Origin of the sequence: Glycomyces tenuis DSM 44171, assembly GCF_000427885.1 — a bacterium.
Classification (GTDB): domain Bacteria; phylum Actinomycetota; class Actinomycetes; order Mycobacteriales; family Micromonosporaceae; genus Glycomyces; species Glycomyces tenuis.
The window spans coordinates 1-451,510 of the sequence record NZ_ATYW01000003.1 but is presented as its reverse complement, the minus strand read 5'-3'; the positions used below and the strand labels follow the sequence as shown (position 1 = coordinate 451,510).

432 protein-coding genes, 2 tRNA genes, 6 pseudogenes and 1 riboswitch are annotated in these 451,510 nt (G+C 70.5%); of the genes and pseudogenes, 182 read left to right on the top strand and 258 right to left on the bottom strand.

The genetic code is table 11. The features are described 5' to 3' along the window. The 3 genes from YWW_RS0107095 to YWW_RS0107090 all read left to right on the top strand — a co-directional run. The coding region (locus YWW_RS0107095) for an integrase core domain-containing protein (protein ID WP_155829988.1) at positions 1–261 on the top strand (261 nt) is incomplete at its 5' end. Positions 262–521: 260 nt separating this feature from the next. Beyond that, positions 522–695 carry a hypothetical protein gene (locus tag YWW_RS35780; RefSeq protein WP_155829986.1) on the top strand — a complete coding sequence of 58 codons (174 nt, stop codon included), beginning with the start codon at positions 522–524 and terminating at the stop codon, positions 693–695. Positions 696–743: 48 nt separating this feature from the next. Further along, positions 744–1,487 (top strand): sulfite exporter TauE/SafE family protein, encoded by a 744-nt coding sequence (locus YWW_RS0107090; protein WP_026929574.1) that lies wholly within the window; start codon positions 744–746, stop codon positions 1,485–1,487. A gap of 158 nt (positions 1,488–1,645) precedes the next feature. Here YWW_RS0107090 and dapF read toward each other — a convergent pair whose 3' ends face one another. Beyond that, on the bottom strand, positions 1,646–2,428 hold the full coding sequence (dapF, locus tag YWW_RS0107085; protein ID WP_026929573.1) for a diaminopimelate epimerase: 783 nt from the start codon (positions 2,426–2,428) through the stop codon (positions 1,646–1,648). Between the two features lie 50 nt (positions 2,429–2,478). On the opposite strand from dapF, the gene YWW_RS33840 reads away from it, so the two are divergent. Then, positions 2,479–3,540: a nicotinate-nucleotide--dimethylbenzimidazole phosphoribosyltransferase gene (locus YWW_RS33840; RefSeq protein WP_081687250.1), complete on the top strand. Its 1,062-nt coding sequence runs from the start codon at positions 2,479–2,481 to the stop codon at positions 3,538–3,540. Between the two features lie 78 nt (positions 3,541–3,618). Here YWW_RS33840 and YWW_RS0107075 read toward each other — a convergent pair whose 3' ends face one another. Then, on the bottom strand, positions 3,619–6,051 hold the full coding sequence (locus YWW_RS0107075; protein ID WP_026929571.1) for a glycoside hydrolase family 2 protein: 2,433 nt from the start codon (positions 6,049–6,051) through the stop codon (positions 3,619–3,621). A gap of 615 nt (positions 6,052–6,666) precedes the next feature. Between YWW_RS0107075 and YWW_RS0107070 the strand changes: the two genes are divergently transcribed. The 8 genes from YWW_RS0107070 to YWW_RS0107035 all read left to right on the top strand — a co-directional run bounded on the left by YWW_RS0107070 (position 6,667) and on the right by YWW_RS0107035 (position 16,999). After that, positions 6,667–8,394, top strand: coding sequence for an ABC transporter substrate-binding protein (locus YWW_RS0107070; protein ID WP_026929570.1), 1,728 nt, complete (start codon positions 6,667–6,669; stop codon positions 8,392–8,394). Between the two features lie 70 nt (positions 8,395–8,464). After that, complete coding sequence (locus YWW_RS0107065; protein ID WP_026929569.1) at positions 8,465–9,460, top strand: ABC transporter permease; 996 nt, start codon at positions 8,465–8,467, stop codon at positions 9,458–9,460. Next, positions 9,457–10,338: an ABC transporter permease gene (locus YWW_RS0107060; RefSeq protein ID WP_026929568.1), complete on the top strand. Its 882-nt coding sequence runs from the start codon at positions 9,457–9,459 to the stop codon at positions 10,336–10,338. The genes YWW_RS0107065 and YWW_RS0107060 overlap by 4 nt, the downstream gene beginning before the upstream one ends. Before the next feature lie 91 nt (positions 10,339–10,429). After that, positions 10,430–11,383, top strand: a complete 954-nt coding sequence (locus tag YWW_RS0107055) for an ABC transporter ATP-binding protein (RefSeq protein WP_026929567.1) — start codon at positions 10,430–10,432, stop codon at positions 11,381–11,383. Position 11,384: 1 nt separating this feature from the next. Beyond that, positions 11,385–12,266: an ABC transporter ATP-binding protein gene (locus YWW_RS0107050; RefSeq protein ID WP_026929566.1), complete on the top strand. Its 882-nt coding sequence runs from the start codon at positions 11,385–11,387 to the stop codon at positions 12,264–12,266. Positions 12,267–12,350: 84 nt separating this feature from the next. Further along, on the top strand, positions 12,351–13,391 hold the full coding sequence (locus YWW_RS0107045) for a LacI family DNA-binding transcriptional regulator (RefSeq protein WP_026929565.1): 1,041 nt from the start codon (positions 12,351–12,353) through the stop codon (positions 13,389–13,391). Between the two features lie 618 nt (positions 13,392–14,009). Next, entirely contained in the window at positions 14,010–15,410 is a 1,401-nt protein-coding gene (locus YWW_RS0107040; RefSeq protein WP_211228456.1) for a cellulase family glycosylhydrolase, read from the top strand. 188 nt (positions 15,411–15,598) lie between these two features. Then, positions 15,599–16,999 carry a cellulase family glycosylhydrolase gene (locus YWW_RS0107035; RefSeq protein WP_081687249.1) on the top strand — a complete coding sequence of 467 codons (1,401 nt, stop codon included), beginning with the start codon at positions 15,599–15,601 and terminating at the stop codon, positions 16,997–16,999. Positions 17,000–17,060: 61 nt separating this feature from the next. Here the strand turns inward: YWW_RS0107035 and YWW_RS0107030 are convergent, their stop codons facing one another. After that, on the bottom strand, positions 17,061–17,261 hold the full coding sequence (locus YWW_RS0107030; protein WP_026929562.1) for a hypothetical protein: 201 nt from the start codon (positions 17,259–17,261) through the stop codon (positions 17,061–17,063). Positions 17,262–17,568: 307 nt separating this feature from the next. Here YWW_RS0107030 and YWW_RS0107025 point away from each other — a divergent pair, with 307 nt between their 5' ends. Then, positions 17,569–18,777: a transglutaminase-like domain-containing protein gene (locus YWW_RS0107025; RefSeq protein ID WP_026929561.1), complete on the top strand. Its 1,209-nt coding sequence runs from the start codon at positions 17,569–17,571 to the stop codon at positions 18,775–18,777. Positions 18,778–19,137: 360 nt separating this feature from the next. Here YWW_RS0107025 and YWW_RS0107020 read toward each other — a convergent pair whose 3' ends face one another. The 4 genes from YWW_RS0107020 to YWW_RS0107005 form a co-directional block, all read right to left on the bottom strand. Continuing rightward, positions 19,138–19,926 carry a phosphotransferase gene (locus tag YWW_RS0107020; protein WP_026929560.1) on the bottom strand — a complete coding sequence of 263 codons (789 nt, stop codon included), beginning with the start codon at positions 19,924–19,926 and terminating at the stop codon, positions 19,138–19,140. A 30-nt stretch (positions 19,927–19,956) separates the two neighbouring features. Then, entirely contained in the window at positions 19,957–21,093 is a 1,137-nt protein-coding gene (gene ftsY, locus YWW_RS0107015; RefSeq protein WP_026929559.1) for a signal recognition particle-docking protein FtsY, read from the bottom strand. A 292-nt stretch (positions 21,094–21,385) separates the two neighbouring features. Then, the gene (gene smc, locus YWW_RS0107010) at positions 21,386–24,943 is read right to left on the bottom strand and encodes a chromosome segregation protein SMC (RefSeq protein WP_026929558.1); all 3,558 of its coding nucleotides are present in this window, start codon (positions 24,941–24,943) and stop codon (positions 21,386–21,388) included. Positions 24,944–25,410: 467 nt separating this feature from the next. Further along, entirely contained in the window at positions 25,411–25,599 is a 189-nt protein-coding gene (locus YWW_RS0107005; RefSeq protein ID WP_026929557.1) for a hypothetical protein, read from the bottom strand. 315 nt (positions 25,600–25,914) lie between these two features. Between YWW_RS0107005 and YWW_RS33835 the strand changes: the two genes are divergently transcribed. From YWW_RS33835 to mutM, 3 genes are all read left to right on the top strand, one after another. Then, positions 25,915–26,634: a CAP domain-containing protein gene (locus YWW_RS33835; RefSeq protein WP_051325472.1), complete on the top strand. Its 720-nt coding sequence runs from the start codon at positions 25,915–25,917 to the stop codon at positions 26,632–26,634. 461 nt (positions 26,635–27,095) lie between these two features. Further along, positions 27,096–27,671 carry a helix-turn-helix transcriptional regulator gene (locus YWW_RS33830; RefSeq protein WP_162145921.1) on the top strand — a complete coding sequence of 192 codons (576 nt, stop codon included), beginning with the start codon at positions 27,096–27,098 and terminating at the stop codon, positions 27,669–27,671. A gap of 23 nt (positions 27,672–27,694) precedes the next feature. Then, on the top strand, positions 27,695–28,558 hold the full coding sequence (mutM, locus tag YWW_RS0106990) for a bifunctional DNA-formamidopyrimidine glycosylase/DNA-(apurinic or apyrimidinic site) lyase (protein WP_026929555.1): 864 nt from the start codon (positions 27,695–27,697) through the stop codon (positions 28,556–28,558). 3 nt (positions 28,559–28,561) lie between these two features. Here the strand turns inward: mutM and rnc are convergent, their stop codons facing one another. The 9 genes from rnc to YWW_RS0106945 form a co-directional block, all read right to left on the bottom strand. Beyond that, positions 28,562–29,278 carry a ribonuclease III gene (gene rnc, locus YWW_RS0106985; protein ID WP_155829983.1) on the bottom strand — a complete coding sequence of 239 codons (717 nt, stop codon included), beginning with the start codon at positions 29,276–29,278 and terminating at the stop codon, positions 28,562–28,564. A gap of 218 nt (positions 29,279–29,496) precedes the next feature. Further along, on the bottom strand, positions 29,497–29,670 hold the full coding sequence (rpmF, locus tag YWW_RS0106980) for a 50S ribosomal protein L32 (protein WP_026929553.1): 174 nt from the start codon (positions 29,668–29,670) through the stop codon (positions 29,497–29,499). A gap of 27 nt (positions 29,671–29,697) precedes the next feature. Next, the gene (locus YWW_RS0106975; protein WP_026929552.1) at positions 29,698–30,273 is read right to left on the bottom strand and encodes a YceD family protein; all 576 of its coding nucleotides are present in this window, start codon (positions 30,271–30,273) and stop codon (positions 29,698–29,700) included. A 218-nt stretch (positions 30,274–30,491) separates the two neighbouring features. Next, positions 30,492–31,004, bottom strand: a complete 513-nt coding sequence (locus YWW_RS0106970; protein ID WP_035697987.1) for a hypothetical protein — start codon at positions 31,002–31,004, stop codon at positions 30,492–30,494. Between the two features lie 63 nt (positions 31,005–31,067). After that, the gene (gene coaD / locus YWW_RS0106965) at positions 31,068–31,559 is read right to left on the bottom strand and encodes a pantetheine-phosphate adenylyltransferase (protein ID WP_026929550.1); all 492 of its coding nucleotides are present in this window, start codon (positions 31,557–31,559) and stop codon (positions 31,068–31,070) included. After that, positions 31,556–32,113, bottom strand: a complete 558-nt coding sequence (gene rsmD / locus YWW_RS0106960; RefSeq protein ID WP_026929549.1) for a 16S rRNA (guanine(966)-N(2))-methyltransferase RsmD — start codon at positions 32,111–32,113, stop codon at positions 31,556–31,558. Before rsmD ends, coaD begins: the two co-directional genes overlap by 4 nt. A 22-nt stretch (positions 32,114–32,135) precedes the next feature. Next, positions 32,136–34,349 (bottom strand): ATP-dependent DNA helicase RecG, encoded by a 2,214-nt coding sequence (gene recG, locus YWW_RS0106955; RefSeq protein WP_026929548.1) that lies wholly within the window; start codon positions 34,347–34,349, stop codon positions 32,136–32,138. Between the two features lie 71 nt (positions 34,350–34,420). Beyond that, positions 34,421–36,004 carry a DAK2 domain-containing protein gene (locus YWW_RS0106950; protein WP_051325470.1) on the bottom strand — a complete coding sequence of 528 codons (1,584 nt, stop codon included), beginning with the start codon at positions 36,002–36,004 and terminating at the stop codon, positions 34,421–34,423. 63 nt (positions 36,005–36,067) lie between these two features. Further along, positions 36,068–37,168 (bottom strand): hypothetical protein, encoded by a 1,101-nt coding sequence (locus YWW_RS0106945; protein WP_155829981.1) that lies wholly within the window; start codon positions 37,166–37,168, stop codon positions 36,068–36,070. A 302-nt stretch (positions 37,169–37,470) separates the two neighbouring features. On the opposite strand from YWW_RS0106945, the gene rpmB reads away from it, so the two are divergent. Beyond that, complete coding sequence (rpmB, locus tag YWW_RS0106940; protein ID WP_026929545.1) at positions 37,471–37,662, top strand: 50S ribosomal protein L28; 192 nt, start codon at positions 37,471–37,473, stop codon at positions 37,660–37,662. A gap of 89 nt (positions 37,663–37,751) precedes the next feature. On the opposite strand, the gene YWW_RS0106935 is transcribed toward rpmB, so the two are convergent. Further along, positions 37,752–38,705 carry a thiamine-phosphate kinase gene (locus YWW_RS0106935; protein ID WP_026929544.1) on the bottom strand — a complete coding sequence of 318 codons (954 nt, stop codon included), beginning with the start codon at positions 38,703–38,705 and terminating at the stop codon, positions 37,752–37,754. A gap of 143 nt (positions 38,706–38,848) precedes the next feature. Between YWW_RS0106935 and YWW_RS0106930 the strand changes: the two genes are divergently transcribed. The 3 genes from YWW_RS0106930 to YWW_RS0106920 are packed head-to-tail and all read left to right on the top strand — an operon-like array spanning position 38,849 to position 40,223. Further along, positions 38,849–39,082 carry an Lrp/AsnC family transcriptional regulator gene (locus YWW_RS0106930; protein WP_026929543.1) on the top strand — a complete coding sequence of 78 codons (234 nt, stop codon included), beginning with the start codon at positions 38,849–38,851 and terminating at the stop codon, positions 39,080–39,082. A gap of 8 nt (positions 39,083–39,090) precedes the next feature. Further along, on the top strand, positions 39,091–39,633 hold the full coding sequence (locus tag YWW_RS0106925; protein WP_026929542.1) for a DUF3515 family protein: 543 nt from the start codon (positions 39,091–39,093) through the stop codon (positions 39,631–39,633). Beyond that, the gene (locus YWW_RS0106920; protein WP_051325469.1) at positions 39,630–40,223 is read left to right on the top strand and encodes a DNA-3-methyladenine glycosylase; all 594 of its coding nucleotides are present in this window, start codon (positions 39,630–39,632) and stop codon (positions 40,221–40,223) included. The genes YWW_RS0106925 and YWW_RS0106920 overlap by 4 nt, the downstream gene beginning before the upstream one ends. Before the next feature lie 15 nt (positions 40,224–40,238). Here the strand turns inward: YWW_RS0106920 and YWW_RS33825 are convergent, their stop codons facing one another. After that, a complete protein-coding gene (locus YWW_RS33825; RefSeq protein WP_155829979.1) occupies positions 40,239–41,987 on the bottom strand; it encodes a hypothetical protein in 1,749 nt (582 codons plus the stop codon). 216 nt (positions 41,988–42,203) lie between these two features. Here YWW_RS33825 and YWW_RS28810 point away from each other — a divergent pair, with 216 nt between their 5' ends. The 6 genes from YWW_RS28810 (at position 42,204) to YWW_RS0106885 (ending at position 49,736) form a co-directional block, all read left to right on the top strand. Further along, the gene (locus YWW_RS28810; protein ID WP_051325467.1) at positions 42,204–43,886 is read left to right on the top strand and encodes a Wzz/FepE/Etk N-terminal domain-containing protein; all 1,683 of its coding nucleotides are present in this window, start codon (positions 42,204–42,206) and stop codon (positions 43,884–43,886) included. Then, on the top strand, positions 43,883–45,262 hold the full coding sequence (locus tag YWW_RS28805) for a hypothetical protein (protein WP_051325466.1): 1,380 nt from the start codon (positions 43,883–43,885) through the stop codon (positions 45,260–45,262). Before YWW_RS28810 ends, YWW_RS28805 begins: the two co-directional genes overlap by 4 nt. After that, complete coding sequence (locus tag YWW_RS0106900; RefSeq protein ID WP_026929540.1) at positions 45,259–46,518, top strand: hypothetical protein; 1,260 nt, start codon at positions 45,259–45,261, stop codon at positions 46,516–46,518. Before YWW_RS28805 ends, YWW_RS0106900 begins: the two co-directional genes overlap by 4 nt. A 135-nt stretch (positions 46,519–46,653) precedes the next feature. Then, positions 46,654–47,538, top strand: a complete 885-nt coding sequence (locus tag YWW_RS0106895) for a sulfotransferase family protein (RefSeq protein ID WP_211228454.1) — start codon at positions 46,654–46,656, stop codon at positions 47,536–47,538. Then, positions 47,526–48,983 carry a lipopolysaccharide biosynthesis protein gene (locus YWW_RS28800; protein WP_051325465.1) on the top strand — a complete coding sequence of 486 codons (1,458 nt, stop codon included), beginning with the start codon at positions 47,526–47,528 and terminating at the stop codon, positions 48,981–48,983. The genes YWW_RS0106895 and YWW_RS28800 overlap by 13 nt, the downstream gene beginning before the upstream one ends. 21 nt (positions 48,984–49,004) lie before the next feature. Beyond that, the gene (locus tag YWW_RS0106885; protein WP_026929538.1) at positions 49,005–49,736 is read left to right on the top strand and encodes a class I SAM-dependent methyltransferase; all 732 of its coding nucleotides are present in this window, start codon (positions 49,005–49,007) and stop codon (positions 49,734–49,736) included. Between the two features lie 107 nt (positions 49,737–49,843). On the opposite strand, the gene YWW_RS28795 is transcribed toward YWW_RS0106885, so the two are convergent. Both YWW_RS28795 and YWW_RS0106875 read right to left on the bottom strand, forming a co-directional pair. Then, positions 49,844–50,101: a hypothetical protein gene (locus YWW_RS28795; protein ID WP_035697984.1), complete on the bottom strand. Its 258-nt coding sequence runs from the start codon at positions 50,099–50,101 to the stop codon at positions 49,844–49,846. 34 nt (positions 50,102–50,135) lie between these two features. Then, positions 50,136–50,951: a WecB/TagA/CpsF family glycosyltransferase gene (locus tag YWW_RS0106875; RefSeq protein WP_051325464.1), complete on the bottom strand. Its 816-nt coding sequence runs from the start codon at positions 50,949–50,951 to the stop codon at positions 50,136–50,138. 123 nt (positions 50,952–51,074) lie between these two features. On the opposite strand from YWW_RS0106875, the gene YWW_RS28790 reads away from it, so the two are divergent. From YWW_RS28790 to YWW_RS28785, 4 genes are all read left to right on the top strand, one after another. After that, positions 51,075–52,091 carry a sulfotransferase gene (locus YWW_RS28790; protein ID WP_245595367.1) on the top strand — a complete coding sequence of 339 codons (1,017 nt, stop codon included), beginning with the start codon at positions 51,075–51,077 and terminating at the stop codon, positions 52,089–52,091. Continuing rightward, positions 52,084–52,992 (top strand): glycosyltransferase family 2 protein, encoded by a 909-nt coding sequence (locus YWW_RS0106865; RefSeq protein WP_026929536.1) that lies wholly within the window; start codon positions 52,084–52,086, stop codon positions 52,990–52,992. The genes YWW_RS28790 and YWW_RS0106865 overlap by 8 nt, the downstream gene beginning before the upstream one ends. Positions 52,993–53,134: 142 nt before the next feature. Beyond that, positions 53,135–53,734, top strand: coding sequence for a DUF4956 domain-containing protein (locus YWW_RS0106860; protein ID WP_026929535.1), 600 nt, complete (start codon positions 53,135–53,137; stop codon positions 53,732–53,734). Next, positions 53,734–54,510: a VTC domain-containing protein gene (locus YWW_RS28785; RefSeq protein WP_051325463.1), complete on the top strand. Its 777-nt coding sequence runs from the start codon at positions 53,734–53,736 to the stop codon at positions 54,508–54,510. The genes YWW_RS0106860 and YWW_RS28785 overlap by 1 nt, the downstream gene beginning before the upstream one ends. A 218-nt stretch (positions 54,511–54,728) precedes the next feature. On the opposite strand, the gene YWW_RS0106850 is transcribed toward YWW_RS28785, so the two are convergent. Both YWW_RS0106850 and YWW_RS0106845 read right to left on the bottom strand, forming a co-directional pair. Beyond that, positions 54,729–56,003, bottom strand: a complete 1,275-nt coding sequence (locus YWW_RS0106850) for a HAMP domain-containing sensor histidine kinase (protein WP_026929534.1) — start codon at positions 56,001–56,003, stop codon at positions 54,729–54,731. After that, the gene (locus YWW_RS0106845) at positions 56,000–56,698 is read right to left on the bottom strand and encodes a response regulator transcription factor (RefSeq protein WP_026929533.1); all 699 of its coding nucleotides are present in this window, start codon (positions 56,696–56,698) and stop codon (positions 56,000–56,002) included. Before YWW_RS0106845 ends, YWW_RS0106850 begins: the two co-directional genes overlap by 4 nt. A gap of 112 nt (positions 56,699–56,810) precedes the next feature. Between YWW_RS0106845 and YWW_RS0106840 the strand changes: the two genes are divergently transcribed. After that, a complete protein-coding gene (locus YWW_RS0106840) occupies positions 56,811–57,362 on the top strand; it encodes a hypothetical protein (RefSeq protein WP_155829977.1) in 552 nt (183 codons plus the stop codon). Between the two features lie 4 nt (positions 57,363–57,366). On the opposite strand, the gene YWW_RS0106835 is transcribed toward YWW_RS0106840, so the two are convergent. From YWW_RS0106835 to argS, 22 genes are all read right to left on the bottom strand, one after another. Beyond that, positions 57,367–57,735, bottom strand: a complete 369-nt coding sequence (locus YWW_RS0106835; RefSeq protein ID WP_026929531.1) for a DoxX family protein — start codon at positions 57,733–57,735, stop codon at positions 57,367–57,369. A gap of 38 nt (positions 57,736–57,773) precedes the next feature. Then, the gene (locus YWW_RS33820; protein ID WP_051325462.1) at positions 57,774–58,190 is read right to left on the bottom strand and encodes a MarR family winged helix-turn-helix transcriptional regulator; all 417 of its coding nucleotides are present in this window, start codon (positions 58,188–58,190) and stop codon (positions 57,774–57,776) included. A 236-nt stretch (positions 58,191–58,426) separates the two neighbouring features. Continuing rightward, the gene (gene atpD, locus YWW_RS0106825; protein ID WP_026929530.1) at positions 58,427–59,854 is read right to left on the bottom strand and encodes a F0F1 ATP synthase subunit beta; all 1,428 of its coding nucleotides are present in this window, start codon (positions 59,852–59,854) and stop codon (positions 58,427–58,429) included. A gap of 2 nt (positions 59,855–59,856) precedes the next feature. Next, positions 59,857–60,795, bottom strand: coding sequence for a F0F1 ATP synthase subunit gamma (locus YWW_RS0106820; RefSeq protein ID WP_026929529.1), 939 nt, complete (start codon positions 60,793–60,795; stop codon positions 59,857–59,859). 2 nt (positions 60,796–60,797) lie between these two features. Then, positions 60,798–62,432, bottom strand: a complete 1,635-nt coding sequence (gene atpA / locus YWW_RS0106815; protein ID WP_026929528.1) for a F0F1 ATP synthase subunit alpha — start codon at positions 62,430–62,432, stop codon at positions 60,798–60,800. 35 nt (positions 62,433–62,467) lie between these two features. Continuing rightward, on the bottom strand, positions 62,468–63,289 hold the full coding sequence (locus YWW_RS0106810; protein ID WP_051325461.1) for a F0F1 ATP synthase subunit delta: 822 nt from the start codon (positions 63,287–63,289) through the stop codon (positions 62,468–62,470). Beyond that, positions 63,289–63,837 (bottom strand): F0F1 ATP synthase subunit B, encoded by a 549-nt coding sequence (locus tag YWW_RS0106805; RefSeq protein WP_425402683.1) that lies wholly within the window; start codon positions 63,835–63,837, stop codon positions 63,289–63,291. Before YWW_RS0106805 ends, YWW_RS0106810 begins: the two co-directional genes overlap by 1 nt. Positions 63,838–63,855: 18 nt before the next feature. Then, complete coding sequence (locus YWW_RS0106800) at positions 63,856–64,065, bottom strand: ATP synthase subunit c family protein (protein ID WP_026929525.1); 210 nt, start codon at positions 64,063–64,065, stop codon at positions 63,856–63,858. Positions 64,066–64,155: 90 nt separating this feature from the next. Continuing rightward, positions 64,156–64,965, bottom strand: coding sequence for a F0F1 ATP synthase subunit A (gene atpB, locus YWW_RS0106795; protein ID WP_026929524.1), 810 nt, complete (start codon positions 64,963–64,965; stop codon positions 64,156–64,158). A gap of 27 nt (positions 64,966–64,992) precedes the next feature. Further along, entirely contained in the window at positions 64,993–65,214 is a 222-nt protein-coding gene (locus YWW_RS35775; RefSeq protein WP_026929523.1) for an AtpZ/AtpI family protein, read from the bottom strand. A gap of 111 nt (positions 65,215–65,325) precedes the next feature. Beyond that, the gene (locus tag YWW_RS28775) at positions 65,326–65,727 is read right to left on the bottom strand and encodes a hypothetical protein (RefSeq protein ID WP_051325460.1); all 402 of its coding nucleotides are present in this window, start codon (positions 65,725–65,727) and stop codon (positions 65,326–65,328) included. After that, a complete protein-coding gene (locus YWW_RS0106780) occupies positions 65,724–66,290 on the bottom strand; it encodes an arsenate reductase/protein-tyrosine-phosphatase family protein (protein WP_026929522.1) in 567 nt (188 codons plus the stop codon). Before YWW_RS0106780 ends, YWW_RS28775 begins: the two co-directional genes overlap by 4 nt. Continuing rightward, positions 66,287–67,000 carry an L-threonylcarbamoyladenylate synthase gene (locus YWW_RS28770; protein ID WP_051325459.1) on the bottom strand — a complete coding sequence of 238 codons (714 nt, stop codon included), beginning with the start codon at positions 66,998–67,000 and terminating at the stop codon, positions 66,287–66,289. The genes YWW_RS0106780 and YWW_RS28770 overlap by 4 nt, the downstream gene beginning before the upstream one ends. Next, positions 66,997–67,860: a peptide chain release factor N(5)-glutamine methyltransferase gene (prmC, locus tag YWW_RS0106770; protein WP_026929521.1), complete on the bottom strand. Its 864-nt coding sequence runs from the start codon at positions 67,858–67,860 to the stop codon at positions 66,997–66,999. The genes YWW_RS28770 and prmC overlap by 4 nt, the downstream gene beginning before the upstream one ends. Beyond that, positions 67,850–68,938 carry a peptide chain release factor 1 gene (gene prfA / locus YWW_RS0106765; protein ID WP_026929520.1) on the bottom strand — a complete coding sequence of 363 codons (1,089 nt, stop codon included), beginning with the start codon at positions 68,936–68,938 and terminating at the stop codon, positions 67,850–67,852. The genes prmC and prfA overlap by 11 nt, the downstream gene beginning before the upstream one ends. 124 nt (positions 68,939–69,062) lie before the next feature. Further along, complete coding sequence (gene rpmE / locus YWW_RS0106760; RefSeq protein WP_026929519.1) at positions 69,063–69,287, bottom strand: 50S ribosomal protein L31; 225 nt, start codon at positions 69,285–69,287, stop codon at positions 69,063–69,065. Positions 69,288–69,475: 188 nt separating this feature from the next. Next, complete coding sequence (gene rho, locus YWW_RS0106755) at positions 69,476–71,425, bottom strand: transcription termination factor Rho (RefSeq protein ID WP_081687245.1); 1,950 nt, start codon at positions 71,423–71,425, stop codon at positions 69,476–69,478. Between the two features lie 679 nt (positions 71,426–72,104). Continuing rightward, positions 72,105–73,016: a homoserine kinase gene (thrB, locus tag YWW_RS28765; protein ID WP_051325458.1), complete on the bottom strand. Its 912-nt coding sequence runs from the start codon at positions 73,014–73,016 to the stop codon at positions 72,105–72,107. Continuing rightward, complete coding sequence (gene thrC / locus YWW_RS0106745) at positions 73,016–74,119, bottom strand: threonine synthase (RefSeq protein ID WP_051325457.1); 1,104 nt, start codon at positions 74,117–74,119, stop codon at positions 73,016–73,018. Before thrC ends, thrB begins: the two co-directional genes overlap by 1 nt. A gap of 22 nt (positions 74,120–74,141) precedes the next feature. After that, positions 74,142–75,419 carry a homoserine dehydrogenase gene (locus YWW_RS0106740; RefSeq protein ID WP_026929516.1) on the bottom strand — a complete coding sequence of 426 codons (1,278 nt, stop codon included), beginning with the start codon at positions 75,417–75,419 and terminating at the stop codon, positions 74,142–74,144. Positions 75,420–75,443: 24 nt separating this feature from the next. Continuing rightward, on the bottom strand, positions 75,444–76,841 hold the full coding sequence (lysA, locus tag YWW_RS0106735; RefSeq protein WP_026929515.1) for a diaminopimelate decarboxylase: 1,398 nt from the start codon (positions 76,839–76,841) through the stop codon (positions 75,444–75,446). Next, complete coding sequence (argS, locus tag YWW_RS0106730) at positions 76,841–78,490, bottom strand: arginine--tRNA ligase (protein WP_026929514.1); 1,650 nt, start codon at positions 78,488–78,490, stop codon at positions 76,841–76,843. Before argS ends, lysA begins: the two co-directional genes overlap by 1 nt. 129 nt (positions 78,491–78,619) lie before the next feature. Here argS and YWW_RS28760 point away from each other — a divergent pair, with 129 nt between their 5' ends. The 5 genes from YWW_RS28760 (at position 78,620) to YWW_RS0106705 (ending at position 81,952) form a co-directional block, all read left to right on the top strand. Then, entirely contained in the window at positions 78,620–79,321 is a 702-nt protein-coding gene (locus YWW_RS28760) for a thioredoxin-like domain-containing protein (protein WP_051325456.1), read from the top strand. Between the two features lie 167 nt (positions 79,322–79,488). Further along, positions 79,489–80,385 (top strand): thioredoxin-like domain-containing protein, encoded by an 897-nt coding sequence (locus YWW_RS33815; RefSeq protein ID WP_051325455.1) that lies wholly within the window; start codon positions 79,489–79,491, stop codon positions 80,383–80,385. Positions 80,386–80,391: 6 nt separating this feature from the next. Then, the gene (locus YWW_RS28750) at positions 80,392–81,021 is read left to right on the top strand and encodes a DUF305 domain-containing protein (RefSeq protein WP_051325454.1); all 630 of its coding nucleotides are present in this window, start codon (positions 80,392–80,394) and stop codon (positions 81,019–81,021) included. A gap of 8 nt (positions 81,022–81,029) precedes the next feature. Next, the gene (locus tag YWW_RS0106710) at positions 81,030–81,533 is read left to right on the top strand and encodes a hypothetical protein (protein WP_026929513.1); all 504 of its coding nucleotides are present in this window, start codon (positions 81,030–81,032) and stop codon (positions 81,531–81,533) included. Positions 81,534–81,604: 71 nt separating this feature from the next. Then, positions 81,605–81,952 carry an MmcQ/YjbR family DNA-binding protein gene (locus YWW_RS0106705; protein ID WP_026929512.1) on the top strand — a complete coding sequence of 116 codons (348 nt, stop codon included), beginning with the start codon at positions 81,605–81,607 and terminating at the stop codon, positions 81,950–81,952. Between the two features lie 46 nt (positions 81,953–81,998). On the opposite strand, the gene YWW_RS33810 is transcribed toward YWW_RS0106705, so the two are convergent. The 9 genes from YWW_RS33810 to glmU all read right to left on the bottom strand — a co-directional run bounded on the left by YWW_RS33810 (position 81,999) and on the right by glmU (position 93,417). Beyond that, the gene (locus YWW_RS33810; protein WP_051325453.1) at positions 81,999–84,503 is read right to left on the bottom strand and encodes an Hsp70 family protein; all 2,505 of its coding nucleotides are present in this window, start codon (positions 84,501–84,503) and stop codon (positions 81,999–82,001) included. 95 nt (positions 84,504–84,598) lie between these two features. Further along, entirely contained in the window at positions 84,599–85,888 is a 1,290-nt protein-coding gene (locus YWW_RS0106695; RefSeq protein ID WP_051325452.1) for a sulfate adenylyltransferase subunit 1, read from the bottom strand. Next, the gene (gene cysD, locus YWW_RS0106690; protein WP_026929510.1) at positions 85,888–86,790 is read right to left on the bottom strand and encodes a sulfate adenylyltransferase subunit CysD; all 903 of its coding nucleotides are present in this window, start codon (positions 86,788–86,790) and stop codon (positions 85,888–85,890) included. Before cysD ends, YWW_RS0106695 begins: the two co-directional genes overlap by 1 nt. A 90-nt stretch (positions 86,791–86,880) precedes the next feature. Beyond that, positions 86,881–87,702, bottom strand: coding sequence for a 3'(2'),5'-bisphosphate nucleotidase CysQ (locus YWW_RS0106685; RefSeq protein ID WP_026929509.1), 822 nt, complete (start codon positions 87,700–87,702; stop codon positions 86,881–86,883). Between the two features lie 89 nt (positions 87,703–87,791). Continuing rightward, a complete protein-coding gene (locus YWW_RS0106680; RefSeq protein WP_245595364.1) occupies positions 87,792–89,288 on the bottom strand; it encodes a sugar transferase in 1,497 nt (498 codons plus the stop codon). A 177-nt stretch (positions 89,289–89,465) separates the two neighbouring features. After that, positions 89,466–90,053, bottom strand: a complete 588-nt coding sequence (pth, locus tag YWW_RS0106675; RefSeq protein WP_026929507.1) for an aminoacyl-tRNA hydrolase — start codon at positions 90,051–90,053, stop codon at positions 89,466–89,468. Positions 90,054–90,077: 24 nt separating this feature from the next. Next, complete coding sequence (locus tag YWW_RS28740) at positions 90,078–90,686, bottom strand: 50S ribosomal protein L25/general stress protein Ctc (RefSeq protein WP_035697976.1); 609 nt, start codon at positions 90,684–90,686, stop codon at positions 90,078–90,080. Positions 90,687–90,895: 209 nt separating this feature from the next. Continuing rightward, the gene (locus YWW_RS0106665; RefSeq protein ID WP_026929506.1) at positions 90,896–91,879 is read right to left on the bottom strand and encodes a ribose-phosphate diphosphokinase; all 984 of its coding nucleotides are present in this window, start codon (positions 91,877–91,879) and stop codon (positions 90,896–90,898) included. 98 nt (positions 91,880–91,977) lie between these two features. After that, positions 91,978–93,417 carry a bifunctional UDP-N-acetylglucosamine diphosphorylase/glucosamine-1-phosphate N-acetyltransferase GlmU gene (gene glmU, locus YWW_RS0106660; RefSeq protein ID WP_026929505.1) on the bottom strand — a complete coding sequence of 480 codons (1,440 nt, stop codon included), beginning with the start codon at positions 93,415–93,417 and terminating at the stop codon, positions 91,978–91,980. 167 nt (positions 93,418–93,584) lie between these two features. Between glmU and YWW_RS0106655 the strand changes: the two genes are divergently transcribed. Genes YWW_RS0106655 through YWW_RS0106640 form a run of 4 tightly spaced genes read left to right on the top strand, consistent with a single transcriptional unit; the run spans position 93,585 to position 97,818 of the window. Then, entirely contained in the window at positions 93,585–94,673 is a 1,089-nt protein-coding gene (locus tag YWW_RS0106655) for a sugar ABC transporter substrate-binding protein (RefSeq protein ID WP_026929504.1), read from the top strand. A gap of 14 nt (positions 94,674–94,687) precedes the next feature. After that, the gene (locus YWW_RS0106650) at positions 94,688–95,452 is read left to right on the top strand and encodes an ATP-binding cassette domain-containing protein (RefSeq protein ID WP_026929503.1); all 765 of its coding nucleotides are present in this window, start codon (positions 94,688–94,690) and stop codon (positions 95,450–95,452) included. After that, positions 95,449–96,711: a sugar ABC transporter permease gene (locus YWW_RS0106645; protein WP_026929502.1), complete on the top strand. Its 1,263-nt coding sequence runs from the start codon at positions 95,449–95,451 to the stop codon at positions 96,709–96,711. The genes YWW_RS0106650 and YWW_RS0106645 overlap by 4 nt, the downstream gene beginning before the upstream one ends. 3 nt (positions 96,712–96,714) lie before the next feature. Beyond that, positions 96,715–97,818, top strand: coding sequence for an ROK family transcriptional regulator (locus YWW_RS0106640; RefSeq protein WP_026929501.1), 1,104 nt, complete (start codon positions 96,715–96,717; stop codon positions 97,816–97,818). A gap of 170 nt (positions 97,819–97,988) precedes the next feature. Here the strand turns inward: YWW_RS0106640 and YWW_RS0106635 are convergent. Next, positions 97,989–98,060: transfer RNA gene (locus tag YWW_RS0106635), tRNA-Gln, on the bottom strand. A 114-nt stretch (positions 98,061–98,174) separates the two neighbouring features. Here YWW_RS0106635 and YWW_RS35770 point away from each other — a divergent pair. Further along, positions 98,175–99,104, top strand: a complete 930-nt coding sequence (locus YWW_RS35770; protein ID WP_155829975.1) for a DUF3137 domain-containing protein — start codon at positions 98,175–98,177, stop codon at positions 99,102–99,104. Positions 99,105–99,697: 593 nt separating this feature from the next. On the opposite strand, the gene YWW_RS28730 is transcribed toward YWW_RS35770, so the two are convergent. The 13 genes from YWW_RS28730 to YWW_RS0106560 form a co-directional block, all read right to left on the bottom strand. Beyond that, positions 99,698–100,384, bottom strand: coding sequence for a hypothetical protein (locus YWW_RS28730; protein ID WP_051325450.1), 687 nt, complete (start codon positions 100,382–100,384; stop codon positions 99,698–99,700). 51 nt (positions 100,385–100,435) lie between these two features. Continuing rightward, a complete protein-coding gene (locus tag YWW_RS33800; RefSeq protein ID WP_051325449.1) occupies positions 100,436–101,323 on the bottom strand; it encodes a LemA family protein in 888 nt (295 codons plus the stop codon). A gap of 70 nt (positions 101,324–101,393) precedes the next feature. Continuing rightward, the gene (gene glmM, locus YWW_RS0106610; protein ID WP_026929499.1) at positions 101,394–102,725 is read right to left on the bottom strand and encodes a phosphoglucosamine mutase; all 1,332 of its coding nucleotides are present in this window, start codon (positions 102,723–102,725) and stop codon (positions 101,394–101,396) included. Between the two features lie 143 nt (positions 102,726–102,868). Further along, entirely contained in the window at positions 102,869–103,414 is a 546-nt protein-coding gene (gene rpsI, locus YWW_RS0106605; RefSeq protein WP_026929498.1) for a 30S ribosomal protein S9, read from the bottom strand. A gap of 23 nt (positions 103,415–103,437) precedes the next feature. Continuing rightward, on the bottom strand, positions 103,438–103,881 hold the full coding sequence (gene rplM / locus YWW_RS0106600) for a 50S ribosomal protein L13 (protein WP_026929497.1): 444 nt from the start codon (positions 103,879–103,881) through the stop codon (positions 103,438–103,440). A gap of 340 nt (positions 103,882–104,221) precedes the next feature. Continuing rightward, positions 104,222–105,784 carry a phosphomethylpyrimidine synthase ThiC gene (gene thiC / locus YWW_RS0106595; protein WP_026929496.1) on the bottom strand — a complete coding sequence of 521 codons (1,563 nt, stop codon included), beginning with the start codon at positions 105,782–105,784 and terminating at the stop codon, positions 104,222–104,224. An 18-nt stretch (positions 105,785–105,802) separates the two neighbouring features. Further along, positions 105,803–106,624, bottom strand: coding sequence for a bifunctional hydroxymethylpyrimidine kinase/phosphomethylpyrimidine kinase (gene thiD / locus YWW_RS0106590; RefSeq protein WP_026929495.1), 822 nt, complete (start codon positions 106,622–106,624; stop codon positions 105,803–105,805). Next, entirely contained in the window at positions 106,621–107,388 is a 768-nt protein-coding gene (locus YWW_RS0106585) for a thiazole synthase (RefSeq protein WP_035697971.1), read from the bottom strand. Before YWW_RS0106585 ends, thiD begins: the two co-directional genes overlap by 4 nt. 2 nt (positions 107,389–107,390) lie before the next feature. Then, entirely contained in the window at positions 107,391–107,582 is a 192-nt protein-coding gene (thiS, locus tag YWW_RS0106580; RefSeq protein WP_026929493.1) for a sulfur carrier protein ThiS, read from the bottom strand. Beyond that, entirely contained in the window at positions 107,579–108,637 is a 1,059-nt protein-coding gene (thiO, locus tag YWW_RS0106575) for a glycine oxidase ThiO (protein ID WP_035704115.1), read from the bottom strand. The genes thiS and thiO overlap by 4 nt, the downstream gene beginning before the upstream one ends. Further along, positions 108,637–109,314, bottom strand: coding sequence for a thiamine phosphate synthase (gene thiE, locus YWW_RS28720; protein WP_051325448.1), 678 nt, complete (start codon positions 109,312–109,314; stop codon positions 108,637–108,639). The genes thiO and thiE overlap by 1 nt, the downstream gene beginning before the upstream one ends. Then, positions 109,305–109,415: riboswitch (TPP riboswitch) on the bottom strand. It overlaps the preceding gene by 10 nt. A gap of 78 nt (positions 109,416–109,493) precedes the next feature. Further along, positions 109,494–110,135, bottom strand: a complete 642-nt coding sequence (locus tag YWW_RS0106565) for a hypothetical protein (RefSeq protein ID WP_026929491.1) — start codon at positions 110,133–110,135, stop codon at positions 109,494–109,496. Between the two features lie 160 nt (positions 110,136–110,295). Beyond that, positions 110,296–110,898 carry a class I SAM-dependent methyltransferase gene (locus YWW_RS0106560; RefSeq protein WP_026929490.1) on the bottom strand — a complete coding sequence of 201 codons (603 nt, stop codon included), beginning with the start codon at positions 110,896–110,898 and terminating at the stop codon, positions 110,296–110,298. 162 nt (positions 110,899–111,060) lie between these two features. On the opposite strand from YWW_RS0106560, the gene YWW_RS0106555 reads away from it, so the two are divergent. From YWW_RS0106555 to YWW_RS0106530, 6 genes are all read left to right on the top strand, one after another. Then, complete coding sequence (locus YWW_RS0106555; RefSeq protein WP_026929489.1) at positions 111,061–112,035, top strand: hypothetical protein; 975 nt, start codon at positions 111,061–111,063, stop codon at positions 112,033–112,035. A gap of 43 nt (positions 112,036–112,078) precedes the next feature. Then, positions 112,079–112,489 (top strand): cupin domain-containing protein, encoded by a 411-nt coding sequence (locus YWW_RS0106550; RefSeq protein WP_211228453.1) that lies wholly within the window; start codon positions 112,079–112,081, stop codon positions 112,487–112,489. 197 nt (positions 112,490–112,686) lie between these two features. Then, entirely contained in the window at positions 112,687–113,343 is a 657-nt protein-coding gene (locus YWW_RS0106545) for an HNH endonuclease family protein (RefSeq protein ID WP_035697969.1), read from the top strand. A 159-nt stretch (positions 113,344–113,502) separates the two neighbouring features. Beyond that, complete coding sequence (locus tag YWW_RS0106540) at positions 113,503–114,264, top strand: SDR family NAD(P)-dependent oxidoreductase (RefSeq protein WP_026929486.1); 762 nt, start codon at positions 113,503–113,505, stop codon at positions 114,262–114,264. 74 nt (positions 114,265–114,338) lie between these two features. Further along, positions 114,339–114,875 (top strand): MarR family winged helix-turn-helix transcriptional regulator, encoded by a 537-nt coding sequence (locus YWW_RS28715; RefSeq protein WP_051325446.1) that lies wholly within the window; start codon positions 114,339–114,341, stop codon positions 114,873–114,875. After that, entirely contained in the window at positions 114,872–116,122 is a 1,251-nt protein-coding gene (locus tag YWW_RS0106530) for an MFS transporter (protein WP_026929485.1), read from the top strand. The genes YWW_RS28715 and YWW_RS0106530 overlap by 4 nt, the downstream gene beginning before the upstream one ends. Before the next feature lie 132 nt (positions 116,123–116,254). Here YWW_RS0106530 and YWW_RS0106525 read toward each other — a convergent pair whose 3' ends face one another. The 13 genes and pseudogenes from YWW_RS0106525 to YWW_RS0106465 all read right to left on the bottom strand — a co-directional run bounded on the left by YWW_RS0106525 (position 116,255) and on the right by YWW_RS0106465 (position 126,314). Beyond that, positions 116,255–116,638, bottom strand: a complete 384-nt coding sequence (locus tag YWW_RS0106525) for a group I truncated hemoglobin (RefSeq protein ID WP_026929484.1) — start codon at positions 116,636–116,638, stop codon at positions 116,255–116,257. Positions 116,639–116,785: 147 nt separating this feature from the next. Further along, entirely contained in the window at positions 116,786–118,240 is a 1,455-nt protein-coding gene (locus YWW_RS0106520) for a vWA domain-containing protein (RefSeq protein WP_026929483.1), read from the bottom strand. A gap of 153 nt (positions 118,241–118,393) precedes the next feature. Further along, positions 118,394–119,209 carry a tRNA pseudouridine(38-40) synthase TruA gene (gene truA / locus YWW_RS0106515; RefSeq protein WP_026929482.1) on the bottom strand — a complete coding sequence of 272 codons (816 nt, stop codon included), beginning with the start codon at positions 119,207–119,209 and terminating at the stop codon, positions 118,394–118,396. A gap of 116 nt (positions 119,210–119,325) precedes the next feature. After that, a pseudogene (gene rplQ / locus YWW_RS28710) lies at positions 119,326–119,673 on the bottom strand (50S ribosomal protein L17); the annotation flags it as partial. A gap of 54 nt (positions 119,674–119,727) precedes the next feature. Continuing rightward, positions 119,728–120,774: a DNA-directed RNA polymerase subunit alpha gene (locus tag YWW_RS0106505; protein WP_026929481.1), complete on the bottom strand. Its 1,047-nt coding sequence runs from the start codon at positions 120,772–120,774 to the stop codon at positions 119,728–119,730. Positions 120,775–120,928: 154 nt separating this feature from the next. Next, positions 120,929–121,327 carry a 30S ribosomal protein S11 gene (rpsK, locus tag YWW_RS0106500; RefSeq protein WP_026922444.1) on the bottom strand — a complete coding sequence of 133 codons (399 nt, stop codon included), beginning with the start codon at positions 121,325–121,327 and terminating at the stop codon, positions 120,929–120,931. An 18-nt stretch (positions 121,328–121,345) separates the two neighbouring features. Then, on the bottom strand, positions 121,346–121,720 hold the full coding sequence (rpsM, locus tag YWW_RS0106495; RefSeq protein WP_026929480.1) for a 30S ribosomal protein S13: 375 nt from the start codon (positions 121,718–121,720) through the stop codon (positions 121,346–121,348). A 180-nt stretch (positions 121,721–121,900) separates the two neighbouring features. Beyond that, entirely contained in the window at positions 121,901–122,017 is a 117-nt protein-coding gene (gene rpmJ, locus YWW_RS34865; RefSeq protein ID WP_081687242.1) for a 50S ribosomal protein L36, read from the bottom strand. A 27-nt stretch (positions 122,018–122,044) separates the two neighbouring features. After that, a complete protein-coding gene (gene infA, locus YWW_RS0106485) occupies positions 122,045–122,266 on the bottom strand; it encodes a translation initiation factor IF-1 (RefSeq protein ID WP_026929479.1) in 222 nt (73 codons plus the stop codon). Between the two features lie 438 nt (positions 122,267–122,704). Then, positions 122,705–123,310: a 30S ribosomal protein S4 gene (gene rpsD, locus YWW_RS0106480; protein ID WP_081687241.1), complete on the bottom strand. Its 606-nt coding sequence runs from the start codon at positions 123,308–123,310 to the stop codon at positions 122,705–122,707. A gap of 160 nt (positions 123,311–123,470) precedes the next feature. Next, complete coding sequence (locus YWW_RS0106475) at positions 123,471–124,520, bottom strand: D-alanine--D-alanine ligase family protein (protein ID WP_026929477.1); 1,050 nt, start codon at positions 124,518–124,520, stop codon at positions 123,471–123,473. Further along, the gene (locus YWW_RS0106470) at positions 124,513–125,517 is read right to left on the bottom strand and encodes an NAD(P)H-dependent glycerol-3-phosphate dehydrogenase (RefSeq protein ID WP_026929476.1); all 1,005 of its coding nucleotides are present in this window, start codon (positions 125,515–125,517) and stop codon (positions 124,513–124,515) included. Before YWW_RS0106470 ends, YWW_RS0106475 begins: the two co-directional genes overlap by 8 nt. 11 nt (positions 125,518–125,528) lie before the next feature. Next, positions 125,529–126,314 (bottom strand): lysophospholipid acyltransferase family protein, encoded by a 786-nt coding sequence (locus YWW_RS0106465; protein ID WP_211228452.1) that lies wholly within the window; start codon positions 126,312–126,314, stop codon positions 125,529–125,531. A gap of 489 nt (positions 126,315–126,803) precedes the next feature. Here YWW_RS0106465 and YWW_RS0106460 point away from each other — a divergent pair, with 489 nt between their 5' ends. The 4 genes from YWW_RS0106460 (at position 126,804) to YWW_RS28705 (ending at position 129,612) form a co-directional block, all read left to right on the top strand. Then, entirely contained in the window at positions 126,804–127,019 is a 216-nt protein-coding gene (locus tag YWW_RS0106460; protein WP_026929474.1) for a hypothetical protein, read from the top strand. Positions 127,020–127,025: 6 nt separating this feature from the next. Then, entirely contained in the window at positions 127,026–127,223 is a 198-nt protein-coding gene (locus tag YWW_RS0106455) for a hypothetical protein (RefSeq protein ID WP_026929473.1), read from the top strand. Between the two features lie 49 nt (positions 127,224–127,272). Next, positions 127,273–128,163, top strand: a complete 891-nt coding sequence (locus YWW_RS0106450; protein WP_026929472.1) for an NUDIX hydrolase — start codon at positions 127,273–127,275, stop codon at positions 128,161–128,163. 138 nt (positions 128,164–128,301) lie between these two features. After that, the gene (locus YWW_RS28705) at positions 128,302–129,612 is read left to right on the top strand and encodes a D-arabinono-1,4-lactone oxidase (RefSeq protein ID WP_425402682.1); all 1,311 of its coding nucleotides are present in this window, start codon (positions 128,302–128,304) and stop codon (positions 129,610–129,612) included. A gap of 312 nt (positions 129,613–129,924) precedes the next feature. On the opposite strand, the gene YWW_RS0106440 is transcribed toward YWW_RS28705, so the two are convergent. The 3 genes from YWW_RS0106440 to leuC form a co-directional block, all read right to left on the bottom strand. Further along, positions 129,925–130,494 (bottom strand): HU family DNA-binding protein, encoded by a 570-nt coding sequence (locus YWW_RS0106440; protein ID WP_026929471.1) that lies wholly within the window; start codon positions 130,492–130,494, stop codon positions 129,925–129,927. A gap of 237 nt (positions 130,495–130,731) precedes the next feature. Then, a complete protein-coding gene (gene leuD, locus YWW_RS0106435) occupies positions 130,732–131,331 on the bottom strand; it encodes a 3-isopropylmalate dehydratase small subunit (protein ID WP_026929470.1) in 600 nt (199 codons plus the stop codon). 14 nt (positions 131,332–131,345) lie between these two features. Further along, positions 131,346–132,698, bottom strand: coding sequence for a 3-isopropylmalate dehydratase large subunit (gene leuC / locus YWW_RS28700; RefSeq protein WP_051325444.1), 1,353 nt, complete (start codon positions 132,696–132,698; stop codon positions 131,346–131,348). 178 nt (positions 132,699–132,876) lie between these two features. On the opposite strand from leuC, the gene YWW_RS0106425 reads away from it, so the two are divergent. Next, positions 132,877–133,563: an IclR family transcriptional regulator domain-containing protein gene (locus YWW_RS0106425; RefSeq protein WP_026922456.1), complete on the top strand. Its 687-nt coding sequence runs from the start codon at positions 132,877–132,879 to the stop codon at positions 133,561–133,563. Positions 133,564–133,726: 163 nt separating this feature from the next. On the opposite strand, the gene YWW_RS0106420 is transcribed toward YWW_RS0106425, so the two are convergent. The 8 genes from YWW_RS0106420 to hppD form a co-directional block, all read right to left on the bottom strand. Then, entirely contained in the window at positions 133,727–134,239 is a 513-nt protein-coding gene (locus YWW_RS0106420; protein WP_026929469.1) for a DUF6036 family nucleotidyltransferase, read from the bottom strand. Then, positions 134,236–134,850, bottom strand: coding sequence for a helix-turn-helix domain-containing protein (locus tag YWW_RS34860; RefSeq protein WP_081687238.1), 615 nt, complete (start codon positions 134,848–134,850; stop codon positions 134,236–134,238). The genes YWW_RS0106420 and YWW_RS34860 overlap by 4 nt, the downstream gene beginning before the upstream one ends. A gap of 26 nt (positions 134,851–134,876) precedes the next feature. Then, the gene (gene hutH / locus YWW_RS0106410) at positions 134,877–136,415 is read right to left on the bottom strand and encodes a histidine ammonia-lyase (protein ID WP_026929468.1); all 1,539 of its coding nucleotides are present in this window, start codon (positions 136,413–136,415) and stop codon (positions 134,877–134,879) included. Between the two features lies 1 nt (position 136,416). After that, positions 136,417–137,571 (bottom strand): imidazolonepropionase, encoded by a 1,155-nt coding sequence (gene hutI / locus YWW_RS0106405; RefSeq protein ID WP_026929467.1) that lies wholly within the window; start codon positions 137,569–137,571, stop codon positions 136,417–136,419. Then, positions 137,568–138,866, bottom strand: a complete 1,299-nt coding sequence (locus YWW_RS0106400) for a formimidoylglutamate deiminase (RefSeq protein ID WP_026929466.1) — start codon at positions 138,864–138,866, stop codon at positions 137,568–137,570. Before YWW_RS0106400 ends, hutI begins: the two co-directional genes overlap by 4 nt. After that, a complete protein-coding gene (locus YWW_RS0106395) occupies positions 138,860–140,065 on the bottom strand; it encodes an allantoate amidohydrolase (RefSeq protein WP_026929465.1) in 1,206 nt (401 codons plus the stop codon). Before YWW_RS0106395 ends, YWW_RS0106400 begins: the two co-directional genes overlap by 7 nt. A 29-nt stretch (positions 140,066–140,094) precedes the next feature. Then, on the bottom strand, positions 140,095–141,732 hold the full coding sequence (gene hutU, locus YWW_RS0106390) for a urocanate hydratase (RefSeq protein WP_026929464.1): 1,638 nt from the start codon (positions 141,730–141,732) through the stop codon (positions 140,095–140,097). 136 nt (positions 141,733–141,868) lie between these two features. Continuing rightward, entirely contained in the window at positions 141,869–143,086 is a 1,218-nt protein-coding gene (gene hppD, locus YWW_RS0106385; protein WP_081687237.1) for a 4-hydroxyphenylpyruvate dioxygenase, read from the bottom strand. A gap of 133 nt (positions 143,087–143,219) precedes the next feature. Here hppD and YWW_RS0106380 point away from each other — a divergent pair, with 133 nt between their 5' ends. Further along, positions 143,220–143,711 carry an Lrp/AsnC family transcriptional regulator gene (locus YWW_RS0106380; RefSeq protein WP_026929462.1) on the top strand — a complete coding sequence of 164 codons (492 nt, stop codon included), beginning with the start codon at positions 143,220–143,222 and terminating at the stop codon, positions 143,709–143,711. On the opposite strand, the gene fahA is transcribed toward YWW_RS0106380, so the two are convergent. Together fahA and YWW_RS0106370 are read right to left on the bottom strand one after the other, a co-directional pair. Then, on the bottom strand, positions 143,698–144,903 hold the full coding sequence (fahA, locus tag YWW_RS0106375) for a fumarylacetoacetase (RefSeq protein ID WP_026929461.1): 1,206 nt from the start codon (positions 144,901–144,903) through the stop codon (positions 143,698–143,700). The genes YWW_RS0106380 and fahA overlap by 14 nt on opposite strands. After that, positions 144,900–145,697 carry a hypothetical protein gene (locus YWW_RS0106370; protein ID WP_026929460.1) on the bottom strand — a complete coding sequence of 266 codons (798 nt, stop codon included), beginning with the start codon at positions 145,695–145,697 and terminating at the stop codon, positions 144,900–144,902. Before YWW_RS0106370 ends, fahA begins: the two co-directional genes overlap by 4 nt. 158 nt (positions 145,698–145,855) lie before the next feature. Between YWW_RS0106370 and YWW_RS0106365 the strand changes: the two genes are divergently transcribed. The 3 genes from YWW_RS0106365 (at position 145,856) to YWW_RS0106355 (ending at position 149,220) form a co-directional block, all read left to right on the top strand. Further along, positions 145,856–147,040, top strand: a complete 1,185-nt coding sequence (locus tag YWW_RS0106365) for a homogentisate 1,2-dioxygenase (RefSeq protein WP_026929459.1) — start codon at positions 145,856–145,858, stop codon at positions 147,038–147,040. A 103-nt stretch (positions 147,041–147,143) separates the two neighbouring features. Then, a complete protein-coding gene (locus YWW_RS0106360; protein ID WP_026929458.1) occupies positions 147,144–148,412 on the top strand; it encodes a hypothetical protein in 1,269 nt (422 codons plus the stop codon). A 37-nt stretch (positions 148,413–148,449) separates the two neighbouring features. Further along, entirely contained in the window at positions 148,450–149,220 is a 771-nt protein-coding gene (locus YWW_RS0106355; protein WP_026929457.1) for a hypothetical protein, read from the top strand. A 34-nt stretch (positions 149,221–149,254) separates the two neighbouring features. Here the strand turns inward: YWW_RS0106355 and YWW_RS0106350 are convergent, their stop codons facing one another. Next, positions 149,255–149,974, bottom strand: coding sequence for a DUF981 family protein (locus tag YWW_RS0106350; RefSeq protein WP_026929456.1), 720 nt, complete (start codon positions 149,972–149,974; stop codon positions 149,255–149,257). Between the two features lie 103 nt (positions 149,975–150,077). On the opposite strand from YWW_RS0106350, the gene YWW_RS0106345 reads away from it, so the two are divergent. The 3 genes from YWW_RS0106345 (at position 150,078) to YWW_RS0106335 (ending at position 152,026) form a co-directional block, all read left to right on the top strand. Next, positions 150,078–150,743, top strand: coding sequence for a type 1 glutamine amidotransferase domain-containing protein (locus YWW_RS0106345; RefSeq protein ID WP_026929455.1), 666 nt, complete (start codon positions 150,078–150,080; stop codon positions 150,741–150,743). An 84-nt stretch (positions 150,744–150,827) separates the two neighbouring features. Continuing rightward, positions 150,828–151,151: an ArsR/SmtB family transcription factor gene (locus tag YWW_RS0106340; protein ID WP_026929454.1), complete on the top strand. Its 324-nt coding sequence runs from the start codon at positions 150,828–150,830 to the stop codon at positions 151,149–151,151. Beyond that, positions 151,148–152,026, top strand: a complete 879-nt coding sequence (locus tag YWW_RS0106335; RefSeq protein WP_026929453.1) for an SRPBCC family protein — start codon at positions 151,148–151,150, stop codon at positions 152,024–152,026. Before YWW_RS0106340 ends, YWW_RS0106335 begins: the two co-directional genes overlap by 4 nt. Before the next feature lie 222 nt (positions 152,027–152,248). Here the strand turns inward: YWW_RS0106335 and YWW_RS0106330 are convergent, their stop codons facing one another. From YWW_RS0106330 to YWW_RS0106315, 4 genes are all read right to left on the bottom strand, one after another. Further along, positions 152,249–152,722: a hypothetical protein gene (locus YWW_RS0106330; protein ID WP_026929452.1), complete on the bottom strand. Its 474-nt coding sequence runs from the start codon at positions 152,720–152,722 to the stop codon at positions 152,249–152,251. Continuing rightward, on the bottom strand, positions 152,722–152,946 hold the full coding sequence (locus YWW_RS0106325; RefSeq protein WP_026929451.1) for a hypothetical protein: 225 nt from the start codon (positions 152,944–152,946) through the stop codon (positions 152,722–152,724). The genes YWW_RS0106330 and YWW_RS0106325 overlap by 1 nt, the downstream gene beginning before the upstream one ends. Before the next feature lie 320 nt (positions 152,947–153,266). Continuing rightward, positions 153,267–154,193 carry a hypothetical protein gene (locus tag YWW_RS0106320; RefSeq protein ID WP_026929450.1) on the bottom strand — a complete coding sequence of 309 codons (927 nt, stop codon included), beginning with the start codon at positions 154,191–154,193 and terminating at the stop codon, positions 153,267–153,269. Between the two features lie 3 nt (positions 154,194–154,196). Next, positions 154,197–154,565 carry a hypothetical protein gene (locus YWW_RS0106315; RefSeq protein WP_026929449.1) on the bottom strand — a complete coding sequence of 123 codons (369 nt, stop codon included), beginning with the start codon at positions 154,563–154,565 and terminating at the stop codon, positions 154,197–154,199. Between the two features lie 51 nt (positions 154,566–154,616). On the opposite strand from YWW_RS0106315, the gene YWW_RS0106310 reads away from it, so the two are divergent. Beyond that, entirely contained in the window at positions 154,617–159,329 is a 4,713-nt protein-coding gene (locus YWW_RS0106310) for a CHAT domain-containing protein (RefSeq protein WP_026929448.1), read from the top strand. A gap of 114 nt (positions 159,330–159,443) precedes the next feature. Here YWW_RS0106310 and YWW_RS0106305 read toward each other — a convergent pair whose 3' ends face one another. Continuing rightward, a complete protein-coding gene (locus YWW_RS0106305; RefSeq protein WP_026929447.1) occupies positions 159,444–160,124 on the bottom strand; it encodes an NUDIX hydrolase in 681 nt (226 codons plus the stop codon). Between the two features lie 68 nt (positions 160,125–160,192). Between YWW_RS0106305 and YWW_RS0106300 the strand changes: the two genes are divergently transcribed. The 9 genes from YWW_RS0106300 (at position 160,193) to YWW_RS0106260 (ending at position 166,936) form a co-directional block, all read left to right on the top strand. Beyond that, positions 160,193–161,194 carry an SPFH domain-containing protein gene (locus YWW_RS0106300; RefSeq protein ID WP_026929446.1) on the top strand — a complete coding sequence of 334 codons (1,002 nt, stop codon included), beginning with the start codon at positions 160,193–160,195 and terminating at the stop codon, positions 161,192–161,194. Further along, positions 161,191–162,093 carry an inorganic polyphosphate kinase gene (locus YWW_RS0106295; RefSeq protein WP_026929445.1) on the top strand — a complete coding sequence of 301 codons (903 nt, stop codon included), beginning with the start codon at positions 161,191–161,193 and terminating at the stop codon, positions 162,091–162,093. The genes YWW_RS0106300 and YWW_RS0106295 overlap by 4 nt, the downstream gene beginning before the upstream one ends. A gap of 281 nt (positions 162,094–162,374) precedes the next feature. Next, positions 162,375–162,785: a nuclear transport factor 2 family protein gene (locus tag YWW_RS0106290; protein WP_026929444.1), complete on the top strand. Its 411-nt coding sequence runs from the start codon at positions 162,375–162,377 to the stop codon at positions 162,783–162,785. A 213-nt stretch (positions 162,786–162,998) separates the two neighbouring features. Further along, positions 162,999–163,499 (top strand): hypothetical protein, encoded by a 501-nt coding sequence (locus tag YWW_RS28690; protein WP_035697929.1) that lies wholly within the window; start codon positions 162,999–163,001, stop codon positions 163,497–163,499. 348 nt (positions 163,500–163,847) lie between these two features. Further along, complete coding sequence (locus YWW_RS0106280; protein ID WP_026929443.1) at positions 163,848–165,104, top strand: hypothetical protein; 1,257 nt, start codon at positions 163,848–163,850, stop codon at positions 165,102–165,104. 308 nt (positions 165,105–165,412) lie between these two features. Beyond that, a complete protein-coding gene (locus YWW_RS35765; RefSeq protein ID WP_155829973.1) occupies positions 165,413–165,751 on the top strand; it encodes a hypothetical protein in 339 nt (112 codons plus the stop codon). Between the two features lie 366 nt (positions 165,752–166,117). Next, positions 166,118–166,318 (top strand): hypothetical protein, encoded by a 201-nt coding sequence (locus YWW_RS0106270; RefSeq protein ID WP_026929441.1) that lies wholly within the window; start codon positions 166,118–166,120, stop codon positions 166,316–166,318. A gap of 99 nt (positions 166,319–166,417) precedes the next feature. Then, positions 166,418–166,675, top strand: a complete 258-nt coding sequence (locus YWW_RS0106265) for a type II toxin-antitoxin system Phd/YefM family antitoxin (RefSeq protein WP_026929440.1) — start codon at positions 166,418–166,420, stop codon at positions 166,673–166,675. Continuing rightward, positions 166,676–166,936, top strand: coding sequence for a Txe/YoeB family addiction module toxin (locus YWW_RS0106260; RefSeq protein WP_026929439.1), 261 nt, complete (start codon positions 166,676–166,678; stop codon positions 166,934–166,936). It abuts the gene before it with no gap. 136 nt (positions 166,937–167,072) lie between these two features. On the opposite strand, the gene YWW_RS0106255 is transcribed toward YWW_RS0106260, so the two are convergent. Both YWW_RS0106255 and YWW_RS28685 read right to left on the bottom strand, forming a co-directional pair. After that, positions 167,073–167,147: transfer RNA gene (locus tag YWW_RS0106255), tRNA-Gln, on the bottom strand. Between the two features lie 121 nt (positions 167,148–167,268). After that, positions 167,269–167,883, bottom strand: a complete 615-nt coding sequence (locus YWW_RS28685) for a hypothetical protein (protein ID WP_051325443.1) — start codon at positions 167,881–167,883, stop codon at positions 167,269–167,271. 70 nt (positions 167,884–167,953) lie between these two features. Here YWW_RS28685 and YWW_RS0106245 point away from each other — a divergent pair, with 70 nt between their 5' ends. The 5 genes from YWW_RS0106245 (at position 167,954) to YWW_RS0106225 (ending at position 171,908) form a co-directional block, all read left to right on the top strand. Further along, positions 167,954–168,271, top strand: a complete 318-nt coding sequence (locus YWW_RS0106245; protein WP_026929438.1) for a PadR family transcriptional regulator — start codon at positions 167,954–167,956, stop codon at positions 168,269–168,271. Continuing rightward, a complete protein-coding gene (locus YWW_RS37270) occupies positions 168,268–168,879 on the top strand; it encodes a permease prefix domain 1-containing protein (protein ID WP_026929437.1) in 612 nt (203 codons plus the stop codon). Before YWW_RS0106245 ends, YWW_RS37270 begins: the two co-directional genes overlap by 4 nt. A gap of 51 nt (positions 168,880–168,930) precedes the next feature. Continuing rightward, on the top strand, positions 168,931–169,776 hold the full coding sequence (locus YWW_RS37265) for a hypothetical protein (protein ID WP_035697928.1): 846 nt from the start codon (positions 168,931–168,933) through the stop codon (positions 169,774–169,776). Positions 169,777–169,889: 113 nt separating this feature from the next. Next, positions 169,890–170,402 (top strand): SigE family RNA polymerase sigma factor, encoded by a 513-nt coding sequence (locus tag YWW_RS37260; RefSeq protein WP_026929436.1) that lies wholly within the window; start codon positions 169,890–169,892, stop codon positions 170,400–170,402. Between the two features lie 18 nt (positions 170,403–170,420). Beyond that, positions 170,421–171,908 carry a hypothetical protein gene (locus tag YWW_RS0106225; RefSeq protein WP_026929435.1) on the top strand — a complete coding sequence of 496 codons (1,488 nt, stop codon included), beginning with the start codon at positions 170,421–170,423 and terminating at the stop codon, positions 171,906–171,908. A 64-nt stretch (positions 171,909–171,972) separates the two neighbouring features. On the opposite strand, the gene thpD is transcribed toward YWW_RS0106225, so the two are convergent. The 5 genes from thpD to YWW_RS0106200 form a co-directional block, all read right to left on the bottom strand. Then, positions 171,973–172,860 (bottom strand): ectoine hydroxylase, encoded by an 888-nt coding sequence (thpD, locus tag YWW_RS0106220; protein WP_026929434.1) that lies wholly within the window; start codon positions 172,858–172,860, stop codon positions 171,973–171,975. 26 nt (positions 172,861–172,886) lie between these two features. Continuing rightward, positions 172,887–173,297 (bottom strand): ectoine synthase, encoded by a 411-nt coding sequence (locus tag YWW_RS0106215; protein WP_026929433.1) that lies wholly within the window; start codon positions 173,295–173,297, stop codon positions 172,887–172,889. Continuing rightward, the gene (gene ectB, locus YWW_RS0106210) at positions 173,294–174,559 is read right to left on the bottom strand and encodes a diaminobutyrate--2-oxoglutarate transaminase (protein WP_026929432.1); all 1,266 of its coding nucleotides are present in this window, start codon (positions 174,557–174,559) and stop codon (positions 173,294–173,296) included. Before ectB ends, YWW_RS0106215 begins: the two co-directional genes overlap by 4 nt. Before the next feature lie 217 nt (positions 174,560–174,776). After that, positions 174,777–175,337: a diaminobutyrate acetyltransferase gene (gene ectA, locus YWW_RS0106205; protein WP_081687236.1), complete on the bottom strand. Its 561-nt coding sequence runs from the start codon at positions 175,335–175,337 to the stop codon at positions 174,777–174,779. Positions 175,338–175,411: 74 nt separating this feature from the next. Continuing rightward, positions 175,412–176,335, bottom strand: coding sequence for a MazG nucleotide pyrophosphohydrolase domain-containing protein (locus tag YWW_RS0106200; protein ID WP_026929430.1), 924 nt, complete (start codon positions 176,333–176,335; stop codon positions 175,412–175,414). Positions 176,336–176,488: 153 nt separating this feature from the next. Between YWW_RS0106200 and YWW_RS0106195 the strand changes: the two genes are divergently transcribed. The 4 genes from YWW_RS0106195 to YWW_RS0106180 all read left to right on the top strand — a co-directional run bounded on the left by YWW_RS0106195 (position 176,489) and on the right by YWW_RS0106180 (position 181,464). Further along, positions 176,489–177,163: a Crp/Fnr family transcriptional regulator gene (locus YWW_RS0106195; RefSeq protein WP_081687234.1), complete on the top strand. Its 675-nt coding sequence runs from the start codon at positions 176,489–176,491 to the stop codon at positions 177,161–177,163. A gap of 118 nt (positions 177,164–177,281) precedes the next feature. Further along, positions 177,282–178,337: a hypothetical protein gene (locus YWW_RS0106190; protein WP_026929428.1), complete on the top strand. Its 1,056-nt coding sequence runs from the start codon at positions 177,282–177,284 to the stop codon at positions 178,335–178,337. Beyond that, entirely contained in the window at positions 178,334–180,433 is a 2,100-nt protein-coding gene (locus YWW_RS0106185) for a hypothetical protein (protein WP_026929427.1), read from the top strand. Before YWW_RS0106190 ends, YWW_RS0106185 begins: the two co-directional genes overlap by 4 nt. Then, positions 180,430–181,464, top strand: a complete 1,035-nt coding sequence (locus YWW_RS0106180; protein WP_155829971.1) for a hypothetical protein — start codon at positions 180,430–180,432, stop codon at positions 181,462–181,464. Before YWW_RS0106185 ends, YWW_RS0106180 begins: the two co-directional genes overlap by 4 nt. Positions 181,465–181,519: 55 nt before the next feature. On the opposite strand, the gene YWW_RS0106175 is transcribed toward YWW_RS0106180, so the two are convergent. Together YWW_RS0106175 and YWW_RS0106170 are read right to left on the bottom strand one after the other, a co-directional pair. Beyond that, positions 181,520–182,104 (bottom strand): hypothetical protein, encoded by a 585-nt coding sequence (locus tag YWW_RS0106175; RefSeq protein ID WP_155829969.1) that lies wholly within the window; start codon positions 182,102–182,104, stop codon positions 181,520–181,522. Between the two features lie 96 nt (positions 182,105–182,200). After that, the gene (locus YWW_RS0106170; protein ID WP_026929424.1) at positions 182,201–182,578 is read right to left on the bottom strand and encodes a hypothetical protein; all 378 of its coding nucleotides are present in this window, start codon (positions 182,576–182,578) and stop codon (positions 182,201–182,203) included. Between the two features lie 260 nt (positions 182,579–182,838). Here YWW_RS0106170 and YWW_RS0106165 point away from each other — a divergent pair, with 260 nt between their 5' ends. Continuing rightward, entirely contained in the window at positions 182,839–183,201 is a 363-nt protein-coding gene (locus YWW_RS0106165) for a hypothetical protein (protein WP_026929423.1), read from the top strand. Positions 183,202–183,230: 29 nt separating this feature from the next. Here YWW_RS0106165 and YWW_RS0106160 read toward each other — a convergent pair whose 3' ends face one another. From YWW_RS0106160 to YWW_RS28660, 5 genes are all read right to left on the bottom strand, one after another. Beyond that, positions 183,231–184,334: a hypothetical protein gene (locus tag YWW_RS0106160; RefSeq protein WP_155829967.1), complete on the bottom strand. Its 1,104-nt coding sequence runs from the start codon at positions 184,332–184,334 to the stop codon at positions 183,231–183,233. A gap of 83 nt (positions 184,335–184,417) precedes the next feature. After that, complete coding sequence (locus tag YWW_RS0106155; protein WP_026929421.1) at positions 184,418–184,828, bottom strand: carboxypeptidase-like regulatory domain-containing protein; 411 nt, start codon at positions 184,826–184,828, stop codon at positions 184,418–184,420. Between the two features lie 89 nt (positions 184,829–184,917). Further along, positions 184,918–185,982: a trypsin-like serine peptidase gene (locus YWW_RS28670; protein ID WP_162145920.1), complete on the bottom strand. Its 1,065-nt coding sequence runs from the start codon at positions 185,980–185,982 to the stop codon at positions 184,918–184,920. Between the two features lie 251 nt (positions 185,983–186,233). Next, complete coding sequence (gene mfd / locus YWW_RS28665) at positions 186,234–189,806, bottom strand: transcription-repair coupling factor (protein ID WP_155829965.1); 3,573 nt, start codon at positions 189,804–189,806, stop codon at positions 186,234–186,236. 148 nt (positions 189,807–189,954) lie between these two features. Next, positions 189,955–190,803, bottom strand: a complete 849-nt coding sequence (locus YWW_RS28660) for a metal-dependent hydrolase (protein ID WP_081687231.1) — start codon at positions 190,801–190,803, stop codon at positions 189,955–189,957. A gap of 138 nt (positions 190,804–190,941) precedes the next feature. Between YWW_RS28660 and YWW_RS28655 the strand changes: the two genes are divergently transcribed. Next, entirely contained in the window at positions 190,942–191,805 is an 864-nt protein-coding gene (locus YWW_RS28655) for an arylamine N-acetyltransferase family protein (protein ID WP_162145919.1), read from the top strand. 1 nt (position 191,806) lies between these two features. Here the strand turns inward: YWW_RS28655 and ppc are convergent, their stop codons facing one another. Then, positions 191,807–194,563 carry a phosphoenolpyruvate carboxylase gene (gene ppc, locus YWW_RS0106130; protein ID WP_026929420.1) on the bottom strand — a complete coding sequence of 919 codons (2,757 nt, stop codon included), beginning with the start codon at positions 194,561–194,563 and terminating at the stop codon, positions 191,807–191,809. A gap of 405 nt (positions 194,564–194,968) precedes the next feature. Between ppc and cysC the strand changes: the two genes are divergently transcribed. Both cysC and YWW_RS0106120 read left to right on the top strand, forming a co-directional pair. Further along, positions 194,969–196,513: an adenylyl-sulfate kinase gene (gene cysC, locus YWW_RS0106125; RefSeq protein WP_026929419.1), complete on the top strand. Its 1,545-nt coding sequence runs from the start codon at positions 194,969–194,971 to the stop codon at positions 196,511–196,513. Positions 196,514–196,600: 87 nt separating this feature from the next. Continuing rightward, on the top strand, positions 196,601–198,130 hold the full coding sequence (locus YWW_RS0106120) for an asparagine synthetase B family protein (protein WP_155829963.1): 1,530 nt from the start codon (positions 196,601–196,603) through the stop codon (positions 198,128–198,130). On the opposite strand, the gene YWW_RS0106115 is transcribed toward YWW_RS0106120, so the two are convergent. Both YWW_RS0106115 and YWW_RS28650 read right to left on the bottom strand, forming a co-directional pair. Beyond that, a complete protein-coding gene (locus YWW_RS0106115) occupies positions 198,123–198,743 on the bottom strand; it encodes a vitamin K epoxide reductase family protein (RefSeq protein ID WP_026929417.1) in 621 nt (206 codons plus the stop codon). The genes YWW_RS0106120 and YWW_RS0106115 overlap by 8 nt on opposite strands. A gap of 287 nt (positions 198,744–199,030) precedes the next feature. Further along, positions 199,031–199,916, bottom strand: a pseudogene (locus YWW_RS28650) (SDR family NAD(P)-dependent oxidoreductase). 93 nt (positions 199,917–200,009) lie between these two features. Between YWW_RS28650 and amrA the strand changes: the two are divergent. Next, positions 200,010–200,621 carry an AmmeMemoRadiSam system protein A gene (amrA, locus tag YWW_RS28645; protein ID WP_051325439.1) on the top strand — a complete coding sequence of 204 codons (612 nt, stop codon included), beginning with the start codon at positions 200,010–200,012 and terminating at the stop codon, positions 200,619–200,621. Here amrA and YWW_RS0106100 read toward each other — a convergent pair. After that, positions 200,599–201,444: a PhzF family phenazine biosynthesis protein gene (locus tag YWW_RS0106100; protein ID WP_026929416.1), complete on the bottom strand. Its 846-nt coding sequence runs from the start codon at positions 201,442–201,444 to the stop codon at positions 200,599–200,601. The two genes, amrA and YWW_RS0106100, sit on opposite strands and share 23 nt — an antisense overlap. A gap of 55 nt (positions 201,445–201,499) precedes the next feature. Between YWW_RS0106100 and YWW_RS0106095 the strand changes: the two genes are divergently transcribed. Beyond that, positions 201,500–202,636, top strand: coding sequence for an Mrp/NBP35 family ATP-binding protein (locus YWW_RS0106095; RefSeq protein WP_026929415.1), 1,137 nt, complete (start codon positions 201,500–201,502; stop codon positions 202,634–202,636). Positions 202,637–202,752: 116 nt separating this feature from the next. Here YWW_RS0106095 and YWW_RS28640 read toward each other — a convergent pair whose 3' ends face one another. Further along, entirely contained in the window at positions 202,753–205,179 is a 2,427-nt protein-coding gene (locus YWW_RS28640; protein ID WP_051325438.1) for a glycoside hydrolase family 9 protein, read from the bottom strand. 196 nt (positions 205,180–205,375) lie between these two features. On the opposite strand from YWW_RS28640, the gene YWW_RS0106085 reads away from it, so the two are divergent. Beyond that, on the top strand, positions 205,376–206,122 hold the full coding sequence (locus YWW_RS0106085; RefSeq protein ID WP_026929414.1) for a hypothetical protein: 747 nt from the start codon (positions 205,376–205,378) through the stop codon (positions 206,120–206,122). Positions 206,123–206,134: 12 nt separating this feature from the next. On the opposite strand, the gene dapD is transcribed toward YWW_RS0106085, so the two are convergent. Then, positions 206,135–207,064: a 2,3,4,5-tetrahydropyridine-2,6-dicarboxylate N-succinyltransferase gene (gene dapD / locus YWW_RS0106080; protein WP_026929413.1), complete on the bottom strand. Its 930-nt coding sequence runs from the start codon at positions 207,062–207,064 to the stop codon at positions 206,135–206,137. A 39-nt stretch (positions 207,065–207,103) separates the two neighbouring features. Here dapD and dapE point away from each other — a divergent pair, with 39 nt between their 5' ends. Beyond that, entirely contained in the window at positions 207,104–208,180 is a 1,077-nt protein-coding gene (gene dapE, locus YWW_RS0106075) for a succinyl-diaminopimelate desuccinylase (RefSeq protein ID WP_035704109.1), read from the top strand. Then, complete coding sequence (locus YWW_RS28635; protein WP_081687229.1) at positions 208,177–208,863, top strand: LOG family protein; 687 nt, start codon at positions 208,177–208,179, stop codon at positions 208,861–208,863. The genes dapE and YWW_RS28635 overlap by 4 nt, the downstream gene beginning before the upstream one ends. A 9-nt stretch (positions 208,864–208,872) precedes the next feature. Here YWW_RS28635 and YWW_RS0106065 read toward each other — a convergent pair whose 3' ends face one another. Together YWW_RS0106065 and folP are read right to left on the bottom strand one after the other, a co-directional pair. Next, a complete protein-coding gene (locus YWW_RS0106065; RefSeq protein ID WP_026929411.1) occupies positions 208,873–210,003 on the bottom strand; it encodes a hypothetical protein in 1,131 nt (376 codons plus the stop codon). A gap of 67 nt (positions 210,004–210,070) precedes the next feature. Next, positions 210,071–210,934 carry a dihydropteroate synthase gene (gene folP, locus YWW_RS0106060; protein ID WP_026929410.1) on the bottom strand — a complete coding sequence of 288 codons (864 nt, stop codon included), beginning with the start codon at positions 210,932–210,934 and terminating at the stop codon, positions 210,071–210,073. A gap of 49 nt (positions 210,935–210,983) precedes the next feature. Between folP and YWW_RS0106055 the strand changes: the two genes are divergently transcribed. The 9 genes from YWW_RS0106055 to YWW_RS0106015 all read left to right on the top strand — a co-directional run bounded on the left by YWW_RS0106055 (position 210,984) and on the right by YWW_RS0106015 (position 219,403). Next, positions 210,984–212,243: a M18 family aminopeptidase gene (locus YWW_RS0106055; RefSeq protein WP_026929409.1), complete on the top strand. Its 1,260-nt coding sequence runs from the start codon at positions 210,984–210,986 to the stop codon at positions 212,241–212,243. Between the two features lie 114 nt (positions 212,244–212,357). Continuing rightward, positions 212,358–214,862 carry an FtsK/SpoIIIE domain-containing protein gene (locus YWW_RS28630; protein WP_211228448.1) on the top strand — a complete coding sequence of 835 codons (2,505 nt, stop codon included), beginning with the start codon at positions 212,358–212,360 and terminating at the stop codon, positions 214,860–214,862. A 22-nt stretch (positions 214,863–214,884) separates the two neighbouring features. After that, positions 214,885–215,541: a hypothetical protein gene (locus YWW_RS0106045; RefSeq protein WP_026929408.1), complete on the top strand. Its 657-nt coding sequence runs from the start codon at positions 214,885–214,887 to the stop codon at positions 215,539–215,541. Between the two features lie 18 nt (positions 215,542–215,559). Further along, positions 215,560–215,913 carry a DivIVA domain-containing protein gene (locus YWW_RS28625; protein ID WP_051325436.1) on the top strand — a complete coding sequence of 118 codons (354 nt, stop codon included), beginning with the start codon at positions 215,560–215,562 and terminating at the stop codon, positions 215,911–215,913. 81 nt (positions 215,914–215,994) lie between these two features. Beyond that, entirely contained in the window at positions 215,995–216,495 is a 501-nt protein-coding gene (locus YWW_RS37250; RefSeq protein ID WP_026929407.1) for a hypothetical protein, read from the top strand. A gap of 172 nt (positions 216,496–216,667) precedes the next feature. Further along, positions 216,668–216,835, top strand: a complete 168-nt coding sequence (locus tag YWW_RS34855; protein WP_081687227.1) for a DUF3117 domain-containing protein — start codon at positions 216,668–216,670, stop codon at positions 216,833–216,835. A 261-nt stretch (positions 216,836–217,096) separates the two neighbouring features. Then, a complete protein-coding gene (locus YWW_RS0106025) occupies positions 217,097–218,359 on the top strand; it encodes a S1C family serine protease (RefSeq protein WP_026929406.1) in 1,263 nt (420 codons plus the stop codon). Between the two features lie 179 nt (positions 218,360–218,538). Continuing rightward, positions 218,539–218,988, top strand: a complete 450-nt coding sequence (locus tag YWW_RS28620; RefSeq protein ID WP_051325435.1) for a twin-arginine translocase TatA/TatE family subunit — start codon at positions 218,539–218,541, stop codon at positions 218,986–218,988. A gap of 58 nt (positions 218,989–219,046) precedes the next feature. Continuing rightward, entirely contained in the window at positions 219,047–219,403 is a 357-nt protein-coding gene (locus YWW_RS0106015; protein ID WP_026929405.1) for a VOC family protein, read from the top strand. Positions 219,404–219,461: 58 nt separating this feature from the next. Here the strand turns inward: YWW_RS0106015 and YWW_RS34850 are convergent, their stop codons facing one another. From YWW_RS34850 to YWW_RS28605, 5 genes are all read right to left on the bottom strand, one after another. Then, on the bottom strand, positions 219,462–219,959 hold the full coding sequence (locus tag YWW_RS34850; RefSeq protein ID WP_081687225.1) for a DUF4190 domain-containing protein: 498 nt from the start codon (positions 219,957–219,959) through the stop codon (positions 219,462–219,464). A gap of 108 nt (positions 219,960–220,067) precedes the next feature. Then, the gene (locus tag YWW_RS28610; protein ID WP_155829959.1) at positions 220,068–220,394 is read right to left on the bottom strand and encodes a DUF4190 domain-containing protein; all 327 of its coding nucleotides are present in this window, start codon (positions 220,392–220,394) and stop codon (positions 220,068–220,070) included. A 93-nt stretch (positions 220,395–220,487) separates the two neighbouring features. After that, positions 220,488–221,597, bottom strand: coding sequence for an amidohydrolase family protein (locus tag YWW_RS0106000; RefSeq protein ID WP_051325432.1), 1,110 nt, complete (start codon positions 221,595–221,597; stop codon positions 220,488–220,490). Positions 221,598–221,623: 26 nt separating this feature from the next. Continuing rightward, complete coding sequence (gene ffh / locus YWW_RS0105995; RefSeq protein ID WP_026929403.1) at positions 221,624–223,156, bottom strand: signal recognition particle protein; 1,533 nt, start codon at positions 223,154–223,156, stop codon at positions 221,624–221,626. 131 nt (positions 223,157–223,287) lie between these two features. Beyond that, complete coding sequence (locus YWW_RS28605) at positions 223,288–224,586, bottom strand: ammonium transporter (protein ID WP_035697896.1); 1,299 nt, start codon at positions 224,584–224,586, stop codon at positions 223,288–223,290. A 578-nt stretch (positions 224,587–225,164) separates the two neighbouring features. Between YWW_RS28605 and YWW_RS0105985 the strand changes: the two genes are divergently transcribed. From YWW_RS0105985 to YWW_RS0105970, 4 genes are all read left to right on the top strand, one after another. Then, complete coding sequence (locus tag YWW_RS0105985; protein WP_211228447.1) at positions 225,165–226,169, top strand: LacI family DNA-binding transcriptional regulator; 1,005 nt, start codon at positions 225,165–225,167, stop codon at positions 226,167–226,169. A gap of 130 nt (positions 226,170–226,299) precedes the next feature. Beyond that, positions 226,300–226,686: a large conductance mechanosensitive channel protein MscL gene (gene mscL / locus YWW_RS0105980; RefSeq protein WP_026929401.1), complete on the top strand. Its 387-nt coding sequence runs from the start codon at positions 226,300–226,302 to the stop codon at positions 226,684–226,686. A gap of 222 nt (positions 226,687–226,908) precedes the next feature. Further along, the gene (locus YWW_RS33785; protein WP_051325431.1) at positions 226,909–227,703 is read left to right on the top strand and encodes a VOC family protein; all 795 of its coding nucleotides are present in this window, start codon (positions 226,909–226,911) and stop codon (positions 227,701–227,703) included. Positions 227,704–227,837: 134 nt separating this feature from the next. Then, entirely contained in the window at positions 227,838–228,626 is a 789-nt protein-coding gene (locus YWW_RS0105970; RefSeq protein ID WP_035704104.1) for a VOC family protein, read from the top strand. On the opposite strand, the gene YWW_RS28595 is transcribed toward YWW_RS0105970, so the two are convergent. Next, complete coding sequence (locus YWW_RS28595; RefSeq protein ID WP_051325430.1) at positions 228,607–230,334, bottom strand: ABC transporter permease subunit; 1,728 nt, start codon at positions 230,332–230,334, stop codon at positions 228,607–228,609. The genes YWW_RS0105970 and YWW_RS28595 overlap by 20 nt on opposite strands. Positions 230,335–230,341: 7 nt before the next feature. After that, positions 230,342–231,832, bottom strand: a complete 1,491-nt coding sequence (locus YWW_RS0105960; protein WP_026929399.1) for an ABC transporter substrate-binding protein — start codon at positions 231,830–231,832, stop codon at positions 230,342–230,344. A gap of 117 nt (positions 231,833–231,949) precedes the next feature. Between YWW_RS0105960 and YWW_RS0105955 the strand changes: the two genes are divergently transcribed. Continuing rightward, positions 231,950–232,492: a GNAT family N-acetyltransferase gene (locus tag YWW_RS0105955; protein ID WP_026929398.1), complete on the top strand. Its 543-nt coding sequence runs from the start codon at positions 231,950–231,952 to the stop codon at positions 232,490–232,492. A gap of 109 nt (positions 232,493–232,601) precedes the next feature. Here YWW_RS0105955 and YWW_RS0105950 read toward each other — a convergent pair whose 3' ends face one another. The 3 genes from YWW_RS0105950 to YWW_RS28590 form a co-directional block, all read right to left on the bottom strand. Beyond that, on the bottom strand, positions 232,602–232,934 hold the full coding sequence (locus YWW_RS0105950; protein WP_026929397.1) for a bleomycin resistance protein: 333 nt from the start codon (positions 232,932–232,934) through the stop codon (positions 232,602–232,604). 239 nt (positions 232,935–233,173) lie between these two features. Then, positions 233,174–234,256 (bottom strand): glycerophosphodiester phosphodiesterase family protein, encoded by a 1,083-nt coding sequence (locus YWW_RS0105945; protein ID WP_026929396.1) that lies wholly within the window; start codon positions 234,254–234,256, stop codon positions 233,174–233,176. Positions 234,257–234,374: 118 nt separating this feature from the next. Beyond that, positions 234,375–234,938 carry a TetR/AcrR family transcriptional regulator gene (locus YWW_RS28590; RefSeq protein WP_051325428.1) on the bottom strand — a complete coding sequence of 188 codons (564 nt, stop codon included), beginning with the start codon at positions 234,936–234,938 and terminating at the stop codon, positions 234,375–234,377. 73 nt (positions 234,939–235,011) lie between these two features. Here YWW_RS28590 and YWW_RS0105935 point away from each other — a divergent pair, with 73 nt between their 5' ends. Next, positions 235,012–235,989, top strand: a complete 978-nt coding sequence (locus YWW_RS0105935; RefSeq protein WP_026929395.1) for an aldo/keto reductase — start codon at positions 235,012–235,014, stop codon at positions 235,987–235,989. 47 nt (positions 235,990–236,036) lie between these two features. Here the strand turns inward: YWW_RS0105935 and YWW_RS0105930 are convergent, their stop codons facing one another. From YWW_RS0105930 to YWW_RS28580, 6 genes are all read right to left on the bottom strand, one after another. Continuing rightward, complete coding sequence (locus YWW_RS0105930) at positions 236,037–237,365, bottom strand: ABC transporter substrate-binding protein (RefSeq protein ID WP_026929394.1); 1,329 nt, start codon at positions 237,363–237,365, stop codon at positions 236,037–236,039. Between the two features lie 433 nt (positions 237,366–237,798). Then, on the bottom strand, positions 237,799–239,616 hold the full coding sequence (locus YWW_RS28585) for an ABC transporter ATP-binding protein (protein ID WP_081687224.1): 1,818 nt from the start codon (positions 239,614–239,616) through the stop codon (positions 237,799–237,801). 111 nt (positions 239,617–239,727) lie between these two features. After that, entirely contained in the window at positions 239,728–241,608 is a 1,881-nt protein-coding gene (locus YWW_RS0105920) for a CASTOR/POLLUX-related putative ion channel (protein WP_026929393.1), read from the bottom strand. Between the two features lie 311 nt (positions 241,609–241,919). Next, on the bottom strand, positions 241,920–243,143 hold the full coding sequence (fxlM, locus tag YWW_RS0105915) for a methyltransferase, FxLD system (RefSeq protein ID WP_026929392.1): 1,224 nt from the start codon (positions 243,141–243,143) through the stop codon (positions 241,920–241,922). 44 nt (positions 243,144–243,187) lie between these two features. After that, positions 243,188–244,045, bottom strand: a complete 858-nt coding sequence (locus YWW_RS0105910; RefSeq protein ID WP_026929391.1) for a hypothetical protein — start codon at positions 244,043–244,045, stop codon at positions 243,188–243,190. A 17-nt stretch (positions 244,046–244,062) separates the two neighbouring features. Beyond that, positions 244,063–245,283, bottom strand: a complete 1,221-nt coding sequence (locus YWW_RS28580; protein ID WP_035697877.1) for an FAD-dependent oxidoreductase — start codon at positions 245,281–245,283, stop codon at positions 244,063–244,065. Positions 245,284–245,369: 86 nt separating this feature from the next. Between YWW_RS28580 and YWW_RS28575 the strand changes: the two genes are divergently transcribed. Continuing rightward, positions 245,370–246,029, top strand: coding sequence for a TetR/AcrR family transcriptional regulator (locus YWW_RS28575; RefSeq protein ID WP_211228446.1), 660 nt, complete (start codon positions 245,370–245,372; stop codon positions 246,027–246,029). On the opposite strand, the gene YWW_RS0105895 is transcribed toward YWW_RS28575, so the two are convergent. Both YWW_RS0105895 and YWW_RS28570 read right to left on the bottom strand, forming a co-directional pair. Next, positions 246,005–246,856 carry a hypothetical protein gene (locus YWW_RS0105895; RefSeq protein ID WP_026929390.1) on the bottom strand — a complete coding sequence of 284 codons (852 nt, stop codon included), beginning with the start codon at positions 246,854–246,856 and terminating at the stop codon, positions 246,005–246,007. The genes YWW_RS28575 and YWW_RS0105895 overlap by 25 nt on opposite strands. A gap of 3 nt (positions 246,857–246,859) precedes the next feature. Continuing rightward, positions 246,860–247,363 carry a hypothetical protein gene (locus YWW_RS28570; RefSeq protein WP_051325426.1) on the bottom strand — a complete coding sequence of 168 codons (504 nt, stop codon included), beginning with the start codon at positions 247,361–247,363 and terminating at the stop codon, positions 246,860–246,862. A gap of 120 nt (positions 247,364–247,483) precedes the next feature. On the opposite strand from YWW_RS28570, the gene YWW_RS0105885 reads away from it, so the two are divergent. Beyond that, a complete protein-coding gene (locus tag YWW_RS0105885; protein WP_026929389.1) occupies positions 247,484–248,233 on the top strand; it encodes a VOC family protein in 750 nt (249 codons plus the stop codon). A 16-nt stretch (positions 248,234–248,249) separates the two neighbouring features. On the opposite strand, the gene YWW_RS0105880 is transcribed toward YWW_RS0105885, so the two are convergent. Further along, positions 248,250–249,038, bottom strand: a complete 789-nt coding sequence (locus YWW_RS0105880; RefSeq protein ID WP_026929388.1) for a hypothetical protein — start codon at positions 249,036–249,038, stop codon at positions 248,250–248,252. A gap of 211 nt (positions 249,039–249,249) precedes the next feature. On the opposite strand from YWW_RS0105880, the gene YWW_RS0105875 reads away from it, so the two are divergent. Then, the gene (locus YWW_RS0105875) at positions 249,250–249,939 is read left to right on the top strand and encodes an aspartate/glutamate racemase family protein (protein ID WP_026929387.1); all 690 of its coding nucleotides are present in this window, start codon (positions 249,250–249,252) and stop codon (positions 249,937–249,939) included. Positions 249,940–250,005: 66 nt separating this feature from the next. Here YWW_RS0105875 and YWW_RS0105870 read toward each other — a convergent pair whose 3' ends face one another. Together YWW_RS0105870 and YWW_RS0105865 are read right to left on the bottom strand one after the other, a co-directional pair. Further along, positions 250,006–250,395, bottom strand: coding sequence for a hypothetical protein (locus YWW_RS0105870; RefSeq protein WP_026929386.1), 390 nt, complete (start codon positions 250,393–250,395; stop codon positions 250,006–250,008). Further along, entirely contained in the window at positions 250,392–250,607 is a 216-nt protein-coding gene (locus YWW_RS0105865) for a hypothetical protein (RefSeq protein WP_026929385.1), read from the bottom strand. The genes YWW_RS0105870 and YWW_RS0105865 overlap by 4 nt, the downstream gene beginning before the upstream one ends. A gap of 449 nt (positions 250,608–251,056) precedes the next feature. Between YWW_RS0105865 and YWW_RS34845 the strand changes: the two genes are divergently transcribed. The 4 genes from YWW_RS34845 to YWW_RS34835 all read left to right on the top strand — a co-directional run bounded on the left by YWW_RS34845 (position 251,057) and on the right by YWW_RS34835 (position 253,232). Continuing rightward, positions 251,057–251,866: a Scr1 family TA system antitoxin-like transcriptional regulator gene (locus tag YWW_RS34845; protein ID WP_081687222.1), complete on the top strand. Its 810-nt coding sequence runs from the start codon at positions 251,057–251,059 to the stop codon at positions 251,864–251,866. Next, positions 251,802–252,203, top strand: a complete 402-nt coding sequence (locus YWW_RS34840) for a DUF397 domain-containing protein (protein ID WP_342673565.1) — start codon at positions 251,802–251,804, stop codon at positions 252,201–252,203. Before YWW_RS34845 ends, YWW_RS34840 begins: the two co-directional genes overlap by 65 nt. Before the next feature lie 10 nt (positions 252,204–252,213). Continuing rightward, on the top strand, positions 252,214–252,780 hold the full coding sequence (locus YWW_RS0105850; protein ID WP_211228445.1) for an ATP-binding protein: 567 nt from the start codon (positions 252,214–252,216) through the stop codon (positions 252,778–252,780). Between the two features lie 92 nt (positions 252,781–252,872). Next, positions 252,873–253,232 carry a DoxX family protein gene (locus YWW_RS34835; protein WP_081687220.1) on the top strand — a complete coding sequence of 120 codons (360 nt, stop codon included), beginning with the start codon at positions 252,873–252,875 and terminating at the stop codon, positions 253,230–253,232. A gap of 4,851 nt (positions 253,233–258,083) precedes the next feature. Here YWW_RS34835 and YWW_RS0105835 read toward each other — a convergent pair. Continuing rightward, positions 258,084–258,398, bottom strand: coding sequence for a trypco2 family protein (locus YWW_RS0105835; protein ID WP_026929381.1), 315 nt, complete (start codon positions 258,396–258,398; stop codon positions 258,084–258,086). A 119-nt stretch (positions 258,399–258,517) separates the two neighbouring features. Next, positions 258,518–259,411: a class I SAM-dependent methyltransferase gene (locus YWW_RS0105830; protein ID WP_211228444.1), complete on the bottom strand. Its 894-nt coding sequence runs from the start codon at positions 259,409–259,411 to the stop codon at positions 258,518–258,520. A gap of 70 nt (positions 259,412–259,481) precedes the next feature. Here YWW_RS0105830 and YWW_RS0105825 point away from each other — a divergent pair, with 70 nt between their 5' ends. Next, entirely contained in the window at positions 259,482–260,699 is a 1,218-nt protein-coding gene (locus YWW_RS0105825) for an NAD(P)/FAD-dependent oxidoreductase (RefSeq protein ID WP_026929379.1), read from the top strand. A gap of 10 nt (positions 260,700–260,709) precedes the next feature. Beyond that, positions 260,710–261,645: a sigma-70 family RNA polymerase sigma factor gene (locus YWW_RS0105820; RefSeq protein WP_026929378.1), complete on the top strand. Its 936-nt coding sequence runs from the start codon at positions 260,710–260,712 to the stop codon at positions 261,643–261,645. A 55-nt stretch (positions 261,646–261,700) separates the two neighbouring features. On the opposite strand, the gene YWW_RS0105815 is transcribed toward YWW_RS0105820, so the two are convergent. After that, positions 261,701–262,318 carry a LysE family translocator gene (locus YWW_RS0105815; RefSeq protein ID WP_051325425.1) on the bottom strand — a complete coding sequence of 206 codons (618 nt, stop codon included), beginning with the start codon at positions 262,316–262,318 and terminating at the stop codon, positions 261,701–261,703. An 11-nt stretch (positions 262,319–262,329) separates the two neighbouring features. Next, positions 262,330–263,556 (bottom strand): MFS transporter, encoded by a 1,227-nt coding sequence (locus YWW_RS28560; protein WP_211228443.1) that lies wholly within the window; start codon positions 263,554–263,556, stop codon positions 262,330–262,332. A gap of 351 nt (positions 263,557–263,907) precedes the next feature. Here YWW_RS28560 and YWW_RS28555 point away from each other — a divergent pair, with 351 nt between their 5' ends. Both YWW_RS28555 and YWW_RS0105800 read left to right on the top strand, forming a co-directional pair. After that, entirely contained in the window at positions 263,908–264,828 is a 921-nt protein-coding gene (locus tag YWW_RS28555) for a cation diffusion facilitator family transporter (RefSeq protein ID WP_035702720.1), read from the top strand. Between the two features lie 32 nt (positions 264,829–264,860). Next, a complete protein-coding gene (locus tag YWW_RS0105800) occupies positions 264,861–265,127 on the top strand; it encodes a Smr/MutS family protein (protein WP_026929376.1) in 267 nt (88 codons plus the stop codon). A 38-nt stretch (positions 265,128–265,165) separates the two neighbouring features. Here YWW_RS0105800 and YWW_RS0105795 read toward each other — a convergent pair whose 3' ends face one another. Then, positions 265,166–265,414 carry a helix-turn-helix domain-containing protein gene (locus YWW_RS0105795; RefSeq protein WP_211228442.1) on the bottom strand — a complete coding sequence of 83 codons (249 nt, stop codon included), beginning with the start codon at positions 265,412–265,414 and terminating at the stop codon, positions 265,166–265,168. 216 nt (positions 265,415–265,630) lie between these two features. Here YWW_RS0105795 and YWW_RS0105790 point away from each other — a divergent pair, with 216 nt between their 5' ends. From YWW_RS0105790 to YWW_RS0105760, 6 genes are all read left to right on the top strand, one after another. Then, on the top strand, positions 265,631–266,452 hold the full coding sequence (locus tag YWW_RS0105790) for an ABC transporter ATP-binding protein (protein WP_026929374.1): 822 nt from the start codon (positions 265,631–265,633) through the stop codon (positions 266,450–266,452). A gap of 12 nt (positions 266,453–266,464) precedes the next feature. Then, on the top strand, positions 266,465–267,460 hold the full coding sequence (locus tag YWW_RS0105785) for an ABC transporter substrate-binding protein (protein WP_035704098.1): 996 nt from the start codon (positions 266,465–266,467) through the stop codon (positions 267,458–267,460). After that, entirely contained in the window at positions 267,457–269,550 is a 2,094-nt protein-coding gene (locus tag YWW_RS28550; RefSeq protein WP_051325424.1) for an iron ABC transporter permease, read from the top strand. Before YWW_RS0105785 ends, YWW_RS28550 begins: the two co-directional genes overlap by 4 nt. A gap of 161 nt (positions 269,551–269,711) precedes the next feature. After that, positions 269,712–270,302, top strand: a complete 591-nt coding sequence (locus YWW_RS35760; protein ID WP_155829957.1) for a hypothetical protein — start codon at positions 269,712–269,714, stop codon at positions 270,300–270,302. A gap of 348 nt (positions 270,303–270,650) precedes the next feature. After that, positions 270,651–270,974, top strand: a complete 324-nt coding sequence (locus YWW_RS28540; protein WP_211228441.1) for an STAS domain-containing protein — start codon at positions 270,651–270,653, stop codon at positions 270,972–270,974. Beyond that, a complete protein-coding gene (locus tag YWW_RS0105760; protein ID WP_026929371.1) occupies positions 270,971–271,921 on the top strand; it encodes a sensor histidine kinase in 951 nt (316 codons plus the stop codon). The genes YWW_RS28540 and YWW_RS0105760 overlap by 4 nt, the downstream gene beginning before the upstream one ends. Before the next feature lie 11 nt (positions 271,922–271,932). Here YWW_RS0105760 and YWW_RS0105755 read toward each other — a convergent pair whose 3' ends face one another. The 21 genes from YWW_RS0105755 to YWW_RS28515 all read right to left on the bottom strand — a co-directional run bounded on the left by YWW_RS0105755 (position 271,933) and on the right by YWW_RS28515 (position 290,613). After that, a complete protein-coding gene (locus YWW_RS0105755; protein WP_026929370.1) occupies positions 271,933–272,730 on the bottom strand; it encodes a SigB/SigF/SigG family RNA polymerase sigma factor in 798 nt (265 codons plus the stop codon). Positions 272,731–273,376: 646 nt separating this feature from the next. Next, on the bottom strand, positions 273,377–275,110 hold the full coding sequence (gene icmA / locus YWW_RS0105750; protein WP_026929369.1) for a coenzyme B12-dependent isobutyryl-CoA mutase large subunit: 1,734 nt from the start codon (positions 275,108–275,110) through the stop codon (positions 273,377–273,379). A gap of 58 nt (positions 275,111–275,168) precedes the next feature. Further along, on the bottom strand, positions 275,169–275,822 hold the full coding sequence (locus tag YWW_RS34830) for a Rid family hydrolase (RefSeq protein ID WP_245595361.1): 654 nt from the start codon (positions 275,820–275,822) through the stop codon (positions 275,169–275,171). Between the two features lie 26 nt (positions 275,823–275,848). Next, positions 275,849–276,577 (bottom strand): bifunctional 1-(5-phosphoribosyl)-5-((5-phosphoribosylamino)methylideneamino)imidazole-4-carboxamide isomerase/phosphoribosylanthranilate isomerase PriA, encoded by a 729-nt coding sequence (priA, locus tag YWW_RS0105740; protein WP_026929368.1) that lies wholly within the window; start codon positions 276,575–276,577, stop codon positions 275,849–275,851. Next, entirely contained in the window at positions 276,574–277,191 is a 618-nt protein-coding gene (gene hisH, locus YWW_RS0105735; RefSeq protein ID WP_081687217.1) for an imidazole glycerol phosphate synthase subunit HisH, read from the bottom strand. The genes priA and hisH overlap by 4 nt, the downstream gene beginning before the upstream one ends. 10 nt (positions 277,192–277,201) lie before the next feature. After that, positions 277,202–277,363, bottom strand: a complete 162-nt coding sequence (locus tag YWW_RS35755) for a hypothetical protein (protein WP_155829955.1) — start codon at positions 277,361–277,363, stop codon at positions 277,202–277,204. Beyond that, positions 277,360–277,968, bottom strand: coding sequence for an imidazoleglycerol-phosphate dehydratase HisB (gene hisB / locus YWW_RS0105725; RefSeq protein WP_026929366.1), 609 nt, complete (start codon positions 277,966–277,968; stop codon positions 277,360–277,362). Before hisB ends, YWW_RS35755 begins: the two co-directional genes overlap by 4 nt. 29 nt (positions 277,969–277,997) lie before the next feature. After that, positions 277,998–279,101 (bottom strand): histidinol-phosphate transaminase, encoded by a 1,104-nt coding sequence (locus YWW_RS28530; RefSeq protein WP_035699390.1) that lies wholly within the window; start codon positions 279,099–279,101, stop codon positions 277,998–278,000. Beyond that, positions 279,098–280,405 (bottom strand): histidinol dehydrogenase, encoded by a 1,308-nt coding sequence (hisD, locus tag YWW_RS0105715; RefSeq protein ID WP_026929365.1) that lies wholly within the window; start codon positions 280,403–280,405, stop codon positions 279,098–279,100. The genes YWW_RS28530 and hisD overlap by 4 nt, the downstream gene beginning before the upstream one ends. Positions 280,406–280,450: 45 nt before the next feature. Beyond that, positions 280,451–281,164, bottom strand: a complete 714-nt coding sequence (locus YWW_RS0105710) for a hypothetical protein (RefSeq protein ID WP_026929364.1) — start codon at positions 281,162–281,164, stop codon at positions 280,451–280,453. Between the two features lie 57 nt (positions 281,165–281,221). Next, positions 281,222–282,316, bottom strand: a complete 1,095-nt coding sequence (locus tag YWW_RS28525) for a MinD/ParA family ATP-binding protein (RefSeq protein ID WP_081687216.1) — start codon at positions 282,314–282,316, stop codon at positions 281,222–281,224. 278 nt (positions 282,317–282,594) lie between these two features. Continuing rightward, positions 282,595–283,539: an RluA family pseudouridine synthase gene (locus YWW_RS0105700; RefSeq protein WP_026929363.1), complete on the bottom strand. Its 945-nt coding sequence runs from the start codon at positions 283,537–283,539 to the stop codon at positions 282,595–282,597. An 11-nt stretch (positions 283,540–283,550) separates the two neighbouring features. Continuing rightward, positions 283,551–284,204, bottom strand: coding sequence for a signal peptidase II (gene lspA / locus YWW_RS28520; RefSeq protein WP_211228440.1), 654 nt, complete (start codon positions 284,202–284,204; stop codon positions 283,551–283,553). Next, positions 284,177–284,590, bottom strand: a complete 414-nt coding sequence (locus YWW_RS0105690) for a TraR/DksA C4-type zinc finger protein (protein ID WP_026929362.1) — start codon at positions 284,588–284,590, stop codon at positions 284,177–284,179. Before YWW_RS0105690 ends, lspA begins: the two co-directional genes overlap by 28 nt. A gap of 490 nt (positions 284,591–285,080) precedes the next feature. Continuing rightward, positions 285,081–285,698 carry a hypothetical protein gene (locus YWW_RS0105685; RefSeq protein ID WP_026929361.1) on the bottom strand — a complete coding sequence of 206 codons (618 nt, stop codon included), beginning with the start codon at positions 285,696–285,698 and terminating at the stop codon, positions 285,081–285,083. Between the two features lie 220 nt (positions 285,699–285,918). Continuing rightward, on the bottom strand, positions 285,919–286,863 hold the full coding sequence (locus YWW_RS37705) for a DivIVA domain-containing protein (RefSeq protein ID WP_026929360.1): 945 nt from the start codon (positions 286,861–286,863) through the stop codon (positions 285,919–285,921). A gap of 83 nt (positions 286,864–286,946) precedes the next feature. Beyond that, on the bottom strand, positions 286,947–287,240 hold the full coding sequence (locus YWW_RS0105675; RefSeq protein WP_035699389.1) for a YggT family protein: 294 nt from the start codon (positions 287,238–287,240) through the stop codon (positions 286,947–286,949). 19 nt (positions 287,241–287,259) lie between these two features. Beyond that, complete coding sequence (locus YWW_RS37700) at positions 287,260–287,826, bottom strand: cell division protein SepF (RefSeq protein ID WP_026929358.1); 567 nt, start codon at positions 287,824–287,826, stop codon at positions 287,260–287,262. 168 nt (positions 287,827–287,994) lie between these two features. Continuing rightward, complete coding sequence (locus tag YWW_RS0105665; RefSeq protein WP_051325421.1) at positions 287,995–288,696, bottom strand: YggS family pyridoxal phosphate-dependent enzyme; 702 nt, start codon at positions 288,694–288,696, stop codon at positions 287,995–287,997. After that, complete coding sequence (gene ftsZ, locus YWW_RS0105660) at positions 288,686–289,807, bottom strand: cell division protein FtsZ (RefSeq protein ID WP_026929356.1); 1,122 nt, start codon at positions 289,805–289,807, stop codon at positions 288,686–288,688. The genes YWW_RS0105665 and ftsZ overlap by 11 nt, the downstream gene beginning before the upstream one ends. A gap of 77 nt (positions 289,808–289,884) precedes the next feature. Beyond that, a complete protein-coding gene (locus tag YWW_RS28515; protein ID WP_051325420.1) occupies positions 289,885–290,613 on the bottom strand; it encodes a cell division protein FtsQ/DivIB in 729 nt (242 codons plus the stop codon). Positions 290,614–290,711: 98 nt separating this feature from the next. Between YWW_RS28515 and YWW_RS0105650 the strand changes: the two genes are divergently transcribed. Next, complete coding sequence (locus YWW_RS0105650) at positions 290,712–291,635, top strand: siderophore-interacting protein (protein ID WP_035704092.1); 924 nt, start codon at positions 290,712–290,714, stop codon at positions 291,633–291,635. Here the strand turns inward: YWW_RS0105650 and YWW_RS0105645 are convergent. From YWW_RS0105645 to YWW_RS0105600, 10 genes are all read right to left on the bottom strand, one after another. After that, positions 291,632–292,240 carry a Uma2 family endonuclease gene (locus tag YWW_RS0105645; protein WP_035699384.1) on the bottom strand — a complete coding sequence of 203 codons (609 nt, stop codon included), beginning with the start codon at positions 292,238–292,240 and terminating at the stop codon, positions 291,632–291,634. The genes YWW_RS0105650 and YWW_RS0105645 overlap by 4 nt on opposite strands. An 88-nt stretch (positions 292,241–292,328) precedes the next feature. After that, a complete protein-coding gene (locus tag YWW_RS35750) occupies positions 292,329–292,823 on the bottom strand; it encodes a hypothetical protein (protein WP_026929353.1) in 495 nt (164 codons plus the stop codon). Positions 292,824–292,928: 105 nt separating this feature from the next. Further along, positions 292,929–294,341 (bottom strand): UDP-N-acetylmuramate--L-alanine ligase, encoded by a 1,413-nt coding sequence (murC, locus tag YWW_RS0105635; protein WP_026929352.1) that lies wholly within the window; start codon positions 294,339–294,341, stop codon positions 292,929–292,931. Positions 294,342–294,468: 127 nt separating this feature from the next. Continuing rightward, positions 294,469–295,578, bottom strand: a complete 1,110-nt coding sequence (locus tag YWW_RS0105630; RefSeq protein WP_026929351.1) for a UDP-N-acetylglucosamine--N-acetylmuramyl-(pentapeptide) pyrophosphoryl-undecaprenol N-acetylglucosamine transferase — start codon at positions 295,576–295,578, stop codon at positions 294,469–294,471. Between the two features lie 54 nt (positions 295,579–295,632). After that, positions 295,633–296,901: a putative lipid II flippase FtsW gene (ftsW, locus tag YWW_RS28510; RefSeq protein WP_035699383.1), complete on the bottom strand. Its 1,269-nt coding sequence runs from the start codon at positions 296,899–296,901 to the stop codon at positions 295,633–295,635. Then, on the bottom strand, positions 296,898–298,304 hold the full coding sequence (gene murD / locus YWW_RS0105620; RefSeq protein ID WP_155829953.1) for a UDP-N-acetylmuramoyl-L-alanine--D-glutamate ligase: 1,407 nt from the start codon (positions 298,302–298,304) through the stop codon (positions 296,898–296,900). The genes ftsW and murD overlap by 4 nt, the downstream gene beginning before the upstream one ends. Positions 298,305–298,314: 10 nt before the next feature. Further along, positions 298,315–299,445: a phospho-N-acetylmuramoyl-pentapeptide-transferase gene (mraY, locus tag YWW_RS0105615; protein ID WP_026929349.1), complete on the bottom strand. Its 1,131-nt coding sequence runs from the start codon at positions 299,443–299,445 to the stop codon at positions 298,315–298,317. Next, a complete protein-coding gene (locus YWW_RS0105610) occupies positions 299,442–300,848 on the bottom strand; it encodes a UDP-N-acetylmuramoyl-tripeptide--D-alanyl-D-alanine ligase (RefSeq protein ID WP_026929348.1) in 1,407 nt (468 codons plus the stop codon). Before YWW_RS0105610 ends, mraY begins: the two co-directional genes overlap by 4 nt. Positions 300,849–300,880: 32 nt before the next feature. Continuing rightward, positions 300,881–302,374: a UDP-N-acetylmuramoyl-L-alanyl-D-glutamate--2,6-diaminopimelate ligase gene (locus YWW_RS0105605; protein WP_026929347.1), complete on the bottom strand. Its 1,494-nt coding sequence runs from the start codon at positions 302,372–302,374 to the stop codon at positions 300,881–300,883. Between the two features lie 37 nt (positions 302,375–302,411). Next, the gene (locus tag YWW_RS0105600) at positions 302,412–302,903 is read right to left on the bottom strand and encodes a MarR family winged helix-turn-helix transcriptional regulator (RefSeq protein ID WP_035699382.1); all 492 of its coding nucleotides are present in this window, start codon (positions 302,901–302,903) and stop codon (positions 302,412–302,414) included. Positions 302,904–303,218: 315 nt separating this feature from the next. Here YWW_RS0105600 and YWW_RS28505 point away from each other — a divergent pair, with 315 nt between their 5' ends. Together YWW_RS28505 and YWW_RS0105590 are read left to right on the top strand one after the other, a co-directional pair. After that, the gene (locus tag YWW_RS28505) at positions 303,219–304,235 is read left to right on the top strand and encodes a VldE C-terminal domain-containing protein (protein ID WP_155829951.1); all 1,017 of its coding nucleotides are present in this window, start codon (positions 303,219–303,221) and stop codon (positions 304,233–304,235) included. A gap of 58 nt (positions 304,236–304,293) precedes the next feature. Next, positions 304,294–305,514: a L,D-transpeptidase gene (locus tag YWW_RS0105590; protein ID WP_051325419.1), complete on the top strand. Its 1,221-nt coding sequence runs from the start codon at positions 304,294–304,296 to the stop codon at positions 305,512–305,514. A gap of 206 nt (positions 305,515–305,720) precedes the next feature. Here the strand turns inward: YWW_RS0105590 and YWW_RS0105585 are convergent, their stop codons facing one another. Both YWW_RS0105585 and YWW_RS28500 read right to left on the bottom strand, forming a co-directional pair. After that, positions 305,721–306,062: a DUF3817 domain-containing protein gene (locus YWW_RS0105585; RefSeq protein WP_026929344.1), complete on the bottom strand. Its 342-nt coding sequence runs from the start codon at positions 306,060–306,062 to the stop codon at positions 305,721–305,723. Then, positions 306,059–306,385 carry an SURF1 family protein gene (locus tag YWW_RS28500; protein WP_155829949.1) on the bottom strand — a complete coding sequence of 109 codons (327 nt, stop codon included), beginning with the start codon at positions 306,383–306,385 and terminating at the stop codon, positions 306,059–306,061. The genes YWW_RS0105585 and YWW_RS28500 overlap by 4 nt, the downstream gene beginning before the upstream one ends. Before the next feature lie 65 nt (positions 306,386–306,450). On the opposite strand from YWW_RS28500, the gene YWW_RS28495 reads away from it, so the two are divergent. Beyond that, positions 306,451–307,377, top strand: a complete 927-nt coding sequence (locus YWW_RS28495; RefSeq protein WP_155829947.1) for an acyltransferase domain-containing protein — start codon at positions 306,451–306,453, stop codon at positions 307,375–307,377. Between the two features lie 14 nt (positions 307,378–307,391). Here YWW_RS28495 and YWW_RS0105570 read toward each other — a convergent pair whose 3' ends face one another. Beyond that, positions 307,392–307,883, bottom strand: a complete 492-nt coding sequence (locus tag YWW_RS0105570) for a cupin domain-containing protein (protein ID WP_035699375.1) — start codon at positions 307,881–307,883, stop codon at positions 307,392–307,394. A 132-nt stretch (positions 307,884–308,015) separates the two neighbouring features. On the opposite strand from YWW_RS0105570, the gene YWW_RS0105565 reads away from it, so the two are divergent. From YWW_RS0105565 to YWW_RS0105555, 3 genes are read left to right on the top strand one after another with little or no spacing between them, the layout of a single operon-like run. Then, a complete protein-coding gene (locus tag YWW_RS0105565; protein WP_026929342.1) occupies positions 308,016–308,516 on the top strand; it encodes an RrF2 family transcriptional regulator in 501 nt (166 codons plus the stop codon). Between the two features lie 9 nt (positions 308,517–308,525). Then, positions 308,526–309,404 carry a TIGR01777 family oxidoreductase gene (locus YWW_RS0105560; protein WP_026929341.1) on the top strand — a complete coding sequence of 293 codons (879 nt, stop codon included), beginning with the start codon at positions 308,526–308,528 and terminating at the stop codon, positions 309,402–309,404. A gap of 57 nt (positions 309,405–309,461) precedes the next feature. Next, on the top strand, positions 309,462–310,019 hold the full coding sequence (locus YWW_RS0105555; RefSeq protein ID WP_026929340.1) for a hypothetical protein: 558 nt from the start codon (positions 309,462–309,464) through the stop codon (positions 310,017–310,019). Here YWW_RS0105555 and YWW_RS28490 read toward each other — a convergent pair. Further along, the gene (locus tag YWW_RS28490) at positions 309,949–310,995 is read right to left on the bottom strand and encodes an LLM class flavin-dependent oxidoreductase (RefSeq protein WP_051325416.1); all 1,047 of its coding nucleotides are present in this window, start codon (positions 310,993–310,995) and stop codon (positions 309,949–309,951) included. The two genes, YWW_RS0105555 and YWW_RS28490, sit on opposite strands and share 71 nt — an antisense overlap. Before the next feature lie 138 nt (positions 310,996–311,133). Here YWW_RS28490 and YWW_RS0105545 point away from each other — a divergent pair, with 138 nt between their 5' ends. Continuing rightward, on the top strand, positions 311,134–312,063 hold the full coding sequence (locus YWW_RS0105545; RefSeq protein WP_026929339.1) for a hypothetical protein: 930 nt from the start codon (positions 311,134–311,136) through the stop codon (positions 312,061–312,063). Positions 312,064–312,102: 39 nt separating this feature from the next. On the opposite strand, the gene YWW_RS0105540 is transcribed toward YWW_RS0105545, so the two are convergent. Beyond that, positions 312,103–313,485, bottom strand: coding sequence for a class II 3-deoxy-7-phosphoheptulonate synthase (locus YWW_RS0105540; protein WP_051325415.1), 1,383 nt, complete (start codon positions 313,483–313,485; stop codon positions 312,103–312,105). Between the two features lie 186 nt (positions 313,486–313,671). On the opposite strand from YWW_RS0105540, the gene YWW_RS0105535 reads away from it, so the two are divergent. The 4 genes from YWW_RS0105535 (at position 313,672) to YWW_RS35745 (ending at position 315,933) form a co-directional block, all read left to right on the top strand. Then, complete coding sequence (locus YWW_RS0105535) at positions 313,672–314,295, top strand: cyclodeaminase/cyclohydrolase family protein (protein WP_026929337.1); 624 nt, start codon at positions 313,672–313,674, stop codon at positions 314,293–314,295. Continuing rightward, positions 314,292–315,140, top strand: a complete 849-nt coding sequence (locus YWW_RS0105530; protein ID WP_026929336.1) for a bifunctional 5,10-methylenetetrahydrofolate dehydrogenase/5,10-methenyltetrahydrofolate cyclohydrolase — start codon at positions 314,292–314,294, stop codon at positions 315,138–315,140. The genes YWW_RS0105535 and YWW_RS0105530 overlap by 4 nt, the downstream gene beginning before the upstream one ends. A 94-nt stretch (positions 315,141–315,234) precedes the next feature. Continuing rightward, the gene (locus YWW_RS0105525; protein WP_026929335.1) at positions 315,235–315,615 is read left to right on the top strand and encodes a hypothetical protein; all 381 of its coding nucleotides are present in this window, start codon (positions 315,235–315,237) and stop codon (positions 315,613–315,615) included. Positions 315,616–315,726: 111 nt separating this feature from the next. Next, positions 315,727–315,933 (top strand): hypothetical protein, encoded by a 207-nt coding sequence (locus tag YWW_RS35745; protein ID WP_155829945.1) that lies wholly within the window; start codon positions 315,727–315,729, stop codon positions 315,931–315,933. A 174-nt stretch (positions 315,934–316,107) separates the two neighbouring features. On the opposite strand, the gene YWW_RS0105520 is transcribed toward YWW_RS35745, so the two are convergent. Together YWW_RS0105520 and YWW_RS0105515 are read right to left on the bottom strand one after the other, a co-directional pair. Next, positions 316,108–317,133 carry a 6-phosphofructokinase gene (locus YWW_RS0105520; RefSeq protein ID WP_026929334.1) on the bottom strand — a complete coding sequence of 342 codons (1,026 nt, stop codon included), beginning with the start codon at positions 317,131–317,133 and terminating at the stop codon, positions 316,108–316,110. A gap of 292 nt (positions 317,134–317,425) precedes the next feature. Then, a complete protein-coding gene (locus YWW_RS0105515; protein WP_026929333.1) occupies positions 317,426–317,968 on the bottom strand; it encodes a polyadenylate-specific 3'-exoribonuclease AS in 543 nt (180 codons plus the stop codon). A 326-nt stretch (positions 317,969–318,294) separates the two neighbouring features. Here YWW_RS0105515 and YWW_RS0105510 point away from each other — a divergent pair, with 326 nt between their 5' ends. Then, complete coding sequence (locus YWW_RS0105510; protein ID WP_026929332.1) at positions 318,295–318,987, top strand: cyclic nucleotide-binding domain-containing protein; 693 nt, start codon at positions 318,295–318,297, stop codon at positions 318,985–318,987. A gap of 74 nt (positions 318,988–319,061) precedes the next feature. Here the strand turns inward: YWW_RS0105510 and YWW_RS0105505 are convergent, their stop codons facing one another. Next, positions 319,062–319,748 (bottom strand): lysophospholipid acyltransferase family protein, encoded by a 687-nt coding sequence (locus tag YWW_RS0105505; protein ID WP_211228439.1) that lies wholly within the window; start codon positions 319,746–319,748, stop codon positions 319,062–319,064. A 159-nt stretch (positions 319,749–319,907) separates the two neighbouring features. Between YWW_RS0105505 and YWW_RS0105500 the strand changes: the two genes are divergently transcribed. Together YWW_RS0105500 and YWW_RS33775 are read left to right on the top strand one after the other, a co-directional pair. Next, on the top strand, positions 319,908–320,678 hold the full coding sequence (locus YWW_RS0105500) for an alpha/beta hydrolase (protein ID WP_035699365.1): 771 nt from the start codon (positions 319,908–319,910) through the stop codon (positions 320,676–320,678). Then, positions 320,671–321,195, top strand: coding sequence for a hypothetical protein (locus YWW_RS33775; RefSeq protein ID WP_051325414.1), 525 nt, complete (start codon positions 320,671–320,673; stop codon positions 321,193–321,195). Before YWW_RS0105500 ends, YWW_RS33775 begins: the two co-directional genes overlap by 8 nt. Here YWW_RS33775 and YWW_RS33770 read toward each other — a convergent pair. After that, positions 321,131–321,760, bottom strand: a complete 630-nt coding sequence (locus tag YWW_RS33770; RefSeq protein WP_051325413.1) for an alpha/beta fold hydrolase — start codon at positions 321,758–321,760, stop codon at positions 321,131–321,133. The two genes, YWW_RS33775 and YWW_RS33770, sit on opposite strands and share 65 nt — an antisense overlap. After that, entirely contained in the window at positions 321,757–323,112 is a 1,356-nt protein-coding gene (locus YWW_RS0105485; protein ID WP_026929329.1) for a flavin-containing monooxygenase, read from the bottom strand. The genes YWW_RS33770 and YWW_RS0105485 overlap by 4 nt, the downstream gene beginning before the upstream one ends. Positions 323,113–323,290: 178 nt before the next feature. Between YWW_RS0105485 and YWW_RS37695 the strand changes: the two genes are divergently transcribed. Next, entirely contained in the window at positions 323,291–324,391 is a 1,101-nt protein-coding gene (locus YWW_RS37695) for a cytochrome P450 (RefSeq protein WP_155829941.1), read from the top strand. Here the strand turns inward: YWW_RS37695 and YWW_RS0105475 are convergent. After that, positions 324,360–325,034 (bottom strand): hypothetical protein, encoded by a 675-nt coding sequence (locus YWW_RS0105475; protein WP_026929328.1) that lies wholly within the window; start codon positions 325,032–325,034, stop codon positions 324,360–324,362. The two genes, YWW_RS37695 and YWW_RS0105475, sit on opposite strands and share 32 nt — an antisense overlap. 131 nt (positions 325,035–325,165) lie before the next feature. Here YWW_RS0105475 and YWW_RS0105470 point away from each other — a divergent pair, with 131 nt between their 5' ends. Then, positions 325,166–326,035 (top strand): TetR/AcrR family transcriptional regulator, encoded by an 870-nt coding sequence (locus YWW_RS0105470; RefSeq protein ID WP_051325412.1) that lies wholly within the window; start codon positions 325,166–325,168, stop codon positions 326,033–326,035. 49 nt (positions 326,036–326,084) lie between these two features. Here YWW_RS0105470 and YWW_RS28470 read toward each other — a convergent pair whose 3' ends face one another. After that, a complete protein-coding gene (locus tag YWW_RS28470; RefSeq protein ID WP_035699360.1) occupies positions 326,085–326,669 on the bottom strand; it encodes a TetR/AcrR family transcriptional regulator in 585 nt (194 codons plus the stop codon). Positions 326,670–326,781: 112 nt separating this feature from the next. Here YWW_RS28470 and YWW_RS0105460 point away from each other — a divergent pair, with 112 nt between their 5' ends. Continuing rightward, the gene (locus tag YWW_RS0105460) at positions 326,782–327,159 is read left to right on the top strand and encodes a DUF4267 domain-containing protein (RefSeq protein WP_026929326.1); all 378 of its coding nucleotides are present in this window, start codon (positions 326,782–326,784) and stop codon (positions 327,157–327,159) included. 104 nt (positions 327,160–327,263) lie between these two features. Here YWW_RS0105460 and YWW_RS0105455 read toward each other — a convergent pair whose 3' ends face one another. Further along, on the bottom strand, positions 327,264–327,671 hold the full coding sequence (locus YWW_RS0105455) for a hypothetical protein (protein ID WP_155829939.1): 408 nt from the start codon (positions 327,669–327,671) through the stop codon (positions 327,264–327,266). Between the two features lie 280 nt (positions 327,672–327,951). Between YWW_RS0105455 and YWW_RS37230 the strand changes: the two are divergent. Continuing rightward, a pseudogene (locus tag YWW_RS37230) lies at positions 327,952–328,485 on the top strand (helix-turn-helix domain-containing protein); the annotation flags it as partial. Here YWW_RS37230 and YWW_RS28465 read toward each other — a convergent pair. Both YWW_RS28465 and YWW_RS0105445 read right to left on the bottom strand, forming a co-directional pair. After that, positions 328,440–329,300: pseudogene (locus YWW_RS28465) on the bottom strand (aminoglycoside phosphotransferase family protein); the annotation flags it as partial. The pseudogenes YWW_RS37230 and YWW_RS28465 sit on opposite strands and share 46 nt — an antisense overlap. Before the next feature lie 141 nt (positions 329,301–329,441). Next, positions 329,442–330,281 carry an SDR family NAD(P)-dependent oxidoreductase gene (locus YWW_RS0105445; RefSeq protein ID WP_026929324.1) on the bottom strand — a complete coding sequence of 280 codons (840 nt, stop codon included), beginning with the start codon at positions 330,279–330,281 and terminating at the stop codon, positions 329,442–329,444. 84 nt (positions 330,282–330,365) lie between these two features. Here YWW_RS0105445 and YWW_RS0105440 point away from each other — a divergent pair, with 84 nt between their 5' ends. Continuing rightward, the gene (locus YWW_RS0105440) at positions 330,366–330,932 is read left to right on the top strand and encodes a TetR/AcrR family transcriptional regulator (protein ID WP_026929323.1); all 567 of its coding nucleotides are present in this window, start codon (positions 330,366–330,368) and stop codon (positions 330,930–330,932) included. Here YWW_RS0105440 and YWW_RS0105435 read toward each other — a convergent pair. Continuing rightward, complete coding sequence (locus YWW_RS0105435; RefSeq protein WP_035699357.1) at positions 330,929–331,162, bottom strand: DUF397 domain-containing protein; 234 nt, start codon at positions 331,160–331,162, stop codon at positions 330,929–330,931. The genes YWW_RS0105440 and YWW_RS0105435 overlap by 4 nt on opposite strands. Before the next feature lie 2 nt (positions 331,163–331,164). Next, positions 331,165–332,025, bottom strand: a complete 861-nt coding sequence (locus YWW_RS0105430; RefSeq protein ID WP_026929321.1) for a helix-turn-helix domain-containing protein — start codon at positions 332,023–332,025, stop codon at positions 331,165–331,167. A 246-nt stretch (positions 332,026–332,271) separates the two neighbouring features. On the opposite strand from YWW_RS0105430, the gene YWW_RS0105425 reads away from it, so the two are divergent. Together YWW_RS0105425 and YWW_RS0105420 are read left to right on the top strand one after the other, a co-directional pair. Continuing rightward, positions 332,272–332,595: a hypothetical protein gene (locus YWW_RS0105425; protein WP_026929320.1), complete on the top strand. Its 324-nt coding sequence runs from the start codon at positions 332,272–332,274 to the stop codon at positions 332,593–332,595. Then, positions 332,588–332,884, top strand: coding sequence for a hypothetical protein (locus YWW_RS0105420; RefSeq protein ID WP_026929319.1), 297 nt, complete (start codon positions 332,588–332,590; stop codon positions 332,882–332,884). The genes YWW_RS0105425 and YWW_RS0105420 overlap by 8 nt, the downstream gene beginning before the upstream one ends. 330 nt (positions 332,885–333,214) lie before the next feature. Here the strand turns inward: YWW_RS0105420 and YWW_RS0105415 are convergent, their stop codons facing one another. After that, positions 333,215–334,060 (bottom strand): NAD(P)H-binding protein, encoded by an 846-nt coding sequence (locus YWW_RS0105415; RefSeq protein WP_026929318.1) that lies wholly within the window; start codon positions 334,058–334,060, stop codon positions 333,215–333,217. 87 nt (positions 334,061–334,147) lie between these two features. On the opposite strand from YWW_RS0105415, the gene YWW_RS0105410 reads away from it, so the two are divergent. Beyond that, positions 334,148–335,095 carry an AraC family transcriptional regulator gene (locus YWW_RS0105410; RefSeq protein WP_026929317.1) on the top strand — a complete coding sequence of 316 codons (948 nt, stop codon included), beginning with the start codon at positions 334,148–334,150 and terminating at the stop codon, positions 335,093–335,095. 30 nt (positions 335,096–335,125) lie between these two features. On the opposite strand, the gene YWW_RS0105405 is transcribed toward YWW_RS0105410, so the two are convergent. From YWW_RS0105405 to bioA, 6 genes are all read right to left on the bottom strand, one after another. Continuing rightward, on the bottom strand, positions 335,126–335,659 hold the full coding sequence (locus YWW_RS0105405) for a hypothetical protein (protein ID WP_026929316.1): 534 nt from the start codon (positions 335,657–335,659) through the stop codon (positions 335,126–335,128). Between the two features lie 103 nt (positions 335,660–335,762). Next, on the bottom strand, positions 335,763–338,609 hold the full coding sequence (locus YWW_RS33765; protein ID WP_051325410.1) for a LamG-like jellyroll fold domain-containing protein: 2,847 nt from the start codon (positions 338,607–338,609) through the stop codon (positions 335,763–335,765). 182 nt (positions 338,610–338,791) lie between these two features. Then, positions 338,792–339,112 (bottom strand): cupin domain-containing protein, encoded by a 321-nt coding sequence (locus tag YWW_RS0105395; protein WP_026929315.1) that lies wholly within the window; start codon positions 339,110–339,112, stop codon positions 338,792–338,794. Between the two features lie 122 nt (positions 339,113–339,234). Next, positions 339,235–339,888, bottom strand: a complete 654-nt coding sequence (bioD, locus tag YWW_RS0105390) for a dethiobiotin synthase (protein ID WP_026929314.1) — start codon at positions 339,886–339,888, stop codon at positions 339,235–339,237. After that, positions 339,885–340,979, bottom strand: coding sequence for an aminotransferase class I/II-fold pyridoxal phosphate-dependent enzyme (locus tag YWW_RS0105385; RefSeq protein ID WP_035704088.1), 1,095 nt, complete (start codon positions 340,977–340,979; stop codon positions 339,885–339,887). Before YWW_RS0105385 ends, bioD begins: the two co-directional genes overlap by 4 nt. After that, positions 340,976–342,304: an adenosylmethionine--8-amino-7-oxononanoate transaminase gene (bioA, locus tag YWW_RS0105380; RefSeq protein ID WP_026929312.1), complete on the bottom strand. Its 1,329-nt coding sequence runs from the start codon at positions 342,302–342,304 to the stop codon at positions 340,976–340,978. The genes YWW_RS0105385 and bioA overlap by 4 nt, the downstream gene beginning before the upstream one ends. Positions 342,305–342,892: 588 nt before the next feature. On the opposite strand from bioA, the gene YWW_RS28455 reads away from it, so the two are divergent. The 5 genes from YWW_RS28455 (at position 342,893) to YWW_RS0105355 (ending at position 351,632) form a co-directional block, all read left to right on the top strand. After that, entirely contained in the window at positions 342,893–344,239 is a 1,347-nt protein-coding gene (locus YWW_RS28455; protein ID WP_155829937.1) for an MFS transporter, read from the top strand. Positions 344,240–344,405: 166 nt separating this feature from the next. Next, positions 344,406–345,650 (top strand): ornithine cyclodeaminase, nickel-pincer nucleotide-dependent, encoded by a 1,245-nt coding sequence (locus tag YWW_RS0105370; protein WP_026929311.1) that lies wholly within the window; start codon positions 344,406–344,408, stop codon positions 345,648–345,650. Between the two features lie 218 nt (positions 345,651–345,868). Next, positions 345,869–348,538 (top strand): cellulose binding domain-containing protein, encoded by a 2,670-nt coding sequence (locus YWW_RS0105365; protein WP_245595359.1) that lies wholly within the window; start codon positions 345,869–345,871, stop codon positions 348,536–348,538. Positions 348,539–348,737: 199 nt separating this feature from the next. Next, complete coding sequence (locus YWW_RS0105360; RefSeq protein WP_026929309.1) at positions 348,738–349,898, top strand: right-handed parallel beta-helix repeat-containing protein; 1,161 nt, start codon at positions 348,738–348,740, stop codon at positions 349,896–349,898. Positions 349,899–350,060: 162 nt separating this feature from the next. Beyond that, on the top strand, positions 350,061–351,632 hold the full coding sequence (locus tag YWW_RS0105355) for an RICIN domain-containing protein (RefSeq protein WP_026929308.1): 1,572 nt from the start codon (positions 350,061–350,063) through the stop codon (positions 351,630–351,632). Positions 351,633–351,690: 58 nt separating this feature from the next. Here the strand turns inward: YWW_RS0105355 and YWW_RS0105350 are convergent, their stop codons facing one another. Beyond that, positions 351,691–352,638: an ROK family glucokinase gene (locus YWW_RS0105350; protein ID WP_026929307.1), complete on the bottom strand. Its 948-nt coding sequence runs from the start codon at positions 352,636–352,638 to the stop codon at positions 351,691–351,693. Between the two features lie 368 nt (positions 352,639–353,006). On the opposite strand from YWW_RS0105350, the gene YWW_RS0105345 reads away from it, so the two are divergent. Genes YWW_RS0105345 through YWW_RS0105335 form a run of 3 tightly spaced genes read left to right on the top strand, consistent with a single transcriptional unit; the run spans position 353,007 to position 357,258 of the window. Then, positions 353,007–354,803 carry an AMP-dependent synthetase/ligase gene (locus YWW_RS0105345; RefSeq protein ID WP_026929306.1) on the top strand — a complete coding sequence of 599 codons (1,797 nt, stop codon included), beginning with the start codon at positions 353,007–353,009 and terminating at the stop codon, positions 354,801–354,803. A gap of 9 nt (positions 354,804–354,812) precedes the next feature. Beyond that, positions 354,813–356,597: a sensor histidine kinase gene (locus YWW_RS28450; protein ID WP_081687211.1), complete on the top strand. Its 1,785-nt coding sequence runs from the start codon at positions 354,813–354,815 to the stop codon at positions 356,595–356,597. Continuing rightward, complete coding sequence (locus YWW_RS0105335) at positions 356,587–357,258, top strand: response regulator transcription factor (protein ID WP_026929305.1); 672 nt, start codon at positions 356,587–356,589, stop codon at positions 357,256–357,258. The genes YWW_RS28450 and YWW_RS0105335 overlap by 11 nt, the downstream gene beginning before the upstream one ends. Positions 357,259–357,282: 24 nt before the next feature. On the opposite strand, the gene YWW_RS0105330 is transcribed toward YWW_RS0105335, so the two are convergent. Continuing rightward, positions 357,283–358,419, bottom strand: a complete 1,137-nt coding sequence (locus tag YWW_RS0105330; RefSeq protein ID WP_026929304.1) for a glycosyltransferase — start codon at positions 358,417–358,419, stop codon at positions 357,283–357,285. 152 nt (positions 358,420–358,571) lie between these two features. On the opposite strand from YWW_RS0105330, the gene YWW_RS0105325 reads away from it, so the two are divergent. After that, positions 358,572–359,912: an NYN domain-containing protein gene (locus YWW_RS0105325; protein WP_026929303.1), complete on the top strand. Its 1,341-nt coding sequence runs from the start codon at positions 358,572–358,574 to the stop codon at positions 359,910–359,912. On the opposite strand, the gene YWW_RS0105320 is transcribed toward YWW_RS0105325, so the two are convergent. Then, on the bottom strand, positions 359,909–360,337 hold the full coding sequence (locus YWW_RS0105320) for an RDD family protein (RefSeq protein ID WP_026929302.1): 429 nt from the start codon (positions 360,335–360,337) through the stop codon (positions 359,909–359,911). The genes YWW_RS0105325 and YWW_RS0105320 overlap by 4 nt on opposite strands. 310 nt (positions 360,338–360,647) lie before the next feature. Here YWW_RS0105320 and glnA point away from each other — a divergent pair, with 310 nt between their 5' ends. From glnA to YWW_RS0105295, 5 genes are all read left to right on the top strand, one after another. Next, entirely contained in the window at positions 360,648–362,072 is a 1,425-nt protein-coding gene (glnA, locus tag YWW_RS0105315) for a type I glutamate--ammonia ligase (RefSeq protein WP_026929301.1), read from the top strand. A gap of 104 nt (positions 362,073–362,176) precedes the next feature. Further along, positions 362,177–362,878, top strand: a complete 702-nt coding sequence (locus YWW_RS0105310; protein WP_026929300.1) for an AzlC family ABC transporter permease — start codon at positions 362,177–362,179, stop codon at positions 362,876–362,878. Then, complete coding sequence (locus YWW_RS0105305; RefSeq protein ID WP_026929299.1) at positions 362,875–363,186, top strand: AzlD domain-containing protein; 312 nt, start codon at positions 362,875–362,877, stop codon at positions 363,184–363,186. The genes YWW_RS0105310 and YWW_RS0105305 overlap by 4 nt, the downstream gene beginning before the upstream one ends. A 44-nt stretch (positions 363,187–363,230) precedes the next feature. Beyond that, positions 363,231–363,932 carry an AzlC family ABC transporter permease gene (locus YWW_RS0105300; protein WP_035699489.1) on the top strand — a complete coding sequence of 234 codons (702 nt, stop codon included), beginning with the start codon at positions 363,231–363,233 and terminating at the stop codon, positions 363,930–363,932. Further along, positions 363,929–364,237 carry an AzlD domain-containing protein gene (locus YWW_RS0105295; RefSeq protein WP_026929297.1) on the top strand — a complete coding sequence of 103 codons (309 nt, stop codon included), beginning with the start codon at positions 363,929–363,931 and terminating at the stop codon, positions 364,235–364,237. Before YWW_RS0105300 ends, YWW_RS0105295 begins: the two co-directional genes overlap by 4 nt. Before the next feature lie 81 nt (positions 364,238–364,318). On the opposite strand, the gene YWW_RS0105290 is transcribed toward YWW_RS0105295, so the two are convergent. The 4 genes from YWW_RS0105290 to YWW_RS0105275 all read right to left on the bottom strand — a co-directional run bounded on the left by YWW_RS0105290 (position 364,319) and on the right by YWW_RS0105275 (position 368,385). After that, entirely contained in the window at positions 364,319–365,392 is a 1,074-nt protein-coding gene (locus tag YWW_RS0105290; RefSeq protein ID WP_026929296.1) for an LPXTG cell wall anchor domain-containing protein, read from the bottom strand. A 172-nt stretch (positions 365,393–365,564) separates the two neighbouring features. After that, positions 365,565–366,848, bottom strand: a complete 1,284-nt coding sequence (locus YWW_RS0105285; RefSeq protein ID WP_026929295.1) for an RNA polymerase sigma factor — start codon at positions 366,846–366,848, stop codon at positions 365,565–365,567. Positions 366,849–366,857: 9 nt separating this feature from the next. Continuing rightward, a complete protein-coding gene (locus YWW_RS0105280) occupies positions 366,858–367,220 on the bottom strand; it encodes a YciI family protein (protein WP_026929294.1) in 363 nt (120 codons plus the stop codon). 106 nt (positions 367,221–367,326) lie between these two features. Continuing rightward, on the bottom strand, positions 367,327–368,385 hold the full coding sequence (locus YWW_RS0105275) for a substrate-binding domain-containing protein (RefSeq protein ID WP_051325407.1): 1,059 nt from the start codon (positions 368,383–368,385) through the stop codon (positions 367,327–367,329). A gap of 325 nt (positions 368,386–368,710) precedes the next feature. Between YWW_RS0105275 and YWW_RS28445 the strand changes: the two genes are divergently transcribed. From YWW_RS28445 to YWW_RS0105260, 3 genes are all read left to right on the top strand, one after another. Further along, on the top strand, positions 368,711–369,688 hold the full coding sequence (locus tag YWW_RS28445; protein ID WP_081687210.1) for an MBL fold metallo-hydrolase: 978 nt from the start codon (positions 368,711–368,713) through the stop codon (positions 369,686–369,688). 313 nt (positions 369,689–370,001) lie between these two features. After that, entirely contained in the window at positions 370,002–371,852 is a 1,851-nt protein-coding gene (locus tag YWW_RS0105265; protein ID WP_035704084.1) for a vWA domain-containing protein, read from the top strand. A 1-nt stretch (position 371,853) separates the two neighbouring features. Continuing rightward, complete coding sequence (locus YWW_RS0105260) at positions 371,854–373,257, top strand: extracellular solute-binding protein (protein WP_035699502.1); 1,404 nt, start codon at positions 371,854–371,856, stop codon at positions 373,255–373,257. On the opposite strand, the gene YWW_RS0105255 is transcribed toward YWW_RS0105260, so the two are convergent. Beyond that, positions 373,258–374,178 (bottom strand): aldo/keto reductase, encoded by a 921-nt coding sequence (locus tag YWW_RS0105255; protein WP_051325406.1) that lies wholly within the window; start codon positions 374,176–374,178, stop codon positions 373,258–373,260. It lies immediately after the preceding gene. Between the two features lie 127 nt (positions 374,179–374,305). Beyond that, positions 374,306–374,812 carry a MarR family winged helix-turn-helix transcriptional regulator gene (locus YWW_RS0105250; protein ID WP_035699562.1) on the bottom strand — a complete coding sequence of 169 codons (507 nt, stop codon included), beginning with the start codon at positions 374,810–374,812 and terminating at the stop codon, positions 374,306–374,308. Positions 374,813–374,942: 130 nt separating this feature from the next. On the opposite strand from YWW_RS0105250, the gene YWW_RS0105245 reads away from it, so the two are divergent. Both YWW_RS0105245 and YWW_RS0105240 read left to right on the top strand, forming a co-directional pair. Beyond that, positions 374,943–375,851: an EamA family transporter gene (locus YWW_RS0105245; RefSeq protein ID WP_026929288.1), complete on the top strand. Its 909-nt coding sequence runs from the start codon at positions 374,943–374,945 to the stop codon at positions 375,849–375,851. An 18-nt stretch (positions 375,852–375,869) separates the two neighbouring features. Further along, complete coding sequence (locus YWW_RS0105240) at positions 375,870–376,505, top strand: NAD(P)-dependent oxidoreductase (protein ID WP_026929287.1); 636 nt, start codon at positions 375,870–375,872, stop codon at positions 376,503–376,505. A 67-nt stretch (positions 376,506–376,572) separates the two neighbouring features. Here YWW_RS0105240 and YWW_RS0105235 read toward each other — a convergent pair whose 3' ends face one another. The 10 genes and pseudogenes from YWW_RS0105235 to YWW_RS0105195 all read right to left on the bottom strand — a co-directional run bounded on the left by YWW_RS0105235 (position 376,573) and on the right by YWW_RS0105195 (position 388,665). Continuing rightward, positions 376,573–376,872, bottom strand: a complete 300-nt coding sequence (locus YWW_RS0105235) for a HigA family addiction module antitoxin (protein WP_026929286.1) — start codon at positions 376,870–376,872, stop codon at positions 376,573–376,575. 37 nt (positions 376,873–376,909) lie between these two features. Further along, positions 376,910–377,191 (bottom strand): annotated as a pseudogene (locus tag YWW_RS34820) (type II toxin-antitoxin system RelE/ParE family toxin). 64 nt (positions 377,192–377,255) lie between these two features. Beyond that, on the bottom strand, positions 377,256–378,065 hold the full coding sequence (locus YWW_RS0105230) for an ABC transporter permease (RefSeq protein ID WP_026929285.1): 810 nt from the start codon (positions 378,063–378,065) through the stop codon (positions 377,256–377,258). After that, positions 378,062–379,042, bottom strand: a complete 981-nt coding sequence (locus YWW_RS0105225; protein WP_026929284.1) for a daunorubicin resistance protein DrrA family ABC transporter ATP-binding protein — start codon at positions 379,040–379,042, stop codon at positions 378,062–378,064. The genes YWW_RS0105230 and YWW_RS0105225 overlap by 4 nt, the downstream gene beginning before the upstream one ends. 271 nt (positions 379,043–379,313) lie before the next feature. After that, the gene (gene hrpA, locus YWW_RS0105220) at positions 379,314–383,270 is read right to left on the bottom strand and encodes an ATP-dependent RNA helicase HrpA (RefSeq protein ID WP_026929283.1); all 3,957 of its coding nucleotides are present in this window, start codon (positions 383,268–383,270) and stop codon (positions 379,314–379,316) included. A gap of 64 nt (positions 383,271–383,334) precedes the next feature. Next, the gene (locus YWW_RS0105215) at positions 383,335–383,874 is read right to left on the bottom strand and encodes a hypothetical protein (RefSeq protein ID WP_026929282.1); all 540 of its coding nucleotides are present in this window, start codon (positions 383,872–383,874) and stop codon (positions 383,335–383,337) included. Between the two features lie 53 nt (positions 383,875–383,927). Then, entirely contained in the window at positions 383,928–385,520 is a 1,593-nt protein-coding gene (locus tag YWW_RS0105210) for an ABC-F family ATP-binding cassette domain-containing protein (RefSeq protein WP_026929281.1), read from the bottom strand. A gap of 327 nt (positions 385,521–385,847) precedes the next feature. Then, positions 385,848–386,642, bottom strand: coding sequence for a lytic polysaccharide monooxygenase (locus tag YWW_RS0105205; protein ID WP_026929280.1), 795 nt, complete (start codon positions 386,640–386,642; stop codon positions 385,848–385,850). 350 nt (positions 386,643–386,992) lie between these two features. Then, the gene (locus tag YWW_RS34815) at positions 386,993–387,106 is read right to left on the bottom strand and encodes a methionine/alanine import family NSS transporter small subunit (RefSeq protein WP_081687208.1); all 114 of its coding nucleotides are present in this window, start codon (positions 387,104–387,106) and stop codon (positions 386,993–386,995) included. Then, positions 387,103–388,665: a sodium-dependent transporter gene (locus YWW_RS0105195; RefSeq protein ID WP_035699504.1), complete on the bottom strand. Its 1,563-nt coding sequence runs from the start codon at positions 388,663–388,665 to the stop codon at positions 387,103–387,105. The genes YWW_RS34815 and YWW_RS0105195 overlap by 4 nt, the downstream gene beginning before the upstream one ends. A gap of 311 nt (positions 388,666–388,976) precedes the next feature. Between YWW_RS0105195 and YWW_RS0105190 the strand changes: the two genes are divergently transcribed. Beyond that, the gene (locus tag YWW_RS0105190; RefSeq protein ID WP_035704080.1) at positions 388,977–391,172 is read left to right on the top strand and encodes an ATP-binding domain-containing protein; all 2,196 of its coding nucleotides are present in this window, start codon (positions 388,977–388,979) and stop codon (positions 391,170–391,172) included. 59 nt (positions 391,173–391,231) lie between these two features. Next, entirely contained in the window at positions 391,232–393,034 is a 1,803-nt protein-coding gene (locus tag YWW_RS0105185) for a Stk1 family PASTA domain-containing Ser/Thr kinase (protein WP_026929277.1), read from the top strand. Positions 393,035–393,043: 9 nt separating this feature from the next. Here YWW_RS0105185 and pyrE read toward each other — a convergent pair whose 3' ends face one another. From pyrE to YWW_RS0105160, 5 genes are all read right to left on the bottom strand, one after another. Beyond that, positions 393,044–393,580: an orotate phosphoribosyltransferase gene (pyrE, locus tag YWW_RS0105180; protein WP_026929276.1), complete on the bottom strand. Its 537-nt coding sequence runs from the start codon at positions 393,578–393,580 to the stop codon at positions 393,044–393,046. A gap of 97 nt (positions 393,581–393,677) precedes the next feature. Further along, positions 393,678–395,333, bottom strand: a complete 1,656-nt coding sequence (locus YWW_RS0105175; protein ID WP_026929275.1) for a protein kinase domain-containing protein — start codon at positions 395,331–395,333, stop codon at positions 393,678–393,680. Between the two features lie 250 nt (positions 395,334–395,583). Next, a complete protein-coding gene (locus YWW_RS0105170; protein ID WP_026929274.1) occupies positions 395,584–396,048 on the bottom strand; it encodes a hypothetical protein in 465 nt (154 codons plus the stop codon). 135 nt (positions 396,049–396,183) lie between these two features. Then, positions 396,184–396,651 (bottom strand): ribose-5-phosphate isomerase, encoded by a 468-nt coding sequence (locus YWW_RS0105165; protein WP_026929273.1) that lies wholly within the window; start codon positions 396,649–396,651, stop codon positions 396,184–396,186. A gap of 11 nt (positions 396,652–396,662) precedes the next feature. After that, complete coding sequence (locus YWW_RS0105160) at positions 396,663–397,868, bottom strand: DUF1015 family protein (RefSeq protein ID WP_026929272.1); 1,206 nt, start codon at positions 397,866–397,868, stop codon at positions 396,663–396,665. 104 nt (positions 397,869–397,972) lie between these two features. On the opposite strand from YWW_RS0105160, the gene pepN reads away from it, so the two are divergent. Beyond that, the gene (gene pepN, locus YWW_RS0105155; RefSeq protein ID WP_026929271.1) at positions 397,973–400,513 is read left to right on the top strand and encodes an aminopeptidase N; all 2,541 of its coding nucleotides are present in this window, start codon (positions 397,973–397,975) and stop codon (positions 400,511–400,513) included. Between the two features lie 131 nt (positions 400,514–400,644). After that, complete coding sequence (locus tag YWW_RS0105150) at positions 400,645–401,568, top strand: hypothetical protein (RefSeq protein WP_026929270.1); 924 nt, start codon at positions 400,645–400,647, stop codon at positions 401,566–401,568. A 74-nt stretch (positions 401,569–401,642) separates the two neighbouring features. Here the strand turns inward: YWW_RS0105150 and YWW_RS0105145 are convergent, their stop codons facing one another. The 3 genes from YWW_RS0105145 to YWW_RS28435 form a co-directional block, all read right to left on the bottom strand. Continuing rightward, entirely contained in the window at positions 401,643–402,080 is a 438-nt protein-coding gene (locus YWW_RS0105145; protein ID WP_026929269.1) for a DUF5130 family protein, read from the bottom strand. Then, complete coding sequence (gene ctaJ / locus YWW_RS28440; protein WP_035699520.1) at positions 402,067–402,351, bottom strand: aa3-type cytochrome oxidase subunit CtaJ; 285 nt, start codon at positions 402,349–402,351, stop codon at positions 402,067–402,069. Before ctaJ ends, YWW_RS0105145 begins: the two co-directional genes overlap by 14 nt. A gap of 214 nt (positions 402,352–402,565) precedes the next feature. Beyond that, positions 402,566–403,087 carry an HNH endonuclease gene (locus YWW_RS28435; RefSeq protein WP_035704128.1) on the bottom strand — a complete coding sequence of 174 codons (522 nt, stop codon included), beginning with the start codon at positions 403,085–403,087 and terminating at the stop codon, positions 402,566–402,568. Between the two features lie 344 nt (positions 403,088–403,431). Between YWW_RS28435 and YWW_RS0105130 the strand changes: the two genes are divergently transcribed. Together YWW_RS0105130 and YWW_RS0105125 are read left to right on the top strand one after the other, a co-directional pair. Beyond that, positions 403,432–404,364, top strand: coding sequence for a mechanosensitive ion channel family protein (locus tag YWW_RS0105130; protein WP_155829935.1), 933 nt, complete (start codon positions 403,432–403,434; stop codon positions 404,362–404,364). An 80-nt stretch (positions 404,365–404,444) separates the two neighbouring features. After that, the gene (locus tag YWW_RS0105125) at positions 404,445–404,876 is read left to right on the top strand and encodes a globin (RefSeq protein WP_051325404.1); all 432 of its coding nucleotides are present in this window, start codon (positions 404,445–404,447) and stop codon (positions 404,874–404,876) included. A gap of 205 nt (positions 404,877–405,081) precedes the next feature. Here YWW_RS0105125 and YWW_RS0105120 read toward each other — a convergent pair whose 3' ends face one another. The 5 genes from YWW_RS0105120 to ettA all read right to left on the bottom strand — a co-directional run bounded on the left by YWW_RS0105120 (position 405,082) and on the right by ettA (position 409,903). After that, entirely contained in the window at positions 405,082–405,969 is an 888-nt protein-coding gene (locus tag YWW_RS0105120) for a vacuolar protein sorting family 37 protein (protein WP_035699522.1), read from the bottom strand. A 229-nt stretch (positions 405,970–406,198) separates the two neighbouring features. Further along, positions 406,199–406,960, bottom strand: coding sequence for a type III secretion system chaperone family protein (locus YWW_RS36800; RefSeq protein WP_211228437.1), 762 nt, complete (start codon positions 406,958–406,960; stop codon positions 406,199–406,201). A 317-nt stretch (positions 406,961–407,277) separates the two neighbouring features. After that, entirely contained in the window at positions 407,278–407,832 is a 555-nt protein-coding gene (locus YWW_RS0105110) for a DUF8185 domain-containing protein (protein ID WP_026929264.1), read from the bottom strand. Next, positions 407,820–408,221 carry an acyl-CoA thioesterase gene (locus tag YWW_RS0105105; RefSeq protein WP_026929263.1) on the bottom strand — a complete coding sequence of 134 codons (402 nt, stop codon included), beginning with the start codon at positions 408,219–408,221 and terminating at the stop codon, positions 407,820–407,822. The genes YWW_RS0105110 and YWW_RS0105105 overlap by 13 nt, the downstream gene beginning before the upstream one ends. Before the next feature lie 2 nt (positions 408,222–408,223). Next, positions 408,224–409,903, bottom strand: coding sequence for an energy-dependent translational throttle protein EttA (gene ettA, locus YWW_RS0105100; RefSeq protein WP_026929262.1), 1,680 nt, complete (start codon positions 409,901–409,903; stop codon positions 408,224–408,226). Between the two features lie 148 nt (positions 409,904–410,051). Between ettA and YWW_RS28430 the strand changes: the two genes are divergently transcribed. From YWW_RS28430 to YWW_RS0105085, 3 genes are read left to right on the top strand one after another with little or no spacing between them, the layout of a single operon-like run. Then, complete coding sequence (locus YWW_RS28430) at positions 410,052–411,497, top strand: alpha,alpha-trehalose-phosphate synthase (UDP-forming) (RefSeq protein ID WP_051325403.1); 1,446 nt, start codon at positions 410,052–410,054, stop codon at positions 411,495–411,497. Between the two features lie 46 nt (positions 411,498–411,543). Then, positions 411,544–414,138: a trehalose-phosphatase gene (gene otsB, locus YWW_RS0105090; RefSeq protein WP_026929261.1), complete on the top strand. Its 2,595-nt coding sequence runs from the start codon at positions 411,544–411,546 to the stop codon at positions 414,136–414,138. 58 nt (positions 414,139–414,196) lie between these two features. After that, complete coding sequence (locus YWW_RS0105085; RefSeq protein ID WP_155829933.1) at positions 414,197–415,930, top strand: protein kinase domain-containing protein; 1,734 nt, start codon at positions 414,197–414,199, stop codon at positions 415,928–415,930. 128 nt (positions 415,931–416,058) lie between these two features. On the opposite strand, the gene YWW_RS0105080 is transcribed toward YWW_RS0105085, so the two are convergent. Then, positions 416,059–416,412 carry a hypothetical protein gene (locus tag YWW_RS0105080; RefSeq protein ID WP_026929259.1) on the bottom strand — a complete coding sequence of 118 codons (354 nt, stop codon included), beginning with the start codon at positions 416,410–416,412 and terminating at the stop codon, positions 416,059–416,061. 425 nt (positions 416,413–416,837) lie between these two features. Here YWW_RS0105080 and YWW_RS0105075 point away from each other — a divergent pair, with 425 nt between their 5' ends. After that, entirely contained in the window at positions 416,838–417,332 is a 495-nt protein-coding gene (locus tag YWW_RS0105075) for a DUF3145 domain-containing protein (protein ID WP_026929258.1), read from the top strand. A gap of 71 nt (positions 417,333–417,403) precedes the next feature. Here YWW_RS0105075 and YWW_RS0105070 read toward each other — a convergent pair whose 3' ends face one another. Both YWW_RS0105070 and YWW_RS37225 read right to left on the bottom strand, forming a co-directional pair. Continuing rightward, positions 417,404–418,048 (bottom strand): mycothiol-dependent nitroreductase Rv2466c family protein, encoded by a 645-nt coding sequence (locus YWW_RS0105070; RefSeq protein WP_026929257.1) that lies wholly within the window; start codon positions 418,046–418,048, stop codon positions 417,404–417,406. Between the two features lie 9 nt (positions 418,049–418,057). Further along, positions 418,058–418,624 carry a hypothetical protein gene (locus YWW_RS37225; RefSeq protein WP_026929256.1) on the bottom strand — a complete coding sequence of 189 codons (567 nt, stop codon included), beginning with the start codon at positions 418,622–418,624 and terminating at the stop codon, positions 418,058–418,060. Here YWW_RS37225 and YWW_RS37950 point away from each other — a divergent pair. Continuing rightward, a pseudogene (locus YWW_RS37950) lies at positions 418,505–418,936 on the top strand (helix-turn-helix domain-containing protein); the annotation flags it as partial. The gene YWW_RS37225 and the pseudogene YWW_RS37950 sit on opposite strands and share 120 nt — an antisense overlap. A 75-nt stretch (positions 418,937–419,011) precedes the next feature. Here YWW_RS37950 and truB read toward each other — a convergent pair. The 4 genes from truB to YWW_RS0105040 all read right to left on the bottom strand — a co-directional run bounded on the left by truB (position 419,012) and on the right by YWW_RS0105040 (position 422,238). Further along, positions 419,012–419,905 (bottom strand): tRNA pseudouridine(55) synthase TruB, encoded by an 894-nt coding sequence (truB, locus tag YWW_RS0105055; protein WP_026929254.1) that lies wholly within the window; start codon positions 419,903–419,905, stop codon positions 419,012–419,014. Between the two features lie 227 nt (positions 419,906–420,132). Beyond that, positions 420,133–421,479, bottom strand: a complete 1,347-nt coding sequence (locus tag YWW_RS28425; protein ID WP_051325402.1) for an MATE family efflux transporter — start codon at positions 421,477–421,479, stop codon at positions 420,133–420,135. Beyond that, positions 421,476–421,922, bottom strand: a complete 447-nt coding sequence (rbfA, locus tag YWW_RS0105045; RefSeq protein WP_026929253.1) for a 30S ribosome-binding factor RbfA — start codon at positions 421,920–421,922, stop codon at positions 421,476–421,478. The genes YWW_RS28425 and rbfA overlap by 4 nt, the downstream gene beginning before the upstream one ends. A 19-nt stretch (positions 421,923–421,941) precedes the next feature. Beyond that, positions 421,942–422,238 carry a DUF503 domain-containing protein gene (locus YWW_RS0105040; RefSeq protein ID WP_026929252.1) on the bottom strand — a complete coding sequence of 99 codons (297 nt, stop codon included), beginning with the start codon at positions 422,236–422,238 and terminating at the stop codon, positions 421,942–421,944. 246 nt (positions 422,239–422,484) lie between these two features. On the opposite strand from YWW_RS0105040, the gene YWW_RS28420 reads away from it, so the two are divergent. From YWW_RS28420 to YWW_RS0105025, 3 genes are all read left to right on the top strand, one after another. After that, positions 422,485–423,015: a DUF6069 family protein gene (locus tag YWW_RS28420; protein WP_035699529.1), complete on the top strand. Its 531-nt coding sequence runs from the start codon at positions 422,485–422,487 to the stop codon at positions 423,013–423,015. Positions 423,016–423,091: 76 nt separating this feature from the next. Then, positions 423,092–424,354 (top strand): sensor histidine kinase, encoded by a 1,263-nt coding sequence (locus YWW_RS0105030; RefSeq protein WP_026929251.1) that lies wholly within the window; start codon positions 423,092–423,094, stop codon positions 424,352–424,354. 40 nt (positions 424,355–424,394) lie between these two features. Then, a complete protein-coding gene (locus YWW_RS0105025; protein WP_026929250.1) occupies positions 424,395–425,042 on the top strand; it encodes a LuxR C-terminal-related transcriptional regulator in 648 nt (215 codons plus the stop codon). Here the strand turns inward: YWW_RS0105025 and YWW_RS0105020 are convergent. The 7 genes from YWW_RS0105020 to rimP form a co-directional block, all read right to left on the bottom strand. Further along, positions 425,037–425,438, bottom strand: a complete 402-nt coding sequence (locus tag YWW_RS0105020; protein WP_026929249.1) for a type II toxin-antitoxin system VapC family toxin — start codon at positions 425,436–425,438, stop codon at positions 425,037–425,039. The two genes, YWW_RS0105025 and YWW_RS0105020, sit on opposite strands and share 6 nt — an antisense overlap. Then, positions 425,435–425,671 (bottom strand): FitA-like ribbon-helix-helix domain-containing protein, encoded by a 237-nt coding sequence (locus YWW_RS0105015; RefSeq protein ID WP_026929248.1) that lies wholly within the window; start codon positions 425,669–425,671, stop codon positions 425,435–425,437. The genes YWW_RS0105020 and YWW_RS0105015 overlap by 4 nt, the downstream gene beginning before the upstream one ends. A gap of 35 nt (positions 425,672–425,706) precedes the next feature. Next, entirely contained in the window at positions 425,707–427,152 is a 1,446-nt protein-coding gene (locus YWW_RS28415) for a methyltransferase (protein ID WP_051325400.1), read from the bottom strand. Between the two features lie 4 nt (positions 427,153–427,156). Continuing rightward, on the bottom strand, positions 427,157–430,066 hold the full coding sequence (infB, locus tag YWW_RS37690) for a translation initiation factor IF-2 (protein WP_026929247.1): 2,910 nt from the start codon (positions 430,064–430,066) through the stop codon (positions 427,157–427,159). An 80-nt stretch (positions 430,067–430,146) separates the two neighbouring features. Further along, positions 430,147–430,566, bottom strand: coding sequence for a DUF448 domain-containing protein (locus YWW_RS37945; RefSeq protein ID WP_081687207.1), 420 nt, complete (start codon positions 430,564–430,566; stop codon positions 430,147–430,149). Further along, on the bottom strand, positions 430,508–431,530 hold the full coding sequence (nusA, locus tag YWW_RS0105000; RefSeq protein WP_026929246.1) for a transcription termination factor NusA: 1,023 nt from the start codon (positions 431,528–431,530) through the stop codon (positions 430,508–430,510). Before nusA ends, YWW_RS37945 begins: the two co-directional genes overlap by 59 nt. A gap of 75 nt (positions 431,531–431,605) precedes the next feature. Further along, positions 431,606–432,067 (bottom strand): ribosome maturation factor RimP, encoded by a 462-nt coding sequence (gene rimP, locus YWW_RS28410; RefSeq protein ID WP_035699535.1) that lies wholly within the window; start codon positions 432,065–432,067, stop codon positions 431,606–431,608. 79 nt (positions 432,068–432,146) lie between these two features. On the opposite strand from rimP, the gene YWW_RS36415 reads away from it, so the two are divergent. From YWW_RS36415 to YWW_RS0104970, 5 genes are all read left to right on the top strand, one after another. Beyond that, positions 432,147–432,545, top strand: coding sequence for a hypothetical protein (locus YWW_RS36415; protein WP_026929245.1), 399 nt, complete (start codon positions 432,147–432,149; stop codon positions 432,543–432,545). Next, positions 432,542–432,955 carry a DUF4439 domain-containing protein gene (locus YWW_RS36410; RefSeq protein WP_051325399.1) on the top strand — a complete coding sequence of 138 codons (414 nt, stop codon included), beginning with the start codon at positions 432,542–432,544 and terminating at the stop codon, positions 432,953–432,955. Before YWW_RS36415 ends, YWW_RS36410 begins: the two co-directional genes overlap by 4 nt. Before the next feature lie 111 nt (positions 432,956–433,066). Further along, complete coding sequence (locus YWW_RS0104980) at positions 433,067–433,648, top strand: PadR family transcriptional regulator (protein ID WP_035704078.1); 582 nt, start codon at positions 433,067–433,069, stop codon at positions 433,646–433,648. An 8-nt stretch (positions 433,649–433,656) separates the two neighbouring features. Next, positions 433,657–434,376: an ABC transporter ATP-binding protein gene (locus YWW_RS0104975; RefSeq protein ID WP_026929243.1), complete on the top strand. Its 720-nt coding sequence runs from the start codon at positions 433,657–433,659 to the stop codon at positions 434,374–434,376. Next, the gene (locus YWW_RS0104970) at positions 434,376–437,183 is read left to right on the top strand and encodes an ABC transporter permease (protein WP_026929242.1); all 2,808 of its coding nucleotides are present in this window, start codon (positions 434,376–434,378) and stop codon (positions 437,181–437,183) included. The genes YWW_RS0104975 and YWW_RS0104970 overlap by 1 nt, the downstream gene beginning before the upstream one ends. A gap of 117 nt (positions 437,184–437,300) precedes the next feature. Here YWW_RS0104970 and map read toward each other — a convergent pair whose 3' ends face one another. The 10 genes from map to YWW_RS0104920 form a co-directional block, all read right to left on the bottom strand. Then, positions 437,301–438,200: a type I methionyl aminopeptidase gene (gene map, locus YWW_RS0104965; RefSeq protein WP_026929241.1), complete on the bottom strand. Its 900-nt coding sequence runs from the start codon at positions 438,198–438,200 to the stop codon at positions 437,301–437,303. A gap of 395 nt (positions 438,201–438,595) precedes the next feature. After that, complete coding sequence (locus tag YWW_RS0104960) at positions 438,596–439,144, bottom strand: hypothetical protein (RefSeq protein WP_026929240.1); 549 nt, start codon at positions 439,142–439,144, stop codon at positions 438,596–438,598. 231 nt (positions 439,145–439,375) lie between these two features. Next, positions 439,376–440,551, bottom strand: coding sequence for a flavodoxin-dependent (E)-4-hydroxy-3-methylbut-2-enyl-diphosphate synthase (gene ispG, locus YWW_RS0104955; protein ID WP_026929239.1), 1,176 nt, complete (start codon positions 440,549–440,551; stop codon positions 439,376–439,378). Between the two features lie 29 nt (positions 440,552–440,580). After that, a complete protein-coding gene (locus YWW_RS0104950) occupies positions 440,581–441,837 on the bottom strand; it encodes a site-2 protease family protein (RefSeq protein WP_026929238.1) in 1,257 nt (418 codons plus the stop codon). A 50-nt stretch (positions 441,838–441,887) separates the two neighbouring features. Beyond that, positions 441,888–443,087, bottom strand: coding sequence for a 1-deoxy-D-xylulose-5-phosphate reductoisomerase (gene dxr / locus YWW_RS0104945; RefSeq protein WP_026929237.1), 1,200 nt, complete (start codon positions 443,085–443,087; stop codon positions 441,888–441,890). A gap of 45 nt (positions 443,088–443,132) precedes the next feature. Then, on the bottom strand, positions 443,133–444,038 hold the full coding sequence (gene purU / locus YWW_RS0104940) for a formyltetrahydrofolate deformylase (RefSeq protein WP_026929236.1): 906 nt from the start codon (positions 444,036–444,038) through the stop codon (positions 443,133–443,135). A 115-nt stretch (positions 444,039–444,153) separates the two neighbouring features. Beyond that, complete coding sequence (locus YWW_RS0104935; protein WP_026929235.1) at positions 444,154–445,449, bottom strand: ABC transporter substrate-binding protein; 1,296 nt, start codon at positions 445,447–445,449, stop codon at positions 444,154–444,156. Positions 445,450–445,489: 40 nt separating this feature from the next. After that, positions 445,490–446,377 (bottom strand): carbohydrate ABC transporter permease, encoded by an 888-nt coding sequence (locus YWW_RS0104930; protein WP_026929234.1) that lies wholly within the window; start codon positions 446,375–446,377, stop codon positions 445,490–445,492. Next, on the bottom strand, positions 446,367–447,365 hold the full coding sequence (locus tag YWW_RS0104925; protein WP_051325398.1) for a carbohydrate ABC transporter permease: 999 nt from the start codon (positions 447,363–447,365) through the stop codon (positions 446,367–446,369). The genes YWW_RS0104930 and YWW_RS0104925 overlap by 11 nt, the downstream gene beginning before the upstream one ends. A gap of 222 nt (positions 447,366–447,587) precedes the next feature. After that, positions 447,588–449,759 (bottom strand): MMPL family transporter, encoded by a 2,172-nt coding sequence (locus YWW_RS0104920; RefSeq protein WP_026929232.1) that lies wholly within the window; start codon positions 449,757–449,759, stop codon positions 447,588–447,590. A 153-nt stretch (positions 449,760–449,912) separates the two neighbouring features. Here YWW_RS0104920 and YWW_RS33760 point away from each other — a divergent pair, with 153 nt between their 5' ends. Then, positions 449,913–450,686, top strand: a complete 774-nt coding sequence (locus tag YWW_RS33760; protein WP_155829932.1) for a TetR/AcrR family transcriptional regulator — start codon at positions 449,913–449,915, stop codon at positions 450,684–450,686. Positions 450,687–450,890: 204 nt separating this feature from the next. Next, positions 450,891–451,319 carry an SH3 domain-containing protein gene (locus tag YWW_RS0104910; protein ID WP_155829930.1) on the top strand — a complete coding sequence of 143 codons (429 nt, stop codon included), beginning with the start codon at positions 450,891–450,893 and terminating at the stop codon, positions 451,317–451,319. The last annotated feature ends 191 nt before the right edge of the window (positions 451,320–451,510 follow it).

Sequence of the window (451,510 nt, the reverse complement as noted above, 5' to 3'; positions counted from 1 at the left end):
TGCTGCAACGAACTTGGCGTCATGCAATCGCGGGCCCGGGTCGGATCCTCGGCTGACAACGCCCTCGCCGAATCGTTCAACGCCACGCTCAAACGAGAAGTCCTGCAAGGACGCCGGACCTTCGCGAACGCATTGGAGGCTCGCTTCCAGGTCGAGTCCTGGATCACCGATTACAACACGACCCGGAGACACTCGTCTCTGGGCCAGATCTCACCGATCGACTACGAACAACGGCAAGCTAGCCTCGCCATCGCCGCATAGGACGGTGTCAACACCAAAGGGGTAAGCCCCTCCCCCGTTATCGCCGATCCGCCTGAAGCAGGGCCAAAACCGACCAAGAAGCCGACACCCCAGCCACCACCACCTCCCCCTTGTCGCCACTTCGCCTGAAGCAGGACCAAGACGGCGCGGAAGACCACCACCCACCCCAGCACTATCGACGCCCCTGATCGCCGATCCGCCTGAAGCAGGGCCCCTACAGACCAGAGGCCGACCACCCACCCCACCACCCACTCAACTCGATGTCACCGACGCGCCTGAAACCCGACCAGCACAGACCAGAGGCCGACCACCCACCCCGCCGCAACCCCGCCTCGTGGTCACCGCCCCGCCTACAGCCCAACCCCGTACTGACCCGAGGCCAGCAGTTCGCCCTGTACTTCGGCAGCCGCGTCACCGACCAGACCGAACGCTAGAATCAAAACTGATCGCCTTCACCCACAAGGGATAAGACACTCTCCGCCTTGGATAACATCGACGGCGGATGGCTGCTGGTCGGACTGTTTTCGCTCATCCTCCTGAGCGGCACCGTCCAGTCGCTGTCCGGATTTGGTTTCGCGCTCCTGAGCGCGCCGCTGCTGGCCGCTACGATCGGCGGCCCCGCAGCGGTCTCCACCATCATGATCACCGGCACCGCCTGCGACATCGCCATACTCGCGATGCGGCGCACTCTGCCGCGCCCGAACACCCGCGAAGTGCTCACGCTCGCCGCATGGTCGGCCCCGGGCATGCTCGCGGGCGCATGGCTCCTCGCGGCACTGCCCGCAGTCGGCCTGCAAATCTTCGTCTCGGCCGTCGTCATCATGGCCGTCGTCCTGCGACTGCGAACACGGAATCAAGGCGTCATCGTGAGTCGCCGATGGGCCGCCCCCGCGGGGCTCGCCTCGGGAGCGCTCAGCACCTCCACCTCCCTCGGTGGACCACCGACCGTCTACTACCTCGTGCATCGCGACCTCGGGCCGCACGCCATGCGCGACACCATGGTCGCACTGTCGCTGATTCGGCTGCCGCTGAGCGTGGTCTCGCTCCTGGTCGCCGGGGTGTGGGAAACCTACGAGTACTGGCCCGCGCTCATCGTCGCAGCCCTGCTCGGCCAGTATCTGGGCACGCAGGCATTCAACCGGCTGCATGCCAGGTACGAACACATCGTGCTCATCCTGCTCACCGCGGCAGCGCTGGTCTCGGTCGCGGCCCTCGCCTTCAGCTGAACCCGCATCCGGACCGGAGCGTTCCCCGTTCGATTGCGGCCGACCAATGCGCTGAGCAGCGACGACGAGGATCAGGGACGCTCATCGAGCCCCCGCCGCAACGCCACCGATCCCTACTGCGGACGTCCCGGCCCACGGGAGCGAGGTCGAAGATCAAGCTAGAGGCGGGCGGTGCCTTCGGCGACGATGACGGCCGGGCCGGCGAGGTGGATCGTCTCGTCGGTGACGGTGACGGTGAGGGTGCCGCCGGGGACGTCGACCTTGCAGGTGCCGGTGTCGCTCCCGGCGCGGCGCAGCGCCACCGCGGCGACGGCGCAGGCGCCGGTGCCGCACGAGTGGGTCTCGCCGACGCCCCGTTCGTGGACGCGCATCCGCACATGGGGCGCCGAACCGACGACGAACTCGACGTTGACACCGTCGGGGAAGACCGCCCGATCGAAACGCGGCTGGTAGTGCAGGTCGAGCGCTTCGAGTTCCTCGGCCTCGCCGAGGTGGCAGACGAGGTGGGGGTTGCCCATGGAGACGGCCTGGCCCGGCCAGGCGAAACCTGAGAGGCTCGCCTGGGAGGAGGGCCCGAACTCGGCGGGGCCCATGTCGACGCTCAGCTGGTCGCCGTCGACGCGCACGCGCTTGACGCCACCGCGGGTGGACACCGCGATCTCGGGACCGTCGGCGAGGCCCTGTTCGAGCAGGTAGCGGGCGAACACCCGGACGCCGTTGCCGCACATCTCGGCGATCGAGCCGTCGGCGTTGCGGTAGTCCATGAACCACTTGACCTCGGGCTCGGTGGAGGGCGCGACCCGCAGGAGGCCGTCGCCGCCGACGCCGAAGCGGCGGTCGCACAGCGCGGCCACCTCGGCGGCGGAGAGCCGGCGCTCGTCGGCCGGGTCGGCGACGATGACGAAGTCGTTGCCGGTGCCGTGGCCCTTGGAGAAGTGGATGGTCGTCACACGCCAATTGTGCCGCATGAGGGCCGCGCTAGCCTTAGGCCGTGACTGATACGACCGATGCCGGGCCCCTCGACGATCTGAAGGCGAAGTTTCCCAACGGGGTGTGGACGACGCGCGCGAACGCGCGGCTCCAGAGCGCGCTCATCGAGGGCAGCGGGCTCGGGAGTCTCCAGGCCGCCGTCGGCTGGGCCGCGAGGATGCAGGCCACCGAGGCGCCGGAGCCGTTCGCCTCGCCGCGGATGCTGCTGTTCGCCGGGGCGTACCCGGACGGCTGGGACGCGGGCGACGCGGCGCCGCTGGCCGAGCAGGTGCTGGCCGCGCAGCGCGGTGAGGGCCTGATCGGCGCGGACGCGGCGCGGGCCGGGATCCCCGTCGAGGTGGTCGAGACCGGTCCGAGCGGCGGCGCCGACGGTCCGCTGCTGGACGAGTCCGCGCTGGCCGAGGCGCTGACGCTGGGCCGCGAGACGGCCGAGCGGGCGATCGACGGCGGGACGGACATCCTGCTCATCGCCGGGATCGGGGCCGGGGCCGCGACCGCGGCGGTGGGGGTCTGCTCGTTCGTCGCCAAGGACGACATCACGGCCTACATGCCGCAGTTGCAGGCGCCGGGCGGCATGGTCGACGACGTGTCGTGGATGGCGCGCGTCGCGGCGCTGCGCGACCACCTGGCGTTCAACCACGGGTTCAAGCGCAAGGCCGACGCGCTCGTCTCGCGCCTGGGGGGCGCCGAGATCGGGGCGATGGCCGGGGCGATCCTGACCGCGGCGACGCGGTCGACGCCGGTGCTGCTGGACGGCGCGTCGGCCGCGGCGGCGATGATGCTCGCCCGCGACTACGGCCTGGCGGCGCCGAAGTGGTGCTACATGCCGAACCGCTCCCCGCACCCGGTGGTGTCGAAGCTGGCCAAGCAGGGCGGTCTCGCCGACGACTTCGGGCTCGGGCTCGACGTGGGCGACGGCGCGGGCCTCGTCCTCGGCTGGGAGCTGCTCCAGCAGGCCCTGCGCCTGTCGGCGGCCCTGCCGCTGGACGAGCAGGGCGAGCCGGCGGCGAAGCGTGAGGCCGCCGCCGAGCCGGAGAGCGGCGACGAGGAGGACTCCGACTGAGTCGGGCCCGCGTCGGAACACAGCGCGAAGGGCCCCGCCGGAATCCGGCGGGGCCCTTCCCCTCGGGACTGCGACTCCCTAGTCGTTGACCGCCCGCAGCACCGGCTTCGAGGTCAGCTGCCGGGCGAGGTCCGGTGCCTTCCTGAGCTTCTCGCTGGTGACGGTGAATGTCGCCCTCTCGCCCGGGACGAGCGTGAGGAGCGCCTTGTCCACGCGCGCATCGGGGTCGAGCCGGTCGGCGAAGACGCAGACGTCCCGCAGGACGGTCTCGGCGGTGACCGTGACCGCCACTCCCCCGCCGACCGGCGCGACCTCGGCGGTGAAGTTCGCCTTCGGCCAGTCCATGTCCTTGTCCTCCTTGGTGAACCAGGTGGCGCGCGGGAAGTCCTCGCTGCCGGTCACCAGGAACTCGCCGTCGACGGGCAGGACCTCCTCGCCGAGCGCGACCTCCGCGGCCTCCCGCGGTCCGATGTCGAGCTGGAGCGTGGCCCGGCCGAGGATTCGCCCTTCGGCGCTGCACTTCCAGAAGCCGACCGTGTCGTTCCACGGTTCGGCCGAGTCGTTGACGGCCACGAGTTTCACGCCCTGTTCGCCGTCGGGCTGGAAGGTCGCGATGCGGTCGGCGAAGACGTCGCGCAGGGCGTACCACATCGGCTTGAGCCGCTCCTCGCCGTCGACGGCGGCCCACGAGGTCACCGGCCAGCAGTCGTTGAGCTGCCACATGATCGCGCCGGTGCAGTAGGGGTGGAGCGAGCGGAAGTACTCGATGCCGAGGCGCATCGCCCTGGCCTGGTTGACCTGCGTGTAGTACAGCCAGTCGTCGAAGTCGCCGACCGGCGGCAGGTGGGCGTCGAGGCCGCGCTGGAGTTTGGCCTGGCCGTCCTCGGCCTTCTGGTGCCACAGCATGTTCGGCGTCTCGGCCTGGAGCGGCGAGTCGGTGACCATGCGCCGCACCGTGGCCCAGGTCGGCGGCGCCTGGTAGCCGAACTCGGCGACGAAGCGGGGCTTCCAGTCCCGGTAGGCGGTGTAGTCCAGGCGGTTCCACACGTCCCAGATGTGGACCGAGCCGTTGCCCTGGTCGTTGGGGTGGAGCTCGGGGTCGCCGGAGTAGGGGCTGCCGGGCCAGTACGGCCGGGTTCCGTCTACTTCGGATACGAGCTTCGGGAGCAGGTCGAGGTAGTAGCCCTCGCCCCAGCTGCGGTCGCCGAGGTCGTCCTGCCAGTCCCAGTCGTGCCAGCCCCAGATGTTCTCGTTGTTGCCCATCCACGTCACCAGGCTCGGGTGCGGGGCGAGGCGGGCGAGGTTGTCCCGCGCCTCGGCCTCCACCTCGGACCAGAACGGCTCCTCCTCGGGGTATGCGGCGCAGGCGAACAGGAAGTCCTGGCTCACCATGAGGCCGAGCCGGTCGCACGCGTCGTAGAAGTCGTCGGACTCGTAGATCCCTCCGCCCCAGATGCGCACGCAGTTGACGTTCGCCTCCACGGCCTGCGTCAGGCGGCGCTCGTAGCGCTCGGCGTCGACGCGGGCGAAGAAGACGTCGTCGGGGATCCAGTTGACGCCCTTGACCCAGATCGGCTCGCCGTTGACCTTCAGCGTGAACGGCCGGCCCGACCCGTCGGGCTCATTGTCGATCTCGACGGTGCGGAAGCCGATCCGGCTGTTCCACGAGTCGAGTTCGACGCCCAGGCCCCGCAGGGACACCGAGACGGGGTACAGCGGCTGCTCGCCGTGGCCGCGCGGCCACCACAGCTCCGGCTCGTCGACCTCGATCCTGACCTCGGCGGTGGTCTGCTCGGCGCCCAGGCGGACGGTGGCCTCCCGGCCGGCGAGCTCGCAGACGAGCTCGACGTCGGTGGCGACGGCCTTGTGGAGCCCGACCGCCAGGTCGACGATGCCGCGGCCGTTCTCGACGCGGACGCGCGGCACGACCTCGTCGAGCCGGGCGACGTTCCACTGCTCCAGGCGCACCGGCCGCCAGATTCCGGCGCCGGCGAGGTTCGGCCCCCAGTCCCAGCCGAAGTTGCACGCGGCCTTGCGGATGAAGTTGCCCGGTTCGGGATCGTAGGCGTTGGGCCGCGCCCCGAGCCGCTCGCGCTGCGCCTCGGCGTAGGTGTACGGCGAGGTGAAGGCGACTTCGAGTTCGTTGGCGCCCTCGCGGACCAGGCCGCGCACGTCGAAGCGGTGGCGGCGGTGCATGTTGGCCGTCTCGCCGACGACCTCGCCGTTGAGCCTGATCTCGGCCACCGTGTCGAGCCCGTCGAAGACCAGCTCGACGCCGTCCCACGGCTCGTTCCGGTAGTCGAAGGCGGTGCGGTAGGTCCAGTCGGTGCGCCCGATCCACGACAGCTCGCGTTCGGCGTCGTCGACGTACGGGTCGCCGATGAGGTCGGCGGCCATGAGATCGGTGTGGACGCAGCCCGGTACGGACGCGGCCAGCCCCTCCACCGCGATCCGGCTTCCCTCACCGGCGGTGAGGGTCCAACCGTCGTGCAGCGTTCGTTTGGCGCTCAATGCGACTCCTTATATCGATCTGTTATTCGGGTGGTCTCGCCGTCGAGGTCCACGCCTCGGCCTCGGCGGGATCGGGCCGATGCCTCGTCTCCGACAGCTCACGCCTTGATCTCCGGCGGCGCAACGCCTTTTGTGAAGTGCTTCTGGAACAGGGGGGAACCGCCCGTCGGCAGGGGCGTCGCCAGGGCGAGGCGCTCGGTTCCGGGGATCACGGTGCCTCACTTCCGTTCAGTCGAGGGGGTGGAATCGGTCGCGCTGTCGCAAGTACTTAACCGGGTAAGTGAGCAAAATCTAGCGTTCAGGCCCGCTCGCGTCAATGGCCGATCACCACCGTGACCATATTGCAACGAAACACCACTGCATCGTGCGCTGAAACCGGGCTGTCACCAGCAGTTATATGCGCCCGGAAGACGCCGATGAGAAGGCTTTCGAGGGAACGCTCCCGCGCCCCGGGGACCCCGGCCGACTTGACATTGAAATACACTCATGATTCAGTAAACTCACTGACCCGGTTAAGATGCCCCGTGTCACAAATCCCTGGACCCCTCCAGAGCCTCGGCGCATCGATTTCGAGCCGGGAGCCGTCCATCCCTCGATGTGAAAGTTGAGCAGATCATGACGAAAAGGCGAAACGTCATCGCCATCATGGCGGGCAGCGCCGTCGCGGCCACGGCCACGGCATGCACCGACAGCGGAAGTGGGAGCGAGAACCCCGAAGACCTCTCCATGGGCGAGTTCCCCCGCAACCAGACCCTCTACACCACCGGAGCGGCCTGGGCGCCGCCCGGGGACTGGAACCCGATCACGCCCGGCGAGGTCACGGGCCTCCGCGGGCTCGGCTTCGAGACCCTCTTCCTGTTCGACCCGAACGAGGCCGTCCTCACGCCGTGGCTCGCCGAGTCCGGAACGTGGACCGAGGAACTGGTCTACGAGCTCAAGCTCCGCAGCGGCATCACCTGGAGCGACGACGAGCAGCTGACCGCCGAGGACGTCAAGTACACCCTCGAACTCGGCCAGATCGAAGCGGTCCCGTACCACAACATCTGGAACTGGGTCGAAGGCGTCGAAGCCGTCGACGATCTGACCGTCAGGGTCACCTTCACCGAGGCGCGGCACCAGGAGTGGGACAACTTCCTGTACTCGAACGTGATCGTCCCCCAGCACATCTGGTCGGAGTACTCCGAGGAGGACATCCTCACCGGCGCCAACGAGGAGCCCGTCGTCTCGGGCCCCTACACCATCCACAGCTCCGCCCAGGACCGCGTCGCGTGGGTCAAGCGCGACGGCTGGTGGGCCACCGAGCACCTCGACCTCGACGTCAAGCCGACCTACATCGTCGACATCGTCAACGTCAGCAACGAGGTCACCCTCAACATGCTCATGCAGGGGGAGGTCGACCTGTCGAACAACTTCCTGCCCGGCATCGGCGACCTCCTCGAGGGCCAGCCCGCGCTGACGACCTACTTCGACGGCCCGCCGTACATGCTGCCGGGCAACACGGCCATGCTCTTCCCCAACACCGCGCTCAAACCGCTCGACGACCCCGCCTTCCGCCGCGCGATGGCCGTCGCCATCAGCCCCGGCGAGATCGTCGACACGGTGTACGGCAGCATGGTCGAAGCGGCCAGCCCCACCGGCCTCCTGCCGCTGTGGGACCGCTACATCGACCAGGACGTCGTCGCCGAGCACGGCTACCAGTTCGAGCCGTCCCAGGCGGCGACCCTGCTCGAGGAGGCCGGCTACACCGACAGCGACGGCGACGGCTTCGTCGAGGACAAGGACGGCAACCCGTTCGAGTTCAAGCTCAACGTCCCCGCCGGCTGGACCGACTGGGAGGAGGCCTCCCGCTCCATCGCCACCGACCTTCGCGACGTCGGCATCAACGTCACCGAGGAGTTCATCGACGCCGCGGCCGTCGACGACGCCCGCACCTCCGGCACCTTCCAGTTGATCCTCAACAACAACAGCGGTGTGAGCCACTCGCCGTGGACGCACTACCGCTACCTGTTCCAGCTGCCGATCAACGATCAGCAGCACGACGCCAACTTCTCCCGCTGGCAATCCGAGGAGGGCTGGGAGCTGACCCAGGAACTCGCCGCCACCGCGAGCGACGACCCGCGCTTCCAGGAGATCCTCTCCGAACTCCAGCGCATCTCCTTGGAGGAGCTGCCGGCCATCCCGATCTGGTACAACGGCATCTGGTCCCAGGCCAGCAACCAGGTCTGGACCAACTGGCCCTCCGAGGCCGGCGACACGCCCAACGCCTTCCCGTGCACCTGGAACGGGATGTGGAACATGGGCGCGATCTACATGCTCACCGAGCTCGAGCCCGCCGCCGAGTAGCCCAAGTCCAGCCGTCCGCCGGGGGCGGGGCCACGCGGCCCCGCCCCCGCCCGACCCAAAGGAAGTCTCGATGGGCCGCTATTTCCGGCGCAAACTGCTCATCTACGGCGTCACCTTCTTCATCGCCGTGACCATCAACTTCGCCGTCCCCCGGCTCATGCCCGGGGACCCCGTGGCTCGCATGCTGGCCCGCAACGCGGTGTCCAACCCCGAGAGCTCGGAGGCGCTGCGCTCCTACTTCGACAACCTGTTCGGCTTCGACGTGCCACTGTGGAAGCAGTACCTCAACTACTGGGGAGCGCTCTTCCAAGGCGACCTCGGGGTGAGCATCTTCGCCTTCCCCTCCACGGTCTCCAGCGTCGTGCTCGACGCGCTGCCGTACACGCTCGCGCTGCTGCTGCCCTCGATCCTGCTCAGCTGGATCGTCGGCAACGGCCTGGGCGCCATGGCCGCCCGCAACAAACTGCTCGACAACACCGTCCTGCCGGTCGGCTACATCCTCACGGCCGTGCCGTACATGTGGCTGGCGATCCTGCTCGTGTGGGCGGGCGGCGTCATCCTCGGGTGGTTCCCCGTCGCCGGCGGCTACAGCTTCGCGCTCACGCCGGCGCCGACGTGGACGTTCTTCGTCGACCTCCTCCACCACTGGTTCCTGCCGTTCCTGTCGCTGTTCGTCGTCGCACTCGGCGGCTGGGCGATCGGCATGCGGAACCTGGTGATCTACGAGCTCGAGTCCGACTACTCGAACTACCTCCAGGCGCTCGGCGCGCCGCGGCGGCTGGTGCGACGCTATGCCTTCCGCAACGCGATGCTGCCGCAGATCAGCGGCCTGGCACTCCAACTCGGCGTGGTCGTCGGCGGGGCTCTGGTCACCGAGGCGGTCTTCGCCTACCCGGGGCTCGGCAGCCTCATGCTCAACGCCATCCAGAACCAGGACTTCTTCCTGCTCCAGGGCATCCTGCTGTTCATCGTGATCGGCGTGCTGATCTTCAACTTCCTGGCCGACGTCGTCTACGTCCTGGTCGACCCGCGCACCCGCCTCGGACTCGAAGGAGGCCAGTCATGACCACCAGCGTCACACCCGATGCCGACGTGATCGGCAAACGCAGCGAGCACCTGTACTTCGCGCTGCGCAACCCCAAGGTCGTCATCGGCCTGACGATCGTGATCGGGCTCCTGCTGCTCGGCGTCATCGGCCCGTTCTTCCTGTCCGGCTCCCCCAACGAGTACGTCGGGCCGAAGTCCGAGGCGCCTTCGGGCGAGTTCTGGATGGGCACGACCTACTTCGGGCAGGACGTGTTCGCGCAGTTCGTGCACGGCCTGCGTTCGTCCTATGTGGTGGGCGGGCTCGGCGCCCTCATCGCCTTCACCGTGGGGCTGAGCGTCGGCTTCACCGCCGGCTACCGCGGCGGGCTGGTCGACGAGTTCCTCAACATGCTCACCAACGTCGTCCTCGTGCTGCCGGCGCTGGCCGTCCTCATCGTCATCAGCTCCTACCTGGAGGTGCGCGGCATCGTCAGCCAGGCGATCATCATCGGCCTGTTCTCGTGGCCGTGGGTCGCCAGGGCCGTGCGGGCCCAGACCTTCACCCTGCGCAACCGCGACTACGTGGACCTGGCGAAGCTGACCGGCAAGCGCGCCCCGCAGATCATCGTCAGGGAGATCATGCCGAACATGGCCTCCTACCTGCTGATGTCGGTGATCCTGCTGTTCGGCGGCGCGATCCTGTTCGCCGCCATGCTCGACTTCATCGGCCTGGGGCCGACCAACGCCGTCTCCCTGGGCACCATGATGCAGCAGGCCATGGCCTGGAGCTCGCTCCACCTCGGACTGTGGTGGTGGTTCGTCCCGCCCGGGATGGCGATCACCGCGATCGTCGGCGCGCTGTACATCACCAACGTCGGCCTCGACGAGGTCTTCAACCCGAAGCTGAGGGAAATGTAGCCATGGCAGGTATTCGTTTCAGGACCGGCAACGCCTTGGCGGTGTCCAAGGCCATGGAAGTGCCCGGCGCGGCGGCGAAGGAGGGACGGCCATGGCACTGCAAGTAGAGGACCTCCGCGTCCACTACCGCACTCTGCGCGGCGACGTCCGCGCCCTCGACGGGGTCACCTTCGGGCTCGAGGACGGCGAGATCATGGGCCTCGCCGGCGAGTCCGGCTGCGGCAAGACCACGCTCGGCAAGAGCCTGATCCGGCTCGACGGCCGCATGCGGCACGTCGGCGGCACCGCGGTGCTCGACGGCGAGGAGCTGCCCATCGGCGACGACCGCGCGATGAACGCGCGCCGCTTCACCGATGTGTCGATCATCCCACAGTACTCGATGAGCGCGATGAACCCGACCCGCAAGATCGGCAAGCTGACCGCCGACCTGCTCCGCGCCAAGGGCAAGTCCTTCCGGGAGGTCCGCCCCGAGCTGGTGCGGCGCCTCGAACTGGTCGGGCTGTCCGAGAAGGTGCTCGACAACTACCCGATCGAGCTGTCCGGCGGCATGAAGCAGCGGATGGTCATGGTGCTGTCGACGCTGCTGGACCCGAGTCTGCTCATCGCCGACGAGGTCACGTCGGCGCTCGACGTGTCCAACCAGAAGGCCGTCGCCGAGACGCTCGTGCGGTTCCGCGACCTGGGCTTCGTCAAGAGCATGATCGTGGTGACCCACGACCTGTCCCTGGTCTACCAGATCGCCGACACGATCATGATCATGTACGCGGGCCAGGTCGTCGAGAAGGCACCGGCCGACACCATCATCAACTCGCCGCAGCACCCCTACACGCAGGCGCTCATCGGGGCGCTGCCCGAAGTGGGGCTCGAATACGGCGACAAGCGGCTCAAGAGCATCCCCGGCAAGCCGCCGCAGCTGCTGAACCCGCCCACCGGGTGCCGTTTCCGCGAGCGGTGCCCGCTCGCGCACGAGCGCTGCACCGAGGATCCCCCGGCGGTGGCGATCGCCGACGACCACGTGGCCTCGTGCTGGAAGGTGGCGAACTGACATGCTCGAACTCCAGAACGTGTGGAAGTCGTACCGGGTCGGCTCGCTCGGCTCGAAGCGGCTGACGGCCGTGCGCGACGTCAGCTTCTCCATCGCTCCCGGCGAGGTGCTCTCGGTGGTGGGCGAGTCCGGCAGCGGCAAGACCACGATCGGGAAGATGGTGCTCCAGCTGATCTCGGTCTCGCGCGGCTCGATCCGCCTGAACGGGCAGGACATCACCGCCGCGCGGCACGGCGAGCGCAAGGAGTACTACCGGCGCGTGCAGGGCGTGTTCCAGGACCCGTTCAGCAGCTACAACCCGATCTTCAAGGCCGACCGGGTCCTGGAGACCGTCCGGGAGTCGTTCTTCCCCGGCGTCAAGCGCGCCGAGTGGAGCGACAAGGTCGACCAGGCGCTCTTGTCGGTGGGGCTCGACCCGACCGCCGTGCTGCGCAAATACCCGCACCAGCTCAGCGGCGGGCAGCTCCAGCGGATGCTCATCGCGCGGGCGCTGCTGCTCGACATCGAGCTGCTCGTGGCCGACGAGATCATCAGTATGCTGGACGCCTCGACCAGGATCGACGTGCTCAATCTGCTGGGGGATCTCAAGGAGCGCGGTCTGGGCGTGCTGTTCGTCACCCACGACCTGTCCCTGGCGAACTACATCAGCGAACGGGTCATCATCATGCGGCACGGCGCGGTGGTGGAGATGGGCGCCACGGGCAAGGTGTTCGGGGACCCGCGGCACCCGTACTCGCGGAACCTGCTGGCCTCGGTCCCGCAGCTGCATCGCAAGTGGTCGGAGGACCCCGTGGACCTCGAGGACCTCGAACCGGACGGGGACCGCGACGTCGCCCCGCCGGCGCTGCGCGAAGTGGACGAGGGCCACTGGGTGGCGGCCTGAGCGGTCGCGAACGCCGAGCGGGGACTCCGCTCGGCGTTCGCGACCGCTGAGGCGGCCACCGGCACAAGGCAACAAGGAGACGACATGAGCAGACGCACGACCATCGCCGACATCGCCCAAGCGGCCGGTGTCTCCAAGGGCGCTGTCTCGTACGCGCTCAACGGGCGTCCCGGCGTCTCGGCGGCGACCAGGGAGCGCATCCTGGCGATCGCCTCCGAGATGGGCTTCGTGCCGAACCGGGCGGCGCGCTCGCTGTCGGTCTCCTCGGCTCAGGCAGTGGGCATCGCGCTGCGGCGCACGGCCCGCACGCTCGGCATCGAGCCGTACTTCATGGAGCTCATCAGCGGCATCGAGGCGACGCTGTCGTCCGGCTCGCTCGGCCTGACCTTGCAGATCGTCGGCTCGGTCGACGAGGAGCTCGAGGTGTACCGGCGGTGGTGGGCCGAGCGGCGGGTCGACGGGGTGCTGCTGTGCGACGTGGGCGTCGACGACCGGCGCCTCGAGGCGGTGGCGCGGCTGGGTCTGCCCGCGGTGGCCGTGGGCGGACCGATCGAGGGTTCGGCGCTGCCGTCGGTGTGGCACGACGACGCCGAGCCGTGCCGCGAGGTGCTGGAGTACCTGTTCGCGCTCGGCCACCGGCGGGTGGCGCGCGTGGCGGGGCTGCCGCGGCTGCTGCACACGACCATCCGCGACGGGGCCTTCGCCGAGGCGGCCGGGGACCTGGCGTTCGAGTCGTTCGAGACCGTCCACAGCGATTACTCCGGTGAGCAGGGGGCGAGGATCACGAGGCGGTTGCTCACGCAGCCGTCGCGGCCCACGGCCCTGGTCTACGACAACGACGTCATGGCGATCTCGGGGCTCGGCGTGGCGCACGAGCTCGGCTTGGCGGTGCCCGAGCAGCTGTCGATCGTGGCATGGGACGACTCGCCGCTGTGCCGCTTCACCCACCCTTCGCTGACCGCGTTCAGCCGCGACATACCGGCGTACGGCTCCAAGGCGGTCGAGATGCTGCTGTCGCTCATCGACGGGGAGCACTCGGGGGCCGCCGACGGCTCCTTCGCGACGCAGTGCCCGCCGGCGCAGCTGTCTCCGCGCGGTTCGACTGGGCCGCTAGGGCCTGTTTAAGCATCCCGAACGGGCGGTATCCGGCCCATGTGTCCCGCCCGTCACCCACCACCACCCGAACCAGACGCCGCTGCGCGGCCACAAGCCCTGTGCCCGTCACCCACCACCACCCGAACCAGACGCCGCTGCGCGGCCACAAGCCCTGTGCCCGTCACCCACCACCACCCGACATCGCGCTCGGTAAGGGAAGGCTGCGTTGTCGGGGCGCCCGGATCCAACACCGGGATCCGGGCGCCCCTCCGCCCTCTCGGCGACGCTGGCGAGCCGTACCTTGGCACTGCGAGCGAACACATGGACTCGGATACCGCCTCGCCCGGAACGCTTAAACAGGCCCTAACGCTCTGAACGGAGCGGGGTCCGGGCGGAGCCCAGCGCGGTGTGGCCCTCCGCTTCCGGGGCGGACGGTGTTCGGTCCTCGGCGCGGTTCCCTTCGGTGACGGCGCGCGTCGCCGGCGCCCCCGCTCACTGAACAACTTTCTCGGTTCAGTAACACTCTGCACAACCGTCACCACTGGTGCCCGAAACACCTGCGCACCACAGTATTGACCTCTATAGATATTTGTGTTTCCCTATATGAAGATCGGGATTAACCGATTCATCTTAGATCGAGGAATTTCCATGAATAAAATTCACCTCAGGGCCGATACGGCCCCATCCAGGCGGGCGATGCGCAAGTGGCTGCTCGCCGCGGTCAGCGCGCTCGCCGTCGCCCTCGCCGGCATCTGGACGCTGTTGCCCGCCAACGCCCAGGCCGAGGGCGGCTTCCACATCGAGGGCACGCAGCTCATCGACGCCAACGGCAACCCGTTCATCATGCGCGGGTCCTCGCACGCGGACGTCTGGTACGAAGGCGAGTTCGCCAGCTACGGCGAACTGAGCGACCTGGGCGCCAACACGGTCCGGGTCGTCCTCGGCTCGGGCCAGCGCTGGGGCCCGAGCTCGGCGTCCCGCGTCGCCGACATCATCGAAGAGTGCAAGGCGAACCAGATCGTCTGCGTCCTGGAGGTCCACGACACCACCGGTTACGGCGAGGAGGGCGCCGCGGCGTCGCTCGCCCAGGCGGTGGACTACTGGCAGAGCATCCAGAGCGTCCTGGAGGGCCAGGAGGCCTACGTCCTCATCAACATCGGCAACGAGCCGTGGGGCAACCAGAACGCCTCGGGCTGGATCGACGCCACCAAGAGCGCCATCCAGGAGATGCGCTCGTCCGGCTTCGAGCACACCCTCGTGGTCGACGCCCCCAACTGGGGCCAGGACTGGGAGCACATCATGCGCGACAACGCTCCCGAGGTGGCCGCGGCCGACAGCCAGGGCAACACGCTCTTCTCGGTCCACATGTACGAGGTCTACACCAACGCGCAGACGGTCGTCGACTACTTCGACGCCTTCGAGGCGATGGGCCTGCCGCTCATCGTCGGCGAGTACGGCTTCCAGCACGGCGGCCAGTCGGTCGCATGGGAGACCGTCCAGAACGAGGCGCAGGCGCGCGGCATCGGCTGGCTCGCCTGGTCCTATTCGGGCAACGGCAGCGGCGTCGAGTTCCTCGACCAGGTGACGAACTTCGACCCGAACCAGCTGACCAGCTGGGGCGAGCAGGTCTTCCACAGCCAGAACGGCATCGTGAACACCGCCGAGCGCGCCACGGTCTTCGGCGACGATCCGGACGACCCGACCACTCCCGACGACCCGACCACCCCGGACGACCCGACGACCGACCCACCGGAGGGCGAGTGCACCGCCGCGATCACCGTCGCCAACGACTGGGGCTCGGGCTGGCAGGGCAACGTGTCCGTCACCGCCGGCGAGAGCCTCAGCGGATGGACGCTGAACTGGACCTGGCCCGGCGGCCAGACCGTCCAGAGCCACTGGAACACCGAGTTGAGCCAGTCCGGCGGCTCGGTGACCGCAGGCGACGTCGGCTGGAACGGCTCGATCGCCTCCGGGCAGACCCGCGAGGTCTTCGGCTTCATCGGCACCGGCACGGCCGCCACCCCCGAGGTGACGTGCAGCGCGGCGTAGCCGAGGCCGCGGCGCACCCCGATTCCGCAGCGACGGAGACGGGATCGATCGCATAGGGACGGGCGGCGGGCGAGGCCCGCCGCCCGCTTTCCTTAACTGGCGAAAGTTTTCCTTGCCATCTAAAAGTATCTATGTTTATCTATGTTGAAGGTTGGGATGCACTGACTCACTTCTCCCGAAGGACTCACATGAGCAAGATCGATCTCGCGGCGGGAGCGCTACCGCGCCGGACGGCAGTGCGCAAGTGGCTGCTCGCCGCCCTCACCACCCTCACCGTCGCCCTCGCCGGCACCTGGGCGCTGTTGCCGGCCAGCGCTCAGGCCGAGGGCGGCTTCACCATCGACGGCACGCAGTTGATCGACGCGAACGGCAACCCGTTCATCATGCGCGGCTCCACCCACCCCGACGTGTGGTTCCAGAACGAGTTCGACAGCATCGCCGAGATGAGCGAATTCGGCGCGAACACGGTCCGCGTCGTCCTCGGCTCCGGCGAGCGCAACTGGGGCGTCTCCACTCCCGAGCGCGTCGCCGCGATCGTCGCCGAGTGCAAGGCGCAGCGCGTCATCTGCGTCCTCGAGAACCACGACACCACCGGCTACGGCGAGCAGGAGGGCGCGGCCAGCCTCGACCAGTCGGTCGACTTCTGGGAAGGCCTGTACGACGTCCTCGCCGGCGAGGAGGAGTACATCCTCGTCAACATCGGCAACGAGCCGATCGGCAACACCGACGCCGCACAGTGGACCGACGCGACGATCGCCGCCATCGAGCGGATGCGCTCCATCGGCTTCGAGCACACCCTCGTGGTCGACGCCCCCAACTGGGGCCAGGACTGGCAGTACGTGATGCGCGACACCGCTCCCGAGGTGGCCGCGGCCGACGAGGACGCCAACACGCTGTTCTCGATCCACATGTACGGGGTCTTCACGGACCCGCAGTCGGTCGTCGACTACTTCGACGCCTTCGAGGCGATGGGCCTGCCGCTCATCGTCGGCGAGTACGGCGACGCCTTCGGGGACCAGCCGGTCCCGTGGGACACCATCCAGGCGGAGGCCGAGGCCCGCGGCATCGGCTGGATCGCCTGGTCCTACTCCGGCAACTCCGACAGCAGGCTCGACCAGGTGCTCAACTTCGACCCGGCCCAGATCACCGGCTGGGGCGAGCGGGTCTTCCACAGCGAGAACGGCGTCGCCAACACCGCCGAGCGCGCCTCGGTCTTCGGCGAGGACCCGGACGACCCGACCACACCCGACGACCCGACCACCCCGGACGACCCGACGACCGAACCGCCGGAAGGCGACTGCACGGCCGAGATCGCGATCGTCAGCGACTGGGGCTCGGGCTGGCAGGCGAACGTGTCCGTCACCGCCGACCAGGACGCCCTGAGCGGCTGGACGCTGAACTGGACCTGGCCTGGGAACCAGACCGTCCAGAGCCACTGGAACACCGAGCTGAGCTCCTCGGGCGCTTCGGTGACCGCAGGCGACGTCGGCTGGAACGGCTCGATCGCCTCCGGGCAGACCCGCGAGGTCTTCGGCTTCATCGGCACCGGCACGGCCGCCGCACCGCAGGTGACCTGCGTCGGCTCCTGAGACGACGGAGGGCGGCGGGCACCGGAAAACCGGTGCCCGCCGCCCTCCGCGGTGCTCGGGGTCAGCCGTTCTTGGTCGGCAGCTGGAACTTCCCCACGCCGCCCTTCGGCATCTGCGAGCGGACGTTGGACTTCTTGGAGCCGATGGACTTCTTGCCGCCCTTCGCGCCCTTCTTGCCGTGGGCGAGGGCCCGGCGCTCTTCGCGGTTGAGCGGACGGTCGTCCTCTTGCGGTTCCGGGTTCTCCGGCGATTCGGTGGTCATAAGGATCCCTTCGCGGGTCGAGCTTGAAACGACGCGAGCGCTAGACAGATTCGGCGGGCTCGCAAGAGCCCGATTGCCCAGAGTGGCCCAGCGTCGAGAAGATTTGGAACACTCAGTCGTGCGCGGCGCAACGGTAGGGCGCGCACGACGCGGCCGATCAGAAGGCGGCCGAATCACATCTAAAGGATCATGCCCAACACTGTAGCGTCCCCGGCCGCCGGGGACAACCGGGATGCCGGTGAAGTGGCGCGCCGGGCGCTCCCGGCGCAGCTCAGGTGAGGCGTTGCCGGGTGGATACGCTCGTAGCATGAGCACGCCCCGCCCCGCCGCGCTCGCGCGCGTCCGGACCATCGCCCAGGACGCCATGCGCGGCGGACGCTGGTGGACGCTCCTGGACTTGGAGCGGACGCTGCGGGCCGACACCGATTTCTGGCGCGACCTGTGGGCCCCGAGCCTGGCCATCGCCGCCCACAAGGTCGGCCTGCCGACCGCGCGGGAGCGCCTCGACGAGGCCATCGACGCCGGGTTCCACCAGGTCGACCTGTTCGAGCCCGAGCTGTCGGCCGCGTTCGGCCGCGACGAGGACTGGGACGGCGTGCTCGAACGGGCCCGCGCCAACGTCCCGGGGCCGCCGCTGCGCATCACCGACTGGCCGGAGCCGGGCCGGTCCGCGCCGCTGCGGCTCGAGGCGATCGCCGCGCACCGCGAGACGCAGCTGCGCCGCCGCCTGCCCGAGCCGTCCGCGGGCGCATGGGACACGGCCCGGGCGCTGCTGGCCTGGACGAACGGGCTGTGGCGGCACGCCAACGCGCGGATCAACGCCGGCGACTCACTCGACATCCTCGAGCAGGTCGCGCTCGGGGCGCGCTACAGCTGCGTCGAGTACTCGATCGTCCTGGCGCAGGGCCTCAACGCCGTGCGCATTCCCGCCAGGAAGGCCGATCTGCGGCGCGGCGACTACCACGACGGGGTCGGGAAGGGCCACGCCGTCGCGGAGGCGTGGATCGACGACCTCGACTCGTGGGTGGTGCTCGACGGCCAGCACGGGGCCTACTGGGTCGACGAGGAGGGACGGCCGCTGGGGCTGCCCGAGCTCCAGGCGCGGGAGCGGCCCGCCCGCCCGGTGAACGTCGGGCCTCGGGACGGGATCACGGACGCCGGGCTGTGGTCGGCCTACTTCCGGCACGCCTCGGTGACCGGCGCGGCCTGGGCTTCGAGCGAGTTCGTGCCGACCTTCCAGGACCGCTTCGTCGTCGAGACCGAGCGGCTGCTGCACGACGCGGCCGACGCCCATCCGCGCCTGTCGGACATCGCCGTGGCCGTCACCTCGCTCGACGGGGCCCCGGCAGTGCGGGTCGTGCCGACCCATCCGTACGCCGTCGGCGGCGCCATGGACGGGCGGGCGGGCGGGGCCTGGGCGCTCGATCGCGGTCCGGGCGAGCACCGCGCAGCATTGGCGGCCTTGACGCCGTACGGCGAGCTGGCCGCGCGCGAGCTGCGGTGGTCCGCGGGGTGAGCGGGGCCGGAGGGGCTCGCGACGGGTGTCGCTCACGAAGAACTACGTATTGATGCTTCCCGATGTATTGACAGGCAAACGCTCACAAGGTATGTTCATATTCAAATCCCTCAAAATCCTGCGAGAATCAACACTCGAGCCTCAGGAGTGCCCTCTTCCCCATTGTTCTTGGGAGCGCTCCAGTTGTGCTGCGGCGCTTGACGGCGCCGAGGGGATGCAAAGCTGCGGCGAGGGCGAACCGTCGGCTCCCGGCTCGTCGGCGGGCCCTCGCCGCGCAGCCCCGAATCCGGGGCGCCGAGGCGCGGCCTTCGGGCGGCCGGTGCGGCTCGTGGAGGGCCCTGAACGCGGCTCCGGGCCCGGTCAGCGGAGGGCTTCGTCGAGGATGTAACGCTCGGCGTCCAGCAGCCGCAGATCCCTCGCGGGGCGGCGCAGGTGGCCCTTCTGCACGATCCGCTCGAACGTCGGGTCGCCCGCCTGCGCCATGCGGCGGATCCCCTCGATGTGGTCGACGATGCGCTTGCGGATCACCTTGATGAACCTGGCCCGGTCCCGGTCGGTCAGGCCGTAGGAGTCGGCGAACAGCCGCAGCCTCCTGGCCCGGTCGGGCTTCTTCCAGCCGAGCGTCACCGAGTCGCGGTCGGTGAAGACCGGCACCCACGTCCACGCCGCGTAAGCCACGTCGTAGATCCGCGCGCCGGGGCTCGCCAGGTCGAAGTCGATGAGCGACAGCGTCCCGTCGGGCCTCCAGACGACGTTGTGGGGCGCCGCGTCGTGGTGGCAGATGACCTCGGTGTCCGGCGGCGGCGGCCCGAACGAGCGCCAGGTCGCGCCCGGCGCCGGCCGGAAGCCGTACTGGGCGTCGTGGAACATCCGCAGCATCTTCGCCACCGCGGTCAACGTGTCGTCCGTCGTCCAGTGCGGGGCCAGCGGGTACTTCCCCGGCTCGCCTTCGACGAACGACAGGACCTCGCGGTCGTGCTCGTCGATCCCGAGCGGCCTGGGCGCGCCGGTGAACCCCGCCTGCTCGAGGTGTCGCAGCAGGGCGTGGACCGATGGCGTCCACGGGCCGGTGTTGCGCCGGACCGTGTCCCCCAACCGGACCACAGTGCTCGTGTTACCGCCAATAAGCGGAATCTCGTCTTGGCTCACCGGTCCCCGCAGTGCCCGCCGTGGTGTCAATCAGCCTTCGGTGCCGTCGACGATGGCGCCGACGAACTCTTCTACTTCGAACGGGGCCAGGTCATCCGGACCCTCCCCGAGTCCGACCAGCTTAACCGGTACCCCCAACTGCCGCTGAACCGCGATGACGATCCCGCCCTTGGCGGTCCCGTCGAGCTTGGTGAGCACCACGCCGGTGATCTGGCAGACCTCACCGAACACTTTGGCCTGCTGGAGTCCGTTCTGGCCCGTGGTCGCGTCCAGGACCAGCAGCGTCTCGGCCACCGGGCCCTGTTTCTCGACGACGCGCTTGACCTTGCCGAGCTCGTCCATCAGGCCGGTCTTGTTCTGGAGGCGCCCGGCGGTGTCGACCAGGACGACGTCGGCGCCCTCGTCGGCGCCCGCCTTGACGGCGTCGAAGGCCACCGAGGCGGGGTCGGCGCCCTCGCCGCGGCGGACCACCTTGGCGCCGACGCGGCTCCCCCACGTCTCGAGCTGCTCGGCGGCGGCGGCGCGGAAGGTGTCGGCGGCCCCGAGGATGACGGTGTGGCCGTCGGCGATGAGGACCCGCGCGATCTTGCCGCAGGTGGTGGTCTTGCCCGAGCCGTTGACGCCGACGACCATGACCGTCGCCGGGCCCTCTCCGGAGGGGGAGGCCGTGGCGACGGAGCGGTCGAGCTCGGGTTCGAGCGCGGTGGTGAGCTCCTCGGTCAACAGGGCGCGCAGATCGGCGGGGCTGCGGGTGCCGAGGACCTTGACGCGCTCGCGGAGGCGCTCGACGATCTGGGTGGTGTCGGTGACGCCGACGTCGGCGCCGAGGAGCGTGTCCTCGACCTCTTCCCACACGTCGTCGTCGAGCCTGTCGCTCGACAGCAGCGCCAGCAGGCCCTTGCCGAGGGCGTTGTTGGAGCGGGACAGCCGCGACCGCAGCCGCACCAGGCGTCCGGCCGTCGGCGCTGGGGTCTCGATCGCGGGAGCGGCCGGCCGGGTCTCCGGTTCCGCCGTCGGCTTCGCCTCGGGCTCAGCTTCGACCGCCGGTTCCGCCGTCGGTTCGGCCTCGACGGCCTTCGACCCGGATCGGCGCGCGAGCAGCACCCCGCCGACGACGGCCGCCACGAGGACGATCGCCGCCACGAGCCAGATCCACAGGTTGTCCACGGTTTCACCCTCCAGGAAGTCGCAGTGCTCCACCACTGTACTGGCGACCCCGAGTGACGGCTCGCCAGCTTCGCCGAGGTGCCGATGTACGGCTCGCAGGCCTCACCGTGGCGAGGTGGTCCGCGGTACGCGTGAGCCGTGCGGTTCTCTCACGATCCGCGGGCCGAGGCACCGTGCGGGGCACCGCTCGTGGGGCCCATGGGCCGCACCGGCGCTCCCCCGCCCCGACTCCCCGGTGCCGCTCGCGCCCGCCGTTCGCGGGGTTCTCACCGCGCGTGCCGCCGTACGGCGGTCAGACCTCTTCCTTGGTGAACTTCTGGCTGATCACCTGTGTCACGCCGGAGCGCATCGTCACGCCGTAGAGGGCGTCGGCGATCTCCATCGTGCGCTTCTGGTGGGTGATGACCAGCAGCTGCGAGTTCTCCTGGAGTTGGACGAGCAGATCGAGCAGGCGGCCGAGGTTGACGTCGTCGAGCGCGGCCTCGACCTCGTCCATGAGGTAGAACGGGCTGGGACGGGCCCGGAAGATCGCGCACAGCAGCGCCAGCGCCGTCAGGGACCGCTCCCCGCCGGAGAGCAGCGAGAGCCGCTTGACCTTCTTGCCGGGCGGCCGGGCCTCGACCTCGACGCCGGTGTGGAGCAGGTCGTCGGGCTCGGTCAGGATCAGGCGCCCCTCCCCGCCGGGGAAGACCGTCTGGAAGACGTGCTCGAACTCGCGGGCGGTGTCGGCGTAGGCCTCGGCGAAGACGGTCTGGATGCGCTCGTCGACCTCCTTGACCACGTGGTGCAGGTCGGCACGGGTCTTCTTGACGTCCTCGAGCTGCTCGCCGAGGAACTTGTAGCGCTCCTCGAGCGCGGCGAACTCCTCGAGCGCGAGCGGATTGACCTTGCCGAGGAGTTTGAGCTCCCGCTCGCCTCTGGCGGCGCGCTTCTCCATGATCGCCCGGTCGAACGGGCGCGGCCCGGGCTCGGGCCGGCCCTTCTCCTCGGCCTTGGCGAGATCCTCGGCGCTGGGCGGGACGGGCTGCTCGGGCCCGTACTCGCCGAGCAGTGTCTCGATGTCGACGCCGAAGTCGGCGCCGGCCTTCTCTTCGAGCTGCTCGATGCGCAGGCGCTGCTCGGCGCGGGCGACCTCGTCGCGGTGGGCCGCGGAGGTGATCCGCTCGAGCTCGGCGGCGGTGGTGTTCGCGCGTTCGCGCAGCTCGGCGAGCTGCGCTTCGCGGCGGGCCTGGTCGGCGGCGATCGTGTCGCGCTCGATGGCGGCGGTTTCGAGGGAGTCGGTGAGGTGGACGCCCGCGGTCTCGGCGGCCTCGGCGACGAGGGCGGCGACGGCGGCGCCGCGGGCCCGCGCGGCGCGGCGGGCCTGCGCGCGGGCGCGGGCGGCGCGCTCGGACTGGGCCTGGCGGGCCAGGGTGTCGGCGCGTCCGGCGAGCGCCGAGGCGCGCTCTTCGGCGGTGCGGACGGCCAGGCGGGTCTCCATCTCGTTCTGCCGGGCGGCGTCGAGTTCGCGGGCGAGCGCGTCGCGCTTGTCGGTGGGGGGCTCTTCGACCTCGGGGGAGGCTTCGAGCTCTTCGAGCTGCACCTCGAGCTCGGCCAGGCCGGCGGTGTCGGTCTCGCGGGCGTTCTGGGCGCGCTCTCTGGCCTGCGCGAGGCGGGCGACCTCGGCTTCGGCGCTGCGGGCGGCGGCGCCGAGCTCGGCGAGGCGGCGGCTTGCGGCGTTGTGAGCGGCCTCGGCCTGGCGCCGGGCGGCGCGGATCTCCTCGGCGGCGGCTTCGGCCCCGGTGAGGACCTCGCGGGCCTCGTCGAGCTGTTCGCGCAGCTGGGCGGCGAGGGATTCGGCGGCGATCTTGCGGTCGCGGGCCTCGTCGACGGCGGCCTGGATCTCGATGTAGGACTGGGCCTTCGCCGAACCGCCGTGGGCGGCGGCGGCGCCGAGGACGTCGCCGTCGCGGGTGACGGCGGTGAGCTCGGGGTGGGCGGTGACGACGGCGCGGGCGTCGTCGAGGTCCTCGGCGACGACCATGCCGGCCAGGACCGCGCGGACGGCGCCGGCGAGTTCGGCGGGGGCCGAGACGGTGTCGGCGACGGCCTTGAACCGCGGCGGCACCGCAGCGGCGGCACCGTGCTCGATGAGGCCGTGCGCGTAGAGGAAGGAGGCCTGGCCGCCGTCCTCGTCGCGCAGGACCCGGAGGGCCGCGGCGGCTCCGGTGGCGTCGGTGACGGCGATGGCGTCGGCCAGGCGGCCGAGCGCGGCGGCGAGGACGGCCTCGTAGCCGGGTTCGACGGTGAGCAGGGCGGCCACGGAGCCGAGCATGCCGGGAACGGCCTCGCCGCGGGCGAGGAGCGCGGCCGCCCCGTCCTTGCGGCGCAGGCCGACGGCGAGGGCCTCTTCGCGGGCGGTCCACTGGGAGGCGTCGCGGTCGGCGGCGCGTTCGGCCTCGGTGAGCCGGTCGACTTCGGCCTTGGCGGCGGCGACGCGGGCCTTCGCGGCGGTGTCCTGCTCGTCGAACTCGGTGGCGGCCTCGACCGCCTCGTCTTCGGCTTCCGCTTCGGCGACGGCCTCGGCGGCGGTCTCGGCTCGCTCCTTGGCCTCGGCGAGCGCGACGGAGGCCCGTTCGAGCTCCTCGGCCGCGGCGGCGGTGCGTGAGCGCAGGGAGTCGACGCGCCCGCGCAGTTTCGCGAGGGCCTCGCGGCGCTCGGCGGCGGCCTTGACGGCGCCGACGATCCGCTGCTCGGCTTCGGACAGGGCCGCTTCGGTCTCCTCGCGGGTCTCGACGGCGGCGGCGAGGCGCTCGGAGTCCTCGGCGATGCCCTCGCGCAGTTCGATCTCCTGCTCGCGGATGCGCTGCGCCTCGGTCTCCAGCACCTCCGGGTCGCGGCCGAGGCGGTCGTCGCCGGTGTCCTCGGACAGGTAGCGGCGGCGCTCGGCGGCGAGCTGGGCGGTGGAGCGCAGGCGCTCGGCGACGGCCTGGAGGCGGTACCAGGTCTCCTGAAGGCGGGCCAGGCGCGGCTTGTCGGCGGCGTGGGCGGTCTCGATCTCGCCGATGTGGGCGGCGAGGCGTCCGTGCTCCTCGGCGAGGACGGCCTTGCGTTCGCGCAGGGCCTCTTCGTCGGCGAGGTCCTTGGCGATGTCGGTGCGCAGGCTGTGGAGGTCGTCGGCGAGGAGGCGCAGGCGGGCTTCGCGCAGGTCGGCCTGGATGGTCTGGGCGCGGCGGGCGAGCTCGGCCTGACGGCCGAGGGGTTTGAGCTGGCGGCGCAGCTCGGCGGTGAGGTCGGAGAGCCGGTCGAGGTTGCCCTGCATGCCTTCGAGCTTGCGGAGGGCCTTCTCCTTGCGTTTGCGGTGCTTGAGGACGCCTGCGGCCTCCTCGATGAAGGAGCGGCGGTCCTCGGGGCGGGCGTGGAGGTAGGAGTCGAGCTTGCCCTGGCCGACCAGGACGTGCATCTCGCGGCCGATGCCGGCGTCGGAGAGGAGGTCCTGGACGTCGAGGAGGCGGCAGCGGTCGCCGTTGATCTCGTACTCGCCCTCACCGGAGCGGAACATGCGGCGGGTGATGGAGACTTCGGTGTAGTCGATGGGGATGGCGCCGTCGGTGTTGTCGATGGTGAGGGTGACCTCGGCGCGTCCGAGGGCGGGGCGGCCGGTGGTACCGGCGAAGATGACGTCCTCCATCTTGCCGCCGCGCAGGGATTTGGCGCCCTGCTCGCCGAGGACCCAGGCGATGGCGTCGACGACGTTGGACTTGCCGGAGCCGTTGGGGCCGACGACGCAGGTGATGCCCGGTTCGAAGCGCAGGGTCGTGGCCGAGGCGAAGGACTTGAAGCCCTTCAGCGTGAGGCTCTTGAGGTACAACGGTCAACTCCGTGGCGCGGCTCTGCGTGGCTGGGTCGGTCCAAGACTACAAGGCGGCCCCGACGGCAACGGGCATATCGACCCGCGGCGGCCGCCCGTGGGAAGGGGCGGCGGGCCGGCGGAGGTGGACGTTCGCGGAGCTCGGCGGCGCGGCTCGGGGGGACGGGGATGGCTTGGAGGCGTCGGAACCCGTTCGCCGTCAAGCGCTTTCCAACGGAGGCGCGCTGCAAGCGGTGAGGACTGGGCGCGGGGTCGGGGCCGGTCGGATGCTTCGCAGCGGTGGACGCCGTTCGCCGTCAAACGCTTTCCACAAGGCCGCGGCGAAGGCCCTTGTCTCAAAAGCTCGGTGCGGCGGAGGCGAATGCGCTGATGCGAGGGGGTGTCGGCGGCGAAGTCGGCCCGGAGACGACGATGCGCGCCGGCTGTCGTACAGCTGGCGCGCTGATGTTCCGTTGTGCGAGTGACGGCTAAGTCAACGCGGGCTCTTGCAGCCGCATCAACTCCTCGGCTTCGTCGTGCTGTACCTCGCTCTCGCGAGCGCGAAGCTCGGCGAGCTCGGTCTCGAGGTTGCGTACTCGCGCACGTAGCTGGACCACTTCTTCGAGCAGGCGCTTGTTCGGTGCCTGGCCGATGTGGCCGTAGAGGGCTTTCGCCATAGTTTCTCCTTGCGATCGCGTCGTTTGGTGACGGTGGTGTACGCACCATAAATAACGTCGCATATAGCTGAGTGAATTTTTGCCGCAAGAGCCAGTTGCCCCGGCGGGACCGGTGGAGCACGGCTCGTGAACGCCGGCCGTCTCTCACATCATCCGCCTACACGACGGTTCTCGTCAAGCTTTACACAGGCTTTGCCCCATGGATTCGACAGGGGTCACACCGCGTGGCTCGCGCGACGTTTCCGCGCCTGGTAGTGTGCCTGAAAATCGGAACATACCTCACACAACTTCCCGTAACGAGTTCACCACACCCCGATGAGCAGACCCAGAGGCGGGCTCCATCGCGACCCCGCCGAGAGCCGACGCCGGACGTTCCTCGTGATCCTTCTGGCCTGCGGACTCGGCGCGGCGGCCACTTCACTGTGGGCGCTCGACTCGCCACTCGGCGAGACCACCGCTTCGGGTGACGGCGAGACCGCCGCGGAGGTCGCGGAGACCCCGGACGGCGCGCCGCCAGAGCTCCAGATCGGCGACTCCGCCGTCCAGCCGCAGGCCGCCGAAGAGGAGCCCACGAGCGCGGCGCCGACGGACGACGAGCCGTCGTCCGAATCGGAGCCCGATGAGGACGACGACGAGCCCGAGCCCGATCCGGACCGCACCACGGAAGAGGCCCTCGTCGCCGCCGTCAACAGCGAGCGGGCCGAAGCCGGTTGCGGCGCTGTGGAGAGCAACGCGACCCTCGACACCACCGCGCGCCTCCACGCCGAGGACATGGGGAACAACGACTACTTCAGCCACACCTCGCTCGACGGGCGCAGCCCTTCGGATCGCGCCGCCGAGCAGGGCTACAGCGGCGGCGTCGGTGAGAACATCGCCGCCGGGCATCGCGACGTCTCCGAGGTCATGGAGGCCTGGATGAACTCCGAAGGCCACCGCGCGAACATCCTGAACTGCGACTACGACGTCATCGGCGTCGGCGTCGCCGAGGTCGAAGGCTCCGCGTACACCATGTACTGGGTGCAGAACTTCGGCTGACGGAGGAAGCCGAACAGAGGGCCCAGGGGCTGACGGAGGAAGCCGAACGGACGGCACGGCGGCCCGGGGGGGCGTTGACGAGGCGGCCGGACGGGCGGCACAGGCCCACGGCGCGGAGCCGTCTTCCCGGGGCACCGTCACGGACCGGGCCGGGGCCTCGTCGACCGCGTGGCAGACCCACCAGGCGATCGTGCGGCCCCGGCCCGGTGTCGAGCCGGCGCGGCGGTCACCGTCCGCAACAAGCCGGATTCGCATTATCGCAGCTTGGAGCCGTTTCATACCCACTTGTGTCGGCCATCTGACTCAAAGCTGGACTCGGCGATTACAAACGGTCATTCTGGGATAGCCGCCTGAACCGGCGCGCAACTGGGGAGGCGACCAAAAACCTGAAGGATGAGGTGCAGGCCGTGCGTGTAATGCTGTACGACCCCAATCAGGTGTTCTCAGCCAGCATTCGACCGTTGCTCCACCGCCGAGGCGACATCGCCATCGAGGCGACGAACGCCAAGGCGCTCGCCACCGCAGAGCACGTCGAATGCTGTCTGGTCGCCCTGGAGGCTGTCTCCAGGAGCAGAATCCTGACCGACTGTAGAAGACCGGTGTTCCTCATCACGGACCGCGACGACGGTTCCGTCCTGCGCAAGGCCGTCTCGGTGGCCGCCGCCGGGATAGCGTGCACCCATATCCTGCCGAAAGACCTGCTCAAAGCGATCGACCAGGGGATCGCCAGCCCCCCGTACTACGATCCGCAGCTTCTCCGGGCCGCCCTCCAACCCGCGCCGCTCCTCGGCGCGCAGGACGCGCATGAGCTGGCGCACCACCTCACCCCGCGGGAGGACGACGTGCTGCGCCGCATCGTCCGAGGCGAGGCCACCAGCCACATGGCCGACGCGATGGGCGTGTCGGTCTCCACGGTCCGCTCCCACGTCCAGAACGTCCTGGGCAAGCTCGGCGTGAACTCGCGCCTGGCGGCGATCGCCTTCGCGATCAACTACGGCCTGGAACCGGTCCGGGAGAAGCACCCGCAGCTCAGTTGAAGCGGCCCGCGCATAATTGAGCGGTGCCTGAACTTCCCGAAGTCGAGACGGTCCGCCGCGGGGTCGACGCGGCCTTCCGCGGCGGGCTCATCAGCGCCGTCGAGGTGTACAACCCGAGGTCGGTCCGACGCCACGCGGCGGGCGTCGACGACTTCGCCGCGTGCCTGCGCGGGCTGACGGTCACCGGCAGCGGGCGGCGCGGGAAGTTCATGTGGCTGCATCTCGACGCCGAGCCGTCCTCGGCCGGCGAGCTCCCCGGAGGCGACCGGGTCCTGGTGTGCCATCTGGGCATGAGCGGGCAGTTCCGCGTCATGGACGCCGGCGCGGAGGCGCACCGGCACCTGCGGGTCCGCGTGCGGTTCGCTGACGAGCGCGAGCTGTGGTTCGTCGACCAGCGGACCTTCGGCTTCCTCGAGGTCACCGACCACGACGGGACGGTGCCGAAGACGCTCGGCCACATCGCGCCGGACGTGTTCGAGCCGGAGTTCGACGCCGAGCGGTGCGCGGCCAGGCTGCGCTCGCGGCGCATCGAGGTGAAGAAGGCGCTGCTGGACCAGGGCTGGATCAGCGGCGTGGGCAACATCTACGCCGACGAGGCGCTGTGGCGGGCCGGGATCCGCGGGCGACGGCTCGGGGAGCGGATCTCGCAGCGGAAGGCCATGGAGCTGCTCGGGCACGTCCGGGCCGTGTTGGAGGAGGCCCTCGAAGCGGGCGGGACCTCGTTCGACCCGCTCTATGTGCGGGTCAACGGCGAGTCGGGGTACTTCTCGCGGGAGCTCGCGGTGTACGGCCGCGCGGGGCAGCCGTGCCGCCGGTGCGGCACGTCGATCCGCCGGGAGGTCATCGGCGACCGCTCGGCGCACTACTGCCCGAAGTGCCAGCGCTGAGGCTCAGCGCTGCTTGACGCCGAGGCGCTCCGAGAGCACCCGCCAGGCCAGCTCGGCCGCGATCTGCTCGGCGTCCTTCTTCGAGCCGCCGGTGCCCTCGCCGAACTCCTCGCCGGCCACGACGGCCCAGGCGGTGAACTCCTTGGCGTGGTCGGGCCCGGACTCGCTGATCCGGTACTCGGGGACGCCGAGGCCGGAGTCGGCGGTGAGCTCCTGGAGGCTGGTCTTCCAGTCCAGGGCGGCGCCCTGCCCGGCGGCGCGTTCCATGAGCGGGTCGAAGAAGTGGTGGACCACCCGCTTGGCGGTCTCGACGCCGTACTGGAGGTACACCGCGCCGAGCAGCGCCTCCACGGCGTCGGCCAGGATCGAGTTCTTGTTCCGCCCGCCGGAGGACTCCTCGCCTTTGCCGAGGTAGAGGTGCGGGCCGATGCCGCCCGCCCCCATGCGCCGCGCGACGGCGGCCAGGGCCTTCATGTTCACCACCGAGGCCCGCAGCCGGGCGAGCTGCCCTTCGGGCAGTTCGGGGTGGTTGCCGTACAGCGCGGTGGTGATGACCAGGCTCAGCACCGAGTCGCCGAGGAACTCGAGGCGCTCGTTCGTGGGGATGCCGCCGTGCTCGTAGGCGTAGGACCGGTGGGTCAGGGCGAGACGCAGCAGTTCGGGGTCGATGTCGCGGACCCCGAACACTGCTTCGAAATGCTGAACTGCCTTGTCGCCCATGAGCCTCCCACCCAGGATGGACATATGGAGACGTCAGCCGGGCCGGGCCGTGGAGGCCGTCTCAGGACGGGTCACCGGTCCTGGTGAGGAGCCGGCCCGTCGGCGGAGCTCGCGAAGCGAGCTTGCGACGGGGCCGGTCGAGCTCGGCGAGCCGAGCATGGGATCGGTGATCGGTTCTGAGGCGGTCCGCCCGGGCCCGAGCGGACCCTTGCCCCCGCTTAAGCCTCGAGGACCTGACGGCCCTTGTACGTGCCGCAGACCTCGCAGACCTGGTGGCCGCGCTTCTTGGCGTGGCACTGCGGGCACTCGACCAGTCGCACCGGCGCAGCCTTCCACTGCGAACGGCGGTGCCGGGTGTTGCTACGCGACATACGACGCTTCGGAACAGCCACTTCAGAACTCCATACTTGTACGCTGTGCTACTCGGGCCTGTCGTCGCTCTCGGCGTCGACTGACCGCAACTTCTCCAATGCCGCCCAACGCGGGTCCACCGTCTCGTGACGGTGGTCGTCGGGCAGTTCGTCCCAGGGGACGCCGCATTCGGCGCACAGCCCCGGGCAGTCAGGTCGGCACAGCGGGGTGACCGGCATCGCCAGCACCAGCGCGTCCCGAACCGCGGGCTCCAGATCGAGCAGATCCCCCTGGAGCCGCAGAATCTCGTCGGCGTCAGTGGTCTCTTCGGTGACGGAGCCTTCATAAGCGTACAGCTCCTGTACGCGGACCCTGAGAGTGTCCTCGACGGGTGCGAGGCACCTCGCACACTCCCCCTCGGCGGTGGCCTCGACGTCGCCGTCGGCGAGGACGCCTTCGCTCACCGAGGTGAGGGTGACGTCGACGGACAGCGGCGACGACTCGGGGACCCGGAACACGTCAGGACCGAACGCCTCGGGTGCGGCGACCTCGCGCTCGACCCTCATGGTCGCGCCTGCGCTACGCCCGAGTTCCGCGGTGTCGACCACCAGCGGAGCGGCGGGATCCAGGGCAGTGTCAGTCATCGGTGAACGGCAGTCCTTCGTCAGGGAGATGTGCCTCGATCGAGGCCGACCGACAATGTTACCTCAGCGTCGCGGGCATGCCCAAGCAGGTGGGCGGCGGCGGCGAAACGCTCGATCAGACGGCGACGGGGCGGCCGCGGGCCGACGGCGCGATGGGACGCGGAGCCGTCGGCAGTGCGACGTCGAGCCGGGCTCCCACGCGGGCCGCGGGCGGGCCGTCAGATCTGCGGGAGCGGGCGCTCGTCCTCGGCCTCTTCGGCCTGGTGGGGGGCGAAGGAGCCGATCTCGCGGAGCGTGTGCATCTTGTCGCGGCCCCGCTCGACGCCCGAGAGGGCCCGGTGCAGGAACTGCTCGAAGTTCGCGAGCGTCGTGTCGACGTACTCGTCGACCTCGTCGCGCAGCCGCTGCGCCTCGCCGCGGGCCTCGGAGATGATGCGGTTGCCTTCGTGCTCGGCCGAGACCGTCACCTCGTGGCGCGAGACGAGCCTGGCGTGCTCGGCCTCGCCTTCGGAGATGATCCGCTCGGCCTCGCGCTCTCCGGCCTCGATGATCTTGTCGCGTTCCTGGAGCATGGCCTCGGCGCGGCGGATGTCGCCCGGGAGCTCGTTCTGGAGCTCCTCCAGCATCGCGATGAGCTCGGCCCGATCGACCTTGCAGGCGCGGGACATCGGGACGGCCTTGGCCGCCTCCACATAGGCGATGATCTCTTCGATCCTGTCGAGCGAACCCACCGATTTGCTCCCGTCGATATCTGTCATGGGGTTATTGTCCCGTATCGGGCCAGGAATTACTGCTCAATCCTGACTCATGCGTTCCACCAGTCGCCTTTGGACGATTTCCGGCACATGGGGGGAGATGTCGCCGCCCCACTTTGCCGCGTCTTTGACCATCGAGGACGAAAGGAAAGAGTACAGCGGATTGGTGGGCATCATCACCGTCTCAATGCCCCTCAGACCGTAGTTCATCTGGGCCATTTGCAGTTCGTAGTCGAAGTCTGACACGGCGCGAACTCCTTTGACGATGACGCCGACTCTGTGTTCCGCGCAGAAGTCGACGACCAGCCCTCGGAACGACGCCACTCGGACGTTCGGGATGTCGGCCGTGGTCTCACGAAGGAGCTCCAGCCGCTCCTCGACGGTGAACACCGCGTTCTTCGAGGCGTTGTGGAAGACCGCGACCCACACCTCATCGTACAGCTGTGAGGTGCGGCGGATGATGTCGAGATGACCGTACGTCACCGGATCGAATGATCCGGGACAGACGGCGTGCCGAGATTCAGGTTTCACAGCCGGTGACCGTAGCAAAGAGCGGTGGTCCCGTAGCGGCGGACGCGGTCTTCTGCGATCTTCGCGGGCCACGGCACGCTCGCGTCGCGACCGGCGCGCTCGACGACGACGTCGGCGTCGGGGGCGAGCCAGTCGTGTTCGACCAGCGCCTCGAGCATCGCGGCGATCGCCTGGTCGGTCACGGCGTACGGCGGATCGGCGAAGACGATGTCGTAGGGCTCCTGCGGCGCCGAGGCGAGCGCCTTCTCGACCGGGGCGGAGACCACCAGGCAGTCCTCGACGGCGAGCTCGGTTATGTTGCGGCGCAGCAGCTTCGCGGTGAGCGGATGGGACTCGACGAACAGGGCGTGCTCGGCGCCCCGCGAGACCGCCTCGATGCCGACCGCGCCGGAACCGGCGTACAGGTCGGCGAAGCGGAGCCCTTCGAGGTCGCCTCCGGGGGCGAGCGAGTTGAACAGCGCCTCGCGGACCCGGTCGGAGGTGGGCCGGGTGCGGTCCCCCGGCGGTGTGGCGAGGCGGCGGCCCTTGAGGGCGCCCGCGATGATCCTGGTCATGGGATTACCACTGTAACTCCGCTCAGCCCTTCTCCAGATATTCACCGCGGTCGGCGGCCAGGTCGTCGACCAGCGCCGCGAACGCCGGCTCCTGGCGCAGCCGCGGGTCGGCGGTGATCAGCTCGACGGCGTCGGCTCTGGCCGCCTCGATGATGTCGACGTCGCGCAGCAGCGACAGGAGTTTGACGTGCGACTTCGTGCCGGACTGGGCGGCACCGAGGACGTCGCCCTCACGGCGCTGCTCCAGGTCGAGCTCGGCGAGGGCGAAGCCGTCGGTGGTGGAGGCGACCGCGTCGAGGCGCTCGCGGGAGGCGGTGCCTTCGGCGGCCTCGCTGACCAGCAGGCACAGGCCGGGGTGGCTGCCGCGCCCGACGCGACCGCGCAGCTGGTGGAGCTGGGAGATGCCGAAGCGCTCGGCGTCGAGGATGACCATGGCGGTGGCGTTGGGGACGTTGACGCCGACCTCGATGACGGTGGTGGCGACCAGGACGTCGATGTCGCCGGCGGCGTAGGCGCGCATGACGCGGTCCTTCTCGTCGGCGTCGAGGCGGCCGTGGAGGAGGCCGAGGCGCAGGCCGTGGAGGGGGCCGGTGCGGAGCTGCTCGATCGTGTCGGTCACGGCCAGCGGCGGGCGGCGGTCGTCCGCGCCGGTGTCCTCGTTGTCGTCACCGCCGACGCGAGGGCAGACGACGTAGGCCTGGCGTCCGGCGGCGACCTCTTCGCGGACGCGCGTCCAGGTGCGGTTCATCCAGCGCTGGTCGGTGTAGGGCACGACGTGCGTGTCGATCGGGCTGCGCCCGGCGGGGAGTTCGGTGAGGCGGCTGGTCTCCAGGTCACCGTAGACGGTCATGGCGACGGTCCTGGGGATCGGCGTGGCGGTCATGACGAGCGTGTGCGGCGGGCGTTCGGCCTTGGAGCGCAGCGCGTCCCGCTGCTCGACGCCGAAGCGGTGCTGCTCGTCGACGACGACGAGGCCGAGGTCGGCGAAGTCGACGCCGTCGTAGAGCAGGGCGTGGGTGCCGACGACGATCCCGGCCTCCCCGGATTTGACGGCCTCCAGGGTGGAGCGGCGCTGCGCGGCGGTGGCCGAGCCGGTGAGCAGCTCGACTCGGGTGGCCTCCAACGGGGCGCCCAGTTCGCCGCCGTGCGCGAGCTCGCCGAGCATCTCGACGATCGAGCGGTGGTGCTGTCCGGCGAGGACCTCGGTGGGCGCGAGGATCGCGGCCTGGCCGCCGTGGGCGACGACCTGGAGCATGGCGCGCAGCGCCACGAGCGTCTTGCCGGAGCCGACGTCGCCTTGGAGGAGCCGGTGCATAGGAGGGCAGAGTTCACTCTGGTTCGGGTGGTGGTGGGAGACGGGAGGGCGCGTTCCGGCGAGTTCGGCGGCGATCTCCTCGCCGACGCGGCGCTGCCCGGCGGTGAGCTCGAACGGCAGTGCGGCGTCGAAGGCCTCCAGGATCGCTCCGCCTGTGGGGCGGGGCGTGGCGGGCTCGACGGCGGCCTCGGCCTTGCGGCGCACCAGCGCGGCCTGCATGACCAGGGCCTCCTGCCATTTCAGGCGCTTCTTGGCCGCGCCGAGGGACTCGAAGGACTCGGGGCGGTGGATCTGGTGGAGCGCGGTGGCGTAGTCCATCAGGCGCTGGCGGGAGCGGATCGCGGCCGGGAGCGGGTCGGCCGGGGTCTCGAGCCGGTCCAGGGCGGTCTGGACGCACTTGCCGATGTTCCAGGTCGGCAGGTCGGCCGTGGCCGGGTAGACGGGGATGAGCGCGCCGGCGAACTCCTCGACGGCCTCGGCCGAATCGGCGGCGCCGTCCGAGAGCATCCGCGACTGCGGCGAGTTCAGCTGGAGGCGGCCGCGGAACTGGGCGACCTTCCCGGCGAACAGGCCCCAGCGGCCGGGGACGAGTTCCTTCACCCGCCACGGCTGGTTGAAGTAGGTGAGGGTGAGCGTGCGGCCGGCCTCGTCGGCGACGACGACTTCGAGGTAACTGCCGCTGCGTTTGCCGGGCCTGGGGCGCATGGACTTCTGCACGGCGGCCCGGACCTGGGCGAAGATCGTGACCTCCTCGCCGAGCTGCAGGGAGCCGAGGTCGGTCTGCTCGCCGCGCTGGGCGTAGCGGAACGGGTAGTGGGACAGCAGGTCTCCGACGGTCTCGAGCCCCAGTCCCTTGTCGAGTGCGGCTGCGGTCTTCGCGCCGACGACGTCTCGCAGGCGGGCGTCCAGGCCTACAGTCAACGGTCACCTCTCCACTGTTCTCACTCGGTCTCACTGCCGATTCGACCGCCGGCGGCTCGTACCCGGAGCCGTCACTCGGCTCCGATGAGCATGAGCGGCCGGTCCTGTCCGGCGGGCAGCTGCTGGATCTCCACCAGCGGCCACGCTTTTTCCACATGATCGCCTACGGCTGTGACAGTTTCGGGATCCGACTCGGCGCCGACCAGGAGCGTGATGAGTTCGGCCCCGGCGGAGCACAGCCGGTCGACCAGGTCGAGGGCGGCGACGGCCGGGTCGGCTCCGGTGTGGACGACGTCGCCGTCGACCAGCCCGAGGACGGTCCCGCCCTCGTAGCGGACCTCGCCGGTGCGGCAGGCGGCGGCGGCCTCGGCCATGGCGATGACGTCGTCGTCGAAGGGCCGCTCCGCGTCGTGCACGGCGAACGCGGCCAGGCTCTGCATGATCGATCCGGTGGGGATGACCGCGACCCGGTAGCCGTCGCCGCGAGCGGCGCGCGAGGCCTCGCGGACCGCGTCGATCGCGGCCGGGTCGTCGACCAGCACGACGGCGTCCGGTCCGCCGCCGGAGCGGATGGCCGTCAGCACGTCGTCGACGCCGCCCGTGGCGGCCACGCGGCAGCCCTCGGTCTCGAGCAGGCCGCGCAGCTGCGGCCGGGCGGTGACGGCGACGACGGCCCGGTCCAGATCCCCGGTGGGGTGGCGCGAGTAGGCGTCGTCGAAGCGGGTCACCGAGATCCGGTGGACCCGGCCGCGCTCGATGCCGGCCTCGATGGCCGCGCCGATGTCGTTGACGTGGACGTGGACGTTGAACGTGGTGGCCGATCGGGCGGCGCGCGAGCCGATGATGACGACCGAGTCGCCGAGCCCGGTCAGGCGCCGCCGCAGGTCGGCGGCGGCGTCGGCCGAGGACTCGAGCAGGTACTGCACTTCGTAGTCGTAGGCCTCCGAACCGGTCTCGCGCGGGACCTCCTCGACGGGCCCGGCGGGCCTGGTGCGGTGGCTTTCGAGCAGGTCGAGCGCGCCTGTCGAGGCGGTGCCGGTGAGCGTCTCGACGAGCGCCTCCAGCAGCAGCGCCAGGCCGAGGCCGCCCGCGTCGACCACGCCCGCGCGGGCCAGCGCGGGCAGCTGCGTCGGCGTGGCGGCGACCGCTTCGGCGGCGGCCTCGGCGGCGGCGCGGGCGGCCGAGACCAGGCCGAACGGCGCGGCTTTCGCGGCGGCCGAGGAGGCGGCCTCGGCGACGGTGAGGATGGTGCCCGCGGTGGGCACCGCGACGGCGGCGGTGGCCGCGTCGGTGGCCGAGCGCAGCCCGGCGGCGAATCCCTTGGCGTCGACGCCGTCGGCCGTCCAGGCGTCGGCCAGGCCGCGGAGCATCTGCGCGAGGATCACCCCGGAGTTCCCGCGGGCCGACAGGAGCGCGCGGCCGGCGGCCTCGTCGAGCAGCGCGGGCAGCGGCAGGTCCGGCGTCGCGCCCTGGAAGGCGGCCTGGAGCGTGGCGACCATGTTGGTCGCCGTGTCGGAGTCGGCGACGGGGAACACGTTGAGCTCGTCGACGCCGCGCCGATGGCGCGTCAACGTGTCGATGCCGCGGGCGGCCCACGCTCGCATGGCGCCCGCGTCGAGGCCCTGGGGGCCGTGGTCAGGGATGTCTGCCTTCACGGCCCACCAGGATACGCGTTCGGCGACCGCTTCGGTACCGCTCCGATCGGGACATCGCTCCGGCTAGTTGAAGCTGAGGCTGGATCGCATCGCCGTGACGGCCTCGACCTGGTCGGCGGTCGCGATGCCCGCGAAGCCGACGTAGCCCACGTCGGTCTGGATGATGGCCGCCAGCACCGTGGTCTCGCCGACGGTGAAGGTGTGGAAGGCCGCGGGCCGTGCGTCTATGCGGTAGTCGTTGGCGGTGACGTCGCCGGAGATCTCGCCGCCGAGATGCTGGACGATCAGGTTGTCGAAGGCGGTCGCCGCGTCGGCGACCGAGGCGTCCTCGGCGACGCCGAGCGCGGCCGGGTCGATCACGCCGACGAACGCGAGGGACGAGCCGTCCTCCGTGGCGACGCCGGTGACGTCGGTGAACGTCCCTTCGGGGGCCCCGGCGGACTCTGACCACGCCGCGTTCGCGACGAAGGTCAGGCCGGAGGCCTCATTGACGACCAGGGTCGCTTCGGGGGCCTCGGGCTCGGCCTCGTTGCTCTCGATGGTGGCGGACGGCTCGTCGTCGGAGCCTCCGTCGTCGGTGGGGTTGAACAGGATGAACCCGCCGACGCCGAGCGCGGCGGCGATCACGACGACGCCCGCGAGCAGGACCCACAGCGGCCCTTTGCTGCCGCCCTTCTTCTTCTTGCGCTGGATCTGGCCCGGCTGGGCGCCGCCCCACGGCTGCTGCCCGGCCGCTCCGGAGACGGGGACCAGCTGTCCGCCCTGCGGGCCGAACTGGCCTTGCCCGGGCGAGACCGGCACCCCCGAGGCCGGCATCCCGGAGACGGGGGGCATGCCGGAGACCGGCATCCCCGAGACCGGCGGCATGCCGGGGGGAGGGGCCGGCTGCTGCATCGGCGGGGCGTCGAAAGGGGACACCGGCACGCCCGGAGGCGGCCCGAACGGCGCCTGGGGTTGGCTGCCCGGTCCGCTGGCGTACTTCACCGTGCCGTCGACGTCCTCGACGGGGACCTGCTGGTTCGGCGGAGACACGCGCTGGCTCTCCGGAGACCACGGCGGAGGCTCCTCGGTGGGAGGCTGCTCATTGGGCCGGTACACCGGGGGCTCTTGCGGAGACTGCGGCGGCTGCCAGCCGTCGGCCGGCGGCTGCGGGGTGTTGCTCATGATCGACTCACCAACGAAAATATGGGCATCGGCACATCACTGTATGTGGGTAGCCTACGGGATCCGGACCAATCCTAGAGTGGCCGACCGCGGCGGTCGGCGGCAGCCACCACAGTGCATCGGGGCCGTCACCTCGGCGAACCTTCGGGGGGTACGTCGGAAACGTCGGTTTTCGGGGCTTCGTGAGGCTGTGACGCAGCCCCTCGGCCCTGCTGGGGGCGCGGCCCCGCAGGTCCGTTAGAATTGCCGGGTTGCCCGCCGTGGGGGCGGGCCGCTGAATCGTCAACGCAGGAGTTTGGAAAATGTCGAGCGTGTGTGAAGTCTGCGGCAAGCGCCCGGGCTTCGGCAACAACGTCCCGTGGTCCCACAAGAAGACCAAGCGTCGTTGGAACCCGAACCTCCAGACCATTCGCATCGCGACTGGCTCCGGTGACAACAAGCACCGCGCCAAGGTCTGCACCTCGTGCCTCAAGGCCAACAAGGTGACCCGCTAAGGGACGATGAAGACTTCACGCCGTCGGGCTCGGCCCGGCGGCGTTTTGTCGTGCGCGGCGGACGCCGCGCGCTTTTCGCACACCTCTCTTCACTGCGCCTCCTTGAAGTGGTCCCAGCCGGCCGGGCCGGTCCAGGCGCCGCCGTCGACGGTGACGCCGGCGCCTTCGCCGACCGTGCCGATGCGCCTCCAGCCCTCGGGGAGGATCACCTCGGGCGGGAAGGCCGCGGCCAGAGCGTGATCCTCGCCTCCCGACAGCAGCCATGTGAGCGAGTCGGCGCCGAGCGCCTCGGCGGCGTTGGCCATCTGCTCGGGGACGTCGAACGCGGCCGTGTCGACGTCGACGGCCACGCCCGATGCCTCGGCGAGGTGGCCGACGTCGGCCAGCAGCCCGTCCGAGACGTCGATCATGGCGTGCGCGCCCATCAGGGCGGCGTCGCGCCCGGCCCCGTACGGCGGCTGCGGGCGCCGGTAGGCGCCGACCAGGGCTCCGGGGGAGCGGAATCCGCGCGAGAGGACGTGCAGCCCGCCCGCGGCCCAGCCGATCCGGCCGGCCAGGGCGAGCACGTCCCCCGGCCGCGCCCCTGACCTGGTGACCGGCGCTCGGCCTTCGAGGTCGCCGAGCGCGGTGACGGTGACGGTGAGCTGCGGGCCGCGGGTGGTGTCGCCGCCGACGACGGCCGCGCCGACGCCGGCGGCCTCGGCGGCCAGGCCGGACGCGAGCCCGTCGAGCCATTCGGCGGGCGTGTCCTGCGGCGCGGAGACGGCGGCGAGGAGCGCGGTGGGCCTGGCGCCCATGGCCGCGATGTCGGCGAAGTTGGCGGCGGCGGCGCGGTGGCCGACGTCGGCCGCCGAGCACCAGTCGCGGCGGAAGTGGCGGCCGTCGACGAGCATGTCGGTGCAGGCGACGACCCGGCCGTCGGGGGCGGCCACGACGGCGGCGTCGTCGCCCGGCCCCAGCTCGACGGCGTCGGTGGTGGTGAAGTGCCTGGTGAAGCGCTCGATGAGTCGGAATTCTCCGACTTCGGCGACGGTTTCGCTCACGGTTGCTTCCAGTCTCGGGCAGTTGACGGGCTTCGGCTTACTGCGTAATCTTCGCTCAACGGCGATCGTGAGCCGGTCAGGCCCGCCGATGTCGCCTTCCGGCCGCCGAACCCCTGATCGCCCTAGCGTTGGGAGGCCTGTGGATGGTGCAGGCGTACATTCTGGTCCAGACCGAGGTCGGGATGGCGGGGCGGGTGGCCGAGGCCGTGTCGAAGTTCGACGGCGTGCTGCGGGTCGACACCGTCACCGGCCCTTACGACGTGGTGGTCCTCACCGAGGCCGCCACCATCGACCAGCCGGTGGCCGAGATGGTGAGTAGAGTCCAGCGGGTGGCGGGCGTTACCCGCACCCTGACCTGTTCGATTCTGCATCTCTGAGGAGCGCCGTGGGGAAGGCGAAGCTTCCGGCCGTGGTGGCCACGGCCGTGGCGGTGCCGGTGGCCGCGGTCGCGGGCGTGGTCGTGTTCAACCTCATCGAGCCCGCCGCCGAGGACTCCCGTTTCGACGAGGACCTGTCGGCCGTGAGCGTCGAGGTCCCGCGGTTGAGCGACGAGGACGCCGTGGTGTGCCTGGCGATGACGGCGCAGGCGCCCGAGAGCGTCGCCGAGCTGCCGGCCAGGCCGGTCGAGGGCGGGGAGCACGCCTCGGAGTTCGTGCTGGCCTACGGCGATCCGGCGGTCGTGGCGACCTGCGGGGCCGAGGCGGTGGAGGTCGAGGACACCGCGGTGGTGTACATGCTCGACGGGGTCTGCTGGTTCACCGACGAAGCGGGCGACGGCACCGAGTGGGTCACCGTGGACCGCCGGATACCGGTGGGCGTGGCCGTGCCCGCCGACTACGAGCAGCCCGTGGACGTGCTGAACGGGCTGTCGGGGGCGATCGGCGAGGCGGTGCCGGTGTCCGAGGACGCGCCGTCGGGCTGCTCGTGAGCGGGGCCGGGCCGCTCGACCGGTCCTTCTTCGAGCGCGACGCGGTGGCGGTGGCGCCCGAGCTGCTGGGATGCCTGGTCACCGCGAACGGGGTGACGGTGCGCCTGACCGAGGTCGAGGCCTACCGACAGGACGATCCGGCCTCGCATTCGTTCCGGGGCCGCACCGCCCGCACGGCGGTCATGTTCGGCCCCGCCGGGCACCTGTACGTCTACTTCACCTACGGGATGCACTACTGCGCGAACCTCACCTGTGGACCGGAGGGCTTCGGCGCGGCGGTGCTGCTGCGCGCCGGGGAGGTCGTCGACGGCGCCGAGACGGCCCGGGGCCGGCGCGGTGAGCGGGTCGCGTTCCGGGACCTGGCGAGGGGCCCGGCACGGCTGACGCAGGCCTTGGGCTGGGACCGCGGCGACGACGGCGCCGACATGGTCGGGGCGGTGCGGGCCGACGGCGCCGCGCCCGCGGTGCGGACGGGGCCGCGGACCGGGATCACGAAGGCCGCCGAGGTGCCGTGGCGGTTCTGGATCGACGGCGACGCGTTCGTCTCCCCGTACAAGCGCCACCCGAAGGCGCCCCTCGCCGAGGCGTGAACGGGGCCGAGCGCCTCATTCCAGGACCACGTCGAAGTGGCGCGAGTCCATCAGCTCGCGGAAGGCCTGCTGCGCGTCGGGGTCGACGTGGATCTCGGAGTCGCGGCCCTCGGCGTCGGGCGAGGAGAAGTAGACGATCGCCTTGAGCCTCGGGTAGTGCGCGAACTGCTCGGCGGCGGACTCGAAGACGGTCTGCTGGTGGTTCGGGTACTCGTCGTAGTGGAACACGCCCCATTCGGCCATCATCATCGGCTTGTCCGGGTGGGTCTGGCCGATCCAGTGGTAGAAGCCGGGCCAGGAGTCGTCCTTGGTCTGGTCGACGATCTCGGTGAAGTCGGAGTGGCCGTCGTCCGCGAGGGACTGGCCGTAGCCGGACACGCCGATCCAGTCGACGACGTCGTCGCCGGGGTAGAGCTCGCCGTGCCAGGGCACGCTGACCCACTTCAGGTAGCCCATGTAGTTCATGACGGTGACGAGGTTGTCGACGCCCTGGCCGCGCAGGAACTCAACGACGTAGCGGAACATCGCGGCGTAGTCGCCCGCCTCCATGCCCGAGCCCTCCCGGTCGACGACGTCGTTCTCGGGCTCGTGGTGGACGGTGAAGAAGAACGGCTTGTCGAAGTTCGCCTTGATGTGCTCGGCGAGGCGGGTGAGGTAGTCGTCGACCTTCGGGTCTCCGGCGGCGATCTCGGCCCACTCGGCCATCTGCGGCTTCCAGTTGATGAACAGGGTCCGCGGGTGCTCGGGGTCCTCGGTGAGCTCGATCTGCTCGGGCGTGGGGAACAGGCGGCCGTCGGCCCGCTCGTAGGCGTGGTAGATCTGCTGGTGGTGCGCGGCGTCCTGTTCGAACTCGAGGAACGCCTCCTCTTTAGGGCGGTCGGTGTGGCCGCCGGCGGCGGCGCCGACGAGGGCGCCGCAGCTGGGGACGAGCTTCTCGTCGGTGGTGCAGGTGCCGAGGTTGCCCGCGGCCTGGCCCGCTTCGGGGGTGAAGGGGGCGAGCGGGTCGGGGCTCGGCTCCGCGGTGGAGGGCGCGTCGGCGGTGGGCGACGGGCTGGGGCTCGCGATCTGGCTGGGCTGGCCGGGAGCCGTCGGCGTCTCGGGCGCGGCGGGCGTCTCGGGCACGGGGACGGTGCGCAGCCTCGGGCCCTGGCCGTCGATGTTCAGCCCTTCGAATTCGAGGTAGCCGTCGGTGTCGGGCGTGGAGATCGCGAAGCCGTAGCGGCCGGGCGCGTCGATGGCGCCGGTGACGTCGAAGACGACCTCGGTGGTGGCGGCGTCGACCATGGCGGTGTCCCAGACGCGGCCGTAGGGCGGGGCGGTGTCGGCGGTGAGCGAGCACAGGCACGAGACGGCGTGGACCGAGGAAACCTCGATCATCATGTCCTCGCCGCCGGGCGGCGTCAGCACCGGCAGGCGCAGCTCCGCGGTGTGCTCGGGCGTCACTGTGGACTCGTCGACGGCGAACTGGAGGTGGGTGACGGTGATGCCCAGGCCCGAGCCGTTGCCGACGGGCAGGGCGCTCGGCTCGGCCGGGGCGGAGCCGTCGACGGCGCTGGCGGTGAAGGTGGCGGCGACCGGTTCGTGGTCGGCCTGGCCTGGCACCTGGTCCCAGGCGGGCACGGTGGGGGTGGTGCCGCCGTGGTCGGCGCCGACGCCGTATCCCGCGAGGAATCCGGCCAGGACCAGCGGGACGGCGGCCAGCAGCGCGACGAGGCCCCGGCCCGTCCTCAGTGTCAGTCCCCGCTGCCTGTGCGACTTGCTCATCTTCGCCCCCACCTCGCTTCGTCCGGCCACACGGGAGCACCGTCGTGACACACGCTCAAATACCGTGATCCCACATGTTAGCGAACATAATGGTTTTAACAGATTTCTTGGCACATTGGAACCTCTCGCATCAGTGATATTCCGTCCCGCCCGTCACCTTTCCCTGCCTTGACTCGTTAGAGGGGCGAGATCCCATGAATGAGAAAGGCTTTCGCGTTGAGGACCCCTGCCGCCCGTACGCTCGCCGACTACGGCATCATCGCCCGCCGCTCATGGTGGCTCATCGTCGGCACCGTCGCCGTCGCCCTCGCGGCCGGGATCTGCTACACCGCGGCCACTGAGAAGGTGTACGAGTCCACCGCCTCGGTCCTGGTGATGCCCACCGCCACCGACACCGACGTCGCGGGCGCCCGCACCGCCGGGCAGATCAACCTCGACACCGAGGCCCAGCTCGTCAAGTCCACCGAGGTCGCCCAGGCCGCCGCCGAGCGCCTGGAGGGCCCGCCCGCCGACGAGCTGTCCCAACAGGTCTCGGTCACCGTGCCGCCCAACACCTCGGTGCTGAAGATCAGCTTCCGCGCCGCCGACCCCGAGACCGCCCGCGCGGGCACCGTCGCCTTCAGCGAGGCCTACCTCGCCCACCGGATGGCGGCGGCCACGGCCTCGCTCGAAGGCTCGATCACCGCCACGCAGACCAGCCTCGACGCCCTCGACACCGAGATCGGCGGCGTCGAAGACCAACTGGCCTCGCTCGACGACGGGGACGACCCCACCGCCCTGGAATCCACCTTGGACAACCTGAACCGCGAGGCCGGCGAGCTCGAATCCCACATCGCCGCCCTGGAGGCCGAGCAGAGCGCCGTCACCGCCGGACGGATCATCAACCAGCCCACCCTGCCCGACTCGCCGGTCTCACCGAACCCGCTGTTCAACCTCGCCGCCGCGTTCGGCGCGGGGCTGCCGCTCGGCCTCATGCTCGCCTGGGCCAGGCACCGCCTGGCCCGCCGCGTCTGCTACCCCGCCGACCTGGTCGAGCGGTGCGAGACCGACGTCCTCGGCTCGGTGCCGAAGTCGGTCAAGTTCCAGCGGCGCGAGGTCTTCGGGGCCTACAGCCCCGGCGGCCGGGTCTTCTCCCAGATGCGCAACGTCATCTCCTCCCAGCTCACCGGCGAGCAGCGCGTCGTGGTCGTCGCCGGGGTGGCGCCCGGCCCGGCGGCCAGCGTCGTCGCCGCGAACCTCGCCACCGCGATGGCCCGCGCCGGTGACCGCGTCACCGCCGTCGCCGCCAACCCCAGCACCACCGTCGGCCTGCCCGAACTGTTCGGCACCGAGCCGGTCCCCGGCCTGGCCGACGTGTGGTCGGGCCGCGTCGACCTCTCCGAGGCCATGCAGGCCGCCCCGAGGCAGCCGATCCTGTCCGTCGTCGGCCCCGGCGCCGCCGCGCGGGCCGCGGGCCCCACCAGCGAGGCCGCCGCCGCGACCTTCGCGAAGCTCGCCGAGGCGGGGCGGTTCGTCATCGTCGACGCGCCGCCGCTGTCGTGCTCGGCCGACGCCCAGCTGCTGGCCGCGCACGCCGACGCGGTCATCCTCGCCGTCCAGTCGCAGCGCGACTCGGTCTCGGAGACCTCGGCCGCCTCGGTCGCGATGCGCCAGATCGACACGCCGCTGCTCGGCGCGGTCCTGCTGCCGAGCTCGCTGGGCCCCATGGGCAACGTGCCGATGCCCGGCGGGCAGACGCGCGAGCTCCCGCGCTCGCGGCGCGGCACCGGGTCGGGCATGTCGGCCGACGAGACGCCCACCGACTCGCTCGAAGCGGTCGACGACGCGCCGGGCCGCTCCGATGCACCCGTGCCGGTCGACGGCGCGAGGTCGCGGCGGCCCGCGGCAGAGACGCGATGACCCTCACCGGAGCGGCGAGAGCCGCCCGGGGCGCCCCGCCGGGGCCTCCGCCGTCTTCGCGGGAGGGCCGCTCGCTCACCTGGCTGCTCGCCGCCTACCCGCTGTGGTGGGCGCTGGGCATGGGCGTCCTCGTCATCCCGTTCGTGGCCGCCGTCGGCGCCGTGCACCTGCTGCGGCGCAGGAGCATCGCCGTCCCGCCGGCCTTCGGCTGGTGGCTGCTGTTCCTCCTGGCCGTCGCGCTCAGCCTGGCGCACCTGGGCGTCGACCCGCCCGGCACCGTCCCCGGCTCGTGGATCTCCAACCTGCCGGGCGCGACCTTCCGGCTCGGCTTCTACTGCTGCGTCACGCTCATCGTCCTGTGGGCCTACAACCTCGTCGCCGAGGGCCGCTACCCCAAGGAGCGGCTCATCCGGCTGCTGGCGTGGCTGTTCGTCGTCACCGTCGCCGGGGGCCTGCTCGGGACCTTCGCGGGCGGCTTCGAGTACACCTCGCCGGTGGAGGCGCTGCTGCCGAAGTCGGTGGCCGCCGACGGCTTCGTGCAGTCGCTGGTCCACCCGTCGGCCGCCCAGACCATGGACTTCCTCGGGTACGAGACGCCGCGTCCGGCCGCGCCGTGGGGCTACACCAACACTTGGGGCAACAACTTCGCCATCACCGTCGTGTGGCTCGTCGTGGCCGCGTTCTGCCTGCCGGTGGCGACGCGCTGGCGCATCGCGGCCACCGCGCTCCTGGTGGTCTCGCTCGTCCCGGCCGTGTACTCGATGAACCGGGGGCTGTGGCTGGGCCTGGCCGCGATCGCGGTCTTCGCGGCCCTGCGGCTGCTCGTCTCCGGCAGGCCCGCAGGGCTCGCCGCGCTCGGCGGCGCCGGGATCGCCGCCGTCCTGCTGGTGATGCTCACACCACTGGGGACTGTCGTGCAGGCGCGGCTCGACAACGGCCACTCCGACGATGGGCGGGCCTTCTCCTCGGAGACCGCCACCGAACTGGTGCTGCGCCACTCCCCCGTGCTGGGCTTCGGCTCGACCCGCAAGACGCTCGGCTCCGGGGAGTCGATCGCCGTGGGGCCCACGCCGGAATGCCCGCGGTGCGGGGCCCGCACGCTGGGGGGCAACGGCCAGCTGTGGCAGGTCCTGTTCGCCCACGGCGTCGCCGGGACCGTCGCCTACCTCGGCTTCGCCCTGAGCGTGCTGTGGCGCTTCAGATCCGACCACTCCGCGGTCGGCATCGCCGGCTCGGCGGTCATCGGGCTGTCGCTGCTCTCGATGTTCTACTACAACGCCCTGGTCACTCCGCTCCTGCTCACCCTTCTCAGTTATGTGCTCCTCGCCGCCAACCGAACACCGGTGCCACTGGGAACGACTACGGAGAAGTCATGAGCAGAGCCCTGCAGACCGCCGACGACCTGCGTCGGCGCGCCACCTATCTCGCCGAGGTGGTCGACCAGCTGTATCCGGGACCGGACCGGTCCGCATCGGCCGCGGGCGAGTCGCGCCCGTACATCGTCGTGCCGAACCGGCGCAAGCCGCGGGTGCTGATCCCGGCCTCGAACCGGAAGGTCGCCGCCGGGGCGCTGTCGCGGTACTCCAGGCCGGCCGCGCGGGCCGCCCGCGTCAAGCGCGACGCCGCGGTGTGGGCGCTGCGTCTGGGTCTGGACCGGCTGCTGCTGCCGCACCGCCTCCAGGTGTCGGCGTCCGAGGGCATCGACGACCATCTCGGCGCGGTGCTCGGCCACGAGGTCCACTTGAGCATCCACATCGGCCCGGCGAGGGCGAACCGCAAACCGGTGCTTCAGATCCTCGACGGCGAGGCGCGGACCGTCGCCTTCGCCAAGCTCGGCGTCAACGAGCTGACGCGCGAACTCGTGGAGGCCGAGACGGCGGCGACACGGCGGCTCGGCGAGTTCGGGCAGCTGCGCACGCTCCGCGTCCCGGCGCTGCTGCACGCGGGGACCTGGCGCGGCCACAACCTCATGGTCACCTCGGCGCTCCCTGCCTGGACGGAGCCCGCCGACCGCGGCAGCGCCCCCAGGATCGCGGCGATGCGCGAGCTGGCGGAGGTCGCCGGAACGGTGCGGTCGCCGCTGGGCGAGTCGGACTACGCCGCGCGGCTCCGGGCCAGGCTGGCGTCGCTGGCGGCGCGGAGCCGGTCGGCCGGGCTCGGCCCGAGCGGGGAGTGCGACACCGACGTCGACACGCTGGTGGCGGCCGGGACGACGCTCCTGGACCGCTTCGCCCGCGTGGAGCTGACCTTCGGGGCCTGGCACGGCGACTGGTCGCCGTGGAACACCCGCGAGAGCGCGGAGCTGATCTACCTGTGGGACCTGGAGCGGTTCGAGATCGGCGTCCCGTACGGCTTCGACGCGGTCCACTACCGGCTCCAAGAGGACATCGTGACCCACCAGGTGGATCCGACGACGGCGGTGCTGCTGCTGGCGGCCAACGCCTCGGCGGTGCTGGCGCCCATGGGGGTGGCGCCTTCGGAGGCGGAGCCGACGACGCTGCTGTACCTGGTGGACCTGGCGGCGCGCTACATGAGCGACCAGGCCGAGCAGGCCGGGGCGGCGCTGGGGGCGCTCGGCCGCTGGCTGCTGCCGACGCTGCTGAGGCACATCGCGCGGCAGCGCGATGCATGAAGCACGGCGCGCGGCAGCGCGATGCATGAAGCACGGCGCGCGGCAGCGCGATGCATGAAGCACGGCGCGCGGCAGCGGGATGCGCGAAGCGGCGCGGCGGGATGTGTGAGCACTGTGGATTATTAGGAGCACCGTTTGAGCGAGCGAACACTGCGGGAGCGCGTCCCGACGTCCGTCAAGGCCGTCGTCGGCCACTCCACTCGGACCTTCGGGCGGCTGACCTCGTCGTCCCGGATCCTGCCGGGCCTGCTGGTCTGCGGCGGCCAGCGCTGCGGCACCACGTCGCTGTACCGGGCCCTCGCCCAGCACCCGGCGATCCTCAAACCCGTCTGCCACAAGGGCGTCCACTACTTCGACACCGCCTACGGCCGGGGCCTGCCGTGGTACCGGGCGCACTTCCCCACCAAGGCCGCCGCCCGCCGCATCGCCGAGCACACCGGGCTCGCGCCGATCGGCTTCGAGTCCAGCCCGTACTACCTCTACCATCCGCTCGCCGCGGAGCGCTTCGCGCGGGACCTGCCGGGCGTCAAGGTCATCGTGCTCGTCCGCGACCCGGTCGAGCGGGCCTGGTCCCACCACGCCCACGAGACGGCCCGCGGCTTCGAGGACATCGCCGACTTCGAGGCGGCCGTCGGCGCCGAGGACGAGCGGCTCGACGGCGAGGAGCGGCGGCTGCGCGCCGAGCCGGAGCACTACAGCTTCAGCCACCAGCACCACGCCTACGTCGCACGCGGGCGCTACACCGACTACCTGGAGCCGCTCGCCGAGGCGGTGGGCCGCGACCGGATCCTGGTGCTCGACTCCGGCGAGTTCTTCACCAGGCCCGAGGACGCCTTCGAGCGGGCCCTGCGGTTCCTCGGCCTGCCGTGGCTCGGCGAGTTCGCCTTCGCCAGGCACAACGCCCGCGGGCGCCCCTCGCCCATGTCGCCCGCGCTGCGGGCGCGGCTGACCGAGCACTACGAGCCGTACGACGCCCGGCTCGCCGACTGGCTGGGCGGGACGCCGAGTTGGAGACGCTGACCGCCGCCAGGGTCGAGCCCGCCGACCGGGCCGAGCTGCGCGGCACCGCGCGCGGGGGCCTAGTCAACCTCGTCGGCGCGGTGGTCGCCGGAGGCGGGGGCCTGACGGTCACCTGGCTGGTGGCCGTGGCGCTCTCGCCTGCCGACGCCGGCGCGTTCTTCGCGGTGACGTCGGTGTTCCTCGTCGTCGGCGCTCTGGCGCGCCTGGGGACCCCGACGGGGCTCGTGTACTGGGTCGCGCGCCTGCGCCAGGTGGGCCGGGAGGCGGCGATCGGCTCGGTGCTGCGGATCAGCCTGTGGCCGGCCTGTCTCGCCTCGGCCGCCGCCGCGCTGGCGCTGTTCGCGTCGGCGCCGATGTTCGAGCGGCCCGACCTGGTGCGCCTCGTGGCGGTCTTCCTGCCCGCGTCGGTGGCGCTGGAGGCGCTGCTGGCGGCCACGCGCGGCTACCGGCTCATGGGCCCGACGGTCCTCATCGACAAGCTCGGGCGGACGCTGGCGCAGCTGGCGGCGCTCGCCGCGATCGCCTTGACCGGCGCGGCCTCGGCGCTGACGGTCACCGCCGCGTGGGCGCTGCCGTACCTGCCCGCGGCGCTCGCCGCCGGGTGGTACCTGTGGCGGCGCCACCGGGGAGGCGGCGACGCGGGCTTCCCCGACCGCGTCGAGGCGCGGGCGTTCTGGGGTTTCACCGCGCCGCGGGCGGTCGCCGGGGTGGCGCAGATCGGCCTCCAGCGCCTCGACATCATCCTGGTGGCGGCCCTGGCCGGGCTCGGTCCGGCCGCGGTCTACACGGTGGCGACGCGGTTCGTCATCGTGGGGCAGTTGGCGTCCGGGGCGGTCGGGCAGGCGGTGCAGCCGCGCGCGGCGGCGGCCATGGCCGCCGGGGAGGCGCTGTCGGCGAAGCGGCTCTACCAGGCGTCGACGGCGTGGATCGTGGCGCTCACGTGGCCGGTCTACCTGGCGGTGGGGATCGGCGCCGACTGGTATCTGCGGCTGTTCGGCGGCGAGTACGCCACCGGGACGGCGCGCGCGGTGGTGTGGATCCTGGTGCCCGCGATGATGGCGAGCGCTGCCTGCGGGGTGGTCGACTCGATGCTGTCGATGGCCGGGAAGACCGCGTGGCAGCTGATCGACGTGTCGATTTCACTCGCCGTCAACGTGGGGTTGAACCTGCTGTTGATTCCTTCGCTCGGCGTCGTCGGCGCGGCGATCGCGTGGTCGGCGGCCGTCGTGGTGAATAATCTGATTCCACTCGCGCAGCTGTGGCGGACCTTCGGTCTGCATCCGTTCGGCGCGCTGACGAGGCGGGCGCTGGCGGCGACCGGGCTCGTCTTCGGCGTGCTGCCGCTGTCGCTCAGCCCGCTCGGGGGGCCGTGGACGCTGGCCGCGCTCGCGGCCGCGGGCCTGGCTTGGGCGGTGACGCTGCTGCGTTACCGACGCAGAATCTAGAGCTCCAATTGGGGGATATTCGTGGCTGCCGATTACACCGAGGTGTTCCAGGACCCGTCCGCGGTCGAGAAGTACGCCGAGCGGACGTACGCGCCCGGCACGTTCTCGTCGATCGTCAGCGCCCGCCAGGCGGGCTGGCTGCGCGGTTTCGTGCCGAGCGCGTTCGGGATGCCGCCGGTGCACCACGACTTCGCCTGCGGCACCGGGCGGGTGGCCCGGATGCTGTCGGGCCTGGTGGAGGTCTCGCACGGCTACGACACGTCGGAGGCGATGCTGGCCAAGGGCCGCGAGCTGGGCACGCCGGGGCATTCGCACCTGGTGGGGCCCGGCGGGGCGTGCCCGGAGGTCGTGCCGGGGCGGCCGGCGATGGTGACGGCGTTCCGTTTCGTGCTCAACGTGGACGCCGGGCTGCGGGACCAGTTGATGGAGTTCGCCTCGGCGGCCCTGCCCGACGCGGACGCCGGGCTGCTGCTGGTGGAGAACCACGGCAACACCGCCTCGCTGCGCCACCTGCGCAAGGCGTTCGGCCGCGTGGACTCCTCGACGTGGTTCCAGGAGCTCTCGCACGAGGAGATGCGGGCGCTGCTGGACCGGCACGGCTACGAGCTGGTCGGCGTGCAGGGCTTCACGCTGTTCACGCAGGGCTGCTACCGGAGGCCGTGGGCGTGGGCGTCGAAGGCCGCGGACGCGGTGCTGGCCTCGCCGCTGTCGAAGCGGTGCACCGACGTCGTCTACGTCGCCCGCCGCCGCTGAGGGTCAGGTCGGGCCGAGGATCCGGCGCAGAACGAGTTCGATCTGCATATGTCCTTGCGCCCATGGCCGATCGAATCGCCGAAGCCGCGTGGCCTCGTGCCGCGGTCTCACAGCACGTCGCTCCAGTCTTCCGGCTCCAGTTCGTCCGAGAGCGAGGGGGCGAAGCGTTCGCTCTGACGCCGCAGCCCGGCCCCCGCAGAGCGGGTTCCCATAGCGGATCTGGACTTGTCCCGGAACTCTGCCTCCTCGGCCGCATCGAGTGCGTGCGCGACGGCACCGGCGATGGTCAGACGGCGATCTTCCGCCAACTTGGCGATCCGGTCACGCAGTTCCACTGGAAGCTTGATCACAGCCGAACCGCTCATGTCGAAAGTATGCCATCTGAGTGCGCTCAGAGCGTCAAGAGCGGCGTGAGCGAGCGGCCTCGGACAGGAGCCGCAGTGCCTCGGGGACGTCCTTGAGGAGGTAGCGTCCGGCGAGTCGGCGGGGTTCGGAGGCCAGGCGGAACAGCCACTCGGCGCCGCTGCGCCGCATCCACTCCGGGGCGCGGCGCCGGTACCCGGCGATGAAGTCGATGCTCGCGCCGCAGCCGAGGAACCACGCGCGCGGCGCCGCCGCCCGCAGCCGCACGATCACGTGCTCCTGCTTCGGGAAGCCCAGCCCCACGTACACCAGGTCGGGCGCGGCCGCCTCGAAGCGGTCGACCAGGGCCCGCCAGTGCGACTCGTCGCGTTCGAAGCCCATCGGCGGGCACCACGCCCCGACGACCTTCAGGCCCGGGTAGCGCCGCTCCAGGACCGCCGCGGCCCGCTCGGTGGGCCGGGCCGCGCCGTCCGGGGTGCCGCCGAGCAGGGCGACCTTCAACCCGTGCCGCGAGGCCGCCTCCGACAGGCTCCACACCAGGTCCGAGCCGGCCACCCGCTGCGGCAGCGGCGTCCCGGCCAGCTTCGAGGCCCACACCAGGGGCGCGCCGTCGGCGACCGAGAGGTCCGAGGCCTCGATGACGGCGCGCAGTTCGCGGCTGCGCCTGGCGGCGGCCACGATGTCGACATTGGGCGTGACGATCTGCCCGCCGCGGCCCGCCTCGATCGCGTCGAGGACCCGCGCGACGGCCTGGCGCTCGTCGACTCGGTCGATGCCGATGCCGCCGAGCCGAATCCGTGGCGAGGACGTGTCGCCTCGCTCGCCGAGCCCCGTGGGGGCGAACCGCTCCATGCCATCAGACCGTAAGGCCAGGGGCGGCATTTTCCGGGATTTTTCACCGCAGGGCGTGTCCTCGACCCCACCCAGAGTCGTTATACCGACACAGGACCGTCCTAATCGAGAGGAGAGCCATCCGTGAGCGTCAAGATCGCCGACACGGCCGAGCAGTCCGATAACCCCGTCAGGGTGGTGTTCATCGGAGGCCTGGGCCGCAGCGGCACGACGCTCCTGGAGCGGCTGCTGGGCCAGCTGCCGGGCGTGATGCCCCTGGGCGAGATCACCCATCTGTGGGAGCGGGACCTGCTCGGCAACGAGATGTGCGCCTGCGGCGCGACGTTCTCCTACTGCGAGTTCTGGCAGCGGATCGGCGAGTCCGCGTTCGGTTCCTGGGACGAGGTCGACGTGGCGCGGCTGAGCGCCCTCAAGTCCACCGTGGACCGCACCCGGCACATCCCCGCGCTCGCCGCGAAGAAGCTCGCCTCGGCCCAGCACCGGCTGGTCCGCGAGTACGTCTCCTATTTCGAGCGGGTCTACCAGGCCGCGGCGGCCGACACGAACGCCCGCGTCATCGTGGACTCCTCCAAGCACGCCTCGCTGGCCTACTGCCTGCGCTGGTCGCCGAACATCGACCTGCGGGTGCTGCACGTCGTGCGCGACTCGCGCGGCGTGGCCTACTCATGGACGAAGCAGGTGCGGCGCCCCGAGTCGCCCACCGGCGACCAGATGACCCGCTACTCCCCCGCCAAGGCCGCGATGCTGTGGAACGCGCAGAACGCCGCGTTCAGCCTGCTGGCCCGGCGCGGGGTGCCGGTGCGGCGGGTGCGCTACGAGCGGGTCATCCAGCGCCCGCGCAAGGTGATCGCGTCACTGGCCCGCTTCTGCGGGATCGACCTGGTCGAATCCGATCTGAACTTCATCGGCGACGGCTGGGCCGATCTGGGCCCGAGCCATTCGGCGGCCGGGAACCCGATGCGGTTCACGGTGGGGCGCATACCGATCATGCCCGACGAGGCGTGGGCCGAGGACATGGCGCACGGCACCCGCCGGATGGTGTCGACGCTGACGCGCCCGCTGCTGGGCCGCTACGGCTACCTCGACGAGCTCGAACCCGCTGCGGAGGAGCCGCCCGCGGAGGTGGCCGCGAGTGAGTGACCTGCCTTCGGTCGGGGTGGTCATCCCGACCCACGACCGGCCGAAGCAGGTGCGCGCGGCCCTGCGTTCGGTGCTGACCCAGTTCTATCCGGGGCGGGTCGAGGTGGTCGTGGTCTTCGACCGGGCGAAGCCCGACGAGTCGCTCGCGTCCGATGACGGCGAGCGGCCGGTGCGGGTGGTGAAGAACCGGCGCACGCCCGGCCTGGCCGGGGCCCGCAACACCGGGATCGCCGCCTTGGGGACCGAGCTCGTGGCCTTCCTCGACGACGACGACGAGTGGCTCCCCGGCAAGCTGACCGCGCAGGTGGCCGCGCTGGGCACCGAGGCGGAGATGTGCACGACCGCGATCGAGGTCGACTACCGGGGGCGGCGCAACGCGCGCCTGGCCGAGCGGACGGCGGTGCGCCACGCGGACCTGCTCCGCTCGCGGATGATGATGCTGCACTCCTCCACGTTCGTCTTCCGCCGCTCCGCGCTCATGGGCGGTCTCGGGCTGGTCGCCGAGGACGCGCCGGGCAGCCAGAACGAGGACTGGGACATGCTGCTGCGGGCGGCCAGGCGCCGCCCGATCGCGCACGTCGACACGCCGTTGGCGCTGGTCAACTGGGCCGGCTCGCACTTCGAGACCCGCTGGGACACCAAGATCTCCTCGCTGCGGTGGATCCTGGACCGGCACCCGGAGATCCACGGCAGCCCCGCGGGCGCGGCCCGCGTCTACGGCCAGCTCGCCTGCTGGCACGCCGCGATCGGCGACCGCCGGGAGGCGCTGCGCTGGGCGCTCAAGGCGACGAGGTCGAACCCGGGCGAGCCGAGGGCGGCCGTCGCGGCGGCGGCCGCGGCCGGGATCGTCGGCGTCCCGACGGTGATGGCGGCACTCCACCGCCGCGGGCGCGGCCTGTGACCGTTCGGCCCCTTGCCGTTCGGGCGCCGTGCACTGCCGGTTCCAGCTTTGGACGCCCTTTATTCACGGCTTATCGGTTCCTTAACGGCCGCCGACTTACGTTCTTCCTCAAGCACATCCACGTACCCCGAGGAGGAACGCCGTGAGTCTCGCGCTCGCACTCGCCTTGCCCGTCAACCTGTTCGCGATCACCGTGCTGGCGTGCGCGATCTACTACCGCCGCCACCACCGCACGGACCTGGCGCTGGCCTATGTCGCCCTGAACGTCGGCGTCTTCGCCGTCTCGGCGCTCATGCTCTCCCAGCAGGTCAGCCTCGGGCTGGCGTTCGGCCTGTTCGGCGTCCTGTCGATCCTGCGGCTGCGCTCCGACCAGATCTCCCAGCGCGACGTCGGCTACTACTTCACGGCCCTGGCGCTGGGCCTCATCAACGGGATCGGGGCCTCGCGGCCGACGGCCATGATCTCGCTGAGCGTCCTGCTCATCGCCACCATGTACGTCGCCGACCATCCGCGCCTGGCGAACCGGTCCAGGCACCGGATCGTCATCCTCGACACCGTCCACCGCGGCGAGGCGGCGCTCGCGGCCGACCTGGAGCGGCGCCTGGACGCCGAGGTCCGGAAGTTCGAGGTCGTCGACACCGACTACGTGCGCGAGACCATGACCGTCGACGTGCGCTACCGGCCGCTGCCCGCGCCCGTCGCCTCGCCCGCCGACCGCACCGTGCCGGTCGGGAGGATCTGATGGACACCGGGCTCGAAGCCTTCGCGCCGATCGGCCTCGCGGCCGTCGTGGACGCCGCGGCGCTCCAGACCCGCGTCGACTCCAAGTACCTCCTCGCGCCCGCCGTCTGCCGGCGCTTCCGCGAGCGCCTGGCCGAGGCCGGGGGCTGGTCGTGCCTGGAGATCGACCGGCGGCGCCGCTTCGCCTACGAGTCGGTCTACTTCGACACCCCGGACCTGTTGACGTACCGGCAGCACCGTCAGGGCCGCAGGCGCCGGTTCAAGGTCCGCTCGCGGACCTACGCCGACTCCGGCGAATGCGCCTTCGAAGTCAAGCTCAAGGGCTCGCGCCAGAACACCGTCAAGCAGCGGATCCCCTACCCGGCGGCCGACGCCGGGCGCCTCACCGGGGAGGCCGCCGGCTTCCTGGCCGAGACGCTCCGGTCCGCCTACGGGACGGGCGTGCCCGCGGGCATGGCCCCGCGGCTGCGCACCGACTACCGGCGGCACACGCTGGTGAACCTCGGCCTGGCGACCCGCGTCACCGTCGACGAGGACCTGAGCTGCACCGCCGCGACCGGAACGGCCGCGGCGCGGCGGCTGTGCCTCGTGGAGGTCAAGGCGGCGCGCGGCGGCGGCCCGGTCGACCGGCTGCTGTGGGAGCTGGGGGCGCGGCCCGTGTCGGTCAGCAAGTACTGCATGGCGGCGGCGGTGCTCTTCCCGTGGCTGCGCGCGAACCCGTGGACCCGCGAGATCAGGGAGTGGTTCGGTCCGGTGAGCCCAGGGGGTGCCCTGTGAATCAGGGCGAGGTGGTATCCGAGTCCGTTTGTTCGCTCGCAGTGCCAAGGTATGGCTCGCAAGCGTCGCCACGAGGGCGGAGGGGCGCCCAGATCCCGGTGTTGGATCTGGTCGCCCCGACAACGCAGCCTTCCCTTCAGAGCGAGCGCAGCGAGCACGATGTCGGGTGGCGGTGGGCGACGGGCGGGCCGAACGGGCCGGATAACGCCCGGTCTGATTCACAGGGCACCCCCTAGCTCAAGGCGGATGAGGGCTCCGACGCCTCCCGGGCCTTGGCCGAAGAAGATCTGGCCGCCCGAGGCCGCGGCCGCGCGGCGGGCGATGTCGAGACCCAGACCGGTCGAACCGCCCTCGCTGCGGCCGCGCTCGAACACCGCCGGATCCGACAGCCCGGGGCCCTCGTCGACCACGTCGACGACGGCCCCGCCGCCGTGCCGCGGGCTCAGCCGCACCTCGAACGCGGTCCCGTCCGGAGTGTGGGCGAAGACGTTCGCGAGCAGCGAGTCCATCGCCGCCGCCAGCTCCTCGCCCGAGAGCCGGACCTGCAGCGGCCCGGGCGCCAGGTGGACGCGGCATTCGCGGGCGGTGTCCTCGGCCAGTGCCGACCAGAACTCGACCCGCTCGGCCACCACGGCCGCGGCGTCGCACACGGCCCCCGAGGGGCCGGGGTTGCGGGCGTCGCGGATCGCGGCGTTGACGGCGCGCTCCACCTCGCCGACGGCCTCGTCGACGGTCTCGCGCTCGGCCGGGTTCGCTAGTGCCTCGGCCTCGAGCCGCAGCACCGTCAGCGGGGTGCGCAGCCGGTGCGAGAGGTCGGCGACGCGTTCGCGTTCGGCTTCGAGGAGGTCCCTGATGCGGTCGGCGAGCGTGTTGAGCGCGGTGCCGACGTTCCGCACCTCGGGCGGGCCGTCGACGGCGGCCCTGGCCTCCAGATCGCCGCCCGCGAGGCGGTTCGAGACGGCGGCCATGTCGGCCAGCGGCACCAGCAGCACGCGCGCCAGGCGCGAGGCCAGGAGCAGCCCGACGCCCAGCAGGACCACGGCGATCGCGCCGAGCAGCAGGAGCGAGCGGCCGAGCCCGGCCGTGAGCTGGCCGTCGGCCACATAGACCCGGATGACGGCGGTGCCCTCCGGGCGGCCCTGGACGCTGAAGAGGATCTCCCTGCCTCCCGGGGCCTCGGCGGTCAGCGAGCCGCCCATGGCGGCCAGTTCGACGGCGTCCGAGCGCGGCGCCTCGTCGCCGATGAGCGTGCCGTCCGGCCAGAACACCGTGACCGGGTATTCCCTGGAGGCGTTCATGTTCGCGACATACGACTCCACGGCCGCCTTCTCGGAGGACGCGATCAACGGAATGAGGTCTTGGGCCTCCTGCTCGGCGATGTCGATGGTCCGCTCGGCGGTGGTGTTGCGCAGCAGAATCGCCATCGGAACGGAGAACGCGAGCAGGAGGAGAGCGGCGGTGGCCGCCACGAGCAGCGTCAGTCGGGCCCTCACTGCCGGTCCCCTTCGGCCGGGTCGACGAGTTTGACGCCGACGCCGCGCACGGTGTGCAGGAACCGGGGACGCTGGGCGGTCTCGCCGAGTTTGCGGCGCAGCCACGCGAGGTGAACGTCGACGGTCTTGTCCGCGCCGCCGAACGGCAGGTCCCACACGTCGGTGAGCAGTCGCCGTTTCGCGACGACCTCCCCGGCGCGCGAGGCCAGGTAGTGCAGCAGGTCGAACTCCTTCGGGCTCAGCTCGAGCGGCCTGCCGTCGAGGTGGGCCGAGCGACCCCTCGGATCGATCCGCAGGCCCCCGACCACGACGGTCTCCTCGACCTGCGCGACGGCTCCGGCGCGGCGCAGGACCGCCTGGATGCGGGCGTCGAGCTGCCTGGCGGTGAACGGCTTGACCACGTAGTCGTCGGCGCCGGCGCCGAGGATGCGGATGATCTCGTTCTCGTCGTCGCGGGCGGTGGCGACGATCACCGGGACGTCGGAGACGCCGCGCAGCATCCGCAGCATCTCGCCGCCGTCGAGGTCGGGCAGGCCGAGGTCGAGCACCACCAGGTCGGGCCGGTGGTCGACCGCGGCGCGCAGCCCGGTCATCGCGTCGGGCGCGGAGGCGACCTGGTGGTCGAGGTCGCGCAGGGACCGCAGCAGGGTGGTGCGGACGCGCTCGTCGTCTTCGATCAGGAGCAGCTGAGCCATGCAGGGACTCTATGTCGCCGTCGGATCACCGGTCCACCTCGGGGAGGTGATCTGGCGCGGACTTAGAACGCCCTTATCCTTCTCTTAACGTCGTGGGAGGCAAGCTGGGAACATGCGACGACAGTGGGTAGTGACCGGTTGGGCGGCCGCGGCGGTGATCGCCGTCGCCGCGGGCGTCGGCGCGGTGGCGCTGGCTCAGGGCGGGACCCTGGGGCCGCCGACCGAGCCGGTGTCCGAGGAGAGTGTGCAGGCGGCGCTGGAGGACGCGACGGCCTCCTCCTCCGCGGGAGGGACGCCGTCCCCCGAGGCCTCGCCGAGCGAGTCGCCCGGCGAGGAGGCCTCCCCGTCCCCCGAACCGACCGGCCAGCTCGACGAGATCCCCAGCGGCGGCGCCGAGACGGGCGAAGAGGTCTTCGCCGTCGACGGCGGCACCTTCCTGGCGCGGTGCTCGGGAGCACAGGTCGAGCTGATGTGGTGGGTGGCCGCGCAGGGCTGGCAGGTCTCCTCGGTCGACCCGGGCCCCGGCGAGGACGCCGAGATCGAGTTCGAGGGCGCCAGCGAATTCGAGTACACCATCGCCTGCGTCGACGGCGCGCCGCAGTCCTCGATCCACACCAGCGGCGGCGATGACGACGATGACGACGACGACAGCGGGGACGACTAGTCACTCAAATGCTGAGGAAGCGCGACATCGCCGTCGCGGCCGCGAGCAGAAGCAGGACGATCGGCATGAAGGCGGGTCCGCGGAGCTTGGGGTCGCTGTAGTCCCCGGCGCGCGCGTGGAAACCGATCGCACCGATCATCAAGAGCGCGAGGCCGACGGCCGCCGCGATGCCCAGCCACGGGACGGCGAGGCCGACAAGGGCGCCGACCGCTCCGGCGACCTCGAGCGCGCCGATCGCTCGCACCAGGGGCGGGCTCACCTCGAGCCGTCCGAGTCCTTCTACGACGTCGGGCTTCCCGATCGCTTTCATAAGGCCGCTTCCGAGGAAGGCCAGCCCTAGAAGCGCACTGCAAACGACGGTGGCAATGAACATGATGTTGCTCCTCAGCGAACGGAGAGGCTCGCGACGGTCTATCGGTCGGTGGTTTCCGGTTCCAGTGACGGCACCGAGGTGAGCAGTCGACGCCGTTGGTCGGCGGTCAGGTCGTTGAGGCACGAGACGCGCGACAGCTCCTCGTGGAACCGGGCGAGACGCCGCCGCCCTTCAGGGGTCAGCTCCACCCGCTTGACTCGACGGTCGGTGGGGTGAGGGGAACGAGCTACCAGCCCTTTGTCCTCCAACCGGTCGACCAGGCCCGTGATGTTGGACGGGTCGCAGTGCCGCTGGGCGGCGAGGTCGCCCATCGGCAGCGGTTCGGAGAGCAGACCGATCACGATCGCCTGCGACGCGGTCAGATCGGCGGCCGCGGCCGCCGTCTCGTAGTCGTCGCGCAGCCGCTCCGCGAAGACGTACATGGTGGCGAAGAACTCGTTGCTCGCTTCGGTCACCCTGGCCCTCCCGAGATGGTTGATGTCATCATCCGTAGACAAGGTCGATAATTGATGACATCAAGTATCTCAGGTCATGCCGCCCCGCGTCAAGACCTTGCGGCGCTCACCGCCTGGTTCACGAGATCGCGGCGGCACCGCACCGGTCGCGCCGGGAAAGCGTCGACTCACACGACGACCGCGGCCCCGCTCCTCATCCGAGGAACGGGGCCGCGGTCGTCGCTCCGCCGGAAGGGTCAGCCCTTCTTGCGGAGCTCCTCTTCGTTCTTGTGGAGGTCGTCGAGACCACCGCACATGAAGAACGCCTGCTCGGGGAAGTGGTCGTACTCGCCCTCGGCGATCTTCTTGAACGCCTCCACGGTCTCCTTCACCGGGACGTAGGAGCCCTCGACACCGGTGAACTGCTTGGCCGCGTAGGTGTTCTGCGACAGGAACCGCTCGATGCGGCGGGCCCGGCCGACGATCAGCTTGTCCTCCTCGGACAGCTCGTCCATACCGAGGATCGCGATGATGTCCTGCAGGTCGTTGTACTTCTGCAGGATCTGCTTCACCTGGCTGGCGACGGCGTAGTGCTCGCTGCCGACCACCTCGGGCTCCAGGATGCGGGAGTTCGAGGCGAGCGGGTCGACCGCCGGGTAGATGCCCTTGTCGGAGATCTTCCGCTCCAGGTTCGTCGTCGCGTCCAGGTGGGTGAACGCGGTGAACGGCGCCGGGTCGGTGTAGTCGTCCGCGGGGACGTACACGGCCTGCATCGAGGTGATGGCCTTGCCTCGCAGCGAGGTGATGCGCTCCTGGAGCTCACCCATCTCGTCGGCGAGGGTCGGCTGGTAGCCCACGGCCGAGGGCATGCGGCCCAGCAGGGCCGAGACCTCGGAGCCGGCCTGGGTGAACCGGAAGATGTTGTCGATGAAGAGCAGCACCTCCTGGTTCTTGACGTCCCGGAAGTACTCGGCCATCGTCAGGGCCGACAGGGCGACGCGGAGGCGCACGCCCGGCGGCTCGTCCATCTGGCCGTAGACCAGCGAGGTCTTGTCGAGCACGCCCGACTCGTCCATCTCGATGATGAGGTCGTTGCCCTCACGGGTGCGCTCGCCGACGCCGGCGAACACGGAGGAGCCGCCGAAGTTCTGGGCGACGCGGATGATCATCTCCTGGATGAGCACCGTCTTGCCCACGCCGGCGCCGCCGAACAGGCCGATCTTGCCGCCCTTGACGTACGGCGCGAGCAGGTCGATGACCTTGATGCCGGTCTCCAGCATCTCGGTCTTCGGCTCCAGCTGCGCGAACTCGGGGGCGTGCCGGTGGATGTTCCAGTGGTCCTCGGCCTCGAGCTCCTCGCCCTCGGCGAGGTTGAGGCACTCGCCGATGGCGTTGAAGACCTTGCCCTTGATGCCGTCGCCGACCGGGACCTGGATCTGGGCGCCGGTGTCGGTCACCTCGGCGCCGCGGACCAGGCCGTCGGTCGGGGCCATGCAGATCGCGCGGACCTGGTTGTCGCCCAGGTGCTGCGCGACCTCCATGGTGAGCCGCGTCGACTCCTCGCCCTGCCCGATCCGGACGTGCAGCGCGTTGAAGATCGCCGGAATGGCGTTGCGCGGGAATTCGACGTCGACGACCGGCCCGATGACCCGTACGACGCGTCCCACTCCATCAGTGTCAGTCATCGTTACTCTTTTCCTGCGGCGGAAAGGGCACTGGCCCCGCCCACGATTTCGCTGATTTCCTGCGTGATCGCCGCCTGCCGCGCCGCGTTCGCGCTCCGCCGCAGGGTCTTGATCAATTCTTCGGCGTTGTCCGTGGCCGCCTTCATGGCCCGGCGCTTGGCCGCCAACTCGCTCGCCGCGGAGTCGATCAACGCCGCGTAGATGCGGGTTGTCAGGTACTTCGGCAGCAGCGCGCCGAGCAGCGCCTCCGGGTTCGGCTCGAACTCGTAGTCCGGCAGCAGCACGTGCTCGTCGAGCTCGTGCTCCTCGACCTCTTCGACCTCCAGGGGCGCGAGCTGGCGCGGCTCGGGAGACTGCGTGAGCAGCGAGACGAACTTGGTGTTGACGATGTGCAGTTCGTCCACTCCGAGGATACCGTCTTCGCCCGGATCGTCACCGTCGTCGTCGGCGCCGGACATGAACGCCGTGAGCAGCGTCCTGGTGATCTCCCGCGCGTCCGCGACCGTCGGCTTCTGCGAGAACCCGGTCCAGGACGCCTCGATCGGGCGGCCGCGGAACTGGTAGTACTCCACGCCCCTGCGGCCCGTGACGTACAGCACGGGCCGCTTGCCCTCTTCGGCCAGGCGCGTGATCAGCTGCTCGGCGGTCTTGACCACGTTGGCGTTGTACGCCCCGCACATGCCCTTGTCGGCGGTGACCACCAGCACCCCGGCCCGCCGCACGGTCTCGCGCGGCTGGAGCAGCGGGTGGTTGATCGAGGCGTTCGACGCCAGCGAGGTCATCACCGAGGTCATGGCCCGGGCGTACGGCAGCGACGCCGCGACCCGCTCCTGCGCCTTGGCGATGCGGCTGGTCGCGACCAGCTCCTGCGCCTTGGTGATCTTCTTGATGGACTGGGTCGACTTCAGCCGCTTCCGCAACGTACGAAGCTGCGCTGACATGGCTAACCCCTCTTGACGCGCTTGACGGTCTCGACGTCGACGTCGCCTTCGAGCGCCGTCTCGGGCTCGTCGGTGACGTTGAGATCGTCGGCCTGGGCGTTGAACATGCGCTTGAACTTGGCGATGGCGGCCTTGAGGCTGTCCGCGAGCTCGCCCTTGACCTTCTCCTTGCCCTCGTTCAGCGTCGCGATGAGATCGGCGTGGTTGGCCCGCATGTAGGTGAGGAACTCGCTCTCGAAGCGGCGGACCTCGCCGACCGGGATGTCGTCGAGCTCACCCGAGACGCCGGACCAGATCGAGATGGTCGCCTCGCCCATCGGGAGCGGCTCGGCCACGCCCTGCTTGAGCAGCTCGACCATCCGGAGGCCGCGGTCCAGCTGCGCCTTCGAGGCCGCGTCCAGGTCGGAGGCGAAGGCCGCGAAGGCCTCCAGCTCGCGGTACTGGGCGAGGTCGAGTCGCAGGGAGCCGGCCACGGAGCTCATGCCCTTGGTCTGGGCGGCGCCGCCGACGCGGGAGACGGACGTGCCGACGTTGATCGCCGGACGCACACCCGAGTTGAACAGGCCCTCTTCGAGGAAGACCTGGCCGTCGGTGATCGAGATGACGTTGGTCGGGATGAACTGCGAGATGTCGCCGGCCTTGGTCTCGATGATCGGCAGGCCGGTCATCGAACCACCGCCGAGCTCGTCGGAGAGCTTCGCGCAGCGCTCCAGCAGGCGGGAGTGCAGGTAGAACACGTCACCGGGGAAGGCCTCGCGGCCCGGCGGGCGGCGCAGCAGCAACGACACGGTGCGGTAGGCCTCGGCCTGCTTCGACAGGTCGTCGAAGACGATGAGGACGTGCTTGCCGCCGTACATCCAGTGCTGCCCGATGGCCGAACCGGTGTAGGGGGCCAGGTACTTCAGGCCGGCCGGCTCGTCGGCGTTGGCCGCGACGATGGTGGTGTACTCCATCGCGCCGTGCTCTTCGAGCATGGCCTTGATGCCGGCGACGGTCGAGCCCTTCTGGCCGACCGCGACGTAGATGCAGCGCAGCTGCTTCTTCGGGTCGCCGGACTCCCAGTTGGCGCGCTGGTTGATGATCGTGTCGACGCAGACCTGGGTCTTGCCGGTCTTGCGGTCGCCGATGATCAGCTGGCGCTGGCCGCGGCCGATCGCGGTCATCGCGTCGATGGCCTTGATGCCGGTCTCGACCGGCTCGCTCACCGGCTGGCGGCTCATGACGTTCGGCGCCTGGAGTTCGAGCTCGCGGTCGCCCTCGGACTCGATCTCGCCGAGGTCGTCGATGGGGTTGCCCAGGGCGTCGACGACGCGGCCGAGGAACTTGTCGCCCACCGGCACGGACAGGACCTTGCCGGTGCGCTTGACGCTCTGGCCTTCGGCGACCTTGACCGGGTCGCCCAGGAGGACGGCGCCGATCTCGCGGACGTCGAGGTTGAGGGCCAGGCCCATGACGCCGCTCTCGAACTCGAGGAGCTCGTTGGCCATGGCCGAGGGCAGGCCCTCGACGATCGCGATGCCGTCGCCGGCGCTGGTGACGGTACCGACCTCTTCACGTGAGATCTCCGGCCGGTACGACGAGACGTAGTCGTCGAGCGCGCTACGAATCTCGTCTGAGGAGATGGTCAATTCAGCCATCTGAACGTTTCCCTTTCTTTGGTTACCGGCTGGATTCAGCGTCCGGCCAAGGCTTGGCGGGCTTCGTCGAGGCGGCGTGAGACGCTGCCGTCCCACAGGTCCGAGCCGACTTGCACCCGGATGCCTCCGACGACCGCGGGGTCGACGGTGATCTTGACGCCGACGGGACGGCCGTAGACGAGGCTGAGTTTGGCGGCGAGCTTGCGCTCACCGGACTCGTCGAGCGGCTTCGCCACGGTCACGTACGCCACGGCCTCGTCGCGGGCCGCAGCAGCGGCCTCGACGAGGTGTTCGAGCGAGGCGTGGAAGCCGCGCCCGCCGATGCCGTGGCACGCGGCGACGGCCAGCTCGACCGTCACCTGCTCGGCCTTGCCGTCGAGCAGGCGCTCGACCAGGGCGGCCCGGCCTTTCGGGTCGGAGCCCGTCGCACCCAATACTGACGACAGTTCGGCGTCTCCGTCAACCAGGCGCCCGAAGCGGAACAGCTGGTCCTCGATGTCGGCGAGGGTGCCCTCCTTCGCTCCGGCGGCGAGCAGGGCTTCGACGGCGAGCTGCTCGCAGCCGTTGACGAGCTCGCCGGGGGTGCCCCAGCGGCCGCGCACCAGCGCGGCGGTGATGTCGGTCGCGGCCGCGCCGACCTGGTCGGCGATGAGCCGCCTGACCAGGCCCTCCCGGTCGTCCGCCTCGCGGGCGGGGTCGGACAGGGCGCGACGCAGCCGAGGCTGGTCGACGAGGAACCGCGTCACGTCCAGCAGCTGCTGGCCGCACTCGGTGAGCTGCTCGGCCGTGGCCCCGGCGGCGAACGCCTCCAGGGCCGCGCGACCGGCCTCGATGCTTTCGCGTCCAGTCGTCGACATCAGCGTGCTCCGCTCGCTTCGCTGGCGGTGTCGTCGTTCAGCTCGGCGAGGAACCGGTCGACGGTCTGCTCGGTGGCGGTCTCACCGGCCAGGCGCTGACCGATGATCTTCCCGGCCAGGTCGACCGCCAGGTTGCCGACCTCGCTGCGCAGCTCGCGGACGAGCTGCTGCCTCGAGGCCTCGACGTTGGCGTGACCGGCCGCGATGATGCGGTTGGCCTCCTCGCGGGCGGAGACGAGGATCTCCTCCTTGGCCGCGACCGCGTCGGCCCGGGCCTCGTCGCGGATGGCGGCGGCCTCTTCCTGGGCTCCGGCGAGCTTGCGGCGGTATTCCTCGAGCGTCTGATTGGCCTCTTCCTGGGCCTTCTCAGCGCGCTCGATGCCTCCTTCGATCGCGTCGACTCGTGCCTCGAAGGTCTTCTCCATGCGGGGGAAGACGAACTTCATGAGCACGAAGCACAGCAGACCGAAGGCGATCGCCCCTACGACGATCTCTTGCCAGACCGGGATGAGGATCCCGGCCCCTCCTTCGGCGGCGTGAATCATGATCGCTCCGTTAACGTTCGGCTATACGGGCAAGACGAAGGCGAGGACCAGGCCGAACAGGGCCAGAACCTCGACCAGCGCGAAGCCCATGAACAGCATCGGGCGGGTGATACCCGCGGACTCGGGCTGGCGGGCGGTGGCGGTGATCCACGCGGCGAAGACGAGGGCAACACCGATGCCCGGACCGATAGCGGCGAGGCCGTAACCGATGACGTTGAGGCTGCCTTCCATGGCGTTTTTCTCCTAGGTGTCAGCGTGGCGTGTCCGTCACGCGCACGATTTGTTCAATTCGAAATCTGAATGGTGGGGGCGAGAGCGAACTCAGTGTTCGTCCGCGAGGGATCCCTGGATGTAGAGGGTCGTCAGCAGGGTGAAGACATAGGCCTGCAAGAGGATGACGATGAGCTCGAAGAAGGTCATCGCGATCCCGAAGGCCCACGAGACGACCGAGACGCCCTGGATGAAGAGGTTGTCCGACTGGAGCAGCGTGAAGCCGCCGAGGATGAAGACCAGGAGGATCAGGTGGCCGGCGAACATGTTGGCGAACAGTCGCAGCGCGAGGGTGACCGGCCGCAGGATGAGGTTCTGCAGGAACTCGATCGGGATCAGCAGGGGGTAGATGAAGACCGGGGCGCCCGGCGGCACGCAGGTCATCTTCAGGTAGCCGAGGAAGCCGTGCTTCCTGATGCCGACGTAGTTGTAGATCACCCAGGACAGGATGCCGAGCGTGGCCGGGAAGGCGATGTGGGAGTTCGGGGAGATCTGCACGAAGGGCACGATCGCCCAGAAGTTCATCAGCACGACGAACAGGAACAGGCAGGTCAGATAGGGGGCGAAACGCACGCCCTCCTTCTTGCCGAGGACCTCGACGGAGACCGTGTCGCGCACGAATCCGTACGCCGACTCGGCGAGCCACTGCCGCTTTGTGGGGACGATCTGGGGCTTGCGGTAGGCCCACAGGAAGAACACGATGAGGATGGCGACGGTCAGCCACACCGCGAAGGTGATGGTCGTGAACACGTTGGCCAGCGCCGTATCGCTCAATCCCGGGAACCAGTCCCGGAAATTGAAGCTGTCGGTCCCGGGCGGGAAGTGCAGTTCTTCGGCCAGCACCTTGGCTGAGTCGGTCACCGAGTCACGCCTCTCAGTCAGTGTCGGTCATAACTTTGACATCTGCTTGATCAGCAGGTACATACCCGCTGCAGCACCGACAAGCATCCCTACCAGGAGCCCGACTTTGGGCAGTCCGAGCCACAGGTCGACGAGATAGCCGACACCACCCCAGAAGATGATGCCGGACAAGAGATATCCCAGAGCGCGCCAGCCCATTTCCGAACCGTCGGGCTGTGGCTTGTCATCGGGGGATTTCCTGTCGGCCATGTCGGGATGAACTCTAACAGGACGTGCGTGGCAAACGAGCGCCGGGCTGTCCCAGGTGAGCGCTGGTGGTGCGCGTTTGTCAACCCCAATGAAACGATCGCGGCGAGGCGCTCAGGCCCGCTCGTCGAGTTCGATATAGGGGATTTTCGCATTGAACAGCCAGATTCCCTGGGTCGTGAGCCAGGCCAGGGCCCCGCCGATGATGCCGAGCGCCATCGGCCACAACACGTCCCAGCCACTGGACTCGACCGCCCACAGTGCCGCCCCGAACACCCCGAGTTTCGCCGCATACGTGAGCAAGGCCACGGGAAGAGTGAGACGTAGGTCAATCTTTTCAGCTCCTGCGACCGCCCAGACGGAGGCGGCGAAGCCGAGGGAGGCGAGCGCGACACCGCCCGCCGCGCCCGCCGCGGCGCCCGCGCCGTCGACGACGAGGCCGATGAGCGCGGCGAGGACCACCGCGATCCCCGCCACTGCCGAGCACGGCTTCAAGAAGCCCCGCGCGGCCTTCACGAGTCGCCTTCCAGCGCGTCGGCGACCGGTTCGAGCGCGTCCTCGAGCTGGTCGGCGATCTGGGAGTAGACGGCGCGGCTCAGCCCCCACGGGTCGGACAGCTCGTCCTCGGGGTGGTCGCCGCGGCGCTTGGAGGCCAGCGCCACCAGGGCCCTGCCTCTGGCGGCGGCGTCGCCGTCGGGCAGCTCGGCGGCGCCTCGCTCGAGGATGTCGCCGACGATGCGCCCGAACTGGCGGACCAGGAAGGTCCGGTCCTCGGCTTCGGGGAAGCGCTCGGCGATGTACTCGCGGTGCACGGCGGTGGCCACCAGGATCAGGTCCGAGCTCTCGACGTGGGCGCGGTCGATGTGGCGGGCGCGGTGCCCTCCGGGCTCGAAGCCCCGCTCCTCCAGCTCGTGCGCGGCATCGGCCTCCATCGGGTCGCCCTCGTGGTAGCTGGAGATGCCCGCGCCGTGGTTGAGCACGTCGTCGCCGGTGAGCCCGTCGAGGATGCGCTCGGACATCGGCGAGCGGCAGATGTTGCCGGTGCACACGTGGAGGATCGTGAAGGGCGCGGCGCTCATTCCGAGCTTTCCTCAGCGAGTTCGTCCTCGGTCTCCCGGTCTTCGGGGCGCTCGCCGGGGCCGTAGCCGTCGGCGTCGAGCACCTCGGGCACGATCTTGCGGATCTGCTCGACGGTCAGCGCGCCCTCGCGCAGGACCTGCGGCGGGTCGGCGACGCAGTCGACGATGGTCGACGGGAGGTTGTCTTCCGAGGCTCCGGCCTCGAGGTAGACCGCGACGTCGGCGCCGAGCTGCGCCTTCGCGTCGGCGGCGGTCTCGGCGGGCGGCTGCCCGGTCTTGTTGGCCGAGGAGACGGCCATCGGGCCGGTCTCCTTGAGCAGCTCCAGCGCGAGCGGGTGCAGCGGCATCCGCACCGCGACGGTGCCGTCGGTGTCGCCGAGGTCCCAGGTCAGGCTCGGGGTGTAGGGCACGACGACGGTGAGCGGGCCGGGCCAGAACGCCTCGATGAGCTCCTTGGCCGAGGCCGAGACGTCGGAAGCGATCCCGTCGAGGGCGCGTTTGGAGCCGATGAGCACCGGCGGGGCCATGTCCCTGCCGCGGCCCTTCGCGGCGAGGAGCGCGCGCACGGCGGCGTGGGAGAAGGCGTCGCATCCGATCCCGTAGACCGTGTCGGTCGGGATCACGACGAGCTTGCCGCCGCCGACGGCCCGCGCGGCGGACTTGAGCCCGGTGGCGCGGTCTTTGATCTTCCTGCAGTTGAACAGCCTCACGGCGACAAGCCTAGCCTCCCGGTGGCGAAGCGCGAGCGCCCCGCCAGGTCCCGGTGGTCGGCGACCTCGGTGAAACCGGAGACCCGCAGGATCTCGGGCGCGGCCTTGCCGTGCGTGTCGTCGTGCTCGAAGCCGTACCAGCCGCCGGGCGCCAGCCAGCGGGCGGCGCGCAGCGCGAGCGGCTGGATGACCGCCAGTCCCGCCTCGTCGGCGTAGACCGCGCCCGAGGGGTCGAAGTCGACCTCGGGGGCGACCTCCATGTCCATGGGCACGTACGGCGGGTTGGCGACGACGAGGTCGACCAGGCCGTCGAGCTCGGCGAGGGTGCCCGCCGCGACGGCGTCGGCCAGGACCGGCACCGCTCCGGTGCCCTCGAGGTTCGACTCCATCCACTCGAAGGCGTCGGGGTCGGCCTCGACGGCCCACACGCGGGCGTCGGTCCGCTCGGTGGCGATCGCGTGGGCGATCGCGCCCGAGCCGGAGCAGGCGTCGATGACGACGCCGCCTTCCGGGAGGTGTTCGAGGGCCCAGTCGACGAGCAGTTCGGTCTCCGGCCGGGGCACGAACACGCCCGGTCCGACGGCGATCTCGCCGTAGCGGAACGGGGCTGCGCCGGTCAGGTGCTGGAGCGGTTCGCGAGCGCCGCGCCGCTCGAGAAGCCCGACGAAGACGAACGCCTGCCCAGCGGTCGGGGCTCCGGCCGTCAGCAGTTGGCTGCGCTTCAACCCGGTGACATGAGCGGCCAGCAGCTCCGCGTCGACACGCGGTGAAGGCACACCCGCCTCGCCCAGCAGCTCCGTCGCCTCGGCGATGAACTCCCGCCAGGTTTTGAAGGGCGAGGCCCCGTCCTTACTGTCCATCGCCCCCGGCCATGCGCTCGGCCCGGTCGGCGGCGGCGAGGGCGTCGAGGACCTCGTCGAGCTCGCCGTCCATGACGTGGTCGAGGTTGTAGGCGGTGAAGCCGATCCGGTGGTCGGTGAGCCGGTTCTGCGGGAAGTTGTAGGTGCGGATTCGCTCGGAGCGGTCGGCGGTGCGCACCTGCGAGCGCCTGGCCTCCCCCGCGGCGGCGGCGGCCTCCTCCTGCTGCTTGGCGAGCAGGCGGGCGCGCAGGACGCGCAGCGCGGCCTCCTTGTTCTGGAGCTGGCTCTTCTCGTTCTGGCTGGTGACGACGATGCCGGTGGGCTCGTGGGTGAGCCGCACGGCCGAGTCGGTGGTGTTGACCGACTGCCCGCCGGGCCCCGAGGAGCGGTAGACGTCGACGCGGACGTCGTTCATGTTGAGTTCGACGTCGACCTCTTCGGCCTCGGGCATGACGACCACGGCCGCGGCCGAGGTGTGCACGCGCCCCTGGGACTCGGTGACCGGCACGCGCTGGACGCGGTGGACGCCGCCCTCGAACTTCATGCGGGACCACACGCCGTCGCCGCCCTCAGGGGCGCCCTTGGTGCGCACGGCGATCGAGGAGTCCTTGATGCCGCCCAGGTCGGTGGGCACGCTCTCCAGCGTCTCGACGGCCCAGCCGCGGCGCTCGAAGTAGCGCAGGTACATGCGCATGAGGTCCCCGGCGAACAGGCCGGACTCCTCGCCGCCGGCGCCGGCCTTGATCTCGATGATGACGTCCTTGGAGTCGTCCGGGTCGCGCGGGATCATCAGCTCGGCGAGCTTGGACTCGAGTTCGGGGATGGCCTTCCGCAACCGCTCGGCCTCGTCGGCGAAGTCGGCGTCCTCGGCGGCGAGCTCCTCGGCGGTCTCGAGGTCGTCCTTGGCGGCGGCGATGTCGGCGGCGGTCTTGGCGATGGGGCCGAGTTCGGCGTAGCGGCGTCCCACGCGCCGGGCCTGGCCGGGGTCGGCGTGCAGGGCCGGGTCGCCCATCTGCGCCTCGAGGTCGTGGTACTCGGCGAGGAGCGAGGCCAGGCGGTTGTCGGCGGCGGTGGACATGGGCGGTCCCTTCGGATCGAAAGCCGGTGGAGGAGCGGACGGAAAACGCGCAGCGCCCGTGCCCGGAGGCACGGAGCGCTGCGCTGAGCTAATTTATGACTCGCAAGCTTCGTCATGGACGGAGTTACTTGCCGGCCTTCTCCTGGGCCTTGGCGTAGCGGGCCTTGAACTTGGCCACGCGGCCGCCGGTGTCGAGGATGCGCTGCTTGCCCGTGTAGAACGGGTGGCACTTGTTGCAGGTCGCCGCCTGGATCTTCCCGCTGGTCTCCGTCGAGCGGGTGGTGAAGCTGTTCCCGCAGGAGCAGGTCACCTCGGTGACCACGTACTCAGGGTGGATGCCCTGTTTCATGAGTTTCCCTCTCTGTTCGGTCGCCGGGTCGGCCCCTGCCAACGCGCTTCGCGCGGGGCGGGCCGTGAACCGGTACCGCATCGGGCCCCGGAATCCAGGGCGCTTGGCGTGTGCGCGACCTGCGCACCGATTGACCATGGTAAGCCGTGAGGCCGCTCTCAGCCGGAGCGGCCTCACGGCCGCCGGGCTCAGTCCGGCGTCGACTGCTTGACGATCGACATCAGGAACTCGGCGTTGGTCTGCGTCTTCTTCAGCCGGTCGAGCAGCAGGTCGATCGCCTGCTGCGGCTCCAGCGAGGACAGGACCCGGCGGAGCTTGAGCATGACCGCCTGCTCCTCGGGGCTCATCATGAGCTCGTCCTTGCGGGTGCTCGACTGGTGGACGTCGATGGCCGGCCAGGTGCGCTTCTCGGCGATCTTGCGGTCGAGCTTGAGCTCGGCGTTGCCGGTGCCCTTGAACTCTTCGAAGATGACCGTGTCGCCCATGGAGCCGGTCTCGACCAGCGCCGTGCCGAGGATCGTCAGCGAGCCGCCGTGCTCGATGTTCCGGGCCGCGCCGAGGAAGCGCTTCGGCGGGTACAGCGCCGTCGAGTCGATGCCGCCCGACAGGATCCGCCCCGAGGCGGGCGAGGCGTTGTTGTACGCCCGGCCGAGCCGCGTGATGGAGTCGAGGAGCACGACCACGTCGTGTCCGAGTTCGACCAGGCGCTTGGCGCGCTCGATGGCGAGTTCGGCGACGGTGGTGTGGTCCGACGGCGGGCGGTCGAAGGTCGAGGCGATGACCTCGCCCTTGACCGAGCGCTGCATGTCGGTGACCTCTTCGGGCCGCTCGTCCGCGAGGACCACCATGAGGTGGCACTCGGGGTTGTTCGTGGTGATCGCATTGGCGATCGCCTGGAGCACCATCGTCTTGCCGGCCTTGGGCGGGGAGACGATGAGGGCCCGCTGGCCCTTGCCGATCGGGGCCACCAGGTCGATGACGCGGGTGGTCAGCGCGTTCGGCTCGGTCTCCAGGCGCAGGCGCTCGTTCGGGTACAGCGGCGTGAGCTTGTAGAAGTCGTCGCGGTTCTTGGCGTCGTCAGGGCTCATCCCGTTGACGGTGTCCAAGCGGACCAGCGGGTTGTACTTCTCACGGCGCTGCTTGCCGCCACCGCCGCCGTTGCCCTCGTCGCCGCCGCGGCCGGGCTTGACCGCGCCGGTGATGGCGTCGCCGCGGCGCAGCCGGTGCTTGCGCACCTGCGACATCGAGACGTAGACGTCGTCCGGGCCGGCCAGGTAGCCGGTGGTGCGGATGAACGCGTAGTTGTCGAGGATGTCGAGGATGCCGGCGACCGGGACGAGCTGCTCGTCGTTCTGGTTGCCGCGCTCGAAGTCCTCGCCGCCGCGGTTGTTGCCGCTGGAGCGGCGACGGTCGGAGCGGTCGCGGCGCTTGCGGCGGCGCCCGCCCTCGTTCTGGTCGTCGCGGTCGCCTCGGTCGCCCTCCTCGGGGAGCTTGCGACCCGTGACTTGGCGTTGTTCGTCGCGGTCGGCCCGCTGCTCGCCGCGGCGCTCGGGGCGCCCTTCGGTCTCAGCGGTGTCCGTCTCCTCGGAGCGGCGCTCGTTCTGCTCGGACCGCTCGCCGCGGACGCGGCGGCGCCGAACCGGACGGTCCTCATCGGACTCGTCGGCGGCGGGCGCCGTCTCGGTCTCCTCGGCGGAGTCGCGGGACGCCTCCTGGCGGCGGCGCGGCTGCGGCGGTCCAGCCGGGCGAGTGGCGCGGCGGACGCTGCCGCCGTTCTTGGCGTCGGCGCCCTCGGTGGAGCCGCCCGCGGCGGGCTCGGCTTCGGCGGCGGCCGTCGAGGCCTCGGTGGTCGGTGTGTGTTCGGAGTCAGGCACTGGCGGGGCCTCCTGTTCTGCGCTGGCACCGCCGGATTCCGAGCCGTTCGCCTGCTGCGTCTGGATCGCCGCGATCAGCTCGCTCTTGCGCATCCGGCCAACGCCGGTGATGCCGAGCGATTGCGCCATCTGCTGGAGCTCGGGCATCAGCATAGAGGCCAAACCGGTGCCTGCCCGGCGACGCTTCTTGGTCTCCGGGAGAGCCCCCGGAGCCGACGCCGCACTGCTATTCCGGTCCGACGTCGTGCCGGTGGTGTCGCTCAATGGATTCCTTCCCTGGCGGAGCACTTCGAATCGAATTCGAGAAGTTTCCGCGTCTTTCAAATAGCCGCAATGCCGATGTTCTGGTTTGCGTCCCGCCATCGCGTCGTCCACCGCGCGCTAGTCGAATGGTCGCGGTGGATGTGGTGCAACAGCTGGTCCTGGGTACACCCTGGGGCAGTCCGCTGAGCAGACGGTCCCGAATGAGGCGGTGCCTCTGGGCCTGCGACTCGACGGCCCGCGATAGATGATCGACGCGCACGGTGCGATACGTGATTGCGATCCTCGCCGGAGCCGAGGCCCCAGCGCCACACGTGGGACTCCACGGATGCGAAGTCGGAACTGTGCCATGTCACGCTAGAGCTATGCAAAGTCACAAATCCATGATTGAGGGTGATGACCCAAACAAGAGATCAGGCGTGCGCTGGATGCGCCGCAGCTGTTGTGACTACAAGCATAATCAAGGCTTCAAGCAGTCACGACACCGGGTGGTCGTCTACGAGGAATAGTAGCGCACCCGGCCCACCGCCACCAACAGACCCGAGGATCACTCGTTTTCCGAGCTGAGCGCCTCCTGAGGAGCTGTTCGTCCGCTCACTTGAGGGTGCCGACGCGCGGCTCTCAAGCTTCGCCGTGACGGTTCGCGGAGCCGTCGACCGGCCCCGTCCGTGATGTTCGCGAGTCATGAGTCTACCCGACTCGCGACGACCGCGGCGCCGCCCGCGACGTCCAGGCGCATGACCTCGAACCCCGCCGGCGCGAAAGCGGACAGGCCTTCGGAATTCGGCCCGCCGTCCACGCTCAGCGCGATGACGGTCGGTCCCGCGCCTGAGATCGCGGCCGCCACACCGGCGGCACGCAACTGTTCCAACAATCGCGCGCTCTCCGGCATTCCCTCCGCCCGCCGCGACTGGTGAAGCCGGTCACCGGTGGCGTCGAGCAGCCGCGAGGGCTTGCGGGTGATGGCGTCGACCAGGAGCGCGGCCCGCGAGAGGTTGAAGACGGCGTCGGCGTACGGGACGCGCTCGGGCAGCGCCGCGCGGGCGGCCGCCGTCAGGCCTTTGCTCTCGGGCACGAACACCCACGGGTGCACGCGCGGGGAGGGCTCGAGGCTGACCGCCCGAGATCCGTCCTCAGTGGTGTAGGCGATGGTGAAGCCGCCCAGGAGGCACGGCGCCACATTGTCCGGATGGCCTTCGATCTCACCGGCCAGCGCGAGCTGCTCGGCGCGGCTCATGCCGCCGCCGGCCAGCGCGTCGGCGAGCATGATCCCGGCGACGATCGCCGCCGAGGAGGAGCCGAGGCCGCGTGCGTGCGGAATCTTGTTGCGGCACTTGAGCTTCAACTCCGGCGCCTGGACGCCGATGGCGTCGAAGGCGCGCAGCATGGCGGCGGCGACGAGGTGGCGCTCGTCGGAGGCGACGGTGCCGGCGCCCTCACCCTCCACTTCGACCGTGACGCCGCCGCTCGCGCCTTCGAGCGCCGTGGCGGTCACCTCGTCGAACAGACCCAGTGCGAGACCGAGCGAGTCGAAGCCCGGCCCGAGGTTGGCGGAGGTCGCCGGGACCCGCACGGTGGCCGAACCCGTCGTCATCAGAGGCCCAAAGCGGTGGCGGTCTGCACGACGTCGACGGGCACCGTCTGCGGCTGGGGCGCGGTGGAGACGGCCCAGTCGGGGTCCTTGAGCCCGTTGCCGGTCACCGTGCACACCACCGTCTGTCCTCTGTCGAGCCAACCGGCTTCGGCCTGCTTGAGCAGCCCGGCCACCGAGGCGGCGCTGGCGAGTTCGACGAAGACGCCCTCCGAGCGGGCCAGCAGCATGTAGGCGGCGTGGATCTCGCGGTCGGTGGCGGCGATGATCTTCCCGCCCGACTCCTTCTCCGCGTCGAGGGCCTTGGCCCACGAGGCGGGGTTGCCGATGCGGATGGCGGTGGCGATGGTCTGCGGGTGCTCCACGACCCGGCCGTTCACGATCGGGGCCGCCCCGGCGGCCTGGACGCCGAGCATCCGGGGCCGCCTGGTGGCCGCGCCGTCGGCGAAGTCCTCGTTGTACCCCAGCCAATAGGCGGTGATGTTCCCCGCGTTGCCGACCGGCAGGCAGTGGACGTCGGGGGCGTCGCCGAGGACCTGGACGATCTCGTACGCCGCGGTCTTCTGCCCGAGGATCCGGTTGCGGTTGAGGTGGTTGACCAGGGTGACCGGGTAGTCCTGCGAGAGCTTGTCGGCGACGGCCAGGCAGTCGTCGAAGTTCCCGTCGAGCTGGAGCAGCTTCGCGCCGTGGACGAGGGCCTGGGCGAGCTTGCCGAGGGCGATCTTCCCGGCCGGGACGAGCACGGCGCAGGTGATGCCCGCGCGGGCGGCGTAGGCGGCGGCCGAGGCCGAGGTGTTGCCGGTGGAGGCGCAGATGACGGCCTTCGAGCCCTCCTCGACGGCCTTGGAGACGGCCATGGTCATGCCGCGGTCCTTGAACGAGCCGGTCGGGTTGAGCCCTTCGATCTTGAGGTAGACGTCGCAGCCGGTCTTCTCGGACAGGACCGGCGCGGGCAGCAGCGGCGTCCCGCCCTCTTGGAGCGTCACCACGGGGGTGGCGTCGGTGACCGGAAGCCGGTCTCGGAATTCCTCGATGAGGCCGCGCCACCCCGGCTGAGTACAGCGTTCACTCCGGTTCGGGTGGTGGTGGGAGACGGGTGGGCGCATGGCAGATTCGGACATGTCGTCCTTATTCTCCTTCGACGCGCATGACGCTGGTGACCTGGTGCACCAGTGCCAATTGCGACAGTTCCTCAACCGTGTCCGACAGCTGCCGGTCAGCGGCGATGTGGGTCACCACGACGAGCTGGGCATCGTCGCCCCGGCCCGACTGGTGGACGGTGGCGAGGCTGACCCCGTGGTGGGCGAACGTGGCCGCCACGCGGGCGAGCACGCCGGGCTCGTCGACGACGTCGAGACTGACGTGGTAGCGGGTCCGGGCCTCGCCGATGGGTTTCACCGGCACGTCCGAGTAGGCGGCCTCAGGAGGGAACGCCGTGATCCCACCGCGCTTGTTGCGCGCTACGGCCACGATATCGCCGAGCACGGCCGAGGCCGTCTCGGTCCCCCCGGCTCCCGCCCCGTAGAACATGAGCCGCCCGGCCGACTCGGCCTCGACGAACACCGCGTTGTAGGCGCCGTTGACGTTGGCGAGCGGATGCGTGGCCGGGATCATCGCCGGGTGGACGCGCACCGAGACGCCGTCCTCCTCGCGGGTGGCGATGCACAGCGGCTTGACGACGCGGCCCTCGGCGGCGGCTGAGGCGATGTCGGCCGGGGTGACGCCGGTGACGCCCTCCCGGTAGACCTCGGAGAGGTCGACGTGGGTGTGGAAGGCCAGGGAGGCGATGAGCGCGGCCTTGGCGGCGGCGTCGTAGCCGTCGACGTCGGCGGTCGGGTCGGCCTCGGCGTAGCCCAGCTCGGTGGCCTCGGCGAGCGCCTCGGCGAAGCCGGTCCCGGTCTGCGTCATCCGGGTGCAGATGTAGTTGGTGGTGCCGTTGACGATGCCGAGGACCCGTTTGATCGTGTCGCCGTGGAGCGATTCGCGCAGCGGGCGCATGAGCGGGATCGCCGCCGCGGCGGCGGCCTCGTAGTAGAGGTCGGCGCCGCCGGCCTTCGCGGCGGCGGCCATCGCGGGCATGTCCTCGGCCAGGAGCGCCTTGTTGGCGGTCACCACGGACTTGCCCTCGCCGAGGGCGGTGGTGATCCAGCTGCGGGCCGGCTCGATGCCGCCGGCGACCTCGACGACGATGTCGACGTCCTCGCGCTTGATCAGGCCGAAGGCGTCGGTGGTGAACAGGGACCGGTCGACCGGCAGGTGCGAGCGGTCCCGGCCCGCGCGCCGGACGGCGATCCCGGCGATCTCGACGGGCTCCCCCACTCGGGCGGCCAGCTCCTCCTCGCGCATTCGCATGAGGCGCACGACTTCACTGCCGACGGTGCCGCATCCGAGTAGCGCGAGTTTCATTCGCCGATTCCCTTTCTGGTGAGCTCAGCCGACGTCGAGGCGCAGGAGGTCGTCGACCGTTTCGCGGGCGAGGATCACTCGGGCTTCGCCGTGGCGGACCGCGATGACGGGCGGGCGGGGCACGTGGTTGTAGTTCGAGCCCATGGACCGGCAGTAGGCGCCGGTGCCCGGCACGGCGATCAGGTCGCCCGGAGCGACGTCGGCGGGTAGGAATTCATCTTTAACAACTATGTCGCCCGCTTCGCAATGCTTTCCCACTACTCGGGCCAGCACCGGGGCGGCCCGCGAGGCGCGCGAGGCGAGCGTGGCCGAGTAGGAGGCGTCGTAGAGCGCGGGCCGGATGTTGTCGCTCATGCCGCCGTCGACCGACACGTACAGGCGCGAAGCGCCCTGCGAGAGGGTGACGGGTTTGACGGTGCCGACCTCGTACAGCGTGAACACGGCCGGGCCGATGAGGGTGCGGCCGGGCTCGATCGACAGGCGCGGGACGGGGAGGCCCGCCGCTCCGCACTCGGCCTCGACGATCTTGCCGAGCGAGGCGGCGATGTCGGCGGGCGGCTGCGGGTCGTCCTGGCTCGTGTAGGCCATGCCGAAGCCGCCGCCGAGGTCGAGCTCGCCCATCGGCTCGTCGATCTCGCCTTGGAGCTGCGCGAACAGGCGCACCAGGCGCGCGGCCGAGACCTCGAACGCGGAGGTGTCGAAGATCTGGGAGCCGATGTGGGAGTGCAGGCCCGCCAGGTACATGTTCGGGGAGGCCGCGACGCGGCGCGCGGCCTCGTGGGCGTCGCCGTCGGCCAGCGAGAAGCCGAACTTCTGGTCCTCGTGGGCGGTGGCGATGTACTCGTGCGTGTGGGCCTCGACGCCGACGTTGACGCGGACCATGACGTGCGGCCGGACGCCCAGCTCGGCGCCGATCGCGTCGAGGCGCTCGATCTCGGTGTAGGAGTCGGCGACGATGCGCCCGACCCGCAGCTCGACGGCCTGCCGCAGCTCGGCGAGGGACTTGTTGTTCCCGTGGTAGCCGAGGCGGTAGGGCTCGATCCCGGCGGCGAGCGCGACGGCCAGCTCCCCGGCGGTGCACACGTCGACGTTCAGGCCCTCCTCGACCGCGGCGCGGAGCACGGCCTTGGAGCAGAACGCCTTCGCGGCGTAGAACACGTCGGCGCCGGTGAAGGCCTTGGACCAGGCGCGGCAGCGGGCGCGGAAGTCGTCCTCGTCGAGGACGTAGGCCGGGGTGCCGAACTCGGCGGCCAGCTCGCCGACCGGGACGCCTCCGACGCGCAGGACGCCCTCGTCGGAGCGTTCGACGCCGGAGGCCCACAGCTGCGGCAGCAGCGCGTTGACGTCGTCGGGCACGCCCAGCCAGGCGGGGCTCAGGGCGGAGAAGTCGCCGTGCATCGCGCCGGCTTCGTGAATGTGCATCACATGCGCTCCGGGGCCGAGACGCCGAGCAGGTCGAGCGCGTTGGCGAGGACGACGCGGGTCGCGTCGACCAGCCACAGGCGGGCCCGGCCGGTGGGCGTCTGGGGTTCGTCGCCGACCGGCAGGACCCGGCAGTCGTGCTGGAACCGGTGGTAGGCGCCGGCCAGTTCCTCGGCGTAGCGGGCCACCCGGTGCGGCTCGCGCAGCTCGGCCGCGGTGGCGACCGTGGCCGGGAACTCGGCGAGGGCCTTGAGCAGGTCGGACTCGCGCGGGTGCGTCAGGAGCGAGGCGTCGTAGCCGTCGCCCTTCGCGACGCCGCGCTCGGCGGCGTTGCGGAGCACGCCGTGGGTGCGCGAGTGCGCGTACTGCACGTAGTAGACCGGGTTCTCGTTGCCGTGCTTGGTCCACAGGTCGATGTCGAGGTCGATCGGCGAGTCGGCCGAGTAGCGGGTGAGCGCGTAGCGGGTGGCGTCGACGCCGATGGCCTCGACGACGTCCTCCAAGGTCACCACGGTCCCCATGCGCTTGGACATCCGCACCGGTCGGCCCTCCTGCAAGAGGTTGACCATCTGGCCGATGAGGATCTCCAGGGTGCCCGGCTCGTCGCCGAAGGCCCGGCTGATCGCCTGCATCCGGCCCACGTAGCCGTGGTGGTCGGCCCCGAGCATGAGCACGAGCTTGCCGAAGCCGCGCTCGCGCTTGTTCAGATAGTAGGCGCAGTCGGCGGCGAAGTAGGTCCACGAGCCGTCGGACTTCTTGAGCACCCGGTCCTTGTCGTCGCCGAACTCGGTGGTGCGCAGCCAGGTCGCGCCCTCGGCCTCGAAGACGTGGCCGAGCTTGGACAGCCGTTCCAGGGCGGCGTCGAGCTCGCCCTGGTCGTGGAGCTCCTTCTCGTTGAAGTACACGTCGAAGTGCGTGCCGAAGTCGGCGAGGGTGGTCTTGATCTCGTTGAACATCAGCTCCACCCCGGCGACGCGGAACACCTCCCGGGGGTTCTCGGACTCGAGCGCGTCGGGATGCCGGTTCAGGACCTCGGTGGCGATCTCGTCGACGTAGGCGCCGCCGTAGCCGTCCTCGGGGACCGGCTCGCCCTTGGCGCGGGCCAGCAGCGAGTTCGCGAAGCGGTCGATCTGGGATCCGGCGTCGTTGAAGTAGTACTCGGAGGTCACCTTCGCGCCGGAGGCGCGCATGACTCGGGCGAGGGCGTCGCCCACGGCCGCCCAGCGGGTGCCGCCCGCGTGGACCGGCCCGGTCGGGTTCGCCGAGACGAACTCGAGGTTGACGTGCGCGCCCTTCATCGACTCGTTGTAGCCGTAGGCGGTGCCGGCGATCACGATCTGCCCGGCGATGCCGCCGGAGGCGGCGGCGTCGAGCGTGATGTTGAGGAAGCCGGGGCCGGCGATGTCGGTCTTCGCGACGCCGTCGAGCTCGGCCAGTCTGGCGGCGATCTCCTGGGCCAGCGCTCGCGGATTCGTGCCGGCCTTCTTGGCCACCTGGAGGGCGATCGTGGAGGCGTAGTCCCCGTGCTCGGGGTTTCGGGGTCGCTCCACGGCCGTTTCGGCGGGCAGCGCGGTGGCGTCGAGGCCGAGGTCGGCGAACGCGGCGCGCGTGGCGGACAGCACTTTCTCTGCGAGCGTCTCTGGAGTCACCAGGCAATCCTAGACGCCGGGCTTCGGCGCCCGCGAGCGATAAACCCGGTTGTGGCGCGCTTGCGCGGCGCCGTGAGGCGCGGCCGGTAAGCTCCATTGCGTCCCGGCATCGACTGGAAGGCCCCGGCCATGATCACCGCCCGTTCCCGCTCCGCCGTCCTGGCCGCCGCCTGCGTCGCGGTCTTCGCCGCCGGGTGCGGCGCCGAATCGGACTCCGGTTCCGGCGGCACCGGCTCCGAGGTCGCCGACGAGACGGCCGCGCAGGAGGCGCCGGCCGAGGTCGAAGGCGTGCAGAACTTCTACGGCGAGCACGCCGACTACCCGACCGCGATGGCCGCGATCGACGGCGGCGAGGTCACCGCCGAGGACCTCGAGCACCCCTGGGTGGTGCAGCAGGACCACGTCGACGCCTCCGCGAACTGGGACGGCACGCTCCCGAGCTACCAGACGACGCCGCCGGCGGGCGGGAACCACCTGAGCATCTGGCAGACCTGCACCGGCACGGTCTACGACGGGCCGATCGTCGACGCCAACGCCGTCCACTCGATGGAGCACGGCGCGGTGTGGCTGACCTACGACCCCGAGCTCGTCGACGAGGCGCAGATCGCGTCGCTGGCCGAGAAGATCGAGGGCCGCGACTACAGCCTCATGAGCCCCTACCCCGGCCAGGGCGTCGCCGTCTCGCTCCAGTCGTGGGGCAACCAGTACCGGACCGAGGACCCTGCGGATCCGAACATCGACGCCTACCTGGACGCCTACATCCTCAACGAGGCGTACAACCCCGAGCCGAACGCGACCTGCGCGGGCGGCAACCTCGCGCTCGCGGAGTGATCGCGCTCCCGCCGCGGACGCCGCTCGACGTGGTACGAGCAACTCTCCGGAACGGCGCTGTCATGCGACCGGGTAAGGTGGCGTACGCGAGCGAGCATCACCGGGGTCACTTCCGGCGTCGCCGCCGCTACCATCCCGAAGTCGACGAATAAGGCTCTCCGCGCGAAATGGCATCCAAGAAGCAAACCTCCTCGAAGTCCGCGAAGAACGCGGCGTCGAAGTCCGCTAAGAACGCGGGCTCGAAGTCCGCCAAGGGCACGGCTTCGAAATCCGCTAAGAACGCGGGTCGCAAGGGCCGCGCCGTCCAGGTCGCCCAGCCGAAGCCGTGGGGGCTCATCCTCACCTTCTCCGCCGTCGGCGTGGTCGCGCTCGGCCTCATCGCCGCGGCCGTGTTCGTCGTCTGGGACCGCAGCCGGCCGCCGGAAGGCGTCACCGACTTCTACGGCGAGTACGCGAACTACCAGGAAGCGTCCGAGGCGATCGACGACGGCGACATCACCGCCGAGGACCTCGAGCACCCGTGGGTGATGCAGCAGAACCACCTCGACGCCGACGAGGACACCACCAACGACACGCCCACCTACGAGGTCACCCCGCCCGCGGGCGGCAACCACCTGAGCCAGTGGCAGACCTGCACCGGCACGGTCTACGCCGAGCCGATCGCCGACGGCAACGCCGTCCACTCCCTCGAGCACGGCGCGGTGTGGCTGACCTACGACCCCGAGCTCGTCGACGACGACCAGGTCGCCGCCCTGTCCTCGAAGATCGAGGGCCGCGACTACAGCCTCATGAGCCCCTACCCCGGCCAGGGCGTCGCCGTCTCGCTCCAGGCGTGGGGCGTGCAGTACCAGACCGACTCGGCCGACGACGCGAAGATCGACGAGTTCCTCAACTACTACATCCAGAACGGCGACAACCTCGCCGAGATGAACGCCACCTGCACGGGCGGCGTGTCCACCACGCAGGCGGCCACCGGCGGGAGCGAGACTGACATGACCGAAGAGGAGATGGCGGCACTGCTCGAGGAGATGGAGAGCAGCGCCCCCGCCGAAGGAGAGGGCTAGCCCCGAATGAGCCGTCTGTGGCAGAAGCCCGCCGTCCTGGTCGCGATCGCCGCCGTGCTGATGCTCGGCGCCGGGTTCGCGATCGGGTGGGTGAGCGCCACCGCGACGCCCGGCAACGACTCCCCCGAGGCCGGCTTCGCGCGCGACATGCAGACCCACCACCAGCAGGCCGTCGCGATGGCCATGTACGAGTGGCAGAACGGCGAGGACGAGGCGATGCGCGCGATCGCCTACGACATCGCCACCGCGCAGGCCGCCGAGATCGGGATGATGCGGTCGTGGCTGCGCGAGTGGGACGTCCAGCTGAGCAGCGGCGAGCCGATGGCGTGGGCCGGCGAGGAGCACGCCCACGGCGCGGAGGACGGCGGCCTGATGGCCGGCATGGCCACCGACGCGGAGATGGCCGAGTTCCAGCAGCTCACCGGCTATGAAGCGGACGTCATGTTCGCCGAGCTGATGATCGACCACCACATCGGCGGCATCGAGATGGCCGAGACCGTCGTCGAGCTGAGCGACGACGAGACGGTCGTCGGCGCGGCGAGCCGGATGATCACCGTCCAGAAGGGCGAGATCGCGAACATGGAGGGCCACCTCGAACGGATCCTCGCCGCCGCCGAAGGCACGGAAACGGAATAGGGGCGGGCATGAGCTACGGCTGGGGCCCCGGCTACGGCGACCCGTCGCACCCGACGACGGGCGAGCTGCCGAAGGTCGGCGACGGCAGGCGCGGCACCGACGAGATGCGGACCGTGCAGATCGACGCCGTGACCGATCCGGCCCTGCCGCGCGTGGGCGGCGACACCGACGGCTTCGCCCGCGTCGGCGACGGCATGCGCGGCACCGTCGGCGGCCTGTCCGTGCAGATCGACCGCGTCCAGGACCCCGAGGCGCGGCGCCCGGTGGGCGACACGCAGCTGCTCCCCCGGATCGCCCCCAAGCCGAAGCAGGCCGAGGAGCCGGTGCCGCCGGCGGCCGCGAAGCGGCCGGGCCAGGCGGACTCGCGGCACATGCCGGTGCTCAGGCGCCAGATGGGGCCGGACTGGACGCACATGCCGCTGCGGCTCCTGGCCGCGGCCGTGGTGACGCTGGTGGTGCTGGGGGTCTCCGCGGCGAGCCTGATCTACATCGCGGAGTGGATCAACCCTTAACGCCGTCCCGGAGTCTTCGCCGATGTGTCGGTGGTCCGGGAGACCATGGAGCCCGACGAAAGGAGCTCCAGATGCCGACATGGGACGACGTCGTCGCGATCGCGAAGCGGTACCCGGAGGTCGAGGAGACCACGAGCTGGCGGTCCCCGTCGCTGAAGGTCAAGGGCAAGTTCTTCGCGAGGCTGCGCGACGAGGCCGAGGGCGGCCTGGCGATCGTGTGCGAGCCGGGCGAGAAGGAGGCCCTGCTGGCCTCGGGGGACAGCGCCTATTACACGACGCCGCACTACGACGGGTACGCGATGATCCTGGTCGACCTCGAGAAGGTCGAGCCCGAGCGGCTCGAGGAGCTCGTGGAGGACGCCTGGCTGCTGAAGGCGCCGGTCAGGGTCCGCCAGGCCTACGAGTCCGCCCAGAACTGAAAGGCCGCGGCCCGCCGTACGGCGGGCCGCGGGCCCGCGACCGGGATCAGGGATTGGTGTTGAGGCTCCAGGCGGCCACGGTGCCCTCGCCGGAGCCGGTGACCGCGACGGGGTGGCCGTCGACGTCGGCGACCTCGACGGCCATGAGCGCGTCGGCATCGGTGTACTGCGCGAACATCCCAGTGACCGGCTCGCCTGTCTCGAAGTCGAACAGGCTCAGCCCTTGAGTGCCGCGCACGAGCACCTGGACACCGTCGCCGACATCGACGAGCTCGATCTCCTCGACGGTCTGGTACTGCTCACTGAGCGCGGGGCCGTACTTCTCGCCGCTGGTGAGGTCCCAGCCCTGGATGGTTCCGGCCGCGTCGGCCGTGAACATGACCGGCACGTCGTCGACGACGCCGAACCTCGCGGCGACCACCTCGCTGCTCTGCTGGTCGAAGGTGGCGCCGATGTACTCGCCGGTCTCCAGATCGGAGACGAAGACCCGGTTCTCCTCGACGCCGACGCCTCTGAGCGTGCCGTCGATCTCGGCCAGCGTCCAGAACGACGCATAGGAAGTGCTCGTCGTGTCGATCTCCGCTCCGGTGAAGGCCTGGTATATGGAGTAGTCGTCGGCGTAGGCGGGCGTCCCGTCGACCTCGCCGACCCAGAAGAAGTCGCCGGTGTTGGCCTCGCGAGGCTGGCTCACCGTCGTGTAGTCGTCGAGGTACCAGACGTGCTCTTCGTAGGTGTCGGTGGAGAGCACGACGGGGCGGTCGCCGTCGGCGGTGACCACGAGGTCGACGACCGGTTCCTTGTGGCCGCGGTACTCGCCGAGGAGCTCCCCCGAGCTCAGCCCCCAGACGCGGATGATGTTGTCGTCGCCGGCGGTGATGCCCACGGCCTCGCCGCCGACGACGGCGGTCTCGACGGCCCTGACGGTGCCGACGTGGGCCCCCTCCTCGAGGAGCACGGGATCGCCGACGACGGCGCTGTCGAGCTCGGCCGTACCCGACTCCTCGCCGGTTCCGGCCTGGGAGGAGTCGCTCTCGCCGCTGCCGCTGTCGGCGTCCTCGGTCTCGGCGGCCTCCTCGTCCGGCTGCTCGGCCGCGGTGTCGCCCTCGTTGGATCCCGTGCCGTCCTCGGAGTCGCCGATGAGGCCGGGGACCAGGATGAGCGCGAGGACCAGGACGACCGCCAGACCTGCGGCCCCCACGGTGATCATGCCGGTCTTGCTCTTGAGCCAGGCGCCGACGCCGCCTCCGCTCTGCGCGGGCGGCAGCGGGGCGCCCGGCATGGACGCCGGGGTCTGGATCGGGCCGGTCATGTGCGGCGGCATCGGCGCCCCCGGCGTCGGCATCGGCGAGCCGGGCGGCATGGGCCCGCCCGGGGTCGGCATCCCGGGCGCGGCCATCGGGACCGTCGGCCCGGCGGGCTGCGAGGTCACCTGCGGCGGCAGTGCCGGGCTCGGCACCGGCGGCGGGGACGAGGCCAGCGCCTGGGCCACCAGGCCGCCTTCGGAGACGGCCAGTTCGGGCTGCTCGATCGCGGCGGGGGCGAGGCCGAGCTCGCGGTGGAGCATCGTCGCCACCAGTGGCATCCGGCTGGCCGCGCCGACCAGGAACAGGCCCGCGAGCTGGTCCTTGGGCAGCCCCGATTCGCGGATGACGCCCTGCGTGATGCGGACGGTCCGCTCGATCAGCGGTGCCGCCACGGACTCCAGTTCGTCGCGGGTGAGGTGCGCGTCGATGTCGAGCAGCGGGATCGTCAGGTCGGTGGAGGTGCTGCGCGAGAGCCGCTCCTTGGCCTGGCGCACCTCTTCGAGGAAGGCGGTGCGGTGGCGCAGGTCGGCCCGCTCGATCGGGGCGGTGAGGCGCTGCCAGCGCTCGTCCTCGGGCTGGACGCTCGCGGCCACGTGCTCGGCGAGGGCCTGGTCGAAGTCGAGGCCGCCGAGGTCGTCGGCGCCGTCGACGGCCAGCACGTCGAAGCCGGTCCCCGAGCGGCGCAGGACCGTGGCGTCGAAGGTGCCGCCGCCGAGGTCGTAGACGACGACGCCGGAGCCGACGGGCACGTCGCTGCCGAGGGTCTCGACGAAGTAGCTGGCGGCGGCCACCGGTTCGGGCGCCAGGGCGACCTTGCCGAGCCCGGCCGCGGTGGCGGCGTCGGCGATGACGTGCCTGCGGGTCGGCCCCCACGCGGCCGGGACCGTGACGGTCACCGGGCCGAGGCCGCCGAGGGTCTGCTCGCATTCGCGGGCGACGCGGCTGAGGACGGCGGCGATGACGCTGGTGACGGGCAGTTCGGTGTCACCGAGGAGGATCGTGCCGCCGTCGATGCGGCGCTTGGGGTTCGGCTCGTACCGCTCGGGCTTGCGGCGTCCGTTGTGGATGGCGTCGGTGCCGACGACGGGCCCTCCCTCGTCGTCGTTGAACACCGCGGAGGGCAGTTGCGGTGATCCGTCGAACAGCTGCTGGTGGACCCGGCCGTCGGCACGGCGGATGGACACGACCGTGTGGGAGGTGCCGAAGTCGACACTGATCGACCCGGTGCGGGGGTTGAGCTTGGACATGCAGCCACTGTAGTGAGCGGCATCCATCCGCCGTGGGGCGGAGCGGGCGAGGCCGAACCGTGGGATCCGGCCGTGACGCCACCGCGCGCGGTGTGTCAGACGATGATGCCCGCGCCCACCGTGCGGTTGTCGGATTCGTCGATGATGATGAAGCCGCCGGTGGCCCTGTTGCGGCGGTAGTCGTCGCACAGCAGCGGTTTCGTGGTGCGCAGCGTGACGCGGCCGATCTCGTTGAGCCTCAGCTCCTCGGCGCTCTCGTCGCGGTGCAGCGTGTTGACGTCGAGCTGGTACTGGACGTCCTTGACGATCGCGCGGGCGTCCGCGGTGGTGTGCTTGATCGCGTACTTGCCGCGCAGCCGCAGCGGCCGCTGCTCGTCCATCCAGCACACCATCGCCTCGACGTCCTGCGCGACGCGCGGCTGGTTGCCGGGGCGGCACAGCATGTCGCCGCGCGAGACGTCGAGCTCGTCCTCCAGGCGCACGGTGACGCTCAGCGGAGGGAAGGCCTCGTCGAGCGGTCCGTCGGCGGTCTCGATCGAGGCGATCTTCGAGGTGAAGCCGCTGGGCAGGACCATGACCTCGTCGCCGGGCTTCATGACCCCGGAGGCGATCTGCCCGGCGTAGCCGCGGTAGTCGTGGTTGTCGCTCGAGTGCGGCCGGATGACCTGCTGGACGGGGAAGCGCACGTCGACGAGGTTCCGGTCCGAGGCGATGTGGACCTTCTCCAGGTGGTGCAGCAGGCTCGGGCCCTGGTACCACGGCATGTTCTCGGAGCGCCGCACGACGTTGTCGCCCTTGAGCGCCGAGATCGGGACGACCGTCAAATCGGGGATCTCGAGCTTGGTGGCGAAGGAGCCGAACTCCTTCTCGATGCGCTTGAAGGTGTCCTCGTCGTAGTCGACCAGGTCCATCTTGTTGACGCACAGGACCATGTGCGGCACGCGCAGCAGCGAGCACAGGAACGCGTGGCGCCGCGACTGCTCGACCAGGCCCTTGCGGGCGTCGACCAGGATCAGCGCGAGGTCGGCGGTCGAAGCGCCGGTGACCATGTTGCGCGTGTACTGGATGTGGCCGGGCGTGTCGGCGATGATGAACTTGCGCTCGGGCGTGGCGAAGTAGCGGTAGGCGACGTCGATCGTGATGCCCTGCTCGCGCTCCGACCGCAGGCCGTCGGTGAGCAGCGCCAGGTCGGTGTACTCGTCGCCGCGGCCGGCGCTGACGGCCTCCACGGCGTCCCACTGGTCGTCGAAGAGCGTCTTGGTGTCGAACAGCAGCCGCCCGATGAGCGTGGACTTGCCGTCGTCGACGCTGCCCGCGGTGGCGAAGCGCAGCAGCTCGGTCGCCTCCGCGGGGGCCTCGGCTGCCAGAGTCGGAGCTTGCGTCATCAGAAGTAGCCTTCCCGTTTCCGGTCTTCCATCGCGGCCTCGGAGGTCTTGTCGTCGCCGCGGGTGGCGCCGCGCTCGGTGATGCGGGTGGCGGCGACTTCGGCGATGATCTGCTCGACGGTGGTCGCGTCGGAGCGGACGCCGGCGGTCAGGGTCGCGTCGCCGACGGTGCGGTAGCGGATCTTCTCGGCGAAGACCGTCTCGCCGTCCCTCGGGCGGATGAAGCGGTTGACCGCGTACAGCATCCCGTCGCGCTCGACGACCTCGCGCTCGGCGGCGAAGTACACCGGCGGCAGCTCGATGCTCTGGTCGCCGATGTAGCGCCAGATGTCCAGCTCGGTCCAGTTCGACAGGGGGAAGACCCGGATCTGCTCGCCGGAGTGGACGCGGCCGTTGTAGAGGTTCCACAGCTCGGGGCGCTGGTTCTTGGGGTCCCACTGGCCGAAGTCGTCGCGGAAGGAGAACACGCGCTCCTTGGCGCGGGCCTTCTCCTCGTCCCTCCTGGCGCCGCCGAAGAGCGCGTCGAACTGGTACTTCTCGGCGGCTTCGAGCAGGACCGGGGTCTGGATGCGGTTGCGGGTGCCGTCCGGGGGCTCGGTGACCAGGCCGCGGTCGATCGCGTCCTGGACGGAGGCGACGACGAGCTGGACGCCGGTGGCGGCGACGCGCCGGTCGCGGAATTCGATGACCTCGTCGAAGTTCTGCCCGGTGTCGACGTGCATGACCGGGAAGGGGATCGGCGCGGGCCAGAAGGCCTTCTGCGCCAGGTGGAGCATGACGATGGAGTCCTTGCCGCCCGAGAAGAGCAGCACTGGGCGCTGACAGGTGGCCGCGACCTCACGGAAGATGAAGATCGCCTCCGCCTCCAGCGCGGCGAGATGGCTGACGCGGTAATCGCTCACCGGCGCAACACTCCTCTCAGCAGGACCCCGGCAGGGGTTCGGTTCGTCGTGTGTCGATAGCCCGGCGCACCTGATCGAGCCGGGCCGATGTCAAGCCGCCTCGGCGATGGCCGCGAGCAGCAGCTCGGCCAGGTCGGGGCGACAGACCACCAGGTCTGGCAGGTACGGATCGGGGTTGTTGTAGCGCAGGGGGGCGCCGTCGATCCGGCTGGCATGCCAGCCGGAGGCGAGGGCTACGGCGATCGGAGCGGCCGAGTCCCACTCGTACTGCCCGCCGGCATGCACATAGGCGTCCACCTTACCCGCGACGACGGCCATGGCCTTCGCTCCAGCGGAGCCCCACGGGACGAGTTCGGCGTCGAGCGCCTCCGCGGCGGCGTGGGCCGCGGCGGGAGGCCTGGTGCGGGACACTGCGATGCGCGGGCGCTCGGGGCGCGGCCCCGGCACCGGGTAGCGCTGGTCGGTGCGCAAGGTCACACCTTGCGCGGGGAGGGCGACGGCGGCGGCGGTGAGGCCGAGGCCGCGCTGCCACAGGCCCACGTGCACGGCCCAGTCGTCCCGGCCGGCCTCGGCGTACTCGCGGGTGCCGTCGAGCGGGTCGATGATCCAGACGCGCTCGGCGCTCAGGCGGGCGGTGCCGACGCGGCCCGATTCGCCCCGGCCCTCCTCGGAGAGCACGGCGTCGTCGGCGCGCTCGGCGGCCAGGCGGCCGAGGAGGTGGGCGTTGGCCTCTTCGTCCCCCGCGGCCTTGAGGGCGCGCGGGTCCTCGAAGCCGAGTTCGGCCCGGAGTTTGAGGAGCAGCTCCCCCGCGCCGGCGGCGAGGTCGGCCGCGAGGGCGACGTCCTCGGGCGCGGCGGCGTCCGGCGCGGCCGTGGGCGGGGGGTCGCTCGCGGAGTCGGAGGCGTCGTTCATGCACGGGAGTCTACGCTGCGCCCCAAGCGCGTCCAAATGGTGGTCACAATCGTCCCGGAAAATGGGAACTACTCGCGCGTTCCCGGAACCTAGTACGCCCCATGCGGTCTGAGGATCGCGGTGACCGTGCGCAGCAGGATCACGAAGTCGAGCGAGAGCGTCCAGTGCTCGACGTAGCGCAGGTCGAGCCGCACCGCCTCCTCCCACGGCAGGTCCGAGCGCCCCGAGACCTGCCACAGGCCGGTCATCCCCGGCTTGACCGCCAGGCGGCGGCGCATGTCGGACTCGTAGGCGGCGACCTCGGTGGCCAGCGGCGGGCGCGGGCCCACCAGGCTCATGTCCCCGCGCAGCACGTTGACCAGCTGCGGGAACTCGTCGATCGAGAAGCGGCGCAGGTGCCTTCCCACCGGCGTCACGCGCGGGTCGTCCCTCATCTTGAACAGGACGCCGTCTGACTCGTTGAGGTGCGACAGCTGCGCGAGGCGCCGCTCGGCGTCGGTGTACATGGTGCGGAACTTCCAGATGGTGAACGGCCGCCCGTCCTTGCCGATGCGCTCCTGCTTGAACAGCGCCGGCCCCGGGGAGGTGCAGCGGATCAGGAACGCGGCCCCCAGCAGCAGCGGGGAGAGCGCCAGCAGCAGCGCGGCGGCGCCGATCCTGTCGACGGTGTCCTTGGCCCAGCGGCGCACGCCGGTCAGGTTGGCGTGGTCGAGGTGCAGCATCGGCAGGCCGTCGACCGGGCGGACCGTGGTGCGGTCGCCGGCGACGTCGACCAGCGCCGAGGCCACGATCAGGTCCACCTCGGACCGTTCCAGGCTCCACGCCAGCCGGCGCAGCGCCCGGCCGTCGATCTCGGGACAGGACAGGACGATGACGGTGTCGGCGCGCTCGGCGGCGACGGCCTCGGCGATGCGGTCGAAGGTGCCCCGCACGCGGGTGTTGAACTCCAGCAGCGCGCCTTCGGCGCGCTCGGTGGGCAGGCAGGCCGCGACCACGTCGAGGCCGTGGTAGTGCTCGCGCCGCAGCTGCACGATCAGCGCGGCCACAGAGGACTCGTGGCCGATCAGGACCACCCGCTTCATGCAGCGGCCCTGGCGCCGCATGCGGTGCAGCCACTTGCGCCAGCCGAAGCGCGCCACGATGGACACGGACGCGGCAGTGGGAATCGCGATGAGGACGAACACGCGCGAGGTCGGCAGCTCGAGCCCGTAGGAGACGACGGCGACGGCGGCGGTGAGCGCGACCGCGGCGTGCACGACCCGCTGGTACTCCTCGGTGCCGACGAACAGGTACCGGCTCTCGAAGGCCCGGCAGAGGCCGAGCATCGCGAGCCACACGGCCGGCATGGCGATCAGGCCGAGCGCGTAGATCTGGCTGTGGTCGTTGAGGCTGCCGAAGCGGGCCGCGAAGGCCACCGCCGCGCCGAAGACGGCGGCGACGACGTCGCTGCCCACGATCCCCGCGAAGTATTTGCGCTGCCACGTGGGCGGGCCGGTGGTGTACCCGCGGGCCTGCCGTTCGATGGAGTAGACGTGCCCCGCGGGCTCGACCTGCCTGAGATCTCCATGTGCCTCTGCTGCCGTCACAATCGATCTAACGATCGCACGAACAAAGAGTGACGCCCAAGTTACTCAGCGCCATTTCGTGCCGTCTGGGCCGCTCGGCTTCGACAGGTGCCGAGCCGTCTGCCCAACCGCGTTCCATGACGCGCTGAACCGGCCGTTCGACTTCGCTTCGAGAGGCGCTGCGCCGCCTGTCCGACGTCACTTCGACACGTTGAAGATGTTCTGGGCGGCCTCGACGCCCTTCTCGATGACGGCCTCGACAGCGTCGGCGGCCAGCTCGATGTTCAGGTCCAGATCGGCGCGCTCGGTCTTGGCGAAGTCCCTGAGCACGTAGTCGGCGGCGTCCTGGCGGCCGGGCGGGCGGCCGATGCCGAAGCGCACCCGCGCATAGTCCTTCGTCCCCAGGACCTTGGTCAGCGAGCGCAGTCCGTTGTGGCCGCCCTCGCCGCCGCCGCGCTTGACCCGCAGCTGCCCGTACGGGATGTCGAGCTCGTCGTGGACGGCGATCACCGACTCGGGCGCGATCCCGAAGTACTGCGCGAGCGGGCCGACGGATTCACCCGAGAGGTTCATGAACGTCAGGGGCTTGACGAGAATGACGCGAGGCCCGCCTACCCCCAAGCGGGCCTCGCAGACTTCGGCACGGGCCTTGCGGCTCACGGCGAATCGACCGCCGACGCGTCGGGCGAGCACGTCGGCGACCATGAAACCGACGTTGTGACGGTTCGCGGCGTACTTCGGCCCGGGGTTGCCCAGGCCGGCCACGATGGTCGAGGAGTCGGTCATGTCCTAAGTATTACTCTTCGGCGCTCACTCCGCCGAGGACGCTTCGCCCTCGGTCTCCGCTTCCTCGGTCTCCTCGGCCGCGGCCTCGGCGCGCGGGATGGTGACGGAGGCCAGCACGGTGTCGGGATCGGTCAGGAGCGTGACGCCCGAGGGCACCTGGACCTCGGCGGCGGTGCGCTGCGAGCCCACGGCCAGGCCTTCGAGGGAGACCTCGATCGACTCCGGAATGCGGGTGGCCTCGGCCTCGATGCTCAGCGAGTCGACCTCGTGGACGACCAGGCCGCCCTTCTCCACTTCACCCGTCCAGTGGACGACGACGTCGGTGGTGATCTTCTCGCCGCGGCGCACGATCAGCAGGTCGGCGTGGACGATCTCGTCGCGCAGCGGGTCGCGCTGGAGGTCCTTGGGGATGACCAGCTCGCGGCTGCCGTCGGTCACCTCGATCTCGATGAGCTGGTTGAGGCCGCCCTTGCGGAGGACGGCGGCGAACTCAAGCGAGGGAAGCGAGATGTGACGCGGCTTCTCGCCGTGGCCGTAGACCACGGCCGGCACCTTTCCAGCCCGGCGTGTACGGCGCGCACCGCCCTTCCCGAAGTCAGTGCGGGGCTCTGCGCTGATACGAACTTCGGACACGGAAATACTCCCTGATTCTCAGAAAATTCTCGCGGCGCTCGACGCTCACGTCGGCATCAGAAGGACAGAACAGTCCTGCGTTAGACCTACGCCTTTGCGTCGATAACGGCGCCCCTTCGGAGGACGCCCTCGCCGATGGCAACCCCACAAGCCTACTACGGGCGTTAACCCGCGCTTTCCACGGGCGTCGATGTGTGATCTGGGTGCGATCAGGAAAGGCCGCCGAAGAGGGTGGTGACCGAGCCGTCGTTGAAGACCTCCCAGATGGCCTTGGCGACCAGCGGCGCGATCGACAGGACGGTGATCTTGTCGAGCTCGGCGACCTTGGGCGGCAGCGGCAGGGTGTTGGTGACGATGACCTCGGAGACGGGGGCGGCGGCCAGCCGCTCGCCGGCCGGGTCGGACATGATCCCGTGCGTGGTGGCGACGACGATGTCCTCGACGCCCTGCTCCTTGAGCAGCTCGGCGGTGGAGCAGATGGTGCCGGCGGTGTCGATCATGTCGTCGATGACCAGGCAGGTGCGGCCCTCGACGTCGCCGACGACCTTGTTCGCGACGACCTGGTTCGGCTTGAGCGGGTCGCGGGTCTTGTGGACGAACGCGATCGGGCAGCCGCCGAGGCGGTCCGACCAGCGCTCGGCCAGGCGCACCCGGCCGGTGTCGGGCGAGACGACGGCCATCTGGCGGTCGGCGTACTGCTCCTCGATGTAGCGGGCCAGGGTGCCCATCGCGAACAGGTGGTCGACCGGGCCGTCGAAGAAGCCCTGGATCTGCGCGGTGTGCAGGTCGACGGTGAGGATGCGGTCGGCGCCGGCGGTCTTCAGCAGATCGGCCACGAGCCTGGCGGAGATGGGCTCGCGGCCGCGGTGCTTCTTGTCCTGGCGCGCGTACGGGTAGAACGGGAGCACCACCGTGATGCGCTTGGCGGAGCCGCGCTTGAGCGCGTCGATCATGATGAGGGTCTCCATGACCCACTCGTTGATCGGGGTGGGCATGGACTGGACCAAGAAGGCGTCGGAGCCGCGCACCGACTCCTCGTAGCGGACATAGAGCTCACCGTTGGCGAAGGAGTAGGCGCTCATAGGGGTCGGGGCGACCCCCAGATGCTTGCCGATCTCCTCCGCCAGCTCCGGATAAGCCCGTCCGGAGAACAGCATGAGCATCTTGGAGTTGGTAGCGGACATGCTCGCCATGGCGATGGTTCCCCCATAGTCGTCACCTGAACCTCGTCGCTTCAAGTGTCCCCTGCCCGAACGCAGGGCGCACACGCACGGGGGTGTTAAATGTGCCGTTACTCTCCGGAGGCCCGGCCGTCGCCCAGCGCTCGCTTGGCGGCCTCGTCGGAGACGGTGCCGGGGCGCTTGGCGGCGACCCAGCCGGCCTTGGCGGACTGGCGGGCGCGCGCGACGGCCAGATCGCCGGGGGCGACGTCCTCGCCGATCGCCGAGCCGGCGGCGATGTAGGCGCCGTCGCCGATGCTCACCGGGGCGATCAGGACCGAGTCGCAGCCGATGAAGACGCCCTCGCCGATGTCGGTGTGGTGTTTGGCGAGGCCGTCGTAGTTGGCGACGATGACGCCGCAGCCGATGTTGGCACTCGCGCCGACGGTGGCGTCGCCGACGTAGGACAGGTGCGGGATCTTGGCGCCCGCGCCGATCTCGGCGTTCTTGGTCTCGGCGAACGCGCCGACCTTGGCGCCCTCGGCGAGCTTGGAGGCCGGGCGCAGGTGGGCGAAGGGGCCGACCTTGGCGCCCTCGCCGACGGTGGCCTGGTCGACGTGGCTGCGCACGACGGCGGCGCCCTCGCCGACGATGGTGTCGGTCAGGGTCGTGTCGGGGCCGATCTCGGCGCCCGTGTCCACCGCGGTGGCGCCCTTGAGCTGGCATCCGGGGCGGATGAGCACGTCGGGGGCGACCTTGACGGTGGCGTCGATCCAGGTGGTGTCGGGGTCTTCGAGGGTGACGCCGGACTTCATGAGCTCGGTGTTGATGCGGTCGCGCAGGACCTTGCGCAGCCCGGCGAGCTGGGCGCGGTCGTTGCAGGCCAGGACCTCGGTCGGGTCGTTGACGACCACGGCGCCGATCGGGAGGCCGGCCTCGCGGGCGAGCTCGAGGACGTCGGTGAGGTACTCCTCGCCCTGGTCGTTGGCGGTGGTGATCTTCCCGAGCTGCTCGCGCAGGGCGGCGGCGTCGAAGGCGTAGGTGCCGGAGTTGATCTCGCGGATGGCGAGTTCGTCGGCGTCGGCGTCGCGGTGCTCGACGTTGCGCAGGACGGCCCCGTCCGTATCGCGCACGATGCGCCCCAGGCCGGTGGGGTCGTCGACGACGGCGGTCAGGACGGTGGCGGCGTTCCCGGCCTTCTCGTGGGTCTCGACGAGCCGGTTGAGGGTGTCGGGGCGCAGCAGCGGGGCGTCGCCGCAGGCGACGACGACGGTGCCTTCGAGCTCGGGGACGGATTCGAGGGCGATGCGGACGGCGTGCCCGGTGCCGAGCTGCTCGGCCTGGAAGACGGTCTCGACGTCGGGGGAATGCTGCTCGAGGTGGGCGGTGACCTGGTCGGCCGCCGCGCCGACGACGACGATGCGGCGGTCGGGGCCGATGCCCTTGGTGCTGCGGAGCACGTGGCCGAGGAGTGTCCGCCCGAGGAGCTCGTGGAGGACCTTGGGCTTCGTGGATTTCATGCGAGTGCCAAGACCTGCGGCCAGGATGATCGCCGAACGCTCACTGCTCATGATGCGCCATGGTAGCCGGTGTCGAGTGGATGAACGGTCATGACCCGACGGTACGCGCTATTACCAAATCGTTACCTCTGAAACGTTTTAACTACTTACACGACACTTGTGCCAGGTGTGTCCGATGTCATATGTTGCTGTCAGCAACAAATATCGGAGGTACCCCCATGACCCAGCTCAGAACCTCGATCGGTCTCGCGGCGGCAGCCGTACTGGCCCTCACCTCCACCGCGTGCGGCGGCGACGGCGAATCCGGCGGCGACGGCGACACCCCGCTCATCGGCGTGATCCTCCCCGACTCGGCCTCCTCGGACCGGTGGGAGACCGCCGACCGCCGCTACCTCGAAGCGGCCTTCGACGCGGCCGGCGTCGACTACGACATCCAGAACGCCCAGGGCTCCCGCGAGGACTTCCAGACCATCGCCGAGCAGATGCTCACCAGCGGCGTCAACGTCCTCATCACCGTCAACCTCGACTCGGGCACCGGCGCCACCGTCATCGAGAACGCCAAGGCCCAGGGCGTGGCCACCATCGACTACGACCGCCTCACCGAAGGCGGCGGCGCCGACTACTACGTCAGCTTCGACAACGAGGCCGTCGGCCGCCTCCAGGGCGAGGGCCTCGTCCAATGCCTCGAAGGCGTCGAGAACCCGCTCGTGGCCGAGCTCAACGGCTCCCCCACCGACAACAACGCCACCCTGTTCAAGAACGGCTACGACTCCGTCCTCGACCCGCTCTACGAGTCCGGCGAGTTCACCAAGGGCCCCGATGAATGGGTGCCCGACTGGGACAACGCCACGGGCGGCACCATCTTCGACCAGATGCTGACCGACACCGGCGCCGAGATCGACGGCGTCCTGGCCGCCAACGACGACCTCGCGCACGCCGTCATCACCGTCCTCGAACGCAACGGCCTCAACGGCACCGTCCCGGTCACCGGCCAGGATGCCACCCTCCAGGGCCTCCAGAACATCCTCACCGGCGACCAGTGCATGACCGTCTACAAGGCCATCGAAGAGGAGGCGAACGCCGCCGCCGAGCTCGCCGTCGCGCTCGCGAACGGCGAGAAGCCCGAGACCGACTTCTCCGTCACCGACCCGGTCACCGAGGACGAGGTCCCGGCCGTCCTGCTCGACCCCCTGTCCGTCACCGCCGAGAACATCCAGGCCGTCATCGACGACGGCTATGTCGCCTACGCCGACCTGTGCGCCGGCGACTACGCCGCGCTCTGCGACGAAGCCGGACTCACCGAGTAAGGAACCAGGACCCAGTGCTGCTCGAACTCTCCCGCGTATCCAAGAGCTTCGGCCCCGTCGAAGTCCTCTCCGAGGTCGATCTCGCCATCGACGCCGGCGAGGTGTGCGCCCTCGTCGGTGACAACGGCGCCGGCAAGTCGACGCTGGTCAAATGCATCGCCGGGATCCACGGCGTCGACGGCGGCACCATCGCCGTCGACGGCCGGGCCCGCGACATCTCCGGCCCGCGCGACGCCGCCGCCCTCGGCATCGAGGTCGTCTACCAGGACCTCGCCCTGTGCGACAACCTCGACGTCGTCGAGAACATGTTCCTCGGCCGGGAGAGACTCCATGGCGTCGTCCTCGACGACGACGCCATGGAGCAGCTCGCCGCCGAGACGCTCGACGGCCTGGCGGTGCGCACCATCCGCGACCTCCGCCAGACCGTCGCCAGCCTCTCCGGCGGACAGCGCCAGACCGTCGCCATCGCCAAGGCCGTGCTGTGGAACTCCAGGCTCGTCATCCTCGACGAGCCCACCGCCGCGCTCGGCGTCGCCCAGACCAGGCAGGTGCTCGAACTCATCCGGCGCCTCGCCGACCAGGGCCTGGCCGTCCTCTACATCAGCCACAACCTCAACGACGTGTTCGCCGTCGCCGACCGGATCGCCGCCCTCTACCTCGGCCGCATGGCCGCCGTCCTCGACGCCGCCGACGCCACCCAGTCCCAGGTGGTCGAGCTGATCACCAGCGGGCGCTCCGGCGCCCTCGGCCTGACCGAAACGAACGGAGCCCGGACGTGAGCGCCGACGTCAAGACGCAGCCCGAGACCCGGCGGGAGCCCGGCGCCGTCCGAGCCGTCGCCGACCACGCCCGCGGCTACCTCGCGAAAGTGCGCTCCGGCGAGGTCGGGGCGCTCCCGGCCGTCACCGGCATCATCGCGCTGTGCGTCTTCTTCGGCGCCGTGGAGCCGGTGTTCCTGTCCGTGGGGAACCTGGAGAACCTCTTCGGCCAGGGCGCGGCCGTCGCCTGCATCGCGATGGGCCTGGTGTTCGTGCTCGTCATCGGCGAGATCGACCTGTCGGCGGGCTACGCCTCCGGGGTGTGCGCCGCGGTCATGGCGGTGCTCCTCACCGAGCGGGGCCTGCCGTGGCCGATCGGCATCGGCGCCGCGATCGCCACCGGCGTCGCCATCGGCCTGCTGCTCGGCGCCATCGTCGTCAAGCTCGGCATCCCCTCCTTCGTGGTCACCCTCGCGGCCTTCCTGGCCTTCCAGGGCGTGGTGCTCATCATCCTCGACGAGGGCAAGAACATCTCGATCAACGACGAGACCGTCAAGGCGATCGCGGGCGGCAATCTCGAGCGCTGGCAGGGCTGGGCACTGCTGGCGGTGACCGTGGCCGCCTACGCCGCGCTCCAGCTCTCGCGGTGGCGCCGCCGCCGCGGGCGCGGGCTCGCCCACGACCCGCTCGCGGTGGTGTGCGCCAGGATCGCCGCGCTCGCGGCGCTGCTGACGGCCACGGTGTTCCTGCTCAACCTGGAGCGCTCGGCCAATCCGCAGCTCGTCTCGCTCACCGGCGTCCCGATCGTGGTGGTGGTGCTCGGCGCCCTGTTCGTGCTGTGGTCGTTCGTGCTGCACCGCACCAGGTTCGGCCGCCACCTGTACGCCGTCGGCGGGAACGCCGAGGCGGCCCTGCGCGCCGGCGTCGCCGTCGACCGGGTCCGCATCACCGCGTTCGTGATCTGCTCGGGCATGGCCGCCGTCGGCGGCATCGTCGCCGCCTCCAGAGCCGCCTCGGTGGACCCGAACACCGGTGGGTCCAATGTGCTGCTGCTTTCTGTCGGGGCCGCTGTGATCGGCGGTGCTAGCCTGTTCGGTGGCAAGGGCACGGTACGGGCGGCCCTGCTGGGAGGCGCGGTGGTGGCGATCATCAACAACGGCATGGGCCTGATGGGCCTGAGCGCCGGTGTGCGGTTCGGCGTGACCGGCGCGGTGCTGCTGCTGGCGGCGGGCGTCGACGCGATGTCCCGAGGCCGAGGTGCGCTCTTCGGCAGGCATTGAGCGGTGGCCCGACCAGCGACGGAGGAGCTGCGCCGGCGAAACCGCAGCGCCCTGCTCGAGCGACTGCACCGCCACGGGCCTCAGACGCGGGCCGAGCTGACCGAGGCGCTGGGCGTCAACCGGTCCACGATCGGCGCTCTGGCGGCGGACCTGTCGCAGTCGGGCCACATCCGCGAGACCACCGGGCGGTCCACCGGCAGCGCCGGGCGGCCCTCGACGCTCGTCGAGTGCGTGGCGGAGGCGGCGCGGGTCGCGGCCGTCGAGATCCGGGCGGGCCTGGTCCGGCTGGCCGTGGTCGGGCTCGGCGGGGCGGTCCTGGAGCGGGCCGAGGCGCCGCTGGCGCCCGGCGTCGACGCGGCGGAGGCCGCGGCCGCGGTCGACCGGCTGCTGGACGGCGCCGAGGCGAGCGATGCGGTGTCGGACGCGGTCGTGGCGGTGCCGGGACTGGTCGACGGCCCGACCGTGGCCCGCTCTGGCGAACTGGGGTGGGCCGGGCTCGATTTCGGCGCCGAGCTGCACCAGGCGACCGGGCGGCGTTGGAGGGTGGTCGACACGGCCACGGCCGCCGCGGTCGGCGAGTGGTCGCGGGGGGACGCGGGGGGCTCGGCGAACCTGCTGTACCTGCATGGCGGCCGGGGTCTGACGGCCGGGATCGTCGCCGACGGGCGGCCGCGGCGCGGCAGCTCGATCGCACTGGGGCATCTCGTGGTCGCTCCCGAGGGGGCGGCGTGCGAGTGCGGGCTGCGCGGGTGCCTGGAGGCCGAGATGGGCGCCGGAGAGTACGCCGCGTCGATCGAGACGACGACGGTCGCCGCGTGGATGGGCGACAGCCTCGCCCGCCAGACGGTGCAGCGCTCGGGCGAGTGCCTGGGACGGGCGCTGGGGGCGGTTGTCACGGCCGTCAACCCGGACGAGATCCTGTTCGGCGGCTGGCTGCGCGAGCTGTACCTGGCGTCGGCGGCGACGGTGCGTTCGAGCCTGGCGGCGACGACGCTGCCGCAGCTGCGGGCGCGCCTGCGGCTGCGGACGCCCGCGCTGGGCGCGGAGGGCCCGCTGGTCGGCGCGGCCGAGACGGGCTTCGAGGCGCTGATCGACGACATGCGATGACCACGTCACGGAATGTCACACACCCGCGCCAGGATTGAATCGGGGGCCCTCGGGCGTCCGATTTGAAGGGCGATGCCCCGATATGGGCGGGAGCGGTCGAGGTCGCCGCCGCTCGAACTCGAACGAATGCCGGACCCATCCGTCGCCCGCCGCTCGAACTCGAGTGAACGCTGGCCCACCAGGACTCGAACCTGGAATGACTGAACCAAAATCAGTAGTGTTGCCGATTACACCATGGGCCACCGGGCCGAACGCGGCCCGAACGCTGGTCAAGTGTAAATGAGCGGCACGAGTCCGCGCCAGCGCCCCGAGCGGAAAGAGCCGTGCGTCGCGGCGGTCGTTTACGCTTGGGCGGCATGCCGCTCGTTGACCCCGCCTCGTCCGCCGCCCTCTGGGTGACCAGCGCCCTCTGCTTCGCCTCCATTGTGGCGGTCCCGATCCTCGCCGTCTGGTACCTCCAGCGCTGGACGACCGGGTCGCTCATCGGCTGGCGCGAGCAGAAGCGCCTCATACCGCACCAGCAGCGCCAGATGCCCTACTTCCGGCAGTGGGCCGCCGAACGCGGCATGATCTACGCGCCCCGCAACGACGCCTGGGCGGGCATCGCCGCGCCGTGGCCGTTCATCGGCGAGGACGCGCGGGCCGAACACGTGTTCACCGGCACGGTCGGGTGCCACGAGGTGGCCGCGTTCCAGTACAGCGGCCGACTGTCCGAGCGGGGCAGGGTCGGCCTCATCCGCGACAGGCGTCGGGTCCTGATCACCTGCGTGGCGGTCAGGCTCCCGGCGCCGCGGCTCGAACTGCTGATCATCCCCGGCACGGCCTTCGACCAGGCGACGCAGCGGGCCGGATTCGCCCCGGTCGGCCTGCGGTACGAGAACCCGAGGTTCAACGAGCGGTTCAGGGTCACCGCCGAGAACGAGCGGTTCGCCCACGACGTCCTGACGCCCCGGATGATGGAGTGGATGCTCGCCGACCCGCTGGCGTCGCAGCGGCCCCTGATGGTCCGGGGCGCCTTCCTCATCACCTGGCACAAGGAGCCGATCACACTGGAGCCGCTGGACTCGCTGATCGGCATGCTCGGCGGCTTCCTCGACCGCGTCCCCGGCCACGTCTGGACCCAGCCGCTGATGCGGCCGAGGCCGCCTCAGGCGTTAGACCACACGTGCCGGGGCACCTGCGCGTACACGTCGATGAGGAAGTCCGCGCGGGCGAACACGTCCGCGAGGTCGACGCGGCCCGAACGGAAGCTCAGCAGCCACGGTCCGTCGAAGCGCCACCGGTAGGTCTGGGCGCGCCGGTCGGCCAGCATCCACTCCATCATGCGGGGGTGGATCACGTCGGACGCGAAGCGCCGGTCCGAGGAGTGGATCTTGAAGGTGTCGTTGAACCGCTGGTTCTCGAAATCGACGTCCTTGCCCCACCTCGACAGGAAGTCCTCCCGACCGACGTCCAGGACCGGGAGCGGGCCCGGCAGGCCGATCGCCACCACCTGGTAGGAGGCCATCACGGGCCGATCTTTGGCGGTCGACTGGTAGTCGTACCGGAAGAACACGATGTGCATGTTCTTGTACTCGCCGCGGAAGACGTCCATGCACTTGCAGGAGCTGTCGCGGCCGAGCTCGAACGGCGGCGCCGACGACACCCCCGCCACGGAGTCGTCCCTTCGCTCGTAACGGTAGCCGTACCGGGCCGCCCAGGACCGGAAGGCGATGATCTCCCTCCGCTTGGCGCGCCAGCCGATGACGCCGAGGACGGCGAAGACGAGCACGAGGACGAGCGCGAGCCACAGGCCCCCGACGTTGACGGTGGTCTCCGCGAGCAGATGCTGGTGCACTGGCGCTTCCTTGCCGGGCCGGAGGAAGCCTTCGGCGGCGCCTCAGGCGTTGGACCACACGTGCCGGGGCACCTGCGCGTACACGTCGATGAGGAAGTCCGCGTAGAAGAAGACCTCTTCGAGCTTCAGGGCGCCCGGGCGGAACGTCATCAGCCAGGGCCCCTCGAAGCGCCACGGGTAGGACATCGCCCGCTGGTCGGCGAGCATCCACTCCATGGTCCGGGCGTGGATCACGTCGAACGCGAACCGGCGGTTGGGCGACTTGACCCTGAAGGTGTCGTTGAACCGCTGGTTCTCGAAGTCGATGTCCTTCTGGAAGCGCTTGGAGAAGGCGTTCTCCTGGGAGATGTCGAGCAGCGGGCGGGCCGCCGGCAGGCCGATCGCGACCACCTGGTTCGGGTGCACCCGCGATTCCTTGCCCGAACCGGTCGTGTAGTTGTACTGGAAGAACACGATGTGCATGTTCTTGTACTTGCCGCGGAAGACGTCGAGGCCCTGCCGGGCGCGACCGGTGTTGAACGGGTCCTCGCTCGAGAACGCCGTGACCGAGTCGTCGCGCGGCTCGTAGTGGAATCCGTACTGCGCCGCCCACGCCCGATAGGCGGCGATCTTCTTCTGCCGCAGCCACCAGCCGAGCCAGGCGAGCCCGCCCACGACGACGGCGATGAGCACGTAAATGATGATCGACCCAGCGTCGCTGTCACTCTGGGCGAGCAGAATCTCTTGCACGGGGGCTTTCCTTGAGGTGAGCGGGATTACTGGTCGGGGGGCTCGGGCGCGCTACTGGCCGTACGGCTGCTGTCCGTATCCGGGCTGCTGGCCGTAACCGGGTTGCTGGCCGTAACCGGGTTGCTGCGGCTGCTGGGGCTGCTGCGGGTAGCCCGGCTGGGGCTGGCCGTACCCGGGCTGGGGCTGCTGCGGTTGGCCGTAGGCGGGCTGCTGGGCCGGCGGCTGGCCGTACCCCGGCTGCTGCGGGTGGCCGCCGACCTGCTGCGGCTGCTGGTAGCCGGGCATCTGGCCGGGGGCCGGCTGCGGCGGCAGCTGCTGTTGCGGCTGCTGGGGCTGCTGCATGTAGCCGGGCTGGCCCATGTCGCGCAGGCGGGGAGCGGTGCGCGCCTCGGGGCTGTCGAGCTCGAAGTACTCCTCGGGCTGGAAGTTGCCCATCTTGGCGGAGATGCTGCCGGGGAAGACCTGGAGCGCGGTGTTGTACTCGCGGACGTTCGCGTTGTAGAAGCGCCTCGGCGCGGCGATGCGGTTCTCGGTCTCGACGATCTCGGCCTGAAGCTGGAGGAAGTTCTGGTTCGTCTTGAGCGTCGGGTACGACTCCTGCATGTGGATGACGCCGCGGATCGCGCCGGAGAGCTGGCCTTCGGCCTGGCCCTGGGCTGCGTGGCCCTGGTTCGGGTCCTGGCGGGCGTGCATCGCCGCCGCACGAGCCTGCGAGACCTGCACCAGTGTGGCGTTCTCAGCCCCGGCTGCCTGCTGGACGACGTGCATCAGGTTGTCCAGCAGGTCGTACCGGCGTTGCAACTCCACGTCGATCTGCGCCCACGACTCCTGGGTGATGTTGCGCAGTCGCACCAGCTTGTTGCGCCCGCCCAACGCGACGAACACGAGGATGAGCGCTATCAGCAGCACCAGCACGAGGATCACGATGGCTGTGTTCATGAAACGAGAGCTTAGTCCATCTACGCCACCGGTCCGGAACCGCGCGGGGGGCCGTTCCCAGTGAGAGGGATCAGGCCACCAGGGCGTTCTCGACCACGGATGCGAGTTCGGCGGCGACCGACTGCGCGACCGGTTCCTCGGAGGCCTCGACCATGACGCGCACGAGCGGCTCGGTGCCCGAGGGGCGCAGCAGGACGCGGCCGTCGGAGCCGAGCTTGCGCTGCCATTCGGCGACGGCGCCGCGCACGGCCTCGCTCTCGATGACGGACTTGTCGGCGACGCGGACGTTGATGAGGACCTGCGGGGCCGGGGTGAACACCGAGGCCAGCTCGGCCAGGCTGCGCCCGGTCGCGGCCATGCGGGCCAGCAGCATGAGGGAGGTCAGGGTGCCGTCGCCGGTGGTGGCGTGGTCGGGCAGGACGATGTGCCCGGATTGCTCGCCGCCGAGCGAGAAACCGCCCTCGCCGAGGCGTTCGAGGACGTAGCGGTCGCCGACCTTGGTGGTCTCCAGCTTGATGCCGGCCTCGCCCATCGCCTGATGCAGGCCGAGATTGCTCATCACCGTGGTGACAAGTGTCTCACCTTGGAGGGTGCCGGCCTCGCGCATCGCCAGCGCCAGGATCGCCATGATGGCGTCGCCGTCGACCGGCTCGCCCGCGGCGTCGACGGCGAGGCAGCGGTCGGCGTCGCCGTCGAGGGCGATGCCGGCGTCGGCGCGGTGCTCGACGACGGCGGCGCGGAGCCCGTCGATGTGCGTCGAACCGCAGTCGTCGTTGATGTTGAGCCCGTCGGGAGCGGCGTTGATGGCGATGACCTCGGCGCCGGCGCGGCGCAGGGCCTCGGGGGCGGCGTGGGTGGCCGCGCCGTTGGCGGGGTCGACGACGACCTTGAGCCCTGCGAGGGAGTTCGGGCACACCGACACCAGGTGCTCGATGTAGGCCTCGACGGGGGCGGCGGCCTGGGAGATGCGGCCGACGGCCTCACCCTGCGGGAGCGGCTCGGGGGCGTCCATGGCGCGCTCGATGGCGTCCTCGACCTCGTCGGGGAGCTTGCGGCCGCCTGCGGCGAAGAACTTGATGCCGTTGTCGGGCATGGGGTTGTGCGAGGCGGAGATCATGACGCCGAAGGCGGCGCCGGTGGTGGCGGTGAGGTGCGCCACAGCGGGGGTGGGGAGGACGCCGAGGTCGATGACCTCGGCTCCGGCGGCGGCGAGCCCGGCCGCCGAGGCGGCCTCGAGCATCTCTCCGGAGGCGCGGGGATCGCGTCCGATGACGACGGTGGGACGGCGGCCCGAGGAGCCGAGCACCCGGACGGCCGCGATGTTGAGTTGGAGGGCCAGTTCAGGCGTGAGGTCGGCGTTGGCCCGCCCCCGGACGCCGTCGGTGCCGAACAGTCGTGACACGGTGTATCCCCTACTTGGTGAGCCGCGCACCGGCCCGGCCCTGGTCGTCGGATCACGGAAGCGTTCGGGGCCGCCGAGGATGACCTCGGCGGCCCCGTCGCATGTTGCAGACTAGCGTGCCCCCTCCCGGAGGGGAAGCGGTGCTAGCGCTTCGAGTACTGCGGCGCCTTGCGGGCCTTCTTGAGACCGTACTTCTTGCTCTCCTTCTCGCGGGCGTCGCGGGTCAGGAAGCCGGCGGCCTTGAGGGCCGGGCGCATGTTCGGGTCGACCTCGATGAGGGCGCGGGCGATGCCCAGGCGCAGCGCGCCGGCCTGGCCGGTGGCGCCGCCGCCCTTGATGTTGACGAGGACGTCGAAGTTGTCGCCGGCCTCGACGGTGACGAAGGGCTCGGCCACGGTCTGCTGGTGGACCTTGGACGGGAAGTAGTCCTCGAGGGTCTTGCCGTTGACGACGTACTTGCCGGTGCCCGGGACGAGGCGCACGCGCGCGATGGCCCGCTTGCGGCGGCCCACGGTCTGGATCGGCCGGTCGGCCGGGACGGCGGGGACGCTGGGCACGGTCGGAGCCGCGGCCACGTCGGCGGGGACCTCGACGGGCGCCTCGGCGACGGCCTCGGGGGCCTCAGGGGCCTCGGCGGTCTCGGGGGCCTCGTTCTCGACGGTCTCGGGGACCTGGTTCTGGTCGCTCATGAGTGTTCTGCTCCTCGACGCGCCTACTGCGCGACCTTCGTGATCTCGTACGGCTTCGGCTGCTGGGCGGTGTGCGGGTGGCCGGGGCCGACGTACACCTTCAGCTTCTTGAACATGGCTCGGCCGAGCTTGTTCTTCGGCAGCATGCCGAGCACGGCCTTCTCGACGGCCTTGTGCGGGGCCTTCTCCATGAGCTCCGCGTAGGTCTTCTCTTTGAGGCCGCCCGGGTAACCGGAGTGGCGGTAGGCCTTCTTCTGGAGCAGCTTGTTGCGCGTCAGGACGACCTTCTCGGCGTTGACCACGATGACGTAGTCGCCGGTGTCGGTGTTCGGAGCGAACATGGGCTTGTGCTTGCCTCGGAGCAGTTGGGCCGCGTGCGTCGCGAGCCGACCCAACACCACGTCGGACGCGTCGATCACGAGCCACTGCCGGTCGATGTCTTCCGGCTTGGGGCTGTACGTGCGCACAGGTTTACCTAGCTTTCGTTGTCGGTGTGGAACGAACCCCGCGGAGATGTCGCGGAGCCGCCTGAATCCCGGGAGCCCTCGGGCCCCGCCCGCCAGGGGCGCGGGCCGCTGGGCGGCCCGGTCGGGATTCGTTGGACAGTGCCTCTTGACGAGCGCACTCGAACAACAGCTACTCATTTTACGCGGCCCTCGAAGCCGACCGGCAGGCGGCCGCCGTGACCTCGGATACAGCCCGCGCTCGGGCGACGCCCCGCGCGGCGGGCCGGCGCGCGCGCCGGCCCGCCGCGCGGGGCGTCGCCCGGTGCCGGATCCGCTCGCGGTCCCGGTTCGGCGCGGGGCGTCAGGCGCCGTCCACGACGGGCAGGTAGACCTTGCCGCCGGAGCGCGTGAACTCCTCGCTCTTCTCGTCCATGCCCTGCCGGGCGTAGTCCTTGAGCTCCTGGCTGATCTTCATCGAGCAGAACTTCGGGCCGCACATGGAGCAGAAGTGCGCGGTCTTGGCCGGCTCGGCCGGGAGCGTCTCGTCGTGGTACTCGCGGGCCCGGTCGGGGTCGAGCGAGAGGTTGAACTGGTCCTCCCAGCGGAACTCGAACCGCGCCTTCGACAGCGCGTCGTCCCAGGCCTGCGCCGCCGGGTGGCCCTTGGCGAGGTCGGCGGCGTGGGCGGCGATCTTGTAGGCGATCACGCCCTCCTTGACGTCGTCGCGGTTGGGCAGGCCGAGGTGCTCCTTGGGGGTCACGTAGCAGAGCATCGCGGTGCCGAACCAGCCGATCATGGCCGCGCCGATCGCCGAGGTGATGTGGTCGTAGGCCGGGGCGACGTCGGTGGTGAGCGGCCCGAGCGTGTAGAACGGTGCCTCTCCGCAGAGTTCCTGCTGGAGGTCGACGTTCTCCTTGATCTTGTGCATCGGCACGTGGCCGGGGCCTTCGATCATGACCTGCACGTCGTACTCCCAGGCGATCCTCGTCAGCTCGCCGAGGGTGCGCAGCTCGGCGAACTGGGCCTCGTCGTTGGCGTCGGCGATCGAGCCGGGCCGCAGGCCGTCGCCGAGGGAGAAGGCGACGTCGTATTCGGCGAAGATCTCGCACAGCTCCCGGAAGTGCGTGTACAGGAAGCTCTCCTGGTGGTGGGCCAGGCACCAGGCGGCCATGATGGAGCCGCCTCGGGAGACGATCCCGGTGACGCGGTCCGCGGCGAGCGGCACGTACCGCAGCAGCACTCCGGCGTGGACGGTCATGTAGTCGACGCCCTGCTCGGCCTGCTCGATGATCGTCTCGCGGTAGACCTCCCAGTTCAGTTCGACCGGGTCGCCGCCGACCTTCTCGAGGGCCTGGTAGAGCGGGACGGTGCCGATCGGGACCGGGGAGTTGCGGACGATGTGCTCGCGGGTCTCGTGGATGTGCTTGCCGGTGGACAGGTCCATGACCGTGTCGGCGCCCCACTTGACGGCCCAGGTGAGCTTCTCGACCTCGTCGGCGATGGAGTCGGAGACCGCGGAGGTGCCGATGTTCGCGTTGATCTTGGTGAGGAAGTGCTTGCCGATGATCATCGGCTCGGTCTCGGGGTGGTTGACGTTCGCCGGGAGGATGGCCCGCCCGGCGGCGATCTCGTCGCGCACGAACTCGGGGTCGAGCCCTTCGCGGACCGCGACGAACGCCATCTCGGGGGTGACGGTCCCGGCTTTGGCGTAGTGCAGCTGGGTGTTGCGTTCGCCGCTGCCGCGCTCCTCGATCCAGGCGCGGCGCAGCCCCGGCAGGCCCTGTTCGGGATCGGAGCCGGGGCCGGAGGTGTCGTAGAGCCGCACCGGTTCCTCGCCGCCGCCGAGCGCGACCTCGGTGAACGGCACGCGGACGTCGGGGCGGGGGCCTTGGACGTAGATCTTCTTCCTTGCGGCGGATGCCATGTCGTCTCCTCGATGCTGCTACAGGGTGGCGCTCTTGCGGCCGTGGTGGTGGTGGACGGGGCCGGGTCCGGCGCCGAGCCTCCAGCTCGCCGCGGCCTTGAGGGCCTCGGTGACATAGGTCTTGGCGCCCGCGACGGCCTGCGCGAGCGGGTGGCCGAGCGCGAGCCGGGCCGCGATCGCGGCGGCGAGGGTGCAGCCGGTGCCGTGGGTGTTGCGGGTCTCGACGCGCGGGGCGGTGAGGTCGAGCATCCGGCCGTCGCACCACAGCACGTCGGTCACGCTCGCTCCCGCGGCGTGTCCGCCTTTGACCATGACGGCGCGCGGGCCGTAGGTGGCCAGGGCGCGGGCGGCCTCGCGCATGTCGTCGACGCCGCGGAGCTCGCGGCCGAGGAGCCGCCCGGCCTCGGGGAGGTTCGGTGTGATGACGGTGGCGAGCGGGCCGAGCCTGCCGAGGTAGGCGGCGGCGTCGCCGGAGAACAGCGAATCGCCCGAGGTGGTGACCATGACGGGGTCGACGACGAGGAAGGGGAGCCGGTCGGCGCCGCCGTATTCGGCGACGACGCCGAGGGTCGCCTCGTCGCCGAGCATCCCGGTCTTGACCGCGGCGACGTCGAAGTCGGACAGGACCGCCTCGAGCTGGGCGCGCACGAAGTCGGCGGGCGCGGCGTGGGCGGCGGTGACGCCGCGGGTGTTCTGCGCGGTGAGAGCGGTGACGACGCTGGTGCCGTGGACGGCGTGGGCCGCGAAGGTGTGGAGGTCGGCCTGGATGCCGGCGCCGCCGCCGGAGTCCGATCCGGCGACGGTGAGTGCGACGGGCGGCTGCCGGTGTGCGGGTGTCACAGCTCGGCGATCCCTTCGAAGCTGGTGGAGGCCCGCGCGAGCCGGCGTTTCGGGATGCGCCCGGCCAGGCGCGCGGCGCGCCCGGCGCGGACGGCGTCCCGCATGGCCCCGGCCATGAGCGCGGGGTCGGCGGCGCGGGTGACGGCGGTGGCGAGCAGGACGGCCGCGCAGCCCAGTTCCATGGCGAGCGCGGCGTCGGAGGCGGTGCCGATGCCGGCGTCGCAGATGACCGGCACCCCCGCCTGCTCGCAGATGAGTGCGAGGTTGTGGGGGTTGCGGATGCCCAGGCCGGTGCCGATGGGCGCGGCCAGCGGCATGACGGCGGCGCAGCCGGCCTCTTCGAGACGGCGGGCCAGGATCGGGTCGTCGTTGGTGTAGGGCAGGACGGTGAAGCCGTCGCCGACGAGGGTCTCGGCGGCGTCGAGGAGCTCGACCGGCTCCGGCAGGAGGGAGTCCTCGTCGCCGATGACCTCGAGTTTGACCCAGTCGGTTTCGAAGGCCTCGCGGGCGAGGCGGGCGGTGCGGACGGCCTGCTCGGCGGTGAAGCACCCGGCGGTGTTGGGCAGGACGTCGACGCCGCAGCGCTCGATGACGTCCACGATGGAGCCTTCGGCGCGGGGGTCGACGCGGCGGAGGGCGACGGTGACGAGTTCGGTGCCGGAGGCGGTGATGGCGTCGGCGAGCTGGGCGTGGTTGGCGGCGCCGCCGGTGCCGAGGATGAGCCTGGACCCGAAGGTCCGGTCCGCTATCTGGAGCTTGTCCATGGTCAGCCTCCTTGGGTGGCGGTGAGGACTTCGACGGTGTCGCCGTCGGCGAGCGGGCGGTCCCATTCGGAGCGGGGGACGACCTCGCCGTTGAGGGCGACGGCGATGCCGCGTTCGGCCTCGGTGACGGCGGCGACGGCTTCGGCGATGGTCCGGACGTCGTGGCGTGCGCGGCCGTTGAGTTCGATGTTCATGAGCCCTCCTCGAATCGCAGGGGATCGAATGCGGCCGGGATCGCGTCCGCGTCGCCGAGCGCGAGGGCCGCGACGCGGTCGGCCGTGGCCGGGGTCAGCGCGATGCCGTGCCGGTAGTGGCCGGTCGCGGCGATGGTGCGGTCGTCGACGCGGCCGATGAGCGGGAGGTTGTCGGGCGCGGTGGGCCGGAATCCGACCGTGATCTCGTCGAGGTGGTACTCGGCGATCTCGGGAACGAGGTCGATGGACCACCGCAGCAGATCGTGGGCGGCCCCGGCGGTGCCGGTGGTGCGGTCGAAGCCGCGTTCGTCCACGGTGGCGCCCACGACGATCTCGCCGTCGTCGCGGGGCACGATGTAGATCGCGTGCCCGTGGACGTGCCCGCGGACGGTCCCGGCGGGCCGCGGCTGGACCGCCGAGGCACGCAGCCGCAGGACGGCGCCGCGGACGGGCCGGACCGGCAGTCCGAATGCGGCCGAGCCGCATCCGGCGGCGAGGACCACCTGGTCGGCGTCGAGCGCCGCCGGGTCCTCGACGTGCGCTGCGCGGAACTCCACACCGGCGCGCTCGGCGGCGGCGAGGAGCGCGGCGTGGACGGCGCGGGGCTCGACGGCGTGGTCGCCGGGGACGAGCACGCCGCCTCGGACGCGGTGGGTCAGCAGCGGCTCGAGCTCGCGGGCCCGGCGCGGCGCGAGCGTGTCCACGGTGCGGCCGGTGGTGCGGTAGAGGGCCGCCAGGCGGTCGATCTCGGCGCGGTCGCCTTCACCGAGGCCGACCATGAGCGTGGCGGTGTCGCGGTGGGCGACGGGGACTCCGGACGCCGCTTCGAGCTCGGCGGCGAAGCCGGGCCAGGCGTCGACCGATTCGGCCATGAACGGGAGGAGGGCCTCCTCGCCGAACTGGGCTTCGGTCGCGGCGGCGAGTATCCCGGCGGCGACGCGAGACGCTCCGGAACCGGGCGCGGGGTCGTGGACGGTGACTCGGGCGCCGAGGTTCGCGGCCCGCCAGGCGATGGCGAGCCCGATCGATCCGGCGCCGACGACGGCGAGGCGCATCAGTCGTCTCCCGCCCGTCGCCCGCCTTCACCCGGACCGGGCTGAAGGCGGTACTCGCCCACGGCCTCGAGGAGTTCGGCTGTGGCGCGTTTCGGATCGTCGGCGGAGGCGATCGCGCCGACCACGGCCACGCCGTGGGCCCCGGCGGCCCGGCATTCGCGGGCGCGTTCGGCGGTGATGCCGCCGATGGCGATGACGGGGAGGTCGACGGCCTCGCAGACGGCGGCGAGCCCGTCGAGGCCGATGGGCCGGGGCAGGCCGGTCTTGGTGCTGGTCGTCCACACCGGGCCGACGCCGAGGTAGGTGGCTCCGGCGCGGCGGGCGGCGCGGGCGGACTCGGGTTCGCGGCAGGTGCCGCCGATGACGGCGGCGTCGGGGAGGATGCGGCGGGCGACGTCGACGGGCAGGTCGTCGGCGCCGAGGTGGACGCCGTGCGCGCCGACGGCTTGGGCGATGTGGACGCGGTCGTTGACGAGGCAGACCGCGTTCCACTGATCGCACAGTTCGGCAAGGGCCGCAGCGAGGTCGAGGGCGGCCCGGTCGGTGTAGTGGTCTTCGGGCCGGATCTGGACGAGCCTGGCTCCGGCTTCGAGCGCCGCCTGCGCGACGGCCAGTGGAGAGGCGCCGTCGCGGGTGTCGGTGATGAGGTGGAGTCGGGGTAGACGAGTAGCGTGCATGGCTCCTTCTCCCTGCGCCAGCATGATCTGGATCAGGTTCGACGGTCGGGACTACCGAGTCCCCTCTCAGCCCGATGCATCGGACTCCCGTGGGTGTATTCGCTTACGCGGCCCACGCTACGTCATCACGCTGCGCGGCGGCAAGCCCGGTGTCAGGATGCGGACACTCCACGTTCGGATCAGCCGGCGTCCGGCAGGTCGCCGTCCCGGTCCGGCCGCCGCCTGCCCTTGTACAGCATCCAGATTCCGGGCACCGCGAACGCGAGTCCGATCAGGATCGCGAACACCAGCCCGAGGAGCGCGTCCGTCCGCTGCTCTTGGACGGTCTTGGTGGACTCGCCGACGGCCCGGCCGTCGATGACCGTGGTGCACTGGTACCGGGAGGGGTCGCAGATCGTCGTGTCGGCCCACACCCATATCCCGAAGGCGATGGAGACGATGCCGATCAGGATGAGCGGGAGCCCCGCGGACGAGCGCCTCCGGTCCCGGTCGACGCGCGTCGACGGCGGCGGGCCGCCCCTCCGCCGCTCCGGCCCGCCGCGCTCGTGGACGAAGACCATGTGCCCGCCCTCGACGGACACGGCGACGTTGTCGGACAGTCCGGCGGGGAGCGTGATCGTCTCGGTCCGGGTCGCCGTCATCGTCCCGCCGCCGCCGCAGAACTCGCAGACGTCCGCGGTCTCGGCGTCGCGGCCCGAGCCTTCGCAGTTGACGCACGGGCCGGGCGCGTCGACCTCCACCTCCTTCTCGCAGCCGGACTCCATCTCTTCGGGCGTGAGGTGGACGTGGATCCAGTCCGAGGAGGGGGACTGCGAGGTCATATCCGATCCTTCCGGGAGAGTGGCGAATGCGTCGGCCGTCCTCTGCCGGCCCGCAGGCCGCGGCGGCAGGTCTCCGCTCGGGCGGGGCGTGATCCGGCCGCACGGCGATGTGCCGCCGCAGACGGGCGAAGCGGCGTGTTCGAGGCGTGCGCCCGAATGGTCAGGCGCCGTGTTCGACCTTCAGCACACGGTAACCCTTGGCGCTGGCGTGCTTGTCCACCGCCCAGCCCGCACCGGCGAGCCAGCGCGCCAGCGAGTCCGCGCCGAGGTGCTTGGAGACGACCAGCCACGCCACGCCGCCGGGCTTCAGGCGCGGCAGCCACGTCTCCAGCAGTTCGTGCAGGGCCTCCTTGCCCACCTTGATCGGCGGGTTCGACCAGATCTCGTCGAACGACACCTCCCGCGGCACCTCCCCGGGAGTCGCGACGCGCACCGTGCCCGGCGCCTTCGCGGTGTTGCGCCGCGCCAAGTCCAGGGCGCGCCGGTTCACGTCGACCGCCCACACCTCCGCGTCCTCGCGCCGCGCCAGCACCGCGCTGATCGGCCCGTACCCGCACCCCAGGTCCAGGAACGTCCCGGCCTCCTCGGGCGGGACCACCTTGTTCAGCAGCACGCTCGTCCCCGGGTCGAGGCGGCCGCCGGAGAAGACGCCGGTCGAGGTGGTCAGCTCGTAGTTCACGCCGTCCAGTTCGAAGGCGACGGTGCGCTCGCGGTCGTCGACGGCGGGCTGCTCGCTGAAGTAGTGCTCTGGCTGCTCGGACACGCCCCCATTGTCGCCTCTCCCCGGTGCCCGCTCGCCGCGGATCGGCCCACTCGTGTGACGTCAGGGGCGCCCGGGGTCTCCCGTTCGCGGAGGAGCGCTCGGTTTACTCCCCCAGGGGGAACGTTCCCCGGTTCCGGGCCGCCCCGGGTCTATGCTCCCCTCATGGCACACGGCCCGTCCCCCTTCGGTGTCCCGCAGCGCGAGGAGCGACACGAGCACACCGTCGAGGATTTCGACCGGGCTGAACACATCGACCGCGCGCACCGCACCGCGCCGACGATGCGGCTCAGTCCCGAGGAGACGCCGCTGCCGCCGATGCCGGCGCAGCGTTCCGCGGAAGAGGAGATGCAGGGGCATCTGGATCGCATCCAGGCCTCGCGTCCGCTCCGCCGCGCCGCTCAGCGCGCCCGCCGCCGCACCCGCTGGTGGCTGATCGTGCTCGCGGTGGTCAGCGGCCTGGCCGTCGTGGCCGCTTGCGGCGCGGGGGCGTTCATCGTGCTGCGCGAGGGCGAGACCGCTCCGACGACGCAGCACGCGCCGTCGGCCGAGGACACGCGGCCGCAGTCCTCCGAGGACGCCTCATCGGCGGCGCCGGGCGTGGTCGACCCGATCGAGCAGCGCGCGACCGACCCCGAGCCGATCACGGTCGCCGAGCTGTTCGGCTCGTCCTCGGTCACTCCGGCCGGCGGGGCCGGGGCGTACGAGGTCCTGGCGACCGAGGAGCTCGCCGACTGCTCCGAGGCGGGTCTGGACGAGCTCGCCGAGCTGCTGGCCGACTCCGGCTGCACCCAGACCGTCCGCGCGACGCTCGCCAGCCCCGACGGCGAGTACGCGGCCACCGCCGGGGTGCTCAACCTCGAGGACGCGGCCGAGGCCGAGGGGCTGCGCGACGCCGTCGAGGCGGGCCTCGAGGGCGGCTTCGCCGCGCTGCGCAGCGACGGCGCGGGCGCCGATCTCGGCCGCGCCGCGACGATGGTCGGCTACAACACCTACGGGCACTACCTGATGTACGTGGTCATCGGCCGCACCGACGGCGAGGACCTGGAGGACGCCGACGAGGCCGTCATGGCGGTGGTGAACGATATCCTCGACGTGTGGCTGGTGGATCAGCTCCTTCCCCGCCGCAGTGTCGAGTGACGACCCGTCGCACGGCAGCCGCCGAGCGAAGCAGGTGAGGGTCGTGTCCGCTCCGAAGTTCTCCGAATCGAACATGCGCGGCAAGACCCTGGCCCCGCCGGGGTCGAAACTGGTTCTCGCCGAGTGGGAGGCCGCGGGGTCGCCCGACGGGGAGCGGCGCTACGAGGCGCCGCTGCACCGGCACACCGAGGACGAGGCCTGGTACGTGCTCGAAGGGACGCTCGCGGTCCGGATCGGCGACGAGGAGGTCGAGGTCCCGGCGGGAGGAGCGGCGATCGTGCCAGGCGGCACGGTCCACACCTACCGGAATCCGAGGCCCGAACCCGCCCGGTACCTGTTGGTCATGGGCGCCAAGACGAACGCGCTCATCGGGGCGATTCACGGCGCCGCGGACCGCAGTCCCGGCGCGATGCGGCGGCTGTTCGAGGAGCATGACGCCGAGCTGCTCGAGTAGGCGCCGCCAAGGTCGCGAATGTCCGACACGCCACGATTCCGTGAGAAACGCGTGTCTATGTCGTTAACGATTTGCTTTGTCTCTTGCCTTGCCCCATCATCCCATGTTTTGATCGAAGTGAGTCGATGGACTCGATCCGGTCCCCGGCTCGTGTCATGCCGTCCGGTCCCCCCGACCGACCCTCACAGGAGCATCAGATGCATATCGTGAAGCGCTTCGCGCGCCGTGGCGCGGCGGTGCTGGCGGCGGCCTCGCTGGCCGCCCTCGGCGTCGTCGTCCTCGACACCTCCCCCGCCGCCGCCGTCCGCCCGCCGGGCATCCCCTCGGACTCCACCGCGCAGTCCGAGCTGAACGCCCTCACCGTCGCCTCCGAGCAGAACAGCGGCTACGACCGGGACCTGTTCCCGCACTGGTCGAGCGTCGGCGACGGCTGCACCGCCCGCCAGTACGTCCTCCTTCGCGACGGCTCCGACGTCGAGACGGGCTCGGACTGCCAGCCGGACTCCGGTTCCTGGCAGTCCGACTTCGACGACACGTGGACCAGCACGGTCTCGAACGCCACCATCGACCACGTCGTCGCCCTCGCCGAGGCCTGGGGCTCGGGGGCGAGGGACTGGAGCACCGCGGAGCGCGAGGCCTTCGCCAACGACGTCGACTCGCCGCAGCTGTGGATCGCGACCACCTCGGTCAACTCCTCCAAGAGCTCCTACGACCCGGCCGAGTGGATGCCGCCGAACGCCTCCGTCCGCTGCGACTATGTCAAGGCGTGGATCCACGTCAAGTACCTCTACGACCTGAGCGTCGACTCCGCCGAGAAGAGCGCGCTCCAGTCGCACCTGTCGAATTACTGCTGAAGACCGACCTCGCTCCCCCCAGAGGGGCCGCCGTCCCCGCGGCGGCCCCTCCCGCCTTCCCGGCCGGAACGCCATGTCGGTTTCGTGCCAGCGCGGGCCGCGGCCGCCGACGAGACTTGCTCCGTACCGATGATGCGGAACATCAAGACAGGAGCAGTCATGCCACAGCGATTCGAGTCCAAAGTGGTCATCGTCACGGGAGGTGCGACCGGCATGGGGCTGGCCGTCGCCGAACGCGTCGCGGCCGAAGGCGGCACGGTGCTCATCGCCTCGCGCCGCAAGGACGTCGGCGAGACCGCCGTCGCCTCCATCACCGCCAAGGGCGGCACGGCCGCCTACGTCCGCACCGATGTGACCGTCGAGGCCGAGGTCGAACGGCTCGTGGCCGTCGCCATCGGCGAATACGGCGGGCTCCACGGCGCCTTCAACAACGCGGGCGGCATGAACGCCTTCGGGCCGCTCCCGCAGGTGGAGACGGAGGCGTGGCACGCCGACATCGCGCAGAGCCTCACCAGCGTGTTCTTCGGGCTCAAGCACCAGATCCCGGCCATCGCGGCCTCCGGCGGCGGCGCGATCGTCAACAACGCCTCGAACCTCGGCGTGGTCGGCTTGGGCACGGTCGCGCCGTACGTGGCCGCGAAGCACGGCGTCGTGGGTCTGACGAAGGCCGCCGCGCTCGAGACCGCCGCGCAGGGCGTGCGGGTCAACGCCGTGCTGCCCGGCGGCGTGGACACGCCCCTGTTCGGGGCGACCACCGGGGCCACGGCCGAGGGCCGCGAGATGGTCGAGGGCCTGCACCCGCTGGGGCGCGTCGCGCGGCCGGAGGAGATCGCGGCGTCGGTGTGCCACCTGCTGAGCGACGAGGCCTCGTTCATCACCGGCACGGCCATGTCCATCGACGGCGGTTTCACCGCGCGGTGACGCAGGCTCGGAGACCCGCGCGGGCCTCCGAGCTTGCGATTCGATGTTTCCAACAGTGCTGTTATATTAGCGCTGTGACAAATACCGACCCTACTGAGCGCGGCTACTGGCGCCCGCTGATGGCGCTGCAAGAGCGCATGGAGGCCGACATCGCCGCTCTGTACGCCGAGCGGGGCCTGAGCGGCGTGCGTCCTCGCTTCGCCTACCCGCTGATCCGGCTGGCCCACCGCGGCCCGATGACGATCCGCGACCTCGCCGAGAGCCTCGACAGGACCCATTCGGCCCTGAGCCAGACCGTCGCGGCGATGCGCGAGGAGGACCTGGTCGAGACCGTGCCCGGCCCCGACGCGCGCACCCGCGTGGTCAGGCTGACCGAGCGCGGCCGGGATCTGGTGCCGTTCCTGGAGGCCGAGTGGCGCGCCACCGAGGACGCCGCCGAGGCCCTCGACGCCGAACTGCCGGTCCACCTCGCCGACTACATCGAGGCGATGACGGCCCGGCTGGCGCAACGCGGCTTTCGCGAGCGGATCGCCGAACACCTCGAACACTCCTGGGACAACGGCCCCGAGAGTGAGGGCGACGCCGAAAGCGGGGACGAGGACGAGCGGTGAGCGCACGCACCGGTCTGGTCGACACGCGACCGCTCGCCGCCAGCGCCGACTACCGGCGCCTGTGGGCGGGCACCTCCCTGTCGGCCCTCGGCCACCAGATGACGGTCCTCGCCGTCCTCTTCCAGGTCTGGGAACTGACCGGGAGCCCGGTGTGGACCGGCATGATCGGCCTGGCCTCGGCGATCCCGATGATCGTCTTCGGCACCGTCGGCGGCTCGCTGGCCGACGCGGTCGACCGGCGCGTCCTGGTCCGGTGGACGACGCTCGGCCAGATGCTGTGCGCCGCCGCGCTGGCCGCCCAGGCCGTGGCCCAGACCCACCACTTGGCGATCATCTTCGCGCTCGTGGCCGCCCAGGCGAGCTGCTCGGCCCTCGGCGCACCGGCCCGCCGCACCTTCCCGGCCCGGCTGCTGCCCCGCGACCTCGTGCCCGCCGGGCTGGCCCTGCAACACCTGAGCTTCCAGGGCGCCATGCTCGCGGGGCCCGCGCTGGGCGGCCTCATCATCGGCCAATGGGGCCTGACGGCGTGCTACGCGATCGAGGCGGTCACCTTCATCGTCGCCCTGTACGCGGTCCTCCGCCTACCCGCACTGCCGCCGCTGAACGCCGACGGACACCGAGCGGGACTGCGCTCCATCGCGAACGGGCTGCGGCACATCGTTCGCGCCCGCGAGGTGCGCGGGTCGTTCGGCATCGACCTGTTCGCGACCCTGCTGGCGATGCCGATCGCGCTGTTCCCCATGATCAACGAACTTCGTTTCGGCGGCTCCCCGGAGACGCTCGGGCTCTTCCCGTCCGCGATCGCGGTCGGCGGCATCGTCGCAGGACTGTTGTCGGGCCTGGTCTCCCGCGCCGATCGCCCCGGACTGGTCCAGTTGTGGGCAGCCGGTGCGTGGGGCGTGGCCCTGGCGGGATTCGGCCTGGCCGAGCCGCTGTGGGCCGTGCTCGGAGCACTCGCGGTCGCCGGCGCCGCCGACACCGTCAGCGTGATCGCTCGCGGCACACTGGTGCAGTTGGTGACCCCCGACAGCCTCCGGGGACGAGTTTCCTCGGCCGAACACGTCATCGGCATCGCCGGACCGGACCTCGGCAACGCCCGCGCCGGAGCCGTCGCGGGCCTGAGCTCCGCGCCGGTCGCACTGGTCTCCGGCGGGCTGCTCTGTGTGGTGGGGGTGCTGTGGATCGCCCTGCGCAACCGCCCACTGCGCGAGTTCCGAGTCAGCGTCGCGGAAGGATCAGTGCCGTAGTGCGATCGCGGTGTGCCACCTGCTGAGCGAGGAGGCGGCGGTCTCACGCAGCGCCGTCCGGCGCTGAATCGAGCCACGACGCGTGTGGGGCCGGGCGCGAAACGCCAGGCCCCACACGTATCCGACCCTCGTTCAAGCGGTGACGATCTCGTCTTTCAGCGGGGCGAGCGCTCCGGCGATCACGCCGATGGTCTCCGCGTCGACACCGGCCTCGGTCAGGGAGGCGGCCAGGTGGCCCACCACCCGGTCGAAGTCGGGCGAGGTGATCGCCAGGTCCGCGTGGGCCTTGCGCATGGAGCGCCCGCTGTAGGGACGGCTCGCGCCGAGCGCCTGCCCCACGAAACGGGCCTGATGGGTCTTGAGCCGGTCCATGTCGATGCCCTCGAAGTATCCGGCCAGCGCGGGGTCGTCGGTGACCTTGCCGTAGAAGATCGCCACGACGGCCTCCACCGCGGCCTCGCCGCCGATCTGCTCGAACACCGTGGTGGTCGCCTGCGTTTCAGGAGTGTCGTTCATCGCATCAGCATGGGCCACAGGTGGTGCCGGACCGTGGCCTCGGCGTTGGCATCGTGTTCCGGCGGCCCTGCCGAGTCGGCCCTGCCGGAATGCGGCCCCGGAAACCCGGTGTTCACATCCCGGCAGGGTCCAGCAGCGTCAAGGCGCTCAGGCACCGAGGTCGGCGGCGACCGCGATCAGCTCGGCCAGTTCGTCGACGTCGGGGTCGTCGCTCGCGGCGGCGAGCTCCTGCGCCGCGGGCAGGAGCGATTCGCAGTCGAAGCCTTCGGCGCTGCCGCGCAGCGCTTCGGCGAAGGCGGCGGCGACCACGTCCACGCCCAGGCTCGGCGCCGCGTCGCCGTACGCCGACTGGTCGGCGCCGGACATCGTCGCCGCGACGGTGTCGGCCTCGCCGCTCTCCGGGTCCAGCCAGCGCGCCTCGGCCGTGGCGAGTTCACCGGACTCGCCGGTGAGCGTCAGCGCGTACAGCGCGGTGACGCTGTGGCCGGGCCCCACCTCGCCGCCGTCCACGCTGTCGTCTTCGAACTCCTCGTCCTCGATGGCGCGGTTCTCGAAGCCGATGAGCCGGTATTCGGCGACGGTGTCGGGCGAGAACGTCACCTGGATCTTCGCGTCGCGCGCGGCGACGCCGAGCGTGGAGGTGAGCCGCTCTGAGAAGACGCGCTCGGCCTCGGTGGCCGTGGCGAAGTAGACGGCCCAGCCGTCGCCGTTGTCGGCCAGCTGCTCCAGCGTCTCCTGGTTGTAGGAGTCGCCGACGCCGACGGTCAGGAGCGTGATGCCCTCGGCGATCTGCGGTTCGAGGTCCTCGAGGATGGCATCGTGCTCGGTGAGGCCGACGTTGGCCTCACCGTCGGAGAGCAGGATGACCCGGTTGTCCTTGCCGGAGTCGAAGGATTCGCCGGCGATCTCGTAGCCGTCGACGAGGCCGGCGTGCATGTTGGTCGATCCGTTCGACTCCAGGTCGTCGACGGCGTCGTGGAGCTCGTCGCCGTCGCCGACCGGTGTCATCTCCTTGAGCACCTCGGAGTCCGACTCGTAGGTGACGATGGCGACCGCGTCGGTGGGTCGCAGCTCGTCGATGAGGGTGTGGAGTGAGTCGCGGACGATCTGGATGCGGTCGCCGGACATCGAGCCGGACACGTCGATGACGAACGTCAGGTTCACGTCCGCCCTCGCCTCGTCGCTCTCGCTGCGGGTCTGGAGGCCCACGCGCATGACGTGGGTGGCGTCGCCGGCCTCGTACCACTCGGGCAGCTCGGCGCCGTCCACGGTGATCGCGAAGCCCGCGCCGTCGGGCTCGGCGTAGCCCTGGTCGAAGTAGTTGACGAACTCCTCGGGGCGTATCTGGTCCTCGGGCGGCAGTTCGCCGTCGTTCAGGGAGCCGCGGGCGAAGTCGTAGGAGGCGCTGTCGATGTCGACGGCGAAGGTCGACTCGGGGTCCTCGGCCGGGGAGACCGGACCGCCTGCGAACTCTTCCTCGGGGTGGTCGGCGGGCGCGGGGGCGCCGTTCTGGGCGAGGCCGCCGCCCTCGCCGCCGGTGCAGGCGGCGAGCGGCGCCAGCAGCAGCACGGTCAGGGTCACGGCCTTCAGCGGGTGTCTCATGAGGGGTCCCTTCGTGTTCGGCGGAGGTACATGCCCATGAGACCGTCTTTTTCCGACGGCGGTTCCGTCTGTGCCCGAACCGTGATGCGCCGGTGAGGAAATCGGACCGATCCGTGTCCGGACCGTCACAAGGTCACGGTCCGGTCGCGGGCCTCAGCGGGTCCTGACCCTCCTGGTCAGGTCGATGCGGGACCGCCAGTCCGCCGGGTCGTCCGAATACGACACCTCGGCGAGGGTGAGGCCGTGCGGGCCGACGACGTGGACGTCGTTCGCTCGCTCGCCGAGATCGAGGATCGAGGCCAGCCACTCCTCGTCGCGGCGGCCGTCGCCGACGGCGAGCGCGGCGCCGACGAGGCTGCGGACCATCGAGTGGCAGAACGCGTCGGCGCGGACCGTCGCCACCGCGACGCCCTCGCCGTCGCGGGCCCAGTCGTACTGGAGCAGCTCGCGGATCGTCGTGGCGCCCTCGCGTTGCTTGCAGAAGCCGACGAAGTCGTGCTCGCCGATCAGGCGCCGGCAGGCGGCGTGCATGCGTTCGACGTCGAGCCGCCGGGGCCAGGCGAGGGTGTCGGCCCGGCGCAGCGGGCTGACGCCCCAGGTCGCGTCGGCCACGCGATAGGTGTAGCGGCGCCACCTGGCGGCGAAGCGGGCGTTGAAGGAGGAGTCGACGGCCTCGGCCGAGGTGACGCGCACGTCCGGCGGCAGGATGCCCCTCATGCGCCACAGCAGCTTCTCGGCGAGGGCCTCCCACTTCGCGGCGGGGACGTCGACGTGGACGACCTGCCCGGTGGCGTGGACGCCCGCGTCGGTGCGCCCGGCGACGGTGAAGTCCTCGATGTGCCCGAACAGCAGCTCGCAGGCGCGCATCACCTCGGCGGCGACGGTCCGCCGCCCCGGTTGCAGCGCCCAGCCGGAGAAGTCGGCGCCGTCGTAGGCGACGCCGAGCCGCAGCCTCGTCTTGTCCTCCACCCGTCCCTCCCGGGGAGAAATCCTATGGGAAGCAGAAGACCGCGCGCAGAGCTGTGCCCTGCGCGCGGTCGCATGCCGTGCGGCCGGGCCCGGAGGCCCGAGCGCGGTCGCTAGTCGACCAGCTCGATGATGGCCATCGGCGCGTTGTCGCCCTTGCGGTTCCCGGCCTTGATGATCCGGGTGTAACCGCCCTCGCGCTCGGCGAAGCGCGGGGCGACCTGCTCGAACAGGTCGTGCGTGGCGTCCTTGTTGCGCAGCTTGGCCAGCGCCAGGCGGCGGTGGTGCAGGCTGCCCTTCTTGCCGTACGTGATCAGACGCTCGGCGTAGGGACGCAGGCGGCGCGCCTTCGTCAGCGTGGTCGTGATGCTGCCGTGCTCGAACAGCGAGGCCGCGAGGCCGGCCAGCATCAGCTTCTCGTGTGCCGGGGAACCGCCCAGGCGCGGGCCCTTGGAAGGCTTAGGCATTGTCTTGCTCCTGTGGTCTTGGTCGGCCCCCGCCCGAGCGGAGGCCGCGCAGCGCTAGAGCTGCTCGGTCTCGCGGAGGTCCTCACCGTCGTCTTCGTACTCATCGGGCTCGGGGCTCTCCTCGGACCCGAAGGCCGCTGCGGCCTCGGAGGGGTCGAAGGTGCCCGGCGAGTCCTTCAGGCTCAGGCCCATGCCGGCGAGCTTCATCTTGACCTCGTCGATCGACTTCTGCCCGAAGTTGCGGATGTCGAGCAGGTCGGCCTCGGTGCGGTTGATGAGCTCTCCGACGGTGTTGACGCCCTCCCGCTTGAGGCAGTTGTACGAGCGGACGGTCATGTCCAGGTCCTCGATCGGGAGCGCCAGGTCGGCGGCCAGCTGCTGGTCGGCCGGGCTGGGCCCGACGTCGATGCCCTCGGCCTCGGTGTCGAGCTCGCGGTAGAGCCCGAACAGCTCGACCAGGGTCGAGCCGGCGGAGGCGAGCGCGGTGCGCGGCGAGGTCGAGGCCTTGGTCTCGACGTCGACCGTCAGCTTGTCGAAGTCGGTGCGCTGCTCGACGCGGGTGGCGTCGACCGAGTAGGCCACCTTCAGGACCGGCGAGTAGATCGAGTCGACCGGGATGCGGCCGATCTCGTTCGTGTCGGCCTTGTTCTGCGGGGCCGAGACGTAGCCTCGGCCGCGCTCGACCACGAACTCCATGTCCAGGCGGCCCTTCGAGTTGAGGGTCGCGAGCTTGAGCTCGGGGTTGTGGACCTGCACGCCGGCGGGCGGCTGGATGTCGCCGGCGAGGACCTCGCCGGGGCCTTCCTTGCGCAGGTACATGGTGGCCGGCTCGTCGTTCTCGGAGGAGACGCAGATCTGCTTGACGTTCAGCACCAGTTCGACGACGTCCTCCTTGACGCCGGGGATGGTGGAGAACTCGTGCAGCACGCCGTCGATCTTGATCGAGGTGACCGCCGCGCCCGGGATGGACGACAGCAGCGTGCGCCGCAGCGAGTTGCCGAGCGTGTAGCCGAAGCCGGGCTCGAGCGGTTCGATGGTGAACTTCGAGCGGGTCGGGCTGATCTGCTGCTCAGAGAGCGAGGGCCGCTGAGTGATAAGCACGTTGATTGATTCCTTCGGTTCAGGGCGCCCGCTATATGGCGCCGAGAAATGGTGAGCACACCTGGGCTGCGTCGCCCCGATGCCTCCCTGACGGGTTCAATTGTGACGGCGACCGCCGGCGTCCCGATGCGAAACGCCCGGGACGCTCGGGCGGTCAGACCCTGCGCCGCTTGGGCGGGCGGCAGCCGTTGTGCGGCTGCGGGGTCACGTCGTTGATCGAGCCGACCTCGAGGCCGACGGCCTGGAGGGAGCGGATCGCGGTCTCGCGGCCGGAGCCGGGACCCTTGACGTAGACGTCGACCTTGCGCATGCCGTTGTCCATCGCCTTGCGGGCGGCGGCCTCGGCGCACATCTGCGCGGCGTAGGGGGTCGACTTCCTGGAGCCCTTGAAGCCCACTTGGCCGGCGGAGGACCAGGAGACGACGGCACCGGTCGGGTCGGTGATCGACACGATGGTGTTGTTGAAGGTGCTCTTGATGTGAGCCTGTCCCTGGGGGACGTTCTTCTTCTTTGCGCGCGGGTTCTTGGAACCGCCGCGAGTCTTCGGTGGCATCTCTTGCGCTCCTCAGCCCTAGCGGGCCTTCTTCTTTCCGGCGACAGTCTTCTTCGGGCCCTTGCGGGTCCGAGCGTTGGTCTTGGTCCGCTGACCGTGGACCGGGAGGCCGTAGCGGTGGCGCAGGCCCTGGTAGCAGCCGATCTCGATCTTGCGGCGGATGTCGGCCTGCACTTCGCGGCGCAGGTCGCCTTCGACTTGGTAGTGCTCTTCGATGTGGTCGCGGAGCTTCACCAGCTCCTCGTCGGTGAGGTCCTTGACCCGCTTGTCGCGGTCGAGGCCGGTGGCCTCGATCGTCTCGAGCGAGCGCGTGCGGCCGACACCGTAGATGTAGGTGAGTGCGATCTCCAGGCGCTTGTCGCGCGGGAGGTCCACTCCGACCAGGCGTGCCATCTAGGCGTTCTCCTAGCGTTCTCGGAGGTCTGACCGCTGCCGTCTCGCCGGGAGTGGAACTCCCTGCCCTGATGGGCGATGCGAGCCCCGGCCTCCGAACCGGGGGTTGTGCGCCTCGGGCGCACTGGCGGCGGTTCCCCATCTCTCAAGCGTGGGGCCTTGCTCGTTGCGTGTGAAGTTCTAGCCCTGACGCTGCTTGTGACGCGGGTCGGACGAGCAGATGACCATCACCCGTCCGTGCCTGCGGATCACGCGGCAGTTCTTGCAGATCTTCTTGACGCTCGGTTTGACTTTCACGAGTCCTACTTACGTGTAGTCGTCAGGTCAGCGGTAGCGGTAGACAATCCGCCCGCGCGACAGGTCGTACGGCGAGAGTTCGACGACCACGCGGTCCTCTGGGAGGATCCGGATGTAGTTCTGCCGCATCTTGCCGCTGATGTGAGCGAGTACTTTGTGGCCGTTGGTGAGTTCCACCCGGAACATAGCGTTCGGGAGGGACTCGACGACCTTGCCTTCAATCTCGATGGCACCGTCTTTTTTCGGCATGTCCTCCGCTACCGTGACAACTCGGTCCGAAACTCCGCACCCGTCCGGGTCCGGAGCAACTGGCAGCCCGCGCAACGTCCCGGGCCCCCGGCAGGGGCCGCTTGCGTTGATCGGGCGTTTCGCGGCCTTGGCCGTCGCGAAGCTTGCGAGCAATGAATTCGCGCTGGTGAGGGCCGCTCGCGACCTCGGCGCGGCACGGGGGCCGCGTCCTGGTCGCACTGGTGCTGTTCGTCGTGAGTATCCGCCTCGGTCCACCGGAGCGCGGGCGAACTGGGGCAGAGCGGACTGCACCGCTGGCTAAGTCTACTCGCGTCCGCGAAGCGACTACCAGCGGGGAGACCGTGACGGACGGCACTGGTACGCGTACGAGGCGGTCCGCCACTGGAGCGGCGGACCGCCTCGTCGAGCTCTTACTTCGAGCAGTACTCGACTGAGCTGCTACTTCGAGTAGTACTCGACGACGAGCTGCTCGTCGCAGATCACGGGGACCTGCTTGCGCTCGGGCACCTGGATGAAGCGGGCCACCAGGCCGTCGAGGTGGGCCTCGATGTAGGCCGGGGTCTGCTCGCCCGCCCACGCGCCGGCCGCGGCCAGCTGGAACGGCGTCATCGTGCGGGACTTCTTGCGGACCTGCACGAAGTCGTTCGGCTTGAGCCGGTAGGACGGGATGTCGACCTTGCGGCCGTTCACGATGAAGTGACCGTGGTTGACGAACTGGCGCGCCTGGTAGATGGTGCGCGCGAACCCGGCCCGGAGCACGAAGGCGTCGAGGCGGGATTCGAGGATGCCGACCAGGACCTCACCGGTCTTGCCCTGCTTGCGCACGGCCTCCTGGTAGGCGTTGCGCAGCTGGCGCTCGCTGATGTTGTACTGCGCGCGCAGGCGCTGCTTCTCGACGAGCTGGTTCTTGTAGTCCGATTCCTTCTTGCGGCCGCGGCCGTGCTGCCCCGGAGGGTACGGACGGCGCTCCATGTACTTGGCGGCCTTCGGCGTCAGGGCGACGCCGAGGGAACGGGAAAGCTTGACTTTCGCCTTCGCTTGCAATGCAATCTCCAGTAATTCATGAACGAGCCCCGATTCGGGGCACAAGTCGTCTCTGACGTGCAGAAACGCGGAAGTGTAACGCGCTCGTGCGGCGCGCACACGGGTATACGGCTGGGCTTTCTTTCGAGAAAGAAGGCCGAGACCAGGGTACGCGCCGAGGTCAGGAGCGGCCAGCGCGGGCCGCCGCGAGAGTGACCAGGCGCTCTACCAGCTCCTCGTAGGAGGTCCCGGCGGCGGCGAACGCCTGCGGGACGCCGCTCATCGGAGTGAGCCCCGGCATGGTGTTGAGCTCGTTGAGGTAGACGGTGCCGTCGGGGGCCAGGAAGCAGTCCACGCGGGCCAGATCGCGGCAGTCGAGGAGCCGGAAGACCTTCCGGGCCAGCTCCTGGGCCTGCTCGGCGACGCCCTCGGGGAAGTCGGGCTTGAGGTTGAACGGCTCGGGGTTGTCGAGGTACTTCGCGTCGAAGTCGAACCAGCCGTCCTCGCCCATCGCGAGCACTTCGAGCGGGTAGGTGACCTCGAGACCGCCGTCGAGCGTGGCGAGGACGCCCATCTCGATCTCGCGGACGTCCATGAACGCGGCCTCGAAGACGACCTTCTGGTCGATCTCGCGGGCCGCGGCGACGGCCTCGGCCAGTTCGGCGCGGGACTTGACGCGGCTGATGCCGAGGCTGGAGCCGGCGCGGGCCGGCTTGACGAACAGCGGCAGGCCGAGCTCCTCGATCACGGCCTCGGCGTCGAGCTCCTCGCCGGGTTTGAGGACGGCCCAGGCGCCCTGCGGGACGCCCTCGGCCGCGAGCAGGCGCTTGGTGAACTCCTTGTCCATGCTCACCGAGCTGGACAGGACCCCGGAGCCGACGTAGGGCAGGTCGGCCATCTCGAACAGCCCCTGGAGGGTGCCGTCCTCGCCGTAGGGGCCGTGGAGGACCGGGAAGGCGATGTCGGCCACGGGCGAGGCGCCGGGGCCGAGTTCGACGGCGACGGCCTTGCCGGAGTCGGCGGTGATCTCCGGCAGCGGCTCGGCGCCGTCGATCGCGAAGGCGGCGTCCTGCGGGAGCTGCACCCACTCGCCGGTGCGGGTGATGCCGATGGCGGTGACGTCGTAGCCGCGTGCGCGCAGGGCCTGGGCCACTCCCGAGCCGGAGGCGCATGAGACGGGCTGTTCGACGCTGCGTCCGCCGAAGAACACGGCGACGGTTGGCTTAGGCATTGTTTGACCTCAAAGTGTCGGTTTCCGGTTTGGTCTCGCGGCCCATCAGCTCGGCGACCGCGGCCCGGGGGTCGAGTCCCTCGTGGCAGACGCGTTCGACGGCGTCGCAGATCGGCATCTCGACGCCGACCTTGCGGGCCAGGTCGGTGATCGACCGGCAGCTCTTGACGCCTTCGGCGGTCTGCCTGGTGACGCGGGCGGCCTCTTCCAAGGTCGCCCCGAGACCGAGCTGCTCGCCGAAGGTGTGGTTGCGGGACAGCGGTGAGGAGCAGGTGGCGACCAGGTCGCCGAGGCCGGCGAGGCCGGCGAAGGTCGCGGGGTCGGCGCCGAGCCGGATGCCCAGGCGGGTGGTCTCGGCCAGGCCGCGGGTGATGATCGTGGCCTTGGTGTTGTCGCCCAGGCCCATGCCCGCGGCCATGCCGTAGGCGAGGGCGATGACGTTCTTGGTCGCCCCGCCCAGTTCGCAGCCGACCACGTCGGTGTTGGTGTAGGGCCGGAAGTAGGCGGTGGTGACCGCGCGCTGGACGGCGACGGCGCGGTCGTGGTCGAGGCAGGCGACGACGGAGGCGGTCGGCTGCTCCTCGGCGATCTCGCGGGCGAGGTTGGGGCCGGACAGGACCGCGACGTGCTTCTCGTCGGCGCCGGTGGCCTCGACGACGACTTCGGTCATGCGCGCGGTGGTGCCCAGTTCGATGCCTTTCATGAGGCTGAGCAGGGTCGCGTCCGGGTCGAGGTGCTCGGACCAGGCGGCGAGGTTCTCGCGGAGGGTCTGGCTGGGGACCGAGAGCACGACGATGCCGGCGCCGCGCAGGGCCTCGGCGGGGTCGCCGGTGGCCGCCACGCGGTCGGGGAGGGCGATGTCCGGGAAGTAGTCCGGGTTGCGCCGGTGCTCGTTGATCGCGTCGGCGACGCTGGAGCGCCGCGCCCAGAGTGTGACAGGCGTGCCCGCGTCGGCGAGGATCTTGGCGAACACGGTTCCCCACGATCCGGCTCCCATGACGGCTGCTCTCACTCGGTCGGCTCGCTTTCTTCGCTTCGGTTCCGGCGGTTCTCGCGTGAGTCGAACAGGGGCGGGGCGCTCTCGCCGCGCAGCTCGGCCAGGCCTTCGCGGAGGGCCTCCATGATGCGGTCGGTGACGGCGGTGAGGGTCTCGCGGGTGATCTCCGCGCCCTGCCATTCGGAGAGGTCGACCGGCGGCAGGGCCTTGACGGTGACGGGCCTGCGCTTGCCGAACAGCTTGAACTTGGGCTTGCGGTGGCGGTCGTGGATCGCCAGGGAGCCCCATTGGACGAGCGGGACGACGGGGGCGCCGGTCTCGAGGGCGAGGCGGGCCACGCCGGTCTTGCCGCGCATGGGCCAGCGGTTCGGTTCCTTGGTGACGGTGCCTTCCGGGGACATGATGACGCTGCCGCCTGCGGCGAGGATCTCGCGCAGGACGCGCAGCGAGTCGGCGGCGTCCGCGCTGCCGCGCTTGACCGGGACCTGGCCGGTGGCCCTGACGATCGGGCCGGCCACGGGGATCTTGAGGATCGTGTCCTTGAGCAGGAAGCGCGGGTGGCGGCCGGAGTTGTAGACGTAGTGGGCGATCGGGAGCGGGTCGAAGTCGGAGTAGTGGTTCCACACGAGGATGACCGGGCCGGTGAGCGGGACGTGCCGCATGCCGGCCCAGTGGCGCCTGGTGAGGAGCAGCAGAGCGCCCTTGACGATGCCGCCGACGGTGTGGACGACGCCGTTCAGCCGATCGCCTCCGGGCCGGCGGAAGGCGTAGTGCGCCTCGGCCGTCTCCTTGGTCACCTGGTCGCTCCTTCTCAGTGTGCCGAGGCTCGGTTCGCGGGCTTCGGCGGGACCGATGTGCGGCTCGCGGGCCTTCCCGTCGGGAGGGGCGACCGCGCGCCCTCCGCAGGCTCGGCTTGTGGGATCGTCTGTGTGGGGAGCACTCTATAGCCCCTCCCGCCCGGGGAGGGAGACGGGAACCGGGCCGTGGGGTCCGCCTCAGGCGCCGCAGCAGTATCGCACTGGGCGTGATGCCGCCGGTACCGGCCGCGCTCGGCGGCGGGATCGGTTCCCCGCCAGAGCGCTCGGCGGTGCCGCGGGCCGGTGTCGGTCGCCGCACCGGACCTGGGGCGGCGCGGCGGATGCCCGCGGAGCCGAGCCGAGGCTCGTGAGCTTCGCCGAGGCGTCTTGCGCCGACCAGCGAATGATGTCATCATAGAGTCACAATGACATCGACCTTGCCGACACGTTGTGGCGGCAACGACCTCGAACTCGACCGGAGTGAATGATATGAACTGGCGTCTCCTCGGATGGCTCGCGGCCCTGTTCGGCGGCGCGATCGTCGCGATCTGGCTCGTCGCCACGGTGATCGGCTGGGTCTTCGGCGCCCTCGGTCTCCTCATCAAGATCGCCCTCGTCGTCGGCGTCGTCGGCGGCCTGGTGTTCCTCGGCTGGAAGGCCAAGAACGCCATCAGCGGCTCCGACCGCAAGCAGCTCCGCAGGTAGCCCCCCTTGCAGGGTACAGTCGCAAGCTTCAATGAGGACGCCTCCGGCGAGGTCGTCCTCGATTCGGGCCGCCGCGTCGCCTTCGACGCGGCGGCCTTCGCCGTCTCCGGTCTGCGGTTCCTGCGCCCGGGCCAGCGCGTCCAACTCGAGGCCGACGCGGACGGATCGATCGTCGCGGTCCGCATCCTCACCATGCGCCCCTAGGGGTGTCGGGGGTTCCCGTTCGTGGCCCGATCCCAGTACGGTATGAGGCGTGAGCGGGACACAGAAGCGGGTGGCCGCCGCAGGCGGGGTGCTGTGGCGTGCGGGCGAGGGCGGACGCATGGAAGTGGTCGCCGTGTGGCGGCCCAAGGTCGGCAACTGGTCGCTGCCCAAGGGCAAGCTCGACGACGCCGAGCATCCCTTGACGGCCGCGTGCCGCGAGGTCGAGGAGGAGACCGGCGTGCCGGTCATCCCGCAGATGTGGCTGTGCCGGGCCTCCTACGTGCTGCCCAACCCGGACGGCGACGTGCACAAGACCGTCGACTTCTGGTCGATGCGCACCGAGAAGCCCGAGGCGGGCTTCACCGCGGACGAGGAGATCGGCGAGCGGCGCTGGCTGCCGCTGGCGGAGGCGCGCCGGATGCTCTCCCGGCCGCGGGACCAGCAGGCGCTCAAGGCGTTCTCGGCGCTGCCCGCGGTCACCGCCACTGTGCTGCTGGTGGCGCCCGCCGAGGTCGAGCGCGGCTTCGACGGGCCGGCCGTCACGCGTCCGTTGAGCGGCACCGGCCGCGAGCAGGCGGTGCGGCTGGCGGCCCTGGCGGCGCTGTACCAGCCCGAGCGGGCGCTGAGCGCGACCGGCAGGGCGAGCGTGCAGACCCTCGAACCGGTGGCTCAGGCGGTCCGCTGCCGGCTGACCGGGGACTCGGTGTTCGACACCGACGCGCACGGGCGCAGCCCCGTGCGCTCCGGCACCCGGCTGCGGGAGCTGGCCTCGGCGGGCGGGTGCTCGATCGTGTGCGCCGAGCCGGAGGTCATCAGCGACACGGTGGCGATCCTGGCCGACGAGGACGAACTGGCGGTCGCCGACGTCTCGACGCGGGCGGGCGAGGGCTGGGTCCTCTCACTGGCCGGACAGCGGCTCATCGGCGTCGAGCGGCTCTGAGCGGGCAGAGGTACCGTTGCCCCCGCAACCGCTCTCAAGGAGGTAGTCGTGCCAGACCGTGGCTCACCGACGTCACCGCAGGGATCGAGCTCGCCGGGCGGACCGGGGGACTCGCCGCTCACCAACTGGGCGGGCAACATCGGCTTCGCGCCCGAGCGGTTCGAGCCGGTCGCGAGCCTGGAGGCGGCCCGCGAGGTCGTGGCCGCGGCATCGCGGCTGCGGGTGCTCGGCTCGGGCCACTCCTTCAACGCCATCGCGGACTCGCCCGGCGTCCTGCTCTCGCTCAGCGGGATCGAACCGGAGGTCGTGATCGACGCCGAGCGGCGCGAAGTGCGCGCCTCGGGGTGGATCACGTACGCGGCCCTGGGGCGGGCCGTCCACGAGGCCGGGTTCGCGCTGCACAACTTCGCCTCGCTCCCCCACATCTCGGTGGCCGGGTCGATCGCGACCGGCACGCACGGCTCGGGCGACCGCAGCGGGAACCTCGCGACCGCCGTGGCGGCCTTGGAGTTCATCGACGCCGACGGCGAGATCCGCACCGTCAGGCGCGGCGAGCCCGATTTCGCGGGCTCGGTGGTCCATCTGGGCGCCTTGGGGGTCGTCACGGCCGTGACGCTGGACCTGCTGCCGGCGTTCGAGATGCGCCAGTACGCCTACGACGGGCTCGGTTTCGACGCGGCGGTGGCCCACTTCGACGAGCTGACCTCGGCCGCGTACAGCACGAGCATGTTCACCGGCTGGGGCGCCGATCCGTCGTTCCAGTTCTGGACGAAGCAGCGCGCCGCCGACCAGACGCAGCCCTTCCCTCCCACGCAGTGGTTCGGGGCGCCGCTGGCCGACGGCCCGCGCCACCCGATCCCGGGCGTCGACCCCGCGGCGTGCACCGAGCAGCAGGGGCGGACCGGGCCGGCGCACGAGCGGCTGCCGCACTTCCGGCCCGAGTTCACGCCCAGCGCGGGCGAGGAGCTCCAGTCGGAGTACCTGGTGGACCGGGCCGACGCGCCGGCGGCGCTGGAGGCGCTGCGGGCGGTCTCCGAGCGGCTCGCGCCGGTGGTGCAGATCAGCGAAGTGCGCACGATGGCGGCCGACGATCTGTGGCTTTCACCGGCCTATGGACGGGACACTGTGGGCTTCCACTTCACGTGGGTGCGCGACTATGAATCGGTTCAGCCGGTCATGGGAGTGGTGGAGGAAGCGCTCGCTTCGTTCACTCCTCGACCCCATTGGGGGAAATTGTTCACGATTCCCATTGCCGAAATCCGTTCACAATATCCCCGAATGGGGGACTTCGAAAAACTGCGGGACCGCGTCGATCCAGAGGAGAAGTTCACGAACGACTTCTGCGCGGAACTGCTCGGCGGAAGCGCTCGATTACACAGCGCTGTGCCGGGCGGCTCGGGGCGCAGTCGAATCCGAGTCCGTTTGTTCGCTCACAGTGCCGAGCCATAAATGGGCTTCGCCGAGAGGACGGAAGGACGCGCGGATATCGGGGCGCATATCCGGGTACCCGGCGGCACGGTGAACGGGCGGCGGGTGCGCCGCCGCGCGGCGGCGTCCGGTTCAGGGGGCGAGGCGAGGGCGGGCGGGCCGGATTCGGCCCGGCACGGCCCGTCTGAGGCCCGCCGGCGCCGCTCCGCGCGGCCGCGGGCGGGTGCGGGCACAGCCGAGGGCATCCAGGTGGATCCTGAATGCCCTCTGTCCCCGTGCGAGTGCGATGTTGCCGCTTCGCGGAGACCCGGAATGCGACCGGGCCGTAGAGCTTCAGCGGCGACCGCGCTTGGCAGCGGTCTTGCGCGCCGGCGTCTTCTTGGCCCCGGTCTTCTTGGCGGTGGCCTTGGTGGCCGTCTTCCGCGTCGCCTTCTTGGCCGTGCTCTTGGCGGTGGTCTTCTTGGCGGCGCGCTTGGTGCCCGAGACCCTGCCTGTGGCGACCGAGCGGGTGCCTGCGCCGGCGGCCCGCGTGGTCTTCTTGGCCGCCTTCTTGGCGGACTTCTTCGCCGTCGACTTCGAGGCGGGCGCGGCGGCGGTCTTCTTCGCGGCTGCCGCTCGGGGCATCTTCCGCTTTCCCGTCACCAGTTCTTTGAAGCCCGTACCGGGCCGGAACGCCGGGATTACCGTCTTCTTGACCTTCACCGCTTCACCAGTGCGAGGGTTGCGCGCCATGCGCGCGGCCCTCTGGCGCTTCTCGAAGACGCCGAATCCGGCGAAGGAGACCTTCTCCCCTTTCACCACCGCACGCTGAATCTCGTCGATCGCCACATCCACGACTTCCTTCGCGGCCTGACGGTCTCCTGTGCGAGCGGCTATCCGGTCTACGAACTCTGCCTTGTTCACGAGTCCTTCCCTCCCGATAAGGTTGTCTAGCTAAACCAGCCGTTAAGCGCACGGTATGACGTTTCGAAAGCGAACGCAACTGTTTCGGGGAAAAAACCCCTTGTGTCGCAGGGCTTTTTTATTTGGACGCCCGAAATCGACGCTCACAACCCCGTTGGGACGGGCCGAAACACGCCTGGAGCCGGTGGGGGCCCACCGGCTCCAGACATGAGTGATGCGATTATCGGGCTTCGGGCGCTAGGCGGCGCTCGGCAGAGTCCTAGGCCGCCAAGCGTCCCGGTTCGACTCGAAGGCCGCGATCCGGGCCTCGTCGCGGAGGGTCAGGGCGACGTCGTCGAGGCCCTCCATCAGGCGCCAGCGGGCGAAGTCGTCGAACTCGAACGGCCAGCTCCGCTCGCCCGCACGGACTTCCCGCTCGACCAGGTCGACGGTGACGGCCAGGCCCGGATCGGCCTCGACGGCGTCCCAGAGGGCCTCGACGGCCTCGGCGGGCAGTTCCACTGTCAACAGACCGTTCTTGAGCGAGTTCCCGCGGAAGATGTCCCCGAAGCGGGGCGCGATGACCGCTTTGAAGCCGTAGTCCTTCAGCGCCCACACCGCGTGCTCGCGGCTGGAGCCGGTGCCGAACTCGGTTCCGGCGATGAGGATCGTGGCGCCCTGGTGGGCGTCCTGGTTCAGCACGAAGGCGGGGTCGTCGCGCCACTCGGCGAACAGCCCGTCCTCGAAACCGGTCTTGGTGACCCGCTTGAGGTAGACGGCGGGGATGATCTGGTCGGTGTCGACGTTCGAGCGCCGCAGCGGGGCCGCGGGGCCGGTGTGCGTCGTGACTTTCTCCATGTCGCTGTCCTCTCTTACAGGTCGGCCGGGCCGGCGAGGCGGCCCGCGACGGCGGTGGCGGCGGCGACGGCCGGGCTGACGAGGTGGGTGCGCCCGCCCTTGCCCTGGCGGCCCTCGAAGTTGCGGTTCGAGGTGGAGGCGGCCCGCTGGCCGGGCGTCAGCTGGTCCGGGTTCATGCCCAGGCACATCGAGCAGCCGGCGAAGCGCCAGTCGGCCCCGGCCTCGGTGAAGACCTTGTCGAGGCCTTCGGCGACGGCCTGCTCGCGCACGCGGGCCGAGCCGGGCACGACCATCATGTTGACGCCGTCGGCGACCTTGCGGCCCTTGATGACCTCGGCGGCGGCCCGGAGGTCCTCGATGCGGCCGTTGGTGCAGGAGCCGAGGAAGACCACGTCGACGTCGACCTCGCGCATCGGCGTGCCGGCCTCCAGGCCCATGTAGGTCAGGGCGTTCTCGGCGGTGGTGCGCTCGATCGGGTCGTCGAAGGAGGCCGGGTCGGGCACGGCTCCGGAGAGCTCGACGCCCTGGCCGGGGTTGGTGCCCCAGGTGACGAAGGGGCTCAGTTCGGCCGCGTCGATGACGATCTCGCGGTCGAATTCGGCGTCCTCGTCGGTCTTGAGGCTCCGCCAGTACTCGAGGGCGGCGTCCCATTCCTCGCCCGCGGGCGCGTGGGCGCGGCCCTTGACGTATTCGAAGGTCTTCTCGTCGGGGGCGATCAGGCCCGCCTTGGCGCCCCATTCGATGGACATGTTGCACACCGTCATGCGGCCCTCCATGGAGAGCTCCTCGATGGCCTGGCCGCGGTATTCGACGATGTGGCCCTTGCCGCCACCGGTGCCGGTGATCGAGATGATCTTGAGGATGAGGTCCTTGGCGCTGACGCCCTCGGGCAGGGAGCCGTCGACGGTGACGGCCATCGTCTTCGGCTTGGACTGCGGCAGGGTCTGGGTGGCGAGCACGTGCTCGACCTCGCTGGTGCCGATGCCGAACGCGATCGAGCCGAACGCGCCGTGCGTGGAGGTGTGGGAGTCGCCGCAGACCACGGTCATGCCCGGCTGGGTGAGGCCCAGCTGGGGGCCCACCACGTGGACCACGCCCTGCTCGGCGTCGCCGAGGGAGTGGATCCGCACGCCGAACTCCTCGCAGTTCGCGCGCAGCGTCTCGATCTGCTTGCGCGAAGTCGGGTCGGCGATGGTGAACAGGTTGTCGGTGGGCGTGTTGTGGTCCTCGGTGGCGAGGGTGAGGTCGGTGCGGCGGACCTTGCGCCCGGCCTGGCGCAGGCCGTCGAACGCCTGCGGGCTGGTGACTTCGTGCAGCAGGTGCAGGTCGATGTAGAGCAGATCGGGCTGTTCGCCGTCGGATCGCACTACGTGGTCGTCCCAGACCTTCTCGGCGAGGGTCCTCGGCCGCGCTGACGCCCGCGGAAGCGTAGATGAGCTCGGCCGCGCTGCCTCGGCTCCTTGTGGTGTACGTGACATCTTCTATCCCAGTCGTTGGACTTCTCGAATAATGGGAGGTAATGTTCAGCTCGTGAGAACGAATACTATCAGCGGAGTGGGCGTCCTCGACAAGGCGGTGCTCATCCTCACGGCCTGCACCAACGGCGCCAGCCTGGCTGAGCTCGTGCACGAGACGGGCCTCCCCCGGGCCACGGCCCACCGTCTCGCCCAGGCCCTCGAGGCCCACGAGATGCTCCAACGCGACCACGAGGGCCGCTGGAGGCCCGGCCCGAAGCTCGGCGAGCTCGCCGGCTCCACCGCCGACGTCCTCCTCAGCGCCGCCGAACCGGTCCTGAACCTCCTGCGGGACCAGACCGGCGAGTCGACGCAGCTGTACCGCCGCCGCGCCGACGAGCGCATCTGCGTGGCCGCCGCCGAGCGGGCCTCGGGACTGCGCGACACGGTCCCGGTGGGCGCGACACTGCCGATGACCGCGGGCTCGGGCGCGCAGGTGCTGCTCGCCTGGGAGCCGCCGGAGGGCATCCTGCCACTGCTGCCGAAGTGCCGCTTCTCCTCCAAGACCCTCGCTGAGGTGCGCCGCCGGGGCTTCGCCCAGTCGGTCGCCGAGCGCGAGGCGGGCGTGGTCAGCGTCTCGGCGCCGGTGCGCGACAAGACCGGCCGCGTCGTGGCCGCGATCTCGGTCTCGGGCCCCTTGGAGCGCCTCGGCCGCCGCCCCGGCGACCGCCTCGGCATGGCCGTCATCCGCGCCGGCCAGAAGCTCTCCGGCCTCTGAGAGGGGAAGCGGTCATGCCAAACGGCGATGACGAGCGGCGCCCCGCCGAAACACGGTCCTTCAAAGAACTGCTTCGCGAACCGCCCTGCATCGACGACTTCCCCGATACCTCCGACCTCCGCCGCGAACTGCCGCGCGAGATCGACCTGGAGTCGGACCCCCCTCAGCCGAGAAGCTCCCGCACCAGGAACTCGGTCTTAGGCGGGAGCAGATGCGGCGGATAGGTCTCCTCGACACAGGCGAGGGCCTCGTCGACGGAGGCGAATCCGCATAGGCGGTAGAGCGTCACGAGGTCTTCGGCGTCCCGCTCGACCCTGGCGGCGACGGCCTTCATGGCGAACAGGTAGCGACGCGAGGCCACTCGCACCGCGATTCCGGGCGCGTCGAACAGGACCGTCGCATTCGGGTCGATGCCGGGGAGGAAGCCTTTCACCGCGTCATTGAGCCAGTCATCGCGAAGGCCATGGCGCTCCCCGACCTCCCTGGCCGCCTCGTAGACGACCTGCTTCGGATCGAAGATCGCATCGAGGTCGCGCGTGGCACGCCTGGTGTTGTAGGCCAAGGCCATCGCCGCTCCTTCGACGAGGAAGAGCTCCGCCCGTTCACCGGCGTCGGCGAGCGTCGCCCCCAGATCCGTCAGCAACTCCAGGATGGCGTCTCTGTCGAGCAGGCTCATACGCTCTCCAGCGAAGCACGGTCGAGGAACACGCCGCGGCTCGCCAGTTCCGGTGAGGCGGAGCCGGCGGAGAGCGCGGCGAGTCCGGGCATCGGCCTGCCCATGAGCTCTTCGACCACGAACCAGAACTTCCGGAGGAAACGCCCCGGCGCACTCGCCCACCCGGGAGTGGACAGGCCCGCACGGCGGCTGGCGTATTCGGCTATGCCCGCCAAGAGCGCGTCCCACCGCTCGTCTCCGGTGCCGTCCGGCTCGACGCGTACGGATTGCCGCACTGCGGCTCGGTCGACACCGTCGATGTCGTCGAGAAACTGAATGACGTGGCGGAGCGCCTCACCGGCCTCACCGGCCTTGAGCGAGGCCCGGACCTCGTCGGCCGTTCGCTCCAGCGTCGGCGCTGTCGTGCGCCCCGCCTCGAAGGCGTGCTCCACGCCGACGGCTCGGGCGTATCGCTCCAGCGTGCTGAGCCGCGGGTCGGAGTGGCCGGATTCGAGGCGGGCGATGGCGGACTGGGTCGTGCCGATCCGGTCGGCGATGTCGGCCTGCGAGAGCCCCAGTTCGAGCCGAGCCGCCCGCAAACGCTCGACCACCGTCGATGAAAGCCTGTCCACGCATCAATTATAGCGTATTCGCTATATCATTGGAGCGGGCCGATGGCGGATTCGATGTCGACCTTCAAGGACGGGCCGGTGACCAAGTTCTTCACCTGTTCGATGACCGGGGCCATGAACTGGTCGGGGCCGGGCTTGCCCGCGATGGGCTCCACGGCCGCTATGGCCGTTCTCGCCGCCGGGGACGGGATCAGCGGCTGGCGGAGCTGGACGCCCCGGACGGCCGCCAGGAGTTCGACCGCCAGCAGGCTCCCGAGGTTGTCGAGGACCTCGCGGAGCTTGGCACCGGCCGACCAGCCCATCGAGACGTGGTCCTCCTGCATCCCCGAGGTGGGGACCGAGCCGATCGAAGCGGGGACCGCCAGGCGGCGGTTCTCCTCCACGATCCCGGCGGCCGTGTACTGGGCGATCATGAGCCCCGAGTTCACGCCCGGGTCGGGGCTGAGGAAGGCCGGGAGCCCTCGGGAGCGGGTGACGTCGAGCAGCCGGTCCACGCGCCGCTCGGCGATCGAGCCGACGTCGGCCGCGGCGATCGCCAGGAAGTCGGCGGCGTAGGCGAGCGGGGCGCCGTGGAAGTTCCCCGTGGACTCGACCCGCCCGTCCGGCAGGACCACCGGGTTGTCGACCACCGACCGCAGCTCGTTCGCGGCCACCCCTTCGGCGTAGGCCAGGACGTCCCGGGCGGCGCCGGCGACCTGCGGGGCGCAGCGCATCGAGTAGGCGTCCTGCACGGCGTGCAGCAGGTCGTCCCGGTGGGAGTCCATGATCTCGGAGTCCTGGAGCAGCATGTGGATGTTGGCCGCGCTCGTCGCCTGGCCGGGCTGGGGGCGGATCTCGTGGAGTTCGGGCATGAACGGCCGGTCGGATCCCAGCATCGCCTCGATCGACAGCGCGGCGCACACGTCGGCCATGGCGAGCAGGTGCCTCGCGTCGGCGGCGGCCAGGATCAGCATGCCGAGCATCCCGTCGGTGCCGTTGATCAGTGCCAGGCCCTCTTTGGACGACAGGGTGATCGGCGCGATCCCGGCGGCCTCCAGGGCGGGGCGGGCGCCGGCGCGTCCGCCGTCGTCGGCGAGCACCCAGCCCTCCCCCAGCAGCACCATCGCGCAATGCGCCAAGGGCGCCAGGTCGCCGGAGGCGCCGAGCGAGCCGTGACGCGGCACCCACGGAGTGATACCGGCGTTGAGCAGGGTCGCCATTGCGGCCGCGACTTCGGGGCGGACTCCCGACCGGCCCATCGCGAGGGAGCGCAGCCGCAACGTCATCATCGCCCGGACCACTTCCTTCGGCATCGGCTCGCCGACGCCCGCCGCGTGCGAGCGGATGAGCGCGTGCTGGAGCTCGGCCCTCCGCTCGGGCTCGATGAACGTGCCCGCCAGGGCCCCGAAGCCGGTCGAGACGCCGTAGACGGGCCGGCCGTCGCGGTCGATGCCGTCGATGATCTCGCGGCTGCGGCGCATCGCCTCGACGGCGCCCGAGTCGATGACGACCTCGGCCCGGTCCCTGGCGACGGCGATGACGTCCTCGGGCGTGATACCGGCGGGTTTGATCTGGACGGTGGTCATCTCAGGGCTCCTGGTGTACGACGGTGCCGCCCCGTACGACGGCTGTGACGAGCGGCGTGCCCGGCCGGTAGGCCAGGTGCGCGTGTGACGGCGCGTCGAGCACGGCCAGGTCGGCGCGGGCGCCGATCGCGAGGCGGCCGACGTCGTCTCGGCGCAGCGCCTTCGCGCCGCCCGCGGTGGCGGCGGCGACGGCCTCGGTCGGGGTCATGCCCATCTCGCGCACGGCCAGCGCGATGCAGAAGGCCATGCTGCTGGTGAAGGACGAGCCGGGGTTGCAGTCGGTGGCGAGGGCGACCGCGGCGCCCGCGTCGATGAGCCTGCGCGCGTCCGGATAGGGCGATCGCGTGGAGAACTCCGCGCCCGGCAGGAGCGTGGCGACCGTCGAGCCGGAGGCGAGCGCGTCGACGTCGGCGTCGCTCAGGTGGGTGCAGTGGTCGGCCGAGGCGGCGCCGAGTTCGACGGCGAGCCGCACGCCGGGCCCGGCGGTGAGCTGGTTGGCGTGGACGCGCGGCGAGAGCCCCGCTTCGGCGCCGGCGGTGAGGACCCGGCGGGCCTGGTCGCCGTCGAAGGCGCCCCTTTCGCAGAACACGTCGACCCATTTGGCGTGCGGGGCGCAGGCGTCGAGCATCTCGCCGCACACCAGATCGACGTACTCCTCGGCGTCGGTGGCGGCCGGGACGGTGTGCGCCCCGAGGAAGGTGGTCTCGCCGGTGAACTCGCCCGCGATGCGCAGCTGCCGTGCCTCGTCGGCGACGGTGAGCCCGTAGCCGGATTTGATCTCCACGGTGGTGGTGCCCTGGCGGAGCATCTCGGCGGTGAGGCGGGCGCAGGTGGCGCGCAGTTCGTCGTCGCTCGCGCGGCGGGAGGCGGTCACGGTGGTGCGGATGCCGCCGCCGGTGTAGGGCTCGCCGCTCATGCGCGCGGCGAACTCGGCGGTGCGGTCCCCGGCGAAGACGAGGTGGGCGTGGCTGTCGACGAAGCCGGGGACGACGGCGCGCCCGGCCGCGTCGAGCCGTTCGTCGGCGGCGGGCGCCTCGGCGGCCGGGCCGATCCAGACGACGGCGCCGCCGTCGGCGACGAGGGCGGCGTCGTTCCTGACGCCGTGCTCCTCGTCGGCGGTGAACAGCTCGCCGATGTTGTCGACCAGGAGGCTCATCGCCACAGCTCCCCTATCGTCTCGGCGAGTTCGGCGGCCGTGTCGATCGCGGTGTGGCGGCCGCCCGAGACGACGCGGCGCCCGTCGACCACGACGTCGGTGACGTCGGCCGCGGTGGCGGCGTACAGGAGGCCGTCCGGCGCGACCCCGGCGGTGCGCGGTGAGTCGAGCGCGACGGCCACCAGGTCGCAGCGCAGGCCGGGGGCGATGCGCCCGGCGTCGTCCCAGCCGAGGCTGCCGTGGCGGGTCATGGCCGCGAGCAGCTCGGCGGAGGTGAATCGGCCGCGCCGCTCGGTCGTGAGGCGTTCGTGCATCTCGATGGCGCGGGCCTCCTCGAACATGTCGATGACGGCGTTCGAGTCGGTGCCGAGCGACAGCGGGATGCCCGCCTCGGCCATGGCGAGGGCCGGGCCGATGCCGTCGGCGAGGTCCCGTTCGGTGGTGGGGCACAGGCACACGGTGGCGCCCGAGCGGCGCAGCAGCTCGAGGTCGCCTCCCGTGGGGTGGGTGGCGTGGACGGCGGTCAGGTCGGGGCCGAGCAGCCCGCGCCGCTCCAGCAGCTGCGTCGGGCTGCACCCGTGCTCGGCGCGGCAGGCCTCGTTCTCGGCGCGCTGCTCGGAGACGTGGACGTGGACGGGCCGGCCCTCTGTGGAGCAGGCGAACGCCTCGATCGCCGCGTCGGGCACGGCCCTGACCGAGTGGACGGCGGTGCCGACGACGGCGTGCGGGGCCGCGTCGAGCTTGTCGACGCGGTTCATCCACGCTTCGAGGCCGCCGTCGCCGAAGCGGCGCTGCGCGCCTGCGAGGGGCTCGCCGAAGCCGCCCGCGAGGTACAGCGCGTCCAGGAGGGTGATGCGGACGCCGGCGTCGGCCGCGGCGGCGATGAGGGCCTGGCCCATCGCGTTCGGATCGGTGTAGGGCCGCCCGCCGGGGGCGTGGTGCAGGTAGTGGAACTCCCCCACGCAGGCGATCCCGGCGAGGGCCATCTCGGCGTAGACGGCCCTGGCGAGGCGGAAGTACGAGTCGGGGTCGAGGCGTTCGGCGAGGGCGTACATCCGCTCGCGCCACTCCCAGAACGTGCCGCCTTCGCCGTGGGTGCGGCCGCGCAGGGCCCGGTGGAAGGCGTGCGAATGGGCGTTCGCCAGGCCGGGCAGGACGAGGCCGCGCAGGACTTCGGCCCCGGCCGCCTCGACGCCGGCCGTGACCGAGGTGATGCGGCCTTCGGCTGTCTCGATCGCGACCGCCTCGGCCACGCCCGTCGCCAATTGGGCCCGTTCGGCCCAGTAGGTCAGCACGCCAGCTCCCGCAGCACCGCGGCGAGCGCGTCGACTCCGGCGGCGCAGTCCTCGTCGTCGGCCCGCTCGCCCGGGGCGTGGGAGACGCCGGTGCGGTTGCGGACGAACAGCATCGCGGTGGGGACGTGCGCGGCCAGGATCGCGGCGTCGTGCCCGGCGCCGGTCGGCAGGACCGGGGCACTTCCAAGGAGGGCCGCGAGCCGGTCCCGCAGGCCGCCGTCGAAGTCGACCAGGGGCGTCTCGGACTCGGCGGTGACGGACACCTGCGTGCGGTCCCGCTCGGCCCGCTCGTTCACCTTGGACTGCACGCCTTCGAGGATCTGGTCCAGGTCGGCCTGGTCGGGGGCGCGCGCGTCGAGCCAGGCGCGGACGGTCCCGGGGATGACGTTGGCGGCGCCGGGGTCGGACTCGACGCGCCCGACGGTGGCGAGGCCGCCGACGATCCGGGCCTCCTTGCGGGCGGCGAGGACCATGAACGCGGCGGTCAGCATCGGGTCGCAGCGGTCGGCCAGGAGCGTGGTCCCGGCGTGGTTGGCCTCGCCGGTGAAGGTGAAGCGCCAGCGCCCGTGCGGCCAGATCGCGCTGGCGACGCCGACGGGCGCGTCCGCGCCGTCGAGGGCGCGGCCCTGCTCGATGTGGAGCTCGACGAAGGCGCCGATCCCGTCGAGGCGCTCGGGGTCGGCGCCGAGGATGGTCGGGTCGGCGGCCGTGGCGTCCATGGCCTCGGCGAGTGTGATGCCGTCGGCGTCGGTGAGCCCCCGTGCCCGGTCGGGGTCGAGGGCGCCGGTCATGAGGCGGGAGCCGACGCACGGCACGCCGAAGCGGCCGCCCTCCTCCTCGGTGAAGGCGACGACGCCGATCGGGCGGCGCGGCTTCGCGCCCGCCTCGCGCAGGACGTCGATCGCGAGGAACGCCGAGGCGATGCCGAGCGGGCCGTCGTAGGCGCCGCCGTGGGGCACCGAGTCAAAGTGGCTGCCGGTCAGGACCGCGTTCCGCTCGTGGCGCGGGCCCCACCAGGCGTAGAGGTTGCCGTTCTTGTCGGTCTCGATCTCCATGTCGCGCCTGTCGGCCTGGGCGCGGAACCAGTTGCGGCAGGCCTGGTCGGCCTCGCTCCACGAGTACCGCAGGTAGCCACCCTGCTGGGACAGCCCGATCGGTGTCAGTCCGTCCCACAGCGACCTGAACTCGGCGGCGTCCATCGCTTCCCCCTCGGTGTCGGTGCGTGCGTTCAGGCTTCCCGGGTCGGGATCCTGATCCCGTGCTCCCGGGCTACCCGCTCGGCCGATTCGTATCCGGCGTCGACGTGGCGGATGACGCCCATGGCCGGATCGTTGGACAGGACCCGCTCGATCTTCTCGGCCGCCAGGCGCGTGCCGTCGGCGACGGTGACCTGCCCGGCGTGGAGGGACCGTCCCATGCCGACGCCGCCGCCGTGGTGGATCGAGACCCAGCTGGCGCCCGAGGCGGTGTTGACCAGGGCGTTGAGCAGCGGCCAGTCGGCGATGGCGTCGGAGCCGTCGAGCATGCCCTCGGTCTCGCGGTAGGGGCTGGCGACCGAGCCGCAGTCGAGGTGGTCGCGGCCGATGACGACGGGGGCCCGCAGGGTGCCGTCGGCGACCATCTCGTTGAAGCGGGCCCCGGCCTTGTCGCGTTCGCCGTGGCCGAGCCAGCAGATCCGGGCCGGCAGGCCCTGGAAGGCGACGCGTTCGCGGGCCAGGGAGATCCAGCGGTGCAGGGACCGGTTGCCGGGGAAGAGCTCGAGGATCGCCTCGTCGGTGCGGGCGATGTCGGCCGGATCGCCCGAGAGCGCGGCCCAGCGGAAGGGGCCCTTGCCCTCGCAGAACAGCGGCCGGATGTAGGCGGGCACGAAGCCGGGGAAGTCGAAGGCGCGCTCGAAGCCGCCTTCGAGGGCCTCGCCGCGGATCGAGTTGCCGTAGTCGAAGACCTCGGCGCCCGCGTCCTGGAAGCCGACCATCGCCTCGACGTGCTTCGCCATGGAGGCGCGGGCCCGCTCGGTGAAGGAGGCGGGGTCGGCTCGGGCGAGCTCGGGCGCCCGACGGTGGTCGACGCCTTCGGGGACGTAGCTGAGCGGGTCGTGCGCGGAGGTCTGGTCGGTGACGACGTCGACCGGCACACCGCGGGCGAGGAGCTCGGGGAGGACGGCGGCGGCGTTGCCGACCAGGCCGATCGACGTCGCCTCGCCGGTCTTCTTCGCGGCCAAGGCCTGGTCGACGGCGTCGTCGAGGTCGCCTGCGACGGTGTCGAGGTAGCGCTGGTCGACGCGGCGGCGCAGGCGCTCGGGGTCGACGTCGACGATGAGGCAGACGCCGTCGTTCATGGTGACCGCCAGCGGCTGGGCCCCGCCCATGCCGCCGCATCCGGCGGTGAGCGTGAGCGTGCCCTTCAGCGAACCACCGAAGCGTTTGGCGGCGACGGCCGCGAAGGTCTCGTAGGTGCCCTGGAGGATGCCCTGGGTGCCGATGTAGATCCACGAGCCGGCGGTCATCTGCCCGAACATGGTGAGCCCGAGCGCTTCGAGGCGCCGGAACTCGGGCCAGGTGGCCCAGTCGCCGACGAGGTTCGAGTTCGCCAGCAGCACTCTCGGCGCCCACTCGTGGGTGCGCATGACGCCGACGGCGCGGCCCGACTGGACGAGCATCGTCTCGTCCCGTTCGAGGCCCTGGAGCGTCCGCAGGATCGCCTCGAGGTCGGCCCGGCTGCGGGCGGCCTTGCCGGTGCCGCCGTAAACCACGAGGTCCTCGGGGCGCTCGGCGACCTCGGGGTCGAGGTTGTTCTGGAGCATCCGCCAGGCCGCTTCGGCCTGCCAGTCGCGGCAGTGCAGGGTCGTGCCGTGTGGTGCGCGCATCCGGTCCGCCTTCGCTGTGAGGTGACGCCAGTCTTGCAGAGTTCCCGGCCGCCCCCGGGACGACACATGGGCCCGGCTCCCGCGGAGCCGGGAGGACCCGGTCCGGGCGCTGGGAGGCCGCGCCCGGACGGCGGGCCTAGAGGTTGCCGCGCTTCTCCTGCTCCTTCTCGAGCGCCTCGAACAGGGCCTTGAAGTTGCCCTTGCCGAAGCTGAGCGAGCCGTGCCGCTCGATGATCTCGTAGAACACCGTCGGGCGGTCCTGCTGCGGCTTGGTGAAGATCTGGAGCATGTAGCCGTCCTCGTCGCGGTCGACCAGGACGCGGCGCTCCTTGAGCTCCTCGATCGGGACGCGGACCTCGCCGATGCGGTCCCGCAGCTCGGGGTCGTCGTAGTAGGCGTCGGGCGCTTCGAGGAACTCGACGCCGTTCGCGCGCATGGCGTCGACCGCGGCGAGGATGTCGTTCGTGGCGAGCGCGATGTGCTGGACGCCGGGGCTGCCGTAGAACTCGAGGTACTCGTCGATCTGGGACTTCTTCTTGCCCGGCGCCGGCTCGTTGATCGGGAACTTGACCTTGCGGGTGCCGTTGGCGACGACCTTGCTCATCAGCGCCGAGTACTCGGTGGCGATGGCGTCCTCGACGAACTCGACGATGTTGGTGAAGCCCATGACCTTCTCGTAGTACTCGACCCATTCGCGCATGCGGCCGAGCTCGACGTTGCCGACGATGTGGTCGATCGCCTGGAAGTACCGCTTGGGCTCCAGGCCGGCGGCGACGGCGGGGCCTCGGTCCACGATGGGCCCGCGGGCGGCGAAGCCGGGCAGGAACGGCCCGGTGTAGCCGGAGCGGTCGATGAGGACGTTGCGGGTCTCGCCGTAGGTGCCGATGACCGCGACCCGGACGGTGCCGTGCTCGTCGGTGAGGTCGTGCGGCTCCTCGAGGGCGATGGCGCCCTGCTCGACCGCGTAGCGGTAGTTCTTGTCCACATCGGGCACTTCGAGGGCGACTTCGATGACGCCGTCGCCGTGGGCGGCATGGTGCTTCGTGGCGGCCGAGTCGGCGGTGACGCCGCCGACGAGCACGAACGCGACCCCGCCCGAGCGCAGCACGTACTCGGCGTGCTCGCGGTAGCCCTGCTCGGGGCCGCGGTAGGCGGTGCAGGTCATGCCGAAGGCGGTGGAGTAGTAGTGGGCGGCCTGCTTGGCGTTGCCCACATAGAACCGGACGTGGTCCCAGCCCTTGATGGGGAAGGCGTCCTCGCTGATGTCGTGCTCGACCGCTCCGACGAGGCGGGCTTCACCCTCGACGGCGCTTGCGGAGTCGTGAATCTGTCCACTGTTCGCGGTGTCGACCATGGCCGTCTCCTCCAGTCGCGGGCGGGGTTGTGGCCTTGATCATCACCAGTCTCTCACGTTCGGGCAAGTCGCACGGAAATCAATGGACATCTTGCACAGATCGCCCTGCCGGAGGACCCGTAGACTGGTCAACATGACCAGTGATTCATCGATCGACGCGCTCGACGCCCGGCTCATCGCGCTGCTGGGGGACGAACCGCGCATCGGCGTCCTCGAATGCTCCCGGCGCCTCGGCGTGGCGAGGGGGACGGTGCAGGCGCGCATGGACAAGCTCGCCGCGCGCGGCGTCATCCGCGGCTACGGGCCGGAGGTGGACCCGGCCGCGCTCGGCTACCCGGTGATGGCGTTCGTGACCTTGGAGCTGCGCCAGGCCGTGGGCCACGACTCGGTGGCGCGGAACCTCGCGCGCGTGCCCGAGGTGCTCGAGGCGCACACCGTGACCGGCACCGGCGACATGCTGTGCCGGATCGTCGCGCGCACGAACGCCGGGCTCCAGGGCGTGATCGACCGGGTGCTGGCGTGCGAGGGCGTGCTGCGGGCCTCGACGGTGATCGCCCTGGCCGAGCAGATCCCCCACCGGACGCTCCCGCTGGTGGCCGACGCCGCGGGCCTCAAGCGGCGGTGATCGTGCCCGTGACCTCACCGAGGCCGATCGTCTCGCCGCCCGGCCCGGGCGCGGTGGCGCCGATCGTCACGGTGTCGCCGTCCTCCAGGAAGGTCCGCTCGGCGCCGTCGAGGCGGACCGGTTCCGCCCCGCCCCACGTCAGCTCGATGAAGCTGCCGCGCTGGTCCGCCTCGGGCCCCGAGACCGTGCCGGAGGCGAAGAGGTCGCCGGTGCGCAGGCTCGCCCCGTTCACGGTCATGTGCGCGAGCTGCTGCGCGGGCGTCCAGTACAGCTGCGCGAACGGCGGCCGTGCGACCTCGACGCCGTTCCAGCTCACCGAGAGCGCCAGGTCGTAGCCGAAGCGCTCGGACTCCTTGAGGTAGTCCAGCGGCGCGGGGTCCTGCTCGGGCGCGGCCGTCTTCGCCGCCTCCAGGGCCTCCAGCGGCGTCACCCAGTGGCCGATGGAGGTCGCGAACGACTTGCCGAGGAACGGCCCGAGCGGCTGGTACTCCCAGGCCTGGATGTCGCGGGCCGACCAGTCGTTGACCAGGACGACCCCGAAGACGTGCTCGGCGAAGTCGTCGGCGGCGACCGGCGAGCCCGGCTCGGTGGGGGCGCCGACGACGAAGCCGACCTCGGCCTCGATGTCGAGCCGGCGGCTCGGCCCGAAGCCGATCTCGCCGCCGGGGCCCTTGCGCTGGCCGCTCGGCCGCTTGATCGGGGTGCCGGAGGGGACGACGGTCCCGGCGCGGCCGTGGTAGCCGACCGGCAGGTGCTTCCAGTTCGGCAGCAGCGCCTCCCCGTCCGGCCGGAAGAGCCGGCCGAGGTTCGTGGCGTGGTGCTCCGAGGCGTAGAAGTCCACATAGTCGGCCACGTCGAACGGCAGGTGCATCCGCGCCTTGCCGATGGGCGTGAGCAGCGTCGCGGACTGCTCGCGGTAGCGGGCGGCGTTGAGCAGCTCGGTCAGCTGGAGGCGCACCAGGCGCCAGGCGGGCCGGCCCATCGCCATGAACGCGCCGAGCGTCTGCTCCTGGAACGCCGGGCGGATCCACGGCAGGAAGAACGTGCCGGTGGCGAGTTTTCGCAGGTCGAGCACTTGGTCGGCGATGCGGACGCCGACGCGCGGCGTGGGGTCCTTCGCGGTGGAGAAGATCCCGTAGGGGAGGTGGTGGATGCCGTACGGGCCGCCGTCGGCGCCTTCGACCCAGCTCACGATGCCGCTCCGCCTCTCTCCAGCAGTGACAGTGCCATCAGGTCTTCGAGCGGCTCCATGATGCTGCACGAGCCGAAGCCGGTCCACAGCGGCCGGGGCCGGTCGGCGACCGCGCGGGCCCGGCCCACCAGGTCCTCGGTGTCGGTCGAGGCCAGGACGGCGGCCACGGCGGCCTCGTCCGCGCCGCCCGCGGCCTCGGCGGAGGCGGTGAGCACGTTGAGGAAGCCGTGGTGGACGAAGCCGGTCTCGGGGTCGCGGTGGCGGATCGCCCGGTGCAGCCCGGCGGTGAGCTTGAACCGCAGGTCGCGCCGCGCGCAGCCGACGATCGAGGCGGCCAGGACCTCGGGGGGCGGGAAGAACTCCGCGGCGAGCCCGCCGGTGCGGAACTTCGGGATCAGGCCGGTGCCGACGACCGCGTCGAGGCCGTCCTCGCCGAAGGGGAGCTCGGCGAAGACCGGCGCGCCCCATTCCTTCGCGGCCGGGACGAGGCGGTGCAGGGCGGCGCGCGACTCGTAGTGGACCACGGCCACCGACTCGTCGAGGGCGCCCACGAGCTCGCCCACCTGCTCGGGTTCGACGTCGACGACGACGCCGATCCGCAGTTCGGTGCGGCCGGGCCGCAGCTCGGGCAGGCGTCCGGCGGGGACCAGGAGCGGGCCGGTCATCGGCGCGTACCAGGACTGGCGGTGGCCGCGGTGCGCCGGGACGGCGTCCTCGAGCGCCGCGTTCCCGGGCGGGAACACCGCCGCGTCGTCGATGAGGCCCTGCAGCACCGCAGGGATGGCGTCGGACATGCCATGAGGGTAGTGCCGCGGCGGCGAGATGTCGACAAGGACCGCGGCCTCTGCGAAGCTCGCGAGCCGCGCCTCCCGCGGGCCGCTATCCTCAGGGGCATAGCCACCCGTAGCGGGCCCGTAACCTCACCGGCTCGCGCACCGACAAAGGAGTCGTCGTGCCGTTCTACCGTTCGGTCGGGCAGATCCCCGACAAGCGACACACGCAGTTCCGCCGAGACGACGGGAGCCTCTACTCCGAGGAGCTCATGGGCCAGGAGGGCTTCTCCTCGGACTCCTCGCTGCTGTACCACAGGTACCGGCCCACCGCGATCAGCTCCAGCACCGAGCACCGTCCCGAGAAGGCCGAGCCGGTGCCGAACCACCCGCTCAAGCCGCGCCATCTGCGCACGCACAAGCTCGACGGCGCCGGCGACGCGGTCTTCGGGCGCGAGCACCTGCTGTCGAACGCCGACTGCCGCATCTCCTACGCGGTGGCCGACAAGCCGTCCCCGCTGTACCGCAACGCCATCGGCGACGAGTGCCTCTACGTCGAGTCGGGCTCGGCGCACGTCGAGACCTCGTTCGGCGCGATCGACATCGCCCAGGGCGACTACCTGATCATGCCGATGTCGACGATCTACCGGGTCGTCCCCACCGGAGGGGAGCCGCTGCGCACGCTCGTGGTCGAGTCGACCGGCCACATCACGCCGCCCAAGCGCTACCTCTCGGTGCGCGGGCAGTTCCTGGAGCACTCGCCGTACTGCGAGCGGGACCTGCGCGGCCCCGGCGAGCCGCTCCTGGTGGACGGCGAGGACGTGGACGTCTACGTCCAGCACCGCGGCCGGGGCTCGTCGACGATCTGGACGAAGTTCACCTACGCGCACCACCCGTTCGACGTGGTCGGCTGGGACGGGTGCCTGTACCCGTGGGTGTTCTCGATCCACGACTTCGAGCCGATCACCGGGCGCATCCACCAGCCGCCGCCGGTCCACCAGGTCTTCCAGGGCCCGAACTTCGTGATCTGCAACTTCGTGCCCCGCAAGGTGGACTACCACCCGGACGCGATCCCCGTCCCGTACAACCACCACAACGTGGACTCCGACGAGGTCATGTTCTACTGCGGCGGCGACTACGAGGCCAGGCGCGGCTCGGGGATCGAGCAGGGCTCGATCTCGCTCCACCCGTCGGGCTTCACCCACGGTCCGCAGCCGGGCGCCCCCGAGCGCTCGATCGGCGCCGACCGCTTCGACGAGCTGGCGGTCATGATCGACACGTTCCGCCCGCTGGAGCTGTGCGAGGCGGCCCTGGACTGCGAGGACACGAACTACGCCTGGACGTGGAACCGCGACCCGGTCCTCTGAGGGAAGCGGGGCGGGCGCGTCCTTCGAGGACCGCGGCGGTCGCCAGCGTTCAGTAATATTGAAATATCCAAATGTAGCTGCTCGCATCACCCCGGGACCGCGCATGAGCGACCAACAGCCGATCGAGGTGGACACCGACACCGACGACTGGAAGGAAGAGGGCGACCAGGCCCTCTCCCCCACCGACCACATCAGACCAGTCTCGGGGCTCATGGCCGCTCCCGGGCTGAGCCACATCGAGAGCATCCGCAGCAACCTGTGGGCCATGGGCGAGGGGGATGCCTCCGACATCGCCGGCTCCTGCGTCGGCATCGCCGGGACGCTCGCCGACTTCGCCGCCAAGATCGGCGCGTTCGGCTCTCCCTTCTCCGCCCTCCAGACCGTGGTCTCGATGGGCTTCGACATCGTGCTCGCGCTCGTCAAGCCGCTGGAGGACCTGCTGCACATGGTCAGCGGCGATCCGGGCGCCATGCGCGACCGGATCGACCTGTGGGGCCGGATCGGCGAGGCGCTGAAGCAGCTCTCGCAGGACACGGCGGCGGTCGTCCCCGACATAGCAAACTGGTCTACAATGGACGGTAACACCGCCAAGACGAAGCTCGACGAGCTCGCCGCCGGCATCAGCGCCATGGGCCACAACACCGGGGGCATCGAGCAGCTCATGGGGCTGGCGCAGATGATGGCCGAATTGATCAAAGAGGCCATCAAATGGGTCATCAGCTGGCTGATCGCGAAGCTGATCGAATCGGCGATCGCCGGCTCCGCCGGCGCGGTGGTCACCTTCGGCTCCTCGGTGGCCGCCGCGATCTGCAAGATGGTCGGCGACGCCGCTCGCGCGGTGCTCAAGGCGCTCGGCTTCACCAAGGACGCGATGAGGATCGCGAACGGCTTCGCCAAGGTATGCGTGGCGATCTCGGGTTCGCAGGCGCTCACCCGCACGCAGGGCATCCTGCTCACCATGGCCGGCAGCGCCTCCACGGCGCTGGGGAACGCCGGGCAGGCGTTCGTCGGCAACCTCTTCCACTCCCCCGCCGACGGGCAGTCGACGGATTCGACGGTGTCCGCCGGCATCGTCATCGCCGACATCCAGGCCATCAGCGACGCCGAGTCCAGGCTCCGCCCGCTCGCCACCGGCGCCGGCAACATCGCCGAGGCCGCCGGCACCGCCGTCGACGGCGAGATGACCTGGGGCCTGTGCGGCATCCTGTTCGAGGAGAAGTACAAGGAGACCGCGGGCGAGATGATCGCGAAGATCAAGTTGAGCCAGGACGCGTTGAACGGGTCCGCCGAGAAGCTCAAGCGGAGCGCCGAGGACTGGGAGTCGATCGACCAGGAGATCAAGGACGCCTTCGACGGGCTCAGGCCCGAGTGAGCGCGGGCCGCGTCCGCTCCGGTGGCATCCTCCGATCATGAGCCTCGAATTCACGACCGTCTTCAACGCGCTCGTCCTGGCGCTGCTCGCCGCCCTGGTGCTCGGCGTCGCCTGGACCTATGCACGCCGCGCCCGTGCCATCGCCCGCCAGGACCGGACGCTTCCGGCGGGGGCCCGGGCGCACGGCTGCTCCCTGACCGCCGATCCGGCCGGCGACGCCGAGGCGCTGCTGCCGATCGGGAGGCCCCGAGGCCTGGAGGGGACGAGTCGGCGGCTGTTCGAAGGCGTCACGGCGAGCCCGCGGGGGGCCGGCGAGCTCACCCACCTGATGAGCCGGACGAGCCCCGAGCCGGCGGTGTGGATCGCGCAGTACCGGACGCGCCACGGGCATCCGGCGCGCCCCGCCCCCAAGACGGCGCTGGGGCAGGCGCTCGGCTACGCCTGGGGCAACGCCGTCGCGACCGCGCTGCCGGGCTCGGCCCTGCCCCTGATGGTCGCGCCCCGGAACCGGATGCGCCTCTCGCTGTGGCTGCACCGCAGGCTTCGGCTGCGGACCGGCGACCGCGCCTTCGACCGCGCGTTCGGGGTCCTGGGCGCCGATGCGGACCAGATGCGCCTGGTGCTCACCGGAGACGTCCGACGCTGGCTCTCCGAGCAGGACATACCGGCCAAGACCGTGCTGGTGCTCGAGGGCGGGCTCTGCTACGCGGCCCGGCACGAACCGCTCCTGGTCGAGACCGTTCCGCACCGGATCGAGCTGGTGACCGGCTTCGCGCGGCGCATACCCGGGTCCGCCTGGAGGGGCTGAGGCGCCAGCGCCGGACGCCGAGGTCCGAGGCCCGCTACATGGTGTTGACGATCAGCCCGATGTGGGTGAAGTAGTTCAGGGCCCCGAACAGCAGGAACGCGAGGCCCGAGAGGAACCAGACGAGGAGGACCACCGCCGTCACCGCGCGCCGTCCGGGCCTGAGCGCCAGCGGGAAGAGGACGGCGCCGACGCCGACCAGGGCGTACAGGCCGGAGATGAAGACCGCCTCGATCATCGGGTGCTCGGCGAACTCGCCCGATATCGGCTCCTCGGGCGGGGCGGCGAACAGCTCGTAGCCCACCCCGGCCGCGGCGATGCCGAAGCAGGCCAGGCCCATGCCGAGCACGAAGACCGACACGGGGCGCGCGGCGGCGGCGAGCATCGCGAAGCGGTCGGGGGCGGCCTCGAGCGCTTCGGCCCTCTTCCACAGGTAGAACGCGGCGAACAGCAGCAGCACGCCGAAGGCGAGGCTCGGCTCGCCGAAGATCACGTTGTCGAAGGGGAAGCCGCCCGCCGCGAGCGGCCACGTCAAGGTCATGTGCAGGCCGGTCACGGCGAGGACGGCGCCGACGACGCCGAAGCCCATCGCCCAGCCCTCGGCGGCCAGCGGCCGGTCGGCGTCGCCGAGGCGGCGCATGAGGCCGACGACCATGAGCAGCCCGGCGCCGGCGGCGACTGACATGACGGTGTTGTAGGTCGGCATCTGGGCCCAGTCGATCTTGAGCCCCTGCGCGACGATCTCCCCCGTTGCCATATGCGGATCGTAGGAGCCCGAGGGCCGTGAGTCCCGGTGTTCGAGGATTAATCGCGGTGGCGCGGGTACCCGGCGAGCTCGCAGTCGAATCGAGGGAGCAGCGATGAGCAAGCACGTCTTGATGGCGCTGACCAGCCATGCCGAGCTGGGCGACACCGGGGAGCGGACCGGGTACACCGTGCCGGAGGCCGCGCGCCCGTGGCAGGTCTTCCGCGACGCCGGCGTCGACGTCGACTTCGTGTCGGTCGAGGGCGGCGAGCCGCCGAGCGAGGGCTTCGACGAGGACGACCCGGTCGAGCGGGAGTTCCTCGACCGCGAGCGGGAGCGCCTGCGGTCGACGCCCAGCGCGAGCGAGATCGATCCGAGCCGGTACGACGCGATCTTCTTCGTCGGCGGGCACGGGACCATGTGGGACTTCCCGGACTCGAAGGCCCTCACCGATGCCGCCGTCGACATCTACGAGCGCGGCGGGGTGGTCTCCTCGGTCTGCCACGGCCCGGCGGCCCTGGTGAACGCGAAGCTCTCCGACGGGTCCTACCTCGTGGCGGGCAAGCGGCTCAACTCGTTCACGAACGCGGAGGAGGCCGCCGTCCAACGCGACGACGTCGTCCCGTTCCTGCTGCAGAGCCGGCTGGAGGAGCGCGGCGCGCGTTGGGAGGGCGGCAAGGAGTTCGGCGAGTACGCCGTGGCCGACGACCGCCTCGTGACCGGACAGAACCCGGCCTCGGCGGCGAAGACCGCGCGCCTGGTGGTCGAGGCGATCTCGTAGACCGGCGGTGCCGGCGTCGGGCCCTATGCCCGACGCCGCGTACATACTCTTGACGGTATATACTCCCTGCGGTATGCTGGCTTCATGTTGTCGACGTTCGAGGTGCTGTCGCTGCCCGCTCGGCGGAAGATCGTCGAGCGGCTCCGCCACGGCCCGAAATCCGTCGGCGAACTCGCCGACGAGCTCGGCATCAGCCAGCCGATCATGTCGAAGCACCTGCGGACGCTCCGCGACTCGGGCTTCGTGACCGTCCGGGTGGACGCGCAGCGCCGCTGGTACGAGCTGCGCCCCGAGCCGCTGAAGGAGATGGCCGAGTGGCTCGAGCCCTACCGCTGGATGTGGGAGGACCGGCTCGACCTGCTGGGCGAGCGGCTCGACACCATGCGCGACGAAGAGGAGAACCGATGACCGATCCCCGACTGCTCACCGACCGGGAGCGTCCGGCCGTCAGGGTCGAACGCCGCTACGACCACCCGATCGACCGGGTGTGGCGCGCGGTGACCGCACCGGAGAGCCTCGCGCAGTGGTTCCCCTCGGAGGCCGAGTTCGAGCTGGAGCCGGGCGGGCGGGTCCGCTTCGGCGGCTTCGAGGGCGAGAGCGCCTCCGGTGCGGTGCTGGAGGTGGACCCGCCCCGGTACCTCTCGTTCACCTGGGGCGGCGACCGCGTCGACTTCGAGCTCCGCGCCGAAGGCGAGCGGACCGTCTTCGTCCTCACCCAGCACTTCGACGACCTCGGGGGCGCGGCGAGCTTCGCGACCGGTTGGGAGATGTGCCTCGCCGGTCTGAGCGACGTCCTGGCCGGGGCGGAGCCGGCTCCCTCGGGCAGCGCCGTCGAGCGGCACGAGGAGCTCGTGGCGCGGTTCGGGCTCGACGAGCCGGAGGTGACGCGCACCGGCGCCGGCTGGCACGTCCGCTTCGAGCGGCAGCTCACGTGCTCGGCCGAGACGGCCTGGGACTTGTTCTTCGGCGTCGACCGCGACAGCGGCGAGCAGCGGCGGGCTCCGGCGATCAGCGAGGAGTTCCGCCCGCCTCAGGCCCCCGAGGTGCTGCTCGGCACCGCCACCGAGGTCGACGCCCCGCGGGTGTTCGCGTTCAAGGTCGCGGCCGGAGAGCCCGGGGACGAGGTGCGGCTGCGGCTGGGCGAGGGCACGGGCCACGGCGCCCGCCTCTTCCTGGAGGTGCGCGGCGGCGACGAGGCGGAGCTGGACGAGGCCGTCGAGCAGTGGGGCGCCGGGGCGGTGGCGCGCATAGCCGGCGAAGCCGCCCGCCTCGCGGCGGCCTGAACACGAAGCAGGAGGGCCGCCGAAAGGCGGCCCTCCTGAACGACCGGCGGCGCCTGAGCGGGCCCGGTGGCGGGGATGCCCAGCTGCCCGCGGTAGGGGTGGGGCCGCTCCCAGGTCCATTCCCACAGCAGCAGGCTCGCGAGCGGGGTGGGCAGTTCAGGGCGGAACGCGCGCACCGCGCCGGGGTGCTCGGTCCAGACCCGCGAGGCGTTGGTGTCGGCTTCACTGAGGATGTCGGTCAGCTCGCTCCCGAATTCCGTCCAGGCCTGGCCGAAGGCCATCAGGTTGTCCTCGTTCGACTGCGGCCATTCGTATCCGAGGATGCCGAGCAGGCCCGCCAGTTCGGAGGGAGGCATGATCGCCCTCAGGCACCGCCTTCCATCTCGGGGCGATCTGGACGAAGGCCCGCGATATCTCGTTGTCCGTGTTCAGGTGCTGCGCGGCGAAATCGCGCACGTCGATGCCGGCGTCCGCCATGGACCGCGCGGCCTCGGCGAAGCACTCCTTGGCCCACGCGAAGATCTCGGCGTGCGCCTGCTCGATCAGGCCGCCGATCTCATCGCTCCCGCACGCTTCGGTGACGCCCTCGATGCGGGAGGCGAAGGCGTCGATGGCGGCGAAGAAGCCCCCGGCCGTGGCCGCAACGCCCTGGCCGCCCTTGTCGAGGCCGTCGGTGTCGATGTCGAAACCGGACATCAGTTGACACCCTTGGCCTCGGCCGCGGACTGCACGATCCGCCCGTGCGCCGCGCCCAGACTCGACATGAACGAGCCGAGCTGCCGCATCGACTGCTGCTGGATCCGCTCGACCTTCTCGTTCAGGGCCGCGAGGTCGATCCCGCTGGGCACGCCGGCCTGCTCCCGGGCGGCGTCGAGCGCGGTGTTGACGGCGATGCCCGACGTATCTGGCGTGAGGACCATTCTGCGTTCTCCTCGGGGAGGTTGCGGCTCTGCGCGAAGGCGCCGAATCCCCGGAATCGGGACAAGCCTTTGCAAATACCGTTCGGGGGTGCGAGCAGCATGAAGAGTGTTGGAACCGGCACTTTGCGAAGTGTTCGACGCGTGTCGGCGACGCCGTCCAGGCAGAACGAACAGGGCCCGCTCCGCGGAACCCGTTTTCATGTTCAAGTACTCGGATGAGCCCCTCGGACTCGGATCGGGACCGACCGGACCACACCCTCGAAAGTGCGCCTGAAATCACAGCGTCAGCCGCGCGGCGGTCTCCGGTCAGCCCACCGGTGTCAACTGTGCTTCCGCAGGTGGGCGGTGATCTGCTCCCCCATGTACTGCGACAGCGGGCCCTCGGGGACGTCGAAGCCGAGCTCCCGTGCGAGGGTCGCGCCCCGCAGGTCGTAGGCCGACTCGGCGAGCTGCGCGAAGGCTTCCACGGCATCCCTGGTCTGCCGGTATCCGACGACGAAGAGCCCCACGGCGATGAACACCGAAGGCCACCACCACAATGCGGGCACCAGGCACAGCACGCCCCATCCGGACAGGCCCACGGACGCGTCGATCCGGTCGCGCGCCGCGCGCAGCGTCTGCTGCTCGGCTTCGCCCAGGACCAGCCACAGGCGCGGCCAGGTGAACACCGGGTCGAGCCTGTACCAGGACCAGACCCGCTGGTCGACCGCCCGCAGGCGGTCCCCCATCCGGGTCGGCCGGGACGGCTTGCGCAAGCCGATCGCGTTCCGCCTGCCCGCCAAGGCGTCCAGCCGCTCCTGCCTGGACGCCTCGACATCCTCGTCCACGGCGCCCGAGTCGGACCCGTGCTCGGCCTTCAGCGCGCCGCCTTCGTCCCTCGCCTTGACGAACTCCTCGTTCGCCGCCTTCCAACGGCTCCGACGCGACTCCAGGAGCCGCTTACCGAGCCACGCCAATGCCCGCGGCCAAGGCTCGAACCACAAGCGGGACAAGCCGGCCGCCACAGAGCGGGAGGCCAGCGCGGACGCGACCGACAGCAGCGGCAGGCCCACGACCAGGACCGACCACGCCGAGCCCGCCTCCAGTTCGCCGACGGTCTCGGACAAGCGGTCCAGATCGGCCCAGTGCGCGTGGCCGAGCCGCCAGGCTCCGGCCGCGCCGAGGGTGAACACCAACCCCGGCAGGATCAGCATGGAGGCCCAGCGTTCGGCGAGGCGGCCGCCCATTTCTGCGAGCACGGCGGTCATGAGTCAGTTCGATTCGTATCGCAGGGCATCGCGGAAGACCCCGCACGAGGGCCGGTCCCCGCCGGCGGCGGGGTGTTCGATCCGGCCGCAGGCGCCGTTGGGGCACCGGTAGACGCCGGTGACGACGTGCCCGCCGCCTTCCATACCGGGCACACCGACCATTCCGGAGTGCTCGGCACCGGGGCCCCGCACGGTCACGGACGTGATGAACGAGAACAAGCCGATGGCGCGCAAGGGCTCCTCGATCGACTCGCCGTCTCGAGCGGCCTTCAGCACCTTCTCGAGGCCGCCGCTCAAACCGTGCGCGGCGGCGACCTCCCGCAGCCCAGGCAGCGCCTCGCAGAGCTTGGCGAGCAGTTCCGGACGATCCATCCTCTTCCTCCCGTACAGCACCCGATGGTTCATCATGTCATGCTTGAGGCTGTGTCGGATTCCCCTGGCGCCCAGGCGGGCGGCGAGATCGGCTGGGCGCGAGTAGAACAGCTCGCGCTCGACCTCAACGAGCGCGTCAGGTCCCTGCTGGAACACCAGAACCGCACCGCGATCCTCGAACCCGAGGCGGAGGCCGCGGCGCTCGCGATCCGCCCGATGCTGATCCGCGTCCTCGAAGCGCCGGGGGCCGCCGAACCCGAGCTCTACGTCCTGGACATGGGCGCCCTGTCGACGGTCGCCGCCTACCACTACCTCCACTGCGAGCTGCTCGGCCCGACCGCACCCGGGTTCGAAGCCGAGGCGCGCCTGACGCTCAACCTGTACGCCGTGATCCACCTCTTCGCGCCGGACGAGGTGCCCTTGGAACTGCGCCAGGCCGTCGCGGCGGCCGAGATGCCGCCCGTCCACGACTTCGAGGCCCTGGCCAGCCGCTTCGACGAGCTGTACCTGCGCTGGCGCAGCGGCGGTGACCGCGACACGCTGGAGAGCGTGATCGGCATGTGCCGCACCGTCCTCCAGGTCCTGCCGAGCACACACCCGGCCCGCCCGGCGCTGCTGTCCTCGCTGTGCGGGGCGCTGCGCGACCACCACACGTACAGCGGCGTCACCGAGCAGTTGGAGGAAGCGGTCGCGGCCGGTCGCGAGGCGCTCGACCTGGCCCGGCCGGAGGACCCGATGCTGCCGGCGTACCTGTCGGGCCTGTGCTCGGCGCTGTACACGCGCTATCTCATGCGAGGCTCGGCGGCGGACCTGGACGAGGCCGTCGAGTTCGGGCAGCGGTCGGTCCGAGCCGCACCCGAACCGGATCCGGGCTTCGGCTACAACGCCGGGAACGCCCTGCTGCTGCGCTTCGATCACAGCGCCGACCCCGGCGACCTCGATCTGGCGGTCGAGGTGCTCCAGCGGTCGGTGCCCGACTCTGCCGACGGCGGCCCGTTGGACGCGGCCTGCCGGACGGCCCTGGCCGAAGCCCACCGCAAACGCTTCCAGCACTACGGCGACGCCTTCGACCTGGCCGAGGCCGAGCGCTCGGCCAGGGCCGCGGTGGAGGGCTGCGCTCCGGGCAATCCAGAGCTCCCCAGGTGCCTGATCGATCTCAGCGCCGTCCTGCGCACCAAAGCGGAAGGCTCGGGCGAGGACGCCGACCACGACGCGGCCGTCGCGGCGGCCGAGCGGGCGCTGGCGGTCTCGCTGCCGACCGGCCCGCAGCACCAGGCATGCCTGTCGAACCTCGGCAACGCGCTGGCGCACCGGTTCAAGCACGCACGGGAGCCGGCCGAGATCGACCGGGCGATCGCCCTCCTTCGGCAGGCGATCGACGAGGCCGGCGAGAGCCATTTCGCGTCGATGTCGCGGTTCGAACTGGCGCAGGCACTGCTGAACAAGTACCGCGGCACCGGGGACCGGGGCGATCTCGATGCGGCCGTCGGCGAGGCCCGCACGGTGCTCGACGCGTATGCCGAAGCGGGGAGCGACCGCGGCATGGCCCTGGGACTGCTCGGCGAGGGGCTCAACGCCCTGGCCGGAGACTTCAATGTGGATGTCGGCGAGGAGGCGGTGGCGGTGCTGCGCGAGGCCCGGGCGCTGCTGGACGGCTTTCACCGCCGGTCCCGGCTCAAATGCGCCAACGAACTGGGCAACGCCCTGTACCACCGGGCGGCGCGCACGCACTCCTTGGAGGATCTCGACGCCGCCATCGCGGCGCACCGGGAGTCGATCGCCCTGAACGCGTCCGGAGAGGATCTGGCGCGGGAGGAATCGAGCCTCGGCGGATCGTTCCTGCGGCGCTTCGTCTTGAGCGACGACACTGACGACCTCGACCGGGCCCTGGAATGGCACCGCCGGGCCGAGCGGTCGCTGAACGGCGACGCCGACCCTCATGCGCACCAGGTCTACTTCAATCTCGCCCAGACCCTCCATGCCGCCCACGACCGGTATCAGGACCCGGCGTTGATGGAGGAGTCCCTGCGGTACTTCGACAAGGCGGGCGCGGTCGAGAACGTCACCGCGGGAGATCGGGCCAAGTCGCTGACCAATCGCGGCATGGCGCTGCGGATCCGGGCCGAAGGCAGCGGGAACCGCGACGACCTGGACCGGGCGGTCGAGTGGAGCCGCGAGGCGCTCGACTCGCTCCCCGCCGGCCATGCGGACCGCGTCGCGTACTCGACCAATCTCGCCAACGCCCTGATGGCCAGGTACACCCGGACAGGCGACGCCGATGACCTGGAGGCGGCCGTGCGGACCCACCGCGAGGCCGTGGCCGCCACCCCTGCCGACGACCTGCGGCGCCCCATGCACCTCGCGAACCTCGGATCCGCCGTCCGCCTCCGGTTCTCGCAGTCTGGCTCCCCCGCCGACCTGGACGAGGCGATCACGTGCGCCCGCGAGGCGATACGGCATCCGCGGGCCACCCGAGAGGGCCTGATCAGGTACCGCAACAACCTCACGATCGCCCTGGTCACCAGGTTCGAGCGCACCGGGGAGGCGGCCGACGTCGACGCGGCGGTCGAGGCGGCCAGGGCCGCGGCGGACTCCGTGCGGCCCGGCCACGCGCGGCGCATGGTGTTCCAATCCACCCTCGCCACCGCGCTGCGCCACCGGTTCTCGTCCCCGCATCGGCGGCCCGGCGACGTCGACGAGGCGATCACCGCCCTGCGCGAGGCGATCCGCGTCTGCCCCGAGGACCACCCGTCGCTGCCGATCTACCACATGAACCTGTCGATCGCGCTCACCGCGCGGTTCCACGAAGCCGGTGGCCGCCGAAAGGACGTCAAGGAGGCGGCCACGGCGGGCCGGACCGCCGTGCGGCTGTTCCCCCAGGAGCACCCGGAGCGCGCTCGCGCGCTGATGAACCTCGGCTCGGTCCTCGTCGCCGGCATGCGGTGGTGGTCCTCCGCCCCTCTGGACGAGGCGTTCGACTGCTTCCGTCAGGCGCTGGAGCTCCCCGCCGCGACGACGATGCTGCGGTTCCGGATCACCTCCATCTGGCGCCGGACGGCCCGGCAGTTGGCCGTGGCGGGAGTGCGGGGCTGGGATCAGGCGCTCGAAGCGTCGCGCGCCGCCATCGGCGAGCTGCCCCGGCTGGCCTGGCACGGACTCGAACACGACGACCGGGTCCTCGCGCTCGGCCAGAACGCGGGAATCGCCTCCGAGGCGGCGGCGATCGCTCTCAACGCCGGCCGGCCGGAAGAGGCGCTCCAGCTCCTCGAGCAGGGCCGTGGCATCCTCTTGGCCCACGCCCTCGACGCGCGGGACGACATGGCCGAACTGCGCGAGCGCGATCCGGATCTGGCCGAGCGCATCACACGGGTCAGGGCCCGGATCGAGACCGTGTCGGTCCCCACTATGGACTTCATGGCCGGGGACCTGGGAGGCGAGGGCGGCGCCCTCGGCGCGGCCGGGACCGGCGTCGACGCGTTGGCGCAACACCAGCGCATGGAGGTCGACCGCCGTCGCGAGCTCGCCCGCGAACTGGACGACCTCGTCTCGCGGGCGAGGGGGCTGCCCGGTCTGGAGGACTTCCAGCGGCCGCCGTCCCTCACCAGGCTGCGGGCCTCGGCGGCGGACGGACCGGTGATCGTGGTCAACACCAGCGATCTGCGCTGCGACGCCTTCATCGTCACCGGCGGCCGCATCTCCACGGTCCCGCTGCCCGACTTGCGCGTCGACGACGGGCCCAAAGGCGAGAAGGGCCTGCGGACCCGGACCGCCGAACTGCTCGACGCCCTGGCGGCGCACGGAGAGGGCCCGGCCGCGACCTGGCGCGCGCAACTGACGCTGAAGGACACGCTGGTGTGGCTGTGGGACGCGGTCGCCGAGCCGGTTCTGACCGAACTCGAACGGCTGTCGCTCGGTCCCGACGGCACTGATTCGCCTTCACGGCTGTGGTGGTGCCCCACCGGGCTGCTCTCGCTCCTGCCGTTGCACGCCGCCGGCCGCTACGACGACTCGCCCGCGCCGGAGCGGGCCCAGAGTCGACCGGGACGGAACCGAGCGATCGGGACGGGCCCCCGGACCCTCCCCGATCGGTACGTCTGCTCGTACACCACCACCCTGCGGTCGCTCGCCGCCTTGGACGGCGGGCACCGGGCGAGGCCGGCCGGCGGGATCCTCGTGGTCGACCAGTCCGAGGTCCCAGGGCTGGCGCCTCTGCCGCATGCCCGCGCCGAGGCCCATATGCTCACCGAGCGGCTCCCCGGAGCGACCCTCCTCAAGGGATCGGAAGCCTCGCGGGCCGCGATCCTCCAAGCGCTCCTCGAACATCCGATGCTGCACTTCTCCGGCCACGGCAGGCAGGACTGGAACGACGCGGCGGGCGGCGTCCTGTACTGCGGCGAGCGGGGCGAGTCGGAGACGCTGACGGTCACCGACATCTCGCGTCTTCGCCTCGGTGACGCCCGCTTGGCGTTCCTGTCGGCCTGCGAGACCGCCCGCGGCACCGCCGAGGTGCCCGATGAGGCCCTGCACTTGTCGGGGGCACTGCAACTGGCGGGCTTCGCCCATGTCGTCGCGGCGCAATGGACCGTGGACGACGAGTTCGCCCGCCGCCTCACCGAGGAGTTCTACGAAGAACTGCGGCCCTCGGACACGGGCGATCTCGCTCCGGACGAGGCCGCCCGCGCCCTACACCGGGCCGTCCAGCGCCTGCGAAGCGAGGCGGACGACCCGATCCGGTGGGCGGCCTACATCCACACGGGACCGTGAACGGCAGCCTCGAAGCGACCGGCCGGCACCGCACGAGCGGAGGCCCTGAAAGCCTTGCGATGGAACTCGGTTCGCGCGGCGATCGCTCGCCGAGCGCTCCATCGGCCCGGCCGCTCAGCCCTCGGGCCTGCGGCGCAGGATCGGGGGGTTGAGGAGGGCGGCGTCTCCGCGCCGGTACAGCTTGGCGGGTCGTCCGGGCTCGCCTTCGGTCGACCGCCCGGTGGGTTCCACGAAACCCGGCGCGGTGGTGGCCTTGCGGTGGAAGTTCCGCGGATCGATCGACTCGCCCCAGACCGCCTCGTAGACCGTCCGCAACGCGGCGATCGTGAACTCGGGCGGGCAGAACGCGGTGGCGAGCGGGGTGTACTCCAACTTGGACCTGGCGCGCTCGACGCCGTCGGCGAGGATGCGGTCGTGGTCGAACGCGAGGCCGTGGCGGCCGACCGGCCGCCACGCGGCCGCCGCCGCGTCCGTGCCGGCGGTCGGAGCGGGGAGGTCGGGCAGGAGGGCCAGGTAGGCGACCGTGACCACCCGTCCGCGCGGGTCGCGGTCGGGCGTGCCGTAGCTGGCGAGCTGCTCCAGGTGCCCGCCCGGGCCGGCCAGGCCGGTCTCCTCGGTCAGTTCGCGCCGCGCCGCGGTGGAGAGGTCCTCGTCGGCGTGGACGAACCCGCCGGGCAGCGCCCACTGGCCGAGGTGGGGCTCGCAGCCGCGCCGCACCAGGAGCACGTGCAGCTCGCCTTGCCGCACGGTGAGGACCACGAGGTCGACAGTGACCGCGAACACCGGATAACTCATTATCACCACCTTGACGATAATCTAGCACGACTGTTATCGTCAAAATGACGAGAAATGGAGGCACCCTCATGGCCGATGTCACGAAGCTGTTGTTCCTGCGCCACCTGCGCGGCACCCCCACCACCTGGGTGCGGTTCCAGAAACGGGGCCGCCTCTCCAAAGAGGGGACCGGGCAGTCGTTCTGGTACCGCCCGCTGGTGGCAGTGCTCTCCGAGGTCCCGGTGGACGACCGGGAACTGCCGCTGCTGTTCCACGCCCGCACGGCCGACTTCGCCGACGTCACCGTCCAGGCCACGGTGACGTACCGGATCGCCGACCCCGCGCTGGCCGCCGCTCGGCTCGACTTCTCCGTCGACCCCTACCGCGGCGGGGCCCGCGCCCGCCCGCTCGACCAGATCGCGACCCTCCTCACCGAGCTGGCCCAGCAGCCCGCCCTCGACCTGCTGACCCGCCTGCCGCTGGCGGAGGCGCTGACCAGCGCCATCGCCCAGGTCCGCGAGACGGTCGCCGCGGCGCTGTCGGACGACGCCCGCCTCGGCGACATCGGGGTCGCCGTGGTCAGCGCCCGAGTGGTGGCGATCCGGCCGGAACCGGAGCTGGAGCGGTCGTTGCAGACCCCGACTCGGGAGGCCGTCCAGCAGGACGCGGACAAGGCCACCTACGCGCGGCGGGCCCAGGCCGTGGAGCGGGAGCGGGCCATCGCGGAGAACGAGCTGCAGAACAAGATCGAGCTGGCCCGGCGCGAGCAGCGGCTGGTCGAGCAGAAGGGCGCCAACGACCGGCGGAAGGCCGAGCTGTCCGCGGCCGCGGAACTGGTCCTCGCCCAGGGCCGGGCGGAGAAGGACCGCGCGCTCGCCGCCGCCCACGCCGACAGGGTGCGAGCGGTCGGCGCGGCCGAGGCCGAGGCGGAGACGGCCCGCCTCGCCGCCTACCGGGAGCTGCCGCCCGCGGTGCTCCAGGCGCTGGCCTTGCGCGAACTCGCGGGGCGGCTGCCCGAGATCGACCAGCTCACGATCACCCCGGACCTCCTCACCGGCGTCCTCGCCCGGCTCGGCGGCGGCTCGCGATGACGACACTGGCACCGAGGGCGGTGGTGGTCAGCCGCCGCAGCGAGCTGGACGAGCTGCTGGCCCGACACGGCACCCGCGCCGCGGCGGAGCACTTCCTGCGCCGGCGCGGCCGCGACCTGGAGGAGATCACCGCTCGGCACGAGGTCCTGCGGGCGGCGCTCACCGAGGTGGAATCGCTGGTCCCGGCCGACTGGCGCCGGGGCCGGGTGGACCGAGCGGACCTGCCCAATTTCCTGTTCGCGCCAGAAGACCTGGTCATCGCCGTCGGCCAGGACGGGCTGGTCGCCAACCTCGCGAAGTACCTGACCGGTCAGGCGGTGATCGGAGTGGATCCCGAGCCGGACCGCAACCCCGGCGTGATGGTCCGCTTCCGCCCGGACTCGGTCGCCGCCGCGCTCAAGGCGGCGGCCGAGGGCGCGGCGGCGGTCCGGCGGCTCACCATGGTCGCCGCCCGCCTCGACGACGGCCAGGAGCTGGCCGGCCTCAACGAGGTGTACGCGGGCCACGCCACCCACCAGTCCGCGCGCTACCGGCTCATCAGCGCGAACGGGCTGCACGAGCGCCAGTCGTCCTCGGGCGTGGTGATCGGCACCGGCACCGGCGCCACCGGTTGGAGCGCCTCCATCGCCGCCGAACGCGGCTGGAGCGAGCCGCCGCCCTCGCCGGAGGAGTCGTCCCTGTCCTGGTTCGTCCGGGAGGCATGGCCGTCCCCGGCGACCGGTGTCTCGCTGACCTCCGGCGTGCTGCGGGCGGGCGAGCGGCTGCGGCTGGTCTGCGAGAGCGAGCGGCTCGTGGTCTTCGCCGACGGCGTCGAGTCCGACCATCTCACCGTCACCTGGGGCCAGCAGATCACGATCGGACTGGCCGACCACCACCTCCGCCTCGTCGTCCCCGACTAGGGAGAACACGGCATGAACGAGAAGCCGAGGCCCCAGCCCCGCCCGGACGGGCCCCGGATCGAGACACCTTGCCGCTCAAGATGAAGCCCCCGCCGCTGCGTGCCGGTCCGGCACGCGTCACCACATGAGGACACAACATGAACCACCGTTCCCCCTCGCCGGTTCCGGACCCGTTCTACTCGCCCCCATGGGCGGAGGCGAGCGCTCCGGCGCCGGGGCGGTCGAAACTCCTTTCGGCCCTCGCCGTCGGAACAGCGGTCCTACTGCTGGGCGGCACTGCCGTGGCCGCCTGGCAGCCGTGGCGCGACTCGCCCGCGGAGGTCGTCGACGCGTACATGGGGTTGCTCGTGGACTCGCTCGAGAACGACGAGACCGAATACCTCTTTCTCCGCACGCGCCCTTACCTGTGCGCCGCTTCGCGGGCCACACTCGACGACCGCTTCGGCGAGTTCGGCGGCACGGGCATGGACGAGCTGCAGTATGAGTTGTTGAACGACATGACGTTCGCGATCGACTACGAAGTCCTCGACTCGTCGACCGAGGGCGACTCCGCGTCGGTCACGGTGCGTCTGCACGGCGAATCCGCCATACCCGGCGGCGAGCTCGCGCCCTTCGGCAACACACTGTCCATCGATCTGGTCGACGAAGCCGGCGTCTGGCGGATCTGCGACGACAGCCTTCCCGGGATGTAAAACCAAGGAACCGACGGCCCCGTCCGCAAGCAAAAAGGCCGCCCGCAGGCGGCCTCGTGTTGGCCGGCCTTCTCGAAGCCTATGGGAACCTGTTTCCCCAGGTAAACGCCCTACACAACCGCCTCGTCGCGCGTCTATCCGGCACGCGAGACTCGACCGGGCGGTTACAGACGCCCCACGCGCTTTCACTCAGGTCTGCGAAATGATGGCCACGTGAAACAGCTGCGACACGCTATCGAGGACTACCTCTACGGCCTCAACGCCGAGCTCGACCTGCCTTTGGAAGCCGCACACGCACTGGTTCGAGGCCTCACATCACCATCGCTGGCGGAGCTGGCCGGGCTGTCAACCGACGCAACATACGAGATCCGTGAACTCCTCCCGATGGTCACCGAAGAACTATCGATCGAGGTGGCCCCCCTCCCGGATGCGGTTCTCCGAAAGGCTTGCGAGACCGCGGCCGAGTACCGCGTCGGGACACTCGGGTTCAGGTCAGCGGCCTCGCGTGTGACCGCGTTGCTGCTCGACAACGAGTATCTGATGTTCGAGAAGCGCCCTGACATGGCCAGTACCGTTTTCAACGATCTGTGGAGGCTGAACGAGTGGCTGTACGCCACGGAGCGCGGCCACCTCAACGACAGCACGTACTTCTTCACGACGAGCAAGGAGGCCGAGGCTTACTTCAGGGACGTAGTCCAAGCTCTGACAAGCTGAGCGCACCTCCTGAGACAACTGCGAAACAACGAACGGACTCGGCTGTCGCCTGAAGTCGAACTGCCGGGAATCACCGCGCACGCGAACCTTCTTCAATTGGTGAACGACCTGGTTGATCGACTTGCGCGGGGCTCGACCGCTGAATGCCGCCGGTCAGAGTTCAACGTCCGCACCCGAACTGGACGCCGCAGCGATTCCAGCCCTCTGGTTGTGAACGCTGGGACCCCACCGGCCCAGGCGATCTCATTACAATAAGGACGCAATCGCGCACTCACTGAACGTATGCCGTTGAGGCCCAAGCTTCCTCTCACGGAGTCTTCTTCAGCGGTGACACGCGAAAGGAAACCCGTGTCCGACAGCTACTCCGGTTCCGACATCGCCCAGTACGACGAACCGGACGTTCCCGATACCCGCGAGAGTATGGGTTCGTCCATTCCAGTGGTGAAAAGCGGCTACAAACTCGTCGAGGACATCAAGGCGGCATACGAGAACGAGGACCCGCTCGCCGCGGCGAAGACCGTTCCCGCCGACATCGCGGTACTCGGGCTCGAGGCCGCATTCGCGCTCAAAGACCCGATCTTCACCCTCGTGCAGGCGGGCTTGACGATCGTTCTGGAGCTGGTCGAGCCGTTGAACGACGCCCTCGAGTCCGTATCCGGCGACCCCGATGAGATGGCCCGCACCAAAGAGCGCTGGGGACAGATCAGCACCGCATTGGAAGCGCTGAGCGGCGAAGTCGGCTCCAGTATCGGCGCGGACCTGAGCAGCTGGCAGGGATCCGACGCCGATTCGGCGTTGGAGCAGTTGCGGGCCCTGGAGGCCATCATCCTCGCCGCCTCGAGCGAGGCGGCCAACGTCCAGACCCTGCTGTCCTGGGCCGAGACGCTCGCCGAGACCATCTACGCGGTCATCAAGTCGATCATCGCCGAGCTGGTCTCGTGGTTGGTCACCAACGGACTGGTGGCATTGGCCCTGAGCCCGGCCACCTTCGGATCCTCGGTAGCCGGGTTCTTGGTGCGGGCCTCTATCAAAGGCTCGATGATGTTCACCAGAGCATTCAGCAAGCTGGAGAAGGCGTTCGGCCTCTTCGGCAAGATCGGGAAGGTCCTCTACAAGTTGCTCGCCAAGTCCTCTTACCGCGGCAACCCGAAGTACAAGCTGTGGGTGAGCGTGCTCGCGAAGGCCGGGATCGGCGGCGGGCTCGCCGCACTCGCCCCTGGAGCCGGAGCCGTCACGAACGAGCTCACCGACGGCCCGGCGACGGTCTCGACGCCCGGCGGTGGCAGCGGACAGGTGAACATCGATCTCGGCGAGTTCGACCAGATCCAATCGAGCCTGAGCACCCACGCCGAACGCAGCGCCGCGATCGAGCAGGCATCCACCGATGCCCAAGCGGCCGAGATGACCTGGGGTATGCCAGGCTGGTTCGGCATGGACGACGCCTACAGGGACAACTGCGAAGGCATCCTCGAAGTCCTCGCCGACATCACAGCGGCCCTGGAAGGCAACGCGGCGGAACTCACGGCATGCCGGGACGCCTACCAGGACGCCGATGACCAGATCACCGCCGACTTCGAATCCCTCCAACTCGAACTCGAGTCATAGCGCCAAGGGTCATCAGCATGTCGAAGTCACGACAGTACCGACGGTTCACCGTCAGCGGCGACGGAACGAATTGGCTGCTGAAGTCCGGGCTACGGAGCGGGGAGCGGCCGATCGGCTACGTCTCCGGATGGCACCCCTACTACCAGGTCCGGGGCCGCTCAACGAGCGGCCACAGTCGCGGCGTGGTGTTCGGAGCAGGCGTGCTCAGCGCACTCCTGCTCGGCCAGGCCGGAAACGGATCATGGGGAGGACGAGGCTCCTCGGCGCCGAAAACGGTCCTGTTCGGTACCGAACCCGACTGCACGGCCGTGGTGAACCCCGAGGACCCGGAACTCGAATCCAGCCCCGGCATGTGGGTGGTCACCGATCTCCGGCTGCGATACCTGGAATTCATTCCCCATCTGCCGGAGCGTATCCGCGCCGAAGCGGTGGCCCGCACCGGATACGACCACTTGCCGTCCGAACCGGTCCAGCCGGCCACACGCCTGGAAGTCTCCTCAAGCGAGCTTCAGCATACAGCGGGGATCACCAGGCAATTCGGGCGCAGATTCAAGACCCGAGAAGCCGCCTACGACCGCTTCACCTTCGCCGACGGATCCGGCATCGACCTCAGAGTCGATGCGCTCGAACCGATCAACGCCCTGTGAAGTATGAAGAACCGACCGCAGACTCCTCTCGAGACGCGAATGAGCGGTCCTCGACATGATGATCGCTCACGTGCTCAATATCTGGACTGGCTGGGGTACCCGGACTCGAACCAAGAACAACTGAACCACGCGCACGCAGTGCGCCCGACAGCACAGCAGCCGGGTTGCCCCAGCGCGGCGCCCGCCGCGGAAACGAAAAGGCCGCCCGCAGGCGGCCTCGTGTCGGCTGGCCTTCTGGAGGCGTATACGATCCTATATTCGCAGGTCAAATCCCTACATGCCCGTCTAATGGCCGAATCACGGGCGTCGAAGTCGCTCTCCGGTTGACACCGCGCTCGGGCGCGGGCCACTCGGTAGAATCGCGGCATGAGTCGGCCGACACCGGCCGAGAAGTTCCGCATCGCCCTTGACCTGCATGAGGCGGGTCTGCGCATGCACGAACAGACACTGCGCCGCCGCTACCCCGAAGCCAGCGATGAACAGATCCGCGATGTCCTGTTCGCCTGGCTGACCCGCCAATCCGCTGCTCGCGGCCTGACCGTCCGAGAGCTCCGACAGCCTTCGTGACCGAATCCTTCTCGAACAAATGATCTAGAAAATGATGGTACGATTTTCCGTACCAATCATGTACAATATGAGGTGCCATAGTTGCGAGGAGGCGGCAGTATGACCATTACCGCAAGCGAGGCCAGGAAGGACCTGTTCCCGCTCATCAAGAAGGTCAACGACGATCACGCTCCGGTGCGCATCGCCTCGAAGAGCGGCAACGCCGTGCTGATATCCGAGGAGGACTACGAGGCATGGCAGGAGACGATGTTCTTGCTCCGGTCGCGCCGCAACGCCGAGCGCCTGATGAAGTCGATCGCCGAGATGGACGCCGGAGGCGGGACTGTCCGCGACCTCATCGAGGTGGAGGACGACTGAGTGAAGACGGCCTTTTCGGAAGTCGGCTGGGAGGACTACACCTACTGGGCCGAGAGCGACCGCAAGATCACCAAGCGGGTCAACCGCCTGATCAGGGAGATCAAGCGCGAGCCGTTCACGGGCATCGGCAAGCCCGAGCCGTTGAAGGGACCACTGTCAGGCTGGTGGTCGCGGCGGATCGATGAGGAACACCGTCTGGTCTACCGAGTGCGAGATGACATCCTCGAGGTTGCCCAAGCCCGCGGGCACTACGACGACTGATGGCGAACTTGCCGTTCGTTCGGCAGCGGCATTTACATCCGATCGCATCCCGGCCGACTGTCGAACGCACTACACGTGCCGGTGGAGAACGACGAACGGGCTCGCTTCGCGGGCCCGACGTTCGTATAAGGTCTGTTGGCTGGGGTACCTGGACTCGAACCAAGAACAACTGAACCAGAATCAGCCGTGTTGCCAATTACACCATACCCCAATGGTGTTCGGACGCTCCGAAGCTCGTCGCGCCGACGCGGAACAACTGTACCGGACCCGCTCACGCCCCCGCAAACGGGTTCCCGTGACGGAAACCACCACGTCGCGGGGGCGTCGGGATCTCAGACCGGCTGGGAGGCGCGGACCGGCTCGCGGCTGTTCGGCGCAGGCGTCGCGTCCATCCTTCCTCGCAGGTAGTGGACGGCGAGGACGACGAAGGCGGCGAGGATGAGCGCGTCGGCCAGGTGGGCGATCGACTCGGTGCGGGTGATGCGGCTGAGCGGGAAGGCCGCGCCGCTGAGGACCAGCAGCACGCCGAGCCAGACCGGCGCGAGCTTCGACCAGGCCAGGTCGATGCCGAGCGCGACCAGGCTGATCGGCATCAGCGGCCCGGGCAGCCACAGCACGATCGCCGAGGCGATCGGGTAGGCGTCCGCGGCGTCGAGGGACTCGGAGCCGGAGATCTCGAAGATGCCCTCGAAGAAGCCCTGGAGTCCGAAGGCGATGCCGCCGACGCAGCCGAGCAGGGCCAGGACGATGCCGATGGCGCCCGTCCACGGCTTGATTGCGGCGATCCGCTCCCAGACGCCGATCAGGCCGTATATCCACAGCGCGTTGGCGATCATGATGATGACTCCGGCGGTGACCCCGTAGCGCTCGCCCTCCCAGAAGAAGGTCGAGACCGCCATCAGGAGCGGGCCGACGATGAGCGAGATGAAACGCATGGTTCTGAGCATGTAGCCAGGCTACATGTAGCTTGCCTACATAACAAGTCCGTCTACCTATGATGGCGTACGCTGGTATGCCATGGACGCAGACGGCATTCACGGTCAGCTCGACACGCTCATCCTCGCCACTCTCCGGCGCGGCGAGGCCCACGGCTACGCCATCATCGGGGCGCTCCGCGAGCGCAGCGGCGAGCAGCTCGACCTCCCCAGCGGCACCGTCTACCCGGCGCTGCGCCGCCTCGAGCGGGCCGGGCACGTCACCGGCAAGTGGACGCAGGCCGGCGGTCGCCGCCGCCGCGTCTACGAGCTCACCGCCGAGGGCCGCGCGGCCCTCGAGAAGGGCCGCGAGGACTGGCTCGCGCTCCGCCAGGTCATGACGGCGGTCCTGGACTCATGAGCGGCGACTACCTCGAGACGGTGGCCGCGCCGCTGCGCGGCCCCCGGCGGCTGCGCGACGACATGCTCGCCGAGCTCGGCGACGGCTTCGAAGAGGCCGTCGCCGACGGCGTCGAGCACGGCCTCAGCCGTGACGAGGCCGTGCGGCGGGCCTCGGCCGACTTCGGCTCCCCCGGCGTCGTCGCCGCCGCGATGCAGCGGGAGCTGGAGGCCGCCCAGGCCCGCCGCACCGCATGGACGCTGGTGATCGCGCTCCCCGCCATGACGGTCCTGTGGGACCTCCTCGGCGGCCGCGGCGACCCCGGCCTCGCGGTCACGGTGCTCGCGCGGCTGACCGACGCGGCCTCCGCCGCCGCGTTCACCGCCGCCGCCCTGGTCCTGACCGGCCGCCTCGACCGCCGGGCCGCCTCGGCGTGCGGCGCGCTCGGCGTCGTCTCCATGGGCGTCGCCCTCGGCTGCTCGACCGTCATCGCACTCATCGCCGAACCGTCCGACACCCCGCCCACCCTGCCGTTCCTGATGCTCGCCTCGGCGGTGGGCACGGTGTGGGTGTCCGCCTCGGCCCTGCGGGCGCTGCGCGTCGGCGCGGCGAGGGCCAGGGTCGGGTGAGGCACTTAGAATGCGTACTGTCAATTCCTAGCGAGGCAGGTGAGACGGTCCATGCCCTCCGAACCCGACGACGGCAACGAACCCCACCGGCGCCTGGGCGAAGACCCGCCGCCCGACGCCCCCGACATGGCCGCCCCCGGGCCGCCCCTCTCCTCCCCCGAGCCCGTCCCCGCTCCCCGCAGGCGACCGCGGCAGTCCCGGCTCGCGCTGGTCGTCATGGTCGGCATCCTCGCCGCCCTCGCGCTCGGCGGCGGCACCGCCGCCTTCGTGCTCCTCGGCGGCGAGGAGCAGGAGCAGCAGGAGGAACCGGCCTTCACCCCGGTCGGCACCGACCTCACCGAGGGCCTCGGGCCGTTCGACCCCGCCGAGGCCGAGGGCTACCACCCGTTCACGCTCGAGCAGGACGCCTGGCTCCCCGCCCCCCAGGGGCAGCACTGGTCCCTCCAGGAGGTGGGCGACACCAGCGCCACCTTCCACAAGGACGCCGGCGACGACACCGTCATCCTCATCTGCGGCGACATCCGCGACGACCCCGGCCGCTACCCCGCGGGCTTCGGCGACCACGAGGCCTGGTTCGCCGCCGAGGAGGCCCGCGACCGCGAGCACCAGAGCGCCGACGACGAGTACACCGCCGTCGCCGCCCCCGAATACGGCGACTACGTCATCGACGGCCGCCAAGCCTTCCTCGTCGAGGTCCAGTACCACTGGACGCAGTGGGACGACCCCGAATCGGGGCCGACCGCCGTCGACTACACCCGCGCCCACGCCTATCTCTACATCGACCGCGGCAAGGCGGCGCCCGCCCGGTGCAGCGTCACCGCCCACCACGGCACCGGCGACGGCTACGACGAGGCGGTGGACGCGCTGCTCGGGATCCGCCTCGAGACGGCCGGGTGACCGCCCGGCGGTCGGATCGGGGCAACCCCGCCCGCGGCGGCGGCGTATTAGGGCGTGACGGGCCGGCGCTCCGACCGGAGCCCGCCCCACCCATCCGAACCGAAAGAGGCCCCGTGGAGAACAAGGAGCAGCATGAGGCCGAGTTCCGTTCCTTCGCCGTCGCCGAGCGCGACAGCCTGCGCAGATACGCGTACCTGCTGTGCGGGGACTGGTACGAGGCCGACGACATCGTCCAGAAGTCGCTGACGAAGCTGTTCGCGGCCTGGCGGCGAGTCGAGCCGGGCGGCGCCCGCGCGTACGTGCGGAAGATCGTCACCAACGTCTACATCTCGCACCGGCGCCTGAGCTGGGTGCGCCGCGAGCGCGCCTCGGAGACCCTTCCCGAAGGCGCCCTCGACCGTCCGCACGAGGCGATCGAGACCCGACTCGAAGTGCTCGCGGCACTGAAACTGCTGCCGCCCAGGCAACGCGCCACGCTCGTCCTGCGGTATTGGGAGCAGCTGTCCGTCGACGAGACCGCCGCGGCGATGGGCTGTTCGACCGGGACGGTGAAGAGCCAGTCCTCCAAGGCCCTGCGAAAGCTGAAGGAGATCCTCGCTCACTCGGCCGTCCCGGTCCAGGCATAGCGGCAGAAAGGAACCACTATGAACGACCATGATCCCATGGCGATCATCGGCAGGGCGATACCGGAGGATCCGCCTCCGGCGAACTTCGACCTCGACCGGATCGTGAGCGACGGCTACCGCGCCAGACGCCGCCACCGCGCCGTCCTCGGCGGCGCCGCCACCGCGGGCGTGGCGGCCCTCGCCGGAGCGCTGGCGCTGGCCGTCGGCCTGAATCCCGGAGCGGACGGCGGCGTCGAAGCCGCCGAGCAGTTCGACTTCGACCCGGCCACGGCCGCCTACCCCTACGACGAGCACTGGGGCGCCGTGCAGGACCCCGAGGACGGCTCGTGGGCCTACGAGACGGGCGGTGAGGCCGACGAGGTCGCGGAGGCGGCCACCACGGCGTTCGGGCCGCTGCTGGATGAGGCCGGCCTCTGGGACGACGCGCTGAACACCTCCGAGGCCGAGGACTGCGAGATGTTCGAGGAATCGGCCACGGAGGTCTACAACGAATGCCTCGACCAGCCGTTCGGCCTGCCGTACCAGCGGAACCAGACGCCCGCGGCCGACGGCCAGGGCTACCTGCGCAGCTACTGGCTCTATGCCGGGGACGAGGAGGCCGACGCCCCCGCGTTCACCGCGGAGGCGATGCTGCCGGGCGGGTGGACCGCCGAGCCGGGCCCGGTCGGAGCGAACGAGTTCCCGCAGCACCTCGTCGACGACGAGGGCGCCGAGTTCACGACCGAGGAGTTCGAGGACGGCCGGACGCTCATGGTCGCCGACCGCGGCTGCGTCTACGACCTGGCCGTGGTCTACCCGAACGAGTCGGCGCTGCGCGTCTCGTGGGACACCGGCTGCGAGGGCGAGCAGTACCCGGTCGACCTGGGCGAGCTCACCGATGCCGCCCTGTCGATGCCGGAGTTCGCCTTCGACACCGGCGGGCTCGCCCCGGTCGATGAGCTGCCCGAGCCCCCCGACGGCTGGCCCGCCGACGACGGCTGGGCCGAAGGGGCCCAGGCCGACGCGGTCGCGACCGGCGAGGCCGTCGAGGAGGCCCTCACCGGGCTGTACCCGGGGGCCGACGTGATCGACGAGTCGGTCGGGGCCTCGGCCCCGGAGGAGGCGGACTCGACGGTCCTGCACCAGTACTCCATGACGGCGACGCTGCCGTTCGAGGCCTTCGCGGGTGAGGGCGACGCGCACGTCAACGTCACCTACACGCTGCCGGGCGGCTGGACCCCCTGGACTCCCGATCTCGCAGAGGGCGAAGGCGGGCACCTGCCCGACTGCGACGGGAAGCTCGGCATCGACTGCGCGCAGGTCGACGTCGACGGCCGCACGGCAGTCGTGGAGGTCGACCCCGAGTCCGGCGTCTACGAGGTGACCGTCTTCGACGAGGACGGCTGGGCGGTGAACCTGTTCATGACCTTCGAGGGCGAGTTCGACCTCACGGTCGAGGAGTTCACCGAGCTGGCCGCGGCGATGCCCGCCCCGGTCCACGACGAGGAGGCCGCGCAGCAGGACTGACCGGCCCTGAACGGCGTGCGGCCCCGGCTCGATCGAGCCGGGGCCGCACGCCGTTCAGAACGTGCTAGCGCAGCACTTCCCACTCGCGCGAGCCGAGGAACTCGGGGCGCGGTTCCTTGGCCGCGAAGGGCTCGACCATCGCGTTGTCGACGCTGTTGAACACGATGAACAGGTTCGAGCGCGGGAACGGCGTGATGTTGCCGTTCGAGCCGTGCATGCAGTTGCAGTCGAACCAGATCGCCGATCCGGCATCGCCGGTGAACTGCTTGATGCCGTGCTTGTCGGCGAGCAGCCGCAGCGAGGTCTGGTCGGGCGTGCCGATCTCCTGCTCGGTCAGCGACGACTTGTAGTAGTCGTCCGGCGTCTCGCCCACGCACGAGACGAAGGTCTTGTGCGAGCCGGGCATGATCATCAGCGAACCGTTGAAGTGGTAGTTCGCGGTCAGGGCCAGCGAGAGGCTGACCGCCCGCATCCGCGGCATGCCGTCCTCGGCGTGCCAGGTCTCGAAGTCCGAGTGCCAGTAGAACGGGTTGCCCCCGAACCCGGGCTTGTAGTTGATCCGGCTCTGGTGGACGTACACGTCCGAGCCGAGGATCTGCCGGGCGGTGCCCGCGATGCGCTCGTCGCGGATCAACTCGGCGAAGAACGCCGAGATCTTGTGGACCTCGAACACCGAGCGGACCTCTTTGGAGTCCTTCTCGCGGATCACGCGCTCGTCGCCGTCGAGCGAGGAGTCCTGGAGCAGCCGCCCCAGCTCGTCCTGCGCCGCGAGGAGCTCATCGGGCTCCAGCAGCTGGGCGATGTCGGTGAATCCGTTGGCCTCGTGAGCATCGAGCTGCTCGGCGCTGAGGGGGCCGTCGCCGGGCCGTCCCCAGACGGCGGGGTCCTCGTTGCGGTAGATCAGCTGCGGTTCCCGGGCGACCCGCGTCGGGTAGTTGTCGCGGGTGTTCATGATCGCTCACTCCTTTGTGCGAGTTTCTAATCTTCTGTCAACAGGGGATAGACGCCGTGCTCGTCGTGGACCTCCCTCCCCGTCACCGGCGGGTTGAAGACGCAGACGGTGCGCACGTCGGTCTCGGCCACGAGCGTGTGCCGCTCGTGGCCGTCGAGGAGGTACATGGTCCCGGGCGCGAGCTCGTGGACCTCGCCGTTGTCGTGGTCGTGGAGCTTCCCGGTGCCCTCGATGACGTAGACGGCCTCGATGTGGTTGGCGTAGTGCATCGTGGTGGAGGTCCCGGCGAACAGGACCGTGTCGTGCAGGGAGAAGCCGACCTTGTCCCGGGCCAGCAGGAGGCGGCGGGAGCGCCAGGTGCCCTTGGCCTTGTCGCGGTCGTGGCCCTCGACGTCGAGCTCGGTGCCGATGAGCTCGCCCAGACGTCTGACGATCATGCTCGCTCCTTCTCCTTCGCGATCGCGGTGACGGCGTCGCGCAGGATCGCCACGCCCTCTTCGAAGTCCTCATAGGAGGTGTTCAGCGGCGGGAGGAACTTGACGACCTCGTCCTCCGCGCCGGAGGTCTCCATGAGCAGGCCGTTGTCGAAGGCCTCCTTGCAGGTGCGGCCCGCGAGTTCGGGCTCGGCGTACACCAGGCCGCGGGCGAGCCCGCGCCCGCGCGTGCTCAGCTCCAGCTCCGGGTACGACTCGACGATCTTGCCGAGCTCGGCGTCGAGCCATTCGGCCTTGACGTCGACGGCCTTGGTGAACTCGTCGTCGCGCCAGAACGTCTCGAGCGCGGCGGTGGCGGTGACGAACGCGGGCGCGAAGCCGCGGAAGGTCCCGTTGTGCTCGCCGGGCTCCCACACGTCCAGTTCAGGGCGCATGAGCGTGACCGCGAACGGCAGGCCCAGGCCCGACAGGGACTTCGAGAGCGTCACGATGTCGGGCTTGATCCCGGCGCGCTCGAAGGAGAAGAACGGGCCGGTGCGCCCGCACCCCATCTGGATGTCGTCGACGATGAACAGCATGTCGTGCTCGTGGCAGACCTCCTGGAGCCCGCGCAGCCATTCGTCCGTGGCGACGTTGATGCCGCCTTCGCCCTGGACGGTCTCCACGATGACCGCGGCGGGCTGGTCGAGCCCGGATCCGGAGTCCTCGAGGAGGCTGCGCAGCCACAGGAAGTCGGGCGTCTGCCCATCCATGTAGTTGTCGTAGGGCATGGTGGCGGCGTTGTTGAGCGGCACGCCCGCGCCACCGCGCTTCATCGAGTTGCCGGTGACGGCCAGGGCGCCCAGGGTCATGCCGTGGAAGCCGTTGGTGAACGAGATGATCGTCTCGCGGCCGGTGTACTTGCGGGCGAGCTTGAGCGCGGCCTCGACGGCGTTGTTCCCGGCGGGCCCGGGGAACTGGACCTTGTAGTCGAGGCCTCTGGGCTCGAGGATCACGTCGTGGAACGTCTGGAGGAACGTCCGCTTGGCGGCCGTGTAGGTGTCCAGCGTGTGGATGACGTTGTCCTCGGCGAGGTAGGAGAGAAGGGCCTCCTTGAGGGCCGGATGGTTGTGACCGTAGTTGAGCGACCCCGCGCCTGCGAAGAAGTCGATGTACGACTTCCCGTCCTCGGCGTCGAGTCTGCTGCCTCGGGCGGTGGTGAACACCGCCGGCCAGCTGCGGCAGTAGGAACGGACTTCTGATTCGACCTTTTCGAAAACCTGCATTGTCTCTTTTGGTCGGCCTGATGAGCTGCCCCTGCTTCCAGGCGTCGTGACCGGTCCGCGGCTTATGAGCATCGCCGCGGCCGGCCGCCAGGCGCTTACCCGGGCCGGCATCGTCGGTGCCCGGGTAGGACGGGAACCGAGCCCTGTGCCGGGCCGCCGCGCGGCGGCCCGAGATGGGCCCAGAACTCGCGGCGGCCTTCGCCGCCGCGCTCCGGTGTCAGTCCAGTGGACCGATGCGATGGAGCAGTTCCGGCTCGTGGCCGGATCCGAGTTCCCGCTCAGAGAACAGCACGTCCACCCTCATGGTCGCATCGTTCGCCTCGGCGAACGACTCGAACAGCCGGATGGACGCTTTATTGTCCGGAGTCACTGTCGCTTCCACGAAGCGAACTCCTTGCGGGCGCAGGGCGCCGACCACGTGGTCGAGCATGCGCCGCGCCAAACCACGGCGACGGTGGCCGTCTCCGACCGCGACCTGCCACGTGAAGAACGTGTCGGGTGCCTGCGGCCGTCGGTAACCGGTGAGAAAGCCCGCCAGGCGGTCGTCGGCGTCGCGGGCCACGACTGTGGTGTCGGCGAAATCGCGGCACCACAGCAGATAGGCGTACCTGCTGTTGACGTCGAGGGCTCCCGCGTTCGCGGCGATGTCCCACATTGCGGGACCGTCACTGATGCGCGGCGAGTCGAAGGTCGGCTCGACCGCCTCGAAGGCCTGCTTGCCTCGGACCTGGGTGGTCTGCCTGGTATGGGCTGATTCACTTGCGTCACCGGGTGGCATGGGGTCCAGGGTAGCAAGAAATCGTCCCAACTGTTAAGCCCAGCCGAACGGTATTGTGAAGCCGAACGTGCCCTTCAGGTGTCGTCGAGGCCCGCCTTCTCGACGACGGCCCGGCGCAGAGCGAGCTCCGGATCGACCCCGGCGGCCTTGGCGGCGGCCACCGCGGCGAGCAGGAACTCGCCGACGTCCTCGGCGCCCGGCTTCGCGCCGTCGGGCAGTTCGGGCAGGTCGAGCGGCCGCCCGGCGTCGGCGAAGCGGTCGATGACCTTCGAGGCGAAGGCCATCGACGGCAGGCGGCGGGAGACGCCGTCGGCCGGGTGGGCGCGGTGCGGCTTCTCGGCGGCCTTGGCGCTGTGCCAATGCTCGTAGAGCTCATCGGGGTCGGCGTCGCCCCACACGTGCGGGTGGCGGCGGATGATCTTGTCGACCAGGGCGCCGGCGACATCGTCGATGTCGAACTCGCCGCGCCCGGCGGCGAGCCGCGCGTGGAGGACCGGCTGGAACAGCAGGTCGCCGAGCTCCTCCTCGAGCTCGCCCGGGTCGCCGGCGGCGATCGCGTCGAGGACCTCGTAGGACTCCTCCATCAGGAACGGCGCGAGGCTCTCGTGGGTCTGCCCGCGGTGCCAGGGGCAGCCGCCCTGATCGGCGTGGAGCTGCTCGACGGCCGACACGAGGTCCAGCAGGCGGGCGCCGGGCGGGTCCCAGGAGCCGTAGACGACCTCCAGCTCGATCTCGCCGCCCGCGACGTACTCGGCGAGGGCCTCGCGGAGCTCCTCGTCGCCGTCCTCGCCGACGATCCAGACGCCGCCCTCCTCGAGGAAGGAGGCGGCGTCCTCGACGAGCGCCACGTCGATCCCGGCCTCGCGGACGGCGCGGGCGGTGGGCGAGTCGTCGAAGGCGGCGACGGCCTCGGCGTCGTGCAGGGCGTCCCAGGCCTCGACCGTGAGCAGGCCCGCGGGAACGCGCGGGGAGGTCAGCAGCCAGACGACGGTCTTCACTTCTGCACTTTCCTTCCACTCGATCGACCCTGTGACCCTAGCCTCATCTCGCCCTCTTCCGTCATCCCGCTCAGGAGGCCGGACGAACGACTCACACGAGCTTGTGTCGGTATCACGACAGATCGTCACAATCACAATCGATAAGAAGATCGGATGACGCCAGCTCCACAACACTTCCATATCCGCGGTTTCCAGGCACTGATCGGCACTGAGCAGTGGAACGCATTCCTGATCGGGGTAAACCGTCACTCATTCCCTGCCGGAACCCGACTCGTCGATCAGGGCGCACCGAGCCGACTGGTCCATGCCCTAGTTAAGGGCCGCGCACGGGTGGTCTACACCGAGGCAGACGGGCACGAGGTCCTGGTGGCGATCCGTGGCCCCGGCGATCTGATCGGCGAGTACGCCCAGCGTGATCAGGGCGGGCACATGGCGACCGTCTGGGCTCTCGACGACTGTGAGACGGCGGCGGTTCCCACAGCGACATTCGAATCCTCCATACGCCGTCTCGGTGCCGAAACCACATTGCAGCGGTACATTCTCCAGAAGTACCGGCAGATCCCCCAGCGGCTCTGGCGCGCCGCCAACCTCCAGATCGAGCAGCGCATGGCCCTGCTGTTTCTGGAAATCCTCAGTGCCGACCCCAATGCGGACGAGGCCTCGATTCCCTTGACGCAGCAGCAGATCGCCGATTCCCTCGGCGTCGCTCGAAGCTCGGTCACCCGGCTCCTCGCGAACTGGAGGCAGGCGGGTCTGGTCCGTCTCCACCAATCGCGCCTGGAACTGCTCGACACCGCTACACTCACCCGCCGCGGCAATCGCACCTGACTATGGCCATCGCCACATTCGAAGATGTCCAACATTGGACATCGTATTTCCCCATGGCCGCGGAGGATCAGGCGAACGACGCCAATCCTGCCGAATCGCTTCCCCCTAAGGAGCCTCAATGGGCACAGTCATCTCCGAGCAGCTCGCCTCGAATCTCGTCATCATGGCCGTCGACATCCGTCGGTTCAGCTCGTTCACCGATACGCAGCGCAACGAGGTCGCCGTGGCCTTCCGCGACGCGATCGAGGAGGCATTCAGCCGGGCCGACCTCGCCGCGGTCTGGAACGAGCGGCAGTTCGAGCAGAACGCCGGGGACGGAATCGTCACCGGCTTCGCGGAACATCACCTGCGCAACATCGTCGACCGCATCCCCTCAACTCTCCAAGGCCAGCTCCGCGAACTCCACCGCCACCGCCCGGAACTCAACGTGCGCATGCGCATGGGCATCGCGGTCGGACCCATCAAGGCACTTGACGACGATCGCATCGACATCGCTCCGAACCAGCCGATCATCGACGCCTGCCGCATCGCCGACTCCCAGCCCGTTCGGGCACTGCTGGAGCGTTCCGATGAGAACGCGACTTACTTGGCGGTGGGCGTCACCTCCAGAGTCATCACCGATGTGATCCAACCCGACCCGCAGTGGGTGAGGGACTCCGAGTTCGTGCGCGTCAACATCTCCATCGAGGCAAAGCGCTACAACACCAACGCCTTCCTCCACGTTCCCACGCCCTCGGGGGCACTGCTCCAGTTCGGGCTGGTGAACCTGCCGACCTCCCCGGCCTCCGACGATGACCCCGAAGCGAAGGCACTGGAGGACCACTTCACCGCCCTGAAGTTCTTCAAGAATTACGTCACCGACTCCGTGTTCCAGGACCGGCCCGTCTCGGGAGCCCCCGACGGGCATGCGTTCGGAGCGGGCGACGTGGGTCGTGACGCCAGGAGTCAGTCCATCCGCACCGATGACGTCGGCAAAGGAGGTGTCGTTGCGGGCGGAGAGGTCCGCAAAGAGGACCACTCGCGGGACCACAGCGGCCAGGACCGATCGACCACCTACATCGGACGTGACAGCAACCGGTTCGGGGGCGATGGCACGATCAGCAACGTCGGCCGCGACCAGAACACCTACCGCGATGAGGAGCGGCAGACCGGGGAGCGAGGCGACAGGGCATGACCGGGCAGGCCGACCGCGCGCCCGAGTTCTATCGAATTCCGCGCGACTGGTCGGACCGTGAGGGGCGAAAGAGCGGACCACCGGTTTCCCTTCCCCGGCGGGATCCGACCCTGGCGACGTCCCGCCACGCGCCGCCGCTACCGCTCACCGCTCAGTTCTTCGTTGCCGAACACGTCGGACGCGATCAGATTCATGCGGGCCGGGACAGCCACACTTACCACTTCCAGAGCACCCCTGAGAACATCGGTGACATCGTCGCGGACCTGCAAAGAAGGACACGGTACTCGACCGAGTGGGGATCCATGGCACGCGAGCTCGAGCATGTGGTGCCGCCTCCACAACTCGACGAGCACCTCGGTGTCCTACTCAACAGGAACGTCCTGGTGCTCTGCGCGGAACCGCGGACCGGACTGTCGACCGCGATCACCCACCGGGCGCTGAAATTCGCGCGGCAGCATCGGTTGGGCGTCGAGCGCATCTTCATCGAAGCGGCGAAAGACCTGCATCGGAGCGTGGACGATCTGGAGACGCCCACGCTCCTGGTGCTCGACATCAGCGACGACGGTGAGCTCGGCCGCGAGCTGGCGAAGGCGCTCCCCCAGATCCAAGCCGCCCTCCACGCGCACCGAAGTCATCTGATCATCGCGCTGGGCCACGAGCACTTCCAGGCCGCCGACGCCACGCTGCCAGGCTCGGTATTCGAACTCCGCCGACCCTCGGCGGAAGCCGTACTCACCGCCTGTCTGCGCGGATCGGATGGGGAGGGCTATCTGAAGGAGTTCCTCGCCCATGATCGGTTCAAGCGGCACTTGGCCGATTCGTGGCCGCCGCGTATGGCGAAGCTCGCCGAGATGATCAAGAACGCCGGGCCGGGCCTGTCCATGGACCATCTGTTCGACCGGGTGCTCGATGGTCTCGACGACTGGCGGCAGGATCTGCACCGGCGGTTCGAGACCGAGATCAATCCGATCAGCAGGGCGCTCTTGGTCGCGGCGGCGGTGCTCGAATTCTCGCCGATCGAGTCGGTAGTCAAGGCGACACGACGGTTCCTCGAACTGGTTGACTACCAGGAAGACCGGCCCCATCTGCTCGAGGAACCGAGTCTGACCGCCGAATTCGCCCAGCTCACGGAAGTGTTCGATCCTGCGAGGTCGACGTTCCGAAGGCCCGGTTACGCGGCGGCCGTGGTGCCGCATGTGTGGATCGAATACCCGCGCTGGAGGTCGCCGCTCAAGACGTGGTTTATTGAGTTGCTGCAGTATCCAAAGTATCTCGATGAGCAGGGCCTCGGCCGAGTCATCGTCGCCTTCGTGGCACTGGCATCGGCCGCGAACGACTCGGAGCTCGTCACCAAGACCGTCACTGAACAGTTGGGGGACGACGTCGACCTCGGTGCGCAGCTGCTCCTACGAGGCGCGCTCGATACGGTCATCGGCAAGGAGGTCCGCAGGAGCCTGTGGAACCAGGCCTATTACGCCAATGCCTCCACTTCGCGCCAGCTCATGCTGGCCAAGGTATGCGGTGCTCCCGCCTATGCGGAGCGCTTCCCAAACAACGCCCTGTACCGGTTGCAACACCTGGCCAAGAGTGAGGACGCCTCAGTGCAGCAGGCGGTGGTCACCGCCGTCTCGAACGTGTCGCTGCACCACCGGCCACGAATTCTGCTGATCAGGTTCACGAGCTGGCTCGATCCGTCTGGGCCGTCACAGTTGCCGCACATGGTCCCCCGGATGATCGACGCGGTATACCGTAGGACCGAGTTCCAAGAACGGCTCCGACACGATCCCGACGCCCTGAACACCGATCCGGGCGGCCACGTGGCAACGTTCTGGCAGCGACTCTTCCGAACAGCGACACCGACCGAGGCCCGATCGGCAGCCACGGCCTGGTTGGAAGCCGCCGCCGCACTGGACGCGGAGACGGGCGACGCCTTGGCGGACCACTTGGTGTCCGCAGCGCTGCGCGATTACCGAAGCATCGGCCAACTCGCGCAGACCGTACGTGCGCAACTGGCCCGAAATGACCAAGGACGGCTTGCGGACCTGAGCCTGCACATCATGATCAAACTCCTCGAGTTGAAGGAACCGCTGCCATGACCGACTTCTACTTCAACCAGGTTCCGAAGCGGCCTTCGTTCTGGAAACGGCTGTTCGGGAGAGGCGGTGAATCCGCGTACGACCCACCCGTCTTCAGTGCTCCGGCACATACCGAAGAACCGGAACCGGCTCCCGAACCGGAGCCCTCGCCAGTGCCTCAGCCCCCGCCGCCGGCAAGCCGGAGCTTCCATTTCAGCCTGCCGAGCGAAAAGTCGCAGTTGACCTTTCGCTGCGCGGTGAACATCAGTTTCGAGCCCCTCCGGCCCGGGGGAGAGCTCCACAATCCCGAGACGGCGATCAAACAGGACGTCTACGGTATCGTCTGCCGCATCTCCTCACGGCTTTCGCTCACCGAGCACGAGCAGCTGAGTTATCGGATCACTGCCGAACTGCTGCAACGCCGCTCGCTCCCAAGCGCCGGACTCGCCTACTGGGGCCGCTGTATCTCCGTGGAGGCCAAGGCATCCGAGCTTGAGCTCGTTCGCGGACTCGAGCAGCGGAGGCTCGCATGGGAATCGGAGCAGCAGGAAGAGTGGATGCTCAGACGACGGATCAAGTCGCTCTCGCAGATCTTCGACGACCCTCGAATCGCGACCATCTGGTGGTTCGCCCAGCATCCGGATCGTTTGGAAGACCTCCCACTGAAGGCCCAGCTGTTCTCCGATCTCGACCACTGGTTCAACGCGCGCCGATGGCAGGCGCCGAACAGGCCGCAAGAACCCGAGCAGGTCTCGACCGAGCCTGAGGAGGGCCTGTTCGACGAGCCGGATGAGCATCTTGTCTTCGATGAAGAGCCGATGCCCGACCCGACCGCCGCGACCGACGGTCAGCTACTGGATCAGTTCCTGCTCGACAGCGATGAAGCGGGTAGGGCCGCCGTAGGCATCGTCCTCGCGAAACTCTACCGCGACAATGGCCGCGACGACCTCGCCGACCGGGTACAGCAATATGCACAGCCGTCGACGCCGACCAATCATGCACACCGTTCGGATCTCGGAGAATCAGAGCCACCCGGTCCTATCGCGCTCTGAACCTGGTCGGAGTCCCGGCACGGCGCCGGCCAAGGCGTGGCCGTGCCGGGTGTGCTCAACGCTGCGGGAACTCCACGTCGAACAGGCCGCCGAGCTCCTCGGGCATGACGTGGTAGGCGTCGACGCCGTAGCGGGGGTTGACGCGGACGTCGTACTCCTCGACGTAGCCGCTCAGCGAGTCGTAGAACCCGGCGGCGAGCATCAGGTCCATCTTGTTCTGGTCCGGGAGCTCGGCGAAGTCCCAGCCGAGCTCGCTCACCTGGGCCAGTTCGTCCTCGGTGAGCTCGCGCGGCTCGCTCTCGGCCGCGATCGCGTTCAGGTACGTCTGGCCGGCGATGCAGTGGGCCTCGAGCTCGCTCGCGGCGGCCGCGGTGTCGGGCTCGGGCAGGTCCAGCTGCCGGCCGAGCTCGTCGAACACCAGGCACAGGACCGCCTGCTCGCGGCTGTCGGCGTAGCTGATGTCGGCGAGCGTCGCGCCCTGGTCGAGGTAGGAGCCGACCGTGTCGTCGACATAGCCGTCGAACGTGGCCTCCGAGATCCGCTCGTCGCCGACGTACAGGGCGGTACCCTGCGCGCTGCCGCACGCCGTCAGCGCCGCCAGGCCGACTGCCGCGAGTCCGACCAGTTTCAAAGTGCGCACGGAAAGCCCCTTCCAATCATTCGACTGCCCTTGTGAGGTTAGTCGCACCGTTGTACGCGCCCCGATCCGGCCACCGCCTCAAGGGCGGGCTCCGCGTCAGCGGCGGTGCCGGAACATGCACCGCACCCCCGCCTGGAGCCGCGCGGCGAAGACGAGGAGGAGCAGGCCGAAGGCGGCCAGGAGGACGGCGAAGCCGCCCAGCGGCACCCGGCCCGTGGCGAACACGAGCCCGACGGAGAAGAGCGCGACGAGGCAGCAGAACAGGACGAACGACCAGAACCATCGCGTGAGCCGACGCGAGGCGCGAGACGCGGCGCGGTAGCCGTTCAGCGTCGTGCCCGACCTCGGGCCCTCCGCCGGAGTCGGGGCGACGCGCTCGCCGCCGCGGAACTCGGCACGGAGGTACCGCCGCACCAGCCGCTGCCCGAATCGCTCTCCGGCGGCGCGCCGCGGTGCCGCCTCGCCTTTCGCCATGGTTCCAAGATGCCACAGCGGCGCCGCCGAGCTCGTGCTGACGGGCCGTTCCTTCCACTCCTCTTCGAACCTGTAGTCCGAGAAGAAGCCGACGGCCCCGTAACGGACGCGGTCTTGGCCGATTCCAATCGAATTCGCAGCTTCGGGTCGGACCGCCCTGGCACCGTTGTGGTCTCGGGGGCGGGTGCCTGCGGCACCGACCGAGAGCCCCACGGCCGGGGCCGCCGAGCGGCCCGATCGCGAACAAGGAGCAACCCCTCATGACCACCTTCAAGAAGACAGCGATGTGGACAGGAATCGTCCTCACCGGACTGTTCGGCGTCGTGATGCTCGGCGGCGGCAAGATATGGTCGGGAACGCTCCTGATCGCCACGGCTTTCATCATGGTCCTGCCGTTCTGGCGGGACCGGCTCCCCCGCTGGGTCCGCGCCGTACTGATCTGTGCCGTATTCGCCGTGGTGATAGCGAATATATCCACCACCACCCTTCCGGGGTCCTCGGGCGGCATGGTGACGGCGTGCGGCGACGAAGCCGCTGACACGTATACGTCAACCGGGTTCGAGTTCTTGGACCAGGTGCTGTACATCTTCGACGGCTTCGTGTCGCAAGCGCAGCCTTCCTGAGCCGTGTTCACGACCGCGCCCCGGTCCGCTCACGGCTCGACCAGGTGGCCGATGCGCTCGGCGAGCAGGCTCAGATCCGGTTCGTGCAGGACGTCGTCGGCGATGCCGTCCTCCGCATGAGACTCGTAGTTCCGCTCGTCGCCGGGCAGGCACTCCTCGGCGCCGCTGATGGCGAACTCGTCGACCACCTCGCCGGTGCCGGTCGCGGTCACCTGGAACTCGACGTCCGTCACGAAGAGGCCGTATCCACCGCCGACGATGTCGCCCGCCTCGTTCAGCCGGGCGGCGCAGTGCATGACGAACCTGGGCTCCTGCGTGCGCCCGCACACCGTCAGCGAGGGGAAGTCCGCCGCCTCGGGCCAGCCTTGCGCGGTGAAACCGGCCGCGGCGCCGTCGAGCGGCTCCCCGTCCACCGACACCCGCGGCACATGGGGCCCCGGCCCTTCGTACGCCGGCGCGTCGTCATAGGCCGTGGGCGGGCAGTTCGTCAGCAGATCGAGGTCGTACCGCGTCTCCTGGCCGATCTCGGGCCCCGAGTCGCCGCCGGTCCACGTCATGCCGACGCACAGGGCCCCCACCGCCACCGGAGCCAGCGACAGCAGCACGACGACGGATCCGAACTTGAGACGGGACCGATCGGCGCTCGGCTTCCCGAGGGCCCCGCGCGCCACATGCCACAGGGCGGCGGGCCGGGTGAAATCGACGACGAGCAGACTCCGGTTCCGGCCGTTCGCCGTCTTCCAGCGCAGGACGGACGCGCCGGGAGCGCCGTCCTGCCCCTTGTCCACCACCGCTTCGAGCTCCCCCTGCTCCAGCCACAGCGGCTCGGCGTGCTCGGACTCGATCAGGAAGCCGTGTTCGAAAGCGGTGATCCGCAGCCGCCCTTCGGGGAACGGCACGATCGAGTACCGGCTCCACAGCAGGGCGGCCACCGCGACGACGGGGATCAGCGCCGCCCACACCAGCAACGGCCACGACTCCTGGAGCCCGTCCGCGCCGAGGACCGCGACGACCCCGGTGGCGCCGAGCACCTCGCCGGGCACCCACGGTCCGAGCGGTGCGCGTTGGCGATGCGTCCCGAGCGGTCGGCCGAACCCCTCTGGGGCGGGGGCGGACGGGCGCGAGGGGTTCATGCGCACAGAGTAGTGTCCACATGCCACCCGATGGGGTGAGCGCGTCTTGGGCGGGCCGCGAAGGCGTTCTCCCGGACGGCCGCTCAGCCGTCCACGTCCAGCACGAAGTCGAGGCTCGCGGGCTCGCCCGCCTCGATCTCGATCTCCTGGACCTCGGACTCGACGTCGGTTCCGTACTGGACGGCGATGCCGTAGCGGCCCGGCAGCAGCTGCATCCGGTACTGGCCGGAGGCATCGGTCGGGCGGCCCATCTCGCCGAAGGCGGGCCCGTCCGCCTCGAGCGACGACGGCAGGACCTGCGCCCCCTCCACCGGTTCCCCTTCGGGATCGGAGACGGTGACGACCAGTTCGACGCGCTCTTCCGGCGTGCCGGTGGTCGGGTCGGAGTCGCTGACGGAGCTGGGGCCGTCGCCGCCCGAGCCCGGTCCGTTCGCGCCGCAGGCGCCGGTCAGCATCGCCGTGAACAGCAGCGCGGCGATCGTTCGCAGTCGCATTCGGTCCTCCCGGGAATTCGCCGTCTTCGAGCTGTGACGCCGGGGACGGGCGGCGGGTTCCGCCGTGGGAGCGGAACCCGCCTGCGGCGCTACAGCGCCGACCATGCCTGGAAGAACCCGAACACCTCCTCGGTGATGCGGGTGCCGTAGTTGTGGTTCGTGAACGGCGGGTCGTCGTCGTTGCACGTCCCGCTGGTCCGGCAGCCGTAGGCGTGGACGGCCATGGCGCACGGGCCGTTGCAGCTGTCGCGGTAGGTGTAGACCGGGCTGCCGCTCTGGCCGCCCACCGTGTCGTTCTGGTAGAAGACCTGCCGGTCGTGGGTCTCACGGATCTGGTCGTAGCTGGCCCACTGGGTGCCGAAGGCCTGGTCGCCCGGGTAGCCCCGCGTGGAGGTGCCGGTGCCGTCCAGCGAGGCGCTCTGCCAGTAGTACCCGTAGGTGCCGGTCGCGTCGCCGACGGTGCAGTCGAGCTTGACGGCACCGTAGTCGTACTCGCTGTCGCCGTCCTCGGTCCAGAAGTTCACCGAGTAGAAGGAGACGGCGGCACAGCTGCCGTAGGGGGCGTCGGTGCCGTCGCGGCCGGGGAAGGCGAGGAACTGGCGGCCGCTGACCCAGCCGCCGAACGCGTCCTCGTTGTAGACGCAGTGGCCCGCGGTGGCCACGGTGTCGGGACTGATCATGAAGCCCGAGCAGTACTGCACCCTGTTCCCGGCGTCGTTCACCAGGGTGAACTGGACGGTGGCCGCGGCGGGGTGCCAGTCGGTCGGGGTCGTCCGCGTCCGCTCGTCGTCGCCGATGATCGAGAAGGTCCCGAACTCGTCGGTTTCGCCCTTCAGATCGTCGGGGTCGAAGGAGGCGCCGACGTCGTCGGGGCTCTTGCTCGGCGTGGTCGCCGGGATCGCGTCGACGTCGGGGAGCTTCTCCATCATGTCGAGCGTGGCGGTGTCCAGTGTGCTGCCGTCGCTGGAGACCGGGAGGAGCTCGCGCTCCGTCTCGGCCTGCGCGGCGCCCGTCGTGAGCGATTGGGTGGCGATCGTGGTGCCGACGAGCAGCAGGAGCGCGGCGAACATGCGGGTGATGAGCGTCGATGGACTGGGGAGTGAGCGGCTGTGGCCGCTGTAGAATGATCTTGCCGATCCGAGGTGCATGGGCATCCTCTCTCCATTTCGGATCCGGACAGGTTGTACCGCTTGTAGGGCAAGCGGTACAACCTTCTTGTGGTGGACCATAGCAATAGGACCGCAAGATCACGGTCCCCGTTTCGCGTCCTTCGCAGTAGACCGAGCTATGTGGACTGAAGGATGCGAGGCGGCCGGTCGCGGACCGTTGCACATGACCTACGTCACATCGAGGCGCGCGCCGCGAAGACGACCGAACGCCGCTGCGGCGAAGCGGGCGGCGGCCGCTACTCCGACGCCGGGACGGTGTCGGCGATCAGGTCGGCGCACCACTGGAGGAGGGCCAGGCCCTCGATCGCTTTGCCGCCGATGCGGGAGGTCGTCGGGCGCGGGACGCTGATCAGGCCGGCCTGGGCCTTGTAGTGGGCGTCCGGATAGTGGCGCCGCAGGCGCATCTGCTTCGAGTCGGGCAGCTCCACGCTGGAGAAGCGGAGGTTCTTGCCCTGGAGCGCGATGTCGGTCAGGCCGTGGCGGCGGGCGAGGATGCGGAAGCGCGCCAGGTGGAACAGGGTCTGGACCTGCTCGGGTGCGGGCCCGTAGCGGTCCTCCATCTCCTCGCGGACCTCGTCGAGCCCGGCCTCGTCGTGGACCTCGGAGACCTTGCGGTACATCTCCAGTCGCAGCCGCTCGACCTCGATGTAGTCGACCGGGACGTTGGCGTCCAGCGGCAGCTCCACCTTGACCGGCGCGGGCGGCTCCTCGCCGCCGCCCTTGAAGGCCGTGACCGCCTCGCCGACCATGCGCAGGTAGAGGTCGAAGCCGACGTCGGCGATGTGGCCGGACTGCTCGGCGCCCAGGAGGTTGCCCGCGCCGCGGATCTCGAGGTCCTTCATCGCCACGTACATGCCAGCGCCGAGCTCGGAGTGCTGGGCGATCGTCGCCAGGCGCTCGTGGGCGGTCTCGGACAGCGGCTGCTCGCCGGGGTACAGGAAGTAGGCGTACGCCCGGTCGCGGCTGCGGCCCACCCGGCCCCTGATCTGGTGGAGCTGGGACAGGCCGAGCAGGTCGGCGCGCTCGACGATCAGGGTGTTGGCGTTGGGGATGTCGATGCCCGACTCGATGATCGTCGTCGAGACGAGCACGTCGAACTCGCCCTCCCAGAAGCCCTGCATGATCTTCTCGAGCTGGGTCTCGCCCATCTTGCCGTGGGCGACGGCGACGCGGGCCTCGGGGATGAGCTCCCGCAGGCGCGTGGCGGCGCGGTCGATCGACTCGACCCTGTTGTGCAGGTAGAAGACCTGGCCGTCGCGCAGCAGCTCGCGGCGGATCGCCGCGGCCACCTGCTTGGACTCCCAGGCGCCCACATAGGTCAGGACGGGGTGGCGCTCCTCGGGCGGCGTGGCGATCGTGGACATCTCGCGGATGCCGGTCACGGCCATCTCCAGGGTGCGCGGGATCGGCGTGGCGGACATGGTGAGGACGTCCACGGCGGTGCGCAGGGCCTTGAGCTTCTCCTTGTGCTCCACGCCGAAGCGCTGCTCCTCGTCGACGACGATGAGCCCGAGGTCCTTGAAGCGGGTCTCGGCCTGGAGGAGCCGGTGGGTGCCGACGAGGATGTCGACGTCGCCGTTCGCGATGCCCCGCTGGATCTCGGCCGCCTCGCGCGCGGACTGGAAGCGCGAGAGCTGCCTGATGCGCACGGGGAACTGCCCCATGCGCTCGACGAAGGTGCTGTAGTGCTGGCTGGCGAGGAGCGTCGTGGGCACCAGGACCGCCACCTGCTTGCCGTCCTGGACGGCCTTGAACGCGGCGCGGACGGCCACCTCGGTCTTGCCGTAGCCGACGTCGCCCATCACGAGGCGGTCCATCGGCACGCGGGACTCCATGTCCTCCTTCGTGTCGACGATCGCCGACATCTGGTCCGGCGTCTCGACGTACGGGAAGGCGTCCTCCATCTCCCGCTGCCACGGCGTGTCCGGCGCGAAGGCGTGGCCCTCGGCGGCCTGGCGGGCCGCGTACAGCTGGATCAGCTCGGCGGCGATCTCGCGCACCGCCTTGCGGGCGCGCCGCTTCGTCTTCTGCCAGTCGGTGCCGCCCAGCTTGTGCACGGCCGGCTGCTCGCCGCCGACGTAGCGGGTGAGCTGGTCGAGCGAGTCGGTGGGCACGAAGAGGCGGTCGCCGGGCTGGCCGCGCTTGGAGGGCGCGTACTCGATGACGAGGTACTCGCGCTCGGCGCCGCCGATGCTGCGGCGCACCATCTCGATGTACTTGCCGACGCCGTGCGAGTCGTGGACGACGTAGTCGCCGGGGCTCAGTTCGAGGGGGTTGACGGCGCCGCGCCGCTTGGTCGCCTTGCCCTTGCGGGGGCGCTGCGCGGCGAGGGCCTTGCCTCCGGCGATGTCGGCGGCCGTCACCACCGCGAGCCCCGCGGCCTCGTCGAGGAAGCCGATCGCGAGGGTGCCGACGCAGGCGGTCACCTCGCCGGGAGGGAAGGCCTCCGGCGCCGCGGCCAGGTGGGCGCCGACGCCGGCGCCGCGGAGCTGCTCGGCGGCCCGCTCGGCGCCGCCGAGGGCCGGGTAGACCACCGCGACGGCGCGGCCGGTCTGCGTCCAGGTCTTGATGTCGGCCGTCAGGCGGGCCGAGTCGCCGTGGTAGCGCGGGGATTCGGCGATGCCGAGGTCGACGGTGACCGAGTCGTCCGCGACCTCGCCTGCAGGCGCTTCGCCGGTGATCGCGGCCAGTTCGGCCGCCAGGGCGTCCGCTTCGGGGGCGGCGGCGAACGGCGAGACGGTCCACCAGCGCTGGCCCGCGGCGAGCGCGGCGACTCTGGCGTCGGCCAGGTCGCGGAAGATCCCCGCGCCGAGGTCGACGGGGGCTTCGGCGCCGGCCGCGGCGGCGGCCCAGGACGCTTCGAGGAACTCGTTCGAGGTCGCCACCAGGTCGACGGCGCGGGTGCGGATGCGCTCGGGTTCGATCGCGACCACGAGCGCGTCCGCCGGGAGCGTCTCGTTGAACAGTTCGAGGTTCTCGGGCCCCACGAGCGCGGGCATGAGCGATTCCATGCCCTCGACGGGGATGCCCTCGGCGAGTTTGGCGCACATCTCGGCGATGCCGGGGTGCGTCTCGGCCAGTTCGGCGGCCCTGGCGCGGACCTCGTCGGTCAGCAGGAGCTCGCGGCAGGCCGTGGCGTGGAGCTCGTCGGCGGCTTCGAGGGAGCGCTGGTCGGCGACGGAGAACTCGCGGATCGCGTCGACCTCGTCGCCGAAGAACTCCAGGCGCAGCGGGTGCTGCGCGGTGGGCGGGAAGACGTCGAGGATGCCGCCGCGCACGGCGAACTCGCCGCGCTTCTCGACCAGGTCGACCCGTTCGTAGGCGAGGCCGAGGAGGCGGTCGGCCAGTTCGGTCAGATCGGTCTCGTCGCCGCGCCGCAGGCGGATCGGCTCGAGCGAGCCCAGGCCCTTGAGCTGGGGCTGGAGGGCGCCGCGGACGGGGGTGACGATGACGCGGGGCACGTCCCCGGCGTGGATGCGGTGCAGCAGTTCGAGCCTGGTGCCGACGGTGTCGGAGCGGGGCGAGAGGCGCTCGTGCGGGAGGGTCTCCCAGGCCGGGTAGAGCGCGATGTCGTCCTCGGGGATGAAGGAGGCGAGGGCCTCGGCGAGCTCTTCGGCCTCGCGGGAGGTGGCGGTGACGGCCAGGAGCGGCCCGGGCGCGTGGCGGGCGGCCTGGGCGAGGACGAGCGGGCGGGCGCCGGGGACGGCGACGACGTCGACCGGTCGCTCGGAGGAGGCGGCGAGCTCGGCGACGCGGGCGAGCTTCGGCGAGGCGGACGCGGCGTCGAGCAGGCTCGAGAGTTGGGACATGACCTTGCCTTCGGACATTCGGGAACGCCCCATCCGGTATCGCAGCCGGTGTTCAGGGCACGCTGACGGACCGGACCCGGGCGCCCGCGGGGCCCGGAACCGGCAACCGGTCGAGTCTACCTCGCTGCCGCCGTGCGGCCCGCGAGCTTCATCGGGAGGTGTCGGCGTCCACGTTCTCGCTCTCGGTGACGGGCTGGTCGAAGATGAGCTCCTGGACCTCGGGGAGGTTGTAGAACATGCCGAGGACGACGATGAAGGTGAGGATCGGCAGGAGGATCCGGTTCTCGCCCTTGCCGCCGGCGCGCAGCGCGATGCTGTTGGGCAGGCCGAGGTCGGCCCAGCGGCGCTTCTTGATCGGGATGGGGAAGAACAGGGGCGAGCCCATCTTGGTGATCATGTCGCCGAGGATGTGGATGAAGCAGCCGATGCCCATGGCGAGGCCGAGGATCCAATAGGAGCGGTGCTCGGGCAGCAGGTGGTACATGCCGTAGGAGGCGGCCAGGGCGACCGCGGTGGTGATGACCCAGCCCATCCGGTTCACCGACGCGGGCAGCAGCCCGCGGACGGCGAGCCCGGTGAGTATGAACAGGACGGCGATGACCGCCGGTTTGCCGAAGGAGGCGGCCAGGAAGCCGACGCCGGTGCCGACGAGCGCGGCGTGGAGGGCGGTATGGGTGAAGGTCCGGTGCCCGTTCTTGCGCTTCTTGTCCTTTTTGGATTTGGTGAGCAGGTAGAACCAGTAGCACAGGCGCTCGACGCACTCGGCGACGAACAGGGACACGACGCCGAAGGACCGCGCCACTGTGGACCCGCCCTTGTTCTCGGTGACCTTTCCGGCGCAGTCGATGTCGGGGTAGAGGGCGGCGCCCGAGACGGCGATGGTGCCGACCACGAGCTCGGCGGAGGACTGGTCGACGCCGAACGCCACGGAGGCGACGGCCGATCCGGCGAGCCAGAGGGCGGCGCCGGACATGGCGTGGGTGGGGCCCATGACCATAGTTGAGGTCTCCTTCAAGGGGGCGGTTCCGGGAGGACGATGGGACTATGCCACACCGCCGCGACGAGTCTCGTGGCGGCGGCGAGCGAACTTCAAATCTATGTCGATGATGCGACATGCCCGCGATAGGGTCGGATGGTGTTCAGCAGCACCCAGCTCGACGCCTACCTGGAGCGGATCGGGCTCGCACGGCCGAAGCGGCCCACGGCGGACGCGCTGGTCCGGATCCACCGCGCCCACATCGACACGTTCCCGTACGAGAACATCGACATCCAGCTCGGCCGGGCGATCGGCCTGGACGAGGCGTCCCTGTTCGACAAGCTGGTGCTCGGCGGGAGGGGCGGCTTCTGCTTCGAGCAGAACGGCCTGCTCGCGCTCGCGCTGGAGGCCATGGGCTTCACGGTGCGCCGCCTGTGCGGCGGCGTCGGGCACGAGCACCGCGGCGACGAGGCCTGGTTCAACCACCTCCCGCTGCTGGTGACGCTGCGGGAGGGGCGGTACATCGCCGACGCCGGGCTCGGCGTGGGCTTCCGCGACCCGCTGCCGTTCCAGCAGGGCAGCCACCGCGTCGGGCCGTTCAACTACGGCCTGTGGAACATCGACGGCGAGCTGTGGCGGTGCACCGTCGACCCCAGAGTGGAGAACCTCTCCTTCGACTTCGAACTGGACGAGCACGAGCTGGGCGACTTCGCCGCCAAGTGCGCCGAGCTCGAGACCTCCCCCGAGTCCGGTTTCGTCAACACCCTGTCGGTGCAGCAGCCGCGCGCCGACCACGTGCTCGTGCTGCGCGCCCGCACCGTCACGGTGTTCGACCCCAAACTGCCCGAAGGCAAGTCGGCGCGGGTGCTCGACGACGCCGAGGCCTTCGCCGAGCTCCTCGCCGCCGAGTTCGGGCTCTCGCTGCCCGAGCGCGAGCTGGCGGCGCTGTGGGACCGGGCCCGCGCCCAGCACCAGCGCTGGAAGGCCCGGCGCTCCTCGAACGCCGAGCCGTCGCTCCCGTGACTCAGCCGGTGTTGCGCAGGCCGGCGGCGATGCCGTTGACGGTGATGAGCAGGGCCCGCTTGAGCTGCGGGTCCACGCCGTCCTCGGCGCCGCCGTCGGCACGGTAGCGCTTGAGCAGCGAGATCTGGAGGTGGTGCAGCGGCGCCAGGTAGCGGTCGCGGACCTCCAGGGTGCGCGCGAGCTGCGGGTTGGCGTCCAGCAGGCGGTCCTCGCCGGTGAGCGCGAGGATCTCGGCGACGGTGCGCGCGTGCTCGTCCTTGATCGCCTCGAAGATCCCTTGCAGCGGTTCGGGGACGAGCGTCGCGACGTACTGCGAGGCGATGTCGAGGTCCGTCTTCGCCAAGGTCATCTCCACATTGGAGATGAAGTTGGAGAAGAAGTGCCACTTGCCGTGCATCTCGGCGATCTCCTCGCCCAGGCCCGCCTCGCGGGCGGCGGCCAGGCCCGAGCCGACGCCGAACCAGCCGGGCACGATCTGCCGCGACTGCGTCCAGCCGAACACCCACGGGATCGCCCGCAGGCCCTCCAGGCCCGCGCTCGTGTTGGGGCGCTTGGACGGCCGCGAGCCGATGTTGAGCGCGCCGAGCAGCTCGGTGGGGCTGACGGCCCAGAAGTAGTCCGACAGGCCCCGCATGCTCGTCAGCGAGCGGTAGGCGGCCTTGGCGGCCTCGGAGGTCTGGTCCATGACGCCGAACCAGCGGTCCAGCACGTCAGGCTGGTGCCTGGGCTCGGTGTGCAGCAGCGTCGCCTTCAGCGAGGCGGCCACGGTCAGCTCGAGGTTCTCGCGGGCCAGCGCCGGGAGCGTGTACTTGTCGGAGAGGACCTCGCCCTGCTCGGTGATCTTGATGGCGCCGTCGAGCGTGCCCGAGGGCTGGGCGAGGATCGCCTCGTGGGTGGGGCCGCCGCCGCGGCCGATGGTGCCGCCGCGGCCGTGGAACAGGCGCAGGCGCACGCCGTGCTTGGCGGCGACGTCCCGCAGCTGGCGCTGGGCGGCCTGGATGGACCACTGGCTGGCGGTGATGCCCGCGTCCTTGTTGGAGTCGGAGTAGCCGAGCATGACCTCTTGGACGTCGCCGCGCGCGGCCACGATCGCCCGGTAGGCGGGCTTGCTCAGCAGCCCGTCGATGAGGTCGCCGGCCCCCGCGAGCTCGGCCACCTCCTCGAGGAGGGGCACGAAGCCGATGTCGGCCCTGCCGCGCGCCACGTCGACCAGGCCGGCGTCGCGGGCGAGGATCGCCGGGGCGAGGACGTCGGCCGGATCGTGGGTCATCGAGATGATGTAGGACTCCACGATGGACTTGCCGAACTGCCGCTGGGTGTCCTTGATGGCGTGGAAGACGCCGAAGGTCTTGCGGCCCGGCTCGGAGAGCTCGACGTCGGCCGGAGCGAGCGGGCGGTGGCCCGCGAGCTCGCGCGAGAGCAGCTCGTCGCGCTCGGCGGCGCTCAGCTCGGCGTAGGGCTTGTCGAGCTCCCCGGAGGTGTCGTACAGCTCCGCGAGGACCGCGTGGTGGGCCTCGGAGTGCTCACGGACGTCCATGGTGGCCAGTTGGAGGCCGAAGGCGGCGACGGTGCGGATGACGCGGTCGAGCACGCCCTTGGCGGCGAGCTGGCCGCGGTGGCGCGCCAGGGAGTCGCGCATGATCTGGAGGTCGGCGAGCAGCTCGCGCCCGTCGGCGTAGTCGATGCCCGGCCGGTGCGGCAGGCCCTCGGCGTGGCGGGTGCGGGTGTTCGCCAGCTTCGCCTCGATGGCGCGGGCCTTGAGCCGGTAGGGCTCCTCGGCGTGGATGCGCCGGTAGCGGGCGGGGATGTTGTCGAGCCGGTCGAGGTCGGCCGCGACCGAGTCGACGAGGTCCTGGGAGGCCGGGCGCACGGCCTGGGAGACCGACAGCTCGTTGATGAGCTCGGCGACGGCCCCTTCCGCGGCGGCGATGCCGTGCTCGTGCTGCATGAGCAGGACCTGCTTGGTGACCTCGGGGGTGACGAAGGGGTTGCCGTCCCGGTCGCCGCCGATCCAGGTGCCGAAGCGGAGCGGGGCGCTGCCGGGGCGCGGCGAGCCGCCGAGGTCGGTGAGGGTGGCGTTGAGGTCGGTCAGGACGCGGGCGGCGGCGTCGCGGTACAGGTCGGTGAGGTAGTAGATCGCGTTGCGGGCCTCGTCGGTGGGCTCGGGCTTCTCGACGCGCAGCTCGTCGGTCTGCCACAGCATGTCGATGATCTCGGCGAGGCGGGAGTTGACGTCGTCGACGTCGGCCGAGCCGAGGACGGCGCGCTCGGCGGTCTCGGCGTCGAGCAGGTCGGCGATGCCCCGCAGCTTGACGAGGATGGAGCGGCGGGCGGCCTCGGTGGGGTGGGCGGTGAAGACGGGGCGGACTTCGAGGCGGTCGGCCGCGGCGGCGATCCGGTCGGCGGGGATGTCCTCGGCGGTGATGTCGGCGCGGGCCCGGGCGAGCCAGCCGCCGTGCTCGGCGCGGCCGCGGCGCATGTCCCGGGCGCGGTGGACCTGCTCGGTGATGTTCGCGAGGTGGAAATATGTGGCGAAGGCGCGCGCGAGATCGACCTCTTCGGTCACGTCGAGCTTCGCGAGGCGGGCGGCGACGGCCTCGGGCTTGTCGCGGACCAGCCCGCGCACCTCCTCGACGAGTTCGAGCAGCTGGGGCCCCTCCTGTCGGACCAGCGTCTGGCCGAGGAGGTTGCCGAGGCGGCGGATGTCCCGGCGGAGCTGTTTGTCGTCGACTTCTCCGGAGGTGTCGTAGTAGTCCATGGAGTTCTCCAGTGGTGGTTTGGGCTGAACCAGATGGCGGCCCGCAAGCTTCGCCATGAGCCCCTGAGGGCCGCTCGCGCCGACGCCGGTGTCCGCGGTCACTGCTGCACTACTCTGCTCAGAGAGCGCTGCCAGCGTAACTTACCGGCCTTCGCTTCGAAAGTCTCGTTCTTCAGGGTGAGACGCCTGGAAAGCAATTGCCTGATCCCCGCCGCGGACGGCGGACTCCTGTGATCCAGAACATTCACACCGACCGATGGGCGGACGTGAACCGCCGCACTCGGCGACCGTCCCCACTCCCGCACAGCGGGTGAGGCGCCCGGCGCGGCGGTGGAATACCCTGGTGCCACCACCGAACCGACGCCGCACAGCCGCCCGAGCACTGCGAAGGGATCGCGACCAACGATGTCTGACTGGGTACTGCCCGACGAGGTCCTCGCCGAGGCGCCGAGCCACACCCCGCTGCCCCACGAGCTGGCCGACCTCGAACTGCTGCTGTACGGCGCCTACGCTCCGCTGCGCGGCTTCATGGCCGAGGCCGAGGCCCGCCACGTCGCCAGGACCGGCACACTGCTCGACGGCCGTGCCTGGCCGGTGCCGGTGACGCTCGACGTGCCCGTCGAGACCGCCGAGAAGCTCGACAACCCCGACCCCAAGCGCCGCGTGCTGCGCATCACCGACCCCGAGGGGGCGCCGGTGGCGGCCGTCGAGTGCCACTCGCTCGACCCGCTCGGACCCGACATCGTCCGCGTCGGCGGGCCGGTGCGGCGCATCGCCGACGCCGCCCACGGCGTGTTCATCGGCCTGCGCGCCACCCCCGAGCAGGCGAAGACCACCTACACCAAGGACCGGGTGCTGGCGCTGGTCGCCGACCGGCCGCTGCACCGCCCGCAGCTCGCCCAGTTGGTCCGCGCCGCCCACAACCTCGCCGCGCACGTCCTGGTCATGATCCCCACCGGCGACGAGATCAACGGCGGCGCGGCGCTGCGGCTGCCCACGGCGGCGCTGGTGCGCAGCGTCCTGGCCGCGAAGGACCGGCTGCCGACGGCGACGGTGCTGACCGTGCCGCTGTCCAAGCGCGGCGACCGGCTGCGCGACGGCCTGCTGACCGCGAAGGTCGCCGCCGCCTACGGGGCCACGCACATCATGACCGGCCCCGACGGGCTCGGCGGCGGCGACGGCGTCCGGGCGATGGTGCCCCGCGAGCTGGCCTACGACACGCGCGACGGCCAGTGGCGGCCCATCGAGGACATCGAGCCGCCGTTCCGGCGCGCGGCGATGAGCGACGCCGAGGTCGCCGACATGCTCGACCGCGGCTTCGGGCTGCCGGAGTGGCACACGCCGCCGTCCGTCGCCGCCGAGCTGCGCAAGGCCCGCCCGCCGCGGCGCCAGCGGGGCCTGGTGCTGTTCTTCACCGGGCTGTCGGGCTCGGGCAAGTCGACGATCTCGCGCGGGGTCTACGAGGCGCTCTTGGAGGAGGGCACGCGCACCGTGTCGCTGTTCGACGGCGACGTGGTGCGCCGCGTGCTCTCGGCGGGTCTCGGCTTCTCGCGCATGGACCGCTCGATGAACATCCGCCGCATCGGCTACGTCGCCTCCGAGGTGGCCCGCCACGGCGGCATCGGGATGGCCGCGCCGATCGCGCCCTACGAGGTCGACCGGGCCGAGGCCAGGCGCATGGCCGAGGCCGCGGGGGCGGATTTCGTGCTCGTCCACGTCAACACGCCGCTGGAGGTGTGCGAGGCGCGGGACCGCAAGGGCCTGTACGCCAGGGCCCGGGCCGGGCAGATCCCCGAGTTCACGGGGGTCTCCGACCCGTACGAGGAGCCGCCGAACGCCGAGCTGACGATCGACACCAGCGACATCACCGTCGGCGAGGCCGTGGAGCAGGTCATCGAGTTCCTCTCCGACGGCGGCTGGCTGGAGCCGATCGGGCTCAAGATCGCCTGACGCCCCGGCGGCGCCGACGCTCTACGATGGGCAGCGCCGCCACTCCCGCGCGGCCCGCCGAACGAAAGGCCGACGATGTCCCGCAGCGTGCGTGACCGTCTGCGCTCCTGGGTCCGAGCCGAACCCGCCGCGCCGCTCGACGTCGAGACCTGGTCGGCGCCCGCGGCCCGCGAAGGCGACATCCCCGGGGCCGAGGACTGCTCCGAGCTGCTGTGGGCGCGAGGCTTCCTGCTCACCGCCGAGGCGCACCGGCCGCCGCTCCCCCACTGGCGCCGGGAGCGGCTCGGCGGGCGGTGGCTGTCGTGGGATCCGCGCACGCCGCTGGCCGTGGCCCGCGCCGGGTCGGCGTGGGCGGCCGTCCTCGGGAGGGCGATCGACCTCGACGGCTTCTCAGGCGACACCGCCGCGATCGCCGCGACGCTGCTGCGCGCCCGCGCGGGCGGCGGACGCGAGGCGCTGCTCGAGCGCCTCGACGCGCTCTCGGGCCGCTACGCCGTCTTCGACGGCGACGAGCACTCGGCGTTCGTCCAGACCGACGCGGCCGGGATGCGCGCGGTGTTCTACCGGGACGGCGCGCCCGAACCGGCCGTCGCGTCCCATGCCGGACTCGTCGCCGAGCACACCGGCGCGGGCCCTTCGGCCTTCCCCGACCCGGAGCTGCTGCGCGCCGCCGAGGGCGCGTACGCCCTGCCCGGCCGGGCGACGACCTTCGCGGACGTGGTCATGCTGACGCCGAACACCGAGCTCGACCTCGTGGGGGGCCGGGTGCGGCGCTGCTTCCCGCGCCGGGCCCGGGAGCGGCGCACCGCCGGCGAGGTGGTCGACGCGGTGCTGCCGCTGCTCCAGGGCCAGCTGGCCGCGCTGACCGAGACCGAACGGCTGGAGGTCTCGCTCACCGCCGGGCTCGACAGCCGCACCACCCTCGCGCTCACCAGGCCGTTCACCGAGAAGCTCAGCTATTTCACGTACGACACGGTCGGCTCGGGCGGCCCGACCAGGCGCGGCGTCCAGCACGACGTGGCGGTCGCCGCCGAGCTGGCCGGGCGGCTCGGGCTGGAGCACCACCGCATCGAGGTCGAGCGCCGCACACCCGCCGAGCCGCTGCGCTCGGTCATGGAGCGCAACTCGCCGCGGCGCAGCCACCCCGGCCTGTCCGAGGCGCACCGCGCCCACACCCCCGAGCGGGGCCTGCACCTGCGCTCGAACCTGTACGAGATCGGCCGGGCCTACTACCGGTCCAAGCGCGAGCAGCCGCGGACGCTCAAGCCCGCCCACATGGTGGGGCTGCTGACCAAGGGGCGCTCGCAGAGCCCCGAGCTGCGGGCGGCGTTCGCCGAGTACGTGGACGCGACCGGTTTCGACCGTGCGCAGCGGCTGTACGACCCGAGCGACCTGTTCTACTGGGAGCACCGCTCGGGGATGTGGCTCAACGCCCACCTGAGCGAGAGCGACATCGCCTTCGACACGTTCATCCTGGTCAACTCCAGGCTCGTCTACCGGCTGCTGCTCTCGGCGCCGCTGAAGGACCGGATCGCCGGGACGGTGTTCCTGGAGCTGATCCGGCGCAGCTGGCCCGAGGTGCTCGAGGTGCCGGTCAACGGCGAGACGCTCAGATGAGAGTGGACCAGTAGTCCCAGAAGCCGGTGGCGACGACCGCCACGACGGCGCCGTACAGGACCGCCAGCCCGATCCAGTGGTAGCGCAGCAGCTCGTCGACGGGGCCGCGCCAGTCCTCCCCGACCGGGAGGGCGCCGCTGCGGAGGTTGTAGACGGTCGTGAACCAGAAGATCGGCAGGACCGCCGCCCACACGGCCATGCACCACGGGCAGAGCACGCCGATCTCGTACACCGACTGGAAGATCAGCCAGGCGACGAAGGCGAGACCGGCGAGCGTGCCGAGGTTGAAGACGAGCATGATCCAGCGCGGCGGCTCGGCCCGCGACAGCAGCAGCACGCCCGTGAAGACGACGAACGGGAAGGCGACGAGCCCGATGACGGGGTTCGGGAAGCCGAACGCCGAGGCCTGGTCGGTGGCCATGACGGTGCCGCACGACAGGACCGGGTTGAAGTCGCACGAGATGACGTGGCCGGGGTCGATGAGGGAGGCGATGCGCTCGTAGGTGAGGTCGAACGCGGCCGCCAGGCCGACGAGCCCGCCGAGCAGCAGGACCAGCCCCGTGCTCACGCGGCCCTTGTGCTCTCCGGCCGTCTCCCCGAATGCCTCGTCCATCGCCGCCCGTGTCCGTTCCGAAGTCATGGTCATGCAGGACTAACGACCGCACCGACATCGAGGTTGCGGACGCTACTCGGGGATTGGACGTAAGGGGGTGGCCGGCGGTTCCGGGCGAGGCTGAATCCGAGTCGATTTTTCGCCTCGGGGTGCCGATGTACGGCTCGCAGGCTTCGCCGAGAGTGCGGAGGAGGTCCAGCTACCCGGAGGTTGTAACTGGGCCTCCGACAACGCGGCGAGGCGGAAAATCGGCCGGATTCAGCCCGTTCGGAACCGCCGGCCACCCCCTAGCCGCGGATTCCGGCTCCCCCGTCGACCACGAGTGTCTGGCCCGTCACATAGGAGGCCGAAGGGGCGCAGAAGAACGCCGCCGCCGCGGCCACCTCTTCGGGGGTGCCGGGGCGGCCCATCGGGCCGTCGAGGCCGCGCTGGAGTTCGGGGACGGTCGAGGAGCCGGTGCGGATCAGGCCCGGCGCGATCGCGTTGACCGTCACGCCGTCGGCGACGACCTCGGTGGCGAGCGCCTTGGTCAGACCGGTGACCCCGGCCTTCGCGGCGGCGTAGGCGGCCTCGGCCGGGACGGCGTTGACGACGCCGACGGCCGCGGCGACGTTGACGATGCGGCCCCAGCCGCGCTCGGCCATGCCCTGCACGAACGCGCGGGAGACGAGGAAGGAGGTGTCGAGGTTCCGGGCCAGCTCCGTCTGCCAGTCCGCATAGGACAGCTGCGCGACGGGTTTGACGACGGCCGGGTCGGTCTTCGAGGTGAGTCCGGCGTTGTTGACGACGATGTCGACCTCGCCGACGGCGTCGACGACCGCGTCGGCCAGTCCGCCGACCTCGGCCTCGTCGGTGAGGTCGGCGACGAAGCCGACCGCGTCGATCTCTCCGGCGCGTTCGTGGATGCGCTTGGTGGTGGAGACGACGGCGACGGCGGCGCCGAGCAGGCGCAGCCGGGTGGCGATGGCGTAGCCGATGCCGTCGGGGGCGCCGGCGCCGGTCACGAGCGCGATCTTGCCCGCGAGGGAGTCGAGTTCCTGGATCCGGCCGAGCTGGCTCGCCCGCTCGTCCGCGAGTTCGCTCGCGGGCAGGTCGATGACCTCGGCGAGGTCGTCGTCTCGGTCGTATGGCGCTTGCCTCGGGCGCGGTGAGTTCATGGGGGGAGTCTCTCACGGGAGGATGACGAAACGCAGCACCGCCGGGCCCCAATCATGCGAATCGGCGACCGGTCTCGGGGCGGGCCGGGACGCGTGTCACCATCGAGTGATGGGGCCGGAGTTCGGTGAGACGCTGACGGCGTTGGCCCGCAGCGCCGTCGAGACCGGCTTCGCGCCCAGGCCGCCGCACCCGGCCGATCTGCTCGAGCGCGTCGCTCCGCGGCCGAGGATCACGGCATTGGACGATCCGGGGGCGACATTTGTGACCTTGGAGCGCGACTCCCGGCTGCGCGGCTGCATCGGGACGCTGACGGCCTTGCGGCCCTTGGGATACGACGTGGTGCGCAATGCGCGCCTGGCGACGCGGGACCCGCGCACGGCGCCGGTCGGGATCGCCGAGCTGCCGGAGCTGACGGTGACCGTGTCGGTCCTGTCCCCGGCGCGGCCGCTGGCGGTGTACTCCTTCGCCACGCTGCTCGACCGGCTGCGGCCGGGCACCGACGGACTGACGCTGCTCGGCCCCGAGCGGCGCAGGGCCACGTTCCTGCCGTCGGTGTGGCGCTCGCTGACCGAACCGGAGCGGTTCGTGGCGGCGCTGCTGCGCAAGGGCGGCTGGCCGCGGTCACTGTGGACGGCAGACCTGCGTCTGTCCGTGTGGCCCGAAGACCTTGCGGCCGAACGCTATACGGCCGAGTCGTTCAGCGCGCGCTGGGCAGCGTGACGAGTTCGCCCTTCGCGACCACGGCGACCGAGCCGGTGACCGAGACCGAGACGGCTTCGCCGCCTTCGACGACGACCTCGCCGAGCATGCTCGAGGGGCGTCCCATCTCGGCGCCCTGGGCGATCGCGTACGTGTGGACGCCGTCGCCGCTGACGAGGCCCTGCTCGACGAGGTGGACGCCGAGCGCGAGGGCGGCCGAGCCGGTGGCCGGGTCCTCGCCGACGCCGACGTGGAAGAGGCGGCCGTGGACCGCGTTCGTCTCCGGGTCGAAGCTGAAGGGGTAGATCTTCTCGAGGTGCCCGGGGACGTCGACGGCGGCGGTCACGTCGGCGTCGGCGAGCCGCACGAAGTTGTGGGCGTACCCCGCGCTGGTCGTCCGCGGCGCGCCGATGACGCGGGAGGCGTCCAGGCCGCAGGCCGCGGCGGCGGCCGCGGGATCGACGGCGCCGCCGATCTCGATGGCGGTGGAGGTGAGCTTCGCGCTCGCCCCGTCGAGTTCGAGGCTCATGAGACCGGCGGCGCACTCCTGGACCACCGCGCCGCCTGTCGCCTCGACCCGGCCCGAGCCGACCGCGGCGAGCGCCGCGCCGATCGTCGGGTGCCCGGCGAACGGCAGCTCCTCCGTCGGAGTGAAGATCCGGGCCCGGTAGTCGGCCTCACCGGTCGTCGGCGGGAGCACGAACGCGGTCTCCGAGTAACCGAACTCGACCGCGATCGCCTGCATCTGAGCGGTGCTCAGAGCCTGGCCGTCATAGACGACGGCGAGCTGGTTGCCCGCGTAGGGCTGGTCGGTAAAGACGTCGACGATCTCGAAGGACAGCATGTGGGGCAGACTACGCCCGGGCGGCCGCCCGCGTCCACGCGGTTACGATTGGGGCATGTCTGATACCGCCGCAGTAGTCGAAGCCGTCCGAGAGGCGCTCTCGCACGTCGACGACCCCGAGATCCGCCGCCCCATCACCGAGCTGGGGATGGTCGACGCCGTCGAGGTCGAGGGCGGCCGCCTGCGCGTGAGGATCCTGCTGACGGTCGCCGCCTGCCCGCTGCGCGACACGCTCCAGAACGACGTGCGCGAGGCGGCGCTCGGCGTCGACGGCGTCGAGGAGGTCGCGGTCGACTTCGGCGTCATGAGCGACGAGCAGCGGTCGGAGCTCCAGACCAAGTTGCGCGGCCCCGGCGCCGCCGAGCCGGTCATCCCGTTCAACCTGCCGCAGTCGCGCACCCGCGTGTTCGCGGTCGCCTCCGGCAAGGGCGGGGTCGGCAAGTCGTCGATCACGGTGAACCTGGCCGCGGCGATGGCGCGGAAGGGCCTGTCGGTCGGCGTCGTGGACGCCGACATCTACGGCCACTCGGTGCCGCGGATGCTCGGCGTCGAAGGCGCGCCGACGCAGGTCGAGGACATGATCATGCCGCCGCAGTCGCACGGCATGAAGGTGATCTCGATCGGGATGTTCACGCCTGGCAACACCGCCGTGGTGTGGCGCGGTCCGATGCTGCACCGGGCGCTCCAGCAGTTCCTCGCCGACGTCTACTGGGGCGATCTGGACGTGCTGCTGCTGGACCTGCCGCCGGGCACCGGCGACATCGCGATCTCGGTGGCGCAGCTGCTGCCGACCGCCGAGCTGGTCGTGGTGACCACCCCGCAGCAGGCCGCCGCGGAGGTGGCCGAGCGGGCCGGGGCGATCGTCACCCAGACGCACCAGCGGCTCGCGGGCGTGGTCGAGAACATGTCGTGGATGGAGCTGCCCGACGGCTCGCACCTGGAGCCGTTCGGCTCGGGCGGCGGCAAGACCGTCGCCGAGGCGCTCACCAGGGACGTCGGCGCCGAGGTGCCGCTCCTGGGCCAGGTGCCGCTCGACCCGCGGCTGCGCGAGGGCGGCGACGCGGGCGTGCCGCTGGTCCTGTCGGACCCCGAGGCCGAGGCCTCGCGGGCGATCATCGCGGTGGCCGAGCAGCTGGCCGTCCGCAAGGTGTCGCTCGTGGGCAAGCAGCTCGGTCTGACGCCCACCTCCTGACGAACGCGACGACGAGACCGCAGGCGGGCGGGGCGGCCTTCGGGCCGCCCCGCCCGCGTCGGTCCGCGGCCCCGCCGAGGGGCCGGGGCCGCGGAACCCCCACCAACGAGGGCCGGTCAGGCGAAATCGCACTGGAGGAAGTGAAGCTCCTCGGCCTGGCCGGTCGCGATGAAGCCGAACTCGACCTCGCCTCCGGTGGCGATGGTGCCGTTCCAGCCGAGGTCGCTCGTGGTCACCTCCGCGCCGGACTGGCTCCACTCGGCGTTCCACAGGTTCGTGATCCGCTGCCCGCCGCTCCAGGTCCACGGGAGCGTCCATTCGTTGATGGTGCTGTTGCCGTGGTTGCGGACGGTGACCCTGGCCTGGAAGCCCGAGCCCCAGTCGTTGACGATCTCCACCGTGCCCTGGCATTCGCCCTCGTCCGGGGGCCAGGCGGTGGTCGCGGACACTGTCGCGGCGGCCGCTTCCTGGCCTTCGCCGGGCACCGCGGCCACGGTGTAGGTGTACTCGGTGCCCCATTCGATCTCGGTGTCGGTGTAGGCGGTGCCGCCTCCGGGCAGGACGGCGATCCGCGCCCCGTCGCGGCGGATCTCGATCTCGTTGTCCCACGGCGGGGCGTCCCAGGTGAGGGCCACGGTCTCGTAGTCGGCGACGGCCTCGAGGTTCTGGACCGCGGCCAGTTCGTCGGGGTCGGTCGGCGGGTCCTCGCCCTCGCTCTGGTCGGCCAGGAAGGCGGAGATCCACGCCAGCGGCGCGTTCCAGTTGATGGTGACCTCGTTGGTCGACCAGGACTCGATGTCGTCGATGTAGCACTTGGGTCCGGCGCAGCCGGCCAGGTGCTCCTGGGCGACCTCGTCCTGGAGGGCCGAGTTCGGGCCGCCCGCGAGGGTGCCCGGCGGCGGGTTCGGCAGGGACGCGTCGAGCTGGTTCGCCCAGAACCGGTGGTGCTGGTTGTGGGAGTCCTTCTCGCCGTAGCCGGTGACGTAGGACTGCCCGAGGGCGTTGCGTCCCAGGAGGTAGTCCATCGCCTCGCTGACGGTGTCGAGGTAGACCCGCTCGCCGGTGAGGTCGTAGGCGTAGGCGACGACGGTGGCGTTGTTGAGGACCTGGCTGTTCGAGCCCCACACGTAGCTCCAGTTCCGGGGCGCGTACGTGACCGGGTAGCCCTGGGAGGCCGCGTCGTCGACGTAGCCGTCGGCGCCGGCGACGACCGCGTCGCGCACGGCCTGCCGTTCGGCCTCGGACAGGCCGCTGGGTGCCAGCGCGAGCGTCAGGTCGGCCAGCGGCGCGGTCGAGGGCCAGCCGAAGCCGTGGTCGGTGAAGCCCTGGCCGAACCACCATTCCGAGGAGGTCAGGTCGGAGCGGTACTGCGACTCGCCGGTGGTGGTGAACAGTTCGGCGGCGGCCCAGTAGAACTCGTCGGTGGCGTCGCTGTCGGCGTAGGAGCCGCCGCCGGTGCCGTCGTTCGGGTCCGGGTAGCGGTCCGGGTTGGCCTCGGCCGCCGCATAGGCGGTGCGGGCGACGTCGAGGGCCTCGGCGGCGAAGGCCGGGTCGTGGTCCTCCCACAGGCGGGAGGCCTGGGCCGCGGCGGCGGCGAGGTTGAGCGTGGCCGTGACGCTCGGCGGGCTCAGGCGCCGCGTCTCGGGGTCCTCGTGGGGCGGCATGGGCAGGCCGGTCCAGGCCATGTCGTGGACCTTGTGGTGGGCCATGCCCGCGAGCGGCTCGCCTTCGGGGACCTGCATGCTCATCATGAACTCGAGGTTCCAGCGGGCCTCGTCGAGCAGGTCGGGGACGCCGTTGGACGACTCGGGGATGGCGAGGGCGCCGTCGGCGAAGGCCGAGGGGTCGGCGCCGTCGACTTCGAGGGCCCGCTCGTAGGCGTTCTGGAGCTGCCAGGTGGAGATGCCCCCGTTGACGACGTATTTGCCGTGGTCGCCGGCGTCGTACCAGCCGCCGGCGACGTCGAGGGTGTAGTCGCAGGAGCCGTTCAGACAGCCGACGCCGTCGTCGCCCTGGTTGGGGGCGACGTTCACGTGGCCGGCGGGGCGGGCGTACTCGGCGCCGACGTACTGGGCCTCGATCTCGATGCCGCTCCTCTGGTGGTAGAAGAACGCGAGCGCGTCGTCGCGCAGCCCGCTCCAGGGGTCGGCGGCGATGTCGAAGGGGTGGCTCTGCTCGCCTGCGATCTGGAGGCGGTACCCGGTGCCGGGGGTGTCGTAGGCGGAGAAGTCGATGTCGTGGACGCTGTCGCCCGAGGCGGCGTCGGCGCCGTGGACCTCGGTGGTGCCTGAGGCGACGACGGCGCCGGAGGCGTCGACGAGCTCCCAGCTCTGGCCGCTGGAGGCGTCGGTGACGAAGGTGGCGCCCTTGGCGCCGTCGGCGGCGTAGGCGTACTGGTTGACGCGGATGTCGGGGCCTGGATCGGTGTGGTCGGCGCTGGCGGGGAGCTGGGCCAGCGCGCCGACGGCGACGGCGGTGGCGGCGCTCAGCCCCAGGGCGAGCCAGCGGACGGGTCTGCGGCGGGCGGATGCGGCGAATCGCATGAGCTCTGCCTCTCGGTGAGGGACGTGAAAGAGCGAGGGAACGCTCCCATACATAAAATAGACGAACTTCGATATAAAGGCAAGGCTTCGGGGAGGCGCGGCCCGGTCACCGGCCCTTCGCGGCGGGGCGGCTTTGCGAGGGGTCGTTAGGTTCGGGACGAAACGGATCCACACCCCCAGCGATTGGAGATCGCCCATGAGGCTCCGAAGCACCGCGATCCTGGCAGCCGCCCTCCTGGCCGCCGGATGCACCTCCTCCGACGCCGCCGACGATCCGAGCGGGGCCGCGTCGGAGCGCCCGTCCGCGTCGGAGAGCCCGTCCGAGTCGGTCTCGGCGGACCGGCCGATCTACGGCGCCGAGGTGGATCCGCACGAGTTCTGCCCCACCGGGCCCGAGGTCGAGGCGCTGGAGTCGGTGCCGGAGAACGAGGCGGTGGAGCTGTACCACAACGCCACCGTCTACCCCGACGAGGAGGGCGAGCAGGCCGAGGCGGGCGGGGTCTCGTGCCCGTACGCCTACATGGCCGGCGAGGAGGCCGTCGAGCGGCTCGACGCCGACTTCGCCACCCCAGCGGCCGAGCTGGAGGTCCTCGGGGAGGCCGTCGAGGCCGAGCCGGACCCGTCGGCGTTCCCCGAGGCGCCCGAGCACTTCCAGGTCACCGGCTGGGAGCACACCGGGACCGAGGAGGAAGCGGCGGTCTGCCTCAGCGACACCGGCCTGCTCTACAAGGAGTGCGAGGACGGCGCGACGCTGGTCAAGGAGGTCTTCACCCTCACCGGTTTCGACTCGAACCTGCGGGTGGAACTCCAGGTCGAGTACCGCTACGGCGGCGACCCGGCGTCGTACGGCTCCGAGGAGGCCGCCGAGGTCGAGGAGCGGTCCCGCCTGATCGCCGCCGAATTCCTGGCCGTGCTCATCGAGCGGATGCCGACCGCCGGGTAGCCGCCCGGGGCCCTACTGGGCGCTGTGCAGGGCCTCGTTGAGCTCGCCCCACGAGCCCGAGCGCGGCCGCACCTCCAGCACGCCGGTCTGGGTGTTGTTCCAGAACTGGAGGTTGTCCTTGCCGGACAAGGTCGCGGCCTTGACGACCGTCCCGTCCGGCAGCGTCACCTTCGATCCGGCGGTGACGTAGCACCCGGCGGCGACGACGCAGTTGTCGCCCAAGGAGATCCCGATCCCGGCGTTCGCGCCGAGCAGGCAGCGCTCGCCGATCGAGACGACCTCCTTGCCGCCGCCCGAGAGCGTGCCCATGATCGAGGAGCCGCCGCCGATGTCCGAGCCGTCGCCGACGACGACGCCCGCCGAGATGCGGCCCTCGACCATCGAGTTGCCGAGCGTCCCGGCGTTGAAGTTCACGAAGCCCTCGTGCATGACGGTGGTGCCCTCGGCCAGGTGCGCGCCCAGGCGCACCCGCGAGGCGTCGGCGATGCGCACCCCCGGCGGGGTCACGTAGTCGACCATCGGCGGGAACTTGTCCACCGACTTCACCGTCAGCACCTGCCCGGCCCGGCGCAGCCGCAGCCGCGCCTCGGTCACCCGCTCGGCGCGGACCGGGCCGAAGTTCGTCCAGGCGTTGTTGGGCAGGAGCCCGAACTGGCCCGAGAGGTCGACCGAGTGCGGGCGGACGATCCGGTGCGAGAGCAGGTGCAGGCGCAGGTACACGTCGGCGGTGTCGGCCGGCTCCTCGGCCAGGGAGGCGACGGAGACCGCGATGCCCTTGGAGGTGGTGCCGGTGGGGTTCTCGGTGTCGACCTCGGGGGCCTTCAGGCCGTCCGGGGCCTCGCCGAGTCCGAGCTCGGTGAACCACACGTCGAGGACGGTCCCGTCGGCGTCGACGGTCGCCACGCCGATGCCCCATGCTGCGTCAGTCAGGAATTCGCTCACCCTGAGAGCCTATCGGCGCGGCGGGTATCGTCTGCGGGTGTGACAGTACTGAGTGAGGCAGTCCTCGCCGATCCGGTGGCGCTGACCCGCGCCCTGTGCGACATCCGCTCGGTCTCGGGCGAGGAGGCCGAGATCTGCGATGCCGTGGAGGGGGCGCTGGCGCGCCTCGGGCACCTGAAGGTCGAGCGCGTGGGCAACACCCTCGTCGCCCGCACCGAACTGGGGCGCGGGAAGCGGGTCATGCTCGCCGGGCACCTCGACACCGTCCCGGTCAACGGCAACTTCCCCNCCCGCCTCGACGACGACGATCGGTTGTGGGGCCTGGGGACCTCCGACATGAAGTCGGGGACGGCGCTGGCGCTGTGGATCGCCGCCACCGTCCCGAAGCCGAAGTTCGACCTGAGCTTCGCGTTCTACGACTGCGAGGAGATCGAGGCCGAGCGCAACGGGCTCAACCGGCTCTCGAAGTCCCGGCCCGAGCTGCTGGCCGCCGACTTCGCGATCCTCCTGGAGCCGACGTACGGCATGGTCGAGGCCGGGTGCCAGGGGACGATGCGGGCGCGGATCACGGTGCGCGGCAAACGGGCCCACTCGGCGCGCTCGTGGACCGGCAAGAACGCGATCCACGACGCCGCGCGGGTGCTGCACCGCCTCAACGCCTACGGGGCCAGGGAGGTCGAGGTCGACGGCTGCGTCTACCGCGAAGGGCTGAACGCCGTGTCCATCGGCGGCGGCGTCGCCGGGAACGTCATCCCCGACGAGTGCCGGGTGGAGGTGAACTACCGCTTCGCGCCCGACCGGGACGAGGCCGCCGCCGAGGCGCACCTGCGGGAGGTCTTCATCGGGTGGGACGTCGAGATCACCGACTCGGCGCCGTCGTGCCGGCCGGGCCTGGACCGGCCGGAGGCGGCCGAGTTCGTGGCCGCCGCCGGAGGCGAGTTCCGCGCCAAGCTCGGCTGGACCGACGTCGCGCGCTTCGCGACGCTGGGGATCCCGGCCGTCAACTTCGGGCCGGGCGACCCGAACCTCGCCCACAAACAGGACGAACACGTTGAAATCGACATCATCCGCGACTGCGCGGACGCGCTGCGCGCCTATGTCAAGGGGAGATCATGACCATCAAGCGCCGCGTCACCGCCGACGAGCACCTGCTGGACTCGAGCCGCAGTGACGAGTGGAAGCAGAAGGCGTCCTGGCGGACGCTGAAGATCCAGGCCGAGTTCGTGGAGGGCTTCGACACGCTCGAGGAGGCGGAGCTGGGCGACGCCATCGGCGTCTACGGCTCGGCCCGGACCGAGGTCGACTCCGAGGAGTACAAGCTCGGCGTGGAGCTGGGCCGCAAGCTCGGCGAGGCCGGGTTCTCGGTCATCACCGGCGGCGGGCCGGGCGCGATGGAGGCCGCCAACCGGGGCGCGGCCGAGGCGGGCGTCAAATCGGTCGGGCTCGGCATCGAGCTGCCGTTCGAGCAGGGCATCAACGACTACGTGGACATCCAGCTGGACTTCCACTACTTCTTCGTCCGCAAGGTCATGTTCCTGAAGTACTCGTGCGGCTTCTGCGCCCTGCCCGGCGGCTACGGGACGATGGACGAGCTGTTCGAGTCGCTGACGCTGGTGCAGACCGAGAAGGTCGGCAGGTTCCCGATCGCGCTCATCGGCACGACGTACTGGGGCGGCCTGGTGGACTGGCTGCGCAGCAGCATGGTCGAGCAGCGCAAGATCAACGACAAGGACGTGGACCTGATGCTCCTGACCGACGACCTCGACGAGGCCGTCGCCCACATGGGCAAGGCCGGCTGAGGAGCCGCCTCACAATTCGGCGTCGCACGTCGAGGAGATGAAGTCGTCCGCGTTGGCGCGGGGCTCCGTCTCGACCGTGACCGTCTCGCCGTCGCTGCGGAGCCGGGTGATCCATATTCCCGGCTGGAACGCGCATTCGAGCGTGACCGTCCGCCCGCCCTCCAGCTCCATGGTGAGCGACACCGGATTCTCGGGCAGATCGGTCTCGATGAGGAACGAGTCCTCCACGACGTCGGCCTCGGGCTCCTCGTATACCGCGCCGGTCACGGTCGGCTCGTGCTCCATCGACCACACGCCCTCGTCCGATGTGCCCAGGACCTCGCCGTCCGCGCTGACCGGATCGTGGATCGCGTGCCGGAACGGGCACGGCGCGGGCTCGACACTGGTCGACGCCAGGCATTCCGAGACCTGCTCGTCGACCACCTCCTGGATGGCGTCGAGCGATTCGGGCGCGACCGTCATCGACGGCGGCCCCACCACGATGTGATCGATGCCCTCGCCGTCGGAGAACGGGTCGAGCAGGACCTCGGGTTCCCGATCCTCCATCTCGACGACTCCCGGTATCGAACGGTAGAACTCGTAGACGCCGGGAAACAGATACCAGCGGTGATTGTCCACGGAGACGTCTACCGGCATGATCGCATCGTTGACGTGCATGTACAGGGCCGGAGACGGCTGCATCTGGACCAGCGAGAGGACGTTGATCAGCTTCCAGTCACCGCTCGCGTCCCACTTCACCGTGTATTCGCCGCTCCGATCGCCCACATTGGTCGAGAACTCGGCCCGGACATAGGCCCAGCTGCCTTCCACGCGATCCAGCGTCGCCGAATCGAGCTCCCAGCCGTCGCCGATGGCCTCGGGGACCAGGAAGGCCCTGTCTTCCTCTTCATGCGGGAAGCCGAGCTCGTCAATGAGCGAGACCGCGGTCTCGGCGTCCTTGTCCTCCAAGGCGGTGAAGAACGCCTCGACCGTCGCGACGGCCTCCTCGCCCGGACCGGGCTCGTCGGGCTCGGGCCAGAGGACGACCGCGCCGACGGCGAGGACCACCGCGATGAGCACCGAACCCCACAGCACCGGGCGCCCGCGCCGGCGGGAAGGGGGTTCGTCGACGGCGTCATCGGCGGGTTCGGTGTCCGTCATGAGAGGTCACGCTCCAAGGGGCCGCGGTATTCGCCCGATGCTACGAACCCTCTGCAAACGGCGCGTGCTACAGGCTCCGGTGGGGGTTCTTCGGGGGTCGGTGGCCCTTGATCGAGGCGACCATGTCGAGGACCTCGCGGGTGGCGGCCACGTCGTGGGCGCGGAAGACCCTGGCGCCGTTCCAGGCCGAGACGGCGGTGGCCGCGAGGGTGCCGTTCAGGCGCCGGTCCACCGGCAGGTCGAGGGTCTCGCCGACGAAGTCCTTGCGGGACAGGGCCACCAAGGTCGGCCAGCCGGTCCCGGTCAGCTCGTCGAGCCTGCGGGTCAGCTCCAGGGAGTGGTGGGTGGTCTTGCCGAAGTCGTGGGTGGGGTCGATGAGGATGCCGTCGGCGCGGACGCCCTCGTCCACGGCCGCCTCCGCGCGCGCCACGAGTTCGGCCCGCACCTCGGCGACGACGTCGCCGTAGGCGGGCCGCTCCGCGACGGTCCGCGGCTCCAGCCCGCCGGTGTGGGAGCAGACGAGCCCGGCGCCGGTGTCGGCGGCGACCTTGACCACCCCCGGGTCCCAGCCCGCCCAGGTGTCGTTGATGAGCTCGGCTCCGGCCGCCACGGCCTCGCGGGCGACCTCGCCGCGCCACGTGTCGACCGAGATCACCAGCTCGGGGTGGGCGTCGTGGACGGCGGCCACGAAGGGCACGACCCGGTCGATCTCCTCGGCCGCGGTCACCTCGGGGCCGTCGCCAGCCTTGACGCCGCCGACGTCGACGATGTCGGCGCCGCTCGCCACCGCGTTCGCGACGGCGGCCAGGGCCGCGTCGAACTCGAAGGTGGCCCCGGCGTCGTAGAAGGAGTCGGGCGTGCGGTTCACGATCGCCATGACCGCGTAGTCGCCCTCACCGAACGTCCTTCGCCCCAGTTTCAACACGCGCATTCGTCTATGCTGTCAGCCGCGCCCGATTCCCGCCAATGAAGGAGCCTCCATGCCGCGGTTCGACCGGTCCCACACCGACGATCTCGCCGAGTACATCCGCCTCTCGCCCACCCCGTACCACGCCTGCGCCGTGGCCGGGGCCAGGCTGGAGGCGGCCGGGTTCCGGCGGCTCCGCGAGGCGGACGCGTGGCCCGGCGAGAGCGGCGGCTACTACGTCGTCCGCGACGGCTCGATCATCGCGTGGCGCCAGGGCGGCCCGGTGGAGGCCTTCCGGATCTTCGGCGCGCACACCGACACCCCGACGCTGAAGGTCAAGCCCAGGCCGGACACCGGCTCGGGCGGCTGGAAGCAGGTCGCCTGCGAGGTCTACGGCGGCGTCCCGCGCGACACCTGGCTCGACCGGGACCTCGGCGTGGCCGGACGGCTGGTCATGCGCGACGGCTCCCACGTGCTCGTCCACGTCGACCGGCCGGTGCTGCGCGTGCCGCGCCTGGCGATCCACCTCGACCGGAAGGTCAACGAGGAGGGCCAGAAGCTCAACCCGCAGACGCAGTTCACGCCCGTGTGGGGCCTCGGCGAGCCGCGCGCGGGCGAGTTCCTGGAGTTCGCGGCCGCCGAGGCGGGCGTCGAGGCGAAGGACGTGCTCGGCTTCGACCTGTTCACCGCGGCCTGCGACCGGCCGTCCTACCTCGGCAAGGACGGCGAGCTGTTCGCCGCCTGGCGCCTGGACAACCTGCTGAGCACCCACGCCGGGCTCGCCGCGCTCATCGCCGCCGAGGACGCCGAGCAGACGCCGGTGTTCGTCTCCTTCAACTACGAGGAGATCGGCTCGATGACCTACTCGGCCGCGCAGAGCCCCTTCCTGGAGAGCGTCCTGCGCCGCGTCGCGGGCGGCGACTTCGAGCGCTTCGCGCGGATCACGGCCGCCTCCCGGATGATGTCGGCCGACACCGGCAACGCCCTGCACCCCAACTACGCCGAGCGGCACGAGCCGGGCCACCACCCGATGCCGAACGGCGGTCCCATGATCAAGGTCAGCGCGAACCAGCGCTACGCCACCGGAGCCGAGGAGCAGGCCGTGTTCACCGCGGCGGCCGAGCGCGCCGGGATCCCGTGGCAGTACTACGTCAACCGCAACGACATCCCCGGCGGCACCACGATCGGGCCGCTCTCCGGCACCCAGCTGGGAGTGCTGACTGTGGACGTCGGCGCGCCGATCCTGTCGATGCACTCCTCGCGGGAGCTGTGCGGCGCCGACGACCCGGCCTACCTGGCGGACTTGGCACTCGGCCTCTACACATGCCCCTGACTCCCCGTGGACGGCCCGGCACACGGTCATCACACAGGTGAGCCGCTCCCGGTAAGGTGAGTCGCATCCGTGCGACGTCAGAGTCGCATCCGCGCGACCCCCCGGGAGGCAGTGTTGAGTTGGCGGACCGAATTGGAGCGCGCGGCGCAGGCGCTGCGCGATGTCGCCGGGTTCGCCGACCGCGCCGAACGCCTGCTGGCGGAAGAGGAGTCGCACCTGGCGGTCACCGACACGACGCGGCGGCGCCGCGAGCTGTCGGCCAGGCTGCGCCAGGCCGCCGAGGCCGCCGCGAGCGGCTGGCTCGGCGACGAGCTCCACACCGTCGCCCCCGGTACTCCGGTATGGACTGACGAACCTGCTTCGGGCGCAGTGCGGCTCGGCGTCGCCGAGCTCGACGGCGACCCGGTCTTCCCCGCGCTGATCGAGCTGCTCGGCCGCGGGCACCTCGCCGTCGACGCCGACGCCGCCGACCCGCGCGTCGCCGGGCTCCTCCAGAGCCTCCTGGTGCGCCTCGTCGCGGCCTACCCGGGCCTGGAGCTCAGCCTCGTCGACGGCGTCACGCTCGGCCAGGTCTTCTCCCCCGCGACGCCCCTGGTCGACGCCGGGCTCGCCGACCATGTCGCCACCGACCACCTCGCCCTCGGCCGGGTCCTCACCGACGCCGAGAAGCGCCTCCAGGAGGTCCGCGACATCGCCGCGCGCGGCCAGTCGATCGCGAACCGGCCCTTCCACCTCGTCATGGTCGCCGGGATGCCCCCGCAGGTCGGCAGGAGCGTCCGCGAGCGCCTCGCCGCGCTCGCCCACGCCGGCCCGGCCGCCCGCACCCACCTGGTGCTGTGCGGCTGGCGCACCGCCCTGGGCGGCGAGACCCTCCCCGCGCTCGAACACGCCACGTATCTGACGTGCGGGGACGAGATCCGGCTCGGCGAGCTGCCGCTGCCGGTCCGCCTCGACCAGACGCCGTCGCCGAGCCTGACGCGGGCCGTGTTCGACGCGAGGGCCGAGCAGCGGCGGGAGGCCTCGACGCTCACCGTCGCCGACCTCGTGCCCGAGGAGGTCTGGACGGAGTCGAGCCGGGCGGGCCTGTCCACGGTCATCGGGCGCGACCCGGGCGGCGACGTCACCGTCTCCTTCGACGACGCGACCCCGCACTGGCTCATCGGCGGGCGCACCGGCGGCGGCAAGACCGTGTTCCTCCTCGACGTGCTCTACGGCCTGGCCACCCGCTACTCCCCCGAGGAGCTGGAGCTGTACCTGCTCGACTTCAAAGAGGGCGTCTCGTTCACCGAGTTCACGCCCTCGGCGATCGACGAGTCGTGGATCCCGCACGTCAGGGCCGTCGGCGTCGAGTCCGACCGCGAGTACGGCGTCGCCGTCCTCGGCGCGCTGCGCTCCGAGCTGTCCAGACGCGCGGGACTGATGAAGCGGGCCGGGGCCACCAGGCTCGCCCGGCTGCGCGAGCTGCGCCCGGACGCGCGCCTGCCGCGCATCGTCGCCGTCGTCGACGAGTTCCACGTCCTGTTCTCCGGCAACGACCGCCTCGCGCGCGAGGCGGTGGCGCACCTGGAGGAGCTGGCCCGCAAGGGCCGCTCCTACGGCGTCCACCTGGTGCTCGCCTCGCAGACGATCTCCGGCGTCGAGGCGCTGTACGCCAAGAAGGACTCGATCTTCGGGCAGTTCCCGCTGCGGGTGGCGCTGCCGGGCGCCAGGCACCTGCTGGCCGACGACAACTACGCCGCCGAGTCCATCACCCTCGGGCAGGCCGTCGTCAACGACTCCGGCGGCGTCAAGGGCCGCAACCGCACCCTGGCCTTCCCCGACGCCTCGTCCGCCGAGGACCTCCTGGCCGCGCTGCGGCGCGGCCTGTGGGAGCGGCGCGAGTCCGACGCGCGGCCGGTCGTCTTCCGCGGCTTCGACGAGCAGCACCTGGCCGACGACCCGAGCTACGCGGCGCTGCGGCCGTCGCCGACGCCGCGGGCGCTGCTCGGCCGGGCCGTGGACGTCGACGTCTCGACCGTCGGCTACCACTTCGACCGCAGCCCCGGGCGCCACCTGGCGGTCCTGGGCACCTCACCGGTCGCCGCCGACGTGCTGGCCGCCGCCGCGACCTCGCTGGGGCAGCAGCACGAGCCGGGGAGCGTGGAGTTCCTGATCGCGGCCACCGCCGCCGGAGCCGAGGACGTGGCCGCCGGGGCGCTGGCGGCCCTGGAGTCGGTCGGGCACCGCTGCCGGAGCCTCGCGCCCGGTGAGGTCCTCGCGGACCGCGCCGGTCCGGCCTACCTCGTGTGGTTCGGCGCCGACGGGGCCGACGGCTCGCCCGGCGCGCTGCGCGAGCTCATGCTGCACGGCCCGGCCACGGGCCTGCACCTGATCGGCTGGTGGCGCGGGGCCAGGCGCTTCCTCGACGACATCGGCGGGGCGTCCAACCGCGAGCACTGCGCGGGCCTGGTGGCCCTCAACGTGGCCGCCTCGGATCTGGGCGCGGTCACCGGCGATCCGAACATCGGCTGGGAGCCGCGCGCGAACCGCTGCCTGGTCATCGACCGGCACGCGGGCACCGAGCGGCTCGCGGTGCCGTACGTCAGGCCGGGCCGCCTCGACGAGTACGGGACCCGGTGATGGTCATCGAGGAGGCTGCGCGGTGAACGCCCTGAACGACTACAACGAGCTCGTCCACGAGCTGGCGAAGCTGGACGCCGACACCGCGGCGGGCGCCGAGCGGACGGGCAAGCGGCTCGCGCGGCGGCGCCAGGCCCTGGAGGCGCTGCGGACCGAGCTCGACGAGGAGGTCGCCTCGCTCGCCGAGGGCTGCGCGGCGCTGCGGCGCCCCGTGCCCGATCTGGCGCCCGCCCCGCCGGCCGCCCAGGGAGGCGACGGCGCGGACGGCGAGGTGGAGACCGTCCTGCGGGACGCGCGGGTGCGCCTGCGGGAGGCCGGGGACGCGCGCCTGGCGACGATGCGGGCGGCGCAGCGCCCCACGCTCCTGCCGCGCGCGCACCACGTCGTGCGCGAACTGCTCGTCTACGGCGCCGCGATGGCCGTCTGCTTCTCGGGGCAGCTGATCTGGCTGCGCGCCACCGGCGGCGGGGACTCCTCGTGGTGGGTCGCCTTCCTGCCTCCGGTCCTGGCCGCGCTGGTGGGATATGTGCTGGTGGGGGCGGCCAACAAGCCGCGCGTGCCGATGTACGACCGGGCCGGGAAGCCGATCAAGGCGGTCGTGCCCCACAACCCGCGTCTCGGAGTGACGCTCGCGGTCGTCACAATGGCGCTGTTCGCTTATGTCGCGTTCTTCGCGTGAGAGCCTTTGGAGGGTCCTGTGAGCTTGGTGCTGCCGGTCGTGGTCGCGGCCATCGGCGTGTGGATCGCGTTCTCGATCGTCGTCTGGGCCACCGGCCGGGACGGCCTGCAAGACGACGAGGCCGAGGGCGCGCCTCCGGGCCTGGACGAGGAGGAGGCGGTGACCGAGGAGAAGGTCGGCTCGCTGCGCTTCGACACGGGCCTGCGCGGCTACCGCATGGATCAGGTGGACGCGGCCCTGAACCGGCTCGCCTGGGAGATCGGGCGCCGCGACGAGATGCTGGCGGAGTTGGAGAAGGAGCTGGCCGGCGTCGAGCGCTCCGGCGCGGACGAGGGCGAGGCTCCGGCCGCCGAGGCGGACGCCGAGCGGTAGGGCTCCCGGTCGGGAGTGAGGCACGGCGCGGCGGGCCGGGCACGGCGAGGCCGCGCGGCGCGAACGTGATGGGATTGGACGATGCGTTATTGGCTGCTGGTGTTGAACGAGGACGACTTCACTGAGCAACAGGCCTATGAGGTCGACTCGGTCAAGTCCGCCGCCGGTGTCCCCGCGGGCGCCGAGGACGGCGACGAGGTGGCCCTGGCGGGCCCCGGCGGGGTCTTCGCACTGGGCCGGGTCGAGGGCGAGGCCGTCGCCTACCGCCGCCGCCTCGAGGAGCCGTCCGAGGCCGCCGTGCCGCTCGAAGGGCCCGAGGAGGGCTGGGCGCCGCTGGACGAGGCCGCGTGGGGCTCGCTGGTCGGCGCGCTGCCGACGGCCGAGCGCCGCAGCGACTGGCTGGTGACGCTGTCGATCCCGATCGAGGCCGTGGACCGGGCCGAGGCCGTGCGCCGGTTCTGGTCCTATGTCCGCTCGCTGGGCCCGACGGAGCTGCCGACGTTCGTCGCCCCCTACGGCCGCGAGATCGACGGCACCGCGTTCCTCCTCGGTGTCGAGCACGAACAGGACCCCGAGGAATAAGCCCTCTATCCAGGCACGATTCCATATGCCCTGTTTGACTCTTATGGGCGATTTCTCCGGAACTTTGTCACATACCCGGAGGGGCGAGTTGGCTCTCGCCCATGTCATCGGGGAAACTTGATCTAGCAACGTCGAGTCGCAACCTGCGACCTTGGATCGAGGGGAGACGAATATGGCGGCCATGAAGCCGCGGACTGGTGATGGTCCGTTGGAGGTTACCCAGGAGGGCCGCGGCGTCATCATGCGGGTCCCGCTGGAAGGCGGAGGCCGGCTCGTGGTCGAAATGACTCCGGAGGAAGCCGAGACGCTCAACAAAGAGCTCCAAGGCGCACTCGAGTAGTCGACGCCAAGCACCCCACCCGGCGCACACCCCACCGCCGAACGGACACTGGAGACTCGCCTCGGGCACGCGTTTGAGGCGAGTCTTCGCTATGCGCGCGAACGGACCGGTGAGGATCACCCCGATGCGGATCCGTGTGCCGTTCTTGCGGCCGTAGGCGACAATGGGACCAACGGAACGGGCCCCTGCCGGACCGGCTCCAGCCGATCGGCGCTCAGCGGACGTCCACCAGCGCAGGCCGTACCCACGAGGGGACAAGACATGAGCTACGGCACCGACCAACCCCAGGCCTCCCCCGGCGCTCCTCCCCCGGAGCACCGGCCGGTCGGGCGGCAGACCTCGGCCTGGTGGAACCCCGAAGCCCCCGCCGACCCCTGGCGCGACCCCGCCAGCCACGCCGTCATCGAGACCAGGCCGGCCCCCGTCGCTCCCCCGATCGAGCCGCTCCGGCCCCGTCCGGCGACGGCGCCGCGCGCCGGCCTCGGCCTGGTCGTCGCCGTCTCGGCGGTCGTGGCGCTCGTCGCCGGGACCCTCGGGGCCGCCATCGGCATCTGGGCGACCCGCACGGACGCCCTCGGCGGCACCATCACCGGCGCCCAGCCGCAGGTCGACCGCGCGCCCGACTCGGTGGCCGGGGTCGTCGAGGGCATCATGCCCTCGGTGGTCACGGTGCTGACCCCCGGCGGCGGCAACGGCTCGGGCTTCATCGTCAGCGACGACGGCTACATCATGACCAACCACCACGTGGTGGTCGGCGGCGGCACTGAACCGGCCGAGCAGCTGGAGGTCCTGTTCAACGACGGCGAGGTCGCCACGGCCGACGTCGTCGGCTCGGACCCGGACTCCGATGTGGCCGTCCTGAAGATCGACGGCGAGGACCATCCGGCGATGGTCCTGGCCGACTCCGACCAAATGGCCGTGGGCGACCCGGTGCTCGCGATCGGCGCGCCGCTCGGGCTGTCCTCGACCGTCACCGAGGGGATCGTCTCGGCGATCGACCGGCCGGTCCTGACGCAGGACTCCACCGGCGAGATCGAGTCGGTCATGGCCGCGATCCAGACGGACGCGGCGATCAATCCCGGCAACTCCGGCGGGCCGCTCACCGACGTCGCCGGGCAGGTCATCGGCATCAACACGGCGATCGCCTCGACGGCCGCCGAAGGCGAGCAGGCCGGGAGCATCGGCATCGGCTTCGCGATCCCGATCAACCAGGCCAAGCGCATCGCCGACGAGATCATCGCGACCGGCTCGGCCTCGCACACGGTGCTCGGTGCCGAGCTGGGCGACGAGGAGCTGGGCGTCGGCGTGGTCTTGAGCGAGATCCTGCCGGACTCCCCGGCCGCGGAGGCGGGCCTCCAGAACGGCGACGTGCTGACCAGCTTCGACGGCAAGACCGTCACCGAGAACACGGAGCTGATCGCGCTCGTCCGCAAGCTCGCGCCGGGCACCACGGTGACCGTGGTCTACGAGCGCGACGGCCAGGAGCACAGCGCCCAGGTGACCCTGGCCGCGGCCGCCGACTGACGCCGCGGCGCGGGCGTGCGTCTTCACCCGGTGAGGGCGCGTCCCGAGCCGACGCCTGATCCGCGTGCGCGCGGACGTACGAGCCGTGACCTCGCCGAGACCCCGCGCGGGCCGCCTTGGCATTCGTTCCGGCAAGCGAATACTCTTGGCGAAGATTCGTCGGCGTCAGGGAGGTCAGGGTGTTCGGAGGTTTCGGAGGAGTCGAGTTCCTCGTCATCATCCTCATCGCCATCTTCCTGTGGGGCCCCGACAAGCTGCCCGAGGCGCTGCGCAACCTCCGCCGGTTCATCGCCAAGGCCCGCCAGATGGCCTCGAACGCCGCCTCCGACCTCAGCCGCGAGATCGGCACCGACATCAAGCCCGAGGACCTCAACCCCAAGACCTTCGTCCGCAAGCACATCCTGAGCGAAGAGGACCAGGAGATGCTGACCAACCCGCTCAAGGCCACGATGAAGGACCTCCAGGAGGGCACCAAGCCGCTCAAGGACGACCTCGAGGAGACCACCCGCGGCATCGAGGACACCCGGCGCAAGGTGAACGGCAGCCGCGTCCGCGGGAGCGCTTCGAAGGCCGTCGGCGGCGAGTCGACCGGCGAGCGGGCCGCGAACCGCTACGACGACGCCACCTGAGCCGCCGTTCGCCCCCGTACGGGCCGCGCATGTCACACGCGCCTGCGACACTGCCTGGATGATAGGAAAATGGCACGGACTCATCATCGACTGCCCTGATCCGCAGCGGCTCTCCGCGTTCTACCGCGAACTGCTCGGCATGGTGCAGGTGCAGGACGACGGCGACTGGGTGGTCATCGGCGACGCCGCCGACCGGCCCGGGATCGCCTTCCAGCAGGCCGAGGTCTACCGCACCCCGACCTGGCCGGACCCGGAGGTCCACCAGCAGATGCACATCGACGTGAGGGTCGACGACCTCGACGAGGGCGAGCGGGCGGTGCTGGAGCTCGGCGCGAGGCGCCTCGAGGGCGGCGGCGAGGGCTTCCGGGTCTTCGCCGACCCGGCGGGGCACCCCTTCTGCCTGGTCCGCTTCTAGCGGACACGCGTCCGGCGGCGCGAGCTCGTGCTCGCGCCGCCGGACGTCGTCGCTTCGATCAGTACATGCTGCTGGTCATCGCGGCGCCCCAGACCGACCCCCACCAGATCCAGTAGACGATGTCCAAGGCCAGCGTGATGACGCCGAGGACGACACCGGCGGTGGCCATGCCCTTGTTGGTGGCTTCGCCGCGGTTCGCCCGGGCGATGCCGACGCCGCCGAAGACGACGGCGAGGATCGCCAGGACGATGCCGACGATCCCGCACCAGAAGAGGACGATGCCGATGATGCCGGTGACCATGCCGGCGACGCCGAGCCCGTTCTTCGGCTGCTGCATCATCGGGGCGCCGTACGCAGGGGGCATCTGCGGCGGACCGTAAGCGGGCTGCTGCGCCTGGTATCCGGGCTGCGGCTGCGGCGGGTATCCCGGCTGCTGGGGTTGGGGGCTGTAGCCTCCGCCTTGGGGGCTGGGCGGCTGGGAACCGGGCTGGTTGCCGTACGGATCGTACTGGAAACCGCCCTGGCCGGACTGGTCCGGAGGCGGGGGATACGTCATCGCTTCAAACTCTCTGCTCGGGCGGAAACGACACAGGCGTTCACGATAGCCAACCCGGCCACAGGTGGCGGCGAGGGGTGTCCGGCCGCTCACGCTATGGGCAGGGAGCTATTGGTACTGGTCCATCAGGTCGGCGTTGACGTCGGCCCAGAAGAACATGGCGAGCGTCGCGAGCACGATCGCGGCGATGCCGAGGATGAGCCCGGTCGTGGCGGCGCCCTTGTTGTTGGCCTCGCCCTTGTTGACGCGGGAGGTGCCGACGGCGCCGAAGATGACGGCGAGGATGCCGAGGATCCAGCCGATGCAGGGGATGAACAGGCCCCCGAGGGCGCCGATGATGCCGAGGACGAGCCCGGAGGTGCCCATCCCGTTCTTCGGGGCTGCGGGGGGCTGCTGGTAGCCGGGCTGCTGGGGCGGCATTGGTGGGTAGGCCATTGCTTCACAACTTCCTTTGATGGGGCGGACACATCGAGCTTCACCTTATACGAGGCCCGCCAGCTTCGGGGAATGCGTTTTCGGGTCCGGCCCTCACAGGCGGCGGTGGACCAGGCGCCCCCGCAGGACGATCAGCCGCGGTTCGCGGACGGCGGCGAGCCCGGTTCGCGGATCGGAGTCGTAGACGACGACGTCGCCGAGCTCGGGCGGCAGGCCGAGCCACTGGCGGGCCCGCCAGGAGGAGGCGGCGAGCACCTCCGCGGCGGGGATCCCGGCCTCGGTGTGCAGCAGGTGCATCTCCTCGGCGGCCAGGCCGTGGTCGATGCCGCCGCCCGCGTCGGTGCCGAGGTAGACCGGCACGCCCGCCTCCCAGGCGGCGCGCACGACCTCGGCGAATCCGGCCTTCAGGCGCCGCATGTGCGCGGCGTAGGCGGGGAACTTGGCGTCGGCTCCGGCGGCGATGTCGTCGAAGGTCTCGATGTTGATCATGGTCGGCACGAGCGCGGTGCCCTGGGCGGCCATCCGGTCGAGCAGCTCGACCGACAGCCCCGTGCCGTGCTCGATCGAGTCGGCCCCGGCCTCGACGACGCAGGCGATGGCCTCCTCGGAGAAGGTGTGGACGGCGACCTTGGCGCCCTCGGCCTGGGCGGCGTGGATAGCGGCGGTCAGGACCTCGGGCTCGAAGCTGGGGGCGAGGTCGCCCTTGGAGCGGTCGATCCAGTCGCCGACGAGCTTGACCCAGCCGTCGCCGAGCTTCGCCTGCCGGGCCAGCGCGCCCACGACCTCGTCAGGTTCGCATTCGAGGCCGATGCCCCTCAGGTAGCGCTTGGAGGCGGCGACGTGGTGCCCGGCGCGGATGAGGCGCGGCATGCCGTCCTCGCCGACGAGCTCGGGGTAGGGGAACGGCGATCCGGCGTCGCGGATGGCCAGGACGCCCGCGTCGCGGTCGGTGTGGGCGAGCGAGCGGGCCTCGTCGAGGCTCTCGATCGGCGCGGCCCCGCGCCTGATGCCGATGTGGCAGTGGGCGTCGACCAGGCCCGGCAGGGCGTAGCCGCCGGTGGCGACGGTCTCGGCGCCCGGCACCGGCTCGAAGGTGATCCGGTCGCCGTCGACGTAGAGGTCGCGGACGGTGTCGTCGGGCAGCCAGACCACCCGCATGTGAAGCGGGCGAGCTCCGCCCCCGGTCGCACGGCTGTCGGTCATGTCGCCTCGCGCTCGACGTCGGTGTGCTACTTCTTCTTCTGCTGCTTCAGGAACTCGTTGATGTCGATGTCGGGCACGTCGCCCTGGTTCAACTTGGAGAGGTCGGGCATCTCGCCGGGCATCCCGGCGGGCAGCTGCGGGGCCCCGGCCGGGCGGCCGCCGCCGCGGCGCACGACCTTCTTCTTGCCCTTCTTGCCCTTGCGCTTGCCGTAGGGCGACTTGGTGGCCTTGCTCCCGCCCCCGCCGGGCAGGCCCATGGCGCCGCCCATCTGGCGCATCATCTTCTGCGCGTCCTTGAACCGGGTGAGCAGCTGGTTGACCTCGGAGACGGTCACGCCCGAGCCGTTGGCGATGCGCAGGCGCCGCGAGCCGTTGATGAGTTTGGAGTTGCGCCGCTCCGCGGGCGTCATCGAGCGGATGATCGCGGTGGTGCGGTCGATCTGCTTGTCGTCGATGGAGTCGATCTGGTCCTTCATCTGGCCCATGCCCGGCATCATCTTGAGGATGTTGCCGATCGGCCCCATCTTGCGGATGGCCTGCATCTGCTCGAGGAAGTCCTCGAGGGTGAAGTCCTCGCCCTGGAGGAGCTTCTGGGTCATCTCCTCCTTCTGCTCGTCCTCGAAGGCGGCCTCGGCCTGCTCGATGAGGGTGAGCATGTCGCCCATGCCGAGGATGCGCGAGGCCATCCGGTCGGGGTGGAAGACGTCGAAGTCCTCGAGCTTCTCGCCGGTGGAGGCGAAGAGGATCGGCTGGCCGGTGACGTGGCGCACCGACAGGGCGGCGCCGCCGCGGGCGTCGCCGTCGAGCTTGGAGAGGACCACGCCGGTGATGCCGACGCCGTCGCGGAAGGCCTCGGCGGTGTTGACCGCGTCCTGGCCGATCATGGCGTCGATGACGAAGACGACCTCGTCGGGCTCGGTGGCGTCGCGGATGTCGCGGGCCTGGGCCATCATCTCCTCGTCGACGCCGAGGCGGCCGGCGGTGTCGATGATGACCACGTCGCGTCCGGCCCGCTTGGCCTCGTCGACCGAGTCGGTGGCGACCTTGATCGGGTCGCCGACGCCCGACCCGGGCTCGGGCGCGTAGATCGCGACGCCGGCCCGCTCGGCGATGATCTGGAGCTGCCCGACCGCGTTCGGCCGCTGGAGGTCGGCGGCGACGAGCAGCGGCGAGTGGCCCTCGCTCTTGAGGTGCTTGGCGAGCTTCCCGGCGAGGGTGGTCTTGCCGGCGCCCTGGAGGCCGGCGAGCATGATGACCGTCGGGGGCTGCTTGGCGTAGTTCAGGCGCCTGGTCTCGCCGCCGAGGATCGCCACGAGCTCCTCGTTGACGATCTTGACGATCTGCTGGGCGGGGTTGAGCGCCTTGGAGACCTCGGCGCCCTTGCATCGCTCCTTGACCTGGGCGATGAAGCTCTTCACCACGGGGAGGGCGACGTCCGCCTCGAGCAGCGCGAGGCGGATCTCGCGGGCGGTGGCGTCGATGTCAGCTTCGGTCAGGCGGCCCTTGCCGCGGATGGACTCGAAGATTCCCGACAGTCGTTCTGACAGGGCGTCGAACACGGGCGAACCTCTCGGTGGTGGTCATTGCAGCTATCCCTACGAGCTTAACGGCCTTGCCGTCGAACGCGAAGAGGACGGCCGCCCAGCCGGGGAGCTGGGCGGCCGTCCGTCCGAGCGGAACGCCGGGGCCGTCAGGCCTGGACCTTCTCGGGGACCTCGGCGGCGGGCGATCCGATGCCGTTGCCGAGGGCCTCGCCGTTGACGGGCAGGTCGTAGCCGGCCTCGCCGTGCTGGGCGGCGTCGATGCCCGCGAGCTCCTCCTCTTCGCTGATCCTGACGCCCATGGTGAACTTCAGGACCAGGCCGATGATGAGCGCCACGATGAACGAGTAGGCGACCACGGCCAGCACCGCGATGACCTGGTTGGCGAAGAAACTGAAGTCGCCGCCGAAGAACAGGCCGGCCTCTCCGGCGATCTCCGCGGTGGCGAACAGGCCGACCGCGATCGAGCCCCAGATGCCGGCGACCATGTGCAGGCCGACCACGTCGAGCGCGTCGTCGTAGCCGAGCTTGTGCTTCAGGCCGACGGCCAGCGGGCAGATGACACCGGCGATGGCGCCGAGGGCGATCGCGCCGAGCGGCGTCACCAGGCCGGCCGCCGGGGTGATGGCCACGAGACCGGCGATGACGCCGGAGCAGGCGCCGAGCACCGACGGCTTGATGCCGCGGATGCGGTCGACCAGGAGCCAGCCGAGGATCGCGGCGGCGGTGGCGACCTGCGTGTTGAGCAGGGCCAGGCCGGCGTAGGCGTCGGAGACGAACGCCGAGCCGGCGTTGAAGCCGAACCAGCCGAACCACAGCAGGCCGGTGCCGATGACGACCAGCGGCAGGTTGTGCGGCGCGAAGTTGCCGTCCTTCCAGCCGATGCGGCGTCCGACGACGAGCGCGAGGCCGAGGGCTGCGGCTCCGGCGTTGGCGTGGACCGCCGTTCCACCCGCGAAGTCGAGGACGCCCAGGTCCTCGATCCAGCCGCCGCCCCACACCCAGTAGGCGACGGGCGCGTAGACCAGGACGACCCAGGCGGTGGCGAACACGACCCAGGCGCTGAACTTCATGCGGTCGGCCACGGCCCCGGCGATGAGGGCGACGGTGATGATGGCGAACATCATGCCGAAGGCCGACATCGCGCCGGCCGAGACGCCGCCGTCGACCGTGCCGAGGTCGGTCACGTACTCCAGGCCGAAGTTGGTGCTGAGGTCGCCGAACAGCGGGTGGTCGCCGGAGCCGTCGCCGATGGCGATGGACTCGCCGACCAGGACCCAGACGATCGAGACGATGCCGAGGGCGACCAGGCACTTCATCATCATGTTGATGACGCTCTTGGCCCGCGTCAGGCCGCCGTAGAACAGGGCGAGGCCGGGCGTCATGAGCAGAACAAGGGCGGCGGAGATCAGGATCCAGGCGTTGTTGCCTGTGTCGAGCTCGGGCATGGCCGCCTCCTCTCCAGAGATAGGTATGTGTCGGGCTTCGGTTCTGGTCCGGCTTCGAGGGGAGCGACGGTGCTCGGGAGCAGGGGTCACGCGCCGGCCGAGAGGCCGTCATGGCCCGGCGGGCCGCCGATCGGATCGGCGGCGAGCGGCCGGCGCGTGATTCTCCTACCTACCGGAGTCATGTCAGCTTCACCGCGGCGTGTTACGCGACCCGAGCCGCTGTGTTAAAAAGCTGTCGCGAAAGATTTCGAGCGTGTGAACTCGGCCTCACATGGCCTGCCCGAGGCGTGTCCGCAGGCACTGGAGGGGCGGGCGGGGCCGCCGAGGCGATGGTTCGGGCACTCGTGGAATACACCTTGCATTGGCCTGTTCGTTACGAGATCGTGCTCATACCGCGGCGGTCCGGTGCGGACACCGCGACAGACGGGCGGGCCGATGCGATCTACGCTGGCAAGCGTGCATCCGACAGGACGGCGGCCCCGCGGTGTCCGCGCCGGGTGGCGGACAATCTCAAAGTAGGCAGAAGGTGACCGACCGCAATGAGCGTTGAGCCGAAGAAGGCAGCCAGCATATGGGACGTGGCCAAACTGGCCGGCGTCTCGCACCAGACCGTCTCGCGGGTCGTCAACAGCTCGCCACGCGTGGCCCCGACCACCCGCGACCGGGTGCTGGCGGCCATCGAGGAACTCGGGTACCGCCCCAACCGGCTGGCCCGGACCCTCGCGGGCGGGGCGGCGCAGTCGGTCACCGTCCTCACCGCCGACACCTCGCTCTACGGCTCCGAGGCCTCGCTGCGCGGCATCGAGAAGGCCGCCCGCGCCGCGGGCTGGAGCGTCTCGATCTCGGTGCTCGACCCCGACGAGACCCACTCGGACGCCAGCATCATCGCCCGGCTGCCCAGAGCCGGCGAGCCGACCATCATCGTCGCCCACGACGATGCGGGCATGCGCGCCCGGCGCACGCTGCTGGCCGCCCAGCCGCAGGCGCTGGTGGCCATCGGCGAGTACACCGGCGACCACTACGACGAGCCGTGGCTGATCGGCCTCGACGACGGCCAGATCGCCGCCGAGGCCACCCGGTACCTGCTCGGCCTCGGCCACCAGACCGTCCACCACCTGGCGATCCCCACCGCCCTGGGCACCGAGGCCGACCGCAAGTCGCACCGCGCCGAAGGCTGGGCCGACGCGCTGCGCGAGGCCGGGCGGACCCTGCCGCCGATGGTGCACTCGGGGTGGACGATCTCCGAGGCGTTCGAGGCCGTGCGGCCGCTGGTCGAGGACCGCTCGGTGACGGCGATCCTGTGCGGCAACGACGATCTCGCGCTCGCGACGCTGCGCGCCGCGTACCTGACCGGACGGGACGTGCCCGGCGACCTGAGCATCGTCGGCTTCGACAACGCCCCGTTCTCGGCGTACACCACGCCCGCGCTGACCACGGTGAACCAGGACTTCGAGAACGTCGGGCGGGGCGCGTTCGAGCTGCTCAGGCACCGCCTCGACAGCTCGGTGCCGAAGCCGGCCCCGGCGTGGCGGGCGCCCGAGCTGGTCATCCGCGAGACCTCGGGGCCTCCCCCGAGCCGCTAGCCGCATCGACCCGTGAGCTCGTGAAGGCGGGCGTCCACGGCGCCGCTCTCCGCTCCTCCGAATGGTCGACTGCCCCGACACCTGGGTGCGGAACGCCTGTTCGGGCGCACACGGATGCGACACTCTGGGCATGATCCAAGGTTTCAAAGACTTCCTGATGCGTGGCAACGTCGTCGAGCTGGCGGTGGCCGTCGTGATGGGGGCGGCGCTGACCGCGCTGGTCACCTCGTTCGGCGACGCCTTCCTCAACCCGCTCATCACCCTGGCCACCGGAGGCGCCGACATCGGCGGCAGCTTCGAGATCAACGGCGTCGAGTTTCCCTACGGCCTGTTCATCAACGGCCTGCTGGTCTTCTTCCTGACCGCCGCGGCCGTGTACTTCGTGATCGTCCTGCCGTTCAACAAGCTCCGCGAGCGCTTCATGACCCCCGAGGAAGAGGAGCACGTCGAGCGCGAGGAGCAGATCGTGCTCCTGGAGCAGATCCGCGACGCGCTGCGAGCGGATCGAGAGGGATAGCCGCGACGCTCTGCGAGCGGATCGAGAGAGATAGCCGGGACGCGCTGCTGGAGCAGCGCCGCCAGTAGCCTTCGGGCCGGTCCGCGGGGCGGTTCGACGCCGCGCGGACCGGCCCTCCGCGAACGGTGGTCCGGGGCTCTTGCGGCGGTCGCACCCGCGTGGGACCGTGATCAGGCAGCGCGCTCCCGCGACTGCGAACCCGACCGCGAAGGAGCGGTGGACATGCCGACCTCCATACCCCTCGGCGCCCCCGTCTGGGTGGACGCCAACACCCCCGACCTCGCCGCCGAAGTGGCCTTCTACACCCGCCTGTTCGGCTGGACGACCTTCGACAGCGGCGAGGAGTTCGGGCACTACACCGAGTTCTGCCTGGGCTCCAGTGTCGCGAGCGCCCGCGCCGTCGCCGGGATGGCCCCGAACCAGTCCGACCAGCCGGACAAGCCCGCCGGCTGGGGCGTCTCGTTCCACGTGCGCGACTGCGTCTCGGCCGCCGCCGAGGCCGAGAAGCTCGGCGCCGCCACGATCACCAGCCCGATGCGCGTCGGCGACGACCTGGTCTTCGCCGGCATGCGCGATCCCGACGGCGGGACGTTCGGCCTGTACGAGCCGCTGCGCGAGGACATGGGGTTCATGGCGTACGGCGAGCCGGGCGCCGCCGCGTGGTTCGAGTACGTGTACAACGGCGTCCCGGCCGAGGCGATGCAGTTCTACGCGGAGCTGCTGGACTGGTCGGTGGTGGAGGCCGTCTCGGAGGACCCGGACGAGCTCGCTCCGCCGGTGGAGCTGCGCACGCGCGAGTCCGGCTTCGAGTTCGGCGTCTGCCGCGCCGCGGCGGATCCGACGGCTCCTCAATGGATCGTCTGCTTCGCGGTCGGCTCGGTCGACCGGGTGGCCGCCTCCGCGGTCGGGGCGGGCGGCTCGGTGGCGGTGCCGCCGGGCGACGAGGCGGGGATGCGCACCGCGACGCTGGCCTCGCCCACCGGGGCGATGTTCGGCGTCGTCTCCGAGGCGGTCTGAGCCGGCGGGGCGGCCTTCGGCGGCTCCGCTGAACGGGCCTGAACCGCAGAAACATCGGAATCGCTGCGAATGTCGGACCCTCATGCCACCGTTTGTGCGTCAGCACAACGATTTCAGCGAAGGAGCTGCACATCATGGCAGGAGAGATCCCACTCGGCGCACCGATCTGGGTCGACTCGACCACCCCCGACCTGGCCGGAGACACCGCCTTCTACGCGGGCCTGTTCGGCTGGAGCGCACGGGACTACGGCGAGGAGTTCGGGCACTACACCGAACTGCTCCTCGGCGGGGACGGCGACGAGGGCCGCTCCGTGGCGGGCATCGTTCCCGGGGAGGCCCCCGGCCGATGGCACCTGAGCTTCCACGTCGCCGACTGCGAGGCCGCCGCGGCCCGGGCCGAGAAGCTCGGCGGGGCAGTCGTCGAGGCGCCCGCCGAGGTGGGCGGGGACATGAAGTTCGCGATGCTCGCCGACCCGAACGGCGCCGAGTTCGGCCTGCTCCAGCCGATCGGCGAGGGCCCGGGCTTCAAGGCCTACCAGGAGCCGCGCGCCGCTTCGTGGTTCGAGTACAACTACGACGGCGTCCCGGCCGAGGCCATGCGGTTCTACGCCGACCTGCTCGGCTGGAGCGTCGTCGTCCCGCCGTGGACCGACCCGAAGGACCCGCGCCCCTACGCGGCCCTGAGCGCCGAGGGGGGCAAGGGCGAGTTCGGCGGCTGCCACCCCGCCGAGGGCGCCGAGCGGGAGCTGGCGCCGCAGTGGGAGGTCATGTTCGCCGTCGCGAACGCCGACGAGACGTGCGCCATGGCCGAGGAGCTCGGCGGCGAGGTCGTCTCCCCGCCCTCCGACGTGCCGATGCTGCGGGTGGCCGCGATCAGGGCGCCGGGCGGGGCCGCCTTCGGCGTCATGGCCGAGGCCGCTTAGCGCGGGCCGGCAGTGACACGACGGCCATGACCGCGAGGGTCAGCGCGATCATGGCCGCGGCCGGGGCGAGGGTCGCCAGCGGCGCCCGTTCGAGATAGGGCATGGCCCGCGCCAGGCTCGCGCCCCACTCGGGCGAGTCGGCGCCCGCGCCGAGGCCGAGGAAGCCGAGCGAGGCGATGCCGAGGGCCATACCGGGCAGGCGCAGCCCCGCGTGGGAGGCCAGCGGCCGGACCACCAGCGGCAGCACGTGGCGCCTGAGCATCCACAGCGGGCCGGCGCCGAGCGCGCGCCGCGCCTCGAGGTGCCCGGCGGCGCGGGCGGCGGCCACGAGTTCGGCCGCGTGCGCGGCCAGGGGCGGCCACGACACCGCCGTGACGGCCAGCACCGCCCCGAACTGGCCGCGCCCGAAGGCGACCACCACGAGGATGCCCGCGATGGCCACCGGGAAGGAGTTCACCGCCTCCGCCAGCGGGTGCGCCGCCCGCGGCGCGAAGCCGAGCGCCAGGGCGATCAGGTAGGCCAGGGCGCAGGCCGCCACCGCCGCCCCGACAGTCCACAGCGCCCCATGTCCGAGCCTGGCGAGCACGTCGCGCCCGAGCGGGTCGGTGCCGAGCGGATGCGCCCAGGACGGCCCGGCCAGGCGCGAGCCGGTCGCCACCTCGTCGGCGGCGCGCGCGAGTCCGAAGGCGACGGCGAGCAGCAGCGGACCGGCCGTCGCCGCGATCCAGACGATGCCGCGGCCCCGGCCGCCGCGGGCCGGAGGCGCGAGCGCCGCGGCGGCGCCTTCGAGCGCGGGCCCGCCCAGGCGGCGGGAGGCGAGGCGGGCGAGCATCCCGCCCGCGAAGCCCAGGCCGATGAGGAACGCCATGCACGCCTGGAGGATCGGCAGGTCCTGCGCGTCGGCGGCGGCCAGCGCGGCGCGCCCGAGCCCGGGGATCGCGAAGACCGTCTCGACGGCCACGGCACTGCCGGTGATGCTGACCGCGACGATCGCGAACTGCGGGAGCACGGGCGGGACGGCGCGTTTGAGCAGCCCGCGGACGATGCGCGAGCGCCGGTATCCGGAGGACCGCCACTGCCGCACCCAGTCCTCGCCCGCCGTCGTCCCGATCGCGTCGCGGCAGAGCCGGGCGAGCACGCCGCCGCCGGGCAGGCCCATCGCGAGGGCGGGCAGGATCAGGTGGACCGGCGTGTCGAGGCCGTAGGCGGGCAGCAGGCCCGCCCAGGTGGCGAAGACGGCGATGCCGAGGGTGGCGACGAGGAAGTCGGGGAGGGCCACGAGCGAGGCCACCGCGACGCCGCCGGGCCGGGACGGCTTGCCCTCGGCGGCCCGCGCCAGCGCCGGGGCGCAGGCGGCGGCGGTCACGGCGAGCACCACGGCGAGGGCCGCCCCCATGAGCGTGAGCGAGACGCCCAGCGCGGGCCAGACGGTCTCGGCGACGGGCCGGTCGGTGACCCACGAGGTGCCGAGGTCGCCGCGGGCGAGCCCGGTGAGCCAGTCGCGCAGCAGCGGCCACGGCCCGGCGTCGAGGCCGAGATCGGCGCGGACGGCGGTGAGCGCCTCCGGGGTGGACTCCCTGCCGGAGTAGCGGGCGCGCAGGACGGTCAGGGCGGGGTCGCGGTCGGCGATCCAGGGCAGGAATCCGATGGCGGCGAGGAGGGCGAGCAGGGCGCAGGCCCGGAAGGTCAGGCCCTTGAGGGTGCGCACGGGCGGGTCACTCCAGCGTGGTCTCGGCGGTGATGATCTCGAGCTCGCGCGGGTCGGAGGCGACGTTCGCGACGCGCTCGGAGACGCCGACGACGAGGCGCTCGTGGGCGACGGGGACGACGGCGCCCGTGGCGAGGACGGCGGCCTCGGCGTCGAGCGCCGCGGCCCGGCGGTCGCCTTCGGCGAGGGCGATGGCGGCAACGGCCTCGTCGACGGCCGCGTCGGCGAGCTGGGAGACGTTGAAGCCGCCGTCCGAGGTGAAGTCGCTGTCCAGGTAGGTGTAGGGGTCGCCGGAGTCCTGGACGACCGAGCGGGACATCAGGACCGCGTCGAAGGCGCCGGCGAGCATGTCGGGCTCGATGTCGTTGTAGTCCCTCACCTCGGTCTCGACGGTGAAGCCCGCCGCTTCGAGCTGCGAGGCCAAGACGGTGAGCGTCTCGGGCAGTTCGGCGCGGTTGGAGTAGGTGGCGATGGTCAGCGTCTGGCCGTCCACTTCGGCCGGGGCGGGCAGCTCGTGGGCGCGGTGGTCGGCGGCCCAGGCCAGGGCGGGCCCGAAGAGCCCCGCGGGGGCGTCGGCGCGGCCCTCGTAGATGTCGTCGACGATCGGGGCGGGGTCGATCGCGGCGGCGACGGCCGCCCGCATGGCGGGCTCGGCCAGGGGCCCGGCGGCGGTGTTGAGGTAGAAGCTGACGGTTCTGGCGGTGGGGGCGTCCTGGAGGCGCTCGGCGTCGAGGGTCTCGATCTGGGCGTAGGGGACGGCCTCGATGACGTCGGCCTCGCCGGAGCGGAGGGCGGCGACGCGGGTGGCGGCGTCGGGGACGTAGTCGGCGTCGAAGCCGTCCATGGCGGCCGGCTCGCCCCAGTAGTCGTCGTGGCGTTCCATGGCCGCGCCGGTGGTGGTGGCCTCGGTGATACGGAAGGGGCCGGTGGCGTGGCCGACAGGGTTGACAACGGCGCTGTCGGCGGTCTCGCCTTCGAAGGCCGCGGCGGCGAGGACGGCGAGCTGCGGGCTGGAGAGCCGCTGCGGCAGCACGGGGTCGGGCGCGGCGGTGGCGACGGCCAGGGTGTGCTTCCCGGTGGCCTCGGCAGTGAGGCCGACGCCGTCGATGACGCGCGGGACGGCGGCCGCCTCGGCCGCCGCGTTGAGGCTGCGGGCGGCGGTCTCGGCGTCGAGGGCGGTGCCGTCGTGGAAGACGACGTCGTCGCGGAGGGTGAACTCCCAGGTGGTGTCGTCGATCCGGGTCCAGTCGGCGGCGAGCCGCGGGGTGGCGGTGCCGTCGGTCTCGAGGCCGACGAGGGTCTCGGCGACGGCCCAGCGGGCGAGGAGGAAGGCGTCGTCGGAGTGCGGGGACAGGCCCGCGGCGGGGGCGAGGGCCATGGCGATGGTGAGGCGGTCGGATTCGCCCTCACCGCCGGAGAAGCATCCGGCGCCGGCCAGGAGGCCGCCGAGGGCGATGGGGCCGGTGGCGCCGAGGAGGACGCGGCGGTTCAAAGGCATCGCAGTGACCTTCATCTCTAATCGCATACAAGTTCTTATTGCAAATCGCATGCAATACTGGCACGCATGTCCAGTCTTGCGACCGCGCCCGGAGGCCGGGGTGTACGGGATTACGTCTTGAGGCGAGCGGAGGCCGATGACCTGGCGCAGGCCCGCTCGGTCATGCTCGACACGGTCTACCGCGATTTCGGGCACGGCTACCTGCCGCAGTGGCACTCCGACATCATCGATCTGGAGTCGTACTACCTGGCGCCGGAGGACAACGCGCTGTTCGTGGCCGAGCGGGACGGCGCCGTGGTGGGGACGGCCGGGGTGCGGGGGCAGACGCCGAGCTCGCCGCCGCATCCGCCGGAGGTGGCCGAGCGGTTCGAGGCGGGGCGGACGGCGAGCCTGTACCGGGTCTACGTGCGGCCCGAGCACCGCAGGAGGGGCCTGGCGGGCGCGCTGGTGGACGCGTGCCTGGACTTCATCGGCACGCGAGAGCGGTACACCGGCGTCTACCTGCACACCGACGCGCGCACGCCGGGGGCGGTGGAGTTCTGGTCGAGGCGCGGCGCGGTCGTCTTCGACGAGCGGCTCGTCTCGGGCGAGACCTTCGGCCCGGGGGCCCACTCGGAGCCCTTCGAGACAGTCCACTTCGAACTGGAACTGCGCCGCTAGGGCCGTGCCGCCGCGGCCGGTCGGCGACCGTCCGAACGGCCATCCATGCGCCTCGGCACTCGAGGCGGCTTCGACCGTCCGGCGGTGTTCTGCGCGCGGCCGCGAGGGCTCAGCGTTCCATGCCGATGCGCAGCCGGTTGCCGTCCGGGTCCCGCAGTTCGAACTCACGGGTGCCCCACTCGGTGTCCTCCGCCCGCGTCCCGAAGCGGGCCGCGATGTCGTCCACGTCGTTCAGCCGCAGGTACACCACTCCGTCCGGGTGGGCGTCGCCCTCGTGTTCGGACAGGAACAGCGCCACCTCCCCGCGGGCCACTTCGGCGAACGCCGGGAGGCCCGGCTCGAAGCGGTGCTCCCACCGCTTGGTGAAGCCCAGCCGCTCGTACCACCGCACCGCCGCGGCGGCGTCCTCGACTCGGAGGATCGGGATCGCCTGTTCGCTCATCGGTCCATCGTGGCAGCCGCCTCCGACAAGGCCCCGCCGCCGCACGCGGCCTTCTCACACTGACCACAGCGGCCGCGCGCCCGGCCCGACCGGTTCCCGCCTCGGCACATCGAAATCGTCGGCGCGCGGCCGTGCCGCCGCGAGCGGCGCCGCCTCGGCTCGGGGCTCCCGCACGGCACGGCCGAGGGGCCGTCCCCCGGCGGCTGGGGACGGCCCCTCGGTGGGAGTCGAGTCCTGGGTTAGAACTTCGACCAGTATCGTGCGGCCACGGCCTTGTCCGGGTAGTCGCTGAACACCGCGTCCACCCCGAGTTCGAAGAACAGCTCGTACTCGGCGCGGTAGTGCCCCCACTTCGCCTCCTTGGGGCCCTTACGGAAGTCGGCGGGCAGGAAGGAGTTCTCGTTGCGGAACGTCCACACGTGCACCTCGAGGCCGCGCTCGTGCGCGCGCTCGACCACGTCGGTCGGCTCCAGCAGGTAGCCGTCCTCGTCCCGCGGCACGATGCGGTCCTTGTTGAGGCTGATCGTGTCGAGCGTGGCGGCGTACAGGTCCAGGTCGGCGTCGGAGATCTCGCCCGAGCCGCCGATGTTCAGCCCGACCGGGTTGTCGATGCGCTCGTCGATCTCGACCAGGCTCGGGTACTCGAAGGACTGGACCCACACCGGGGAGTCCTCCTCGTCGAGCTCACGCTCCTCGAGCAGGTCGGCCAGCGCGTCCTCGATGCTCAGCCCCTGCTCCTTGTAGTAGCTGGGGTGCTTCATCTCCGGGTAGGTGATGACCTCGCGGCCGAGCCCGTCGACGTAGTCGAGCACCTCGTCGTAGGTGACGAGCTCGAACTTCCCGTCCCAGGCGGCGCTCTGCGGGCGCAGCTCGGGGATGCGCTCCTCGGCGCGGAGGGTCTTGAGCTCGGCGAGGGTGAAGTCGTCGGCGAACCAGTCGGTGACGGGCTGCCCGTCGATCGTCTTGGTGGTCTTGCGGTCGGCGAACTCGGGGTGTTCGGCGACGTCGGTGGTGCCGCTCAGCATCGGCTCGTGGCGGGCCAGCAGCTCGCCGTCGGCGGTGAGCACGAGGTCGGGCTCGACGACGTCGGCGCCGAGGGCGACGGCGAGCTGGTAGGCCTCCAGCGTGTGCTCGGGGAGGTAGCCGCTGGCGCCTCGGTGGGCGATGACGATCGGCTCGTCGGCGTGCCCGTGGCTCGACTCGCCGTGGCTCGACTCGCCGTGGTTCGGCTCGGCGGCGGCCGGGGCGGCCGCGACGCCCAGTGCGGCGACGGCCGCCGCGGCGGCGGCGAGGCCGCGAAGGAGCGCACCCTTGCGGGACATTCGGTCCTCTTCTCGTTCGGGGTCTGGGGCTTCCAGTACAGCGGCCGCGGCCGTCGCGCACACTGCCCGATCGTGAACGGCGCTTGAACGCTCGTCGAAATCGGGCGGATCAGGCGCCTCAGGCCGCGGCGGCGCCGTCGAAGAAGACGGCGATGACGGCGGCGCTGGCCTGCTCGGGGCCGAGCTCGCCTCCGGCCATGAGTCGCAGGGAGTTCTGGATGAGGCCGGTGAACAGCGAGAACAGGATCTCGGTGGGGATGTCGCCGCGCAGCGTCCCGTCGGCGACGCCGCGCCGGAGCAGTTCGCGGATGGGCCTGGCGATCTCGTGCTCGGTCTCGGGGTCCTTGTCGGCGGGCTCGCCGCCCATCCGGGCCATGAACGCGAAGCGGGTCCCGGCGGTCATGAAGCCGCGGCACAGCCGGGAGAGCCCTTCGCGGACGTCCACGGTGTCCAGTTCGGCGTCGGCGACGCGCGCTTGGAGTTCGGCGAAGGCCAGCTCGACGAGGCCGTTCAGCAGCGCCTGCCGGCTCGGGAAGTAGCGGTACAGCGTGGCCCGGCCGACCCCGGCGGCCGAGGCGACCTCGGCCATACTCGCGGCCTCGCCGCGCTCGCTGAACACCTGCGCCGCCGCGTCGAGGATGCCCGTGGCGGTGCGATCGCGCAGGTCGGGACGTCTGATCATGCCGGTAGCCTATGTGAGAGACATGTGTGTATCATGATGAGACACTATTGTCTCATCTTCTCGGGAGCGTCGCATGAACACCCGCAGACTCGGCACCACCGACTTCGAGCTCACGCCGATCGGACTGGGCTGCATGCAGTTCAGCAACGTCGGCGCCGGAGGCAGCTTCTATGCGCCCACCGCGCAGGAGACCGTCACCGACATCGTCCGCACCTCCATGGAGAGCGGCGTCAACTGGTTCGACACCGCGGAGATGTACGGCCACGGCCACTCCGAACGGGCCCTGACCACCGCACTCCACGAGCTCGGCGTCCGCCCCGGCGAGGTCACCGTCGCCACCAAGTGGCCGCCGCTGGGCCGCAGCGCCCGCAGCATCGGCGCCACCGTCCAGGACCGCATCGACGCCCTCCAGGGCTTCCCGATCGACCTCCACCAGATCCACATGCCGTGGGGGAGCCTCTCCCCCATCTCGAGCCAGGTCGAGGCCATGGCCCGCCTCCAGAGCGAGGGCAGGATCGCCTCGATCGGCGTCAGCAGCTTCAGCGCGAAGCAGATGGAGCGCAGCAGGGCCGTCCTGCGCTCGCACGGCATGTCGTTGGCCTCCAACCAGATCCAGTTGAGCCTGCTGCATCGCGAGGCCGAGCGCAACGGCGTGCTCAAGACCGCGCGGGAATTCGGCGTCACCCTCATCGCCTTCTCGCCCTTGCGGTCCGGCATGCTCACCGGCAAGTTCCACGACGAGCCGGAGCGGCTGGCCTCGGTCAAGCCGATCCGCCGCCTCATCGGCCGGTTCAACCGCAAAGAGCTGGAGCGCACCGCCCCGCTCATCGACGAGCTGAAGGCCGTCGCCGCCGCCCACGGCGTGACGGTGAGCCAGATCGCGCTCGCCTGGCTCGTGACCTTCTACGGCGACACCGTGGTCGCCATCCCCGGGGCCTCGCGCCCCGAACAGGCCGCCGAGTCCGCCGCCGCCGCCGAGATCAAGCTCTCCGACATGGAGCTGAACCGGCTCGACGAGGTCTCCAAGAGCATCGCTCGCAACACCCGATAGAGGCGTGCGGCCGAGGCGCCATGGAAACCCGCCTCGGCCGCATCGCCTCACTCGGCGACGCTGATGCCCCGGTCCTTCAGGTCGTTCACCGTCCACTCCTGCATGTGGGGCAGGATGTCGACGAACTCGATGTCGCCGGCCATCGCCTTGCCCCACTGGTCGGCCAGCTCCTCGTACATCGAGGTCGAGTTCGGGCCGTAGATCCAGCCCTCGGCGAACACGGCCGACTCCAGGATCACCGGCACGGCCCCCTCGGCGTTCTCGCCGAGGAGCTCTGAGGGCACCACGGCGTCGAGGTACGGCTCGGTGTCCCCGACCGCCGGGTACCAGCCCGAGCCGGTGTCCGGGGCGGCCATGATGGACACCGCAGCCTCGTTGGTGCACAGCCACACGGCGGCTTCGACGGCCCGCTCGGGGTGCTCGCTCAGGGAGGTGACCATGAGCCCGGCGGTGTCCCCCGCCGAGACCGGCTCGGCGCCCATGATGCCGAGGTTCGGCGCGAGGGCCCACTGCCCGAGCGTCGCGCTCATGTTGGCCTGGTGGCCGGCCAGCTGCCAGGTGGAGGTCTGGCGCAGCACGATGTTGCCCTGGTCGTACTCCTGCATCATCGCCGCGTAGTCGGCGTAGGAGATCTTCTCGACCAGCTCGTCGTCGAACAGCTGCTGGACGATCTCGGCCGCGTAGCGGCTCGGCTCGGAGTCGATCTCGATCCTCCATGCCTCGCCGTCGATCTGATACCAGCGGGCGCCGGCCTGCCAGGCCATGTTCATCCACGTCGAGGGGTCCTCGCCGGCGAAGTTGAAGATGTGGCGGCCGTCCTGCTTCAGCTCCCTGCCGGTCTCGACGACCTCCTCCCAGGTGGTCGGCACCGCCAGGCCGGCCTCGTCGAAGGCGGGCTGCCACACCATGACGAAGTGGGGGTTGCGCATGTTGGGGACGCCGTAGACGATGTCGCCGATCGTCAGGCCCGCGATCGCCGAGGGGTCGAGCGCCTCGGCGTGCGGCTCGAGCATCGCGCCGATGTCGACGACCTGCTGCTGGGCCAGCAGTTCGGCGCCGTTGCGATTGTCGCTCTGGAACAGGTCGGGCGCGCCGTCGGCGTCGCCGGCCTCGACGGCCTGGTTGACCTGGTTGACCATCTCGGCGGCGGGCACCTCGACGTACTCGATCTGGACGTCGTCGACGTCGTGGGCCTCGTTGAACGCCGCGATGGCGTCGGCCATGCCCGCCTTGTCGCTCCACAGCTTCAGGGTGACCGGGCCGGAGTCGCCGCCCTCGTCACCGCCCCCGCAGGCGGCGAGCAGCGGCGCGGCCGCCGCCGCGCCGAGACCGGCCTTGGCGAGCGTGCGCCGTCGCAGTCCGCTGGTGTCGTTCATGTCGTTCCTTCTCTCTGGGGGGGGATTCGGGGTTCGGAATGGGCGGGCCGGAGAGGCGAACGGCCGCCTCCCCGCCGAGCCCGACGGTGTTCGCCGAGCGCCGGTGCGGCCGGTGCGGCCCGGGTCGACCGGCGCCACGAAGCTATGGAACCGGTTTCTATAACCTATCAACGCTGGTGCAGAAATCACGGTCCATACCTCCTCATATAGCCTCAAAACTCAACGGGAACCGCTTACTACATGACATCCTGACGCCATACCGGCCCAGAGTCAAGCCCTCTGAATTTCGATACGGAAACGGCCGGGCCGCCACGCGCATGCGCGTGGCGGCCCGGCCGCGAGGAAACGATGCCGAGAACCCGGCGCGACCGCGGCACCGCCGAAGAGCGGACTCCTCGACGCCGGCCGGCGTGGGCCCTGTGTGGAGCGTCCGCTACCGCTCGGCGGTGAGCAGCTGGGAGGCCGCCAGATCCCGGTACAGCTCGTCGGTCTCGACCAGCTCGGCGTGCGGGCCCACGGCCCGCACCCGCCCGGCGTCGAGCACCACGATCTGGTCGGCGCTGGTCACCGTCGACAGCCGGTGCGCCACCACGAGCACGTTCGTGCGCGCGGCGGCGTCGAGCATGACCTGCTTGAGCGCGGCCTCGTTGGCGGCGTCGAGCTGCGAGGTGGCCTCGTCCAGCAGCAGCAGCCGCGGCTTGCGCAGCAGCGCCCGGGCGATCGCCACCCGCTGCCGCTCCCCGCCCGAGATCGTCATGCCCCGGTAGCCGATCTGCGAATCGAGGCCGTCGGGCAGGCGGCCGACCAGGTCGCTCAGGCGCGCGAGCTTGACGACGTCCTCGACCTCCTCGTCGGAGGCCCCGGGCGCGGCCATGACGAGGTTCTCGCGCAGCGTCCCGTGCAGGACCGGCGCGTCCTGCTCGACGTAGCCGATCATGCGGCGCAGGGCGGCCAGCGGCCAGTCGCCGACCTCGCGGCCGTCGACGGTGACCGTACCGCTGGTGGCCGGGTAGAACCGCTCGATGAGCGAGAACACCGTGGTCTTGCCGGCCCCGGAGGGGCCGACCAGCGCGGTCAGGCCGCTTCCGCTGGACTCGAAGGTGATCCCGTGGTGGACGTACGGGAGGTCGTCGGCGTAGCGGAAGGTGACGTCCCGGAAGGCCACGCGCGCAGGGCCGTCACCGGTCTCGACGACGGTGCCGTTCGTGGGCGCCTCGGCGTCGAGATCGGCGACGTCCTCGACCCGCTTGACGGCCGCCAGGCCGGTCTGGAGCTGCGAGAGCGACGCGATCAGGCCGTTGACCGGCCCCATGAGGTAGAACAGCAGCAGCAGGAAGCCGATGAGCGTGTCGACGCCCATCGAACCGGACGCGACGCGGGCGCCGCCGACGCCGAGCACCATCAGGAACGCGAGGTTGACCGGCAGGAACGCGACCACGCCGGCCAGGGCCTCCCAGAACGAGGCGCGCACGCCCTTGTCGCGGGCGGTCCGCGCGGCCTCGTCGAGGCGCCGGATCTCGTGCTCCTCGGCGCTGGAGGCCTTGACGGTCCGGAAGGCGGTGAAGACGCGCTCCAGCAGCGAGCCCATGTCCCCCAGCGCCGTCTGGGACTCCACGGTGGCGTTCTGGATGCGCGGCATGATGAACAGCATCGTCACGGTCACCAGCACGACCATCGCCATGGTGGTGCCGAACAGGATCGGGTCGAGCCAGGCCATGAGGGCGATGCCGCCGACGATCATGAACGAGTCGGTGACGCCGCCGATGACGGTGGTGCTGGCGACGGTGCGCAGCAGGTTCGTGTCGGAGGTGAGCCGGGAGACCAGGTCGCCGGGGCGCAGCCGGTCGACCTCGGCCACCTTGAGGCGCACGAGCGTGCCGATGACGCGGCGGCGCACGGTCAGGACCACGTCCTGGCCGGCGATCTGCATCAGGTAGGGGCCCAGGGCGCTGAGGGCGCCGCCGACGAGGACGACCGCGCCGAGCAGGATCAGCGGCCCGCGCAGGGACGTGTCGTCGGAGAGCGCCTCGATGACGTCCATGGCGATGAGGGGCTGGACCAGGCCGGTGATCCCGCCCAGGAACGAGAGCGCCCCGCCGATGAGGAGCAGGCGCAGGTGCTGGCGGGCGTACGCCCACAGCCGGCCGATCGGGGCCTTCTCGGGCGGTTCGGCGGCGGCGGTTTCGGCCGGCTTCTCCGGGGACGGTGGCGGTTCGGCCGGAGCGGTCTCGACCGTGCTGACAGCAGTCATGGGTGGTTTCCTCCGCTGGGTGCTTGCGGTTGGCATCGACGCTACCCGGTGGGGCCGACATCGCCCTCGTCCCAGAGTCGTAGAACGGACCTCGACGCCGGTCGTAGGACCTCAGTCCTCGGCCAGGACGATGACCTTGTCGCCGGGCTGGAGCACCACCTGCTGGGCCTTGTCGGGGTTGAGCACCACGCCGTACCCGGGGGCCTGCTGGGCGAGCGCGACCTGCCGGTAGCCGATGGCGAGCTCGCCGCGCCGCCTGGCGCTCTCGGCGACGGTGTAGAAGTTCACCGGCACGCCGGTGCGGACGTAGTGGTCGCACGGCTTGAGGTAGATCTCGGAGCCCTCGGGGCTGAACAGCTGCCCGAACACGGCCGACAGGTGCGGGTTCTCGGCGGTCTGGGTGAGCAGCAGGCTGATGAGCTTGTCGCTGACGATGAAGTCGTCGGCCTGGGTGACCTGGGCGAGGGCGCGGTTGCGGTCGTCGGCCATCTCGGAGACGACCTTGAAGCGGGTGTTCGCCCGCTGCGCCATGTCGCGCAGGTGGAGCAGGGTCACCAGGGTCTTGGAGTCGGCCAGTTTCGCCTCGACGTCGTCGGAGCACAGGGCGATGATGTGGTTGTACGTGCCGACCCCCAGCGATTCGAGCAGCCGCCGGTCGGTGGGGTCCTCTTCCTTGAAGTTCAGGGCCTGGACGCGCATGGCGGGCCCGATCCTGCGGACGGCGTCGGCCGCGGCGGGGTGGTCGGTGACGAGGTCGGTGACCGAGCCGGGGACGACGTACTGGTCGAGCTGTTCGAGGATCATGCGCGAGCGGGCGTTCCAGCCGAGGATGAGGGTCCGCTCGGGGCGGTTCCCGGCCTCGCCGCGGGCGACGATGGCGCTCTCGTCGATGGCCGGGGGCGTGCCGTCCAGGACGATCGCGCTGTCGTCGGCGGCGATGAGGATGAGCTTGTCGCCGGGCTGGAGCTGGGCGTTCGCCGGCGGGTTGATGTGGCAGACGCCCTCGCGGGTGAGCACGCCCAGCAGCGAGGAGGTGCGGTAGGAGTGCATGGCCTGGCCGAGCGGCCGCCCGAAGAGCGCGGGCTCCTCGACCATGTAGATCTCGTCGCCGCCGAAGTCGAGCAGGTCGGTGTAGACCACGGACAGGCCGGACTGGCGGCAGGTCTGGACCATCAGGCGGGCCATGAGGTCGTTGGCGTCGACGAGGTGGGCCATGCGCCCGCCCGCGAGGCGGGCCGCGGGGAGGTTGCGGCCCTCGACGACGGCGCCGACGACGTGGCAGCCGATCTGGGTGTTCTGGCCGCCCTGGGTGACGGCGAGGAGGCTGCGCACGAGCTGGGCGTCGGGGTCGTCCTCGTCGGAGGTGAGCATCATGATGCTCTTGGCCTGGCCGGGGTTGACGATGGCGATGTCGGCGGGGTCGGCCGGGTCGCCGGTGCGGCAGACGACCTTGGTGCCCTTGAGGTCGGGGATCTTCGTGCGGACCTCGTCCTCCATTTCGACCTTGTCGCGGTCGGCGAGGATCACGATGCAGGCGCCTTTCTCGCTCTCATTGGCCCCCACCAGTTCCGCTATGACGATGAACACCTGGTCCGACCATCCGAGAATGAGGGTGTGGTCCTTCTCGACGACGAAGGAGCGGCCCTTTCGCAGCTCTTCGAGTTTCGCGTCGAGACCGGTGGTGAGGACACCGACGAGCGAGGAGAGGATCACCAGTCCGCCGATGGTGGTGACGAACATGATGACCATGAACGGGAGGCCGACGTCGGCGGCGCCGGTGATGGTGCCCGCGTCGAGGATGTGAATGAACGATGTCCACAGTGTATTGAGAAGGCCGCCGTCGCCCGAGGCGGTGGCGACGAGCAGGAGGGCGCCGATCGCGGTGAGCGCCAGCGTGATGACGGTCAGCCATCCGATGAGCGCTTTGGTGCCCTTCGACATCGTGTTGTCGAACCAATAGCGCGCACGCTGCCGGAAAGTGGGGTCGGCCATCGGAGGAATCCTTTCTAGGCGCGCGATGGGCGGATTCACGCGAAGGTCGGCGGGTTTCGTTCAGGGGTCGGCCATGACGAAGTTCCCGAAATTGTCAGTGCAGCGAAGGTAACCCCGAAGGACAACCCCTTTTCTCGAAGCCCCCGGTCACAGCGCCGTTCGCGGCCTCGGGCCGCGGCGGTCGGGGCCGAGATCACAGTAGGGGACGGGAGGCGCGGTGGTCGGAATCGCCGAAACTTTCACCATACCCGATCGGCTCGACGGATGCACCATGCGGAATACGAAGGGGCCGAACAAGAAGAGGGGCACGGCTACGCGAGGCGGATCGCAAGCCTGCTGTGGCGCTTGGGGACGACGAAGCGGCCTTCGACGGTGGGGCCGACGCCGGCCCGGTACGCCTCGATCTGGAGGCGGACGTCACCGCGGCATTCCCGGTCCCAGACGGCCACCTCGGCGGCGACGCGCCCGGCGAGCGCGGCGCCGCCCGGCCCGTGCCCGCACACGCCGACTTCGATATCGCTCCCACTGGCGCCGTTGACGTCCGGGCCGCGGCGGCAGGCCACGTACGCGAAGGCGGCGCCGTCGGCCACGGCCGGGTTGCCCCAGCGGAGCATGAGCCGCGGCTTCCCGTGGTCGCCGAAGGGCGCGCTCATGCGCCCGTAGCCGCTGAACGCGCACGCCAGCCACAGCGAGAGCTGCGCGGTGTCCTCCCCCGGCGTGATGCGGACGCCGGTCCAGACGGTGGTGCCGCGCTCGTCGAGCACACCGCGGGCGCCGGCGGCCTCGACCTCCTTGTCGGCGTGGAAGGTGATGATGCGGCCCTCGGACAGCTCCACGGCCTGGCTCTCGTGGGAGCCGATGCCGCGCATCGGCATGAAGCCGCAGGCGATGACGGAGCGGCTGCGCAGGACCCCGTCGGTGTAGTCGAAGGCGACGGAGTGCTCCGAGCCGCGGATCTGGAGCGGCGCGACGAGCCGTCCGCCCTCGGCGAGCTGGTCCCACCAGGCGGGCGGGAGGTCCCAGGTGCCGACGGTGACGATGATGCGGTCGTACGGCGCGCCGTCGGCCAGGCCGGCCTCGCCGTCGCCCTGGACGACGCGGACGCGCCCGTGGCCGACGGCGTCGAGGGCCTCCCGCGCCCGCTTGACCGTGTCGGCGTCGAGGTCCACGGTGGCCACCGAGCCGTCCGGTCCGACCAGGGAGTCCAGGAGCGCGGCGTTGTATCCGGTGCCGGCGCCGATCTCGAGCACCTTGTGGCCCGGTCCGACGTCGAGCTGTTCGAGCATCTCGGCCACGATGGCCGGTTGGGAGGCGGAGCTGAGGGCGTCGCCTTCGTTGTTGCGCTTGGTGACGAAGGCGTCGTCGGCGTAGGCGGCCCTGAGCGGGGCCTCGGGGACGAAGCGGTGCCTGGGCACGGCGAGCATCGCGTCCCCGACGGCGGCGGTCCGGATGGATCCGCGCTCGCGCAACTTGTCGACCAGACCCGCCCGCCGACGGCGCGCCTCGTCACAAGTGGTATCCGTGCGATCACCCACGCCCTCAAGCGTACGTCCGCACGGGCCCCGCCGCCTCATTCAAATCAGTCCTCGGTGTGTCCGCACCGTTCGTCGAGCATGGCGTACAGGGCCTCCCGCTGCGCCTCGCCGACCGGGACGGGCCCGGGGACCGGTTCGCCGCCGTCGACGGCGATCCAGACGGTGAACGCGAACGGCTGCTTGGCGTCGCCGACGGCGTGGCCCTCGCAGCGGTGGGCGTCGAAGTGGAGCCCGACCGCCCGGCCGGGCAGCTCGGAGGCGGTGATCTCGAATAGGACCGAGCCGCGCACCTCGGTGGCCTCGACGGCGGCGTCGCCGACGGCCTCCACGGTCAGCGCGGCGTCGAGGGTGCCGTCGGCGGCGCGGACGAGTTCGCCGAGTGCGACTTCGGCGTTCTGGGCGAGGAACTCGGCGGCGCAGGCCTCCTTGAGGAGCCGGTCGAGGACGCCGTTGGGGTGGGGCAGCTCGGCGAGGACCTGGTGGGCGGTGCCGTCCTCGGTCTCGACGTCGAGGAGGACCGACGACGGCGCGGCGGTGGAGTCGACGCCGTCGGGGCACTGGGCCGCGCCGTAGTCGGTGAGGAGGTCGCGCGGGTTGACGCTGGGCGGGACGGTGGCGTCGAACGCCTGGGTGCCGAGCGGGGCGAAGGAGTCGCTGCGCAGTTCGACGCCGGTCACGCGGACCGGCGCCGGGCCGTGGTTGGTGACGGCGATGGCGACGGTGCCGGGTTCGAGGAAGGAGCGCCGGATCTCGGCGGTGGCGCTCAGCTCGGGCGGCGCGGACGGCGGCACCGGCTGCGCCGAGGCCGGTTCGCCGCCGCCGCGGGCGAGGCCGCCCGCGAGGGCGGAGGCCGCGGCGGCCAGGAGGAAGGCGGCCACGAGGCCGAGGCGGATCCAGCGCATGTCTCAGTGTCGCACTGTCATCGGGCTCGGGAAAGCCCCGCGGGCCGGTCTTCGAGGAGCTTGCGGATGGGGCGCAAGGCCGTCGTGAGCGGGATGAAGCGCGTGGCGAGGTCGCGGACGGCCGCGGCCGTGCCGCTCTCGTTGAACAGCAGCTTCGCGAGCTGCCGTGAGTTGGTCTGGGCGGCTTCGACCCTGGGGCGCTGGGTCCGTTCGTAGCCGGCCAGGGCCGCCTCGACGCCGTCGGCGTCGCAGTCGGCGAGGTGTTCGGCCAGGACCCAGGCGGACTCCATGGCCATGCCCGCGCCGATGCCGGCGGTGGGCAGGAACCCGGCGGCGGCGTCGCCGACCAGGCCGATGCGCCCGACCGACCAGTCGTCGCTGCGGCAGTCGGTCAGGGACCAGAAGTAGGTCTCGCGGCCGTCGACGGCCTCGGTGAGCACGCGGTCGATGCGCGGCCCGGCCTCGGGGATGTCGGCGCGCAGTTCGGCGACGAACGCCTCGAGTCCGGCGGCGCGGTGCTCGTTCGAGCAGCAGATGATGGTGCCGATGAGGTCCTTGACGGGGTAGGTGCCGACGAAGGAGCCCGCGCCCCAGAGCTCTTCGCCCAGGTCGGTGTCGTCGTCGGCGTCGGTCCAGACGACCCAGCCGCCCCAGCCGGTGTCGTAGGCGGTGACCTGCTCGGGCCGGAGCACGAGGCCGCGGGTGGCGGAGTGGAGCCCGTCGGCGACGATCACCGCGTCGAACTCGGCCTCGACCGCCGCCTCGCCGGTGTCGACGACGGCGGTGACGGCCCGCCCGCGCCGTTCGAGCGCGGTGACGGTGGACCGGTGGCTGACGGTGCCGCCGCGGGAGGCGAGCACGCGCATGAGCTCGCCGCGGCTGATGCCCCGGTAGTCGCCGTAGACGTCGAACAGGCCGCCGAGCGAGTACCGGTTGATGAGCGCGCCGTGGCGGCCCCTGATGCGGTAGCGGTCCATGTAGACGCTGGCGGCCACGTACTCCTCGACGACGCCGAGAGCCTTCAGCACCGGGTCCACGAGCGGCATGAGCCCGAGCATGTAGCCGCTGGGGGCGTCGGGCCCGGCCCGCTCGATCAGGACGGGGTGGAGGCCGCGGCGGCGCAGCAGTTGGGCGGTCGTCAGTCCGGCGACGCCCGCGCCGACGACGAGCACGCGGAGCCGGTCGCCGCGCGAGGCGTCGATCTGCGCCTGCACTGGAGTCTGGTCGAGCACGGTCATTCCCCTCATCTGTGGACCGGGTGGTCCACTCAAAGGTAGCACAAGATTGGACCGGGTGGTCCACAGTCGTTGTTATGCTGGTCGCCATGACACGACGCGAGACGGGGGTGCTGGCGCCGGACCGGCGGCGGGCGCTGCTGGAGGCGGCGGCGGCGGAGTTCGCCGAGGCCGGGTACGAGCGCGCCTCCCTCAACCGCATCATCCGCGGCCAGGGCATGAGCAAGAGCTCGTTCTACCACTACTTCGACTCCAAGGAGGCCCTGTTCGACGCCGTGATCGGCGACATCGGCGGCTCCCTGGTGAAGGCCCTCGATCTGCCCGAGGCGGCCGAGCTCGCCTCCGGCGACTTCTGGGGCCGCGTCGAGGAGCTGACCGACCGCCTGGCGCTGGCGGGCACGGAGCACCCGGCCTTCGCGGCGCTGGCGAAGCTGTTCTACCTGCCCGACGCCCCCGCGTCCCTCGGCGAGACCAGGGGCCGCATCGACGCCTGGATCGACCGGGCCCTGGAGGCGGGCCGGGCGGTGGGCGCCGTGGACGACGAGCTGCCGGTCTCCTTGCAGCGCCACCTGGTCGGCGCGGTGCTGTGGGCGATGGACGAATGGTCGATCGCCCACATGGACGCACTCGGCGAGGACGAGCTGCGCCAGGTGGCGGTCGCGCAGATGGAGGCGCTGAGGCGGCTCCTGGCGCCCGGAAGCGCAGGTGAGGCGACCGGCGCCTCTCAGCGGGACGGGTCGACCATGTAGCTGGAGCTGCTCTCGGTCAGTTCGATGAGCACCACGTCCTCATCGCCGAGCGGGTCGTACCAGACGTCCGCCTGCCCGCCTCGGACAGGGGCGTTCACGACGGAGGCGGTGAACCGCTCGGTCGCCTGCCGCGGCCCGTGCTTGCCCACGTAGCTGACCGTGACCGCGAACTGCGGGTCCCCCATGATCCAGGTGCCGGTGAACTCGACCCGGGTGATGGTCCCCGGCATGTTGACCCCGTGCTCCTTCATCTCCGCCGCTTTGGTGCCCGCCCAGCGCTCGCGGTCGTGGGACCGGGCGAACCGCAGCAGGCAGACCACCGCGACACCGCCGAAGACCAGCGGCAGCAGCCATGGCGCGTGGTAGGCGGCCCAGGCGGGCGCGCCCCAGTCCGAGTCGCCGTCCTGTTCGGAGACGAAGCGCCCCACCGCCGTCGGCCGCGTCCACCGGTCCGAGGCCCAGGCGACGAGCAGCCCCACGGTCACGCCGCCGAACGCGGCGGCTCTGCTCAGAAGCCCTCCCGCCTTGAACGTGGCGAACGCGGCGGTGGACCGCCGCCCCACGGCGAAGCCGAGGAACGAGGCGGCGAAGACCGCGCCGACGAACAGCATGATCCCGCCGGCCAGCCCGGCCGTCCCCTCGCCCCAGCCGCCGATGTCGTTGACGGCCATGAGCCGGAAGGTGTCGAGGAACGAGACCGAGGCGTAACCGGCCAGGGCCCACAGGGCCACCGCCACGGGGATGAGCACCACCAGCGACGCGCGGGCGCGGCGCCATTGCTCCGGGCCGCCGCGCCGCGCCGCCCCGCGGGCGGGGAACGGGTCCACGGCTCAGCCGATCCGTTCGAAGATCCCGACCTCGGCGCGGTCGCTGGGGTCGACCTTGCCCTTGAAGCGGGCGCCGACGGTGTACTGGGCCTGCATCGGGGCGGGGATCACCTGCACGCACGCGGCCTCGTAGGGCTCATCGGCGCCGGTCACCCGCACGCCGATCGTGAACTGGCGCTGCCCTCCCAGGACGACGCCGGTGGGTTCGAGCGAGGTGATCGTCAGCTCCGCGTCGGTGCCGTTCTCCCACAGCGCCCTGAGCTTCTGGCCGTATGCCTGGAGTTCCTGCTGCTGGCGCAGCTGCTCGGCCTGCGGCAGGGCCAGGAACGCGGCCGTCTCGGGGTTGCTGAGCGCTGCCGCCGCGGACGGGTCGTAGTGCCCCTGGGCGCCTTGGACGATGTTCATCTGCGCCGCCTGGCGCTGCTCCGGCGGAACGTTCTGCATCTGCTCGAACGTCTCGAAAGCCTTGTCTTGGTAAGCCTTGATCTTCTTGTCAAGCCACTTCACGAGGGTGCTCCTTCGATCCGGGGAGGGATTCGGGCCGGGCAGGGTGGCCCGGTCCAACTGTACGACAGGCGGTCACGCCGGAACGGTCCGAAGACCTCGGGCGGCCCTTAGACTCCGGGTATGGCGATTCGATGGATGACGGCGTTCTGGGACTTCCCCGCCGAGACCTTCGAGACCGGCGTCGAGTTCTGGGTCGAGGCGACCGACGCGGACCTGTCGGAGCCGCGCGGGCCGGGCGGCGAGTTCGCGACGCTGATCCCCACCGAGGGCGACGCGTGCCTGCGCGTGCAGCGCGTCCGTTCCGGCAAGGGCGGCAATCATCTCGACCTGCACGTGGACGATGTGGCCGCCGCGGCCGAGCGGGCGACCGCGCTCGGCGCGAGCGTCGTCGCCGAGGAGCAGGGGGAGGTCACGGTCCTCAGCTCCCCCGGCGGCTTCCCGTTCTGCCTGGTGGCGCACCACGGCGAATCGCGGGTGCCCTCGCCGGTCGAGTGGCCGGGAGGCCAGCGGAGCATCGCCGACCAGATCTGCATCGACATCCCCTGGGTCGGCTACGAGCGCGAACGGGACTTCTGGAAGGCGTTCACCGGGCGGCGGGGCCTGCCGAGCAGGCGGCCGGAGTTCGAACGGCTCGAACGGCCGCGGGGCATGCCGCTGGAGATCCTGCTGCAACGCCGCGAGGAGGTCGGGGTGGGCGAACCGGTCACCGCGCACATCGACCTGGCCTGCTCGGACGTCGAGGCCGAGACGGTGCGGCACAACGAGCTCGGGGCCGTCCCGGTCGAGCGCTTCGAGCACTGGCAGGTCATGCGCGACCCGGCTGGACTCGAATACTGCATCACCTCCCGGGTCCCCGAACCGGCCGCCTGAACGCGGCGAAGACCGCTCAGCCGAGGAGGGCGAGGCGGCGCCCGACCGTCTCGGCCAGGGCCGACAGGTCCCCGGTGGTGTAAGGCTCCAGGAGACGACCGACCGCGGCCAGCGCCCGGTGCAGTTCTGCGGGGCTCAGATCACGGGGGTGCGTCTCCTCGATGCCGGACGGCAGTGCGGCGTCCGCGTTCTCGACCGCCACGGCGCCGTGCACGGGGAACACCAGGCCGAGGGTGTGGGCCCAGAGCTTCCAGAGGTTGTCGCGGGCTTCATCGAGCGCCTTCAGTGCGCGCCAAGGGCGATCGCGGAGCCGGTGGCGCGCGGCGTCGCCGATCGCTATCCACGCCAGGAACGCCCATTCCCGGACGGTCGCCTCGTCGGCGTCCCAGCGGCTCCGATCCATCGCGGAGGAGAGCCGGCCCGACTTGTCGACCAGCACGGCGGCCTGCGGCGGCAGGCCGGGCCTGGCGGTCTCGTCGACGACGACGAGGGAGAGCTGGCGGCCGTCCCGGTAGGCGCAGATGAGATGGTCGACGCTGCCGTTCAAGCGCTGGTGCAGGGTGGCGGCGACGGGCGCGAAGGAGGCGACGGCCGCGGCCGCCTCGGCGATGCGCGCATCGGACTCGGCCAGTTCATGGACGCCGATACCGGCGTCGACGTCGGAGAGCTCGTCACCGGCGCCGCGTCCGAGTGAGCCCGCGAGCTCGGCCCAGTCCACCCAGTCGGTGTCCTCGGCCCATCGCTTCAGCGCCGTGACGAGCTCCCACGGGTCCGGTCCGCCCTGGTCGGTGCTGGTGGGACTCATCGCCTCGGTGCCTCCGGAATCGACGGGTTGCGGTGCGGCGGGCCGCCTGACGCCTTCGCGAATGGTAGCGGCTCGGGGATGCGGAAGCGATCGGCGCGGACGGCGATCAGCTCGTCGCCGGTCCGTTCGGCGGGCGCCCCGCACGGCCCGGCAAGCACGGCCGCCGCCGTGTCATCGAGCGCGGCGGCGGCCCGTGGTGGAGAATGGCGCGATGCGCACCATCGGTCTGATCGGCGGGATGTCCTGGGAGTCCTCGGCCGAGTACTACCGCCTTCTCAACCAGGAGGTCCGGGCCAGGCTCGGCGGCCAGCACAACGCCGAGAGCCTCATGTTCACCGTGGACTTCGCCGAGATCGAGGCCTTGCAGCGCGCGGGCGACTGGTCGGCGGCGGGCGAGCGGCTCGTCGCGGCGGCCCTCGCGCTCGAACGCGGAGGCGCCGAGCTCATCGCCTTGTGCACCAACACGATGCATCTGGTAGCCGACCGGATCGAGGAGGCCGTGGCGGTGCCCTTCGTCCACTTGGTCGACGCGACCGCCGACCGCGTCAAGGCCGCCGGGCTGGACCGGGTCGGGCTGCTCGCCACGCGGTTCACCATGGAGATGGGCTTCTACCGCGAGCGCATGGCCGCGCACGGCGTCGAGGTCGTCGTGCCGCCCGAGGCGGACCGCGAGACGGTCCACGACGTCATCTACGGCGAACTCACCGTCGGTGTCGTGCGCGAGGAGTCCCGCGCGGCGTACCGGCGGGTCATGACCGGTCTGGCCGAGCGGGGATGCGAGGGGATCATCTACGGCTGCACCGAGATCACCCTGCTCGTGAACGCCTCGGACAGCCCGGTCCCGGTGTTCGACTCGACCCGGCTGCACGCCGAGCGCCTCGCCGAACTGGCACTGGCCTGAGGCCGACCGGGCAGTTCGGCACCAGTGGGAAGGCGCCCGGCGAGACCGGAGCCGGTCAGGGTTCAGTCAGCGCTCGGGCTGCTTGACGACCTTGCGGGCCTCGGCCTCGATCCACACGCACCACTCGTCGCCGTTCCAGGCCCCGCGCCAGGTCGGGGATTCATCGGAGGTGAAAGTGCAGACCTCGCCGGGGCCGTTGCCGTCGCTGCAATCGACGCGGAAGCGGCGGCCCGTGCTCGCGGGTCTGTCGCTGGGACCGCCGGTGAGACTGCGGGCGGATCCGTCGGCCGACCTCTCGGTGAAGCCGACCGGTTCATCGGCCGGACCGCCGGTCGAACCATCGGCCGGTGCGCTGGTGGATTCGCCGGTGTGTCCGCCGTCCGCTCCGCTCGTGTCGAAGACCGTGAAGATCGCCGGACCGCGTCGGAACTCCCCCAAGTAGACGTCCTGACTCACTGCCGCTCCTTCCAGGCCGCGAACAGCGCCAGGACCGAGCCGCGCAGGGACTCTCGAATCTCGGGGGTCGGGAAGCGCCAGGACTGCTCGGTCGTGAGGCGCAGGTTCGGCGTGTCGGTGTCGGCGCCGGTGACGACGCCGAGATACTGCACTGCTTCGCCGGGCGCGACGCGCAGGCACACCAGCGACGCCCAATCGGGATCCAGGATCACCCTCACTCGTGTGGAACCGACGACGGTGACGCCTATTTCGACCTCATCGGCCTGAGGCGACGGACGGCGCCCTTGAAAACCTTGAACACTCGGGTAGCGCATTGGTCCTCCATTGCGGATTTGAATGAGCCCTATGGAGTTGTACCCGGAGGCCGCGATATGTCTTCGGGAGGCTCGCGGCCCCCGGGCTTCCCCACCGTTCGCGAGTCGCATGTCGCGATTCGCGATGCACTAAAGATAAGGCACGTTTAGGCTGCTCAAGAGCTTTGTCAACCCCCATATTCAGCTGCGGAGAGGTGATTCCCACAACGGCCGTCCCACAATCTTTTAGGCCATTCATTGTGGGTCGCCAATCGGACAGCTTTGTGGAGATACCGCTCGATCTGTATGTACCGCAACATGCGATGATCGGTTACCATCAGCATTCAGCCTGAATAGCGGGAGGCTCAATGGGATTCTCAGAACTGATCGAGTGGTACGTGACTGCGGAGCTGCTCGCGATCCGATTGGAAGCGGGCCGGTCACAAAGGTGGCTCGGCGATGCCATCAGGAAGCACGAGAACACCATCAGCTACTGGGAGCGGGGCCAGAGGCTCCCGGATGTCGGCAATGTGGCCCACATCTGCAAGAAGCTCGGGGCCGAGAAGGAGCGGGCGGAGTTCCTGGAGCACGTCACCGAACAGCTCCATCTCGGCCCGGGGCTCGTCTCAGACCTCAACAAGCGCAACATCTTCATCATCGAGGGTGGCGAGCGTACCTACGGTGTTATCACCAAGTGGGATCCTCTTCTAATTCCTGCGCTCCTCCAAACCGAGGCCTACCACATGAAGCAGCTCGCAGAACCGCGCGAGGGAGCAGCGCTCAAGATCAAGCACTGGAAGCGCAAGGAGCGACGCATCGCGGTCTTCTTCGGCCGGAACGACTTCCCTCGCGGAAAGTTCCTGGTTCCTGCCTTCGCAATCGAGAACCTCGATCGCCTCACAACAGATGAGAGGAGCGCTCAACTGCAACGGCTTTGCGAGGTAGCTCACCTGCCGAACAACGAGGTCCGAGTCGTAGCGGAACCACATGAAGCGCTGCATGCCTTTGAGATCTTTCAGCCAGATGGGCGTACCGGAGCTGGCCCTGCTTTCGTGTATGTCGAATCCATCGATCAGAGCCGTCACATCGTGGAACCCGAGAAACTTGCCTTGTATGATCAGGTTCTGGACGTCCTTTGGAAGGGCGCGATACCGATCGGAAGGTACCTCGATGGCTGAGTTCACAGGCTGGCGGAAGAGTTCCCGAAGCGCCAACGGCTCCAGCGCCGACTGCGTTGAGTGCCGCCAGTCCTGGAGGAAGAGCTCCCGGAGTGACAACGCTTCGAGCGCGAACTGCGTCGAGGCCCGCCACCTCACCGCCGGTTTCCAGGTCCGTGACTCTAAGCTCGGCCACAAGTCCCCGGTCTTCGACCTCAGCACCTCCGACTTCGCGGCCCTCCTGAAGACCGTCTCGTTAACGAGGACCGCCACCAGGCGCGCCGCAGTCGTGCACCGTAAATCGCCTGGATTCCAACATGCTCCGCCGATAGGCTCTTCCAGCGTCACCCGATCCTGAGGAGCCCGCATTGCCGAACGCCGCCACCGCGATGCCGCCGGGTGACCTGATCCTGCTGTCCGGGCCGCCGGGATCGGGAAAATCCACGGTCTCCGAGGCCTTCGTCGCGACCTTCGAGCGACCCACGGTCCTGTCGCACACCGACACCTTCTACAGCTGGATCCGCAAGGGCTACATCCCGCCCTATCTTCCCGAATCCGATCGTCAGAACAGAGTCGTCATGAGCGTCATGGCCGAAGCGGCGTGCGCCTATGCCGTGGGCGGCTACGACACCGTTCTCGAGGGCGTCTTCGGGCTGTGGGCGCTCGACTGGTTCGAATCGGCTTGCCGCGAGCGGGGTCTCGTCCTGCATTACCTCGTCCTGCGCCCTCGGCTGGAGGTGCTGCTCGCCAGGGCGACTCCGCGAGGAGGCGACGAGCTCACACAGGTCGAACCGGTCACCGACATGCACGGGATGTTCCAGGACCTCGGCGAGCTCGAAGGCCATGCGATCGATTCGAGCGACCAGAGCGTGGAGCAGACCGTCGCAGAGGTCGCCGCCGGATTGAAGTCGGGCCGGTTCATGCTCAAGCCGTGACGAGGGCGGCCCGGGGCGGGCAAGTCCCTGCGCATACCGCCGGGCACCGCTTTCCGAGGCATTTTCCGAGAATCCGATGATACGGTTCTCGTATGAGTTCTCTTCCTGACCCTGTATGGCCGGTCATCGTCCTGGCCATCGCCTCGTTCTTCGATGGCCTGCTGTGCATCCGGCCGGTCGCGTTCATCGCCAGGTGCCTCGAAGGCGTCAACTTCCCCCGCCGTTGGTGGTGGGTCTTCACGCCGATCAAGCTGGCCGCCGCTGCGGGTCTGATCATCGGGATCTGGCTGCCCTACCTCGGAGCGGTGACCTCGGCCGCCCTGGTCCTGTACTTCGTCATCGCCATCACGATGCATCTGCGGGAGCGGGACTTCGGCCGCAACCTCTTCCTCAACGCCACGGGAATGCTGATCTTCAGCACGTTCACCCTCGTGTACAGCTTCATCCTGTGAGCCGATGGCGGGGCTGGCTTCAGGCTCCCTCGCCCTCCTGCCGTTCGCGACGGAGCCGCTTGAGGAAGGCCGCGGTCTGGCGTGGGCGGCGCAGGACGATGACGTCGCAGTCGCCGGCGTAGCGGTCGAGGGCCGCCCGGACGCGCGGAGCATGGTCGCGCCGGTAGGTCGCGACGTACCGCAGGAAGGGCCGATTGAGGCGAACGAAGACGCCGTTGCCGTGCTGTCCCGGTCCGTACCGCAGACGTCGGGCGAACACCCGGCGCAGACAGCGGATCGGGCCGTAGTCGAGCCAGATCACGGTATCGGCCCATGCCAGACGCTGCGGGAGCGTGGAGAGGTAGTTGCCGTCGCAGATCAAGCGGGACCGGTCGAGCAGCCGCCGCTGACTCGCGGCGAAGTCCTCCGGCGCGGCCTCGTTCCAAGACCGGTCGTAGCGCAGCTCGTCGAGATGCGCCACAGGCAGATCCAGGATGAGCGACAGCTCCAGGGCCAGCGTCGTCTTGCCGGCACCGGAGCAGCCAAGCAGGAGGAGACGTTCCATCGATCGCGGCCCTCCCAGCGGATAACCCGGTCTTCCCGGCGACCTTGTCCTTGATCGTGGACAGCCGCCCGAGGTAATCCTCGAACATGGTCTGCTTCGACGGATCTTCTTCCGCCAGCGCCCGATAGATCTCGACCGCCTCCTCAGCCGCCGCCACGGCCTTCCCCCGCTCCACCACCGATTGCGTTGCGGAGCGAGCCCAGACCATGAGCGCCCCGGCCAGGGAACTCCGATGACGCGGACTCTGATCCAGCAGCTCACGCAACAGTTCCACCGCCTCTCTGGCCACCGGCAGCCCGAGGAGGCCGTGGGACTGCGCGTTGTGCATGTTGGCCGCCTCGGTCAGGGCGTGCGCAAGCCTCACCTTGAACTCCAGGCCCCGCTCGGTGTTCGCACGGCAGATCTTGGCCGCTCGCTCGGCCGCCGAACCGGCTTTGATCCAGTTCTCCGCCTGCTTCTCCAGCCCGCACAGGTTCATCAGCGCGTCGGCGCGGTGGCTCGCATAGGCGCGCTTCATCTCATCGTTCATCTTCCTGTGAAGCCGGATGATCGCGTTGGCCGATCTGCGGGCCTCCGCATGCTTCCCCTCTGCGGCCAAAGCCGCGGTTTGTCGCTCAAGGTACAGCGCAAGCAGAAACTCGCCACCGGGGTATGCGTCGACCATCTCCTGCAGGTGCCTGAAGCTCCAGGTGATCCGCTTCGCCAGTCGCCGTTCGCCGACCCTCTTGAAAGCCTGCGCTTCGCGGGGGTAGAGCAACTCCAGCGCGCGATGATCATCCAGATTGAGAAACGCGTGATACCGGCGAATGCGTTCGGCCTTCCGCATGATGCTCACAGCATCCGCACCGGGGTCGACGGCCCACCGGTCCAGGCTCTGCTCCTCCAGGGCTATGGCGTGACCGATCTCGTAGGCCGGGTCCAGGCCCGCCAGCGCCTCCCACTGACCGACGAGGACGTCGATCGTGAACGCTATCCGATTGTTCTCAACAGGGGTCACGGCGAGATAGTCGTCCAGAGCGGCGATCAGGCGGAATCGGCTTTGTGGGTTCGACCTGTCCAGCAGGTCCCGCCGAATCTGGGTCGCGTCCCAGAAACACCGGCTCGCTTCGCTCCACATGCCACGCCCCGCGTATCGATTGCCGTCCTTCTCAAGCGCGGCGACATGCTCTTCAGCGTGGCCGGGACGTGCTATGGCAACCCTTCGGCGAAGCTCGCTGAACTCCTGCATGAACTCGTCTGAGAAGGCCTCTGAACCCGACTCCCAGACTTGGTCCGCGATGTGGTCGAGCAACAGCCACTGCGCCACATCGAAGTCACGGAGCTTCAGGACCTTGGTGCCGACCCGAAGCGCTTCGAGGAGCCGTCCTGACCGGAGGAGCTCGTCTTTGATGCCCTCCAGCACACGAACAAGCAATTCCGGATCTACGCTGTCGCCGTCCCATGGAGTCAACTGGGACAGAGACTCGTTCCGCAGTGGCGCGATGACCTGGGCAAATCGGTTCGAATTCCAGAACTCTGAGTCGAACTCCGTGAACACATCGATGCCCCACCGGTACACCGTGCCTTCCTGCGCGACTCCCCAGGAGCGAATCACCATGGTGAAGGCCCAGAACGCTTCACTGACCTTCCCTTCCCTCAGCAGTAGGGAGAGCAGCTTGTCGAAACGAGCGTGCTCGACCGCGTAGACGCGTGCGCCGAGGAAATCTGGAAACCATCGTGCGCCTTCGAGCTTCTTGAGGACTTCGAAGGCCTCCGAGCCCTCGTCCAACTCAAGCAGTGCGTCGATGAGCCCTTCGAGCGTGCCCCGCAGGCTCGCTCCGCGCGGATCGCTGCGACGGAAGTGCTCGCTCGCCAGCTCATAGAGCGTCCGCCGCAACAGCACCAGTTCCGGATGCCCCTCGCATTGGACGAACACGGTGTCGGCGGCCATCTGCTCGACCTGCTCGTTTCCCGCCATCGAACGCAGTGCGCCCGTCAGCATCTTGGCCATGGTCGGATCGTGCCCGTCTCGCACCTGCCTGATCGCTCCCTCGATCAGGCGTGGAAGCGTCTGGCCGAGCACGGCGGCCGTCGATTCGCCGCCTTCGGCGCGGTTCTCCGCGTCACCTTCCGCGTCCGCCCCGGCGGTCACCAGGAGCTTGCCCAGGACCTTCTCGAAATGCTCTGCGGCCTTCGGGTAGTGGTCGTTCGTGAGCGCGAGGATGTGGAGCAGCCGCGCATAGTGATGGGCGGTGAGCGGCTGATGCAGAAGGCCCTCGATGAGCTCACCGAGGTCGTCGACCGTGACCAGGAGCCGCTCGGCGACCAGGTCCGGCTCGATCGGTGCGATCCTCGTCGGCCGTCCGCCTTCCGTCTGGCCGCCGGGGTACAGCCGCAGTGCGGCCTTCACGGCGTCTCTGCGGTTGACGTTGTAGAGGTCCTCCCAGAGCGGCGAGCACTTCAGGAACTCCGCCGCTTCGGTCGGCGTCGGCTCGGTGAGGGTCGTGATCGCGATCGCGTGCAGGGCCTGGTCGTTCTCTTCGAGGGGAACCGAGCTCGTCGTCAGCCCGTTCACGCTCGCCCAGCGCTGGCGCCTCTCCCTGCGAATCAGGTGGTCGAGCAGGGCGTCCCGCAGACGGTCCGGTGATGCCGAGGGCACGCCGCCGCTGCGCGCGGCGAGCAGTGCGGCGATGTGGACCAGCAGCGGGGAGTCGTAGTGGTCGTGCTCGACCACGCCGAGGTGATCGTCCATCACGCCGTCCATCGCGCCATCGACGGCGGCGTCCACCGCGTCGTCCATTGCGAGGCCGTCGATCGGGCCCACGGCGAAGCGCTCGAACGCGGCCTTGAAGTGGAGGCGTTTCAGCTCCCGGTCGAAGGGCTGCTGAGCGAGCGTCACCTTCGCGGAGTCGCCCTCGATCCTGAGGCGTCGGCTCAGGACGCCCCGGCCGTAGTCGTCCACCTGGTCGTACCAGTTGGTGGTCGAGCGCGACACGAGCAGCACGCGGACCGGGCCCATGAGCGCGGAGCCCAACTCGTCGAGCCGGGTCAGGAGGGCGGCGACCTTCGCGGCGATGGCCGGGCGCTCCACGTAGTCGAAGACGATGAGCGTCGACTGCCGAGCTTGGAAGGACTCCCAGCGGGCGGTGTCGTCCTCGCGCGCGAAGCCCGCCAGCCAGTGCCGTTCCCGGTCGTCTTGGAGGCGTCGGCAGAGCTCGGCGGCGAGGCGGGTCTTCCCGGAACCGCCGGGGCCCAGGAGGATCCGGACGGCGACGTCGGGCGCGCCTGTCCGCTTCGCTTCTCGGAGCAGCGGAGGCCCTTGGGGGCGTTGCGGTTCGTTGCACCAGTCGGCCAGTTCGTCGAGCACGTCGCCGTGGCTCGCCTCGACGAAGGGGACCTGGCCGTAGCGGGCGGTGATGAGCTTGAAGTCGGTCTCCTCGCCGAGCGGCTCGAAGGCGGGTTTGATGAGCGGGTCTTCGGAGGCGATCGTGTGCGGCCGGGGGTCGCCGAGGAGTCGCCGCAGGCGGGGTTGGCCGAGGATGAGGGGCGCGGGGACGAGGAGGAACTTGTCCCTCCAGGCGGGCAGGAGTTTGGCGGCGATGCCGAGGAGGCGGCCGTGGTCGTCGCGGATCATGGCGCCGGAGAGCCCGGCCCAGGTGGTGGCGTCGGCGGGGAGTGTCGAGGTCACCGAGAACACCATGGCGTTGCGGGTCTTGCCCTCACCGGGGAGGAAGGTGCCGTCCACCGGTGTCGAGTGGAAGCGTTCGGTGTCCTTGGACGCCCAGGGGAAGCCGATGCCGTGGGCGCCGACGGCGCCGATGAATCCGGAGTACTCGGCCCAGACGGGGTGCTGGTCGATGGGGGCCTTGAGTCCCTCGGCGTGCAGCAGTGCGACATCGAGGACGTCGGAGTCGATCGGGCCGTCGGAGGGAAGCGGCCAGATGACCTCGGCGGTGAGCTCGCGGTCGCCGGTCGCGAGGCGAGTAGAGACCGACTCGGCCGCAATGACATCGTGAGCGCAGGTGAGGACCAGGCCGTCCGCGACAAGGTAGCCGCTGAGGGTATGGAGGCGGCGGCCGTCCGCCCCCGAGACGACGGTCTTGACCTCGACGACGCGGGCCTCCAACTGCCCGAACCCAATCCCGCTCATCGTTCACTCCCCCGGCTCCATGGAGTCTCCGGAACGAACAGTCGTCCTGAGCCGTTCGCGCTCTCCCGTCGTCCTTCGCCCGCCTCCTGAGACGAAATCCCGCAGCTCCTTGAGGTGTTCCAACCGGGCCGGACGGACGCTGTATCTCACCGGCGCCGAAGGGGGTGTCCGCATACCGCTAGTCGTCGATCGGCTCGCTCGCGGACAGGTTCAAGGTGGAGGGTCCGCCGCCGTCCCCCTCGTCGAAGGTGGGCTTCAGCACCAGCTTGATGCGGTGTTGGTTGGCGCTGTTCTCGTCCTTGCCGCCGTTGAAGCTGACCACGTTGAACAGCGAGATCCCGCCGTCCTTGCGCTTCACCTCGCCGAGGTCCATGGTCAGTTCGAGCTCGACCTCCTGGACTTCGAGCTTGAGTTCCTCATCGCTGGTGAGTTTGGCGATCTTGAGCTCTCTCCTGATCTCGGCCAGGGCCGAGCTGAGGGGAATCGGTTCCATCACACGACACTAGCGACCGCGCCGACCGCGCACGTCCCCCGGAGGTGTCGCAAACTTGACAAGACCGGGACGTCCGAGGCGGTCGATTCCGTGCCGACAGGGCGGCGGCGTCGGGCCGCTCAGCTCGGCACGCGGGCCACGGTCAGCAGGTGGTTGCTGGCCCCCAGGAGGGACGGCTCGGACTCGATCACGCGCAGTCCTTCCAAGAGGTGCTCGCGCGCCTCCTCGTCGTCGATGATCGCCCTCAGCTCCGGCATGTAGCCGGGGAAGCCCTGCACGGCGTACTGGGCGGGTCCGGCCATGCCGGCGGCGGCGAACTCCTCGGCGACGTCACCGGGGTGGTGCAGGTAGGCCGTGGTGAAGATGTCGTGGTCGAAGAAGCGCAGGTCGCCTTCCCGGAGCACGCGGAGGCTCTCGGCTGCCGAGATCGAGTGGACGGTGCCCTCGGCGTTCCACAGCAGCCAGTCGGACCAGCCCGCGGTGCGGTTGATCGTCACCGCGGCCACCACGGCGCCGGGGCGGGCGACGCGGCGCGCCTCGCGCAGGGCCCGGACGCGGTGCTCCCGCTCGGTCAGGTGGTACAGCGGGCCCATGAGCAGGACCGCGTCGAAGGAGGCGTCCTCGCACGGCAGGGCGCGGGCGTCGCCGAGCTTCGCCTCGACGCCGGGCAGTTCGGCGGCCACGGCCACCTGGCTCGCCACCGGATCGACGAGGGTCACCTTGTGGCCGTCGGCGGCCAGCCATTCGGCGTGGACGCCGGTGGCGCCGCCGACGTCGAGCACGTCGAGGCCCGTTCCGGGCAGGACGCGGCGCAGCAGCTCCTGCACGCGGATGAACTCCAGGCGCCCGCCCGCGCTCGACTTCAGGCGCTCGCGCTCGCCGCCCAGCTCGTAGTACGCCTTGATCTCCCGCTCGATCTCCCATTGGCTCATGGCCTCGATCCTCGCCCACGGGCGGCGCGACCGCCAGCGGTTTTCACCGGGCCCGCCGCGCTTCCCTGTGATGGAAGCCATAACAGGGTCCTGTCATGGATTTCGGCGCTGTCCCGTTCAGAGGGCAAGCGAAACAGACAGGAGCAAGGGCATGCGACACCACATCATCGTCCTCGGCGCCGGATACGCGGGGGGCTACGCCGCCGGATACCTCGCCCGCCATCTCCACCCCGACGACTTCGAGATCACCGTCGTGAACGCCGAAGCCGACTTCGTCGAGCGGCTGCGCCTCCACGAGCTCGCCGCCGGACACGAGCTGCGTCGACACCGGCTGGAGGAGATCTTCGAGGGCACCGGCGCCAGGCTTCGAGTGGCGCGCGTCACCGCCGTCGACCCCGACCACCGGACCGTCACCGTCGTCGACGACGAGGGCGTCGACCGGCTCGAATACGACACGCTGCTCTACACGCTCGGCAGCAGCGTCGCCGACCACGGCGTCCCGGGCGTCGCCGAGCACGCCTTCCACATCGCCGGACGGCCCTCGGCGCTGCGCCTGCGCGAGCGCCTGGACGAACTGGGCGAACACGGGAAAGTCCTGTTCGTCGGCGGCAACCTGACCGCGATCGAGGGATCCACCGAGATCGCCGCCCTCCGGCCCGGCCTCCAGGTCGCCCTCGCCACCGACGGCGAACTCGGCGGCTGGCTGGGCCCCAAGGCCCGCCCGCACCTGCTGCGTGCCTTCGACCGGCTCGGGATCGAGGTCCATGAGCGGACGCCCATCGAACGCGTCACGGCCACCGGTGCCGTCGCCGCCGACGGCACCGCCTTCGACACCGACGCGGTCGTGTGGGCGGCCGGCTTCGCCGTCCACCCCATCGCCGCGGCCAGCGGCCTCGCCGTCGAGGACGACGGCCGCATCACCGTCGACGCCGAAATGCGGTCGGTCTCGCACCCGGAGGTCTACGCCGCCGGCGACAGCGTCTGCGCCATCGACAAGCACGGCCGGCCGCTGCCGATGAGCTGCGCTTCGGCGGGATTCACCTCCATGCGGGCGACGGCCGCCATCCTGAAGGACCTGACCGGGCGCAAAGGGGCGAACACGCCGCTGGCGTACCTCGGCAACTGCATCAGCCTCGGCCCGAAGGACGCGGTCTTCCAGGCGGTCGACGGCCAGGCGCGGTCGAAGGGCTGGGCGCTTCGGGGCCGCCCAGCCGCGCACTTCAAGGCGTTCGTCCTCAGGGGCACCGTGTGGAACGTCGGCCACCCGACCTACGGGCGCCCGACCCGCAGGCACCGCCTGGCGGCCGCTCCCGGCCGCTCCGCCGCGAAAACCGCGCCCGCCCGCTCCGATGAGGCGGTATCCACCTAGAGTCGCCTGTATGGACACCGCCACCGTGGAACGCTTCGAGGCCAACCGGGACCGGTTGGCCTCGCTGGCGTACCGTCTGCTCGGTTCCGCGGCCGACGCCGAGGACGTGGTGCAGGACGCGTTCCTGCGCTGGCAGGCCGCCGACGTCGGGCGCATCGAGGTGCCCGAGGCGTGGCTGACGAAGATCGTCACGAACCTCTCGCTGGACCGGCTCCGCTCGGCGCAGGCCAGGCGTGAGCGCGCGGTCGGCGACTGGCTGCCCGAGCCGCTCCTGGAGGGCGACCCGATGCTGGGACCGGCCGACACCGCCGAGCAGCGCGAATCGGTGAGCTTGGCGGTGCTGACGCTCCTGGAGCGCCTCCCGCCGGTCGAGCGGGCCGTCTACGTCCTGCGCGAGGCCTTCTCCCACAGCCACGCCGAGATCGCCGAGATCCTCGACATCACCGAGTCCGCCAGCCAGCAGCACGCCCTCAGGGCCAGGCGCCACGTCACCCGCCAGGGCGGCACTGCGGAGGTCGACCGGGCCCTGGCGCAGCGCGTCGTGGAGGCATTCGTGGAGGCTGCCGCCTCGGGCCGCACCGAACGGCTGGTGGCGCTGCTGACCGACGACGCGACCGCGGTCTCCGACGGCGCTGGGCTGGCGGAGAAGCTGGTGCGGCTCTCGGTCCCCGAGCGGATCGCCGCCGCCGTACAGGCCGCGTTCAGGCCGACCCCGACGAAGCGGCGGCTGGTCGGCGGCACTCCGGCGATCCACACCGGGATGGTCAACGGCTCCCCCGCGATGATCGCGGCACTCGACGGTCGGGTGGTGGGCATGCTGATCCTGGAGCTCCGCGGCGACAAGATCGCGGCCGTGCGCGGCATGGCCTTCCCGGCCAGGATCGGCCGCGTCAACGAGGAATGGGGGCGGCGCGAGCACGGCGAGCCCCTCCGCGAGCTCTGGTGAGCGGCACGGATCGCCGCCGCGAAGCGGCGACTGGTTCGGGTGGTGGTGGGCGGCTCTAGTTCGCGGCCACCCGCAGACCCAGGGCCACCATGATCCCGCCGGTGACGCCGTTGATCCACGCCCGCACCTTCGGGCGGGTGAGGAAGCGGCGCATCAGGCCGACGAGGTTGGCCAGCACCAGGAACCACAGGCCGTTCGCGGCCATCGCCACCGCCGCGAGCTCCCCGACGTACGTCCAGTGGGCGCCGCCGCCGATGAACTGCGGCATCAGCGCCGTGAAGAACACGGCCGCCTTCGGGTTGAGCAGGTTGCACAAGAGCCCCGAGCGGAACGCCGCCCACCGGCTCATCTGCCGCTCCAGCTCGACCTCGACGACCGGCTTGGAGCGGTCCTTGAGGGCCGCGACGATCGAGCGGACGCCGAGATAGACGAGGTAGGCGGCGCCCGCGAGCTTGACGGCGGTGAACGCGGCGGCCGAGGCGGCGAGCAGCGCCGCCAGCCCGGCGGCGGTGAGCACCACCCAGACGCTGACGCCGAGCGCGACGCCCAGGGCCGTCCACATCCCGCTCACCCGGCCGCTCAGCATGGTGTTGCGGGTGACCATGACGAAGTCGGGGCCGGGCACGATCGAGGCCACCAGGATCGCGGTCGCGAACACCAGCAGTGCGGTCATCGGCGGCTCCCTCAGTCGGCGCGGAACCCCATTCTCCCACCGGCCGGGCCGCTCGCCCAGCCCCGGCGGACTAGCAGCGCGACCGGGACGAGCAGGAGCGCGCCGATCCACAGCACGTCCGGCGCGGCCGAGGCGTCGACGACCAGGCCGCCGCCGAAGGAGCCGACCGCGATCGAGAGGTTGAACATCATCGTGTTCAGCGAGGTCGCGGCCTCGGCTTCGCCGGGGGCGGCACGCAGGTACCAGGTCTGCACGGCCGGGGAGACCATGCCGTAGCCCAGGCCCCACAGGAGCAGGACGGCCGCGGCCGCTGACACGCTGCCGACGGCGAAGGCCATGAGCGCCATGGCCAGGGCCATCGCGGCGGCGACGGCGAACAGGGTGGGCCGCAGGCGGGAGCCGATGAGCGAGCCGGAGGCGACGGTGGCGGCGAGCGCGGCGACGCCGAAGGCCATGAGCAGGCCGCCGACGGCGCCGCCCGCGACGCCGTTCGCGGCCAGGATGGGGCCGATGTAGGTGTAGGCGACGAAGTGGCCCGAGACGATGAGGAACGTCAGGGCCAGGCCGGTGCGCACGCCCGCGTTGCGGCGCACCATGCGGGCGAGCGAGGCGAAGCGGACGGCGCCGGTCGAGGGCAGCTTCGGGACCAGGAGGGCGATCGCGGCGAGCACGGCCAGGCTCAGGACGCCGAGGACGACCAGGGCGGCCCGCCAGCCGAGGTGCCCGCCGACGAAGGTGCCGGCCGGGACGCCCAGGACGGTCGCGGCGCCGATGCCGCCGTAGACGGCGGCGGTGGCCCGCGGCACGGACGCCTCGGGCACCAGCCGCAGGGCGATGCCGCCGGCGACCGACCAGAACGCGCCGATGCTGAGGCCGACCAGGACGCGGGCGGCGAGCATGAGGCCGAAGTCGTCGACGGCGGCGGCGCCGAAGTTCGCGGCGGCCACGAGCGCGGCCAGGGCGAGGAGGACGAGGCGGCGGTCGGCGCGGCCGGTCAGGACGGTGCTCACCGGGGCGGCGACGGCCGCGACCAGGCCGGGGACGGTGATCATGAGGCCGGCGGTGCCGGCGCTGACGCCGAGCTCGGCGCCGATGGGGCTCAGCAGGCCGACGGGGAGCATCTCGGCGGTCATGACGACGAAGACGCCGAGGGCGACGGCGGCCACGGACAGCCACTGCTTGAAGGTGGCGCGCTGGACGGTGGAGTGGGTGGGGCGGACGCGTTCGAGGACGGTCACGGCACGGCCTTTCGGTCTCGGTTCTCGGCACGACCCGGCTGGGTCTTCTATGCCGGAACCGGTCCACCACTCGGTCCGTGCGGCGGCGACGCGGGCGGGGTCTGCGCAGGGGCCGAGTTCGCCTCGGCCGGGACGGACGTCGCCCGTCCCCTGGCGGTGCGCAGGGCCGTCGCCCTGTCCGGACGCCGAAGCACCCGGGGCGTGGCCGCTCCTTCGAGATTAGCACCGCGGCCCGGTTCCCGGCCCGGTCGCGGCCGTCCCGCCAGGCGGCCCGGCGCGGACTCGTCGCAGGCGTGTGGCGAGGTCATGCCACACTCGTTCTCGCACCCCGACGAAAGGAATGGCGAGCACATGGCGACAGAAGGCGGCACCAAGGCGGTCATGGCGGCCCTCTTGGCGAACACGGGCATCGCGATCAGCAAATTCGTCGCCGCCGGGATCACCGGCTCGGCGTCGATGCTGGCCGAGGGCGTCCACTCGGTGGCCGACGCCTCCAACCAGGGGCTGCTGCTGCTCGGCGGCAAGCGGGCCAAGCGCGAGGCGAGCCCAGCCCACCCGTTCGGGTACGGGCGCGAGCGGTACATCTACTCCTTCATCGTCGCGATCGTGCTGTTCAGCGTCGGCGGCCTGTACGCGCTCTACGAGGGCTACCACAAGCTGTCCGATCCGCACGAACTCGAGTCGCCGATGGTCGCGATCGTCGTGCTCGTCATCGCGATCGTCCTGGAGATCTTCTCGCTGCGCACGGCCGTCCAGGAGTCGAACGCGGTGCGCGGGCGGAAGTCGTGGGTCCAGTTCGTGCGCGGCGCGAAGTCGCCCGAGCTGCCCGTGGTCCTGCTGGAGGACATCGGCGCGCTCGTCGGCCTGATCGCGGCGCTGCTCGGCGTGGGCCTGGCCGTCATCACCGGCGAGCCGATCTTCGACGCCCTCGGCACCATCGTCATCGGCGTGCTGCTCGTCGTGATCGCGGTCGTGCTGGCCATCGAGACCAAGAGCCTGCTCCTCGGCGAGTCGGCCACCTTGGAGCACATCAAGGCGATCGAGGCCGCAATCCTCGAAGGCGAGGAGATCACCGACATCATCCACCTCAAGACGCTGCACATCGGGCCCGACGAGCTGCTGGTGGCCGCGAAGATCGGCGTGCAGAACTCCGAGAGCGGCGAGCAGATCGCCGCCGAGATCAACGCCGCCGAGGACCGTATCCGCGCGGCCGTGCCGATCGCGACGAGGATCTACCTGGAGCCGGACCTGCGGCGGGAGAGCGCGGAGTAGCGGCCCACCGCCGGTTCTGGCAAGCTCGACGCATGGCGAAACTGGTGCTGGACCTGCACGACATCTACAACAAGGGCGACCAGATCGACCGCGCGCTGCGGGACGTCATCGACGAGGCGATCGCGAAGAGGATCGACACCGTCGAGATCATCCCCGGCAAGGGCTCGGGGCAGCTCAAGAAGAAGGTGCTGCGGTTCCTCGACCAGAAGGACGTCAAGGCGCTCTACCACCGCGTCGACAAGGACTCCAAGAACTTCGGCCGCCTGTTCGTGCACTTCAAGCACAAGAAGCGGCGGTGACCGCCCGGTGCCGCGCCCCCTCGCGGCACCGGCGGCGCCTACCCCTCCTCGGCGCCGAGCAGTTCGAGCAGGCGCAGTACCGGAACCCGGTAGCTGTGCCCGATCCTGAGGACCTGGACGGGGAACTCGCCGTCCTTGGCCAGCCGGTAGGCGACCGTCCGCCCGATCCCGAGGATCTGCGCGGCCGTCTCGACGTTCGTCATGACCCCGAGCGCCTTGACGCGCTCGACGGTCCAGATCTCGTCCATGGCGACACTCGAAGGCTCCACCTTCACATCCGGTGTCATGCTCGTCCTTTCCTCTACGGCGGTCCCTCGGGCCGCGAAGCCGCACCCCGCACCGGCACGGGGTGCGCCGGCACACCGCCGTCCAGAACCAGTCGACCCGATATGTCACGGCAAGTCCATAGCGCGGCACGGGATTCACCCGCTCGCGTGTCATCTTCGCCTCTGCGGCGGCCGCCCTCTTTCGCCGAGCCGAAAAGATAGGCTAGCCTTACCTACATGCTTGACGACGCCGGACTGAGCGGCCGCGCCCTGGAACTCGCCTACTTCGGCGAGACCGTCGTGCACGGCGCCGACATCGAACTGCGCGGCGGCGAGGTCACCGCCCTCCTCGGCCCCAACGGCAGCGGCAAGTCCACCCTGCTGCGCTCCCTGGCCCGGCTCCACCGGCCGAGCGCCGGCGAGATCGCCTTCGCCGACGGCACGCTCGCCGCCGCTCTGGGCCCCAAGGACTTCGCCCGGCGCGTCTCCCTGCTCGCCCAGTCCAGGCCCGTGCCCGGCGGTGTCCGCGTCGTCGACGTCGTCGGCTACGGGCGCCACCCCTACCGGGGCCGCTGGCGCTCGGGCGACGAGGACGGCCCCGCCGCCGTCGACCGGGCCATGGACATCTGCGGCGTCGCCGACATGGCCGAGCGCGGCCTCGAGACGCTCTCCGGCGGTGAGCGCCAGCGGGTCTGGCTCGCCTCCTGCCTCGCCCAGGACACCGACACGCTCCTGCTCGACGAGCCCACCACCTATCTCGACCTGCGCTACCAGGTGGAGATCCTCGACCTCATCCGCGACCTGGCCGACGAGCACGGCACCGCCGTCGGCGTCGTCCTCCACGACCTCGACCAGGCCGCCGCCGTCGCCGACCGCGCCGTCCTGCTCCACGACGGCCGCGTCAAGGCCGCCGGCACGCCCGCCGAGGTCCTCACCCCCGCGAACCTCACCACCGCCTACGGCATCGACATCGAGGTCGACACCGATCCCACCACCGGTCTGCTCACGACCCGCCCCATCGGCAAGCACAGCCGACGGCTCGTGGCCGCCGCCGAATAACGAAGGAACCCGATGACGAACCACCACCTGCGCGCCGCCGTGCCCGCGGCACTCGCCGCGGCGGCCCTCCTCGCCACCGCCGCCTGCGGCACCACCGAGGAGACCGGCGGAGGCGACGACGAGACCGCCGCCGCGGCCGGGCCGGTCTCCACCGTGGACGCCCGCGGCGAGACCGTCGAGCTCGAAGCGCCCGCCGAGACCGTCGTGACCCTCGAATGGGCCGAGACCGAGATCGTCGCCAGCCTCGGCCTCATGCCCGCCGGCGCCGCCGACGTCGAGGGCTACCGGACCTGGGTCGGCACGGCCGTGCCGCTCGACGACACCGTCGCCGAAGTCGGCACCCGCCAGGAGCCGTCCGTCGACTCCATCGCCGGGCTCAGCCCGGACCTGGTCATCATGGAGACCGACGACGAGGCCCTCATCCCCCAGCTCGAGGAGTTCACCACGGTCCTGGTCGTCCAGGGCTCGGACGCGGCCGACAACGTCGCCCGCCTGAAGTCCGACGTCACCATGATCGCCGACCTGCTGGGCAGGAACGACGAGGCCGAGGCGCTCCTAGCCGACTTCGACGCGAAGGTCGAGGAGGTCGCCTCCGCGATCGAGGCCGCCGGCACCGGCGAGACCCCGTACCTGTTCGCCGACGCCTGGGACGACGGCTCGACGATCTCCATCCGGCCCTTCGGCGCCGGATCCATGCCCGGCGCGCTCGCCGGGGCCGTCGGGCTGACGAACGCCTGGACCGGCGAGACCGACGAGCTCTGGGGCCTGGGCGCCACCGACGTCGAGGGCATGGCCCAGTTCACCGAGACCGAGCTCAAGTTCATCTACAACGACTCGGCCGGGGACGGCATCTTCACCGAGACGCTCGCGGGCAACGCCATCTGGGACGGCCTGTCGTTCGTCGAGGAGGGCGAGCTGTACAAGGTGCCCGACGGCGCCTGGATGTTCGGCGGCCCGCGCTCGTGCGAGCTCTTCCTCGACTTCTACGCCGAGGTCTACGCGAGTTGAGCCGCACCCTGACACCGCCGGCGCGACCGGAGACCCCGGCCGCGAGCACCCGCTTCCTTCCTACGGCGACGATGTTCACTGTCACCGCCGGGGTCCTGGTCGCGCTGGCGGCTCTCCACCTCACGCAGGGCACCTCGGCGGTCGACACCGGCGACCTGCTGCGCCTGCTCGTCGGCGCGGCCGACCAGGGAGTGTGGAACGTCCTGTCAGGGGCCCGCCTGCCGCGCCTGGCCGCGGGCGTCCTCGTCGGCATCGCCCTGGGCGTCTCGGGCGGCCTGCTCCAGTCGGTCGCCCGCAACCCCCTGGCCAGCCCCGACACGCTCGCGGTGAACGCCGGGGCGTACCTGGCCGTCACCGTCGTCGCCGCCTTCGGCATCTCGCTGCCGCTGCTCTCGGGCGTCGGCGTGGCCTTCCTCGGCGCGATCGCCACCGCGGCGCTCGTGCTCGCCATGGCATCGGGCGGCGGCTCGGCCACCACCAGGCTCATCCTCGCCGGCTCGGCGACCGCGATGGCCGCGAACGCCATGGTCTCACTCCTGCTCATCTTGTTCCAGCAGGAGACGATCGGCCTGTTCGCGTGGGGCTCGGGGAACCTGACGCTCACCGGCTTCGCGCCGATCCTCCAGACCGCGCCGCTGGTGGTCCTCGCCGTGGGAGGCGCCGTCGCGATCGGCGCCAAGCTCGACATCATGCGCCTGGGCGACGACACCGCCTCCAGCCTCGGCGTCCACGTCAGGCGCACCCGGCTCCTCGCGGTCGTGGCCGCGCTGCTCCTGGCCGCGTGCGCGGTGACCGTGGCCGGCCCGATCGGCTTCGCCGGACTGGCCGCGCCGGTCGCGGCGCGCCTGGTCGCCCAGCGCGTGCCCGGCCTCATGCCGCACAGGGTCCTGCTGCCGTTCAGCGGCCTGTGCGGGGCGGTCGTCATCGTCGGCGCCGACGTGGCGCTGCGGGCGGCGGTCGGCGCCGAACGCGGCGTCTTCATCCCGGTCGGGGTGGCGACCACGCTGCTCGGCGTGACCGTCATGGTGTGGCTGGCGCGCCGGATGACCGGCGCGGGCGGCGAGGACCGCCCGGCGATGCTCCACGGCGCGGCGAACCGCGGCCGGCTCGCGTTCGGCCTCATCGTCGCCGGGCTGTCGGCGGCCGCCGCCGCGGCGGTGGTCGCCGGGATGCTCATGGGCGATCAGCTGCTCTTGGGCGGCGACATCTGGAACTGGGTGCAGGGCCGCACCGGCTCGGCCTACACGTGGATCATCGACCAGCGCTACCCGCGCGTGCTCGCGGCGGTGCTCGCGGGCGCGGCCCTGGCCGCCGCCGGAGCGGTCACGCAGGGCGTGTGCCGCAACCCGCTCGCCGAGCCGGGCATCATCGGCGTCACCGCCGGGGCCGGGGTGGGCGCGGTCGCGGTCATCACGCTCGCGCCGGACGCCGGATCGTGGACGGTCACCGCGTTCGCGGCGGTCGGCGGCCTCGGGGCCTTCGCGATCGTCTACTCGCTGGCGTGGCGCGGGGGCCTGGACACCTCCAGGCTGGTCCTCATCGGCATCGGCGCCGCCGCGTTCGGCATGGCGGTCGTCACGCTCATCATCCTGTACTCCGATCCGTGGAACACGCCGAAGGCGATGACCTGGCTGTCGGGCACCACGTACGGGCGCACCGCGGACCGGCTCATCCCGCTGGCCGCGGCCCTGGTGGTGATCGTGCCGTTCCTGGTCTCGCGCCGCCGCGAGATCGACCTGCTGTCGCTGGACGACGACACGCCTCGGGTGCTCGGCGTCCGCCTGGAGCGGACCCGCTTGCTGCTGCTGGCCGCGGCGGCGGTGCTGACGGCGGCGGCCGTGGCCGTGGTCGGGGTGATCGCGTTCGTGGGCCTGGTCGCGCCGCATCTGGCGAGGGGGCTCGTGGGCTCGCGCCACACGCGGGTGCTGCCGGTGTCGGTCCTCTTGGGAGTGCTGCTGGTGAGCGTCGCGGACACTCTGGGCCGCACGGTGATCGCCCCGGCGCAGATCCCGGCCGGCCTGGTGTGCGCGCTGATCGGGACGCCGTACTTCATCTGGCTGCTGTGGCGCGGGCGCGCCCGCGCGGCCTGACCGCCCGGGCCTCGGATTCGGGACGAGTGACGGAGCGGCCGCAGCTCATCACGGGCGAAGGCGCCCCGTGACACGGAACCGCGGGATCCTCCCCGGCGTCGGACTGGCAGAACCGCACTAAAATGGGCTTGCAGTGCCCCCATAGGTTTGGAGCCCTCATCATGGCCTATTCGCAGCCGCCCCAGTACAGTTTCGGCGACTCAGGCGACAACCAGCAGCAACAGCCGTATCAGCAACCGCAGTCGCCGGGCGCGCCCGGCTACTCGCCGCAGCCCCAGCCGCCGCAGCCGACGACGTCGTACCAGCCGACGCAGCCGGTGGCGCAGCCTCCGGGCCCCTTGCCGCCGGGCCCGCCGCGGGGGCCGAAGTCCTCGCCGGTCCTGCCGGTGCTGGCCATCGCCTCGGCGCTGTGCTTCGTCGGCGCCGTGCTGTTCGGGATCCTGTGGTTCCAGGCGAACGGGAAGACCGAGGACGCCGAGAACCTGGCCGACGAGCGGGCCTCGACCATCGACGATCTCGAAGGCCGGGTCGCCGACGCCGAGGAGCTCGAAAGCCAGCTCACCGAGGCCGAAGACCAGGTCGCCGAGCTCGAAGGCCAGGTGAGCGACCTGGAGTCGCAGGTGGGCGAGATCGAGGCGATGCAGACGTGCCTCGACGACCTCCAGACCTACTACGGCACCGAGGTCGGCTCGGAAGAAGAGGACGCGGCGCTCGCAGAGGTCTCCGTCAGCTGCGCCGGCTACGTGTTCTGACCACGGACGGCGGGCCCGCTCGCGCGGCGGGCGGGCCGCCTCTCCCGGTCGAGGCGGACATGCGCGCATGGTGCCGTATCGGCACCCGGTGGTAGTATTCGAGGTCGCAACGGGTCGCCTCTGCCTTCGGCCGGAGGTCTCCGGACCGGTAAGGCGGGCGCCGTTGGCGCGTCGGCCTCCTCACTCCGCCGCGCGGGGAACAGGGAGGCGTCGGCTTCCGAGAGCGTCACCAGGATGCAGCGGCCATACGGAAGTGAAGCGATGGCAGAACACGCGGTCGACGAGCTGTCGGACACTCGCGTGCCCAGTACGCGGACGCCGTACCCACCCCTAGCCGAGGAGCGACACTTGGACCGTCCGTTGCGCATCACTGAATACGGCGAACGAGGAGCCGTCGGCCTGCGGGTCGCCGGTGAGATCGACTTGAACGGCCACGAGGCCTGGGAGCGGGCGCTGCGGCGCGCGTCGGGCCGCGGCGACGAGATCCGGCTGGACCTGTCCGGGCTGAGCTTCATCGACGTCCGCGGCACCGCGCTGCTGGTGGACGTCGCGGCCCTGCTGCCCGAGGGGCGCCGGTTCGTGGTGCAGAACGCTCCGGCCGCTCTGCTCCGGGTGATGCAGGTCCTGTGGCCCGACGGCGCTTCCGCGATCATCTTCAAAGGAGACCAATGACCTCAGCGCCCCCAGTCGAGGCAGAGGAACCGTTTGAGCACCCGGCGCTGTTCTACTCCAGTGACGACGAGTACTTGAACGGCACCATCCCGTTCATCGACAAGGGCCTCTCCGCCGACGAGCCGGTGGCGGTCGCCGTGCCGAAGCGCAACCTGGAGTCCATCCGGAGCGCACTCGGCGGCACCGCCGAACGCGTCCTCCTGGTCGACATGGGCGAGGTGGGCGCCAACCCGGGGCGGATCATCCCCGGGGTGCTGCACGCCTTCACCGACGCGCACCCCGACCGCCGGGTGCGCATCATCGGCGAACCGATCTGGCCCGGCCGCAGCGAGGACGAGTACACCGCCTGCGTCCAGCACGAGGCGCTGCTCAACCTCGCGTTCAACGGCCGCCCCGTCACCAAGCTGTGCCCTTACGACGCCAAAGGGCTCGATCAGCGGATCATCACCGACGCCGAGGCCACCCATCCCGTTCTGATCGATCACGCCGGCCGTCGCCCCAGCGACCGGTACGATCCGGACCGCGTCCTGGCCGACTGCAACCGGCCGTTCGCGCTCCCGCCGCGGTCGGCCATCGAGCGCGCCGCCGATCTCGCCACGCTCGACAACGCGCGCTGGTTCGCCACGGCGTACGGGCGGAGGGTCGGGCTGTCGGCGATGCAGCTCATCGACCTCGAGATCGCCCTGACCGAGCTGCTCACGAACAGCATCCACCACGGCGGCGGGGTCGGCACCTTCCGCGTGTGGACCGACGGCGGGCACCTGGTCTGCGAGGTCAACGACGCGGGGCAGATCACCGACCCGCTCGTGGGGCGCCGCCCCAGCGACGATTCGGAGCATTACGGGCGGGGGCTGCTGCTGGTCAACCAGGTCGCCGACCTGGTCCGCATGCACACCGGCCCGCAGGGGACGACCGTGCGGATCTACCTGCGGCTGCCCGAGCGGTAAGGCTCGGGCGCTCATGCCGGGGTGTTGGTGAGGCCCTCGCGCAACTCCTCCAACATCCGGTTCAACAACCGCGACACATGCATCTGCGAGATCCCCACCTCCTGGGCGATCTGCGTCTGCGTCATATCCCCGAAATACCGCAACGCCAAAATCCGCCGCTCACGAGAGGGCAACTCCTGAATCAGAGGAACGAGGGACTCATGATTCTCCACCAACGCCAACCCCGCATCCTCGACCCCCACCGACTCCGCCAACGACGCCCGCTCCGCACCCTCGAACGGCGCCTCATCCAACGACACCGCCCGATACGCCGCCCGCGCCTCCAGACCCTCCGCCACCTCAGCCACACTCACCCCCAAATGCTCAGCCAACTCCCCATCCGAAGGCGGACGACCCAACACCTGCGCCAACTCCGCACTCCCCTGATTGATCGCCAACCGCAACTCCTGCAACCGCCGCGGCACCCGCATCGGCCACGCCGTATCCCGGAAATGCCGACGCACCTCCCCCATCACCGTCGGCACCGCATACGACAGAAAATCCGCCCCCTGACCCGGATCGAACCGATCCACCGCATGAATCAGACCCACCGACGCCACCTGCACCAGATCATCACGCGCGATCCCCTTCCCCGAAAACCGCTGCGCAATATGCTCAGCCAGAGGCAGATACCCCGTCACCAACGCCTCACGCACCTCCGCCCGCCGCGGATCACCCTCCGCCAACCCCACCAACTCCTCGAACAACGGAGCAAGATGAGCATATTCGTTGCCGCTTCTCTTTTCCTTGGTCTGCTTGCTGTCCGCCATGGGAATACCATCCTGCCCGTCGTGTCGGCATGGCGCCGACGGTTCGGTCGGCTCGTGCTTCCTGGGCTCCGCCGCCGTGCGGCCTTGTTCTGATATGCGGGGGACTGTGGCTGGTCTCGGACTCGAGTTCGTGAATCGTTTCTCTTGAGGATTTCACCTCTCGGGGCGTCTGAGCGGGCATCGCCCGATTCACGTGCCGATCGACCACCTCCGTGGCATGCAACTCGCCAAGTATGTTCACGTCGACTTCGTCAGACTACTACACCAAGATCATCCTGTCAGCAGTTTCAAGGGCGGTTTTTCGGAGACGCCACTCCGGCACCAATCCAGTCAGAAACTCCACTGAGGATAGAAGTGGGTCTGAGCAGTGATTTCACGCCCGCAAACAGGGTCAATATCTCCCATTGGTTTATTCCAGCCACAGCAGTAACCGGCGAATAAATGCCCACAGCCGCCACTGCTCACTCAATTTCAATGCCATTCGACATATTAATCCAGCGCATTCGAATAACTATTCACGGCCTCTATGAAAATTATTGTTCGGGGCATCACCGAAGGCACGCGCTTGCAAGCGGGCGGCAATTCGTCACCATTCCCGCGAGACGCCGCCGCAGAGCACCGGCCTCGACCGTCGAAAGCGGGGGGCTCAGATCCGGGCCGGCTCGCGGTATTCGCCCCACTCCTCGCGCAGCGCCCCGCAGATCTCGCCGAGCGTCGCCTCGGCTCGCGCGGCGTCCAGGATCGGCTCGATGAGGTTCGCCGTGCCGCGAGCGGCGGTGACGACCTCCTGGAGCGCCCGCCGCACGGCCGCGTCGTCGCGCCCCGCGCGGCGGCGCTCGAGTGCCGCGCGCTGCTCGTGCTCGACCTCGTCGGAGATCCGCAGGATCTCGAGCTCGGGTGTGACGGTCTCGGTCAGCTCGGTGACGCCCACGACGTGCTTGGCGCCCTCCTCCAGCTGCCGCTGGTAGGCGAAGGCGGCCTCGGCGATCTCCGCGTTGAACCAGCCCTCCTCGATGCCGCGCAGGATCCCGCTCGTGACCGGCCCGACGGGGTGGCGGCCGCCCCCCATGGCCGCCTTGGCGGTCGCAGCGGGGTCCTCCCCCGCTTCGCCGCCGAGGGCGAGGATCTGGACGAACAGGTCCTCGGCGGCGGCCTCGATCTCGTCGGTGAGCGCCTCGACGTACCAGGAGCCGCCGAGCGGGTCGGCCACGTTCGTCACGCCGGTCTCGTCGCGCAGCACCGCCTGGGTGCGCAGGGCGATCTCGGCGGCCTGGTCGGTCGGCAGGGCCAGAGTCTCGTCGAGGGCGTTGGTGTGCAGGGAGTTCGTGCCGCCGAGGACGGCGGCGAGCGCCTCGACGGCGGTGCGCACCACGTTGTTGTACGGCTGCTGCGCCGTCAGCGAGACGCCGGCGGTCTGGGTGTGGAACCGGAGCCACTGGGCGCGCTCGGTCTGGGCGCCGTAGACGGTGCGCATCCACTTGGCCCAGATGCGCCGGGCGGCGCGGAACTTCGCGATCTCCTCGAAGAAGTCGATGTGGGCGTCGAAGAAGAACGACAGGCCCGGTGCGAAGCGGTCGACGTCGAGCCCGCGCGAGAGCCCCAGCTCGACGTACGAGAAGCCGTCGGCGAGCGTGAAGGCGAGCTCCTGCGCGGCGGTCGAGCCCGCCTCGCGGATGTGGTAGCCCGAGACCGACAGCGGCTTGTAGCGGGGGATGTTGGCCTCGCAGTAGGTCATGAGGTCGCCGATGAGCCGCAGGTGCGGCTCGGGCGGGAACAGCCACTCCTTCTGCGCGATGTACTCCTTGTGGATGTCGGTCTGGAGCGTGCCGTCCAGGGTGGACAGGTCGACGCCCTGCCGTTCGGCGGCGGCGAGGTACATGCAGAAGATCGGGACCGCCGGCCCCGAGATGGTCATCGACGTCGTGGTCGACCCGAGGTCGATGCCGTCGAAGAGGACGTCCATGTCGGCGGTGGAGTCGACGGCGACGCCGCAGTGGCCGACCTCGCCGGCCGCGGCGGGCTCGTCGGAGTCGCGGCCCATGAGCGTGGGCATGTCGAAGGCGACGCTGAGGCCGCCGCCGCCGGCGCCGAGGAGCATCTTGTAGCGCTCGTTGGTCTGCTCGGCGTTGCCGAAGCCGGAGAACTGCCGGATCGTCCATGCCCGGCCGCGGTAGCCGGTCGGGTAGAGCCCTCGGGTGTAGGGGTACTCTCCGGGCCAGCCGATGCGCTCCATGCGGGGGTCGGCGGCCCCTTCCGGCGGGCCGTAGGCCGGTTCGACCTCCATCCCCGACAGCGTCGTGAAGTCGGCCTCGCGCTTGGCCGCGGCCGCGTACCGCTTCTCCCAGCGCTCGCGGGCTCGGGCGATCTCCTCAGGGTCCACGTCGACACCTTCCGTCCCGGCGCGGCCTTGTGGGCCGCGCCTGTCGTCCTGCCCAATACTACGGCGCAACTGAACGCTCGTTCAGGTCGGTTGCTCCCGATCCCGGCGGCGATCGCCGTCCACCAGTCTCGCACTCGCGGCGGGGTCCGGGAGCCGTAAGTCCCGCCACCGCGGAGCGCTTGCGGGCTGTAAGTCCCGTGCTCACGGCGACGCTCGCGAGCCGTAAATCTCGCACCCACGGCGACGCTCGCGAGCCGTAAATCCCGCCCCCACGGCGACGCTCGCGAGCCGTAAATCCCGCCCCCACGGCGATGCTCGCGAGCCGTAAATCTCGCCAAGCCCGGAACGCCTCGAGTTCGACGGCGACGAGCTGGCCGGGATGGAACAGCCGCGCGACGGTCACGACCGTGGCCGTGGGCTTCACCACGCCGAAGAACTCGCCGTGGACGCGGCCCACCGCGTCGGCGTGGGCCGGGTCGGTCACGTACAGCCGCGAGCGCACCACGTCCGCCACGCTCGCCCCGGCGTGGACCATCGCGTCCAGCGCGGTGCGGAACGCCTCCTTCGCCTGCGCTCCCGCATCGTCGAGCAGCTCAGGGCGGCTTTCGACGTCGGCGGTGCAGGCGCTGGTGACCACCAGCGGCCCCACCGCCACCGCACGCGAGTAGCCGTACAACTGCGCCCATGGCCCTGATTCCTCGACGCGTTTCACCAGAGCCATAGATGCCTCCCGAGTGGCTAGAGCTCCTTCAGGAGGTTCAACGCTTCAGCGACCGTGAAGTTACGCTCGTACAGCGCCGTTCCTACGATCGCGCCTTCCACACCGACCTCCGTCAGGCCCGCCAGCGCGCGCAGGTCGTCCAGCGAGGAGACCCCGCCGGAGGCGATGACCGGCTTGTCGGTGGCCTCGCAGACGCCGCGCAGCAGGTCCAGGTTCGGCCCTGAGAGCATCCCGTCGCTCTTGACGTCGGTGACGACGTAGCGGGCGCATCCGGCCCGCTCGAGGCGCTCCAGGGTCTCGAACAGCTCGCCGCCCTCCCTGGTCCACCCCCGGGCGGCCAGACGCCCGCCCTTGACGTCCAGGCCGATGGCGACGCGGTCGCCGTACTCCGAGCAGATCCGGTCGCACCAGTCGGGGTTCTCGAGCGCCGCGGTGCCGATGTTGACGCGCCGGGCCCCCGAGTCCAGGGCCCGCTTCAGCGTCTCGTCGTCCCTGATGCCGCCGGAGATCTCGACCTGCATGTCGACCTGGGCCACGACCCCGGCGAGCAGCTCGTGGTTGCTGCCGCGCCCGAAGGCCGCGTCGAGGTCGACCAGGTGGAGCCACTCCGAGCCCTGGCGCTGCCATTCGAGGGCCGCCTCGAGCGGGTCGCCGTACTGCTTCCCGGAGCCGGCGATCCCTTGGACGAGCTGGACGGCCTTGCCGCCGGTGACGTCGACGGCGGGCAGGAGCTGAAGCGTTGTCATTTCAATCCTTTGATCCAGTTGGACAGCAGCGCGTATCCGGCGTCGCCGGACTTCTCCGGGTGGAACTGGGTGGCCGCCACCGGGCCGCGCTCGACGGCGGCGACGAACGGCTCACCGTGGTCGGCGGTGGCGACCAGCGTTCCGGGCGGGGCGGTCTTGGCGGCGTAGGAGTGGACGAAGTAGAACCGCTCGGCGGGGTCGATCCCGGCGAACAGGCGCATCTCGGCGGGCGCCTCGACGGTGTTCCAGCCCATGTGGGGGACGCGGTCGGCCTCGAGGCGCTCGACGCTGCCTTCGAAGACACCGATCCCCGCGGTCTCGACGCCGTGCTCGACGCCGCGGGTGAAGAGGATCTGCTCGCCGACGCAGATGCCGAGCACGGGCGCTCCGGCCGAGGCGCGTTCGCGCACGACCGCGTCGAGGCCGTGCTCGACGATCCCGGCCATGCAGGCGGCGAAGGCGCCGACGCCGGGCACGACGAGGCCGTCGGCGCTTCGGGCGGTGTCGAGGTCGCTGGTGAGCTCGACGTCGCCGCCGGCCCGCTCCAGCGCGCGGTGGGCGGAGCGGAGGTTGCCCGAGCCGTAGTCGAACAGGGCCACTGCGGGTTTGGACACCACGGGCCTCCTAGCCGTAGATGAGGTAGACGCCGCCGGCGAACGCCATGGCGGCGATGATCGCGCAGACGATCGCGGCGGCGCGCTTCTCGTTGCCGTGCAGGCTCTTGGCGCCGCCGAGGAGGATCCCGGCGAGCGCCATGAGCAGGATGGGTCCGACGTACTCGTTCACAGCACGCCCTTGGTGGAGGGGATGTCGTCCCCGTCGATGCGCGTCGCGGCCTTGAGCGCGCGGGCGAGGGCCTTGAACTGGGCCTCGATGACGTGGTGCGCGTCGGGCTTCTGGCCGGGGTTCGAGGCGCGCAGCACGGTGACGTGCAGGCAGATCCTCGCGTGGTAGGCGAAGGACTCGAGGATGTGGCGGGTCATCGAGGTCGGGTAGTCGGTGCTGATCATCGGGGCGATGTCGACCGGCTCCTCGTGCACCATGTAGGGCCGCCCGGACAGGTCGACGACGGCGCGGGCGAGCACCTCGTCGAGCGGCACGGACGCGTCGGCGAAGCGGACCACGCCGGCCTTGTCGCCCAGGGCCTCGGCGAAGGCCTGGCCGAGGGCGATGGCGGTGTCCTCCATGGTGTGGTGGGAGTCGATGTGCAGGTCGCCCTTGACGTCGATCTTGAGGTCGAAGCCGCCGTGCTTGCCGAGCTGGTGGAGCATGTGGTCGTAGAAGCCGACGCCGGTGGCGATCTCCACGGTCTTCTCGGTGCCGTCCAGGTCGACGTACACGTCGACGCTGGTCTCACCTGTGGTGCGGGTGATGCGAGCAGTGCGGCTCACTTGTTCTCCTTCTTGGCGAGGCTTGCGGGTCATGAACCGGTTCCGAAGAGGTCCGGGTGCCGATCCATGACGGTCTCGAAGGCGGCGAGGAAGGCGGTGGTCTCCTCCTCGGTGCCGGCGGTGACGCGCAGGCGCCCGGGCAGACCGACGTCGCGGATGAGGACGCCCTGCTCGAGGACGGCCCGCCAGACCGCGGCGGCGTCGGCCAGGCCGCCGACGAGCACGAAGTTGGCGTCCGAGTCGGCCACCGGCAGGCCCTTGGCGCGCAGGTTCTTGACGATGCGGTCCCGCTGGTGCTTGAGCTCGTCGACCTCGGCCTGGAGCCGCGCGGCGCAGGCGAGGGCGCCGCGGGCGGCGGCCTGGGTCAGGCTCGACAGGTGGTACGGCAGGCGCACCAGCAGCAGCTTCTCGACCAGTTCGGGATCGGCCGCGAGGTAGCCGACGCGGGCCCCGGCGAACGCGAAGGCCTTGCTCAACGTGCGGGTGACGACGAGGCGCTTCCTGCCTGCCAGGCGGTTCAGGGCGGTCGACTCGGGGTCGCGGGCGAACTCGGCGTAGGCCTCGTCGATGACGACGATGCCGCGGGCGGCCCCGTAGGCGGCCTCGATGACGTCGGCTCCGAGCGCGGTCCCGGTCGGGTTGTTCGGGCTGACGAGGAAGACCAGGTCGGGGTCGTGCTCGGCGATCGCGGCCCGCACATGGCCGGCGCTGAGCGTGTAGTCGTCCTCGCGTCCGGCGTCGACGAATGCGGTGCCGGTGCCGCGCGCCAGCAGCGGGTGCATCGAGTACGACGGCATGAAGCCGAGCACCGTGCGGCCCGGCCCGCCGAAGGCCTGGAGCAGCTGCTGGAGGATCTCGTTGGAGCCGTTGGCGGCCCACACGTGGTCGGCGGTCAGGCCGTGCCCGAGGTAGGCGGCGAGGTCGGTCCGCAGCGCGAGGGCGTCGCGGTCGGGGTAGCGGTTGAGGCCCCGGACCTCCCGCGACAGGTACCGCTCGACGATGGCTGCGACGTCCTCGGGAATCGCGTAGGCGTTCTCGTTGGTGTTCAGCTGCACCGGCACTTCGAGCTGCGGCGCGCCGTAGGGCGTCTTGCCGCGCAGCTCGGGGCGCAGCAGACGTTCGAGCTCGCTCATGACTCGAACCTCGCGCGGACGGCCTCGCCGTGGCCGGGGAGGTCCTCGGAGTTCGCGAAGGCCACCACGTCGGCCGCGACGGCCTCCAGGGCCTCGCGCGAGTAGTCGACGATGTGGACGCCGCGCAGGAAGGTGTGGACGCTCAGCCCGGCCGAGTGGCGCGCGCACCCGCCGGTCGGCAGCACGTGGTTCGATCCGGCGCAGTAGTCGCCGAGCGAGACCGGCGAGTAGGCGCCGACGAAGATCGCCCCGGCGTTGCGGACGCGTCCCGCCACGGCGCGGGCGTCGGCGCACTGGATCTCGAGGTGCTCGGCGGCGTAGGCGTCGGCGACGGCGACCGCCTCGTCGACGTCGGCGACGAGGATCGTCCCGGACTGCTCCCCCGCGAGCGCGGTGGCGATGCGCCCGGAGTGGCGCGTGGCGGGGACGCGGGCGGCGAGCTCGGCGTCGACGGCGTCCGCCAGGGCGGCCGAGGTCGTGATGAGGACCGAGGCGGCGGCTGGGTCGTGCTCGGCCTGGCTGATGAGGTCGACCGCGACGTGGACCGGGTCGGCGCCGTCGTCGGCGATGACGGCGATCTCGGTGGTGCCGGCCTCGGCGTCGATGCCGACCAGGCCTTTGACGGCCCGCTTGGCGGCGGTGACGTAGATGTTGCCGGGGCCGGTGATCATGTCGACCGGTTCGCACTCGCCGGCGCCGTAGGCGAACATGCCGATGGCCGCCGGGCCGCCGACGGCGTAGGCCTCGTCGAGGCCGAGGAGTCCGGCGACGGCGAGGATGCCCTGGTCGGGCAGGCCGCCGTTGGTCTTCTGGGCCGGTGAGGCCAGCGCGATGGACTCGACGCCCGCGATCTGGGCGGGGACGGCGTTCATGATGACGCTGGAGGCGAGCACGGCGAGCCCGCCGGGCGCGTACAGGCCGACCCGGCCGACCGGCACGTAGCGTTCGGTGACGACGCCGCCCGGGGCGACCTCGGTGGCGACCTCGGGGAGGCGCTGGGCCCGGTGGGCGGTGCGGACGCGGTCGATGGAGGCCAGGTAGGCGCGGCGCAGCTCGGCGTCGAGGCCGCCTGCGGCGGCCTTGATCGCCGACTCGGGGACGCGCAGGTGCTCCAGATGCACGCCGTCGAAGCGCTCGACGGTCTCGACGACGGCGGGCTTGCCGCGGTCGGCGATGTCGTCGAGGAGCGGCTGGATCTGCCGCAGGGCCGCGTTCACGTCGAAGGCGGGGCGCGGCAGCAGGCCGCGCAGGGCGCGGGCCGGCTGATCGGCTACTTCTCCTGAAAGGTCGATGCGTCTGAGCACGCTACAAGGGTAGTTGGCGGTCTTCGGGGCGCGAAAGGCATACCGCTATTCGGGAACGTCCGACCGAAGACTGGGCCGACGTGACCAACCTGCGCAGACGGTGTAAGTGAAGACCGCGGCGAGGGCCATCACGCCGAGGGCACCCAGCTGGAACGACTCGAGCGCGGTTGTGACGTGCCCGACCTTGAGCGCGTCCCAGGCCGCGGCGGGGTCGAGCGCGACGAACAGGACCGACGGCGGGCGCCACATGTGCATGCCGGGCGGGGCGGCCGCGACGGCGGTCCAGAAGGCGTCCCATTCGGCGGCGCCGATCCGCCAGGCCAGGACCTGGCAGCCGATGGAGCCGACGACGAGGCCGAGGAGGACGGTCGGCCCGCGCCGCCCGCGCATGGCGTACCAGGCGACGATGGCCGCGATGACGCCGAGGAGCAGGCCCATGCCGGAGAAGTACAGGTCGGCCTGGACGTAGCCGTCGGGGTAGGTCTCGACGGAGTACCAGCCGCCCTCGACGGTGACGTATTCGACTCTGGGGGTGATGACCTGCCACAGCATCGCGAAGGGGAATCCGAGCGCGGTGAGGAGCACGGCGAGGGCTCCGGCGGCGAGCAGGTCGCGGCCGAGGGTGCGGTCGGCCGGGCGGTCCTGCGGGGAGGGCTCGGCGACGGCGGCCCCGGGCAGGCCGGGGTCGGTCTCGGGCGCGTCGTCGGGGAGGGCCTCGGCGGGCCGGAGTTCGGCGGTGCGTTCGGCGTCGTCTGTCACGCCGACGATCCTGCCACAGTGTCCGGGCGGCTCGCCGTGCCGAGGCGAGGTGGAGGCTCAGAGCCCGTCGACGATGGTGGCGGCGGCCTCGAACCAGGCGGTGCGCGTGGCGGGCCGCAGCGCGGAGAACTCGATCTTGGCGCCCGGCTCCAGGGCGGGGTCGTAGGGCACGACGGCGACGGCGCGGGTGCGGGAGGCGAAGTGCTTGCGCAGGTCCTCCAGGAGCGGACCGGCGTTCGGCGTGGGCATCGACAGGAGCGTCACGGCGTTCTGGACGAGGTGTCCGTAGCCGTTGTCCTCGAGCAGGTCGAGCATCCAGTCGGCGGAGAACGCGGCGTCCTCGCGGGGGACGGTGGTGACGACGAGGCGGTCGACCGAGGAGACGACGGTGCGCCAGTTCGCTGACTCGACGTTGTTGCCGGTGTCGATGCAGACGATCTGGTGGGTGCGGGTGAGGATGTCGAGCACCCGCAGGACCGTGGTCGGGTCGAGCTGGCGCTGGAGCTTGGGGTCCTCGTCGCCGGCGAGGACGTCGAAGGAGCCGTCGGCGGAGTGGCGGAGGAACTCGTCGAGGTGCTCGGGCAGGTGCACGCCGGCCGCTTCCACGTCGTTCAGGTGCTCGACGAGGTGGCGGATGGTGCGCCCGTGCCGGGCCGATCCGGCGCGCAGGCCGAGCGTGCCGCGCAGTTCGTTGTCGTCCCAGGCGATGACGCCGCCGTCGCGGGCGGTGCCCATGGCCGCCGCCGAGAGGACCGTGGCGGTGGTCTTGTGGACCCCGCCCTTGGGGTTGATGAACGCGATGACCTGGCTGCGGCCGAGGTCGCGGCGCAGCCGCTGCATCGTCGCCGGGTTCGGTCCGGCGGCGGGCGGCGGGGGCGGCTGGTGCCTGACCGAGGCCGGCGGGAGTCCCCGCGGTGTCTGCGGGGGTGTCTGCGGAGGGAGCTGCTGGGGCACGGGGCGGCGTCCGGCCGACGGCACGGAGTTCCGCTGCGGCGGCGGCGCCGAGGGCGCCACGGGCGGGGAGGCGTAGGTCTCGCGCGGCGGCGGCGTGGGCGTCTGCTGTGCTCCGCCCCGGCCGCGCCCTCGCCCGAGCAGGTTCCGCCACCGCGACCCTGCGTCGGGGCGTTCACTCCAAGCTTCGGGTGAGCCCACGCGCAACCTCCTCTCGGCCATGCTGAACAGCCGCGCCTTCCCGGCCTGCCAACTACCACCCGCGACTATTAGAACACAACGATTCCTCGGGGCTCCGTCGTGAATCGCGGGCGCGCGGACCGGCTCGGGGAGACGTGCGTTACTCCTTCGCCGGTGCGTCGACCGGTTCGGCGGACGTCGGCCGGGGCCGCCCGGGTCCGGTTCAGAGCCCTGGACGCCCGCCGCCGCCCGGTGCGTCGTTGCGCCGGGCGGTCGTACGAGTGCAGTCTAGTGGCTCCTCATTGCTCGGCCCTCAACCGTGCCAGGGCGGATTCGAGGTCCTCGGGGTATTCACTCTCGAAGGTAACCGGCCGGCCGGTGCCGGGGTGGGCGAACTCGAGCCGGTAGGCGTGCAGCCATTGCCTGGTCAGGCCGAGTTTCTCGGTCATGGTGGGGTCGGCGCCGTAGGTGGCGTCGCCGACGAGCGGATGCCCGAGCGCGGAGAAGTGGACGCGGATCTGGTGGGTGCGGCCGGTCTCCAGGCCGACGTCCATCAGGGAGGCCCCGGGGAAGACCTCGATCGTGTCGTAGTGGGTGACGCTGGGCTTGCCTCCGGCGACGACGGCCCACTTGTAGTCGTGGCGGGGGTGGCGTCCGATCGGCGCGTCGACGGTGCCCGAGAGCGGGTCGGGGTGCCCTTGGGCGATGGCGCGGTAGCGCTTGTCGACGAGGCGCTCCTTGAAGGCCCGCTTGAGTTCGGAGTAGGCGTGTTCGCTCTTGGCGACGACCATCAGGCCGGAGGTGCCGACGTCGAGGCGGTGCACGATGCCCTGGCGCTCTTCGGGGCCGTGGCTGGAGACGCGGTACCCGGCGGCGGCGAGGCCGCCGGTGACGGTCGGGCCGGTCCAGCCGGGGCTGGGGTGGGCGGCGACGCCGACGGGCTTGTCGACCACGACGATGTCGTCGTCGGAGTGGATCACGCCGAGCCCTTCGACCGGTTCGGCGGGAGCGGCGCGGACGTCCTCGGGCGGGGGCGGCAGGAGCACTTCGAGCCAGGCGCCGGCGCTGACGCGCTCGGACTTGCTCGCGCAGGCGCGGCCGTCGACGAGGACGTCGCCGGAGGTGACGAGCTCGGCCGCGACGGTGCGCGAGAGTCCCAGCAGCCGCGAGACGACCTGGTCGACGCGCTGGCCTTCGAAGCCTTCGGGGATCGGCAGTGACCGCGTCTGGCGCATCGGGGTCATGGAACCGGCGTTCACTTTCCCGGCTCCGGCTCGGGCTCCGGTCTGGGGCTGCGGGACTGCGGCGAGAAGCCGCGCCCGGTCAGCTCGAGCAGCACGATCAGGATCACACCGCACACCAGGGCGGAGTCGGCGAGGTTGAAGATCGCGAAGACCTCGCCGTGCGGTTTGAACACGCTGATGAAGTCGACGACGTGGCCTTGGGCGAAGTCGCCGTCGAGCGGATCGCCGGGGTTCGAGGGGGCGCGGAGGTACCGGTCCACGAGGTTCCCGGCGGCGCCGCCGAGGACCAGGCCCAGCGCGATCGACCACGCGGGGTAGACGATCCTGCGGGCCAGGAAGATCAGGAAGACCACGACGCAGGTGGCGACGATCGCCAGGACCCACGTGTAGTCGGTGAACATGCTGAACGCCGCGCCCGAGTTGAACGTCAGGCTCAGGTACACCAGGCCGCCGAGGATGCGGACCGGCTCGCCTTGGTCGATGTTGTCGAGGACGAGGACCTTCGTGAGCTGGTCGAGGCCGATGGCGGCGGCCGCGATCAGGTAGCAGGCCAGCATCAGGCCCGGTCTGCGCTTCGGGGTCTCGTCGTCTCGCTCCGGGTTACCGGCCATGTCGGTGTCGGGCTGCGTGTCCTCGCTCAGCGTCGCTCCTCCAGCTGTTTGCAACTGACGCAGAGGGTAGCCGACGGGAAGGCGGCGAGACGAGCCGCGGGGATGGGTTTACCGCACCGCTCACAGATGCCGTAGTCGCCGGCGTCGACGCGGTCGAGCGCGTGGCTGACCTGCCGGATGCGCTCGGAGATGGCGTTCGCGACCGTCACTTCGTGCTCGTGCTCGACGGTCTTGGAGCCGGAGTCGATCTGGTCGTCTCCGGCGGTGTCGGAGAGGCGTTCGCGCTGCGCGACGGCGATGGAGTCGACGAAGCGCTGCTGCTCCTCGACGAGTTCGTCGAGGCGCTCTTTGAGGGCGGCGCGCAGTTCGGCCTGCTCGGAGTCGGTGCGGACCGGATGGTCGGCGGCTTCGGCGGCGGTGGCCGGGGTCGTCTGCTTCACGGTCTTCTTCGCGGCTTTCTTCGCGGGGAGGTGCTCGGCGGTCTTCTTCGCCGTCTTCTTGGCAGCCTTTTTGGCGGTCTTCTTGACCGCGGCCTGCTTCGCGGCGCTCTCGGAGGCGCTCTGCTCGGCGGCCGTCCGCTTCGCGGCGGTCTTCTTCACCGCTTTCTCGGTCGCCTTCTTCGCGGCCTTCTGCTGGGTCTTCCTGGCTGCACTCATGACGGGCCTCTGGAGGGGTGTGTCGGATTCGGTTCCGGTCGGCGCAGGGCAGCCCGCATGTCCGTACGCAGGTCCTCTCCCGCCGTGCTCGCAGCGGTGGCGTTCGGCATCGTGGCTCCCCAATTCGCGTACCTCTGACACCTCGTCAAGACGAGGACAATGCGCGGTGGGCCCTTCGAGTGGACGCACGCCGCGCAATTAAGCACACAGGATACGCAAGACCCGCAACTAGGTCAATTACTTCGGGAACTTGTGTCCGGACTGTGCGTGCAGGTCAGCGACCGGCCATCGGGGCCATGAGCAGGCGGGAGGCCGGTTCGCAGAGGGCGCACGGGGAGAATCCCAGTTCGAGGGCCTCGGCGACGGCGAGCGGCTCGTGGTCGCGGCCGACCAGGTGGACGCAGCTCGCGTGGTGGAAGCGGGGGCGGCCGTCGACGACGGCGACCTCGGCGTCCAGCCGCATGAGAGCGGCGGCGTCGACGCTGCTCATGGGTTGCTGAGCGGGTTCGTCACCCGCGCCCGGCGGCTCTTCGGCGGCGTGGGCCGCGCGGCCGCCGCCGCGGCGCCGCGGCGGAGTCTCGAACCTGATCTCGGGTTCGCGGTCGACGGCGTAGTCGGTGGGTTCGAAGACACGCCCGGCGACGATGGGGATCTCGGTGGTCGGGGTGTCGTCCAGGCCGATCCGGGTGAGCTCCTGGGTGTCGTCGACGGCCGGACGGCGGGCGGCGGAGGGCCGCCGCGGCGCGCCGCGGCGGGCGCCGACGTACAGGGCGACACCGGCCGCGAGGCTCGTCGCGATCGACGAGGTCAGCAGGTGGTCGTTGCCGGTGATCAGGCCGATGGTCAACAAGACCGCCGCGGTGACGAGGATCAGCAGGCTGCCGACGATCACGACGAGTCCCCTCCCAGGCACGGGAGCTCTCCGCCCCCGCGCAGTCCCGTGCGGCCGGGCCGCAGTTGGTGAACGCATGCGTAGCGGTGAGGGCGCCTCGGCGCGGCTCGCGAGCCGAACACCGTCTGGCGCCCTCACCTGCTCACTCATGTCTAACGAGACGATGCCCGTTCAGGTTATGGCCTGGGGGCGGGCTATGCGGAGGAGAAGAGCGGGAGGACTATCCGCGCGCGCCGGGGAGGCCGGCGAAGCCGCCGGCTCTGGCGGGAGTGCCCTTGCCGGTCCGCTCGTGCTCGACCGGCTGCTGCTGCGCCACCACCTCTTCGGCCTCCTCGGGGCCCTGCTGACCGTTGAGGTCGCGCAGCTGGCTCTCGAGGTAGAGCTTGAGGCGGGTGCGGTACTCGCGCTCGAAGGTCTTGAGCTCGTCGATGTGCTTGAGCAGCGAGGCGCGCTTGTTCTCCAGGGCGCCCATGACCTTCTGGCGCTCCTGCTCGGCCTCGATCTCGAGCCGCTCGGCCTTGTCGCGGGCCTGTCCCACCAGGTCTTCGGCCTGCGTGCGGGCCTCGGTGACCATCGTCTCGGCCTCGCGCTGCGCCTCGGTGACCATCGTCTTGGACTCGTGCTGCGCCTCGGTCATCATCGACTGGGCCTCGCGCTGCGCCTCGCTCACCAGGGTGTCGGCCTCCCGGCGGGAGTCCTCCAGGTGCTCGTCGGCGGTGCGCTGCGCGACCATGAGCAGCCGCAGCGCCTCCTGCTCGCCGCCCTGGCCCATGCCTTCGGGGGCGTTCTGCTGCGGCGCGCGCTGCGCGGCCTGCTGGAGCTGCTGCTCGAGCTGCTGGGTCTGCTGCTGGGCGGCCACCATCTGCTGGTGGGTCGCGTGCAGCTCGGCCTCGAGCTCCTGCATCTGCTGCTCTGCGGCGTGCTTCTCCCGCTGCACTCGGTCGAGCGCGGCGGCCATCTCGGCGTGGTCGGCGGCCCCGGGGGGAGCGCCGGCGCGGAGGCTTTCGATCTGAGCGCGAAGTTCGCCGTTCTCGTCGCTGAGGCGGGCGAGTTCACGCTCCACCTCGTCGAGGAAACCGTCGACCTCGTCCTCGTCGTATCCGCGCTTTCCGAGCATGGGTTTCTTGAACGTGACGTTGTGAACGTCTGCTGGGGTCAGCGGCATTCGAAACTCCTTCTCAGCTATTCGCCTGGCGGCCGGGGCCACTCGACACCATAACCGGGTCTCGCACCACACCCCCGTCGCCGCTACGCGATCGCTTCCCCGACGACGAAGTCCATCAGGATCCACACGATCAAGAGCAGCGCCAGGAACGCCAGATCAATCGATACAGTACCAAGCCGCAGGGGCGGTATGACCTTCCTCAACCCTTTCAGGGGAGGGTCGGTGACGCTGAACACGGTTTCCAGCAAGGCGGCCGCCTTGGGGCCGGGTTGCCATCTGCGGGAGAACTGGACCACCACGCTGCCCACCAGCCGCGCCAGGAGGAACAGGTAGAAGGCGAAGAGCGCCAGATAGATCAGCTGCAGTGCGAGGTTCACGGTCGCCAGTATCCCTCAATCACGACTGGTTGAAAAATCCGCCCTCGGCGATCTTCGCCTTGTCCTCGGCCGTCACCTGCACATGGGGGGGCGAGAGCAGGAACACGCGGTTCGTGACCCGCTCGAAGGAGCCCCTGGTGCCGAAGATCAGCCCGGCGGCGAAGTCGACGAGCCGCTTGGCGTCCGCCTCCTCCATCTCCGAGAGGTTCATGATGACCGGAGTGCCGTCCCGGTAGCGCTCGCCGATGGTGCGCGCCTCGTTGTACGTCGTGGGGTGCAGGGTGGTGATCCGGTAGTTCGTGGGGGACTCCTCCTCGGCCGGGACGGGTCGCACCGGCGCGGGATCGGCCAGCGCGAGGTTGTCGCGGGTCAGCGGAGTGACCGAGCCGGAGCTGCGGTTGAGCTGCCGGACGGTGCCGCGGTCGTCGCCGGCGCGGCCGAGCCGCCCGGTGGTGCGCTGGGTGTGGCGGCTCTGCGCCGCGGGTTCGTCAGCGAACTCGTCATTGTCGTCGTACGCGTTGTAGCCGCGGTCCTCCTCGTCTTCGATGAGGCCGAGCCACACGCCTGCCTTCCGCATCGCGCCCATCGATCGTGCTCCCTCCTCGGGCCGCCCCTGTTGAGTCAGGTACGCGGTCTCATCCTAGCGCCGACTCCTTACACGGATGTGTTTTTGATCCAGCCAGCCGCCGGAGGCGGCAAAAGATCCCGCGGCGCCGCGCGGACGGCGCCGGATCGACATCAATTGCCACATACCTTACGCCATCGGCTCACGTTCGCCGAGGACGTTTCTCCCCAGTCTGACCATTGTGGCCCCACAGGCGACGGCCGCGGCGAAGTCGCCGCTCATGCCCGCCGATATCTCGGCGGCCGCGGGCTCCACGGCCCGCACCGTCTCGGAGCATTTCGCAAGCAGTTCAAAGGCTTTGACCGGCTCCCACCCGAGCGGAGCGACGGCCATGACGCCGCGCAGCCGCAGCGATGCCGCCCCGGCGGCCGCCTCCGCCAGGAGCGGGAGGTCGCCGATCGAGGCGCCGCCGCGCGAGGTGTCGTCGTCGAGACTGACCTGGAGCAGCACGTCGATCGGGCGCTCGGCGGCCCTGTCGAGGGCCTCGACGAGCCGGGGCCGGTCGACCGAGTGGACCCAGCCGGCGTACCTGGCGACCGAGCGGGCCTTGTTGCGCTGCAACCGGCCCACGAAGTGCCACGTGGCGTCCAGGCCCCGCTCGGCGAGTTCGGCGGCCTTCGGGGCGGCCTCCTGGTCGCGGTTCTCCCCCAGATCGGACTGGCTCAGTTCGACGAGCGTCGCGGCGTCGGCGGCCGGGAAGTTCTTGGTGACCACGATGAGCCGCACCGAGTCCGGTTCACGTCCCGCCTCGCGGCAGGCCGCGGCCACGGCCTCGCGGGTGCGGGTCAGATTGTCCCGCAGCTGCGCTCGTCGGCTCCCCTCAGGAACCATGCTTGAGGAAGTCCGGGACGTCCACGTCGTCGAACAGGACCTTGCGCGGTTCGGGGACCGAGCTCTCCCGCTGCGGCTCGGGCTCGGCGGCCGGCTCGGGCCGGTGCTCGGGCTCGGGGACGCCGCTGGAGATCCGGCTGGGCTGGGCCAGCTCGAACTCGGACTCGTTGGTGTCGAAGCCGGCGGCGATGACCGTCACGCGGGCCTCTTCGCCGAGAGCGTCGTCGATCACCGCGCCGAAGATGATGTTGGCGTCGGTGTGGGCGCAGTCGGAGACGAGCTCGGCGGCGTCGTTGATCTCGAACAGGCCGAGGTCGGAGCCGCCGGCGATGGACAGGAGCACCCCGCGGGCCCCCTCCATGCTCTGCTCCAGCAGCGGCGACTCGATCGCGGCGCGGGCGGCCTCGACGGCGCGGTTCTCACCGCGGGCCGAGCCTATGCCCATCAGGGCCGAGCCGGCGCCGCTCATGACGCTCTTGACGTCCGCGAAGTCGAGGTTGATCAGTCCGGGCGTCGTGATCAGGTCGGTGATCCCCTGGACACCGGAGAGCAGCACCTGGTCGGCGAGACGGAAGGCGTCCATCATGGAGATGGTGCGGTCGCCGAGGTGGAGCAGCCGGTCGTTGGGGATGACGATGAGCGTGTCGCACTCGTTGCGGAGATCCTCTATTCCGGAGACCGCCTGCGTCTGGCGCCGCTTGCCTTCGAAGGCGAACGGACGGGTGACGACGCCGATGGTCAGCGCGCCGAGCTTGCGGGCGATGTTGGCGATGACGGGCGCGCCGCCGGTGCCGGTGCCGCCGCCTTCGCCGCAGGTGACGAACACCATGTCGGCGCCCTTGAGGACCTCTTCGATCTCGTCGCGGTGATCCTCGCAGGCCTTCGCGCCGACCTCCGGGTTGGCCCCGGCGCCGAGGCCGCGAGTGAGCTCGCGGCCGACGTCGAGCTTGACGTCGGCGTCGCTCATCAGCAATGCCTGCGCGTCGGTGTTGATGGCGATGAACTCGACGCCTTTGAGTCCCGCCTCGATCATCCGATTGACAGCATTGACGCCGCCGCCTCCGACTCCAACGACTTTGATGACGGCGAGGTAGTTGTGCGGTGGTGTCATCGCTGCTGCCTTCCTTCCCTGACCGGCCCCATGATGCGACAAACGGGAGGTGCGAACACGCCCGTTCTCCCCTAACGCTAACTCACAGAGGGTGCATCTGGTGCGCTGACATCGACATGTTCGTACCCGCTCTCCAGCAATCGAAGCGCGACGCGGGCTTTCTCTTCGTTCGCCGAGCCGTCGCCCCACTTGAGCGTCCGTCCACCTTCGAGGTACAGCGTCACCGCCGCGGGTGACGGCGTCTCGACCCGTTCCACCGCGTCGGCCAGGGCCGATGGCAGTGAGCGGAGGACCGCGATGGTCTCGGTGGTCGCCAGGTCGCCGGGCCCCGGGGCGTCGAGTTCGACGTTCCAAATGGACTCGGGGATTTCGGCGACTTCGTCGAAGACGACGCCTTCGGAATCGATCATGAGAAAAGTCTCTTCGCCCGAGGGCACGGCGAGATATGGCTCGCGCTCGGTCACCTCGATGAGGATCGCAGTGGGCCACGAGCGCGATACATCGACCGATTTCACTGGGGGCGACGAGGCGACTTCGGCGGCGATCGCGTCGAGGTCGGCTCGGAGGATCGACTGATCGAGGTAATCGTCTGCGGCCGAGGCCACTTCGGCCGGGTCCAGGACGCTGGTCCCGGAGACGCGGACCTCCTTGACGGCGAACAGCGGTGTGGCCCAGACGGTTCCGAACGCGAGCGACACGACGGCCACCACGGCGAGGCCCCACGGCCACAGGCGGCGGCCCGGCACGCGGCGGCGCACGAGGTGGACGAGTCGCCACGGGCCCTGGTCTTCGCGTCGAGCGCGCATCGCTCGATGATGCCACGTCGAGGCCCGACGGGAGTGGCGACATGCCAGTCGACTCATATAAGGTAAGGCAAACCTTATTCTTCTAGGAGGAGCAGCGCGTGACGACGCAGACCGTGGATCTCACCCTCGACACCGTCCGGCCGTGGCGGGCCTTCCGCGGCGCCGTCAAGGCGCTGCGGCGGCTCAGCCCGTCGTTCCTGCGCGTCACCTTCGCCTCGGACGAGCTGCGGTATTTCGCCGACAACGGCTACGACCAGCGGTTCAAGCTCATCTTCCCGGCTCCGGCGTGCGGCTTCGAGAAGTTCCCCGACGGCGACCGGTGGTACTCCGAGATGCGGGCGCTGCCCGACGAGGAGCAGTGCCGGGTGCGGACCTACACCGTCCGCGCGGTGCGCCCCGAGACCGGCGAGGTCGACGTGGACATGGTCGTCCACGAACCGGAGGCGGGCCACGAGTCCCCCGCCGTGCGGTGGGCCCTGGCCGCCGAGGTCGGCAGTGAGCTCGTGCTGCTCGGGCCGGACGCGCGCTACGACGGCCCGCACGGCGGCCTTGACTTCCACGCGCCGGAGAACGCCGAAGTGCTCATCGGCGGCGACGAGACGGCCGCGCCGGCCATCGCCGCGATCCTGGAGCGCCTGCCGATCACCGCGCACGGCAAGGTCTTCATCGAGGTGCCCGGGACCGCCGACGCCCTGGAGCTGGACGCGCCGCCGGAGGTCGAGGTGCACTGGCTGCCGCGCGACGGCGCCGAATGGGGCTCACAGCTCGTCCCGGCCGTCACCGAGGCCGCCGCGGGTCTGAAGATCCGGGCGACGCTGGAGGAGCTCGAGGACGTCGACGTCGACACCGAGACGCTGTGGGACGCGCCGGGGGAGGCCGGGGTGTGCGAGTCGTACGTGTGGATCGCGGCCGAAGCGGGCGTGGTGAAGACTCTGCGGCGCACCATCCGACAGGACCTGGGCCTGCCGAAGGACTGCGGCGCCTTCATGGGCTACTGGAGGAACGGCCGCGACGCCGACTAACGCTGCCGTTTGAACGCCGAGGTGTCGAGCTCGAAACCGAACGGTTCGGGCACCTGCACCGGTTTGCCGAACTCCACTGCAACCAGGCTCTGATAACCGTATCGAGACGACGGTTCGGAGTAGACGGTGCACCGCTGCTCCTTCATATCGAACAGGAGGTAGACGGGCACGCCGGCGTGTCCGTAGAGGTCGGCCTTCGTGGTCAGATCACGTCCTCGCGTCGAAGGCGAGGTCAATTCGGCCACGAGCGACAGCGCTTCCCCCGGGAGTTTCGACGAATCGATCTCGATCATGTCCTCGTCGGCCACCCACACGTCGGGGCCCACCGCCGCCGCATGGTTCGGGAAGACGAACTTGAACGGAGCCCCACTGGTCACATGACTCTCAGGTGCATGCGGTTCGAGTTGGTTCAGCAACGAGTTCATCGGCCTGAAATAGGAGCCCCGCGACCACGGCGACACGACGATATTCCCCCCGAACACCTCGGCACTGAATCCATCCGGAAGATCCAGTTCACTGGCAGTCTCCACCATGTAACCGAAGTCTTCGCTCCGTTCATCATAGGAGCATGCCTCATTGTCCGGTTTCTGGAGGGTCATGACCATCGTCGCCTCCTCGGCTGGTTCGAGTGGTGATCACCGTGTTGACCTATGCCAACTATAGGCGAGCCGGGGCGGGCACGCATCCGGCCGCTCAGCCGCATGCCTCGTGCGCCCGGTCGATGAACTCGGAGACCGAGGCGATGCCGCGATCCGACAAGACCTCGCCGGGCTCCAGACCAGCGAGGTCGGCCATCTCGAAGGAGACCGAGCCGAGCGTGCCGGCCCCTTCGGGCAAGGCCCGCACCCGGTAGATCCGGTCGTCCTCGAAGCCCACCGGCCGACCGCCGTCGTCCTCCCAGCGGGGATCCGGTTCGGCCAGGGAGACGGCCGCCGGATCGGCGTAGCTCGGTTCGGGGTTCTCCAGTTCCCGCTCGGTGGCCCAGTTCCGGCCCTCCGGCCCGGGCTCGGCGGCGCTCGCGGAGCTGATCTCGATCCTGTCGGCGGGCCCTTCGCACGAGGCCATCACCAGAACCGGATCGCCTTGGGCGTTCACGCCGACGCCGACGTCACCCACGTCTTCCGGACTGCATCCGGCGAGCGCCGCGGCGGCGGACACCGCCAGGAGCGTGATCAGAAGCGTGCGCATACTCCCAGTGAACCCCGGTGCGGTGCCGAGCGACGCCCGCACAGCGGTATTGCGACGGAGACGTGCCCGGGCCGTGACCGGAGACCGGTCGCGGCCCGGGGCGGCTCAGCGGAGGATGTCGTCGGGCATGAGGGAGATCGGCGGGGCGCCCATCGTCACCACCACGTCGCCTTCGGCGGCGAGGGCCTTGACCGCGGCCGGGACGTCGTCCCATTCGGGGACGAAGACCTTGTCCTCTTCGGGCAGGTCGACGGCCTCGGCGAGCCTCACAGCGCCCTCGCCTTCGGGGATCGCCTCGCCGGGGGCGAAGATCTCCATGACCACGACCCGGTCGGCGAGCGAGAGCGCCTCGGCCAGCTCGGAGCGCAGCTCGATGGTGCGGTAGACCCGCAGCGGCATGAACACCACGATCAGGCGGCCCGGCGCGGCCACCTCCTTGAGGGTCTTGATCGCCGCGGTCATCGCCGTCGGGTGGTAGGCGTACTCGTCGTAGACGCCGAAGCCGTCCACCTCGCCGCGCTTCTCGAAGCGGCGCTTGACGCCGCCGAAGGCGGCGAGGCCCTTCGCGATCTCGTCGGCCTCGAGCCCGACGTGCAGGCCGACGGCGATCGCCGCGCCCGAGTTCAGCGCGATGTGCGCCCCGGGCATCGGCAGGTGGAAGCGGCCGAGCTCCTGGCCGTGGAGCAGGACCGTGTAGTCAACGCCGTCCTTGTGGGACTCGATCTCGCCGATCTGGATGTCGGCCCCGTCCGAGCAGCCGTAGGTGGCGACGGTGCGGCCCTCGCCGCGGAACTGCTCGGCCAGGGCGGCGGTGCGCGCGTCGTCCGCGCACAGCACCAGCAGGCCGTCCTTGCTCGTGTTGCGGCAGAACCGCTCGAACGCCTCGGTCAGCGACGCCATGTCGCCGTAGGTGTTCAGGTGGTCGAGGTCGATGTTGGTGACCACGCCGATCTCGGGCCGGTAGCGCAGGAACGAGCGGTCGGACTCGTCGGCCTCGGCCACGAAGTGCTCGCCGCCGCCGTGCGCGCCGTTGAACGAGCCGATGGTCTCGCCGCCGTTGACGTACGACGGGGCCTTCCCGGCGTGCTCGAGCATCTGGACGATGATCGCGGTGGTGGTGGTCTTGCCGTGGGTGCCGGTGACGACCACCGAGCGGCGGCCGGTCATGGCGGCGGCCAGGGCCTCGGAGCGGTGCAGGACCGGGATGCCGCGGCGGCGGGCCTCGACCACTTCGAGGTGCTGGTCGTTGTGCGCCGTCGAGCGGACCACCGTGTCGACCCCGTCGAGGTTCGACTCGCGGTGCTCGCGGTGGAGGACCACGCCGAGGCGCTCGAGCTCGGGCAGGTTCGGCCAGTCCTTGGTCTCCGAGCCGGCGACCTCGAGGCCGCGGGTCGCGTACAGGCGGGTCAGGCCGTTCATGCCGACGCCGCCGACGCCGATGAACAGCGTGCGGCCGAGGTCCTCGGCGGTCGTCCCCTCGTCGATCGGGGAGGACAGGTCGTTCGGGTCGTTCGTCATCGCGCAACCGCCTTCAACGTGCTCTGCCCGCTCATGCGCCCACGGCCTTCAACGTGCTGTGCTTCATGAGTTCACGGCTTTCAGAGTGCTGTGCTTCATGGGTTCATGGCTTTCAGAGTGCTGTGCTTCATACGTTCACGGCTTTCAGAGTGAACTGCCTCAGGGCCTCGTCGCCGTCGCGGCGTCCGAAGCCCGCGGAGGCTTGGGCCATCGCCGCCAGTCTCGCACGGTCGGTGATGAGCGGGACGAGGTTGGCCTCGATCCACGAGGGGTTGAGGTTCTCGTCGTCGCAGAAGATCGCGCCGCCGGCGGCCACGACGGGCCCGGCGGTGCGGTACTGCTCCTTGTTGCCCCACGGCATCGGCACGAACACGGTCGGCAGGCCCAGCGCGGTCACCTCGGCGACGGTCATGGAGCCGCCGCGGCCCATGACCATGTCGGCGGCGGCGTAGCCGAGCTCCATCTCGTTGAGATAGGGCAGCGTCCGGTAGGCGACCGGCAGGCCGTCCGGCACGTGGACCGGTTCCTCGCGGCGGGCGCCGATGATGTGCAGGACCTGGATGCCGCGGTGGGTGAGCGCGTGGGCGGCCCCCGAGACGGCCTGGTTGATGGAGTTCGCGCCCTGGGAGCCGCCGTACACGAACAGGACGGGCCGGTTCGGGTCGAGCCCGAAGCGGGCGCAGGCCTCGGCGCGGCGGGCGGCCCGGTCGAGCCGGGAGATCGCCGGGCGCAGCGGCACGCCGGTGATGGTGCCGTCGGCCAGCAGCGGCGACGTCTGCGGCAGGTGCGGGAAGCCGAGCGCGAGGTTGTCGCTGAACTTCAAGGCGAGCTTGTTGGCGACCCCGGGCGGGTCGTTGAACTCGAAGATGACCATGGGGGTCTTGCGGCGCCAGGCGGCGAGGTAGGCGGGGACGGCGACGTAGCCGCCGAAACCGACCACGACGTCGGCCTGCACCTCGTCGAGGATCGCACGGGTCGCCTTCATGGCCTTGAGCATGCGCGGCGCGGTCAGCAGCAGGTCGACGTTGACCTTGCGCGGCAGCTGGTGCGCGGGGACGTTGCGCAGCTCGTAGCCGGCCTTGGGGATGAGCTCGTTCTCCAGGCCCTTCTCGGTGCCGAGGCAGGTGATGCGGATGCCGGGGTCGTGGCGGCGCAGGCAGTCGGCGTACGCCAGGAGCGGGTAGATGTGGCCGCCGGTGCCGCCTCCGGCGAGGACGGCCGATCGTAGCTGAGGCAACTTCAAGGCTTTCTGGTCGAAGGGACGGTGTCGGACTCGGGGTTGCTCGCCCGATCAGCCGGAGGGAGTCCTGCTCCCGCTGGTCTGCTTGGACGAGGAGCCGCTCTCGGCGCCGGCGGGCGCTGGAGGCAGGGGTGCCCACAGGAATCGTACGAGACGGGACGGATTGCGCGCCCGCAGTGCCACGGCGGCGTCGGGTTCGGCACGCGCGAAGCCGGCGAGCATCCCGACGGCGGCGAGCACGACGACCAGCGCCGTGCCGCCGTCGGAGATGAACGGCAGCGGGACCCCGGTGATGGGGATGAGGCCGAGGACGCCGCCGATGTTGATGAACGCCTGGCCGGCCAGCCACATCGTGACGCCGGCCGCCACGAGCTTGCGGAACGGGTCCGCCGAGCGGCGCGCGATGCGGAAGCCGGTGTAGACGAGGACGCCGAACAGCGCCAGGATCACCAGGCAGCCGACGACGCCGAGTTCCTCGGCGATGAGCGCGAAGATGAAGTCGTTGTGGCCGTTGGGGAGCCATTCCCACTTCTGGCGGCTCTCGCCGAGGCCGACGCCGAACCAGCCGCCGTCGGCGATCGCGTAGTAGCCCTGGATGGCCTGGTAGCCCCAGCCGTCGGCGAAGTCCTCGGGGCGGTTGAAGGAGACGATGCGCTCCATGCGGTAGCCCTCGAAGGCGATGAGGAGGGCCGATCCGGCGAGGGCGATGGCGAAGAGGGTGCCGAGGATGCGCATCGGCACCCCGGCCGACCACAGCAGGCCGATGAACATGGCGACGATGATGAGCATGGTGCCCAAGTCGGAGTAGCCGATGATGATCATCGACAGGCCCGCGATGGGGAACAGCGGGACGGCGAGGTCCCGCCAGGAGGCGATGCGCGGGCCGAGGCGCACCAGCGAGTCGGCCACCCACAGCAGCAGCGCGAACTTGGCGAGCTCGCCGGGCTGGAACTGGACGGGCCCGAGGTGGATCCACAGGTCGTCGGTGCCGACGACCGAGTTCCCGAAGTTCGGGGCGAGCAAGATCAGGCCGAGGATCACCGAGAAGACGAGCAGCGGCCGGGAGACGCTGCGGTAGGTGCGGGCCGGGAGGCGCTGGGCGATCCAGAAGCCGACCAGGCCGACCAGCGCCCACGTGGCCTGCCGGACGACGATGGCGAAGGCGTCGCCGTTCTCGGAGTAGGACTCGACCATGGTCGCGGAGAAGACCATGACCAGGCCGATGGTGAGCAGGAGCGCGCTGGAGGACAGCAGCAGGTAGTACGAGGCCAGCGGTCGGTCGAGCAGGCCTCGGAGCGTCTCGGTGAAGCCGGACCTCACGAGGTCTCGCTCGGGTCGTCCATACCGAGAGTCTGCCTGACGGCGGCGGTGAAGGCGTCCCCGCGGTGGGCGTAGGAGCCGAACATGTCGTAGGAGGCCGCGGCCGGGGACAGCAGGACGGTGTCTCCGGCTTCGGCGAGTTCGGCCGCGCGGGCCGCGACGTCGGTCATGACCGCATCGTCCCCGCCGTCGAGGACGGTGACGGGGAGGCCGGGGGCGTGTCGCGCCAGCGCGTCGGCGATCTGGGCCCGGTCCTGGCCGATGAGGATCGCGCCGCGCAGTTTCGTGGCGAAGCGGGCGACGAGCTCGTCGATGTCGACGCCTTTGAGCTGGCCTCCGGCGATCCAGACGACGGAGTCGTAGGCGGCGAGCGCGGCGGCGGCGGCGTGCGGGTTGGTGGCCTTGGAGTCGTCCACCCAGGTGATGCCGCCGGAAGCGGCGACGGTGACGTTGCGGTGCGGTTCGGGCTCGTATTCGCGGATCGCGCGGGCGATGTCCTCGGGGCCGACGCCCACCCGCGAGGCCAGCGCGGCGGCGGCGAGGGCGTTGGCGACGTTGTGGTCCCCGGCGGGCCGCACCTCGTCGGCCCGGCAGATCCGCACCGGGCGGCCGCCGGTGTAGTCGACGAGGTGGCCGAGGGCGACGCCGCTGCGCCCTCGGTTCGGCTTGTCTGCGACTACGCCGAACTGGCCCGGTTCGGGCTCGGCGAGGGTGAAGCCGATCGTCTCGGCGGTGGACTGCTCGGCGAGGGCGGTGACGTGGGGGTCGTCGAGGTTGACGATCGCGGTGCCGCCGCGCCAGATCGCGGTCTTCGCTTCGGCGTAGGCGTCGTAGCCGCCGTGCCAGGAGAGGTGGTCGGCGGCGAGGTTGAGGATCGCCCCGGCCTCGGGGGCCAGCAGCTTCGACCAGTGGAGCTGCTGGCTGGACAGCTCGACGGCGAGGACGTCGTAGGGACCGTTCGCGGCGAACACGAGCGGTTCGCCGATGTTGCCGAGGGCGGCGCTGCGCAGCCCGCCGGCCCTGAGCATCGCCGCGAGCATGGTGGTGGTCGTGGTCTTGCCGTTGGTGCCGGTGACGGCCAGCCAGCGCGGGGCGCCCGGTTCGCGCAGCCGCCAGGCGAGCTCGGGCTCGGAGTAGGTCTCGAGCCCGCGTTCGCGGGCGGCGACGGCGACCGGGTGGTGGGGCGGAAAGCCCGGCGAGAGCACGACCTCGTCGACGTCGTCGAGCAGCGCGGGGTCGAAGTCCTCGGCGGCGACGGTCCGGGCGCCGAGCGCGGCGAGCGCGGCGAGCCGCTCGGAGTCGTCGCGGTCGTAGACGGTGACGGCCTTGCCCTGCGCGAGGAGGGCCTCGGCGCAGGCGGTCCCGGCGACCCGTGCTCCGGCGACGAGGAATCGGTCGGCCATCTCCATCCCCCTACCCGGCGACTCTGAGGAAGTCGGCGAAGAAGAAGCCCAGGCCGATGCCCATGCCGATGCCGGCGATGATCCAGAAGCGGACGACGATGTTGACCTCGGACCATCCGGCGAGTTCGAAGTGGTGCTGGAGCGGCGCCATGCGGAAGACGCGGCGGCCGGTCAGCTTGAACGAGGTGATCTGGACCATGACGCTGAAGGTGATGATGACGAACAGGGCGCCGATGATCGGCAGCAGCAGGATCGTCTTGGAGGCGAGCGCGAGTCCGCCGATGAGGCCGCCGAGGCCGAGGGCCCCGGAGTCGCCCATGAAGATCTTCGCCGGCGAGGTGTTCCACCACAGGAAGCCGAACATGGCTCCGGCGGCGGCTCCCGCGATGAGCGCGATCTCGAGGGGGTCGCGGACGTCGTAGCAGTAGTTCGCGGAGAGCGCCTCTCCGGCGCCGCCGCACCAGTGGCGGTACTGCCAGAAGCCGATGATGAGGTAGGCGGCGAAGGCCATCATGGACGCGCCGGTGGCGAGGCCGTCGAGGCCGTCGGTGAGGTTGACGCCGTTGGCGGTGGCGTTGACGACGAAGACGAAGAGGACGACGGCGCCGATGTTGGTCAGCGGCAGCCAGTCGATGTCCTGGGTGAAGGACAGGTACGGGGTGGCGACGGTGTCGGATATGGCGGGGTCGTCGACCGAGCCGGTGTAGTAGAGGGCGATGACGCCGAAGATGGCGGCGGCGATGGTGAGGCCGAGCATCTTCATCTTGCCGGAGATGCCGCCGGAGTGCTTCTTGCGGATCTTGAGCCAGTCGTCGATGAAGCCGACGAAACCGCAGGTCACGAACAGTCCGATGAGGACGAGTCCGGTGGCGGTGAAGTTGGTCGGCCGGGAGAACGCCTCGGTGTCGGCCTCGGGGAGCGCCATGAGGACGAGGTGGCCGACGATGTAGGCGACGACGGTGGTGAAGATGAAGACGACGCCGCCCATGGTGGGGGTGCCGGCCTTGGTGAGGTGGGTCTGGGGGCCGTCGGTTCGGATGGGCTGTCCGGCCTTGAGCCTGCGGAAGGCCCTGGCCGCGACAGGGGTGAGCGCCATGGTGAGCGCGAACGCCACGAACGCGGCGATGATTACGGCTCTCACTGGTCGTTGTCCTCCTTGGCGCGCAGATGATCGGCGACGTCCCAGGTGCGGTGGCGGGAGCCTTTCACCAGGACGCTGTCGCCGGAGCGCAGCCGGGTCCGCAGCAGTTCGATCGCCGCGGTCTGGTCGGGTACGTGGGTTGCGACGACTCCGTTGGCGCCGTCGATGCTGTGCTCATGATCGTTTCCGGCTGCGCCTTCAACGATCGGTTCGGTGCCGTCGCCGATCGCGATGAGTTCGTCGACGCCGGCTTCAGCGGCCTGCTCCCCCGCGCGGCGGTGGCATTCGTCGCTGAGTTCCTCGAGGTCGGCCATGAGGCCGAGGACCGCGATGCGGCGCCCGGCCGTGGGGAGCTGGCCGAGGGCGCGGATGGCGGCGCCCATCGAGGCGGGGTTGGCGTTGTAGGAGTCGTCGATGACGGTGGTGCCGTCGGGGAGGGTGAAGACGTCCATCCGGCGCTCGGACTTGCGTCCGGCTTCGGAGAGTTGCTCGGCGATGTGGTCGGGGCTCGCGCCGAGCCGCCAGGCGACGGCGGCGGCGGCGAGCGCGTTGTGGACGTGGTGGCCGCCCCACAGCCGCAGCCGGACGGGGGCGTCGCCGTCGGGGGTGCGCAGGGTGAAGCGGTGGCGGCCGTCGCCGGCTTCGACGTCGGCGGCGGCGATGTCGGCGGGGTTCTGGACGCCGAAGGTGAGCACCTGCGCGCGGGTCCGCTCGGCCATGGCCGCGACGCGGGGGTCGTCGGCGTTGAGGACGGCGGTGCCCTCGGGGGCGAGGAAGCGCGGCAGTTCGCTCTTGGCCTCGGCGGTGGTCTCGATGGAGCCGAAGCCGTCGAGGTGGGAGATGCCGACGTTGAGCACGGCCCCGATGTGCGGCGGGGCGATCTCGCACAGCTCGGTGATGTGTCCGATGCCGCGCGCGGCGAGTTCGAGTACGAGGTAGCGGGTGTCGGGCGCGAGGCGGCAGACGGTGTAGGGGTGGCCCAGTTCGTTGTTGAAGTTGCCTTCGGTGGCGACGGTGGGCCCGAGGCTCGCGCACAGGTGTCCGATGAGGTCCTTGGTGGAGGTCTTGCCGTTGGAGCCGGTGACGCCCACGACGGTGGCCTCGCTGCGGCGGGCGGTTTCGCGGGCGATGCCGGCGAGGGCGCGCAGGCCTTCGTCGACGTAGACGGCCGGGGAGTCGATCGGGCGGGTGGCGATGGTCGCCACCGCGCCCTGGGCCTCGGCCTTGGGAGCGAAGTCGTGCCCGTCGACCTTCTCGCCGGGGAGGGCCAGGAACAGGCCGCCCGGTCCGACTTTGCGGGAGTCGTGCTCGATCCCGCCGGTGACGACCGCCTCCGGGTCCGCCGTCTCGCTCAGTCTGCCTTCGGCGGCGGTGGCGATCTCGGCCAGGCTCATGGGGATCACGCGGCGGCTCCTCCTGTTCGATTCGGTGAGTGCTATGCGGGCGCGGATGCGGCCCAGCCGACTTCGCGCAGCGCTCTGGCGAGGAGCTCGCGGTCGTCGCTCTCCACCGGGCCTTCGGCGGTCTCGATGACCGTCTCGTGGCCCTTGCCCAGCAAGGCGATGGTGTCGCCGGGAGCGGCCGCGTTCGCGGCTTCGCGCACGGCGAGTTCCCGCCCCGGAATATTACGGCAGGGCACGCCTCGCACGGCGGCGGCCACCTCGTCGCGGATGCGCGCGGGGTCTTCGGTGCGCGGGTTGTCGTCGGTGACGACGACGAGGTCGGCTCCCCGGGCCGCCGCGGCGCCCATGAGCGGGCGCTTGGACCGGTCGCGGTCGCCGCCGGCGCCGAGGATCGCGATGACCTTGCCGGGGGTCGACTCCCGCAGGGAGTCGAGGACGGCGGTGATCGCCTCGGGCTTGTGGGCGTAGTCGACGACGCCGCGCACCGGGGCCGAGCCGGAGACGAGTTCCATGCGGCCGGGCACGCCGCGGCAGGAGGCGATCCCGGCGAGTCCGTCGGCGAGGTCGACGCCGGCCGCTTCGAGGAGGGCGGCGGCGAGGGCGGCGTTGGCGACGTTGTGGCGGCCGGGCATGTTGACCCGGCCCTTGGCCTCGCCGTGGGGGCCGCGCAGTTGGAACGTCTGTGTGAAGCCGTCGGCGGCGATGTCGTGGGCGTAGTAGTCGGCTTCGGGGTCGCGCAGGGAGAACAGGAGGGTTCCCCGGCCCGCGAGGATGGCGACGCGCTCGTCGTCGGCGTTGAGGATCTCGGTCTCGGCGCGCCCGTCGAACAGCTTGGCCTTGGCGTTGAAGTAGTCGTCGAGGTCGGCGTGGAAGTCGAGGTGGTCGGTGCCGAACATGGTGTACCCGGCGGCGGCGAAGCGGCAGCCGGCGACCCTGCCGAGCGCGAGGGCGTGGCTGGAGACCTCCATGACCACGTCGGTGACGCCGCGTTCGAGCGCGACGGCCAGGAGCGCCTGGAGTTCGGGGGCCTCGGGGGTGGTGCGCTCGGAGCGGATGACCTGGTCGGCGATGCGGGTCTCGACGGTGCCGATGATGCCGGTGGTGCGCCCGGCGCGGGTGAGGCCGGCCTCGACGAGGTAGGCCGTGGAGGTCTTGCCGTTGGTGCCGGTGATGCCGATGAGGTTGAGGTGCCGGGACGGGTCGCCCCAGACGCGGGCGGCGATGCCGCCGGTGAGCTCTCGGGGCTCGTCGGCGACCAGGACCGGCAGGCGTCCGGCGACGAGCTCGGCGCCTCGGGCGTCGGTGAGGACGCACACCGCGCCGCGGTCGGCGGCCTGCTCGGTGAACTCGGCGCCGTGGCGCCTGGAGCCGGGCAGCGCCGCGAACAGGTCGCCGGGTTCGACGAGCGCGGCCGCGAGGCTCACGCCGGTGACGGTGAGCTCGGAGTCCTCGGCTGCGGGAATCAGGTCGGCGAGGTCGGCGACCCGGTAGGGCCTGGTGTCCTCGGGCCTCGGAAAGGTTGACACGGCCTGACCCTACACCGCAGGACGGGCCGGGAAATGATCACTGCGTCTTGACCGGCCGTTCGGCGTCGTCGAGGTTGGCCGAGAGCGTGCCGAGGATCTTGGTGAGCGCGGTGGCCTGGTCGCAGTCGAGGGAGTCGAGGAAGACCTCGCGCACGAGCGAGAGGATGCACGGCCCGGCCTCTTCCAGGCGCCCGCGCCCGGCGGCGGTGAGGGTGACCCAGGTGGCGCGGTTGTCATGGTCGCATTTGTGGGTCTCGACCAGGCCCATGTCGGCGAGCCGCTTGGCCTGGTAGGTGACGGCGCTCTTGGCGGTGACGATGCGCTCGGCCAGCTCGCTCATGCGCAGGTGGTCCCCGTCGGCGTCGGCGAGGCGGACCATGATCTCGTACTGGGTGTGGGAGATGCCGTGGTGCTCCTGAAGGCGGCGCTCGATCCGCTGCTCCAGCCGGTGGGTGACGGTCAGGAACTGCGTCCAGACGGCGTTCACCTCAGGAGACAGCCAGCGGCTCTCGAAGTCTCCGGCGCTCATTCCCGACCCCCTTTCGTCCCTGTCACGGCCCGGCGGCCCGGGCGGATCGCGAGCGGTTCAATTTCGAACCATCCTACCTCGCGGTACGCACCGCGAGCGGGCTCGAGTTACCCAGGCCATACCACTGCCGGGGCCGGGGCGACGGGCGGGGCCGATCGCACCGGGGCGCCACGGCGAGCGAGACCTATTCACGTCCTTTACGGTGCGTGAACACCGGAACGCGCTCAAGACCCCCCATGAATCGAGCAGAATTCGCGTTCTACGCTGTACGCCGACACGTCCACTCGGCCTCGAGCACCCGAAGGACCTCCCGCTTTGAACGGTACCGCCGCACGCCCCGCCGTGATCGACTCGGCCCGACGCCTTCTCTCCTTCCCCGTCGTCGCCATCGCCGCCGTGGTCCTGCTGGTCGCCCCGGCCTCGCAGTCCAGCGCGCAGGAGGAAGGGGCCTCGGACAACCTGAGCCAGGCCATCGAGGACTACCTCAACGCGCAGGACGAACTGGCCTCCCTCCAGCAGGAGCAGGAGGACCTCGAGCAGGAGCTGGCCGATTCGGCCGCCGAGATCGAGACGCTCAACGCCGAGCTCGACGAGTACGCCTACATCGCGTACACCACCTCCGACTTCCAGTCCACGGCGGCGCTCATCGCCTCGGGCGACCCGTCCGAATCGCTCAACGCGATGACCATGCTCGAGTTCCTCGGCGAATCGCGCGCCGACAGGCTGAACGAGCTCATCGACCGCCTCGCCGAGATCGAGGCCACGCAGCAGACCCTCGAGGACAACATCGCCGAGCAGGAGAACCTCACCGAGGAGATGGAGGCGGCCCGCGACGAGGCCGCCCGCGAGATGGCGGCCTCCGGCGGCGACGCGACCACCGGCCCCAGCGCCAGCGACGCCCCCGCGGCCGAGTCCGCGCCCCGCAACTCCGACGGGACGCTGCCGTACGAGGGCTGCACCGAGGACGACCCCACGACCGGCGGCTGCATCACCCCGCGCACGCTCCACGCGCTGGAGCAGGCCCAGATCGCCGGCTTCACCCGCTTCGTCAACTGCTACCGGTCCGGCGGCTCGGGCGAGCACCCCAAGGGCCGCGCCTGCGACTTCTCCGCCCAGGCGGGCGGCTTCGGCGGCGACGCGGGCGGCGACGACTACGACTACGGCGACAACCTCGCCGCCTGGCTCACCGAGAACGCCAGCGAGCTGGGCGTGCAGTACGTCATCTGGTACCGCCAGATCTGGTTCCCCTCCTCGGGGTGGCGGTCCTACTCCGGCGCCTACGGCGACCCGTCCTCGGACCACACCAACCACGTCCACTTGAGCATTCGCTGAGTCTCCGCTCACACGGCAAGTGCGAAGGCGCCTCGCACGTACTGTGTACTGTGGTTGCATGACGATCGGACGCTCCTCCATGACCCGGCGCGGCGCCCTGACCGCCGGGATCGCCGCAGTCGGCCTGGCCGCCTGCTCGGACGACACCGGCACCATCGGCTCGGGCGACGAGCCCGAAGAGGAGCCCACCAGCGCCGCGAGCGTCACCATCACCCCCGCCGACGGCGCCGCCGACGCCACGGCCGCCTCCGAGATCGCCTGGACCGTCGAGAACGGCGCCTTCACCGAGTTCAAGCTGACCGACGCCGCGGGCGACGCGGTCGAGGGCGACATGCACCCCGACGGGACCACGTGGGTTCCGGCCGCCCCGCTCGAATGGGAGGGCACCTACACCGCCTCGGTCACCGCCGAGGACGAGGCCGGGATCCCCGTCACCGTCGAGTCGACGTTCACCACGATCGCCTCGCCGGGCAACCGCGTCTCCATCGAGAACTACCTGCCCGGGCAAGACTCCACCGTCGGCCAGGCGGCGGTGCTGGCCTTCCGCTTCGTCGACTACGAGATCCCCGAGGACCTGCGCCAGTCCGTCGAGCGGCGCCTGTTCGTCAGCTCCGAGCCGGCCCAGGAGGGCTCGTGGCACTGGATCACCGGCCGCGCGCTCGAGTACCGGCCCAAGGAGTACTGGCAGCCGAACACGCAGGTCAGCGTGCGGCTCGCGATCGGCGGCCTGCCGATCGGGGAGGACAGGTACGGCGAGTTCGACGCGGAGACGGTCTTCAGCACCGACTCCGAGGCCCGCATGCTCGAGGCCGACAACGAGACCAAGCAGCTGCGCGCCTACCAGGACGGCTCGATCGTGCAGACGATCCCGATCTCGCTGGGCGCCGACGAGATCGACGGCCACGACGCGCGCTCGTTCGAGGGCCAGATGATCATCATGAGCCGCGAGGAGGAGTCGACGTTCGTCTCCGACCTCTACGACTACGAGACCGACGTCAAGTGGGCGATGCGGCTGACCTTCAGCGGCCAGTTCATCCACGGCGCGCCGTGGGCCGCGGACGCGCTCGGCAACTCGAACATCTCCCACGGCTGCATCAACGTCACCGACGAGATGGGGCAGTGGCTCTTCGAGTTCGTGCGCTGGGGCGACCCGGTGGTGGTGCTGAACACCGGCCGCGCGCTGCCGCCGGGCGACGGCTTCACCACGTGGGACCTCGACTGGGAGACCCTCGTCGCCGGCTCCTACCTCGAGCGGACCGCCGAAGGCGAGGGCGGCTAGGGCCTGTCCTGTGAATCAGGGCGAGGCGGTATCCGAGTCCATTTGTTCGCTCGCAGTGCCAAGATATGGCTCGCAAGCGTCGCCAAGAGGGCGAAGGGGCGCCCAGATCCCGGTGTTGGATCTGGGCGCCCCGACAACGCAGCGAGCGGGCAAATGGGCCGGATAACGCCCGGTCTGATTCACAGGACAGGCCCTACCCCCTCGGCTCAGTGCACGGGCTCGCGGGTCTTCGGATCCGCCGCCTGCGGATGCTCCTCGAGGATCCGCCTGTGCGCCCAGCGCTCGACGAAGAACGAGCCGACCGGGACGGTGCCGCCCAGCAGCAGGCCCACGGTCTGCGGCCAGAACTTCCAGCCGGCCTGCTGGGCCAGGTGGAAGCCGAGCACCAGGTAGACCATGTAGAACAGGCCGTGGATGGGGCTGATGACCGTCACGAGCACGTCGTTGTCCGCGAAGTACTTCATCGGCATGGCCACGAACATGAGCGCGATGAGGAAGGTGCCGACGATCCAGGCGACGATGCGGAATCGCTTCAGCGCGGCATTCATGCGGTGCTCCCCTGCTTCGGGTCGGATTCGGTCCGCCTGGCCTTCAGGATCGAAGACTCGAACGGCGAGGTCATCGGCGGCGGCTCCTCGCGGCGGCGCTGCTTCTCGGGCTGGTCCTTGCGCAGCTCCAGGCGCATCTGGCGCACCCACAGCGCGACGGTGAACAGCGCGAACAGCGGCCACTCGAAGGCGTAGCCCCAGCTGATGGCGTTCCCGTTCTGGGCGCGGGTCAGCTGCCACCAGCCGAGCAGCCCGAACCCGGTCGTCAGCACCACGGCGAAGAAGTGGAGGACGAGCCATGGGGGCGTCAACAACCGTCGCACACGGCCAGACTATGGCGGCCGACCCGGAGTTGCCGCGCGGGGGCGGCCCGTGGTGACATAGGCCGGTGACCGATGATCTTCCTCCGGCCGGAACCGTCCCTCCCCTGCCGAAGCCCGACCCGGACAGGGTGCGGGAACTCCTGCTCGAATGGTGCAACGCCGACCCCGAGGACGCCTTCGCGGCGGCCGAGGCCGCCCGCGGCCTCGACGACGAGATGCTCGCGCTGGCGGGCCGGATGCACCGCTCGATCGCCGACGACATGGGCGGGCGGCTGTGGCTGCGCTGGCCGAAGCCGGCGGCCGACGGCAGCGGTCCCGAGCGCTTCCTCGGGCTGTACGCGGTGCTGGAGGCCGTGCCGCTCATGCTCGACTTCCACCGCGGCATCGGCGTCGGCGAGGCCTACTCCCGGATCCTGCTCCACGACGTCGGCGAGAAGCTGCGGCTCAACCGGACGATGTACGGCCGTCCCGGACTCGACGTGGCGTTCTGGTTCACCGCGCACGTGCGGGGCACGATCTACCAGCTCGGACGGCTCCAGTTCTGCATAGAGGGGACGGCCGCGGCGCCGCGGATGGGCCTGCACATCCGCGGCGAGGGCGGCCCGCTCACCCCCGAGGCGGTCCGGTCCTCGGTGGCGCAGGCGCTCGAGTTCTTCCCGGCGCGGTTCCCCGAGCTGTTCGGGCCGGATGAGCCGATGTCGTTCATGTGCTCGTCGTGGCTGCTCGACCCGCAGCTGCGCGACTGGCTGCCCGAGCGGTCCAACATCCTCAAGTTCGGCGAGCTGTTCGACCTGGTGGGCCCGGCGACGTACGTGAACGCGGGCGGGCACGACGACATCTGGCGTTTCGTGTTCGCCAGGACGCCGGACACGCCGATGGAGGAGCTGCCGACTGCGAACACGCTCCAGAAGTCGGTGATGGCCGGGCTCAAGGCCGGCGTCGCCTTCCAGACCCGCCTGGGCGGGTTGAACCTGGAGCGACTCGGCCCGTGAACCCGGCCGGGCGGTTACGACCTGGCCTTCCGCCAGGCGGGGCTGTCGACGTAGTGGTTGTCGAAGCGGTCGCCCGAGGCGGCGATCTCGGCGGGGTCGGCCTCGCCCGCCGCCACTCGGGCGAGCAGCCGGTAGTAGTCGAAGCGGTCGGCGGCCGGAGTGAAGACCGCCAGGACGTCGGCGTCCGCCCCGGCGGCGGCGCCGAAGGCGTGGGGCAGTCCCGGCGGGAGGCTGATGAAGTCGCCCACTTCGAGGACGACGACCTCCTCGCCCGCGAGGACTTGCAGCGCGCCGTCGATGACGAACAGCGACTCGCTCGCGCCGCCGTGGAAGTGCGGCGGCGCGCCGTCGCCGCCGTCGGGGAAGGTCGAGCGGGTGACCGACAGCGCCCCGGCGGTCTGCGAGGAGTCGGCCAGCAGCGTCATGACCGAGCGCTGGGCGTGGTCGAGCCGCTCGGCGGAGGCGGCGCGGGTGACGAGCGGCCGGGGGGCGGCTTGCGTGTTCATTCGGATCGCTCCTGTCATTCCTGGATGTTTCTTATCTAGATATTATATGTCCGGGAATGATTCCGCCAGTGGCTTGACGAGCCTCACAACGATTGGCGATGCCATCGAATCGGGATGTATAGACTCTCGGTCATGCGTATCAGCGAAGGCGTCGAATGGGCCGCGCACTGCTGCCTGCTGCTGGACTGGATGGGCGTGGACGAACCGGTGGCCACCGCGCGGCTCGCCGCGGGATACGGCTTGCCGCCCGCCTACCTCAACAAGCAGTTGCAGCCGCTCGTCCGCGCCGGCGTCCTCGCCTCCACCCCTGGCAAGCGCGGCGGCTTCCGGCTCGCCAGAAGCCTGGAGGACATCACGCTCATGGACGTCCTCGCCGCCATCGAGGGCCCCGACGAGGCCTTCCAGTGCGACGAGATCCGCAAGAACGGCGTCTGGGCCGAGCTGCCGGAGTCGGCCTTCCGCGCCCCGTGCGCCGTCGACACCGCCATGCGGGCGGCCGAGCTGGAATGGCGCCGCGCCCTCGCCTCCAAGACACTGGCCTCCGTCCAGGCCGACGCCGAACTCCAGGCCCCCTACCTGCGCAGGCAGGTCCAGGAATGGTATGCCGAGCATTACCCGCCGCGCACCCCATAAGGTGGACTCATGCGGATCGTCATGGCCGGATCGAGCGGCTACCTCGGCGGCGCGCTGCGACGCGCGCTGGAAGGCAACGACATCGTCAGGCTGGTGCGCCGAACCCCGCGCGACGACGACGAGATCCAGTGGGACCCCTACAGGGATCCGCTCGATCCCTCCATCTTGGATGGCGTCGACGCCGTGGTGAACCTGGGCGGCGCCTCCATCGGCGGGCGGCGCTGGAACGCGGCCTACAAGCGGCACATCCGCGCCAGCCGCGTCGTCCCCACCGGGGTCCTGTCCGAGGCCGTCGCCCGAGCCGAGGTGCCGCTCCTGGTCAACGCCTCGGCGGCCGGCTGGTACGGCGACCGCGCCGACGTGCCGGTCGACGAGCGCACCCCGGCCGCGGCCGACTACCTCGGCACGACGGCCCTGGCCTGGGAGCAGGCCACGGCCCCCGCGCAGGAGGCGGGGTCACGGGTGATCAGGCTCCGCACCGGCCACGTCCTGGGCCCGGGCAGCGAGCTGCTGGCCAGGCTGATACCGACCTACAAGTTCTTCCTCGGCGGCCGGTTCGGCAGCGGCCGGCAGTTCGTCCCGTGGATCTCCCTGCGCGACTGGGTGAGCGCCGTCGAGCTGCTGCTCGATTCGGACGTGGACGGGCCGGTCAACATGGTCGGCCCGACGCCGACGAGGAACCGGGAGTTCACCAAGGCGCTCGGCGCGGTCCTGCACCGGCCCGCGCCGTGGATCATCCCCGGCTGGGCGGCGAGACTGGTCGCCGGCGAGGCCGCGGTCGAGATGCTGCGCGGTGCCGACGTCCGCCCGGCCGTCTTGGAGGCCAAGGGCTTCGAGTACAAGGACAGCACCGTCCTGGACGCCTTGGAGTGGTCGCTCGGCCACTGACCGAGTGGCGGCGGACCGATACACTGGGGCGTTCGCCCGGCCGTGGAAGGAGCGCCCGTGACATCCCCGACCGCCGACGGCCCGGAAGTGCTGTACCGCAAGCCCGGCACCGTCACCGCGGCGCAGACGCTCATGTGGATCCAGTTCTCGTTCGTCATCTGCTGCGGCTTCGGCACGGCGTTCGTGACCTTGTTCATGACCGGCATCGTCGGCGAGCTCGGCTTCGACGAGGACCTGCTCGAAGGCGCCGAGAACCTGCTGGTCCTGACGGTCGCCGTGCTCCTCGGCGTCGCGGCCGTCGCGGTCCTGTTCGGCGTGCTCGCCGCGAAGCTCGGGGCGGGGCGGCGCTCGGCGCAGATCATGACGATCGTCGTCATGCTCGGGACCATCGTCTTCGGCTTCGTCGGCCTCTACACGCAATTCGAGCTGGAGGAGTACGTGGGCTCGCCCGTGGACGGCTCCGAGGTGGTGGGGACGCTGCTGGCCCTGGCCCTGCCGATCGTGACGCTGCTGTGCCTGTGCACCGGCTCGGCGAACCAGTGGTTCAGGCAGGGCGGGCGGGACCCGTGGCCGCGGCACCGGCCGGTGTACCCGCCGGTGGCGCCGCCGTACTGAGCGCCTCGCCGAGCGCGGCGATGTTCTCGCGCACCGCTTCGGGCTCGCCGAGACCCTCGACGAGCAGGAGCTGCCTCGCCACGCCGGTCTTCTCGGCGGAGGCGGCCAGCCGCTCGGCGACGTGCTCGGGCGGGCCGACGGCGTGCCGGCCGATCATCCAGTCCACATAGGCCGCGTGGTCGCGTTCGGCGCGGCCCGGCCGGAGGCTCACGTACTGGCCGACCCCGCGCGTCAGCAGCTCGGTCAGGGAGCCGCGCAGCCGCTCCGCCTCCGCCGGGCCGCCGATCTGCGCCAGGTGCGTCGAGACGTGCTCGGCCCGGTCGGGGTCGAAGCCGTGCGCCTCGGCCTCGTGCCGCCACGCGCCGATGAGGGCTGCGTGGTCCTCGTCGGCGGCGTGCATGCCGAGCAGCAGCGGCAACCCGAGCCGGGCCGCCAGGCGGGCCGTGCCCTCGCTCGTCGCCGCCATCCACACCGGCCTCCCGCTCCCCGGCGGCATGACCCGCACCGGCAGCACGTCGAAGAACTCCCCGGCGTGGGCGATCTCGTCCTCCCCGGACAGCCAGCGCACCAGCAGCCGCAGCCCCTCCTCGAAGCCGTGCTCGAAGCGGTCCAGGCCGGTGCCGAAGACGTCGAGGTCGACCCACGGGCCGCCGCGGCCGACGCCGAGGCGGAAGCGGCCGGGCGCCAGCGCCTCCAGCGTGGCGGCCTCCTCCCCCAGCGCCACCGGGTGCCGGTTCGACAGGATCGCGACCGCCGTCCCGACCTGGATCCGCTCGGTGGCGGCGAGCAGGTGCGCGGCCATGAGCGTCGCCGAAGGGTTGGCGCCGTACTCGATGAAGTGGTGCTCGGCGACCCACACGCCGTCGAGGCCCTCGTCCTCGGCGGCCTTCGCGTAGCCGACGAGTTCGCGCAGGGTCCCGCCGGGGGCCGCGCCGGGGAAGACGCCGCCGAGCAGGAACAGGTCATGTGCGGTCATGAGCGGTGCTCCAGGAAACTTGCGGCGGAAAATTCAAAATTGTACCGTCTGTCCAGATCCAGGGCCGCCGCCGCGGCGCCCGGTGATCCCCAACGGTTCCATACCGGGCCGTGGCGGACAAGCGTCAACGGAGGCACCATGCTCTTTCCCTATACCGGGTCCGGCTCCTACTGCTACGCCGACTCACTCGCGATGGTCCTGGGGGACGATTCGCCCGGCCCGGCCGTGATCGAGGTGCTGACCGGCTCGCCGTTCGGCATGCAGTTGCTCGGAGGGACCGCGCCGTTCTTCGACCCCGCCGGGTGGGACGGCGGCATCGGGCTGAACGAGGCCGTCACGGCGCTCGGCTGGGAGTGCCGCCGCACCTCGGGCGACCGCGACGAGGCCGAGCGGCTGCTGCGCGCCGCGCGCACCGCCGACCCGGTCCTGGTCGGCCCGGTCGAGATCGGCCTGCACGAGCACCGGCCCGGTTTCGGCGAGCCGATCGGCGGCGACCACTACGTGGTGGCGCTCGGCGTCGCCGACGACATGGTCCGCTTCCACGACCCCGCCGGGCACCCGTTCGCGACGCTGCCGATCGAGCGGTTCCTGGACGCCTGGCGCACCGACACCCTCGACTACGGCGAGTCGTACACCGCGAGGACCGCTTTCACGAGGGCGCGCGAGGTCGAGCCCGCCGAGGCGATCGAGAGCACCATCGGCACCGCGATCGCGTGGCTCACCGGCGAGCACGTCCATCCGGTGCGGCCGGGGACGCTGCGGAACCGGGAGGCCGCCGAGCGACTGGCCGCGATGGTCGAGGAGGGCCTGCCCGAGGAGACGCACGGCCACCTGGCGCACTTCGCGATCCACGTCGGGGCGCGGCGGCTCGCCGACGCCGCGGTGTGCCTGTCGGGCATCGGGCTGTCGTCGTCGGCCGCGCTCGCCGCGCGGCAGTCCGAGCTCGTCGGGAGCCTCCAGTACGAGGTGACGACCGGGCGGACCGAGCGGGCCGCCGCGGCGCTGCGCGCGCTGGGGCCGACGTACGGCGAGCTCGCGTCCCGGCTGCGGGAGGAGCGGCGGGCATGACGAAGGGCGCCTCCCGAAGGGGCGCCCTCGCTCGCTTCGCTAGTGGCGCAGCATCTCGGCGACGAGGAAGGCCAGTTCCAGCGACTGCTGCGTGTTCAGCCGCGGGTCGCAGGCCGTCTCGTAGCGGTGGGAGAGCTGGTCGTCGCGGATCTCCTGGGCGCCGCCGACGCACTCGGTGACGTCCTCGCCGGTCAGCTCGATGTGGATGCCGCCGGGGTGGGAGCCCACCTGGCGGTGCACCTCGAAGAAGCCGAGGACCTCGTCGACGACCTGGTCGAAGGCGCGGGTCTTGTAGCCCGAGGCCGCCTCGAAGGTGTTGCCGTGCATCGGGTCGCACTGCCAGACGACCTTGCAGCCGGCCGCCTCGACCTTCTCGACGATCGGCGGCAGGACGGTGCGGACGTTCTTGTGCCCCATGCGCGTGATGATCACGAGCTTGCCGGGGACGTTGTCCGGGTTGAGCTTCTGGCACATCTCGACGACCCACTCGGGCGTGGCGGTCGGGCCGATCTTGCAGCCGATCGGGTTGGCCAGGCGCGAGAGGAAGTCGATGTGGGCGCCGCCCAGCTGGCGGGTCCGCTCGCCGTTCCACAGCATGTGCCCCGACAGGCCGTAGGCCTTGCCGTCGAAGATGCGGGTCAGGGCCCGGTCGTACTCGATGGCGAGCATCTCGTGGGAGGCGTACACGTCGGCGGTGTGGAGGGCGTCGTCCTCGACGCCGCAGGCGGCCATGAAGGCGACGGCGCGGTCGATCTCGCGGCCGATCGCCTCGTAGCGCTCGCCCGCCGCCGAGGTGCGGACGAAGTCCTTGTTCCAGTCGTGGACGGCCTGGAGGTCGGCGAGGCCGCCCTTGAGGTAGGCGCGGATCATGTTCATCGCCGCGGCGGCGTTGGCGTAGGCGCGGATCATCCGCTGCGGGTCGCACACCCGCGCCTCGGCGATGGCCTCCAGCGAGTTGAACATGTCGCCGCGGTAGACCGGCAGGCCGAGCGCGTCGGTGGCCTTGGAGCGCGGCTTGGAGTACTGGCCCGCGACGCGGCCGACCTTGATGACCGGCAGCGAGGCGCCGTAGGTGAGCACGACCGCCATCTGGAGGAGGGTGCGCATGTTCGCGAGCACGTGATGCTCGGTGTTGTCCAGGAACGTCTCGGCGCAGTCGCCGCCCTGGAGCAGGAAGGCGCGCCCTTCGCACACTTCGGCGAGCTGCTGGCGGAGTTGGTCGACCTCGTAGGGGGCGACGATCGGCGGAACGCCCGCGAGCACTCCGGCGACGTCCTCGACCTCGGCGTAGTCGGGCCACGGAGGAGTCTGCTCCCTCGGCAGGCTCCGCCAGGCGTCGAGCTGGTAGCGCTCGGCTTCCTCCGCGTCGGCTACGACGGGGACGAGACCGGGATTTCGCAGATCATGCCATTGGCGATTCACGCGCCAATCCTACTTGTGCGGCTCGGGCGGCTCCAACGCCGATTCGCCCTTCCCAGTGCGCGAGTCCTCCCGGATTCGCGTGAACACCGACACATCCGCGCGGTCTCCGGCCGCGCGGCGTACCGACACGCCACAAACGGACGAGCGCGGACATCCCGTCTTTCGGGACGCGTCTACGCTGGTCTGGTGCGCAAGACGACGATTGAAGACTGGCTGACCGACCTCGCGTCGGAGCTCCCCGCGCCCGGTGGCGGCGCGGCGGCGGGAATGAACGCGGCGACCGGGGCGGCCCTGGTGTCGATGGTGTGCAACCTGACCATCGGGAAGCCGAAGTTCGCCGAACACGAAGCGGTCATGCGCGAGGCGCTGGCCGAGGCCGAGCGGCTCCGCGCCGAGGCGCTCCGGCTGGCCGAGGACGACGCCGAGGCGTTCTCCGGCGTGATGGCGGCCTACAAGCTGCCGAAGGCCACCGCCGAGGAGAAGGCGGCCCGCACCGCGGCGATCCAGTCCGGGCTGGCCGAGGCCGCCGAGGTGCCGCTCGCGGTGGCGAAGGTGTCGGCGCAGGTCATCCGTCTCTCGGGGAAGATCCTGGACGGCTCGAACCCGAACGTGCTCTCGGATGTGGCCGTGGCCGCGTCGAGCGCGAAGTCGGCCCTGGAGTCGGCGGCGCTGAACGTCGACATCAACCTGGGGTCGATCAAGGACGCGGAGGTGCGCGAGCGTCTGGCGAGCGCGCTCAACGAGTCACTCCAGGCGAAGGTGCAGGCCGAGGCGATCATGCAGGCCGTGGCGAAGAGGATCAGAGCATGAAGGACATCGACGGGCGCGCGGTCGCGAAGGCGCTGCGCGAGGAAGTGGCCGCCGCGGCCGAGCGGCTGCGCGAGGGCGGCACGGTGCCGACGCTGGCGGTGGTCGTGCCGACCGACGACGAGGGCACGGCCTGGTACGTGCGGTCGATCGCGAAGACCGCCGGGAAGCTCGGCCTGGACTGCCGGGTCGTGCAGTTGGAGGAGCCGGGCCGCGACGAGATCGTCGCGAAGCTCCAGGAGCTCTCGGCCGACCCGGAGGTCCACGGGGTCATCTGCCAGACGCCCCTGCCGGAGGGCGTGAGCCTCGCGGAGGTGGGCTGGTACATCAGCCCGTTCAAGGATGTCGACGGCGCGAACTCGGAGAGCCTGGGCCGGCTGGCGCAGGGGCGGCGCACCTTCGCCCCGGCGACGAGCGCGGCGGTGCTCGAACTGCTCCGGCACGAGGGCGTGCGTCTCGAGGGCGCGCGGGCGGTCGTGGTGGGGCGCTCGACGGTGGTCGGCAAGCCGGCCGCGCTGCTGCTGGTGAACGAGTCGGCGACGGTGACGGTGTGCCACTCGCGGACCAAGGAGCTCGCCGCGGTCTGCCGGGAGGCGGACGTGCTGGTGGCGGCGGTGGGCCGGCCGCGGATGATCGGCGCCGAGTTCGTCAAGCCCGGCGCGGTCGTGATCGACGTCGGCACGAACCCGACGCCGGACGGCGGCCTGGTCGGCGACGTCGACTACGAGGCGGTGGCCCCGCTCGCCAGCGCCATCACCCCGGTTCCGGGCGGCGTGGGGCCGGTGACGACGATGCTGCTGCTCCGCAACACGGTCGAGGCGGCCCGGCTGGCGCTGGAGCACCCTTAGGGTCTTCAGCCGGGGGTCAAAGTGGCGGATTCCCGACAGACAACACCGACTACTGCGCGTAACGTCAGGTATTCGTTACCGTAGGAGGTCTGGTATGACACGTCGTCTCGTCTTCGTGGCGACCGTCGCGGGCATGCTCGTCGCCGTCGCGAGCCCCGCCATGGCGTTCCAACACGACCGGGTCCACAACCCGGTGCTCCACGCGTTCCTCGACATCGCGAGCATCGCGATCGTCGTCGCCCCCGTCTGGACGGCCCTGCTGTGGGGCTCGGGCCGCAGCAAGTGGCTCCTCGCCGCGGTCGTCGGCGTCGTGCAGGTGCCGGTGGCGGTCCTGGCGTTCGTGCCCGAGGCCTCACACGCCCTCAAGGGCGCCGGTCTCGCGCTCGGCCTGGCGATCAGCGTCGCCGCGATCGTCTACACCAGGCGCGCCGCGCGGGCCGAGAAGAAAGCGGCGGCAGAGGTCGCCGGCGCCTAGCTCGAAGCCGTAGGGGCCCTCGTCGGCGGTGAGCACTCGCAGCTCGGGGCAGCCTCGGAAGGGGCCGTCGAAGCCGCCGGAGGCGGGATCACGGTAGGCGTGCCACGAGCAGTGCTCCTCGCCGACCCAGCCCCAGGCCCGGTGGGTCTCGGCGCCCGCGAAACGGTATACGCCGACGCTGAGCAGCCGGCCCGCCACCGGCCGCCGGTAGAAGTCGGCGTCGAGCCCCGCGATCGGGACGCCGTCGAAGTCGACGTCGCGCAGAGTCTTGTGAAACGTGAAATCGGTGAGCTGCGGGAGCTCGCCGGTATCCCCTGAGAAAGCCACTGGCACGTCCGGTCTAACGAACCGGACGTGCCAGTGGTTGTGTCTTCAGTGCGGCCGATCACGCGGACCGGCCGCTCCGGCCCCGTGGGGCCGGATTTCCGCGGCCGCCCGAGGAGTCGCTCGTCGCGGCCGCACCCGGTCGCGGTGGACCGGAGTCGTCGGCGCTTAGGCGCCGAAGAAGACCTCGGCGTCCTGGTAGCGCTCGACCGGGACGGTCTTGAGGACGTCGGTGCCCTCGTGGATCGGGATGCGGACGACGTCGGTGCCCTGGAGGGCCATCATCTTGCCGAAGTCGCCCTCTTCGACCGCGTCGGCGGCCTCGATGCCGAGGCGGGTCGCCAGGACCCGGTCGAAGGCGGTGGGGGTGCCGCCGCGCTGGAGGTGGCCGAGGATGATCGCGCGGGTCTCGGAGCCGGTGCGCTCCTTGATCTGCTCGGCGACCCAGTCGCCGACGCCGCCGAGCTTGACGTGCCCGAACGCGTCGACCTCGCCGTCCTTGAGGACCATGCCGGTTTCGGCGTGCGCGCCCTCGGAGACCGCGACGATGGTGGACTTGCCGGCGTCCATGCGCTCCTTGACGAAGTTCGCGACCTTCTCGATGTCGAAGGCGACCTCGGGGATGAGCACGACGTTCGCGCCGCCCGCGATGCCGGCGTGGAGCGTCATCCATCCGGCGTGGCGGCCCATGATCTCGACGACGATGCAGCGGTCGTGCGACTCGGCGGTGGTCCACAGCCGGTCGATCGCCTCGGTGGCGATGTTGACGGCGGTGTCGAAGCCGAAGGTGTAGTCGGTGCCCGAGAGGTCGTTGTCGATGGTCTTCGGGACGCCCACGCAGTTGACGCCGTCGGCGGTCAGCTTCGTGGCGACGCCCAGGGTGTCCTCGCCGCCGATGGCGATCAGCGCGTCGATGCCGAGCGCGGCCATGTTCTTCTTGATCGCCTCGACGCCGCCCTCGATCTTGTAGGGGTTGGTGCGGGAGGAGTGGAGGATCGTGCCGCCCTGGTCGAGGATGCCCTCGACGGTGTCCCAGTCCAGAGGCTGCGTGATGCCCTCGATCGGGCCCTTCCAGCCGTAGCGGAAGCCCACGAACTCGTGGCCGTATTCCTTGGTGCCTTTGCGGACCGCGGCACGGATGACCGCGTTGAGACCGGGGCAGTCACCGCCGCCGGTGAGCACGCCAATGCGCATGCGTCGTACTCCCTAGAGTGAGATCTGTTAACTGGGCGGCTTCATTGCCGAAACTTCGCTCAGCCTATCTCGGCACTTCGGAGCGGTGGTGAGGGGTTGCGAAGCCGGAAAGGGCCGTTCGGGCGGAAAGGTCGGCGGCCCCAGGGCGGGGCCGGCGGGAAGCGGCGCGCGGCACCGAGCGGGGCGGGGAGGCGAAGGCCGACGACAAGGGTTCAGCTGCGCCGAGTGGGCGGGGCGGCGGTTCCGAGCGGGAGGCCGGAGGGCGGCGAGGGGGTGGCGGCGCTGGGCCGGTTCAGTGTTGCCCGAGTGCGGCGCGGTCCCTGCGGGCGGCTTCGAGGGACTCCCAGCGGGCGAGGTTGAGCTTGGCGTCGGTCAGCGCGTCGTGGAGGTCGGCGTCGGGCGCGACCGGCAGTTCCGGGCGGCCCAGGTCGTCCCAGCGCTGGCGCAGGTCCTTGGTCATCCGCGGCAGCGCTCGCGGCAGCTCCGGCATGGAGCCCCACAGCTGCGCGAACGCCACGTGGTCGTAGGCGCCGTACCAGGCCCACAGTTCGATGCGCTCGCCCGGATGCGTTCCGGTCTTCTTGCGCACCGGGGTGACCAGGAAGTCGTATAGCTCGTCGCGGATGGTCGCGCGGTCCTTCCACAGCGGGCTGGCCGGGCCCGGGAGCTTGTCGAGTACGTTGCGCCGCACCCACTCTATGGCCCTGGACGGATCGAATTCCGTTGAGACGGCGTAGTATTCGCGACCGAGTTCATCCACGACGCCGATGGAGACCAGGTCGATCGTGCGACCGTCCTCGATGAACTCGCAGTCGTAGAAGTATCGGTACGCCACACATCGGCCTTTCGTATGATCGCGGGCCGCGTCTCCGGCCCTTCCGGCCTGCGCCCGTATGTCGCCTGGCTGGAGTCGACGCTACGCCATACGATCTGGTGGCCGGTACCTGACCTCGCATTCTGCATGTGAGAATCGCGATACCGGACATTACGCGATAAAATACGTAGACTTGATCGTACACTCGGCCGAGCGACAACTGCGCACTCTGAACACATGACCCAACGGAGCGTGAAGTTTCCGACACCAGGCCCTGTACAACGACGGAAAAGACAGCGATCATCGGAGGGAACCCGCGGAGCGGTCCCACCGAAGGGGGAAGAACTATGGGTGTCAGCCCATCTGAAGACCCGCTAGCAGGCGTCGCCATGTTCGCCGGCCTCGACCCGCAGGCCCGGCGCAAGATCGCCGACGTGGCGGTACCCCGCCACTACCGTCGAGGGCGTCTGCTGTTCTTCGAAGGCGAGGCAGGCGAGTCTTTGATCATGATCCGGTCCGGGGCGGTGAGCGTCTTCCGCACCGCCGCAACCGGTGAGCGGGCGATGCTCCACGTCGCGCGGGCACCCGAAGTCCTCGGCGAGGTGTCGCTGCTGGACGGCTCCCCCCGTTCGGCCTCGGCCGAGGCCCTCGAGGACACCACGGCGCTGGCGCTGGCGCGGTCGAGCTTCCTGGAGCTGGTCCACGGCAGCCCCAAGATGCTGGACGCGGTGCTGCGGTCGATGGGCATGATCGTCCGCCGCCTCACCGAGCAGTCCTCGGACCACGTCTTCCTCGATCTCCCCGGGCGGGTGGCGAAGACGCTGGTGCGCCTGGCCGAGCAGCACTCCTCCCCCATGACGACCATCGAGTTGAACCAGACCCAGTTGGCGGAGATGGCGGGCGGTTCGCGGCAGAGCGTCAACCAGGCGATAGGGATCTTCGCCAACCGCGGCTGGCTGCGAACCGAGGGCCGCAAGATCGTCGTCGTCGACCTCCCGGCGCTGCGCCGCAGGGCGGGTTTCGGAGGAGCCGAAGGATGAAGCACAGGGGCGAGGCCGAAAAATGAAGACAGGGGCGGAGCAGGAGGGTAGAGCACGGAGGCGGAGCCGAAGGGTCAGGCGTCCTGGTCCTTCTTCTTGTCCTTGATCTTCGCGGCGTACTCGTCGACGTAGTCCTGGCCCGAGAGCTCCCTGAGCGCGTCCATGATCTCGTCGGTCACCGCCCGCTCGACGGTGCGGTCGCCGACGAGCCCCGAGTAGCGGCCGAAGTCCAGCGGCGGCCCGATCCTGATGCGCGGCCGCCCGCGGCTCGGCAGCCGCTTCCCGATCGGTTGCAGCTCACCGGTGTTCATCATCGCCACCGGCACCACCGGCGATCCGGTCTCCAGCGCCAGGCGCGCCACCCCGGTCTTGCCGCGGTACAGCCGCCCGTCCGGCGAGCGCGTCCCCTCCGGGTAGATCCCGAACAGCTGCCCTTCCGACAGGACCCGTTTCCCGGTGCCGAGCGAGGCCGCGGCCGCGTCGCCGCCCGCGCGGTCGACCGGGATCGCGCCGACCATGCCCATGAAGGTGCGCGTCATCCAGCCCTTGGCGCCCGTGCCGGTGAAGTAGTCCGACTTCGCGATGAAGGTGATGTGGCGTTTGACCACCAGGGGCAGGAAGACGGAGTCGAACACCGCCAGGTGGTTGCTCGCCAGGATGGCGGGGCCCGTTTCGGGCACGTGGTCGAGCCCTTCGACCTGCGGACGCCAGATCGCCCACAGGATCGGCCCCAGCACCGCCTTCAACACCCGGTAGATCACGGACCCAAGCGTATAGGTACCGGTCAATCGAAGGCCGACCCGTGCCCGCGGCGGGCCCCGCACCGTCCCCGCGGTGGCCGCCTCACAGTGGTCGCCCCTGTCCGGTCCGTGCGAGAATGGGCGGGCGGTACGAATTGGGACCAGACGCTGGGAGGCGGCGTGTCAACCGAATCCGAGGCGTTCACGTTCGACGCCGGCCCGGGCGCCGAGGCCACGATGCTGCTCTGCCACGGCTTCACCGGAGACCCGTCGAGCCTGCGCCCGTGGGGCGAACACCTGCGCGACGCGGGCTACAACGTCGTCTGCATGCTCCTGCCCGGCCACGCGCTGCCGTGGCGGGAGCTGGCCAAGACGCGCTGGCCCCAGTGGTACGCCGCCGCCGAGGAGGGCCTGGACGAGGCGCTCGGCTTCGGCCGCCCCGTCTTCGCGGGGGGCCTGTCGATGGGCGGCACGCTGGCGCTGCGCCTGGCCGAGCACCGCGGCGCCGAGCTCAGCGGGCTGGTGCTGGTGAACCCGGCCATCTACGACGACAAGCCGCACGGCTTCCTCGCTCCGCTGCTGCGCTACGTCGTGCCCAGCGTCGCCGCCATCGGCTCCGACCTGGCCAAGCCGGACGTGCGCGAGAAGGCCAGCGACCGGACGCCGCTGGCGGCCTTCGCCTCGGTGCGACAGCTGTGGAACGTCACCCGCGCCGAGCTGCCCCGCGTCACCGTCCCGGTCCGCATCTTCACCAGCGCCGTCGACCACGTCGTCCACCCGCGCAACAGCGCCGTCGTCAGGGCGGGGGTGCGCTCCAAGGACGTCGAGTCGACGGTCCTGCCGCGCAGCTACCATGTGGCCACCCTCGACTACGACGCGGAGACGATCTTCTCCGGAACCGTCGAGTTCATGACCAGGCAGTTGGCCAAGACCCGAGGTGCCCATGACTGACCGAGAAGAGGAGCCCGAGTCCGGCGGCGAGATGCGCCCCGAGGACGTCGACCGGCGGTTCAACGAGCTCATCCGCGACCTCGATCAGGACCATCCCGCCGGGCTCCCCGAGCCGACGACTCCGGCCGCGCCGCCGCCGTCCGATGATGACGAGCCGACGCTGCTGGAGCTGTGGGACGCGGAGCTGCCCGAGGACGAGGAGGACGAGTACGTCGCGCCCGAGCCTCCGCCGCTGCCGTGGCCGAGCCTGCCCGCGATCGGCGGCGTCCTGTGCGTGCTCGGCGGCCTGCTGCTGCTGGTGCGGCCGGACATCGCGCCGCTGGGGACGAACCCGGGGCGGCTGGTCGGGTTCCTGGTGTTCGTGGGCGGCGTGTGGCTGCTCATCAGCAGGCTCAGGGACGACCCGGCGGAGGACGAGAAGGACGACGGCGCCGTCGTCTTAGGGCGGCGGTTCAGTCCCTGCGGCCCAGCCAGGACAGGATCGTGTCGAGCAGTCCTTCGGCGCCCGGGCCGGTGAAGACGTCCCCGGAGACGCCGGGGAAGGTCAGGGGCGCGACGCCGTAGGCGTCGGTGATCGCCTGCGCCTCTTTCGACTGGGCGTCGGACTCGTCGACGGCCAGGAGCACTTTCGGATCGCCGACCGGTTTCGGCGGCTGCTTCGGCAGCTTGTGCGGGGCGACGAGGACGAGCGCGGCGGCCGGGTAGCGGGCCGCGGCCAGTGCGGCCCAGGCCGCTCCGGCGCCGTGGCCGACCAGGACGGCCTGGCGCGGGAGGCCGATCGCGGCCTGGACGAGGTCGTGAGCGCGGGCCTCGACGCCGCCGGGGGCGGCGGGCGTGTTGCCTTGGCCGCGAACGCTGACGGCGGCGGCGTAGCGGCCCGAGCCCGCGATGCGCTTGAGCCACAGGGCGCTGAAGGCGGCGGCGCCGGCGCTCTCGCCGGTGCAGCACAGGACCGGCGAGGCCTCGGGGTCGTCCTTGGCCTCGACGTCGAGGAGGTCGGCGGGCTCGACGACGGCGATCTCGCGCCGCACGGAGGCGGGCTCGGGGACGCGGGTGCGCCGGACCCAGGCTTGCAGGCTCACTTCACTGGCTCCTGTTCGAGTGTGTCGATGATGCGGCCGAGGCCGGCGAGGTACTCCTCGGCGTCGACGGCCAGCTGGTGGCGGGGGGAGATCCCGGTCGAGTCGACGGCGTACTGGGCGGATTCGCTGACGACCTGCTGGCGGAAGTTCGCGGCCCGCTCGGGATCGCCCTTGCGGATGTGCAGCCAGTGGGAGATCGCGTGGGTCTGCCAGTGGACGATGGGGAGCGTGCCGACGCCGGGTTCGACGAGGCCGGCGACGGCGAGGGTCTCCACGCGCGGGGAGAACATGCGGGCCAGGAGCTTGGGGTGGGCGGAGTCGCCTTCGACGCCGAGGAGCCCGGGCGGGCAGCAGGCGATCTTGGGCTTGTAGCCGGTGGCGAGGACGACGACGTCGGGGCGGACGGTGGTGCCGTCGGTGAAGGCCACTTCGCCGCCGTCGAAGCGGGCGACGTCGGGGCGGCGCCGGATGGAGCCGTCGCCGACGTGTTCGAGGTAGCGGCCGTTGCGGATGGGCTCCTCGTCGGTGTGCCGGTGGTCGGGGGCCTCCATGCCCATGCGGGCCGAGAGCTCGCGGTGGCCCTTGAGGAGGCGGTCGGTCAGGAAGCCGCGGAGCCAGCTCGGGCGGCGCCGGAGCCTGGCGAGGGCGTAGTCGGCCGGTTCGCCGCCGAGGTATTTCGGCAGGTACCAGTAGCCGCGGCGCACGGAGTGGACGCATTCGGCGGCGTTGACGGCGGCCTCGCAGGCGATGTCGATGCCGGAGTTGCCGCCGCCGACGACGAGGACGCTCTTGCCGCGCAGGCGGGAGCCGTCCTTGAGCTGCGAGGAGTGCAGGACGGTACCGCGGAAGCCGTCCTGCCCGGGGTAGGAGGGCAGGTTCGGGACCCAGTGGTGGCCGGTGGCGATGATGACGGCGCCGTAGCGCAGGCGGCGGGCGGCCGAGCCGGCGGCGGGCTTGACGACGACCTCGAAGCGGGAGCCCTCGACGGGTTCGACGTGGGAGATCTCGGAGCCGTACCAGATGTGCTCGGCCAGGCCGAAGTGGGAGGCGTAGCGCTTGAGGTAGTCGAGCATCTGCGAGGCCGAGGGGTAGTCGGGCCAGTCGTCGGGCATGGGGAAGTCGGGGATCTCGGTCTGGGAGCGCGAGGTCACCAGGTGGGTGTTGGGGTAGAGCGGGCTGTGCTGGTTCTCGGGGTTCCACAGGCCGCCGAGGACGGTGTCGCGTTCGTAGCAGTCCACTTCGAAGCCGTTCTCGCGGAGGTTCTTGACCGCGATGAGGCCCGCGGCTCCGGCGCCTATGACGCAGACGGCCTCGCCTCTGTCGTAGGCGGCTTGGGAGGAGTACTCCTGCAAGGGGCTTGCTCCTTCTGCTGAGGGCGACTGATGGGACCGGCTCGGCGCCTCTTCGCGTGCGGCGGGAGGCGCCGGAAGGCTGAGAGCAGATTACCGTGAGCGGGGTTCATACGTTCGGGGGAGGTAGGCTGCGCGCGTGCTGTTCGAGCTGTGGAAACATTCCCCGGGCGGGGCTGCCGTGTTCCGTGGGGATGGGCAGGTCGTGGTGGCCTCGCACCGGCTGGCGAAGGAGGTCCTCCTCGACGGGCGGCGGTTCTCCCCGGCGAACGCGTTGGACGCGGTCACGCCGCTGCCCGCGGCGGTGCTGCGGGAGTTGACGCGGCACCGGTTCCGGCTCCCGGCGACGTTGGCGAACAACGACACCGGCACGCACGAGTCGATCCGGGCGGCGTTCGCGGAGGCCTTCGCGCCGCCTCGGGTGGAGGCGCTGCGGCCGTGGCTGACGGGCCTGACGAGGCGGGCGGTGCTGGGCGTGGCGGGGCGGCTGCGGGCGGGCGGGGCGGTGGACCTGGACGGGGCGGTGTCCTCGGAGGTGCCGCTGGCGGCGCTGGCGCGGCTGCTGGGCCTCGATCCGGGGGCGACGGCGGAGGTCAAGCGCTTCAGCCGGGCGGCCCTCGAACTGTTCTGGGGCAGGCCGGATCTCGATCGGCAGCTCGAACTGGCGCGGATCGTGGGCCCGTACCACGCGGTGCTGCGCTCGTGGGCGGCGAGTTCGACCGGCGCCACCAGGAGGGTCCTGAACGAGCACGGCGAGGACGCGGCGACGGCGGCGCTGTTCTTCCTGCTGGTGGCGGGCCAGGAGACGACGTCGCAGTTCCTGACGCTGCTGCTGCACCGGCTGATCGAGCAGCCCGGCCTGTTGGACTTCCCCGCGGCGGCGGTGGTCGAGGAGGGGTTGCGACTGCTGCCGCCGCTGGTGTCGTGGCGGCGGGTGGCCGCCGACGACACCGATATAGGCGGTCTGCCGGTGAGCGGAGGCGAGTCGGTTCTGGTGTGGCTGGCGGCGGCGGGTGCGGACGAGGGCGTGGCCGAGTGCCCGCACCGAATGGTGCCGGGCCAGCGGGGCTCACGACGCCATCTGGCCTTCGGCGCCGGGGCGCACCGGTGCCTCGGCAGTCAGCTCTCGCGGATGGAGGCCGAGGTGGTGGTGTCCGAGTTGGCGCCGCTGCTGCGCCGCTGCGTAGTGGTCTCGCCGCCGGTGAGCGACGAGAACCTCTCCTTCAGAATGCCGGGCCCGCTGGTCGTCGCTATGCGGCGGCGGCCTTGCGGCCCTTCCTGATCGTGCGGACCATGAGCCACACCGCGAGGGCCGCCAACAGGAGGCCCGCGATCCAGAGCCCGACGGTGACGCCGCCGAGGGCGGGCAGTTCGTAGGCGATGCGGACGTGGCCGTCGATTCCGGCCGAGCCGTCGGTGTTCATGACGATCGGCGTGACCTCGCCGGTGTAGCCCTCGACGTCCCATTCGTAGGTGCGGGTGCCGGCGCCTTCGAGCGTGAACTCCCAGATGTCGGCCTCGGCACCGAGCGTCTGCGGCGCTTCCCCGTCGATGTGCTCCTCGGTGGGGCCCTCGGCGCCGGTGGCGCGGTGGACGGCGGTGTGCTCGACGCCGTCGAGGAACGCGGCGGCCTCCTCGGGCTCGGCGAAGCCGACGAACTGGTCCTCGTCCGAGGTGACCTCGAGGTGGACGGTGTCGGTGAGCCCGAAGTTGGAGTAGATGGACTCGTCCCAGGAATCGCCGACGACGGCGTAGGTGTCGGCCGAGAAGTCGGCGTCGTCGACCTGGAGGCGGCCTTGGTCGTCGGTCATGGACTGGAGCGTGCCCGCGACGGACACGGCGATGAGGGCGAGCAGCAGGAGGAGGATCTCGCCGGTGAGGGCGAGGGCGCGGCGTGGTCGGCGGGCGTTCGCTCGCGGTGCCATGAGGGTCTCCGTTCTCAGTGGTGTCGAGGCGAGGTTGCGGCAGTGTTGCGCTGGTAGCCTCGGGTGGGTTCCTATTCTGAACTCAAGATACCAAACTTGAGACATGATGTTTCAAGTTGAGAGGATGAGCTATGGCACACCGGCCCGCGAAGACCGAACCCGGGGAGACCGATCCCCTGGAGACCGGCCTGGGCCGCCGCAGGCGGCGCATTTCGGACACCGAGACCGAGGAGCGCATGCTGGCCACGGCCGTGGAGATGATCAACGAGACCGGGTTGACCGTCAGTCTGGAGCACCTGCGGTTCGAGGACGTCATCCGCGCCGCCGGGGTCGCGCGCAGCGCGGTGTACCGGCGTTGGCCGTACAAGGACCTGTTCTTCGCGGATCTGCTCCGCGAGCTGGCGCGCGGAACCGACGCGGCGGCCATCGGAGAGCTGGAGTCGAAGCGCGGCATGGCGCAGGCCGCCGCCGAGCACGCGGACCTGGTCGAGACGCCCGAAGGGCGGGAGCGGCTCGGAGCCGAGCTCATCCGCGGCGCGAGGGACTTCGAGACGTTGCAGCACTCCAGCGCGTGGCGGACGTACCTGGCGCTGCACGCGACGTTTCTGAGCCTGGAGGAGGGACGGCTGCGCGACGAGGTCAGGGAGACCCTGTCGGAGGCGGAGGCGGGCTTCGTGCGGCGGATCTCGGACAGCTACCGCGAGTTGACCGGCTTGCTGGGCTACCGGATCCGCCCCGGGTCGGGGGTGAGCTTCGAGCAGTTGGCGGCGATGGCGAGTGCGGCGCTGCGCGGGACGGCGTTGATGATGCCGACGATCCCGATGATCGAGGAGGCGCGGGTCCAAGGCGCGCCGTTCGGCGGCGAGGTGGCGGAGTGGACGCTGCCCGCGTTGACGGCCGGCGCGGTCATCTTGCAGTTCTTCGAACCGGACCCGGACGTGGTGTGGGACGAGGACCGCATCGAGCGGGTCAAGCGCGAACTCACCGCGTTCGGCTCATGAGCGCCCGGTCACGCGTCCGGCCGCGCCTTGTGCGGCCTCGGCACGCGCTTCAGGTGCCCTCGCGCGTTGGAGCGTTCGAAAACAGTGCGACCAGCAAGTCGAGTCGTTGCCCCTGGGCCTCGGGGGGCATCCGCCCGCCCGTCGAGAGCACGGCCAGGCCGTGCAGTGAGCCCCAGATGAGCTCGGCGAGTGCCGCGTTCCGCTCGTTGTCCGGACCGAACGAGCCGACCAGTTCGCCGAAGGCGGCGCGCAAGGGGGCCGGCGTCTCGGCACTGGCGAACTTCGTCTCGGTCGGGAGAATGAACATGGCCTGGTAGACCGCCGGGTGCATGGCAGCGAACTCCAGGTACGCGCCGCACGTGGCGCGGATGGACTCCGACGCGGGGGCGGACAGGCGCGCCTCGCGCATCATCTCCCCCAGTTCGCCGAAGCCTTCGAGCGCGACGGCGTCCCGGATGGCGTCCTTGTTGGCGAAGTGGCCGTAGAGCACGGGTTGGCTGTATTCGACGCGCTCGGCCAGCCTTCGAGTGGTCACCGCCTCCCAGCCTTCGGCCTCCGCGAGTTCGCGGGCGGCGGTGATGATGAGTCGATGGCGGCGGGCGCGTTCGCGTTCACGGCGGTCGGTCGCGGTCATCACAGAATTCTAGCAGCACTAGATTTTCTGCCATCGCTTAATCTATCGTTGACCACAGAACTAGCAATGCTAGATTCTTGACGTCCCGGTCTTTCGAGAAGGAGAGCACCCCATGATCACGATCATCGCCAACGTCCTTGCCGGCCTCATCGGCGCGGGCATCATCTTCATCGGCATACGCGGACTGCTCGCGCCGCAGGGCGCGGCCGGCTTCGGCATTCCCGACACCCCGACCGAAGACCCGACCTTCCAGGCGTGGCTGTCGGTGAAGGCCTTCCGCGACATCGCCTCCGGACTGCTCATCTTCATCGTGATGGCGGGCGGATCGACCCAGTTGCTCGGCTGGTTCATGCTGGCCGCGGCCCTCATTCCGTTCGGCGACGCGCTGACCGTGCTGCGGAGCAAGGGGCCAAGGTGGGCCGCCTACGGCGTGCACGGCGCCACCGCCGCGGTGATGGTGGTGATCAGCGCGCTCCTGCTCATCGCCTAAAGGATGTCCCGTGTTGCTCCGGTGCAAGGACCTGAGGAGCGTTCAGAGCAGGTGTCAAAGCGTCGGCCTGTTGCTGCCGGTTGTGGGTTCCGGTGGGGTGGAGGTCAGCGCTGCTGCTGTGACGCTGTGGTGGGCGAGTCCGTGGGAGACAAGGAGTGCGGGCGGCGGCGTAGGCGCGGGAGATACGACAGCGGCAGACCCATGACGATGCACACGGCGCCGAAGAGCTGCACTTCCCCGCCCGTTCTCGGGTCGTACCGCTCGACGCCGACCATGGCGAAGTCATAGTTCGCCGAGGTGAGGAACTCGATCCCGTCCGGGCCGACGTGCCAGCGGATCGCGATGGCCAGGAGCGCGGCGCCCCAGCAGCACCAGATCGCGGCAGGCCACCCGCGCTTGCCGTACAGGAGCGCAATGGCCGATCCGCCGTAGACCACGGCGGTGGCGAGGAATACGTAGCCGGGAGCAGCGTACCGTCCTCCGACGATGCCCTCGTAGTAGTCCTTTTGCAAGTATGGATCCCAGTCGGGTTGAGGCTCAACGGAAGCAATGACATGTTCGGTCACCATGTAGCTCATCGTCAGTGTCACCACCGCGGCGATGAGGAGTCCCATCGCGACCGCGAGACGGATCAGTCCAGCCGCGCGGGCGTGACTGGCAAGGGGCGCAGTATCAGATGTCACACCCTCCATCATGCACCCATGTTGACCCGAGCCGCTTCCACCAACGGACTGGTCAGGGCCGGTCACGGGTGGATCTTGGCCTGTTGACACGTCACCTTATGTTGTCCAGATGGGTGTGGTGACGGCGTCCGAGACGTGTTGGATCGAGCCGTTCTCGAGGCTGCGGCCCAAGGTATTCACCTGGCTGGCGCGCCAGCTCGAACGCGAGGGCGCTGGCACGCCCCGCTGAGGGCGGCCCTGGAGCCTGCCGTTGGCCGATCGGGTGCTGCTGGTCGCGGCCTATCGGCACACCAACCTGACTTTGCGTCAGCTCGCTCCGTTGTTCGGAATCTCGAAGTCAGCCGTCGGCCGCATCATTGACGACCTCGGACCAAAACTAGCGCTACGGCCGCGCCAGCGCTTCGCGCCCGGCACCGTCCTGATCGTCGATGGCATCCTGGTACCCACGCACGACCGCTCCATCGCCGCGCCCTTCAAGAACTACCGGTACTCCACCAACCATCAGGGCGTCGTCGACACCGATACGCAGTTCGTGATCGCCGTAGACATACCACTGCCGGGTAACCGCAACGACTGCAAAGCCTTCGGCGACGGCTCCAGGCCGACCAGCCTGTTCATCGTGTCGAGTGTCGGCCAGGGCGGGCCCTCGCGCAACGCGCGCAGGAACGATTCTTGGAACAGCCGCCGGTTCGGGAACTCGTCGCCGCGCTCCCAACGCCACGCCGCGACCATCGCCAGGACGAGCTGTCGGCACTCGTCCAGCAGGCCTTGGTCGATGCCCGGATAGTGCTCGCAGACCGCCTCGGGAACATGGGCGAGATCGAACTCGACCGGTCCACGGCAGCACGTCTCGAAGTCGATGAACAACGGGCCGCCTTCCGTGCTGAGCACATTGCCTGGATGCGGCTCGCCGTGGAGCAGCTGCTCGGCGGCGCCGCGCTCCTCGATCGCCCGTCGCAGGCTCGCCAGTCTGCCGCCGAGGAAGACGCGGTCGGCCTCGGGGAGCCCCGGCGAGCGCTCCGGGTCGGCGATGATCGCCTCGGCCTCGGCGACCCGGTCGGTGAACCGCGGGCTCGGCACATCGACCTCGCGCATGCCCAGGTGCAGCAGTTCCAGCGCCTTGGCGTAGTCGACCGGCGAGACGCCAGGGGCCGCGGGCTCGTAGTAGGTCCACAGCGTCACGGTGAAGCCGTCGCGGGTGTACACGCGCGGGTCCGCCCGAGGTTCCAAGGGACACACCGGGCTTCCGACCTCGGCGAGCCGCTGGGCGAGCTCGATCTCGAACTGCGCGACCTCTTGCCCCACAGGGGCGATGCGGGCGAAGACGTCGCACGGCGTCAGCCGCAGTGCCAGCTTGTTCGAGTTGTGGAGCACGGTCGTGCCGGTGACCGGCAGGCCGAGCGATGCGGCGACCGAAGTCGCAGCCGCCCTCGCGCGCGTAACCTCGGACATTTCCATGCGCAAACCTTGGCACACCGGCCGCCGACAGTCACCTCGATTTCCGCGCCAGACGCGCGTCAGCCTGCCCGGAGACGTCGTTCCCCGTGCAGGGGAGACGATCTACGCCGTCCTCTGCCTGCCCGAACACCGGGCCCTCGGTCACCGCTCGGCGATGAGTCCGCGGGTGAGATCGTGCAGCCGGTCGGCCGCTTCGGGGTCGAAGTCCTTGCCTGTCAGCGGGATCGGCGTGCGGCGGCGGAACGCGGCGACCGCTTCGGCCGGCGGGTGGTCGATACGGTCGACCATCGGCGCGATCGCCTTGTCGACCCGTTGAGCCAAAAGCCAGGCCAGGGCCTTGGTGACCGCCCGCTGCGGTTGCGGAAGCGGATCAGCCATACCGGTCTTGACGAACAGCGGGTTGTAGAGGACATAGCGGATCCGCGTGTCCGGATGGCGCCGTGGGAAGTCGACGGCGAGCAGATCGTTGCAGCGTGAGGACTGCATGGCGGCCTTCTTGCCGGTGTAGCCGCGGCGAAGGTGCGGGTCGTCCCAGTGGATCCGGCCGGGCAGGCCGCCGGGGCCGGCCAGGTTGAAGACGACGGGAGACTCGGAGCGGTCCAGGAGCTCGGCCAGGGCGTGGCCGATGACGAAGCGGCTGAGGTATGAGAGGGCGAAGGTGTACTCGAAGCCGTCGGCGGTCTCCTCGCGGTGGGCGCGGAAGCGCTGGGTGGCGAAGACGAGGCCGTCGAGGCGCTCGGCCGTGGTCTCGGTTTCGGCGACGACCGAGCGCATGCCCGCGAGGGTGCTCAGGTCGGCTCGCAGGAAGTGGAAGCGGTCGGAGGCGCCGAGCCGCTCGGCCTCGGCCAGGAGCGCCTTCCCTTTGGCGGGGTTGGTGCCGACGGCGATGAGGCGGTCACCACGGGCCAGGAAGTGCAGACCCAGTCCTTTGCCGATGCCGTCGGTGCCGCCGGTGATCAGGTAGGTGCGCATGAGGCTCATGCCTTTCCAAGTAAGTCATCGATCGATGACAAAGCTAGTCGAAGGCGCTCGATAAGTCAACAGTTGATGACTTATGATGACTTCATGAGCGAGCCCAAACGACGCGACAAGGCGGCCACCCGGACGGCGCTACTGGATGCGGCCCGCCGCCGCTTCACCGAGCACGGCTTCGACGGGACCGGCGTGCGCGACATCGCCGCCGACGCCGGGATCGACGCGACGCTGATCTTCAGGTATTTCGGCTCGAAGCAGGCGCTGTTCGAAGAGGCCGTGCACGTTGCAGTGCCAGAGGGCATCGGCCGGAGGGCGCGCGCGGAACCGGCCGCGCTGGCCGAGGCGATGCTGCGCGAAGTGGTCTTCGCCGAGCGGGCCGAGCCGGGCGGCGAGCATCCGCTGCTGGTCATGCTGCGTTCCGCGGGGCGGCCCGAGGTCCGCGCCCGGCTGCGCGAGCAGGTCTGCGGCGACTATCTGGCCGACTTCGCCGAGCGGTTGGGGGGCGATGACGCCGAGCTGCGGGCCGAGCTGGTCGGCGCGCTGCTGATCGGCATCGGGGTCATGAGGTCGGTGATCGACTCGCCGGAGCTGTCCAGGGTCTCGTTCGAGCAGACGAGGGAGCTGGTCGCGGCCATGGTGACCGCGTTGGAGGGCTAGAAGTCGAACTCGCCGTCTTTGGCTCCGGCGAGGAAGGCGTCCCACTCGGCGCGGGTGTAGACGATGACCGAGCCGTCAGGGTGGTGGGAGTGGCGCACCGCGACCCGCCCCGAGCCGTCCGACAGCGGACCGGCCTCGACGCATTGGCCCCCATTGCCTGCGCTGCGGGTACTCACGTGCCAGCGAATCCCAGCTAGCTCCACTGGTGAGAGCCGCTGTTCGGTGCTCATTGTCAGGTCCCCTCAAGATGTTCGGCAATCAGCTGGATCGAAGCCTCCGGGCTGAGTGCCCCCTCATAAAGATCTTGCCACGCCTGGCTGAACCGATGGACCGAGGGATCTTCGACATAGAGGATCCCGGCAAGCGTGTCGACATACGCGACTTCCGGATACGGCTCAGGCATCTCGAAGAGGATGAAACTGCCTTGATGCCCAGCGTGCGGGGCTCGCGAGAACGGCATTACGCGCACCTCGACATTGTCCCGCTCCGACTCACCCAGCAGGCGTTGGAGCTGGTCATGCCATATCCGCGGGCCGCCCATCCGCCGATGAAGCACGGTCTCCTCCAAAATCACCGACAAGCGCGTGGGGTCTTGACCAGTGAGGACTCTCTGCCTGTCGATGCGCAGATCCACCCATCGCTCGATCTGCTGCTCACTCGTCTCTGCCGATTCGGCGTTTCTGATGAGCACCTCGGCTTGTTCCCGCGTTTGGAGCAGGCCGTCCACGAACATGGTCTGGTAGGAGCAGATCCGCTCCGCTCTGCTCTCCAACCAGGGCATGTTGATGAACTGGCTTCCCAGGTCTTCTCGGTGCTGATCCCACCAGTCCTTCTGCCAGCAGTCATCCCGCATCTGCTCAAGGTCGCCGCGCATCTTCGGGTCCGACACGCCGAAGAGATCCAGCATCGCCATCAGATCGCCGCGCCGCACTGGAAGCTCACCGTTCTCGTATCGGCTGAGCGTGGCCTGGTCGCGCTGGAGATAACTCCCAACCTCTTTCAGCGACATTCTTCTGGATTTCCGCAGGTCACGAATGCGCTCACCGAGCCACTGAGAGCGAAGGCTGGGGCCGGGTCCCGGGAGTGTCGGCATGGTTGCTCCAAACGTTCTGTCATGGAACCGACAGAAGAACTGCGCCTATTTAGCTTATGCAATCTTGCATCAACTATCGATATATGCCATGATACCAACCAGGCATGAGAAGTCCATCTCGGGATTCTGGGGACGGAACACGTGAGAACGGGCATTTCATGCCCTCCACAGAAACCGACCGGGGCGGGAGATCTGGCTACCAACCTGCGCCCGCCCCGGTCTTAGACAACACGGAGGTTGCACACCGTGTCAGCACCCATTGTCGCCCACGCGACCGTCAAGACCAAACCCAATCCGCCACGCGGCGCCGAGCTGGAGCGCGGCTCCTTCGCCGACAGCGTCCGCACCTACACCGTCCGCGCCTCCAGCGAGACCGCGCCCGATTCCTTCCAGGTCCACACCGGCGAGGCCCGCGACATCGTCCTCGTCATCTCCGGACTCAACACCGGCGAACTCCACGCCACCTGGGGCCCCGGCTGGCGCTCCGCCTCCGAAGCCTGGCGCGAATGGGCCGAGGCCCAGGCCTTCATGGTCTTCTACAACGGCGAGATCCGGCACTGCGATGGCTGACGAATCCACACCAGGCGAATCCATACCAAGCAAATCCACACCAGGCGAACTCACACCAGAGGACGCCTACCTCGGCGAGTTCCGGCGCGGCCCGGCGATCTTCACCGTATTCCAGACCGCCAAGGCCCCGCGCGCCTACCGTGTCGACTGCTCGGACGGCAACGGCCCCAGCGAGGTCTGCGTCTTCACCGACCGGCCCGGCTCCGGCCCGACATGGCACGGCGCCTGGAACGGCGATGAATGGTGCGCCTGGATCGAGGCCGAGGCACGCAAGATCACCGATCACTAGTCACCTGAAACTCGGGCACGGCGGCCGGCCGAACCGTTGTCGCGCATGGCCGTCACAGCACCGCCGTGCCCAATCCGCCCTGCGACGCCCGCGACGCGAGCCTCCCCAGGACTCCGTTGCGGAACATCGCAGGGCACCGGGCCGGTCGATCGGTGGGGATCGACCGGCCCTCATCTGTTCCGGAGTGAACGGCGTCGGCGTTCGACCGTGCCCGCGAGCTCGATGCGCTCCACCGGAGGTGCGGACCGCACTTCGAACCTCTCGCCTTGGCGCCCACTCGCGATGTGCCCCATCGAATATGGAGGCCGCCCGCGAGCCGACCGGGCCCGGTCAGGCCGACCAGGCTCCGGTCCGCGCGGTGCGTCGCGCCCAGTCGGCGAAGTCGCGCGGCTCACGGCCGAGCACCTGCCGCACACCGTCCGAAAGGTACTCGGAGCGGTGGTTGCGGATCACCGCGAGCAGGTCGCGGAGCGACTCGGCCACCTCTCGCGGAGCGCCGTACCCGACGAGTTCGGCGACGTGCTCCTCGGGTTCGAGCTCGACGTAGCGGATCGGCCGCCCGATCGCGGCGGTCAGCTCGGACGCGACCTCGGTCATGGTGAGCGTGCGCGGGCCGGACAGCGAGTAGGTCTCGCCGATGTGCTTCGGGTCCAGCAGCGCGGCCACCATCACCTCGGCGATGTCCTCGGTGTCGATCCACGGCTCGGCGCCGTCGCCCGCCGAGACCCGGAGTTCGCCGGCCATCACCGAATCGTAGAAGAAGTCCTCGCTGAAGTTCTGCATGAACCACGCGGGTCGGACGATGGTCCAGTCGAGGCCGCTGTCCTTGACCGCGTTCTCCAGTTCGAGCCCCTTCTCGTAGACCTCGAACTCGCGGCCGGGGCTGCCGACGCCGCGGCCGGAGAGCAGCACCAGCCGGCGCAGTCCGTTCGCCGCCGCCTGCCTGATGAACCGCTCGGCCCGCATCATGCCCGGCGGGTCGACCGGCGGGGCCATGTAGGCCGTGTCGATGCCGGTCGTCACCGGCTCCCAGGTGTCCTCGTCGTACCAGTCGAATCGCCGTGCGCTCGACCGCGAGGCCAGCCGGGTCTGGACGCCGCGCGCCTGGAGTCGTTCGGTGACATGGCGGCCGGTCTTGCCCTTGCCGCCGAGGATGAGAATCGTCGTGTTCGTCATGCGTTCAAGTACACCGCAGGATGATGAGACGAACCATGGTTGAGAGGCGCACTTCCATGTCCGTCCGTCTCAAACTAAGCTGTTCGTGTGGACGTACTCGACGATCTGCTGGCCGGCGCCAAAGCGCACGGCGGGGTCTTCAATCTGACCATCATGGACCCGCCGTGGGCGCTGCACATCGTGGAGCGGGCGCCGCTGTCGCTCGCGTCCCTCGCCCGCGGCTCGGCCTGGATCGTCAGGGACGGCATCGAGCCGGTCCGGATGGAGGAGGGCGACGTCGTCATCGTGCGCGGCCCGGAGCCGTACGTCGTGGGCGACGAGCCGGAGACCGTGCCGCAGTTGCGGATCCACCCCGGCGGGCGCTGCGAGCCGCTGCCCGGCGCGCCGGTCGACTACAGTGCGCGGCTCGGGGTCCGGACGTACGGCGCCCGTCCCGAAGGCGCCGCGATGGCGGTCAGCGGCACCTACCGGTTCGACGGCGACGTCAGCGGCCGGCTGCTCTCGGCCCTGCCGTCGGTGCTGGTGGTCCCGGCCGCCGACGTCGCCGGGCACGTGATGGACATGATGCTCGCCGAGATCCAGTGCGACGAGCCCGGTCAGCAGAGCGTGCTGGACCGTTGGCTCGACCTGGCGCTGATCACCACGCTGCGGGCCTGGTTCGCCCGTCCGGAGTCGCATGCGCCGGGATGGTATCGGGCCCAGAGCGACCCGGTCGTCGGCTCGGTGCTCCGCCTGCTGCACGAGGACCCGGCGCACCCGTGGAGCATCGGCGAGCTGGCCGACCGCGCCAAGGTCTCCCGCGCCACCCTGTCCCGGCGCTTCACCGCTCTGGTCGGCGAGGCGCCGATGGCGTACCTGACCTCATGGCGAATCACCTTGGCAGCCGATCTGCTGCGCTCGACCGACCACACCATCGAGGCGATCGCCCGCCGCGTCGGCTACGCGAACGCCTTCGCCCTGTCAGTGGCCTTCAAGCGAGTCCGCGGCGTCACCCCGACGACCCATCGCCGCTCGCGCGAGCGCCTGGCCGCGTGAGCCCCTGCGCGCTCTCAGCGGAGCTCGCCGTCAATAAGTGACGTCTTTCCTTCCGAACAGCCGGTCCCGCATGGATGTCCGCTCGACGACGGCTTTCGCATGCTGAAGGTTGGTCGGCTGCTGCCAGGTCCGGGACACCCAGGACCGCATCCTCTCCAAATCGTCGCGATGGACCAGAGAGAAGACCACTTCCAGCCGTTCATATGTCTGGGAGTGGTATCGCCAGACGAACAGATCCTTGTCGGTCATCACGACGGCGTCGCCCGGATACAGAACGGCCCGGGAAGGGGGAGGCCGCAGGCCCGGACCGCGCACCCCCATGTCCTTGAACGAGACCCGGTGCGGTGTGATCGAGCCGTACGGGATGACGCCGAAGAAGAGCAGGACATCCACGACGATGACGCTCAGTATGAGAAACAGGCCGAAGTAGAAGGTCGACGGCGACCCGTCCCTGAAGAGGAACATGTCGCCGGCCCAGGCCATCGTGACCACCCCGGCCTGGATCGCGATTCCGACGGCGATCCAGCGGGGCGAGTAGCGGACACGGATCTTCGAAGGGTCCATGCCTTATTGTCGTCGATTTCGGGCGGTCGTGTGGGCCGCGACAAGCGAGGGCGCCGGGCCGTGCGGCCCGGCGCCCGTTCATACCCTCACAATGCGGTCTTGGTCAGTGGGCGAGTTCGACATCGATGTAGTCGAGGTCCACTGTGCCTGGCTGTGGTTCGTCGTCCCGGTCCGGATCGCTCTTGGCGAGGGTGAGCTCCGAGGTTCCCGCCGGGAGTTCGACGGTCACCGTCGTGGTGCCGACCATGTCCCTGTACTGCGTCGGCGTGTAGACGACCTCCTGCCATTCGCCGTCGCCGACGCGCAGCAGGTGCCCGGAGGTGATCTGCGCGCGCCGCTCCTCCTCGGTGCCCGCGGTCGAATAGCCGATGGTCAGCTCGTAGGTGCCCGCCGCCGGCACGGTGACCGGCAGTCGCAGGTTGCTGTCCTCGCCTTCGAAGCCGCGGACGTAGGCGGCCTCGGAGAAGTAGGGCGCGAAGAAGTTGCCCTCCGACATGTCCACTTCGACCAGTTCGGCGCCGGCCCACTCGCCGCCTTCGGCCTGGAGGCGCTCGCTGAACGGCGTCGCCTCGAGGTAGTCGACGCCGATGTCGTCGAGTTCGACCGTGATCCAGTTCCGTCCTTCCCGCAGTTCGAGCGGGACCGCGGCCGTGGCGAACTCGGAGCCGGTCGGCTCGTAGGCGAGCTCGGTCTTCTCTCCGTTGACGCCGAGGTCGCCGGTCACGGCCTCTGCGGAGTCGTTGGTGTAGCGGATGCCGAGGTCGTAGGCTCCGGCGACCGGCGCGTCGACGGTGAACAGCAGCTCGTCCGCCCACGGCCGCCCTTCGATGTAGCCGTTCTCGGAGGCCAGCGGGCTGTCCTGCTCCCCCAGCCAGTGGGCCGGGAAGGCGTCCTCGGCCTCGTGGCGGCGGACGGGGCCTTCGAAGTCGGGCGCCTTCCGCTCCGGCGTGATGACCGCGTAGTAGGCGTCGGTCTCGTTCAGGCCCTGGACGGGCACCGAGATCGAGCCGTCCCCGTCGACCCTGTAGGTGCCCTCGAACAAGGGCACCGGCCCTTCGGAGACGCCGTCGGTGCCGGTCCACCCGGTGGTGAAGACCTGCACGTTCGCCTTGCGGCCGAAGCCGTTCAGGGAGTCGAGGCCCTGGACGTCGAGCCGGATGTCGCCCTCGCCGCCGCCGAAGACGACCTTCGCGGTGTCCGTCTCGGGGTCGGCGCTGGCGAAGCCGTCGAGTGCGGGGATGTGCTCCACGCCGGTGGTCGCGGTGCCCACGACGGCGTCGCGGCCGTTGCCGGAGGCGTCGAGCGCGGTGGTGCCCTCGGCCTCCTCGAAGGGGTACCAGGCGACGTCGCCGCCGCCGGTCTCGCCGGCCGGGGAGGCCGTGAGCGACCGGACCTCGGCCTCGGTCAGGCCGCGGCCGAAGATCTGGAACTCGTCGACGGCGGCGTCGAGCAGCGGGTCGGCCTCGTACTGGGACTCGCCGATCCAGTTCTGCGTGGTCTCGCCCATGTCGGCCGGGCTCAGCGTCATCGCCTCGTTCACTCCGACCGGTTCGCCGTCGACGTACAGGACGCCGGTGTCGCCGGTCTTGACGACCGCGACGTGGGACCACTGTCCGGTGGGGAGCGTCCCGGCCGAGCTCGCGATCTGCTGGACGGTGCCGCCGACCTTGAGGTCGAAGCGCAGGCCGGTGCCGTCGTCGACGGTGAGGAACATGTTGTTCTCGGTGCCCGAGCCGAAGTCGAAGATCCGCGACCACTGGGTGTTCGCGTCGGGCTTGACCCAGGCGGCGACGGTGAAGTCGCCCAGGCCGTCGACGAGGCCGTCGGGCAGCTCCACATGGGTGTTGGGGTCGTCGCCGCCGAGCCCGATGGCGCCTCCGAAGCCGTCCTGGCCGGGGATGCGGGTGGACGGGGCCGGGACGGGCTCGCCGATCTCGATGTAGCGGCCGGTGGTGGTCGGCGGGGTCACCTCGACCATGTCGCCGGTCATCTCGCCGTACCACTTGAACAGCCAGTAGTTCCCGGTCGGCTGCGGCTCGGTGGCCGGGCCGGAGCCGCCGCCGGTGGGCACGAGCAGGTCGGACAGGCGGCCGGGCTTGTGCCAGAAGGCGAGGTTCGCGGTGTCCACCTCGGCGCGTTCCATGCGGGAAACGAAGCGGGCGAGCCAGCCGGGGACGCCCGCGTCGCGCGGGGAGCCGTACTCGTTGATGCTGATCGGGCGCGGCTCGACGCCGAGCTCCTCTTCGAGCGCGCGGTAGAAGGCGACGTGCTCGCCGACGTTGAGTCCTTCCACGGGGCCGAGCTCGTGCCAGGAGACGATGTCGGGGACGGTGTCGCCGGCGACGGCGTGCTCCATGAACTCGCGCAGCCCGGCCTCGTAGTCGCGGTCGTAGCTGGGGCCGATGATGGGCGTGTCGGGGTCGAGTTCGCGGATGAGGCGGTAGGTGCGGTCCCACATCTCGAAGTAGGAGCCCCAGTCGTCGTTCCAGGTCCACTGGGGCTCGTTCCAGATCTCGTAGCCGTAGACGTTGTCGGCGCCGGAGGCCTGGACGGCGGCGACCATCTCCTCGACCTTCGTGTACCAGTAGTCGTCGCCCTGCCACTGGTAGGGGAAGGTCGGGAAGATGTCGGGGAGGCGGACGGTGACCGTGGCGCCGTTGCGGGAGGCGGTCTCCCAGACGTCGAGCGTGTCGCCGACGGGTTCGGGTTCGCCGTTCGGCAGGTGGGTGGCGCCGGGCGGCGGCTGGGTGAACATCTTGGGGCTGGTGGGCGCGATCCACTCGTCGGGCGGCCAGCCCTCGTCGCCGATGCCGTAGAGCGATCCGGAGGCGGCGTGGTCGACCTCCTTGTACGGCTGGGAGACGTCGACGGTCAGGACGGCCGGGTCGATCTCCGGTTCCTCGCCCGCGACGGGGTGCGGGGCGGTGATGACGGCCGTGGAAGTGATCATGAGCGCGGTGCCTGTGAGAGCGAGGAGTCGTCTCCGCATCGGGGTCCTCCGGTGACGGCCGCGGGGTTCGCGGCGGGGCTCGGGCGGAACGAAAAAATTCCGAAAAGGTTTTCGGAGAGATTATCGTTAACATGCGATGTGGTCAATAGATGCGAATGGACCGATTGACGCTCCGTGCCGGGTCAGATCCCGGTCACCGTCGTGAGGAGGACCGCGGCGTCCTGGATCGCGGTCAGCCCGTGGCGTTCCTGCGGTATGGCGGCGAACTGGTGCTCCGCGAGCTCGACGTCGCCGCCGGGAGCGGTCAGCCGCACCCGTCCGCGCAGGACCAGCAGCGCGCCCGCGGTCGGCGCCTCGTGCTCGTCCAGCTCGAAGCCCTCGGCGAGGGCGATGAGGCTCTGCCGCAGCGGGCCGTCGTGCAGCAGGAGTTCGGCGCTGCGGCCGTGCTCGGCCTCTCTGGCGGCGGCGATGTGGTCTTCGGCCAACCGGGCGAGATTGTCCACGGCAACTCCTCACGTCTGGAGATCTCTGGTCGGCGACCGTGTCGGCCCGCCGACCCGGAGTATATGGCCGACGGCACGGTGCGGGACCGCGTTCGGGCGAGAGGCCGCGTGCGGCGGCGGTGTCAGACCGTGCCGCCCAGGTCGAGCCATTCGGTGGCGGCCAGGCGGAAGACCTCCGGGGCGAGATCGCCCGCGCCGTCGGGGATCCAGCCGAGGCGGTCGCCGGGCAGGTCCTGGAGGTTCTCGATCTCGGCCAGGCCCGGCCGGTGCGGCCAGGCCCCGATGACCACGGCCGCTTCGACGCCGCGCCTGGAGAGGGCCTCGAGCGTCAGGGCCGTGTGGTTGAGCGTGCCGAGGCCCGCCCGCGCCACCACGACGGCCGGGCAGCCCAGTTCGGCGGCGAGATCGCGCATGGTCCAGCCGCCCTCGCCGATCTGGACGAGCAGGCCGCCGGCCCCTTCGAGCAGCACCACGTCGGCCGGGCACGCCAGCGCGGTCTCGGCGACCTCGATCAGCTTCAGCAGCGGCGCCTCGGCGCGCCGCGCGGCGGCGACGGGGGCGAGCGGGTCGGGGTAGCGGACGAGGCAGCGCGAGGGGGCGCCGCTGAGGCGGTTCGCCGTCGCGGCGTCGTCGTCGCCGCCGGTCTGGGCGACCTTGACGACCTCCACGGTGGCGCCCTTGGCCATCAGGTGCACCGCTATGGCGGCCGTCGTCACGGTCTTGCCGACGCCCGTGTCGGTGCCGGTGACGATCACGGGGCCCTCGAATGCGATCACGCTCGCTCCTCCTTGACGGCCTGCACGGCCTTGTCGAAGTCGGCGGCCCCGACTCCGGTGTTGATCGTAATCCGCAGCCGGGACCGGTGGTCGGGTGTGGAGGGCGGGCGGAAGCAGCCGACGGCCACGCCGCGGTCGGCGCAGCGGGCGGCCCAGGCCGCCGCCGCGCGGGCGTCTCCGGCGGGCGGCGAGAGGACCCCCGCGGCCGGGGCGGGCGCGTCCAGTTCCGCCGCGGCGGCGCGGGCCCGGCGCGCGAGTTCGGCGCGGGAGGCGTCGGCTCCGCGGGCGATCCGGAGCGCCTCGGCGGCGCCGGCCACCACCGCGGGCGGGGGCGCGGTGTCGTAGACGAAGGGGCGGCTGGTGTCGGTCAGGTGGCGGCGCAGTTCGGCCGGCCCGGCGATCACGCCTCCCGCCGCGCCGAGGGCCTTGGAGAGCGTGGCGGTGACGACCACGCCGGGGTCGCCGCCCAGTCCCGCGGCGGCCGCTCCCCCGGCGCCGTTCGGGCCGACCGTGCCGACGGCGTGCGCCTCGTCGACCACGAGCAGCGCCTCGTGGGCGGAGGTCAGGGCGTGGATCTCGCGCAGCGGCGCGGCGTCGCCGAGCACCGAGTAGACCGATTCGACCGCCACGACGGCGGGACGGAGCGCGGCCAAAGCGCGTTCGAGCTCGTCGAGGTCGTTGTGCGCGAAGCTCGCCGAGGGGCGGCCCGCCAGTCTGGCCGCGTCGTGCAGGGAGGCGTGGACGTGGGCGTCGAGCAGGACCGGGCCGGGCAGCGAGGCGAGGGCGCCGAGGTTCGCCAGGTAGCCCGAGGAATACAGCGTGGCGGTCTCGGCCCCGAGGTGGCGGGCGATGTCGGCCTCGAAGGCCTCGTGCGCCTCGGTGGTGCCGCGGACCAGCCGCGAGCCGCCCGCCCCGAGCCCGTACTCCTCGAGCGCCGCCGCGGCGGCGGCGACGACCCGCGGGTGCCCGCTCAAGCCCAGGTAGTCGTTGCCGGCGAGGTCGATCGCCTCGGCGCGGGGGCGGGCGGCGCGCGCCAGTCCGGCCCGCTCACGCAGGGCGGCCTTGCGCGCCAGGCGGTCCCAGAGCCTCACGAGCAGACCTCGTCGACCGCTTCGGCGAGCGCGGTCACCAGGAGGCCGGTCTCGGCTTCGCCGAGGGTCAGGGGCGGCATGAGGATGACGGTGTCGCCCAAGGGCCGCAGCCAGACGCCGCGTTCGCGGGCGGCCTGGCAGACCTCGAAGCCGGTCCGGTCGGAGTTCGGCCGCACCTCGACGCCGACCATGGTGCCGAGCCGCCGGATCTCGGCCACCTGCTTGTGGGCGGCGAGGGGTTCGAGGAGCTCGGCGAGGCGCTCGCCGAGGCGCGCGGCCCGGCCGACCACGTCCTGTTCGGCCATGACGCGCAGGCCGGCCAGGGCGGCGGCGCAGCACAGCGGGTTGCCGGTGTAGGTGTGGCCGTGGAAGAACGTGCGCGGCGCGGTGTCGCCGGGGCGGGCGAGGAAGGCCTCGTAGACGTGCTCGGCGGCGAGCACCGCCGACAGCGGCAGGTATCCGGCGGTGATGCCCTTGCCGCAGGTGAGGAGGTCGGGGACGACGCCGGCGTGCTCGGCGGCCCACATCCTGCCGGTGCGGCCGAAGCCGGTGGCGACCTCGTCGAAGATCAGGAGCGCGCCGTGCTCGTCGGCGAGTTCGCGTGCGGCGCGGAGGAAGGCGGCGTCGTGGTCGAGCATGCCCGCCGCGCCCTGCATCAGCGGCTCGACGATGATCGCGCAGACCTCGTCGCCTTGGGAGCGCATGGCCGCTCGGAGCTCGTCGACGGCGATCTCGGTCCGGTGCTCGCCGAGGGCCCGGTCGCCCGGGGAGGGGACGCCGATGGTCTCCAGGAGCAGCGGCCGGTAGGTGGCGTGGAAGAGCTCGTGGCCGCCGACGGCGACCGCGCCGAGGGTGTCGCCGTGGTAGGCGTGCTCGAGGCGCACGAACTTGGGGCGCGGGCGGCCGGTCTGGTGGGAGTGCTGGTAGGCGATCTTGAGGGCGGCCTCGACGGCGGAGGAGCCGTCGCCGGCGTAGAAGACCTTCGTCAACTCGGGCCCGTCGCCCTCGGGGGCCGAGGCGATGAGGGCCTCGGCGAGTTCGATGCCAGGGGTGTGGGTGGTGCCGAGGAAGGTGGAGTGGTCGAGCTTGGCGAGCTGCGCGGTGACGGCGGCGTTGACCTCCGGGTGGCAGTGGCCGAGCGTGGTGGTCCACAGAGAGGAGACGCCGTCGAGGTAGCGGCGGCCGTCGACGTCGATCAGCCAGGGGCCCTCGGCCCGTTCGACGACGGTCGGGCGGTCTTCGACCCAGGTGGCGTGCTGGGTGAACGGGTGCCAGACGGCGGCGGCGTCGCGGGCGATCCATGCGGTGGTGGCACTGGCGGTCATCGCCGACCCCTCTCTTATTGGTTTCCTACAAAACTGTTTAGAGGTTAGTGACCATTGGGAGGATAGTCGAGCACGGTCGAGAGGACGCCTCGGCCCGCAGCGGCGCAAGCAGCGGCACGCGACTCCGCTCGGGAACGGCGGGCCGCGCAGCGGCGCCCACTCCGGGCGCAGACCTCCCAACGGCCCACCGCCGCGCGACTCCGCTCGGGAATCGCGGGCCGCTCACCGCCGCACAGTCCGCTCGATCCGGATGCCGACGACGGCTCGACGGCCCACCGCCGCGCGAGCCCGTTCAGGGCGGGCGGCTCCGGCCCGCGCCCTGCCCGTGTCGCCATCGGACCGGAGCCTCGCTCGGCCCCTTCGGCCCATATTGCTTGAAGCTTGAACCGACCACTTGGCAGTCCACCGAAACCCTTGGGGCCTAATATGACCGAGAGTAATGCGAGGCGGTTCCGCCGTCCGGTTTTTACACTTTGAACACACTGGGCCCCTTGACAAAGACCGCGCCAACCGTCAGACTGATGGCACTTGCGGCAATCGCGGAGGATTGTCGCTTACCTCCCCTTCAGGTTCCTCGAGGAAGGCTTTGTGTCCCAACAACACCCCGGCTCACCCGACCCAGGTGGGCCCGCCAGTCCCCCAGCAGAACGCAAACCCACGTTCGGGGACGTCTTCGGCAATCGAGAAGCCGCCTCCTTCCTAGCCGCGTACTGCCTCTCCAGCGCCGGCGCCATGCTCAACCGCGTCGCCGTCACCTTCCTGGTCTGGAGCAACACCGGGTCCTCCGCCCTCGCCGCCGCCTCCTTCGCCATCAGCTTCGCCCCCTACCTCGGCCTCGCCCAGGTCCTCGGGGCCATCGTGGACCGCTATTCCTACCGCAACGTGATGATCCTGTGCGACCTCCTCCGCGCCGGCCTGGTCGCGCTGCTGCTCATCCCCGGGATGCCCGTCCCGGCCATGATGGCCGTCGTCTTCGCCATCGCCGCGGTCCAGCCGGCCTACTCCGCGGCCCGCACCTCCACCCTCGCCCAGATCGTCACCGGAGACGCCCTCTCGGTCGCCATCGCGCTCAACCTCAGCGCCGCGGGCGTCGCCCAGATCATCGGCTACCTCGCGGGCGGCCTGCTGGCCGCCATCGACCCGTACACGGCCCTGGCCATCAACGCCGCGATGTTCGTCTTCAGCGCGTTCGCGATCTTCGTGTTCGTGCGGCACCGCCCGTCGGTCAACAAGCGCGAAGAGCGCAAGCACGTGCTGGTCGAGACCGGCGAGGGCCTGAAGACGCTGCGCGACAACCGGGTCCTGCGCACGGTGTCCTTCTCCATCTGGGGCCTGTACGCGCTGGCGGCCGTCCCGGAGGGCGTGGCGGTGCTGTGGGCCGTCCACCTCGGCCGCGGTTCGGTCACGCAGGGCTCGATCATGGCCGTCGACGCCGCCGCCACCATCGTCGGGATGCTGCTGTTCACCAGGTTCGTCCCGTCTTCGCTGCGCGACAAGCTGATCCGGCCGCTGGCCTTCGCCGCTCCGCTGGTGCTGGCGACCGCGCTGCTCGATCCGCCGCTGGCCGGGGTCATCCTGATCGCCATCGGGATCGGCCTGTCCACGGCCATCATGGCGCCGATGAACGCCACGCTCGCCCAGTGCATCCCCGACGGCTGGCGCGGCCGGATCGTCTCGGCGGTGAACGGCGGCCTCCAGCTGAGCCAGGGTGTGGCGATCGCCGCCGTGGGCTTCGTGGCCGAGCTGGGCGTGCCGGTCCCGTACGTGGTCGGCGTCTGGGGGCTGCTGGGGCTGGGAATCATGGCGCTGGTGACGCGCAACTGGCCCAGCGCCGAGGAGATCGAGCGGGCCAAGGCCGCCGCCGCGCCCCCCGCCCAGCGGAGTCCGGAGGCCTCCACCCGAAGCAGCGGACAGGCCTCCACCCCGCCTGCCTGAACGACCGCACTCCCAGGCCCCCGGAAACAGCGGGCAGGGCCGCACCGCTCCCTGGGCGAGCGTCCGCGGCGGAACCGGCCCTCCCCCGCCCCGCGCCGTCGCCCTCTCCCGCCCCGGGAGCTAGGCTCGACTCGGCGTCACCGGAAACCACAGGAGAAGCACTGTCGTGGAACACAGCAAGACCGTCGAGCTGCGCGGACACCTCATCGACCAGGGCGTCTTCGCCCGCGTCATGGACGATGTCCTCGAGTACTCGGGGGCCTATTCGATCGACCGGTTCGACGTGGGACGGCACCACACCGACGAGTCCTACGTCCAGCTGACGATCTCGGCCGAGACCTCCGAGCTGCTGGAGCGCATCATCATGCGCCTCCAGACCCACGGAGCCAACCCGATCGACCCGGGCGTCGCGACGGTCAGGCCGGCCCCGAGCGACGGCGTGTTCCCCGAGGACTTCTACTCCACGACGAACTTCGACACCCGCATCCGCCTCGGGAACACCTGGATCGAGGTGGAGAACTCGGAGATGGACTGCGGCATCATCGTCGCCGCCGACCACAGCACGGCCCGGACCCTCCCGGTCTCGGACGTGCGCGCCGGCGAGCTGGTCGTCTGCGGCGGCGAGGGCGTCAAGGTCCTGCCGCTGCCCGAGCCCGAGCGGGAGGACCCCGAGTCCTCGAACTTCGAGTTCATGGCCTCCGGCGTCTCCTCGGAGCGCCCCCAGGCCCTCCAGGTGCGCCAGATCGCCGAGCGGATGCGCGAGGTCAAGGCCCGCGGCGAGAAGATCCTCTGGGTCGGCGGCCCCGCGATCGTCCACACCGGCGCGGGCAAGGCCCTCGAGGCGCTCATCGACGAGGGCTACGTCGACATCCTCTTCGCGGGCAACGCCCTCGCCGCCCACGACATCGAGTCCTCGCTGTTCGGCACCTCTCTGGGCGTCGACCTCGACAAGGGCCATGGCGTCCCCCACGGCCACGAGCACCACATCCGGGCGATCAACAAGATCCGCGCCTGCGGTTCGATCGCCGACGCGGTGGCCGAGGGCGTCCTGCGCCGCGGCATCATGCACTCGCTGGTCAAGAACGGCAAGCAGTACGTGCTGGTCGGCTCGGTCCGCGACGACGGGCCGCTGCCGGACGTCTACACCGACGTCATCGAGGGCCAGCGGGCCATGCGCTCGCAGCTGCCCGGCGTCGGCTTCGCGATCATGGTGGCGACCATGCTGCACTCGATCGCCACTGGGAACCTGCTGCCGGCCAAGGTGCCGCTGGTGAGCGTCGACATCAACCCCGCGACGGTCACCAAGCTGGCCGACCGCGGCTCGGGCCAGGCGATCGGCGTCATCACCGACATCGGCCTGTTCTGCGAGCAGCTCGCGAGCGAGCTCGTCGTCGGCTACAAGCGCGACTGAGCGCGCGGCGCCCCGTCGGCTCTCCGGATACAGGGGAGGCGGGTGGTGTGCTACTTGCTGGTGGTTTATCGTGAACATTGATTGACATCACATCGATATCTGTTTATATTTGATCGGACAATTAAGTAGGCGGCCCGGCCCATGCGAGCCGGGCGCCGCCGATTGAAGGCAGTTCGATGAGAAAGAGAAGACTTGTCGGCCTCTTGACGGTCGGAGCGGTGACCGCAGCAACCGCCGCCGTCGTCCAAGTCGCCGCCCACTCCCAATCAGCCGACCCGGCACCGGCTGAGGAGACCTACACCTGGAGCAACGCCGCCATCGCGGGCGGCGGTTTCGTCCCCGGCATCGTGTTCAACGAGACCGAAGAGGACCTGATCTACGCCCGCACCGACATCGGCGGGCTCTACCGCTGGCAGGAGGACTCGCAGACCTGGAAGCCCCTGCTCGACTGGGTCGGCTGGGACGAGTGGGGCTACTCCGGCGTCGTCTCCGTGGCGACCGACCCGGTCGAGCCGAACCGCGTCTACGCCGCCGTCGGCACCTACACCAACGACTGGGACCCGAACAACGGCGCCGTCCTCTACTCCGATGACTACGGCGAGACCTGGGGCGTCGCCGAACTGCCGTTCAAGCAGGGCGGCAACATGCCCGGCCGCGGCATGGGCGAGCGCCTCATGGTCGACCCGAGCGACAACTCCCGGCTCTATCTGGGCACCCCGAGCGGCAACGGGCTGTGGACGTCCACCGACTACGGCCGCACCTGGGCCGAGGTGGCGAGCTTCCCCAACCCCGGCGACTTCGTCGTCACGCCCGGCGACCCCGTCCTCGGCGACAACCAGGGCGTCCTGTGGATCGAGTTCGCCCCCGGCACCGGAACCACCTACGTCGGCGTCGCCGACCCCGACAACCCCGTCTACGTCTCCGGCGACGACGGCGCCACCTGGGAACCGCTGGCCGGGGCGACGCAGATCGGCACCGTCGACGGCTACCCCAACATCCCCAAGCAGGCCGCCATCGACGAGGCGAACGGCCACCTCTACGTCATCACCTCCTGGGACCCCGGCCCCTACAACGGACCGCCGAACGAGGAGGGCGCCGAACGCGGCGGCTCGGTGTGGCGCCACGACATCGCCGCCGGCACCTGGACCGAGATCCATCCCGGCCCCAACGGCACGGACTACCAGGGCTTCGGCTTCGGCGGCCTGACGCTGGACCGGCAGAACCCCGGCACCTTGATGGTCTCGAGCGTCAACGCCTGGTGGCCCGACGAGACCACCTACCGCTCCACCGACTCCGGCGAGACCTGGACGCAGTCGTGGACGCTGAACGGCTGGCCCGAGCGCGTCGACCGCTACGAGATCGACCACTCCTCGGTGCCCTGGCTCGACTGGGGCGCCACGCCGACCGCGCCCGAGCAGAACCCCAAGTGGGGCTGGATGATCGACTCGATGGCGATCGACCCGCACGATTCGGACCGGGTCATGTGGGGCACCGGCGCGACCATCTACGGCTCCACCGACCTCACCAACTGGGACGCGAACCAGACCTTCCACGTCACTCCGATGGTCCACGGCCTGGAGGAGACCGCGGTGCTGGACCTGGCCGCGCCTCCGGGAGGCCCGGCCCTCTACAGCGGGCTCGGCGACATCGGCGGCTTCGTCCACACCGACATCGACGCCGTGCCGGACTCGTTCTACCAGGCCCCGCACCACGGCAACACCACCTCGATCGACTTCGCCGAGCTCAACCCGGGCGTCGTCGTCCGCGTGGGCAACGGCGGAGAGGGCGTCTCCCGCATCGGCGTCTCGTCCGACTCCGGCGGCTCCTGGTGGGCCGGGCAGACGCCGAGCGGCGTCACCGACGGCGGCACCGTGGCCGTCACGGCGGACGCCTCGGCGATCGTGTGGTCGCCCGGCGGGACCGCCCCGCAGCGCTCGACCGACTACGGCTCGTCCTGGACGGCCGTGAGCGGCCTGCCGGACGCCGCGCGGGTCGAGTCCGACCGGGCCGACGCGAGCCTCGTCTACGGCTTCGCGGGCGGACGGTTCTACTACAGTGCCGACGGCGGCGCGAGCTTCACCGCCTCGGCGTACGCGGGCTTCCCCGCCTCGGGCGAGGTCCGCTTCGGGGCCGTGCCCGGCCACGCCGGGCACGTGTGGCTCGCCGGCGGGGCCGAGGACGGCGCCTACGGCATGTGGCGCTCGACCGACGGCGGGCAGAACTGGACGCAGGTCACCGGCTTCGACGCGGCCGACACCGTCGGCTTCGGCGCCGCGGCCCCCGGCCAGGACTACCCGGCGGTCTACGCCAGCGCCTCCCGCGGCGGCGAGCGCGGCATCTGGCGCTCGGTCGACGAAGGGGCCACCTGGACGCGCATCAACGACGACGAGCACCAGTGGGCGTGGACCGGCTCGGCCATCACCGGCGACCCGGACGTGTTCGGGCGCGTCTACGTCGGCACCAACGGCCGCGGCGTCATCGTCGGCGAGTCGAGCGACTACACGCCGCCGGACGACCCGACCGAGACCGAGACGCCCTCGGAGACGCCGAGCGACGAGCCGACCACCGACGAACCGCCGCCGAGCGGCGAGTGCGCGGCCTCCTGGTCCTCCCCCAACGCCTGGCAGGGCGGCCACCAGGGCAACGTCACGATCACCAACGGCACCGGCGCCTCCAGCGAGGGGTGGACCGTCCAGTGGACCTTCGCGGGCGACGAGCAGGTCGCGAACCTGTGGGGCGGCTCCTGGTCGCAGGATGGGGACACCGTCACCGTGACGAACGCGGACTGGAACGGCGCCATCGCCGCCGGAGCCTCGGTCGAGATCGGCTACACCGCCTCGAACAGCGGCACTCCCGCCGTCGCGGAGGCGGCCTGCTCGCTGGGCTGACATGCGCGGCGCCGGGGCCCCTCGCCCCGGCGCCGCTCCCCGCCGCGGCGCACCGCCTCCGGGCGGGGCCCGCGCCCTGGACCCACAACTGCATATGTCCGAGTAGGACGAACATTGGAATCCATGACCCCGCGGAACCGGACCCGCCCCTTGAGTCCACAACCGCATAAGGCCTGATCACACGAGTGAAAGCACCGAAATGATACGAACAGTCAGGCGGAAGACCGCCGTGCTCGGCGCGGCGGCGCTCGCCGCCGCGACGGCACTGACGTCCTTCGTCCTCATCACGCAGTCCGCGGGAGCCGAGACCGAGGCCCCGGACGACGACGCCGCCGCGGCGCAGGAGTGCGGCGGAGGCGACGCGGTCGTGACCGGCAGCCAGTCCTCCGGCTTCACGGCCACCTACCACGGCGAGACCGTCTATCAGGGCGAGTACTACATCAACGCGATCTGGGAGGCGATCGGCGCGCTCGATCCGAACCGCACCAGCCAGGAGAAGGTCTCGGTCATGGCCAGCGCCTGGATCGGGGACAACGCCATCGACCTGCCCAGCCACACCGCCTTCGAGGTCTGCGGCACCATGGACGTCGGCAACGCCTCCGGCGAGGGAGCGGTGCAGGCCATCGGCGCCACCGACGTGTCGATCCCCTACATGAACATGACGGGAGCCCCCTACTTCGGCATGCGGTTCGCCGACGTCCACGGCCTGCACCTGGGCGACATCAACATGAACCTGAGCGGCGGGCTCGGCATCCGCTTCGAGCGGGACCTGCCCGGCAGCACCGACGTGACCATGGACGACGTCTACGTCGAGGGCGCGGGCAGCCACGCCGTCGAGACGTGGAACATCGACGGCTTCGACATCGGGCGGGTCACCGCCCGCAACGTCGGCGAGTCGGGCCTGCTCATCCAGAACTCGACCAACGGACAGGTCGGCACCGTCGACGGCGAGAACGTCGGCGCCGGCACCGGTTACGCGACCTTCCGCATGGCCAACAACAACGGCCAGGAGGCCGACGGCGGCTACGACACGAACATCCACGTCGACAACGTCATCTCGCGCGGCGGCGGACGCGGCGTCTTCTGCGTCTCGCAGTCCGGCGGCGTGACCATCGCGAACGTCGACCTGGCCGACAACGGCAACAACTCGATCCTCATCGAGAACTGCTACAACGTCACCATCGAGGGCGGCACCGTCAACGGCGGCGGCGAGGTCCGCATCGCGGCCCGCTCGGAGTTCCCCAACACGCGGGACGTGTCGATCTCCCTGGAGGTGAACGGCACCTCCGTCCGGGAGTCGCCCTGCGGCGAGAACATCACCTGGAACATCACCGGCAACGCGTCGGTGGACGTCTGCTGACGCGCGCCGCTGAAACGTTCCAATCCAAAACGTCCTTATCGGAGGTGATCGGTCCGAGATGTCGAACCGGAGCGGCGGGGTCCCCCGACTCTGACGATGCCCGCCGCTCCGGTTCCAATTTAATCGTTTCATTTCAATCTCTCGATCAAAAGGAATCAAGCCATGACCCGAGTCCTCAAACGGAGACTCACCCTCCTCCTCACCACCCTCACCGCCGCCCTCACCGGCATCGCGCTCGCGCTCTTCGCGGTCCCCCAGGCAGCCGGAGCAGTGGAGACCGGCACCTGGTACAAGATCGTCAGCCGCCATTCCGGCCTGGCGCTCGACATCCTCGACGTCTCGACCGCCGCGGGCGCCGAGCTCATCCAGTGGAACGACACCGGGGCGGCCAACCAGCAGTTCCGCTTCATCGACGCCGGAGGCGGCTACTACCGCATCCAGGCCAGGCACTCGAACCTGGTCCTGGAGGTCTTCGAGTGGAACGCCGAGAACGGCGCGACCATCGCGCAGTGGACCGACCTCAACGGCACCAACCAGCAGTGGGAGGTGCGCGAGAGCGGCGGCTACGCCACCTTCGTCAACCGCTTCTCCGGCAAGGCCATGGACGTGTGGGAACGATCCACCGAACCCGGCTCCCGGATCTCCCAGTACGACGTCAACGGCGGCGCCAACCAGCAGTTCCAGCTGGTCGAGGTCGGCGACGGCGGCGATCCCGACCCCGGCGGCGAGTGCGGCTCGGGCTCCCCGGACGCGACCGTGACCGGCTCCAGCGGCAACTACACCGCCAGCAACGGCGGCAGCACCGTCTACCAGGGCGGCGACTACCGCGCCGCGATCCAGGCCGCCGTCGACTCGACCGGCAGCGGCGAGCGGACCTCCGTCATGGCCTCGGGCGGCATCGGCGCGAGCACGATCTCGATCCCCAGCAACCGGGTCTTCGAGGGCTGCGGGACGATCGACATCGGCTGGCGCAGCGGCAGAGGCGCGATCGAATCACTGGGCACGTCCAACGTGTCGATCCCGTACCTGAACCTGACCGGCTCGGCGTATTTCGCGATGCGCTTCTACGGCAACTCGAACCTCCACCTCGGTGACATCAACATGGACCTCAGCGGGGGCATGGGCATCAGGTTCGAGCGCGACGAGGCCGGCAGCAGGGACGTGACCATGGACGACATCTACGTCGAGGGCGCGGGCAGCCACGCCGTCGAGACGTGGAACATCGACGGCTTCAGCATCGGGCGGGTCACCGCCCGCAACGTCGGCGAGTCGGGCCTGCTCATCCAGAACTCGACCGACGGCTGGGTCGGCACCGTCGACGGCTCGAACGTCGGCGCCGGCACCGGTTACGCGACCTTCCGCATGGCCAACAACAACGGCGAGCTCGGCAGCGGCGACTACTCGACCAACATCTGGGTCGACAACGTCATCTCGCGCGGCGGCGGACGCGGCGTCTTCTGCGTCTCGCAGTCCGGCGGCGTGACCATCCGCAACGTCGACCTGGCGAACAACGGCAACAACTCGATCCTCATCGAGAACTGCTACAACGTCACCATCGAGGGCGGCACCGTCAACGGCGGCGGCGAGGTCCGCATCGCGGCCCGCTCGGAGTTCCCCAACACGCGGGACGTGTGGATCACCTTGGAGGTGAACAACACCTCGGTGCGCGAGTCGCCGTGCGGCGACAACGTCAACTGGAACATCTCGGGCAACGCGTCGGTGAACGTCTGCTGATCCGAGTGCGAAACAGAGGGGCCGGGGTTCGCGCCCCGGCCCCGTTCGCGTCTTCGGCTCAGGTCAGCTGCCTGGCCAGGTCGGCCGCGCCGATGACGCCGGCCTTCGAGCCGAGCGTCGCGGCCTGGATCTCGGCGACCGGGAGGTCCGCGCGCTTGGCCAGCGCCTCGGTGTAGTGCTTGCGGATGGGGTCGAGCAGCACGTCGCCGGCCTCCACGACGCCGCCGGCGATGATGACGACGCCGGGGTCGATGAGCTGCACCAGGTCGGCCGCGGAGTTGCCGAGGTAGTAGCCGATGAAGTCGAAGGCGGCGAGGGCGACCTCGTCGCCCTCCCCGGCGGCCTCGGTGATCTCCTTGCCGGTGACGGCGTCGGGGTCGCCGCCGGCGAGCTTGAGCAGGAACCGGGCCTTGTCGGGGTCGGCCTTGGCGCCCTCGCGGGCGGCCTGGGTGAGCGCGCGGCCCGAGGCGTACTGCTCGAGGCAGCCGGTGCGGCCGCACCCGCACTCGCGCCCTTCGGGGACCGAGCGCATGTGGCCGATCTCGGCGGCGACGCCGTTGGTGCCGCGCAGCAGGTTGTCCTTGACGACGATGCCGCCGCCGATGCCGGTGCCGACGGTGTAGAGCACGGAGGAGCGGAAGCCCTTGGCGGCGCCGAAGCGGTGCTCGCCCCAGATGGCGACGTTGGCGTCGTTCTCGACCACGACGGGGAGGTCGACGGCGGCGGCGACCTTGTCGCGCAGCGGCTCGTCCCGCCATGAGAGGTTGGGGGCCAGCATGACCGTGGAGCGGTCGGAGGAGATCCATCCGGCCGCGCCGATGCCGACGGCCTCGATGTCGTGGTCGCCGCGCAGTTCGTCGACGACTTCGCTGACGGCCCGGATGACGCCCGCGGTGTCGTCGGCCGGAGTGGGTCGAAGGGCCGTGGCGAGGATCCGGCCGTCCTCGTCGACGAGGCCGCCGCCGACTTTGGTCCCGCCGATGTCGACCCCGATTGTCAGACTCACTGCTGTCCCTCCAGCGTTGTTCAAGAGCGATGCCGTTGGTTTTTCCGCGACGCTGCGGGCCACCGACAGACTTTACGCGATGTTAATCGCCTGAGCTCCGCGCCCTTTTTCCTACCGCTTTCGGAAGGAGGAGGCCCCGGACCACGGGTACCGTCACAGCATGCGAGTCGGCCGCGGAGCCAATCGAAGCCGCCGAAGCGTCCAAAGGACCGGGAATCCGCGCCACCGACGCCCCGGGCCAGGGAGGCGACCACTATCATCATGGTTCAGCTCACAGTCCCGCCGCGCAAGATCAAGTGACCGACCGGTAACATTAATGTGAGCCGCTTTACAGAGCCGTGAAACCGGCCACACAAAGGAGCCTGTCCATGCGCGAGTTCGCCGTCCCCCCCGTGGTGACAGTGCCAGACGACGACAACACCCTCACCGCTCTCTGGGCCGCCGCCGACGACCATCCCGACTCGATCCTGTACGCCCGCACCTACGACGACGGGCTCACCTGGGAGGACGTGACCGCCGCCGAGTTCCGCGAGCAGGTGGTCGGCGTGGCCAGGGGCCTGGGCGCGGCCGGGATCCAGCCCGGCGACCGGGTCGTGCTCATGTCGCGGACCAGGTACGAGTGGACCCTGTTCGACTACGCGATCTGGGCCGCCGGCGCGGTGACCGTGCCGGTCTACGAGACCTCCTCGCCCGAGCAGGCCGAGTGGATCCTGACCGACTCCGGCGCGGTGGCCGCGATCGTCGAGACCCCCGAGCACCGCCAGATCGTCGAAGGTCTGGCCGAGACGGTCAAGGACATCTGGACGATCGACGAGGGCGCGGTGGAACGGCTCACCGAGTCCGGCAAGGACGCCGACGTCGACATCGAGGAGCGCCGGGCCTCCCGCAAGGCCGACGACCTCGCCACGATCATCTACACCTCGGGCACCACCGGCCGCTCCAAGGGCTGCATGCTCACCCACCGGAACCTGACCGCGAACATCCGCAACATCATCCCCGAAGTCCCGGACGTGCTCTACGACGGCGCGCGGATGCTCATGTTCCTGCCGCTGGCGCACGTGCTGGCCCGGATCCTCCAGGTCGCCGGCGTCGAGTCGCGCACCACGATGGCGCACTTCTCCGACCGCACCAAGCTCGCCCAGATCATGCCCGTGGTCAAGCCGACGACGCTGCTGGCGATCCCGCGCGTGTTCGAGAAGGTCTACAACAACGCCTACCAGAAGGCCGTCGACGGCGGCAAGGCCAAGCTGTTCGACAAGGCCACGGCCGCCGCGAAGGAATACAGCCGGGCGCTGGACTCCTCGGCCGGACCCGGCCTGGCGCTCAAACTGCGCCACAAGCTGTGGGACGTCCTCGTCTACTCCAAGCTGCGGGCCGCGCTCGGCGGCGAGTGCACCTCGGCCGTCTCCGGCGGCGCCGCGCTCGGCAGCGAGCTCGGGCACTTCTTCCGCGGCGTCGGGGTGACGATCTTCGAGGGCTACGGGCTCACCGAGACCTCACCGGTGCTCGCGCTCAACATCCAGAACGCGATCAAGGTCGGCTCGGTCGGTCGCCCCATCCCGAGCACCTCGATGCGCGTCGCCGACGACGGCGAGCTCCAGGCGAAGGGCCCGCAGATCTTCCGCGGCTACTGGAACAACGACGCGGCCACCGCCGAGGTGCTCGACGCCGACGGCTGGTTCTCGACCGGCGACATCGCCGAGATCGACGACGACGGCTACGTCACCATCACCGGCCGCAAGAAGGAGATCATCGTGACCTCCGGGGGCAAGAACGTCGCCCCCGCGCCGCTGGAGAAGGTCCTGGACTCCCACCCGCTCATCGCCTACGCGATGGTCGTCGGCGAGGGCCGCCCCTACATCGGGGCGCTCATCTCGGTGGACGGCGAGATGCTCCCCGACTGGCTGGAGCGCCACGGCAAGGACCCGAAGACCCCGATCGCGGACGCCGCCGAGGACGCCGAGCTGCTCGCCGAGCTCCAAGTGCAGATCGACCGGGCGAACGCGACGGTCTCCCGCGCCGAGCAAATCAAGCGATTCAGGGTCATACCGGTCGAACTGAGCGAAGACGCCGGAGAAATCACCCCCTCAACCAAGGTCAAACGCCACGTCGTCGTGAAAAAATACTCAGACGAGATCAACGCGTTGTACGACGAGCACAGTTAGCGAGGCTGCATGAGCGAGGAGGCGGTCCTCGAACGGCAGTGGCGCCTACCCGCCGTGGCGCTGCGAGCGGTGCTCTTCGCGCTCGTCGCGGCCTTCGGCTGGGCGTCGGTCGGCTTCGCCTCCGCCGCCACCTGGTGCGGCATTCTCGCGCTCACGGCGCTGCCGGGGATCGTCCTCCCCCGCCACCGCGTGCTCGCCCCGGCGGGGCGCCTGGCCGAGGTCGTGGTCGTCGTGCTCGGCACCCTCGCCACCGGCGGACTCCCCGCCTGGATGCTGCCGTACCTGATCGCGCCGTTCGCCACGGCCGCCTTCGACGCGGCCGCCCCCGGCGAACCGGTCCGCTACGCCTGGCTGCGCGACTGGGGGCCGCCGACGCTGCTGGCGATCGCCGCCGTCGGCCTGGTCGTCCAGACCCCGCGGCTGCCGTCGTTCGACCGCGGCACCTACGTCACCACCGTGGCCGTCGCACTGGCCTTCGGCATGGCCTCGGCGGTCGGCGCGTGGTGGCTGCGCCGCTCCCGCAGGAGCGACCTGAGCCATTCGCAACTGCCGTACGCCGAGGCCGCGGCCCTGCTGACGCAGCTGCGGGTTGTCGCCCGGCAGCTCCCCGGCTCCACGCTCGACCCCGGCGGCATCGCCACCGAACTGGTCGACACGGTCGTGCGCATCCCCGGCGCCGACCGGGCGGCCGTCCTCGCCGCGTCCTCGGGCCGGCGGCTCGTGGTCCTGGCCCAGCATGCCGACGAACGGGTCGACTGGGAGACCTCGCCGCAGATGAACGCGCTCCTGGCCGACGCCTGGGCCGGGCAGAAACCGCAGGCCGGACAGCTGCCGCTGTCGCGATCGACGCAGGGCCCGGTGGCGTCGCTGGTGATCCCGCTGGTCGCCGAGGGCCGCACCGTCGGCCTCGTGGCGATCGAGTCCGACGACCCGGCGGCGTTCGGCGCCGAGTCCATTACCGACGCCGAGGAGCAGACCAAGGGCGCCGCGCTGCGGCTGGAGACGGCGCTGCTGTTCGAGGACGTCAGGTCGATGGCGACCACCGAGGAGCGCCAGCGGCTGGCCCGCGAGATCCACGACGGCATCGCCCAGGAGCTCGCGATGCTCGGCTACGGCATCGACAACGCGATGGCGGTCCTGCCGGACGACGCCGGCGAGGCCTCGACCGAACTCGAGGACCTGCGCAGCGAGGTCACCCGTCTGGTGACCGAGCTTCGCTTCTCGCTGTTCGAACTGCGTTCGAACGTCGACCGCCAAGGCGGGCTGGCATCGGCCATCGCGGACTATGCTCGTACTGTGGGCGCCTCCGCCGGACTGCGGGTCCACCTGTCGCTCGACGAAGGCGGGGCCCGGCTCCCGGCGAGCACCGAAGCCGAGCTGCTCAGGATCGCTCAGGAGGCGATCACCAACGCCCGGAAGCACGCCCGGGCCGAGAACCTCTGGGTCACCTGCGAAGTCGACCCGCCGTACACGCGGATCGAGGTCACCGACGACGGCCAGGGACTGGCCGGGGAGGCCTCCGAGGGGCGGTACGGGCTGGCGATCATGAGCGAGCGCGCCGAGCGGATCAGGGGCTCGCTGGAGATCCGGCCCCACCAGCCGCACGGCACCACCGTGGCGGTGGTGCTCAACGCCTCCGCCCGTCCGACCCCGAAGACCTCGCCTTCGCACCCGGGGGCCGAGGAGTGGGCGGCCGCCGACCGCATGGCTTCAACCGAACAGAGCACTACCGCGCCCATCGGGTCCACCGGATCCGAGGTAGCCGATGAGGAAAGAGACAGAGATGAACGCTGACGCGCCTGAATCGACCGGTCAGACGACGGTCCTGATCGTCGACGACCACGATCTGATCCGCAAGGGCCTTCGGCACGCCTTCGACCGCGACCCCCAGTTCGAGGTCGTCGGCGAGGCCGACACGGCCGGCGACGGCCTGCGCCTGGCCGCCTCGCTGATGCCCAGCGTCGTCATCATGGATCTCCGCCTCCCCGACGGCTCCGGACTGGACGCGACGCGCAAGCTCCGCAAGGCCCACCCGAACATGGGCATCGTGGTGCTGACGATGTACGCGGGCGACGACCAGCTGTTCGGCGCGCTGGACGCGGGTGCGAGCGCGTTCGTGCCGAAGAGCGCCCCCGCGAACGACGTGGTCTCGGCGGCGCGGCACGCCGCGTCGAACCCGACGGCGTTCAGCGCCGCGGACCTGGCCGAGGCGATGCAGCGCCGCCTGACGCCCACGGGCCCGCAGCTGTCGCCCCGGGAGTCGCAGGTGCTCAAGCTGCTCGCCGACGGCCTGTCCGTGGCCGGGATCGCGAAGCAGCTGTACGTCTCGGAGTCGACGGCGAAGACGCACATCTCGAAGCTGTACGAGAAGCTCGGCGCGGGCAACCGCGCGCAGGCGCTGATGACGGCCCTGAAGCTGGGTCTCCTGGAAGCCCCCGACCAGCCGAAGTTCTAGGGGTGTCCGGCTCGCCAGACGCCCCTAGACGGTTTCGCCGTAGAGCATGGCCTCGAGGCGGCCGGCCTGGCGGTCCCACGTCCACTCGCCGCACGCCCACTCCCGACTGGCCGCCCCGAACTTCTCGGCCAGCGGCCGGTCGGTGAGGACCTGCGTGAGGCGGTGGGCGATCTCGCCGACGTCCCGACCGTCGACCACCCAGCCCGACTGGTCGTGCAGCACGGTGTCCGGCGCGCCCCCGGAGTCCCCGGCGATGACCGGCAGGCCGCACGCGGCGGCCTCCAGGAACACCGCGCCCAGCCCTTCGACGTCCAGGCCATGGCGGCGGGTGCGGCACGGCATCGCGAACACGTCCCCGGCCGCGAAGTGCGGGGCGAGCTCGTGCTCGGGGACCGCGCCGGTGAAGGTCACCGCGTGCTCCACGCGGTGGTGGCGGGCCAGTTCCCGCAGCCGGTTCCCGTAAGGGCCCTGGCCGACGACGAGCAGCCGCACGTCCTCGCCGACCAGCTCGCGGACGCGCGGGAGGGCCGCGATCAGCTTGTCCTGGCCCTTGCGCGGCACCAGCCGCGAGACGCACACGATCACCGGCAGCTCGCCGAGGGCGTGGCGGGCGCGGATCGGGGCGCCGTCGACGTGCGGGTTGAACGTCTCGGTGTCGATCCCGAAGGTCAGCTGCTCGAGGCGGGTGAGCTCCCCGGCGACGGGGGCGAGCCGCCGGTAGGTGTAGCCGCCCAGGTAGGTCATGACGTCGAGCGACCCGGCGATGCGCCGCAGCGTCCCGCGAGTGCCGGGCATCATCGCCCAGCCGACCTCGTGGCCGTGGGTGAGCGCGATGGCCCGCTCGATGCCGGTGTCGTGCAGCAGGCCCGCGGCGAGGAGGCCGAGCGGGGCGGCGGCGCCGAACCACACGCGGTCGCACCGGTGCTCGCGGGCGATCGCGGTGACGGCCCTGGCCACCCGCGGCGTCGGCAGGAGCATCGAGGTCCGGTCGCGGACCACGGTGAATGGCTGGGCGGCGTCGAATTCGGCGTGGCCGGGAGAGGTCGAGGTGTAGACGACCAGGTCGTCGGACGGCAGCCGCAGCGCCATGCCGTGTACGAAGGTCTGGATGCCGCCCCTGCGGGGCGGAAAGTCGTTCGTCACCAGCAGCGTTCGGCTCATCATGCCCCCTCCATGACTGCTCCAGTCTGTCACGCCGGATCGGATTCCGAAGGAATCCGGGGTGTACGCCCGGAGTCGGTTCGCCGCCGGCGGGCGGGGCGTCCGCGCACGCGATCGGTGCGGCCGGTGACGGCGGTGGCACACTGGTGCCCATGACGAGCGGCGACGACGGTCAGGAGCCCACGGACCGAGACGAACCCGAACCGGCGGTCTTCCTGACCGAGCCGGTGCGCCGCAGGACCGTCGAAATCGCCTCCGCCGCCATGCGGGGCCTGCCGCCCGCGAAGGTCCCGGCGAAGCTGCGCCGCTTCCTCAAGTTCAATCCGGCCAGGCGCGCCAAGCTGGCCCGCGCCGACATCGCCGCGGAGCTGGCCGGCGGCGACGAGTTCCGCGCGCGCTTGGGCGAGGTCCTCGAGTCGACCGACGCGCCGCTGGTGCGGGCGATCAGCGACGGGAAGCCCGTCTCGGCGATGGCCGACCCCTCCGAGGTGGCCGCCCTCGCCTACCTGCTGCGGCCCGAGGGCTGGCGGACGCTGGTGGCGAACGCGGCCGAGGCCTCCCGCGAGGAGCCGAAGGCCGCCGCGGCGGCGGAACCGGCCGACGCGGAGGCCGCGCGGCGGCTCGCCTCGGCCGACAAGGAGAACCAGCGGCTGCGCGGAGCCCTGGCCGAGCAGCGCTCGGCGGCGAGCGGGCTCCAGGAGGAACTGCGCAGGGCGCGCAAGGACCTGCGCGAGGCCGAGGAGCGGATCGCGAAGCTCAGCGGGGACCTGGCCGCCGAGCGCGGCCGGCTCAAGCAGGCCGACTCGGAGCGCCGGGCCGAGCGGCGCCGCCTCGAGGGCGAAGTGGAGTCGCTGCGCACGCAGCTCGAGGAGATCCGGCGGGCCGGGCGCGAGGCGGACCGGCTCGCGGACTCGCGGCTGTGGCTGCTGATGGAGACGCTGTCGGGCACCGCGATCGGGCTGCGCCGCGAGCTGGGGCTCGAGCCGGTGGCCGAGCGCCCGGCCGACTACGTCGCCGAGGAGCACTGCGCCGAGCCCGACACGCGGGAGGCGGAGGGCTCGCGGGGACTGGAGCAGACCGATCCGCAGCGGCTCGACCATCTGCTGTCGCTGCCGAACTCGCATCTGATCGTCGACGGCTACAACGTCACCATCAGCGCGTGGGGCGACACGCTGACGCTGGAGCAGCAGCGCAACCGGCTCGTGCAGGGGCTGGGGGCGCTGGCGACGCAGACGAACGCCGAGATCACGGTGGTCTTCGACGGCGCGGACCCGATCTTCGGGGCGAAGCCGAGCGCGCGCGGGGTGCGGGTGCTGTTCAGCGCGAAGGGCGAGATCGCCGACGACGTGGTGGTGGACCTGGCCAGGGTGGAGCCGAAGGGACGGCCGGTCGTCGTGGTCTCCTCGGACCGGGAGGTCGCCGACCGGGTGCGGCGGCACGACGCCTACACGGTGCCCTCGCCGATGCTGGTGAAGCGGATCCAGCGTGGTTAGGCTCCCGCGACTTTGAGCATGACCGATCCGGCGGCCCGGTCGTGCAGTCCGCGGTGGTAGGGGTCGGCCAGCGTGGTGAGCGCCGGGAGGACCAGCGAGAGCAGCACCGCGCGGAGGACGGCCCGCGGCAGGCCGAGCCGGCCGCCGGTGGCGGCCGAGACGCAGGCGATCCGCATGATCGCCATGCCCAGGCTCTGGGAGCCGACGGTCATGGCGAAGGAGTAGTAGACGATGAACAGGACCGGGGTCGCGACGTTGACGCCGGCGGGGCCGGGGATCCCCAGGCCGATCCATTCGAGGAGATAGGTGAGCACCAGGCACGCGACCCAGTCGATGAACAGGGCCGTGAAGCGTTCGCCGAGACCGGCGAGATCCTGTCCGGCCTCGTCCGCTCCGGCTTCCGCGCCACCGCGTTCGGTCGTCATGGCGCGAGTCTACGGGCCGGTCGTTCAGCGGCCGTCTTCAGTGCCGTGAACAGTGGGTTCGGTCAACAGATGGCGGCGTAACAGCTTCAAGTAACACGCGCGAAACATTTGATTTACGCTGAGGCAACTGATCGCGGATAGCGTTTCGCCTAATACCCGCGGTGTCGACAGCGACGTCGGTGCCAGCATGGCGACGCCTGCGAGCCATGAATCGGCCCAGCGACGGCGCTCGCGAGCCGGATGCCGGCACCATGGCGAGACTCGCGAGCCATGATCTCAGCTCCATATACCTACCGAGAGGAACACCTTCGTGTTTTCCAGCCCAGAAGAGCTCCTCGGCTACGTCCGCGACAACGACGTGAAGTTCATCGACGTCCGCTTCTGCGACCTGCCCGGGGTCATGCAGCACTTCAACGTCCCGGCGGCGAGCTTCGACGCCGACCTGCTGGAGGAGGGCCTCGCCTTCGACGGCTCCTCGATCCGCGGCTTCCAGGAGATCCACGAGTCGGACATGCTCCTGCTCCCCGACGTCGCCACCGCGTTCGTCGACCCGTTCCGCGAGCAGAAGACGCTCGCGCTGAACTTCTTCATCCACGACCCCTTCACGCGCGAGGCCTACAGCCGCGACCCGCGCAACATCGCCAAGAAGGCCGAGCAGTACCTGGCCGGGAGCGGCATCGCCGACACCGCCTACTTCGGCGCCGAGGCCGAGTTCTACATCTTCGACTCGATCCGCTTCGACCAGACCGCCAACGAGGCGTTCTACCACATCGACTCGGTCGAGGGCGCGTGGAACACCGGCGCCGAGGAGGCCGGCGGCAACCTCGGTTACAAGCCACGCCACAAGGGCGGGTACTTCCCGGTCGGCCCCGTCGACCACTTCGCCGACCTGCGCGACAGCATGGTCACCAAGCTGATCGACGCCGGCCTCACGATCGAGCGGGCCCACCACGAGGTCGGCACCGCCGGCCAGGCCGAGATCAACTACCGCTTCTCGACGCTGCTGCACTCCGGCGACGACGTCCAGAAGTTCAAGTACATCGTCAAGAACACCGCCACCCAGGCCGGCAAGACGGTGACGTTCATGCCCAAGCCGCTGTTCGGCGACAACGGCTCCGGCATGCACACCCACCAGTCGCTGTGGTCCGCGGGCGAGCCGCTGTTCTACGACGAGACCGGCTACGCCGGCCTGTCGGACACCGCCAGGTACTACATCGGCGGCCTGCTCAAGCACGCGCCGAGCCTGCTGGCGTTCACCAACCCGAGCGTGAACTCCTACCGCCGCCTGGTGCCCGGCTTCGAGGCCCCGGTGAACCTGGTCTACTCGCAGCGCAACCGCTCGGCCTGCACCCGCATCCCGGTCACGGGGTCGAACGCGAAGGCCAAGCGCGTCGAGTTCCGCGTGCCGGACCCGTCGTCGAACCCGTACCTGGCGTTCTCGGCCATGCTCATGGCCGGCCTCGACGGCATCAAGAACAAGATCGAGCCGCCGGCGCCGGTCGACAAGGACCTGTACGAGCTCGGCCCGGAGGAGTACGGCGACATCGCGCAGGTGCCCGGCTCCCTCGACAAGGTGCTCGACAACCTCGAGGCCGACCACGACTTCCTCACCGAGGGCGGCGTGTTCACCCCGGACCTCATCGAGACGTGGATCGAGTACAAGCGCGAGAACGAGATCGACCCGATCCGCCTGCGCCCGACGCCGCACGAGTTCGACCTGTACTACGAGGTGTAGCGAGGTCTGAGAGCCCGATGCCCCCGGGGGCGCGGCCGGTGACGAACCGGCCGCGCCCTTTCTCCGTCCGGTCGGCCGTCGCCGCTCGGGGGTAGCTTTGCCGAGTGCCTTCACGTCTCATCCGCACCATCGGCCCGGAGCTGCTGCGCGACATCTCGGCGCTCGCGACGGGCATCCTGATCGTCGGCGTCTCCTTCGGCGCGATCGCCACCGCCGAGGGCCTCCCGTGGTGGCAGGCGACGGCGATGTCGGCGCTGGTGTTCGCCGGCGCCTCCCAGTTCGCGACGCTGGGGATCATGACCACCGGCGGCGGACTGCTCGCCGGGGTCGCGGCCGGGCTGATCCTCAACATGCGGCACATCCCCTACGGCATGGCCGTCGGCGGCCTGTACTGGACGAGCCTGCGGTCCAAGCTTCTCGGCACGCACTTGCTGCTGGACCAGTCCACGGCGTTCGCCCTCGCCGCCGGAGAGGACCGCCGCCGGGCCAGGATCGCGTTCTGGACGGTCGGGGCCACCGTGTTCGTGGTCTGGAACATCGGGACCGTGATCGGGGCGCTGGCCGGGCAGTTCATCGCCGATCCCGCGGTCCTCGGGCTCGACGCCGCGCTCCCGGCGATCCTGCTCTCCCTGGTGCTGCCGGCGCTGCGCGACAGGCCCACGCTGCTGGCCGGTCTCGCGGGCACGGCGATCGCGCTGGTCACGAGCCTGTTCCTGCCCGCCGGTCTGCCGGTGCTGCTGGCGCTGCTCGGGCTCGTGGTCATGTGGCGCGGCACCAAGCCGAAGGAACGGGAGGCGGCGTCATGACGATGCTGGCGGCGATCATCGCGCTCGCGGCGGGGACGTTCCTGATCCGGCTCGCCGGTCCCGTCCTGCGCAACCGCTTCACCATGTCCGAGCGGACCGAGACGATCCTGAAGGCCGGCGCGACCGTCGTGCTCCTGGCGCTGACGGTGACCTCGACGCTCATCGTCGAGGGCGAGTTCGCCGGTTGGGCGCTGCCGGCCGGCGTCCTCGTCGGCGGGGTCCTGGCCTGGAAGCGACTGCCGCTGGCGGTCGTCGTGGTCGCCGCCGCGGCCACCACGGCACTGCTGCGCCTCGCGGGCATCGCCTGACAGGCGGCCGTTCAAGGCGGCCCTCGTTCGGGTAACCGTGCGGGATGGCCTTCCGAGTCTTCACGGTGATCGGCCGGGACCTGCTGCGCGACACCGCCGCCTATAGCGTCGGGATCGCCGTCGCGGGCGCCGCCTTCGCGGCCCTGGCGACCGCCCAGGGGCTGCCGTGGTGGATCACCTGGGCCATGTCGATCTTCGTCTACGCGGGCACGGCGCAGTTCGCGGCGCTCGGCGTCGCCGCGGCGGGCGGCGGCGGACTGGCGATCGTCGCCACCGGGCTCGTCCTCAACCTCCGCCACATCCCGTACGGGCTGGCGGTCGGGCACCTGTACTGGGACCGGTGGTGGACCCGCATCCTCGGGACGCAGAACCTGCTCGACACCACCACGGCCTTCGCACTGGCCGAAGGGGACGACCGGCGCCGCGCCGAGATCGCGTACTGGACCACCGGCGCCGGGAACGCCGTGGCGTGGGTGATCGGGAACCTCGCGGGCATGTTCATCGGCGGCTGGATCGCCGAGCCCGAGACGCTGGGCCTGGACGCGGCGCTGCCCGCGATCATCCTGGCGCTGGTGCTCCCGAGTCTGAAGGACCGCGGGACGCTGCTCGCGGCCGTGACCGGAGCGGCGATCGCCTTGGCGACCAGCCCGTTCCTGCCCGCGGGGATACCGGTGCTGCTGGCGCTGCTCGGGCTCGTCTTCGTCTGGCCCCGCAAGGGGCGCGAGCGGGAGGAGGCGCCCCGGTGACGTGGATCGATGTCGCGGTGCTGGCGGTCGGCACGTTCCTGATCCGGCTCTCGGGACCGCTGCTGCGCGGGCGCGTCGACCTGTCCGAGGAGACCGAGGAGTTCCTCAAGCGCGGTGCGACGGTGGTACTGGTCGCCTTGGTGGCGACCTCCTCGGTCATGGTCGAGAACGAGTGGGCCGGGTGGGCGCTGCCGGCCGGCGTCCTCGTCGGCGGGGTCCTGGCCTGGAAGCGACTGCCGCTGGCCGTCGTCGTGGTCGCCGCCGCGGCCACCACGGCACTGCTGCGCCTCGGCGGCGTCGATTGAACGCGAAAGGGGCCGCGCAGCCGAGCTGCGCGGCCCCTCGTCTCAGATCGGCTGGAAGCCTATCCCACAGACAGGATCGGTCTACCAGTCGGCAGCCGCACGGCGGCGACGCGCGATGAAGAACAGCACGGCGGCGGCGACCACGAGGGCGGCGGCGGCGCTGATCATGATGGTCATCGAGGAACCGGTTTCCGGCAGCTGAGCCGCGGGAGTGGGCGACTCGCCGGCCGGGGCCTCCTCGCAACCCTCGGGCTTGGTCCAGGGGACCTCACCGGTGTACTCGCTCTTGCCGTCGTTGATCACATAGGAGACGGTGAGCTCGTCGCCGGTGGCGGGGAACTCGACGATCTCGGGCTCGGCACCAGGCTCGAGCACGACGACGACCTCGTCGCCCTCGCTCGGAGTGAGCGTGACGGTGGTCTCAGCGGCGGTCTCGGGGACGGAGAGTTCGAACTCGAGGCCGTCGCAGGTGTCGTACACGACACCCCACTCGCAGGTGAGGCTCTCGGCGTTCCAGGTGAAGACGCCGACCTCGGTCTCGCCAGTGGTGACCGTGACGGTCAGACCCGCCGCGGGGTCCTCCACGGCGAAGAACTCGGTGACGGGCTCGCCGACCGCGGGGGTCACGGTGACGGGCTCGCCGGTGCTCGGGGTCATGGTGATCTCGGCGAGCGTGTCATTGTTGTTGCCGACGATGACGGTCAGGCCGAGGCAGTCGCTCACGGCGCTGGCGCTGACCTCGGGCTCATCTCCCGGGGGCTCCTCGGAGCAGGTGCCGTCGAAGACGACGTGACCGGCCGCCTCGCCGTCGATCTGGTTGTCCTGGCCCTCATACCAGACGGACGAGACCTCGAGGTGAGCCTCGGTGGCCGAAGCGGGGTAGAGCTGGGTTCCGGTGAAGCTCTTGCCAACGGCGTCGACCTGGAGGTTCCCGTCGATCGCGGGGTCGGTGGGGTTGATCTCGGTGATCTTGCCGTCAACGGGTCCGACCAGCTCGACGTTCCAGGTCACCTCCCAGCCGCCGTCGACGCACTCGGCGGTGCCGGTGATCTCGGGGTGATGGGCCTGTGCGGCCGAAGCGAACGTGACTGCGCCGGCGACGCCGAGGGCGACGCTTCCGGCCAGTCCCAGCACCCGCTTGAGGGTACGGTTCATGATTCTCCTAAGTGATGACAATGCTCATGGGGGTAATTGGAGGGCTTCGCAAGGTCGGGGGCAGAAAACCGACCTGCTCAGGGACCCTACCAATGAGACACGTCGCGACTTGAAGAAAGGTCGCATAACAATCGAATAACAGAGAAGCCTTGACGCCCTGTGACGCAAGGGATCAAACGGCGTCGCCGAGGTCTCCCGCACGGCGCCGCAGCTGTCCTTTTTCACGGAGATTGTCGGTCAGCTCGGCGGCGTGCTCGAATGCGTTCCGTGCCTCCTCCGCGCGCCCCATGCGCTCCAGCATCTCGCCGCGCACGGCCGGCACGAGGTGGTAGTCCTTCAGCGCGGGCAGCTCGGCGATCTCGTCGACCAGTTCGAGCCCGCGCTCGGGGCCGAAGGCCATCCCGAAGGCGACCGCCCGGTTGAGTGCGACGACCGGCGAGGGCTGCACGGCGAGCAGCCGGGAGTACAGGCCGGCGATCCGCACCCAGTCGGTCTCGTCGGCGCCGGCCGCACGGGCGTGGCAGGCCGCGATCGCGGCCTGGAGCACGTATGGCCCGGCGTCGTCGCCCCAGGCGCTGGAGCGGTGGAGGGTCGCCAGGCCGCGCCGGATCAGCAACCGGTCCCACTTCGCGCGGTTCTGCTCGGGCAGCGGCACCGGCTCGCCGTCGGCGTCGGTGCGGGCTCGCGCCCGCGAGGCCTGGAAGTCGAGCAGGGCGGCCAGGCCGAAGACCTCGGGCTGGTCGGGCAGCAGGGCCGTGAGGCGCTGGGCGAGCCGCATGGCGTCCTCGCACAGCTGCGGACGCATGAGGTCGTCGCCGACGGTGGCGGTGTAGCCCTCGTTGAAGATCAGGTAGACGACCTCGAGCACCGCTTCGAGCCGCTCGCCGAACTCGGCGGGCGAGGGCGCCTCGAAGGTCACGCCCGCCGCCTCGAGCTTGCGTTTGGCGCGCACGATGCGCTGGGCGACGGTGGGCTCGCTGGTGAGGTAGGCGCGGGCGATCTCGCCGGTGGTGAGCCCTGCGGCGGCCTTGAGGGTCAGGGCGGCGCGCGCCTCGATCGACAGGACGGGGTGGCAGGCGCAGAAGACGACGCGGAGCAGCTCATCGCCGATGTCGTCGTCCAGCTCGGATTCGGCTTCGGCGATCGGGTCCTCGGACTGGCCGGAGGCCTCCAACTGCCGGGCCACCTGCTCGTACTTGCCCTTGAGGTTCTGGTCGCGTCTGATGCGGTCGACCGCGCGGCGTTTGGCGGTGACCATGAGCCAGGCGCCCGGCTTGTCGGGCACGCCTTCGGCGGGCCACTGCTCCAGGGCGGCGATGACGGCGTCGGAGGCGAGCTCCTCGGCGAGGCCGACGTCGTTCACGGTGCGGGCGAGGACGGCGATGATCTTGGCGGACTCCAGCCGCCACACCGCCTCGACCGTTCTGTGAACGCCGTCGGTCCGCTCGCCGATCATGCCGCGATGCTACTCCTCGTCGAGGATCCGTCGGACTTCGTGGATGAGCTCGAAGCCCGGCGCGTGCTCGCGGTGCAGCTCGATCGACTGCCTGGCGACCTCGACGGCCTCCTCCTGGCTGCGGCACTGCACGATGAAGTAGCCGCCGATCCATTCCTTGGCCTCGGCGAAGGGTCCGTCGACGATCTTGACCTTGCCGCCGTGCAGGTCGACGCGGGCGCCCCGCTCGGTGGGCTCCAGTCCGGCGGCGTCGACGAGGATGCCGTCGGCGGCGAGCTTGGCGACGAAGGCGCCCATGGCCTCGTGCAGCGCGGTGGGGTCGCCCTCGAAGTCGAGGGGACGGTCGTGGACGACGTTGATGAGGTAACGCATGGCCTTGCTCCTTCGGGTTCGATCTCGGCCTTACACCTCTGAGTCGATCGGCCGGGCGCCGATTCGACACTCCGGCCGGAGAATCTCGAAAATCTTCGGGGGGGGTCTAGAACTCCTGGGGCTCGACGGCGTTGTCGACGTCTTCGACGGTGAGGTACTCGCTGCCGACGAGCTCCTCTTCCCAGTTGCTCTGGTCGATGTTCACCGGCTGCAACAGGTAGGAGGGCACGAACTTGAAGCCGTTGTTGTAGGTGCCGAGGTCGTTGACCTCGGGGTCGTTGCCGTTCACGATGCTCTTGACCATGCCGGAGGCGACCGCCGCGAGATCGCGGGTGTCCTTGAAGACGGTCTGGGACTGGCCCTTCTCGTCCCTGATGAACTGGACTGAGAGGGCTTCGGCGTCCTGGCCGGTGACCACCGGGAACTCGTCGGTGCCGGGAGCGAGTCCGAAGTCCTCGAGTGCGTAGACGACACCTCGGCTGATGCCGTCGTAAGGAGCGAGGACCGCATGGAGTTCGCGGTCCTCGTAGTGGTCTTCGAGCAGCCTGGTCATGCGGTCCATGGCGACGGCCCCGCTCCAGCGCTCGGTGGAGGTGACCTCCTGTTCGGTCTCGTTCGACGGGATCGCGATGACCCCCGAGTAGGTGTAGCGCTCGAGGGTGTCGAGAGCGCCTTGGAAGAAGTACTGGGAGTTGCTGTCGTCGAGCGAGCCGGAGAAGAGCTCGATGTTGAACGGGCCTTCGACGCCCTCTTCTTGGACGCCCAACCGGTCGAGGATGTGTTTGGCCTGGAGGACGCCGACCTCGTAGTTGTCGAACGAGGCGTAGTAGTCGACGTCGGGGGTGTCGAGGATCAGGCGGTCGTAGGAGATGATCGTCACGCCGCGGTTCTTGGCCGTGGCCAGGATCTCGCCGAGGGAGCGGTTGTCGATCGCGCCGATGATGAGGAACTCGACGCCCTGGTCGACCATGGACCGGATCTGCGTTATCTGCAACTCGGGGTCGTCATCCCCGTATTGGAGGATGGTCTTGTAGCCGGCCTCCTGGAGCTGCTGCTCCAGGAACCCGCCTTCGATCACCCAGCGGTCGGAGGTCTGGGTGGGCATGGCGATGCCGGTGAAGCCGGAGAGGGAGGAGGACTCCCCGTCCGTCGAGCATCCGGCCATTGTTGCAACTGCGACACCTGCCGATCCATACAACAGGCGACGGCGACTGAGGTGCATGAGGGCGGTACTCCTTCGTATAGAAAAAGGGGTGACAATTCACCAGAAAATTTACACGAACCAGTTTTTCCACAAGTGACACATTCCGTGACCGAACCGTTGCCGAATATCAGGATAAATGTGCATGAAGCGGGCGGCGTCGGGACCGAGAGCGCGGAACATTACTCGACCGTAGATCCTCGGATGAGCACGCTCCGCCCGGCCCCGCCGCACTGAGAGACACCGCTCGCCACGGGAGGGCACGCGACGACCGAATACCATGACGTCCATGGGTGACCGATGGGTGGAGCTGGCCGACCGGGTCTGGGTGCGGCGCTGCGAGGAACTGGACCTGTCCCTCGGGCTGGTCGCCGGCGACGACTGCTGCCTGGTGATCGACACCGGCGTCAGCGCCGACCACGGCTTCGCCTTCGCCACCGCCGTCCGCGAGCTCACGCCGCTGCCGTGGCAGATCGCCTACACCCACGACCACTTCGACCACTGGTTCGGGACCGCCGCGTTCGGCGAGTCCTCGGTCTGGGCGGTGGCCGACGGCGCCCGCTACATCGGTTCCGGCGACGAGCAGCGCAAACGCTGGGCCTCGAAGTACCGGCTCCAGAAGCGCGAGGAGGACGCCAGGGCCATCGGCCGCTCGCGACTGGTGCCGCCGAACTGCCAGGTGAGCGGCGCGATCGGCCTGAACCTCGGCGGGCGGACCGTGGTGCTGCGCCAGGTGGGCCTCGCCCACAGCGACAACGACATGGTGGTGGAGGTGCCCGACGCGGGCGTGCTGTTCGCCGGGGACCTCTTGGAGAACGGCGCGCCGCCGTCCTACGACGACGCCTTCCCCTACCACTGGCCCCAGGCCGTGGAGTACCTGCTGAGCTGGAAGCCGAAGACGGTCGTGCCCGGCCACGGCGATCCGGCCGACTACTGGTGGGCCAGGAACCAGGTGCGCGACATGGCCGAGGTGGCGCGGCTGTGCGGCGAGGTGGCCCAAGGTCTGGTGTCCGCCGAGGAGGCCGCCGAGCACGCGCCGTTCGGCCCGGAGACGATGCGCACCGCCATCGAGCGCAGCCGGGTGCTGGCGCCGCCCCCTCCCCCGCCGCCGCTCCCCGAGCCTCCTCGCCAGAGCGAACCCGAAGGGGCCCAAACAGGACAGATGGGCAATCCCGCTTTCGACGCGGCCCCTTGGAGGCCCGTGATCGTCTACGACGTCTTCGACTACAGCATCGACCTGACCCAGGGCCTCGGCGACAACCGCTGACCACCCTCCGAAGGGGAGGAACGCGCGGCTCGCCGGAATGAGGCATACTGTTGTCCATCGATCTCAGGCCGTTATCGGCCTGGATGAACACGATCCCGATACGCCCCTGTAATCCACCCCTTCGGGAGCAGCAGTGTCCTCCGATCAGTCCGACGAAAGCAGCGACCCCGCCCTACGCGAGCCGACGCGCGCCGGGACACCACCTGAACCCGGGTCCTCTGCAGTGCAGGCGAAACCTTCTGACAAGTCTCTGAGCGAGTGGCAGACGTCCAGCGCGACCGCGCCGGCGGCCCTCGCCGTCGGACTCGCTCTGGTGGGGATCTTCGCCGAGGGCCTCACGGGAGCCCCGCTCCGGATACTGCAGGTCTTCGCGGTGCTCCTGGCCGCCGCCGCCCTCTGCATACTCCTCATTCCCCGCTGGCCGAGTCGGAAACTCCTGGCGGGACTGCTCGCCGTCGTCGCGGCCCTCACGGTGGCCGTGGGCGTCGGCCTGACGCAGATCCGCGAGTTCGTCAACCCCAGCTGCGACGACCCGGTGGAGCTGAGCGTGCTGCTGCCGGTGGACGGCGCCTTCGGCTTCGAGGAGGGGGTCGGGGAGTTCGCCGAGCAGTACGTCGACGACTCGGGATGCAAGCTGGCCAACGTGACCGCGTACTCGGCGCCGTGGCCGGACGTGCAGAAGGCACTGGAGCTGGGCTGGGAGGTCGACGAGGAACTCGAATCGGACGACCCGCTCTTCGGCTTCGCCCCGCAGCGCGACGTCGGGCCCCGCCCGGACCTGTGGCTGGCCGAGTCGCCCGCGCAGGTCGAGCTGGCCGAAGAGCTGCTGAGCGGCGCGGGCTCCGACGGCGTCCTCGACGCCGACGCGGCCGCCCCGATCGGATCCACACCGCTGGTCATGGCGGTGCCCGATCAGATCTTCGACACCGGGTTCGGCCCCGACAACCAAATTCTCGACGAGAGCCCGGCGAGCCTGGCACAGCGGCTCGGCGACGAGTACGGGCTCTCGGTGGTCCGCGCCGACCCCACGCTGTCGCACACGGCGCTGTCGTTCCTCAAGTTCCTGTACGACGACGATGCCGAAGCCGTCGGCGTCCAGATCGAGAAGCAGCTCGCGCGCTCGGCCGAGGACATCGGACTGGGCCTGCCCGGCAGCGACACCAGCCTGATCTGCGGGCTCACCGAGACCTCCTCCTCCGGGGCGGGCACGGCGGTCCTGACCACCGAACGAGCGCTGTCCCAGCACAACAGCGGCGCCCCGCTCGGGGACGACTGCCCCTTGAGGGTCGGTTCGCGCTCGGGGTACTCGCCGCTCTATCTCGAGGAGCTCGGCAGTCTGGACTACCGGGCCGCTCGGCTGGGCTGGGACGACCCGTGGGCGGACCGCCGCTCGGAGGTCGCCGAGGACCTGAGCGCGTGGCTCGCGGGCGAGGACGAGGCGTGGTCGCCCGAGCGGATCGGCATCCGCGGCAACGGCTACGACGGCGCCGCGATCGAAGGCGATCTGAACTTCGCCCTCAACTTCCAACCGTCCGGCGAGCCGCTCACCGCCGGCGAACCCGCTGCGCTCCTGAGCACCTACGGCGAGAGCCGGGTGCCGACGAACGTCCTGCTCGCCATCGACGACTCGCTGACGATGGGCACGCAGATCGGCGGCGAGGGCCTGAGCCGGTTCGAGCTGGCCGTCGAGGGCGTCCGGGCGGCGCTGGGGTACCTCAGTCCGCGCGACGCGGCGGGTCTGTGGACCTTCCCCGCCGAGGGCGCGGCCTCACACGACGTGCTGCTGGAGATCGCGTCCGGGCGCGGTCCGCAGGACGCGGACCTGCTCTCCGACCACCCGCTGGTGCGCGGCGTGGACCTGCACCAGACGCTGGTGGAAGGCGTCGAGGCGCTCGAAGCGTCGTCCGGAGAGGACAGCGTCGAGGCGATGGTCGTGCTGACCGACGGCGCCGACCGCGACGACTCCGCCATCGGCGTCGCCGACGTGATCGACCGCGTCACCGATTCGGAGGTCTCGCTCTACATCATCGCCGTCGGCGACGCCTCCTGCCGGTCCAAGAACTTCACGGACATGACCGCGAGCCCCCGCATCAGATGCATCGAGGCCGAGGAGGGCCAGATCAAGACCACCTTCGACAGCCTGTTCGGGCAGTTGTGGAGCTGAGATGGGAAGAGTGCGCGAGTTCCTCGGCGGACCGCTGATGCGCAGGAGCCTGCTGCTCGGCACGGGCGCGGCGATCATCGGCTACGGCGGGTACGTGTTCGGCGAGTACGACCGCCCGCGGAAGGAGTGGGAAGACCTGGGCGACCGGCCGCTCAAGCTCTACAGCCCCCGAGACGACACCGCGAACCGGCAGCGGATCCTCCTGATCGACCAGTGGAACGCGATGCATCCGAAGCATCAGGTGGACATCGTCGAGCATTCGAACATCACCGACCTGTCCTACAGCGTCATCCACGCGCGGCTCCAGGCGGAGGACCCGGACGTCGACGTCGTGGAGCTCGACGTGCCGTGGATCGCCGAGTTCGCCGCCGCTGGGTACATTCAGCCGCTCGAGGACGTCGACTCCTCGGGGTTCATCGACCGGACCTATGAGGCCGGCGTCGTCGACGGCGAGGACTTCGCGCTGCCGTTCCACTCCGATGTGGGGATGCTGTACTACCGCAAGGACTTCGTCTCCGATGAGCGGGCGGCGGCGCTGAGCGACTGGGAGTCGCTGCGCGAGCTGATCGGCGAGGTCGCGGCGGACGGCGGCTTCGAGGGCGGCATCGCCATGCAGCTGGACGCCTATGAGGGCTTCACCGTCAACGTGTGGGAGTACCTGCTGGCCAACGGCGTCGACACGGCCGAGAACGGCTCGATCGACTTCGGGCCGGGTTCGCGGGCCGTCGAGCTGCTGGAGACGATGGCCGGCGACATCCATCCGGAACTGGGCTCCTCTTCGAACGAGGTGCCGAACATCCTCCCCACCTCGCTCCAGTTCGACGAGGACGCCTCGCGCGTCGCGTTCCAGGAGGGGAGGACGCCGCTGCTGCGGCATTGGCCGCGGGCCTTCAGCCAACTCCCGAGCTGCGACCCCGATTTCGAGGTGGGCGTGAGGCCGATGCCAGGAGGAGTGCTCGGCGGCCGGAGCCTGGCGATCAGCGCGTTCTCCGAGCGCCGGGTCGTCTCCCAGGCCCTCATCGAGTTCCTGACGGGCCCGGCCAGCCAGCAGCTCATCTTCGAGCGCGGCGGCTTCGCGGCCACCAGGCACGAGCCGTACTACGACGCCGTGGCGCAGATCGAGAACATCCTGGAGAGCAACGAGGTCCCCGAGGACGACGAGGCCGCCGAGAGCGCGCTGCTCGAGGAACTCCGGTGCGAGGAGGCGGGCGATTCCCTGCCGCGGATGGAGGCCGAGCAGCTCCACACCGCGCTCGAAAGCGCCGGGCGCCGCCCCGGCGTCGAGCGGTACACCCAGTTCAGCCAGGCGTTCCACGGCTTCCTGCACGGCAGGTTCGAGCGTGCCTCCGCGCCGGACCTCGACGGCCTCGGCGAGGCGCTCCAGGACGCGATCGAGGGCCGGTAGCTACTGGAAGCCCGCGATCGCGTGCGGGACGTAGAACTCCTCCAGTTGCATGACCTCCTCGTCGTCGAGCTCGATGTCGAGGGCGGCGAGGGCGTCCACCAGGTGGCCTGGTTTGGTGAGGCCGACGATCGGGGCGGTGACGGCCGGGTCGCGCAGCATCCAGGCCAGGGCGATCTGGGCGCGCGGGACGCCGCGCTCGGCGGCGACGGCGCCGAGCCGCTCGACGATCTTCCGATCGGACTCCTCGGTGCCCTGGTAGAGGCTCTGCGCGTAGTGGTCGGTGGCCGAGCGGGCGGTGGCGTCCTCGGGCTCCCGGGCGAGGAGCCCGCGCGCGAGCGGGCTCCACGGGAGCACCCCGACGCCCTGGTCGAGGCACAGGGGCAGCATCTCGCGCTCCTCTTCGCGGTTGAGCAGGTTGTAGTGGTTCTGCATGGTCGCGAAGCGGGTCCAGCCGTTCAGGTCCGCGGTGAACAGGGCCTTGGCGAACTGCCAGGCGTACATCGAGGAGGCGCCGATGTAGCGGGCCTTCCCGGCCTTGACCACGTCGTGGAGGGCCTCCAGGGTCTCCTCGATCGGAGTGGCCGGGTCCCAGCGGTGGATCTGGTAGAGGTCGACGTAGTCGGTGCCGAGGCGGCGGAGGCTGTCGTCGATCTCGGTCATGATGGCCTTGCGGGAGAGGCCGGCGCCGTTGGGGCCGGGGCGCATCACGCCGAAGACCTTGGTGGCGATCACGACCTCGTCGCGGCGGGACATGTCGGCCAGGGCCCGTCCGACGATCTCCTCGCTGGAGCCGTCGGAGTACACGTTGGCGGTGTCGAAGAAGTTCAGGCCCGCCTCGAGCGCGTCGCGGATGACCTCGCGGGCGGCCTCCTCGTCGAGGGTCCACGAGAGCGGGCCCCGTTCGGGCTCGCCGAAGCTCATGCAGCCTACGCAGAGCCGGGACACCTGGGCTCCTGTGGTGCCGAGTCGGGGTATCGCATGGTCGCGCCTCCATCGTTGCGAGATGTTCGTGCTTCGGCTTGCAGGGCGGTGGTTACCCGGTACGGAGCTAAGCGAACGGCTGGTCGGCGAACGCGGCGTGGAGCTTGCGCAGCAGCGCGTCGAGCCGGCGGCGTTCGTCGGCGTCCAAGGCTTCGAGCATGCTCTCCTGGACCTCGAGTCCCGCGACGACGGCCGCGTCGATGGCCCTGCCGCCCTCCTCGGTCATCCTGACCTTGAGGCCGCGGCGGTCGCCGGGGTCGGGGAGCCGCTCGACGTACCCGGCGTTCTCGAGCTTGTCGAGGCGCCCGGTGAGGCCGCCCGAGGAGAGCATGAGCGTGGTGCTGATCTCCTTGGGCGAGAGGGTGTACGGCGGCCCGGAGCGCCGGATGCTGGCCAGGACGTCGAACTCGCCGCGGCCGAGGCCGTGTTCGCCGTGGGCGCGGGCGAGCATGGCTCGAAGCTTCTCCGACACGCGGTGCATGCGTCCGAAGACGGCCATGGACTCGAGTTCGAGCTCGGGTCGCTCCCGGCGCCACTGTTCGACGATGCGGTCGACCGCGTCTGGTTCAGTCATGGGGACATTCTCGCTCACCTGCCGGAACATCATGGAAGTACCTCTCAAGGAAATAAATTCAGCCCAAGTATCTTGACAAGAAATATCTTAGAGCTAAGCTATTTTAGTACAAGATACTTGGAGGCAAGGCATGACCACCCGCACCCGCGACATCGTCCTCACCGCCCTGGCGCCCGCCATGTGGGGCACCACCTACCTCGTGACCAGTGAATTCCTGCCGCCCGACCGGCCCCTGCTCACCTCGCTGCTCCGCGCGCTCCCCGCCGGCCTACTGCTCATCCTCATATCCCGGCGACTGCCCCGAGGCGAATGGTGGTGGAAGGCGGCCGTCATCGGCACGCTCAACATCGCCGTGTTCTTCGCGATGCTGTTCCTGGCCGCCTACCGGCTGCCCGGAGGCGTCGCGGCCGTGGCCGGAGCCGTCGGCCCGCTCGCGACGGCCGGGGCCACCATCCTCATCCTGAACCAGAAGGTGCGGCTGCGCACCTGGCTGCTCGGCATCGCCGGGATCGCGGGCGTCGCAATGGTGGTGCTGACCGCCGAGGCGCGGCTCGACCTGATCGGGGCCGTCGCCGGCATCGGCGGGGCCGTCTCGATGTCCGCCGCGGTCGTGCTGACCAAGCGGTGGGGCCTGCCGCCGCAGGCCGGCCCGGCGGCCCTCGCCGGGTGGCAGCTCACCGCGGGCGGACTGCTCCTGGCTCCGGTGGCGTTCGCCGTCGAAGGCGGGCTGCCGGAGTTCACCGCGGTGAACGTCGCCGGATACGTCTATCTGGGACTGGTGAACACGGCATTGGGCTACTGGCTGTGGTTCCGTGGCATCGGCAGGCTCTCGGTGGTGCCGCTGAGCTTCCTGGGCCTGTTCTCGCCGCTGACGGCCGCCTTCCTCGGCTGGCTGGTGCTGGGCGAGACGTTCACCGTCTGGCAGACCGCCGGCTTCGCCGTCGCGCTGGGAGCGACCTTCGTGAGCCAGCTGCACGCTCGCCCGAAGGCCGTCCCGCCGCTCGCGGCGGCGGAGAACCGCGAACTCGTCCGAGTCTGATCGAGAGGAAACGAGCACATGCGCATCACAGTATTCGGAGCCGCGGGCAACGTCGGCCGCCGGACCGTCGTCGAGGCGATGTCCAGAGGCCACGTGGTGACGGCCGTGGTCCGCCGCCCGGGATGGGCGTTCCCCGAGGGCGTGCGGATTCGGACCGGCGACGTGACCGACACGGCCGCGGTGGAGCGGCTGAGCGCTGAGGCGGACGTCGTGATCAGCGCCGTGCGTCCTGCGTCCGGAGTGGAGCATCAGCAGGCCGCCGCCACGAAGACCCTGTTCGACGGCATCGCGCCGAGCGGCGCGCGGCTCTTGATCGTCGGCGGGGCGGCGACGCTCAGGGTGCCGGGGACGGGCGGGCTCGTGATGGACGATCCGCGCTACGTGCAGCCGGCGTGGCGGGCCGTAGCAGAGTCGAGCGCCGAGCAGCACGAGGTGTGCAGGGGCGAGGAGCGGGTCGACTGGGTGTACGTGAGCCCGCCGGCGAACCTCGTGCAGGGCGAGCGCACCGGCCGCTACCGGCTCGGCGGCGACGAGCTCCTGACCGACGAGGAAGGCGAGTCCCGGATCTCGATGGAGGATCTGGCGGTCGCCCTCATTGACGAGGCGGAGTCGCCGCGCCACCACCGGACCCGCTTCACCGTCGCCGCGGCCTGATCTGGGCCGACGAAAACCGCTGCGTAGAGCACGGCCGAAGCACCACCAGGGATGCTTCGGCCGCGCTCTACGCAGCGGCGAACGGCTCGATCCGGCGCAGATCCGCCGCCAGCCGGTCTCGCTCGATCTCGAGATCGTAGTGGTCTTGGAGGTTGAGCCAGAACCGGTCGGACGTGCCGAAATACCGTGCCAGCCGGAGCGCGGTGTCGGCGGTGATCGATCGCTTTCCGCGCACGATCGCGTTGATGCGGGGCACCGGCACTCCGATGGCGTGCGCGAGCTTGTACTGCGAGATGCCGAGGGGCTCCAAAAACTCCTCGAGCAGGATCTCTCCCGGGTGGATCGGGGGTAGCAGTTCCTCGGCCATCACGCTCTCCTCCTCGCCGGTTCGCCTCTGGTCCATTTCAGTGATAGTCAACGATCTCCACACCCTCCGGTCCCGCATCCGTCCAGCGGAAGCACACTCGCCATTGCTAGTTGACGCGAATGCTGTGCTGGCCCTCTCGATCACCCCGCAACTTCTCAAGGCGGTTGCCTGGCGGCACCCGCAGGTCTTCGAGCGATTCAGCTGCGTGAAGGATCGAGAGCTTCTTCCTCACCGCTCGCTGCGTGGCTCCGTCGAATCTCTTCGACCGCTTCCTCTCCCAGATCCGCTGGGCTTCTTTGTCGTCAAATGATCTCAGCACACCCGATGTTAACGCGTCGCGTTATTAACGCCAAACATTAACGTCGGCGTGTCGCCCTCACGGGTCAGACCATCTTCTTCTTGTAGGCGCGCATGGCGAGCGGGGCCGTGACGGCGAATATCACCACTGCCCAGACGGCCGTCCACATCAGCGGTTCGGCGATCGGGCCGCTGGAGAGCAGGCCGCGCATGGCGTCGGCCAGGTGCGTCACCGGATTGACGTTCGCCCAGGTGCTCAGCACGCCCGGCATCGTGGAGGTGTCCACGAAGGCGCTGGAGGTGAACGTCAGCGGCATGATGACCACGAAGGAGTAGATCTGGACCTTCTCCTCCGAGTCGGCCAGCACGCCCATCAGGACCGAGACCCAGGAGATCGCGAGCGCGAACACCACGATCACCACCGTCGCCAGCAGCGCCCCGCTCACGCTGCGCAGCTCGAAGCCCATGATGATGCCGAGGATCAGCATGACCGCCACCGACCACACCTGCTTGAACAGGTCGGCGAAGATCTTCCCCGCCAGCGGCGCCGAGCGCGCGATCGGCAGCGAGCGGAAGCGGTCGTAGACGCCCTTGCGCAGGTCGGCGTTGATGCCGGTGCCGGTGTACATGGTCAGGAAGATCGCGTTCTGCGCGATGAGGCCACCGAGGACGTACTGGAGGTAGTCGGTGGTGGACCCGGCCATCTGCCCGCCGAAGACGTAGACGAACAGCAGCAGGAACATGACCGGGCTCAGCGACAGGTCCACGAGCTCGAACGGGTTGTGCTTGATGCGGACCATCTGCCGCCAGGCCATCGAGAGGGTCTGGCCTATGGTCGCGCCCAGGCCCGGTCGCCCGGCGACGTCGGCCGGGATGTCGAGAGTCGCAGCCGTCATTGTCCTGTCTCGCTTTCGGTCTCGTTCTCTTCGTCGGATTCGGCCCGGTGGCCGGTCAGTGTCAGGAACACCTCGTCGAGGCTCGAGAGCCCGAGGTGGAACTCGGTGAGGACGATGCCCCGTTCGCGCAGGTCCGCGGCGAGCACGGGCATGATCGCGTCGTCGTTGACCCCGAGGGTGACCACGCCGGCCTCGACCAGCGGTTCGAGCTCGGGGAAGCGCTCGGTGACGAGGCCGCCGACGGCTTCGAGCTGGGCGGGGTCCTCGGGCTGGATGCGCAGGGTCTGCCCGCCGATCTTGGCCTTGAGCTGGGTGGGAGTGCCGGTGGCGATGACGGTGCCGTGGTCGATGACCGCGATGTCGTCGGCCAGCTGGTCGGCCTCCTCCAGGTACTGGGTGGTCAAGAGGACGGTGGTGCCGTCGGCGACGAGGCTGCGGACGAGGCCCCACAGCTCGCCGCGCGCCCGCGGGTCGAGCCCGGTGGTGGGTTCGTCGAGGAAGAGGATGCGGGGCCGTCCGACGAGGCTCGCGGCCAGGTCGAGGCGGCGGCGCATGCCGCCCGAGTAGGCCTTGGCGGCCTTGTCGGCGGCGTCGGAGAGGTTGAACTGGGCGAGCAGTTCGCGGGCGCGCGCCTTGGCGTCCCGCGTGGGCATGCCGAGCAGGCGCCCGATGAAACGCAGGTTCTCCTCGCCGGTGAGCAGTTCGTCGACGCCGGCGAACTGGCCGGTCAGGCCGATGAGGCTGCGGACGTGCGGGGCGTCGCGCACGATGTCGTAGCCGCCGACGCGGGCGGTTCCGGCGGTGGGTTCGGAGAGGGTGGCGAGCATGCGCACGATCGTGGTCTTCCCCGCCCCGTTGGGGCCGAGGACGCCGAGCACCGTGCCGGCCCGGGCGCTGAGGTCGACTCGGTCGACGGCGACCAGGGCGCCGAAGTTCTTCGTCAGCCCCTCGGTTTCGATGGCGTTGTCATGCGACACGTCGTCCTCCTTGCTGGATGCGTCCGCTGTGTCGGTTCAGTGAAACTGGTTCAAGTGCTGTAGTCATCATCACACCATAATGATGTCATTAAGACAAGTAAGTGACGTCATTTAATTGACGTGTGGCGGCGTGGCGCCGAAACGAGTTCAGTTTGATCATGCACCCCGGGTCCGACAGGTGCGAACGATTTGTTCAGGCCACACCTGTTCGAGCACGGCGACGCCGAGTTCGTCATCGACTCCGCGAAGGCCCACGCTCCGCTGAGCGGCGTCACAGCGACTGGAGGAGCTTGCGGACGCGCTTCTCGCTGACCTGGTAGCGGGTGCCGAGCGGCTGGGCGAAGAAGCTGACGCGCAGCTCCTCGATCATCCAGCGCAGCTCCTGCCCTTCGGCGGTCCGCATGGCCGCCGGGCGGGCCCGCGCCAGCGCGTCGCGCTCGGCCTGGAGGCCCTGCACGACGTCCATCTTGGCCTTGTCCCCCGCGACGTCGTCCTTGACGCGCCGGGCGCGGTGGACGATGCCCTTGACGTAGCGGGTCAGGTCGTCCAGGCGCCACCAGCCGGTCGCGCCGAGGAAGCCGTCGGCGCCGACCAGCCCGTCGAGCTGGGCGCGCATGTCGCTCATGGCCGCGAGCATCGCGAAGTCGAACTTGCCCTCGAGCAGCCTGGACGCCTCGCGGGCCTCGGTCAGCGCCGCGGCGGCCCGGCGGGCCACCGCGACCGACTCGCCGGCCACCTCGGGCCGGGCGCGCTTCAGCAGCGCCTCGAAGCCGTCGCGGTCCCACGCCGGGCCGCCGCCTTCGATGAGGACCTTGTCGAGCACCACGCGGACGCAGTCGTCGAGGAGCGCACCGACGCTCTGGTAGGGACCGGTGGCGAGGACGAGCTGCTCATTGCGGGTCAGCGCCTCCTTGAGGTGCGGGTCGGGGACGTTCAGTTTGATCAGGCGCCTGGTCCCGGCCCACATGTTCGCCGCCTGCGCGCCCTGGTCGGCGAAGGCCTTGACGCCGACGCTCTTCCCCTCGTCGAACAGGGCCGGATAGGCCTTGGCGACGTAGCCCTTGCGCGGAGTCTCCTGGATCTTCGGCAGACCGTCGAAGTCCCAGGAGGTCAGTCCGGTGCGTTCGAGCTCCGGCGCGGCCTCGGCCGCCGCCTCCTGGGTCTTGGGGGCCAGCTGCCGCTGGAGCGCGCCGAGCTCCTTGCCCTGGGCGAGGAGCGAGCCGTCCTCGTCCTTGACCTGGAACGTCATGAGCAGATGGCCGGGGATCTTGGTGAGGTCGAAGGCGTCCTCGGGGACGTTGACGCCGGTCATGGTGCGGAGCGTGTCGGCCAGGGCAGCGGTCATGGGGCGGCCGTCGTCGGGGGCCATGCGGGCGACGGCGGCCCTGGCGAAGTCGGGGGCCGGCACGAAGTTGCGGCGCAGGCTCTTGGGGAGGCTCTTGATGAGCGACTCGGCGAACTCGGCCCGCAGGCCGGGCACCTGCCAGGTGAAGGCGTCCTCGTTGAGCTGCTGGAGCGCGGCGAGCGGGACCTCGACGGTGACGCCGTCGCTGGCCGAGCCCGGCTCGAACTCGTAGTCGAGTTCGAGGTCGACCCCTTCTGAGGTCCACACCTCGGGGTAGGCCTCGGCGCTGACGTCCTCGGCGCGGTCGCCGAGCAGCAGGGCCTCGTCGAAGTCGAGCCGGTGCTTGTCCTTCTGCTTCTTCCACCACGAGTCGAAGTGGCGCCCGGAGACGATGTCCGCGGGCAGGCGCTCGTCGTAGAACTCGAACAGGGTCTGCTCGTCGGCGAGCAGGCCGCGCTGCCGCACGCGGTTCTCGAGGTCCTCGACTTCGGCGATCTTGTCGCGGTTGCGCTGGAAGAAGGGGTGGTGGGTCTCCCACTCGCCCTGGACGAGCGCGTGCCGGATGAACAGCTCGCGGCTCGCGGCCCGGTCGATCCGTCCGAAGTTGACCTGGCGGCGGGGCACGATCGGGACGCCGTAGAGGGTGACGCGCTCGAAGGCGAGGACGGCGCCGGACTTCTTGGACCAGTGCGGCTCGGAATACGTGCGCTTGACGAGGTGCTCGGCGAGCGGCTCGACCCATTCGGGCTCGATCTTGGCGCAGATGCGGCCCCACAGGCGGGAGGTCTCGACCAGTTCGCCCGCGACGACCCACCTCGGCTGCTTCTTGAACAGTCCCGAGCCGGGGAAGATCGCGAACTTGGCGTTCCGGCCGCCGAGGTATTCGCGCTTGTCGGCCTCTTTGACGCCGATGTGGGAGAGCAGTCCGGCCAGGAGGGCGGTGTGGATGCGGCGGTTGTCCGGGGCGGGTGTAGTCGGGGCGGTGGAGATCTTGAGGCTTTTGAGGACGCTGGTGATCTGCCGGACCAGGTCCTGCCATTCGCGGATGCGCAGGTAATGGAGGTATTCCTGTTTGCACATCCGCCGGAAGGCGCTGGAGGAGCGGGCGCGCCGCTCGTCTTCGAGGTACTTCCAGAGGTTGAGGTAGGCGGCGAAGTCGGACTCGGGGTCGTTGAAGCGGGCATGGGCCTGGTCGGACTGGGCCTTCTTGTCGGCCGGGCGTTCCCGCGGGTCCTGGATGGACAGCGCGGCGGCGATGACGGCGACCTCGTGGACGCAGCCCTCCTCCTTGGCCTGGAGGATCATGCGGGCCAGGCGCGGGTCGATCGGCAGTCGCGCCAGCTCCCGGCCGGTCCTCGTCAACCGCCGCTCGCCGCTGCGGACGTCTTCGAGCGCGCCGAGCTCGACCAGCAGGTCGACGCCGTCCTTGATGTTGCGCGCGTCAGGGGCGTCGACGAACGGGAAGTCCTCGACCTTGCCGAGCTTCGCGGAGGTCATGAGGAGGATGACGCTGGCGAGATTGGTGCGCAGGATCTCCGCGTCGGTGAACTCGGGCCTGGAGTCGAAGTCCTCTTCGGAGTAGAGGCGGATGCAGACGCCTTCGGCGACGCGGCCGCAGCGCCCGGCCCGCTGGTTGGCGCTGGCCTGGCTGATCCGCTCGATCGGGAGGCGCTGGACCTTGGTGCGGGCCGAATAGCGCGAGATGCGGGCGTACCCGGCGTCGATGACGTAGCGGATGCCGGGGACGGTCAGGGAGGTCTCGGCGACGTTGGTGGCCAGGACGATGCGCCTGCCGGTGTGGGAGGAGAACACGCGGTGCTGCTCGGCGGCCGAGAGGCGGGCGTAGAGCGGGACGATCTCGGTGTGGCGCAGCTTCGCCTTCTCCAGGGCGTCGGCGGTGTCGCGAATCTCCTGCTCGCCGGAGAGGAAGACGAGGATGTCGCCGTCGCCTTCGCGGCCGAGCTCGTTCACCGCATCGAGGATGCCGTCGATCTGATCGCGCTGCTCGTCCTCGTCGACGAGGGGCCGGTAGCGGATCTCGACGGGGTAGGTGCGCCCGGAGACCTCGAGGATCGGGGCGGGGACGGGCTCGGACGCGCGCTGCTGGTTCGATTCGCCTCGGGAGTCCTGCCTGCCTGTTTCGTCTCCGGCGCCCTGCTTGCCGAAGTGCTGCGCGAAGCGCTCGGGGTCGATGGTCGCGGAGGTGACGATGACCTTGAGGTCGGGGCGCTTGGGGAGGATCTGCTTGAGGCAGCCGAGGATGAAGTCGATGTTGAGGCTGCGCTCGTGGGCCTCGTCGATGATGATCGTGTCGTAGGCGCTCAGGAGCCGGTCGTGCTGGATCTCGGTGAGCAGGATGCCGTCGGTCATGAGCTTGACGAAGCTGGAGTCCGAGACCTGGTCGGTGAAGCGGACCTTCCAGCCGACGGCCTCGCCCAGCGGCGAGCCGAGCTCCTCGGCGATGCGCTCGGCGACGGCGCGGGCGGCGATCCGTCGGGGCTGGGTGTGCCCGATCATGCCGCGCACTCCGCGGCCCAGTTCGAGGCAGATCTTGGGGATCTGCGTGGTCTTGCCCGAGCCGGTCTCCCCGGCGATGATGACGACCTGGTTGTCCCTGATGGCCTCGGCGATGTCGTCGCGGCGCTGCGAGACGGGCAGCTCGTCGGGGTAGACGATCTTCGGGACGCTCGCCGCGCGCGCGGCGAGCGCGGCCTCCTTCGCCGCGATGTCGGCTTCGAGGGCGTCGAACGCGGCCTTGCGGGCCGGGCCGTCGAGCTCGCGGGCCTCGCGCAGGCGCCTGCGCAGCGCACGCTGGTCGGCCGTGCGCAGCGCGAAGACGCGCTCGCGCAGGCCGGTACGGGATTTCGAGGTGCTGCTGGGCATGACGATCGTCAAGGATACGCGGCCGTCCCAGCACGCGCCATGCGATTTCCGGGGGCCGGAATCGCTACCCGGCGGCCAGGTCGCCGCAGAGGACGCGGTCGGCGCCGGCCTGCTGGAGCTGCTCGTTCGAGCCGCTGGCGTGGACCACGACGCTCACGGCCCGGTCGTCGGCGACGAGGTCCGAATCCAGGGTCATCTCGCCGGCGCCTTCGCCGTCGGTGACGACGTACGTGTGAATGTGGTTGGGTTCTCCCCCGCCCTCCGCGTCGGGGTCGGCGAGCCAGTGCCGCCCGCCGGGCGGGTCGGCGTCGCAGGCGCCGTCGTGGACGTGGGCCGGGTACTCGGTCTCGGGGGCCAGGCCGGAGACCGAGAGCGTGACGGTCGTGCCGTCGTCGTCGGCGGCGAGCTCCACGGTCCCGGTGCCCTCGGGGTGGATGTCCGTCCATCCGTCCAAGACTTCCAAGGCGGCTCGCCTGGTCTCGGCGACGGCGTCGCCGGTGGGCTCGCCGTCGGATTCCTCGTCCACCTCGCCGCCGCACGCGGCCGCCAGTCCGAGCAGGACGGCCGCGGCGACGGCGGGCGACTTGCGGAGCAGTGTTCTCATTGCGGCCCCTTCCAGAGCGTCGGATGCTCAGTATCCGACGGGCCGCGCCTCTCTCACCGCATCTCGGGGCCCGTGTCCGAGACGATTCCCTTCCCGCGTTCCAGATGAACGGCCCTGGTGAGGGCGAGCCCGTCGAGGAAGGCCTCGTCGTGGCTGACGACGACCAGCGCCCCCCGGTAGGCCGTCAAGGCCTGCTGGAGCTGCCTGGTCGAGGTCATGTCGAGGTTGTTCGTCGGCTCGTCGAGCAGCAGCAGGTGCGGCGCGGGGCGGGCCGAGAGCACGGTCACCAGCGCCACGCGCAGCCGCTCGCCTCCCGACAGCGTGCCGACCAGGTGGAAGACGGTCTCGCCGCGCAGCAGGAAGCGCGCCAAGCGGGTCCGCAGCAGCGTCGGGTCGGCCTCGGGCGCCCGGGAGCGGACGTTGTCGAGGACGCTCGCCTCGTCGTCGAGGAACTCCAGGCGCTGGGTCAGGAAGCCGTGCGGGACGCGGGCGGCCGCCGCGACGGCGCGCAGCAGCGTGGTCTTGCCCGAGCCGTTGTCGCCGGTCAGCCCGATCCGCTCGGGCCCGCGGACGTGGAGGCCGAGGCCGTCGCCGTACAGGTCGCCTTGCTTGAGGCCCTTGAGGAGGACGATCTCACGGTGGACGCTGACGGTGGTCTCGGGCAGGTCGACGTTGATGGCGTCGCCGCCTCTGACCTCGGCTTCGGCCGCTTCCAACTGCCCCTTGGCCTCGTCGACGTCCTCCTCCTTCTCGATGCGGTGCTTCGCCCGGGAGACCTGGGCCTGGCGCTTGCGCTCCTGCATGACGATCTTCGGTTCGGCCTTGTTGGCGAATTTCTTGCGCCCGAACCGTTCGCGGTGGGCCAGTTTCGTCTGCGCCTCTATCAGCTCGCGCTTCTGGCGGTGCAGGTCGGCCTTGGCGTCGCGGACGGCCCGCTGCGCGGCCTCCTGCTCGATCGCGATCGCGCGCTCGTAGTCGTCGAAGTTCCCTTCGAAGACGCGGATGCCGCCGCGGTAGAGCTCGGCGACGGCGTCGACGTGCTCCAGCAGCGCCCGGTCGTGGCTGACCACGACCAGCGTCCCCTGGAAGCGGCGGATCGCCTCGTAGAGGCGGGCGCGGGCCGAGCCGTCGAGGTTGTTCGACGGCTCGTCGAGCAGCAGCACGTCGGGCCGCAGCAGGAGCCTGCCCGCGAGGCCGACGAGCATGGACTCGCCGCCGGAGAGCGTCGCCACGGTGCGTTCGAGTCCGATGTGGTCGAGCCCGAGCTCGTCGAGCGTGACGCGGGCGCGGCCCTGGAAGTCCCAGTCGTCGCCGATGGCGGCGAAGTGGGCCTCGTCGGCGTCGCCGGACTCGATGGCCTCCAGGGCGCGCTGCTTGGCGGCGATGCCGAGCAGCTCGGCGACGGTGTCGTCCAGGCGCAGCGGCAGCTCTTGCGGCAGGTAGGCGACGAGTCCCGAGACGGCGACGCCGCCCGCGTCGGGAGAAAGCCGCCCGTCGATGAGGCGCAGCAGTGTGGACTTGCCGGTGCCGTTGTCGCCGACCAGGGCGGTGCGGCCGTCGGAGAAGACGGCGTCGAGGCCGTCGAAGACGGGTTCGCCGTCGGGCCAGGAGAAGCTGAGATCGTTGACGGTGATGAAGCTGGACATGCGCGGCTTCCTCTCGGATTCGATGTGGACGGGATCGAATGCGAGACATCGCGCCGATGACCGGATGCACCGGGACGCGGGATTCCAGCTGGATTTCAAAAGGCCCGACGGGCTCCCTGAAGATCGCAGACCGCCCGCTCGTGCGGGGGCCGGAGCCGGTTGACGGCTCGACGGCCTCGCCGAGAGCGTGGCGCGATGTCTGTGATCTACAGCTTCAAGGGAGTTCCCAACGTCGACGACAAGGACCGGATCGATGGTAGCGGTTCGGGCGGGTGCCGTCAACGATGTCGAGGGGCGGCGCCGGACACACCGCCCCTCGGTCGTGGATCAGCAGGTTCTGACGCGTTCCCAGACGCCCCAGTCGCCGGTGGTGCCGGGCTCCTCGCCCTGCGTCCACCACTTGGCGCGCCATTCGGCGCCGGCGTGGGTGACCGTGTCGCCGCCGTTGTAGACGGCGGCGGCGCCCCAGGCCGAGGCGGTGCAGTCGCCGGTCGGCGGGGGATCGTCGTCTCCGCCGCCGTCGTCGCTGCCACCGTACTGGACGTCGACGCACGAGTAGAAGGCGTTGGCGGTGTCGGCGATCGTCCAGACCGCCAGGATCAGGTGGTGGCCGGACTTGCTCGGCAGGTTGACGTTGTGGGTGACCGACCAGCCGGGCTGCGCCCCGTTGTCGTAGTCGGTGTAGAGGGGCGCGGGCTCCAGGTCCGCGCGGGTCAGCGGCTGGGTCGGGTCCCAGCCGTCGCGGGTGATGAAGTACTCCCATTTGTCGGTGGAGTGCGCGGCGGTGATCGTCCAGGTGAACGTGCGCGAGCCGGCCGAGACGTTCGTCTTGGGCCAGTTGCCGCCGCGCGGGTCGTCGAGTTCGGAGAACCGGCCGTTGCCGCCGGAGCAGATCGATCCGTCGGCGGGCCCGGCGGCGGGGAAGCCCTTGGGGCCCTCGACGCTGTGCGGCTCCCACTGGATCGCGCCGCAGTCGGTGGCGGCGCCGCTCTTGCAGTGCGCTCCCCGGCTGGGGATGTCGGAGACGTAGCCGTGGCCCCAGGCGGGGCTCGCCATCGTCGCCGACAGGATCGCTGCGGCGAAGACGCTGAGTACCGCCAGGAGACGTTTGGTTCGGCGCATCTGTCGCTCCTCTCAGGGGGTATTGGAGGCGGTGATCTGCGGGATCTTACTGACCACCTTCTTAACTAAAAACTAAGCTAACAGTTTTTGAACACGCAGCACAAGGGTCAAGTTCCATCAATTCATGTCAATAAAAAGAAATCCGGCCGCATCCGTGACGGATGCGGCCGGTGAGGCGGCCGAGAATCGGGCGGCGCGGGTGCGGCGGGGCCGGTCTCCGCAGGCGAGGCCGTCGGCTCGCGCCTCGGCACCGTGCCGGTCGGGGCTCGGGCGTCGGGCCGCTTTTCGGCGCCGCCGCAGGCGGCGCGCGAGCGACGAACCCGTCGCCCGTCCGGCCGCTCGCGGCCCGGTCAGTCCTCGTCGGGCTGCTCGGGGTGGGTCATCAGCGTGGTCGCCGAGACGATCAGTCCTCCGAAAATGATGACGATGGCGATGATCATCATCGTGATGGCGGTGGCGCTCATCGGGTCTCCTCCTTCCCACCGGTCAGGGTGGCCTCTCCCGGAACGTCCGCCTCGTCGACGAGCTCGGGCACGTCCTTGCGGCGCAGGATGAGGGCCATGATGACGCCGAAGGCGAGGGCGCCGATCGCCACGGTCCAGCCGAACGCCTGGTTGGCGTTGTAACCGCCGAGCGGATCGTCGGGGTTGTTCGGGTCGGCGGCCATCAGGTCCCGGATGTTGAAGATGAGGATGGCCGTGAGCATGACCGGCGTGATGACGCCGAGGCATACCAGCCAGATCGGACCGATCTTGAACGTGGAGGTGGCGTTGGCGTTCTCGCGCAGCGCCTTCCACTTCCACGCCAGCCAGACGACGGCGACGATGCTGACCGGCGCGGCCACGGCGATGCCGTACTGGTTGATGTAGTAGTCGGACATGTCCAGCCGCATCAGGCCGCTCGTGGTGGGCAGCAGGAGGGTCGAGACGACGGCGATGCCGCCGCCGACGAACAGCGTGGCCTTGAGGCGGCTGACGCCGAAGCGGTCCTCGACGGCCGCGACCGGCACCTGGACGATGCTGATCAGCGAGGTCCATCCGGCCAGCACGAGCGAGCCGAAGAACAGGATGCCGAACAGCCCCTGCGCGAACGGCAGTGTGTTGATGATGGTGGGGAAGGCGACGAACGCCAGTCCGACGCCGGTGAGCGACTGCTCGGCGATCGGGACACCGGATTCGAGGGCCATGAATCCGAGCACGGCGAACACGCCGATTCCGGCCAGGATCTCGAACGAGGAGTTCGCGAACCCGACGGTGAACGCCGAGGTCGTGATGTCGGACTTGCGCTTGAGGTAGGAGGCGTAGGTGATCATGATGCCGAAGCCGATCGACAGCGAGAAGAAGATCTGGCCGTAGGCGGCGAGCCAGACCCGCGGTTCCGCCACGGCCTCCCAGTCGGGGGTGAAGAAGGCGTTCAGGCCCTCGGCCGCGCCGTCCAGGGTCAGGGCCTGGACCACGAGCACGCCGAACATGACCACCAGCAGCGGGATGAAGATCTTGCTGGCCGTCTCGATGCCCTTGCGGACGCCGGCGCCGATGATGAACAGGGTCACCAGCCAGATGACGACCATGACCAGGCCGATGCCGGGCAGCCAGTTCGAGAAGGTGTCCAGCGTCCCGTCGTTCTGCAGGAAGTCCTCCATCAGGAAGGTGGCCGGGTCACCGCCCCATTCCTGGCTGATCGAGAAGTACCCGTACCAGGCCGCCCAGGCGATGATCGCGGCGTAGTAGACCGCGATGACCATGGAGATCGCCACCTGCCACCAGCCGATGGCCTCGGCGTTCTTGTTCAAGCGGCGCAGCGCGACCGGCGCCGAGCCCTTGAAGCGGCGCCCGATCGTGAACTCCATGATGAGCAGCGGGATCCCCGCCGTCAGCAGCGCCACGAGGTAGGGCACGAGGAAGGCGCCGCCGCCGCTCTCGTAGGCGACGCCGGGGAAGCGCCAGATGTTGCCGAGTCCGACCGCCGAGCCGATGGCGGCCAGGATGAACCCGACTCTCGTCCCCCAGTTCTCTCTTATCATTTTGCATCTCTCCAGTCACGCACTGTGAAGGCACTCACATTTTGCTTCACGGTATCCGCACCGTTAAAGCCCGGTCAAGGAACCGTTATCAGCGTGTTATAAGTCTCCACTCACCAAAAGACGCCCGCGTCCGTTTCCAGAAGACGGCCCGCCTCAGCCGAATCGACCCGCTCAGAGCGGCTCCGACCGGAGACGATCGGCGACCGCGGCGGTATGATTTTCTGTTGCGTCATTGAAATCCGAACACTCTGCGCGTCGCATTCGCAGGCATTCATCCCGTTCCGCACCCGAGGAGATCTGTGTCCGCTCCCATGATTCCCGCGATCGAGACCGAGCAAACGCGCCTCGACCGCCTCTACGCCCGGCTCGACGAGATCCGGGACGCGGCCGAGGCCCGGCTCGACGAGTCGCGCCGCAAGCATGTGGAGAACGAGCAGGAGCTCTCGCAGCGCGACGCCGAGTCCCACTTCCACCGCCGCCGCATCGCCCAGCTCGACGCCGTCGAGGAGGGGCTGTGCTTCGGCCGCCTCGACTACCTCGCCTCGGACCGCCCCATGTACCTCGGGCGCATCGGGCTCCACGACGAGGGCGGCGAGCAGCTGCTGGTCGACTGGCGCTCGGAGGCGGGCAGGCGCTTCTACCTGGCCACCGCCGCCTCCCCCGCCGGCGTGAGGCGCCGCCGCCACCTCCACACCAAGGGCCGGCGCATCGCCTCGCTCAACGACGAGGTCCTCGACCTCGACAGCGCCGACGGCTCCGGTTCCACGATCGGCTCCGAGGGCGCGCTCATGGCCGCCCTCGACGCCGCCCGCACCGGGCGCATGCGGGACATCGTCGCCACCATCCAGGCCGAGCAGGACCGCATCATCCGCGCGCCCCTCGAAGGGATCATGATCGTCGACGGCGCCCCCGGCACCGGCAAGACCGCCGTCGCCCTCCACCGCGCCGCCTACCTGCTCTACGAGCACCGCGAGCAGCTCCAGCGCCGCGGCGTGCTCATCATCGGCCCCGGCGCCCAGTTCCTGCGCTACATCTCCGAGGTCCTGCCGGGCCTGGCCGAGACCGACGTGCTGCTGCGCACCCCCGCCCAGCTGTTCCCCGGCATCGTCCCCGAGCGGCCCGAGTCCGAGGCCGTCGCCGCCGTCAAGGGCCGCGCCGTCATGGCCGGGGTCATCGCCAGCGCCGTCGCCGACCGCCAGATCGTGCCCAGGGACCCGCAGCCGGTCCACTACGAGGGCCACACGCTGTGGCTGCGGCCCGAGAAGATCACCTCCGCGCGCGACGCCGCCCGCGAGACGGGCCTGGCGCACAACGAGGCCCGCGAGACCTTCCACAAGCGCGTCATCGCCGACCTGGCCATGCAGTACGCCGACATCATCGGCGAGGACCCGCTCGGCGGGGAGAACCTGCTCGGCCTCGAGGACCGCGCCACCTTCGCCGCCGAGATCGCCACCGACCCGGTCATCCGCGGCGAGATCGAGCGGCTGTGGCCCGAGCTGACGCCCACCGAGCTCCTCGAGGACCTCTTCGCCTCCCCCGCGCTGCTGGCCTCGGCCGCCGCCGTCCTCGGCAAGGAGGAGCGCCGCCTGCTCAGGCGCGAGCCCGGCGGCTGGAGCGAGGCCGACATCGCACTGCTCGACGAGGCCGCCGAGCACCTCGGCGAGGCCGAGCGCGACCGCGGCGCCTCGCTCGACGAGGAGCAGCTCGCCTACGCCGAGGACGTCCTGTCGATCGCCTCGGGCTCGGCCTCCTTCGACTTCGAGGACGAGGAGTCGGAGATCCTCCAGGCCACCGACGTGATCGACGCGGCCTGGCTCGGCGAGCGGCAGGTCGACCGGCGGTTCGTCTCGGTGGCCGAGCGGGCCGCCGCCGACCGCCGCTGGATCTTCGGGCACGTCATCGTCGACGAGGCGCAGGAGCTGTCGCCGATGGTGTGGCGCGCGCTGCTGCGCCGCTGCGTCGCCAGGTCCTTCACCGTCGCCGGGGACCTCGCCCAGTCGGGGAACGCGGCCGCGCCGCACAGCTGGGCCGAGGTCTTCGACGCCTCGGAGCTGAGCTGGCGGGCCGAGCAGCTCACCGTCTCCTACCGCACCCCGGCCGAGGTCATGGCCGTCGCCTCGCGGGTGCTCGACGCCATCGACGCCGAGGCCCCCCGGCCCAGACCGGTCCGGGCCTCGGGCAGCGAGCCGTGGCTGGAGATCGTCCAGGAGCGCCTGCCCGAGCGGGTCGCCGAGCTGGCCGCCCACGAGGCGAGGGCCGGCGAGGGCAGCGTGGCCATCGTCACCACTCCCGCGATGGCCGCCGAGCTCGCCTGGATCGACACCGCGTCGGTCCTGACCGTCAGGCAGGCCAAGGGCCTCGAGTTCGACAGCGTCATCGTCGTCGATCCCGACGCCATCGCGGAGGCGAGCCTGAGGAATCTCTATGTCGCGTTGACGCGCGCCACGAAGCGACTGGGCATTGTGGCCCCCGACAAACCGGTCTTTCCCGGTGCCGAGGTCCTGTAGGAGTCGTCCCCACCTCATACACTGGTGATCACTGCCGGACTCATGGGAAAGGACGCGGGTTGACGACGACTACTGGAGACCTCACCGGTGCGCTCGTCGACGGGCGGTACCGGCTCCAGCGACTGATCGCGAACGGCGGCATGGCGTCGGTGTACGAGGCGCACGACGACCGGCTGGACCGCACCGTCGCCGTGAAGATGATCACGGCCTCCGACGTCGCCGGATTCGACCTCGAGGCGTTCACCGACGAGGCGCGCATCATCGCGCGCCTGTCGCACCCGAACATCGTCGCCGTCTTCGACCAGGGCGTCCACGGCGGTCTCCCCTACGTCGTCATGGAGTACGTCCCCGGCACCACGCTGCGGGACCTGCTCAACCGGAGGCGGCGCCTGCGCATCGAGGAGGCCGTGGAGCTGTGCGGCCAGATCCTCGACGGCCTCCAGGCCGCCCACGACGCCGGGCTCGTCCACCGCGACATCAAGCCCGAGAACATCCTGCTCAAGAACGGCGGCCGCGGTGACCGGGTCAAGGTCGTCGACTTCGGCCTCGCCGAGGCCGTCCACGGCGAGGACCGGCGGGGCGGCCCGCTGCTCGCCACCGCCGCGTACGTCGCGCCAGAGCTGGTCGCCGGGCGTCCGGCGAGCCCGGCCAGCGACGTCTACTCGACCGCGATCCTGCTCTACGAGCTGCTCACCGGGGAGGTCCCCTTCGACGGGCCCGACCCGGCCCAGGTCGCCCAGCGGCACCTCGGCGAGGATGTCCCCTCGCCGCGGCGCATCGCCCAGGACGTCCCCGAGGGCCTGGCGCAGCTGGTGATGCTCGCCGCGAGCCGCGAGCCGGACGCGCGCCCGGTGGACGCCGGGGCGTTCGCGCGGCGGCTCCAGGCCGTCGACGCCCGGCCGGTGGCGACCGCCGCCGGTCAGCCGCCGCGCCCGACGCGGGCGGTGCAGACCACGATGGTCGTGCCGCAGGGGCGGACCGGGCGGTCGTGGAAAGCCCTGGTCACGCTCATCGTCATCGTCGCCACCCTCGCCGCGGTGGCGCTGGCCGGGTGGTGGATCGGCGTCGGCCGCTACACTTCGGCGCCGTCGCTGCTGGACCAGGACGCCTCGTCTGTAACGGCCTACGCCGAGGAGCGGGGCTTCGAAGTCGAGTTCACCGACGGCGCCTACAGCGAGAGCGTCCCGAAGGACCAGGTGCTCTCGCAGGATCCCGGTGTGGGCGAGCGCATCCGCTCGGGCGGCACCATCACGGTGACGCTGTCGCTGGGGCCGGAGCGGTACGAGGTCCCCGAGCTGGCCGGGATGGACGAGGATGAGGCGCTGGCGCAGCTCGACGCGTTCGGGGCCGAGGTGAATGTGGAGCGCGACTACAGCACCGAGCACGACAAGGGCGAGGTCGTCTCCACCTCGCCGCCCGCCGGCGAGAAGGTCAAGGCCGGGGCGGCGATCACGGTGCTGGTCTCCGAGGGGCCGCCGCCGCTGACGGTGCCGGATCTGGTCGGGCTGGACGAGGACGCGGCCGAGGAGCGGCTCGAGACCGAGGGCCTCGACGTCGGCGACGTGAGCGAGCGCTACAGCGACACCATCCCCGAGGGCGCGGTCATCGAGCACACCCCGGCCGCGGGCGGCGCCGTGGCGCCCGACGACGAGGTGGACCTGGTGATCAGCGGGGGCCCCGAGCCGATCGAGGTCCCCGACGTGGTCGGGATGAACGTCGACGACGCCAGGGAGCTGCTCGAAGACCTCGGGTTCACGGTCAAGACCGGTCAGATCTGGTTCACCGGGACGGTCTTCGACCAGTCGGAGGACCCGGGCGAGGAGATCCCGAAGGGCTCGGAGATCTGGCTGTGGGCCCGCTGACGGCCCGGGCTACCGCTCCCCGGCGGCCTTGAGCTCGGACATCGTGAACAGGGCCTGGAGTTCGACGCCGTTGTCGGCCAGATTCTTCGGGCCGCCCGATTCGCGGTCGATGACGCACACGGCCTGCTCGACCGTGGCCCCGCGGCGCCGCAGTTCGGCGACCGCGTCCAGGACCGCGCCGCCGGAGGTCACGACGTCCTCCACGATGAACAGCCGCCGGCCCTCGACCTCGCCGCCCTCGGCGAGCCGGCATGTGCCGTAGGTCTTGGCCTCCTTGCGCACGAACAGCGCCGGGATGCCCGTCACCTGCGAGAGCATGACCGCCAAGGGGATCCCGCCGGTCTCCAGGCCCGCGAGCGCGTCGACCCCGTGGGCCGGGACGAGCGGCGCCAGCGACTCGGCGACGCGCCGCAGCATGACCGGGTCGGACTCGAACAGGTACTTGTCGAAGTACTCGTGCGCGACCACCCCGGACCGGAGCGTGAACTCACCGGTCAGGTGCGAGCGGCGGTAGATGTCGTGGGCAAGCGCGGTGTCGGTGCTCATGTGCACCACCCTGCCATGCCGCACCGGGGCGGCGGCGCTCGGCGGGCGCGCCGAGCGGGGCGCGCCTCACCGGAAGCGTCCGCCGGTCCACGAACCGTCAGAAGAGGTCCTGGAACCAGTCCCCGATCCAGTCGAAGAGATCGAACTCGAAGTCGAAGTCGAGCCAGTCCCACGTCAGCTGGTCGAGGTAGTTCAGGCCCACGATGAACAGGAACACGCCGGTCACCAGGTGCGTGAGCCTGGCGGTGCGCCGCTTGGCGCGGAGCATCCGGCCCCAGAACATGCCGCCGAGGACGCGGACGAGGAAGAACAGGCCCACCGCGACGGCCAGGACCAGCAGGTAGCTGACGACCTGGGTGCGGATGCTGTCCAGCCCCTGCTGGACGGACCACATCAGCCACATGATCAGCGAGAACAGCCCGCCGATGATGCTGAGTTCGAGGCCTTTGGACAGGCTGCCGGGCGGGCCGAGCAGCGGGTGCTGCGGCTCGTCGCCGTCGAGGCTGCGGCGGTGGCGGTCGTCGACGTCTTCGGGCGGGTCGCCCGCCAGCCGCAGACGCGGGAGCGGCTCGTGGTGGTGGTTGGACTTGCCGCGCACGTAGTCGCCGCTGCCCTGGTCGGGGACGCGCACGCGGCCGGCGATCGCCTGCTTGCCGGCCGGGCCGGCCGCCTCGGTGAGGCCCATGCCCGACTCCATGACCCTGGTGCCGCCGGCCTCGGCGGGCGGCGACGAGACGGGGGCCGGGGCGGGCGGGCTGATCCGTCCTCCGAGGACACGGGTGGCCGCGGTGTTGTTCACGCCCTGCCCGCCGGGGGCGCCCCAGTCGACGCCGAGGTCCGGCACGTTGGACCGGGCGACGACGGTGGTCAGCTCGGTGATCCAGCGCGAGAGCTCGTCGGTGCGGGGCCGGTTGTCGGGGTTGTCGTCCAGCGGCGCGGTGAGCAGCTCGCGCAGCCGCGTGTTGGATTCGAGGACGGGGTGGCGGCGCAGCCGCGCCCACGGCACGGACTGCGTCTGGCCGGGCGAGTCGGTGCGGGCGCTGGCACCGGTGACGAGGTAGAACGCGATCGAGCCGAAGCCGTGGACGTCGTAGGCGGGGCCGACCTTGCCCTCGTGGGCCTCGGGGCCCGCGGTCTCGCGGGTGTAGGCGATGGTGGTGAGGTGCGCCGGCGTGTGGTAGCGGGCGCCGGTGAAGTCGATGACCTTGGCCGAGCCGTCCGGGCCGATGATGACGTTCGCGGGCTTGAGGTCCATGTGCAGCACCGGGTGGGCGCCGTGCGGCGGGTGGTGCATGGCGAGCATGACGTTGACCACCGACTGGAGGGTGCGGGCGGCGTCGACGCGGCCGAGGCGCTGGGCCAGCAGCTGGCGCAGGTCGTGGCCGGGCAGGTATTCGAGGACCTGGAACGGGACGGGCTCGCCGGTGGCCGGCTGGCTCGGGTGGTGCGGCATGCGCCCGTAGAAGGCGTCGATGCGGCGGCAGATCGATCCGACGTCGCGGCTGTGGAGGTCCATGAGGACCGCGTCGCCCTTGTCCCAGGAGCGGTACTGCCGCTCACGGGAGTCACCGGGGTTGAGACGGAAGACCTTGACGGTCAGGGGCGTGGAGGAGATTCCCGCGGACATGCGGACAGCCTGGTAGACGTCGGCCTGGCCGCCCGAGCCGAGCATGCCGGTGAGCCGGTAGCTCTGCTCTGATCCGGGAAGCGGATCGGCCGGGCCGCAGACGAGGTCGACGGTGGCGTTCGTCATTGGGCGCGGTTCCTTCACGAATGGATTGTTTCGCCCTAGCGTAACGCCCCGAGCCCATATCACGCGGGCCGCGGCGGGACGGCTGTTTCCATGATCTCAGTGGGCAACGGCGGGCGTTTCGCCTTGCGGACGAGGGCGAGGCGCACTGCCGGGCGGCCGGAGACCGCGATTCGGCGGCTCGATCGGTTACCGTTCCGGAACCGTCTCGCGGCGTACCCGTGCCCTGGCGGCGCGGCCCGCCGCCGCTTCGCTAGCGGTTGCCGCCCCAAGGGGTCTCGCCCTGAGGTGAGGAGCTCGGCGGCATGCCGCCCGAGGGCTGGGCGCCGAAGTTCGGACCCGACGGCTGGCCGTAGGAGCTGGCGGGCGGCGCGGGGGCGCGGTCGGAGCTGATCGGCTCGAAACCGCTCCCGCCGCCGGGGCGCGGCTGCTGCGGCGCGGCCGGGGGCGGCTCGCTGACGCGGTCGTAGCTGCCCGCCGCCACCGGCGCGGCGCCGCCGGCGCTCCCGCCGCCCCGGTTGAGCGACCACAGCGCGGGTGAGAAGGCGATGCTGAGGATGCCGAAGCCCATGGCCCAGGTTCCCGCGAACGCCTCCTCGTAGTCGGTGCCGCCGAAGTCGAGGTAGGTCATCAAGAAGGTGAAGGTCATGAACAGCAGGGCTGCCAGCAGGCAGAGCACCTGGAAGGTCTGAAGCAGTACGCGAAAACCCTTGGACATGCATTGACGCTACCAACACATGTCCAACAACTCCATATACAACCGAACGAATTCGGGCATCATTCGCCTTCTCATCGTTCATGCCAACGGAACGCCGAAGGCCCGGACGTCCGTCCGGGCCTTGGCGATCGGCGTCTACGGCAGCTCGGGGAGCTCGCGGGTCCGCTCGTACTCGGCGAGCTGGTCGATGCGGCGCTGGTGGCGCTCGGCGCCCGAGAACGACTCGCCGACGAACGCGTCGACGAACGACGTCGCCTCCTCCAGGCTGTGCATCCGGCCGCCGATGGCGACCACGTTCGCGTCGTTGTGCTGGCGGCCGAGCTCGGCCGTCTCGACGCTCCAGGCCAGCGCGGCGCGGCAGCCCTCGACCTTGTTGGCCGCGATCTGCTCGCCGTTGCCCGAGCCGCCGACGACCACGCCGAGGCTGCCGGGGTCGGCCACGACCTTGGCGGCGGCGTTCAGGCAGTACGGCGGGTAGTCGTCCTCGGCGTCGTACTCGAACGGGCCCACGTCGACGACGTCGAAGCCGCGGCCGTTCAGATGCTTCACCAGGTGGTCTTTGAGTTCGAGACCGGCGTGGTCGGAACCGAGATAGATGCGCACGGATACCTACCCTATCGTTTCGGGAGCTCGGCGATGGCGAGCCCGGCGCGGGCCTTGGGCACGAACCAGGTCGACTTGCGGGGCATCTTGAGCCGCTGGAGGTTCACGTCGATGAAGTCCTCGACGGTGACCGGGGCGATGAGGATCGCCAAGTCGGCCTTGCCCGCGTCGACCTGCTCGACCAGCCACGAGGCCGGGTAGTCGCCGCCGACGTAGGTGATGCGCTTGTCGCCGGCGTCCCAGCCGAGCAGACCGCCCAAGACCTCCTGCTCGACGCGGGTGTGGTCGAGCCGGTCCACGACGCTGCCCTCGGTGTCCGCGAAGGTGATCTCCCAGGTGCGGCCCTGGCCGTAGGCGACGACGGTGCCGCCCACGGCGGGGGTCTCGGGCGGGCCGCCGACCTGGGTGACCTCCGCGCCGATCTGGGCGATCTGCTCGACCAGCTGCGAGGCCGAGCCGGGCAGGCCCGCCACGAGGCGGTGGTAGGGGCGGATGGCGACCGACTGCGGAGTGGTGACGACCGCGAGGAAGCGGTCGAGCTCGCCGACCTGCGCGGCCAGCGAGCGGTGGTTGCCGTCGGCGACGATGAGGTCGCCGTCGCCGGCCAGGGCGGCCAGCGCGAGGCCTTCGTCGCCGCCGATCGCCCAGATCTCGTGGGTCCGGCCGGCCTCGTCGACGTCGGAGGCGACCGGTTCGCCCGCGCCCGCGACGGCCTCGGCGACGGCGGCGTGGAGCTCGTCGCCGCGGCTGGACTGGAGCAGCAGGACGGGGCTGAGGAGGTGCCGCAGCTGCTGGTTGAGCTCGTTGCGCTGCTTGACCTTCTCGATGAAGACGTCCTCGTTGCGGATGACCTTGCCCGGTTCGTCGGCCGCGGAGGAGATCTCCGCGGTGTCGACCATGCAGAACACCCCGTAGGCCACCGGCTCGGCGCCGCCGGAGATGCGGTAGGCGACGGCGACGTCGCCGAAGGAGGCGAAGCGCCCGGCCTCCTTCAGGGCGGCGAGGCGCTCGGCCGCGGCGGGGAGGGCCTGCTCGAAGCTCAGCCCGGCCGCCACCGCCTCGGGCGTGTGGGCGGGCATCTCGACGCCCAGGACGCTCGCCGGATTCGCCTCGACGATCCGAGTGATCTCGGTCTCGTCGGGGAACTCGTCGTAGTTCTTCGCCGCGGTCTCACCGGTGGAGAGCCAGGCTTGCGGTATCGGGTGTGCTGCACTCACGCCGACAGCGTAATGGAGCAGGATGCCCAGGCCGCAGCCGCCGAGTGAACTCCCGGGATATGACACACTTCTTTCAGATCTGACCCTAAGCGACTGGAGGCACTGTGGCGGCAACCCACATTCTCACGCGTGACGAGGCCCGGCGCCGTGCCGAGCTGCTCACCGTCGACTCCTACACCGTGGAGCTCGACCTCACCGGGCATGAGCGGGGCGACACCTTCTCGTCCCGCACCGCGGTGACGTTCTCCTGCGCCGAACCGGGCGAGGCGACGTTCATCGAGATCGCCGCCGAACGCATCGAGGACGCGTACCTCAACGGCGAGCCGGTCGACATCTCGCTCTTCGACCCCAAGGCGGGGCTCAGGATCGAGAATCTCGCCGCCGAGAACACGCTCGTCGTCAACGCCATCTGCGCCTACTCCACCGACGGCCAGGGCCTGCACCGCATGACCGACCCGGTCGACAAGGAGACCTACCTGTACTCGCAGTTCGAGGTGGCCGACGCCCAGCGCGTCTACGCCTGCTTCGACCAGCCCGACCTCAAGGCGAGCTTCACCTTCCAGGTCCGCACCCCCGCGCACTGGAAGGTGATCTCGAACATGCCGGCGGTCAGCGAGACCGTGGTCGATGAGCTGTCGATGAAGGTGTCGCTGTTCGAGACCTCGCCGCGGATGAGCCCGTACGTCACGGCGATCTGCGCCGGGCCCTATGTCGGGGTCCACGAGACGCACGACGGCATCGACCTGGGAATCTACTGCCGTCAGTCCATGAAGGACTACCTGGACCCGGAGGGCGTCTTCGAGGTCACGCGCCAAGGCTTCGACCACTTCCACGCCAACTTCGGGGTGCGGTACCCGCTGCCGAAGTACGACCAGGTCTTCGCCCCCGAGTACAACTTCGGCGCGATGGAGAACTTCGGCTGCATCACGATCGCCGAGGCCTCGTTCCTGTTCCGCAGCCAGGTCACCGACTACGAGCTGGAGCAGCGCGCCAACGTGATCCTCCACGAGATGGCGCACATGTGGTTCGGCGACCTGGTGACCATGCGCTGGTGGGACGACCTGTGGCTCAACGAGTCCTTCGCGGAGTGGGCCAGCCACTGGGCGAACGTGGAGGCCACCCGCTTCGACGGGGCGTGGACGACGTTCCTGTCGGCCCGCAAGAACTGGGGCTACGGCCAGGACCAGCAGCCGACCACGCACCCGGTCTACACCGAGATGCCCGACACCGAGTCGGTGCAGGCCAACTTCGACGGCATCACCTACGCCAAGGGCGCCTCGATCCTCAAGCAGTTGGTGGCCTACGTCGGCATCGAGCCGTTCCTGGAGGGCCTGCGCTCCTACTTCCAGAAGCACCAGTTCGGCAACGCGGTCTTCTCCGACCTGCTCACCGAGCTGGAGACCGCCTCCGGCAAGCCGCTCAAGGACTTCGCGGACACGTGGCTGCGCACCGCCGGCGTCTCGACGCTGCGCCCCGAGGCAGAGGTCGACGCCGAGGGGAACTACACGAAGGTCACGGTGCTCCAGGAGGTCCCGGCCGAGCACCCGACGACCCGCACGCACCGGATCGCCCTCGGGCTCTACGACCTCGAAGGCGAGCGGCTCGTGCGGCGCGAGCGCATCGAGGCCGACGTGACCGGCTCCTCCACCGAGGTCGCCGCGCTCGCCGGAGTGAAGCAGCCGGACCTGCTGCTGCTCAACGACGACGACCTCACCTACGCCAAGCTCCGCCTCGACGAGCGCTCCCTCGCCACCGCGATCGAGCACACCTCGGGGCTGGACGACTCGCTGCCGCGCGCGCTGATCTGGTCGGCCGCCTGGGACATGCTCCGCGACGCCGAGCTGCCCGCCCGCCGCTTCGTGGCGCTCGGCGCGGCCAGCCTGACCGATGAGACCGACATCAACATCGTCACCGTCGCCCAGCGGCAGGTCGCCGGCGCCCTGTCCTACGCCGACCCCGCCGCCCGGGCCGAGCTGCGCGAGCAGTGGGCGCAGGCCGCGAGGTCCGCGATGGAGGCCGCCGAGGCCGGCAGCGACATGCAGCGCGCCTGGGCCAAGGCCTACGCCTCGGCGTCGCGCTCCGCGGCCGACCTGGCCCGCATCGGCGGCTGGCTCGGCGGCGAGGACGTTCCAGGCGGCCTGGCCGTCGACGCGGACCTGCGCTGGGCGCTGCTGACCGGCCTGGTCGCGGCCGGCGCGGCCGACGAGGCGGCGATCGACGCCGAGCTCGACCGCGACGACACCGCCGACGGCCGTCGCCTGTCGTTCATCGCCCGATCAGTGGTGCCGAGCGCGGACGCCAAGGAGCGCGCCTGGGAGCGGATCGTCGACCCGTCCACCGAGAACTACATCCGCCGCTCCTCGATGCTGGGCTTCTCCCCGCTCGACCAGGCCGACCTGGTACGGCCCTACCTCGAGCGGTACCTGGAGGCGGTGCCGGAGCTGTGGGAGAAGCTGGGCGCCCAGCAGGCCGTGGAGTTCTCCAAGCTGGCCTTCCCCTCCTCGCTGATCGAGCCCGCCACGATCGAGGCGCTCGACGCCTGGCTCGCCGAGGAGCGGCCCGCGCCGGTCAAGCGCGGCGTGGCCGAGGCCCGCGCCGACACGGCGCGCGCGCTCGCCGGCCGGGAGCTCGACAGGACCGCTTGATCCGCTGGAAGGCGTCCGCCGTTCGAAGTCGGGGCTTCGGGACGACCGTCCCGGAGCCCCGGCCCCTGTCCGGCTCATTGATAAGCTCTGCCCAACTCGCCCCAGCACCCCGTCTCCGAAGGAGAGCAGCCTTGTCCGCGCTTCTGCCGGTCGTCGTCCTCAGCGCCACTTTGGTCGCGCTGTTCGGAGTCGTCCTGCCTCTGCTGCTGCTCGGTCCCGTCATGGCCACGCGCACCCGGCCGCAGCCGCAGCAACTGCTGTTCGCCGTCGTCCTGCTCATACCGACGATCGCGATCGGCTCGGTCTTCCTGGCGTGGTGGGCGGCCTCATGGCTGGAGACCGCCGAGGCGCCCTCTCCGACGCTGGTCGGGATCTCGCTGGTCGCGGCGGCCACGGTGGGGCTCTTGGCGCCGCTGCGCGTGCCGACCGGCGGTGGCGGCCCGTTCTGGCTCAAACCGCTGCTCGGCTTCAGCGCGGGGATCCTGGTGCCGGTCGCGGTCATGGAGAGCATCGTGCTCGGCCTGCACGAGGTCGCCGCCGCCGCTATCGGCGTGATCGTGCTGGGCCTGCTCGTCGTGGTGTTCCGGGTGATCGCCAAGCCGCTGGCCGCGCGCCGCCATGCCAAGCAGCTTCGCGCCTCCGTCGAGCGGTTCCAGGGCCAGCTGGTCGACGTCACCGACGAGGCGTGGCGGCTGACCGGCGCCAAGGGCGACGCGAACCAGATCGTGCTCCAGTACGCAGGCGAGGAGGACGGCAAGAAGCTGGGCGCCGTGCTGCTGCTGAAGCGGGACATGGAGTGGGTGCCGGTCGCCAAGGAGAACGAGTCCGCGGTCTTCGAGCTCTCGCGGGGCCTGAACGGCCATCCGACCGAGGCCGTCCTGGCGCAGAAGCAGCTCGGCACGCCCGCGACGCTGACGCTGCGGATCCCGGGCACGACCGTGCTGTCCATCAGGGAGGGCGTCGCCGACTCGCTGTCGTGGGTCGAGTTCATCGGCAAGCTGGAGCTGTCCGACGCCTCGCGGCTGCTCGAACGGCAGCTGCCGGAAGAGCACTGAGCTCGGGCCCAGAGACGACAAGGGCGTCGGCCGAGAAGCGGACTTCTCGACCGGCGCCGTCGTCTTTCAGGCCCTCAGGCGGCCGCGGCCGTCTCCGCCAGCATCCGCAGGCCGGTGACGATGCCGCCGTCCAGCTGCCCGGCGCCGAACGCGGCCTCCATGGAGAACACCACCAGGGCCGCCGCGCGGTCCGGGATCTTCTCCTGGGCGAGCTTGCCCGTCACGATCTCGAGCTGGCGCTGCTCTGGGGACACGGCGATGAGGACCGACTTGTCGGGTTCCTTCAGGCGGTCGTGCATGGCCTCGGCGGCGCCGCGCACCGGGTCGTGGAGCGGGCCGACGTAGACGCTGTAGTGCAGGCCGCCGCCCTCGCGCTCGGCGGTCGTCAGGGCCTCGTCGAGGTGGAGCAGCTGCCTCGTGTCGAACGGGCCGTCCAGGACGGCGGGCCGGACCTCTTCGGGGCTGCGGTCGGTGCGGACCTGCCGCTGCGCGATGGTCTTACCACTGGCCATGGGAGCCTCCCTTGGGTCCGCTGGCGATCGGCTCGCCGCTGCCTTCCGACGCCGCGGCGCCGGACTCGATCTCTCCCGCGGTTCCGGGGCGCACGCCGGAGTCGACCGCGTCCGGGCGGGCGATGAACCAGACCGGCTTGAAGTCGTACGGCTCGCCGGGGCGGTACCGGGACTGCGGGCGCGGGTGCCGCAGGAAGACCACGGCGTACACCACGACCGTGACCAGGATCGGGGCGCCGAAGAGAATCAGCAGCTCCTCGAAGACCGTCATGTTGCTCCCCTAAATCAGGTACAGGGCTCGGCCCTCAGACTAATCCAATTGCGCCTCGCGCACGCCGCAGGTGGCGGAGAGGTGCGACCGGTCGCACCCGGCACGGACCGGACGGGCGGGGCCGATCCGCCCGTGCTGGAGGTCTGGACGCACCACGGCCCATCGGCGGCGCCGCAAGGCGCGCCGACGGGCCGTCCGATGTCTTGATCAGTGGCTAGTGTCTTCGTGCGAGTTCGTGGCGGCGGCGGGGCAGCCAGTCTTCCCAGGCGGGGTCGGGGCGGCGCTGTCCGCGGAAGCCGCGCAGCTGCCAGCCCGAGGGGGGCCGCGGGGCGCGCGGCAGCCGCCAGCCGAGCTCGGCCAGCGTCCGGTCGCTCTTGCGGTGGTTGCAGGGGGCGCAGGCCGCGACGACGTTGTCCCAGGTGTGGGTGCCGCCTTTCGAACGCGGAACGACGTGGTCGATCGTCTCGGCCGTCGAGCCGCAGTACACGCAGCGCCAGTCGTCGCGGACGAACACGCCGCGCCTGGAGGGGCTGTTGCCCACCTGCCTGGGGATGGCGACGTATCGGTTCAACCGGACGACGGCCGGGATCGGGATGTTCATCGTCTCGCTGCGAAGAAAACCGTCACCTGGTGTGACGGTCTCGGCCTTGCGCGTGAGCAGCAGCACTGCCGCTCGTTTCACCGGCACCACGCACAGCGGCTCGTAGCTCTGGTTGAGGACGAGGGCGGAGCCCAGCGTGACGGCATTGTGGGAGAAGAGGGTCGCATGAGCACCTGGGGCAGGCTCATCGCCGTCAAGCGCACTCCTATGTCGAGGTCCTATCACGGTGTCTTACCTCCAAGCCAACGGTCACGTCAAGTTTGACGTAAATCTCAAGAAATTGCACCCCGGTTCCCTGGGATCTTTGGTGACGAGCGAATATCGTCTGGTCGAACACCCGTCGATGAGCATCTGAAGCCGTCGCGACCCCGGAGGGTGCGCGGCCCCCGAGGCGCAGAAGGAAGAACGTGGAACTGCTTGCCGCTACCGGAGACTCTCCCTGCGAGACGGGGTTCAACTCGTGCTCGCTGCTGTGGCGCGTGACCGAGAGCAGGGGCTTCTCCCTCGACGGCGGCGCGGTCATCGACAAGATCTTCGAGATCCTGGTCATCGTCATCGCGGCCTTCGTGCTGCGCTGGCTCGTGAACCGCTTCATCGCCAGGATCATCAAGCAGGTCACTACCACCAAACGGCCGCAGTCGATCGCGGAGCTGAACAACCTGCTCGGCTCGTCCAAGAGCCGCCGCGAGGAGATCGTCGGTGACCGGACCCAGCAGCGGGCCGCGACCCTCACCAGCGTGCTCCAGCACATCAACGGCATCGTCATCATGAGCGTGGCGTTCATGCTGATCCTGAGCGTCTTCAACGTGAACCTGGCGCCGATCCTGGCCAGCGCCGGCATCGCGGGCATCGCGATCGGCTTCGGCGCGCAGAACCTCGTGCAGGACTACCTGGCCGGGATCTTCATCCTCCTGGAGGACCAGTACGGCGTCGGCGACATCGTCGACGTCGGGGACGCCTCGGGCACCGTCGAGGACATGGGCCTGCGGGTGACCACGATCAGGGCCCTGGACGGGACACTGTGGTACGTGCGCAACGGGCAGATCCTGCGGGTCGGCAACTCGAGCCAGAGCTGGGCGTACGTCGTGGTCGACACGCCGCTGCCGCCGACGGTCGACGTCGACGAGGCCGGGCGCCTCATGACCGAGGTCGCCGCCGCGTTCGCCGAGGACGAGGAGTGGCGCGACCACGTGATCGAGGAGCCCGAGTACGTCGGCGTCATCGAGGTGACCATCGACCAGACCAAGCTGCGGCTCGGGGTGAAGACCTCGAGCGACCAGCAGTGGGCGGCGGGCCGCGAGCTGCGCCGGCGCATCGCCGACGCGCTGAAGGAGGCCGGCATCACCGACACGATGGCGGCCCGGGTGTACGTGCCGAGGAGCAGCGCGACGCCGACCGAACCCCAGCAGTGACAAGGTGATCTGCGGCGCACTCGGTGTGACGCGCATCGGATAGTGTTCCCTTGCGGTCCTGAGCTTGGCACGATGGATGGATGCCGACCTCCAACAGCCCGCGTGCCGTCGTGTCGCTCACGCCGACCGGCCAGCCCGCGCCCACCCAGTCCTTCTATGAGGCGGTGGGCGGTGCCGAGACGTTCAAGCGGTTGACCGAGGCCTTCTACGAGCAGGTCGCCGACGACGAGATCCTGCGCCCGCTCTACCCGGAGGAAGACCTCGCGCCCGCCACCCGCCGCTTCCAGATGTTCCTGGAGCAGTACTGGGGCGGCCCGCACACCTACTCCGAGGAGCGCGGCCACCCGCGCCTGAGGATGCGCCACGCCCCGTACGTGATCGGCGAGCGCGAACGCGACGCCTGGCTGCGGTGCATGCGCCACGCCATGGACGTCGTCGCCCTCCCCGAGGAGTACGACAAGGTCATGTGGGAGTACATGGAACGCGCGGCGGACTTCATGCGGAACGCATGAAGCACGAGCTCAGCATGCGGAACGCATGAAGCACGAGCTCCCGATGCCGAACGCATGAAGCGGAAGCTCCGGATGCGGAACATGTGAACCGTGAGCGCCGCGGTTTGCGGCACGCGTGAAGCACGAACACGAGCTGCGGAACACCTGAGACCTGAGCGAGCGGCCCGCCTCGAGGCGGGCCGCTCGCCGTTTCGTCAGAGGTCCGTCACTGGATGCATTGGAGCTCGGCCTCGCGGTAGAGCTCTTCGTGCGCCAACTGGTATTCGATGTACTCGTCGGTGAAGATCTCTTCGAAGTTCTCGGCGTCGTAGTTGAGCTCACCCTCATAGACGTGGTCCACCCACTCCTGGAACGCCGCCTCGCATTCGTCGAACTCCGTCGAGACTTCCTGAAGGTCCTCGAGGCTGCTGCTGAGCCCGGCGTTCTCCTCGCTGAGCTGCTCTTCCGAGGCCTGCAGTTCCTCGACGAGGGCCTCCTGCTCTTCGAGCTCGCCGGACTGCTGGGCGAACAGCACCGCGAGGATCCCGGCCGTGAAACCGACCGCCACCAGCGCCACCGAGAGCACGATGATCGCGGCCCGGCCGGGCCTGCGCGGCGGGCGCGCCATGAGGATCGGGCCGGTGACCGCGGGAGGGACGGCCGCGAACTGCTGCGTGCCGACCTGTGCGGGCGCGGTCTGCTGCATCGCCTGCGCGGGAGCCGGCGGGTTCGGCGGCGGAGTGAGCGTCTCGGCCACCGGGGCCGCTTGGGGCGCCGGAGCGGCGACCTGCTGCGGCGCCGGTGTGGCGGGGACGCCCGTGTCCACGGGCTGCGGTGTGGGGACGGCGGCGTCGGCGGCCTGCGGCGGTACCGGCGCCTCGGGGACGGCCACGTCCGCGGGCCGCGGTGTAGGGCTTTCGATGATGTCGGCGGCCCGCGGTGCGGCCGCCTCAGAAGCGGTGTCGGCCTCCTGCCGCGATACCGGCATGTCGGGGACGGCCTCGCCGGCGGGCTGCGGCACAGGGGATTCGGGGACGGTCTCGCCGGGGTTCTCCGGCGACACGGGCTGCCGCGCCGGAGAGGGCCGCTGGTCTTCGGGGGGAATCGAAGTCATCCTGGCTCCAGGTATTCATTTGGGGGAGTCGATTCACCACATGATACCCGTGGCCGGTCTATCACGCTTTCCGATCGCCTTTGAGCAGCGAGAACAAGCAGAACATACAGCGATCATCCGCAACAGCCCCGATCAAAATAGACAGAACATTTGAGACTTTCCCGGGCATCGGATGCGACAGGGGCCCGGCCGCGATCGGCCGGGCCCCGAAGTCGCGGGTTCGCGAGCGCTACAGCAGCTCGCCTTCCAGCCATTCCACGAAGGTGCCCGAGATCGCGGTGCCGCAGTCGATGAGCTCTTCGAGCAGCGCCAAGGTGATGCCGGGGCGGACGGGGAGCTGAATCTCGCCGAACACGGGGAGCGAGCCGGACTCGGTGGGTTCGCCGAGGTAGGCCTTGAGGAAGCGCCTGGTGCGGTTCCACTCGTTCATGGCGGCGTAGCCGCGCTCGGCCCAGTCGCGCGGCACGGTCTGGTAGGCGCGGGCGCGCAGGACCAGGATGTCGGCGTCGGGGCCTTCGGCGCGCACCTGCACGATGTGCCGCTCCCACAGCGCCACGACACCGCCGTTCTCGTCGATCAGGTACCGGATGTCGAGGTTCTTCAGCGCCGAGACGATCCGCTCGGAGTCGAGCGGCATGACCTCGTCGCGGTGGCTCTGCGCGATCTCCTCGAGGTCGGAGACGAAGTCGGGGTCGATCTCCTCGAGGTCGCGCTTGATGAGATGCCAGCGCTCGACCTCGGAGATCTGCTCCTCGCCCGGGCCGAAGTCCAACTGGCCGACATGTCCGTGCGCGTACTCCTCGGCCTCGGACATGGCGAGCTCGGGCGCGTCGTGCCGCTCGGTCCTGGGGCTCGGAACCGGGCTGGGCTGGCTGCCGCGCGCCTGGGCGCGCTCGGCCGAACCGCCGAGCTCGCTGTCGGCGTCCGCGACCTGCTCGGCCACGGCCTCGTCCTCCGCATTGCGCTTCCTATTGCTGCGCCACCACGCCATATTCTCGTCCGCCTTCCCACCCAAAATACGAATCACCGGCAGTACATGGGCTTTACGTTTGGCATTCCTAGTTGGCTGAACTTAGCCGGATTTGCGCTGCTTCGCGCATTGCCAAGTTACGCCCCGTCACGCTGAGCAGCCTAGGACTTGGCACCGACAATGCACAACCGTCAGGCATTCCTGCCCAAAAGTATGAACCCCGGTGCATGTGTTCGCAGCCCAGCGCCGATGACTGTCACATGTCTCATACGTCGACGCCGCATCGGCCCGGCGTTATGACGCCGTCCGTCGGGTTTCCGTCAGAGCGGTGTCACCCGTCAGAGCAATGGGAGGCCGCGCTCGCGGTCCCACACGCCGCCGTGGGCGGCCGCGAGGCCGACCCTGCGTCCGGCCCGGAGCACCCTGACGGGGCCCTCGCCGAGGAAGCCCATCCGCATCAGGGCCACCACGAGCCGGAGTTCGACAGCGTACCGTTCGCCGCCGTGTTCGACGCGCAGGGTCACGTGGTCGAGCAGCGCGTCCCGCAGACGCCGGTCGCCGACGCCCTGCCCGCGCCGCTGACGCAGCGCCTCGGCGGCCTGGCGGTCGATGGCGGCCACCTCGGCGGCGGGCACGGTCTCGACGACCTCCCAGGGCCGCCCCGGCAGCCGGCCGCGCCATTCGGACGCGGGCCGGGCCTCGATGCGGCCGTCGCTGAGGTCGCCGGCGCGGTAGACGGCCTCCTCGAGGCCTCCGGCGAGCTCGCGCACGGCCAGCGCGCCGATGGGCAGCGCGGCCCACAGGCGGCCGTCGTGGACGCGCAGGAGGGCGTTCGCGTCGAGCCTGGCGACCCTGGACGCGAACGCGGCGTCGTCGGGGGCTAGTCCTCCCATCGCGCCAGGAACGCCCGCTCGGGCTCGGTGAGGCGGCGGGGGCGGCCTTCGGCGGTGTCGTAGGGCACCATGACGGACTTGGCCCGCAGCGCGAGCTTGTCGTTCGCGAACAGCTCGTAGGCGAAGGTGAACGAGGCGTTCCCGATCCGCTCCACCCACAGCTCGACGCGGACCTCGGCGGGGACCGTGACGGGCAGCAGGTAGTCGACCTCGTGGCGGGCGACCACGACGCCCTGCCTGAAGCCGGGGACCCCGGCGGCCTCGGCGACGGTGAACATCATCGACACGCGCGCCTCTTCGAGCAGCACCATGTACTTGTTGTTGTTCACATGCCCGAAGGCGTCCATGTCCGACCAGCGCAGGGCCACGTCGGTCGTGTAACGGGCCATCGCTAGTCCCTGGTGAGCCTGCGGTGGGTGACGCGGTGCGGCTTGGCGGCGTCGGGCCCGAGTCGCTCGATCTTGTTCTTCTCGTAGGCCTCGAAGTTGCCCTCGAACCAGAACCACTGCGGCTCGCCGTTCTCGTCGGTGCCCTCCCACGCGAGGATGTGGGTGGCGACCTTGTCGAGGAAGGCCCGGTCGTGGCTGATGACCACGGCGCAGCCGGGGAACTCCAGGAGGGCGTTCTCGAGGCTGGAGAGCGTCTCGACGTCGAGGTCGTTGGTGGGCTCGTCGAGCAGGAGCACGTTGCCGCCCTGCTTGAGGGTGAGCGCCAGGTTGAGCCGGTTGCGCTCGCCGCCGGAGAGGACCTTCGTGGGTTTCTGCTGGTCGGGGCCCTTGAAACCGAACGCGGCGATGTAGGCGCGGCTGGGCATCTCGACCTTGCCGACCATGAGGTAGTCGAGGCCGTCGGAGACGGTCTCCCACACGGACTTGTCGCCGGCCAGGCCGGCGCGGTTCTGGTCGACGTAGGAGATGTCGACGGTGCCGCCGACGTTGACCTCGCCGCCGTCGGGCTTCTCGAGGCCGACGATGGTCTTGAACAGGGTCGTCTTGCCGACGCCGTTGGGGCCGATGATGCCGATGATGCCGTTGCGCGGGAGGCTGAAGTCCAGGCCGTTGATGAGCGTGACGCCGTCGAAGCCCTTGACCAGGTCTTTCACCTCGATGACAGTGCTGCCCAGGCGCGGGCCCGGCGGGATCTGGATCTCCTCGAAGTCGAGCTTGCGGGTCTTCTCGGCCTCGGCGGCCATCTCCTCGTAGCGGCCCAGGCGCGCCTTGGACTTGGTCTGGCGGCCCTTGGCGTTGGAGCGGACCCACTCCAGCTCGTCCTTGAGGCGCTTCTGGAGCTTGGAGTCCTTGCGGCCCTCCACCTTCATGCGCTCGGCCTTCTTCTCCAGGTAGGTGGAGTAGTTGCCCTCGTAGGGGTAGGTGCGGCCGCGGTCGAGCTCGAGGATCCACTGGGCGACGTTGTCGAGGAAGTACCGGTCGTGGGTGATCGCGATGACCGCGCCGGGGTAGTCGGCGAGGTGGCGCTCCAGCCACAGGACGCTCTCGGCGTCGAGATGGTTCGTGGGCTCGTCGAGCAGCAGCAGGTCGGGCTGCTCCAGCAGGAGCTTGCACAGGGCCACGCGGCGGCGCTCGCCGCCAGAGAGGTTGGTGACGGGCCAGTCGCCGGGCGGGCAGCGCAGGGCGTCCATGGCCTGCTCGAGCTTGGAGTCCAGCTCCCAGGCGCCCGAGGCGTCGAGCTCCTCCTGGAGGCGCCCCATCTCCTCCATGAGCTCGTCGCTGTAGTCGGTGGCCATCTCGGCGGCGACCTCGTTGAAGCGGTCGAGCTTCGCCTGGACGGGCGCGACGGCCTCCTGGACGTTCTCCATGACCGTCTTCGACTCGTTCAGCGGCGGCTCCTGCGCGAGCATGCCGACGGTGGCGCCGGCCGCGAGGCGGGCCTCGCCGTTGGAGACCTGGTCCTGGCCGGCCATGATCCGCAGCAGGCTCGACTTGCCGGCGCCGTTGGGGCCGACCACGCCGATCTTGGCGCCGGGGAGGAAGTACACGGTGACGTCGTCGAGGACGACCTTGTCGCCGTGGGCCTTCCGCGCCTTTTCCATGGTGTAAATGAACTGCGCCACACTGATCCTTCGCTGACTCGTGGTTAACCGCCCTCAATGATGACAAGCCCCTGCCCGGCCCGCCATTCGCCCCGCCCGGGGACACTGCTCCGTCACGAACCGCCCGAACCGCCCAGCCGGTAATCTTGCGTAAAGGAGGGACTACAAATTGAGCAACGCATCCTTCATTGTCGTAGCCAACCGCCTCCCCGTCGACTCCGTGGTCGACGACGAGGGAAACCGAACCTGGCGCCGATCCCCTGGCGGCCTCGTCACCGCCCTCGAACCAGTTCTCCAGGCCAACCAGGGCACGTGGATCGGCTGGGCCGGACAGACCGGCGCCGCTCCCGAGCCGTTCGAGGCCGACGGCATCAAGCTGCTGCCGGTCGAGCTCAGCGCCGACGAGATCGCCCGCTACTACGAGGGCTTCTCGAACGCCTCGCTGTGGCCGCTGTACCACGACGCGGTGCAGCCTCGCATGTTCCGCCGCTCGTGGTGGAAGTCGTATTACGAGGTCAACGCCCGTTTCGCCGAGGTGTGCGCGGCCGAGGCCGCGCCCGGCGCGGTGGTCTGGGTCCAGGACTACCAGCTGCAACTGGTCCCCGCGATGCTGCGGGAGCGCCGTCCCGACCTGCGCATCGGATTCTTCCTGCACATCCCCTTCCCGCCGGTGGAGCTGTTCATGCAGCTGCCCCACCGCATGGAGATCCTCAAGGGCCTGCTGGGAGCGGACCTGGTGGGCTTCCAGCGCCCGCTGGCGGCGCAGAACTTCCTCGCCCTCACCAGGCACCTGCTCGGCCACCGGCCGCGCGGGCACTACGTCACGGTCGAAGACCGCCTGGTCAGGGCCGACGCCTTCCCCATCTCGATCGACACCGCCACGTACGAGGAGGTCGCGAACACCGAGCGGGCGCGCCATCGGGCCAAGGAGATCCGCGCCGAGCTGGGCGAGCCGGACACGATCATCCTCGGCGTCGACCGGTTGGACTACACCAAGGGCATCGAGACGCGCCTCAAGGCGTTCCGCGAGCTGCTCGAGGACGGGCGCTTCCGCGTGCCCAAGACGGTGATGGTGCAGGTGGCCACGCCGAGCCGCGAGCGGGTCGAGCAGTACCGGGTGCTGCGTGACAAGGTCGAGCGTGAAGTCGGTCGCATCAACGGCGAGTTCGGGCAGGTGGGCCTTCCGGCGGTCCACTACCTCCACCAATCGTTCGACAGGTACGAGCTCTCGGCGCTGTACCAGGCGGCCGACGTCATGGCGGTCACGCCGCTGCGCGACGGCATGAACCTGGTGGCGAAGGAGTACGTGGCCAGCCAGGTCGAGAACCGAGGCGCGCTCGTGTTGAGCGAGTTCGCCGGTGCCGCAGGGGATCTGCGGCAGGCGTTCCTGGTGAATCCGCACGATCTGACCGGCTTGAAAGACGGATTCGTGACAGCGGCGGAGTCGTCCGCGGACGATAAGATGAAAAGAATGCGCGCGATGAGGCGCTACCTGCGCAAGCATGACGTAAGCCGTTGGGCCCGCAGTTTCCTCACAGCGCTAGGTGTTCCGGAGCGCAGCGCAGCGTACAATCCGGGCAGCCCACCCGCCGCTGAAGCGGCGGAAGGCAGGTAGGCACAAGCCTGATTCCGCAACTGACCGGTGTTGGAGATACGCCAAGATGACCGCACCAAGCCCAGAGGGACCCGGCCCTGAAGGACTGAGTTCCTCCGACGAGCTTCGCTCGGCCCTCGCTCAACTCGCCCGAGTACCGCAGCTGTTGATCGCCTGCGACTACGACGGCACGCTCGCCCCCATCGTCACCGACCCCTCGCAGGCCAAGCCGATTCCCGAATCGGTCACGGCGTTGCGGACGCTCGCGAACCTGCCGCAGACGAAGGTGGCGGTCATCTCCGGTCGCGCACTGCGGGACCTGGCGGCGCTCTCGCGCCTGCCGTCCGAGATCCATCTGGTGGGCTCGCACGGCTCCGAGTTCGACGTCGGGTTCACCCGGGCGCTGTCGAGCGAGGACCAGCGCCGCCGCGACAAGCTTGTGGCGGAACTCACGGCGATTGCGGAGCGCTACACGGGCACGCGGGTGGAGCCGAAGCCGGCGGGCGCGGCGCTGCACACCAGGGAGGCCTCGGAGGCCGACGCCGCCGAGGCCACCGAGGAGGTCCGCAAGGGCCCGTCCACTTGGGATGGCGTGCAGACCACGGAGGGCAAGGCCGTCATCGACCTGTCGGTGGTGACCACCCACAAGGGCGACGCCCTCGACAAGCTGCGCCACCAGCTGGGGGCCTCCGCGGTGCTCTTCCTCGGTGACGACGTGACCGATGAGAATGCGTTTGCGCATCTCCATGGCCCGGACATCGGCATCCGGGTGGGGCCCGGCCCCACCCGGGCCTCCTTCCGGATCGGTGACCCCGAGGACGTCGCGAGGCTCCTGGCGCACCTCGTGGACACCCGCCGCAGCTGGCTCCAGGGCGAATCGGCGCAGCTCATCGAGCGCCACTCGATGCTGGCCGACGGCGCCAACCACGCGCTGCTCACCCCGGACGCGCGCCTGACGTGGATGTGCCACCCCCGCCCCGACTCCGCGTCGGTCTTCGCCGACCTGCTCGGCGGCGAGCACGCCGGGCACTTCACCGTCCAGCCGGTCAGCGCGGGCATCCCGCTGGGCCAGCGCTACGTCGCCGGGACGATGACCGTCGAGACGCGCTGGCCGGGCCTGACGATCACCGACTGGCTCGACTCGACGCTGCGCCGCCGCGGCGATTTCAACGCCACCGTCCTGGTGCGCGAGATCACCGGCGAGGTCCCCGTCAAGATCACCTTCGCGCCGCGCCCGGAGTTCGGGCAGCTGCCCGTGCAGCTCCAGCCCGTGGCCGACGACGGTCTCAAGGTCCTGGGCGCGAACGAGCCGATCAGCCTGCGCTCGCCGGGCGTCGAATGGCAGATCGACCACGACGGCCAGCACGCCCTGGCCACCGCCGTCGTCGACCTGGCCGAGATCGGAGGCTCGCTGATCCTGGAGATGCGCGCCGGCGTCGACGACCTCGGCGAGTGGAAGCCGCCGGTCAACGTCCGGCGCCGCACCACCGAGGCCGGGTGGCGCAACTGGTCCGACTCGCTCAAACTGCCCGCCCTCGAACCCGAGGCGGTCTCGCGCTCGGCGCTGACGCTGCGGGCCCTGTGCTACCAGCCCACCGGCGCGATCCTCGCCGCGGGCACCACCTCGCTGCCCGAGGAGCTCGGCGGCGTGCGCAACTGGGACTACCGCTTCTGCTGGGTCCGCGACGCGGCGATGACCGCGCACGCGCTGGTCGACATCGGCTCCCTCCAGGAGGCCGAGGCCTACTTCGAGTGGGTCTCGAACATCATCGAGCGCACCGCCGGGCACCCCGAGCGGCTCGCCCCCCTCTACGACATCGAGGGCGTCGCGCCGTCCCCCGAGGCCATCATCGAGACCCTCCCCGGCTACGCCGGGGCCAGGCCGGTGCGCATCAACAACGCCGCCTCCAGCCAGGTCCAGCTCGACGTCTTCGGGCCCGTCGCGATGCTCGTCGAGGCCGTCGCCCAGCGCCGCGGGCACCTCTCGGAGTTCGAGCAGTCGGTCCTGACCTCCATGGTCGAGGCGGTCGAGAAGCGCTGGCACGAGCCCGACCACGGCATCTGGGAGGCCCGCCAGGCGCCCCGGCACCACGTCTACTCGAAGGTCATGTGCTGGGTGACCGTCGACCGGGCGCTCAAGGTCGCCGAGCAGTTCGGCATGGAGTACGGCCCGACCTGGCCGGAATTGCGCGACTCGATCGCCAAGAACGTGCTCGAACTGGGCTGGAACGACGAGGTCGGCGCCTACACCGCCGCGTACGGCCACGAGGACCTGGACGCGGCCTCGCTGTGGGTGGGCCTGTCGGGCCTGCTGGCGCCCGACGACCCGCGCTACCTCAAGACGGTCCTCAAGATCGAGGCCGGGCTGCGCAGCGGGCCGACCGTTTACCGGTACCACCGCGACGACGGCCTGCCGGGCACCGAAGGCGGGTTCATCCTGTGCGCCGCCTGGCTGGCCGAGGCCTACCTCCAGGTGGGTCGCCGCACCGACGCCGAGGAGCTGTTCGAGCAGATCCTCGCCTGCGCCGGCCCGACGGGCCTGCTGCCCGAGCAGTGGGACCCGATCGCCGAACGCGGCCTCGGGAACCACCCGCAGGCGTACTCGCACCTCGGTCTGATCCGGGTGGCCAACCTGCTCAACGGCCAGAACGGTCACGTGTAGACGCAGCGGCTAATCTGTTGGGGACGTCCTAGACCGTCCCCAACAGAAAGCCTCCGCCTTGAGCTCCCCCACTCCGGCAATCCCCGGCTACCGCGACTTCGAGATGGTCGCGCACGGGTCGACCGCGTTCGTCTACCGCGCCGTCCAGGAGCGCCTGGACCGGACCGTCGCGGTCAAAGTCCTGCTCGTCGACGACGACATGACCACCGCCGACTCGGTCGAGAAGGAGCTCGAGGCTACCGTCGCGGTCTCCAACCACCCCCACATCGTCTCGATCATCGACACCGGCGCCACCGAGGACGGGCGGCCGTACATCGTCATGGAGTACTGCGACGGCGGCTCGTACTCGGCGATCCTGAAGGCCGGCGGTCCGCTGCCGGTCGACGACGTCATCGACGTGGGCGTCAAGATCGGCCTGGCGCTCCAGGCCGCCCACTCGGCCGACATCCTGCACCGCGACGTCAAACCGCAGAACATCCTGCGCGGCCAGTACGGCCCGGCCCTGGCCGACTTCGGGATCGCCCGCGCCCCGGCGGCGCTGTCGGCGACCGAGGCGATCGACAAGCTCACGCCCCTGCACGCCTCCCCCGAGGCGCTGCTGCGGCAGGCCCAGACCCCGGCCAGCGACCTGTTCAGCCTGGCCTCCAGCATGTGGCACCTGCTGGCGGGCTTCGCGCCGTTCGCCAACCCCGAGGGCGGCACCGACCCCGACACGCACCGCTCCCGCGTCACCTCGGAGGCGCCGCCGCCGAAGGTCCCGCGCGACGACGTCCCGGAGTGGTTCGAAGGGCTGCTGGTGCAGGCGCTCTCGCGCGATCCGAACCGGCGCCCCGAGTCGTGCCAGGCGTTCGCCGAGGAGCTCCAGCGGGGCATGTACGGCTCCGCCGGCGGGGTCGGCAAGGCCCAGGCACCGTCGCGCATCGCCGACGTCAGCAACGAGGAGACGGTCTTCCGCCCCGAGGGGCCGCCGCCCTCGCAGCGGGCGCCGCTCGACCCGTTCGCGCCCGTCGGACCGCCGCCGAGCCCCGAATCGGCCTACACGCTCGGATCGGGCGTCACCGGCGAGCGCACCGACGGCTACGCCTCGCAGCTCGGGCACGCCGTCGACCCGCGCTACGTCTCCCAGCTCGACGGCGCGGCGCCGGTGAGCAGCGCTCCGCCCGTGTCGGCGGCCCCGCATTCGGCGCCGCCGCAGGCACCGGTGAGCATGCAGCCGCCCGCGACGCCGTGGATGCGGCAGCAGGCCCCGCAGACGCACGCCCCGCAGCAGCCGGTGTTCGCCCCGCCGGTCATCGCCCGCGACGGCGAGAAGCGGCCCCAGTCAAGGCCGCTGAAGACGCCGAAGGCCCCCAAGCCGCGAAGCCCGCGCGACGAGCGCGGCCTCAAGCCGTACGTGGTGCTCGGCCTGGTGATCACGGTGGTGCTCGGCGCGGTCATGACCGTGTGGCTGTGGCTCCTGTCGCCCGACGGCTCCCCTGAGGACCTCGACCAGGCGAACACCGAGGGCGACGGCGCGCCGCAGAACCTCGCCATCGAGTCGTGGGCCGACGGGCAGATCACCTTGAGCTGGGATGCTCCGGACGAGGAGTCGCGGCTGGAGTACCTCGTGTTCGCCATCCGGGCCGGCGACGAGAAGGCCGAGCCGATCGGCCAGCCGACGACCGACACCGAGTTCACCGGAGGCGGACTGAACCCGGCCGAGGACTACTGCTTCCAGGTGGGCGCGGTGCACGCCGTCGACGACGTGCCGATGTCCGAACCGGTGTGCACCGACGATCAAGGCGGGGAATAGGCGCCGCTGAAAGACGCCGATCGGGTGAAGCGAGAGGGGCGCCCTTTCGCTCGAACAGTGTTTCGGCGCAAAGAAAAAGCCCCACGCCTCGCGGTGTGCGAGGGTGGAGCTTCTCGTCCGATCGGAGCTCAGGCGGCCGCTTCTGCGACCTCACCGAACGCGCCGGACTCTTCGAGGGTCTTCAGCGTGGTGTCCCAACCCTGCTCGGCGGGGAAGTCGGCCGCGAAGGCCTCGATCTCGGCCTTGATCTTCTCGCCGTGCCCGGCCTCGTTCAGGGCCTTGACGGCCTCGACGAAGGCCTCCGAGCCGGTGGCGAGGTGCAGGTTGCGCCCGTCGGTCAGGTTGCGCAGGTACACGTGCTTGCCGTTGTTGAGCGGGATCAGGTACTTGAACTCACCGAGGACGTTGAGTCCGCCCGCAGCGCCTGCTTTCTGTCCGGCCTTGACGGAAGCGCGTGCGGTTTTCGAAGTGTTGGCTGCCACGCCGGTCTCCTCACCATGTGTGTGTAAGACGAATGTTCGGCCAGACGCAGGAAGCAGCCCGGAAGGGGTGCAGAACCTGGGTTGGACCACAAAAGAAAACCGACAGTGTGCCGGTCAAGCGCAAGTGTAGCTCAGTGGAGTTCCGTGCCGACTAGCACATGGAGCAGGCGTGATGCAGCGAACTCATAGAAAAAGTGAGCGCTAGGAGCGGTTTAAGCCTAGCGCGATCCTTTCGAAGCTGTCAGTATGTAAGTGAGCGGAATAGCGTGCCGGGTTCGAGTTCATCCCTCACTTGACCCGGTCGATACCCGTTGGGCGGCTTCAGGCCGTCTTCACCATCGGCGACGCTTGCGGAGCCGTAAGTTAGACAACCCCACAAGGAGTGAGCCAGTACTCAGATACGCCGATTCCCAAGGAGGTGCGCGATGCAGACACGCGGCGTGATCTACATCCACTCCAGCCCGCCGGCGGTGTGCCCGCACGTCGAGTGGGCGATCGGGCGTGTCCTGGGTACGGCGACGGTCAAGCTCGGCTGGTCGCCGCAGGAGGCCGAGCGCGGCACCATGTGCGCCGAGCGCGCCTGGACGGCCGAGCCGGGAGTCGGCGCCGAGATCGCGAAGGCCTTGGCGCAGTGGCCGATGCTGCGGTTCGAGGTCACCGAGGACCCGAGCGCGGGCGTCGACGGCGAGCGGATCATGCACGTGCCCGGTCGGGGCGTGTACCGCGCGGCGATGAGCGCCGGCGGCGGGATCATGATCGCCGAGGACCGCATCCGGGCGCTGCTGGCGACCACCACGAGCGCCGAGGCGCTGCGAGGCGGGCTGGACCAGCTGCTCGGTCTGGAGTGGGACCGCGAGCTGAGCCCCTACCGCCAGGCGGCCGGCGGCGACGAGCAGTCCTGGCTCTCCCAGGTCAGCTGACCGTAGTAGCGACCGCAGACCGGCCCCGCGCGAATGCGCGGGGCCGGTCGTCCATGTCCGGGCGGTCTCGGTCAGTCGAGGGCGAGGTTGCCGAAGTCGGGGCCCTTGGTGCGGGTGCGCTTGAGCTCGTAGAAGCCCGGCGTCGTCGTCACCGCGTAGACGCCGTCCCACAGCTTCGCGGCGGCCTCGCCCTGCGGGGCCGGGGTGACGACCGGGCCGAACAGGCCGACCCGCTCGCCCTCGTCGTTCTCGACGGCCACCACCGGGGTGCCGACGTCGGTGCCGACCAGGCCGATGCCGCGGTGGTGCGAGGCCTTCAGCGCCTCGTCCCACTGCTCCGTCTCGGCCGCTCCGGCCAGCTCGGCCGGCAGGCCCGCCTTCTCCAGGGCCGCCGGGATGAACTCCTCGGGGTCCTTCACGCCCCGCAGGTGGATCTGGTTGCCCAGGGCGGTGTACAGCCGCCCGAGCGTCTCGTTGTCGTACTGCTCGGCCACGGCGGTGGCGACGCGCACCGCCGGGAGGGTCCCCGGGAGCATCTCGGCGTATTCATCGGGCAGCTCGTCGAGGTGGGGTTCATTGAGCACGTAGAGGCTCATGACGTTCCATCTGATGTGGAGATCGCGAAGCTTCGACGCCTCGATGATCCAGCGGGAGGTCATCCACGCCCACGGGCAGGCGGGGTCGAACCAGAAGTCCACGGTCTTGGTTTCAGCCATGGCGACAGCCTACGCGCCCGCCGGACGGTGATCCGGTTCGATGAAGTTGATCATGGAACGGTGACATACCGGATAAAATTCCCGTTGATGCTGGTTAAAACACGACACGATGACAATCCGGTACATCCGCTCGCCGTCGCGACGAGCTTGCCCACCGGCGTCGAGGTGCTCACACTCGCCGAACTCCGCGACCGTCCCGACGCGGCCCTGCTCGCCCGCCCGCTGCGCTCGGACAAGCACCACCTGCTGACGCTCACCTCCGGCTCGCTGCGCCACTCGGTGGACTTCACCGAGTACACCCTGCGGTCGGGCAACTGGCTGTGGGCGCGCCCGGGCCAGGTGCAGCAGTGGGGCGATCTCGAAGGCGCCGAAGGGACGCTGGTGATGTTCGAGGGCGGCTTCCTGGACCCCGACACCGCGATCGGGGCGGGCTCGGAGGACCCGCACGCGCCGGTGATGCGGGTGCCGGACGCCGAGGCCCACCCGATCCTCCGCGTCGCCGCCAGCCAACTCCAATGGGAGTTCGGGGCCACCGAGGTCCTGCCGCTGGACGTCCGGCTCCAGATCCTGCGGCACCTGCTCGCGGTCCTGGTGCTGCGCGTCGCGTGCCTGCCGGCGCCGGCCGGTCCGGTGCGCGAGCCCGGCGAGGTCTACGCGGCGTTCCGCGACGCCGTCGAGCGCGACTTCGCGAACTCCAGGCGCCTGAACGACTACGCCGCGACGCTGGCGTACTCTCCGCGCACGCTCTCGCGGGCGACGCTGGCGGCGGCCGGGGTGGGCGCCAAGGAGTTCATCGACCGCCGGGTCATCCTGGAGGCCAAGCGGCTGCTCGCCTGCTCGGACGAGGCCGCGGCGCGGATCGGGGCGCGGCTGGGCTTCTCGAGCGCCACGAACTTCAACAAGTTCTTCCACCAGCGGACCGGGACGACGCCGATCGCCTTCCGCACGGCGTGCCTCAGATCCTTAGGCGGCGGCGAAGACCGTCTCGGGTCTGGCGAGCTCGCCGCGCTCGACCATGACGGCGAGCAGCTCGCCGCGCTCGTCGAGGACGGCGTAGCGGCCCTCGATCGCGGCGGCGGCGATGGACTTGCCGTACGAGAGCGCCTTGGCCTCGGCTTCGGTGGCGGTGCGGGTCGGCATGAGCCGGGCGGCGGCCTCGCCCATCGGCAGCGTCCCGAGCGGCCGGCCGTGCTCGCTCCTGTCGGCGAGCTCGTCGAGGGTGGCGGCGGCGTCGAGGCCGAAGCCGCCGACGCGGGTGCGGCGCAGGGCGGTGAGGTGGCCGCCGACGCCGAGGGCCGCGCCGAGGTCGCGGGCGATGGCGCGGATGTAGGTGCCCGAAGAGCAGGAGACGTCGATGTCGACGTCGAGGGACTCGCCGCGGGCGATCCGCCCGACGTCGATGGAGGCGACGGTGACGCGCCTGGGCTCGAGCTCGACGGTCTCGCCTTCGCGGACCCGCTTGTAGGCGCGCTTCCCGTCGATCTTGACGGCGCTGACGGCACTGGGGACCTGGTCGATCTCGCCGACCATCGCGGCCAGGGCCTCGCGCACGGCCTCCTCGGTCACGGCCGAGGCGTCGGCGGTCGCGGTCACCTCGCCTTCGGCGTCGTCGGTGACGGTGGCCTGCCCGAGGCGGATCGTCGCGGCGTAGGCCTTGTCGAGCCCGGAGACGTAGGTGAGCAGCTTGGTGGCCTTGCCGACGGCGACGATGAGCACACCGGTGGCCATGGGGTCGAGCGTGCCGCCGTGGCCGACCTTGCGGGTGCCGCAGATGCGGCGCATCCGCGACACCACCCCGTGCGAGGTGATGCCCTGCGGCTTGTCGACGACGATGATGCCCGGCTGTGGTGAGGTCACGGTCGTACAGGCTAACCGTGGCCGCCGGAGCGGCGGGCGCGGGTGGCTACTGGCGTCGGTCGAGCGATTCCTGGAGGGCGCGCAGCGCCTCCGCCTTCGCTTCGTCCCACTTATTGGGACGCTGTTGGCGCTTGCGGACGTTGACTCTTCTGGTCCTCATCCTCGATACCTTAACGAACGTTCAAGATCACCGCAGCAGGCAATCCACATGATGGGACAAAAATTCTTCAGACGCGCTCGGCGCCGGTGACGATCCAGGCACCGGATCTCATGCGCCACATGATGAGTGCCAGCCGCACCAGCACCGATACGGCGAGCGCGGCCCAGATGCCGGTCAGGCCCCAGCCGAACACCAGCGTGAGCCAGGTCAGCGGCAGGCCCGAGAAGATCGCGATCAGCGTCATGTTCCGCATGAACCGCAGGTCGCCCGCGCCGATGAGGACGCCGTCCAACGCGAAGACCACGCCGGCCAGCGGCAGCATCACCACCAGCCACGGCCACACGTGGGCGAGCTGATCGTGGACCGCCGCGTCATCGGTGAACAGGCGCGGCAGCAGCGGGAGCAGGACGAGCACGATCAGCATGAACACGGTGCCGTAGCCGAGCCCGACCCACGTGACGCGCCTGGCCGAGGCCCGAGCGGCGGCGGGGCGGTCGGCCCCCAGGTCGGCGCCCACGAGCGCCTGCGCGGCGATCGCCACGGCGTCCAGCGCCAGTGCCGCGAAGAACCACAGCTGCATGCCGATCTGGTGCGCGCCGAGGGCGGCCGTGCCGACACGCGCCGCGACGGCCGTCGCAGAGAAGGAGCTGATCTGGAACGCGCTGCCGCGCAGAATGAGGTCGCGGTTGGCGACCAGCTGCTTGGACATGAGCGGCCAGTCGACGCGCAGGCTCACCCGCTCGCGGCGCAGCGCGGCGACGAACAGGGAGCCCGCGATGGCCTGGGCGACGACGTTGGCCCACGCCGAGCCGACCAGGCCGAGCCCGGCCGGGTAGACCAAGATCGGGGCCAGGGCGGCCGAGACCAGGAACGAGAAGGTCACGAACCACATGGGGCGCTTGGTGTCCTGCACCGCGCGCATCCAGCCCTGGCCCGCACCCGCGACCAGGAGGAAGGGCGCGCCGAGGATCGCGACGCGCAGCCACTCGGCGGCGGCTCCGGCGACGGCCGGGGAGTCGCCCATCGCCGCGGTCAGGGCCCCCGCGAAGAGCTCGACGAGCACGATCATCGCCAGGCCCGCGGCGAGAGCGATCCAGGTGCCCTGCACGCCTTCGGCGACGGCCCCGGCCCGGTCGCCCGCGCCGAAGCGGCGCGCGGCGCGGGCGGTGGTGCCGTAGGCGAGGACCGCCCCGATGAACGGGGCGAGGCCCATGAGGGTTCCGCCCAGCGCGAGACCGGCCAGCGGGACCGCCCCGAGATGCCCGACGACGGCCGTGTCGATCAGGAGGTAGACCGGCTCGGCGGCGAGGACGACGAGCGCCGGCAGCGCGAGCGAGGCGATCCGGCGGTACGACGCCGGGCCCTCGCCCGCGGACGGCCCGCGGGCCTCGCCGAGTCCGAGCTCGGCGCTCATGAGGGCTTGCTCTCGCCCTCGTCCTCTTCGTCGTCCTCGCGATACGGGTTGGGGTCACCCGCGTAGCGGGCGCCCTCGGCGAGCTTGTGGACCTCCGCGTCGGCCTGCGCGGCCTGCGCCAGGAGCGCCTCGATCCGGTGGGCGTGCTCGGGGACCGTGTCGGCCACGAACGCCAGCGACGGCGTGTGCCGCATGCCGAGGGCGCGCCCGACGGTGGTGCGCAGATGGCCGGTGGCCCGTTCCAGTGCCGCGGCGGACGACTTCACCTGGTCCTCGTCGCCGAGCACGGTGTAGAAGACCGTCGCCTCGCGCAGGTCGGGCGTCATACGGGCGTCGGTGATGGTGACCATGCCGACGCGCGGGTCCTTGAGCTTGCGCACCGCCTGCGCGGTCAGCTCCATCACCCGCTTGGCCACCTGGGCCTGCTTTGCCGCGTCTGCCATGTCGTTTCCTGCTTCCTACTCACTCGTCTTCGGGGCCGAACAGGCGCCGCCGGGCGCCGAGCAGCTCCACTTCGGGACGCGCGGCGACATGCTTCTCGCACGCGTCGAGAATTTCCTGCACATGGAGGTTATCCCCCGCCACGGCGGCTATCCCGATGGTGGAACGGCCGTGGAGCTCCTGGTGACCGACCTCCGCCACCGCCACGTCGAACCTCCGCAGGGCGGCCACGATCGGGCGCACATAGGAGCGCTTGGCCTTCAGCGAGCGGGAGTCGTCCGGGAGGAGGAGATCGAATTCAACACATCCGGTGAACACCGCTCAAGATTACGCGGCGCCTGCCGCGAACCCCAAGATCTTTTCACCGCCCCGCCGCCGCCGATGCGAGCGGGCCCGCAAGCGGCGCACCGGAGGGCACAGACGAAGGGCTCGGCCGCGGCGATCCGCGCGGCCACGCCCGGAATCGGCTGTTTCGCGATGTGAATCACGTACGCCTGACACCATGGCGGTTGAGGGCACCGCCGCGAACCCGCGGTTCGCGGGCTTCGCCGAGAGGGAGGACCGATGTCAACACCGCAGAGCGGTTGGGACCAGCACAACGAGCCGACGCGGCGCTACCCGGCCGTGCCGCCGAGCGAGCCGGAGGAGGAGGAACCGGTCGTGGAGGCCGGGAAGCTGTGGGCGGGCGGATTCGGCACGGCCGTGGTGGCCGCGCTGGTGGTGCTCGTCGGCATCCTTCTGGTCCGCGGGATCCTGGAGATCGACATCCTCTCGCCGTCGGAGGCCGGCACCTACGGCGACTCCTCGACCACCACGTACGCCTTCGGCGCGTTCGCGGTCGCCATCCTGGCCACCGGCATGCTGCACCTGCTGCTGCTCCTGATGCCGCGGCCGATGAGCTTCTTCAACTGGATCATGATCCTGGCCACGGTCGTCGGGGTCCTCATCCCGTTCACCGTCGTCGCCGACCTCGAGTCGCAGATCGCGACGGGCGCGATCAACCTGGTCGTCGGCATCTGCATCACGAGCCTGCTGGGCTCGGTCGGCGCCATCGCCACCCGCATGCGGGGGAACCGGGGCGCGCGCGTGCGTTGAAGGTAGGGCTGTCCCCACCCCCGAGATGCCAGCCCACCGGCTTCCGGAGACCGCCCCCGGTCTCTAGATTTGACGCATGCGCAAAACACTCCGGCAATTGGGGATCGACACCGCCTACAATCTCTCGTTGTTCCCGATCGCCTTGCCCGCCTTCATCATCACCATCGTCGGCTTCTGCCTGGGCGTCGGCACCGCGGTCATCTGGATCGGCGTGCCGATCATGGCCACGACGCTGCTCGCCATGCGGGGCCTCGCGGCCGCCGGGCGGGCCCAGATCCCCTTCGTCATCCGCCGGGAGCTCACCAAGCCCAGGTACAAGCAGGCGAAGGCCGGCAGCTCGGCGCTGCGCCGCTTCCTGACCGCGCTCACCGACGGCCAGTCATGGCTGAACCTGCTGTGGGCCGTCACGATCTTCCCGGTCTCGATCGCCGGCTTCGCCGTCACCATCGCCTGGTGGTCGGCCTCGGTGGCGGCGCTGGCCTGGCCGCTGTACGGGTGGATCATCTGGCTGGCGACCGGCTCGGATGAGAACGGCCCCGCCATCGCCGCCAGGTGGCTCGGCTGGGGCGACTCCTACGCCGCCGCGGCGGTCCTGACGTTCCTGGCCGGTGCGATCATGGCGACGGCGCTGCCGTGGGTGGTTCGCGGGCTCGCCTTGGCGCAGGGCTGGATCGGCAAAGGCATGCTCACGTCCCTGAGCAGCCTGCACGAGCGCATCGACGAGCTCGCCGAGTCCCGCGACGCGGCCACCTCGGCCGAGGCCGACGCGCTGCGGCGCATCGAGCGCGACATCCACGACGGACCCCAGCAGCGGCTGGTCAGCCTCGGCATGGAGCTGGCGCGCGTCAGGCGCCAGATGGAGGCCAACCCCGAAGCGGCCCAGCAGACCCTGGAGGAGGCGATCACGCAGACCCGCGACACGATCGACGAGCTGCGGGCGCTCTCGCGGGGCATCGCCCCGCCGATCCTGACCGACCGCGGCCTGGAGGCGGCGCTGGCGGCCCTGGCGGCGCGCTCGATGATCCCGGTCGACCTGGACACGTCCGTTCACGGACGGTACCGGTCCACCGTGGAGAGCACCGTGTACTTCGTGGTGGCCGAGGCCCTGACGAACATCTCCAAGCACTCACAGGCGACGCAGGCGTCGGTGGCCGTGGACGACTGGGGCGATAGGCTGGTCGTCTCGGTCGGCGACAACGGCGTCGGGGGCGCGCACGTCTCGAAGGGGCACGGGCTCTCGGGCCTGACCGATCGCATCAAAGCCGCCGAGGGCGAGTGGACCATCGACTCCCCCGAAGGCGGACCGACAGTGATCGTTGCGGAGGTCCCTTGCACATGAACTGCGTCCACACCCGGTCGAAGCGCCGGTGGGCCGACGAGTGCGCGTAGTGGTGGCCGATGACGCGGTCTTGATCCGGACGGGGATCGTGAAGCTCCTGGAGGAATTCGACTGCGAAGTGGTCGCCACGGTCGGAGACGGCGACGCCCTCGTGGAGGCCGTCGCCGAGCACCGGCCGGACGTGTCGGTGGTGGACGTGCGGATGCCGCCGTCCTTCACCGACGAGGGGCTGCGGGCGGCGACCAGGGCCAGGGAGCGCGTGCCCGGCTCGCCGATGCTCATCCTCTCCCAGTACGTCGAGGTGTCCTACGCCGACGACCTCCTGGCCGACGCGCGCGGCGCGGTCGGCTACCTCCTCAAGGACCGGGTCATCGACGTCGACGACTTCATGGACTCGCTGCGCCGCGTCGCGGCCGGCGGGACGGTGTTCGATCCCGAGGTGGTGTCGCAGTTGATGGTGCGCAGACGAAGTGACGATCCGGTGGCGTCCCTGACGCCGCGCGAGCGCGAGGTGCTGGAGCTGATGGCCGAGGGCCACTCGAACCGCGCGATCGGCAAGAAGCTGTTCATCTCCGACGGCGCGGTGGAGAAGCACATCCGGAACATCTTCACCAAGCTCGAACTGCGCAGCGAGGACGGCGACCACCACCGGCGAGTGAAGGCGGTCCTGACCTACCTCAGGTCATGAGCGTTCGAAGCAGACCACGGTGGCACGATGGCCGTTGACCTCGTCGAGCTTGGTGTCACAGGTCAGCAGGGGCACGTCCAGACGCTCGGCCAATGCGAGGTACGCGGCGTCATAGGCGGTGGCGTTCGCGCGAAGCTCCCAGACGCGTGAGAGCAGCGCGCGATGCTGCACCCGCTCGATCGGGGAGGCGATCACCTTGCCGATGAGGCGTTCCGCGACGGTCGTGTCGAGCTTGCCCGACATGGCCAGTCCTCGCAAGGTCTGCGCCGCCTCGAGGTCGATGACCTCCGGCGCCGCGAGCGGGCGATGCACCGCCCACCACCGCAGGCTGCGGTGCGGTGCCTTTCCGGTGAACAGTTCGATCAGAGCCGAATTGTCGATGACCGCTTCAGTCACTGGCCGCGGTTCTCCCGTTGGATCGCCACGATGTCGTCGGTACTCACTCCGCCGGTGGCCGCACGAAGCTCATCGGCCTCGGCGAGCAGCTCGGCCATGGTGGGACGCGAGGCCATGCGGTCGAGCTGAGCGCGCAGATAGGAGGACAGCGACATCCCCTCTCTCGCGGCACGCGTCTTCAACACCGCAAGGGTCTCCTCGGGAACCTCTCGGATCTGCACGTTACGTGCCATGCATGCATTCTACACCAACCGAATGCAACCTTCAGCTACTGGAGCGCCAGGAAACCGCGTTCGACGAGGCGGCGGATCAGCGGGTAGAGCTGGGCGTACAGCATGGCCGTCTCGGCGCCGTAGGTCTCGGCCAGGAGCCGCATCTGAAGACACACCTCGGCCTCGCCGTCGCAGGCGCCGAGGAAGGCCACGAGCAGCGGGTCGATCTGCTCGGCGTAGCGCATGCCGTGCCGCTGCCGGAGCCATTGGCGCTCGACCTCCCAGCCTTCGTCGCCGAGCTCGGCGGCCTGCTGGAGGGCCACGCCGTCGGCGAGCCGCAGGCGCGAGGCCCACAGCGTCTCAGGCTCGAGGTCGACCCCGCGGACGGCGAACCAGTCGGCGACGCGGTCCGACCACGGCGTCTCGACGGCGTGCCTGGCCTCCTCGCAGACGACCTCGCTCGCGCCGTCGATCCGGCGGATGCCGACCATGCCGAAGCCGATCCCTTCGACCTCGTGCTCGTCGAACCAGTCGAGCCAGGCGGCCGCCTGCTCGGCGTCGCCGGTCTCCCCGGAGTCGCGCTGCCAGGTCCGCACGTAGTCCAGCGGGTCGAGGACCTCGCGTTCGACCACCCACGCCAGTGCGCCGGACTCGGGCAGCCAGGCGGCGACCCGCTCCCCCCACGCGGTGCCGCGCACGTGCAGCCAGTTCGCCAGGAACTGCATGGTGCCGCCCGGGTTCAGCAGCCCGGTCGAGGCGGCGGCCAGTTCGGCCGCGACGCCGTCGGCCTCGCGACCGCCGTCCCGGTACCTCCAGCCGTCGCCGGGCGTGGCGACGACGAACGGCGGATTGGCGACGACCAGGTCGAACCGGCGGCCCGCGACCGGCTCCAGCATGTCGCCGCGCAGCAGTTCGAGGTCGACGCCGTTGACCTCGGCGTTCAACGCCGCGAACGCGAGCGCGCGGTCGCTCAGGTCGGTGGCGGTCACGGCCTCGGCGCGGCCGGCCAGCGCCAGGGCCTGGACGCCGCAGCCGGTGCCGAGGTCGAGCGCGGTGCGCGCCTCGGACTTGAGCGCGGCGTCGAGCAGCAGCTCGGAGGCGCCGCCGATGCCGAGGACGTGGTCGCGGGACCGAGCACCGGTGGTGTTCGGCCGCTGGTCGGAGAAGACCGCCCGCTCGTCGGCGAACTGAAGGCCCCATCCGGCGGCCACGCCGCCGGGCGAACGGACCAGCAGCCCGCAGTCGAGGGCCTCGTCGAGACCGAGCGGCGCGAGCGCCGCCGCGGCAGCCCGCTCTTCGACGACCGTGCCGACGGTGAACAGCCTGGTCCACACCCCGATCGGGTCGTCGTCGGCCGCCGCCAGGAGGCCGCGGTAGTCGGCACGGCGGGCGGCTTCCGCCGCTTCGGAGCCGTAGACGGCCGACGGCGCGGCCCGGTCGTAGCCCGACTTCCGCCAGGCCAGACCGAGCCGCGCCGCGGCTCCGCTCTCGAGCAGTCGCACGTGCTCAGTCGCGCGGCTTCTCGCGCATCTCGAAGGCTTCGATGATGTCGCCCTCTTCGATGTTGTTGTAGTTCTTCAAGGTGATACCGCACTCGTAGCCCTCGCGGACCTCGGTGGCGTCGTCCTTGAACCGGCGCAGCGAATCGATCGCGGTCTCGGTGACGACGCCGCCGTCCCGGACCAGCCGCACCTTCGCGTTGCGCTTGATCGAGCCCTTGGTGACGAGGCAGCCCGCGATGTTGCCGAACTTGGAGGAACGGAACACCTCGCGGATCTCGGCCGAACCGAGCTCCACCTCTTCGTACTCGGGCTTGAGCATGCCCTTGAGCGCGGTCTCGATCTCCTCGATCGCCTGGTAGATGACCGTGTAGTAGCGGATGTCCACGTTCTCGCGCTCGGCCATCTCCTTGACGCGGCCCTCGGAGCGCACGTTGAAGGCGATGATCGTCGCCGACTCCTCGTCGCCGGCCGCGGCCAGGTTGACGTCGTTCTCGGTGACCGGACCGACGCCGCGGTGGATGACCCGCAACTGCACCTCTTCGGGAATCTCGAGCCCGACCAAGGCCTCTTCGAGGGCCTCGACCGAACCGGCGCCGTCGCCCTTGAGGATGAGCGAGAGCGTGGTGCGCTCGCCCTCGGCGATGCGGTCCATGAGGTTCTCGAGCGTGGTGCGCGAGGCGCGTGCCGCCTGCTGGGCGGCGCGGCGCCTGGCCTGCCGCTGCTCGGCGATCTGGCGGACCGTGCGGTCGTCGTCGGCCGCGAGGAACACGTCCCCGGCCATCGGGACCGAGGCCAGGCCCTGCACCTGCACCGGGTACGACGGGGTCGCCTCGGTGACGCGGTTGCCGTCGGCGTCGAGCATCGCCCGGACGCGGCCGTAGGCCCCGCCGGCGACGATCGAGTCGCCGACGCGCAGCGTGCCCTTCTGGACCAGGACGCTGGCGACCGGGCCGCGGCCCTTGTCCAGGTGCGCCTCGATCGCGATGCCCTGCGCGTTGCCGGCGACCGGCGCCTCGAGTTCGAGGGCGGCGTCGGCGGTGAGCAGCACCGCTTCGAGCAGGTCCGGGATGCCGATGCGCGGCTTGGCCGCCACGTTCACGAACATGGTCTCGCCGCCGTACTCCTCGGCGACCAGCCCGTACTCGGTCAGCTGCTGGCGGACCTTGTCCGGGTTGGCGTCGGGCAGGTCGGTCTTGTTGACCGCGACCACGACCGGCGCGTTCGCGGCCTTGGCGTGGTTGAGGGCCTCGACCGTCTGCGGCATGACGCCGTCGTCGGCCGCGACCACGAGCACCACGATGTCGGTGACGTTGGCGCCTCGGGCGCGCATGGCGGTGAACGCCTCGTGGCCCGGGGTGTCGATGAAGGTGATCGCGCGGTCTTCGCCGTCGTGCTCGACGTGGACCTGGTAGGCGCCGATGTGCTGCGTGATGCCGCCGGCCTCGCCCGCGACGACGTTCGAGTGCCGGATGGCGTCGAGCAGCTTCGTCTTACCGTGGTCGACGTGGCCCATGACGGTCACGACCGGCGGCCTGGGCATCGCCTCGGTCTTGTCGGCCTCGTCGAGGTCGATGCCGAACTGCGCGAGCAGCTCCTTGTCCTCTTCCTCGGGGCTGACGACCTTGATGTCCCAGTCCAGGTGCGCGCCGAGCAGCTCGAGCGTCTCGTCGGGCACCGACTGGGTCGCCGTCACCATCTCGCCCAGGCCGAACAGCTCTTGGACGAGCGTGCCCGGCAGGGTGCCGATCTTGTCGGCGAAGTCCGACAGCGACGCGCCGCGGGGCAGGCGAATGGTCTCGCCGCCGCCTCGGGGCGCGCCCGACTGCATCTTCGGCGCCGAGAGGTTGTCGAACTCCTGGCGCCTCTGACGACGCGACTTGCGGGACTTGCCTCGGGGGCCGCCGCGGCCGAAGGCGCCGGCCGCGCCGCCGCCTCGGGCCTTGCCGCCGCCGCCCGCACGGCCGCCGCCACCGCGGTAGGGGGCCGGAGCGGCCTGAGGGCCACCGGCACCGCCGGTGCCGCCTCCGCCACCGGCGCCGCCGCCGAAGGTGCCGCGGTAGTTGCCGCCACCGCCACCGCCTCCGCGGCCTCCGCCGCCGGGACGGCCGCCGCCGCGGCCTCCACCGCCGCGTCCGCCTCCTCGGCCGCCGCCATCACGCCCGCCGCCGGCGGGTCGGGACGGCATCATGCCGGGGTTCGGGCGCGGGGGCATCATGCGCGGGCTGGGGCGCGGGCCGCCTGGGCGCTCGCCGCCCTCGCCCGCGGGACGCTGCTTGGATCCGCCGCCGCCAGGTGTGATGCCGAACGGGTTGTTCCCGCCCGGCTTGGGGCCGGGCCGCGGCCCGCCGGGCTTGGGCGCGCCCTCGGTGCGCGAGGCGGGCGCGGGGCCGGGCTTGGGGGCCGACGGCTGGGCGGCGCGCTTCGCGGCCTCTTCCTGCTGCCGCTTGAGCAGCTCTTCGGCGCGCTTCTGCTCGGCGGCGACTTCGATGTCGCGGGCGCTCGCCGGCCTCGGCTCGTCGACCTTCGGCGCGGGCGGAGCGGGCTGCCGCGACGCGGGCCCGGGCTTGGGAGCCGGGGCCTTGGGGGCGGCGGCGCGCTTCTTCGCGGGCGCCTTCTTCGCGGCCTTGACGTCGGTCTTGGCCTGGGCGATCTTGGCGGGACTGGGCGCCGCCGGACGCGGCTTCGGGGCCGCCTTCGCCGTCTCCTTCGCCGGTTCGGCCTGCTTGGCCGCCGGCGCCGCTGGGGCGCCCTTCCCGTCGGCGTACTGCTGGCGCAGTCGACGCGCCACCGGCGCCTCGACCGTGCTCGACGCTGACTTCACGAACTCGCCCATGTCGCTGAGTTTGGCGAGCACTTCCTTGCTCGTCGTCCCCAGTTCCTTCGCGAGTTCATGTACGCGGGGCTTACCTGCCACTGCTCTCCTCACTTCGAGGTCGCACGGGCAGCGCCCGCCGACCTCATCTCTCCACTAGCAACCAGTTCATCGGAGGAACTTCATCGCGTGGTCTTCATTCGGTCTCTACCTGCTTCGTGTGCGGGAGTCGGTCTTTCGGCCGACTCCGACTCGACATGGGCTCGCACCGCCGAGGCGTCGACCGGCCCCTCTATTCTGAGGGACCGAGCGAACGCACGCCTGCGAACTGCCTGGTCAAGGCAGTTCAAATCGTGGTGCACATGGGCTCCGCGGCCGCTGAGGCGGCGTTTCGGGTCCGGAATCAGACGAGTCACGGAACCCTCAGAGCGGTGAACGACGACGCGCAGCAGCTCGGAAGCCGCCGCGCGATCCCGACATCCCACACAAGTGCGGATTGCCGGCGCGTTGCGTTGCGATCCGTTGTTCAGTCTACCTCCCAGACTAGCGACCGCCACCGGCCGGGCCTGTCTCCTCCTTGGCCCCACCCGCCACGTGCGCATCCGATTTGATGTCGATGCGCCAGCCGGTCAGGCGCGCGGCGAGCCGCGCGTTCTGGCCCTCTCGGCCGATCGCGAGCGAGAGCTGGTAGTCGGGGACGACCACCTCGGTCGATCGGGTGGCCTCGTCGACCACCCGTACGGAAAGCGTCTTCGCAGGCGAGAGGGCATTGGCCACGAATTTGGCCGGGTCGGCGTCCCAGTCGACGATGTCGATCTTCTCGCCGCCCAGCTCGCTCATGACCGCCCGGACGCGCGAGCCCATCGGGCCGATGCAGGCGCCCTTGGCGTTGACGTCCTTGGTCGTGGCGCGGACCGCGATCTTGGAACGGTGACCGGCCTCACGCGCGATGGCGGGTATCTCCACCGCGCCCTCGTCGATCTCGGGCACTTCGAAGGCGAACAGCTTCTTGACCAATGCGGGGTGCGTGCGCGACAGCGTCACCTGGGGGCCGCGGGCGGTCCGGTTCACCTGGATGACGATCGCGCGAATGCGCTTGCCATGGTCGTAGGACTCGCCGGGCACCTGCTCGTTGAGCGGCAGGGTCGCCTCGATCTTGCCGAGGTCCACAGTGATGATGCCCCGCTCGTTGCGCTCGCCGTGCGCCTGGACGACCCCGGTGACGATGTCGCCCTCCTTGCCGGAGTACTCGCCGTAGTTCACCTCGTCGGCGGCCTCGCGCAACCGCTGGAGGATGACCTGCTTGGCGGTCTGGGCGGCGATGCGGCCGAAGCCTTCGGGGGTGTCGTCCCGCTCGGAGACGACCTCCCCCTCCTCGTTCAACACTGGCGCGAGAACGGTGGCGTCGCCCGAACTCCGATCCACGACCACACGCGCGCGGTCATCGGCGCCGGGGGTGTGCTTGTAGGCGGTCAGCAGCGCCGATTCGATCGCGCCGAGGATTGTCTCGAAAGGGATGTCGCGCTCGCGTTCCAGTGACCGCAGCGCAGCCAGGTCGATATGCACCCGTTCTCCTTAAAGAAAGTCTTGAGTTGTCCTCACCGGAGCCGCCATGCGCGCGAGCCCGGCGCCCTCGGACGCCTATTTGAGCTCGATCTGCACCTTGCCCGACCCCAGTTCGGCATAGGTAGCCGAACGGCTCGCGCCGTCGACTTCTAGTTCAATCCCCCGCTCGTCGGCGGCCACGACTCGCCCGGTGACGGGCTCCTCCCCGATGTGCACGGCCACCAAGCGCCCAATATTACGCCGCCAGTGCCGAGGCTCGGTCAGCGGACGGTCCACGCCTGGAGAGGACACTTCCAGGGTATAGGCAGTGTCGGCGAACGGGCCTCCCGTGCCGTCGGCCGTATCCAACGCCTTCGATACGGCCTTCGAGACGACCGCGACGTCGTCGAGGTTCACGCCGCCGTCGGCGTCGACCAGTATGCGCACCAACAGCCTCCGGCCGGCCTTGGTGACGGTCAGACCCTCCAGGTCGAACCCCGCCTTCGCCACGGCCGGGGCGACGATCGCCTCCACTTCGGCTTGCTGTTTCGATGCCATTGCCTCTCCTTCTGCGCCTATTTCGCCGAGATTAACCGCCCCGCGACACAAACGAAAGTCTGCCTGCGAAACTGATGGGGTGTTCACGACCCGACGCGGACTCCTCGTCGGTGCGGCCGTTCTCGCGACGGCCGGATGCACCGATACTCCAGTCAAGCTCATCGAATCCGACGCCGACCTCACCGCGCTCCTGCGAGGGGCGCGGTCGCTCGCCTCGGCCGCCGAGTCGCTCGGCTACACCGACATCGCCGCCGACCACACCGCCCACATCGAGACCCTCGAGCGACTGCTGCTGCCCAATGTGGTCGAAGAGGAGGAGGCGGCGCCGTCCATCGCCGACGCCGCGGCGCTGGCCGAGGCCGAGAGCGAGGCGAGCGGCGTGGCCCGCGAGGCCTGCCTGACGACCACGGGCGACTACGCGGTGCTCTTCGGCGAGATCGCCGCCAGCCGCGCCGCCCACGCGGCGGTGATCGCGTGACGGTCGTCGACACCGGGCTCGCGGGCGAGTACGCCGCGATCCACGCCTACGGGACCGCCGCCGTGCACCTGAGCGGTGCCCCGCGCGACCTGGCCGAGGCGCTCGAGGCCGAGCACCGCGACCGGCGCGACGCGCTGCTGGACTTCTACGACGGCCACGGCATGGAGGCGGCCCCCGCCCAGGCCAGCTATGACATCGACCCGATCGGGGACGCCGAGGCGGCCCAGGCGCTGCTGCTCGACGTCGAGGAGCGGCTGGCCACCACGTGGCGGGCGGGCGTGGCGTCCGAGGAGCCCGCCGAGCGGGAGATCTGCCTGAACATGCTCACGGCCAGCGCCGAGGCGCTGGCGCGCTGGAGGATCGCCGTCGGCGAGGCGGCGGCCGCCCCCTGGCCGGGCAGGCCCGCCTAGTACCCGAGGCGGCCCCGCCACCAGACACATACTCGATATGCGATACTCAGTATCTCCAAGTGCTCGGCAGGGCTCGGCAGGCCTGCGAGCCGTACCTTTGCGAGGTCATACATGAGTGTCAAACACAGCCTGCTGGCGCTGCTCGAACGCGGGCCCGCCTACGGCTACCAGCTGCGGGCCGCCTTCGAGAGCGCCACCGGCTCCACCTGGCCGCTCAACATCGGCCAGGTCTACACCACCCTCTCGCGCCTCGAACGCGACGAGATGGTCGAGGCGCTCCCGGAGAACGAGTCCGGCCAGCGCCCCTACCGCATCACCGAGGCCGGGAAGCGCCACCTCGCCGGCTGGTTCGCCTCCCCGGTCCGGGCCGCCGACCGCCCCCGCGACGAGCTGACGATCAAGCTCGCCCTGGCCGTCACCACGCCGGGCGTCGACGTCGCCGACGTCATCCAGCGCCAGCGGGCCGCCACCCTGCGGACCCTCCAGGAGTACACCAGGCTCAAGGCCGACGACAGCGCCGACCTGGCCTGGAAGCTCGTCCTGGAGTCGATGATCTTCAGAGCCGAGGCCGAGATCCGCTGGCTCGACCACACCGAGGCCGTCGTCGCGCGGGCCGAACTGCCGGCCCCGTCCCCTTTCGGTCACTACGAACCCGACCCTGAAACCTCAGCCCCCCTCGAAGAGAAGCGGTAGGCCCCACCATGACCGTCCTGCACCTGCGGGGCGTGAGCCGTGTCCACGGCGACGGCGAGAACGCCGTCCACGCCCTCGTCAACGCCGAGCTGTCCATCGAGTCCGGAGAGCTGGTGGCCATCATGGGCCCCTCCGGCTCCGGCAAGTCCACCCTGCTCAACCTCGCCGGGGGCCTCGACGCGCCCACCTCGGGCGAGGTCATCGTCGAGGGCACGCCGCTCTCGACGCTCTCCAAGAAGAAGCTGGCCGCGCTGCGCCGCCGCCACGTCGGCTACGTCTTCCAGGACTACAACCTGGTGCCGAGCCTGACCGCCGCCGAGAACGCGGCCCTGCCGCTCGAACTCGACGGCATGGGCGTCGGCAAGGCCCGCAAGGCCGCCCTCGCCGCGCTCGAAGAGGTGGGCCTCGACGCCCAGATCGCCGACCGCTTCCCCGACGAGGTCTCCGGCGGCCAGGCCCAGCGCACCGCCATCGCCCGGGCCCTGATCGGCGAGCGGCGCCTGGTGCTGGCCGACGAGCCCACCGGCGCGCTCGACTCGACCACCGGCGAGGACGTCCTCAAGCTCCTGCGCAAACGCTGCGACCAGGGAGCGGCGGGCCTGCTGGTCACCCACGACGCCCGCCACGCCGGCTGGGCCGACCGGGTCGTGTTCCTGCGCGACGGGCGGATCGTCGACTCCTCCACGCCGCTCGAGAAGCCCGAGTCCCTGCTCGAAGGGGCCGAGTGATGCTCTCCGGCCTCCGGCTCTCCTTCCGCATCGCGCGCCGCGAGGCGCTGCGCTACAAAGGCCGCTCGGCGCTGTCGATCGCGCTGCTGGGCATCCCGCTGCTGGGCGTCTCGCTCGGCGCGAGCGCCTGGGACACCATGAACCTCTCACCGGTGGAGACGGCCGAGCAGAAGCTCGGCGAGAACGACGCCCACATCCGCTTCGACTGGGAGGGCGTCCCGGTCGTCCAGCACATCTGGGACGAGGAGTGGGGCTGGACCGAGCCCGTCGAGGAGACCGGCGACATGCCGCAGGAGGCCACGGTCTCCGAGGCCCAGATCCTGGCCGCCCTGCCCGAGGGCAGCACCATCGCCCCGTACGACACCATGGGCTTCCAGGGGTCGATCAGCGTCGAGACCCCCGACGGCGTCGGCTCCGTCCAGACCGCCGGATACGAGCTGTCGAACCCGATGTACGAGGCCGCGGGCCTCGAGTACCTCGAAGGCGAGGCGCCCGGCAGCGGCCAGATCGTCCTGTCCCAGGCGGCGGCCGACTACACGGGCGCCGGCGTCGGCGACGCGGTGACCCTGGCCGACGGCACGGCCGAGTACACGGTCAGCGGCATCGTCGAGCTCCCGTGGGAGCTCAACACCCCCTTCGCCATCGGCGACGCCTTCGAGCCGTCCTCTACGGGATGGCTGGTCGACACCCCCGAGGAGTTCACCTACGACGACGCACTGGCGCTCAACGAACTGGGCATGTACGTCTGGTCCACGCCGCTGGCGGCCGACCCGCCGACCGAGCTCCCCGCGGACTGGGTCGGCGGCGACGGCGGCTACACGGCGATGGTCGTCGGCCTGATCGCCACGGTCGTGGTCGTGGAGGTCATCCTCCTGGCAGGACCGGCCTTCGCCATCAGCGCCCGCCGCCGGGCCCGCGAATTCGCCCTCATGAGCGCCGCCGGGGCCGCCCCGAGACACCTGCGCAACACCGTGCTCGCGGGGGGCCTGCTGTTCGGCCTCATCGCGGCCGTCATCGCGGTGGCGGTCGGCGTCCTCGCGGTCTGGGCGGCCACACCGCTGATGGAGAGCGTGGTCGGGCACCGCAGCGCGGGCCTGCGGGTGTGGCCGATGATGCAGACGGTCATGGTCGGCTTCGCGGTCGCCACCGGACTGCTCTCGGCGCTGGCGGCCGCGATCAGCGCTTCCCGGATCAATGTGGTGGCCGCTCTGGCGGGCCGCATCCCTCGCCGCAGGCTGAAGAAGCGCTGGCCGATCATCGGCCTGATCACGGTCGGCGTCGGCATGGCGGCCGGCTTCGCCGGGGTCGTGCTGTGGAGCATGCCGCTGATGGCGGCGGCGATCGTCGCCATCCAGCTCGGGCTGGTGATGTGCACGCCGCTGCTGGTGTCGCTGGTCGCCAAACTGGGCCGGTGGCTGCCGCTGGCGCCGCGCATGGCGCTGCGCGAGGCCAGCCGCAACCGCGGCTCGACCGCCCCGGCGATCGCGGCCGTCATGGGCGTCGTGGCCGCCGGGATCGCCCTGTCGCTGACCGTCGCGGCCGACAACGTCCGCTGGCAGCAGAACAACGTGCACACGTTGCCGCAAGGGGCCCTGTCGGTGAGCCTGAGCAGCGAGGGCCAGTTCGACGAGTCCGCTCAACTGGCCGAGCCGGACTTCGACGCGGGATTCGCGCAGGTCGAGCGGATGCTGTCCGAGCAGTTGGACGAGCTGGAGACCCACCGGATCGTCGAGTACACCACGGCTCCCCACTGCGACCCCTATCTCGCCGAGATGGGCCCCGGGGCCGAGCCGACGCCGGCAGGGTGCCTGTTCAACTACTACGCCGAGCGCCCCGAGGACAACCGGTGCCCGTACTGGACGGCGGACATCTCGAGCGACGAGACCAACGAAGCCGCGGTGGAAGAGGCGCGGAACGATTCGCGCTGTGACGAGACGATGTCGTCGACCGACCACTACAGCCATACGCCCGGTTCGGACGACCCGGCGGTCGTGGCCGCCTACACCGAGTTGGAGGGGGCCGAGCTCGACGAGGCGGTGGCGTTCCTGGAGGACGGCGGCGTCCTGACCTCCGACCGATGGAAGGTCAACGACGACGGCAACGTCGAGTTCACCCTCGTCTACACCGGCGAGGAGGAGGGCGAGGAGCGCCAGGAGGTCGTGGAGCTCCCCGCGATGACCGTCGACAAGGGCCTGCTGGGGTACAACCAGCTCTTCCTGGGTCCGGCCGCGGCCGAGCGGCTGGGACTGATCCCGGACCCGTGGAGCGCCGAGTACCTGCTGGAGACCTCCACCGAGGTCACCGACACCCTCGAGCAGGAGCTCGCGGGCGAGTTCGAACGGGCCCCGATCGGCGGCTTCTGGGTGAACTTCGAGGTCACCGATTACACCGACGACCTGATGTTCTACTTCATGCTGGCCGTGGCCGCGCTGTGCGGCATCGTCGCGCTGGGCGCCACGGCGGTCTCGACCGGGCTGATCATCGCCGAGTCGAAGGCCGACATGACCACGCTCGGGGCCGTCGGCGCCGAGCCGAAGGTGCGCAAGCGGTTCGCGATGTGGCAGACGGTCGTGATCGCCTTGCTCGGCGCCGGGATGGGGACAGCCGCCGGTTTGCTGGGCTACGCCCTGATCCGCGAGGCGCTGAACCGGGGCCTCCAGAACACCTACCCGTGGGAAACGCTGTACGGCTGGGAGCTGCCGTGGGTGAACTTCGGGGTCTCGCTCCTGGCGGTGCCGCTCATCGCGGCGGTGGGCGCGCTGCTGTTCACCAAGGCGAAGCTGCCCAGCGAGCGCCGACTCACGTAGCGGAGACAGGAAGCGGCGGCGCCGGATCAATCCCTCGGAGACGTTGACATCTCTGTGACCGGCGCCGCCTCGTTCACCCTACGAACGCCGCACCAGTTCGCGGCCCGCGAGCGCCGCTCAGCCCTGTCCTTCGGGGGTTCCGGCGGCGGGCGCGCCGCCCGAGGGCATGGTCAGGATCTCCGCGCCGTCGTCGGTGACGAGGATGGTGTGCTCGAACTGGGCCGACCACTTGCGGTCCCGCGTCACGGCGGTCCAGCCGTCGTCCCACATCTCCGGCTCGGCCGTGCCGAGGTTGATCATCGGCTCGATCGTGAACGTCATGCCCGCCTCGATCTCGACGTCGAGCCGGGGGCTGTCGTAGTGCGGCACGTACAGGCCCGAGTGGAAGGCCGTCCCGATGCCGTGGCCGGTGAACTGGCGGACCACCCCGTAGTCGAAGCGGGAGGCGTAGGCCTCGATGACCTTCCCGACCACGTTCAGCCGCCGCCCCGGCCGCACGGCCTTGATCCCCCGCATGGTGGCCTTCCACGTCCGCTCCACCAGGAGCCGCGCCTCCTCCGAGACGTTCCCGGCCAGGAAGGTCGCGTTGCAGTCGCCGTGGACGCCGCCGATGAACGCGGTGATGTCGACGTTGACGATGTCGCCGTCCTCGACGCGGGTCGAATCGGGGATGCCGTGGCAGATGACCTCGTTCAAAGAGGTGCAGCACGACTTCGGAAACCGCTTGTACCCCAAGGTCGACGGATAGGCGCCGTGGTCGCACAGGTACTCGTGGACGATCCGGTCCAGCTCGTCGGTCGTCACGCCCGGCGCGACGGCCTTGCCCACCTCGACGAGCGCGTCGGCGGCCAGGCGGGCGGCGATCCGCATCCGCTCGACGGTCTCGGCGTCCTTGATCTCGGAGCCGGTGAACGGCCGCGGGCCCGGCCTGTCGACGTATTCGGGCCGCTCGATGGACTCGGGGACGGGCCGGCGGGGGCTCTGCTTGCCCGGTCGCAGAATGGGACGAACACTCATCGGCCAAGCCTATCGTCCGTGCCGTTGGGAACCATTGAGACGTCTGCGACACCGTTACAGATACGCAGCCGAAATTCGCGCCTCGGGGCGGCAAAACCTCTTGCGTTCCGCGCGAATTCGCAGCATGCTGATGGGCATCAGTGTCCACTCGGCGACATGAGCGAGCCGCCCGCCGGACTCGTCTCCGCCCATGAAGCATTGCGAAACCGAGCCGGTGCGGGGCGCCGCTCCCGTGGCAGTGCCGCGGCCTCTGTTCGCGCAGAGACCGCGGTGTACGACACCTCCCGCGGTCGAGCGCCCCGCCTGTCCAACCCAGGTGATCGCGGCAGTCGCTCCGCGCCGGCTCACATCCTTCGAGGACCAGTCTATGGCCCGCCCGCTCGCCCGCGGCCCGCTCAGGCCGCCTCGAGCTCCTTGGTCGGGTCCTCCGCGCCGCCCTCCTTCTTCTCGGCCGCCTCGGACTTCCCGGGCGGCTCCTCGGCGACGACCTCTTGGGACAGCCGCTCCCAGAGCATGCCGCCGGAGTGGGCCAGGGCGCCGACGATGGAGGGCACGAACGGCAGGATCCAGTCGGCGAGGAAGCCGTCGTGGGGCATGTTCAGCACGAGCATCGCCGAGCCGGCGCACAAGAGGCCCTGGAGGGTGCCCCGCCAGGCCGCGCGGGTGCCGTCGGCGACGGCGGCGCGGCGCTCGGAGGACGGGTCGTGGAACTCGCTGATCCCGACGGTGTCCCTGCGTCCGAGGTAGGCGCCGACGACGGCCTGCACTGCGGTGCCGGCGATGACCGCGGCGATGAGGCTGTTCTTGGTGACCACGTACACGAGCGCGAACAGCGCCCCGCCTCCGGCGATGGTCAGCGCGGCCCTGATCCAGTCGGTCTTCTCACCGGGATACCAGTAGTACTTGGTGACACCCTCGGATATCTGTCGGACGATCTTCCCCATGGCGGTGGCTCCCCCTTCGAGGGCGGCGACAAGGTCCGCGCCTGTTCGGCACGAATGTCATTATCGGGTGTCGCGTCCGGCCGGCACGGTGAATCCCCCGAGTCACCGAAGTGAATTTTCGCCCTAGAAGGGCGTTACTGTCGGTTTCCCGGTTCGATGGTGAGTCGTGGCCTGCGACTGCATACCAGCGTAAGGACAACAGGCCACGATCGTAAGTCGCGTACCCGACAGTCAGAGCACCTGAACGACCGGACCGGCGAGCTCCTTCAGCTCGTCCGGCAGTTCGGCGCCCATCTCCTCGGCGAGGCGGACGGCCTCCTCGATGAGGGTCTCGACGATCTGCGACTCGGGCACGGTGCGGATGACCTCGCCCTTGACGAAGATCTGGCCCTTGCCGTTGCCGCTTGCCACCCCGAGGTCGGCCTCGCGGGCCTCGCCGGGGCCGTTGACGACGCAGCCCATGACGGCCACGCGCAGCGGGACCGGCAGCCCTTCGAGCCCGGCGGTGACCTGCTCGGCGAGCGTGTAGACGTCGACCTGCGCCCTGCCGCACGAAGGGCACGAGACGATCTCCAGGCCGCGCTCCTTGAGGCCGAGCGACTCCAGGATCTGGTTGCCGACCTTGACCTCCTCGACCGGCGGGGCCGAGAGGGAGACTCGGATGGTGTCGCCGATGCCCTCGGCCAGGAGCGCGCCGAAGGCGGCGGCGGACTTGATCGTCCCCTGGAAGGCCGGACCGGCCTCGGTGACGCCGAGGTGCAGCGGGTAGTCGCACTGCTCGGACAGGAGCCGGTAGGCCTTGATCATGACGACCGGGTCGTTGTGCTTGACCGAGATCTTGATGTCGCGGAAGTCGTGCTCCTCGAACAGCGAGGCCTCCCACAGCGCCGACTCGACCAGCGCCTCGGGCGTGGCCTTGCCGTACTTGGCGAGCAGCCGCTTGTCGAGCGAGCCGGCGTTGACGCCGATGCGGATCGGGGTGCCGGCGGCCTTCGCGGCCTTCGCGATCTCGCCGACCTTGTCGTCGAACCTCTTGATGTTGCCGGGGTTGACGCGGACGGCGGCGCACCCGGCCTCGATCGCGGCGAAGACGTACTTCGGCTGGAAGTGGATGTCGGCGATGACCGGGATCTGCGACTTCTTCGCGATGACCGGCAGCGCGTCGGCGTCGTCCTGCGTCGGGCAGGCGACGCGGACGATCTGGCAGCCCGTGGCCGTGAGCTCGGCGATCTGCTGGAGCGTGGCACCGATGTCGGCGGTCTTGGTCGTGGTCATGGACTGGACGCTGACGGGCGCCCCACCGCCGACGAGCACGCCGCCCACGTTCAGCTGCCGGGTCCGCCTGCGCGGGGCGAGCGGTTCGATTTCGGGGCGTTTGGAGGGAATACCGAGGTTCACAGCGGTCATGAGGCCAGTCTCCACCCTACTGACGCGGATCAGTTAAAGATCGTGATCGGATTGACGATGTCGGCGGTGATCGTCAGCAACATGAACCCGCCGAGCACTATGATCACAGCGTAAGTCAGCGGCATCAGCTTCAAGTAGTCCACTCGGCCCGGGTCGGGCCTGCCGCGCTTGGCGGCCACCCACGACCGCACCTTCTCGTACCAGGCGATGGCGATGTGTCCGCCGTCCATCGGCAGCAGCGGCAGCAGGTTGAACACGCCGATGAAGTAGTTCAGGACCACCAGGAGCATGAAGAACATGGCCCACTGGTCGTACTGGACCATCTCGCCGCCCAGGCGCGAGGCCCCGACGACGCTGACGGGGGTGTCGTCGGCGCGTTCGGCGCCCCAGATGGAGTCCCACAGCGGCGGGATCTTGGAGGGCAGGTCGGCGAGGGCGACGAAGGTCTCGCGGAACATGTCGCCGGTGAAGGAGGCGGTCTCGCCGATGCCGTCGACGGGGCCCGCCGTGACCGTCGCGGGGATCGAGGGGTCGAGGTAGACCGAGACGCCGAAGCGGGCGACGGTCTCGGTGGTGCCGTCCTCCAGCTGGACTTCGGCGGCGTACGGGGTGACCTGGAGGACCTGCTCGGCGCCGTCGCGTTCGACGGTGACCTCGACCGGCTCCTCGGGAGTGAGGCCGCCGACGGCCTCGAGGAGGGAGTCCCAGTCGGTGACCGCGGTGCCCTCGACCGCGGCGATGCGGTCGCCGTCGCGCATCCCGGCCTCGTAGGCGGGGCTGGGCTCGTGGGCGTCGGTGCAGGTGAAGTCGATGGTGGCGTCGTCGGGCGGGATGCATTCGGCGACGTCGACGGTCGAGGTCTGCTGGGACTGCTCGTAGGCCTCGGCGCGCTCGGGGTTGGCGATGCCGACGAAGGAGACGAGAATCCACAGCACCACGAATCCGAGGATGAAGTGCGTGACCGAGCCGGCGGCGAGCACGACGGTGCGCTGCCACAGCGGCTTGCGCCAGAAGACGCGCTTCTTGTCGGCCTCGGTGACCTCTTCCTCCTCCTCTTCGAGGGGGGTCATGCCGACGATCTTGACGAAACCGCCGAGCGGGATGCCCTTGACCCCGTACTCGGTCTCGCCTTTGCGGAAGGACCACAGGGTGGGGCCGAAGCCGACGAAGTAGCGAGTGACCTTCATGCCGAACGCCTTGGCGGTCAGCATGTGGCCGAACTCGTGCAGGCTCACTGATATGAGGATCGCCAGCGCGAACAGGATGATCCCGGTGGTGTAGGCCAGCAAGTCTTGACTCCTTCTATCGCTCCAGTCAGGCTGACGCCTGCGGAAGCCTAAATCGGCGGCGCGTCCAACACTAGCTGGCGCGCGCACGAGCGCGCCCAGTTCTCCGCCTCGAGTACGTCTGCGACACTGCCGGGTCGGCCGCCGCTCCCTGCGTAACCGCCGGGGGCGGCGTCGATGACGGCCGCGACGGTGTCGACGATGCCGAGGAACGGCAGCCGCCCCTCGCGGAAGGCGGCGACGGCCTCCTCGTTGGCGGCGTTGTAGACCGCGGGCATCACTCCCCCGGCCCGTCCGGCGTCCTTGGCGAGGGCCACCGCGGGGAAGGCGGTCTCGTCGAGCGGCTCGAAGTGCCAGTCGCCGGCCTTCGTCCAGTCGACGGGGCGGGCCGAGCCGGGGAGGCGGTCGGGCCAGGCGAGGGCGTGGGCGATGGGCAGGCGCATGTCGGGCGGGGAGGCCTGGGCGATGGTGGAGCCGTCGGTGAACTCGACCATGGAGTGGACGATCGACTGGGGGTGGACGACGACGCCGATGCGGTCGTAGTCGACGCCGAACAGCTCGTGCGCCTCGATGACCTCGAGGGCCTTGTTGACCATGGTGGCGGAGTTGATGGTGACGACCGGGCCCATGCTCCAGGTGGGATGGGCGAGGGCGTCGTCGAGCGTGACCTCGGTGAGCTGCTCGCGGCTCTTGCCTCGGAAGGGGCCGCCGGAGGCGGTGAGGACGAGCTTCGCGACGCGTTCGGCCTCGCCCGAGCGCAGGCACTGGGCGAGCGCGGAGTGCTCGGAGTCGACGGGCACGACCTGGCCGGGCGCGGCGATCGCGTGCACCAGAGCGGCCCCGGCGATCAGGGACTCCTTGTTCGCCAAGGCCAGCTGCCGGCCGGCCTTGAGGGCGGCGAGGGTGGGCTCGAGGCCGATGGAGCCGGTGATGCCGTTGAGCACGGTGTGGGCCGGGTAGGTGGCGAGCTCGGCCATGGCCGAGCGGCCCGCCAGGAGCTTCGGCATCTTGAAGCCGCCGGTGTCCCAGCCGCGTTCCTTGGCGGCGGCGAACAGGCGCAGCTGGACGGCCTCGACGGCGGTGGCGTCGGCGACGGCGACCGCCTCGGCGCCCAGTTCGACGGCCTGCTCGGCGAGCAGAGCCGGATCGCTGCCCTGGGCGCCGACGGCGACGACGCGGAAGCGCTCGGGGTTGGCTCGGACGATGTCGATGGCCTGCGTGCCGATGGAGCCGGTGGAGCCCAGCAGCACGATCTCGCGGAGATCTGTCACGCGGCCATTATGAGCCACCCGGCGCTAGCGGAACACCACCGTCTTGGTGCCGTTGAGGAGGATGCGGTCGTCGAGGTGGGCGGCGAGGCCGCGGGCCAGGCAGGTCGACTCGAGGTCGCGTCCGGCGGCGACGAGGTCTTCGGGGCTCATCGCGTGGTCGACGCGGGCGACCTCCTGGTCGATGATCGGGCCCTCGTCGAGGTCGGAGGTGACGTAGTGGCAGGTCGCGCCGATGAGCTTGACGCCGCGGGCGTGCGCCTGGTGGTAGGGCCTAGCGCCCTTGAAGCTGGGCAGGAAGGAGTGGTGGATGTTGATGATCCGCCCCGGCAGCTTGGCGCAGAACTCGGGCGAGAGGATCTGCATGTAGCGGGCCAGGACGACCACGTCGATGCCTTCGGACTCGATGAGTTCGAGCAGCTGCTGCTCCTGGGAGGCCTTCCCCTCGGAGCCGACCGGCAGGTAGTGGAACGGCACGCCCGAGGAGGCGGCCAGGTCGGACCAGTCGGGGTGGTTGGAGGCCACGGCGGCGGCCTCGCCGTGCAGCGCGCCGATCCGGAAGCGGTACAGCAGGTCGTTGAGGCAGTGGCCCTGCTTCGAGGCCATGATCAGCACGCGCGGCTTGACGTCCCGGTCGTGCAGGCGCCACTCCATGTCGAACTCGCGGGCGATCTCGGCGAAGCCGACGGCCAGCTCGTTCCGGGCGCTCGCAGCCGTGCTGTGCTCTTGGTTCCCGGCCGGCGCCGTACTGTGCCCATGGTTCCCGGCTGGCGCCGTGAACTCGACCCTCATGAAGAACCGTCCGGAACCGTGCTCGGAGAACTGCTGCGAGTCCTCGATGTTGGCGTTGCGGCGGGTCAGGAATCCCGAGACGGCGTAGACGATGCCGAGGCGGTCGGGGCACGAGAGCGTGAGCACGAACTTGCTGGTCATCCCACTAATGGTACGGGCATCGCGGCGCGGGCGGCAATCGAGTCCGCCGCAGCCGGGGCACTCGGACGGCGGTGGGGAGGGCCCGCGGGCCCTCCCCACCGGTCATTCGGTTCGCTTAGCCGATGGCGGCCTCGGACTCGGTGATGAACTGCTCGGTGGCCTGGTCCGGCGTGAGGTCGCCGAACAGGAGCGGCTCGTAGACCCGCAGCATGATGTCGGGGATCTGCCCCGCGCCGATCGGCGGGACCGGCGGGCCCTCGCCGAGCTCCGGCGTGAGCGCGGTGATGAACTCCGCGCCCCGCTTGTCGGCGTCGGGCAGGCCCGGCAGGATCCGCTCGCGCTGGTCGAGGTTGGCCGGCAGGCCGCGGTCGGTGAGCGTCAGGTCGATCGACTCGTCGCTGTTGAGCAGGAAGTCGATCAGCTCCCCGACCGTGTCCGGGTCACTGGTCTCAGCGGAGGCCGCCCAGAACATCGCCGGCTTGAGGTAGAGGCCCGGCTGGGTGCCGGAGGTCTCGCCGGGGACGCGCAGGAGCAGCAGCTCGCCGCCGAGGACCGCTTCGAGCGCCCCGACCTGGTTGGTCCAGTAGAACTCGGTGGCGCCCGCGCCGGTGGCCAGCGGAGCCTGGTCCTGGCCGGCCGCGGCGGCCTCCACGACCTCGGTCGCCGACGGGATCGCCTCGGCGGCCAGGGCCTCGTTCACCATCGTCCACCACTCGGTCATGGTCTCGGGGCTGAAGCCGAGCCCGCCCTCGGGCGTGTAGAGGCTCTCGCCCTTCTGCCGCGCGAAGACGTTGAACAGCGCCTCGTTGTTGAACGAGACCGCGGAGTTGCCGACCTTGTCGGTGGCGGCCGAGATGTCGATGATGAAGGCCATGAAGTCTTCCCACGACCACGTCGTGTCGTCGGGGAGCTCCAGGCCGGCCTCCTCGACGATCGTCGGGTTCACCAGCAGGCAGAGGGAGTTGACGCCGGTGCCGATGCCGTAGGTCGTGCCGTCGAGCTGGCCGCCGGCGAGCACCGCCGGGTCGAGCTTCGAGAAGTCGATGCCGATGTCGTCGAGCGCCAGCAGCGTGTTGCGCTCGGCGTACTCGCGCAGGTAGCGCTCCTCGTGCTGCATCACGTCGGGGGCGTTGCCGCCCGAGACCGAGACGTTCAGGGCGTCCCAGTAGCCGCTCCAGTCGGCGACGGACTCCTCGATGCTGACGCCTTCGTTGGCCTCCTCGAAGGCCGTGATGATCTGGCGGGTGTACTCGTGGCGGGGGTCGGAGCCCCACCACATCATGCTCAGTTCCCCGGATCCGCCTTCGTCGTCGTTGCCGCAGGCGGCCAGCAGCGGAGCGGCGGCCGCTCCGAACAGGCCGGCCTTGGCGAGCGTTCGCCGACTCAGGCCCGAGGGGTTGTTTGACTGCATCTTCTCCATCCTTTCAGGAGGATGATCGTTGGTTGCCGTGTTATTTGATGCCGGTGGTGGCGATGCCTCGGACGAGGTACCGCTGGCCGGCGAGGAAGAACCCGAAGATCGGGCCCAGCGCCACGATGGACATTGCGAAGAGGGAGCCCCAAGAGGTCTGTCCTTGGGCGTCGAGGAATAGCCGCAATGCCAGTGGCACGGTCTGAAGGTCGATGTCGCGGAGGTAGATCAACTGCGAGTAGAAGTCGTTCCACGTCCAGATGAAGGTGAAGATGGCGGTGGTGGCCAGGGCGGGCACGCACAGCGGCATGATCACGCGCAGGAAGGTGCCCCAGTAGCTGCACCCGTCGATCTGGCTCGCCTCGTCCAGCTCGCGCGGCAGACCGCGGATGAACTGCACCATCAAGAAGATGAAGAACGCGTCGGTGGCGAGCAGCTTGGGCACGATCAGGGGCCAGAAGGTGTCGATCCATCCGAAGTTGTTGAACAGGATGTACTGCGGGATGATCACGACGTGGATGGGGAGCATGATCGTCGCCAGCATGATCGCGAACAGCATGCCCTTGAGCGGGAAGTTCAGCCTCGCGAAGGCGTAGGCGGCCATGGAGCAGGAGACCAGGTTGCCGATGATGGCTCCGGCCACGATGACCATCGAGTTGAAGATGTACGTGTGGAACGGGTGCGGCAGGGCGGTCCAGCCGTCGACGTAGTTGCGCCACTCGAAGGTCGAGGGGAACAGGCTCGGGTCGGAGAAGATCTCGTCGAGGGGCTTGAACGAGGCCGACAGCATCCACAGCAGCGGATAGATCATGACCATCGCGAAGAGGATGAGACCCAGGTGGATCAGCAGGCGGCGCAGCGCTCCCAAGTCACGGCGCTGCCGTCGGCGGCGCGGAGGGGATACGGGGGTCAGAGTCTCAGTCGCCATAGAACACCCAGAATTTCGACATCAGGAAGTTGAGGGCCGTGAACAGGCCGATGATCATGAGCAGGAGCCAGGCCAGGGCCGAGGCGTAGCCCATGTCGAAGGCCGTGAATCCGCGGTCGTAGAGGTAGAGCGTGTAGAACAGCGTGGAGTCCGACGGCCCTCCCTTGCCGCCCGAGACGATGAACGCCTGGGTGAACGCCTGGAACGCGTTGATGATCTGGAGCACCAGGTTGAAGAAGATGATGGGCGTCAGCAGTGGGACGGTGATGTTGAAGAACCGCCGCACCGGGCCGGCGCCGTCCACCCTGGCGGCCTCGTAGTACATCGCGGGGATCTGGCGCAGGCCGGCCAGGAAGATGACCATGGGCGAGCCGAAGGTCCACACGTTGAGGATGATCAGGGTGTCGAGGGCGTAGTCGGGGTGGGAGATCCAGCCCTCCCCTTGGATACCGAACAGGGCGAGGACCTGGTTGACCAGGCCTTCGGTGCCGAAGACCTGGCGCCACATGATGGCGATGGCCACCGATCCGCCCAGGAGTGAGGGCAGGTAGAAGATCGAGCGGTAGATCGGCAGGCCGCGGACGCCCCTGTCGAGGACCATCGCCAGGGCGAGCGCCATGGCGAGTTGGAGGGGCACCGAGATGAAGACGTACCGGAAGGTGACCCCGATCGAGGCCAGCAGCCGGGGGTCGTCGAGCATCCGCTGGTAGTTCTCCAGGCCGATCCAGTTGGCGTCGCCGATCAGGCTGTAGTCGGTGAAGGAGAGGTAGAGCGAGGCGATCATCGGCCCGATGGTGATGACGAGCAGGCCGACGATGAAGGGGCTGAGGAAGCTCAGCGCGGCCCAGCTCTCGCGTCGGCGGGCCGACTTGCGGAGGGTTCGGCGGCTCCGCTTGGGGTGAGGGGAGTCGGGTGTCGCCGCGGGCCCCGGAGGTCCGCCCGTGCTGCGCCGTGCCGTCGGCGCAACTGCGACTTCGTTGTCGGTCATAGAGTCTTGAGGCCTTTCGGCGGGGGTCTGGGACTGAATCACACCAGGCTATGCAACCGCTTGCCTAATTGTCAATGGCTCGACTTAAATTCCTGGATATCTTTGGCATCGCTTGCCGAACAAACCGGTCATTCTCCCCATCGGCAGACTTCCGCATCACCGGTGACAGCGGAGCGGCCCGTCCCGGCGCGCTGCCGGAACGGGCCACGGTTTCCCTTGTGGTCAGACCTTGGCGGGAACCTTCGGCTGGGCGGGCACGGCCGCGGCGTCGTCGGTCTCCTTCAGGCCGTACTTGGAGTACAGGCGGGCCAGCGGGCCGGGGACCCACCAGTTCGCGCGGCCCAGCAGCCGCATGGTGGCCGGCACCAGGAGCATCCGCACCACGGTGGCGTCCAGGAGGATCGCCACGGCCATGCCGACGCCGATCATCTTCATGAAGGTGATGCCGCCGGTGGCGAAGGCGCCCACCACGACGATGAGGATGACCGCCGCGGCCGTGATGATCGATCCGGTCTTCTGCATGCCGCGCATGACGGCGGTGCGGTTGTCGGCCCCGTTGTCCCACTCCTCGCGCACCCGCGAAAGCAGGAAGACCTCGTAGTCGGTCGACAGGGCGAACAGCAGCACCACCATGAGCAGCAGGTTCGACGGGTTCAGGAAGCCGGAGGCGGTGAAGTCCAGCATCCCGGACAGGTGGCCCTCCTGGAAGATCCACACCACCACGCCGATCGCCGCCGCCAGCGACACGAAGTTCATCAGGACGGCCTTGATCGGCAGGACGACCGAGCCGAAGGCCAGGAACAGCACGATCACGGTGACGGCCACGATGTAGCCGACCATCGCGGGCAGGCCGTCGACGATCGCGTCGAACATGTCCACCAGGTCCGAGGCGCCGCCGGTGACGGCCAGCTCGGCGCCGGCGACGTCGATGTCGCGGACCTGTTCGATGAGCTCGCGCGATTCGGCGCTGAACGGGTCGAGGCCGTAGCGGACCTGGAGCAGCGTCGCGTCCCCGTTGCCGTTCACCGGGACGACGCCCTCGACGTGGTCGAGCCCTTCCAGGGCCTGCATGGCCTCGGCCAGGGCCGCTTCTCCCCCGCCGGAGACCATGACGTCGAAGGTCTCGACGTCGCCGCCGGGGAAGTCCGCGGCGATGGTCTCGGTGACCACGCGCGACTCGGCGTCCGCGGGCATGTCGCGCTCGTCGACGCCGCCGAACTCGGTGTCCAGGGCGGGGCTGGCGAGCAGCGCCATGAAGGCCAGGACCGGCAGCAGGATCAGCACCGGGCGGCGCATGACGCCCGCGGCCAGGCCGTGCCAGAAGCCGGTGTCCTCCTCGGCCGCCTTCTCGCGGCGGCGGATCAGGCGGCCCTTGTCGACGCGGTGGCCGAGCAGGTAGAGGAAGGCGGGCAGGACCACCAGGGCCGAGAGCATGGCGACGCCCACCGCCGACATGACGCCGTAGGCGATGCCGTGCAGGAACGGGACGTCGACCAGCAGGAGCCCGACCATCGACAGGACGATGATGAGCCCGGAGACCATGACGGTGCGCCCGGCCGTGGCGACGGTGCCGAGCACCGCGGCCCGCTTGTCACGTCCGGCTGCGATCTCTTCGCGGAAGCGTCTCAGCACGAACAGGGCGTAGTCGATGGACATGCCCAGGCCGATGATGGTGATGACGTTGGCCGCGAAGACCGAGACGTCGGTGAACTCGGCGATGACGCGGGTGACGGTGAAGCCGCCGAGGATCGCCATGCCGCCGACGAGCAGCGGGAGGGAGGCGGCCACGAGGGCGCCGAAGACGATGATCGTGATGACCAGCAGGATCGGCATCGAGATCATCTCGGCGAGCACGAGGTCCTCTTGGACCTGCGTGTTGATGTCGTGGAAGACGGCCGCCTCGCCGCCCAGGGAGACGTCGAGCCCGTCGGTGTCGCCGGCCTCGCGAAGGTCGCCTCGGATCGATTCGTAGGCGTCGGCCAGCGCCTCGTCGGAAGTGCCGCCGCCGAGCGAGACCGAGACGAAGGTGGAGTGCCGGTCGTTCGAGACGAACCGCTCGTCGCCGATGTCGTAGTAGGAGACGGCGGTGTCGACCTCGGCGAGGCCGGCGATCTCCTCGACGGCGCCGGTAACGGCGGCCTGGAAGTCGGGGTCGTCGACCGTGAGCTCGTCGGACTCGTACAGGACCACGACGTCGGCTCCGGTGGAGCCGAACTCCTCTTCGATGGCCTGGGCGTCGGTCACCGAGTCCGCCTCTTCCGAGACGAACCCCCCGTCGGTGAACTGGTCGAAGACACCGAGGCCCCACGTCGAGCCGATGGCGAAGACCGCGACCACACTCGCGACGATGAACCACCGCGCCTTGATCGCCGCGCGGCCTATCAGGGAATACATGTACTTCTCCTTTTGGAGAGACGTGACCGCTGGTGCCGGAGATGCGGGCAGCGGTAAGATTGTGAGCAGTGAATATTTAGCTAACGCCGTTCACTATAATTAACGGCGATTGTTCAGTCAACGCCGTTAACTCGAATGTCGTGAAGGAGTGCAGTGAGTTCGAACACCTCGGGAGGCCCGACCCGACGGGAGCGGATGCGAGCCGAGACCATCGGTGAGATCAAGGCCAGCGCTCAGCGGCAGTTGCTGGAGCACGGCCCCGGCGGCGTCTCTCTGCGCGCGATCGCCAGGGAGGTCGGCGTCTCGCCCGCGGCGCTGTACCGCTACTTCGACAGCCTCGACTCACTCCTCGTCGAGCTGTGCTGCGACTTCTACGACGAGCTGATCGACGAGACCCGCAGGGCCATGGACGCCGCCGGCGGCGAGGAATGCCACCTCGACCGCATGAAGGCGTGGATCTGGTCCTTCCGGTCCTGGGCGGTCGCCAACCGCCGCAAGTTCGAGCTCATGATCAACATCCCCGAAGGCGCGGCTGCGCTGGGGCTGAGCCTCGACATCAGGAGACTGTCGTGGGAGGACCTGCCGCCGGTGACGCGCAAGTCCATGGAGCACGCCCAGCAGTGCGGCGCCGAGCTGGCCGCCTACTACCACCAGCGGAACGACGACGAGGCCCTGGGCTTCGCGGCACTGGAACCGCCCGAGCTCTCCGACGGCCTCCAACGCGAGCTGCGCGAGAAGTGCGGCGCGCTGATCATCGGCGAGGAGTTGCCGCTGACCTGGGTCTACTCCTTCGTCTCCGGCTGGGTCCGGGTCTTCGGCCTGGTCACCATGGAGGCCTTCGGCTCACTGCCGGTGCAGGAGAACATCGAGGAGTTCTACAAGGCCCAAGTCCTGTCCATGATGAAGGACTTCGGCATCGAGCCTTGACAGCCTCCAGGCGAGCTCTGCGAGCCGAATCCCGGTGCCCCGTTCGGGCCCGATGCTGCCCGCTTGGCGCCGTCCGCGCACTACGCGCTGTACCGGAGTCCGATATCGGACAGCCGCGCTCCGCCGATGCCACGTGCCGTCCTCCTGATCGTCCGACCATGGACGAGGCGGATCATCCGCCACCATCCGACAGGAGGAGCACACGTGCAACGCAGCATGAAACGAATCAGCCGAGCCGGCCTGGCGATCGCCTCGCTCGCGCTCGCAGCGGGACTCGCGCTGTTCCCGAGCAGCGCCGCCGTAGCCCAAGGCGACGCGGGCGCCCGCCCGCCCGACTCCCAGGCGCCGGCCCCGGCCGCCGAACCGGCGGTGGCCAACCCTCCGTGCCAGCAGTCCGGCAACGCCGCGGTGGAGGCCGATGTCGACCTGAACTTCCGCCGGGCCCCGAACCTGGACGCGACGGTCGACGGGATCATCCCCCAAGGGGAGGTCGTGCCCTGGTGCGGGTTCACCACCGAAGGCGGCTCCTACAGCGATTGCGGCGCCGAGAACTGGACGATGTGGGACTGGGTCAACTGGAACAACCAGTCCGGGTGGGTCGCCAGCGCGTGCGTGACCTTCATTCCGGGATGAGCTGAGCGCACGGGCGGGGCCGGACGACTCGCGTCGTCCGGCCCCGTCCGTATGTCAGAGCGTCCACGGTGCGAACCGCCGCTCAGTCGTCCTCGGCGCGAGCACTTCGACTGGACTCACGCATCCTCAGCGCGAGCGCTTCGACTGGACTCACGCATCCTCAGCGCAAGCACTTCGACTGGACTCACGCA

Bases quoted from the DNA above. Each gene is read 5' to 3' on its own strand.
- ectB (WP_026929432.1), bottom strand. From the start codon at position 174,559: ATGCAGGTTTTCGAAAAGGTCGAATCAGAAGTCCGTTCCTACTGCCGC.
- YWW_RS0106710 (WP_026929513.1), top strand. From the start codon at position 81,030: ATGAGCTACGGCTGGGGCCCCGGCTACGGCGACCCGTCGCACCCGACG.
- YWW_RS28640 (WP_051325438.1), bottom strand. From the start codon at position 205,179: ATGCGATTCGCCGCATCCGCCCGCCGCAGACCCGTCCGCTGGCTCGCC.
- YWW_RS28660 (WP_081687231.1), bottom strand. From the start codon at position 190,803: ATGGTCATGGGCCCCACCCACGCCATGTCCGGCGCCGCCCTCTGGCTC.
- YWW_RS0106820 (WP_026929529.1), bottom strand. From the start codon at position 60,795: ATGTCAGCGCAGCTTCGTACGTTGCGGAAGCGGCTGAAGTCGACCCAG.
- YWW_RS0106740 (WP_026929516.1), bottom strand. From the start codon at position 75,419: ATGAAACTCGCGCTACTCGGATGCGGCACCGTCGGCAGTGAAGTCGTG.
- YWW_RS0105760 (WP_026929371.1), top strand. From the start codon at position 270,971: ATGACCTCAGCGCCCCCAGTCGAGGCAGAGGAACCGTTTGAGCACCCG.
- YWW_RS0106475 (WP_026929477.1), bottom strand. From the start codon at position 124,520: ATGCCTAAGCCAACCGTCGCCGTGTTCTTCGGCGGACGCAGCGTCGAA.
- YWW_RS36800 (WP_211228437.1), bottom strand. From the start codon at position 406,960: ATGGCGTGGTGGCGCAGCAATAGGAAGCGCAATGCGGAGGACGAGGCC.
- folP (WP_026929410.1), bottom strand. From the start codon at position 210,934: ATGCGCGTGTTGAAACTGGGGCGAAGGACGTTCGGTGAGGGCGACTAC.
- YWW_RS37945 (WP_081687207.1), bottom strand. From the start codon at position 430,566: ATGCGCACGTGGCGGGTGGGGCCAAGGAGGAGACAGGCCCGGCCGGTG.
- lysA (WP_026929515.1), bottom strand. From the start codon at position 76,841: ATGCACATTCACGAAGCCGGCGCGATGCACGGCGACTTCTCCGCCCTG.
- YWW_RS0105325 (WP_026929303.1), top strand. From the start codon at position 358,572: ATGACGAGCGGCGACGACGGTCAGGAGCCCACGGACCGAGACGAACCC.
- YWW_RS0106525 (WP_026929484.1), bottom strand. From the start codon at position 116,638: ATGAACGACACTCCTGAAACGCAGGCGACCACCACGGTGTTCGAGCAG.
- ftsZ (WP_026929356.1), bottom strand. From the start codon at position 289,807: ATGACACCACCGCACAACTACCTCGCCGTCATCAAAGTCGTTGGAGTC.
- rpmE (WP_026929519.1), bottom strand. From the start codon at position 69,287: ATGAAACAGGGCATCCACCCTGAGTACGTGGTCACCGAGGTGACCTGC.
- YWW_RS0105415 (WP_026929318.1), bottom strand. From the start codon at position 334,060: ATGACGAACACGACGATTCTCATCCTCGGCGGCAAGGGCAAGACCGGC.
- YWW_RS0105945 (WP_026929396.1), bottom strand. From the start codon at position 234,256: ATGTCCCGCAAGGGTGCGCTCCTTCGCGGCCTCGCCGCCGCCGCGGCG.
- YWW_RS0106420 (WP_026929469.1), bottom strand. From the start codon at position 134,239: ATGAGCCTGCTCGACAGAGACGCCATCCTGGAGTTGCTGACGGATCTG.
- YWW_RS0105190 (WP_035704080.1), top strand. From the start codon at position 388,977: ATGATTCCCGCGATCGAGACCGAGCAAACGCGCCTCGACCGCCTCTAC.
- YWW_RS0106315 (WP_026929449.1), bottom strand. From the start codon at position 154,565: ATGGATCGTCCGGAACTGCTCGCCAAGCTCTGCGAGGCGCTGCCTGGG.
- YWW_RS0105475 (WP_026929328.1), bottom strand. From the start codon at position 325,034: ATGGCACCGCGAGCGAACGCCCGCCGACCACGCCGCGCCCTCGCCCTC.
- pth (WP_026929507.1), bottom strand. From the start codon at position 90,053: ATGACCGACTCCTCGACCATCGTGGCCGGCCTGGGCAACCCCGGGCCG.
- YWW_RS34835 (WP_081687220.1), top strand. From the start codon at position 252,873: ATGAGTTCTCTTCCTGACCCTGTATGGCCGGTCATCGTCCTGGCCATC.
- YWW_RS0106945 (WP_155829981.1), bottom strand. From the start codon at position 37,168: ATGAGCAACACCCCGCAGCCGCCGGCCGACGGCTGGCAGCCGCCGCAG.
- YWW_RS0105835 (WP_026929381.1), bottom strand. From the start codon at position 258,398: ATGGAACCGATTCCCCTCAGCTCGGCCCTGGCCGAGATCAGGAGAGAG.
- mscL (WP_026929401.1), top strand. From the start codon at position 226,300: ATGATCCAAGGTTTCAAAGACTTCCTGATGCGTGGCAACGTCGTCGAG.
- YWW_RS0107065 (WP_026929569.1), top strand. From the start codon at position 8,465: ATGGGCCGCTATTTCCGGCGCAAACTGCTCATCTACGGCGTCACCTTC.
- YWW_RS0105305 (WP_026929299.1), top strand. From the start codon at position 362,875: ATGACGATGCTGGCGGCGATCATCGCGCTCGCGGCGGGGACGTTCCTG.
- YWW_RS0105880 (WP_026929388.1), bottom strand. From the start codon at position 249,038: ATGAGTCCCACCAGCACCGACCAGGGCGGACCGGACCCGTGGGAGCTC.
- YWW_RS0107040 (WP_211228456.1), top strand. From the start codon at position 14,010: ATGAATAAAATTCACCTCAGGGCCGATACGGCCCCATCCAGGCGGGCG.
- YWW_RS0105830 (WP_211228444.1), bottom strand. From the start codon at position 259,411: ATGGCTTCCATCACAGGGAAGCGCGGCGGGCCCGGTGAAAACCGCTGG.
- YWW_RS0106470 (WP_026929476.1), bottom strand. From the start codon at position 125,517: ATGGGAGCCGGATCGTGGGGAACCGTGTTCGCCAAGATCCTCGCCGAC.
- YWW_RS0105935 (WP_026929395.1), top strand. From the start codon at position 235,012: ATGAACACCCGCAGACTCGGCACCACCGACTTCGAGCTCACGCCGATC.
- YWW_RS28580 (WP_035697877.1), bottom strand. From the start codon at position 245,283: ATGACCGTGCTCGACCAGACTCCAGTGCAGGCGCAGATCGACGCCTCG.
- YWW_RS0105910 (WP_026929391.1), bottom strand. From the start codon at position 244,045: ATGCGCTGGATCCGCCTCGGCCTCGTGGCCGCCTTCCTCCTGGCCGCC.
- YWW_RS0105665 (WP_051325421.1), bottom strand. From the start codon at position 288,696: ATGGTTCCTGAGGGGAGCCGACGAGCGCAGCTGCGGGACAATCTGACC.
- YWW_RS0106545 (WP_035697969.1), top strand. From the start codon at position 112,687: ATGCATATCGTGAAGCGCTTCGCGCGCCGTGGCGCGGCGGTGCTGGCG.
- YWW_RS0105355 (WP_026929308.1), top strand. From the start codon at position 350,061: ATGACCCGAGTCCTCAAACGGAGACTCACCCTCCTCCTCACCACCCTC.
- YWW_RS0105175 (WP_026929275.1), bottom strand. From the start codon at position 395,333: ATGACGAACGCCACCGTCGACCTCGTCTGCGGCCCGGCCGATCCGCTT.
- hutU (WP_026929464.1), bottom strand. From the start codon at position 141,732: ATGCGCGCACCACACGGCACGACCCTGCACTGCCGCGACTGGCAGGCC.
- YWW_RS0105110 (WP_026929264.1), bottom strand. From the start codon at position 407,832: ATGGGAGGACTAGCCCCCGACGACGCCGCGTTCGCGTCCAGGGTCGCC.
- YWW_RS35760 (WP_155829957.1), top strand. From the start codon at position 269,712: ATGGCCTATTCGCAGCCGCCCCAGTACAGTTTCGGCGACTCAGGCGAC.
- atpD (WP_026929530.1), bottom strand. From the start codon at position 59,854: ATGACTGACACTGATGGAGTGGGACGCGTCGTACGGGTCATCGGGCCG.
- YWW_RS0107030 (WP_026929562.1), bottom strand. From the start codon at position 17,261: ATGACCACCGAATCGCCGGAGAACCCGGAACCGCAAGAGGACGACCGT.
- YWW_RS0105250 (WP_035699562.1), bottom strand. From the start codon at position 374,812: ATGACTGAACCAGACGCGGTCGACCGCATCGTCGAACAGTGGCGCCGG.
- YWW_RS0105235 (WP_026929286.1), bottom strand. From the start codon at position 376,872: ATGGCCGAGGAACTGCTACCCCCGATCCACCCGGGAGAGATCCTGCTC.
- YWW_RS0105120 (WP_035699522.1), bottom strand. From the start codon at position 405,969: ATGACTTCGATTCCCCCCGAAGACCAGCGGCCCTCTCCGGCGCGGCAG.
- YWW_RS0106350 (WP_026929456.1), bottom strand. From the start codon at position 149,974: ATGGCAACGGGGGAGATCGTCGCGCAGGGGCTCAAGATCGACTGGGCC.
- YWW_RS0106245 (WP_026929438.1), top strand. From the start codon at position 167,954: ATGGACGCAGACGGCATTCACGGTCAGCTCGACACGCTCATCCTCGCC.
- YWW_RS0106800 (WP_026929525.1), bottom strand. From the start codon at position 64,065: ATGGAAGGCAGCCTCAACGTCATCGGTTACGGCCTCGCCGCTATCGGT.
- murD (WP_155829953.1), bottom strand. From the start codon at position 298,304: ATGGCCGACCGATTCCTCGTCGCCGGAGCACGGGTCGCCGGGACCGCC.
- YWW_RS0106655 (WP_026929504.1), top strand. From the start codon at position 93,585: ATGACCCAGCTCAGAACCTCGATCGGTCTCGCGGCGGCAGCCGTACTG.
- YWW_RS0106305 (WP_026929447.1), bottom strand. From the start codon at position 160,124: ATGAGTTATCCGGTGTTCGCGGTCACTGTCGACCTCGTGGTCCTCACC.
- YWW_RS0106930 (WP_026929543.1), top strand. From the start codon at position 38,849: ATGGTGCAGGCGTACATTCTGGTCCAGACCGAGGTCGGGATGGCGGGG.
- YWW_RS33815 (WP_051325455.1), top strand. From the start codon at position 79,489: ATGGCATCCAAGAAGCAAACCTCCTCGAAGTCCGCGAAGAACGCGGCG.
- YWW_RS0107070 (WP_026929570.1), top strand. From the start codon at position 6,667: ATGACGAAAAGGCGAAACGTCATCGCCATCATGGCGGGCAGCGCCGTC.
- rbfA (WP_026929253.1), bottom strand. From the start codon at position 421,922: ATGGCAGACGCGGCAAAGCAGGCCCAGGTGGCCAAGCGGGTGATGGAG.
- YWW_RS28470 (WP_035699360.1), bottom strand. From the start codon at position 326,669: ATGACCGCGACCGACCGCCGTGAACGCGAACGCGCCCGCCGCCATCGA.
- YWW_RS0105440 (WP_026929323.1), top strand. From the start codon at position 330,366: ATGAGCGAGCCCAAACGACGCGACAAGGCGGCCACCCGGACGGCGCTA.
- YWW_RS0106195 (WP_081687234.1), top strand. From the start codon at position 176,489: ATGACGCCAGCTCCACAACACTTCCATATCCGCGGTTTCCAGGCACTG.
- rpsM (WP_026929480.1), bottom strand. From the start codon at position 121,720: ATGGCACGCCTGGTCGGAGTGGACCTCCCGCGCGACAAGCGCCTGGAG.
- YWW_RS28785 (WP_051325463.1), top strand. From the start codon at position 53,734: ATGGACACCGGGCTCGAAGCCTTCGCGCCGATCGGCCTCGCGGCCGTC.
- YWW_RS0105290 (WP_026929296.1), bottom strand. From the start codon at position 365,392: ATGAACCGTACCCTCAAGCGGGTGCTGGGACTGGCCGGAAGCGTCGCC.
- YWW_RS0105970 (WP_035704104.1), top strand. From the start codon at position 227,838: ATGGCAGGAGAGATCCCACTCGGCGCACCGATCTGGGTCGACTCGACC.
- YWW_RS33825 (WP_155829979.1), bottom strand. From the start codon at position 41,987: ATGAGCAAGTCGCACAGGCAGCGGGGACTGACACTGAGGACGGGCCGG.
- YWW_RS0106540 (WP_026929486.1), top strand. From the start codon at position 113,503: ATGCCACAGCGATTCGAGTCCAAAGTGGTCATCGTCACGGGAGGTGCG.
- YWW_RS0105320 (WP_026929302.1), bottom strand. From the start codon at position 360,337: ATGACGACCGAACGCGGTGGCGCGGAAGCCGGAGCGGACGAGGCCGGA.
- rpsI (WP_026929498.1), bottom strand. From the start codon at position 103,414: ATGAGCGACCAGAACCAGGTCCCCGAGACCGTCGAGAACGAGGCCCCC.
- YWW_RS0106585 (WP_035697971.1), bottom strand. From the start codon at position 107,388: ATGGACAAGCTCCAGATAGCGGACCGGACCTTCGGGTCCAGGCTCATC.
- YWW_RS0106085 (WP_026929414.1), top strand. From the start codon at position 205,376: ATGAGGCTCCGAAGCACCGCGATCCTGGCAGCCGCCCTCCTGGCCGCC.
- YWW_RS0107035 (WP_081687249.1), top strand. From the start codon at position 15,599: ATGAGCAAGATCGATCTCGCGGCGGGAGCGCTACCGCGCCGGACGGCA.
- YWW_RS0106520 (WP_026929483.1), bottom strand. From the start codon at position 118,240: ATGAGACACCCGCTGAAGGCCGTGACCCTGACCGTGCTGCTGCTGGCG.
- ppc (WP_026929420.1), bottom strand. From the start codon at position 194,563: ATGGACTACTACGACACCTCCGGAGAAGTCGACGACAAACAGCTCCGC.
- YWW_RS0105435 (WP_035699357.1), bottom strand. From the start codon at position 331,162: ATGAGCACCGAACAGCGGCTCTCACCAGTGGAGCTAGCTGGGATTCGC.
- cysC (WP_026929419.1), top strand. From the start codon at position 194,969: ATGTCTGACTGGGTACTGCCCGACGAGGTCCTCGCCGAGGCGCCGAGC.
- YWW_RS28760 (WP_051325456.1), top strand. From the start codon at position 78,620: ATGATCACCGCCCGTTCCCGCTCCGCCGTCCTGGCCGCCGCCTGCGTC.
- YWW_RS0106190 (WP_026929428.1), top strand. From the start codon at position 177,282: ATGGGCACAGTCATCTCCGAGCAGCTCGCCTCGAATCTCGTCATCATG.
- YWW_RS0105815 (WP_051325425.1), bottom strand. From the start codon at position 262,318: ATGACCGCACTGCTGGTGTTCGCGACCGCGATCCTGGTGGCCTCGATC.
- YWW_RS0105245 (WP_026929288.1), top strand. From the start codon at position 374,943: ATGACCACCCGCACCCGCGACATCGTCCTCACCGCCCTGGCGCCCGCC.
- YWW_RS0106565 (WP_026929491.1), bottom strand. From the start codon at position 110,135: ATGACCTCGCAGTCCCCCTCCTCGGACTGGATCCACGTCCACCTCACG.
- thrC (WP_051325457.1), bottom strand. From the start codon at position 74,119: ATGCGCCCACCCGTCTCCCACCACCACCCGAACCGGAGTGAACGCTGT.
- YWW_RS0106055 (WP_026929409.1), top strand. From the start codon at position 210,984: ATGCCGCGGTTCGACCGGTCCCACACCGACGATCTCGCCGAGTACATC.
- YWW_RS0106780 (WP_026929522.1), bottom strand. From the start codon at position 66,290: ATGAGCGCCGCGCCCTTCACGATCCTCCACGTGTGCACCGGCAACATC.
- YWW_RS28635 (WP_081687229.1), top strand. From the start codon at position 208,177: ATGACCATCAAGCGCCGCGTCACCGCCGACGAGCACCTGCTGGACTCG.
- YWW_RS0107060 (WP_026929568.1), top strand. From the start codon at position 9,457: ATGACCACCAGCGTCACACCCGATGCCGACGTGATCGGCAAACGCAGC.
- YWW_RS0106975 (WP_026929552.1), bottom strand. From the start codon at position 30,273: ATGACTGACACTGCCCTGGATCCCGCCGCTCCGCTGGTGGTCGACACC.
- mfd (WP_155829965.1), bottom strand. From the start codon at position 189,806: ATGTCCCAACTCTCGAGCCTGCTCGACGCCGCGTCCGCCTCGCCGAAG.
- YWW_RS0105570 (WP_035699375.1), bottom strand. From the start codon at position 307,883: ATGAACACGCAAGCCGCCCCCCGGCCGCTCGTCACCCGCGCCGCCTCC.
- YWW_RS0105645 (WP_035699384.1), bottom strand. From the start codon at position 292,240: ATGGTCATGACCCTCCAGAAACCGGACAATGAGGCATGCTCCTATGAT.
- YWW_RS0107005 (WP_026929557.1), bottom strand. From the start codon at position 25,599: ATGGCGAAAGCCCTCTACGGCCACATCGGCCAGGCACCGAACAAGCGC.
- YWW_RS0105950 (WP_026929397.1), bottom strand. From the start codon at position 232,934: ATGAGCGAACAGGCGATCCCGATCCTCCGAGTCGAGGACGCCGCCGCG.
- YWW_RS0106845 (WP_026929533.1), bottom strand. From the start codon at position 56,698: ATGGCTCAGCTGCTCCTGATCGAAGACGACGAGCGCGTCCGCACCACC.
- YWW_RS0105825 (WP_026929379.1), top strand. From the start codon at position 259,482: ATGCGACACCACATCATCGTCCTCGGCGCCGGATACGCGGGGGGCTAC.
- YWW_RS28585 (WP_081687224.1), bottom strand. From the start codon at position 239,616: ATGACTGCTGTCAGCACGGTCGAGACCGCTCCGGCCGAACCGCCACCG.
- YWW_RS0105260 (WP_035699502.1), top strand. From the start codon at position 371,854: ATGGGAAGAGTGCGCGAGTTCCTCGGCGGACCGCTGATGCGCAGGAGC.
- YWW_RS0106265 (WP_026929440.1), top strand. From the start codon at position 166,418: ATGACCATTACCGCAAGCGAGGCCAGGAAGGACCTGTTCCCGCTCATC.
- YWW_RS0106340 (WP_026929454.1), top strand. From the start codon at position 150,828: ATGTTGTCGACGTTCGAGGTGCTGTCGCTGCCCGCTCGGCGGAAGATC.
- YWW_RS0105430 (WP_026929321.1), bottom strand. From the start codon at position 332,025: ATGCCGACACTCCCGGGACCCGGCCCCAGCCTTCGCTCTCAGTGGCTC.
- YWW_RS0104930 (WP_026929234.1), bottom strand. From the start codon at position 446,377: ATGGCGACTGAGACTCTGACCCCCGTATCCCCTCCGCGCCGCCGACGG.
- rsmD (WP_026929549.1), bottom strand. From the start codon at position 32,113: ATGACCAGGATCATCGCGGGCGCCCTCAAGGGCCGCCGCCTCGCCACA.
- YWW_RS0105470 (WP_051325412.1), top strand. From the start codon at position 325,166: ATGGCACACCGGCCCGCGAAGACCGAACCCGGGGAGACCGATCCCCTG.
- YWW_RS0105070 (WP_026929257.1), bottom strand. From the start codon at position 418,048: ATGGCTGAAACCAAGACCGTGGACTTCTGGTTCGACCCCGCCTGCCCG.
- YWW_RS0105875 (WP_026929387.1), top strand. From the start codon at position 249,250: ATGCGCACCATCGGTCTGATCGGCGGGATGTCCTGGGAGTCCTCGGCC.
- YWW_RS0106000 (WP_051325432.1), bottom strand. From the start codon at position 221,597: ATGACCGACAGCCGTGCGACCGGGGGCGGAGCTCGCCCGCTTCACATG.
- YWW_RS0106325 (WP_026929451.1), bottom strand. From the start codon at position 152,946: ATGGTCCTCACGCCAGATACGTCGGGCATCGCCGTCAACACCGCGCTC.
- rimP (WP_035699535.1), bottom strand. From the start codon at position 432,067: ATGGCATCGAAACAGCAAGCCGAAGTGGAGGCGATCGTCGCCCCGGCC.
- YWW_RS0105820 (WP_026929378.1), top strand. From the start codon at position 260,710: ATGGACACCGCCACCGTGGAACGCTTCGAGGCCAACCGGGACCGGTTG.
- YWW_RS28610 (WP_155829959.1), bottom strand. From the start codon at position 220,394: ATGGCCTACCCACCAATGCCGCCCCAGCAGCCCGGCTACCAGCAGCCC.
- ispG (WP_026929239.1), bottom strand. From the start codon at position 440,551: ATGACCGCTGTGAACCTCGGTATTCCCTCCAAACGCCCCGAAATCGAA.
- YWW_RS0105590 (WP_051325419.1), top strand. From the start codon at position 304,294: ATGACGATCGGACGCTCCTCCATGACCCGGCGCGGCGCCCTGACCGCC.
- YWW_RS28590 (WP_051325428.1), bottom strand. From the start codon at position 234,938: ATGATCAGACGTCCCGACCTGCGCGATCGCACCGCCACGGGCATCCTC.
- YWW_RS0106295 (WP_026929445.1), top strand. From the start codon at position 161,191: ATGACGACACTGGCACCGAGGGCGGTGGTGGTCAGCCGCCGCAGCGAG.
- YWW_RS0106180 (WP_155829971.1), top strand. From the start codon at position 180,430: ATGACCGACTTCTACTTCAACCAGGTTCCGAAGCGGCCTTCGTTCTGG.
- amrA (WP_051325439.1), top strand. From the start codon at position 200,010: ATGGGGCCGGAGTTCGGTGAGACGCTGACGGCGTTGGCCCGCAGCGCC.
- YWW_RS28575 (WP_211228446.1), top strand. From the start codon at position 245,370: ATGACACGACGCGAGACGGGGGTGCTGGCGCCGGACCGGCGGCGGGCG.
- YWW_RS28420 (WP_035699529.1), top strand. From the start codon at position 422,485: ATGTCAACACCGCAGAGCGGTTGGGACCAGCACAACGAGCCGACGCGG.
- YWW_RS28515 (WP_051325420.1), bottom strand. From the start codon at position 290,613: ATGCGCGCTCGACGCGAAGACCAGGGCCCGTGGCGACTCGTCCACCTC.
- YWW_RS0107055 (WP_026929567.1), top strand. From the start codon at position 10,430: ATGGCACTGCAAGTAGAGGACCTCCGCGTCCACTACCGCACTCTGCGC.
- thiS (WP_026929493.1), bottom strand. From the start codon at position 107,582: ATGAACATCGAACTCAACGGCCGCGCACGCCACGACGTCCGGACCATC.
- YWW_RS0106685 (WP_026929509.1), bottom strand. From the start codon at position 87,702: ATGAACGACGCCTCCGACTCCGCGAGCGACCCCCCGCCCACGGCCGCG.
- YWW_RS0106345 (WP_026929455.1), top strand. From the start codon at position 150,078: ATGAGCAAGCACGTCTTGATGGCGCTGACCAGCCATGCCGAGCTGGGC.
- YWW_RS0106330 (WP_026929452.1), bottom strand. From the start codon at position 152,722: ATGTCCGGTTTCGACATCGACACCGACGGCCTCGACAAGGGCGGCCAG.
- YWW_RS0105460 (WP_026929326.1), top strand. From the start codon at position 326,782: ATGATCACGATCATCGCCAACGTCCTTGCCGGCCTCATCGGCGCGGGC.
- YWW_RS0105015 (WP_026929248.1), bottom strand. From the start codon at position 425,671: ATGGCACGTAACGTGCAGATCCGAGAGGTTCCCGAGGAGACCCTTGCG.
- YWW_RS37265 (WP_035697928.1), top strand. From the start codon at position 168,931: ATGCCCTCCGAACCCGACGACGGCAACGAACCCCACCGGCGCCTGGGC.
- YWW_RS0106320 (WP_026929450.1), bottom strand. From the start codon at position 154,193: ATGACCGCCGTGCTCGCAGAAATGGGCGGCCGCCTCGCCGAACGCTGG.
- YWW_RS0105520 (WP_026929334.1), bottom strand. From the start codon at position 317,133: ATGCGCATTGGCGTGCTCACCGGCGGCGGTGACTGCCCCGGTCTCAAC.
- YWW_RS0106095 (WP_026929415.1), top strand. From the start codon at position 201,500: ATGTCTGATACCGCCGCAGTAGTCGAAGCCGTCCGAGAGGCGCTCTCG.
- YWW_RS35775 (WP_026929523.1), bottom strand. From the start codon at position 65,214: ATGGCCGACAGGAAATCCCCCGATGACAAGCCACAGCCCGACGGTTCG.
- YWW_RS0106160 (WP_155829967.1), bottom strand. From the start codon at position 184,334: ATGAACCCCTCGCGCCCGTCCGCCCCCGCCCCAGAGGGGTTCGGCCGA.
- YWW_RS0106370 (WP_026929460.1), bottom strand. From the start codon at position 145,697: ATGTCCGACGCCATCCCTGCGGTGCTGCAGGGCCTCATCGACGACGCG.
- thiO (WP_035704115.1), bottom strand. From the start codon at position 108,637: ATGCGCCTCGCCGTCGTCGGCGCCGGATCGATCGGGCTCGCCATCGCC.
- ectA (WP_081687236.1), bottom strand. From the start codon at position 175,337: ATGCCACCCGGTGACGCAAGTGAATCAGCCCATACCAGGCAGACCACC.
- YWW_RS0104935 (WP_026929235.1), bottom strand. From the start codon at position 445,449: ATGCAGTCAAACAACCCCTCGGGCCTGAGTCGGCGAACGCTCGCCAAG.
- thpD (WP_026929434.1), bottom strand. From the start codon at position 172,860: ATGAACACCCGCGACAACTACCCGACGCGGGTCGCCCGGGAACCGCAG.
- YWW_RS0104970 (WP_026929242.1), top strand. From the start codon at position 434,376: ATGCTCTCCGGCCTCCGGCTCTCCTTCCGCATCGCGCGCCGCGAGGCG.
- YWW_RS33810 (WP_051325453.1), bottom strand. From the start codon at position 84,503: ATGTCCAAGCTCAACCCCCGCACCGGGTCGATCAGTGTCGACTTCGGC.
- YWW_RS0105105 (WP_026929263.1), bottom strand. From the start codon at position 408,221: ATGGCCCGTTACACGACCGACGTGGCCCTGCGCTGGTCGGACATGGAC.
- YWW_RS0105530 (WP_026929336.1), top strand. From the start codon at position 314,292: ATGAAGGACATCGACGGGCGCGCGGTCGCGAAGGCGCTGCGCGAGGAA.
- YWW_RS35770 (WP_155829975.1), top strand. From the start codon at position 98,175: ATGCCGCTCGTTGACCCCGCCTCGTCCGCCGCCCTCTGGGTGACCAGC.
- YWW_RS0105510 (WP_026929332.1), top strand. From the start codon at position 318,295: ATGGGTGTCAGCCCATCTGAAGACCCGCTAGCAGGCGTCGCCATGTTC.
- YWW_RS35780 (WP_155829986.1), top strand. From the start codon at position 522: ATGTCACCGACGCGCCTGAAACCCGACCAGCACAGACCAGAGGCCGAC.
- YWW_RS28670 (WP_162145920.1), bottom strand. From the start codon at position 185,982: ATGCCCATGCACCTCGGATCGGCAAGATCATTCTACAGCGGCCACAGC.
- hppD (WP_081687237.1), bottom strand. From the start codon at position 143,086: ATGGTCGACACCGCGAACAGTGGACAGATTCACGACTCCGCAAGCGCC.
- YWW_RS0105195 (WP_035699504.1), bottom strand. From the start codon at position 388,665: ATGATAAGAGAGAACTGGGGGACGAGAGTCGGGTTCATCCTGGCCGCC.
- YWW_RS0107045 (WP_026929565.1), top strand. From the start codon at position 12,351: ATGAGCAGACGCACGACCATCGCCGACATCGCCCAAGCGGCCGGTGTC.
- YWW_RS0106155 (WP_026929421.1), bottom strand. From the start codon at position 184,828: ATGCGACTGCGAACGATCGCCGCGCTGCTGTTCACGGCGATGCTGACC.
- YWW_RS34815 (WP_081687208.1), bottom strand. From the start codon at position 387,106: ATGAGCGCCACCGCCATCACGATGATGATCATCGCCATCGTCATCATT.
- ctaJ (WP_035699520.1), bottom strand. From the start codon at position 402,351: ATGACGGTCTTCGAGGAGCTGCTGATTCTCTTCGGCGCCCCGATCCTG.
- YWW_RS28555 (WP_035702720.1), top strand. From the start codon at position 263,908: ATGGCGACAGAAGGCGGCACCAAGGCGGTCATGGCGGCCCTCTTGGCG.
- YWW_RS33785 (WP_051325431.1), top strand. From the start codon at position 226,909: ATGCCGACCTCCATACCCCTCGGCGCCCCCGTCTGGGTGGACGCCAAC.
- leuD (WP_026929470.1), bottom strand. From the start codon at position 131,331: ATGGAGAAAGTCACGACGCACACCGGCCCCGCGGCCCCGCTGCGGCGC.
- YWW_RS0105330 (WP_026929304.1), bottom strand. From the start codon at position 358,419: ATGAGCCGAACGCTGCTGGTGACGAACGACTTTCCGCCCCGCAGGGGC.
- YWW_RS28805 (WP_051325466.1), top strand. From the start codon at position 43,883: ATGACCCTCACCGGAGCGGCGAGAGCCGCCCGGGGCGCCCCGCCGGGG.
- YWW_RS0105030 (WP_026929251.1), top strand. From the start codon at position 423,092: ATGCGCAAAACACTCCGGCAATTGGGGATCGACACCGCCTACAATCTC.
- YWW_RS0106835 (WP_026929531.1), bottom strand. From the start codon at position 57,735: ATGTTCATTGCCACCGTCGTTTGCAGTGCGCTTCTAGGGCTGGCCTTC.
- YWW_RS0106555 (WP_026929489.1), top strand. From the start codon at position 111,061: ATGGCACACGGCCCGTCCCCCTTCGGTGTCCCGCAGCGCGAGGAGCGA.
- YWW_RS0104925 (WP_051325398.1), bottom strand. From the start codon at position 447,365: ATGACCGACAACGAAGTCGCAGTTGCGCCGACGGCACGGCGCAGCACG.
- YWW_RS34855 (WP_081687227.1), top strand. From the start codon at position 216,668: ATGGCGGCCATGAAGCCGCGGACTGGTGATGGTCCGTTGGAGGTTACC.
- YWW_RS28530 (WP_035699390.1), bottom strand. From the start codon at position 279,101: ATGAGCGAGCTCGAACGTCTGCTGCGCCCCGAGCTGCGCGGCAAGACG.
- thiE (WP_051325448.1), bottom strand. From the start codon at position 109,314: ATGCACGCTACTCGTCTACCCCGACTCCACCTCATCACCGACACCCGC.
- YWW_RS0105145 (WP_026929269.1), bottom strand. From the start codon at position 402,080: ATGGCCAGTGGTAAGACCATCGCGCAGCGGCAGGTCCGCACCGACCGC.
- YWW_RS0105285 (WP_026929295.1), bottom strand. From the start codon at position 366,848: ATGATCGGCGAGCGGACCGACGGCGTTCACAGAACGGTCGAGGCGGTG.
- murC (WP_026929352.1), bottom strand. From the start codon at position 294,341: ATGACGAACGACCCGAACGACCTGTCCTCCCCGATCGACGAGGGGACG.
- YWW_RS0104980 (WP_035704078.1), top strand. From the start codon at position 433,067: ATGAGTGTCAAACACAGCCTGCTGGCGCTGCTCGAACGCGGGCCCGCC.
- YWW_RS33765 (WP_051325410.1), bottom strand. From the start codon at position 338,609: ATGATCACTTCCACGGCCGTCATCACCGCCCCGCACCCCGTCGCGGGC.
- infA (WP_026929479.1), bottom strand. From the start codon at position 122,266: ATGCCGAAAAAAGACGGTGCCATCGAGATTGAAGGCAAGGTCGTCGAG.
- YWW_RS0106015 (WP_026929405.1), top strand. From the start codon at position 219,047: ATGATAGGAAAATGGCACGGACTCATCATCGACTGCCCTGATCCGCAG.
- YWW_RS37700 (WP_026929358.1), bottom strand. From the start codon at position 287,826: ATGGGCGCGATGCGGAAGGCAGGCGTGTGGCTCGGCCTCATCGAAGAC.
- YWW_RS0106225 (WP_026929435.1), top strand. From the start codon at position 170,421: ATGAACGACCATGATCCCATGGCGATCATCGGCAGGGCGATACCGGAG.
- hrpA (WP_026929283.1), bottom strand. From the start codon at position 383,270: ATGCCCAGCAGCACCTCGAAATCCCGTACCGGCCTGCGCGAGCGCGTC.
- YWW_RS37705 (WP_026929360.1), bottom strand. From the start codon at position 286,863: ATGCCGCTGACCCCAGCAGACGTTCACAACGTCACGTTCAAGAAACCC.
- YWW_RS0105755 (WP_026929370.1), bottom strand. From the start codon at position 272,730: ATGGCGGACAGCAAGCAGACCAAGGAAAAGAGAAGCGGCAACGAATAT.
- prmC (WP_026929521.1), bottom strand. From the start codon at position 67,860: ATGGACAGTAAGGACGGGGCCTCGCCCTTCAAAACCTGGCGGGAGTTC.
- YWW_RS37250 (WP_026929407.1), top strand. From the start codon at position 215,995: ATGCGTTATTGGCTGCTGGTGTTGAACGAGGACGACTTCACTGAGCAA.
- YWW_RS0106875 (WP_051325464.1), bottom strand. From the start codon at position 50,951: ATGGAGCGGTTCGCCCCCACGGGGCTCGGCGAGCGAGGCGACACGTCC.
- hutI (WP_026929467.1), bottom strand. From the start codon at position 137,571: ATGAGCCTCCTGGTCGACAACATCGGCGAGCTGTTCACCGCCGACGAG.
- YWW_RS37270 (WP_026929437.1), top strand. From the start codon at position 168,268: ATGAGCGGCGACTACCTCGAGACGGTGGCCGCGCCGCTGCGCGGCCCC.
- YWW_RS28425 (WP_051325402.1), bottom strand. From the start codon at position 421,479: ATGAGCGCCGAGCTCGGACTCGGCGAGGCCCGCGGGCCGTCCGCGGGC.
- YWW_RS28445 (WP_081687210.1), top strand. From the start codon at position 368,711: ATGGGTGACCGATGGGTGGAGCTGGCCGACCGGGTCTGGGTGCGGCGC.
- rpmB (WP_026929545.1), top strand. From the start codon at position 37,471: ATGTCGAGCGTGTGTGAAGTCTGCGGCAAGCGCCCGGGCTTCGGCAAC.
- YWW_RS0105335 (WP_026929305.1), top strand. From the start codon at position 356,587: ATGAACGCTGACGCGCCTGAATCGACCGGTCAGACGACGGTCCTGATC.
- YWW_RS28605 (WP_035697896.1), bottom strand. From the start codon at position 224,586: ATGCCCGAGCTCGACACAGGCAACAACGCCTGGATCCTGATCTCCGCC.
- YWW_RS0106100 (WP_026929416.1), bottom strand. From the start codon at position 201,444: ATGCTGTCCTTCGAGATCGTCGACGTCTTTACCGACCAGCCCTACGCG.
- YWW_RS0105565 (WP_026929342.1), top strand. From the start codon at position 308,016: ATGCGTATCAGCGAAGGCGTCGAATGGGCCGCGCACTGCTGCCTGCTG.
- YWW_RS0106025 (WP_026929406.1), top strand. From the start codon at position 217,097: ATGAGCTACGGCACCGACCAACCCCAGGCCTCCCCCGGCGCTCCTCCC.
- YWW_RS0106360 (WP_026929458.1), top strand. From the start codon at position 147,144: ATGAGCGACCAACAGCCGATCGAGGTGGACACCGACACCGACGACTGG.
- YWW_RS0105240 (WP_026929287.1), top strand. From the start codon at position 375,870: ATGCGCATCACAGTATTCGGAGCCGCGGGCAACGTCGGCCGCCGGACC.
- YWW_RS28450 (WP_081687211.1), top strand. From the start codon at position 354,813: ATGAGCGAGGAGGCGGTCCTCGAACGGCAGTGGCGCCTACCCGCCGTG.
- hutH (WP_026929468.1), bottom strand. From the start codon at position 136,415: ATGACCACCGTCCAGATCAAACCCGCCGGTATCACGCCCGAGGACGTC.
- YWW_RS0105930 (WP_026929394.1), bottom strand. From the start codon at position 237,365: ATGAACGACACCAGCGGACTGCGACGGCGCACGCTCGCCAAGGCCGGT.
- YWW_RS0106395 (WP_026929465.1), bottom strand. From the start codon at position 140,065: ATGGACGCCGCCGAGTTCAGGTCGCTGTGGGACGGACTGACACCGATC.
- glmU (WP_026929505.1), bottom strand. From the start codon at position 93,417: ATGAGCAGTGAGCGTTCGGCGATCATCCTGGCCGCAGGTCTTGGCACT.
- YWW_RS0106170 (WP_026929424.1), bottom strand. From the start codon at position 182,578: ATGGCGAAAGGCGAGGCGGCACCGCGGCGCGCCGCCGGAGAGCGATTC.
- rnc (WP_155829983.1), bottom strand. From the start codon at position 29,278: ATGGGCGACAAGGCAGTTCAGCATTTCGAAGCAGTGTTCGGGGTCCGC.
- YWW_RS0105600 (WP_035699382.1), bottom strand. From the start codon at position 302,903: ATGAGCGCCGGAGACTTCGAGAGCCGCTGGCTGTCTCCTGAGGTGAAC.
- YWW_RS0106355 (WP_026929457.1), top strand. From the start codon at position 148,450: ATGAGCCTCGAATTCACGACCGTCTTCAACGCGCTCGTCCTGGCGCTG.
- YWW_RS0106335 (WP_026929453.1), top strand. From the start codon at position 151,148: ATGACCGATCCCCGACTGCTCACCGACCGGGAGCGTCCGGCCGTCAGG.
- YWW_RS34850 (WP_081687225.1), bottom strand. From the start codon at position 219,959: ATGACGTATCCCCCGCCTCCGGACCAGTCCGGCCAGGGCGGTTTCCAG.
- YWW_RS0105885 (WP_026929389.1), top strand. From the start codon at position 247,484: ATGGCGATTCGATGGATGACGGCGTTCTGGGACTTCCCCGCCGAGACC.
- YWW_RS33835 (WP_051325472.1), top strand. From the start codon at position 25,915: ATGAGCAGACCCAGAGGCGGGCTCCATCGCGACCCCGCCGAGAGCCGA.
- YWW_RS0106695 (WP_051325452.1), bottom strand. From the start codon at position 85,888: ATGACGCAAGCTCCGACTCTGGCAGCCGAGGCCCCCGCGGAGGCGACC.
- YWW_RS0106840 (WP_155829977.1), top strand. From the start codon at position 56,811: ATGCGACGACAGTGGGTAGTGACCGGTTGGGCGGCCGCGGCGGTGATC.
- YWW_RS0105280 (WP_026929294.1), bottom strand. From the start codon at position 367,220: ATGCGTTACCTCATCAACGTCGTCCACGACCGTCCCCTCGACTTCGAG.
- YWW_RS0105075 (WP_026929258.1), top strand. From the start codon at position 416,838: ATGCAGACACGCGGCGTGATCTACATCCACTCCAGCCCGCCGGCGGTG.
- YWW_RS0104975 (WP_026929243.1), top strand. From the start codon at position 433,657: ATGACCGTCCTGCACCTGCGGGGCGTGAGCCGTGTCCACGGCGACGGC.
- YWW_RS0106115 (WP_026929417.1), bottom strand. From the start codon at position 198,743: ATGGACGAGGCATTCGGGGAGACGGCCGGAGAGCACAAGGGCCGCGTG.
- YWW_RS0105700 (WP_026929363.1), bottom strand. From the start codon at position 283,539: ATGACCCCGATGCGCCAGACGCGGTCACTGCCGATCCCCGAAGGCTTC.
- YWW_RS0105785 (WP_035704098.1), top strand. From the start codon at position 266,465: ATGACGAACCACCACCTGCGCGCCGCCGTGCCCGCGGCACTCGCCGCG.
- YWW_RS0105125 (WP_051325404.1), top strand. From the start codon at position 404,445: ATGCCGACCTCCAACAGCCCGCGTGCCGTCGTGTCGCTCACGCCGACC.
- YWW_RS0105230 (WP_026929285.1), bottom strand. From the start codon at position 378,065: ATGACGGCTGCGACTCTCGACATCCCGGCCGACGTCGCCGGGCGACCG.
- atpA (WP_026929528.1), bottom strand. From the start codon at position 62,432: ATGGCTGAATTGACCATCTCCTCAGACGAGATTCGTAGCGCGCTCGAC.
- bioA (WP_026929312.1), bottom strand. From the start codon at position 342,304: ATGACCGCCAGTGCCACCACCGCATGGATCGCCCGCGACGCCGCCGCC.
- YWW_RS0105560 (WP_026929341.1), top strand. From the start codon at position 308,526: ATGCGGATCGTCATGGCCGGATCGAGCGGCTACCTCGGCGGCGCGCTG.
- YWW_RS0106665 (WP_026929506.1), bottom strand. From the start codon at position 91,879: ATGGCGAGCATGTCCGCTACCAACTCCAAGATGCTCATGCTGTTCTCC.
- rpsK (WP_026922444.1), bottom strand. From the start codon at position 121,327: ATGCCACCGAAGACTCGCGGCGGTTCCAAGAACCCGCGCGCAAAGAAG.
- YWW_RS0105345 (WP_026929306.1), top strand. From the start codon at position 353,007: ATGCGCGAGTTCGCCGTCCCCCCCGTGGTGACAGTGCCAGACGACGAC.
- prfA (WP_026929520.1), bottom strand. From the start codon at position 68,938: ATGTCCACCGCCGCCGACAACCGCCTGGCCTCGCTCCTCGCCGAGTAC.
- YWW_RS0104960 (WP_026929240.1), bottom strand. From the start codon at position 439,144: ATGGGGAAGATCGTCCGACAGATATCCGAGGGTGTCACCAAGTACTAC.
- YWW_RS0105360 (WP_026929309.1), top strand. From the start codon at position 348,738: ATGATACGAACAGTCAGGCGGAAGACCGCCGTGCTCGGCGCGGCGGCG.
- YWW_RS0105920 (WP_026929393.1), bottom strand. From the start codon at position 241,608: ATGGCCGACCCCACTTTCCGGCAGCGTGCGCGCTATTGGTTCGACAAC.
- YWW_RS28750 (WP_051325454.1), top strand. From the start codon at position 80,392: ATGAGCCGTCTGTGGCAGAAGCCCGCCGTCCTGGTCGCGATCGCCGCC.
- purU (WP_026929236.1), bottom strand. From the start codon at position 444,038: ATGACCAGCAAGTTCGTGCTCACGCTCTCGTGCCCCGACCGCCTCGGC.
- YWW_RS0106270 (WP_026929441.1), top strand. From the start codon at position 166,118: ATGAGTCGGCCGACACCGGCCGAGAAGTTCCGCATCGCCCTTGACCTG.
- thrB (WP_051325458.1), bottom strand. From the start codon at position 73,016: ATGACGACGGGTTCGGCCACCGTGCGGGTCCCGGCGACCTCCGCCAAC.
- YWW_RS0106185 (WP_026929427.1), top strand. From the start codon at position 178,334: ATGACCGGGCAGGCCGACCGCGCGCCCGAGTTCTATCGAATTCCGCGC.
- YWW_RS0106380 (WP_026929462.1), top strand. From the start codon at position 143,220: ATGACCAGTGATTCATCGATCGACGCGCTCGACGCCCGGCTCATCGCG.
- priA (WP_026929368.1), bottom strand. From the start codon at position 276,577: ATGACAACGCTTCAGCTCCTGCCCGCCGTCGACGTCACCGGCGGCAAG.
- YWW_RS0106460 (WP_026929474.1), top strand. From the start codon at position 126,804: ATGAACTGGCGTCTCCTCGGATGGCTCGCGGCCCTGTTCGGCGGCGCG.
- YWW_RS0105405 (WP_026929316.1), bottom strand. From the start codon at position 335,659: ATGGACCCTTCGAAGATCCGTGTCCGCTACTCGCCCCGCTGGATCGCC.
- YWW_RS0105205 (WP_026929280.1), bottom strand. From the start codon at position 386,642: ATGCGCCGAACCAAACGTCTCCTGGCGGTACTCAGCGTCTTCGCCGCA.
- thiC (WP_026929496.1), bottom strand. From the start codon at position 105,784: ATGGCATCCGCCGCAAGGAAGAAGATCTACGTCCAAGGCCCCCGCCCC.
- YWW_RS0106810 (WP_051325461.1), bottom strand. From the start codon at position 63,289: ATGTCGACGACTGGACGCGAAAGCATCGAGGCCGGTCGCGCGGCCCTG.
- YWW_RS0106065 (WP_026929411.1), bottom strand. From the start codon at position 210,003: ATGACGGACACCGAACCCGCCGATGACGCCGTCGACGAACCCCCTTCC.
- YWW_RS28795 (WP_035697984.1), bottom strand. From the start codon at position 50,101: ATGAGCGGTTCGGCTGTGATCAAGCTTCCAGTGGAACTGCGTGACCGG.
- YWW_RS33800 (WP_051325449.1), bottom strand. From the start codon at position 101,323: ATGAACACAGCCATCGTGATCCTCGTGCTGGTGCTGCTGATAGCGCTC.
- otsB (WP_026929261.1), top strand. From the start codon at position 411,544: ATGACCGCACCAAGCCCAGAGGGACCCGGCCCTGAAGGACTGAGTTCC.
- YWW_RS0105525 (WP_026929335.1), top strand. From the start codon at position 315,235: ATGACACGTCGTCTCGTCTTCGTGGCGACCGTCGCGGGCATGCTCGTC.
- YWW_RS35750 (WP_026929353.1), bottom strand. From the start codon at position 292,823: ATGCGCACGCTTCTGATCACGCTCCTGGCGGTGTCCGCCGCCGCGGCG.
- map (WP_026929241.1), bottom strand. From the start codon at position 438,200: ATGAGTGTTCGTCCCATTCTGCGACCGGGCAAGCAGAGCCCCCGCCGG.
- YWW_RS0107025 (WP_026929561.1), top strand. From the start codon at position 17,569: ATGAGCACGCCCCGCCCCGCCGCGCTCGCGCGCGTCCGGACCATCGCC.
- YWW_RS33775 (WP_051325414.1), top strand. From the start codon at position 320,671: ATGACTGACCGAGAAGAGGAGCCCGAGTCCGGCGGCGAGATGCGCCCC.
- YWW_RS0105545 (WP_026929339.1), top strand. From the start codon at position 311,134: ATGCTCTTTCCCTATACCGGGTCCGGCTCCTACTGCTACGCCGACTCA.
- YWW_RS0106165 (WP_026929423.1), top strand. From the start codon at position 182,839: ATGACCACCTTCAAGAAGACAGCGATGTGGACAGGAATCGTCCTCACC.
- YWW_RS0106215 (WP_026929433.1), bottom strand. From the start codon at position 173,297: ATGATCGTCAGACGTCTGGGCGAGCTCATCGGCACCGAGCTCGACGTC.
- YWW_RS0105795 (WP_211228442.1), bottom strand. From the start codon at position 265,414: ATGACACCGGATGTGAAGGTGGAGCCTTCGAGTGTCGCCATGGACGAG.
- pyrE (WP_026929276.1), bottom strand. From the start codon at position 393,580: ATGAGCACCGACACCGCGCTTGCCCACGACATCTACCGCCGCTCGCAC.
- YWW_RS28490 (WP_051325416.1), bottom strand. From the start codon at position 310,995: ATGACCGCACATGACCTGTTCCTGCTCGGCGGCGTCTTCCCCGGCGCG.
- YWW_RS0104920 (WP_026929232.1), bottom strand. From the start codon at position 449,759: ATGTATTCCCTGATAGGCCGCGCGGCGATCAAGGCGCGGTGGTTCATC.
- YWW_RS0105300 (WP_035699489.1), top strand. From the start codon at position 363,231: ATGGCCTTCCGAGTCTTCACGGTGATCGGCCGGGACCTGCTGCGCGAC.
- YWW_RS28685 (WP_051325443.1), bottom strand. From the start codon at position 167,883: ATGCTCAGAACCATGCGTTTCATCTCGCTCATCGTCGGCCCGCTCCTG.
- YWW_RS0105275 (WP_051325407.1), bottom strand. From the start codon at position 368,385: ATGGCCGGATGCTCGACGGACGGGGAGTCCTCCTCCCTCTCCGGCTTC.
- YWW_RS0106900 (WP_026929540.1), top strand. From the start codon at position 45,259: ATGAGCAGAGCCCTGCAGACCGCCGACGACCTGCGTCGGCGCGCCACC.
- YWW_RS34840 (WP_342673565.1), top strand. From the start codon at position 251,802: ATGATCAGGTTCTGGACGTCCTTTGGAAGGGCGCGATACCGATCGGAA.
- YWW_RS0105800 (WP_026929376.1), top strand. From the start codon at position 264,861: ATGGCGAAACTGGTGCTGGACCTGCACGACATCTACAACAAGGGCGAC.
- YWW_RS0105445 (WP_026929324.1), bottom strand. From the start codon at position 330,281: ATGAGCCTCATGCGCACCTACCTGATCACCGGCGGCACCGACGGCATC.
- YWW_RS0107050 (WP_026929566.1), top strand. From the start codon at position 11,385: ATGCTCGAACTCCAGAACGTGTGGAAGTCGTACCGGGTCGGCTCGCTC.
- YWW_RS0105170 (WP_026929274.1), bottom strand. From the start codon at position 396,048: ATGTCCAAGGGTTTTCGCGTACTGCTTCAGACCTTCCAGGTGCTCTGC.
- YWW_RS0105790 (WP_026929374.1), top strand. From the start codon at position 265,631: ATGCTTGACGACGCCGGACTGAGCGGCCGCGCCCTGGAACTCGCCTAC.
- YWW_RS0105255 (WP_051325406.1), bottom strand. From the start codon at position 374,178: ATGAGCTTCGGCGAGCCCGAACGGGGCCCGCTCTCGTGGACCCTCGAC.
- YWW_RS0105960 (WP_026929399.1), bottom strand. From the start codon at position 231,832: ATGCCTTTGAACCGCCGCGTCCTCCTCGGCGCCACCGGCCCCATCGCC.
- YWW_RS0106300 (WP_026929446.1), top strand. From the start codon at position 160,193: ATGGCCGATGTCACGAAGCTGTTGTTCCTGCGCCACCTGCGCGGCACC.
- YWW_RS34845 (WP_081687222.1), top strand. From the start codon at position 251,057: ATGGGATTCTCAGAACTGATCGAGTGGTACGTGACTGCGGAGCTGCTC.
- YWW_RS0105420 (WP_026929319.1), top strand. From the start codon at position 332,588: ATGGCTGACGAATCCACACCAGGCGAATCCATACCAAGCAAATCCACA.
- YWW_RS0105585 (WP_026929344.1), bottom strand. From the start codon at position 306,062: ATGAATGCCGCGCTGAAGCGATTCCGCATCGTCGCCTGGATCGTCGGC.
- YWW_RS0105215 (WP_026929282.1), bottom strand. From the start codon at position 383,874: ATGAGAACACTGCTCCGCAAGTCGCCCGCCGTCGCCGCGGCCGTCCTG.
- YWW_RS0106705 (WP_026929512.1), top strand. From the start codon at position 81,605: ATGCCGACATGGGACGACGTCGTCGCGATCGCGAAGCGGTACCCGGAG.
- YWW_RS0105210 (WP_026929281.1), bottom strand. From the start codon at position 385,520: ATGTCCAGCTTCATCACCGTCAACGATCTCAGCTTCTCCTGGCCCGAC.